Below are 459,400 nucleotides of genomic sequence, written 5' to 3'. Positions count from 1 at the left end.
GGTCTTCGTGTACTGCCGATACGTCTCGTCCCAGCCGGCGCGCCGGTCCTGTACCGCGGTGCGAAGGGGGCGCAGTTCCTCGGCGGCGGTGACGAACGCTTCCAGACGTGCGGCCACTCCGGCGGGCAGTTCCTCGCTGTCTGCGACGGTGTTGTCCTTGCCGAGCCGGAGTTCCCTCACGGCCCGGTCCGTGCGCTCGGCCAGCCGCGCGACGGCACCGCTCTGCCCGGAGGACGGATCGGTGGCGTGCCGCACGGCGGCCTCGCGCTCGGCCTGGAGTGCGGCGACGGCGTCCGCGACGGGGGCCCGGATCGCGGAGTCCACCCGCTGCAACTGCCGCAGCCGGGAGACGTCCTGGGCGGTGCTCACGGTGGCGTACGCCCAGAGGGCGAGCAGTGAAACCACCGGCACCATCAGCAGGCAGACGATCTTGGCGCGTACGGTGCGCGGTCGTATGCTCCATCGCCCCGCGCGCGCGGGTGCGTCGTCCACCACCGTGTCCACGGGTTCGTCCCGCCCTTCGTCCGCGGGCGGTCCGGCATGGGCGCGGCGCCCGCGCACGGGCGGCGGCGCGGCGCCGGCTTCAGGGGTCCTTCGGGATGTACGCATGGCCTCCTCGCTCGAAAGTCGTTCGGGGCGTGCCTGCCGGGCCTCTCCGGGGTGGACCCGCTGCTCAGCGGGCGACGCTCTCGATCGGACGCTGGGCCGAGGCGGATGCCTCGCGCTCGCCCGTCGTGGGAGACAGGGCGACGAAGGCCGAGGTCAGGAACAGATAGGACCCGAGGCCGACGGCGAGGGGAAAGATGAACTGCATCGCCGTCGCCCCGGGCAGGACCTCACCGGACGGCGTGACGTGCACGCTCACCGCGAACATCCCGGTGTAGTGCATGCTGCTCACCGCCGCCCCCATGATGAGCGAGGCGATCGTGACGGCGACCGCGGACTTGATGTTGAGGGCCGCCCACAGGGCCGCCGTGGCGGCGACGACGGCGATCAGCACGGAGAGTCCGACGAGCACCGGGTCGTAGTGGACGTCTCCGTGGAGGCGCACCGCCGCCATTCCGAGGTAGTGCATGCTCGCCACGCCCAGGCCGGTGGTGAGTCCGCCGATCAGCAGCGCCCGGCCGCGGTCACGGCTGTAGCCGACGGCGAAGACGCCGGCGCAGACGACCGCCATGGCGACGAGCAGGCTCAGGATGGTGAGCGGCACGTCGTAGTGGATGTCGGTGCCGCTGACGCTGAAGCCGAGCATGGCCACGAAGTGCATGGTCCAGATGCCGGTTCCGATGGCCGAGGCGGCGGTGATGAGCCAGTTGCGGCGAGACCGGCCGGTGGCGCCGAGAGCTCGGACGGTGCAGCGCAGTCCGAGCGCCGCGCCTATACAGGCCATGACGTACGACAGTGCGGGTGTCAGCCAGCCCAGGGCGGCGTGGTCCAGGTGTCCCATGGCCAAGGGACGCTAGGGGGGCAGGGGCGCGCGAAGGGAGCGCGTTTCGAAAGGTGCTGGAATATGACGCAGAGAGGTGTCTGAACGATCGCGTCACGCTCGAACGTGTGCGCCGCGACGTCCTCCCTGCCGGTGAGGGATCATGCGGACCATGAGCGACGACCACACACATGTCCAGGAGTTCTTCACCGCCCGCGCCGCGGACTGGGACAGCCGCTTTCCGGACGACGGCCCGGCCTACACGGCCGCGGTCGCCGCACTCGCTCTGCCCGAGGGGGGCCGGGTGCTCGACGCGGGCTGCGGCACGGGCCGGGCCCTGACGCCGCTGCGCGCGGCCGTGGGGCCCTCCGGAGTGGTCCTGGGAGCCGACCTGACCCCGGCCATGCTGGAGGCCGCCGTACGGGCCGGACGGGACCGGGACGGGCAGTTGCTGCTCGCCGACGTCGCCGCGCTGCCGCTGCGCTCGGAATCACTCGACGCGGTGTTCGCGGCGGGACTCATCGCCCATCTCCCCCAACCGGCCGAGAACCTGACGGAGTTGGCGCGCGTGGTGCGCAAGGGCGGCACCCTGGCGCTGTTCCACCCGATCGGCCGCGCGGCGCTCGCGGCACGCCAGGGCCGGCAGATCACCCCGGACGACCTGCGCGCGGAACCCAACCTGCGGCCCCTGCTGGCGCGTTCGGGGTGGCGTATGACGTCGTACGTCGACGAGGACGCGCGGTTCCTTGCGCTGGCCGCGCGCGAAGGCTGAGCCACTCGCATGGTCGCTGCCCACAGAGGCCCGACCTCCCCCGGCACGCGCGCGTGGCCGCCGTCGACGAGCGCGTTCTCCTTGTAAGAGGCGGTGCCACCTCCCGCGCCGAACTGGCCCGGCCGCGGGAGACGATCGACTCACTCGCCGGCGGTGGCTGACTGATCCGTGGGGCGCACCGGGCAGCCGCGCAGTCCGGGCACCGGGCGGGTGCCCAGTTCGTCGAGCCGGTAGCCGTTCGGATAGCCCTTGATCTCCCAGTTCTGGCGCGCGTGGTGCGGTGCCCGGCGTGGTGGCAGGAGACGGACGAGCCGTCCACGGGTCCGAACGGCGCGGCGTACCAGGGCGCGGGTGGCGGCGTTCGGCGGAGGGTAGTGGAAGGCTCGCAGCAGCGGGTCGTCGAGCAGGGCGAGGGTCGCCGTGCGTAAGAGGGGACGCAGTGGGCGTGGGTACCAGGAGGCCATCAGGGTGAGGGTGGCGTCCGAGACACGGCGCGCGTCCTCGTCCCAGTCGAAGTGGGCGTCCTCGTAGGCGTCGAGGCAGGTCTCGAACTCCTCGTAGGACTCGGGGATGTCCTGAATGCCCATGTGCCGGCCCAGCGTGCGGTAGTGGACCGTGGAGGCGACCGTCTCGTGGCGGGACAGCCTGCGCCATCCGTAGGAGTCGATCCACCGCTTGGGCATGACGACGAACGTGCACAGGACGTAGCGCATGTCGTCGTTGCTGATGTCGTAGCTGCGGTGCATCTGGTTGATCCGACGTATCGCGGTGCGGCCCTCTCCGCTGTCGAAGCCGTGCTCGACGACGGCGTCCAGGAGCAGGCTGGTGTCGTCGTAGCGTTTCTGCGTACGGTCCGTGAGTTCGGCCGTCGCGGCCAGGAGCCGGCCGATGCTGGGCACGGCGTAGGTGCGGTACAGAGCAAGTTCCAGGGAACGGGTGAAGTCCCAGGGGAACTCGTACGCCGCGCAGAGACGGTAGATCTCGGACGCGTCCTCGTACGGGTCCATCCGCCGGATTCGTTCGAGTCGCTCGAAACGCTTCACCGCGCCGTCCCCCTTCTGCCGCCGGAGCTACAACTTTACGTTGAGGAGCAGGAGATGAAGGATCAGCCGTGGCAACCACGCAGGGGGAAGGTGGTCAGCATGTTCGGGAGGGTCCGCAAGTCCGGTGTCAGATTCCTCAACGCTTTGCGCGCGGAGCGGGACACCGGCCGGGACAGGCGCACGCACAACCTGTTCGAGGCCGCCGCCGCGTATGTGTCGGCGTGCGCCGAGGACGACCAGGAACAGATCGACGAGGCCGTCGGCTGGGTGTCGCCGGAGGCGCTGTCGTTCGGGGTGAGCGAGCTGGCGTGCCGGGCCGTCATCGCGCTCGCGCGGGAACGCGACGAGTCGCCGCACACCGTGGCCCGGACGCTCCTCGGGCTGCCGGCGGCATGACGCCGGGGGCACCAGTGGTCGATTCGCCCCGTCGAGCCGGAAAACTGCAGCTCCGAGTGGGCCTGGGAGTCGTGACAACGGCCTTCCGGTCGCACTAGGGTGCGCCGTTGTACGGACCGATGGGGAGGCTGGGATGGCCGGGACGGACGAGGACGCCGTCGCCGCCGAGGACGACGCGCTCTATGTGCTCACGGCGGTGCTGCTGACGCCGGCGAAGTTCCCGAGCGTGCTGGGCGACGACTATCCGGAGGCCTGCGCGGCGCTCGGCCTCGCGCCGCTGGCCGACGGGTACGGCCTGGTGCTCGGCCAGGACGGCGACGGCGCCCGCTGGACGGTCGCGATCGACGACGTGTCGCTGGTCGCCGTGGCCATCGCGTCCTGGGACTGCGGCATGGAGTACGACCTGTCCCCCGACGAGCGCACGGTCGTGGCCGCGCTGCCCGGCTGGCCGCTCGAGGTCGCCGTCGCGGCGCCGGGTGTGCCCGCGCCGCACGATCCCGGTCCCGATGTCGCGGACCGCCCTGCACTGGTGCCGCCGGACACCAGCATCTGGGGACCGGCCCAGCGCCGCCTGGGCGCGGACGAGATCGCGCTGCAGTGGGCGACGTGGCGCGAGCAGCTCGACGACGCGGACTTTGCGAGCCCCAACGGCTCATCCGCGACGCCCGCGGACACAGATGAGGCCGAGGCCGATCAGGACGTGAAGGCCCAGAAGCAGGACGGGACCGTGGAAACCGGCAAGCCGGGCCACGGTGGCATCCGGCGTGTTCTCGCGGAGGCCCGCGCCTACGTCGACACGCCCCCGCCGCTCGGCCGCGTACGGTCGTCCTTCGCGCCGGGCGACGCACGGACCCTGCGAGCCGACGGACCCGGCTGGTCCCTGGTGGCCAGGACGGACGACATCGCCTTCGTGCTGCTCGACGAGGAGCCCGGCGAGGTCATGCCGGTGGGCCGGGGACCTGAGCTGCCGGGTCTGCTCGAGGCCCTCGACAAGATGGCCGTACGCCCCAGCTGAGCGGGCCACGACCACGGGGCTCGGCCTCGTGAGTTGCCGCGAGGCACCGAGCCGCCCGCGGACCGTGCCGTCGGCAGGCCCGCGGGCGGCGATGTGGTCGGCTCCTGTGTGCCGGCCGACCGGGATACACCGGTGCGGTCATGCCTCAGCGGCCGAGCTCCTTGCGGGTGACGCGGCGCAGCTTGCGCCGCTGCGAGGGGTCCAGCGTGAGGTACGCGGCTGCCGGGACTCCCAGGATTATCAGGAGCGCCGCCCACCAGGGCAGCCAGATCAGCAAGATGATCCCGGCTGCCACACCTCCTGCGGCGATCTTCGCGTTCTTCGACATGTGTCGCCTCCTTCGCGGCCACGGCCGCTCTCTGTCCTGAAAACGGGTCCGCGCTTCCCACGGTTCCGGAAAACGACCCTGAGACTCCCCTGAGGCCCGACCCCGAGGCACCCCTGAGATCCGTCTCCGCATGGAGTGGATACCCAGCCGGAGTGGGGAGTGACCCGGCTCACTTCGCGATCATGCCGGGCTGACCGCCTCGGTGCTGTACCCTCGGCCGCTCCGACCTCCGGTAGTCAAATTTGAGGAATAAGTCTTCACTGTGCACGTTGCCAAGAGGAGCCACCTGTTGTCGCAAGTCAACGACCCCGCCGCGAGCCAGGTCGAAGAGGAACAAGCCCACGTGTCCACTGTGTACGAGGTGCTCTCCGAGCGGCTGGCCGAGGCACGGACACGTTTGGCAGATGTACTCAAGACCCCGGCCGAGAGTGCGAGCGAGGCGCACGAGCGAGAGGTCGCCGCTGAGCGGCTGGCGAAGGAGATCGGCCGGCTGGAGGGAGCCGAGAACGGACTGGTCTTCGGCCGGATCGACTCGACGGACGGTACCGCCCTGCATATTGGGCGGCTCGGCCTGCAAACGGACGAAGACGACCTGCCTCTGCTGGTGGACTGGCGAGCGAACGCGGCGCGGCCCTTCTACGAAGCGACACCGGCTCACCCGATGAACCTGCGGCGCCGCCGGCACCTGCGCCTGGAGGAGCGCAAGGTGGTCGCGGTGAGCGACGAGTTGCTGGACGGCTCCACTGCGACCGCTGAGGATGTCGTGGGCGACGGCCCTCTGATGGAGGCCCTTTCGGCGCGGCGCACGGGCCGGATGCAGGCGGCGGTCGCGACGCTGCAGGCCGAGCAGGACGAGATCGTGCGCTCCGCGCACCGCGGGGTGTCAGTGGTCCAAGGCGGCCCCGGAACCGGCAAGACGGTGGTTGCCCTGCACCGGGCGGCCTATGTCCTGTACGCGTTCCCGCGCGCGGCGCAGCAGGGTGTGCTGATCGTCGGTCCGAACGCGCGGTTCCTCGACTACATCTCCCAGGTTCTGCCGTCACTCGGCGAGAACGACATCGTCCTGGCAACCTGCCAGGAACTGGCGGGAGTCTTCCCGGACACGGCGGAGACGCTCGATGTGGCGCGTCTCAAGGGCAGCTCGATACTGGCCGACGCCTTGGCCGAATTGGTGCGCCGTCACCAGGCTCCTGACGGAAGCTTCACCGTGCTGATCGGACACGAATCGGTTTGCCTTCATGACGACGTTGTCGCCACAGCGCGAAACACCGCCGTGGCAACCGGGGTGGGACACAACCCCGCGCGACGGGTATTCAAAAAACTCCTGGTCGACGCCATCACCGACGCGCTGGAACGGAGCACGGGCGACATCCTGGAGCAGATCGACGCGGAGGTCACCCTGCTGACCGGCACAGACCTCGACCGGGTGGCGGCGGCCGACCTGCGCCGGCTCGGATACGACGCCGCGGCTGCCACGGGGCCGGCGGATGAGTTCGACGCGGACGCCGTCCGGGCCGCGCTGTTGGACGACGATCACGTCGACAGGGCGATCGAGGAACTCTGGCCGCGGCTGGTGCCCAGCGATCTCGTGCGAGCCCTGCTGACGAACCCTGACACCCTCGCCGAGCACCTGCCCCAATTGACCGACGACGAGCGGTCAAGCCTGCTGCGCCATGCGGACGACTCCTGGACCGATGCCGATGTGCCGCTGCTGGACGAAGCAGCGAGCCTGATCGACGGTCCACCGCAACGGACCTACGGACACGTGGTCGTCGACGAAGCACAGGAGCTGACCGCCATGCAGTGGCGGATGATCGTACGACGATGCCCGGGCAAGGCGATGACGCTGGTGGGCGACTTCGCCCAGGCGGGACCGGTCGCGACAGCACATGGCTGGACGGAGGCGCTGAGCCCTCATGTCGGCTCGCGGTTCAACCTCCATACCCTGACCATCAGTTACCGCACTACACAGGAGATCCTGGAGACCACCCGAGACCTTCTCGTACGGATTGCCCCGGATCAGACTCCGACACGGTCCCTGCGCCGTGGTGAGCCTCCTCGCACCGTGCCGACGCGGCCGGATGAGCTTGCCACCACCCTCGTCCAGGAGCTGCGGACTCAGACCGAGGCGTACCCCGGCGAGCTCATCGGTGTGATCTGCGCGGACACGAGGCTGCATCAGCTGACAGCCGCGGGTATCGCGGAGCATGCGCGCATCGTGCCGGCGTCCGATGCTCGCGGGCTGGAGTTCGACGAGGTCGTCGTCGTGAGTCCCGGCGAAATCAGCACGGCCCGGCCCGGCGGGGAGAAGGACCTGTACGTAGCCCTGACTCGGGCCACCAAGAGGCTCTGCACGATCAGTGTCCAACCCGTTTGACGGACGCCTGAAGGGGCCCGCTCGGACGGTAGGTTGGCGCGTCATGAAGTATTTCGGCCAGGACATACTCACCGTCGCCGACCAGCTCTCCGAGGCGTACGCGGAGGTCTTCGGGGCGCCTCCGTGGGAGACCCGGGAGCCGGAGGCGACCAGGGTGGAGTTCCGGGAGCGACTGGAGAAGGACGCGCTTCGCCCCGGATTCCGTGCCGTACTGGCGTTCTCCGACACCGGTGAGGTCGACGGCTTCGCCACGGGGTGGATCACCCAGGCCCCGTTCCGCACCGACCGCGCCTATCCGAAGGTGACCCGACGGCTCGGCGCGGACCGGGTGAACCAACTGCTGGTGGGCGCCTTGGAGATCGACGAACTGGGAGTGCGGGCACGCGCGCGTGGCGGCGGTCTCGGGCAACGGCTCCTGTCCGCGCTCACCGCCACCGCACCTGACGGCAGGGCCTGGTTGCTGACCTGGAATCAGGCGCGCGACGCCGTGGCGTTCTACCGCCGCATCGGCTGGCAGGAGCTCGAACCGGTACCGGGCGACAAGACGGACGTCGTGGTGTTCCTCTCGACGAGCGTCCGCCGCCCCGCGTTCACCTGACAGTCGTACGGCGTTCGATGCGGGGCCCAACTCTGGCCGCTGTCGTCGAACTTGCTCCTCAGGAGGCCCTGATGTCCCCGTACGCCACCGGCCGGCGCCGCGTCCACCGTTCCCTCGCAGTGGGTGTGCCGCTGGCGGTGGTGGCCGCCGCGCTGGTGGCGGCAGGGCCGGCCTCGGGGTCGACGACCACGGCCCCGTACGTCACCCGTACGGCCACGCTCGGCGACATCCCGCTCGGCACGTTCAGCAACGCGCTGCTGCCGGGCACGGTGGCCGACGACCGGGGCGTGGACCTCGGTGGCATCGGCAGTGACATCTATCCGGCAGGCCGCAAGGGCGAGTTCTGGACGGTCACCGACCGCGGGCCCAACGGCCAGATCAAGGTGGACGGGACCAAGCGCCGCACCTTCCCCGTGCTCGGCTTCGACCCGGCGATCGTGAAGATCCGGGTTTCCGGTGACACCGTGAAGGTGCTGGACGCGATCCCGATCACCACCTCCTCCGGGAAGCCGGTCACCGGCCTGCCGAACCAGAAGGGGCGCGACGAGGCGCCGTACTCCTATGACGCGCGGACGCCCCTGACGTACAACGCGAACGGGCTGGACACCGAGGGCGTCGTGCGGGCCGGGGACGGGAGTTTCTGGCTCGTCGACGAGTACGGGCCCTCCCTGGTGCATGTCTCCGCGCGCGGGAAGGTGCTGGCGCGCTATGTGCCCGAGGGGCTGAACCTCACGGGCTCGGACTACCCCGTCGTGGAGGCGCTGCCGTCCGTCCTGCTGCACCGGAAGATCAACCGGGGCTTCGAGGGACTCGCCCAACTGCCCGGCGGTGACCTGGTGATGGCCGTGCAGAGTCCGCTGTCCCTCCCCGACGGGGACGCGGGGGATGCCTCGCGCACCACGCGGCTGCTGCGCTTCTCGCCGAAGAAGGAGGCGGTCACCGCCGAGTACGCGTACCGCTTCGACCCGGTGAACGTGGTGGACCCGAGCGAGGACGACACCTCGGAGCTGAAGATCTCTTCCGTGGTCGCCGTGGGCCGGGACCGGCTGCTCGTCGAGGAGCGCACGGACAAGGCCGCGCGGCTGCAGATCGTGCACCTGGGACGCAAGGCGAACATCCTCGGCGGCCCCTGGGACGACGACACGACCTCCCCGTCGCTGGAGCAGCTCGACGACCCGGCGGCCTCTGGTGTGCCCGTCCTGGCCAAGCGCCTGGTCGTCGACCTGGGCACGGTCGACGGCGTGCCCGGGAAGATCGAGGGCGTCGCGCGCGTGGATCGCGACACCCTCGCTCTGATCAACGACAACGACTTCGGCATGACGGACGGCACCGGCGCGTTCGACGCGAACGGCCGGCTCGTGGACAGCGGCGTCGAGACGACCGTGACGTACGTGCGGCTGCCGCGCGGGATCTGATCCCGGACCGTGAGAGTGCGGCACGCGCGCGTGCCGCACGAAACACGTCGCCCTACGGCAGGTCGACATCCAGCGACGGCAGCAGTGACTCAATGTCGCTCGGGAAGCCGCTCGGCAGCTCGCTCGGGAACCCCGAAGGCAGCGAAGGCACCTCGCTGGGCAGTCTGCTGGGCAACTGAGTCGGGATGCTCAGGGACGGCCGCGGGGTGCCGCTCGTGCTGCTCTCGGCGGGCGTCTTGTCGTCCGGGGAGTCGTCGCCTCCCGAGGCGGCCAGCACCACGGCGACGACGACGGCGACGCCCACGAGTGCGGCGATCAGGATGAACAGCGGATTGCGGCGCCGTCCGGGGCCACCGCCCGGTGGCTGTTCCGGCGGCGGCCAGTCACCGTACGACGGCGGTCCGAAACCTCCGCCCTGAGGCGGCGTCCCACCCGGAGGCCCGGGCGGCTGAGGCGGTACGGGCGGCATGGCCATACCGTCAAGCGTCGCCGCTGACCGGGGCGGCGCGCGACCCCCGCACGGCGGTTGATACGGACTCATGCCATGGATCGCATGGTTCCGGAGCATTCCGCGCGGGGACCGTCCGACAGCCGCCTCTCACCGGCACGCGCGCGTGGTCAGCCGCGCGCCCCCAGCAGATGGTCCATGGCCAGCTGGTCGAGCCGCTCGAAGGCCATCCCGCGCGCGGCGGTCGCCTCCACGTCGAACTCCTCGAAGGCCGAGCGGTCGGCAAGCAGCGCCTGCAGACCGTCCGCAGCCGTGGGCTGCGCCAGCTCGTCCAGTCGCGAGGCGCGCAGAGCCTCCTGGACCTCCGGGTCGGCACGGAAGGCGGCCGCACGCTCCTTCAGGATGAGGTAGTTGCGCATGCAGCCCGCGGCCGACGCCCACACGCCGTCCAGGTCCTCGGTCCGCGGCGGCTTGAAGTCGAAGTGGCGGGGTCCGGCGTAACCGGCGCTCTCCAGGAGGTCGACCAGCCAGAACGCGGCGCGCAGATCGCCGGCGCCGAAGCGCAGGTCCTGGTCGTACTTGATGCCGGACTGGCCGTTGAGGTCGATGTGGAAGAGCTTGCCCGCCCACAGGGCCTGCGCGATGCCGTGCGGGAAGTTCAGCCCGGCCATCTGCTCATGGCCGACCTCGGGGTTCACGCCGTACAGCTCGGGGCGCTCCAGGCGCTCGATGAACGCCAGGGCGTGGCCGACGGTGGGCAGCAGAATGTCGCCGCGCGGCTCGTTCGGCTTGGGCTCAATCGCGAACTTGAGGTCGTAGCCCTGGGAGGTGACGTACTCGCCGAGGAGGTCGAACGCCTCCTTCATACGGTCCAGAGCGACGCGTACGTCCTTGGCGGCGCCGGACTCGGCACCCTCCCGGCCGCCCCAGGCGACGTAAATCTTGGCCCCGAGCTCTACCGCCAGGTCGACGTTGCGGATCGTCTTGCGCAGGGCGTAGCGCCGCACGTCACGGTCGTTCGCCGTGAAGGCGCCGTCCTTGAAGACGGGGTGCGTGAAGAGGTTCGTCGTGGCCATCGGCACGGTCATGCCGGTCGTGTCGAGCGCCTGACGGAAGCGCTTGATGTGGGACTCGCGCTCGGTGTCCGAGGACCCGAAGGGGATCAGGTCGTCGTCGTGGAAGGTCACTCCGTAGGCGCCGAGCTCGGCCAGGCGCTGCACCGACTCGACCGGGTCGAGGGCGCGCCGCGTGGCGTCGCCGAACGGGTCCCTTCCCTGCCAGCCGACGGTCCACAGGCCGAAGGTGAACCTGTCCTCGGGGGTGGGCTGGTAGTTCATGCCGCGGCTCCCTTGCTCGCTTGCGACTCTCGCTCACGACTATTTCGTCATGGCGCTTTACAAATTAGTATGCGGAGGCATCTCTGGGAAGAGACATGGTGTCTTTCGTCAGACACGAGCCAGACATGAGCCACGCGTGAGTCGCGGAAACGTGAGCCGCAGAAAAGGGAGAGCCCGATGTCAGCAGCCGAGGGTCCGCTCGTCGTCGGCGTGGACACGTCCACCCAGTCCACCAAGGCACTGGTCGTCGACGCGTCCACCGGTGAGGTCGTCGCGAGCGGTCAGGCGCCGCACACCGTGTCCTCCGGGGCGGGCCGGGAGAGCGATCCGCGCCAATGGTGGGACGCCCTGTGCGAGGCCCTGCGCCAGTGCGGTGACGCGGCGCACGAGGCCGCGGCGGTGTCGATCGGCGGCCAGCAGCACGGGCTCGTCACGCTGGACGCCCAGGGCGACCCGGTACGCCCCGCCCTGCTGTGGAACGACGTGCGCTCGGCGCCCCAGGCGCGTCGGCTGACCGAGGAGCTGGGCGGCACGAAGTTCTGGGCCGAGCGCACCGGGCTCGTCCCCGCACCGTCCTTCACGGTCACGAAGTGGGCCTGGCTGGCCGAGCACGAGCCGGACGCGGTCCGCGCCACCAAGGCCGTACGCCTCCCCCACGACTACCTCACCGAACGCCTCACCGGGCAGGGCACGACCGACCGCGGTGACGCGTCCGGGACGGGCTGGTGGGCGTCCGGGTCCGAGGCGTACGACGAGGAGATCCTTGCGCACGTCGGGCTTGACCCGGCCCTCCTGCCCCGCGTGGTGCGGCCCGGCGAGGTCGCGGGCACCGTGCGCGACAGCCATGACCTGCCCTTCTCCAAGGGCACCCTGGTCGCCCCGGGCACCGGCGACAACGCCGCCGCCGCGCTGGGCCTCGGGCTGCGTCCCGGCACCCCGGTGCTGAGCCTTGGCACCTCGGGCACGGTGTACGCGGTGTCGAAGCGACGCCCCACCGACCCGACCGGAACCGTGGCCGGCTTCGCCGACGCGCACGGCGACTGGCTGCCGCTGGCCTGCACCCTGAACTGCACGCTCGCCGTCGACCGCGTCGCCTCCCTGCTGGGCCTCGACCGCGAGGCCGTGGAGCCCGCCACCGGCATCACCCTGCTGCCCTACCTGGACGGCGAACGCACACCCGCCCTCCCCCACGCCTCCGGCCTGCTGCACGGCCTGCGCCATGACACCACCGCGGGCCAGCTCCTCCAGGCCGCCTACGACGGCGCCGTCCACGCGCTGCTGGGCGCGCTCGACCTAGTCCTCGATGAGGACGCGGACCGTTCGGCCCCACTGCTGCTGATCGGCGGCGGCGCCCGGGGCACGGCATGGCAGCAGACCGTACGGCGGCTGTCGGGCCGCCCCGTGCAGGTGCCCGAGGCCAAGGAACTGGTCGCGCTCGGCGCCGCCGCGCAGGCGGCCGGCCTGCTGACCGGCGAGGATCCGGCCGCGGTGGCCCGGCGCTGGCGTACCGCCGAGGGTCCGGTACTGGACGCGGTGGAGCGGGACGAGGCGACCCTGGCCAGGATCTCCGGGGTACTCTCCGACGCGGCCCCGCTGCTCGAGCGGAGCGCGGAGAACCACTGAGGACGACGGAGGCATGACCGCACCGCTGCACGAGGCCCGCCCGGGAGGAACCGGGCGCGCGCTGCCCGACACACAACAGGGCATGCGCCGGCGCAACCTCGCCCGGGTGATGCACACCGTCAGTGCCGAGGGGCCGCTCTCCCGTGCCGCCGTCGCCTCGCGCATCGGGCTGACCCGTGCCGCGGTGTCGACCCTCGTCGACGAGCTGATCCGCTCGGGCCTGCTGGAGGAGCTGGGCCCCGAGCGGCCCGGCCGGGTGGGACGGCCCGGCTCGGCGCTCGCCGTCAGCCGACACGGGCCGGCGGGGATCGGCGCGGAGGTCGGCGTGGATCACCTCGCGGTGTGCGCGGTCGATCTGCGCGGAGACGTGCGGGCACGGGCCGTGCGGTACGGCACCAACCGGGGGCGCTCGCCCCGACCGGTGATCGAGGAGCTCACTGAGCTGGTGGGCCGGATCGTCGCCGAGGCCGAGCTCGAGGGCCTGTGGCCGGCCGGGCTCGCCGTGGCCGTACCGGGCCTGGTGGCGCGCGACGCGCGAACGGTCGTACGCGCCCCGAACCTCGACTGGCACGACACCGACCTCGGCGCCCTGCTGCCCGCGCATCTCCCGCTGACCGTCGACAACGAGGCCAACTTCGGCGCGCTCGCCGAACTCCGGCTCGGCGAGGGCACCCCGAGCGACTTCCTGCATGTGTCCGCCGAGATCGGCATCGGCGCGGCGGTCGTCGTGGACGGGCGACTGCTGCGCGGGACACGGGGTTTCGCGGGCGAGCTGGGGCATGTGCCGGTCCGTCCGGACGGGCCTGCGTGTCCGTGCGGGGGCCGCGGGTGTCTGGAGCAGTACGCCGGTGAGGAGGCGGTGCTGCGAGCGGCCGGTCTGGAGCTGGGCGAGGACCGCGTCGGGCTGCTCGCGGGGCGCGCCGCGGACGGTGACCCGGACGTACGACGTGCGCTGCGCGACGCGGGAGAGGCGCTCGGCATCGCGCTGACCGGGGCCGTCAATCTGCTGGACCCCGAGGGCGTGGTGCTGGGCGGCGCGCTGGCCGGGCTCGCGCCGTGGCTGCTGCCCTCGCTGGAAGCCGAGTTGGCACGCCGGACAGCGGGGCCCGCATGTCCGGTGGCCGTGTCGCGACTGGGTCCGGAGGGGCCGTTGCTGGGTGCCGCACACTCGGTCGTCCGGGCGGTGCTCGACGATCCGGCGGCCGTGGCCGAACGCGCCTGATCGACGGACGACCCAGCGGCGGCAGCCGAACTCGCCTGGTCACAGCTCGACTTCACCCGTCCGGGTGAGCGAGTTTTCCACAATCCCGGGCCCGTCCACGGATACACGGCATGCGCTGCTGCCCCACCCGTATGCGACGTACCTTGATGCACCGGTCCTTCCACCGAACGGAGCTGTGCAGCGATGAGCGACCCCCGGATTCTGACCGTGCGCCCCGAACCGGGCGAGTACGCCTGGACGTTCGGCGGAGTGCCACCCGTGGCCCGGATCGCGCCGGGCACGGTCCTCGATCTCTACACGGAGGACTGCTTCGCCGGACGCGTGCGGTCCGAGAAGGACCTGGTGTCACAGGTGTGCGAGTTCCCGTTCCTCAACCCGCAGACCGGCCCCTTCCACGTCGAGGGCGCGGAGCCGGGCGACACCGTCGCCGTGCACTTCGTGTCGATCGAACCGGCCCGGGACTGGGCCGCGTCGACCACGGTCCCGCTGTTCGGCGCGCTCACCTCGACGCACACCACGGCCACGTTGCAGCCGCCGCTTCCGGAGACGGTCTGGATCTGGCAGCTCGACCGCACCCGCCGTACGGCCCTGTTCCGGGCGCACGACAGCGACATCGAGGCCGAGCTGCCCCTCGACCCGATGCACGGCACCGTGGGCGTGGCTCCCGCCAACCTGGAAGTGCGCTCGGCCCTGGTGCCCGACGCGCACGGCGGCAACATGGACACACCCGAGATGCGGGCCGGCGTCACCTGCTACCTCGGGGTGAACGTCGAGGGCGCTCTGCTCAGCCTCGGAGACGGCCACGCCCGGCAGGGCGAGGGCGAGACCTGCGGAGTCGCCGTCGAGTGCGCGATGAACACGGTGGTGGTCGTCGAGCTGCTCAAGGGACTCGCCACGCCCTGGCCGCGCATCGAGTCGGATACCCACATCATCTCGACGGGCTCGGCGCGCCCGCTGGAGGACGCGTTCCGGATATCCCATCTCGACCTGGTGCGGTGGCTGGTGCGCGACTACGGCTTCAGTGAGCTGGACGCGTACCAATTCGCGACCCAGTGCGTCGAGTCGCCGTTGGCCAATGTGTGCGACACCAACTACACCTGCGTGGCCAAGCTCCGCAAGCAGTGGCTGCCCGCGCGCGAGACTCATCGCGGCGTGCATGCTCGGCTGCGGGAGACGGCAGGGACCCTGCGGAACTGAGCATGACTTCCTGACCGACGAAAGGCACCGCCCCCATGGAACGGGCAAGACCGCTCCCCACGCGACGCCGGCTGCTGAAGGGCGCCGCCCTGGCCGCCGTACCGTACGCGCTGCTCCCCGACGCGCGGGCCGGAGCGCGCGTCCAGGCCGTCGACCACCCGTCGGCCGCGTGGCAGCCGGCGACCAGCTCCAACTACACGGCTGCGGAACCAGCTACGGGTCGAGTGGTCGACCGCGTGATCATCCATGTCACGCAGGCGACCTTCACCACCACCCTGTCCATCTTCCAGAACCCGAAGAAGGAGGTGTCGGCGCACTACGTCGTCCGCTCGGCCGACGGTCATGTGGCGCAGTGCGTCCGGGAGTCCGACATCGCCTGGCACGCGGGGAACTGGGAGTACAACACGAACAGCATCGGCATCGAGCACGAGGGCTGGGTGGACCGGCCCGCCTACTTCACCGACGTGATGTACGAGGAGTCGGCCGCACTCACCGCGGCGATCTGCACCAGACACGGCATCCCGAGGGACCGCGCGCACATCATCGGGCACCACGAGGTGCCGGGCACGGACCACACCGATCCCGGACCGAACTGGGACTGGGCTCGCTATCTGAGACTGGTCGAACGAGCCTGACCTGCGGCTGAAACGAGCCTGACCTGCGGCTGAATCGAGCGAGACCGACCGGGCCCGAGGATGGACCGAGCGAGCCCGACCGGGGCCACACGCCTCGTTCGGGTGGCCCCGGTCGAAGTGGTTGTCCGCGGGCGCACCCGGAGTGACGATGTCCCCAGCCGCATCGCCGTCCGGGAGGCCGAGTTGACCGATCCATGGGTGGCTTTGGAGCCGGGGGCCGACCCTGCCGAGCGCGTGCGGATACTGCGTCGTGCGCATGAGACGTTCACCGAGGCAGGCACGGTGCCGCGGCCGGTGCGTGCGGTGGTGGCCGACTCATGGCGGCGTTCCGTGCGGGCGGGGGTCGGGCCCGACGGCACGGCGAGGGTGGAGCTCGCGGACGGCGACCTCGGTGCCTATCGGGCCGAGCATCCGCTGGCACGGGTGATGCCGCTGTTCCGGGAGCTCATGGGCACGTTCGCGGCGGACGGCGAGCATCTGCTCGCGGTGTGCGACGCCCGCGGCAGGCTGCTGTGGGTCGAGGGCCATCCGACGACCCGACGACGGGCGGACCGGATGAACTTCGTGCCCGGCGCGCGCTGGGCGGAGACGGCGGTCGGCACGAACGCGCCGGGCACGGCCGTCGCCGTCGACCGTCCGGTGCAGGTCTTCGCCGCCGAACACTTCATCCGGCGGGTGCAGCCCTGGACCTGCGCGGCGGCTCCGGTGCACGATCCGCGCACCGGACGGGTGCTGGGCGCGGTGGACATCACCGGCGGGGACGGGCTCGCGCATCCGCACAGCCTGGGCTTCGTCCAGGCGGTCGCTCGGGCCGCCGAGTCCCAGCTGGCCCTGCTCCCCGAGGGGCAACCGGTCGCCGACACACCCGAGTTGAGCGCGCTGGGCCGCGATGAGGCACTGCTCGTCTCGGGAGGTCACCGACTCAGGCTCAGCCGTCGGCACAGCGAGATCCTGGTGCTGCTGGCCCGCCATCCGGAGGGGCTGACCGGCGACGAATTGCTGTGCGCGCTGTACGAGGACGAGTCGGTGCCACCGGTGACACTGCGCGCCGAACTGGCCCGGCTGCGCAGACTTCTCGGCCCCGGGCTGCTGGCCTCGCGGCCCTACCGGCTGACCCTGCCGGTCGAGTCCGACGTCGCCGTCGTCGAGCGGCGCCTGGAGACCGGTGCGATCACGGCGGCGGTGACGGCGTATGCCGGGCCGCTGCTGCCCGCCTCGCAGGCACCCGCCGTGGCGCGGCTGAGGCGCCGCCTGGCCGACGGCCTCCGGACGGCACTGATCACCCGCGGCGACCCCGACCTGCTGGCCGACTGGGCACACGCGGCGTGGGGCGAGGACGACCTCGACGTCTGGCGCGCGCTGGCCGCCGTACGCCCGACCGCCGCCGTCCGCTCGCGGCTGGCCGCGCTGGAGTCGGAGCTGTCGGCACCGGCCGACCGGCCACGCGCCGACCGGCCGCGCGGGCCGGTCCGCTGACCGGACGCCACGCGTGGCCGGCTCACCTCAGCACCGGCCACGCAACGTACTCGCAACGTCCGCGTCCCTACCCTCGCGCCGAGAGCTGCCCAATGGCGGGCAGCGCAGCTCCGGGAGGCAGAGCACCATGACCCGTTACACGGCGCCCGGCACAGAGGGCGCGATCGTCTCCTACCAGGCGCGCTACGACCACTTCATCGGTGGCGAGTGGGTGCCGCCGATCCGCGGGCAGTACTTCGAGAACCCCTCGCCGGTGAACGGGCAGCCGTTCACGGAGGTCGCGCGCGGCACCGCGGAGGACGTGGAGCGGGCGCTCGACGCGGCGCACGCGGCCGCTCCTTCCTGGGGCCGCATGTCGGTGACCGAGCGGTCCGACATCCTGCTCAAGATCGCCGACCGTATGGCGGCGCATCTGGAGCCGCTGGCGGTCGCCGAGAGCTGGGAGAACGGCAAGCCGGTCCGCGAGACCCTCGCCGCCGACATCCCGCTCGCCATCGACCACTTCCGCTACTTCGCGGGCACGATCCGCTCCCAGGAAGGCTCGCTGGGCGAGCTCGACGACGACACGGTGGCGTACCACTTCCATGAACCGCTGGGCGTCGTGGCGCAGATCATCCCCTGGAACTTCCCCATCCTCATGGCGACTTGGAAGCTCGCACCCGCGCTCGCCGCGGGCAACGCGGTCGTCATCAAGCCCGCCGAGCAGACCCCGGCCTCCATCCACTACTGGATGAGCCTGATCGCGGACCTGTTGCCGCCTGGTGTGGTGAACATCGTCAACGGCTTCGGCGTGGAGGCCGGCAAGCCGCTCGCGTCGAGCCCGCGGGTGGCGAAGGTGGCGTTCACGGGCGAGACGACGACGGGGCGGCTGATCATGCAGTACGCCTCCGAGAACATCAAGCCGGTCACACTGGAACTCGGTGGCAAGTCGCCGAACATCTTCTTCGACGACGTATGGGCGCAGGACGACGACTTCCGTGACAAGGCGCTCGAGGGCTTCACTATGTTCGCGCTCAACCAGGGCGAGGTGTGCACCTGTCCTTCGCGGGCGCTCGTGCAGCAGGGCCACTACAGCGAGTTCCTCGACGCGGCCGTCGCCCGCACCGAGCAGATCAAGGCCGGTCACCCGCTCGACACCGAGACGATGATCGGCGCCCAGGCCTCCAACGACCAGCTGGAGAAGATCCTCTCCTATCTGGACATCGGCCAGCAGGAGGGCGCCAAGGTGCTGACGGGTGGTCATCGCATCGAGTACGACGGCGAGTTGGCGGGCGGCTACTACGTCCAGCCGACGATCTTCCAGGGCGACAACCGGATGCGGATCTTCCAGGAAGAGATCTTCGGCCCGGTCGTCTCGGTCACGTCGTTCGCCGACTTCGACGACGCCATCAAGATCGCCAACGACACGCTGTACGGGCTCGGGGCCGGCGTATGGACGCGGGACATGAACACGGCGTACCGCGCGGGCCGTTCGATCCAGGCGGGCCGGGTGTGGACGAACTGCTACCACGCGTACCCGGCACACGCGGCGTTCGGCGGCTACAAGCAGTCCGGCATCGGCCGCGAGAACCACAAGATGATGCTGGAGCACTACCAGCAGACGAAGAACCTCCTCGTCTCCTACTCGCCGAGGAAGCTGGGCTTCTTCTAGAGCCATGGGACAGATGTCGGCGGAGTGGAGCCAGGGTGATCCTGGCTCCACTCCTTGGTGCGGGGGTGTCACTGGAACTGTGCGAAGAACCTCCAGATCTCTGCCTTGGTCCAGGTGGTGACGCCGCTTTCGCCGCCGGAGCCGTCGACCGGACCGGGTCCATGGCCTCCGTCGAACGCGGCCCATTGGACCGGGTATCCGGCACGGCAGCCCGAGTAGGTGGTGGTGATGTGCGTTCGGCTGCCCGGCGCGGGCTCGCGCGGGCTTTGGGCGGTGCAGCCGTTGTTGGCGACGAACTTGTCGCGCAGGGACCGTCCTTGCCCGATGTTGAGGACGTTGTCGCTGATGCCGTGGATTCCGAAGTAGGCGATCGGCTGGGTGCCGCCGCTGCATCCGCTGATCTGGGCGCCGGAGATGACCGCGACGGCCCTGAAGGCGTTCGCCCGGCTGCATGCGAGTGCGTAGCTCATACCGCCGCCCCAGCTGAATCCGGTGGCGAAACGCTGTGCCGGGTTGACGCAGAGACCGCCCTCGATGCGCCGGATCATGTCGTCGACGAAGGTGACGTCCTCACCGCCCGAATTGGCCCAGCCGTTGCCGAGGCCCTGGGGCGCGACGAGGATCGCGTCGTTGTTCGACTGCTCCTGTTGGCCGTAGTAGGACCAGGCGCTCCCGCTCGTTCCACCCGAGGCGACTTCGCCGGCGGTTCCGCCCCGCCAGTGGAACGCGAAGATCAGCCGGTAGCGGTGGCTGTTGTCGTAGTTGGCGGGAACCCTGAGGATGAAGCTGCGGCTCTTGCCGCCGCTCTGGATCGTGTGCGTGCCGCTCGTCAGAGTCGGGGCGCTGCCGCATCCGCCATTGCCGCCGCCATCGGACGACAGCTTGACCATCTGCCATTGCTGGTTGGCGCCGCCCCAGTCGGAGTACTGGACGACGTTGCCGCCGTCGGCGGTTGAGGCGCCCTGCACCTCCACCGCCTTGCTGCTGGTGCGGTTGATCAGCCTGACGTGGCCCGCGTCGGAGTCGGCCAGGCGGAACTGCTGGTTGGCCCCGTTGTGGTCGGCCCACTGCTGGAGCGCGGCACCGTCCGCGGTCGAGGAGCCGGCCACGTCGAGAACCTTGCCCGAATGCCGGGCCTTGAGGCGGTAGAAGCCGCCGCCGGAGTCCACGAACTGCCACTGCTGGTTGGCTCCGTCGTGGCGCGTCCACTGGCTGACCCGCGCGCCGTCGGCGGTGGACGTGCCGGAGACGTCCAGCGCCTTGCCGCTGTTGCGGTTGACCAGGACGTACCAGGCGTTGGTGTCCACCGTCGCCGCCTCGGCGGGCGCGGGATTCACCGCGGTGAGCATGCCGATCGCGAGGGTCGCGGCCAGCACGGCGGCGATCCGGGACCACCAGCGATGTCTGCGTGGAGGGGCGGCGGGAGCCGCACCATAGGTCTTCATCGACTCACCCTTTCGTCTGTGGCAGGTCCATCAGGCGCGGGTCCAGCGCTGGTTGCTGCCGTTCGAGCAGGAGTAGAGCTGGATCAGGGTGCCGTTGGCGGTACTGCCTCCGACGGCGTCGAGACAGAGGCCGGACTGGACTCCGACGATGGATCCGTCAGAGTTGAGGCGCCACTTCTGGTTGTCGCCGCCCCAGCAGCTGTAGATCTGGACTCTGGCGCCATTGCCGGTGCCGCCGGCGTCCAGGCACTTGTTGCCGTAGACCCTGAGCTCACCCGCGGCGGTGTGCGTCCACTGCTGATTGGTGCCGTTGTTGCAGTCCCAGAGCTGGACCTGGGTGCCGTCGGCGGTGCTGGAGTTCGGCACGTCCAGGCAGCGGCCCGAACCGACACCCTTGGTCTGTCCGGCATTCCCAGGAGGCGTGGAGGTGCCGCCGTTGAGTGCGTTGAGGACGGCGGTGTAGGCGGGCTTCTTGCTGCCGTCGTTGTTGAACAGCAGCGGCGTGTGCTGCGGTCGCCAGGAGTCGCTGTCGCGCACACCCCAGACGGTGATGCCGAGGCAGCGCGGGACGGCCAGGCAGTCGTTGGTCACGCTGGCGTAGGTGTTGACAGAGGCGCCCTGGATGTCGAGCTCGGTGATGGCCACATCCACGCCGAGGGCGGCGAAACTCTGCAGGGTGGTGCGGAAGTTGCTGTTGTACGGGCTGTCGTTGTTGAAGTGGGCCTGGAAGCCGACGCAGTCGATCGGGACGCCGCGCTGTTTGAAGTCGCGGACCATGTTGTACATGGCCTGGGTCTTGGCCCAGGTCCAGTTCTCGACGTTGTAGTCGTTGTAGCAGAGCTTGGCGGCCGGGTCGGCGGCGCGGGCCGTGCGGAAGGCGACCTCGATCCAGTCGTTGCCGGTGCGCTGCAGGTTGGAGTCGCGCCGGGCTCCCGAATTACCGTCGGCGAAGGCCTCGTTCACGACGTCCCACTGCGCGATCTTGCCCTTGTAGTGGGCCATCACGCCGTTGATGTGGCCGATCATCGCCTGGCGCAGGTTGCTGCCGCTGAGGCTCTGCATCCAGCCGGGCTGCTGCGAGTGCCAGGCCAGGGTGTGGCCGCGCACCTGCTTGCCGTTCTGCACCGCCCAGTTGTAGACGCGGTCACCGGCGGTGAAGTTGAACTGGCCCCGCTGCGGTTCGGTGGCGTCGATCTTCATCTCGTTCTCGGCCGTCACCGAGTTGAACTCACGGTTCGCGATCGACGTGTATGTCGAGTCGCCCAGCCTGCCCGAGGCGATGGCGGTGCCGAAGTAACGGCCGCTCTGCGCCGCAGCGGCACCGAGCGTGGTCTCGGCGGCCTGTGCGGGCGGCGGCGCGGCCAGCGCACCGGCCGTGCCGAGGGCGCCGACGAGCAGCGCCAACAGCAGGCCGCGGATCTTCCGGCGGACGGGGGGTCTGGGGAGGGCATACGAGCCCATGGCTTTCCTCCAAAGTAGAAATCACGGAAGGACCGAAGCGCGAAGGACTGAAGCGCAGGGGAATGCGCCGTCCGCTCCCACGCGGCAGACGGACGGGTCGGGGCGGGGCTGGCCGGAACCCGGGCAGCACGGAATCACCGGACTCCGCGTTGTTTCGACACAGGCATGGGGGTACCTCCATCGCGGCTCAGCCGGGAGACCGCCACGCGGCGTCGCACACCTCTCCGACTACGCGAAGAGCCATGCGTGGGTGCGAGCCTCACCGGAACGAAAACGGGTGGCGCGGGTGCTTTGGTGCGCGGATCTGTCGTGCGGCTGTACGCGGATCTGCCGTGCGGCTCAAATTGCTCAGGGCCAACGCGGTTCGATATCTCGAACTATGGCCGCTTCCCCAGGCGGGGTTGATGGGATGATTGAGGCGTTGACGATGGATCGTCAATACTCCCCGCACAAGAAGTTTCGGTTCCTTGTCCGAAACTTTCTGACCGAGCCGGGTGATTCCGGTCGAAGCGACGCCTTGTCCAGTCCAAAGGGGGAGGCGCTGTTTGTGGACAGATCGGCGTGAGGCCTTGACCAGAGAGCCTCGTATTCCTAGCTTGTGGCGTCACAGCATCCGGGAATTTCTTCGAAACATTCGAGATTGCTCTGTCCTCCGAGACATCCACTCCGCGGCTCACCGGGGTCACTTCACCCCGCCCCCAAAGGAGGCTCTCTGATGTGGCTTCGCCACCCGTCGTCCCCAGTCCGCCTAAGACGCTTACTCGCCGTCCTCGCACCCTTGCTGCTCGTGGCCACCTTCCTCGGCGCCCAGCCCGCCAATGCGGCGACCGTCGACCCCAACGCCTCATATGTGCTGGTCAACCGCAACAGCGGAAAGGCCCTGGACGTCTACAACCTGGCGACCAATGACGGCGCCCGCATCACCCAATGGGCCAGGAACGACCAGAACCAGCAGCAGTGGCAGTTCGTCGACGCCGGCGGCGGCTACTACCGCATCAAGTCCCGCCACTCCGGCAAGGTGCTGGACGTCCACAACTTCTCGACCGCCAACGGCGGCTCGGTCGTCCAGTGGGCCGACCTGAACGGCACCAACCAGCAGTTCCGGCTGGCCGACAGCTCGGACGGCTACGTGCGGCTCATCGCGCGCCACAGCAACAAGGCCCTCGAAGTACAAGGCGGCTCTACCGCCGACAACGCGAACATCGTCCAGTACGACGACTGGGGTGGCACCAACCAGCAGTGGCAGCTGGTCAAGGTCGGCAGCGGTAACCCCGGCCAGTGCGATCTTCCGTCGAGCTACCGCTGGTCATCGACGGGCGCGCTGGCGCAGCCCAGGGCCGGGTGGGCCTCGCTCAAGGACTTCACCGTCGTCCCCTACAACGGCAGGCACCTCGTCTACGCGACGACGCACGGCGTGGGCCAGGGATCGGGCTGGGGCTCGATGAACTTCGGCCTGTTCACCAACTGGCCGGAGATGGGCTCGGCCAGCCAGAACGCGATGTCGAACTCCACCGTCGCGCCCACGCTCTTCTACTTCGCGCCGAAGAACATCTGGGTGCTCGCCTACCAGTGGGGCCGGACCCAGTTCGCCTACCGGACGTCGAGCGACCCCACCAACCCGAATGGCTGGTCAGCGGAGCAGCCGCTCTTCTCCGGAAGCCTCCCCGACTCCGGAACAGGACCCATCGACCAGACGCTCATCGCTGACGGCTCGAACATGTACCTGTTCTTCGCCGGTGACAACGGCAAGATCTACCGGGCCAGCATGCCGATCGGGAACTTCCCGAGCAGTTTCGGCTCGTCGTACACAACGATCATGAGCGATACGAGGAACAACCTGTTCGAGGCCCCGCAGGTCTACAAGCTCCAGGGCCAGAACCGCTACCTCATGATCGTCGAGGCGATCGGCTCGCAGGGCCGCTACTTCCGCTCGTTCACGGCCACCAGTCTGAACGGCTCATGGACACCTCAGGCCGCGACCGAGAGCAACCCCTTCGCCGGCAAGGCCAACAGTGGTGCAACCTGGACCAACGACATCAGCCACGGCGAACTGATCCGCACCACCGCCGATCAGACCTTCACCGTCGATCCCTGCAACCTGCAGCTCCTCTACCAGGGACGCGACCCCAACTCCGGCGGCGACTACGGCCAATGGCCCTACCGTCCCGGTCTGCTGACACGGCAGCGCTGACGGAGTGCCACGAGTCCGGCTCTCGTATGGAGTCGGTGCGGCGGGCTCGGCGGAAGGCCGAGCCCGCCCGGGCCCGTCTTGTGACTGGACCTCGATGACGGACCGGGCCCTGCCCAGCTCGGCCTCCAGTCATTGCTGCCATACGAACGGCCCAAGCCGAATCGACGTGCCGCCGGCGTGGCGCCGACGATGGAGGGGATCCATCCGGCGGGCGCAAGGACGACAGCATGCTGCGAGACCACCCCGGCCGCGTGAGCAGGGCCGGCCACCGAGCCCTCGTGGCGGCACTCGGCTGTGTCCTGTCCGCCGTTGCCATCACTGGATGCGGCGACGACGGGGACAGCGGCTCCACGCCCGCGCCGACTACGAGTAGCCCCCGTACCGCATCCTTCTCCGGATTGCCGCCGTCGGCGCTGGCCTCCGAGGCGGCTTCGGCGATCGCCTCCGCTCATGCTTCGGCCTCGGCGGCGGCCTCCTCGGCGTCTGTCCGCGCCTCTGAGTTCGAGGCCTCCGTCGAGGCTGAGGCCGCCCGCGCCGGTGCCGCGGCGCAGGAGGCGCTCAAGGATGTCGAGGGACGCGGCAACGCGGTGTCCGAAGTCGGTATGAAGGGCCTGCCCAGGAACGAGACGAGCGGGCTGCTCGCCGTGCTGGTCACGATCACCAACAAGACGGACGCCAGGGCCTCGTACGCCGTGCGGATCGACTTCGAGGATTCGTCCGGAAAGGTCGTCGAGACGAGTTTCGTCGGCGCGGAGAACCTCGACCCGGGCGAGAAGCAGCAGCCCATCGCCTTCAGCCGGCAGCCCGCGGACGCGCAACTCACTCCCCGTCTCGCCAAGGCACAGCGGTACTGACGTCGCGCGTGGGATCGAGCCATATCGAGCCATGGAGGAGTGATGGGCAACCTGGTGGTGGTGGGAACGGACGGCTCGTCGTCGAGTTTCGCCGCGGTGGAGACGGCCGCCAGGGAGGCTCGGCGGCGGCGTGCGGAACTGCGCGTGGTGTACGCCCTCAACTGGCCGGTCAGACCCATGTACGCGCCGCTGGACACCACGCCGCTCAATCGCCTGGTCAGCGAGGCCGCGGACAGTGCGCGCGGCGTGGCCCCGGAGGTGACGGTCACGGAGGCCATGGAGCCCGGCGACACGGTGTCGGTGCTGGAGGCCGAGTCGCAGGCGGCGGAGCTGCTGGTCGTGGGTGCGCGCGGGGTGGGCGGCTTCATCGGCATGCTGCTGGGATCGACGGCGGCGTCCCTGACGGCCCACAGCCGGTGCCCGGTGATGGTGGCCCGTGAGGATTCGGCCGACGCCGGTCCGATCGTGCTGTGCGTCGACGGCTCCCCTGCGGGTGAGGCGGCGGTCGAGTTCGCCTTTGCGGAGGCGGCGCTGCGCGGAGCCGAGGTCGCCGCCTTGCACGTATGGCTCCCGGATCACGCGCCGGCCGGTACGGGCGTCGAGCCTGCGGAGCGGTTGCTGGCCCAGGCGCTCGCCGGGCACGCCGAGAAGCATCCGGATGTCCGGGTCAACCGCGAGGTGGCCAGTGGCGAAGCCCGGGAGGTGCTGATCGAGAGGAGCAGGAACGCCCAGCTCGTGGTCGTCGGAGCCCGGGGGCGCGGCGGGTTCGCGGGTCTGCTCCTGGGCTCGGTGAGTCAGGCGCTGCTGCACCACGCGCACAGTTCCGTCGTGGTCGTCCGCGGCCAGGCGTGATCAGGCGTGTCGGCGGCGAGCCGCGACACGGTGATGCTGCCGGAGCCGTAGGAGCCGTAGTCAACAGAGCAACGCACCGACAGGAGGGACGAAGAAATTGAAGGCATTCGTGATGAAGGAAATCGGGCGTGTGGGGTTCATGGAAAAGCCGGTTCCGCCACTGGGTCCCGGCGACGCGCTCGTGCGGACGACCCGGGCCCTCATCTGTACGTCCGACTCCCATACCGTCCAGGGCGGCATCGGTCCCAGGGAGGACCTGACGCTGGGCCATGAGGCAGTAGGTGTCGTGGATTCCATTGGCAGCGAGGTAAGAGACTTCCAGCCCGGCGACCGTGTGCTGGTCGGCGCCATCACTCCCGACTGGGGCGACCTGGCTTCCCAGAACGGCTACCCGTCGCAGTCCGGCGCGCCGCTCGGAGGCTTCAAGTTCGCGAATTCGAAGGACGGAGTCTTTGCCGAGTATTTCCACGTGAACGACGCCGATGCCAATCTCGCGAAAATCCCTGACGATATCTCGGACGCGGCGGCCGTCTACTGCGCCGACATGATCTCCACCGGGTTCATGGGCGCGGAGCACGGAAACATTCCGATGGGCGGGACCGTGGCCGTCCTCGCGCAGGGGCCCGTCGGTCTGATGGCGACAGCCGGGGCCAGGCTCCGTGGCGCGGGACTCGTCATCGGGGTCGAATCGGTCCCCAGCCGGCAGAAACTCGCGCGGATGTACGGCGCGGACGAGATCGTCGATTTCTCCAAGGAGGACGTTGTCCAGCGGGTCCTTGAGCTGACCCATGGGCAGGGGGTCGACACCGCCATCGAGGCGCTCGGCGCGGACGTGACCTTCCAGACCGCCGTCAAGATCACCAAGCCCGGCGGCACGATCTCCAACACCGGCTACTTCGGCGAAGGCGAATTCGTGCGCATCCCGCGCGTCGAATGGGGCGTCGGCATGGCCGACAAGACGATCGCGACGGGACTCTGCCCCGGCGGAAGACTGCGCATGGAGCGACTTCTGCAGGCGCTGCGGACAGAGCGCGTCGATCCCTCGCACATGACGACCCACGAGTTCCGCTTCGATGACATGGAACGAGCCTTCGAGGTCGCGGACAAGAAGCTCGAAGACGTCGTGAAGGTGATGATCACCTTCTAGAAGTCCTCGTCTGGAAGTCCTCTTCTAGACGCCCCCCTTGGAAGCGAGGCGGCATGCACGATCCCGATCCACCGTTCCGGCCGGTCCGCAGGCGGGAGGGTTACCTGCCGCTGGAGGACCTGGGCCTCATCGGGGACGGCACGACCACCGCGCTGGTGGGCCTGGACGGCTCGATCTCGTGGATGTGCCTGCCCCGGTTCGATGCCGAACCTCTGTTCTGCGGCTTGTTGGACCACGCACGAGGCGGGCATTTCACGCTGGCGCCGGAGGATGTGGTGGAGGCGCGACAGCGCTACGAACCGGACACCGGCGTCCTGACGACCGAACTGCGCAGCCCCACCGGCCTGGTGCGCGTCACCGATGCGCTGACCCTGCGCACCGGCGCCGACCTCACCGATGACACACCCGCCGACCGATCCGAACTCGTGCGCTCGGCGGTCGTACTGGCCGGGCACGTCCGCCTGCGAGCCGATCTGGAGCCCCGCGGCGGCGCGCAGACGCGGAACCTGTTCAGCGGACTGGAAGTGCGACCGCTCCGGCGGCCGGACCTGCGACTCCATCTACGCTCCAACCGCCCCCTGACCGGCCTGCGCAGCACACACGACCTGCACCAGGGCGAGCGCCTCGATCTCGTCTTGTCCTGGGGCCGCTTCCATCGTCACCACCGCCTCGACACCGACGCGATGCTGCGGGCGACCGCCGACGCATGGCGCCGCTGGATGACGCATTTCGCCTACGACGGTCCCGAGGAACCCCTGGTCAGGCGCTCCGCGATCACACTGAAACTGTGCGACGACTGGGCCAACGGCTCGCTGGTCGCGGCCCCCACCTCCTCCTTGCCCGCACCGATCGGCGGCATCCGCAACTGGGACTACCGCTACGCCTGGATCCGCGACGCCGCCTACGCCGTGTTCGCCCTGCGCCGCATCGGCTTCCGCGGTGAGGCCGACGCCTTCCTCGGCTGGGTTCTCGACGCCTTCGAATACAGCGGACAGCCCCGGATCATGTACGACCTGCGGGGTGGTCTGGTGCCGGACGAGGTCGAGGACAGCGAACTGGAGGGCTACCAGCGCTCGGCCCCGGTGCGCTGGGGCAACGGAGCGGCCGACCAGCGCCAGCATGACGTCTACGGCGAGATTCTGGACTGCGCCGACCAGTGGCTGCGCTCCGGCGGCGAGATCCAGACCGAGCTGTGGGCGAGCCTGGCCCATCTGGCCGACGCCGCTGAGCGGGCCTGGCGCCAGCCGGACCAGGGCATCTGGGAAGTACGCAGTGAGGGCCGGGTGTTCACGTACTCGGCCGGGCTGTGCCAGGTGGCCCTGGACCGGGCCGCACAGATGGGTGAGCGGCTCGGCCTGCCCGGGCGGATCACACAGTGGCGCGCCGCGGCCGGTCAACTGCGCCGGCTCATCCTGGAGCAGTCCTGGGACGAGGACGCGCAGACCCTCAGCGCCCACCTGGACGGCGGCGGCCTTCTCGACGCCAGCCTGCTCGCGCTCCCGCTGCGCCATGTGGTGCCGGCTGATCACCCACGGATGGTGGCGACCACCAACGCCATCGCCGATCGCCTGTCAGCGGGTGACGGGCTGCTCTACCGATATCTGCACAAGGAGTCCCCCGATGGTCTGGCCGGCGACGAGGGCGCCTTCGTGCTCTGCAGCTTCTGGCTGGTCGACAACCTGATCGGCCAGGGCCGGATCCAGGACGCCGAAGAGCTGTATGCCTCGTTGTGCGCCCGGGCGAGCCCGCTGGGACTGCTGTCGGAGCAGATCAACCCGGTCACAGGAGAGTTCATGGGCAACTTCCCTCAAGCGTTCAGCCACATCGGGATCATCGCCAGTGGCGTGAACCTCGCCCGAGCGAAGGCAGGTACGCAAGGATGATCGACCGGCTGACCGTATTCGGCGCGACTGGCGACCTCACCGCGCGCTACCTGCTGCCCGCGCTGGCCGCCCTCCAGGCGGCCGGACGCCTCGGCGACCGGCTGCAGTTGACCGGCGCAAGCAGGGAGGACTGGAGCAGCGAGCAGTACCGGGAGTGGATCGCCGCCCAGCTCGACCGTCATGGGGGACCCGGTCCGGCCGATGCCAAGGCAGCGATCGCGGCCTCGGCCCGATACGTGCGGTGCGACGTCACCGACCCCGCCGATGTCGCCGCGGCGATCGCCGGTGACGGCCCGGTCGCGGTCTACCTCGCCCTCCCCCCGGCACTCTTCCCCCGCGTGGTCACGGCGCTGCATGAGGCAGGTCTGCCGGAGGGCAGCCGGATCGTGTTGGAGAAGCCGTTCGGCGAAGACCTGGCCGGCGCGCAGGAACTCAACCGGCTGCTCGCGGACCTCGTGCCGGAGCAGGCGGTGTTCCGGGTCGACCACTTCCTGGCGATGACGACGGTCCAGAACGTACTCGGCAGCCGCCTGGCCAACCGCGTGCTGGAGCCGATCTGGAACAGCACCCACATCGCCGAAGTGGAGATCGTGTGGGACGAGACCCTCACGCTGGAAGGCAGGGCCGGCTACTACGACCACGTCGGGGCGTTCAAGGACATGATCCAGAACCATCTCCTGCAGCTGCTCTGCCTCGTGGCCATGGAGCCGCCCGTCACCCTCGGCGAGCGGGACCTGCGGGACCGCAAGGTCGATGTACTGCGATCCGTGCGGCCGCTGGCCGAGCAGGACGTCGTGCACCGCACGCGGCGCGCACGCTATCTGCCCGGCAGAATCGGCGAGCGCGACATTCCCGCCTACGTCGACGAGAAGGGCGTCAGCCCGCAGCGCCGTACCGAGACCTTCGCCGAGGTGGAACTGGAACTGGACAGCTGGCGCTGGGCCGGTACCACGTTCCGGCTCCGCAGCGGCAAAGCGCTCGGGGCGGATCGCAAGGAGGTGGCGGTGCGCTTCCGCGCCGTACCTCACCTGCCCTTCGGCCACAGCGGGGAAGCCCTGCCCAACGTGCTCCGCTTCGGGCTCGAACCGGAAGGGCTGACCCTGGATCTGACGGGCATCGGTGCGCATGCCGACGAGCTGACTCCGCTCTCGCTGACCGCGGACATGGAACCGCCGGGCCTGCCTGCCTACGGGCGGCTCCTGCTGGACGTCCTGAGGGGGGATCCCGCCCTGTCCATCCGCGGCGACGAGGCAGAGGAGGCGTGGCGGGTCCTCGAACCCGTACTGTCCGCCTGGGAGAGGGACCTTGTCCCGCTGGAGGAGTACCCGGCCGGTTCGGAAGGTCCACCCGCACGTCAGCGGTACGCGGACCGCCAACGGCAGCGAGAGGCCCTGCTCCACGGTCAAGCGCCTCCAGACAGCGCGTGATGTCCCCCAGTAGCGAGCCCCGCACCGCGTGCATCGTGGTCATGGGAGTCGCCGGCACCGGCAAGTCCACGGTGGGCCGACTGCTCGCCAAGCGGCTGGGCATCCCCTTCGCGGAGGCGGACGACCTGCACCCGCCGGCCAACATCACGAAGATGTCGGCCGGTGTCCCGCTCGACGACGCGGACCGTCAACCCTGGCTGGAGTCCATCGGCCGCCGGCTGCGCGAACGGGACGCGGCCGGCACCGGCTGCGTGGTCTCCTGCTCCGCGCTGAAGCGGCGCTACCGTGACGCGCTCCGGGCGGCCTGTCCTCACGCGTTCTTCCTCCACCTGACAGCCCGCCCCGAGTTGCTGGCGGAGCGGATCGGCCACCGCACGGGACACTTCATGCCCGAGGTGCTGCTCGACTCGCAGCTCGCCACCCTCGAGCCCCTCGAACCGGACGAGCGAGGAGCCGAGTTGGACGCCACACCCGACCCGGACACCATCGTCGACATGGCTACGGCCGTACTGCCGACTTCCTGACCCGGGTTCCCCGGCATGCCCCTACGCGGTGTCCCTCACCCGGACAGCCCGCTGAAGTCGCCGGATGCAGGCGGTGGGGGAAGGCTGAGACCATCGATACAGCGGAAAGGGCCGTGGCATGGCACAGTCAACCGGCGGGGTCCGGAAGCCCCAGAGCGGCGCAGAGCTGATGGGCGGGGGCCTCGCCCTCTTCGCCGGCTGGGCGCTGGAGTTGAGCGGGACGCTCAGCATCCTTCTCGGCGTCGTCGGCGTCACCCGCGACACCCTCTTCAGCTCGCCCGACTACACCTATGAGTTCAGCCTGACGGCCTGGGGCTGGATCCACATCGTCATCGGCATCGGGCTCGTCGCCGCCGGCCTGGGAGTACTGCTCGGCAAAGCCTGGGGCGCAGGGGCCGGCGCGGCACTGGCGGCGATCAGCCTGATCACCCAGTTCATGTTCATCCCCTTCTATCCCCTGTGGTCGATCAGCGTGATGACACTCGACCTCCTCACCCTCTGGGCATTGGCCAGGTCCACAGTGGTGGACGACTAGGACCGGCTGACCACTCGTCACTGAGAACCGAACCCGTCGCACGTGCGTGATAGCGGAGAACGCATTGACGTGCACATAAAGGCGGGGGAACGCGAGTGGGATCGACAGTACGCGCGAGAACGGCGGCAGTTGCCGTCTTGACGGCCGGGGCGCTGCTCACGTCGGCGGTATCGGCCGGCGGCCTGCCGGCGCGAGGCGTCGGCTCCGCCGCACAGGAGGGATCGAAGCCGCCGGCGACCGTCACGTTGGTCACCGGTGACCGTGTGGATGTCGGATCCGACGGCCAGGTCGTTCGGCTGGTGCGCGCCAAGGGCCGCGAGGAGCTCGGCTTCTCGGTGCGGCGCGAGGCCGGCCACACGTACGTCGTCCCGCAGGACGCCCTGCGCCTGGCCGCCGACGGCGTGCTCGACCGGCGGCTCTTCGACGTCGCACAGTTGGTCCGGGACGGGTACGACGACGCGCACCGCACCACACTGCCGCTGATCGTCGGCTACCGGCAAGACAGCGCCGGAACAAGGGACTTGACCGTCGGCGGCGACCCGTTCGCGGGCGTGGTCGTCCGGGAGCGCCGTGCGCTGCCCGCGGTCGACGGGGAGGCCTTCGAGGCGCCCAAGTCCGGTGCGCCCGCGCTGTGGGCGGCCGTCACAGGCCGCGCTTCGGCGCGTACGTCAGGAGGTACGGCCGCCCTCGCGCGGCCCGTCGCCCATGTCTGGCTGGACGCGAAGGTCCGGGGCACCCTGGCCGAGAGCGTGCCGCATATCGGTACGGCCGCCATGTGGGAGTCGGGCTACACCGGCAAGGGCATCAAGGTGGCGGTCCTGGACTCGGGCGTGGACGAGACCCACCCGGACCTCGCGGGCGTAGAGGTGGCGCAGAAGAACTTCAGCGAGTCCCCCGTGGTCAAGGACCGCTTCGGGCACGGAACGCACGTGGCCTCCATCCTCGCCGGAAGCGGTGCGAAGTCCGGCGGCCGCTACAAGGGCGTGGCGCCCGGCGTGCAGGTGCTGGACGGCAAGGTCCTGGGCGATGACAACTTCGGATCCACCTCCGGCATCGTCGCCGGCATGCAGTGGGCCGTCGACCAGGGCGCGCGGGTGGTCAACATGAGTCTGGGCGCCCTCGACTCGCCAGAGGTCGACCCGATGGAGGCGGCCATCGCCCGGCTCTCCGGCAAGGCCCTGTTCGTGGTGGCCGCGGGCAACTCGGGCGACGGTCCCCGGAGCATCTGGTCGCCCGGCAGCGCCCCCGCGGCGCTCACCGTAGGCGCCGTGGACAAGCAGGACCAGATCGCCGACTTCTCCAGCCGCGGCCCCAACCTCGACGGCACGCCCAAGCCGGACATCACCGGACCGGGCGTGGACATCACCGCCGCTCTGACCACGCAGGGCGAAGAGCCCCCGGGTGACGGCTACGTGGAGCACGGCGGCACGTCGATGGCCTCCCCGCACGTCGCGGGCGCCGCCGCCCTGGTGCTCCAGCAGCACCCGGACTGGAGCGGAGCCCGGCTGAAGGCGCTGCTGACCGGTTCGGCCAAGCCCAATCCGCTGCTGAACGCCCATCAGCAGGGCGCGGGCCGGGTGGACTTGGCGCGCGCCGCCACTGCCGTGGTCGTCTCCGAGCCCGGCTCCCTCGGCTTCGGCACGCACGCCTGGCCGCACGCCGACGACCGACCGGCTGCCAAGACCCTCACCTACCGCAACCACGGCACCCGGCCCGTCACCCTGCGGCTGAGTGCCTCCGGAGCCGACCCGTCGGGCGGCCCCGCCCCGGCCGGCATGTTCACCGTCAAGGACACCCAGCTCACTGTTCCGGCCGGAGGCACCGCGAAGACCACCGTCACCGCCGACACGCGCAAGGGCACCGTCGACGGCGTCTTCGGCGGCACGGTACTGGCGTCGGGAGGCGGCCAGCAGGTGCGTACCGGTCTCGTGGTCGAACGGGAGGTGGAGTCGTACGACGTCACAGTGCGGCACATCGACGCCGACGGCGCGAACCCGGCCACCTACACGACGATGATCACCCCGGGTGACGGGCTCGGCAGCCCCCTGGAGCTCCCGTACCGCGCGAACGGCACGGTGGTCCAGCGGCTGCCCAAGGGGTCGTACCAGCTGGAGAGCCTGGTCTTCGCCCGCGACAACGAGCTGGGCTTCTTCGTCCAGCCGGTTCTGGAAGTGAACAAGAACGTCACGGTCACGCTCGACTCCCGCAAAGCCAAGCCGCTCGCCGTGAAGGCCCCGGATCCGGCCGCGAAACTCGTCACTTCCACCGTCGGCTACTACGACCTCTCTGTGGGAGCGTTCAACTCCTGGTCCACCAACGGGGTGCCGCCGATCCGCACCGCCGCCCTCGGTCCGGCGTCCGACACGATGCGGGCCCAGTTCAACGGCGTATGGCAGAAGCCCGGCACGAACGTCGACTACCGGCTCGCCTTCAACCGCAAGGGGAGCTTCTTCACCGGCCTGAACCGCACCGTCACCCGGGCCGAGGTCGCCGAGGTGAAGCTCGGCTTCGGCGCCTCCGTCACCGGGGCGAAGGGCCTGGTCCACATCACGCCGCTGGACGACCTCGGGAGCGGCGTCGGCATACCGGACCCGGAGGAGCAGAAGCTGCCGCGGACCACCACGCACTACCTCAGTACGGCCGGGGTGCGCTGGTCCTGGACGGCCGCACAGCTCGACTCCCGCAGCGAGGTGCGCATGCAGTACACGAAGAAGGAGGTGACCTACAAGCCGGGCTCCAGCCAGGCGCTGAGGTTCAACACCGGTGTGGTCGGCCCCGATCTCGCGGCGGGCGGTCCCGATGAGCAAGGCGCCCATCGGACCGGCGACTACATCGACGCCAAAATCCCGCTGTTCAACGACGGCAGCGGTAACCCCGGGTCCTCGATCGTCACCCGCGGCTTCGCCCGGCTGGAATCCGGCGGGCGGATCCTCGGCGAGGGCCCGGCCACGGAATGGCTGAGCGCCGAAGTCCCCGCCGCCTCCGGCGTGTACCGCCTGACGGTCGAGGCGGCCCGCTCCGCCGCGGACACCTCCACCAGTACGAAGGTGGCAGGGGTGTGGACGTTCACCTCGGCCCGGCCGACGTCGGACGACACGGTCAAGCTGCCGCTGTCGACGGTGCGGCTCGCGCCGAAGCTGAGCCTGCACGGGACGGCTCCGGCGGGCAGCACGCTCAAGGTGCCGCTGAAGCTGAGCGGCGCGGCCGCCGCGTCCGGGCGGGTCGCCGCGCTGACCGTGAGGGTCTCCTACGACGGCGGCAGGTCCTGGAAGCCGCTCACCGTGACGACCGACGCGCGGGGCGCGCGCTCGGTGAGCGTGAAGCACCCGGCGATCGCCAAGGCCGTGTCCTTCCGGGTGGACCTGAAGGACACGGGGGGCAACACCGTACGGGAGACGATCACGAACGCTTACCGGCTCACTCCGTGAGGTGACCCCGAGACGGTGACCGTCACCCGCTGACGATGACCCCTCCGGCCTGGTCCCCGCACCTGCGGGGACCAGGCCGGCTCGCACTGCGCGGCAGGGAACAGCGAAAACCCGAACGCACCGGTCGGAGCGCCGTGGAACGGGGGCCGATCTAGGCTGGAAGCAGCCGCTGGAAACCAGCCTTGATGGGCAGGGCTGTCCGGACGGAGGCGTGGCGCGTGGAGATGGCCGGCAAGCAGGACGCGCCCACTGCCGTTGTCGTGGTGGACCCGGACGGCATGGTGAGCGGCTGGAGCGAGGGGGGCCGGCTGCTGCTGGGCTGGACGGCGGAGGACACCGTCGGCCACCCGGTGACCGATCTGCTGGTCGATCCCCCGCCACCCGGCTTCCCCGAGGGCTACGGCGCCGGCCCCGACCCCACGGGGTTCATCCCCCTGCGCCACCGGGACGGTTCCACGCTGGACGCCGTGGTGACGGCTCACCCCCTGTTCGGCCCCGACGCGCGCGTACTGGGTCACGCGGTGACCGTCCAGCGCTGGGGACGCCGCCCGGTGATCGCCGACCGGGCCTTCGAGCAGTCCCCCTTCGCTCTGGGCGTCTACGACCCCGATCTGCGGTTCCTGTGGATCAACGCCTCTTCGGGCCGGGTGATCGCGCACTCCGAGGAGCAGGTGCTCGGTAAGAAGTACCGCGAGGTGTTGCCCGAATACGACCGCGAGCTGTTTCCCGAAAGGGACGACAAGCCTTACACCGACAAGGTCGCCGAAGTGGCGAGGACGGGCGAGCCCGCGCGTCTCATCACCGTCTTCCACCCGCTCGGCAGCAACTACGCCAACGCCTGGGCCACCAGCATCTGGCCCGTCCGGGACGGGGAGGGCAGGGTCCGCGCGGTCGCCAACTGGGGATTCGACATGAGCGCCGAGTACTGGGCTCGGCAACGCCTGCTCCTGCTCAACGAGGCCACCCGCGGCATCGGCCGGACACTCGACGTGATCGGCACCGCCCGGGAACTGGCCAGGACCCCCGTGCCGGGCTTCGTCGACCTCGTCACCGTGGATCTCTTCGACGAGGTGCTGCGCGGAGAGGAACCGCCCGCCGCGTCCGCGGTCACCCCCGGCGAGACCATCGCGCTCAGCCGTGCCGCCCAGCACAGCGCGAGGGAGGACAGCGACCGGGCTGACGGGCCCACGATTCCGGTCAGCCACGCTCCCGGTTCCGTCGCCGCCCGCTGCATGGCCACCGGCAGGTCCACGGTCGAGCTCGCCGCTGAGCCCGGTGAGGGAAGCGAATGGGCCTTCGGGCCCGGGCTCGCCGCCGACCCGGCGCACTGGCCACCCGGCAACCCGGTGATCGACGGGTCCATCGCCGCGGAGGGGTTGACCGGCCGAATCACCGTGCCGCTCCGGGCGCGCGGCGCGCTGCTCGGTGTCGTCGCCTTCTCCCGCCGCGACCGGCCCGAGGCCTTCACCGCCGACGACCTGATCCTCGCCGAGGAGCTGACCGCCAAGGCAGCCGTCGCCATCGACAACGCCCGCCGGTACTCGCACGAGCGCACGACCGCGCTGACCCTGCAACGCAGCCTGCTGCCGCAGGGGGTGCCGAAGCAGGAGGCGGTCGACGTGGCATCCCGCTACCTGCCCGGCGGGACCGGCGCGGAAGTGGGCGGCGACTGGTTCGACGTCATTCCGCTGTCCGGCGCCCGGGTCGCCCTGGTCGTCGGCGATATCGTCGGCCACGGCCTGCACGCCTCGGCCGGCATGGGCCGGCTGCGCACGGCGGTCCGCACCCTCGCCGACGTCGACCTGCCGCCGGACGAGCTGCTGACCCACCTGGACGACCTGGTCCTCCACCTCGCCAGCGACCTCCAGTCCGCCGGCCACTTCCAGCCGACCGGCGAGTCCGGGGCCACCTGCCTGTACACCGTCTACGACCCGGTCTCCCGGCGCTTCACGCTGGCGAGCGCCGGCCATCCCCTGCCGCTGATCATCTCCCCCGACGGCACCAGCACACCGGTGCCCGCGCAGCCGGGACCGCCGCTCGGCATCGGTGGGCTGCCCTTCGAGGCCACCGAGCTCGAACTGCCCGAGGGCAGCCTGCTCGCCCTCTACACCGACGGAGTGGTGCAGAGCCGCGAGCGCGACGTCGACGAGGGGACCGCCGAACTGCGGCGGGTCCTGAACCACTCGGCCACCTCACTGGAGGCCCTGTGCGACACGGTGATGGACGCCATGCTCCCCGAACGCCGCACCGACGACGCCGCCCTGCTGCTCGCTCGCACGCACGCGCTCGATCCCCACCACGTCGCCGACTGGGACGTAGAGCCCGACCCCGCGCAGGTGCCGCGCGCCAGGAAGTTCGCCGTCGAACAGGTGGACGCCTGGGGCCTGGAGGAGGCGTCCTTCGTCACCGAACTGGTCGTCAGCGAGCTGGTCACCAACGCCATCAGATACGGCGAGCCGCCGATCAGGTTGCGGCTGATCCGCGACACGTCCCTGATCTGCGAGGTCTCCGACGCCAGCAACACCGCCCCGCACCTGCGCCGGGCCCGCGCCTTCGACGAGGGCGGGCGGGGCCTGTTGCTCGTCGCCCAGCTCACCCAGGGATGGGGCACCAGGCACACCACCAACGGCAAGACGATCTGGTGCGCGCAGACCCTCTCCTAGTCCGTCGGGATGCTGGTCCGTCAGGCTGCTAGTCCCTCACGATGCGCCACCGGTTGTCGGCTGTGCCGTTGTCCGAGTCCTGGACCGCGAACGCGCCGACAGCGGTGGAGTTGTTCGCGATGGCGAGCAGCTTGCCGCTGTGCGCGTTGCGGATCTTGTAGGTCCCGTCGCCCTGGTCGAGCAGCGTCCATCTGTGGTCGGCGGTGCCGGTGTCCGACCACTGCAGGACGGTCGCGTTGTCAGCCGTGGACATGTCCTGGACGCCGAGCACCTTGCCGCTGTGGGCGTTGCGGAAGCGGACCGCGTTTCCGTCGGTGATCATCTGCCAGTTGTGGTCGGCGGTGCCCGAGTCGTTCCATTGCAGAGCACGGCCACCGTCGGCCGTGGACATGTCCTGGATGCCCAGCACGAGACCGCTGCCCACGTTGGCGAGACGGACGGTGCCGCCGGTGTTCCAGTAGACGGTGTAGTTGTGGCCGTGCGCGTCGTGGAACGGGCCCAGGTTGACGGTGGAGCCGTTGGCGGTGGCGGTGAAGGCGAGCGAACTGCCGCTGGTCCGTGTGATCGAGGACGTGTTCAGCGAGGGGAGGGAACTGAGCGAGGAGTTGCCGTAGTTGCCGGACAGAACCACCGGGCCGTAGGTGATCGCGGCGACGTTCGCGTCGTCGTTGGCCGCTCGCACGACGATCCGCATGGGCAGGCGGACGGTGACCGTGTCGCCGGAGGTCCAGGAGCGGGTCAAGGTGGCGTAACTGCCGGGCGTGGTAGCGATGTTCTGCGCTGTGCCGTTGACGCTGACCGTGGCCCCCGTGGTCCAGCCCGGGATGCGGATGCGCATCGCCCACGTTCCGCTGACGTTGCCGGTGACGTGCAGGGTCGTGGTGTCGCTGTCCGGGTACGACGTGGTCTGGGTGACCGTGATGCCGCGCTCCGACCAGGTGAGCACCGAGGGCACGAACAGGTTCACGATCAGGGTGTTGTCACTGCGGAAGTAGATGGAGTCCATCAGCCTGGTGTGCATCTCCAGGCCCGTGCCCTGACAGCACCAGAAGGTGCCGTAGTCGGTGCTCCAGGTGCCGCCGCCCCACGCCGGGCCCACGCCGCGTCGGCCTCCCGGGTTGAGCGGGGTGAAGTAAGTGACGTGGCCGTGGTCGTCGGCCGGGTTCTGCTGGCCGATCATCTGGTTCAGCCACGCCCGCTCGTAGTAGTCGAACAGCGCGACCCGGTTCGGGTCCAGCGCGAACAACTCCCGTGTGAGGGTGAGCATGTTGAAGGTGTTGCAGCTTTCGCAGGTGTCCTGGTTCAGGTAGCCGGCGATGGCGTTCGGGGCGCGGAAGTGCTCGGCCTGGCTGTTGCCGCCGATGGCGTACGTGTGCGTGTTGACGCAGATGTTCCAGGCGTTGGTGGCGATGTCCCGGTAGCGGGTCGTCCCGGTGGCCTTGTACTCCCGGGCGGCCCCGATCCACTTGGGTACCTGGGTGTTGGCGTGCAGCCCGGCCAGCCGGTCCTGGTTGGACGCCAGCGGGTCGAACACCGCGGCGTGGTCGAACCGACGGGCGACGGTGAGCCATCGCGCGTCGCCTGTCTGCTGGTAGAGATCGGCCAGCACGGTGTTCATGCCGCCGAACTCGGTCTGCAGCATGGCCTGCATCTGCTGGCCGCTGAGCCGGCCGGTGCGCCGGTCGACCCACCCCGCCAGGGCGAGCAGCACATCGCGGGCCTGGGTGCTGCCGATGTGGCGCCATACGTCCAGCAGGCCGACGAGGGTCTTGTGGATGGTGTAGTACGGCACGTTGCCGTTGCTCAGGGTCCGCTGTTCGAGGGCGGTGAAGTCGGACTCGGGGTAGCCGGAGAGGTACCCGGCGCTGAATCCGGCGGCGCTGTTGTTGGCCTGACACTTGGCCAACTCGGCGACCATGTAGGTCGCCTTGTCGCGGCAGGCGGTGTCCCCGGTCACGGCGTACAACTGGGCCCATGCCGTGAGGAAGTGCCCTTGGACGTGGGTGCGGAAGGGGAAGTCCGGCGCGTCCCAACCGCCGTTCGTAGCAGCGCCGTTGGTGGGCAGCCGGTGGTTGGCGCGGAAGTTGTACAGCAGCCGGTCCACATCGACGAACCGCAGGTAGTTCCGCGTCCGGTTCTGGTTGTCCAGCCACCGGCTTGCGGTGAGCCGGACCTGGTCGAGAGCGAAGGGGTGCGCGGAGACCCCGATGTCGGCTCGTGCGGGCGGGACGGAAGCCGCTCGGGCGGGAGAACTACCGATGACGGAACCGGTGGCAGAGGCGGCGGCGGTGGCCCCGGCTGCTTGCAGGAGGCGCCGTCTGCTGACGGAGGAAGACATCTTGCACCCCTTTCCGTGGGGGGGAGAGGTGAACGGTGGGGCCGGTGCCGTCACCAGCCTGTCGGCAGACCGGCGATGAACGGGGTCAGCCGGTCGGCGATGAGCCGGTCGTCACGGGCCGAGTAGTGCCAGTCGCAGCCGAGGAAGTCCAGTCCCGAGTCGTCGAGGAACCAGTAGCGGACCCCGCTGTCGCCGGCGTCGTTGCGTGCCTCGACCACCTGCTGGACATGACCGGCGAACTGGCCGGCGCCGACCGCCACGATGGTCGTCCCGGCTCCGTAGCGCGTACGCAGCTTCTGGAGGAACTCGCCGTAGGCGCTGCGGTAGCCGGCCGCGAGGCTGTCGGGCGTCCACGGCTCACCGGGGTTGACGGCGGTCGAGAAGTCGTTGGTGCCGAGGTTGACCACCACGACCTGGGGTCGCCAGGTGCCCGGGTTCTGCCAGACGTCGCCTGACACGTTCAGCAGGGCACGGTCGTAGAAGGTCCGGTACGTCACGTCCGGCCGGCCTCCGTTGTAGTTGCGCACCATGCCGAGGCCCGAGTAGCCGTTGATCTGGTAGTCGGCGTTCAGTTGCCGGGCGGTGCGGGCGCCGTAGCTCACATCGGAGTTGGTGGTCCGCTTGACCTGGTCCGAGGTGCAGGTGCGGGAGGTCGAGAGGTTGCCGTAGCCCACCGTGAGGGAGTCGCCGATGAACTCGATCTGGCGGTTGCGTGGAGCCGGTTTGCTCAGTACCGCACCGCCGGACGCCGCGACGAAGCCGCCGAACGTGCTGGTGTCGCCCGGGGTGTCGTTGCGCTTGACGAGCCGGACCGTGTGCGTGCGGTCCTGGAGGCCGTTGATCCAGTGCGTGGTGTTGCCGGGCGTGACCAGCGTGGCGACGGTGGCTCCGTCGATCTGGACGTCGTAGTCGGCGGCCGAGTCGTCGAGCACGATGCCCACGCCGGTGCCTCTGACAGTGCCCTCGAAGTACACGCCGGGCCAGCTGTACTGCACCGTGTTCCCGGCGTCCTTGACCCGCCCCGCGGTGTGCGCCTGCGACAACGCGGTGGCCGCCTGCGCCGTCCCCGCGGCCCCGAGTCCGGTCAGCAGCCCCGCCATCAAGGCGGTCACAGCGGCGAGCACCCCCGTACGCCTCCCGCATCTGCGCCACGGAACCATGGATGTCATATACATGCCCTCCACCCGGGTCTCCCGCTTCCGGCGCACACCATATTGTCGAAGCGCTTCGAAGAGAACCGTCCGGGTCAAGGACGTGCGCTGTCCTCCACCTTCTCGAAGAAGAACTCGTGCTTGAGGAAGGAGACGTCGTACTCGTGGCCGGGCTGCGGCGGCAGGAGTTGGGAGGCCTGGAACAGGCGCCACCCGTCGTGCAACGCGGCGAGCCCTGTGGAGTAGGGCGGCTCGTCGCTGTCACCGGTCGTCGGACGAGTCCGGCCGGTCCCGTCGTATCGGGACCAGCCCACCACGTCGGAGTCCAGCGCCGACGTCGCGAGATAGAGGACCAGAACCTGCTGCCTCATGCGTGACTCCTCAGGGCCGGCCGGTTGGTGACGCGCGTGACCCAGTACTCGACATCGAACGAGTCGTCACCGGTCAGGGCCCGCCACAGCAGGACCCGGTTGTAGATCTCCAGTCGGGCCGCAGCCCACTCGTACCAGGGGAAGTACGTGTCGAGTTCCGCGGTCACCGCAGGGTCGTGCAGGTCGGAGGTGTCCCACAGACGCACCTGCGGCACGGTCGGGTTGAGGCGGATTTTGTACATGTAACGACGGCTCGCTGTGTCGTTGCGGCGGCCACCGTGCCAGATGCCGTGGTGCAGGAGTACGACCGTGCCTGCCGGGCAGGTCAGACGGGTCTGTCCCTTGAGGTTCTGGACGCGGCCGATGTCCGTCTCGTTGATCCTGCGCAGGTGGCTTCCGGGCACACTGAGGGTGCCGCCCATCTCGGCGGTCACCTCGTGCGGGTAGTACATGAGCTGGATGTCGAACGCGTCAGGCCGTACGTCGATGATCGCGTCGCCGTGCAGCGGCTGCGCGTGTCCCTCGTGCGGTTCGCGCACATGAACCGCGTGGTGGTCGACGGTCGGGTCGGGGCCGACCAGGCTCTCGACGGCGCCTGCGACGACCGGCAGGGCGAGCAGTTCGTGGATGAAGGTGTCCTTCGCGAACGCCCCGCCCAGCGGAGTGCCGTAGGACACTTCCGGCAGTCCCTCGGTCAAGGCCGCGATGGCCCGTTCATTGATGTCCTGGGGCACCACCCCGTCCAGGCGCAGGAATCCCTGCGCGACGAAGCGGGCCACCTGAACGGATGTCAGGAGTTGCTTGCTCGTTGGCGTGCTGACTGACGTGTTGATTGACGTGCTGGTTGACATGCGACGAACGTACGTGCCCGGTCCGGATCGGTCGTGGGCTGAAATCGTCCAGTGCTGGTAATTTTTCGTCCTCGTGAAACATGCGACGGTACGGATCGACGAGGCGCCCACCGTGGTCGGTGCCGGCATCGGGGTGCACGGTGTCTCCACCGCCCACGAGGTCTTCCGGCTGCCCGACCTGTGGCAGCTGCACCTCTACAACTACGAGGGTGCGCTGTCCCTCGGGCAGTCGGTCCACCCCATCCGCCCCGGTCACGTCAGTCTGGTGCCGCCGAACACGGAGGTGCACTTTCACTACCGGGGCAGGTCGGAGCATTTCTACGTCCATCTGCGGCTGCATGACGGCGGAACCGCGCGGTTGGTGCCGGTGATGCAGGACGCCGCGGCCGAGAGCACACGCCTGGCCGACCTGCTCCGCCGCGCCGTGACCGCCATGCCGACCTCTCCCCCGCGAGCCACGGCCGAGGTCTGGACCGCTCTGTGGCGCATCGCCGAGTTGCCGAGGAGCGAGGGCGCCGGCCGCCGTCACCCCTTCGTGGCCGCCGCACAGGCCTACGTCGAGGAACACCTGGCCGACCCGTTGTCCGTACCGGACATCGCTCGCGCCGTCGGCATCTCCCACACCCACCTGACGCGCGTGTTCCGTGCCGACACCGGCCGCACGGTCGTGTCGTACATCCGGCACCGACGCCTGCAACGCGCCCGCCACCTCCTGCTGTCCTCCACCCTGTCCATCACCGCCATCGCCGCGGCCGTGGGCATCTCCGATCTCCAGGCCTTCAACAAGGCCTGCCACCGTGAACTCGGCGCGAGCCCGCGTGACGTACGGGCGGCTGCCCCTGCGGGGCCGGACGCCCCAGGACGGTAAGTGGTGCCGGAGTCGGAGTAAGCGCCGATGACAACGTTCGGTCTCGGATCGCGGTGCGGCAGGCACGTGGCTTGTCCGCTTGTCCGCGCCTGCGCGGGACTCAGGCCAGGCCGAACCGCTCGGCGTGCACTTGCCGTTGGGGGACCTTCAGCCCGCGCAGGGCGCTGAGCACGGCCGAGGTCATCGTGGGCGGGCCGCAGACGTACACGTCGCGTTCGGTTATGTCGGGAACCATGGCACGGAGACTGTCCGGCTCGAACGGCGGGTTCCCCTCGCCCGTGCGGCCGGTGAGCAGGTGCAGCCGCCCACCGCGGGCCTCGACCAGGGCCCGTACCTCGTCGACCAGCACGGCGTCGTTCTCGCTGCGCACCCGGTAGAGCACGACGACGTCACCGGCCGGTTCCTCCTCCAGCAGGGCTCGGACGGGCGTGATCCCCACTCCTCCGGCGATCAGCAGCGCGCCGGGCCGCGTACGGTGCAACGAGGTGAACGCTCCGTACGGCCCCTCGACGAACGCGCGGCTCCCGACCGGGACATGGCGCAGACCGGCGCTGGTGCTGCCGACCGCCTTGGCGGTCAGGCGCAGTGTGCGGCCGTCGGGGGCCGCCGACAGCGAGAACGGATTGGCCGGCCACCAGCCGTTGTGCCCGGGGAACCGCCAGATGCAGAACTGGCCCGCCCTGGTCGGCAGCTTGTCGAGGTGGCGGCCGGTGATGTGCACCGACACCACGTCGTCCGACTCCGGCACCACCGCCGTGACCTCGAACCGGTGATAGGCGTTGCGCCAAAGAGGCATCACGATCCGCCCCGTGATCAGGGCACCGAACGCGAACAGCCACAGGGCCCACCAGTAGGTCATCGCGAGCGTGGAGGAGCTGAAGGTCGTGGTCTCCTGCAACTGGTGGACGAACGCCAGCCCCAATGCCACGTACAGCAGCAGGTGCACGCCGTGCCAGGTCTCGTACCGCAGCCGCCGCCTCACCTGTCGGGTGGAGACCGCGGCGACCACGACGACGGTCGCCGCGGCCAGCATCCCGAGCAGGGAGGCCGGCACTCCGGCCAGCGCGAAGAACGTCTTCGTCACCGACGCGTCATCGAGCCGCGCGTAGCCCAGCACCACCAGCGTGGCGTGGGTGAGGAGGGTCCACAGCAGAGTGAAGCCAACCCAACGGTGCCACACCGTCAACCGGTCCATGCCGATACGGCGGTCGAGCCACGGCAGCCGGGCCACCAGCAGCAGCTGGAACAGCATCAGCACGGCCGCGTGCAGGCCGAAGAACTTGGCGACCGTGAGCACCCCGTTCTTGCCGGTCCCGGCGGTGAGGAACAAGATCTCGACGATCACCAAGTTGACGACGACAAACGTCCACAGCGCCCACCGCGCCGCAACGACCGGAGGTATGGCGCCTTGCCGCACCCGTGAAACCGTAGCCTCCACCGCTTCCCCCTCTTGCCCATGTGACGCACTCGCGCGCCATGAGTATCACCCTCAGACCAGGGATTGACTGCCACGGCGGCTCCAACCAGAAGTGGACGACTCTGACCGCCGGACGACCGGGGCTCGTCGGTGGATCAGTTCCTTGCGGCTCGAGGGGCGATGTACGCCCGTCACGTCCGCGCTGCCGTCCCGACGGAGAGGGGTTCGGTGGCGCGCAGGTGTTCCCTCAGCCACTGCTCGGTGTTGCTCACGTGGAGCAGCGCGGCGGCCTGGCTGAGGGCGGCGTCACGGGTGGACAGCGCGTTGAAGATCGCCTCGTGCTCGGCGAGAGTGCGGCCGGCGGCCTTGTCGTCGACCAGACCGCGCCAGATGCGGGCGCGCAGGGTGCGGCCGGAGATGCCCTCCAGGAGGGCCAGGAGGCTGTCGTTGCCCGTGGCCGAGACGACGGCGCGATGGAAGGCCGCGTCGTGGGCGTTGAGCCGTTCGACGTCGTCGCAGGCCTCGCGCATGGCGTCCAAGTGCCGCTTCACCTCGGCCAGTTGGGCGTCGGAGATGCGGGTGGCGGCAAGTGCCGTGGCCATCGGTTCGAGGAGCCGCCGTACCTCCATGAGGTCCTGCAGGGCGACCGAGTCGCCCTGGAGCAGTTCCACCGCGCCGCCGAGCCCTTCCAGCAGCAGGCTCGGCTGGAGGCTGGTCACATACGTGCCGTCGCCCCGCCGGACCTCCAGGACCCGCGCTACGGCCAGCGCCTTGACCGCTTCCCGGGCGAGGTTGCGGGAGAGCCCCAGCTGAGCGGCGAGGTCCGGCTCCGGTGGGAGCTTCGAGCCCGGCGGCAGGGCACCGGTCCGGATCAGCTCACGGAGCTGCTCGATGGCCTTGTCCGTCAGAGACACCGCTCATCCCTCCCCCCACCGTGCCCGTGAGCACGTCCCACCTGATCAGCCCCCGAGTGACGTTGATGATACTGGGATGCCGGCGATTGCGACTTTGGTCGGCGATGCCGCTACCTCAGGACGACTGCGCACCATCTCGTGCCGCCCCCACGGTGGAACTCCGTACAACGAGGAGGCAGCGTGGCGATCTTCCGGACACGGACAAGGGCAGGCGCCGTGGCGCAGGCGGCCGTGGCGATGGGGCTCTCGGTGGCGGCCCTGCCGTCTCCGGCGGCGGCGGCCTTACCGGCCCCGACGGCGACCCCCACGCAGCTGTACGTCGCTCCTTGGGGCAAGGACACCTGGCCCGGCACCCTGGACCGGCCCTTCGCCACACCGGCACGCGCGCAACAGGCCGTACGCGCCCGGGCGCCGCGGATGACGTCGGACCTGGTGGTGAACCTGCGCGGCGGGACGTACCAGCTGAAGGCGCCGCTGCGCCTGTCGGAGGCCGCGGGCGACTCCGGCCGGGGCGGCCACCGGGTGATCTACCAGGCGTACGGCCATGGCACACCGCGACAGGAGCGGGTGACGATCAGTGGCGGCCGTCAGATCTCCGAGTGGCGGCCGGACGGACGGCTCAGGGGATTCTGGCGCGCGGACGTGGGCGGGCTCGAGACCCGCCAGCTCTACGTCGAGGGCCGGCGTGCCACGCGGCTGACGCGCGACGGTGCGGGCTTCCCGGGCACGCTGAAGACGACCAGGACCGGTTACGTCACCACCAGCACCGTCCCGCGAACCTGGCGGAATCCCGGCGACATCGAGTTCGTCTACCGTTCCGGCTATGTCGAGGGCCGCTGCGGAGTCGCGGGGGTCTCCGGAAGCGCCCGCCGGACCACCATCACCATGGACCAGCCGTGCTGGGATCTGGCCCAAGAGCTGTACGGGGGCCCGGAGTTGCTCGAAGAGCCGACCAGTGTGGAGAACTCCCCCAGCTTCGCGCCCAAGCCCGGCAGCTGGTATCTCGACCGCTCCCGGCCCGGACACCACGAGGTGCTCTACTTCCCGCGGCCCGGCGAGGACATGCGCCGGGCCAGGGTGGTCGCCCCGGTCCTGGAGACCCTGGTCACCGGCACCGGCCGTCCGGGCCGCCCCCTCCACGACATCGCCTTCCGCGGCCTGACGTTCGCGTACGCCACCTGGCTGGCGCCCAGCGAACCCGCAGGGTTTCCCGCCGCCTGGAGCATGTACCTGAGGCCCGGGAAGAGCGAAGACGCGAGGCTGCTCACGGTGCCCGGCACCGTCGCCTTTCGCACCGCCGAGCGGATCACCTTCGAGGGCAACCGTTTCACCCATCTCGGCGCCCAGGCGCTGGAGTTGTCCGAGAACAGCTCGTACAACGTCGTCGACGGCAATGTCATCAGCGACGTCTCCGACGGCGGCATCCTGATGGGAGTGGTCCCGCCCGACGAGAAGGGGACCAACCGCGGCAACCGGATCACCAACAACTGGATCCATCACGTCGGCGCCGAGTACCACGCGGCCTCCGGCATCTGGGACACCGCAACCCAGGAGACCACCATCGCGCACAACCAGGTCAACGACGTGCCCTACACCGGCATCCTCTCCGGGCCCAGCGACGACCTGCGGGGCATCATGCGCGGCAACCGCATCCTCGACAACCGCGTCTTCGCGACGAACCGGCTCCTCGAGGACGGAGGCGGTATCTACCTGCGCGGCGAACAGGGCAGCTCCTTCGCCGACGGGGCCGTCATCAGCGGCAACGCGGTCACCGACAGCAAGTACGGCGACTGGAACGTCGGGATCTACACCGACGACAGCACCAACTGGGTCACCGTGGACCGCAACACGGTCTACGACTACGTCGCCTCCATCGGCGGCTGCAGCGAGGAATGGGGTAACCGCCCCGTCCAGAACGTGCGCTACCGCGGCAACTTCTGGGACGACGCCGTGCCCGAATGGCTCGAACGACGGGACTTCCCCGGAGCCTGGCCCCCGGCCGACGAGCAGAACCCGGAGGAGGGGTGCGGAGACCCGCACCGCCTTGCCTTCACCGACAACACCCTGCTGCCTCCCCGCAACCCCGGCCCGGCCTGCGCCACCGACCCCACCTGCGCCGCCCTCCTGGGGAACGCCGGCCCTCTCCCGTCCTACCGCCAGCGCTTGGGCATGCCATGACGGCATGGCGAGTCGCGTGCGCACTGTCAGGGCATAAACATGCCATGTTTGAGAGGTCTCACATCGCATAAAATGCATCAGTAATCGGACCAACTACCTGACCGTACAGCGCCATTCATCCCTGCACACCCGTTGACATCCCAGTGAGACATGACAGACCTTCATGCGTAACAAGCGACGCCCTGCATTCGTCCGCCCCCCTCCGCATCAGGGATGTCTCCATGTCCAGTTCGATCAACAGACGCAACTTCCTGGCCGGCGCCACCTGCGTGGCCGCGGCGGCCGTTGCCGGAGGCGTGTTAGGTGCAGGCCCCGCTCAGGCGGCGCCCGGCACCTACACGCCCGACTGGGACTCGGTCGACCAGCACCCGCCGGCCCCGGAGTGGTTCCAGGACGCGAAGTTCGGGATCTACTTCCACTGGGGCGCCTTCAGCGTCCCCGCCTACGACAACGAGTGGTACCCGCGGAGCATGTACCAGGCGGGCAGCAACGCCAACCGGCACCACATCGCGACCTACGGCCCGCCGTCGGCGTGGCCGTACCACAACTTCATCAACGGAGCGCGGGACCTTGCGGGCAACACCGTCAAGTTCGCACCGAAGCTGAAGTCCGCCGGCGGGAACTTCGACCCCGACGAGTGGGCGCAGCTGTTCGTCGACGCCGGCGCCAGGTTCGCCGGCCCGGTGGCCGAGCACCATGACGGCTTCTCCATGTGGGACAGCCAGGTCAACGAGTGGAACTCGGTGAAGAAGGGCCCGGGACTGGACCTGCTGCGGCTCTTCTCCACGGCCATCCGCGCCAAGGGCCTGAAGCTGCTGGTGTCCATGCACCATGCGTACAACTTCACCGGCTTCTACGAACATGTCCCCGCCCAGACGGACCCGAGCCTCAAGAAGCTCTACGGGCAGCTGGGTTCGGCGGCGGAGAACCAGCTCTGGTTCGACAAGCTCAAGGAGGTCATCGACCACGCCCAGCCCGACATCCTCTGGCAGGACTTCAATCTCGTTGCCGTCGACGAGCAACAGCGCCTGAACTTCCTGGCGTACTACTACAACCAGGCCAACAGCTGGGGCCGCGAGGTCGTCACCACGTACAAGGACGGCATGCACGGCAAGGGCGAGGTCTTCGACTACGAACGCGGCGGTCCGGCCGATCTCACTACGCCGTACTGGCTGACCGACGACAGCATCTCCAGCAGCAGTTGGTGCTACACCCAGGGCATCGGCTACTACACCCTCCAGCAGATGCTGCATTCGTTCATCGACCGGGTCAGCAAGAACGGCAACATGCTGCTGAACATCGCGCCGAAGGCCGACGGCACCATCCCCCAGGCGCAGAAGGACATCCTGCTCGGCATCGGGGACCACCTGAAGCGCTTCGGCGAGTCGGTGTACGGGACCCGCGCCTGGACGGTGTACGGCGAGGGCCCGACGAAGATGGGCGGCGGCTCGTTCACCACTCCGCACGCCGGTACGCCGCAGGACCTCCGCTTCACCCGGAACAAGGCGGGCACCGTCCTGTACGCCACCGTCCTGGGCTGGCCCGGCAGTTCGCTGACGATCAAGACACTCGGCTCGGACCGGATCAACCTCTCGTCGCTGACCTCGGTCAAGCTCCTCGGCACCACCGCCGGCACCTACATCGACCTGCCCACGCCGGCCCAGAACGCGTCCGGACTCACGGTCACCCTGCCGTCGTCGGCGCCGTACAGTGCGGGCGCCTATGTCCTGAAGCTCGTCTTCTCCGGCACGATCCCGGGCCTGCGGCCGCTCGCCGGCGCCATCGCCTTCACGGACGTCGACTACACCGGCAACGCCGGCGTGTTCACCCTCGGCGACCACACCGCGGCCGACCTGACCGCCGCCGGACTGAGCGCGCGCACCCTCTCCTCCCTCCGGCCGGCTCCCGGCTACCAGGTCATCGGCTACTCCGGGGACAACTTCACCGGCACCTCCTGGACGTTCACCGCCGACAACCCCGACCTGCGGGTCACCGGCAGCAACGACCAGATCACCTCGCTGAGGGTCCGGTTCAACCCGGCGACGTACTTCCGGATCACCAACGCCGCCAACGGACTCGCCCTGGACAGCGGTGGCAACGTGGCTTCCGGGTCGAACCTCAAGCAGTGGACCTGGGACGGCAGTTCCCATCTGCAGTGGCAGGCGGAGGCGGTCTCCGGCGGCTACTACAGGCTCGTCAACCGTACGAACGGCATGGTCGCCGACGGCTGGGGCGCCACCGCCGACGGCTCAGCCACCCGACAGGCCCCCTGGAACGGCGGCCCCAACCAGCAGTGGACGATCACCCACCGGGGCGGCGACCGCTACTCGATCGCCAACCGCACGACGGGTCTCGTCCTGGACGGCGGCGGCAAGGTCGACTCGGGCTCCGTCACCAAGCAGTGGACGTACGGCAGCAGCGACAACCTGCTGTGGACCTTCACGGCCCTCTGATCCTCGGGACGTAAGGAGAAGAACCGCCTCACCGTTCCTCGAGAAGTCGTCGGCAACCTTTTCGGGTCCGGCGGTCACTGAGCAGTGCACCATCGGCTCGATCTTCCGAACGGACGGGTAATGACGACATCGAGGCAGGCCGCGCGGCAGCGCAGGCAGAGGCGCAGGCTCGTGTTGGGCGCCACCGTGGCGGTGACCGCCGTAAGCGTGCTCGCCTACCTGGTCATGGCGTTGCCGCAGGACCGCAAGGCCGATGCAGGGCCCACCGCGGCCACGCCCATCGCCACCACCCAAGAAGCAGCCACCCCGACCGGGACGGCCACTCCGAGCGCGACAGCGAAACCGACCGCGACCGGCACCCCGTCCCCCACACGCAGTGCGACCACCCCGGCAGCACGACCGTCACCGAAAGCCACCCCTCGGCCCCCGCGAACGGCAGCCGGCACGGCATCGACGACCGGACGCATTCAGCCGAAGACCACCTACCAAGGAGTCGCCACCGCCTACGAGGCCGCCGACGGAAACGGTGCCTGTCTGTTCGGCCCGAGCCCCGACCTCATGATCGCGGCGATGAACACCACCGACTACGAGACGTCCAGGGCGTGCGGCGCGTACGTCCTCGTCCGCGCGGCCAACGGCAAGTCGATCACCGTACGGATCACCAACGAATGCCCCCTGCCCTGCGCACCCGGGCAGATCGACCTCAGCCAGCAGGCCTTCGCCAAACTCGCCGACCTCAAGGTCGGCCGGATCCCGATCACCTGGCAGCTGCTGAGCCCCAGCACGTCCGAGACGATCTCCATCAGGTACAAGACCGGGTCCAGCCAATATTGGTGCGGCATCCAGGCGATCGGCCACCGGAATCCGGTAGCACGCCTGGAGGTCCGGACCGGCGGCGGCTGGCGGCAGCTGCCGCGCACCGAATACAACTACTTCCTCTCCGAGGGCGGCAGCGGCTGCGGCAGCTCGATCAGACTCACGGACATCTACGGAGAGCAACTGACCATCGCCGGGCTCGCGGTGCGGCCGAACGTCGTGCAACCGACCCGGGTTCAGTTCGCCCAGCACTGACCCCGCCGTCCCGTGGGCACGTGAGGTGTCGAAGCGCATCGACACCCATCTCTGCCTGGTTCCTTCTGTTCAGGCTCTTGTTTCGCACGAAACAAGTCCGTTACCTTCCCCATCAAGTGAAGCGCTTCGACAGCTTCGAGGGAAGGGCCGCGACCGTTATGTCGGCACGCAGCATCACCGACCGCCTGGGAGGCCTCGTCTTCGGCGGGGACTACAACCCCGAGCAGTGGGACGAGCCGGTCTGGAAAGAGGACGACGAGCTCATGCGCAGGGCCAGGGTCAACCTGGCCACTCTCGGCGTCTTTTCCTGGGCCCTGCTCGAACCGGAGCAGGGGCGCTACGACTTCGCCTGGCTCGACGCCCACATCGAACGCCTGCACGCGAACGGCGTGGCCGTCGACCTCGCCACCCCGACGGCACCCGTCTCGTGCACGGCAGCCGCGACACGTACTGCCTCGCCCGCCTACCGCAGCGCCGCCCGCCGGATCGCCTCCGCGCTGGCCGAACGGTACGGCGACCATCCCGCTCGCGCGCTGTGCTCAACGAGGCGTGGGGCACGGCTTTCTGGAGCCAGTGGTACACCTCCTGGGAGCAGGTGCTGGCGCCGCGTGCGACCCAGTACCACAAGAACCCGGGGCAGACGGTGGACTTCCACCGCTTCTGGGGCGACGAGATCATCGCCGCCTACTGCGAGCAGCGCGACGCGATCCGCGAGCACAGCGACCGTCCGGTGACGACGAACCTGATGCTGCCCTACTACCTGAGACTCAACCTGTGGGCGTTCGCCCGCGAACTCGACATCGTCGCCTCCGACCAGTATCCGTCCGAACTCGGCCTGGACTCCGCCGCCCACGTCGCCTTCTACGCCGACCGCTCCCGCTCCCTGGCCGGCGGTCGCCCGTGGCTGCTGATGGAGCAGGGCACCAGCACCGTCTACGACAGCGAGCAGGTGCTCGGCAAGGAACCCGGCGAGGTCCTGCGCCACAGCCTCGGCCACATCGCGCGCGGCTCGGAGGGTGCCCTGTTCGTCCAGTGGCGGCAGTCCCGGGCCGGCGCCGAGACCTGGCACTCGGCGATGCTGCCGCGCGCGGGTCCCGACAGCCGTATCTTCCGCGAGGTCACGCAGACCGGCGAGGCCCCCGAACAGCGCGCCATCTGGGCCTATCCACAGCCGGAGGACTCCCTCGACGAGGTCGCCTTCACCATGGCGAGCGCCCTCCTCGGCCGCATCCATCTCTCCGTCCGGCTCCCGGAGTTGGGGCCCGAGGCGCGTGCCCTGGTCCACGAAGCGGTCACGGCGTACAAGGCCATTCGCGCCGACCTGCCCGGCGCCGTGCCGTCCTGGTCACTGGGGCTGCCCGGCTGGGACGACCCCTGGATCGCTCTCGCTCTGCACACCCACGCCACCACCTACCTCACCGCCCTCCGGCTGTCCGAGCCGGAGGGCAGGGCGGCGCGGGTCGAGGTGCTGTATCCCTCCGCACGTCAGGCCGTTGCCGTCTGGAACGCGGACACGGCCGATCTCACCGTGACCCTGCCCACCGCGCCGTCCGCGGCGCTGCTCCGCATCACCCGCACGGAGCCGGACGCTCTCTGAGCGCCGCCCTGCCGCTGCCCCGACGAAAGGACGACCAAGGGTGCCCGCTCAGAACCGGCCCGCCCGCGCCGCCAACCCCGTGCTCCCCGGCTTCCATCCCGACCCCAGCGTCTGCCGGGTCGGCGACGACTACTACCTCGCCTGCTCCAGCTTCGAGTACTTCCCCGGCGTACCTCTCTTCCACAGCCGTGACCTGGTGCACTGGCGGCAGATCGGCAACGTACTGGAACGGCCGGAGCAGTTGCGTCTGCCGGCCTCCATGCCGTCCTCGGGCGGCATCTACGCCCCCACCCTGCGCCATCACGACGGGCGTTTCTGGTTGATCGTCACCAATGCCCAGGAGGGTGGCGGCAACCTGATCGTCACCGCGACCGACCCGGCCGGACCTTGGTCGGATCCGATCCCGGCGCCAGGCGTGCCCGGTATCGATCCGGACCTGGCCTGGGACGAGGACGGCACCTGCTGGTGCACCGTCGCCGGGGTGGCGCAGGTCCGCCTCGACCCGTCTACAGGCGAGACATACGGGACGCCGCACAAGCTCTGGTCCGGCGGCCCCGGCGCGAAGGCTCCGGAGGCGCCGCACCTGTACCGGATCGGCGACTACTGGTACCTGCTCATCGCCGAGGGCGGCACCGAACGCGGTCACGGCGTGTCGATCGCTCGCGGCCGCACGCCCCAGGGTCCGTTCGAGCCGTGCCCGGCCAACCCGGTCCTCACCCACCGCGGCACCGACCACCCCGTGCAGAACACCGGACACGCGGACCTGGTCCAAGGACCCGACGGCTCCTGGTGGATGGTCTTCCTCGGCGTACGACCCCGCGGCGGGACCCCCGGCTGGCACGTGCTCGGCCGGGAGACCTTCCTGGCTCCTGTGACCTGGGAGGACGGCTGGCCGGTCGTCGGCGAGGTCACCCTGGATCTGTCCGAGCTCCCCTGGCCGCTTTCCCCCGCTCCCGCCGAGGAAGGGCGGGACGACTTCGAGCTCAGCGGACTCGGGCCGGCCTGGATCTCCGTGCGGGACCGTCCCGCCGAGCTCTGCACCACCAAGGAGCGCCCCGGCTGGCTGACGCTCCGCGCGCGGGGCGGCTCGCTGGACGAGCCCGACGTGGTGTTCACCGGCCGACGCCAGCAGCACCTCAGCTGCCGGGCCCGCACTCTGCTCGACGCGGAGCAGGGGCGCGGCGGCCTCGCCGTCCGGCTGGACGAGCGGCACCACTACGCGATCGAGGCGTCCGGGACGGACGTACGGGTGATCGCGCGCGTCGGCTCCCTGCGCACGGTCGTGGCCGAACGCTCCGTACCCGCCGGGCCATTGGTCCTCGCCGTCACCGTCACGGACCCACCGCCTCCGCACGGACCGTGCACCGGACCCGACGTCGTCTCCCTCGGCATCGAACAACCCGACGGCACGTTCACCGAGTTCGCGGCCCTCGACGGCCGCTACCTGTCGACCGAGGTCGCCGGCGGCTTCACCGGCCGGGTCATCGGCATGTACGCCACCGCAGGCACCGTCCACTTCGACTGGTTCGACCACGAGCCCCTCGAAGACTGAACCGACCGAACGGCACGACCGGAACCGAAGGGCACGACCGACCGAAAGGGACGACAAATGAAGGACATACGGCACCCCGCACACCATCGCAGCCGCGCCCCCGGCCGCCTGGCCTCTCTGCTCCTGGTACTCGCCGTCATGCTGGGACTGGCCGGCGGCACCTCGACCGCCGCGACCGACGCCGCGGCGGAGCCGACACGGTCCACGGTCAGAGTTCCGGCCCGCGCCATGGACGCCGTCGCCGCGATGCAGCCCAGCTGGAACCTGGGCAACACGCTGGACGCGATTCCCAACGAGGATTCCTGGGGCAACGGACAGACCAGCAAGGCGACGTTCGAGAAAATCGCCAAGGAGGGGTTCCGCAGCGTCCGCATCCCGGTGACCTGGACCGACCACCAGTCCGCCACCGCGCCGTACACCATCGACGCCACCTTCATGGCCCGCGTCAAGCAGTTCGTCGACTGGGCGCAGGACAGCGGCCTGTACGTCGTACTCAATGTCCACCACGACTCGTGGCAATGGGCCTCGAAGATCACAAGCGACCACGACAACGTGATGGCCCGCTTCAACTCCACCTGGACCCAGATCGCCGCGACGTTCCGCGACGAGCCGCGCTCCTTGCTCTTCGAGGGCATCAACGAGCCGCAGTTCGAGAACGCCACGGAAGCGCAGAAGACCCAGTTCCTGAATGAGCTTCAGCTCTCCTTCCACAAGATCGTCCGCTCCTCGGGCGGTGGGAACACGACCCGCATACTGTCGCTGACCACACCGTTCGGCAGCGGCGACCAGGCCTACCTGGACGAGCTGTACAAGACGATCACCTCGCTGAACGACCGTCAGCTCGTGGCGCAGGTGCACTTCTACAGCTGGTACCCGTTCAGCGTGAACGTCGCGGGCGGCACCCACTACGACGCCACCGCGCAGAAGCACCTGGACGACTCCTTCGCCGCCATGCACCGCACCTTCGTCGCCAGGGGCATCCCGCTCTACATCGGCGAGTACGGTCTGCTCGAGTACCCCAATCACTTCCACCCCACCCGCGTCGAGCGCGGCGAGGCGCTCAAGTACTACGAGCACGTGGGCTACGCGGCGCGCAGGTACGGCATCACCACCGCCCTGTGGGACCCGTTCGCCTACCTGAACCGCGACACCCTCCAGTGGCGTGACCCGGCCCTGATGACTTGGATCAAGTCAGCCTGGACCACCCGGTCGGGCACGGCCTCCTTCGACAAGGTCTTCGTGCCGAAGTCCGGCCCGGTCACCGCCAAGTCGCTCACCCTGAACCCCAACGGCACCAAGTTCCGCGGGGTGTGGCAGGGCGACACCAAGCTGACGGCGGGACGGGACTACACCGTCTCCGGCAACCAACTGACCTTCACCGCCACGGCGTTGACCCGCCTGGTCGGCGACCGCGAGTACGGCGTCAACTCGACGCTCCAGGCCCGGTTCACCAGTGGGCTGCCCTGGAACATCGGCATCGTCACCAACGACGTCCCGGTCCTGACGAACGCCTCCGGCACCACGGAGTCGTTCGCCGTCCCCACCCAGTACCGGGGCAACGACCTGGCGACCATGCACGCCACGTACGCCGACGGCTCCAACGCCGGCCCGACCGACTGGACGCCGTACCAGGAGTTCAACAAGGCGTTCTCGCCGGACTACCCGAACGGCACGATCGTCCTGACCCCCGAGTTCCTCAAGACGCTCCGCGACGGGGAACCGGCGACGCTGGTCTTCCACTTCTACAGCGGCAGCACCGTCACATACCACGTCACGAAGTCCGGCAGCTCGGTCACGGGCACAGTCTCCTGACCGACCAACCCCTCGCCCTGGTTGCCCTCCCCGGCAGCCAGGGCACGCGTGTCAGCGGAGCCGTGCTCTCCCGGACGGTGAGGGTGGTCGCGATCTCCATTCCCACCTGCGGCACAGGGCGGATCCATCCAGGCCACGGCCGGTACGTCGTCGAAACAGCCGGACGTTCGGGTTCCAGGGAACGTACAGCGGCGCCTTCGCCGCGCCGGGCGGGTTCAGTCTGAACGGGACCGCCTGCACCAGGACGTGACGCGACCGGCGCCGGACGCTTGCGTGGCGTCCGGCGCCGGACCGTCTGGTCAACTCCCGTTGCGGGTGCAGGAAGTGGGCGGCTTCAGACGCGGGTCCACTTCTGGTTGGCCTGGCCGTTGCAGGTCCACAGGACCAACGGGGTCGCGTTGGCGGTGCCGGCGCCGTTGACGTCGAGGCACAGCCCGGCGTGGGCGTTGCGGATCGATCCGTCGGAGCCGACGGTCCACTTCTGGTTGTTCTGGCCGTTGCAGGGCCAGGTGATGACCCGGGTGCCGTTGGTGGTGCCCTGGTTGTAGGCGTCCAGGCACTTGTCGCCGAAGACGCGGATCTCGCCGCCGGCCCACGTGGTCCACAGCTGGTTGGCGGCCGTGTGGCAGTCCCACAGCAGAACCGTGGCCCCGGCGGCGGTGGAGGCGTTGTCCACGTCCACGCAGCGGCCGGAGGCGTTGCCCCGCAGACGCGAGGTGGTGGCGGCCAGCGGGCTGCCCCCGGTCACCCGGAACACGGCCACGCCGTGCGCGGGGACGCTCGCCGAGATCTGCCCGGACGTGCTGGACGTGCCGCCGGTCCACAGGTCGGTGAGGCTGAACTGCCCGCCGGACAGGCCGACTTGCGCGGCCGTGGTGGTGACCGTCGCGGTGCCCCCTCCCCGGTTGAACAGGCCCACCGCGACCGAGCCGTCGGACAGGGGCTTGGCGAAGACCTCGGTGGCGCCGTCGTCGCGCACCCTGCGCCCGCCCGCGCCCAACGTGTCCTGGTTCACCGCCAGCAGACGCGGGTTGCGCAGGATCGCGCTCACGTCGGCGGACATGGTGCGGATGTCGTTGCCGGCCATGAGGGGGGCGCTCATCAGCGCCCACAGGGCGAAGTGGGAGCGGGACTCGGTCAGTGACAGGCCGGGACGGCCGACGACCAGCATGTCGGGGTCGTTCCAGTGGCCCGGGCCCGACTGCGCGGCCAGCGGCGCGTTGACGTCCAGGACGTTGCCGACGCCCATCGGGTAGCTGTTGGTGTTGCCGTTCTGCCAGATGTCGAGCAGGTCCTCGGTCGTCCGCCACAGGTCGGCGACCTCGCCCCAGTTGTACGTGGCGCCGGTGATGGCGTGGAAGCTGTTGGGGTTGATGCTGTAGACGATCGGCCGCCCGGTGGCGCGCAGGGCGTCGCGCATGAGCGAGAACCGCGCGACCTGCTCGTCACGGGTGCCCTCGGAGGAACACCAGTCGTACTTGAGGTAGTCGACGCCCCATGAGGCGAACGTGTTGGCGTCCTGGACCTCGTGCCCCCTGCTGCCCGTCGCCCCGGGATAGGCGCCGGTCGTCTGCGCGCAGGTGCGCTCGCCCGGCACCTGGTAGATGCCGAACTTCAGGCCCTTGCTGTGGATGTAGTCACCGAGGGCCTTCATCCCGCTCGGGAACTTGGTCGGATTGGCCCGCAGGTTGCCTGCCGCGTCGCGCTGCGGGTCGAACCAGCAGTCGTCGACCACGACATACCGGTAGCCGGCGTCGCGCATACCGGAGGACACCATCGCGTCGGCGGCCTGGCGGACCTGCGCCTCGGTGATCCCGCAGCCGAAGCTGTTCCAGCTGTTCCACCCGAGCGGTGGGGTGAGCGCCGGGCTGCCCGGCGCGGCCGAGGCGGTGGATTGAGAGGAGGCCGTCACGGACGCGGTGATCGTCAGCACAGCGGTCGCGAGGAGACGGAGCAATCGTCCGCCTGATCGTCTGGGCACCTGGGCTCCTTTTCCGGTAGATCACACAAGGAGGGTCCGAAATTTCGGACGTCGTTCGGAAACTGAGAGCCCCACGGATACTAGAGAGGCGAGCGTTCATGTCAACACGTAGAGCAAACCTGCCGCGCCTTGCCCGCCAAGGGTTCGGAAAGGGTCGCATTCGCGTCCCCAGAGGGATCGAATGTTTCGAGACATCCCACGAATCATGCGAGAACCCTTGACGGCACTCACCGGCTCCCTATCATCCTGGTTGCTCGACAACTCGACTTGCGTTCGAAATTCCGAAAACGCCAGAGCCGCTCCACCGAACCCGGCAGTGCACCTCCGGGTTGCGCCACCGCAACCGCCGAGCCGCAAGGAGCACGCCCCATATGGGTATGTCATGGCCTCATCAACTCTTTTCCCGTCGTCGCGCGCTGGCGGCCGCCACCGGCCTGGCCACCGGCGCGGTCCTCCCTCTGACCGCAGCCCAGGGTCCGGCCCGCGCAGCCGCCGCGGCATACACCAACCCGGTGATCTGGCAGGACTTCGCGGACATCGACATCATCCGCGTCGGCGACACCTTCTACGCCTCGGCCTCGACGATGCACTATTCGCCGGGCGCGCCCGTCCTGCGCTCGTACGACCTGGTGAACTGGGAGATCGCCGGCCACTCGGTGCCCGTCCTCGACTTCGGCGCCAAGTACGACCTGACCGGCGCCCGTGGCTACGTCCGGGGTGTCTGGGCGTCGTCGCTGGCCTACCGTCCGAGCAACAGGACGTTCTACTGGCTGGGCCAGATCGACTTCGCCCGGACCTACATCTACACCGCCACCGCCGTCGAGGGGCCGTGGAACAGGCTGACGACGATCAGCACGCCGTACTACGACGCGGGCCTGCTCGTGGACAGCGACGACACCCTGTATGTGGCCTACGGGAACACCACCATCAGCGTGGCCCAGCTCTCGCCCGACGGCCGCAACCAGGTGCGCACGCAGCAGGTGTTCTCGACACCGTCGAGTGTCGGCACCCTTGAGGGCGCCCGCTTCTACAAGATCAACGGGCAGTACTACATCTTCCTGACCCGCCCCGCGAACGGCCAGTACATCCTCAAGTCGTCGAGCGGCCCCTTCGGTCCCTACACGATGCGGCAAGTGCTCCTCGACCTGCGCGGACCGATCCCCGGCGGTGGCGTCCCCCACCAGGGCGGGCTGGTGCAGACCCAGAGCGGCGCCTGGTACTACATGGCCTTCGTCGACGCGTACCCCGGCGGCCGGATGCCCGCCCTGGCGCCGATCACCTGGACCTCGGACGGCTGGCCCGTCGTGCAACTCGTCAACGGCGCGTGGGGCACCTCGTATCCCAGCCCGGCCGTGCCCGCCCCACCCCGCCAGGTCACCCCCATGACCGGCGTCGACACGTTCGACGGCACGACCCTCAAACCGAGGTGGGAGTGGAACCACAACCCGGACAACACCAAGTGGTCGGTGAACAACGGCCTGACCCTGCGGACCGCGACCGTCACCAACGACCTGTACTGGGCCCGCAACACGCTCACCCACCGCATCCAGGGTCCTGCCTCCACGGCCACGGTCGACCTCGACTTCTCGGCGATGCGGGACGGCGACCGGGCCGGACTCGCCCTGCTGCGTGACTCGTCCGCCTGGATCGGCGTCAAGCGCGACGGCGGCACGACGCGGGTGGTGATGGTCAACGGGCTGACCATGGACGGCAATTGGAACACCACCGGCACCGGCACCGAGGTCGCGAGCGCCCCGGTCTCCGGGGGTCGTATCCGGCTGCGCGCGGGCGCGGACATCCGTCCCGGAGCGCCCCGCCCCGGCACCTTCTCCTACAGCACCGACGGCACCACCTTCACCCGCCTCGGGCCCGCCTTCTCCATGGGCAACGACTGGCGGTTCTTCATGGGCTACCGATTCGCCCTCTTCAACCACGCCACACAGGCGCTCGGCGGCGCGGTCCGCGTCACGCGGTTCGAGCTGTCCACGCCCTGAACGACCGGCTCCCGTACCAGACCGACTCGACCTGCTGACCGACCGTGCCGGTGGGGAGCGCTTCTTGTGGGAGCGCTCCCCCGCGCTCACCGGCGCCTTCGGACGCACCCCGTCAGAAAGCCGAGGTACCCGTCATGCGCCGCAGACTCCTCGCCCTGCTGGCAGCGCTCTCCTCACTGCCGCTGGCGCTCGCCGCCGCGCCGTCCGCCCACGCGGCCGACCCGACGACCATGACCAACGGGTTCTACGTGGACCCCGCCTCCAGCGCGAAGCGGTGGGTCGCCGCCAACTCCGGCGACGGCCGGGCGTCCGCGATCAACGCCTCTATCGCCAACACACCGACGGCCCGCTGGTTCGGCTCCTGGAGCGGCACCATCGGCACGGCGACCGGCGCGTACGTGGGCGCCGCGGACGCCCAGGACAAACTGCCCGTCCTCGTCGCCTACAACATCTACAACCGCGACTACTGCGGCGGGCACTCCGCTGGCGGAGCCTCCTCGCCCTCCGCCTACGCGAACTGGATCGCCCAGTTCGCGGGCGGGATCGCGGGCCGCCCGGCCGTCGTCGTCCTCGAACCGGACTCCCTCGGGGACTACGGCTGTATGAACCAGGCCCAGATCGACGAACGCGAGGCCATGCTCACCGGCGCGCTCGCCGAGTTCAACCGCCAGGCTCCCAACACCTGGGTCTATCTCGACGCCGGCAACCCGGCCTGGGCGAGCGCGGCGACCATGGCCCAGCGGCTCCACGAGGCCGGCGTCCGACAGGCCCACGGTTTCTCGCTCAACGTCTCCAACTACCTGACCACGGCCGAGAACACCGCGTACGGCAACGCCGTCAACAATGAGCTGCGCAACCGGTACGGCTACACCAAGCCGTTCGTCGTGGACACCAGCCGCAACGGCAACGGCTCCAACGGCCAGTGGTGCAACCCCTCAGGCCGCCGTATCGGAACCCCCACCCAGCTGGGCGGAGGCGCCGAGATGCTCTTGTGGATCAAGGTCCCGGGCGAGTCCGACGGCAACTGCGGCGCGGGAAGCGGCTCCTCGGCCGGACAGTTCCTCCCGGAGGTCGCCTACAAGATGATCTACGGCTACTGACCGGGTGCGGGCCGAGGCCGGCCGCGCCTGTGGAAGGACGCTGTTCAGCTGCCCGGCGACCGGCCCGTCCAACCGCGTGCCGCGCTCGGCACCGACATGGTCGAACTGGGTCCGGCCGATGTGCGTCGGCATCCGAGCGGGCGGCAGGCTGGTGGCCACGGCGGGCGAGCGCAGCTAGATGGGGGTCCCCCCGGCCGAAGGCCGGGGGGAGGCTCCGCCCTCCGGGACGGACCGAGATCAGCGCCGTGTGCACGGCACCCGAGGCACGCGGGCGCGGCCATGCCGAAACCCGCGCCTACGTGACCTTTCGAGGGTTCCGGACGCCGTGAGCGGTGAAGGAGTCGTAGGGGCACCAAATCGTGTCCCGGCTCACATGGCATGACCGCGGCGTCGCCGACACCATGGTCCTCGTCACGGGCAGGCCGCGAAGGGATACAGGATGTTCCGCAAGGTACTGGTCGCCAACCGAGGCGAGATCGCCATTCGTGCGTTCCGCGCCGGCTATGAGCTGGGGGCGCGCACCGTCGCCGTGTTCCCGCACGAGGACCGCAACTCGCTGCACCGGCTCAAGGCGGACGAGGCCTACGAGATCGGCGAACCGGGCCACCCGGTGCGGGCGTATCTCTCGGTCGACGAGATCGTACGAGCGGCTCAGCGGGCCGGAGCGGACGCCGTCTACCCGGGCTACGGCTTCCTCTCCGAGAACCCCGAACTGGCCCGTGCCTGCGAGAACGCGGGCATCACCTTCGTCGGCCCGGACGCGGACACGCTGGAGCTGACCGGCAACAAGGCCCGCGCGGTGACCGCCGCCCGCGCGGCCGGCGTACCGGTGCTCGGCTCCTCGCAGCCCTCGAACGACGTCGACGAACTGGTCCGTGCCGCCGACGAGGTCGGTTTCCCGGTGTTCGTGAAGGCCGTCGCGGGCGGCGGAGGGCGTGGCATGCGGCGCGTGGAGACGCCGGCCCAGTTGCGCGAATCCATCGAGGCGGCCTCGCGCGAGGCGGCGTCCGCGTTCGGCGACCCGACCGTCTTCCTGGAGAAGGCTGTCGTGGAGCCCCGCCACATCGAGGTGCAGATCCTCGCCGACGGCGCAGGCAACGTCATCCACCTGTTTGAGCGTGACTGCTCGGTGCAGCGCCGCCACCAGAAGGTGATCGAGCTGGCGCCCGCGCCCAACCTCGACCCGGGCCTGCGGGAGCGGATCTGCGCGGACGCCGTGCGCTTCGCCCGCGAGATCGGCTACCGCAACGCCGGCACCGTGGAGTTCCTGCTCGACCGCGAAGGCAACCACGTCTTCATCGAGATGAACCCGCGCATCCAGGTCGAGCACACGGTCACCGAGGAGGTGACCGACGTCGATCTGGTCCAGGCGCAACTGCGCATCGCCTCCGGCGAGACCCTCGCCGACCTCGGGCTCGCCCAGGACACCCTCACCCTGCGCGGCGCCGCGCTGCAGTGCCGTATCACCACCGAGGACCCGGCCAACGGCTTCCGCCCCGACACCGGCCGGATCAGCGCCTACCGCTCACCGGGCGGCTCGGGCATCCGTCTGGACGGCGGTACCACGCACGCCGGTACGGAGATCAGCGCGCACTTCGACTCGATGCTGGTGAAGCTCACCTGCCGGGGCCGGGATCTCTCCGCCGCGATCGGCCGGGCCCGGCGCGCGGTCGCCGAGTTCCGTATCCGCGGCGTCGCCACGAACATCCCGTTCCTGCAGGCCGTCCTGGACGACCCCGACTTCCAGGCCGGCCGGGTCACGACGTCGTTCATCGAGCAGCGGCCGCACCTGCTGACGGCACGGCACTCCGCGGACCGTGGCACCAAGCTGCTGACCTATCTCGCCGACGTCACCGTCAACAAGCCGCACGGGGAGCGGCCGGCCCTCATCGACCCCACGACCAAGCTGCCGTCCGGGCCGGCCGGTGAGCCGCCCGCCGGCTCCCGGCAGCGGCTCGCCGAACTGGGCCCCGAGGGCTTCGCACGCGCGTTGCGTGAGTCGCCGCTCCTCGGCGTCACCGACACCACCTTCCGCGACGCCCATCAGTCCCTGCTGGCCACCCGGGTGCGTACCAAGGACCTGCTGGCCGTCGCCCCCGTCGTCGCGCGCACCCTGCCCGAGCTGCTGTCCCTGGAATGCTGGGGCGGCGCCACCTACGACGTCGCCCTGCGCTTCCTCGCCGAGGACCCGTGGGAACGCCTGGCCGCCCTGCGCGAGGCGGTGCCCAACGTCTGCCTGCAGATGCTGCTGCGCGGCCGGAACACCGTCGGCTACACCCCCTACCCCACCGAGGTGACCGACGCCTTCGTGCAGGAGGCCGCGGCCACCGGCATCGACATCTTCCGCACCTTCGACGCCCTCAACGACGTCGGCCAGATGCGGCCGGCCATCGACGCCGTACGCGAGACGGGGACGGCGATCGCCGAGGTGGCCCTCTGCTACACCGCTGACCTGTCCGACCCCTCCGAGCGGCTCTACACCCTCGACTACTATCTGCGTCTCGCCGAGCAGATCGTCGAGGCGGGCGCCCATGTCCTGGCCGTCAAGGACATGGCGGGCCTGCTGCGCGCGCCCGCCGCCGCGACCCTCGTCTCGGCGCTGCGCCGCGAGTTCGGCCTGCCGGTCCATCTGCACACCCATGACACCGCGGGCGGCCAGCTCGCCACCTACCTCGCGGCGGCCCAGGCGGGCGTGGACGCGGTGGACGGGGCGGTGGCCTCGATGGCGGGGACGACGTCGCAGCCGTCCCTGTCCGCGATCGTCGCCGCCACCGACCACTCCGAACGGCCGACGGGACTGGACCTCCAGGCCGTCGGGGACCTGGAGCCGTACTGGGAGAGCGTCCGCCGTGTGTACGCGCCGTTCGAGGCGGGCCTCGCCTCCCCCACCGGGCGCGTCTACCACCACGAGATCCCCGGCGGCCAGCTGTCCAACCTGCGCACCCAGGCCGTCGCACTCGGCCTCGGCGACCGCTTCGAGGACATCGAGGCGATGTACGCCGCCGCCGACCGCATCCTCGGCCGGCTGGTGAAGGTCACCCCCTCGTCCAAGGTGGTCGGCGACCTGGCCCTGCACCTGGTGGGAGCCGGTGTGACGCCGGAGGACTTCGAGGCGACGCCCGACCGGTTCGACATCCCCGACTCGGTCATCGGCTTCCTGCGCGGCGAGCTGGGGACCCCGCCGGGCGGCTGGCCGGAGCCGTTCCGCACCAAGGCGCTCCAGGGACGCGCCGACGCGAGGCCCGTACCGGATCTGACCGCCGAGGACCGCGACGGCCTGGAGAAGTCCCGCCGCGTCACCCTGAACCGGCTGCTCTTCCCGGGCCCGACGCGCGAGTTCGAGACGCACCGTCAGTCGTACGGCGACACCAGCGTCCTGGACAGCAGGCACTTCTTCTACGGTCTGCGCCCCGGCAAGGAGTACGCCGTCGATCTGGAGCCCGGCGTACGCCTGCTCATCGAGCTCCAGGCCATCGGCGAGGCCGACGAACGCGGCATGCGCAACGTCATGGCCGGCCTCAACGGCCAGCTGCGGCCGATCCAGGTCCGCGACGTGGCCGCCGCCTCGGACGCCCCGGTCACCGAGAAGGCGGACCGGGCCAACCCCGGGCATGTGGCGGCGCCGTTCGCCGGCGTGGTGACGCTCTCGGTCGCCGAGGGCGACGTGGTGGAGGCCGGCGTGACCGTGGCCACCATCGAGGCGATGAAGATGGAGGCCGCCATCACCGCGCCGACGGCGGGCCGGGTCACGCGGCTGGCCATCAACCGCATCCAGCAGGTGGAGGGCGGAGACCTGCTCGTGGAGATCGTGTAGCCCTGCAACCCCCTCGCAACCTCCCGCGTGCTGCGCTGTCGGCATGGATGAAGAGATCCCGCGTGTCGAGCTCACGCCCGCGGCCGCCGATCTGTTGCGTCGGCTGCGGCAGGCGCACGGTCCGCTGATGTTCCATCAGTCCGGCGGCTGCTGCGACGGCAGCGCGCCCATGTGTTACCCGGAGGGCGAGTTCCGTACCGGCGGCTCGGACGTGCTGCTGGCGGAGCTGGCGGTGGACGGGGTCGAGGAGCCGGTGGGCTTCTGGATGTCGAGGAGTCAGTACGAGGTGTGGAGCCACACCCGGCTGATCGTCGACGTCGTCGAGGGCCGGGGCAGCGGCTTCTCGCTCGAGGCACCCGAGGGGGTGCGTTTTCTGATCCGTTCGCGCGTAGTCGGCGCTTAGGCACCCCGGCGGTCACCGCCCTCTGTTCCAATTCCCCTGAGTCCCACGACATGTGACGAGACCTCAGGGGGCACGGTGACGCGTCGTCAGAAACGGTTCGGAGCAGGCAGATCGGTCCTCACGCTTCTCACGGCATTCGGCGCGCTGGCCGGTGCGGCCCTGGCGGGGGCGGCACCGGCCGGCGCCGTTCAGGGCGGCACCCGGATCGCGCCGGGTGTCACGTACGAGCAGTTCGACATCCAGGCGTCCAAGGGTCTGACGCGGGCGCATGTGCTCAGCGTCGACCTGCGCAATCCCAAGGTCCGGCTAGGACTGCTGTCTCCGGGGGCGGTGGCCGCCCGCGGGACCGTGTCCCGGCTGGCCGACGCCCAGGGCGCCGTAGGGGGCGTCAACGGCGACTTCTTCAACCTCACCGAGACCCAGCACCCGGGCGTGCAGGCGACCGGCGCGAGCGTGGGACCGGCGATCGCCAAGGGCAAGGCCCTCAGCGCCGCGGTGCCCAACGGCCAGCGCTTCGGTCCCGCGATGCCGCCCGGCAGGAGCACGAAGGACGTGTTCGGGGTCGGCGACGACCGGCGGGCCCGGCTGGACAGCCTCTCCCTGAGCGGGTCGATCGGCACGCCCGACGGCAAGCTGCCGCTCGGCGGGCTCAATCAGTACGCGCTGCCGGTGGGCTCGGTCGGGGCCTACACCGCCAAGTGGGGCAGCGTCTCCCGGGTGCGCGCGACGTGCGGCACGGACACCGACCGGGCCGCGCCGTGCAGTGCCGACACGTACGAGGTGACGGTCCGCGGGGGACGCGTGGTGTCGACCGCCGACACCCCGGGCAGCGGCACCATCGCCAAGGACAGCACCGTGCTGGTCGGCCGGGAGGCGGGCGCGCAGCGGCTGCGGAAGCTGTCCAAGGGGGAGCGCGTCACGGTGCAGCACAAGCTGGTGCCGGCCGGGTCCCGGAAACCGTTCAGCTTCGCCCTGGGCGGCTTCCCGGTCCTGACGGACGGCCAGCCGCTGCCCGGACTGGACAACAGGACCGCGGCGGTGCGCACGGCCGTGGGCATCGCGGACGGCGGGCGGCGGGTGATTCTGCTCGCGCTGGACGGCGCCGCCGAGTACCGCACGGGCCTGACGGTCGCGGAAGTCGCCGACGCCATGCGGAAGTTGGGCTCGGTCGACGCGTTCAACCTGGACGGCGGCGGGTCGACGACGCTGGTCGCCCGCGTTCCGGGAGCGACCGCCGTGTCCGTACGCAACCATCCCTCAGGCGGCGTGGAACGCCCCGTCCCGAACGGCATCGGGGTCTTCTCGGCCGGCTGACCGCCGCGGTGGCCTCACGGTCTCAGACCGCTGACGATGTCCGCGGTCGCCGTGAGGCCGCTCTCGATGGTCGGCGCCATGCTCGAGCTCGCCATGTAGAACCCGAGCAGCGCGCAGACGATCGCGTGGCTGGGCTTCAGCCCGCCGTGCCGCAGGAAGATCACCGCCAGGATCAACAGCAGCAGCACCACAGAGATGGACACGGCCATCGAAAACCTCCTCCGCCACGTCCGCTTCGCGGCGTTCGGCCACGAGTGTGGCGTAGCGGAGGGTTCGTCCGGGCGGCTGGCGTGTCCTCCGAACGTGTGGTGTCTAGGCCGACCGGTGTGCGTCCAGGAAGGCTTCCAGGCCGATCAGGTCGTCGGTGTTGAGGTAGTCGACGTCGGCGGCGAGGAGTTCCGTCCACAGGGCGTCGCGGGCGGGGCCCGCGATGTCCGGGGTGGCCCAGAAGCGGACCTTCTGGCCGCGGGCGTGCGCGGTCTGGACGATGGTGTGCAGCTTCTGCCGCTCGGCGGCCGGGAACGCGCCCACGCCCCGCCAGGTGAAGTTGAGCGTCCAGTTGTCGCTGATCAGCGGGACGAAGGAGGCGGGCGCGGAGGTGCCGAGGTCGGCGAGCCGGCCGTCGTAGAAGGCCCGGCGTACGGTCTGGGCCTCCATGGGGACGCGGGCCGCGCGGTCGCCGGAGATCACCGCGGTGACGGGACCGGGGTACACCCGGCCGTGCGCGTACGTGGTGAACAGGCCCTTGTAGCGCCGCAGGTGCCGGTCGAGCTCGAGGTACGTCGAGGAGCCCTCGGTCTTGATGTCGATGAGCAGCTGGAGCGAGCCGCGGTAACCCCGGTAGACGGAACCGCGGTTGGCCTTCACGCGGGACGCCAGCGTGTCCAGGTAGAGGGATTCGAGGGTGCGCGCCGGGTCGAGGTCCACCTGGTCGTGCGCGACGAGGAGCTGGTCGCCGACGAGCCAGATGTCGGCCTCGACGCTGCCGAAGCGGTGGTCGAGGGCGTCGAGGAGGGGACGGGGGTGCTCGTAGTCGTTGTGTGCGTGGGCGCGCCAGAGGGGGCGCGGGTGATGCTTCTTCTGCTCGCCCGCCAGTGCCTGTGAGGCGGGCGCCACGACCGCGCCCGCGAGGGCGGCGCCGAGGGTGAGGACTCTGCGACGGGTGGTGTGGGCCATGCTCTCTCCCCGAGGTGTTCTGAAGTGAAACCTCAGCGAGTATGCGTTCGAGAGCGGCTCAAGAAACCGCCTGAGAAAGTGAGTTGGCCGGACTGCCGCCGTGAGTTCACTTCCTTGGCCGAAGACACACCGAAAAGCCCGCCCCTGGTGGGACGGGCTTCTCTCGGTCTACTCCCAGGTGTACGTCAGGGGGCGCGCAGGTCGACCAGTTCGGCGAGCGCGGCACGGTGGCCGCCTGCGGTGCCGTACGCGATCGAATCCGCCTTGGCCCGCTTCAGATACAGATGCACCGGGTGCTCCCAGGTCATCCCGATACCGCCGTGCAACTGCAGCGCCTCCTCGGCGGCGTGGACGGCGACACCCGCCGCGTAGGCCTGCGCGACGGCGACCGCCACCTCGGCGTCCTCGCCGGTGGCGAGCGCGTCCGCCGCGTTCCGGGCGGCGGCGCGCAGGTTGACGACCTCCAGCCACAGCTGCGCGAGCCGGTGCTTGATCGCCTGGAACCCGCCGACGGGCCGGTTGAACTGCTTGCGCTCCTTGAGATACCGGACCGTCTCGGTCAACGCCCAGTCGGCGAGCCCGAGTTGCTCGGACGCGAGCAGCCCGGCTCCGGCCCGCAGGGCCCGTCGTACGGCGGGTTCGGCATCGCTCAGCCGACGCCCGCGAGCGCCCTCCAGCTCCACCCGCGCCACCGGCCGCGTCAGGTCCAGCGACACCTGCGGTACGACGGTCACGGCATCGGCGTCCACGGCGTACAGCCCACCGTCGTCCGCGGGCACGAGCAGCACGTCCGCGGCCGACGCGTCCGCGATGCCGGTCAACTCGCCGTGCAGGGCACCGTCTTCCTGTCGTACGGCCTTGAAGGCGCCGTCCGGAGCGACGTTCAGGGCGACAGCGAGGACGCCGATGCGCCGGCCGGACGCCAGCTCGGCGAGCAGGTCGTCGGCGTCGCAGGCCAGGAGGGCCTCCGTGGCGACCACGGCGCTCGTCAGATAGGGCACGGGGGCGACGGCTCGCCCCAACTCCTCCAGGACGACGGCGACTTCGCGATGGGTGGCGCCCTGGCCGCCCCGCGCCTCGGGGACGAGCAGGCCCGCGAGGCCCATGCCGTCGGCGAGGGACTTCCACAGGGAGAGGTCGTGCGGGGCATCGGACTCGGTGCGGGTGATCACGCCCGCCGCGTCGCAGTGGTCGGTGAGCAGGTCCCGGACGGCGGCGCGCAGCGCCTCTTCCTCCTCCGAGTACAGCAGGTCACGCTGTGCGGTCATCGGGCCAGGTCCTTCCACGCGACGTCCTTGTCGGTGCGCGGCTCCGCGGGCAGGCCCAGGACGCGCTCGGCGACGATGTTCAGCAGGACCTCGCTGGTCCCGCCCTCGATGCTGTTGCCCTTGGAGCGGAGATAGCGGTAGCCGGCGTCGCGGCCGGTGAAGTCGACCAGTTCCGGGCGGCGCATGGTCCAGTCGTCGTACAACAGGCCTTCCTCGCCGAGGAGTTCGACCTCCAGGCCGCTGATCTCCTGGTTGAGGCGGGCGAAGGACAGCTTCATGCCGGAGCCCTCGTAGCCGGGCTGGCCCGCGACGAGCTGCTGGCGCAGGCGTTCGCCGGTGAGGCGGGCGACCTCGGCCTCGACCCAGAGCTTCAACAGGCGCTGGTGGAGGTCATGGGTGCGCAGTTCGGGGCGTTCGCGCCAGGTCTGCGCGATCGGCCCGATCATGCCGCCCTCGCGCGGGATGCGCATGCCGCCGATCGAGACGCGCTCGTTCATCAGCGTCGTCTGCGCGACCTTCCAGCCGTCGCCGACCGCGCCGAGGCGGTGCGCGTCCGGGATGCGGACGTCGGTGAGGAACACCTCGTTGAACTCGGCCTCGCCGGTGATCTGGCGCAGCGGCCTGACCTCGACGCCCGGGTCCGTCATGTCACAGATGAAGTACGTGATGCCCGCGTGCTTGGGCAGGTCCGGGTCGGTGCGGGCGATGAGGATGGCCCAGCGGGCGAGATGGGCGCTGGAGGTCCACACCTTCTGCCCGTTGACGACCCAGTCATCGCCTTCCCTGACGGCTCGCGTGCCGAGCGCGGCCAGGTCGGATCCGGCGCCCGGCTCGCTGAACAGCTGGCACCAGACCTCCTCGCCCACCCACAGCGGCCTGAGGAACTGCTGCTTCTGCTCCTCGGTGCCGTACTTCAGGATGGTCGGCGCCGCCATCCCGAGGCCGATGCCGATGCGCCGCGGGTCGTTGTCGGGGGCGCCCGCCGCCTCCAACTCGGCGTCCACGACGGCCTGGAGGGAGCGCGGCGCACCGAGTCCGCCGAGGCCCTCCGGGTAGTGCACCCACGCGAGTCCGGCGTCGAAGCGGGCCTTGAGGAAGTCGATGCGTTCCGTGGTGGTGGGCGGGTGCGCGGCCAGCAACTCCCGTGTGCGGCTGCGCAGTTCTGCGGCGTCGGTCATGCGGCGGCTCCGTTCTCCAGGGAGGGCTCCAGGGAGGGAACGACGGCGACCCGGCCCGTCGTGGTCCCGTCGGCGACCCGCTGCACCGCCGCCGCGGCCCCCGCCAGCGGCACCCGCTCGCTCACCAGCGGCTTGATCGCGCCGCGCGCGGCCAGCTCGGTCAGCTGTTCGTGGCAGTGCTGGACCAGCTTCGGGTTCTTGGTGTTGTACAGGCCCCAGTGCAGGCCGAGGATCGCGTAGTTCTTCACCAGCGCGTGGTTGAGGCCCGGGCTGGGGATCGTTCCGCTGGCGAAGCCGACGACCACGATCCGGCCCTCGAAGGCGACGACCTTGGCGGACTGGATGTAGGCCGCGCCGCCGACCGGGTCGTAGATCACGTCGGCGCCCCGGCCACCGGTGGCCTCCTTCACGGCGGCGACGACATCCTCCGCGCGGCGGTCGACGACGACATCGCAGCCCAACTCCCGGGCGACAGCCGCCTTTTCCGCGCCGCCCACGACTCCGATGACGGTGGCGCCGGCCGCCTTCCCGAGCTGCACGGCCGCGCTGCCGACCCCTCCTGCGGCAGCGTGGACGAGCAGCGTCTCGCCGGCCTCCAGCCGGGCCCGCCGGTGCAGACCGAACCAGCCCGTCTGGTAGCCGATGTGCAGCGCGGCGGCCTCGGCGTCGTCCAGAGAATCGGGCGCGGGCAGCACAGCCGCCGCATCCGCGACGGCGTACTCGGCGAAGCCGCCGTACGGCAGCGCGGGGTTGGCGATCACCCGGCGCCCGTCCTCGGTCTCGCCGCAGATCTCGACGCCCGGCGTGAACGGCAGCGGCGGCTTGACCTGGTACTGGCCCCGGCACATCAGGGCATCCGGGAAGTTGATGTTGGCAGCACGCACCTTCAGCAGGACCTGGCCGTCGCCGGGCGTCGGCCGCGCCACGTCCGCCAGCCGCATCACCTCGCCCGGCTCACCGATCTCGTGCACTTGCCATGCCTGCATGCGGGGCCTCCACAGACTGCTTCGTCCGACCAGGTCCCTCGCATACTAAGCGGTCGCTTGCCGATCAGGGAACAGTCGCGTCCATCACGCCCGCTTCGGCCGCGCCCGCACATGCATCCGCTCCCCCTGCGGCCCGAACAGACTGAGAAACTCCACCGGCCCCTCCCCCGTCGACCCGAACCAGTGCGGCACCCGCGTATCGAACTCGGCGGCCTCCCCCGCGTTCAGCACGATGTCGTGATCGCCCAGGATCATCCGCAGCCGCCCCGACATCACATACAGCCACTCGTAACCCTCATGGGTCCGCGCCTCCACCGGTTCCGCCTCCTCCTGCGGCACCAGCACCTTGAAGGCCTGCAGGCCCCCGGGCTGGCGGGTCAGCGGCCAGTAGGTGCGTCCGTGCCTCTTGATCGGCTCGGCCCGCACCCGGGGATCACGCACCGCGGGCGCACCCACCAGTTCGTCCAGCGCCACCTCGTGCGCCCGCGCGATCGGCAGCAGCAGCTCCAGGCTGGGCTTGCGCAGCCCGGACTCCAGCCGGGACAGCGTGCTCACCGAGATACCGGTCGCCTCGGAGAGCCCGGCCAGCGTGGCGCCCCGCTCCTTGCGGATCCGCCGCAGCCGCGGACCGACCTCGGCGAGCACCTCGTCCATGTCGTCGTCACTCATGGAGTCCATTGCAGTTTCGGCAAATGTGTTTGTCAATGCGGCAGTGGTCGCGCGACCGTCTGGCATGGAGGTGGTCACCATGACCGAGACATACAGCGACAGATACGAAGTGGTCGTCATCGGCGGCGGCGCGGCAGGCCTGTCCGCCGCCCTCATCCTGGGCCGGGCCCGGCGCCACACCCTGGTGGTCGACGCGGGCGAACCACGCAACGCCCCCGCCGCGCACATGCAGGGCTACCTGTCCCGCGACGGCATGTCCCCCGCCGAGTTCCTCACGATCGGCCGCGAGGAGATCGCACGGTACGGAGTCGAGCTGGTCCAGGACACGGCCGTGGACGTCACCAAGGCCGAGGACTTCACGGTCGAGCTCGCGAGCGGACGGACAGTGCACGCCCGGCGCCTCGTCGTCACCACCGGCCTCAAGGACGAGCTGCCGGACGTCCCCGGCGTCGCCGAGCGCTTCGGCCGCGACGTGCTGCACTGCCCGTACTGCCATGGCTGGGAGGTACGCGACCAGGCCTTCGGAGTCCTGGCGACCAGCCCGATGGGCGTGCACCAGGCCCTGATCGTCTCCCAGTGGTCCAAGGACGTGACCCTCTTCCTGCACAAGGTCACCGAGGACGACCTCTCGGACGACGACCTGCGCAGACTGGCCGCGGCGGGCGTACACGTCGTCCCGGGCGAGGTCGCGGGACTGGTGGTCGAGGACGACCGCCTGACGGGCATACGACTCGCGGACGGTTCGACGTACGACCGCCAGACGCTGTTCGTAGCACCGCGCGCAATCCCACAGACCGGCCTGCTGGAGAAGCTCGGCGCCGAGATGAACGAGACCCCCTTCGGGACGTACCCGGTAGTCGACCCGACCGGCCTGACAACCGTGCCGGGCGTATGGGCAGCGGGCAACGCGATGGGCTTCGGCGAGCAGGTCGTGAACGCGGCGAGCGGCGGCTACCGAGCGGGCGCCACGATCAACGGGGAGCTGCTCATGGTCGACCTCGATGCAGCGCCCTAAGGGGCGCGGGGAACTGCGCGACCAGCCACAACAAACCCGCAGACGAACGACAACCCGTTTGTCGGGGTGTATACCGACGTAGCCCGTTGCAACATGGGCTGCATGCTGCTGACCCGCCTGGCCCAAGTCTCCCGCGAGGTCGCCGCCACCTCCGCGCGGTCCCGCAAGATCGCACTGCTCGCGGAGTTGTTCAGGGACGCGGAGGCGGACGACGTGCCTATCGTCATCCCGTATCTGGCCGGAAGGCTTCCGCAGGGCCGGCTCGGCGTCGGCTGGAAGGCGCTGAGCCGCCCGGTCGCCCCGGCCGCCGAGCCGACCCTGAGCGTGCGCGAGGTGGACGCCCTGCTCAGCGAACTGGGCAAGGTGTCCGGGCCCGGTTCGCAGGCGGAACGGGCCCGGCTGGTGGGTGAGTTGATGGGCGCGGCCACCGAGGACGAGCAGCGGTTCCTGCTCGGGCTGATCACCGGTGAGGTACGGCAGGGCGCGCTGGAGGCGGTGGCGGTGGAGGGCCTCGCGGTGGCGACCGGGGCGCCGGCGGCGGACGTACGGCGGGCGGTGATGCTCGCCGGGTCCCTCCAGACCGTCGCCCAGGCCCTGCTCGCGGACGGCCCGGCGTCGCTGGACCGCTTCCGGCTCACCGTCGGCCGTCCGGTCCTGCCGATGCTGGCGCACAGCGCGTCCTCGGTGGCCGAGGCGGTCGACAAGCTCGGCGCGTGCGCGGTCGAGGAGAAGCTCGACGGCATCCGCGTCCAGGTGCACCGGGACGGCGACACCGTACGTGTCTACACCCGCACCCTCGACGACATCACCGACCGGCTGCCCGAACTGACCTCGGCGGCCCTGGAGTTGAACGGCAGGCGCTTCATCCTGGACGGTGAGGTGATCTCCTTCGGCGCGGACGGGCGGCCCCGTTCCTTCCAGGAGACCGCCGGGCGCGTCGGCTCCCGCGTGGACGTGGCGACGGCGGCCGAGGAGGTCCCCGTCTCCCCCGTCTTCTTCGACGCGCTGTCCGTCGGCGACCGTGACCTGCTCGACCTGCCGTTCGCCGACCGGCACGCGGAGCTGGCCCGGCTGGTGCCCGAGCCGATGCGGGTGCGCCGGACGCTCGTCGAGGGACCCGACGACATCGACGCGGCGGACGCCTTCCTCGCCGAGACCCTGAAACGCGGCCACGAGGGCATCGTCGCCAAGGCCCTCGACGCCCCCTACAGCGCGGGCCGGCGCGGCGCGTCCTGGCTGAAGGTCAAACCGGTGCACACGCTCGACCTCGTCGTCCTGGCCGCCGAGTGGGGCCACGGCCGCCGCACCGGCAAGCTCTCCAACCTCCACCTGGGCGCGCTGGCTCCCGACGGCTCCTTCGCCATGCTCGGCAAGACCTTCAAGGGCATGACCGACGCGATGCTGACCTGGCAGACCGAGCGCCTCCAGGAGCTGGCCGTCGAGGACAACGGCTGGGGCGTGACCGTACGCCCGGAACTCGTCGTCGAGATCGCCTACGACGGTCTGCAGAAGTCCACCCGCTACCCGGCCGGCGTCACCCTCCGCTTCGCCCGCGTGGTCCGCTACCGCGAGGACAAGCGGCCGGAGGAGGCCGACACGGTGGAGACGCTGCTGGCCGCACATCCCGAGGTGACGCCGTGAGGACGAGCGCCGGCCTGCTGTTGTTCCGGCACACGGACCAGGGCATGGAGGTGTTGCTCGGGCATATGGGCGGCCCGTTCTTCGCGCGCCGTGACGAAGGGGCGTGGACCGTGCCCAAGGGCGAGTACGAACCTGGCGAGCCCGCCTGGGACGCCGCCCGCCGTGAGTTCCAGGAGGAGCTGGGGCTGCCGCCGCCGGACGGTGAGGCGATCGACCTCGGCGAGGTCCGGCAGACCGGCGGCAAGATCGTCACCGTATGGGCGGTGGAGGCCGACCTGGACCCGGCTGCCGTCGTCCCCGGCACCTTCCGGATGGAGTGGCCACCGAAGTCCGGGCAGACGCGGGAGTTCCCCGAGCTGGACCGGGTGGAGTGGTTCGGGCTCGACCGCGCCCGCGGCGTGATCGTGAAGGCGCAGACCGCGTTTCTCGACCGGCTGGCGGAGCACTCGGGCTGAACAGCGGCCTACGCGTTGCGGTCCCCCACACCGCGCGGGAAGGTCTAACCAAAGCCGCCCTCAGGAGGTCAGCCATGCCCATCGCGACGGTGAACCCGGCGAACGGCGAGACGCTCAAGACGTACGAGGCCATGGGCGCCGAAGAGCTGGAACGCAGGCTCCAGCTCGCCGAAGCCACGTTCCGCACCTACCGGGCGACCGGCTTCGCCGAGCGCGCCCTGCTGCTGCGCCGGGCCGCCGATCTCCTCGAGGAGGACCAGCAGGACATCGGCCGCGTCATGACCACCGAGATGGGCAAGCCGGTCAAGCAGGCCCGCGCGGAGGCCGCGAAGTGCGCCAAGGCGATGCGCTGGTACGCCGACCACGCGGCGGAGCTCCTCGCCGACGAGGAACCCGCCGACGCCGACGTGCGGGACTCCGGCGCCTCCCGCGTCCTCGTCCGCTACCGGCCGCTGGGCCCGGTGCTCGCGGTCATGCCGTGGAACTTCCCGCTCTGGCAGGTCGTCCGCTTCGCCGCGCCCGCGCTGATGGCGGGCAACGTCGGCCTCCTCAAACACGCCTCGAACGTCCCGCAGACCGCCCTCTACCTCGAGGACCTGTTCCACCGCGCCGGCTTCCCCGAGGGTTGCTTCCAGACCCTCCTCATCGGCTCCGGCGCGGTAGAGGACATCCTGCGCGACGAGCGTGTCCGGGCGGCCACCCTCACCGGCAGCGAGCCCGCCGGCCGCGCGGTGGCGTCCGTCGCCGGGGAGATGGTGAAAAAGACGGTGCTGGAGCTGGGCGGCAGCGACCCGTACATCGTCATGCCCTCCGCCGACGTCGACCGGGCCGCCCAAGTCGCCGTCACCGCACGGGTGCAGAACAACGGCCAGTCCTGCATCGCCGCCAAGCGGTTCATCGTGCACGCCGATGTGTACGACGCGTTCGCCGAGCGGTTCGTCGCCGGCATGCAGGCGCTCACGGTCGGTGACCCGCTGGAGGAGGAGACCGAGGTCGGGCCGCTGGCCAGCGAGCAGGGCCGGGCGGACCTGGAGGAGCTGGTGGACGACGCGGTGCGCGGCGGAGCGGCCGTGCTGTGCGGCGGCGAACGTCCCGGGCAGGCCGGCTGGTGGTACCCGCCGACCGTCCTCACCGGAATCACCCGCGAGATGCGGATCCACCGCGAGGAGGCGTTCGGCCCGGTGGCCACGGTGTATCGCGCGGGCGACCTGGCCGAGGCGGTGCTCATCGCCAACGACTCGCCGTTCGGGCTGAGTTCCAACGTCTGGACGCGCGACGGGGTCGAGGTCGAACGGTTCGCACGGGACCTGGAGGCGGGTGGCGTCTACGTCAACGGGATGACGGCGTCCCACCCGGCGTTCCCGTTCGGCGGAGTGAAGCGGTCCGGGTACGGGCGTGAGCTGTCCGGGCACGGAATCCGCGAGTTCTGCAACATCACGACCGTATGGCACGGAGCGTGAGGGTTCCGCGGCTACGATCCCCTTTGTGAACCGCGAAGTGACTCTGCCTCTGATCGTCGACGACCGCGGGACCCTGCAGGTGGCTGCCGCCGACGTCAGCAAGTTGTTGCGGACGGTGGGTGCGCGATGGCTGCACCTCGTCGAGGCCGGGCAGGAGGAACTGGACGAGGACACGGTGGCGGCGCTGACGATCGAGCTGGCCAAGCTGGCCGACCGTATCGATGTCGCCTGTATCGCGCACAGCAGCGGGGGCACGCCGTAGCGCTAGGCAATTCCAGTGATCCCCAATTTGGAGTAGTCCGGCGCGAGATAGTCGCCCCGTCGGGTGATCGTGAATGCACAACCTTCTGACCGGGGGGCGCAGGCCTTCCGGAAGGCGAAAGCAGGCACGGTTCATGGCGACTTTGTGCAGACCCTCGGTGTCCGTTCCAGAGCACGTGATCACGATGGAGGAGACGCTGGAGCTGGCTCGCTCCCGCCACTTTGACCACCCCCAACTGCCGCTGGCCCTCCGGCTGATCGAGAACACCGGCGTACGCACCCGGCACATCGTGCAGCCGATCGAGGAAACCCTGAAGCACCCCGGCTTCGAGGAGCGGAACAAGATCTACGAGGCCGAGGCGAAGGCCCGGGTCCCGGCGGTCATACAGCGGGCGCTCGACGACGCGGAGCTGCTCACCACCGACATCGACGTGATCATCTACGTGTCGTGCACGGGCTTCATGATGCCCTCGCTCACGGCCTGGCTGATCAACGAGATGGACTTCGACAGCACCACCCGCCAGATCCCCATAGCCCAGCTGGGCTGCGCGGCAGGCGGGGCGGCGATCAACCGGGCGCACGACTTCTGCACGGCCTACCCCGAGGCCAACGCGCTCATCGTGGCCTGCGAGTTCTGCTCGCTGTGCTACCAGCCCACGGACATCGGCGTCGGCTCGCTGCTGTCCAACGGTCTGTTCGGCGACGGCATCGCCGCCGCGGCGGTCCGCGGGCGCGGCGGCGAAGGCATCACGCTCGAGCGCAACGGCTCGTACCTGATCCCCAAGACCGAAGAGTGGATCATGTACGACGTCCGGGCCACCGGATTCCACTTCCTGCTGGACAAGCGGGTGCCGGCCACCATGGAGCCGCTCGCCCCGGCGCTCCAGGATCTCGCGGGCATGCACGGCTGGGACGCCGCCGACCTGGACTTCTACATAGTCCATGCGGGCGGGCCGCGAATACTCGACGACCTCAGCAAGTTCCTCCAGGTCGACCCGCACGCGTTCCGGTTCAGCCGGTCGACGCTCACCGAGTACGGCAACATCGCCAGCGCCGTCGTCCTGGACGCGCTGCGCCGGCTGTTCGAGGAGGGCGGCGCCGAACACAAGGCGCGCGGGCTCCTCGCCGGGTTCGGTCCCGGTATCACCGCCGAGATGGCCCTGGGCCGCTGGCACCGCAACTGACGAGACGACGTGAGATGACCGAAGAGACGATCACCGAAACCCTTCCCCCCGTCCGGCACTGGCCGGCGCTCGACCTGTCGGGCGTGGACTTCGACCCGATCCTCGGCCAGCTGATGGACGAGGGCCCGGTCACCCGGATCCAGCTGCCCAACGGCGAGGGCTGGGCCTGGCTGGTCACCCGCTACGACGACGTACGCATGGTGACCAACGACCCCCGGTTCAGCCGCGAGGCCGTCATGGACCGGCAGGTCACCCGGCTCGCCCCGCACTTCATCCCGGCCCGCGGCGCCGTCGGCTTCCTGGACCCGCCGGACCACACCCGGCTGCGCCGCTCGGTGGCCGCCGCATTCACCGCGAAGGGCGTGGAGCGGGTGCGGGAGAAGTCCCGCCGCATGCTGGACGAGCTGGTCGACGAACTCCTCCAGGACGGCCCGCCGGCCGACCTCACCGCAACCGTCCTCAGCCCTTTCCCCATCGCCGTGATCTGCGAGCTGATGGGCGTCCCGGCCGCCGACCGGCACGGCATGCACACCTGGACCCAGCTCATCCTGTCCTCCTCGCACGGCGCCGACGTCAGCGAGAAGGCCAAGAACGAGATGGGCGCCTACTTCGCCGACCTCATCGGCATGCGCGAGGGCAGCACCGGCGAGGACGTCACCTCACTGCTCGGCGCGGCCGTCGGCAAGGGCGAGGTGACGCTGGAGGAGGCCGTCGGACTCGCGGTGCTCCTCCAGATCGGCGGCGAGGCGGTCACCAACAACAGCGGGCAGATGTTCTACATCCTGCTGACCCGCCCCGACCTCACCGCACGGCTGCGCGCCGAGCCGGAGATCCGCCCCCAGGCCATCGACGAGCTGCTCCGCTACATCCCGCACCGCAACGCCGTCGGGCTGTCCCGGATCGCGATGGAGGACGTCGGCATCAAGGGCGTACGGATCCGGGCGGGCGACGCGATCTACGTGTCGTACCTCGCCGCCAACCGCGACCCGGACGTCTTTCCGCAGCCCGAGATGATCGACTTCTCGCGCAACCCCAACCCCCACGTCTCCTTCGGCTTCGGCCCGCACTACTGCCCCGGCGGCATGCTGGCCCGGCTGGAGTCCGAGCTCCTCGTCGACGCCCTCCTCGACCGGGTGCCGGGACTGAAACTCGCCGTGCCGCCCCGGGAAGTGCCCTTCAAGAAGGGCGCGTTGATCCGCGGGCCCGAGGCCCTGCCGGTCACGTGGTGAGACGCCGATGACGACGACGGAGGGGCTCCTCGTACCACCGGGCCACGGCCGGGTCGTCCAGACACCGGCCCAGCACGTGACCTTCAAGGTCACCGGCACGCACTCCCGGACGGCCTCCACCTTCGAGGTCCTCGTCCCTCCGGGCTTCGACGTCGGCGCCCATGTGCACACGCGCAGCGAGGAGTTGTTCTACGTCCTGGAAGGCGAGCTGGACGTACTCGCCTTCGAGCCGCGTATCCGTACCCCCGACAACTGGCAGAAGTGGGAGTCGAGTTCGGGCAACAGGGTCGTACGCGCGACCCCGGGCACGCTCATCGTCGTACCGCCCGGCTGCCCTCATGCGTTCGCAAATCCGACGGACAACCCGGCCAAGATGTTCTTCCAGGCAAGCCCACCGCCGGATCACGAACGCTACTTCGAGGAGTTGCTGGAGATCCTGGGGAACGGGGGTCCGCCGGATCATGCGGCGATCGAGGAGTTGCGGGCCAGGTACGACATCCAGCAACTGACCCCGCTCCGGCACAGGTGAGGTTTTAAGGGGCGCGGGGAACTGCGCGACCAGCCCCCACAACCCGCAGCCGCACAACTACCGAATGGACATCCCCGAGAGCGTCCGAGCAATCACCAGCCGCTGGATCTCACTGGTCCCCTCGAAGATCGTGTAGATCGCCGCATCCCGGTGCATCCGCTCCACCGGATACTCCCGCGTGTATCCGTTCCCGCCCAGGATCTGGATCGCCTGGGCGGTCACCTTCTTCGCCGTCTCGCTCGCGAACAGCTTCGACATCGAGCCCTCGGCCGCGGTGAACGGCTTCCCGTTGACCCCCATCCAGGACGCACGCCAGACGAGAAGACGCGCCGCGTCGATGGACGTCCGCATGTCCGCGATCTCGAACGCCACACCCTGGTTGTCGATGATCGGGCGCCCGAACTGCTCACGGGTCATGGCGTAGTCGAGGGCCACTTCGTACGCGGCACGGGCGGTGCCGACGGCCATCGCACCCACCGCCGGCCGCGAAGCTTCAAACGTTGCCATCGCCGCGTTCCTGACCCGCTCACCGCCGGAGGCCTTCGCCCGCGCCAGCCGCTCGTCCAGCTTCTCCTTGCCACCGAGCAGGCAGGAGCCGGGAATCCGGACGTTGTCCAGGACGACCTCGGCGGTGTGCGAGGCGCGGATGCCGTGCTTCTTGAACTTCTGCCCCTGGGACAGGCCAGGAGTGTTCGGCGGGACGATGAAGGAGGCGTGCCCCTTGGAACCGAGGTCCGGGTCGACGACGGCGACGACGACATGGACGTTGGCGATGCCGCCGTTGGTCGCCCAGGTCTTCGTACCGTTGAGCACCCACTCGTCCTTGGCCTCGTCGTACACGGCACGCGTCCGCATGGAGGCCACATCGGAGCCGGCGTCGGGCTCGGAGGAGCAGAACGCGGCGACCTTGACATCGTTGGCATCGCCGTACATCTGGGGAATCCAGGTGCCGATCTGTTCCTCGGTGCCGTTGGCGAGGACGCCGACGGCGGCCAGGCCCGTGCCGACGATGGACAGGGCGATGCCCGCGTCGCCCCAGAACAGCTCCTCCATGGCCATGGGGATGCCGAGGCCGGTGGGGTCGAAGTACTGCTGGGCGTAGAAGTCCAGGGAGTAGATGCCGACCTTGGCGGCCTCCTGGATGACAGGCCAGGGAGTCTCCTCACGCTCGTCCCATTCGGCGGCGGCGGGACGGATGACGTCGGCGGCGAAACCGTGCAGCCAGTCCCGGACCTCCTTCTGTTCGTCGTTGAGCTCCATGGTGAACTCGGCCATGTCCCCTCCAGCAGTGGCGCACTATCCTGTTACTTGCGGTAACCGCAGTCTGTTACCGACCGGTAGGAAAAGTCAACTCCTGACGGCTCGGCAGCCAGTTCGATGTCAGGAGCGTAATGAGTGTTAGTTTGCGCAGGCGTCACCGATCGAGCAGGGGGAGATCACATGGACACCACACAGCGGACCGATCAGCAGCGCTCCGCCGACCGCCGTCGGCGTGAGCTGCTGGAGGCCGCGGACAGAGTGGTGCTGCGCGACGGCCCGCAGGCCTCGATGAACGCGATCGCGGCGGAGGCGGGCATCACGAAGCCGATCCTCTACCGGCACTTCGGTGACAAGGGCGGGCTTTACGCGGCCCTTGCCAAGCGGCACACCGACGCGCTGCTGGATTCCCTGCGGGCCGCGTTGGACGCCCCGGCGGACCGGCGGGAGCGGGTCGAGGCCACGCTCGACACGTATCTCGCGGCGATCGAGGCGCGTCCTCAGGTGTACCGGTTCCTGATGCATCCGTCCGAGGGGTCGGCGAGTGACCACGGGTTCGATGTCGGCGTTCAGGCGGGGCCGCTGCTTCGGCGGATGGGTGAGGAGTTGGCCCAGGTCATCGAGGATCGGCTGGATCTCGGGCCGGGGAGCCAGCAGCTGGCTCGGGTGTGGGGGCATGGGATCGTCGGGATGATGCACGCGGCCGGGGATTGGTGGCTGGGGGAACGGCCTTGTTCTCGCGCTGAGTTGGTGCGGAGTTTGGCCGACTTGTTGTGGGGGCGGTTGGCTGCGGCGGGGGACAAAGTGGGCGGTCCGGGGTTCTGACCGTTGTGTCTCGGCTGCGGGTTGGTGGGGGCTGGTCGCGCAGTTCCCCGCGCCCCTTAAGTCGGACCAGTCGCCCTACCCCAAGAAGCTCGCGTTGCCTGTCGCATCAGTCGCCTGTAGCGCCAGCCCGTCAAGTGGTCCGCGTAGACCTTGCCCTCCAAGTGGTCGCACTCGTGCTGCAGGCAGCGTGCGAAGAAGCCCGTGCCATGAACCGTGATCGGCTCTCCCGTCATCGTGAAGCCCTCGACCACCGCGTGGTCGTACCGTTCCGTGCCCGCCTCCAGGCCCGGTAGGGAGAGGCAGCCCTCCGGGCCCCGGATCACCACGCCGTCCGCCTCCACCAGCCGCGGGTTCACGACGTGGCCCAGATGCCGTACGTCCTCGTCGTCGGGGCAGTCGTAGACGAACACCCGCAAGGGCTCGCCGATCTGATTCGCTGCCAGGCCGACTCCCTGTGCTGCGTACATCGTGGCGAACAGGTCTTCGACGAGGGCCGTGAGGGCCGGGCCGAAGTCGGTCACCTCGTGGCACCGCTCACGCAGCAGCGGAGCGCCATGCAGGGTGAGGGGCCGGACGCGCCCGTGCGCGCCCGGAATGGAGCCGTTTCGCATGGCCGCAAGGGTACGGCGATTCGGGAGTGCGAATGGATCTCGATAGGCTGACCACCACCACGTTGCCGTCAGGCAGAGGCGCGGCGCGTACGCAAGGAGGATCGAGAACTGATGGCAGGCAACTCGGACCCGCTCACGCCGCGGGCCAAGCTGGCCGTGACCGCGGGCAAGGCGGTCGCGGCGGCATCGCGTGCCGCGGGGCGCGGGAGCGGTTCGGTGATCGGCGGCCGCGTGGCACTCAAGCTCGACCCCGACCTCCTCGCCCGGCTCGCCCAGAACCTGGACGTGATCCTGGTGTCGGCGACCAACGGAAAGACCACGACGACCCGGCTGATCGCCGAGGCCCTGCGCGCCGCGGGCCCCGTCGTCTCGAACGCGCTCGGTGCCAACATGCCCGCCGGTATCACCTCCGCGCTGGCCGGTGGGTCCGACGCGCGCTACGGCGTGATCGAGGTCGACGAGAAGTACCTGGCCGGGGTGGCCCGGGACACCGACCCGAAGTGCATCGCCCTGCTCAACCTCTCCCGCGACCAGCTCGACCGCGCCGCCGAGACCCGGATGCTCGCCGAGAACTGGCGGGAGGGGCTCGCGGGCTCCAAGGCCGTGGTCGTCGCGAACGCCGACGACCCGCTCGTGGTGTGGGCCGCGTCCTCCTCCCCCAACGTGATCTGGGTCGCCGCCGGTCAGATGTGGAAGGACGACGCCTGGTCCTGCCCGTCCTGCGGTGGCGTGATGCAGCGCCCGGGCGACGACTGGTTCTGCAGTGAGTGCGGTTTCCGGCGGCCGACGCCCAGCTGGGCGCTCTCGGGCGACCACGTACTCGACCCGCACGGCTCCGCCTGGCCCATTCACCTTCAGCTGCCGGGCCGCGCCAACAAGGCCAACGCCGCCTCGTCGGCCGCCGTCGCCGCCGTGTTCGGGGTGCCGCCGCAGGTCGCGCTGGAGCGGATGTACCAGGTGCAGGCCGTGGCCGGGCGCTATGACGTGGTGCAGTTCATGGAGCGCGATCTGCGGCTGCTGCTCGCGAAGAACCCGGCCGGCTGGCTGGAGACGTTCTCCCTCATCGACCCGCCGCCCACCCCGGTGATCCTCTCCGTGAACGCGCGCGGCGCCGACGGCACCGACACCTCCTGGCTGTGGGACGTCGACTACACGCGGCTGACCGGGCACCCGATCTGCGTCGTCGGCGACCGCAGGCTGGACCTCGCGGTCCGGCTGGAGGTCGCGAACCAGCACTTCCAGGTCTGCGAGACCCTCGACCAGGCCGTGCAGATGAGCCCGCCCGGCCGGATCGAGGTCATCGCCAACTACACCGCCTTCCAGGACCTGCGCCGCCGCGTCGGCAACTGACACACAGGGGACTTTTGTGAGCGACAACAGCCTGCGGGTCGTCTGGATCTATCCCGACCTGCTCAGCACGTACGGTGACCAGGGCAACGTCCTGGTCGTGGAGCGCCGGGCCCGGCAGCGCGGCCTCGACGTGGCCCGCCTGGACGTCCGCAGCGACCAGCCGATCCCGACGTCCGGCGACATCTACCTGATCGGCGGCGGCGAGGACCGCCCGCAGCGGCTCGCGGCCGAGCGGCTGCGGCGGGACGGCGGGCTGCAGCGCGCCGTCGGCAACGGCGCGATCGTGTTCTCGGTGTGCGCGGGCTACCAGATCCTCGGCCACGAGTTCATCAACGACCTCGGCCAGCGCGAGCCCGGTCTCGGGCTGCTGGATGTGGTGTCCGTGCGCGGTGAGGGTGAGCGGTGCGTCGGCGACGTGCTCGGGGACATCGACCCGCGCCTCGGGCTGCCGCCGCTGACCGGTTTCGAGAACCACCAGGGCGTCACCCACCTCGGCCCCACCGCCCGCCCCCTCGCCCAGGTGAAGCTCGGCAAGGGCAACGGCACGGGAGACGGCACGGAGGGCGCGTACAACGACACGGTCTTCGGTACGTACATGCACGGCCCGGTGCTGGCCCGGAACCCGCTCATCGCCGACCTGCTGCTGAAGCTGGCGCTCGACGTGAACGCGCTGCCGCCGACCGACGACCGGTGGTACGAGGCGCTGCGGGGCGAGCGCATCGCGGCCGCTCAGCAGCCCGCCTGAGCTGCCTGTACACCTGGGCTCCAGCCAGGCTTTACCGGCCCGTCTGACGCTGTGTCCGCACAGGTGAGCGGGGTCGTCCAGCAGGCGGACGCACCATTCGGCCCCGCCCCTTCCTCCCGCTAGGGTGGCGGGGATCGAACCGGACAACGTGGTCCGGTCCCCGGCCCACGTTGAGAAGGTATTTCGGGCTATGCGCATTGGTGTCCTCACGTCCGGCGGCGACTGCCCCGGCCTGAACGCCGTCATCCGGTCCGTCGTGCACCGTGCCGTCGCCGACCACGGCGACGAGGTCATCGGTTTCCGGGACGGCTGGAAAGGCCTCCTGGAGTGCGACTACCTCAAGCTCGACCTCGACGCGGTGGGCGGCATCCTCGCTCGCGGCGGCACGATCCTCGGTTCCTCCCGCGTCCAGCCGTCCCACCTGAGGGACGGGGTCGAGCGGGCGAAGGGCCATGTCGAGGAACTCGGTCTCGACGCCATCATCCCGATCGGCGGCGAGGGCACGCTGAAGGCCGCCCGGCTGATGTCGGACAGCGGCCTGCCCATCGTGGGCGTGCCCAAGACCATCGACAACGACATCGCGGTGACCGACGTCACCTTCGGCTTCGACACGGCCGTGGGCGTGGCGACCGAGGCGCTGGACCGCCTCAAGACCACCGCCGAGTCCCACCAGCGTGTGCTCGTGGTCGAGGTCATGGGCCGCAACACCGGCTGGATCGCACTCCACTCCGGCATGGCGGCCGGCGCCCACGCCATCGTCGTACCGGAACGGCCCTTCGACATCGAGGAGTTGGCCGCGGTCGTCGGGGAGCGGTTCCAGGCCGGGAAGCGGTTCGCGATCGTCGTGGCGGCGGAGGGGGCCAAGCCGAAGCCGGGCTCCATGGCCTTCGACGAGGGCGGCAAGGACATCTACGGCCATGAGCGCTTCGCCGGGATCGCCCGTCAGCTGTCGATCGAGCTGGAGGAGCGGCTGGGGAAGGAAGCCCGGCCGGTGATTCTCGGGCATGTGCAGCGTGGGGGGACGCCGACCGCGTACGACCGTGTGCTCGCCACGCGGTTCGGGTGGCATGCGGTGGAGGCCGTGCACCGCGGGGAGTTCGGGAAGATGACGGCGCTTCGCGGGACGGACATCGTGATGGTGCCGTTGGCGGAGGCCGTGGAGACACTGAAGACGGTTCCCGCGGAGCGATACGAAGAAGCGGAATGCGTGCTCTGACAGTTCCCTGATCTGCCGGGTGCGGGTCGTGTGTGGCTGGTCTCGCAGTTCCCCGCGCCCCTGGGTGGGTTGCACTGGCCCCGGTCACAGGCGTGGCCGGGGTCGGTCATACCCTTGTGCGGACAGACACGCACAACCCCCACGAATCAGGAGCCGTCGGAATGGATCACAGCGGGCACGGCATGACCATGGATCTGCCGCCGTTCACGCTGGGGCGGGGTCTTCAGTGGTCGGCCGACCCGTTCTTCCTCGTCGCCTGTCTGGTGGGGCTCGCGCTGTATGCGTACGGCGTCGTGCGGCTGCGGCGGCGCGGTGACAGCTGGCCGGTGGGGCGGACGATCTCGTACGTCGTCGGTGTGCTGACCATCGCGCTGGTGATGTGCACCAAGCTGAACGACTACGGCATGGTGATGTTCAGCGTGCACATGGTGCAGCACATGGTGATCAGCATGCTGTCGCCGATCCTGATCCTGCTCGGCGCCCCGATCACGCTCGCGCTGCGGGCGCTGCCCGTCGCCGGCAAGGGGCGCAAGGGGCCGCGCGAGCTGCTGCTGGCGCTGCTGCACAGCCGGTACATGCAGCTCGTCACCCACCCGGCCTTCACCATTCCGCTGTTCATCGCGAGCCTGTACGCGCTGTACTTCACGCCGCTCTTCGACTTCCTGATGGGGTCCAAGACGGGGCACATCGCGATGATGGTGCACTTCCTGGCCGTGGGTGTCGTCTTCTTCTGGCCGATCATCGGCGTCGACCCGGGACCGAATCGGCCCGGCTATCTGATGCGGATGCTGGAGCTGTTCGCGGGCATGCCGTTCCACGCGTTCTTCGGTATCGCGTTGATGATGGCGTCCACGCCGATGGTCGAGACGTTCAAGAACCCGCCCGCTTCCCTCGGTATCGACGCGCTCTCCGACCAGAACGCGGCCGGCGGCATCGCCTGGGCGTTCAGTGAGATCCCGTCGGTGCTGGTGCTGCTCGCGTTGTTGTTCCAGTGGCACAGCAGTGAGCAGCGGCAGGCGCGGCGCAAGGACCGGGCGGCCGACCGGGACGGCGACAAGGAACTCGAGGCGTACAACGCGTATTTGGCCTCATTGAACGCACGGGGAAACTGACCGGCATTTCGTTCAGCAGCAGGGACGGAGTTCGCGGACACGTCGCTGTGGAGGCAGAACCGGGGCACCATGGAGGGGGACGGACCATGAGGAGGGTGTTGCGATGCCCGGTTCTTCGGACGGATCGACCAAGGCGATGGGGGTGCTCACGGTCGGCGGACTGGTCGTGGTGACCGCCTATACGGTGGCGCTCGGCAGTAGTGGCTGGCTGTGGTTCGGCTGGGTCGTGCTGGGGCTGATCACTCTCGGGATGATCGCCACCAAGAGCACGTGAGCGTCAGGGGCGGGTCAGCCGGCTCGCCGAGTGCACGCCCGGCTGGTACTTCGGCAGCCGGGCGGTGACTTTCATGCCCGCTCCCACGGCCGTCTCGATCACGAGGCCGTAGTCGTCTCCGTACACCTGGCGGAGCCGGTCGTCGACGTTGGACAGGCCGATGCCGCCCGACGGGCTGGCCTCGCCGGCGAGGATGCGGCGCAGGGCGACGGGGTCCATTCCGGCGCCGTCGTCCTCGATGACGACCAGCGCCTCGGCTCCGGTGTCCTGTGCGGTGATGCTGATGTGGCACTTGCCCGCGGAGGCCGCCTTGCCTTCGAGCCCGTGCTTCACGGCGTTCTCGACGAGCGGCTGGAGGCAGAGGAAGGGCAGGGCGACCGGCAGCACCTCTGGGGCGATCTGGAGGGTGACGGAGAGGCGGTCGCCGAAGCGTGCCCGGACGAGCGCCAGGTAGTGGTCGATGGCGTGGAGTTCGTCGGCGAGGGTGGTGAAGTCGCCGTGCCTGCGGAACGAGTAGCGGGTGAAGTCGGCGAATTCCAGGAGCAGTTCGCGGGCGCGCTCGGGGTCGGTGCGGACGAACGAGGCGATCACCGCGAGCGAGTTGAAGATGAAGTGGGGGGATATCTGGGCGCGCAGGGCCTTGATCTCGGCCTCGATGAGGCGGGTGCGGGACTGGTCCAGGTCGGCCAGCTCCAGCTGGACGGAGACCCAGCGGGCGACCTCGCCGGCGGCGCGCACGAGCACCGCCGATTCGCGGGGCGCGCAGGCGACGAGCGCTCCGTGCACCCGGTCGTCGACGGTGAGCGGGGCGACGACGGCCCAGCGGACCGGGCAGTCGGGCGTCTCGCAGGTCAGCGGGAAGGCCTCGCCCCGGCCCGACTCCAGGGGTCCGGCGAGGCGGTCCATGATCTCCGCCCGGTGGTGGCCGCCCACCCCGTCCCAGACCAGCACCTCCTTCTGGTCCGTCAGGCACAGCGCGTCCGTGCCGAGCAGCGTGCGCAGTCTGCGGGCCGACTTGCGGGCGGTCTCCTCGGTCAGGCCCGCCCGCAGCGGCGGCGCGGCGAGGGAGGCGGTGTGCAGGGTCTGGAACGTGGCGTGCTCGACCGGGGTACCGAGACCGACGAGGTTCTCGGGGCGGGCGGTGCGGCGGCCGAGCCAGAATCCGGCGGCGAGCAGCGGGAGGATCGCCACACACAGGCCTGCGATGAATCCGATCATGCGGTGAGCTCCGCTGGTAGTGCCGGGAAACGCCGTCGAGCGGCTGCGGCGCCGTGGTGGTTGATCGCGCCCACGCGGCGGTAGCCGCATATGTGATGCAGCCCCGCGCCCCTTCGGGGCGCTGCCGAACCGTTCATGCCTTTACCTCCGTGCGCAGCTCCTCCGGCAGATGGAAGCGGGCCAGGATCGCCGCCGTCCCCGCCGGTACCCGGCTCGGCGTGGAGAGGGACACCAGCACCATGGTGAGGAAGCCGAGCGGGACCGACCAGATGGCGGGCCAGGCGAGCAGGGCGTGGAGGGCGCCGCTGCCCGGGAAGCCCGCCATGGTCGCGGCGACGGCGACGAGTGCGGAGCCGCCGCCCACCAGCATCCCGGCGGCGGCACCGGGCGGGGTGAGCCGCCGCCACCAGATCCCGAGCACGAGCAGCGGGCAGAACGACGACGCGGACACGGCGAAGGCCAGCCCGACGGCGTCGGCGACCGGCAGTCCGCCCACCAGGACGCTGGCGGCCACGGGTACGGCCATCGCGAGGACCGTACCGAGCCGGAAGTGCCGTACGCCGCGCGAGGGGAGCACGTCCTGGGTGAGCACGCCCGCCACGGCCATCGTCAGTCCCGACGCCGTCGACAGGAACGCGGCGAAGGCTCCCCCGGCGACCAGCGCGCCCAGCAGGTCGCCACCGAGGCCGCCGATCATGCGGTCGGGCAGGAGCAGTACGGCGGCGTCCGCGTCGCCGGTGAGGGTGAGCTCGGGGGCGTACAGCCGGCCCAGGGCGCCGTAGACCGGGGGCAGCAGGTAGAAGGCGCCGATCAGGCCCAGGACGGCGACGGTGGTGCGGCGGGCGGCGACTCCGTGCGGGCTGGTGTAGAAGCGGACGACGACGTGCGGCAGGCCCATGGTGCCCAGGAAGGTGGCGAGGATCAGTCCGTACGTCGCGTACAGCGGGCGTTCGCCGCGGCTCTCGGCCTGCGAGGGGGACAGGCTGCCGTCGCCGACGCGGTCGGCCTCGGGGACGGGGGCGCCCTTGTCGAAGGTGAGCCGGGTGCCGGCGTCGATGTGGTGGGTGCCGGCGGGGAGACGTAGTTCGGTGTCCTCGTGGGCGCGGCCGTCGACGGTGCCGCTCACCGTGACCGTCAGCGGCGTGTCCAGCTTCATGTCGAGGCTGTCGTCGACGCGGACGACGCGCTGTTCGCGGAAGGTGGCGGGTTCCTCGAAGGCGCGGGTCGGTGATCCGTCGCCCTGCCAGGCGAGGACCAGGAAGAGCGCGGGGACCAGCAGAGCGGTGAGCTTGAGCCAGTACTGGAACGCCTGCACGAAGGTGATGCTGCGCATGCCGCCGGCGGCGACCGTGGCGACCACGACGACCGCGACGATCAGCCCGCCGAGGTAGTCCGGTGCGCCGGTGAGGACGGTCAGCGTCAGTCCGGCGCCCTGGAGCTGGGGCAGCAGGTAGAGCCAGCCGACGCCGACGACGAAGGCACCCGCGAGCCGCCGTACCGCCTGGGAGGCGAGGCGGGCCTCGGCGAAGTCGGGCAGCGTGTAGGCGCCGGAGCGGCGCAGCGGGGCGGCGACGAAGATCAGCAGCACCAGATAGCCCGCGGTGTAGCCGACGGGGTACCAGAGCATGTCGGGGCCCTGCACCAGGACCAGGCCCGCGATGCCCAGGAAGGAGGCGGCGGAGAGGTACTCGCCGCTGATGGCGGCCGCGTTGAGGCGGGGGCCGACGGTGCGGGAGGCGACGTAGAAGTCGGAGGTGGTGCGGGAGATGCGCAGGCCGAACGCGCCGACGAGGACCGTCGCGAGGACGACGAGGGCGACGGCGGGGACGGCGTAGCTCGAGTTCATCGGTCCGCGGCTTCAGCGGTCTTCGACGAGGCGTACGAAGTCCCGCTCGTTGCGCTCGGCACGCCGCACGTACCAGCGGGCGAGCAGGACGAGCGGTGCGTAGATGCCGAAGCCGAGGACGGCCCATTGGACGCCGTGGGCGTCGGGCACGGTCGCGAAGAGCAGGGGCAGCGGGCCGACGAGCAGGCCGAGGACGGCGAACACGGCGAGGGCGGCGCGCAGTTGGGTGCGCATCAGGGAGCGGACGTAGGTGTGGCCGAGGGTGGTCTGCTCGTCGATCTCGGTGCGGGGGCGGTAGTAGCCGGAGGTGGGGCGGCTGCGGCGTGGCGGGCCGGTGACGACGACGCGCCGTTCGGCGGGGTCCTGGTTCGGCACGGCTACGGCCTCCTCATCAGCAGGTCCCGCAGCTCGCGGGTGTGGCGCCGGCTGACCTGGAGTTCCTCGGAGCCGACCATGACGCTCACGGTGCCGGCGTCCAGCCGGAGTTCGCCGATGTGGCGCAGGGCGACGAGATGGCGGCGGTGGATGCGGACGAAGCCGCGGGAGCGCCAGCGCTCCTCGAGGGTGGACAGCGGGATGCGTACGAGGTGGCTGCCCTTGTCGGTGTGCAGCCGGGCGTAGTCGCCCTGGGCCTCGACGTGGGTGATGTCCTCGACGGCGACGAATCGGGTCACGCCGCCGAGCTCGACGGGTATGTGGTCGGGGTCGGGTTCGTGCACGGGTATGTGCGGGGCGCTGTCCCGCAGCTCGGCGGCGCGGCGGATCGCCTCGGCCAGCCGTTCCTTGCGGACGGGCTTGAGCACGTAGTCCACGGCCTTGAGGTCGAAGGCCTGCACGGCGAAGTCCTCGTGGGCGGTGACGAACACGACGAGCGGCGGCTGGGCGAACCCGGTGAGCAGCCGGGCCAGGTCGAGTCCGTCGAGGCCGGGCATGTTGATGTCGAGGAAGACGACATCGATGGCCTCGGGGCCGCGCGGGCCCGACTCCAGGGCCCGGTTGATGCGGCGCAGCGCCTCGGTGGCGTCGCTCGCACCCTCGGCGGTGCCGATCCGGGGATCCGCGTTCAGGAGGTAGAGCAACTCCTCCAGCGAGGGTCGTTCGTCGTCGACGGCGAGGGCGCGCAGCATGAACCCGGAGTCTAGGAGCAATTCGTACGCCCGCGCACGTGCTCGGGGGGACGTTTCCGCTGGATACAGTGCGGCCATGAACAGCAGGACCGATTCCTTCGACGACCTCGACCGGAAGATCATCACCGCGCTGATGGCCAACGCGCGAACCAGTTTCGCCGAGATCGGGACGGCTGTCGGGCTGTCCGCCACGGCCGTCAAGCGGCGGGTGGACCGGCTGCGGGAGACGGGGGTGATCACCGGGTTCACGGCGACGGTGCGGCCGTCGGCGCTGGGCTGGCGCACGGAGGCGTATGTGGAGGTGTACTGCGAGGGGGCGGCGCCGCCGCGGCGGCTGGCGGAAGTGGTGCGCAACCACCCGGAGATCACGGCGGCGATGACGGTGACCGGAGGCGCGGACGCGCTGCTGCATGTGCGGGCGCGGGACGTGGAGCACTTCGAGGAGGTGCTGGAGCGGATCCGTGCGGAGCCGTTCATCCGGAAGACGATCAGCGTGATGGTGCTGTCCCATCTGATCCCGGAGAGTCCGGAGGCGGGTGCCAGCCAGCCCGCACCCGAGGGCGCATGAGACGTGCGCTGAGGGCCGTAAAGACGCAGCATTCCTGCGCGGACACGCAAGCTTTGTTTCTTGTCGGGCGTATCGGTCACTTCCTAACGTGGTGTCAACCCCAGTCGGCACCCCAGGAAGCGGAGGAACCCCTCTGTGTCCGAAAGCCGTGTCCCGCGCCGGCGGCGCTTCCTCGTCTGTGAACCCAGACATTTCGCCGTGCAGTACGCGATCAATCCCTGGATGCATCCCGACGTCCGCGTCGACGTCGATCTGGCCCAGGAGCAGTGGCAGTCCCTGATCAGCACCTACCGGGCCCACGGGCACACCGTCGACACCGTGGAGCCGGTCCCCGGCCTCCCGGACATGGTGTTCGCCGCGAACTCGGCGGTCGTCGTGGACGGACGCGTCTTCGGCTCGCTCTTCCACGCACCGCAGCGGCGCCCAGAGTCCACGCACTACGACATGTGGTTCAAGGCGGCGGGCTTCGCCGTCCACCGTCCGGAATCGGTCTGCGAGGGAGAGGGGGACCTGGTGTGGACGGGCCGGTACGTCCTGGCCGGCACCGGATTCCGGACAACGCGGGAGGCCCACCGCGAGGTGCAGGAGTTCTTCGGGCACCCGGTGATCAGCCTGACGCTGGTCGACCCGTACTTCTACCACCTGGACACGGCGCTGTTCGTCCTCGACGAGGACACCATCGTGTACTACCCGGAGGCGTTCTCGCCGGGCAGCCGTGAGGTCCTCGCGCGGCTGTTCCCGGACGCCGTGCTCGCGACCCGCGACGACGCGATGGCGTTCGGGCTGAACTCCGTGTCCGACGGACGCCATGTCTTCATCGCGCCCCAGGCCGAGTCCCTCGCCGCCCGGCTGGACGACCACGGCTATGTTCCCGTCCCCGTCGACCTCTCCGAGTTCCAGAAGGCCGGCGGCGGCATCAAGTGCTGCACTCAGGAGATCCGCCCATGACAGCGCCCGCCCGCACCCGTTCCTCCGCCGACCTGATCCGCGCCGAAGAGCCGGTCCTCGCGCACAACTACCACCCGCTGCCCGTGGTCGTCGCCCGCGCCGAGGGCACCTGGGTGGAGGACGTCGAGGGCCGCCGCTATCTCGACATGCTGGCCGGCTACTCGGCCCTCAACTTCGGCCACCGCCACCCCACCCTGATCGAGGCCGCCCACGCCCAGCTCGACCGGCTGACGCTGACCTCGCGCGCCTTCCACAACGACAAGCTCGCCGAGTTCGCCGAACGGCTCGCCGCACTGACCGGCCTGGACATGGTGCTGCCGATGAACACGGGCGCCGAGGCCGTGGAGAGCGGCATCAAGGTGGCCCGCAAATGGGCGTACGACGTGAAGGGCGTCCCCGCCGACCGGGCGACGATCGTGGTCGCGGCGGAGAACTTCCACGGCCGTACGACGACCATCGTCAGCTTCTCCACCGACGAGACCGCCCGCACCGGCTTCGGCCCCTTCACGCCGGGCTTCCGGATCGTGCCGTACAACGACCTGGCCGCGCTGGAGGCGGCGGTCGACGAGACGACGGCGGCGGTGCTGATCGAGCCGATCCAGGGCGAGGCCGGGGTCGTCATCCCGGACGCCGGCTATCTGGCCGGTGTGCGCGAGCTGACCCGCCGCGAGGGCTGCCTGTTCATCGCGGACGAGATCCAGTCGGGTCTTGGCCGCACGGGCCGCACGCTCGCCGTCGAGCACGAGTCGGTGGTCCCCGACGTCCTGCTGCTCGGCAAGGCGCTCGGCGGCGGCATCGTGCCGGTGTCGGCGGTGGTCGCGCGCCGGGACGTGCTGGGTGTGCTGCGGCCCGGCGAGCACGGGTCGACGTTCGGCGGCAATCCGCTGGCGGCGGCGGTGGGCACGGCGGTCGTCGAGCTGCTGGAGACGGGTGCGTTCCAGCAGCGGGCGGCCGAACTGGGCACGGTGCTGCGGGACGGGCTGTCCGCGCTGGTCGGCAAGGGAGTCGTCGGGTTCCGCTCGCGCGGGCTGTGGGCGGGCGTGGACGTCGACCCGGCCCTCGGCAGCGGACGCGAGGTCAGCGAACGCCTGATGCGGGAGGGCGTCCTGGTCAAGGACACCCACGGCTCGACGATCCGCCTCGCCCCGCCGCTCACCATCACCGCCGGGGAACTCACCCAGGCTCTGGTGGCGCTGGAGAAGGTGCTGGGGGCCTGAAGGGGAGGTGGCAGGGCGCGCGGCACCGGTCCGTACGCGCCCTGCCACCCGGTCACCACACCGCCCGCGCCCCGGTCCGTCCCGAAGGGTGAAGATGGGGACAAGAGGTGGTAGACCACTCTCAGCGACAGAGAGGTCGGCCGTGGGCACATATGAGGAGCACGATCTTGCCCGGCCACGGTTCGACGTGGCCGATGCCGCGCCCCTGCTGCTCGACGCGCAGGGCGTGGTGACCGGCTGGACCGACGAGGCCAGGCGGCTGCTGGGCCACGCGGCCTCCGAGGTGATCGGGACGAGCGTGGCCGACCTGCTGTCCGCCGAGGACGCGGAGCGGATGCCGGGCATCGTCGAGCGGTGCCGCAGGGACGGCGGCTGGGCGGGCCTGCTGACGGTCAGGCGCAGCGGCGGACAGCAGGACAGGCTGATGGTGCGGATCACCGGCGCGGAGGAGCCCGACAGCCGCACGCGGTGGCTGGTGCTGCTCTCGGAGCTGGCCGGGGCACCCGGCTGGGACATGAGCCGCTCGGTGCTGGAGCAGATCGCCGACCGGTCGCCGGTCGGCATCGCCATCGTCGACACGGACCTGCGCTTCGTGTGGTCCAACGCGGCCCTGGAGCAGTACGGCGGCGGACCGCCCGTGCACCGGCTCGGGCTGCGTCTCGCGGACATCCAGCCGGGCCTGGACGCCGACGGCATAGAGGCGCAGATGCGGCACGTGCTGGAGACCGGTGAGCCGGTGGTCGGATACGAGCACGTGGGCCAGGTGCAGTCGGCGCCGCACCGGGAGACGGCGCACGTCATGTCCTTCACCCGGCTGCGCGACGACCGGGGCCGTCCGATGGGCGTGTACTACACCGTCGTCGACATCACCGAGCGCCACCGTGCCCGGCAGCGGCTGGCGCTGCTGGACCGGGCCGGCGAGCACATCGGCCGCAGCCTGGACATCTTGCGGACCGCGCAGGAGCTGGCCGACGTGGCCGTACCGGCCTTCGCGGACTTCGTCACCGTGGACCTGCTGGAACCGGTGCTGCGGGGAGCCGAGCTGACGCCGGGGCCGATCGGCGATCTGGACCGGGTGCCGCTGTGCCGGGCCGGTCAGCAGTCGGTGTACGAGAACGTCCCCGAGGCGGTCGTCCCCGTCGGCTCCGTGGCCGCCTACGTCGCCGGGTCGCCCCCGGTCCGTTCGCTCGCCACCGGTCTGTCCTGGCGCGAGGAGCGGCTCGACCCGCTCGCCCGGGAGTGGGCCACGGACATCCCGGGCGGCCGGGAGGCGACCTTCCTGGAGCTGGGGCTGCACAGCGTCGTGATCGTGCCGATCCGGGCGCGGGGCACCACGCTGGGCGTCACCACGTTCTTCCGGCGCCATCGCCAGGAACCGTTCGACGAGGACGACCTCGCCCTGGCCGAGGATCTCGTGTCGCGGGCGGCCGTCTGCGTGGACAACGCCCGGCGCTACACCCGCGAGCGCGACGCCGCGCTGGTGCTGCAGCGCAGTCTGCTCCCGCACCGGCTGCCCGAGCAGGACGCGGTGGAGGTGGCCGCCTGCTACCGCCCGGCCGACGAGCTGACCGGCCTCGGCGGCGACTGGTACGACGTCGTCCCGCTCTCCGGTGCCCGCGTCGCCCTCGTCGTGGGCGAGGTGCCCGGGCACGGCATCGACGCGGCCGCCGCCATGGGACGGCTGCGGACCGCCGTACGGACGCTCGCCGCGCTGGATCTGCCGCCCGATGAGGTGCTGGCCCACCTCGACGACCTGGCCGCCCGGTCGGCGCGCGAGGAAGGCGTCGCACCGGACTCAGGAGAGGCGGGCACCGCGGGCTCCGGGTGCGTGTACGTCGTGTACGACCCCGTCGACGGGCAGTGCTCCATGGCCGCGGCCGGGCATCCCGCGCCCGCCGTGATCATGCCCGACGGCTCCGTGACCTTCGTCGACCTTCCGCAGGGGTCACCGCTCGGTGCGGGCGGACCGCCCTTCGAGGCGGTCGAGCTGGCGCTGGCCGAGGGCAGCACGCTCGCGCTGCACACCGACGGGCTGCTGGCCCACGGGGACAACGGGGCCCTGGACGCGGGCCGGGACCGGCTGCGCCGGGCGCTGGAGAAGCGCGCGTCCTCGCTCGACCTGCGCTGCCGGACCGTGGTCGACGCGCTGTCCCCGGAGCGCCCGCAGGACGACGTGGCCCTGCTGATGGCCCGTACCCGGCTGCTGGGCGCCGACCAGGTCGCGGACTGGGACCTGCCCATGGATCCGGCGATCGTCGCCGACGCCCGCAAGGCCGCGGCCCGGCAGCTGACGGAGTGGGGCCTGGAGGAGCTGGCCTTCACCACGGAGCTGGTCGTCAGCGAGCTGGTCACCAACGCCATCCGGCACTCCGACGGCCCGGTGCGGCTGCGGCTGATCAGGGAGCGTTCCCTGGTCTGCGAGGTCTTCGACGGCGGCGCCACCGCACCCCATCTGCGTCATCCCCGCACCACGGACGAGGGCGGGCGCGGGCTGCTGCTGGTCTCCCAGTTCACCCAGCACTGGGGCACCCGGTTCGTGCCCGAGGGGAAGATCATCTGGGCCGAGCAGTCCCTGACAGATCCGCGATGAGCCACGAACCCCGGTTTATATCGTGCGAAACTGGGGTGAACCGGCGGTGAGGCGGCAGCCATGAAGGACGCGTCGATCGACTACGAGGCGGTCTTCAAGGGCCTGCCCGGAATGGTCGCGCTGCTCACCCCCGAGCTGGTGTACGCGGACGTCAACGAGGACTTCCTGCGCATCTCCGGGCGCACGCGCGAGCAGGTGGTGGGGCGCTACATCTTCGACGTCTTCCCGGAGAACCCCGACAATCCGACGTCCAAGGGCATGCACAATGTGCAGACCTCCATGCGCCGGGTGGTGGCCACGGGCGAGCGCGACACCATGGCACTGCAGCGCTACGACGTCGAATCCCCCGAGCGCCCCGGGCAGTGGGAGGAGCGCTACTGGAGCCCGGTGAACGCGCCGGTGTTCGGACCGGACGGCAAAGTCGTGCTGGTGGTGCACCGGGTCGAGGAGGTCACCGAACTCATCCGGGCCCGCGGCGGTCCCACGGGGGGCCGCGCCCGGGTGCTGGAGGCCGAGCTGTACACGCGCGGCCGTGAACTCCAGGAACTCAACGACCGGTTGCGCCAGGCCCACGCCCGCGAGCGCGAGGTCGCACTCGCCCTCCAGGAGGCGATGCTCCCCGCCCGCCGCCAGGTCGGCGACCAGCGCGCCGCTGTCCGCTACCGGCCGGCCGTCGGCGCATTGAACGTGTGCGGGGACTGGTACGACCTGGTCGACCTGGTGGGCGGCAACCGCATCGGCGTCTCCGTCGGCGACGTGGTCGGCCACGGCCTGGAGGCCGCCGGTGTCATGGGCCAGCTGCGCAGCGCGCTCACCGCCACCTCGCGCGTCGCCGACGGACCCGCGCAGGCCCTGGACGTCCTGGGCCGCTACGCCCATGTGGTCAACGGCGCCGAATCGGCCACCGCGGTCACCACGTTCATCGACTTCGACGCCCACACCATCACCTACAGCAGCGCCGGGCACCCCCCGCCCGCGCTGCTGCACCCCGACGGCCGGGTGGAGTTCCTCGACCGGGCCACCGATCCCCCGCTGGACGCCCGCCCGAGCCCGATCCCCCGACCGGAGGCCCGCATCACCTTCACCGAGGGCGCGACGCTCGTGCTGTACACGGACGGCCTGATCGAACGCCGCCGAGAGGACATCGACACCGGCCTGTCCCGCCTCGCCGACTCACTCAGCCGCCATCTGGGGGCCGACCCCGAGACCCTCGCCGACGCCGTCCTGCTGGAGCTGCTGCCGCCGGGAGGTGCCACCGACGACACGGCGCTGATCGTCGTACGGCTGTGATGGCGCAGAGCCGTACGACGATCAACTCCGGATTCAGCAGGGCGGGATGACCTGGCTCCAGTCCGCGAACCTGCCCGTCGTCAGGTAGTGGTCGTTGACGTAACCGCCCGGCAGGGCTCCGCCGGTGTCGGCGAAGAACCAGTAGCGGTTGCCGGTCCCGTCGGCGTCGACCGCGCCCGTCGTCCAGCAGTGCACGATCAACTCGTCACCGTTGTGGCCCTGATAGGACGAGCTCCGCCCGTGATCGTAGTTCGGCTCGTTGTACATGCCGAGGAACGATCCCGGGTCGATGCCGGTCACCCGGGCGCACCAGTTCTCGGGATCACCGCCGATGTCGCAGTGGTAGAGCCCCTGCTCGGGCGGCGGGGTGGAGCCCGCGCACTCCGGCACACCCGGAAGCCACGCGGGTCCCCGCAGATAGACGTTGCTGATCCAGCCGTGCTGGACGGGCAGATACGACCAGACGTCGTTGGTGACACCGCCGTCCGTCACCGACTCGGCATGCTTCTGGCACTGGACGTAGACGGTGGTGGGACCGGGGAACCGGTGGGTGATCGCGGCGTCGGTCGTCGGGGCCGTGCGCACGTTGACATCGGTCGCCCACATCTCGACCGGGGTGGTGCCGGGCGGCACTTCCGGCTCCGGCGGCGGGTGGACGATGTTGCGCTGGGCCACCGCGGCGGCCACGGCACGTTCGGCGACATCGGCCGCGACGCGTGCGCCTTGCTGGTTCTGCCACACGATCCTGGGGTTCCCGTTGGGGCGGGCGTTGTCCCGGTAGGCGATGTGCGGCGGGTTGGTCGTACCGTCGTCGATGCTCAGGCCGAACTCGGCCAGCCAGTTGCCCGTGCCGGGGCGTCCCGGCTTGTTGCACACGAGGTCGTCGGTGCGGCAGACGTCGAAGTACCGTCCGTCACCGATGAACCCGGCGAACACCGACGGCACCGACACCCGCTGCATCAGTCCGCCGCGATCGATGGTGGTGGTGGTCTCCTGGTAGTCACGGTTGAGGGTCAGCATCTGCCTGTTCTGCGCCATCCCGGCCTGGCCGTTGTGGCGGGACGCGTCCCCGATGGTGATGGCGGCGCCCACCGAGTCGGAACGGCGCTGGTCCCCGGCGACGGCCGAGTCGGCGAGGGCGTTCTTGATCACCTGACCACCCTGCGAATATCCGATCAGCACCAGCGTCGGGCGGCTCGGGCAGTCGGAGTAGAACTCGATCTCACGGACCAGTTCGTCGCGGCCCTTCCACATCGACTCCCAGTAGTCGTCGGGCCCCGGGTTGTCGCCCAGGAAGGGAGGCCACGGCAGGTCCCAGTCGATCGCCGACGCGGGATAGGGCAGATTGCGCGCGGTGATGTCGCTGTCCGGCACTCCCTGGTCGTTGAGGGCCGCGTTCACCGCCCTGACGTAGGTGTCGTTGACTCCGATGGATCCGTAAGGCGTGGTCACGCCCGGTGTCACATACTCGGCCGTGCCGTAGGCATTGATGATCACCCACGGCTTGTCGCAGTTCATCGCCGGCTGGGGCGGCGGCGGCAGCGCGGACGCGCTGTCGGCCCCGGCGAGTTGAGCCGTCGAGAACACTCCGGCCAGCAGTGCGAGGACGGCCGCCCATATCGCCCGGCGGCGTGGTGTGTGATTTCTTCCTGGTCCTGCGGCATATCTCATGCGTTTCCCCCTGGTTCGGCCCGGCACAAGGCACAGGCCTCAAACAGTCATCGCAAGGACAGCCGTCACATTCGCATCGGCGGAAGCGAAGCTCAAACACTTCAATGTGGTTCGAAATGTCGCACCGCCGCGTCACCGCGCGTCGAGTAACCGTAAGCCCAATGCGGTGGCCGCGTGGAGGACGTATTTACCGGCGCGTTGACTGTCCACCAGCCCGCCGGCCCGCAGGACGCCGATCTGGTAACTCACGCTGGCCGGCGCGATTCCGACCGCTTCGGCGACCTCGGAGCTGGTACGGCCGTCCCGCCGGGCGACATCGGCCAGGATGGCGGCCCGCGTGCGGCCGAGCAGGCGTACGACGCCCTCCCCCGTGGCCCGGGTGATGTCCAACGGGGCTTTCGCCACGGGGTAGACGAGCACCGGAGGCAGCGCGGGATCGGCCAGGGCGGTGGGCCGGCGCCAGCAGAAGAAGGACGGGACGAGGAGCAGACCGCGGCCTTCGAGGAGGAGGTCGCGCCGTACGGGGTAGTCGACCTCCAGGACGGGAGGGTTCCAACGGGCCAGCGGATACAGGCCGTTGAGCAGCGCCTGGGTGCCCCCGTCCAGAAGGGTGCGGGTGCGTAGGTCGATGTCATTGCCGACGACCGCTCGGATGTGGGGCCAGTGCGGCCGCAGCACGGCGCCGAAGTACGCCTCCAGCGCACGGGTCAGCGCGGCCAGCCCCTCGTCCCCCGGCCTGCCCAGCGTCACGGTCCAGCCCGGCAGGGCCCGGCGCTCGCCGAGCCGGGTCAGCTCACCTACGATCCGCCCACGCGGGGTGCCACGCACCAGGTCGAGCGCGTCGGACAGCTCCCCTCCGGCGGCCGGGGGTGTGAGGAAATCGGGAATGTATCCGACGCTGGGGACCAGTGTCCGTAATGGCTGCAGTGCCGCACCCAGAATCCGGTCCCCTTCCATTCTGGCGTGCACGGAGCGACGCCAATGGCCGAATTCCAGCGGCCCCTGGCCGGTTTTCAGGCGACACACACTGCAGATCAGCTCCCACAGCGGATCCGGTCTGCGGAGAATTCGAATATTCTGCAGGTCATGGGGGGTGAAATGAATGCGGAGCATTACATCCTCTTCGGCTCACGGGCATCGTCCCCGGGTGGTGTACGCCCATAGTTGTTCCAGAGCCGCAGAAGGGGCAGGACGGTTCCCGCCGGTGCCGCCTGCCCCTACACTGACAGCCCACGACGTGCCGGTTGACCTGCTAGAACACGGCGGTTGAGCCGAACCACCGGAGTGAGGAGCCACCCCTTGTTCTACTACGTGCTCAAGTACGTGTTGCTGGGTCCGTTGCTGAGACTGGTCTTCCGCCCCCGGATCGAGGGACTCGAGCACATTCCCGCGACCGGCGCCGCCATCGTCGCCGGCAACCATCTCTCCTTCTCGGACCACTTCCTGATGCCCGCGATCCTCAAGCGGCGCATCACCTTCCTGGCGAAGGCCGAGTACTTCACCGGCCCCGGTCTCAAGGGCCGGCTGATCGCGACGTTCTTCCGCAGTGCCGGGCAGATCCCGGTCGACCGCTCCGGCAAGGAGGCCGGCCAGGCCGCGATCCGCGAGGGCCTCGGCGTTCTGCGCAAGGACGAGCTGCTCGGCATCTACCCGGAGGGCACCCGCTCGCACGACGGCCGCCTCTACAAGGGCAAGGTCGGCGTCGCGGTGATGGCCCTCAAGGCCCAGGTCCCCGTCATTCCCTGCGCGATGATCGGCACCTTCGAGGCCCAGCCGCCGGGCCGCAAGATCCCGAAGATCCACCCTGTGGTCATCCGCTTCGGCAAGCCCCTCGACTTCTCCCGCTATGCCGGAATGGAGAACGAGAAGGCGATCCTGCGCGCCATCACCGACGAGATCATGTACGCGATCCTCTCGCTCTCCGAGCAGGAGTACGTCGACCAGTACGCGGCCGTCGTCAAGGCCGAGCAGGCCGCGGCGAGCGCGGCCAAGGAGCGCCGGTTCCCGCGGCTGCCGCTCGGCTGAACTCTGCTGTCGGCAAAAGCGTTTCCGAAGCGGATCCCGTCGCCCGTACGGTCGCCGTATGAGACGTGCTGTGGTGCTCGGAGCGACAGGACAGATCGGACGGCCGGCGGTGGACGCGCTGGCCCGGGACGGCTGGGAGGTGACCGCCGTCTCGCGGGGCGGCGGGCGGGACGAGGGCTGGCCCGAGGCGGTGCGCGTCGCGCGCGTCGACCGGGCGGACGACGCGGCCCTGGCCGCCGTGGTGGGCGACGGCTGTGACGTGCTGGTGGACATGGTCGCTTACGGGACCGAGCACGCACGGCAGTTGACCTCGCTCGCCGGTCGCGTCGGCTCGGCCGTGGTGATCTCCAGCGTGTCGTTGTACGAGGACGACAAGGGCCGGAACTTCGACACTCAGGGCGAGCCGGACGGCTTTCCCGCATATCCGGTGCCGCTCACGGAGGACCAGCGCACGGTCCGGCCGGGCGACGCCTCGTACAGCACCCGCAAGGCCGCGCTGGAGCGTGAACTCCTCGCCGCCGGCGACCGGTTGCCGACGACGCTGCTGCGCGCGGGCGCGATCCACGGCCCGCACTGCCAGACCCCGCGCGAGCTGTACTTCGTCAAGCGCAACCTGGACGGCCGGACCCGGCGGATCCTCCCCTTCGGCGGCGGGAGCCGCTTCCATCCGGCGAGCGTGCACACCATCGCGGAGCTGATCCGGCTGGCCGCCGCGCGGCCCGGCTCGCGCGTCCTCAACGCCGTCGATCCCGACGCACCGACGGTGGCGGAGATCGCCGGGGCGATCGACGCGGTCATGGGCGTCGAGACGGAGAGCGTGCTCGTGGACGGGCCGCCTCCGGCGCCGACCGTGGGCGACACTCCGTGGTCGGTTCCGGCGCCCGTGGTCTGCGCCATGTCCGCCGCCGAACGCGAGCTGGGCTACCGCCCGGTGGTGCGGTACGCGGAGACGCTCCCCGACACGGTCGCCTGGATCGAGCGCCGACTGGCCGGACGGGACTGGCGGGAGGCGTACCCGAAGATGTTCCAGACGTACGGCGACCTCTTCGACTACGCGGCGGAGGACGCCTGGCTGGAGGCGTGAGCAAGGGGCGGCCGGTGACTCCCGGCCGCCCCTCATGTCGTACGACTCTTTACGGCTTGGGCGTGGCGTGCGGTGCGCAGGTCACGTCGGCGCCGTCCAGCTTGCCGGTCAGCAGGTAGGTGTCCACCCGCTCGTTGATGCACGGGTTGACCAGGCTGGTCACGCCGTGGGAGCCCGCGTTCTTCTCGGTGATCAGGCGGGAGCCCTTGAAACGCTTGTGCAGTTCGACGGCTCCCGCGTACGGGGTGGCCGCGTCACGCGTGGACTGCACGATCAGCACGCCCGGCAGACCCTTGCCGGTCTTCACGTTCACCGGGGTCTGCTGCTTGACCGGCCAGGTGGCGCACGGCAGGTTCAGCCAGGCGTTGGCCCACGTCATGAACGGGTACTTCTTGTGCAGCTCGGTGTTGTCGCGGTCCCACTTCTTCCAGCTGGTGGGCCACTTGGCGTCGGTGCACTCGACGGCGGTGTAGACGGCGTTGCCGTTCTCCGAGGCGGCGTTGCCCGCGGTGTCCGACAGGTCGGGAGCGGCGGCGTCGACGAGCGCCTGGGTGTCACCCGCGACGTACTTGCTCCACACCTGGGCGGTGGGCGCCCACGCGGAGTCGTAGTACGGAGCGCTCTGGAAGAAACCGACGAGCTCGGCAGGACCGACGAGCCCGCCGATCGGGTTCTTCTTGGCCGCGGCCCTCAACTTCAGCCACTGGGCCTGGACTTCGGCCCGAGTGTCGCCCAGGTGATAGGTCGCGTCGTTCTTGGCGACCCAGTCCTGCCAGTCCTTCCAGCGCATCTCGAAGGCGACGTCCTGGTCGAGGTTGGCCTCGTACCAGATCTTCTCGCGCGACGGGTTGACGACGCTGTCGGCGACCATGCGGCGCACATGCGTCGGGAACATCGTGCCGTAGACGGCGGCGATGTACGTGCCGTAGGAGACGCCGAGGAAGTTGAGCTTCTTCTCGCCGAGGGCGGCCCGGATGACGTCCAGGTCACGTGCGGTGTTCGGCGTCGTCATGTGCGGCAGCATCTCGCCGCTGCGCTCCTTGCAGCCGGCCGCGTACTCGGCGGCGAGCTTGCGTTGGGCGCGCTTGTCGGCCTCGGAGTCCGGCACCGGGTCCAGCTTGGGCGCCTTCACGAACTCCTGTGGATCGGCGCAGGAGATGGGCGCCGAGTGGCCGACACCGCGCGGGTCGAAGCCCACGAAGTCGTACGCCTTCGCCGTGTTCACCCAGAGCGGCGCCTTGGTGGTGACCCGGCGCGGGAAGCGCAGGCCCGAACCGCCGGGGCCGCCGGGGTTGTAGATGAGGGCACCCTGGCGCTCCGCCTTGGTGCCCGTGTTGCCGATGCGGTCGACGGCGAGCTTGATCTGCTTGCCGTGGGGCTTGGCGTAGTCGAGCGGGACGGTGACCCAGCCGCACTGGATGGGCTTCTCGAGTCCCCAGTCGGCGGGGCAGTCCTGCCAGTCGATCCCGGCCTTCGCGGCACGGGCTGCGGCCAGCGACACGCCACGGGCCTCGCGGTCCTGACCGTGCCGGCTGGTCGCGCCGGCGGTGGGCGCCGCGACAGCACCCGCTATCAGGGTCGCCGTGACGAGCACTCCGGCCGAACCGAGCGCCGCAACCCGGCCTTTTGGTCGCATGTCCCTCAAGTGGGACCTCCCCGTACGTCGTTGTGATGAGTACGGGGATCCTCTCGGCTGTGTGATCCCTGAGAACAGGGTTGACGACCGTTCTTTGCCAATCCGATAACCGGATTACGCCGTTCGCTGGCCGGAACCCTCTCCCAGAACCGTCAGCGCCTCGTCCAGCACCCGGCGCAGCCGCAGCGCGTCCGGCGCGACGGCCGTGACCAGCGCGGCGGGCCCGGCGAGCGGCGTCACGGCAGCCGTCTCCCCGATGACCCGGGCCACCGCGGGCTCGGTCGCGAACTCCGGTCGTACGACGACCAGTTGCCCCACGGCCCGATACCCACCGAGGACGGCGGGCCCGTCCCAGCCTCCCGGCGCCCCGGGCCCGCACGCCAGCTCCTGGTCGAGGACGGTCCGCCCCGCGATCCGCACAGTGAGACGACTGGTGAGCCTGCCGGGTTCCTCACCGACGCGGCCGAGCACCTGTTCCTCGCGCAGCACGAGCCGGGCGCCCGCACCGAGGTCGACCTGTGTGCCGACGTACAGTTCGCTGCCGCCAGCCGAGATCAACTGCTCGGGCAGCCAGCGCAGTTCACCTCCGTCGGCGACGGAGAGCCGCACGTCGTAGCGCGCCTCGCCCTTCGCCTGCCCGGGCAGCGCGATGGTCGCCGCGGCCGACCCGACCCGCAGCCGGGCTCCTGCTGCCACGTCCGCGACCACCGTGAAGTGGTCCCCGCCGAGCGGCCCGCTCATCGCGCCGACGAGCATGACATGCGCCTGAGAGCCACTCCCCCGCGTACGCCGCAGGGCGATCGGCCCCTCTCCCTCCAGCAGCGGCAGAGCCGTACCGCCGCGTCCGTCCTCCCGGGCGCCGATCCTCGCGGTCGCCCGCACACCGGTCACGGTCACGCCCGCCACGAAGCGAGCTGCGCCCGCACCCACCCGGCGACGTCCGCCACCCCGGCCTCGCTCCTCAACGACTGGAACACGACCGGCAGTTCGGCCCGCTGCGCCTTGGCATCGGCCGCCATCCGCGCCAGGTCGGAGCCGACGTACGGGGCGAGGTCGGTCTTGTTCACGACCAGCAGATCGGCGGTGGTGACGCCGGGTCCGCCCTTCCGTGGAATGTCGTCCCCTCCGGCGACATCGATCACGAAGATCTGCGCGTCGACGAGCCCTTTGGAGAAGGTGGCGGTGAGGTTGTCACCGCCGGATTCGACGAGGATCAGATCGAGCGGCCCGACCTCGTCCTCCAGATCCTCCACGGCTTCCAGATTCGCCGAGATGTCGTCCCGAATCGCCGTGTGCGGACAGGCCCCCGTCTCCACAGCGGTGATCCGCTCCGGCGGCAACACGGCCTCCTTGAGCAGGAACTCGGCGTCCTCGCGCGTGTAGATGTCGTTGGTGACCACGGCAAGGGACAGTTCGTCACGCAGGGCACGACACAGCGCGGCAACGGTGGCGGTCTTCCCGGAACCGACGGGCCCACCGAGCCCGATACGAAGGGCACGACGGGAGCCGTCGGGACGGCGGGCGTCGGCGCTGATGGCGGAAACGCCCTCGTGAGAGTGGTCAAGATGCATAGAAGCGGCTCCAATACCAACTAGCCCGTCCGGCGTTCGAGGACGAGGCCGCAAGGCCGATACGGGGGTCTGGGGGCGAGCCCCCAGGGATGGGACGGGTAGGGGCGGCGGGGCGAAGAATCCCCTAGGACGCGAACAGCCGTACAGCCCAAGCCGCATGCACCTCCGCCCCGATCTCCAACAACGGAGCCGAACCCGCGGGCAACACCCCGACCCCCTCGTCGGCCACCCGCCGAGCCGCCTCCACCGCCCGATCCGCCACCAGGTCCATCTCGGGCGCCAACCGCGCCAGAACCCCCGTCGCATCGAACGGATCAAGACTCAACAACCGCACCGTCGCCGAAGCCGCCCCGCTCACAGACTCATACACCGAGCAGTACGCCGCATCCACAGCCCCCAACCCGGCAGCCCGCGCCGCAAGCCCCAGCACCACCGGCTGATGCGCCCCCTTGGGAAACTCCCGTGCCAGCGCGTCGAGTTCGGAAGACGGCCACGTCGCCCGAGCGGCCCGCATCAACTGCCGCCCCAGCTTCCGCGCGGCACCACGCAACGCCTCGGACGGTGTCCGCGCATCCGCCGCCGCATCCAGCGCCACCGGATCGACCCCCACCGCGGCGGCCGCCGCCAGCGCCCCCGACACCAGACCCGCCGTATGCAACCGCCCCCGGCAGAAGGCCTCCAGACTCGCCGCCCCGGTGATCCGCCCGGCCTTGACCGCGGCCTCGGCCCCGCCGGAGTGCGCATGCCCTCCGGCGGGAAACCGGCCGTCGGCCAGAACGAGGAGCGCTGCCCTGGACATCGGACCCGCCCTCAGAAGAGGAAGTAACGCTGGGCCATGGGCAGTTCGGCGGCGGCGGTCGCCTCGACCAGCTCCCCGTCGATGTGCACGGCGAAGCTGTCGGGATCGACCCGCACCTGCGGCCGTGCGTCGTTCTCCCGCATGTCGGCCTTGGTGACGGCACGCGTCGACGCGATGGCGACGAACGACTTGCCGAGCTGCAGCCGCTCCGGCAGCCCGTCCTCGATCGCCAACGGGGCGACGAAGTTGACCGAGTTGGACGCGGGCGCCCGCCCGATCGCGCCGAACATCGGCCTCGGCAGGATCGGCTGCGGGGTCGGAATGGAGGCGTTGGCGTCGCCCATCTGCGCGTACGCGATCTGCCCGCCCTTGATGACGAGCTGCGGCTTGACGCCGAAGAACGCCGGCTCCCACAGCACGAGGTCGGCGAGCTTGCCGGTCTCGACGGAGCCGATCTCGCGCGCCAGGCCCTGCGCGAGCGCCGGGTTGATCGTGTACTTGGCGACATAGCGACGTACTCGACGATTGTCCGCGCGACCGTCACCCGGCAGTACACCCCGCCGCCGCTTCATCACGTGCGCCGTCTGCCACGTCCGCATGATGACCTCGCCGACCCGGCCCATGGCCTGGGAGTCCGAGGAGATGATCGAGATGGCGCCCAGGTCGTGCAGGATGTCCTCGGCGCCGATGGTGGACGGCCGGATCCGGGACTCGGCGAAGGCCAGGTCCTCCGGCACGGCCGCGTTCAGGTGGTGGCACACCATCAGCATGTCGAGGTGTTCCTCGGCGGTGTTCACCGTGAACGGCCGCGTCGGGTTCGTCGAGCTCGGCAGCACATGCGGCTCGGACACCACGGTCATGATGTCGGGCGCGTGCCCGCCGCCCGCGCCCTCCGTGTGATACGCGTGGATGCCGCGTCCGGCGATCGCGGCGAGCGTGTCGCCCACGAAACCGGCCTCGTTCAAGGTGTCCGTGTGGATGGCGATCTGAATGCCCGTCTGATCCGCCACGGTCAGCGAGGCGTCGATGACGGCCGGAGTGGATCCCCAGTCCTCATGCAGCTTCAAGCCCAGCGCTCCACCACGGATCTGCGACAGCATCGCCTCGCGCGAGACGGTGTTGCCCTTGCCCAGCAGACCGAAGTTGACGGGGTAGGCCTCCATCGCCTCCAGCATCCGGGCCAGATGCCACGGGCCGGGGGTGACCGTCGTCGCCTTCGAGCCCTCGGCCGGGCCCGTGCCGCCGCCGATCAGCGTGGTGATGCCGGAGGACAGCGCCTCGTCGGCGATCTGCGGGCAGATGAAGTGGACGTGCGCGTCGATGGCGCCCGCCGTCACGATCCGCCCGTTGCCCGCGATGACCTCGGTCTCGGGGCCGATGACGAGGTCGGGGTGCACCCCGTCCATCGTGTCGGGGTTGCCGGCCTTGCCGATGCCGGTGATCCGGCCGTCTCGGATGCCGATGTCGGCCTTGACGATCCCCCAGTGGTCGATCACCACGGCGCCCGTGATGACCGTGTCCGGGGTGCCGTCTGCGCGCGTAGCACGCGACTGGCCCATGGACTCGCGGATGACCTTGCCCCCGCCGAACACGGCCTCGTCACCGGCGAGTCCTGGCCCGCCGGAACGATCCTCCTCGATCTCGATCAGCAGATCGGTGTCGGCCAGCCGGATCCGGTCGCCGGTGGTCGGGCCGAACAGGTCGGCGTACGCGGCACGCGAGATCTCAGGCATCGAGGGCACCTCCGGTCTCCCCGCGCAGCCCGGGCACGACACGGGCGCCGGTGAGGGGGACGAGTTCGACGTCGACGGGGATACCGGGCTCGAACCGTACGGCCGTACCGGCGGCGATGTTGAGCCGCTTGCCGCGGGCGGCGGCGCGGTCGAAGTCCAGACCGGGGTTGGCCTCGGCGAAGTGGTAGTGGGAGCCGACCTGGACGGGCCGGTCGGCGGCGTTCAGGACGGTCAGGCTGGTGACCTCGCGGCCCTCGTTGTACACAACGGGCTCGTCCGCGAACAGGATCTCACCGGGGATCATCGGCTCACTCCGGGATTCTTGGGCGCTCCGGGATTCATCGGCCGGCCCCTCAGACGATCGGGTCGTGGACGGTGACGAGCTTGGTGCCGTCGGGGAAGGTCGCCTCGACCTGGACGTCGTGGATCATCTCGGGGATGCCGTCCATGACGTCGTCCCGGGTGAGCAGCTTGCGTCCGGAGGCCATGAGCTCGGCGACGGTACGTCCGTCGCGGGCGCCTTCGAGGATGTGCGCGGTGATGAGGGCGACCGCCTCGGGGTGGTTGAGCCTGAGGCCGCGGGCCCGGCGCTTCTCGGCCACGTCGGCCGCCACGTGGATGAGCAGCCTCTCCTGCTCGTGCGGGGTCAGTTGCACGTCCCACCTCTCATCCTCGCTCCGGACCGTGCGGGTCCGGTTGCCGCGGCCACGGGGCAAAGTGCCTGGTGGCGTGGATGGGCAGGCTAGTTGGCAGGAGTTTCAGGCACGTTGTCACGAGTTTCGGGCACGTTAACCGGGCGGTGATCCATCAGGCTTCGGGCTGCGGGTCCCGTGCGCCCATCAACGCCCGCAGGCCGCTCTGGAGAACCTCGACGGGGGCCGGCCCGAACACCGTCTGCTGGGCGATGAACCCCTGCACGGCGGCGATCATGGTCCGCGCCACATGATCCGGGGGCACGTCCCTCGGCATCATCCCGGCATCCTGGTATCCCTCGACGATCCGTCCCCAGGTCAGGCGAATCGCCCCGAAGCCCTCGCGCATGACGGCGGCCAGGTCCTTGTTGCGCAGTGATTCCGCCCAGACCTGGATGATCAGCCGCGGGAACACCGGCTCGCCGTCGACGGTCAGATGGGCCCGCGCACCATAGGTCCGGCCCAGCACCGAGCCGATCAGGACGTCCGGCGGCGGGGGCGGGGTCTGCTCGGCGGCGGCCTCGAAGGACATGCGCACCTCCCCGAGCACTTCGGTGAAGATCGCGGTGATCAGCTCGTCCTTCCCGCTGAAATAGCGGTACACCGCGCCGGCCGAGAGATCCGCCTCCTTCAGCACATCCTGCATGGACGTGGCGTGGAAGCCGTTACGGGCGAAGCAGCGGGCGGCGCCGTCCATGATCTGGCGGCGGCGGGCGTCGAGGTGTGCCTGGGATACGCGGGCCATGGCGCCAAAACTAAAACGAACATTCCTTCTTGACAAGGCAGGGCATCCGCAAGACGCTGACGATACAGCAAAAACGAACGATCCTTCTTTTAAAACTCGCACCTCGCCGATCCGAGGGGAAACCCATGTCCACCGTCACCACGTCAGCCCCGTCGCAGACCCGCCGCCTGCTCGCGATCCTCGTGCTCGTCCCGGTCGTCGCGGCCCTGGCGCTGTGGGCCTTCGCCTGGCCCGCCGCCCGCACCGCGCCGCACGACCTGCCGCTCGGCGTGGCCGGGCCCGCCGCCGCGACGACGCAGGTGGAGGAGCGACTGGCACAGAAGAAGGGCGCGTTCGACGTCCGTCGCTACGCCGACGAGGCCTCCGCCCGGGACGCCATCGAGGACCGGACCGTATACGGCGCGATCGTCGTCACCCCCGACGGCCCTGCCCTGCTGACCTCCACGGCCGCGAGCCCGGTCGTCGCGCAACTCCTGCAGCAGGCGTCCGCCGACATGAACCCGGTCAGGACGGTCGACGTCGTCCCCGCCCCCGAGAACGATCCACGCGGCGCGGCCCTCAACGCGAGCGTGCTGCCGCTCGCGCTGGCCGGCATGGCGGCCGGCGCGGCGGTGACCTTCCTCGGGCTGCGCGGGCTGCGCGCCGTGGCCGCACTGATCGGCGCCGCCGCCCTGGTCGGCGTCGCGGCGACCGCGATCGCGGACAGCTGGCTGAACGTCCTCACCGGTGACTGGTGGGCGGAGGCCGGCTCGCTCGGCCTGGCCACCCTGGCCGTGAGCGCCGCCGTCGCCGGACTCAGCGCGCTCATCGGTCCCGCCGGCACGGGGCTCGCCGCCGGTGTGGTGATGCTCTTCGGCAACCCGTGGTCCGCGGCGGCCTCGGCCCCGCAGATGCTGCCGGATCCCGCCGGGACGATCGGCCAGTGGCTGCCGCCCGGCGCGGGGACGACCCTGCTGCGCTCGGTGTCCTTCTTCGACGGCGCGGCGGCAACCGGCCCCGCGTTGACGCTGACCTCGTGGGCGGCACTGGGCCTGGGCGCGGTACTGCTCGGGAACGCACTCAAGAGGCGGACGAAGGGGAACGCACCGAAGGAGGGGGCACGCGAGCTATCGCCGGTCAACTGAAAGCGCCCCGTCAGGGGCGCGGGGAACTGCGCGACAAGCCCCCACCGACCCGCACCGGCGAGCGCTACCCCTGATCGCCTCCCCGATGCTCCGCAGCAATGCCGAACCGCTGCCGTTCCCGGGGAGGCGAGGCGAGTTCACGGACAGCGGAAACCGAGCTGATCACCTGCTCATCAGCGGGCTCCAGCCGCTCGAGCCGTTCGAGGTCGGCGGCGGAGACAAGGGCGACGAGGGGCTTGCCGTGCCGTGTCACGACGACGCGCTCCCCGCCGTACACCACCTTGTTGATCAGGTCGGCGAGCTCAGCCCTGGCTTGCGTCACCGGAATCTCGTAGGCCATGCCACCAGCTTACGGGGACCCCCTCCCGCTCACTACGTACATCCTGTACGTTTTTTACAGAGACAGCACTGCCGAGGAGGGGTTCGTCATGACCCGACCGTCCGCCCGCTATGTCCTGCCCGAGTTCACGGAGCGCACCAGCTTCGGGCAGAAGACGATGGACCCGTACTCGAAGCTGCTGGAGGAGCGGATCGTCTTTCTCGGTACCCAGATCGACGACACTTCGGCGAACGACGTGATGGCGCAGTTCATGCACCTCGAGTACCAGGACCCCGACCGGGACATCTCGCTCTACATCAACTCCCCCGGCGGCTCCTTCAGCGCGATGTCGGCGATCTACGACACGCTGCAGTACGTCACCTGCGACGTGGAGACGATCTGCCTGGGCCAGGCGGGCGCGTCCGCCGCCGTGCTGCTGGCCGCGGGCACACCGGGCAAGCGGTTCGCGCTGCCGGGCGCGCGCTTGGTGATCCATCAGCCGGGGCTGCCCGAGCCGATCGAGGGACAGGCCAGCGACCTGGCCATCCACGCCGAGGAGTTGACGCGGATCAGGGGCCGCCTGGAGGAGATGCTCGTACGGCACACCGGGCGCACGCGTGAGCAGGTGAGCGCGGACATCGAGCGGGACAAGATCCTCACGGCGCAGCAGGCCCTGGAGTACGGGCTGGTGGACCGGATCATCCCCAGCCGCAAGGCCACCATGGCTCCGCCCACCGGGAAGTGACGCGCCCGTGCTCCCACCCGAACTCCCGCCGCTGCCCGCCCTCACGCGCGCCGAGGGCGAGTTGATCGACCGTTATCTCGATGTGGTCGACCTGCTGGGCCGGATCAACCCGGCGCACCACGGGGACACCTACCGCGGACTGCGCGCCGCCCAGGCGTTGGTGGCCAAGGCGACCGAGCTGCGCGACGCGCTGGCGCTGATGCACCAGCGGGGCGAGACCGAGCTGCACGCACCGACGCTCACGCGGGCGCTGCGTGTGCTGGACGGCGAGCGCCGGACGGCGCGCGTCATCGTGCCGCCGCGCTCCGACAGTTGACGCACAGTCGCCCGGACCGGGACTCAAACGGACCAAATGACGTACCCCTGTTCGGAGTAGATGCTTGTCGTTTTTTGGGACCGCCGGGGTTGCGCAGCCCACTGGCCTCCGGGGCGGGTGAGCGGTTTTCGCGCTGGTCCGGGGGTGCGTGGGGCCCTCGACATCCACCCGAACACAGGGGTGTCCACCCGAACGGGTGAGTGGTGAGTAACCCCACAAATCGCCGATTCCATTGGGTATTTCACTCACGCGTGAGTGAAGATCCGTGTCTGACGACAAGCCCCCGCCGCAGCGGCGGGGCGGTCCGGGCGGACGCCTAATCCTGCCGCCGCCCGGATGACCGGTCGACAGAAGTGGATCGGCAGGAGTGGAGGACCCAAGCACGACGGGTCGCCGGAACGGTCACGCCATGACCGGGTCGAGCAGCCCTTGGGGTGAAGCCGCGTCAGCGGCCGGGCAACTTCGCCAGCCCGAATCCGACAGGTCATCCTTCACAGGCGGCTGACGAAGGGTTGCGCATGACTGCGCTGAATCGTGTCCCGTCGCTGATGGCCCGAGCCGGTACGGCCTCGGCCCTCACTCTGGCCGCCGTGGGCGGCTCCGTCGTGGTGCCAGGTCTCTCCTCGGATGCCGCGGCAGCGACTCCGGCGACGAAGGCGCTCCAGGTCGCGGCTTCCAAGAAGGGCGCACCGTACAAGTACGGCGCCACGGGGCCGCGCCGGTTCGACTGCTCGGGGCTGACGCTGTACTCGTACAAGAAGGCGGGCAAGAGCCTGCCGCGGACGGCCGCTCAGCAGTACAACAAGACGCGCCACATCTCGGCCAAGAGCCGCAAGGCCGGAGACCTGGTGTTCTTCCACTCGGGCTCGAACGTGTACCACGTCGGCATCTACGCCGGGAAGGGAAAGATCTGGCACTCCCCGAAGACCGGGGACGTCGTGAGGCTGCAGAAGATCTGGACCAGGAGCGTCTGGTACGGCCGGGTGAAGTGACCTGAGCGACGCGGTGGCGGCGCCCTGACGCGCCGCCACCGCGTCATCCCGCACCAGGCCTGATCTCTAAGGGTCCTGCTGCACCGCTGTCGTCGTCACGGGCCGCGCCGGTACCGTCCACGGCAGTTCGATGGAGACCGTCTTGCCGCCCTCCCGGGTGGGCCGGATTCTCAGCTTGCCGCCGAACTCGGCGGTCAGCCAACGGATGATCACGAGCCCGCGGCCGTTGTCCTGCTGGACGGCCGCGGGCAGTCGTTTGGGAAAACGCGGATGGCTGTCGGTGACTCCGATGCGCAGTTGTTCGTCACGGTCGAGTTCGAGGTCCACCGTGAAGGTGGGTGACTGCCCGAACGTGTGCTGTACGGCGTTGGTGGCGAGTTCCGAGACGATGAGGCGGATGGTGTCGGCCAGTTCCGTGTCGGCCGGCAGTCCCCATTCCCCCAGGGTGCCGACCACGTAGGTGCGGGCGGCGGAGACCGAGGCGGGATCGCTCGGCAGAGTGACGGATGCTTCCAGATGGTCTGCCATGGCGACGTCGTCCCTTTCCCACGGGACCGCAGTCCGACATGGAGCGGAGGGTTCGAGTACGGTCCCGGACTGGTGCTTCGTCGCCAGACTGCCACTACCGGGCCGGTCACGGGTGCGATCCACCAAGATATGCATATATCTGTCGCTCGAAGCGGTGAACTCTGCGACGGCAGACCGTATTTGGGCGGCCCGGAAGGAGTAAGGAGGAGCCCATGCAGCACGGTCCCGCGGTACGCCGCCGAAAACTGGGCGCCGAATTGCGCACGCTGCGCACCGGCGCCGGGCTCACGAGCGGCGAGGCGGCCCGGCTCGTGGGCTGGCACCAGTCGAAGGTGAGCCGCATCGAGACCGGCGCGAGCGGGGTGAAACCGGCCGATGTGCGGTTACTCCTCGACGCCTACGGAGTGGCGGATCCCCAACTACGGGAGTTGCTGCTGGTGTTGGCGGGACAGGACGACAGTGCCGGGCGGCACCACTGGTGGCATGCGTACCGGGGCGTGCTGCCGCCGACGTACCGGGATTTCATCAGCCTGGAATCCCAGGCCAGCGCGATGCGCACGCTGGAGACCTCCGTCGTCCCGGGGCTGCTGCAGACGCCGGAGTACGCGCGGGCGGTGACCCGGGCCGCGGTCGGCGGGCTGGACGAGGACGCCGACGACCGGCTGGACACGCTGGTGGAAGTGCGCCTGGCCAGGCAGGACGTGCTGCGCTCGCGGCCGCCTCTGGCGCTGAGCGCGGTGCTCGACGAGGCGGTGCTGCACCGGGAGATCGGCGGGCCGGACGTCATGGCACGGCAGTTGGAGCGGCTGATCGAGGCGGCGCGCTACCCCCAAGTGCGGCTTCAGGTCCTGCCGTTCGCGGCCGGTGCCCACATCGGCATCACCGGGCCTTTCGTTATTTTCTCATTTTCGAGCACTTCTGATCTGGACGTGGTTGTTCTCGACCACTTGACGAGTAGCCTCTACCTCGAGCGGAAAGAAGACCTCCAGGCCTACACCGAGGCCTTCAACACCCTTCAGTTCCACGCCCTTTCGCCCGAGGACTCGTTGGACTACATCGCCGGGATAGGCGCCGGCGTGTAAGGAGGCACCATGTCTGCACTGCCTCGGAACGTGACGTCCAGTACTCAACTGCACGGTGTGCAATGGCTGCGCAGCAGCTACAGCACCGGAGCGAACAACTGCGTCGAGACGGCCCGGCCGCTCTCCGGCCCCGGGGCCGGGCTGCTGGCCGTACGCGACTCCAAGGACCCGGCCGGACCCGCGCTGCTCTTCTCTCCCGAGAGCTGGGCGGGATTCACGGCCGCGCTCCGGTGATCACACGCACCTCGCGCCCCCTCTGAATCAGTTCACGCGACGCACGGCCATGCACGCCGACTCATGGTCGCGTCTCGCCGATCACTCCCACCGCGCGCTCGATCTGGTCCTCGGAGAGGTCAGCTCGGGCGGTGAGCCTCAGCCGTGAGATGCCGTCGGGCACGGAAGGAGGACGGAAGCAGCCCACGGCGAGACCTGCCGTACGGCAGTCGGCCGCCCACCGCACGGCGCCCTCCGGGGACGGCGCGCGCACGGAGACGACCGCGGCGTCCGGACGTACCGCTTCCAGACCCGCGGCGGTCAGGCGTGCGTGGAGTTCGCGTGCCACCGCACGCGCCCGCGCCGCCCGCTCCGGCTCACGGCGCAGCAGCCTGAGCGCCGCCAGGGCCGCCCCCGTCGCGGCGGGGGCCAGGCCCGTGTCGAAGATGAACGTGCGGGCCGCGTTGACCAGATGCGCGATGACCCGGGCGGGTCCGAGTACGGCGCCGCCCTGGCTGCCGAGCGACTTGGACAGCGTGACCGTCACCACGACATCGTCCGCGCCCGCGAGTCCCGCCGCGTGCGGGGCGCCGCGCCCGCCGTCGCCGAGGACGCCGAGACCGTGGGCGTCGTCGACGACCAGACCGGCGCCGTGCTCCCGGCATGCCGTCGCGAGCCCGGTCAGCGGGGCGGCGTCGCCGTCGACCGAGAAGACCGTGTCGGACACGGCGACGGCGGGCCCGTCATGGGTCCGCAGTGCCTTGCGTACGCCGTCCGGGTCGGCGTGTGCGACGACCTGGGTGGTGCCGCGGGCCAGCCGGCAGCCGTCGATCAGCGAGGCGTGGTTGCCGGCGTCGGAGACGATGAGTGAGCCGTGCGGGGCCAGCGCGGTGACCGCGGCGAGGTTGGCCGCGTAGCCGGAGGAGAACACCAGGGCCGCCTCGAAGCCGCAGAAGTCCGCCAGCTCGCGTTCCAGTTCGGCGTGGAGCGCGGTCGTGCCGGTGACCAGGCGGGAGCCGGTGGCGCCGCCGCCCCAGGTGCGGGCCGCGGAGGCGGCGCCCTCGACGACCTCGGGGTGGCGGGCCAGGCCCAGGTAGTCGTTGCTCGCGAGGTCGAGCAGCGGCGAGTCGGCGGGGCGGGGGCGCAGGGTCCGTACCAGTCCGGCGCGGCGGCGCAGCTCCGCCTGTTCGTCGATCCAGCCGAACGCCATGACTCCTCCGGGGCTTTTGTAGGCAGTGCACAGACACTAGTCGTCGGGCCAGCCGCCCATGATGTGGCAATACCCACACGTCGAACCGCCTCTGTTGTCCGATCTCTCCTTGGCCCGGGGCGGTTCCGTAGGACAGGATCGGACCTCATGGACCTGCTGAACACGCTGGTGGACAAGGGGCTTCGGCGCGAGCTGCCGACCCGCGAGGAAGCACTGGCCGTCCTCGCCACCTCCGACGACGACCTGCTCGATGTGGTGGCCGCGGCCGGCAAGGTGCGCCGGCACTGGTTCGGCCGACGGGTGAAACTCAACTACCTCGTCAACCTCAAGTCCGGCTTGTGCCCGGAGGACTGCTCCTACTGCTCCCAGCGGCTGGGCTCGACGACCGGAATCCTGAAGTACACCTGGCTCAAGCCCGACCAGGCCTCCCAGGCGGCGGCTGCCGGGCTGGCCGGAGGTGCCAAGCGGGTCTGTCTGGTGGCGTCCGGACGCGGTCCCACCGACCGTGACGTGGACCGGGTCGCGGGCACCATCAAGGCGATCAAGGAGCAGAACGAGGGCGTCGAGGTGTGCGCCTGTCTCGGTCTGCTCTCCGACGGACAGGCCGAGCGGCTGCGCGAGGCCGGCGCCGACGCCTACAACCACAACCTCAACACCTCCGAGGCGACGTACGGCGACATCACCACCACCCACACCTACGCCGACCGCGTCGACACCGTGCAGAAGGCGCACGCGGCCGGGCTGTCCGCCTGCTCGGGCCTGATCGCGGGCATGGGCGAGTCGGACGAGGACCTGGTCGACGTCGTCCACTCGCTGCGTGAGCTGGACCCGGACTCGGTTCCGGTCAACTTCCTGATCCCGGTCGAGGGCACCCCGCTCGCCAAGGAGTGGCACCTCACCCCGCAGCGCTGTCTGCGCATTCTCGCGATGGTGCGGTTCGTCTGCCCGGACGTCGAGGTGCGGATCGCGGGCGGCCGTGAGGTCCATCTGCGCACGATGCAGCCCCTCGCCCTGCACCTGGCCAACTCCATCTTCCTCGGCGACTACCTGACCACCGAGGGCCAGGCGGGCAAGGCGGACCTGGAGATGATCGCGGACGCCGGGTTCGAGGTGGAGGGCTCGGACCAGGTGACGCTGCCGGAGCACCGGGCGGCCGGCGGGTGCCACGAGGGCGGCGGAGGGTGTGCTTCGGCAACCGACGGACCTCAGGTCAACGAGGCCCGTACGGACCTCGTCGCCGTCCGCCGTCGGGGGGCCGGAACGGACCTCGCGCCCAATGCCTGACCTGACCGTCGCCGAGCTGCTGGACCTCGACCGGCGGCACGTCTGGCATCCCTACGGGCCCATGCCGGGCGTGGTGGAGCCGCTCGTCGTGGAGTCGGCGAGCGGGGTCCGGCTGAGACTCGCGGACGACGGGGGCGAGTTGATCGACGGCATGTCGTCCTGGTGGTCGGCGATCCACGGCTACCGCCACCCCGTGCTCGACGAGGCGGCGCGCGAGCAGCTCGGCCGGATGAGCCATGTGATGTTCGGCGGGCTCACGCACGAGCCCGCCGTACGGCTCGCGAAGCACCTTGTCGACATGTCGCCCGACGGCCTGGAGCATGTCTTCCTCGCCGACTCCGGTTCGGTGTCCGTCGAGGTCGCGGTCAAGATGTGCCTCCAGTACTGGCGCTCGATGGGCCGCCCGGCGAAGCAGCGCCTGCTGACCTGGCGCGGCGGCTATCACGGCGACACCTGGCAGCCGATGTCGGTGTGCGACCCCGAGGGCGGGATGCACGACCTGTGGACCGGCGTGCTCCCGCGCCAGGTGTTCGCCGACGCGCCGCCGACGGAGTACGACGAGGCGTACGCCGACCACCTGCGCGCGCTCATCGAGCTGCACGCCGACGACCTGGCCGCGGTGATCGTCGAGCCGGTCGTGCAGGGCGCGGGCGGGATGCGGTTCCACTCCCCCGCATATCTGCGGGTGCTGCGTGAGGCGTGCGACGCGTACGGCGTGCTGCTGGTGTTCGACGAGATCGCGACCGGGTTCGGGCGGACGGGCGCGCTGTTCGCGGCGGAGCACGCGGCGGTGACACCCGATGTGATGTGCGTCGGCAAGGCGCTGACCGGCGGCTATATGACGATGGCCGCCACCCTGTGCACATCCCGGGTGGCCGAGGGCATCTCGCGCGGCGAGGTGCCGGTGCTGGCGCACGGCCCGACGTTCATGGGCAATCCGCTGGCCGCGTCGGTGGCCTGCGCCTCGATCGAGCTGCTGCTCGGCCAGGACTGGCTCGCGGAGGTCAAGCGGATCGAGGCGGGGCTGCGGGAGGGGCTGGCCGAGGCCGCGGCGCTCCCGGGTGTCCGTGATGTCCGCGTCCTCGGCGCCATCGGGGTCGTCCAGCTCGGCCGCCCCCTCGACGAGGCGGCCATGCGGGCGGCCACGGCGGCGGCCGTGCGCGAGGGCGTGTGGCTGCGGCCGTTCCGCGACCTCGTCTACACGATGCCGCCGTATGTCACGGACGACACGGACGTGGCACGGATCGCGCGCGCGGTGTGCGCGGCGGCGCGGGAGGGATGACATGCCGGTCCTGGTGATCACGGGCACGGGCACGGAGGTGGGCAAGACCGTCACGACGGCCGCCGTCGCCGCCGTCGCGCTCGCGGCCGGGAGGTCGGTGGCCGTCCTGAAGGCCGCGCAGACGGGCGTACGACCGGACGAGCGCGGGGACGCCGACGAGGTCGCGCGGCTCGCGGGTGCCGTGACGGCGGTCGAACTCGCCCGGTATCCCGACCCGTTGGCACCGGCGACGGCCGCTCGACGCGCAGGATGTGCGCCGGTCCATCCGCACGACATCGCCGAGGCCGCCGCCAAGCTGGCCGCCGAGCACGATCTGGTGCTGGTGGAGGGAGCGGGCGGGCTTCTCGTACGGTTCGACCCGGCGGGCGGCACGCTGGCGGACGCGGCGCGGCTGCTGGCGGCGCCGGTACTGGTCGTGGCGGCGGCGGGGCTGGGCACGTTGAACACGACGGAACTGACGGCGCGCGAAATCCGGTCCGGTCAGCTCGACTTGGCGGGAATCGTGATCGGCAGCTGGCCCAAGGCACCCGACCTGGCATCCCGTTGCAATCTCGCGGACCTGCCGATCGTCGCCGACGCCCCGCTGCTGGGCGCGCTGCCCGCCGGTGCCGGGTCCCTCGAGCCCGCCGGCTTCCGTGCGGCGGCGCCGACTTGGCTGGCACCACGGCTGGAGGGCGTGTGGGACGCGGAGGCATTCCGAGTGCGCGAGGCACCGTGACCCGCGTCTGCTGACCGCGACCCGCGAACGGTGGGGGGGGTGCGCGGGGCGTGTACGGGGGACAATCGCGGTAGGGCACTCCATCCGCCCAGGAGGTCGCCATGCCGCTACGGCCCGCCACCGGCTCCGGCAAGGTGTCACGGGATCCCGTGCACCATCCGCTGTTCGCCCGGTACTACGCCCGTGTCAGCGTCGCCGCCGAGTCACGCATGGGGATGGGCGCCGTCCGCGACCGCATGCTGACCGGGCTCTCCGGGCGGGTGATCGAGATCGGCGCGGGCAACGGCCTGAACTTCGCGCACTATCCGAGCGCGGTCTCGGAGGTCGTCGCCATCGAACCGGAGCGTCTGCTGCGGCAGTTGGCGGTGGAGTCCGCGCTGCGCGCCGAAGTGCCGGTGGATGTGGTGCCGGGGGCGGCGGAGGCGCTGCCGGTCAAGAGCGAGGCCTTCGACGCGGTGGTGCTGTCGCTGGTGCTGTGCAGTGTGCGGGACGTCTCGCGGGCGCTCGGCGAGGTACGGCGGGTGCTGCGGCCCGGCGGTGCCGTGCGGTTCTTCGAGCACGGCAGGGGCGGTGGCCGGATGATGCGCTTCACCCAGCGCGCACTGGACGGCACGGTGTGGCCGCGGCTGAACGGCGGCTGCCATGTGGCCCGGGACCCGATCGCCGGACTGCGGGCCGCCGGATTCGAACTCGGCCCGTACCGGCGGGTGCTGATGCCGGAGAACGGGCCGACGCTGCCGACTTCGTACTGCGTCCTGGGCACGGCGTGGCGGCCTACGGTCACCTCATAGGCTCCACTGCCGCAGTTCCTGCGCGATGTCGTGCACCGTGGCCTCACCGCTCTTGACCAGCCGGGCCAGGTCGCGGACCTGCTCCGGGGAGGTGACGACCTTCAGGCCGCTGGCGACGAGGTAGGCATACGCGACGGCGGAGGCGAACAGGGCGTTGGAGCGCTCCAGCGCGGGCACGTGGATCAGCAGTTGCAGCAGCGAGGCGGCTCGAGCTTGAGGGGTGTCGTAGACAGGGACATCGAATATCTCGGCCTCATGGCGTGCGACGGCGGCGACGAGCGCGCCCCAGTCGGTGACCTGGGGGTCTCCGGGAGTGTTCTGTTCGGCGAGCATGAGCAGCCAGGCGAGGTCGATTCTGAGATGGCTCAACGGATCAGCGGCGACCTTCGCGTGTGCCTGCGGGACGGCTCTCACGTGTGCCTTCACGGTCCGGGCCGAACTCTTCGGCGAACACGGACTCGTACTGCTTCATGAAGTCGGCGGCGGCCTCCACGAACGTGTGGCCCACCTCCCCGGTGTCCTGTCTGACCAGCTCTTCGATGTAGCGGTTGACGCTCATGCCGCGGGCCAGGGCACGTTCGCGAGCCGCGCGGGCGGTGCCTTCGTCCACGCGTACGTTCAGCTGGGTCTTCGCCATGCCTCAAAGCTAGCGCCGAAATGCTAGCGACGGCAAGGACTCACCCCAAGGGGCTCATCCCATGGGATGAGCCCGACCGGGGCCCAACAGGACCCAAGGGGGATACGAGTGTGTGCCGGATCACATTACGCTCGGCCCTGACAAGGAAGTCGCGATGTCCCGAATCGAGGAGGCAGCCTTGTCCGCTTCTGCTGTGGAGCAGGCCTCGGCCGACGGGATCGCGGCCCGCGCCCGCGGTCTGACCAAGGCGTACGGCTCAGGTGAGACGACGGTCCTCGCCCTCGACTCGGTGGACGTGGACATCACGCGCGGCCGGTTCACGGCGGTGATGGGGCCGTCGGGCTCCGGGAAGTCCACGCTGATGCACTGTCTGGCGGGGCTGGACACCGTCTCGGCGGGCCAGGTGTGGCTCGGCGACACCGAGATCACGGGACTCAGGGAGCGGGAGCTGACCCGGCTGCGGCGGGACCGGATCGGATTCATGTTCCAGTCGTTCAACCTGATCCCGACGCTGAACGCGGCCGAGAACATCACGCTGCCCATGGACATCGCGGGCAGGAAGCCCGACGAGAAGTGGCTGGACCAGGTCATCGACACGCTCGGGCTGCGGGACCGGTTGACGCACCGGCCGTCGCAGCTGTCCGGCGGCCAGCAGCAGCGCGTCGCCTGCGCCCGCGCGCTCGCCTCCCGCCCCGAGCTGATCTTCGCCGACGAGCCGACCGGCAACCTCGACTCACGGTCCGGCCTTGAGGTGCTGGGCTTTCTGCGCGACGCGGTCGACAGCCTCGGGCAGACGGTCGTCATGGTCACCCACGACCCGGGCGCCGCCGCCCACTCCGACCTGGTGCTGTTCCTCGGTGACGGACGGATCGTCGACGAGATGGAGCGGCCGACGGCGGAAGCGGTCCTGGAACGGATGAAGCGGTTCGACGTGATCCGCGGTCAGTACGACGACGCCGCGCCCTCCCAGGAGGACTGACCCCGTGCTCAAGGCGACGCTCCGGAGCTTTCTCGCCCACAAGGGACGGCTGCTGCTGTCCGCGCTGGCCGTGATCCTGTCCGTGGCGTTCGTCGCGGGCAGCCTGATCTTCTCGGACACGGTGAGCCGTACCTTCGACCGGCTCTTCGCCTCGACCGCGGCCGACGTCACCGTCAGCCCGAAGGAGAACCTCGACGAAGCACTGCCCTCCGGCTTCACCCCCACCCTGCCCGCCTCGCTCGTGGACCGCGCGGCCCGGGTCGAGGGGGCCGAGTCGGCCCGTCTGGACGTGGACGTGGAGGGCATCACCGTCGCCGACGAGGACAACGAGTCGGTGGGCCCCACCACCGGCGCCCCGACGATCGGCACCATCTGGAACCCGACCGACCGTAGCCCCGTCGAGCTGACCTCCGGTCACGCCCCCGAGGGGCCGAACCAGGTCCTGCTCGACGCGGACACCGCCGACACCAAGGACGTGGCGATCGGGGACACGCTCACCGTGATCGCCGCGCCCGGCTCGTTCAAGGCCGAGGTCGTCGGCATCGCCACGTTCACCACCACCAACCCCGGTGCCGCGCTGGTCTTCTTCGACACCGAGACCGCGCAGACCAAGCTGCTGGGCGACCCGGACGCCGGCACCAGCATCTCCGTGGACGCGGCGGACGGCGTCAGCGACCCGCAGCTCAAGCAGCGCGTGGCCGCCGCGCTGGGCACGGAAACCCTCGACTTCCGGACCGCCGACGAGCAGGCCGAGTCGGACGTGGAGCAGCTGGGCGGATTCCTCGACGTCATCAAGTACGTGATGCTCGGTTTCGCCGGGATCGCCGTCCTGGTCGGTGTGTTCCTCATCGTCAACACCTTCTCGATGCTGATCGCCCAGCGCACCCGGGAACTGGGGCTGCTGAGGGCGCTCGGCGCGGACCGCCGTCAGGTGCGCCGCTCGGTCCTCACCGAGGCGCTGCTGCTCGGCCTCGTCGGCTCCACACTCGGCCTGGCCACCGGCATCGGGCTCGCGGTCGGGCTCATCGAGCTGATGGGCCTGCTCGGCATGAACATCAGGTCCGCCGACATGGTGATCGGCGTGGCGACACCCGTCTCGGCGTACGTCGTCGGCCTCGGCGTCACCTTCGTGGCGGCGTATCTCCCGGCCAGGCGCGCGGCGGGTGTGTCGCCGATGGCGGCACTCGCGGACGCCGAGATCGCCGACGTGGGAAAGCCGCTGCGGGTGCGCGCGGTGGTGGGCGCGGTCGTCGGGGCGCTGGGCGCGGCGGCGCTGGTGGGCTGTGCCACGGCGACGGAGACGTCGTCGGCGGCCTCCCTGCTCGGCCTCGGCATAGTCCTGACGCTCATCGCGACGGTCATCGCGGGCCCGCTGCTGGTACGCCCGGTGATCCGGGTCCTCGGCGGTGCCTTCCCGGCGCTGTTCGGTTCGGTCGGCCGGATGAGCCAGCGCAACGCCCTGCGCAACCCCCGCCGTACCGGCGCGACCGCGGCGGCCCTGATGGTCGGGCTGGCGCTGGTCGGCGGGATGTCGGTGGCGAGCGCCTCGATGACCAAGTCGTTCGACGAGCAGATCGACAAGACGCTGGGCGCCGACTTCGTCGTACAGAACGCCAATTTCGTGCCCTTCCCCGAGGAGGTCACCGACGCGGTGCGCGACACGGAGGGAGTGGGCCTGGTCGTGCGCACACGGCTCACGACGGTCGCGGCCACCCTCCCGGACGGCGACCGCGTCGAGACGACCGCCGCGGCCTACGACCCGAAGCTCGACGACGTCGCCAACATCACGTACGCGCAGGGGGACTCGACCGCCGCGCTGGCCAACGGGCGTCTCGCCATGGACCTGGACTTCGCGCGGGACCACGGCGTGCGCGTCGGCAGCACCGTCCCGGTCGAGTTCCAGGGCGGACGTACCGCCGAGCTGACGGTAGGGGCGCTGACCGACCAGGACGCCGCCGAAGGGTTCGGGGCACAGGGCGGGCTGTACTTCGGCATGAGCACGCTCGAGAGCTACGCGCCCGGCGGGCAGGACTCGGCTGTCTACGTGAACGCCTCCCCCGGCACGAGCGCCGACGACCTGCGCGCGAACCTGGAGGGCACCCTCGACCCGTATCCGCAGGTGGACGTCCGCGACATCGCCGACTACAAGGAGCTGGTCCGCGACCAGATCGCGGTCCTGCTCTACCTCGTGTACGCGCTGCTCGGGCTCGCGATCATCATCGCGGTGCTCGGCGTGGTCAACACCCTTGCGCTGTCGGTCGTCGAGCGGACCCGGGAGATCGGCCTGCTGCGGGCCATCGGACTCGCCCGGCGCCAGCTGCGCCGCATGATCCGGCTGGAGTCGGTCGTGATCGCGGTGTTCGGCGCCGTCCTGGGGCTCGCGCTGGGACTGGTGTGGGGCGTGTGCATCCAGCAGGTGCTGGCGCTGCAGGGCATGCAGGCGTTCGCGATCCCGTGGACCACGATCATCGCGGTGGTGATCGGATCGGCGGTCGTGGGCGTGGTCGCGGCCCTGCTGCCCGCGTTGCGTGCATCCCGCATGAATGTGCTGGCGGCCATCGCGCACGAGTGATGGAATCGCAGTACGTACTCAAGTCGCTTCAAGCCGAGGAGAGTTCATGCCGCGGGCGTTCCGCTTCGGTGTCAGTCTGATCGCTCCTGCCCCCGCCGCGGAGTGGCGGGCCAAGTGCCGCCGGGCCGAGGAGCTCGGCTACGACGTGATCCTCGTCCCGGACCACCTCGGGATGGTCGCGCCCTTCCCGGCGCTGGTGGCCGCCGCCGAAGCCACCGAGCGTCCACGGCTCGGAACGTTCGTGCTGAACGCCGGCTTCTGGAACCCGACGCTGCTCGCCCGCGAGGTGGCGACGACGAACGCGCTGACCGGCGGACGCCTCGAACTCGGGCTCGGCACCGGCTACGTACAGGCGGAGCACGAGGCGGCCGGGCTGCCGTACGGAACGCCCCCCGCGCGCGTGGACCATCTTCAGCACACGGTCGAGGAGTTGGACCGGCTGCTCGACGCGGACGCGCGGGTGCCGTTGATGATCGGCGGCAACGGCGACCGCATGATGCGCATGACCGCCGAGCACGCGGACATCGCGGCCTTCACCGCGGCGCGTGCGGTGCCGGGGAGCACGACGGGGCAACTGCTGCCGATCTCTCCCGAGGACCTCGACGGGCGCGTCGCCCTGTACCGGCGGCTGGCCGCGGGCCGCAAGGAGCCGGCCGAGCTGAATCTGCTGATCCAGATGGTGACCGTGACGGAGGACCGCGCGGAGGTCGTGCGGCCGCTCATCGACCGGGTGCCGGACCTGACACTGGAGCAGGCACTCGACCTGCCCCTCCTTCTCGTCGGCACCCTGGAGCAGATCACCGCGCAGGTGCGGGCGCAGCGGGAGCGGTACGGGTTCTCGTATCTCACCGTCCTGGAGCCGTACATGGAGGCGTTCGCGCCGGTGATCGGGGCGTTGCGGGGCGCGTAGCCGCCCGTCCGAACAGTGGAATGTCACATGCCGCAGGATTCGGCTGTGATGTGATCACGCCATGACTGATCTGCGGATACGGGCCGCCGGCCCCGACGACCTCGACACCGTGCTGGCCTTCTGGAAGACGGCAGCCGAAGGCACGAGCATCAGCGACGACCGGAACGGCGTGGAGCGGCTGGTCGACCGGGACCCGGAGGCTCTGATCATCGCCGAGCAGGACGGCGAGCTGGTGGGCACGGTGATCGCGGGATTCGACGGCTGGCGCTGCCATCTGTACCGGCTGGCGGTGCATCCGGACCGCCGCCGTCAGGGGATCGGTGCGGCGCTGCTGGCCGCCGCGGAGGAGCGGTTCGTACGGCTCGGCGGGCGCCGTGGGGACGCGATGGTGCTGGAGCACAACGAAACCGCCCACCATGCCTGGCGCGCGGCGGGGTACGCGCCCCAGGAGCAGTGGCGGCGCTGGATCAAGCCCTTCGGGGAGTAGGGCCGCCAGGGCATCTTTGCTCGTCCTTTACTCTTGGAGGACCACTTCGGACCACTTCGGTTCTCCTTCGGTTTCCACGGAAAGGTGTGAGCGTCCGCCCATGGGCGAGCCTCCCAGTAGACGACATCGCGCGATCCTCCCCGCTCTGCCCGATCATGGGACGGGGGTGAACCGATGACCGAAGTGCTCCTCCTCCTGGTGGCGATCCTGCTGTCGCTGGCCTGCGGCGCCTTCGTCGCGGCGGAGTTCTCGCTCACCACGGTCGAACGCGGCGAACTCGAACGGGCCGCGGAGCGCGGCGAGCGCGGCGCCGCGGGGGCGTTGAAGGCCGTACGGAACCTGACCTTCCAGCTCTCCGGGGCGCAGCTCGGCATCACCGTCACCAATCTGGTCGTCGGCATGCTCGCCGAGCCGTCGATCGCCGCGCTGATCGCGGGCCCGCTGGAGTCGATGGGCGTCTCGCGCTCCACCGCGTCCTCGATCGCCCTGGTGCTGGGTACGGCCCTGTCGACCGTGGTGCTGATGGTCGTCGGCGAGCTGGTGCCGAAGAACTGGGCGATCTCGTCGCCGCTGGCCGTCGCCAAGCGCGTCGGCAACGCGCAGCGCTGGTTCAGTGCCGCCTTCCGGCCCTTCATCACGCACCTCAACAACACGGCGAACCGGATCGTGCGCCTCTTCGGCGTGGAGCCCGCCGAAGAACTCGCCTCCGCGCGCGGACCGCAGGAACTGGCCGCGCTCGCCCGGCACTCGGCCCGGGAGGGCGCCCTGGAGGCGGACACCGCCGAACTGTTCGTCCGGACCCTGAACCTCGCCGACCTGACCGCGGAGAACGTGATGACGCCCCGCGTGCAGGTCTTCGCCCTCGACGTCCAGGCGACCTGCGAGGACGTGGCGAACGCGACCCGGGCCACGGGCCTGTCCCGGTTCCCCGTCTTCCGCGGCAACCTCGACTCGGTCGTGGGCACCGCGCACATCAAGGACGTGCTGGCGGTGCCCGCGGAGCGCCGGACGCGCGTACGGGTCGCGGAACTCATGCGCGAGCCGCTGCTCGTGCCCGAGTCGCTGACCGTCGACCGGCTCCTTGACCGGCTCTCCGGCAAGCGCACGATGGCCGTCGTCATCGACGAGTACGGTGGCACGGCGGGCGTGGCCACGCTGGAGGACATCGTCGAGGAGGTCGTCGGCGAGGTGCGGGACGAGCACGACCCGCACGAGACGCCGGACCTGGCCGTCGCGGGCAGCGACGACGACGGACGCGCCCTGTTCTCGGCGGACGGCGCCGCCCGCATGGACCAGCTCGCGCGCGTCGGACTGAGGGCGCCCGAGGGACCGTACGAGACGCTGGCCGGTCTCGTGGCGCACGAGCTCGGCCGCATACCGGCCGCCGGTGACTGTGTCGAGGTCGTGGGCTGGCGACTCGACGTGGTCGACGCGTCGGGCCGCAGGGCCGCGCGCGTGCTGCTGCACGGGCCGCTGGACGACGCACACGACTCGGAGGGCGAGCGATGACCGCCGTACAGCTGCTGATCGGTTTCGCGACCCTGGTCGTCAACGCCTTCTTCGTGGGCGCCGAGTTCGCACTGATCTCGGTGCGCCGCAGCCAGATCGAGCCGCACGCCGAGCAGGGCGACCGGCGGGCCAAGAGCGTGCTGTGGGGTCTGGAGCACGTGTCCGCGCTGATGGCCGCGGCCCAGCTCGGCATCACGCTGTGCACACTGGTCCTGGGTGTCGTCGCGGAGCCGGCGATCGAGCATCTGCTGGAGCCGGTGTTCCACGCGCTCGGTGTGCCCGAGGGCGCGGGGCATGTGGTGTCCTTCGCGATCGCGCTGGCCCTGGCGACGTATCTGCACATGCTGCTCGGCGAGATGGTGCCGAAGAACATCGCGCTGGCCGAGCCGGTGCGCAGCGCGCTGGTCCTCGGGCCGCCGCTGGTCGCCCTGTCGCGGACGCTGCGTCCGGTGATCTTCACGATCAACGCCTTCGCGAACGGCCTGCTGAAGCTGTTGCGCGTGGAGACCAAGGACGAGGTGACCGCGACCTTCTCGGACGCCGAGCTGGCGCGTCTGGTCCGGGACTCCGGTGAGGCCGGCCTCATCGACGAGCGGGCGCGGGAGCGGCTGCACGACGCCCTGGAGCTGGGCCGACGGCCGGTGCGCGATGTCGTGCTTCCGCTGGAGAGTGTCGTCTACGCGCGCGTGGGCGTCACGCCCGAGCAGTTGGAGGGGCTGTCGGCCGAGTCCGGGTTCTCCCGCTTCCCCGTCGTGGACGAGGGGCGGCGCATCGTCGGGTATCTCCATGTGAAGGACGCGCTGGACAAGATGCCGCGGGACCTGCCGTTCGAGGTGCGGGAGATGCGGTCCATCGCGCGCGTGCGGGCCGGCACGCCCCTGGACGACGTACTCACCGCGATGCGGCGCAGCCGTACGCATCTCGCCGCGGTGCTGGGCGACGGCGGGCGGCTGGCGGGGCTGGTGACTATGGAGGACGTGCTGCGGGAGTTGTTCGGGCAGCGGACCTGACCGGTGTCCGGCGGGACAGGCCGACCGACCGACGGGTATGGACGCGGGATACCATCTCTGTCGCCATGCAGAAGAACCCCACTTTCACCAGCCTGGTCGCGGTCGGCGACTCGTTCACCGAGGGCATGTCGGACCTGCTGCCGGACGGCACCTACCGGGGCTGGGCCGATCTCCTCGCCGGGCGGATGGCCGGCCGCGCGCCCGGTTTCCGGTACGCGAACCTCGCGGTGCGCGGCAAGCTGATCCGGCAGATCGTCGACGAGCAGGTCGACGTGGCGGCCGCCATGGAAGCCGACGTGATCACGCTGGTGGGCGGGCTCAACGACACGCTCCGCCCCAAGTGCGACATGGGGCAGGTGCGCGGGCTCCTGACGGAGGCCGTGGAACGGCTGGCGCCCGCCTGCAAGCAACTGGTGCTGATGCGCAGCCCCGGCCGTCAGGGCCCGGTCCTCGAACGGTTCCGGCCCCGCATGGAGGAGCTGTTCCTCTGCGTCGACGACCTCGCCGCACGGCACGGCGCCGTCGTCGTCGACCTGTACGGAGCCCCCTCGCTGAGCGATCCGCGCCTGTGGGACGTGGACCGGCTGCACCTGACGGCCGACGGGCACCGGCGGGTCGCGGAGGCGGTGTGGCAGGCGCTCGGCTACGAGCCCGAGGACAGCGAGTGGCGCACCCCGCCGCCGGCCACGGCGCCACCCGGGTGGGCCACGCGCCGGGTCGCGGACGCCCGATTCGCCAGGCAGCACCTGCTCCCGTGGATCGGCCGCCGGTTGACCGGCCGGTCCTCGGGCGACGGGATGCCGCCGAAACGGCCCGAACTGCTGCCGTACGAGGATCCGGCAACGTAAGCCGGGAGCTCCCGGGAGGCGGCTGGGCGTGACACAGGTCTCGTAGGTTCCGCCAACGGCAGCCGTGGCGCTGGCCTGCACAAAGCGCCAGTAGAATCCGGTTACGTGACTTCTGCTCCCGCCAAGCCCCGCATCCCGAACGTCCTCGCCGGACGCTACGCCTCCGCCGAGCTCGCCACGCTCTGGTCCCCCGAGCAGAAGGTGAAGCTGGAGCGTCAGCTCTGGCTCGCCGTGCTGCGGGCCCAGAAGGACCTCGGGATCGAGGTGCCGGACGCGGCGATCGCCGACTACGAGCGCGTCCTCGACACCGTCGACCTGGCGTCCATCGCCGAACGTGAGAAGGTCACGCGACACGATGTCAAAGCGCGGATCGAGGAGTTCAACAACCTCGCCGGGCATGAGCACGTGCACAAGGGCATGACGTCCCGCGACCTCACCGAGAACGTCGAGCAGCTGCAGATCCGGCTCTCCCTGGAGCTGATGCGCGACCGTACGGTGGCCGTGCTGGCGCGGCTGGGCAAGCTGGCCGGTGAGTACGGCGAGCTGGTCATGGCCGGCCGCTCCCACAACGTCGCCGCGCAGGCCACGACGCTGGGCAAACGGTTCGCGACAGCCGCCGACGAGCTGCTCGTCGCGTACGGCCGGGTCGAGGAACTGCTCGGCCGCTATCCGCTGCGCGGCATCAAGGGCCCGGTCGGTACGGCGCAGGACATGCTGGACCTGCTGGGCGGGGACGGCGCCAAGCTGGCGGAGCTGGAGCAGCGGATCGCCGGGCACCTGGGCTTCTCCACGGCCTTCACCTCGGTCGGCCAGGTGTACCCGCGCTCGCTGGACTACGAGGTCGTCACCGCGCTGGTGCAGCTCGCGGCGGCGCCGTCCTCGCTGGCGAAGACGGTCCGGCTGATGGCCGGGCACGAGCTGGTGACCGAGGGCTTCAAGCCGGGCCAGGTCGGTTCGTCGGCGATGCCGCACAAGATGAACACGCGGTCGTGCGAGCGCGTCAACGGCCTGATGGTCATCCTGCGCGGCTACGCCTCGATGACCGGCGAGCTGGCGGGCGACCAGTGGAACGAGGGCGACGTGTCCTGCTCCGTGGTGCGCCGGGTCGCGCTGCCGGACGCGTTCTTCGCCCTGGACGGTCTGCTGGAGACGTTCCTGACCGTGCTGGACGAGTTCGGCGCGTTCCCGGCCGTGGTCGCCCGTGAGCTGGACCGCTACCTGCCCTTCCTCGCCACCACCAAGGTGCTGATGGGCGCCGTGCGGGCGGGCGTCGGCCGTGAGGTCGCGCACGAAGCGATCAAGGAGAACGCGGTGGCGTCGGCGCTGGCGATGCGCGAGCAGGGCGCCGAGCGCAACGAACTCCTCGACAAGCTCGCCGCGGACGAGCGCATCCCGCTGAGCCGCGCCCAGCTCGACGAGCTGATGGCCGACAAGCTGTCCTTCACCGGCGCCGCGGCCGACCAGGTCGCCGCCGTCGTCGGCCGTGTCGAAGAGATCGTGAAGCAGCGCCCGGAAGCCGCGGGCTACACCCCGGGAGCGATTCTCTGACGCGCTTCACCGCCGAGGAGCTGGAGGCCGCCCGCGACCGTCTCGTGCCGGACGTGATCGCGGTCGGCCTCCGCGTCCTGTTCTGCGGCATCAACCCCGGCCTGATGACGGCGGCGACGGGCCATCACTTCGCCCGCCCCGGCAACCGCTTCTGGCCCGTGCTGCACCTGTCCGGCTTCACGCCCCGCCTCATGAAACCGTCCGAGCAGGGCGAGTTGCTGTCCTACGGCCTCGGCATCACGAACGTCGTCGCACGGGCCACGGCTCGGGCCGACGAGTTGAGCGCGGAGGAGTACCGCGCGGGCGGGCGACTGCTGGCGACGAAGGTGGCTGAGGTACGGCCGCGCTGGCTGGCCGTGGTGGGCGTCACCGCTTACCGGGCGGCCTTCGACGACCGCAAGGCCCAAGTAGGGCCGCAGCAGCGGACGATCGGCGATTCCCGGGTGTGGGTACTGCCGAATCCGAGTGGGCTGAACGCGCATTGGACGGCGGCGACGATGGCGGAGGAGTTCGGGCGGTTGCGGGTGGCGGCGGGCGCGTGAGGGGTCACACGGGGTCTCTGTCCGTGACCACGACGACGATGCTGACCTCGTCGGTCGTGTCCCTGTCGGCCACGCCGAGGGCGATCCAGCCGCCCGTGCCGTCCAGCCGCCACACGTCGAGTACGTCGGTCAGTACGGCGGCCGTGAACCACGGCTGGGGTATGTCCTCGCCGCGGTCGATGCGCAGCCTCAGCCCTTGCATCCCCCAAGGAGGTTGTTCACCCCACAGCTCGTTCAGCTCCAGCGCTATGGAGTTCTTGAGCGCGTGGAAGTCGCTGACGGCGTCCACGCGCAGTGAGGCGTCGCCCGTCCGCACGTCCTGGCTGACCTCTAATGTCACGATGCGGTACCCCGGGCCCGCCAGAAGCAGGTCCGACTCGTCGGGCGCAGAGGCGGACGGCCCCGCGGCGCGCAACGAGACGACCCTGGCGACGTACTTCGCAGTGTCCATGTGATCCAGTAAACCGGCTGCCACCGACAATTGGCGTGGCGTCAGGCTGCTCGTGGGTCAGGCGTCCCGGCGTCGCAGGCTCCACGCCCCCGCCGTCAACACCGCGGCCGTCCACAGCGCCGTGACCGCGAGGCCCGTCCACGGTCCCGGCGTTCCGTCGTGGGTCTCGTACAGCACGATCTGCCCAGCCCTGTCGGGCAGGTAGGCGGTGAGCCCGCCGGCCGCGTCGCCGATCACATAGGAGACGACGAGGACGAACGGGATCAGCAGCGACAGGGCGCCCACCCCGCTGCGCAGCAGGGCCGTGAGCCCGGCAGCGAGCAACGCCATGAGCGTGAGATAGATTCCGGCGCCCACGACGCCCCGCACCTGCTCCCCCACCGTGAGCCCGCTCGCCGCCGCGCCCAGGCCCGCGCGCCCGGCCAGCAGGGCGGTGAACGCGGTCACCAGCCCCACGACCAGGGTCGATACGGCGATCACCGCCAGCTTCCCCGCGAACCACCGCCCGCGCTGCGGCACCGCCGCGAGCGACAGCCGGAGACCACCCCCGTGGAACTCCGACGACACCGCCATGGCCCCGAAGGCGATGGCGGCGATCTGACCGGGTGCGGTACCGGACAGCGCCATGAACAGCGGGTCGAACTCCGGGTCGGACGTGTCGGAGACACCGGCGATCGCGGAGAACAGCGTGGTCGCCGCGAACAGAGCCAGGAGGGCCCCGAGGAGCGAGCGGAGTGTACGGATCTTCAGCCACTCGGAGTGGAGTACGGGTGCGAACGACATCTCAGGCCTCCTGCGGCTGTGCGGTGAACTCGGTCTCCGAAGCGGTGAGATCGAGATAGGCCTGCTCCAACGTGCCTTCCTCCGTGCTCAGTTCGAGGATCGGTACGCCCGAGGCCGAGGTGAGGCGGCCGATGTCGTCCACGCGCGCGTGGGGCACCGTCCAGTGCCCGTCCTCGTGCTCCACGGCGTCGTGGCCGTGCCGGGCGAGGACGTCCTTGAGCGTGGTGGCGTCCGTCGTGCGGATCCGCACGCTGGGCTGCACGCGCGCGTGGATGAACTCCCGCATCGGGGTGTCGGCCAGCAGGCGGCCCCGGCCGAGGACGACGAGATGGTCGGCGAAGGAGGCGGTCTCGTTCATCAGATGGCTGGAGACCAGGACCGTACGCCCTTCCCCCGCGAGCCTGCGCAGCAACCGGCGGATCCAGATGATGCCTTCGGGATCGAGACCGTTCGAGGGCTCGTCGAGCATGACGACCTCGGGGTCCCCGAGCAGGGCGGCGGCGATGCCCAGGCGCTGGCGCATACCGAGGGAGTACGTCTTCACCCGGCGGCGTGCCACCGAGGCGAGCCCCGTCTCCTCCAGCATCTCGTCGACCCGGCGGGACGGGATGCGGTTGCTCGCCGCCAGGGTGCGCAGATGGTCACGACCGGTACGGGAGCCGTGCGCGGCCTGCGCGTCGAGCAGGGCGCCCACGTGGCGCAGGGGTTCGCGGAAGGTGGCGTAGGCACGGCCTCCGACGGTGGCCGTCCCGGAGGTCGGCCGGTCGAGGCCGAGTACCAGGCGCATCGTGGTGGACTTTCCTGCGCCGTTGGGGCCGAGGAAGCCGGTGACGCGGCCGGGGAGGACGCGGACGGTTAGGTGGTCCACGGCTTGCCGGGTGCCGAACTCCTTGGTGAGGGCTTGGACTTCGATGCTGGTCATGGCAGCAGCCTGGCCGGTGGCGCGGGTGCGGGGCCTCCCCCGCGCGTGGAGATCGTCTCCCCCGGGCGGGGGAGGCTCGTTGTCAGTGGCGGCTGGCACGATGACGGAATGGTCCGCTTGCTGCGCCCGTTCGGCCGGGCGGTGACATACACACGGTTGCTGCATCTGTTCGTCGCCATCGTGTGGCCGTCCATGTGGCTGTTCATCGAGGAAGCCTGGTGGACCTGGGTGGTCGCGGCTGCCGCGCTCGCCCCCGTCGGTCTGGTGCCCGCGATGCGCACCGTCGAGGGGCTGCAGGCCAGGCTGTTGCTGACCGGTCACGGGCACGACAGCCCGGGCACCGACATCGTCGTCGCGCCGTCCTCCTCGTGGAGAGATCGGGGCCGCCTGGTGGTGTGGCTGGAGGCGCGGCTGCTGATCGGCTGTGTGACCTCGTTGTTCACCGTGCAACTGCTCATCGCCTCGGTGGACTTGGTGTCGGGCGCGTTCGGCGGTGAAGTCGAGGAGGGAGTGCTGTTTCTCCTCGACGGCCATCAGTGGTGGCACGTCCTGCTGGTGCCCCTGGCGTTGGCCACGCTGGCGGCGACGGTGGTCGGCTCGGGCCGTCTCATCACCGCGATCGCCCTCCGCCTCCTCGGCCCCTCCCCCGCCGAACGCCTCGCCGCCCTCGAGGAACGCACCGACCAACTGCTCGAACGCACCCGTATCGCCCGTGAGTTGCACGACTCGATCGGCCATGCCCTGACTGTCGCCGTCGTGCAGGCGGGTGCCGCGCGTGCGGCGGGCGATCCGGCCTTCACCGATCGCGCCCTCGACGCCATCGAGGAGACCGGCCGCGCCGCCCTGGAGGACCTGGAGCGTGTCCTCGGCGTGCTGCGCGAGTCGGAGCGGCCGGTGAGCAGCAGGCCGACCCTCACCGACGCCGACCGGCTGCTGGAGTCGGCGCGTGCCTCCGGGGCGAAGGTCGACGCCGAACTGACCGGTGCCGTGGACACGCTGCCGGGCCCGGTCTCGCGTGAGGGCTATCGCATCCTCCAGGAGTCGCTGACCAATGTGCTGCGGCACGCGGGCGCCGTGCCCGTCCGGGTCCGCATCGCCGTCACGGACGGCACGCTCGGTCTGGAGGTCCGCAATCCGCTGACCGCCGACATACCCGGCCCGGGCCGGGGCAGCGGTCTGCGCGGCATACGCGAGCGCGCGGCGCTGCTCGGCGGGAACGCACGCACCGGCCCGGACCGCGGTGACTGGCAGGTCCATGTCGAGCTGCCCCTGCGCTGATCTACGCTGGCCGGATGCCGGTCACCGTTCTCCTCGTCGACGACGAGCCCCTTGTCCGAGCGGGTCTGCGGGCCGTGCTGGAGGCGCAGCCCGACATCGAGGTGGTCGGCGAGGCGGCCGACGGGGCGGCGGTGATCCCGCTGGTGCGGCAGTTGCGGCCGGACGTGGTCGCCATGGACGTACGGATGCCGCTCCTTGACGGCATCGAGGCCACGCGCGCGGTGCTGCGGACGGTGGACGATCCGCCGAAGATCCTGGTGGTGACGACCTTCGAGAACGACGAGTACGTGTATGAGGCGCTTCGGGCCGGTGCCGACGGGTTCCTGCTGAAGCGGGCCCGGCCCGCCGAGATCGTGCACGCGGTGCGGCTGGTCGCCGAGGGCGAGTCGCTGCTGTTCCCGGCCTCGGTGCGGCAGCTCGCCGCCGAGTACGCGGACGGCGGCGGGAACCGCGCGGCCCGCGCCGTGATGGAGCGGGCCCAGTTGACCGAGCGGGAGGCCGAGGTGCTGCGGCTGATGGCCAGAGGGCTGTCGAACGCGGAGATCGCCGCCCGGCTGGTCGTCGGCACGGAGACGGTCAAGTCGCATGTCAGCGCCGTCCTGGCCAAGTTGGGAGCCCGCGATCGCACACAGGCGGTGATCGCGGCGTACGAGTCGGGGTTCGTCGCGCCGGGCTGATTGGGGAAATCGGGTGCGGGACCGCGCCCCGCAAGGGGCGCGGGGAACTGCGCGACCAGCCCCCACCGGCCCGCGGCGAACGAACCGCATACCCAGCGGAGCGCTCATGCACTCGCCGGGGTCCGGCGCGCCGAGTACGATCCCGCCAACACGCGCACGAGCTGGGAGGACGGACGTTGGGGCAGCTGACCGGCGGGGATCCCTCGCTGCTGCGAAGGATCAATTCCGCGGTGGTGCTGCATGCGCTGCGCGCCACGGACTGCGCCACACTGACCGAGATCACCCGGGTGACCGGACTGTCCCGGCCTACGGTCGAGGGCGTCGTCGAGGGGCTCATCGAGGCCGGACTCGTCGTCGAGAAGGCCCCCGACGAGAGTGTCGCCCGGCGCCAGGGGCGGCCGGCACGGCGCTTCCGGTTCCGGGCCGAGGCCGGTCATCTGCTGGGCCTGGAGATCGGACCGCACAGGGTCGCCGCGCTCCTGGCCGACCTCGACGGACGGGTGCTGGGCTCCATCGCCAAGGACGTCGACGAGACGGCCGCAGCGGACGAGCGCCTGGAGCGACTGCGCACCGCGGTGGCCGACCTGCTGCGCCGGGCCGGTGTCGCTCGCAGCTCCCTGCGGGCCGTCGGCGTCGCCACGCCCGGGATCGTCGAGGCGGACGGCACCGTACGCCTGGGCACCGCGCTGCCCGAGTGGACGGGTCTGCACCTGGGCGAGCGGCTGAGCCGTTCCTTCAAGTGCCCGGTGCTGGTCGAGAACGACGCCAACGCCGCCGCGGTCGCCGAGCACTGGAAGGGCGCCGCCACCGAGTCGGACGACGTCGTGTTCGTACTGGCCGGACTCAGCCCGGGCGCGGGGTCGCTGATCGGAGGACGGCTGCACCGCGGATACGGCGGGGCGGCCGGCGAGATCGGCGCCCTGCATCTGCTCGGCCGTGAGGTGACTCCGGAGACCCTGCTGTCGACGACGGACGAGCCGCTGCATCCGCTGGACGAGCAGGCGGTGGCCGAGGTGTTCGCGCAGGCCCGCGAGGGCGACCAACGCGCTCGTGCGGCCGTCGACCGCTTCATCCAGCGCCTCGTCCACGACGTGGCCGCACTCGTCCTCGCCCTCGACCCCGAACTGGTCGTCATCGGCGGCTGGGCGGCCGGACTGGACGGCGTACTGGAGCCGCTGCGGCGCGAGCTGGAGCGCTACTGTCTGCGGCCCCCGAAGGTGACACTGTCCCTCCTCGGCGAGGCGGCCGTGACCACGGGCGCGCTGCGGCTCGCCCTCGACCATGTGGAGGAGCAGCTCTTCGCGGTGGAGGGCACGGTGACGGCCCGCCGCTGACCCGCGCCGGGCCAACAACGCGTCGCGCCCCGGAGAAGCTCCGGGGCGCGCTCACGGGGTCGCACCGCGATGTCGTACGGCGCGGCTCTCAGGAGGCCCGACGTTCCGGATCCTGGTGGATCTCCACGCCGCCCGAGTCCCCGAAGGTCAGCCGACACGTGTCAGCGCGGTACGTGGCGACGGAGAGCGCGGCGGTGCGGCCCTCCGCGTTGAAGCGGGTGGTGACGACGAGGACCGGCGCTCCGGGCAGCCGGTCCAGCTGCTTCGCGTCATCCGCGCGGGCCGAGCCCAGCTCGACGGCGCTCTCCTGGCCCTCCAGCTCCAGGCGCTGCAGCTCGCGCAGCACGGCACGCGCGCGTGCCGGTCCCGACGGGGCGTCTATGGCGGAGAGGTCGGGCACCGCCGACTCCGGGACGTAGAGCAGCTCGGCGGCGACGGGCTGGCCGTGCGTCCGGCGGGAGCGGTGCACGATGTGCACCGGCTCCTGCGCGCCCGTCTCCAGGGCGGCCGCGACCGCCGCGGGCGGCACCGCGGTCGTGCAGTCGACGGGCTGCCAGGCGTCGCCGGCGGCGCCCGGCCAGGTGTGCGGCTCGGTGCCGAGGGCGACGCCGACGCGCGGCGGGGCGACCGTCGTACCGACACCGCGGCGGCGCTGCAGCCTGCCTTCGAGTTCGAGCTGTTCCAGAGCCTGGCGGAGCGTGGCCCTGGCGACGCCGAAGCGGGCGGCGAGGTCGCGCTCGTTGGGCAGGATCTCGCCCACGGAGAACTCGGAGTCCAGTGCCTCACTGAGCACGGTCTTGAGATGCCAGTACTTCGGTTCCGGCACCGATTCCAGCTGCGTGGTCCCCACCCTGTCCTCCGCGATCGCCGTGGTCCGGCGGCGTTTTAACGCCCTTGTTTATTAAAGGTTGTTGCACTTATCTGCGACCATAGGGCGGCCCCCACCCTTGGTCAAGACCAATCAGGGCGGCTATCCGGCGAGCGACCGGAGCTTGTCGGGGTTGCGGATGATGTAGACGGACTGGATGCGCCCGTCCAGTACCTCCAACTGGAGGACGCTGTCCGGCTTGTCCCCGGACAGCATGAGCAGCGCGGGACCGCCGTTGACTTCCAGGAACCGGAAGGACAGGTCCGGAACGCCGCCGCCCTTGCCTGCCACGCCGGCGATGAAGCGGCCCACCTTGTCGGCGGTCTCCAGCACGCGCACCGGGGCCTTGGCCTTGCCGCCGCTGTCGCCCACGAGGCGGACGTCCGGGGCGAGCAGGGACATGAGCCCTTCGATGTCCCCCTCCATCGAGGCGGCGAGGAAACGCTCGGTGAGATCACGACGCTGGGCGGGGTCGACGTCGTAACGCGGGCGCCGCTCCTCGACATGCTTGCGGGCGCGCCCGCCGAGTTGCCGTACCGCCGACTCGCTGCGGTCGAGCATCGTGGCGATGTCGGCGTACGGGTAGCCGAACGCCTCCCTCAGGACGAAGACCGCCCGCTCCAGCGGCGACAGCGACTCCAGGACGACGAGGACGGCGAGGGAGACGGAGTCGGCGAGCACGGCCCGCTCCGCGGCGTCCGGGACGGTGTCGCCGAAGTCGGTGACGTACGGCTCCGGCAGCCACGGGCCGACGTAGGTCTCACCGCGCGCCTTGACCTGGCGCAGCCGGTCGATGGCGAGGCGGGTGGTGATGCGCACCAGGTAGCCGCGCGGTTCGCGCACCTCGCTCCGGTCCGCGCCGGACCAGCGCAGCCAGGCTTCCTGGACCACGTCCTCCGCGTCGGCCACCCGCCCGAGCATGCGGTAGGCGACTCCCAGGAGAACGGGACGGTGCTCTTCGAAGACGTCGGTCTCGATGTCGGTGGTCACGCATTCCATCCCAACCGACACATCCGGACCTGTCCAGGCGATAACAGCGAGCCCCGGAGACCTTCCGGGGCTACCCGTCGGTAGCAACTGCTGACAAGCTGTCTACGAGCACCCGCCAGCGACCCTCGGACGAGGAGCAGTTCATGTCGGCCACCGTCTCCTTCAAGGTCCCCTCCGCCAGCGGCCCGCGGACCGCGACCCTCTCCTACGCGCGCGTGGGCACGGGCGAACCACTCCTCCTGCTGCACGGCATCGGCCACCACCGGCAGGCCTGGGACCCGGTGGTGGACATCCTCGCGACCGAGCGCGATGTGATCGCCGTCGATCTGCCCGGGTTCGGCGCGTCCCCGGCCCTTCCGGAAGGCCTCGCGCACGACCTGTCCACGATGAACGCCGCGCTAGGCGCGCTGTGCGCGGCGCTGGAGGTCGAACGGCCGCATGTCGCGGGCAATTCGCTCGGCGGACTGCTCGCCCTGGCACTCGGCCGCGAGAAGCTCGTACGGTCCGTGACCGCCCTGTCCCCGGCAGGGTTCTGGACACCGGCCGAACGGCGCTACGCCTTCGGTGTCCTGCTGGGGATGCGGCAGATCGCGACGCGGACGCCCCCGCCACTGGTCGAGCGGCTGTCGCGTTCGGCGGCCGGCCGTACGGTCCTGACGAGCAGCATCTACGCCCGCCCGGCCCGCCGTTCACCCGAGGCCGTGGTCGCCGAGACCCTCGCGCTGGCGAACGCCTCGGCCTTCTCCGAGACGCTCCGGGCCGGCTCCGACGTCCAGTGGACCGACGACATCCAGGGCATCCCGGTCACCGTGGCCTGGGGCTCCAGGGACCGGCTCCTCGTGCGCCGGCAGGGGGTGCGGGCCAAGCAGATCATTCCGCGGGCCCGGCTGGTGCGGCTGCCCGGCTGCGGTCACGTCCCCATGAACGACGACCCGGCGCTGGTCGCCCGCGTGATCCTCGACGGCAGCCGCTGAGACGGCGGTCGCCGAGACGCCAGTCGCCGACCGGCGCCGGGCCAACGCGCCCGAGCCGAGGGCGACTCCGGCGCCGACGAGGGCACTGCCGACGGCCTGCACGGGCCCGTAGGAGCCCGTTCCGACGAGGGGCGCGGTGGCGGCCGCCGCGACCGGGATCAGGCCGGAGAACAGCGTGGCGCGCTCCGCGCCGATCCGCTGCATGCCCATGTACCAGCACACGAATCCGATGACGGTGACGATCGCCGCCTGCCACAGCAGCGCGGCGGTCTCCGTGCCGTCGGGCCGCCGCAGCCATGCGCCGCCGTCCAGCAGGAGCCCCACCGCCAGGGACTCGAGCGCGGCGACGCCGCACACCGTGGCGGACAGCAGCCGCGGACCCAGGGGCCGCAGCACGGGCACGGCGAGCACCGCGAACCCGACCTCACCGGCGAGTGCGCACACCGAGAACGCGATGCCGGCGCCGTCCGTGCGCCCCCAGCCCTGGACCGTGAAGGCGCCGACCGCGACGAGCAACGCGCCGTACAGGACGACGCGTTGGGGTCGGCGTCCGTCCAGGAGGGGCACGAGGACCGCCACCATCACGGGCGCGCAGCCGACGAAGACACCAGGAACGGCCGGTTCGGCGGTGCGCTCCGCCGCGAGGACCGCCAGGTTGAAGCCGACCATGCCCAAGCCCGCGAGCAGCGCGAGGCGGGCCCAGTGGCGGGGCGTGAGCGTCCGCAGCCGGGCCGTGGCGTCCCGGCCGGTCAGCGGGACGAGCAGCAGAAAGGCCAGGCCGTAGCGGAGGAACTGGCCGCCGGCGTACGGGTATTCACCGAGGACGCTGTTGGCGGTGAAGGACCCTCCGACGAGGACACAGGCGAGCGCGGCGAGCAGGGCTCCCCGTGTGGTGGTGGCGTTCATGGACACGACGCTAGGAATGACGGCGGTCCGGTTTAAGGTCCACTTTCATGAGGCCATCGGAGACCAATCGGAGCGGGGAGCCGGCTGAGGCCGAGGGCGAGGCGCCGCCCTCGGGCGCCGGTCCGGGTTCCCCGGCCTGGGAGCTGCTCCTGCCGGCCGCTTCCGCGCCGGCACGCGCGCGTGGGCGTTCGTTGCAGGCGGCGCTGCGGGAGGCGGTGCGGGCGGGCCGGCTCGCGCCGGGGACCCGGCTGCCGTCGAGCCGTGATCTGGCCGCCGACCTCGGGGTGTCGCGCGGGCTGATCACGGAGGCGTACGAGCAGCTGACCGCGGAGGGCTATCTGCGCAGCGGGCGGGGTGCGGGGACCTGGGTGGGCGGTGCCGTACGGGCGGCGCGGCCACGCGCGCGTGACCTCGCTCCGCGCCCGCCGGGCGCCCGGGCCGACTTCGTGCCCGGGACGCCGGACCTGTCGCTGTTCCCGCGTGCCGCGTGGGCGGCGGCTCAGCGCGGTGTGCTGGCCGAGCTGCCGCACCACGACCTCGGCTATCCCGATCCTCGCGGCCTGCCCCGGCTGCGTACGGCGCTGGCCGAACTGCTCGCCCGCCGCCGCGGCGTGGTCGCTGACCCGGAGCGGATCCTGGTCGTCTCCGGCGTGGCCCAGGCGACGACGCTGCTCGGATTCGCCCTGCACGCGCGCGGGTTGACAGCCGTCGGCGCCGAGAACCCGGGCAGCCCGCAGCACGACGCCCTGTACGCAGCGGCCGGCGTCACCACCGTGCCCATGCCCCTGGACGACGAAGGGCTGGCCATCGGCCCGCTGCGGGACACACCGGTACGGTCGGTCGTGGTGACGCCGGCGCACCAGTTCCCCACCGGGATCGCCTACTCCGCGCGCCGCCGGGCCGAACTGCTCGACTGGGCACGGTCCGTGGACGGCTTCGTCCTCGAGGACGACTACGACGGCGACTTCCGCTACGACCGCGCTCCCGTCGGCGCCCTCCAAGGACTCGATCCGGAACGCGTCGCCTACGCGGGGTCGGTCAGCAAGTCCCTCGCTCCGGGGCTCCGCCTCGGCTGGCTGCTCGTACCGGAGGCGCTCGCCGATGAGGTGATCGAGCGCAAGCGCACCATGGATCTCGGCCATCCCACCCTCGACCAGGCGCTGTTCGCCCGGTTCGTGGAGCGCGGCGACTACGACCGTCAGCTGCGCCGCTGCCAACGCGCCTACCGCGAGCGGCGCGACACGCTCGTGGGCGCCTTGGAGGAACACTTCCCCGGCTCGTCGGTGTCCGGGATCGCGGCGGGCCTGCACGTCATCGCCACCCTCCCCCGCCGGTACGGACCCGAAAAGCACTTCCTCGCGCGCGTGGCCGACGCCGGTGCCACCGTGCGCCCGCTGAGGGATTACGCACACGGGACGGCGGACATCGGCGCCGGCGAGGACGTACGGCTCGTTCTGGGGTATGCCCACCTGTCCCCGGCGCGGATCCGGGCGGGCGTCCGGCTGCTGGCGGAGGGCGTCAAGGGCTGACAAGGGTGCGCCCCGCATGAGCGACCAGCCTGTTCCCTTGTTCCCGCGGCCGGTTGTTCACTTGTGGTTTGCGTGTGCGCAGCGGCGCACCAGTAGTTGTGGCATCGCACACTGACCGGATCCCGTCCCGGAGGCGCATCCATGTCACACCGTCCCTTGCCCGGCCGTCGCAGCGTCCTGCGCGGCTCCCTCGCCGCGTCGGCGGCCCTGACCCTGCCGCCCGCGCTGGGCGCGGCACCGGCCCTCGCGCTGTCCGGGCGTCCCAAGGCCGGCTGGGGGGTGCAGACGGGAGACGTGACCTGCGACTCCGGTCTGGTGTGGGTGCGTTCCGACCGTCCCGCCCGGATGATCGTCGAGACGTCGGCGACCGAGTCGTTCCGCAACCCGCGCAGATGGCACGGCCCGCTGCTCGGCGCCGGCACCGACTTCACCGGCACGACCCGGCTGCGCGGACTCCCCTCCGGCGAGCAGATCCACTACCGCGTCCTGCTGGCCGACCCCGACGACCCGCGCCGCACCGGCGAGCCGGTCACCGGCACCTTCCGTACGGCGTCCGGCAAGCGGCGCGACGGCGTGCGGTTCGTCTGGTCCGGCGACCTGGCCGGTCAGGGCTGGGGCATCAACCCGGAGTTCGGGGGCTACCGGATCTACGACGCGATGGCGAAGCTCGACCCCGACTTCTTCATCTGCAGCGGCGACAACATCTACGCCGACGGCCCGATCACCGAGACCGTGGCCCTGCCCGACGGCAGCACCTGGCGGAACATCACCACCGAGGAGAAGTCCAAGGTGGCCGAGACGCTGGCGGAGTTCCGCGGCAACTTCCGCTACAACCTGCTGGACGAGAACCTGCGGGCCTTCAACGCCCAGGTCCCGTCCATCATTCAGTGGGACGACCACGAGGTCACCAACAACTGGTACCCGGGCGAGATCCTCGCCGACACCCGGTACACCGAGAAGAACGTCGACGTGCTCGCCGAGCGCGCCCGGCAGGCGTTCTCCGAGTACTACCCGATCTCGACGCTGCGCAGCCCCGACGGCCGGGTCTACCGGGTCCAGCACCACGGCCCGCTGCTCGACGTCTTCGTCCTGGACATGCGCACCTACCGCAACGCCAACTCGCCGGACAACCAGACCACCGACCCGGTGGGCATCCTGGGCAGCGAGCAGTTGGAGTGGCTCAAGCGCGAGCTGTCCCGCTCCCGGGCGGTGTGGAAGGTGATCGCCTCCGACATGCCGCTCGGCCTGGTCGTACCGGACACCGGCGACGGCAAGCCCAACATCGAGGCGGTCGCGCAGGGTGACCCCGGCGCACCGCTCGGCCGTGAGCTGCAGATCGCCGAGCTGCTGCGGTTCATCAAGCACCGCCGGATCACGGGCACGGTGTGGCTGACCGCCGATGTGCACTACACGTCGGCCCAGCACTACCTGCCGTCCCGGGCAGCGTTCACCGACTTCGAGCCGTTCTGGGAGTTCGTCTCGGGCCCGCTCAACGCCGGTGCCTTCCCCGCGAACACGCTCGACAACACCTTCGGTCCGGACCGGGTGTTCCTCAAGGCGCCGACCACCGCGAACGTCTCCCCCGCCGGCGGCTACCAGTTCTTCGGCGAGGTCGACATCGACGGCCACAGCGGGGAACTGACGGTGCGGCTGCGCGAGTCGGACGGCACGGTGCTCTTCACGCAGGTGCTGCAGCCGGGACGCGTCGGCCAGTAGGTCCCGTAACCTCGTATCAGTGCCGCGTACCGGCGTCATCCCCTGGTGCGCGGCACTGACGTTTCACAAAAGCGACAGAAGGCTGCTTTACCCGTCAGTCACAGTGCGTTCGTGATCACGCAACACCTTTCCTTCACAGTGGCTGCATGAGTCGAGACATTTCTGATGTGACGCGTGCGCAGCACGGTCGTACGGTGCACCACTGGCGGCGGGACATCATGGCGGCGTTCCACACATGGTGGACACGACGCCACGGTCATGCCCCGCCGACGACTGATACGAGCACCCGGCCGCTCCCCACGGAGCACGCCGGGGTCCGGGAGCGTGTCCTGTGGCGGATGCGGACGACGGTGAAGGACGAACCGGGGACCCTGGCCGCGCTGTGCGTCGCCCTCGCCGGACAGCAGGTCGACATCCTCAGCCTCCAGACGCATCCGCTGGCCGAGGGGACGGTGGACGAGTTCCTGCTGCGCGCTCCCGGTGAGATCGCGGCGGACGACATCGCCCGGGCGATCGACCAGGCCGGGGGTACCGGCACGTGGATCGAGCGAGCCGACGCCCACGACCTGGTCGACGCGCCGACCCGGGTGCTCGGCCTCGCCACGCGCACCGCCCTGGACGCGGCGGAACTCCCGCTCGCACTGCGCCAGTTGCTGGGCCGCTGCACCATCCGCTCACTCCCCGCCGCCCCGCCCGGCGGCGGCCGGGCGCCCGAAGGGGTCCCGGTGGAAGGGGCGTTGGAGGACACCGTGATGCGGCTGCGGGCACCGGAAGGCGGAGTGATCACCGTGGAGCGGCCGTATCTGCCGTTCACCCCGACCGAGTTCGCCCGGGCGCGGGCCCTGGTGGAGCTGGACGCCCGGCTCGGTCCGCGCGTTCCGCGTGGCCAGGACGTCCTCACGCTCCCCGAGGGCAACGCGATCACCGTCCGCCGCGCCGGCACGGACGATCTGGAGGCGGCGACGGCGATGCACGAGCGGTGCTCGGCGCGGACGCTGTCCCTGCGGTACCACGGGCCTGTCGGTGACGCGCATCGTTACCTGCACCATCTGCTGAGCCCGCGCTTCGGCCGGACGCTCGCGGTGCAGACCGCGTCCGGGCGGATCGTGGGGCTCGGGCATCTGCTGTGGGACGGGGACGAGACGGAGGTCGCGCTGCTGGTCGAGGACGAGTGGCAGGGGCGGGGCATCGGCTCGGAACTGCTTCGGCGGCTGGTGGCGATGGCCGTGGAGGCGGGCTGCGAGAACGTGTACGCGGTGACGCAGTCGTCCAACACCGGCATGGTTGCTGCGATGCGTGGTCTGGGGCTGCCTCTCGACTATCAGATCGAGGAGGGGACGTTGGTGATCACGGCGCGGTTGGATGCTCCGCTGGGGGCGGCAGAGGGCACGGTGGGGGTGACGAGGGCCTAGGCGCCGTAGGGGTTACGGGGCGCTGGCGGCTGCGGGTTCGTTGTGGCTTGTCGCGCAGTTCCCCGCGCCCCTATCGGGGCGCCTTAGGGCGCCGTCTATGTCTCGCCACAGGTCCTCTACGTCCTCCAAACCCACCGACAGGCGCAGCAACTTGTCGCTCACCCCGGCGTCCCTTCGGTCCGTCGCTTCCACTATGCGGTGGCTGATGGATGCCGGGTGCTGGATGAGGGTGTCCACGCTGCCCAGGCTCACGGCGGGGGTGATCAGGCGGACGTCGGCGATGACCTGGTGGGGGTCGCCGTGGACCTCGAAGGCGATCATGGCGCCGCCGATGCGGGGGTAGTGGACGCGGGCCACGCGCGGGTCGGCGGCGAGGCGGTGGGCGAGTTCGGCGGCGTTCGCGGATGAGGCACGGACGCGCACCGGCAGCGTCGCGAGGCCGCGCAGCAGCAGGTAGCCGGCCAGCGGGTGCAGCACGCCGCCCGTCGCGAAGCGGACCTGCCGCAGCTGTCCGGCGAACTCCTCGTCGCAGGCGACCACGCCCGCCATCACGTCACCGTGCCCGCCGAGGTACTTGGTGGCGCTGTGCAGCACGAGCCGGGCGCCGTGTTCGGCGGGGCGTTGCAGCACCGGTGTGGCGAAGGTGTTGTCGGCGAGCAGCGGTACGGAGCCGCAGGCGTGGGCGACGGCACGCAGGTCGATTTCGGCCAGCGTGGGGTTCGCCGGGGACTCGACCATGACCAGTCCCGTGTCGGGTCGCAGCGCCGCCGCGATCCCGGCCGGATCGGTCCACGTCACCTCCGAGCCCAGCAGGCCGGCGGTGAGCAGATGGTCGCTGCAGCCGTACAGGGGCCGTACGGCCACGACATGGCGCAGGCCGAGCGAGCCCCGTACGAGAAGCACCGCGCTCAGTGCCGCCATCCCGCTGGCGAAGGCGACGGCGGTCTCGGTGCCTTCGAGGCGGGCCAGAGCGGTCTCGAAACGGGCGACGGTGGGGTTGCCCAGCCGTCCGTAGACCGGCGGGCCGTCCGGTATGGCGCCGGTGGTGGCGAAGGCGTCGATGCGGGCCGCCTCGCCCTGGCTGTCGTACGACGGATACGTGGTGGACAGGTCGATCGGCGGGGCGTGCAGGCCCTGGCGGGCGAGGTCGTCGCGGCCGGCGTGCACGGCCTCGGTGGCGAGGGCTCTCGATGCGGTGGGCGTGTCCATGAGGGAAGAGTGAACGCCGACCGGGTCACTACCGCCGAATGCCGTGCTACGTTCGATCGGTGGCCGAATCTGTCGTACTGGACCCGGTGGATCTCCAGCTGCTGCGGTTGCTGCAGAATGACGCCCGGACGACGTACCGCGACCTCGCCGCGCAGATCGGCGTGGCGCCGTCGACCTGCCTTGACCGGGTGACCAGGCTGCGTCGCGCGGGCGTCATTCTCGGGCATCGGCTGCGGCTGGATCCGGCCAAGCTGGGGCGGGGCCTTGAGGCGTTGCTGTCGGTTCAGGTCAGGCCGCACCGGCGGGAGCTGGTGGGGCCGTTCGTGGAGCGCATCCGGGCGCTGCCCGAGTCGCTGACCGTCTTCCATCTCACCGGCCCGGACGACTACCTCGTGCATGTCGCGGTCGCGGACATGGCGGATCTGCAGCGACTGGTCCTGGACGAGTTCACCTCCCGCCGGGAAGTGGCCCGGGTGGAGACACGGTTGATCTTCCAGAAGTGGGACTGCGGCCCGCTGCTGCCGCCTTCGCCACCGGCTCAATCCGGGTGACGCGCGGCGTCCCCTCGTACGAGGATGTCCGCATGTCAGAGACCAAGAGCCCGCTGCCCCGCGAGGTCGCCGACGCCTACGTCGACGAGCTCATCGCCCTCGACCCGATCACCGGCACCTTCCTCGGCGTGAAGGAGAGTTCGAGCAGGCTGCCCGACACCTCGCCCGCCGGCCAGGAGGCGCTCGCCGAGCTGGCACGCCGCACGCTGGCCCGGCTGGACGAGTCGGAGCGCCTGCCCGGCGCGGACAGTGACATCGAGCGCCGGTGCGCGCGCCTGCTGCGCGAGCGGCTCAGCGCCGAACTCGGCGTGCACGAGGCCGAGGAGAGCCTGCGTTCCGTCAGCAACCTGAGCTCCGTCGCGCACGCGGTGCGCCAGGTGTTCACCGTGACGCCGATGCAGACGGAGGAGGACTGGGCGGCGATCGCCGAGCGGCTGCGCGCCGTCCCCGCCGCGCTGGAGGGCTACCGGGAGTCCCTGGCGCTCGGCCTGGAGCGGAAGCTGTACGCCAGTCCGCGCGCCACCGCCACCTTCGTCGAGCAGCTCGGCGAGTGGGCCGACACGGACGGTCAGGGCCACGGCTGGTTCGAGCAGTTCGCGGCGGCCGGTCCCGAGGCGCTGCGCTCCGAGCTGGACGCGGCGGCCAGCTCGGCCACCGCGGCCATCGTGACGCTGCGCGACTGGATGCGGGACGTGTACGCACCGGCGATCGAGGGCGCGCCGGACGTCGTGGGCCGCGAGCGGTACGCCCGCTGGGTCCGCTACTTCAACGGCACCGACCTCGACCTGGACGAGGCGTACGCGTACGGCTGGGCCGAGTACCACCGCCTCCTCGGCGAGATGAAGACCGAGGCCGACAAGATCCTGCCGGGTGCGGCCACGCCGTGGGTGGCGCTGGCGCACCTGGACGAGCACGGCACGCACATCGAGGGCGTCGACGAGGTGCAGCGCTGGCTGCAGTCCCTGATGGACGAGGCGATCGACGCGCTCGACGGGACCCACTTCGACCTGGCCGAGCGGGTGCGGCGGGTGGAGTCGCGCATCGCCCCTCCGGGCAGCGCCGCGGCGCCGTACTACACGCCGCCGTCGGACGACTTCTCGCGCCCCGGCTGCACCTGGCTGCCGACGATGGGCAAAGACCGCTTCCCGGTCTACGACCTGGTGTCGACCTGGTACCACGAGGGCGTGCCCGGTCACCACCTCCAGCTGGCCCAGTGGAAGCACGTGGCGCAGAACCTCTCCCGCTACCAGGCGAGCGTCGGCATGGTGAGCGCCAACGCCGAGGGCTGGGCGCTGTACGCCGAGCGGCTGATGGACGAGCTGGGCTTCCTGACGGACGCCGAGCGCCGGCTCGGGTATCTGGACGCGCAGATGATGCGCGCGGTGCGCGTGATCATCGACATCGGCATGCACCTGGAGCTGATGATCCCGGACGACTCCCCCTTCCACCCCGGGGAGCGCTGGACGCCTGAGCTGGCACAGGAGTTCTTCGGCTCCCACAGCAGCCGCCCCGGGGACTTCGTGGAGAGCGAGCTGACCCGCTACCTGTCCATGCCGGGCCAGGCCATCGGCTACAAGCTCGGCGAGCGGGCCTGGCTGCTGGGCCGGGAGAACGCCCGCAAACGGCTCGGCGACGCCTTCGATCCCAAGGCCTGGCACATGGCGGCTCTCTCACAGGGCTCGCTGGGGCTGGACGACCTGGTGGACGAGCTGTCCGCGCTCTGACCGTCCACCTGGTGATCAGCGCCGGAACCCGCCCTCCGAGTCGATGACCTGACCTGTGACCCACTCCGCCTCGTCCGTCGCCAGCCAGGCGATGAGACGGGCGGGGTCGTCGGGCATGCCCCACCGGCCGGCGGGGAAGAGGGCGGCGACGGCCTCGTAGGCCTCGCCGGTCAGGTAGTCCGTGTCGACGGGGCCGGGGTTGACGGTGTTCACCGTGATCGCCTGCTCGGCGAGCGTGGTCGACAGCGAGCGGGTGATGGAGGCGAGGGCGCCCTTCTGGAGGGCGTAGGCGATCTCGCCGGGCATGCCGCCCGCGATGTCCTGGCCGGAAGTCATCATGATCACGCGTCCGCCACGAGGCCGCTCCGGTTGCCGGGCATAGGCCTGGATCAGCAGCAGTACCGAGCGGGTGTCGACCGCCCAGTGCGCGTCGAGCATCGCCGCGTCGATCTCGTCGAGCGTTCCGTCGGAGCCGCTGAGGGCATGGTTGGCGACGAGGATGTCGAGCCGGCCGCCGAGCGCCGAGGTGGCTGTGGCGATCAGGTGCGCGGGTGCCGCCGGGTCGGAGAGGTCGCCGGGACCGGCGACGACACGGGCGCCGGGATCGCCGAGTGCCGCACGCACGGACGCCGTCACGTCCTCGGGGCGGTCGGCTCCCCAAGGCATGGCGGCGTCGTGCGGCACATGGTGATGCAGATAGACACTCGCGCCGTACGCGGCGAGCCGCCGGGCCACCGCATGACCGATACCGCCGCGCCGGCTGGCACCGGTCACGAGAGCGGTGCGGCCACGCAGGGGCAGAGGGTCACGGCGCAGGGCTTCGGGGGCGGGGTGCGGGAATCGGGGCATGGTCGACCATGATGGGGAACGGGTACGCGGGGCGCATCCGATTTCTCCGGTGAGGGTGGGCGGGCGCATCCGTTTTCCCAGGCGAGCCACCCCGACCTCAGGCCAGGTGAGCCACCCGACCCGAAGGTCAGTCCCCCAGCCTCCGCAACTGCACCAGCCCCAGCCAGGTCTCCGGCCCGGGCTGCACCTGCGCCGCCCGGACCGCGTACGGCCCCGGCTCCAGGGCGATCCGCAGGTGGCCGGCCCGCTCACAATCCCCTCCGGGCCAGGCCGAGTCGAACAGCAGCACCGGCCCGGGCACATGCCAGCGCACCTCGTCCGCCCAGACCGCGGTGGCGAGAGCCTCGGGCACATGGGCCAGCAGTTCCGCCTCGGAGTCGGCCGCGCACCACCGTACGAAGGTGTCGTGGGCCGGCAGGAAGGTGGTCAAGGCCGGCTCGTCGCCCAGGACCAGGGCCGCGGAGTCCCCGACCGGGAGCAGCCCGACGAAGCCGTCGACCTCGCAGGCCCGGTCGTAGTCCGAGGCGGTCTCGTCGCCGTCGGCGCCCGCCCAGAACGGCAGCACCGTCTCCGGCACCGCTATGAGCGGCCCGCCGCCCGACTCGACCCACTCCACGACGCCCGTTTCCGCGTATCGCACCATGGCGCAGAAACCTACACGCACACGGGCCTCGCACGTCACGGTGGTTTCAACAGCCGCAGTCCTCCGCGTCCATGGGCGCCGTCAGAGGGTCGGCGGAGCGGCGTTCGCGGCCGTGCCAGGTCTCGAACTCGAAGCCCTCGCGCACCCAGTACTCGAAGCCTCCGAGCATCTCCTTGACCGAGTAGCCGAGTTCGGCGAGGGCGAGGGCGGCCCGGGTCGCGCCGTTGCAGCCAGGGCCCCAGCAGTACGTCACGACCGGCACGGACTTGTCGAGGAGTTGCCCGGCCTGTTCCGGGATGAGCGCGGTCGGGAGGTGGACGGCGCCCGGGATATGGCCCTGGTCCCAGGACTCGGTGGAACGGGAATCCAGCACGATGAAGCCCGGGTCGCCGTCGGCCGCCAGCGCGGCGGCCACGTCGGAGACGTCGGCGTGGAAGACGAGGCTCGCGCGGAAGTGGGCGGCGGCCTCGGCCGGGGTGGCGGGGGCGACGCGGAGGACGGGGTTCACGGTGGTGGTCGTCATGGACGAAAACCTACGGTCGTCGAGCCGCGCTCTGAAGTGGCGATCCCCGGCACTCCCCTTGATCGGCCGGGGATTCCCCTGCTACTCATCGCCCATGACCACGTATTCGCCGGACGCCACCGACTGGCGCATCCTCGACGTCCTCCAGCGGGAGGGCCGGGCCAGCTTCGCCGAGCTGGCCCGTGCCGTCTCCATGTCGCCGAGCGCGGTCACCGAACGGGTGCGGCGGCTGGAGGAGGCGGGCGTCATCCAGGGCTATGCGGCGGTCGTCGACCCGGAACGGCTCGGGCTGCCGATCCTGGCGTTCGTCCGGCTGCGCTACCCGACCGGCAACTACAAGCCGTTCCACGACCTCGTCGCCGCGACCCCCGAAATCCTGGAGGCCCACCACGTCACGGGCGACGACTGCTTCGTCATCAAGGTCACCGCCCGCTCGATGCGCCACCTGGAGGAGGTCTCCGGGAAGATCGGCGCCCTGGGTTCGGTCACCACGAGCGTCGTGTACTCATCACCCCTGCCCCGGCGCCCGCTCGGCCGCTGACTCAGCCGACGCCCCGCTGCCGGAGTTCGGAGCCCGCTCTGCCCTTGACGACCTCCAGCTGCGCGTGAATACGTCTGCGCAGGTCGGGGACGTGGCTGACGATGCCCACACTGCGGTCGCGTTCACGGAGTGAGTCGAGGACGTCGAGTACCTCGTCGAGGGTCTGCTCGTCGAGGCTGCCGAAGCCCTCGTCGATGAAGAGGGTGTCCAGCCGGACGCCGCCCGCCTCGTCCGTGACGACGTCCGCGAGGCCGAGGGCGAGAGCCAGCGAGGCGAAGAACGTCTCGCCGCCCGAGAGGGTCGCCGTGTCCCGCTCGCGCCCGGTCCAGGCGTCGACGACATGCAGCCCGAGGCCGCTGCGTCCGCGGCCGGCGCGGTCGTCTGAGTGGACGAGGGTGTAGCGGCCGGAGGACATGCGCCGCAGCCGTACGGTCGCGGCGGCGGCCACCTGTTCCAGGCGGGCGGCCAGCACATACGACTCCAGGCGCATCCTGCGTTCGTTGTCCGCCGAGGTGCCCGCGCTGAGTCCGGCGAGGCGGGCCACCCGGTCGTACTCCTCGCGCAGCGGCGCCAGCCGTCGTACGCCCTCCGCCGCTCGCGCGGAGAGCCGGTCGAGTTCGGCGCAGCGCCGGGCCGCCGCGTCGCGGGCGGACGCGGCGTCGCGCAGCCACTGGGCCGCGGCGAACGCGGCCCGCTCGGCGGCTTCGAGGTCGGCGGGCGGCTGCTGTGCTGCGGCAGCGGTGTCGGCCTCGGCGAGGACCGCGCGGACGGCGGCCTCCTCGGACTGCCAGGCGTCCAGCCGCCGTTGCAGCTCGCGGTGGGCCGCGTCGTCGAGCAGGGCGGACGCCGCGGCCTGCGGGGTGTCGAACCCGGCGCGGAAGGCGGACTCGGCTAGCCGGCCGTCCGCGGCCTTGAGCCGCTCGGCGCTCTCGTCGGCGATCCGGGCGGCGTCGGCGGCGTCGGAGAGCAGGGCGACCTGCTGCTCCAGCTGCGCCGACCGCGCGGCCACGCTCGCCGAGGCGCCCCGGGCCTGCGCCAACTCCTCCTCCAGCGCGGCCTTCTCCAGCTCCAGGCGCTCACGTTGCCCCACCCGCGAGGCAGCTCGTACGGCTGCCTCCTGCCGTACGGCGGTGCGCCGCTCGTGCTCCTGCTCGGCCCGGCGCAGCTCCTCCTGCCCGGAGTGCAGCCCGGAGGCGTCGCGGCGCGCCTGCTCGTACAGCCGCTCCAACTCCTCTGCCTCTCGGGCGAGTTGGTCCGTGGACGCGTCTCCGGCCTCCGCGGTGGCGGCGGCCAGGGCTTCCCGTACGAGGCCCAGGCGCCGCTCGTCCTCGGCGCGCTGTTCGTCGGCGCGCTGGTAGGCGGCGAGTGCGCGTTCCTCCGCCTCCCGGTCGACGTGCCCGGCGATCTTCCGTGCGGGAGCGGGGTGTTCGGTGGCTCCGCAGACGGCGCAGGGCTCGCCGTCGGTGAGGTGCGCGGCGAGTTCGGCGGCGATGCCGTTCAGGCGCTGTTCCTTGAGGTCCAGCCAGTGGGCGCGGGCGTCGACCGCACGCTCGGCCGAGGCGAGCGCCTGCTGCTGTGCGGCTTCGGTGTCGCCCGCGAACTGGTCCCGCTGCCGGGCCGCCCCGAGCCGCCGCTGGGCGGGTTCGCGCTGTACGGCGAGCTGCTCGGCCCGGGTCGCGGCCTGCTGGGCGGTGTCGATGCGGGCCTGGAGCGCGGCGCGGGTCGCCTCCCACTCGGCGAGCCAGGCCTCCGCGTCCTGGAGGACGTCCTCGTCGGCGCGCTCCTGACGGTCCAAGTGAGCGCGCTCGGCGACGAGTTCGGTCAGCCGGTGTTCGGCGCGGCGGGCCGATTCCAGGCCGCCCAGCTCTTCGGCGGCCCGGCGTGCGGCGGCGGCGAGTCCGCCCGCTCCGGAGTCGGCGAAGGCCTCCGGCAGCAGTGCACGCGCGCGCTGTTGCGCCGCCGCCGCGCGCCGGTGTTCGGCGTCGGCGGCCTCCCGCAGCTCCAGCGCGGGCGCCACCACCTCCGCCTTGCGGGCCCGCTCCATGCGCGCCTGCGCCTCCCGGTAGGCGTCGACGCGCTCCTCCATCAGCGCCGCACGCTCGCGTGCCTGGGCGAACCGCTGTTGCAGCCGCGCCAGTTCGCGTACGTCGTCCAGGGCGCGGTCGGCCGCGGCCTGCCCGGACTCGGCGGCCGTCAGGCGGCAGTGGGCGATCGTCAGCTGTTCGCGGGCGGTGCTGCGGGCGACGGCGGCGGCGCTCATGACGGCGTCGGCCAGTCCGGGGTCGCCGGGCGCCAGCTCCGCCAGGTCCATGGCGTCGCCCGCCGCCTGCTGCATACGGTGCGCGTCGGCCAGCAGAGCGGTGTCCTGGTCGCGCACCCTGGCCTCGGTGACGCGCCGGCGCTCGGCCAGGCTCTTCTCGACCTCCGCGAAGCGGTGCGTCTCGAAGAGACGGCCCAGCAGTCTGCCGCGTGCCTCGGCGTCCGCGCGCAGGAACCGTGCGAAGTCGCCCTGCGGCAACAGCACGACCTGGCAGAACTGCTCACGGCTCATGCCGAGGAGTTGGGTGATCTCCTCGCCGATCTCCTGGTGGGAGCGGCTGAGGCCCTTCCAGGCGCCGGTGGCGGCGTCGTACTCGCGCAACCAGCTCTGGGCTTTGTCGAGCGTCGTCCCCGCACCGCGCTTCTTCGGCCGCTCCCAGGCCGGCTGCCGGGTCAGCTCCAACCGGCGCCCGGCGACGGTGAGTTCGAGGGTCACCTCGGTACGGGTACCGGCCGCCGAGTGGTCGCTGCGCAGCGAACCGCCCTGGCGGGCACCGGGCACCGAGCCGTACAGCGCGTAACACACGGCGTCCAGGACCGAGGTCTTTCCGGCGCCGGTCGGTCCGTGCAGCAGGAAGAGGCCGGCCGCCGACAACTCGTCGAAGTCGACGGACTGGGACCCGCCGAAGGGCCCGAAGGCGGTCATGTCCAGCCGGTGCAGCCTCATCGCGCCACCTCCCGGGCAGCCCCGTCCGCGCGCACCGCGTCGAACGCGTCCCGCAGCACGGTCCGCTCGTGCTCATCGGGCCCGGCACCGCGCACATGGGCCACGAAGTCCTCGGCGATCTGCTGGTCGCTGCGTCCGGCGAGCCGCCTCGCATACGACACGTCCGGGTCCTCCGGCGCCCGCTCGGGGTCGAAAACCAGGCTCAGCGTGTGCGGGAAGCGCTCGGTGAGCCGGGCCATCGGGTCGGCCGGGCGGACCGGGTCGGTGAGCGTGGCCTCGACCCACGCCTCCTCGTGCCGGGCCAGGTCGGGGTCGGCGAGCAGTTCCTCCAGGGTGCCGCGGATCCGGGCCAGCGCACGGGGCACCGGGCAGTCGACGCGCTCGGCGGTCACCGACCCGTCGGCGGCCAGGTCGACGAGCCACATGCTCTTGCGATGGGCGGTCTCCGAGAAGGAGTACGGCAGCGGGGAACCGGAGTAGCGCACGCGCTCGGTGATGGTCTGGCAGCCGTGCAGATGCCCGAGCGCCACATAGTCGACGCCGTCGAACACCCCGGCGGGAACCGAGGCCACCCCGCCGACCGTGATGTCCCGTTCGCTGTCGCTGGCCTCACCGCCGGTGACGAAGGCGTGCGCGAGGACGACGGAGCGGGTGCCGGGGGCATGTGCGGCGAGGTCGGCGCGGACCCGGTCCATGGCGGCGGCCAGGACGGCCTCGTGTCCCGGCTTCTCCACCTTGAACTCGCCCTTGACCAGGGCAGGTTCGAGGTAGGGCAGGCCGTAGAACGCCACGTCGCCGTGGTCGTCCGCCAGGATCACCGGCGTTCCGGCCGACGAGGCATCGGTGCACAGGAAGATGCCCGCGTGCTCCATGAGCCCGGCGCCGACGCCGAGCCGGCGCCCCGAGTCATGGTTCCCGGAGATCATCACCGTCGGCACACGGAGGTCGGCGAGCCGGTGCAGGGCGTCGTCGAACAGCTCGACCGCGGCGAGCGGCGGGACCGCCCGGTCGTACACGTCTCCCGACACGACCACCGCGTCCACCTCGCGCTCACGCACGGTCGTGCCGAGGTGGGCGATGAACTCGGCCTGGGCGTCGAGCATGTTCACGCGGTGGAACGCCCGGCCCAGGTGCCAGTCGGAAGTGTGCAGAATTCTCAAGACGCCGCTCCGACCTGCATGTCTCCCCCTACTCCGCCCCGGAACCCAGCACGGCCCTCGCCGTAAGCACCGACCACGCTAACGCCTGCCGGCACCTGATCCATCACAGACCTCAGTCTGCCACCGGCATCTGGCATCAGATGACCGCAAATGTCCGCAGTTATCTGGATAGTTGCGTGACAGAAGGCGGCGATGGCGAACTCGATGTCGCACAGCGCGTCGGGCAGGTACGGCATGGGTGGATCCGGGGTTCGTTGCGCGTGCCCGTCAGCCGTGCTTGGCTCGCCCGATGGACTTTCTGTTGACGGCGAGTGGCCTGCGCAACGAGACACTGCGGGATGCGCTGCGGGACATGCTGGGAAAGCCGTTCGGATCGGCGAACGTCGTGTTCGTTCCCACGGCGTCAGTGGCCGAGCCCGGGGACCACGGGTGGTTCGTCGAGGACATGAACCGGCTGCACGGCCTCGGCTGGCGGGAGTTCGACGTCCTGGAGCTGAACGGCCTGCCCCGGCAGATGGTGCTCGACCGGCTGCTCCACGCGGACGTCATCTATGTCGAGGGCGGCAGCCACTACCACCTCGCGCGCAGCATCACCGGCAACGGTCTGGCCGACGGCTTCCTGGAGGCGCTGGGGAGCCGGGTCTATGTCGGGGTCAGCGCCGGATCAATGATCTTCAGCCGGAATCTCACCGCACACTCCGCCGACGTCATCGGGGACACCACGGACCTCCATGTGCTCGGCGCGACGACCGTGGAGCCACCGTTCGCCCTCTTCGACTGGTATCTCAAACCCCACCTGTACTCGCCGCATTTCCCCGAGCGGGACGACGCCTGGGCTGACCGCATCGCCGCGCGCGCCGACTTCCCGATCTACTTCATCGACGACGAGACGGCCGTTCGCGTCAGGGACGCCAAGGTGGATGTCATATCTGAAGGCCGCTGGCGGTTCCATCCGTGACGCAACGCGTGATGGGGACCCCCGGATGGACCCGCCGCCCGGCGTGGCTGACGGGACTGGGATGCGGCCACCACCGCCGAAGCACACAGCGGTGTGGAGGCCGCCCCGGGCAATCCCGTCATCGCCTGGAACATCCACGCCCAGGCCGCCATCTACGACACCGCCAAGCAGTCGCCCACCGCCGGCAACCGCAGCTTCGCCATCGTGCAGGGCGCCGTGTACGACGCGGTCAACGCCGTCGCCGGCCGTCCGTACGAGCCCCTGGTCAGCGCGCCCCGCAGCCGCCCCGGGGACTCCACCGCCGCGGCGGTCGCCGCGGCCGCCCACGACACGCTGCTGTGGCTCTTCCCCGGGCAGGCCGAGTCGCTGAACGCCCGGTACGACGAGGCGCTGGCCGCGATCCCCGACGGCCGCGCCGAGGACGGCGGGGTGGCCGTCGGCAGGGCCGCCGCCGCGGCGATGACCGAGAGCCGCCGTGACGACGGCTTCGACCCCACCGCGCCGTGGACCGTCGGCACCGAGCCGGGCGAATACCGGCCCACCCCGCCCGGCTACGTCGGCGTCGGCACCTGGGTGCCGAACCTGAAGCCGTTCGTCGTCCCCGACGCCGGCGCCTACCGGGTCAAGCCCCCGCCGGCCCTGACCGGCGCCGCCCGGGCCCGCGCCCTGAACGAGGTCAAGAGCCTCGGCGCGGCCACCAGCACCGTCCGCACCGAGGACCAGACCGAGGTGGCGATCTGGTGGGACGACCCCCAGATGGTCGAATGGTTGATCGCCCGGCAACTCGCCGGCGCGCACCACCTCAGCAGCCTCCGGACGGCCCGGCTGCTCGCCATGGTGTACGTGGCCTCCACCGACACCCTGATCGCCTGCTACAAGGCCAACGCGCACTGGAACTTCTGGCGCCCGGTGACGGCCATTCCGCTCGCCGGCACCGACGGCAACGCGGCCACCGATCCCGACCCGGACTGGACGCCGCTGCGGGTCACCGCCCCGTCGCCGGAGTACCCGTCGGGCCACGCCTGCTTCACCACGGCGGTCATGACGGCCCTGGGGTCGTTCTTCGGCCGTGACGACCTCACGTTCGCCGCGTACAGCCCCGCCTCCGGCACGACCCGCCACTACGACAGCCTTCGGGCGGCGACAGCCGAACTCCTGGAGGCGCGCGTCTGGGCCTGCGTGCATTACCGCTTCGCCTCCGAGCACGGGCACCGGGTCGGGCTGGCGGTCACACCGCGACGTCCTGAACCACGCCTTCCAGCGGCGCTGACACGGCCGTCCCTTCCACCACCGCCGGGAGGACAGCAGCTGGTGAGGCCCCACGGACCGTTCACTGCCGCGGCGGGCACGGCGAAGGACAGGCGGGTGGCTTCTGACAGGCAACTCAAAGATATTTGCTGACGGTTGGCACAGCAGGGAGCGTGGCACGCGAACCCGTGCCAGGTCGCTCCTTCCTGCGCCACCGGGACGTCAGGGAGCTTGACGAGGGTCGGCGGTGCGAGGAGATTGGCGGGACCGGGCCGACGGCGGCGCGGGCGGACTCCGCCTCCTGGTCCCGCCGACCGGCTCCGGTTGGGGGAATCGTGTCTGTCAGGACGCTCTTGCGGTTGGCCGCCGGGTTCACCACGGCAATGGCGGTGGCAGCCTCAACGGGGCTGGTGAGCACCGCGCAGGCATCCCCGCGCACCACCCCGGACCCGGCGGTGATCACGGACTGGAACGCCATTGCCGTACGAACGATCTTCGCCGAGGGACAACAGCCCCCGCCGGTGGCGCAGTTGTACCTGGGTTTCGTCTCGACCGCCGTGTACGACGCGGTAGCGGCCATCGACGGCCGGTACGCGCCATACGCCAAACAGCCGCGCCCCCGCCCGCACGCCTCCTCGCAGGCCGCCGCGGCGACGGCCGCGTACCAGGTGCTCAGCCACTACTTCCCGGCGTCCCAGCAGGCGTTGAGCTCCGATTACGCCACGTCGCTCGAGAAGATCCGCGAGGGCGCCGGCAAGACGCACGGCATCCGGGCGGGTAAGGCGGCCGCCGCCACCATCGTGCGGCTGCGTACAGGGGATAGCCGCGGCGCCGACGTGACGCTGGACGTAACCCCCGCGCCGGGGGTGTGGCGGCCGACGCCGCCCGCGTTCGCGCCGATGCTGGCTCCCTGGCTCGGGTTCGTCCGGCCGCTGCTGCTCAAGTCCCCGACGCAGATCCGTCCGGCCGGCCCGGACGCGCTGAACAGCACCGCCTACGCCCGGGACTTCAACGAGGTGAAGGCAACCGGCGTGGCGTCCGGCGGCACTCGTACGCCGGCGCAGACGGAGACCGCCCGGTTCTGGAACGACAACCTGCCCCGCCAGTTCCAGACCGCGTTCCGTGACCAGGCCGCCCGCCGGCATCTGGACATCGCCGACAGCGCGCGGATGTTCGCCGTCCTCAACGCGACCGCCGCGGACGCGGCCATCGCCTGCTGGCGCGGCAAGTACGACCACGCCTACTGGCGTCCGAGCACCGCGATCCAGCTCGCCGACACCGACTCCAACCCGGCCACCGCACCCGACCCGGCGTGGAGCCCGCTGGTCGCGAACCCGCCCTACCCGGACTACCCGAGCGGACACGCCTGCCTCACCGGCGCCACCACGGCCGGCCTCAGCCACCTGTTCGGGGCGCGGCACATCGACCTGACGGTGGACTCCGCCGTCACCGGCACGACCCGGCACTACGCCACCGCGGACGCGCTGAATCAGGAGACGAAGGACGCCCGGGTCTGGCTGGGCATCCACTTCCGCAAGGCGACGACCGACGGCAACCACCTGGGTCGCGCAGTCTCCCGCTGGGCGCTGTGGCACTACTTCCGTCCCGCCGGCCGGTGACCTCCCACAGCACGAGCACCTCCGCGAGGGGGAACGGGTGACACGGGGGGCGCCATGTCGAACGATTCGGCCCGTCATGACGGCACCTGCGCTTGCCTGTTATGCACTTCTTGCCGTTTTAGTCAGACGTCCCCGTACGCCTCTCCGCCCAGTTCGAACCCGGCCGTCCCCGCGGTGGCGTCGGCCAGCCACGCCCGGAACGCCTCCACGTCGGCGTCCGGCAGCCCGATGTCGATGGTGACGGCCTCTCCGTAGCGCACGTCCCGCACTTCGCGGCCGGTGGCGCGCAGGTCGTTCTGGACCTTGCCCGCGCGCAGGTGGTCGACGGTCACCGTGGCGAGGCGGAAGCGCCTGCGGGTGATCGTGCCGAGGGTGTCGAGGGCCTCGCCCACGGCACCGCCGTACGCCCTGATGAGGCCGCCCGCTCCGAGCTTGACGCCGCCGTAGTAGCGGGTGACGACGGCGACGACGTACCGCATGTCGCGACGGAGAAGCATCTGGAGCATGGGGACGCCCGCGGTGCCGCCGGGTTCGCCGTCGTCGCTCGCCTTCTGGATCGCGGCGTCGGCGCCGATGACGTACGCGTAGCAGTTGTGGGTGGCGTCCGCGTGCTCCTTGCGGACGGCCGCGACGAAGTCCTGCGCCTCCTGCTCGGTGGCGGCCGGAGCGAGGGTGCACAGGAAGCGAGAGCGGTTGACCTCGGTCTCGTGCACGCCCGCGCGGGCCACTGTGCGGTATTCGTCCTGCATCGGGCCAGCCTATGTGCAGGGCACGCGCGCGTGGACAGCTGCTTCTGGCGCTACTTCCTGCCGCTACTTCTTCCCGCGCGGCACCATCATCGACGTCAGCAGGGCCCCGCCCGGGGCGAGACCCCGCCACGACGTGCCGTACCAGGCCAGGATGGCGATCGCCGACGTCGGGAACTTCACCCGGACTCGCTCCAGCGCGTCGTCGAGACTGTCGCCGGCGAGCGCGAGGACCAGTTCCTCCAGGCCGGGGTTGTGTCCGATCAGCAGCAGGGTCTCGACCTCGGCGGACACGTCGTGCACGACGGAGAGCAGGTCGGGGACGTCGGCCGCGTACAGCCGCGGGTCGTGGTTCACCGGCGGCGGGGTGCCCCACTGGGCGGAGGCCAGCTCCCAGGTCTGCCGGGCGCGGACGGCGGTGGAGCACAGCGCCAGGTCCGGCAGACAGTCGGCGTCGGCGAGCGCGATGCCCGCGGCGGGCGCGTCCCGGCGGCCTCGCGGAGCCAGCGGGCGGTCGTGGTCGGGGACGCCGTCCGGCCAGGCGGACTTGGCGTGCCGCAGGACGACCAGGCGGCGCAGGGGGCCGGTTCCGTAGCGGGCGTTCATGCCGGGGCCCCCAGATCGCGGGTGAGGTCGAGCCCGAGGAGCCGGTCGGCGTAGGCGTACGTCTCGAAGCGGGCGCCGTCGGGGAGGCCGGGCTCGGTCTCCGCCCACCGCAGGGTCGCCAGCACTTCGGGGACGTCGAGATCGTCCTCCCAGGCGGTACGGAGCCGTCCGCGCACCTCGTCGGGGACCGGCCGCGACGGCCGGTGCGCCCAGGCGGCGACGGCACTCCGCCAACGACGGAGCGTCTCGTCCGCCTCGCCGAGGGCGGCCTCGTCGAGCCGCACCGACGCCGCGCGCGGACGGGACAGCAGGGCCAGCCGCAGCGCGGCGGGGTCGGCGCCCTCGGGGGCTTCCGGCTGGACGGGGGCTACGGCGACCCGGACGCCGTCGGGCGCGCTGCCGCCCTCGGTCACCACATGGATGACCTGTGCCTCGCCCAGGCCCGGGTCGGCGTCCCGGCTGTGTTCGAAGGGCCGGATGCCGAGTGCCGCGGCGCCCGCCACCAGTTCGGCGGGCTCCCGCTCGCAGCTCAGCAGCGCCCAGACCGGTGTGCCGCCGAGTTCCAGGGCACGGACGAGCAGATCCGCGGCGAGCAGCACCCGCAGACCGGTCATGCCGGAGCCCGGCGGATGGGCCTCGACACGGGTCAGCCCCCGGCGGACGGGAGCGGCGGCGACAAAGTCGCCGGTACGGGCGTCGGTGATGCGCAGCACGGGGTGAGCGTAGGCGGACGGAGGGCCGTACGCAGGGTCCGGCGCGAAATCCGGACCCTATGGCGGGAATCAGGAGGGCGCGCGAGTCGGCCGGGAACGGGAATCACGGCGCCGCCTCACCCGTTGTGCGCTACGACAGCTCTTCTTCCATGCCCAGGAGGCCAGCGGTGTACGGCGACGCAGCGACGGTCCGCAAGATCCTCACCGAGCTCGGCGACACCTGGGCCGTGGTGGGCCTGTCGAACAACCAGGGGCGCGCGGCCTACGGCGTCGCCGACGTGCTGCAGCGCTTCGGCAAGCGGATCGTGCCCGTCCATCCGAAGGCCGAGACGGTCCACGGGGAGAAGGGATACCCGTCCCTGGAGGCGATCCCCTTCCCGGTCGACGTCGTCGACGTCTTCGTCAACAGCGATCTCGCCGGTGCCATCGCCGACGAGGCGGTCGCGAAGGGCGCCCAGGCGGTCTGGTTCCAGCTCGGCGTCATCGACGAGGCGGCGTACGACCGCACCCGGGCAGCAGGCCTGGAGATGGTGATGGACCGGTGCCCGGCGATCGAGATACCTCGGCTGGGTTAGGGTCCGGACGGGTACCAAGGCGCACTTCACCGCGAGGAACACAGATGCACGAGTCTCCCTGCTGCTCGCCGTCGGGACGCCGGCAGACGCAGCCCGTGGCGCTGTCCGCGCCGCCGCCGACCGTGACAAGTGGCGGCTCCACGGAAGGCATGGTGCCGCTGCCGGGCGGCGAGTTCCTGATGGGCGCGGAGGACAGCGAGGGGTTCCCGGCCGACGGTGAGGGCCCGGTGCGGGCGGTGCGCCTGGACGCATTCCGTATCGACTCCTGCGCGGTGACCAACGAGCAGTTCGGAGCCTTCGTCGACGACACCGGACACACCACCGACGCCGAGCGCTTCGGCTGGTCGTACGTCTTCGCGGGCTTCCTGCCCGGCGCCCTGCGCCGTGGTGCCCCGCGTCCGGAGCAGGCGCCCTGGTGGTGCGGGATCGAGGGCGCGACCTGGCAGCGTCCGGAGGGGCCCGGCAGCACGGTGGAGGACCGCGGCGACCACCCGGTGGTGCATGTGTCGTGGCAGGACGCGGCGGCGTACGCGGCCTGGGCGGGCAAGCGGCTGCCGACGGAGGCCGAGTGGGAGTACGCGGCCCGCGGCGGACTGGAACAGCGGCGCTACCCCTGGGGCGACGAGCTCAACCCGGGCGGCGAGTTCCGCTGCAACATCTGGCGCGGCACCTTCCCGACGAAGAACACGGCCGACGACGGCTACCGCGGCACCGCGCCCGTGGACGCCTTCGACCCCAACGGCTTCGGCCTGTACAACGTCTCCGGAAACGTCTGGGAGTGGTGCGCCGACTGGTGGGCCACCGACCACGCCACCGTGAACCGCGCCAACCCCACCGGACCCCGCTCCGGCACCGCCAAGGTCATCCGCGGCGGCTCGCACATGTGCCACAAGTCGTACTGCAACCGTTACCGCGTAGCGGCCCGCAGCTCCAACACCCCCGACAGCACCAGCGGCCACATGGGCTTCCGCTGCGCGCAGGACATACGTCCGTGAGGCCAGGGCATACGGCCGTGGATCGCATCGGCACTCCCCAGCGGCACCCCGGCGCCCCATAATGCACGGGTGACCTTCGCCACCCCCCACCCCAACTCCCCCGCCCCGCAACGCTTTCCGGTCGTCATCGTGGGCGCCGGGCCCGCCGGGCTAACCCTCGGCAACGTCCTGCGGGCCGCATCCGTCGACTGTGTGGTCCTGGAGACCGAGACACGGGAGTTCATCGAGCGCCGGCCGCGGGCCGGAGTCATCGAGGAGTGGGCCGTACGCGCCCTGGAACGGCGCGGACTCGCCGCGAACCTGCTGGAGCGGGCCCAGTTGCACACCGAGTGCGAGTTCCGCTTCGCCGGTGAACGGTTCCGGTTCTCGTACGGCGAGCTGACGGGGCAGCATCACTTCGTCTATCCGCAGCCGTTGCTGGTGACGGACCTGGTGCGCGAGTACGCGGATGTGCGGGGCGGCGCCATCCGCTTCGGTGTGCGGGACGTCGAGGTGCACGACCTGGACTCGGACCGGCCGTCGGTGTCGTACCTCTGCCCCGAGACCGGTCAACGGCAGGTCCTGCACTGCGACTTCGTCGCGGGCTGTGACGGGGCTCGCGGAGTGACCCGGACCGCACTGCCGGCCGACCGGACCCGGATCGCGCGGCACGACTACGGCATCGGGTGGCTGGCGCTGCTCGCCGAGGCCCCGCAGTCGGCGGACTGCGTCCTGTTCGGCATGCATCCGGGCGGCTTCGCCGGACACATGGCCCGCAGCCCCGAGGTCACCCGCTACTACCTGGAGTGCCCGCCGGGCGACGACCCGGAGAACTGGCCCCACGACAGGGTCTGGTCCGAACTGCAGGCGCGACTCGGCGCGGCCGGCGCCCCGCCGCTCACCGAAGGGCGGCTGATCGAGAAGCGCGTCCTCGACATGCACAACTACGTGGTCGAGCCGATGGTGTTCGGGCGGCTGTTCCTGGCGGGCGACGCGGCCCACCTCACCGCACCGATCGCGGCGAAGGGAATGAACCTCGCCCTGCACGACGCCTTCCTGCTCGGCGACGCCCTCGCTGCCCACCTCACGAAGGGCGACGACAGCGGCCTCGACGGCTATTCGGCGGCCTGCGTGAGCCGTGCCTGGGACTACGCCGAGTTCTCACAGTGGCTCTCCGAGGTCTACCACGGCACCTCGTCCGGCGACCCGTACCGTGCGGGCACCACCCGCGCCCGGCTGCACCGCCTCTTCGAATCACGCCTCGCGGCGGCCGCGTTCGCGGAGGGCTACCTGGGACTGAATACCAGCGGCTGACGGTTACCGAGTTCAGTCGTGCACGGGCCGGTCGCTGAGCCGGTGGTCGGCCACGTTCAGCGCCTCGTCCACGAGCCGGCGCAGATGCCCGTCACGCAGCGAGTAGATCACCCGGCGCCCCTCCTTCCGCGTGTTCACCAGGCCCGCGAGCCGCAGCCTGGCCAGGTGCTGGCTCACCGCCGGCCGCGCCGCCCCGCACGCCTCCGTCAGCGTCGTGACATCGGCCTCCCCTTCCCTGAGGGCGTGCAGCAGCGCGAGCCGGGTGCGGTCGCCGAGCAGCGCCAGGATCTCGGCGGCGAGCGCGAACTGTTCCTCGCCGGGGGTGCGCGGATGCGCATGGTGCGCAGGTGACAGGTGCATGCGTGCGCTCATACGCACATAATGGCGTCGTGGACGGGAAGATGTCCACCAGCACGCAACGGAAGGGGACCCTCGTGAGCGACGGGCACCACCACGAGCACCACGGCACCCCCCACACGCACAAGCACTCCCTTCGCCACCGCCTGACCCACCTCCTCACCCCTCACTCCCACGAGACCGCCGACAAGCTCGACTCCGCCCTGGAGTCCTCCGCGCGCGGCATGCGGGCGCTGTGGGTCTCGCTCGCGGTGCTGGGGGTGACGGCGCTGGCGCAGGCGGTGGTGGTGGCGATGTCCGGTTCGGTCGCGCTGCTCGGCGACACGGTGCACAACACCGCGGACGCGCTGACCGCCGTACCGCTCGGGATCGCGTTCGTGCTGGGCCGGCGTGCGGCCACGCGGCGGTTCACCTACGGCTATGGACGCGCCGAGGATCTGGCGGGCATCGCGATCGTGCTGACGATCGCCGCGTCCGCAGCCTTCGCGGGATGGACGGCGATCGAGCGGCTGATCGACCCGCGGCCCGTCGCGCACATTCCGGCGGTCGCCGTGGCCGCCCTCGTCGGATTCGCGGGCAACGAGTGGGTGGCCCGCTACCGGATCAGGGTGGGGCGGGAGATCGGTTCGGCCGCACTGGTCGCGGACGGGCTGCATGCCCGTACGGACGGATTCACGTCACTGGCGGTGCTGTTGGGTGCCGGGGGCGCCGCGCTGGGCTGGCAACTCGCCGACCCGATCGTGGGGTTGGCGATCACGGCCGCGATCACGCTGGTGCTGCGCGACGCGGCCCGGGAGGTGTTCCGGCGCGTGATGGACGCCGTCGACCCGGCCCTGGTGGACCGGGCCGAGCGGGCGCTGCGGGAGGTGCCGGGCGTGCGTGGGGTGGGTGAGCTGCGGCTGCGCTGGATCGGGCATCGGCTGCGCGCCGAGGTGGCGGTCGTCGTGGACGGCGATGTGACGGTACGTCAGGCCCATGCCGTCGCGGTGAACGCCGAACACGCGCTGCTGCATGCCGTTCCGCGGCTCACCGCGGCCCTGGTGCACGCCGATCCGGCGCCGGTCCCGGGCGAGGCGGATCCGCACCTGACGCTGGCCCACCACACCTGACCGTCACACCGGAACGCCCAGCCCCTCCAGGACCACGGCCCCCGGCAGCTCGGCGAACGCCTTCCCCGGCACCAGCAGCTTGCCGCGCCGGCGCCCGCTGCCGACCAGGACGTACGGCAGGTCGACGACGGCCGAGTCCACCAACACCGGCCAGTCGGCGGGCAGTCCGATCGGAGTGATGCCGCCGTACTCCATGCCGGTCTCGCCGGTCGCGGTGTCCATCGACGCGAACGAGGCCTTGCGCGCGCCGAGTTGGCGGCGGACGACGCCGTTGACGTCGACCCGGGCGGTGGACAGGACCACACAGGCGGCGAGCGTGGTCTCGCCGCCGCGCTTGCCCGCGACCACCACACAGTTCGCCGACTGCTCCAGCAGCTCCCGGCCGTAGTGCTCCACGAAGACGGCGGTGTCGGCCCACTCCGGGTCGGTGTCGACGTAGACGATCTGGTCGGCGGGGACGCTGCCGCTCCAGTGGCGTACGGCGTCGGCGACCGGGCGGGTCAGCTCGTCGAGGGAGTCGGGGGCCGGGGCGGCGGTGTCGAAGTGTCCGATGGGTGCGTCCATGACCGCACGGTAACAGGGCCGTCTCAGTGCACGGGCGGGACCGAGACCGCCATGACCATGCGCATCGGCGCCTCGCCCGTATTGCCGTACACGTGCGGGGTGTTGGCCTCGAAGGAGGCGCTCGAACCGGCCGGGACCTGGTACTCCACGCCGTCGACCGTGAGCGTGAGCTCGCCTTCCGTGACGTGCAGCAGCTCGACCGTGCCGGTGGGATGCGGATCCGAAGGGCTGCTCTCGCCCGGCGTCAGGTACCACCTCCACATCTCCAGCGGGCCGGGGGCCTCGGTGCCCGCGAGGAGCATGTTGTAGCTGCCGGCGTCGGTGTGCCACAGCCGTACGGCCTGCTCGGCGGGGACGATACGGACCTTCGGGCCCTGCTCGTAGTCGAGGAGGGTGGTGATGCTGATCCCGAGGGCGTCGCCGATCTTGACGACCGTGCCGAGGCTGGGATTGGTGCGGGCCTGCTCGATCTGGATGAGCATGCCGCGACTGACGCCGGACCGGGCGGCGAGCACGTCCAGCGTGTAGCCGCGCACCGATCGCCAGTGCTTGACGTTGCGCGCCAGGGATTGGGTCAGCAGGTCGAGGTCCGACACATTCCATCCAACATCTAGGCCAATATTCTGGATGACAGCGTTCAGTTCATTGAACTACGGTGGGGGTGCAACCGACGCACCCGACGTGTTCACCGAACTGTACTGCGAGGCTACCCGTGACAGCATTCTTCGCCCTGGCCAGCAGCCTGTTGTGGGGGCTGGCCGACTTCGGCGGCGGACTGCTGACCCGACGCACCCCGGCGCTCACCGTGGTCGTCGTCTCGCAGACGATCGCGGCCGCGGTGCTCGGCGTGATCGTGGCGGCCACGGGCGCCTGGAGCGAAGCCGGTCCGCTGCTGTGGTTCGCCGTCACGGCCGGGCTGGTCGGGCCGGTCGCCCTCCTCTGCTTCTACAAGGCACTGTCGCTCGGGCCGATGGGCGTGGTCTCCCCGCTCGGCACGCTGGGCGTCGCCGTCCCGGTCGGTGTCGGGCTCTTCCTCGGTGAGCGGCCCGGCCTGGTGCAGGTCGCGGGGGTCGCGGTCGCCGTCCTCGGCGTCGTCCTCGCGGGCGGACCGCAGCTCAGGGGCGCACCGGTGCAGCGCCAGGCCATCCTGCTCACGCTGATCGCGGCGGTGGGCTTCGGCACGGTGTTCGCGCTGATCGCGGAGGCGTCGACGACGATCACCGGTCTCTTCCTCGCCCTCTTCGTGCAGCGCGTGACCAACATGGCGGCGGGCGGCCTCGCGCTCTACGTCTCCGTGAAGAAGGGCGCCGCGGCCGTCCCGGAGGGCGGCTTCCCGTGGGCATCGCTGCCCGCGCTGGCCTTCGTCGGGCTGGCGGACGTCGCGGCGAACGGCACCTACTCGATCGCCGCCCAGCACGGCCCGGTCACCGTGGCCGCGGTGCTCGCCTCGCTCTACCCGGTGGTGACCGCCCTGGCCGCACGCGGCTTCCTCAGCGAACGGCTGCGGACCATCCAGGCGGCCGGCGCGGGTCTCGCCCTGGTCGGCACGCTGATGCTGGCGGCGGGCTGAGCGGGAGCACTCAGGCTTCGGCGTCCAGCTGGGCGAGCCTGGCCGCGGCCTCCTCGTCCAACTCCCCCAGCGCCAGCAACTGTTCGGGCGTGACGCCGTCCGGAATCGGCACCGGCGCGGGGGTCCTCAGCGGCGGCTGCCAGCCCTCACCGGGAGTCCAGCGTCGTACGACCCGGGCGGGCGCGCCCGCCACCACCGCATGGTCGGGCACCACGCCTCGTACGACCGCCCCCGCCGCCACCACGACGTTCCGGCCGATCCGGGCGCCGGGCAGGATCACCGCGCCGGTGCCGATCCAGCAGCCCGGACCGATCTCCACCGGCTCCATCCGCGGCCACTGCTTGCCGATGGGCTGGTGCGGATCGTCGTACGAGTGGTTCGTGGACGTGACATAGACGTACGGCCCGAAGTAGCAGTCGCTGCCGATGGTGACCGTCGTGTCGGCGATGACATGGCTGCCGCGCCCCAGGACCACCCCGTCTCCGATGCGCAGGATCGGCTCCGGGCCGAGATCCAGGTCCGGCATCAGACCGGCGGTCAGGGTCACCTGCTCGCCGACGATGCAGTGGGAGCCGAGGTGGATCCAGGGTTCGCCGAAGACCGTGCCGAGCGGGAAGGCGAGGCGGGTGGCTTCGCCGATGGCGCCGAAGTGGAATCGGCCGGGGCTCTCGGCCGTCACCGAACCCATGCGCTGCGCCCACGCCCAGCCCGCGTGGACGGCGCGCTGCGTGAGGCTGCGCCGCCAGGACGAGAACGTGTTCTTGCGCTTGAGCACCCGCTTACCGTACTGAGCGTTCGGTCCCCTGATGACGTCGAGGGGCTGTGATCTTCGCCCTACCAGGTGGCGGTAGCGTTCCGGTGTACCGCGGACGACAGGAGACGGTGATGACGCACAAAGCGCTGATCAAGGGCATCGGCGGCAGGGAGCCGAAGATCCACACGGACGCGTTCGTGGCGCCCACGTCCACGGTGATCGGGGATGTGACGCTGGAGGCCGGGGCGAGCGTTTGGTACGGCGCGGTGGTACGCGGTGACGTGGAACGGATCTCCGTCGGGGTGCAGAGCAATATCCAGGACAACTGCACGTTGCATGCCGATCCCGGTTTTCCTGTGAGCATCGGTGCGCGGGTGTCCGTGGGGCACAACGCGGTGGTGCATGGGGCGACCGTTGAGGACGACTGTCTGATCGGGATGGGGGCGACCGTGCTGAACGGTGCGGTGATCGGAGCCGGGTCCTTGGTCGCGGCGCAGGCTCTGGTGCCGCAGGGGATGCGGGTGCCGCCCGGTTCCTTGGTTGCGGGCGTTCCCGCGAAGGTTAAGCGGGAGTTGACGGAGGAAGAGCGTCAGGGGGTCACGCTGAACGGGACGATGTATGCGGAGTTGGCGAAGGCGCACCGGGAAGAGCACGGGGGCTAGAGGTCGTTCGCGGTCTGCGGGTGCGTTGTGGCTTGTCGCGCAGTTCCCCGCGCCCCTGACGGGGCGTTTTAGTCCCCGGCGGCTACCGGCTCCGGTTCCTTGTGTGCGATCTGGGCCTTCTTTGCCTTGCGCTTCAGGATCAGCATCGACGTGACGCCGATGAGGATGGCCAGGACCAGGCCCAGCCAGGAGAAGCGCTTCAGCCAGGACTCGGCTACGACGCCGACGTAGTAGATGACGGCGGTCGTGCCGCCGGCCCAGAGGATGCCGCCGAAGACGTTGGCGATGAGGAACTTCCAGTACGGCATGTGCAGTACGCCGGCGAGGGGGCCGGCGAAGATGCGGAGGAGGGCGACGAAGCGGCCGAAGAAGACAGCCCACATGCCCCACTTCTGGAAGGAGCGCTCGGCGGTGGCGATATGGCCCTCGCTGAAGTGCTTGGGGAACTTCTTGCCGAGCCAGGCCAGCAGGGGGCGTCCGCCCTTGCGGCCGATGGCATAACCGATGGAGTCACCGATGATCGCGCCGGCGCTGGCGCAGGCTCCGAGGATGAAGGGGTCGATGTCGCCGTGCTGGGAGGCGAGCAGCGCGGAGGAGACCAGGATGATCTCTCCCGGCAGCGGGATGCCCAGGCTCTCCAGGCCGATCACCACACCCACCAGTGCGTAGATGGCGATCGGGGGTACTGTCTCGAGCCATTCCTGGACGTGCAACGCCGCTTCCTCCCGATTCGGGTCCTGCTTCATTTCCCGGCGTGCGCCCTGCTCCGGGCGCACGCCGGGCAGCCTACCGGGTCACACTGACACCATCGCGTCCCACAGGTTGCGGGGGTTCAGCGGGTGCCAGAGGGGAGAAGCCGAGCACTTCCTGGAGGTAGAGGGTCCGGCCGAGCTGATCGGTCAACTCTCCCGCCCTATCCGCGTACCTCTCCGAGTCCCCGCAGCCGCAGATCCCGTGCCGACGCCCCGACCCACACCACACGCAGGCCCGTGCCGAGCGCCCAGTCATGGCGGTTCGGGTCCCATGAGGAGAGGGTGCGGGCGGCGACGTGCACGGTGACGCGGCGCTGTTCGCCCCGGAGCAGGGAGAGCCGCCGATAGGCGCCCAACACCCGTACCGGCTGGTCGAGTTGGAGGTCAGGCGATTTCCCGACGTACACCTGCGGCACGGCGACACCGGCACGCCGGCCCGTGTTGCGGACCGTGAAGGTGACGTCGAGCCCGCGGCCGGCGGGGCGCACGGACAGGTCCTCGTAGGAGAAGGAGGTGTACGACAGCCCGTGCCCGAAGGGGAACAGGGGCGGCACGCCCTCGGCCTCGTACCAGCGGTAGCCGAGGTGGATGCCCTCCGTGTACTCCTCACGGCCGCCGACACCGGGGTAGCGGGCGGCGTCGCGGGCGACGGGATGGTGGTCGTCGTCGACGGGGAAGGTCTGGGTGAGCCGGCCGCCGGGGTCGCAGTCGCCGAACAGGACGGCGGCCGTGGCGGCGGCGCCCTCCTGGCCCGGGTAGTACATCTGGAGAACGGCGCCGGTGCGGGTGAGCCAGGGCATCGAGGTGGCGGACGAGGTGTTGAGGACGACGGTGGTGCGCGGGTTCGCCGCGGTCACCGCGTCGATCAGATCGTTCTGGTGGCCGGGGAGCGCGATGGTGGTGCGGTCCTGGCCCTCGGTGGCGTCCTCGTAGGCGAACAGGACGACATGCCGGGCGGCGCGCGCGGCCCGTACCGCCTCGGCGACGTTCTGCGTGCGGATCGCGCCGGTGGTGTGCCGCAGCCGGAACAGCTGGCCGGTGTCCCCGCCCCGCGCGGTGATCTTCAGGGTGTGCTTGCCCTTGGTCAGCCGCAGGGTCGTGCGGCGCACGGACAGCTGGTCGGGCGCGGTGTAGATGAGGCCGCCGCTGAACCACTCGCCGTAGCCGGGCTTGACCGGGAAGAGTTCCTTGCCGTCGACGAGGACCTTGGGGCGGAGGTCGGCCGCGCCCGAGTAGTGGATGACGAAGGTCCACTCATCGGTGTCGGAGACGGTCAGTTCACCGTCGTACGTCCAGGTCTTCCCGGCACCGACACCCTGGCCCTCGCTCTTGAAGCCGGGTGAGAGCGCGGACGCCGGGAGCGGTCTGCCGTAGAGGTCCTCGCCGAGCGCGTATCTCACCTTTGCGGCCCGTCCGGCGCGCACTCGGATCGCGTCGAGGGGGCTGTCGGCGCGGTCGGGGACCACATGGGCGCTGCCGCCGCCGCTGACGAAGGGCAGTTCGCCGGTCGGGCCGATCACCGCGATGTCCCCGGCGGTCAGCGGGAGGGTGCCTCGCTCGTTGTGCAGGAGGGTCGCACCCGCCTTGGCGACCTCCAGGGCGACCGCCGCACCCGCCTTGGCGTTCCGGCCGGGGCGGGTCGGAGCTCTGCCGTCGAGCAGGCCGAAGCGGTCCATCACGGTGAGGATGCGGCGTACCGCCTGGTCGATGTGGAGCTCGGGCACGGTGCGGTTCTGCGCGGCCTTCTTCAGGGCCTTGCCGAAATAGACGTCGTCCGGCATCTCCATGTCGAGCCCGGCGGTGAGGGCCTTGGCGGTGCTGTGCGCGGCCCGCCAGTCCGTCATCACCCAGCCGTCGAAGCCCCACCGGGTGCGCAGGATGTCGGTGAGGAGAGCCTTGTTCTCGCAGGCGTAGGTGCCGTTGACCTTGTTGTAGGCGCCCATGACCGCGCCGGTGCCGGCCTGCACGGCCGCTTCGAAGGGACGCAGTTCGGTCTCGTGCATGGTCTGCTCGTCGACCCGCACATCGACGGTTGTGCGGTCCTTCTCCTGGTTGTTCATCGCGAAGTGCTTGACGGTCGCGATGAGTCCCTCGCCCTGGATGCCCTCGATCTCGGCGGCGACCAGGTCGGAGGAGAGCAGCGGGTCCTCGCTGAAGGTCTCGAAGTTGCGGCCCGCGTACGGGGTGCGGATCAGGTTGACCATCGGGGACAGCAGGACGTCCTGGCCGAGGGCGCGGCCCTCGCGTCCGATGACCTGTCCGTAGCGGCGGGCCAGGGCTGGGTCGAAGGCGGAGGCCAGCAGGACGGGGGCGGGCAGGGCGGTGGCGTGCTGGGTGACGCGGACTCCGGCCGGGCCGTCGGCGAGGCGCAGCGGCGGGATGCCGAGGCGTTTCACTCCGGGGACGTAGCCCGCCTGGCCGAGCGTGGCGGGGTCGGTGGCGCCGTGCAGCAGGGAGATCTTCTCGTCGAGGGTGAGCTTGGCGATGAGCGCCTCGACGCGGGGTGCGGCGCCCGCACCGGGCTTGCCCTGCGCGTGGGCGCGCGACGGCGGGGTGAGTCCGCCGGAGGCCGCCGTGGCGACGGCGATCGCGGCGCCCAGCAGACGCAGCGAGGATCGCCGGGAGACGGTGTCGGTCATGGGCCGTCACTCCTTCGGTGTGCGGGCACGACGGTGTGACCGCGGACGCGCGGGCGCCCGTGGCCGCATTCGCCCTCTGAAACGCACTATGCGCCAGAACCGACTTGACACTCCGTTAGACACCACGGGCGCGACGGGAAAACTGCTTGCGAGGGTGACTCGAGTCAATGAGTCACCCTCAGGGCAGGTGACCCCCCGTGATCAGTGGAGAGCGGCCTCAAGAGTCGCGACGACGGAGTCGGCCGCTGCAGACGCCGCGTGCAGGACACGACCCTCGACCGGAAGATCGCCGGCACGCGTTCCCGGCGCCTCGGCCTCGGATTCATCCCCGGCCCCGGCCTGGACAGAACGCGTCTGGTACCGCTCGGGCGGATCGTCGGGCCCCTGCTCCGAGGGCCGGTCCGGAGACTTCCGCACCTCCGGCTCGGGGGCACTGGACTCGTCGGGCGCGTCGCTCCCCGGGTTGAGCACCCACCTCTGGTCCGGGGATCCGTCCCGGTCGGTGACGACCACGTCCTTGCCCGGGCCGGGTGCGACGGCCTGCCCGTTGCGCCAGCGGAGCAGCAGCTCGCCGTGCACGGTCAGGTCGTACTGCACCTGCCCCGCGTGCACCACACACCCGGCCAGCGCGACCGCTCCCCGGTCGGCGTCGGAGCCGAGGCAGAGGGTCGGATCGGCGAGGCTGCGCAGCAGACCGTCGTTCTCGTACGACCACTGCTGCGACCCGGCGGACGAACAGGCCGCCAGTACGGCCGCCGTACCGGGCTCCACCCGGCCGTCGCGCACATCGAGGCACGCGTCGGCGGCCGGGTTGCGGAACCTGCCGTGGCCGACCCCCGACGGCCGCTGCGCGGAGGCGGACGACGGCTGGGACGCCGCGCTCGGCCGACCGGAACTGCCGCTGGGCACACCCCAGGTGGCCTGCGCGCCGGGGACACCGTTGTCTTCGGACCAGCCCTTGGCGGTGAGCACGGTGGCCAGCAGCGCGAGGGAGGTCAGGCCGACTCCGACGACGACGGCCTTCTTGTGCCGTCGGGCCGGGGTGAGGAGGCCGCCGGGTGCGGGACGGTGGCGTCCGCCGCCTCTCGGACGGGCGAAGGCGCGTGCGGCGGGCAGGTCCCGGGACCCACCGCGGCCGGGCCGTGAGTCGAGATAGCGGACCGCGCCCCAGCCGAGCACCGTTTCGGCGAGCAGCACTTCCAGGCCGCCCTCGAAATGGCTCAGCTGCTCGGCGGCGTGACGGCAGTACCGGCACTCCGTCAGGTGGCGTCGTACATCCGGCAGCAGTGCCCCGCCACGGCGAATCGGGACATCGAGGAGTCGGTTGTAGAAGCGGCATTCCGCGGAGGGCGCGAGTTCCCGGTGGGCGCGCACACAGCCCGCCCGGAATTGTTCCCGAGCCTGCTCGAGAGCGGCGGTCGCGGTGCCCGAATCCACCCCCAACAGACCAGCTGGTACGGATATGGGGTCGGCTTCGGCTTCGGTGTGCCAGAGCAGGCATTGCGAGGCCCCCGGAAGGGCTCCGAAAGCGTGCTCGGCGAGCCGCCGTCTTTCGGGCGTCACGGAGCGCGCCGCGAGCAGTCCGCGCCCACCGGTCGGTTTGCGGAGTTCGGGCAGCACCGTGGAAATGGCCTCCTCGGCGGCCCACTCCTTGACCGTGTCCCGTACGGCAGCGAGAAGGCGGGGCCGCAGCGCGCCGCCGGTGGGCCGGCCGAGCACTCGATGGAACGCGGCGGTGGCCACCATCGCCGCCGAACTCTCCGCGGAGGCCAGGCAGATGACTGCGTAGTCGTACGTCGCCCGCCAGTGCCGGGTCAGCAGCAACCCGACGGCTCGGCAACCGCCGTCGGGTCCGTTCAGCTGGGCGACGAGATTACGGTCGGACTCCCCCTGGCTCGCTCCGGGCCGCGGCGGGTACGGGGGCCGTGGGGGGTGGGGAGATTGCACTGAACCATTTCCTTCCAAGCCGCTGGACGGCAATGTGAATGACATCCGTCGGAAAGCAGGCGCCGGATTGGTGCAGACCGGAGAAAGACCCTGACCTTTACCTTCTCGCGGGAGGATCACTTTCGCACAAGCGCCTGACAGGAAACAAGAAGTTCGAGTGACCGATGTTCAAAACGCAAGAAATTCAGACTGTTACCAGCGGTATCCGCACCCGCATTCGAAAAATGCCCGGGGTATGGCCGTCAAGTTGTGTACGTCCAAAGCCGGCTGGCACACGAAATCTCCAACTTATGGCGAAGGCCCCGGGACGCGCCCGGGGCCTTCGTCTTCTTCACTACCGGCGTTCAGCCATTGGGCCGGAGCGTCCACACCACGGTCATCTCGCCGGTGACGGCGCCGTCCTCGCGCTGGATGGCGACGGTCACCGGGAACTCCGGGCGCTTGCCCTCGTCGAGTTCGGCGACGATGTCGGCGGCCGGGCGGCCGAGCGTCGCGGTGGCCCTGACCGGCCCGAGCGCGATCTTCTTGAAGGCGATCTCGGCGTTGACCGGGAGGGGTACGGCCCGCGAGAGCTGGTCCCCGAAGGCGGCCAGGACGATCGCGCCGCTGGCCGACTCGCCGAGGGTGAACATCGCTCCGGCATGCGGACCGCCGACGTGATTGCGGTACTCGCTCTGGTCCGGGAGAGCCAGCACGGCCTTCTCCGGAGTGGTCTCCAGGTACTCCAGGTTCAGGGTCCGAACCATCGGCACCGTGGCGGCGAGCAGTTCGCCGATCGACATCTGGTCTGCGCTCATGACCGGCATGTTACCCACGAGTAGCTCACGCTGGCCAGATCTGTGTGGCCGGAGTCATCACGTCCCTGACGACCGGAAACGGGTTTGGCAAGCAGGGGTCGGGGCGGGGATAGTCGGCCGGTGACCTCCGCCGCCGAATCCCGCGCCCGACATCCGCGCAGGCCCGAGTGGGCGGGCCGCAACTACAGCCTGCTGACCGCCGCCGCGGTCGTCACGAACCTGGGCAGTCACGGCGCGCTGATCGCCGCCGCGTTCGCCGTGATCGAGACCGGCGGCGACGGCGGTGACGTGGGCCTGGTGGCCGCCGCCCGCACGCTGCCGCTGGTGCTCTTCCTGCTGATCGGCGGCGCCGTCGCGGACCGGCTGCCCCGGCATCGCGTCATGGTCGCGGCGAACGCCCTCAACGTCGTCTCGCAGGGCGCGTTCGCCGTGCTGGTCCTCGCCGGCGAGCCGCAGCTGTGGCAGATGATGCTGCTGACCGCGCTGGGAGGCACCGGTCAGGCGTTCTTCAGCCCGGCCGCGGAGGGCATGCTGCTGTCCACGGTCAGCGGGGAGCAGGCGAGCCGCGCGTTCGCGGTGTTCCGGATGGCGATGCAGGGGGCGGCGGTGGGCGGCGCGGCCCTCGGTGGCGCGATGGTCGCCGCGATCGGTCCCGGCTGGGTCCTCGCGGCCGACGCCGCCGCCTTCGCGGTCGCCGCATCGCTGCGGTCCTTCCTCGACGTCGGCCACATCCCGCCGCGCGAGCCGGGCGGCGGGCTCCTCGCCGATCTCCGGGATGGCTGGCGGGAGTTCACCGGCCGGCCATGGCTGTGGGCCGTCGTCGTGCAGTTCTCCGTCGCGAACGCTGTCGTCGCCGCGGCCGAGGCGGTCTACGGCCCCCTCGTCGCCCGGGACCATCTGGGCGGGGCGGGCCCCTGGGGTCTGGCACTGGGCTGCTTCGGCGCGGGCACGGTGGCCGGCGCACTCCTGATGACCCGCTGGAAGCCACGTCGTCTGCTCCTCGCCGGCACCCTCTGCGTCTTCCCCCTCGCCCTGCCCGCCGCCGCCCTCGCCGTGCCGGTGCCGGTCGCCGCGCTGTGCGCGGTGATGTTCGTGACCGGGGTGACGCTCGAGGTCTTCGGGGTGTCCTGGATGACCGCGCTCCATCAGGAGATTCCGGAGGACAAGCTGTCGCGGGTCGCCGCCTACGACTGGTTCGGCTCGGTCGCCTTGGTGCCGCTGGCAACGGCGCTGGCGGGCCCTGCGGAGGAGGGACTCGGGCGGACGAACGCGCTGTGGGGCTGCGCGGCGCTGGTCGTCGTGGTGACCGCGGCAGCCCTGTGCGTACCGGACGTACGGAACCTGCGCCGCACCACTACACCCGTGACCAAGGGGACGCCGCGTGCGGACAACGGCTCAGCCGATGCCGAACGCCCCGTCCGGGGGCTCGGGTGACGCCACGGCGTCCTCGTCCCCGACCGGACGCGCGCCGCCGGTGAAGTGCCGTAGAGCGAGGCCGTGTTCGACGCCGGCAAGGAAGACAACGCCGGGAGCACCGCTCAGCCGATGCCGAACGCCCCGTCGGGGGGCTCGGGTGACGGCACGGCGTCCTCGTCCCCGACCGGACGCGCGCCGCCGGTGAAGTGCCGTAGAGCGAGGCCGTGTTCGACGCCGGCAAGGAAGACAACGCCGGGAGCACCGCTCAGCCGATGCCGAACGCCCCGTCGGGGGGCTCGGGTGACGGCACGGCGTCCTCGTCCCCGACCGGACGCGCGCCGCCGGTGAAGTGCCGCAGGGCGAGCCCGTGTTCGACGCGGGCCGGGAAGGCGTCGGCGGCGGTGAGCCGGGCCAGCGCGCCGATGTCGACGGGATGGTGCGCGGCGACGAGGATCGCGTTGCCGAAGCGCCGGCCGCGCAGGACGGCCGGTTCGGCGATCAGCGCCAGCTCCTGGAACACCGTGGCGAAGGTGGCGAGTTGGGAGCGCAGGAAGGCGAAGGGCGTGGCATCGGCGAGGTTGGCGAGATAGACGCCGCCTGCTCGCAGCACCCGGTCGGCCTCCGCGGCGTAGGCGACCGACGTCAGATGCGCCGGCACACGTGAGCCGCCGAAGACGTCCGCGACGATGACGTCCGCCGACCCGGCGGGCGCGTCCGCCAGCCACGCACGCGCGTCCGCGGCATGCAGGGCGATACCGGCCCCGTCCGTGAGCGGAAGCTGCTCGCCGACCAGCTCCAGCAGCGCCCGGTCGGCCTCCACGACGTCCTGCCGGGAGCCGGGCCGCGTGGCCGCCACATACCGGGGCAGGGTGAGCGCTCCCCCACCGAGGTGCAGGACGTCCAGCGGACTCCCCGGTTCGGCGACGGTGTCCAGGACATGCCCGAGCCGCCGCGCGTACTCGAACTCCAGATGCGTCGGCTCATCCAGATCGACGTACGACTGCGGCGCCCCGTCGACGGTGAGCAGCCAGGCCCGCTTCCGATCGACATCGGGCATGAGCTTGGCGATGCCGTGGTCGACCGTCCTGGTCACGGGTATGGATTCGTTCACTCCCCCATTGTGCGGTGAGTGTCCCCACCCAGGGGGCGCGGGGAACTGCGCGACCAGCCACAACGGCCCCGCAGTCCCCCACGCACCTGTGCCACCCTCAGAGAAGGGCCGTCACGGTCCCCGCCCCAACCGTCCGTCCGCCCTCACGGATGGCGAACCCGAGCCCCGGCTCCAGCGGCACCTCGCGCCCGAGCTCGACGGTCAACGTGACCGTCTCCCCGGGCCGCGCGACCCCCACCTCACCGAGGTCGATGTCCCCCACCACATCCGCCGTACGGATATAGAACTGAGGCCGGTATCCGGAGGAGACAGGCGTCGTACGCCCACCCTCACGCGCCGACAGGACATACACCTGCGCCGAGAACCGACGACTGGGCACCACACTGCCGGGTGCGGCCACGACATGCCCGCGCCGGACCACGTCACGGGCGACTCCCCGCAGCAACAGCGCCACACTGTCCCCGGCCTGCGCCTCCTCCATCGGCTTGCCGAAGGTCTCCAGGCCGGTGACCACGGTGTCGACGGAGGCGCCGAGCACTTCGACCCGGTCGCCCACACGGACCGTGCCCCGCTCGACGGCGCCCGTCACCACCGTCCCCCGGCCGGTGATCGTGAGCACGTTCTCGACGGACAACAGGAACGGCGCGTCCAAGTACCGCTCCGGCATGGGCACATACGTGTCCACGGCGTCCAGCAGCGCCTCCACGGACGCCGTCCAGCGCGGGTCGCCCTCCAGCGCCTTCAACCCGGAGACCCGTACGACGGGCGCCGCGTCACCGCCGTACCCGTGCCGGGAGAGCAGGTCACGGACCTCCAGCTCGACCAGGTCGGTCAGCTCCTCGTCGCCCGCGTCGGCCTTGTTCAGGGCGACGACGATGTGGTCGACGCCCACCTGCCGGGCGAGCAGCACGTGTTCGGCGGTCTGCGGCATGATCCCGTCGAGCGCGGAGACGACGAGGATCGCCCCGTCGAGCTGCGCGGCCCCGGTGACCATGTTCTTGACGTAGTCGGCGTGGCCCGGCATGTCGACGTGCGCGTAGTGCCGGGTGTCGGTCTCGTACTCGACGTGCGCGATGTTGATGGTGATGCCGCGCGCGGCCTCCTCCGGCGCCCGGTCGATCCGGTCGAACGGGACGAAGGACGCGGCGCCGCGCTCGGCGAGGACCTTGGTGATGGCGGCGGTCAGGGTGGTCTTGCCGTGGTCTACGTGGCCCATCGTGCCGATGTTCAGATGTGGTTTGGTGCGCACGTATGCCGTCTTGGACATGGCTGTACCTCGAAGTCTGTCGTGAAGCCTCTGTGTGGAGAGCGGGGACCCCAAGGACTTGCCGACCCTCCCCCTGCGGGGTCCGCCGGACGATCCGGAGAGGGTCAGCTTCGGGCGCCGTCGGCGGCGGCCAGGAAGATGGCGACGGCAGCCTTCGGAGCATCCGCGACTGCGGATGCTGCAACGACGAAGGCGTACCGGAACATGGCTCCGATCATTGCCGACGCTTTGCCCGACGTCGAATGATTTATCGGGGCAGAGGAGTCGGGGCAGCGGAGTCGCGGCAGCCGAGTTCAGGCTCCGTTCAGGCTCCGATGTTCTTCAGCGCCTCCCGCACCGACAGCGGCGCGAGCTTCCCCTGCTCCCGGGCCAGGAAGGCCCGTACGGCCTCCGGGTCGGTCTTGGCGTACTCGCGCAGGCACCAGCCGATGGCCTTGCGGATGAAGAAGTCCGGGTGGCCCGACTGATGCAGGCAGTAGGCGAAGAGGCGCTCGGTGTCGGTGTGTTCCTTGTAGCGCAGCTGGTGGAGCAGGGCCGTGCGGGCGATCCACAGGTCGTCGTCGGCGATCCAGGCGTCCATCTCGGTCTTCAGCTTCGGGTCGGCGGCGACCAGGCCTCCCACTACGTGGGAGGCGAGTGCGTCGACGGTGTCCCACCACGGGACGGTGCTCACCAAGTGCCGGGCGACCGGCAAGAATCCCGAGGAACAGCGGCCGATGTGGCGGCGCAGATAGTCGACGGCGAAGTAGTGGTACTCCCGCTCGGGGAGCTGCCAACAGCGCAGGGCGATCGCGGTGCAGTCGGTCTCGTCGGGGCGGGGCACGCCCACCAGGACCGTGCGGGACAGGGCGCGCCGCTCCGGTGTGCCGAGGCCGAGGAAGGGGGCGACATCCTTCATGTACGCCCGCATGGCCACGGCGCGTTCCGGGTCGGCCGCGGCGGCATAGGTGACGGTGAGCCGCTTCAGGACGGTGTCGGCAACATCGCTGCGGGGTACATTCGTTGTTCCCCCTCCTGTGACGCCCATGAGACGAACCATACGGCGATCACACACCTGGGTCGGTTAGTGTCGCCGAATGCTCGATGCCACCACCCGCTCTGGGGGCACCGCACCCACGGCCGCTCCGCCGGCCGACGCCACGGAGCTCGCCGCCGCCGTCCCCACACCGGGTGGCTTCGCCACGCGCTGCACGAGAGTGCTGCTGTCGCCGTGGTCGCGCCTGTCCCTGCTCGTCGCGCTGCTCGCGGCGGCCGGGGCGTCGGTGCTGCTCTTCGAACCCCAGAAGCTCATGGCGCAGGGCTGGCCGCCTCAGATCGGCGGTCCCACGGCGGTGGTGATCTTCGCGGTGGCGTACGGCCTGGTCACCGTGGCGTTCGTGCCGCGGCCGCTGCTGAACCTCGCGGCCGGCGCGCTCTTCGGCTCGGCCCTGGGCCTGGTCGCCGCCATCATCGGCACGGTGATCGGGGCCGCGATCTCCTTCGCGCTCGGCCGGCTGCTCGGCCAGGACGCCCTGCGCCCGCTGCTGCGCGGCCGGTTGCTTCATGCGGCGGACAGGCAGTTCAGCAGGCACGGTTTCCGGTCGATGCTGGCGGTGCGGCTGTTCCCCGGGGTGCCGTTCTGGGCGGCGAACTACGCCGCCTCCGTCTCCCGCATGGGCTACTTCCCGTTTCTGCTCGCCACGGCGCTCGGTTCGATGCCCAACGTCGCCGCGTACGTCGTCGCCGGCGCCCGGGCCGGGGCGCCGACGTCTCCGGTGTTCCTGATCGCGGTGGCCGCCATAGCTCTGCCGGCCCTCGGGGGCGCGGTGCTGGCCTGGCGCAAGCGCCACCACCTGCGCCGCCGCTGAACCGGCCGGGTCAGACCGACTCGAGGACCATCGCGTTGGCGAGCCCGCCCGCCTCGCACATCGTCTGCAGGGCATACCGTGCGCCGCGCTCCCGCATCGCATGCACCACCGTGGTCGTCAGGCGGGTGCCGCTCGCGCCGAGCGGGTGGCCGATGGCGATCGCGCCGCCGTGCACATTGACCTTGGCGAGGTCGGCACCGGTCTCCTGCTGCCAGGCCAGCACGACGCTGGAGAACGCCTCGTTGACCTCGAACAGGTCGATGTCGTCGAGGGAGAGCGACGCCCTGCGCAGCACCTTCTCCGTGGCCGGGATCACGCCGGTGAGCATGAGGAGCGGGTCGGATCCGGTGACGGCGAAGCTGTGCAGCCGGGCCAGCGGGCGCAGACCGAGTCGGGCGGCGGTCTCGCTGGAGGTGATGAGCACGGCGGAGGCGCCGTCGTTGACGGGGCTGGCGTTGCCCGCGGTGACGTTCCACTCGATCTGCGGGAAGCGCTCGGCGAACGCCGGGTCGTGGTAGGCGGGTTTGAGGCCGGCCAGGATCTCGGGGGTGCTGGACGGACGGACGCACTCGTCACGGGTGACGTCGTCCAGGGGCGCGACCTCGGCGTCGAACAGGCCGGCGTCCAAGGCCGCGGCGGCCTTGTGATGCGAGGAGACCGCGAAGGTGTCCATCTGCTCGCGGGTGATCGACCACTTGGCGGCGATCAGCTCGGCGCTGATGCCCTGCGGGACGAGTCCCTCGGGGTAGCGCTCGGCGATGCCGGGGCCGAAGGGGTCGGCGCCGGGCGGGACGTTCGACCACATCGGCACCCGGCTCATCGACTCGACACCGCAGGCGACGACGAGGTCGTACGCGCCCGAGATGACGCCCTGGGCCGCGAAGTGCACGGCCTGCTGGGAGGAGCCGCACTGGCGGTCCACGGTGGTCGCCGGGACGGTCTCCGGGAAGCCGGCGGACAGAGCGGCGTAGCGGGTGGTGTTCATGGCCTGCTCGCCGACCTGGTCGACGGTTCCGCCGATCACGTCGTCGATCAGCGCCGGGTCGACGCCGGAGCGGGCGACGAGGGTGCGCAGGGTGTGGGCGAGGAGCTCGACGGGGTGGACGTGGGCGAGGGAGCCGTTCGGCTTGCCCTTGCCCACCGGGGTGCGTACGGCTTCGACGATCACTGCGTCACGCATGGTGCGGGCCTCCGCGACTAAAGCAACTACATGACTACCGGTTAGTAGGAAATCCAAACTCACCATAGCCCAGAGGGTTGGAAAATCAAACCCTCCTCTAGACTGGCGTCATGGCCGCCATGAAAGACGCCCGCCCCTGCTCCATCGCCGACACCCTGGCGCTCGTCGGTGAGAAGTACTCGCTGCTCGTCCTGCGGGAGGTGTGCCTCGGCAACGGCCGCTTCGACCAGCTCGTACGCAACATCGGCGCCCCGCGCGACATCCTGGCCACCCGGCTGCGCCGCCTCGTGGACGCCGGGGTCCTGACGAAGCGGGCCTACAGCGAGCGTCCGCAGCGTTTCGAGTACCGGCCGACGCAGGCGGGGCTCGAACTGGAGCCGGTCCTGATCACGCTCATGGCGTGGGGCGACCGCCATCTCCGCCAGGACGACAACCGCCCCATGGTGATCGAGCACATCTGCGGCAATGAACTGGTCCCCGTCGTCACCTGCACCGCCTGCGCCGGCGCGGTGCACCACGAGGACCTGACGGCCCATCCGCAGACGCCCGGCTGGACGGTGTCGGGACCGACGGCGGCGTAAGCCTTCAACAGGCCGCTGTCCTCACCAGGGGTGCGCCTCCAGGTACTTGGCGACCTCGTCCCGCTCCCAGGCTCCGTCGGCCACGACGACCCGGTAGCGGCGGGTGAGGGTGTCGCCGGGCGCGAGTTCCAGTTCGTCGAAGAAGGCCCATGAGGGGGCGACACCGGCGAAGGGTTCATTGCGGACGAACCAGTGGGCGGGGTGGGCTCCTCGGTCGCCGAGGTGGTCGTTCTCGGGGGCGTGCTCGAAGACGAGGGTGGCGTGGCCGTCCGTGCCGTCGTGTTCGCCGGAGAGGGCGAGCCAGGGCGCCTGCGTGCCCATCAGCTCGGTGCCCTCGCCGTCCGGCCCGATGATCCGCCCGTCCCGGAAGGCGCGCGGGCCGCGCCAGAACAGGCCCGTATAGCCGGCCAGTTCACGCCCCGCGGTGGTCGGGCTGCCGAACCGCAGCGGCTCCTCGCGCCGGTTGGTGACCGCGGTCGTCCAGGTCAGCGCCCAGGACCCCGCGCCCGGATCGACGTCGTGCACCTCGATCCGGCGCTCCTCCTCGGCCCACAGCTCACCGTCGTACGGGTGCCAGGTCAGCCGTTCGGCGATGACGAGCCGGTCGCCGTCCGAGGAGATCTCGTCGAAGCCGACGTGCGCCATCGACCCGACCCGCTCCGGGAGTTCGAGATACCCCTCTCCGTGCACATAGGTGTTGCCGCCCCACAGATTCGCCCCGGACAGATGCGAGGCCGTGAGCGACAGGCCCTTGTGCCAGCGGTGGTCGTTGGGCCGGTAGTCGGTGACGACGGCGCCCGCGAGGGTCCGCAGCGGATGGACGTACGGCCTCGGCGCCTCCCAGGCGGCCTCCGGCCGGTACACATAGGCGAGCAGTTCCACACCGGTGACCGGTTCGGTCACGGTGATGCGGTCGCCGTACGCGTGCGTGATGCGCAGCCCGGTCACGCCGAGACCCCCTCGCCGACGATGGGGGCCCAGCCGGGAGCGCCGCCGTGCATCGCCGCGTAGTACGGGTCGCCCGGGCCGATCTCGCCCGCCTTCACCGTCGCGTCCGTGAACGCCGACTTGTAGAGCGCGGCGATCAGCTCCAGGCTCGTCCGCCCGTCGGCGCCGCTGCTGCGCGGTCGCTGTCCGGCCCGCATGCTCGCGACCAGCTCCCTCAGCTGCGCGAGATGCGAACTGGGCACGTCCTCACCGAAGTCCTGCCACCGCGCGGCCAGTTCGGCGGGCACGTCGGACGCCGGGGTGATGCGCCAGTGGGCGTTGCTGTGGCCGTAGAGGTGGGTCAGCTCCACGGTGGCGCGGGCGCAGTCGATGCGGATGCGACTGACCTCGTCGGGCGACAGAACGCTGTTGACGACGGTCGCCAGCGCGCCGTTCTCGAAGCGGACCAGGGCGGTGGAGACGTCCTCCGTCTCCACGTCGTGCACCAGCCGTCCGGCCATCGCCCGGACCTCGCTCCACGGGCCGAGCAGATCGAGCAGCAGATCCATCTGATGGATTCCGTGGCCCATGGCCGGACCGCCGCCCTCGGTCTGCCAGCGCCCACGCCAGGGCACCGCGTAGTAAGCGGTGTCGCGATACCAGGTGGTCTGGCAGTGCGCGACCAGCGGCCGCCCCAGGGCCTGCTCGGCGAGCAGCCGTCGTACATGCCGGGAGCCCGAGCCGAAGCGGTGCTGGAAGACGATGGCGGCATACGGCCCGCCGTCCTCGCCCTCCGCGGCCTCGACGGCGTCGAAGTCGGCCAGCGTCGGCACGGGCGGCTTCTCGCACCACACCCAGGCACCCGCGCGCAGGGCGGTGACGGTCTGGTCACGGTGGAGCGTGGGCGGAGTACAGATGGTGACCAGGTCGGGCCGCTGCTCCGCCAGCATCCGGTCCAGGTCGGTGTAGGCGTGCGGAATGCCGCTCTCTGCGCAGCATGCCTCGGCCGAGGCGACATCGATGTCGACCGCGGCAACGACCTCGACCTCCCCCTCCTCAGCGAGCCGCGCCAGCGCGGGCAGATGCGAGTCACGAGCGATCGCACCGGTGCCGACGACGGCAACCTTGATACGGCGGCCGGTAGCGCCCCGAAGGGGCGCGGGGCTGTGTCGATATGCGGCTCCGCCGCGGGGCGCGACCAGCCACGACGGACCGGCAGGCGATCGACGGCCCATCGCCGCACTTCCCGCGGAGCGATACGTCCCGGGTTCGGACTCGGATGCGGGCATGGACGTGATCAGCACTCCTCAGGGGACGAGCAGGACTCCCCAGGGAGCCAGCAAGCGCTTTCTCTACCGCTGCAACGTAAGCGCAGCCCCCATCGCAGGTCAACACCGTCGAACCCGCTGCCACCGCCCGGCTGCGACGCCCCTGTGCCAGGGCTGTCGGCCCGGGACGCTACGCTTCCCCCCGACACCTGTGATCACCGCACCGGCGGCTGGGGGCTCCCGTCGTTCCGGCCCGACCAGCACTTGGACTCCGTAACTTCATGTCTTGGTTTGAATCCCTCATCCTCGGACTCGTCCAGGGGCTGACCGAGTTTCTGCCCGTCTCCTCCAGCGCGCATCTGCGGCTGACGGCGGCCTTCTCGGGCTGGGAGGACCCGGGCGCGGCCTTCACCGCGATCACCCAGATCGGCACGGAGACCGCGGTGCTGATCTACTTCCGCAAGGACATCGGGCGGATCATCGCGGCCTGGACGAAATCGCTCACCGACAAGGCCATGCGCAAGGATCACGACGCGCAGATGGGCTGGCTGGTGATCGTCGGCTCGATCCCGATCGGCGTGCTCGGCGTGACGCTCAAGGACCAGATCGAGGGGCCGTTCCGCGATCTGCGGATCACGGCGACCATGCTGATCGTGATCGGCGTCGTCATCGGCGTCGCCGACCGGCTGGCGGCGCGCGACGAGAGCGGCGGCCGGCATCGCGCCGCCAAGGAGCGCAAGCAACTCGCGGATCTGAACGTGAAGGACGGCCTGATCTTCGGCGCCTGCCAGGCCGCGGCCCTCATCCCCGGGGTCTCCCGCTCCGGCGCGACGATCAGCGGCGGCCTCTTCATGGGCTACCAGCGCGAGGCCGCGGCCCGCTACTCGTTCCTCCTCGCCATCCCCGCCGTGCTCGCCTCGGGCCTCTTCGAGCTCAAGGACGCGATGGAGACCGGCCACGTCTCCTGGGGGCCGACGGCCTTCGCGACGGTGATCGCGTTCGCGACCGGATATGCCGTCATCGCCTGGTTCATGAAGTTCATCTCGACCAAGAGCTTCATGCCGTTCGTCTGGTACCGCATAGCGCTCGGCATCGTGATCGTCATACTCGTGACGGCGGGCGTCCTGAGCCCGCACGCGGCGGAGTCGGCGGGCTGAGCCCGCCCGGTACCCGTGACCAACGGCATATGGAATGAGTAGCGGTTCGGTAGCGCAGTGTCAGTGCTTGCCCCTAGGCTTGCCCGCATGCCCCGCGAATCCGTGTCCTCTGGTTCCTTACGGTCTGCCGCCGAGGTGAATGAGCAGATCCGCGCGCTGTGGATGCGCGCGGGCGGCTCGCTGTCGGCCGAGGAGCGCGCGGAATACGAGCTGTTGGTGGTCGAGTGGGCGGCCGCGATCCGTGGCGATGTGATCGAGGCTGCCTGAGTGTTCGGCGAACCGGCAGGTCACATTCCGCCCGAGACCCGCAGCACCGCTCCCGTCGCGTAGGACGCGTCCGGTGACATCAGCCACGCCACCGCCGCCGCGATCTCCTCGGCCTGTCCCGGACGGCGCAGCGGGATCCTGGCAGCCGCGCGCCGGGCGCGATCCGGGTCGCCCATGGCCGCGTGTATCTCCGTGTCGATCACGCCGGGGGCCACGGCGTTGACACGGATGCCGTCAGGGCCGAGTTCCTTGGCCAGGCCCAGGGTCAGCGCGTCCACGGCCGCCTTGGTCGCCGCGTAGTGCACATACTCGCCGGGGCTGCCGAGGGTCGCGGCGGCCGACGAGACGTTCACGATCACGCCGCTCCCCCGGGCCGTCATCAGCTGTGCCGCCCGGCGCGAACACAGCAGCGCGCCCAGCAGGTTGACGTCGACGACCCGCCGCAGGACCGCGGGGTCAGTGTCCGCGAGCCGCCCCAGCAGGCCGGTCACCGCGGCGTTGTTCACCAGCCCCGTCACCGGCCCGAGTCGCTCCTCGGCCACCTCGAAGAGCCGCGCCACATCCGCCTCGACCGATGTGTCCACCCGCACCGGCACCGACCGCCCGCCGGCCTTCCGCACTCCGTCGGCCACCGCCTCGGCGGCCTCGGCGTCCCGGACGTACCCCACCACGACGTCGTGCCCCTCCTCCGCGAGCCGCAGACAGGTCGCGGCGCCGATGCCCCGGCTGCCGCCGGTGACCACGGTGACGGGACGGCTCATTCGGTACCTCCTGGCTCGCTCACGGCATGAAGATCGGCCCAGCTTCGCAGAGGGGGTGGGGCCACTCGTACGGTCCCCCTGGTGAACGGCCCCCGAATATCGCCGCGTACCCCTTGGCTCGGCCGGTCACATGCCCAAAACTGAGCCGATGACGCAGCGTGTGGAGCTTGCCACCGTGATGGACCGGCTGGCGGTCGACGAAGTGATCACCGACTATGCGGTGGCCGTGGACGACGGCGACTGGGAGGCGTACCGGGAGTTGTTCACGGCGGACGGGCGGGCGGACTACCGCTCGGCCGGCGGGATCGAGGGAGATTCCGGGAAGATCGCGGAGTGGCTCGCCGAGAGTATGCGGCTGTTCCCGATGCGGCAGCATCTGATCGTCAACCGCCGGGTGCGGTTCGGGACCCTGGAGCAGGACGCCGGCGACACCGCCCGGGTGCAGGCCGACTATGTGAATCCGATGCGGTTCGCCGGTGACGACGGTGGATCGGCGGCTCCGGACTTCCTGTGCGGCGGCCGGTACGCCTTCTCCTTGACGCGCACGTACGACGGCTGGCGGCTGCGCGAGGTCGTGGTGCGGGAGAAGTGGCGCCGCATGCCGACCGGCGGCCCAGGCCCTGATCGGGCCGACGCGACCGACGGCCGACGCCCCTGACCGCCCCGGCGTGATCAAGTCGGCCGATGCCGTCTGTCCCGCGATCATCCGGGCGCGCACACTGGAGGGAAACCGGTCTGGGAGGCGCCGTATGAAGTCGTTCGGGCAGTGGCTCACCTCCCCATGGCGCCGGTCCGCGCTCGCTGCCCTGGCCGGCGCCCTGCCCGTGCTCGCGTTCCCCGCGCCGTCGCTGTGGTGGTTCGCCTACGTCGCCCTGGTCCCCGGGATCGCGCTGATCCGCTCCGCGCCGACCGGGAAACGGGCGCTGTACGACGGCTGGAGCGGCGGCTTCGGGTTCATGGTGGCGATGCACCACTGGCTGCTGCCGAACCTGCACGTCTTCATCTTCGTGCTCGCGGCGCTGCTCGGCGCCCTCTGGGCCCCCTGGGGGTGGCTGGTACGGCATTTCCTGGCCGGGGTGCCGTCCGCGGGCCGTATCGCCGCCGCGCTCGCCGTGCTGCCGGCCGGCTGGCTGATGGTGGAGCTGGTGCGGTCCTGGCAGGGGCTGGGCGGGCCGTGGGGCATGATCGGCTCCAGCCAGTGGCAGGTGGAACCGGCGCTGCGGCTCGCCTCGGTGGGCGGCGTGTGGCTGCTGAGCTTCCTGGTGGTCGCCGTGAACGTCGCGGTCGCCGTGCTCGTGGCGATACGCGCGTCCCGCGTGCCCGCTGTCATCGGGCTCGTCGCGACCGCGACCGCCACCTCCGCGGTCTGGATGTGGTCACCGCGCCCCGACACGGACGGCCGGATGCGGATCGCCGTCGTCCAGCCGGGCGTCGTCCCCGGCCCCGACAACCGCTTCACCCGCGAGGAGCAGCTCACCCGCGAACTGGCCGGGCAGGACCTCGACCTGATCGTCTGGGGCGAGAGCAGCGTCGGCTACGACCTGGTCAGGCGGCCCGACCTCGGGCGGCGGATCGCCGCGCTGTCCCGTGAGACGGGGACGGACATCCTCGTCAACGTGGACGCCCGGCGCTCCGACCGGCCCGGCATCTACAAGAGCTCGGTGCTCATCGGCCCGAACGGCTACACCGGCACCCGCTACGACAAGATGCGGCTTGTCCCCTTCGGCGAATACATCCCGTTCCGCTCGGTCCTCGGCTGGGCGACCTCCGTCGGCGAGGCGGCGGGCGAGGACCGCAGGCGCGGCACCGGGCAGGTCGTCATGGATGTCGGCCAGGGGCTGCGGGTCGGGCCGATGGTGTGCTTCGAGTCCGCGTTTCCCGACATGAGCCGCCATCTCGCCGACGACGGCGCCGACGTACTGATCGCGCAGTCGGCGACCTCGACGTTCCAGCAGAGCTGGGCCCCCGAGCAGCATGCCTCGCTCGCCGCGCTGCGTGCCGCCGAGACCGGCCGCCCGATGGTGCACGCCACACTGACCGGCGTCTCCGCGGTCCACGGGCCCGACGGAGAGCGCGTGGGCCAGTGGCTCGGCACGAGCGAGAGCGCCTCGCAGGTCTACGACGTGCCGCTGTCCCACGGCGTCACGCCGTACGTCCGCTTCGGCGACTGGGTGGTACGGGCCGCGCTGCTGATCATGGCCGCGTGGTGCGCCGTCGAGGGACTACGGACGCTGCGGTTCAGGCGGCACGCTCCTCGACCGCCTGTACAACCCGCTCGCACAGTTCGTGGGTGGCCAGCGCGTCACGGGCACTGAGCACCTTGCCCGCCCGCACCGCGTCGAGGAAGGCACCCGCGGCCTGCTCGATGCCGCGCTGCCGGGACACCGGCACCCAGTCCCCGCGCCGCCGCACCGTCGGCTGCCCCTTGTGGTCGATCACCTCGGCGAGATTGACCACCTGACGCTTGGTGTCCTGCCCGGACACCTCCAGAATCTCCTCGGCCGAGCCGCTGAGCCGGTTCATCACACCGAGCGCGGTGAAGCCGTCCCCGGCGAGCTGGAGCACGACGTGGTGCAGCAGGCCGCCCTCGGTGCGGGCGCGCACGGTCACGTCGTCGACCGGGCCCGGCACCAGGAAGCGGAGTGTGTCCACGACATGGATGAAGTCGTCGAGGACCATCGCGCGCGGCTCCTCCGGCAGCCCGATCCGGTTCTTCTGCATCAGGATCAGCTCGCGCGGATGATCGGCGCACTGCACATACCCGGGCGCGTACCGCCGGTTGAACCCGACGGCCAGCGAAACGCCCCGCTGCTCCGCGAGCGCCACCAGCCGCTCGGAGTCGGCGAGTTCGTACGCCAGCGGCTTGTCGACGTACGTCGGAACGTCCGCCTCCAGCAGCCGGGCCACGATGTCGGGGTGCACGACGGTGGGCGCGTGCACGAACGCGGCGTCGAGGTCCTGGGCGAGGAGCGCGTCGAGGTCCCGGTGGCGCCGGGTGCCGGGGAGGTGGAGCGTGTCGGCGACGCGGTCGAGCGTCGCGGGTGTGCGGGTCTGGAGGTGCAGTTCGATGTCCGGCTGCGTCGCCAGCACCGGCAGGTACGCCTTCTCCGCGATGTCACCGAGTCCGATGCAGCCGACCTTCACGGGGCGTGCTCCTCTGACCGTTGCCTGCCTGGGTCTTTCCCGGAAGCATACGGCGGCTGCGGTGGCCGCCAGTCGACCCCGTCGAAGCTCCGCAGGATCAGCGCCGGTCCGGCCTTCGACAGCGCGGCGATCAGGGTGTTGCGTACAGCCATGGCGGCCCGGCTGTTCGTCAGGTTCAGGCGCGCGACCCGCACGGCCTGGCGGGCGACAGCGGTCGTACGAGGCAGCCGCGCCGCCGAATAGGCAGCGAGGTCGTCCCAGTGGTGCGCGAGCACGATCGCGTCCTCGATCGCCTGGTTGCCGCCCTGGCCGAGCGTCGGGGGCATGGCATGGGCGGCGTCGCCGAGGAGGGCGACCCGGCCGCGGTGGAAGGCGGGCAGCGGGTGGGCGATGTGGTGGACGTCGTGACGCAGGACGTCCTCGGGGCGGGCCGCGGCGAGGACGGCGGGGATCGGGTCGTGCCAGTCGCCGAACAGGCGGACCAGCTCGGCCTTCTCGTCGTCTGGCGCCCGCTCCCCCGCCGGGGCCAGGGCGGCGGCGTACGCGTAGACCCGGCCGTCCTTGAGCGGCTGTGTGCCCCAGATACGGCCCCTGCCCCAGGTCTCGTGCGAGGCGGGCTCGGCGCCCGGCACGGGGATCACGACGCGCCAGGTGGTGAAGCCGGAGTAGACGGGTCCGGGGTGCTGGGGGAACAGGGTCCTCCGTACGCCGGAGTGGATGCCGTCGGCGGCCACGACCAGGTCGGCATCCCACTCGCCCTCGGGCGTGCGCACCCGTGCCGGGCGGTCGGCGTCGCCGGGGTCGGCGAGGGTCGCGGCGGCTGCCGGGCGGACGGCGTCCGGCGGGAGCTGTGCGGCGAGGCTGTTGATGAGGGTGGCGCGGTGGAGGAGGACGAGGGGGTCGCCGAAGCGGGCGGCGACGGCCTCGGCGTTGGCACGGGAGAGCCACCGCCCGCCGGGGGTGCGCAGGCCTCCGTCGCCCTGCCAGGCGGCGAGGTCGCGGATCTCGTCGCCGAGGCCGATGACGTCCAGGGCGCGCAGGGCGTTGGGGGCCAGGGAGATGGCCGCGCCGACCGGGTCGAGCGTGCGGGCCCGCTCCAGCACGGTGACCTGCAGGCCGCGCTGGTGCAGGGCCGCCGCCGCGGTCAGGCCGCCGATTCCGCCGCCGATCACGACAACCTGCGATGTCTGTGCCATGGCTCCTCCTCAGGCCTTCACTACAGGTGTAGTGAGGCGCTGCGCCGACGGTACTACAGGCGTAGTGCTGGCGGTAGGTTGACGTCCATGTCCGAACGCACCGAGAGCCCCTCCCGCACCGACCTCGTCGCCGACACGGCGCTCGCCCTGCTCGCCGAGCGCGGGATGCGCGGGCTCACCCACCGGGCGGTCGACGAGGCGTCAGGGCTCCCCCAGGGCTCGACGTCAAATCTGGCGCGCACCCGGCAGGCACTGCTGGAGCTGGCCGTGCGCCGCCTCGCCGAGCGCGAGTCACGCGTCCTGGCGCTGGACGAGATGCCGGACCCGCGAGGTGGCCGCGACTCGGTGGTGGACGGCCTGGCGCTGGCCACGCACCGCGCCCTGACCCACCACCGCGACCTGACGCTGGCCCGCTACGAGCTGGCCCTGGAAGCGACGCGCCGTCCCGAGCTGCGCGCCTACTTCGACGCCACCGGCGCGCGGTTCCGTGACCAGCTCACCGCCCTGGCCACGGCGATGGGCTCGACTGCCCCGGCGCGGCACGCGCTGTCGCTGATCGCCTGGGCGGACGGGCTGATGTTCTCGTGCGTGGCGGGGTCCTTCAGCGCGGAGGTGCCGAGCGTCGATGAAGTACGGGCGGGGTTGCGGGAGTTGCTCGACGGGATGCTCGGCGGGGCATCGTAAATCGCTGGTGGGGCGGGGCGGGGTGGGTCAGGATGCAGGCATGACCATCGAGCGCCGTGAACCCGCCAACACCGCCGACGAACGCACCATGCTGGAGGGCTGGCTGGACTACCACCGCGAGACCCTCGCATGGAAATGCGAAGGCCTGACCGACGCCCAGCTCAGGAGCACCTCCGTGGAGCCGTCCACGCTTTCCCTGATGGGGCTGGTGCGGCATATGGCGGAGGTGGAGCGCGGCTGGTTCCGCAAGGTGCTCATGGACGAGGACGCGGGGCCCATCTACTACTCCGACGAGGATCCGGACGGCGACTTCCACGTCAACGAGGAGGACAGCTGGGAGGAGGCGCACGCCACGTGGCGGGCCGAGATCGACATCGCCCGGCGCAACGCGGCCGGCTTCGACCTGGACGACCTCTCCAAAGGCAGGAGCCGACGCTCCGGCGAGCAGTTCAACCTCCGCTGGCTCTACACCCACATGATCGAGGAGTACGCCCGCCACAACGGCCACGCCGACCTGATCCGCGAGCGCATCGACGGCGGCACCGGCGACTGACGGCGGCGCCGATCACCCATGTGGGGCATCCTGCGCTGTCCGCCGCCCGAGAGGGCAGCCGACGCAGCAGAGTTGCGCGGGTGCATCGAACGTCGACCACCGCAACGCTCCTGGTCACCGTGGCTGCCTCGGCCCTCTCCGGCTGTGTGACGGTCCAACTGCCGCCCGCGTCGGGGCCCTCGGCGCCGCCCTCCCGGACCGTTCCTTCCCTGCCGGACGCCAGCGCGGAGCCGCAGATCGTGCAGGCGCCCGCGCGGGAGGCACTGGAGCGGATCGGACCGCCCCATGAGCCGTCGCCGACGGCGTCGGCGCGGCGGCCTCCCCCGCCGGCGCCGGCCCCGGAGAAACCGGCGCCTTCACGCCCGAGCCCACCGCGTCCGGCGCCGCGGCCTCCAGAAGCACCGCAGCGGCAGCCCGCCGACGTGACCCAGCCGGTTCCCAAGGACCTCGGTGATGTCTGTGACCTCGGCAGACAGTACGGCGGCTGGCCGCAGGACAGCCCGCAGTCGAGGATCTGCGAGCAGACGTACGGGCGTTGAGGGATGCCCGCGCTACGTCCCCAACCGCAGTTCCAGCCGGCTGATGGCCGCCCGCACCCCGTCCCCGTAGGGATCGTCCCCCAGGGCGTGCACCGCGCCTCGTGCCTGTCGGATGTGTGCACGTGCGGCCTCGGCGCGGCCCAGCTTCACATAGTCGGCGGCCAGATTGAGATGGAGGGAGGGATACAGCGCCCGCGCGGCCAAGGCCCCCTCGTGCTCGGCGAGCCGCTCGTCCGTCAGTTCTTCTGCCGCGGTCAACGCCCGCAGATCCCAGGCCAGTTCGTCCACGGGATCGTCCTGCGTGTCGGCCATGTAGTGCGCCAGGGTGCAGCGGTGCAGTGGGTCCCCGGTCGCGCCGATCTCCGCCCAGAGGTCCAGGAAGCGGTGCCGGGCCTCCTCGCGGTCGCCCGCGTGGTGCAGCATGACGACCTGGCCGATGCGGGTCATGACCGCATCCGGCGCCGCCTGCTCCTGTCGCTCCGCCACCGCACCCTCCCAGCCCGTCACCGATGTCGCTCTGCGACGACGCTAACCGCAGGCACTGACAATCCCGCCGAGGCGGGGCCGACCCAGGGGGACGGCCCGCTCCAGGTCAGCCGAGGTTCGGGATGCGCCAGTCGATCGGCTCGTGGCCCTGCCGGGCGACGGCCTCGTCGATCTGGGTGAAGGGACGCGAGCCGAAGAACTTCTTCGCCGACAGCGGCGAGGGATGGGCGCCCTTCACCACCACATGGCGCTGTTCGTCGATCAGCGGGAGCTTCTTCTGGGCGTAGTTCCCCCACAGGACGAAGACCGCCGGGTCGGGACGGTCGGCAACGGCGCGGATCACCGCGTCGGTGAACTTCTCCCAGCCCTTGCCCTTGTGCGAGTTGGCCTCGCCCGCGCGGACCGTGAGCACCGCGTTGAGCAGGAGCACGCCCTGCTCGGCCCACGGCATGAGATAGCCGTTGTCCGGGACGGGCGTGCCCAGCTCGGCCTGCATCTCCTTGTAGATGTTGCGGAGGGAGGGCGGGGTCCTGACTCCCGGGCGGACCGAGAAGCACAGGCCGTGCCCCTGGCCCTCCCCGTGGTACGGGTCCTGGCCGAGGATCAGGACCTTCACCTTGTCGTACGGCGTCGCCGCCAGCGCGGCGAAGACCTCCTCCCGCGGAGGGTAGACAGGACCCTTCGCGCGCTCCTCCTCCACGAACTCCGTCAGCTCCTTGAAGTAGGGCTGCTGCAGTTCGTCGCCCAGAACCCCGCGCCAGGACTCGGGCAGCATGGAGATGTCGGTCACGTCGACTTCCTTACGATGTGTGGTCGCTTCGATCCCCCAGAACCTACCGGCGACCACTGACAATCGGCGCTGCTACCGCACTACCAGCTGGTCTTCCGGTACAGCTCCCACATCATCATCATCGTCGCCGGGTCGATGACCTTCTCCAGACCGGCGATCTCCTCGTTCGCGGCCGTGTACGCCTTGCCCTGCCACAGCGGGATCAGCCGCGCGTCGTCCACGAGGATCTGCTGGGCCTCCTCGAACTCCTCGGCGACGGCCCCGCGGTCGCTCTCCTCGCGCGACCGCGGCAGCAGCTTGGTGGTGATCTCGGGGGAGCTGTACGGAGTGCCGAGCGCGTTCTGCTCGCCCACGAAGGGCGCGATGAAGTTGTCGGGGTCGTTGAAGTCGGGGTTCCAGCCACGCCCGAAGACCGGGTACTCGCCCTTCTGGTAGCCCTCCGAGTAGGTCTTCCAGGGGCGGCTCTTCAGGGTGACCGCGAACAGGCCGGACGCCTCGAGCTGTCGCTTCAGCTCCTCGAAGGCCGGCTTGGTCTGGGAGCCGTAACGGTCGGTGGTGTACCAGAGCGTGAGAGGAACCGTTTCGGTGACGCCCGCCTCGGTGAGGATGGCCTTCGCCTTGGCCGCGCTGGGGTTGCCGTAGTCGTCGAAGAAGCCCGTCCCGTGGCCCACCAGACCCCTGGGGATCATGGAGTACAGCGGCTCGACGGTGTCCTTGTAGATGTTGTGGGCGAGCGCCTTGCGGTCGATGATCTGGGCGACCGCCTTGCGGACCGCGGGGTTCTTGGCCCAGCTGTCCTTGGGGTTGAACACCAGATAGCTGATCTCGGTGGTGGGGTTCTCCATGATCTGGAGCCCGTCCTTGTCGCGGTTGACCTGGATGTCCACGATGTCCGAGGCGCCGAGACCACGGTAGATGACCGAGATGTCGTTGCTCTTCAGCGCCGTGACCAGCTCGTCCGACTGCTGGAAGTACCGGATGGTGACGGCGGAGTTCTTGATCTCCGCCAGGCCCTTGTAGTCCTCGTTGCGGGCCAGCTCGGCCTTCTCGCCGTCTTCGTAGGAGGCGAGTTTGTACGGCCCCGAGCCGGTGATGTTCCCGTCCTCGCGGAGCTTGTCCGCGGGGTACTCCTCGGGGTCCACGATCGACATGGCGGGCGTGGTGAGCACCAGGGGGAAGGTCGCGTCGGGCTGGCCGAGGTGGAAGACGACCTCGCGGTCGCCCTTCACCTGCACCCGGTCGAGGGTGGTCAGCAGGCCCGCGGGGCCACCGTTGACGTTGATCTCCTTGATCCGGTCGAACGAGTGCTTGACGGCCTCGGCGTCCAGCGCGTGCCCGTTGGAGAACTTCAGACCCTCGCGCAAAGTGCACGTGTACACGGTGCTGGAGCTGTCCGTGAACTCGCAGCTCTCGGCGGCGTCGGGTTCGGGCTTGGTCGAACCGGGCGAGTAGCCCAGAAGGGGTTGGTAGACGTTACGCATCAGCTCCCAGGAGCTGTCCCAGGCCGCGGCCGGGTCCAGGGTGCTCGGCGCGCTGGTTGTCCCCACGATGATCGGGTCCGCGTCGTCAGAGGCGTCCGAGGAGAACACACCACACCCGGTCACCATGGATATGGACGCGATCACCGCGAGTGGCGGCGAGATTCGGTTCCGATTGAACACGTGCATGCTCCTCGAAATGCCGTACACAAGTGGCCGAACGATACCGCAGGCTCCTGGAACCGCTTCCACTCGGCTGGCACAGCTCTGGGTCAGCCCGGTTGTGACGGTTTTCCGAGTCCTCGTGAGGGGTGCGGGCGGGCGCGGGAGAAGGTCGGTGAAGACCCTCACCGGCGCCCACCGCACTCTGTCAGCCGACCCCGGCGTTGAGGAAGATGCCGCCGTCGATGACGAGGGTCTGGCCGGTGATCCAGTCGGACTGCGTCGAGGTGAGGAACTCGGCGGCGCCGCCGATGTCGGAGGGCACGCCGAGCCTGGCCAGCGGGTAGGACGCGGCGGCCTCCTCCTCGCGGCCGTCGTACAGCGCCTTCGCGAACTTGGTCTTCACGACGGCCGGGGCGATCGCGTTGACCCGCACCTTGGGCGCGAACTCGTGGGCGAGCTGCTGGGTCAGGTTGATCAGCGCGGCCTTGCTGACGCCGTAGGCGGCGATGAACGGCGAGGGCGCGAGGCCCGCGACGGAGGCGATGTTGACGATCGCGCCGCCGTTGTCCTTCTGCCAGGCGTGCCAGGTCTTCTGCGCGAAGCCGAGCGCCGAGATCACGTTGGTCTCGAAGACCTTGCGGGCCACATCCAGGTCGAGGTCGGCGATCGGCCCGAACACCGGGTTGGTACCGGCGTTGTTGACCAGGAAGTCGACCCGGCCGAAGGCCTCCATGGTGCGCTCGACGGCGGCGGCCTGGTGGGCCACGTCGTGCGCCTTGCCGGCGACGCCGATGACGCGGTCGGCGCCGAGCGCCTCGACGGCCTCCTTGAGGGCGTCCTCGTTGCGGCCGGTGATGCACACGCGGTCACCGCGCGCGACGAGCGCCTCGGCGACGCCGTAGCCGATGCCGCGGCTGGCGCCCGTGACGAGCGCGACCTTGCCCGAAAGCTCGGGGAGCTGTGAAGTCATGTCCCTGGTCCCTAGTCGAGCGGTCCGCCGGCGATGTACAGCACCTGGCCGGAGACGAATCCGGCGGCCTCGCCGGTGAAGAAGGCGACCGCGTTCGCGACGTCGGCCGGCTCGCCGACCCGCTGCACGGGGATCTGGGTGGCGGCGGCGGCCTTGAAGTCGTCGAAGCCCATGCCGACCCGGTCGGCGGTGGCCTTGGTCATCTCGGTGGCGATGAAGCCGGGGGCGACCGCGTTGGCGGTGACGCCGAACTTGCCGAGCTCGATGGCGAGCGTCTTGGTGAAGCCCTGCATGCCGGCCTTGGCGGCGGAGTAGTTGGCCTGGCCGCGGTTGCCGAGCGCGGACGACGAGGAGAGGTTGACGATCCGGCCGAACTTGGCGTCCACCATGTGCTTCTGACAGGCCTTCGACATCAGGAAGGCGCCCCGCAGATGCACGTTCAGGACGGTGTCCCAGTCGGTGACGCTCATCTTGAACAGCAGGTTGTCGCGGAGCACGCCCGCGTTGTTCACGAGGATCGTCGGCGCGCCGAGCTCCTCGGCGATCCGTGCGACGGCCGCCTCGACCTGCGCCTCGTCCGAGACGTCGCAGCCGACCGCGATCGCCTTGCCGCCGGCCGCGGTGATCTTCTCCACGGTGTCCTTGCAGGCGGCCTCGTCGAGGTCGATCACGGCGACCGCGCGGCCCTCGGCGGCCAGTCGTACGGCGGTGGCGGCGCCGATGCCGCGTGCTCCGCCGGTGACTACGGCGACCCGCTGCTCAGTGGTGGACATGGGTGACTCTCCTCGGGTGAGCGACCGCTTAGTACCTTCGGTGACGTGACGCTAGAAGCCCTGGCACGCGGTGTCAACGGCAACCGCGCGCATGTGATCCATTACCCGGTCGGTCACTTCACCAACAGATCGAGCAACCGCTGCGCCTCGGCCGCCGGATCGGACGTGAGTCCGGTGTGCACGGGCCCCGGCTGGACGACCGTGGAACGGGGCGCGATCAGCCAGCGAAAGCGCCGCCCGGCGTCGTCGCCCCCGGCCTGCCCCGCGGCCTCGCCGCCGACGCAGACCCTCTCGACGGCCCCGAGGGCGGCCCGGATGCCGGCCACGTCCGCGCCCGGGTCGAGGGCGAGCAGCCGCGCCTCGTCGAGGTGGGTGCGGGCGCCGACGTAGCCCTGGGCCCGGCAGTACACCAGCACGCCCCCGTTGACGAACTCGCCGCGCTCGATGCGGGGTACGACCCGCAGGAGGGCGTACTCGAAGACGTCCCGGTCGTTCTGCTCGCCGCCCCGGATGATGTGGCGTTCGACCACATGGCCGGCCATGTGGATGTGGCGCTCGCTCACTTGCCCTCCTCGATTCCGGTGACGCGCTCGTGGACGACGGCGGCGCGAGCGAGCAGCGGGCGCGCGTAGGCCCGCCGGAGATCGTCAGGGGTGTCGAAGCCGGGTTCACCGGCCAGCCAGGCGTCCGGGATCTCGGCGACGACCTCGCCGAGCAGGTCCTCGGTGACGCGTGGCGCCAAGTCGGCGGCGGCGCCGGCGACATCGGGGGCGAAGCGGGCCAGCGCGTGGTCCGAGGCGTCGTACGGGCGGGCCGCGGAGGTCTCGGCGCCGGGCCAGTTGTGGTGCCAGATCATCGTGGCGCCGTGGTCGATGAGCCACGGGTCGCCGTGCCACATCAGCAGGTTGGGGTTGCGCCAGGACCGGTCGACGTTGCCCACCAGCGCGTCGAACCAGACGATCCGCCCGGCCTCCTCGGGGGTCACGTCGAAGGCGAGCGGGTCGAAGCCGAGGGCGCCGGACAAAAAGTCCATGCCGAGGTTGGTGCCGCCGCTGGACCTGAGCAACTCCTGCACCTGCTGATCGGGTTCGCCGAGCCCGAGGACCGGGTCGAGGTCGATCGTCACGAGCCGGGGGACGCGGAAGCCCAGCCGGCGGGCGAGTTCACCGCACACCACCTCGGCCACCAGCGTCTTGCGGCCCTGTCCGGCGCCCGTGAACTTCATGACGTAGATCCCGAAGTCGTCGGCCTCGACGAGCCCCGGCAGCGAGCCGCCTTCACGCAGGGGCGTGATGTAGCGGGTCGCGGTGACCTCTTTCAACATTTTCCCGGGCCATCCATCTCTTCAGCCTTGCAATCCACGACAGCCAGCCGCCGGCATGAAGTGAGCATAGTAACCGAGAGTGATCGCGGGTTTAATGGCGCCGCATGAAGCCGCAACCGCGTTTCACGTTGGCCGCGACCACCCTGGATGCGCCAGAGGCCCACGAACTCGCCCGGTTCTACCAGAGCCTTCTCGGATGGCCGGTGCAGAAGGAGGAACCGGGCTGGGTGGAGATCGCACCGGCCGACGGCTCCGTCGGACTGTCGTTCCAGACCGAGCCGCTGTTCACGCGCCCGCAGTGGCCTTCCAACCGATCCGGGCAGCAGATGATGATGCATCTCGACATCGAGGTGAACGATCTGTCATCAGCTGTCGAGCGGGCCCTTGACCTGGGCGCGACGGTCGCGGACTTCCAACCCCAGGACGATGTACGCGTTCTGTACGACCCGGTGGGCCATCCCTTCTGCCTCTTTGTGCGCACGGACAAGGCTGACGTGGCCGTTATGACTGAGGCCGTTGGGTACTCGGGAAAGCCGTCGGCCCGCTGACCTGGCGGGCACGCCTACTTCTCCGAGGGCGGACAAACCGTGAAGGCGCTGATCATCAACTGCACGCTCAAGCCGTCTCCCGAGCCCTCCAACACCGAGGCCTTGGCAGCCGTGGTGGGCGAGCGACTCACCGAGGAGAAGGTGGACGTGGAGGTCGTCCGGGCCGTCGATCTGAACATTGCTCCCGGTGTCGTCACCGACACGGGCGAAGGCGACGAGTGGCCACGAGTGCACGACAAACTCCTGAACTCGGACATCTTGATCATCGCCTCGCCCACCTGGCTGGGACGCCCTTCCTCAGTTGCCCAGCGTGTGCTCGAACGGATGGACGCGATGATGACCGAGACGGACGACGAGGGCCGTCCGGTCGCCTACAACCGGGTGTGCGGCGTGGTCGTCACCGGGAACGAGGACGGGGCCCACCACGTGATCAGCGAGATCTCCGGTGCCCTCGCGGACATCGGATACACCGTTCCCGGTCAGGCGTGGACCTACTGGCACCTCGGCCCCGGCCCGGGCCCCGACTACCTGGACGAGCAGCGGGGCCACGAGTGGGCCCATCGCACCGGCCGTGCCATGGCCGACAACCTCAACGGCGTCGCCCGGGCGCTGGCCGCCCGTCCGCTCGGTGCGCCCGGCTAGCCGGACGTTGCCGTTGGGTCGCGAAGTTCGTTCACCGCCGCGGCCAAGTGCGTTTGCAGCGTGTCGGGCAGCGGTTCGCCATGGATGGCCGTCAGGAGTTCTTCGGCTATCTGATGGAGTTTGGTGTTCGTGTTCTGGGAGGTGGCGACCAGTACGGCCCACGCATCCTCGGCGCTCAGCGAGAACGTGGCCATCAGAATCCCCGTGGCCTGGTCTATGACCGGGCGCGTGCGCATGGCGCGGCGCAGTTGAGCGACCTCGTTCTGCAGGTCTTCCTGACCCTCGCTCAGAGCGTCCTCCATCGGCTGGGTGCCCGCGAACAGCGGCCACGTGTCCGTCTTGACCAGGAGCCTGTGCACGGCGGGACTGGACGCCCGCATGGTGAGGAGTTTGCCTTCCCGCTCGGCACTCCGCCGCGCGGCCAGCAGGAGGTTCAGCGCCGAGCAGTCGCAGAACGTGACACCACTCAGGTCCAGCTCCACACGGCGTGCGCACCGGCTGACGGAGTCCTCCAGCACACTCCGCAGCAGTTCCTCGCTGTCCACGTCCAACTCACCGCAGACCTTGACGATCACGGTGCCGTCCTGCACCAGCGTGTGGATCGCCGGTTCGTACGGCACGGCCTCCTCCGGGTTGACCGGAGTGCCGGCTACCGCCTCGTCCGCTGCGACGGAGCGATGCGGGATCTGTAGCTGCTGCATGGCGGCCTCCAGCGGGGACGTTGGCTCCAATTCAGGCTCCCCCGCAGACCGTTACACGTCAAGGGATACCGGAAATCTGTTTCAGGTTTTTGAACGCATGAAAGCCATGTCCTAATCTGGAGGGTATGGCTGAAGCCCCTGAGCCGCACACCGGCTGGACGTTCCTCACCAATCACGCACGCGTCCTGGCCGCCATCGCCAGCGATCACGCCACCCGGATCCGCGACATCGCCGCACGCTGCCGACTCACCGAAAGAGCTGTGCAGAAGATCATCGCTGACCTGGAAGGCGACGGGTATCTCACCCACACCCGTCAAGGTCGAACCAACACCTACCGCATCCAGGCGGACACCGTCCTGCGTCACCCGGCGGAAACCGGACTCACCGTCGCCGATCTGCTCGTCTTCCTCCAGCAGCACGACCGCCGCCGCAGCGACCAGACAGTGACGTGATCCCGCGACCGGATCGGCCGGCCGACAGCATCGGCCCGCACGCCGACAGCGTGTGTCCGCGTGCGGGCCGACCGGGTACCGGTGAGCGCGGTGTCTCGCGACCAGAGGCGTGATCAGAGGGGAGCGTTCGGATCTCCGGGCCGGATCCGTCCGCGCCAGGCACCGCTTTCGCCGCCGCGGTGCTCGATGTAGTCCTTGAAGCGGCGCAGGTCCCCCTTCACCCGGCGGTCGATGACGCCGAGCATGTCCCCGCCCTTCTCGACGGCACCGGTGGGCTCGACGTCCATCGTCAGTTCCACCCGGGTGTGCGCGTCGTCCAGGCGCTGGAAGCGGACGGATCCCCGCTGCTCGGAGTCGCCGCCGATGGACCTCCAGGTGATCCTGTCGTCCGGCATCTGGTCGACGATCTCGGTGTCGAACTCGCGCCGGACCCCGCCGATCTTGGTGGTCCAGTGGTTGTGCCGGTCGTCGAGCTGCCTGACCTCCTCGACGCCCTCCATGAAGTTCGGGAAGTCCTCGAACTGCGTCCACTGGTTGTAGGCCGTGTGCACGGGGACCTCGACATCCACCGTTTCCTTGACCGTGCTCATCTCTTCCTCCTTGGCGGTCGTCTGCCGCGCCGGGCCTCTCGGCACCGTGCGCGCCTGCGGGACACCGGGTACCCATGCAGTCCGACAGGTCACGGTGATTGCCGGCCCGGTCGGCCGGGCACCCGGGCGCCGTGGCACAGCGGCCGCGGATTCTGCTGACGGGGTGGTTCGGCTTCCTGGACGGGGAGGCGACCGCCGGGGACGTGCTGGCGCTGTACCGGATGCGGGAACTGCTCGAAGGGGCGGGGCTGGACCACGACATCGGCTGGAGTCCCGGCTTCCGGCCCGCCGGACCGCATCTGGCGCAGGCTCGCCCCGAGGACTACTCCCACCTGGTGTTCGTCTGCGGTCCGCTGCACGGGCCGCAGATCGAGGAGTTGCACCGGCGGTTCGCACACTGCGTGCGGATCGCCGTGGGCGCCTCTGTCGTCGACGCCGGCAGCCCGGCCGTCACCGGGTTCCACTACGTACTGGCGCGGGACGCCCCGGGCTCCGAGCCCACGGTGGACCTGGCGGCCCGCGCGCCCCTCCCCACCCCCCGACCCGTCGTCGGGGTGATCCTCACCCACGGCCAGCACGAGTACGGCGCGCGCCGGCGGCATGCCCGTGTGGCGGAAGTGGTGACGGACTGGTTGTCCGGCCGGGACTGTGCCCGCCTGGAACTGGAAACCCGGCTCGACGTGCACGACTGGCGGCTGAGTGCGACCCCCGCCCAGTTGGAGGCCGTGCTGTCGCGGCTCGACATGGTCGTCACCGACCGGCTGCACGGGCTGGTGCTCGCTCTGCGGGCGGGAGTTCCCGTAGTGGCCGTCGACCCGGCCGAGGGCGGCGCGAAGGTGACGGCGCAGGCGCGCGCCTGCGGCTGGCCCGCGCTGGTGCCCGCCGAACGGCTCGACGCATCGGCACTGAATCACTGGTGGGACTGGTGCGCGAACTCCGGCCGCGCACTTGCCCAGAAGGTCGGTGCCAGGTTCCGGCGGGGTGCCATGCCGGACGGCGCGGACGGCCTCCTCCAAGCTCTTGCCGACGGTGTACCTCAAGCCGCCGGCTCCAGCAGCCGCCGCACCAACGAGCGTTGGTCTTGACCAACGTTTCCCCGAGCTCCGAATGGAAACTCGGTCGCTCAGTATGAGTGAGCCCTACGGGGCGAAGGAACGAACCGGACCGCGTCGGGCCGGATGCAGAAAGAAGATGAACCGCCGTGACTGTGGAAGCCAGGAAGACGTCGCCCGCCGTCCGTCGACCCGAGACAGGCTGGGCGAGGGCACGCCGCGTCCGTGGGCAGAGCATACGGACCTGTATGCGCGCGACGATCGACGGCGACGCGGGTCAGCTGCGGCGCGGGGACGACTGGAACGTCGTACGGGGCGAGGACTGAGTCACCGTCAGGTGGGCACGGACCAGTCGGTCGTTCAGAGGCGCTCCTCGTTGCGGAGCATGCGCACGACGGCTCGTTCAGGGAGGCCGTGGGTGGCAGGGATGCCGTCCGCGGCCTCCTCTCCCAGGTGGGGCAGCGCGTCGGCGATCGTCACCCCCTCTTCGTAGAGCTCGATCACCCGTGGGTTGATGTAGGAAGCCCGGCAGACCGCGGGCGTGTTGCCGAGATACCGGGACACTTCGCGCACCGCGCGGGCGATGGCACGGCGTCGTGCGGTCTCGCTGCGTGCGACGGGCTGTGAGACCGCGAGCGCCACCGCCGCCATGACGGTGGCGTGCCAGGTACGGAAGTCCTTGGCGGAGATGTCCAGGCCGGACATCTCCTCGAGGTACGCGTTGACCTCGTCGCCGCTCACGTCGTGCCAGGCGTGCCGCTCCCAGTAGGCCAGCAGCCGGTCACCGCCGTTCCTGCGCCGCAGCAGCGCCCTCAGACTGCGGCAGGCGGCGGGCTCGGTGACGGTGTGGACGAGTTCTTGACCTGCCTTGCCGGGATAGGTGAACAGGACCGCGCCGGCCCGGCAGCGAGCGTGCTCCCGGCAGCAGCGTCGTAAGCCCGTAGCTGTCGTTCATTTCGGCGTACCGGTCGCTGCCGATGCGGAAGAGCCCGAGGTCGAGCAGGCGCACAGCGGTGGCGAGGACTCGTCGGCGCGTCAGCCCCCGGTCGCTCAAGTGCCCCTCGACAACGGCCCGTAGGGCCGGGAGTGCCTCGGCGACATCCAGCACGTGTCCGTGCTTGGCCTGCTCCTGCTCGGCGCGGAACTGCGCGTGGTAGAGGTACTGCCGACGTCCGGCGGCGTCCGTACCCACGGCCTGCAGATGTCCGTTGCCCCTGCGGCAGATCCATACATCCTGCCAGGCCGGCGGAATCACCAGCGCCCGGATACGGTCCAACTCCCCCGGGTCACGCAGCACTTGTCCCTCGGCGTCGAGGTAACGGAAGCCACGGCCATGGCGTCGACGGCGATATCCGGGCTCGGTCGGCCGACTGTGGTAGAGACGCACACCAGGTCACCTGCCGATGTGTCACTGCCGGTCGGGTACCCCGGAGTCTCATCGCACATGTCACTCACGCGTCGCGTACCGGTCGGGCGCTTCGCACCAGTGATCCAGCGCGGCGGTCAGTTCCCGCCGGCGGTGCCCGCGGTCGGGTTCGTCGGTGGCCCAGGCGATATGAGCGTCCGGGCGTACGAGGATCAGCGGCGGTACGACGGTGGCGCGGCTGTCCGCCACAGCGTGGACGTCGACCGCGTCCACCACCCGCCCGTCGAGCGCGGCCGCCTCGGACGGGTCCGCCGTCAGCAGGACGAACCTCCCCGTCCGCAGCGCCTCGTACAGCCTGCTCACGCCTCCCGCACCGGACAGCGGCAGGTCGGGCGCCCGTGCTCCCGCCGACGGATGACCGCCCGGCCCGGCCGGATAGCGAATCGCGATCCCCGACAGCGCCCCCGCCACCTTGTCGGCGACGGGCCCGACACGCAGGACGGTCCGGCCGGCGAGCCCGCGCACGGCCCGCAGGGGTGGCGGGCGCAGGACGACGAGCCGGATGAGCGCCCCGGTCATGCGCACCACCCGCTGTCCGACGGGATGGCGCTCGGCTTCGTAGCTGTCCAACAGGGCGTCGTCCGCGCGGCCCTGCACGGTCGCGGCCAGTTTCCAGCCGAGGTTGAAGGCGTCCTGCAGCCCGGTGTTCATACCCTGCCCACCGGCGGGCGAATGGGTGTGGGCCGCGTCGCCGGCCAGCAGCACCCGGCCCTGCCGGTAGTGCGGGGTCTGACGCTCGTCGTTGTGGAACCGCGACAGCCAGCGGGCGTCGTGCATGCCGTAGTCGGTGCCGAGCACACGGCGGGTGTCCTCGCGCACCTCCTCCAGCGTGACGGGCGCGTCGTCGGGCAGTTGGCGGTGCCGGTACCAGGTGATGACCCGGTACCAGCCGTCGCCGAAGGGCACGACGAAGGCGAAGCCGTTCCCCGTGCCGTTGGCTGTGAGGACCTCCGCCGGGGGCTCGGCGAGCCGCACGTCGGCCAGAACCACCGAACTCATCACCGAGGAACGGCCCACGAACGGCAGCCCCACCGCGCGACGCACCGTGCTGTGCACCCCGTCGGCGCCGACCAGGTACGAGGTCCGCTCGGTGCGCACCGTCCCGTCCCGCCCGCGCAGTTCGGCCTCGACCCCGTCGGCGTCCTGCCGCAGCGAGACCAGCTCCGTCCCCGTCCGGATCTCCACGCCCACCGCCTCGGCCCGCTCCCGGAGCACACGCTCGGTCTCGTACTGCGGAGTCACCAGGACGAACGGAAACCGGGTGGGCAACCGCGCCAGGTCCAGTTCGGCCGCGCCGAACACCCGGACCCTGTCGAGCGGGGCGCCCCCGGCGACCAGTTCGTCGGCCGTCCCCCTCGCGTCGAGGACTTCCAGGGTGCGAGCGTGGACGGCGAACGCCCGCGTGAGAGAGGACTCGGTGTGGCGGCGCTCCACGAGCGTCGTCGGGACGCCGGCCTGGGCGAGTTCGGCCGCGAGGAGCAGGCCGGTGGGGCCGGCACCCACCACCAGAACGCGTATGTCCGGGGCCTTGTCGGTCATCTCCGGCCGCGTGCCCTCACGGCAGGCCCATAAACGCGCGGCGCGGTACGTGCGGCCGGGCGAGGTGTCGCGAACCGGGGGACGGGGACTCGGCCTGCGGGCAGTCGACCACGACTCGGAAGGAGCCACACCATGCGCGCACTGACCTGGCAGGGCAAACGGGACGTGCGGGTGGAGACCGTTCCCGACCCGCGGATCGAGAAGCCCGACGACATCATCGTGAGGGTCACGTCGTCGGGCATCTGCGGCTCCGACCTGCACCTGTACGAGCTCTTCGGCCCCTACCTGGATCCGGGTGACATCCTCGGCCATGAGGCGATGGGGGTGGTCGAGGAAGTGGGGCCGGACGTCCAAGCGGTCACCCCCGGCGACCGCGTCGTCATTCCGTTCAACATCTCCTGTCGCGACTGCTTCATGTGTGACCGGGGACTGCATTCGCAGTGCGAGACGACCCAGGTCCGCGAGCGCCACAGCGGCGGCGCGCTGTTCGGCTATACCAAGCTCTACGGGCAAGTGCCGGGCGGCCAGGCCCAGTTGCTGCGTGTGCCGTTCGGCAACAAGCTGCCCATCAAGGTGCCCGCGGGCCCACCCGACGACCGTTACGTCTATCTCTCCGACGTCTTGCCGACTGCCTGGCAGGCGGTCGAGTACGCGGACATCCCCGAGGGAGGCACCGTCACCGTCCTGGGCCTCGGACCCATCGGAGACATGGCCGCGCGGATCGCCCGGCACCGCGGCGCCGGCCTGGTCGTCGGTGTGGACCTCGTCGACGAGCGTCTTTCGCGGGCGAGCGCGCGCGGCGTCACGTGCTTCGACGCGCGACGCCACGCGAAGGACCTGCCGGAGGCGGTGCGCGACCTGACGGACGGGCGCGGGACCGACGCGGTCATCGACGCCGTGGGCATGGAGGCGCATGGGGCGCCGTTCGCCAAGGCGGCGCAGTGGGTCACCGGGCTCCTGCCCGACGCGGTGGCCCAGCCGCTCATGGAGCATGCCGGAGTGGACCGGCTTGGGGCCCTGCACACCGGCATCGACCTCGTACGCCGCGGCGGCACGCTCTCCGTCTCCGGGGTCTACGGCGGTGCTGCCAGCCCGATGCCGCTGCTGACGATGTTCGACAAGCAGATCCAGGTACGGATGGGCCAGGCCAATGTGTGGCGCTGGGTGGAGGACATCCTGCCGCTCCTCACGGACGACGATCCGCTCGGCGTCGACACCTTCAAGACGCACGCGATGCCGCTGGAGGACGCGGCCAAGGCGTACGCCATGTTCCAGGCCAAGGAAGACGGCATGGTCAAGACTCTCCTCAAGCCCTGACCCACCACTCGGTGGTGTGGGCGAAACCACGCTGCTCACGCGGTCGTAGGTATGTCGGCGGCCAGGGACGACGGATTACCGTCTGATGGATCCCCTGTTCATCGCCAGTACCTCGGACGGCCCGGCAGTGCTCACAGATCTCTCCCCGCTCATCGCGGCGACCACCCAATGGCTGACGCATTCCTACCCGGCGTACGGCGGCGCGCTGGCCGCGGCCCTGAGCGAGGTGCAGGCCCGGCAGGCCGTCACGGTGGCCGCGTGGCTGCGGTACCCGACGCCGACGGACGTGGCCCTGGTCCAGATGGCCGGGCCCGGCGGCTCGGCCGGCCTGGACTGGATCACCGGCGCGGACGCGACCGCGCACGACGACGCGGACGACTTCGCCTGGCGCACCTGGGTGGACGAGGTGGTGGCGAGCTGGGCGGCCTGCCTGCTCAGCGACGCCGAACTGGCCCGGCTGGCGGTCGCCGCGATCGCCGAAGGCGCCCACTCCACAGGGGTGCCCATCGAGTTCCGGCGCCTGGTGTCGCCCGACGCCCACGACCGCCAGGCGGCGGCCCTGCTGCGCCACCCCGACCTCCTCGCCCCCGTGGCCGTACTGCACCGCACCGCACTCCACGACCACCTCGACCCGGGCCAGGCCCTCATCGCCTGAGCCCCGAGGCACGTCAAGCAGCCGTGTCCAGCACCTCTCGGCCCTTGAGGTCGCCGTTCTTCGCCGGGAGGGTCACCGGGGTCCGTGTGCGGCGGTGCGGAGGACGAAGCCTGTTCCGATCGCGCCCGCGATGATGTGCGCGGCGGCCGTGCCGAAGAAGCCGACGGTCACGCCGGTCACGGCGGTGCCCACGAGCCGGCCCGCGTTGTGCACTGGCGCGCCGACGCCGATGGCGGAGGAACGTCCTCCACCGGGACGAGGTCGTTGCCCAGCAGGGCGCACGCCGGTCTGTCGACGGTGGCGATCATGCCGGTCACGGCGGCCAGGATCACCGTGGTTGCTCACAGCCCTTGGTCACAGCTCTCGGGCTGCCGGACCGCACGCCGTCCACCCGGCAGGTTCAGTCCTTCTTGCCGCGGCCCGACAGCGCGTCGCGCATGCGGTCGACCAGGCCGGCTCCCGGGGCCAGCAGCTTGTTGGCCGGCGGCTTGTCCGGGGCGGACGGGTGCGGGCGGGTCGGGGCCATCTTCTTCGCCTGACGCACCTTGTCGCCCAGGCCGTCGAGCGCGTCCGCGGAACACGCCGCGCGCAGCCGGGGGAAGAGGTTGCCCTCCTCGTCGGCGATGTGCGAGCGGACCTCGCTCATCAGCATCCCGATGAGCCGGTCGAACTCGGGATCGTCCGCGTCGCACCCCTCCAGGTCCTTCATGAGCTGCTCGGCCTTGGAGTGATCCTCGATCTCCTTGTCGGCCAGCGCGTCCCCGCCCGCGATGTGCTCCCGCACGGCCGGGTAGAGGTACTCCTCCTCGGCCACCGAGTGCCGGACCAGCTCCATCGTGGCCTGGTCGGCGAACACCTTGCGGTCCTTGTCACCGGACGGAAGTCCCTCGATCCGGCCGAAGAGCTGCTCGACCTCGCGGTGATCGGTCACCAGCTCGTCGATGACGTTTCCACCATGACCCATGTTCTTCACCTCCAGCCTCTGCGGCGGTCCGGACGGACCCGCCGCCGACTCCGAGTGCCCGCGGTCGGCGGCTCCACACGGGAGTCGCGAGTGCCTGTGAACCGGCGCATGGTGGGAATCAACGTGTGAAGACAACTGACCCACGAACTCCGTGTCATTGCGTCGCCGGCGATCGGCGATCCGGCAGGGCGGTTCTGCTCCTCAGCGCCACCGGCGACCTGTTCTTTCACTGCTGGCCACCGATACCGATCTGCAGCGGCAGGGCTGGTGGCTGAGCTACGCCGAGGAGCTGACCGTCCATCACAAGGCCTCCGTGCTGCGGGACAGCACGGCACGCAGGATCCTGGGGCTGCGCAACACGCTCTGGTTCACCTGGCTGCGCCGCCCGCTCCTGCCGGCCCTGCGGCGTACGGCCTATCTGATGGCCACGGTCCCCCGCGACGTGGCCTCGGCCCGCGCCTTCGCCAGTGCGGCGGCCGGTCTGCCGTGGGTACTGCGGCAGCGAGACCCGGTGCCGCCGGAGATCGAGGACCGGCTGACGGCACTCCAGCAGGCCCAGCGCACGTCGTCCGCACGCAGGTACGTCGGGTGAGCGCCCATACTGTCCCTACGGGCGGAGCGCTCCCCCGTGTCCGCCGCCGGACCGGCGGCCTCTGGAAGTCTCGCGTGAGGTTTCCTCCGAACGTCCCGGGCAACTCGGGCCCGACGCGTCCAGCCGGACCGCGCCGCGGGTCCCCCGTCTCCTTGGAACAGGAGCTCCGGATGACGATCAACCAGCGCCCGTCGCCTGAAGCGTCCGATCTGCGGATCGGCCTGCTCGGCTCGTACGGCGGGCGCAACATCGGCGACGAAGCGATTCTGCTGTGTGTGCTGAGTTGCCTGCGCGCCCACCGGCCGGGTGCCCGACTCGTCGTCTTCAGCCGGAACGCCGAACACACCCGCGCCCATCAGCGGGAAGCGGACGAGGTCGTCGACTGGGAGGGTGTCCCGCAGAAGCCCGTGCTCGACGCCGTCGCGGGACTGGACCTGCTGGTGCTGGGCGGCGGCGGGATCCTCTACGACGGGGAGGCGCGGCGCTATCTGCGGCTGGTGCGGGCGGCACATGAGCGCGGCGTGCCCACCTTCGCCTACGCGATCGGCGCGGGCCCGCTGCGTGAGGCGGACGACCGGGAGGCCGTACGCGGCGTGCTGCCCCAGATGACCGACGTCGTGGTCCGGGACGAGGAGTCCCGGCTCGTCCTGGAGGAGGTCGGCGTCGAGTGCGAGCTCACCGTCAGCGCCGACCCGGCGCTGCTGCTCACGCCGGAACCCTTCACCGGGCAGATGATGCGGCAGGAGGGCCTGCCCACCGATGCCCGGCTGGTCGGGATGTCCGTGCGCGAGCCCGGCCGGGCGGCGGAGAAGCTCGACGAGGACGACTACCACGCGCTCCTGGCCGATGTCGCGGACTTCCTCGCCCGCCGCCTGGAGGCGCACGTGGTCTTCGTGCCGATGGAACGCGAGGACGTGCGGCACGCGCACGGCGTGCTGTCGCGGATGAGCGCTCCGGACCTGGGCCGCATCCTGCACAACTCCTACAGCCCCGGCGAGATCCTCGGCTTCATGAGCCACCTGGACATGGTCGTCGGCATGCGCCTGCACTTCGTGATGTTCGCCGCGCTGTCCGGCCTGCCCGTGCTGCCGCTGCCCTACTCGGGCAAGGTCTTCGACTTCGCCCGCCGTACGGGGGCGCCCGCGCTCGTCGGTGTGGCGCGGGAGCAGGCCGGGCTCCTGCTCGCCGAAGTGGACCGGCTCTGGGACGAGTTCCCCCGGCGGCACGAGGACCTGAACAGCCGGGTTCAGGGGCTGCGGGCCCTGGCCCGGGAGACCTGCGCCCGCTGCGGAACCCTCCTGGACTCCCTCGACGGCGGTGCGCGCGAGACACGGCGGGCACAGGACGCCGACCTGGTCCTGACCCACGGTTCCCGGACGGACGACCTCAGGAACCACGGGATGTGACGTGCGATGCCGATCCTGGAACCACTCCGACCCGCTCGGACCGTCACCCTTCCCCCGCGTGCGGCCCGCCACGGAGGCCGCACCGACGTCCTGGTCGTCGGCGGCGGCCCGGCCGGCACCGCCGCGGCCTACGCTGCGGCCGATGCCGGCGCCGAGGTCGTCCTCGTGGAGCGCTACGGCTTCCTCGGCGGCAACGCCACCGTGGCCTTGGTGATGCCGCTGATGTCGTTCCACAACGAGCAGAAACAGGCCGTGTTCGACGAGCGCGGCGGACACGGCCGCCGGCTGCTGCCCACCGACCACGGCGAGGGCGAGCCGGTGGTGGCCGGATTCCTATGGCTCCTGCTGGACCGGCTCACCGCACGCGGCGGCTGCATCCCGCCCTCCCCCGACACCGGCTACACGGTGCCGTTCGATCCGGAGCTCTACAAACTCGTCCTCCTCGACCTGCTCGACGAGGCGGGTGTGCGCATGCTGTTCCACTCCTTCGCCTCCGCCGCGCTGCCCCTCGACGACGGCTGGCGGGTGGTCTTCGAGACCAAGTCCGGGCCGGTCGTGATCGACGCCGGCGTCGTCGTCGACGGGACGGGGGACGGCGACATCGCCGCCGCGTGCGGAGCGCCGTACGAGATCGGCCGGCCGGAGGACGGGCTGGTGCAGCCGATGACGCTGATGTTCCGCGTCGTCGACTTCCTGCAGCCGCGTTTCGCCGAGTACGTCAGCGAGCACCCCGACCAGTGGCGGGGCGTGCACGGTCTGTGGGACCTCGTCCAGGAGGCCACCGAAGCGGGCGAACTGCGTCTGCCCCGCGAGGACATCCTGTTCTTCGGCACCCCGCATCCCCGCGAGGTGAGCGTCAACAGCACCCGGGTCACCCGGGCGCTCGGCACCGACGTGTGGGACCTCAGCCGGGCCGAGTACGCCGCACGCCGCCAGCTGGAACAGATCGACCGCTTCCTGCGCGGGCGCGTGCCGGGTTTCAAGAAGGCGTACGTGGCACAGAGCGGCGTCCAGATCGGAGTGCGGGAGACGCGGCGCATCCTCGGCGAGTACCACCTGACCGGACACGACATCCTCGCGGCGCGTTCCTTCCCCGACGCCGTGGCGCACGGCGCCTACCCCGTCGACATCCACAACCCCCGCGGCAGGGGCACCGTCCTCAAGCGCGTCCCCCGGGGCAGCTTCTACGACATCCCCCTGCGCTGTCTGCTGCCCCGCGACACCGACCGGCTGCTGGTCGCCGGACGCTGTATCTCCGGCTCGCACGTGGCTCACTCGTCGTACCGTGTCATGCCCATCGCGATGGCCACCGGCCAGGCGGCCGGTGTCTGCGCCGCGCTGTCCGTCCGTCTCGGCCGCAGTCCCCGCGACGTGCCGTGCCACCTCGTCCAGCGCGCGCTCAAGCGCCAGGGCGCCCATCTGCGGCTGGAGCCCCGGGACCCCGTGCGGCGCTGACTGAGCCGACCCCAGCCGGTTCCTCGCGGGGTCCTCGGGTACCCGGACAACAGGCAATGAAGGCGACCAGAACGGACGAAAGGCCGTGAGGATGCCTCCCCTGACACAGACTCCCGCGATGGAACCCCGAGTGAGCCGCCGCGCCTCCACACGCACCGCACGCTCGCGCGGCCGGGTCCCCGAACCCGACGAGGAACCGGATCTGCTCGGCCAGTACCTGGCCCAGATCGCGGCGACCCCACTGCTCACCGCGGAGGACGAGGTACGGCTGGCCCAGCGCATCGAGGCGGGAGTGCGGGCCGCCGAGGAGCTGCGGGAGGCCGACGCCGGCGAGCGCGATCTGGCGCCGGAGCTGCGCCGGGAACTCGACGCTGTCGCCCGCGACGGCAAGGCCGCCAAGGACCACATGATCCGGGCCAACCTCCGGCTCGTGGTGGCGATGGCCAAGCGGCACGCCCACCGGGGTGTGCCCCTGCTCGACGTCATCCAGGAGGGCAACCTGGGGCTGATCCGGGCGGTGGAGAAGTTCGACCACACCAAGGGCTTCAAGTTCTCCACGTACGCGACCTGGTGGATCCGCCAGGCGATCGAGCGGGGCCTCGCCCAGCACGCCCGGACCGTACGGCTGCCGATGCACGTGGTGGAGGAGCTGCGGAAGCTCGGCAAGATCGAACGGCGCCTGCAGCTCGACCTGGGCCGTGAGCCCACCGCCGAGGAGGTCGCCCGGGAGAGCGGCTTCGCTGAGTCCCGGGTCGACTGGCTGCGCCGCGTCGGGCGGCACGCGGTCAGCCTGGACACGCCGGTCGACGAAACCGGTGAGACGGTGATCGGCGACCTCATCCCCGACACCGAGGTGCTGCAGGCCGCGGACATCGCCGAGTACCAGGCTCTGGCGCAGGACCTGCGGAGGGCCATCGGCACCCTCGCGCCCCGCGAGGCCATGATCCTCAGCCTCCGCTACGGCCTGCACGACGGAGAGCAGCGCACCCTCGAACAGGTCGCACGGCACGTGGGCCTCACCCGCGAGCGCGTACGCCAGCTGGAGAAGCAGTCCCTGGCGAGGCTACGGGCCCCCGAGACGGGACAGCGCCTGCTGACGTGGGCGAGCTGAGCCCTGCGGGAGGCGTTCTGATGCGCCGCCGACGCGCGTCCACGACGGGCTTTCGGTCGGGGTGAGGCGGGAACCCGGTCAGGGTTCACGCCCGTCCAGCGGTCAGGAGGTCGTCGTGACCGATCCGCAGCACGCCCAGCAGAACCCGGCCACCCAGCACCCACGCCCCGAATTCCCCTCTCAGGACCAGCCGCACCCCGGATGGACCGGGCCGATGGACCCGCCGCCCGACCACGGCGAGGAGAGCTACCAAGGCACCGGCCGGCTGGAAGGCCGCGCAACCGTCATCACCGGCGGCGACTCCGGCATCGGGCGGGCCGTGGCCCTGGCCTTCGCCCGGGAGGGTGCCGACGTGCTCTTCACCTACCTCGAGGAGGAGGCGGACGAGGCCCGCGAAACGTCGCGTCTCGTGGAGAAGGCCGGCCCCAAGGCGGTCGCCGTCTCCTGCGACATCCGCGAGGAGGACAACTGCCGGGCCCTGATCGAGCGTGCCGTCGGGGAGTTCGGGCGCATCGACGTCCTGGTGAACAACGCCGCCTACCAGATGTCCCAGCCCGACGGCATCGAGGCGATCCCGACCGAGCAGTTCGACCGGGTGATGCGCACCAACCTCTACGGCATGTTCTGGCTGACGAAATTCGCCCTGCCGCACATTCCCGAGGGCGGCAGCGTCATCAACTCCACGTCGGTGCAGGCCTACAAGCCCAGCCCGCACCTGCTGGACTACGCGATGACGAAAGCCGCGATCGTGGCCTTCACCCAGGGGCTGGCCCAGATGATCGTCGACCGAGGTATCCGCGTCAACGCGGTCGCCCCGGGGCCGGTGTGGACGCCGTTGATCCCCGCGACGATGCCCGACACGGCCGAGTTCGGCAGGCAGAGCCCCCTGGGACGCCCGGCCCAACCCGCCGAACTGGCTCCCGCGTACGTCTACCTCGCCTCTCAGGAGGCCAGCTTCATCACCGCGGAGATCCTCAACGCGACAGGCGGGACGCCACTTCCGTAGCCGAGTCCCTCGACGCGGTCCGGCAGCGTGCCGGACCGCGTCGGACGGTTACGTCCTGCCCGGGCCTCCGCTGCCGAACCCGCCGCTGGAGCCCGGATTCCACCGGCGGCGTTTCTGAGTCTCGCTGCGTTTGCTGCCGGACGGCTGGAGCCCGTGCGGGGTGAGCCGCTCGGTCCTGTCCCCTGCCTGGGGGACCTCGTTCTCCTCCCGCACCTCCCGGGTCTCGCGGACCGGTCCGGTGCTCGGCACCGAGGGCTGCTCATGAGGCCCCGGAGGGCCCGGTTCGCGGCGCCGTACCTTGATGCCGAGCCGTACGGCCCACACCAGGGCGCCGGCGACGAGGAGGCCACCGATGAGGACGGCGATCAGGCCGGCCGGATTCGAAGCGGCCGCTTGGTCTGGGATGGCGTATGCGATGGCGTTCATTGGGCCCGGGTACCCAGGCTCGGGCTGTAGATACTGACGGCGTCGCCCCCCTCCGACGGCGGGGGCGCCTTCCTCCAGTCGCTCTGTACAGCGCGATCTCGCCCAGCAGGAACGACCAGTGGTCGGGAAACGCCTTCCGCAGCCCGGCCCGGTGGCGCATCCAGAAGCCCTCCCTCGTCTTTCTGGGTCTGCTGTGTATCCCCGCAAGGTTTAGCCAAGACGCTTCGGGCCACTCGAATACGGTTGGAGATGGACGAAACCTCATAAACCTCACAGAAATCACATATCACGGTAGACCGCGCAAGGACGACGCCATGACGGACGACGACCGGCCCACGCCGGCAGAGGTCCTGCGCCAGGCGCGCGACCAACTCGGCGACATGACCGGCATGACTGCGGAGACCGTCTCGTCCTTCGAGAAGACGGACGGCGGCTGGTCCCTGGCGATCGAGGTCCTCGAACTCGCCCGGGTCCCGGAGACGATGAGCCTCATGGCGAGCTATCAGGTCGACCTCGATGAACAGGGACAGCTCACCGGATACCGGCGCGTCCGCCGCTACGAGCGGGGGCGGTCCGACTCGGACCGCTCCGGCGGCCGGTAGGCCGCCGCCCGCGGCGAGCCCTTCCCCGGTAAGGAGGACGGCAGTCATGACCGTTGTCCCGGCACAACAAGCCGGCGGAGGAGGAGGCAGCAGCAGCCTCTACGACGTACTGGAACTCGTCCTCGACCGGGGACTCGTCATCGACGCGTTCATACGTGTCTCGCTGGTCGGCATCGAGATCCTCAAGATCGACATACGGGTCGTCGTGGCCAGCGTCGACACCTATCTCCGCTTCGCCGAGGCGTGCAACCGCCTCGACCTGGAGGCGGGCCCCCGCAAGAGCCCCGGCCTGCCCGACATGGTCGGCGAGATCACCGAATCCGGCGCCCACGGCAAGTCCAAGGGCGCGCTGTCCGGTGCCGCGGAGACGATCTCCGACGCCTTCCGGCAGGCCCGTGACGAGGGCTCCTCGAAGGAGAGGGAGCAGGAGCCCCGGCCGCGGACGCGCAAGAGCACAGCCGCGCGTCGCAGGGAGAGGGAGGAAGAGGAGTGAGCACCTACGTCTACGGCATCACCACGCGGTCGCACCCCGCCCTCCCCGAGGGCCTGGACGGCGTGGGCGATCCGCCGCGGCCGGTGCGCGTGCTCAAGGAGGGTGAACTCGCTGCGGTCGTCAGCGACGCACCGGAGGACCTGCGCCCCAAGCGGCGCGAGCTCCTCGCCCACCAGAACGTGCTCGCCGAGACCGGCGCCACCGGCTGTGTGCTGCCCATGCGGTTCGGCAGTGTGGCCCCCGACGACAGCAAGGTCACCGAGATCCTCGCCGAGCGCGCGAGCCACTACGAGGAGCGGCTCAGGGCACTCGACGGCAAGGTCGAGTACAACCTCAAGGCCTCCCACGTGGAGGAGGAGGTACTGCGCCAGGTGCTGGCCGACGACCCCGAGCTGCGGGCTCTCGCCGACGCCAACCGGCAGGCCGGCGGAGGCAGCCACGAGCAGCGGCTCCGGCTCGGCGAGATGATCGCCGCCGCCGTACAGGCACGGGAGGTCCAGGACGCGGCAGCCGTGCAGGAAGCCCTCGCGCCCCTCGCCGCGGCGACCAGTCCCGGCCCCGGATCGACCGGATGGCTGGCCAACATCTCCTTCCTGGTGGAACGGGACTCGGCCGCCGGCTTCCTGGAGAAGGTGGAGGAGTTGCGCGCGGCCGGCCCGCACCTCGAAATGAGCGTCAACGGACCACTGCCTCCGTACAGCTTCGTCGAGCCGGGTCCGGACGGACCCGCCGGCACCGACGGTTAGAAGGCACATCGTGGGACTGATCTCGGAAGTGCTTCTCCTGCCGTTCGCCCCCGTGCGCGGCAGCGTGTGGGTCATCGAACAGGTGGTGCGGGAAGCCGAGCGCATCTACTACGACCCCGCGACGATCCAGGCCGAACTCGCGCGCCTGGAGAAGCTGCTGGAGGCCGGCGAGATCACCGAGGAGGAGTTCGACCGGCTGGAGGACGAACTTCTCGACCGGCTGGAGACGGCCACACACCGAAGCTTCGGAACCGACGACAGGACGACACCATGAACCGGACACTCATCGGCCTCGCGGTCGGGGCCGGGTACGTCCTCGGGCGCACCAAGAAGCTCAAACTGGCGATGGCCGCGGGCACGTTGATCGCGGGCAAGCGACTGACGCCGGGCCCCGGCGCCGTGGTGGACCTGGTCTCGCGGCAGCTCAAGGACAACCCGCAGTTCAAGCAGATCGGCGACGAACTCCGCCAGGACCTGAGCGGCGTCGGCAAGGCCGCCTCGGGCGCGCTGGTCGAGCGGCAGATGAACGCGCTCGCCGACCGTCTGCACGGCCGTACCGCCGATGTCCGCGATCAGCTCGCGGGTGTCGTGGGGACCGGCCACGACGAGGACGAGAGCGACGAGGACGAGAGCCAGGACGAGGAGACGTCACGCGAGAGCACCGCCAGGAAGGCGCCGGCGAAGAAGAGTGCCTCCAGGAACGCCTCCAAGACCGCCAGGAACGCCGCGCGCAAGGCGCCCGCCCGGAAGACGGCCACGAAGAAGACCTCGGGCGCCCGGAAGACGGCCGCCAGGACCGCCTCGCGGGCCACGGAAGGGAAAGGAGGCGGCGAGCGATGACTCCGAACCCGGCATCCACGGCCACTGACACAGCCGGCAAGGCCACCAGTACGACTCCGCTGTCCGGTCTCGCCCAGAGCGAGGCCGCCGACCGGCTCAAGGCGGAGGTGCAGGAGTACGTCTCCGCGCAGGCCGAGCGCCTGCTCGTCGGCGTCGGCCGCAAGCTCGGCGAGACCACCGCCAAGCTCAACGACATCGCGGAGGGCAACAGCCCCGGCTTCGCCAAGCTCGCACTGGACGGTGGCCGCAAGGTCACCGAGGGCAAGGGCCCGTTGCGCTCCGCCCTGGAACTGGGCGTCTCCGGGGCGAAGGACAACGTCGTCGGCGCGCTGAAGGACCTCGGCGGCGGCAAGGGCAAGCGCAAGGGCGGCGCGGGCAACAAGCCGACCGTCATCATCGAGCAGGTCGACGTCGGCGTGCCGGTGCGCACCGCCTACGACCAGTGGACGCAGTACCAGGAGTTCAGCACCTTCGCCAAGGGTGTCCAGAGCGCGAGCCGCGCGGACGACACCCAGTCGGACTGGCAACTGAAGGTCTTCTGGTCCAACCGCAGCTGGAAGGCGAAGACCACCGAACAGGTCCCGGACGACCGGATCATCTGGTCGTCGGAGGGCGCCAAGGGCACGACGAAGGGCGTCGTGTCCTTCCACCGCCTCGCGGACAACCTCACGCGCGTCCTGCTGGTGATCGAGTACTACCCCAAGGGCCTCTTCGAGAAGACCGGCAACCTCTGGCGTGCCCAGGGCCGCCGGGCCCGGCTCGACCTCAAGAACTACGCCCGCTACATCTCCCTCAAGGGCGAGGCCTCCGACGGCTGGCGCGGCGAGATCAGCGACGGCGAGGTCCTCCGCAGCCACGAGGAGGCAATCGCGGAGGAGGAGAACGAGGACGAGTACGAAGAAGTCGAGGAGAGCGCGAAGGACGACGAGCAGCCCGAGGCGGAGGACGAGGCGGAGGACGACTACGAAGAGGAGCCCGAGGACGAGTACGAGGAGGATGAGCCCGAGGACGAGAAGGCGTACGAAGACGAAGAGGAGTACGCCGAGGGCGGGAGCCGGCGATGACCACGCCGAGCCGGCTCCCGCAGCCCTACGGACACGACGGCAGCAGCAATCTCGCCGACATCCTGGAACGTGTCCTCGACAAGGGCATCGTGATCGCCGGTGACATCAGGATCAACCTGCTCGACATCGAACTGCTCACCGTCAAGCTCCGCCTCATCGTCGCCTCCGTCGACAAGGCCAAGGAGATGGGCATCGACTGGTGGGAGGACGACCCGGCCCTCTCCTCCCGCGCCCGCCGCAACGAACTCGCGCGCGAGAACGCCGAGTTGCGTGAACGGCTGGCGCGGCTGGAGGAGCTGGAGGCGGCGCCTCCCACCGCCCGGGCCGAGCGCACCCGCGAGGACGGAGGAGGGGACGCGGGATGACCGAGCTGCGGTATGTCTACGCGATCTGCGAGCCGCTCGGCGCCCCCCTCCCCGCCGGACTCACCGGCGTCGCGGGCGACCGGCCGCACATGTTCCCGCACCTCGGCCTGGTCGCCGTGGTCGGCCATGTGCCCGAACGGGACTTCGCCGAGCAGCCGCTCCGCGCCCACCTGGAGGACCTCGACTGGCTCACCGAGACCGCCCGAGCCCATGAGCGGGTGATCCACGCGCTCATGGCCCTCACCACCCCGCTGCCGCTGCGCCTCGCCACCGTCTTCCATGACGACACGGGTGTACGCGTGATGATGGAGGAGCAGGAGGCGCACTTCCGGGACACCCTCGACCGGCTTCGGGGCCACGTCGAATGGGGTGTGAAGGTCTACGCCGAACCCGACGCTGAGCCGGCGGAGGGCGACGGCCCTCCGAGCAGGCCGGCCTCGGGCCGCGACTACCTGCGGCAGCGGCGCCGATCGGTCATGGCCCGCGAGGACACCTGGCAGCGGGCCGAACGGTTCGCCGACCGGCTGCACACCGCGCTCTCCGCACACGCGGAGCGCACCCGGCTGCATCCGCCGCAGAACCCGGCCCTGTCCTCGGCCTCGGGCCAGAACGTGCTCAACGCCGCGTATCTGGTGCCCCGTCCCGCCTCCGAGGAGTTCATGGACGTCCTGGACCGCACCAAGACCGGGGAGAGCGGAATCCGGATCGAGCTGACCGGGCCGTGGGCGGCCTACTCCTTCGTCGACGTCGTCGAGGGCAGCGGTGCGGAGGCGGCGAGCACATGACCGTCGTGGAGGGCCGTGAGGTGGCCCTCGTGGACCTGCTCGACCGGCTGCTCGCCGGCGGGGTGGTCATCACGGGGGACATCACTCTGCGCATCGCGGACGTCGACCTCGTCCGTATCGACCTCAACGCCCTTATCAGCTCAGTGAACCGACAAGTGCCGTCCCCCTGGGGTGACTCGCCGTGACCGAGCGCCGTAACCGACTCGACCTCGAGCCCGACACCGTCGAACGCGACCTGGTGAAACTCGTCCTCACCGTGGTCGAGTTGCTGCGCCAGCTGATGGAGCGCCAGGCCCTGCGCCGCTTCGACCAGGGTGATCTCAGCGAGGACCAGGAGGAACGCATCGGGCTCACGCTGATGTTGCTCGAGGAGCGCATGACCGAGCTGCGCGAGCGCTACGGGCTGCGCGCCGAGGACCTCAACCTGGACCTCGGGCCACTGGGGCCGCTGCTTCCTCGAGAGTGAGAGGCGCCATGCCGCTCGGGTGTCACGCGGTCCGCGATCCCTCGTCGTCGGACTCACCCGGGTTGTCCACGACGTGCATCGCGGCCTCTTCGGAGGATGCCGCGCCGCCGGCGATACCGGCGTCTTCGGCCACGGTGTCGTCCTGCCTCTCGGCCTCTCCACCCGCAGCCGTCAGCCGTCCCGCACGCCTGTCACCGGCCTCCGCGTCGACAGGCTCGCCTTCCCCGTCAGGTACGTCTCCGATCTCGTCGCCCGGCGGCGGCTCCGTGTCGGGACGCTCGGCCCGCAGTCGCTCGTCCAGCGGGTCCCGCTCACGCTGCTCGGCGGCCGTGGTACCGCGGCGCTGCACCGCCAGCGGCCTCTCGGGCGGGGAGTAGCCCTCGTCGATCGCCGGGGCGATACCGCGGTCGTCCAGGGTGTCCTCCGGGTCCATGAGCGCGGCATCGTCCTGGACCTCCGAATCGTCGGGCTGGTACACCTCGTCGCCCATGGACTCGTCGTCGTACTCACGCTGTTCGTCGGGCATCCGGTGCTCCTCAGGCAGTCGTACGGCTCTGACTCGCTCACTGCTCGCACCGGGTTTCCGCTGGCCGAACGCGTGAAACCCGTCAGAGGCGAAGGGAAGAGCTCATGAACGACAAACGCGCACACCGAGCCGACGGCACTGCGGCTGAGACCGACCCCCGGCCCGTGGAAGGGCTGGCCGTACCGGAGGACACCTCGATGGCTCCCGGTGCGGCACCTCCCGCCGAGTCCGGAGTCTCGGGGCTCGGCGCTCCCGAGCGCGAAGCGCTGAAGAAGGGATGGGCCGTCGCGCCTCTCACACTGATCTGGATCGTCGTCGCACTCGTCGTCATCGGCCTGGTGGCGATGGTGGTCGTGCTGGCGACCTCATGATGATCGGCGTGGAGCCGGGGTCTGGCGATGGGACGAGACGGGAAAGCCCCGGCCCGTGAGTTCACAGGCCGGGGCTTCTTCGTGCGTCGTCAGGCGGGAGTGATGTTCTCCGCCTGCGGGCCCTTCTGGCCCTGCGCGATGTCGAACTTCACCTTCTGGCCTTCCTGGAGCTCACGGAAGCCCTGGGCGGCGATGTTCGAGTAGTGGGCGAAGACGTCGGGGCCGCCGCCGTCCTGCTCGATGAAGCCGAAACCCTTTTCGGCGTTGAACCACTTCACAGTGCCTGTAGCCATGTGCCTGTCTCCTTCGACGGGACTCGTGTCGGACCCCGCACCGTGCGGGATCCGGAGGTGATCGCCCTGGTCCGGAGAGGCGTTGAACAGCAAAAACGCCCGTGACTGCGAATCACGGGCGAACGGGACTTCGGAACCACGACTGCTGATCATGACGCTACACCGACTGGCGGCGCTCGGCCACTGAAACGCAGAGTTCATCTCATAGAAGGCACCGGCCCGGCCGAGGTCACGTCCGAGGCTGGGCATCCACGATGGCGTCCGGTGTCATGGTCCGAGTGACGAGGGCGTGGGCGGTCTCGGTGAGACGGACCTGCCGCCGGCTCGCGTAGGCGCTGAGCAACCGGGCCGCCTCACCGATCGTGGACCCCGCGTACTGCGCGACCATGCCCTTGGCGATCTCCAGCGTGGCCTTCGCCGCGATCACGCTCTGCACACGGGTGATCACGTCGTCGACTTGCGCCGGCTCCGTGGACCAGTGCATCAGGCCCAGCGCGGCCGAATCAGCGAGGGCCTGCGCGAGATGTACGTCGTCCTCCACGAGGTGCCCCGAGCGCTGACGCAGCAGCGTGAGAGCTCCCAGCGGGCGCTCGTGCAAACGCACCGGGATCGCCTGCAGGGACTCGTACCCGTTCTCGGTCATCGCCGAGACCAGTTTCGGCCAATGGTCCTGTTCGGTGGTGATGTCGGGAACGCTCACCGGCTTTCCGGTGCGGTAGCAGTCCATGCAGGGGCCGTGGCCGTTCTGCAGTTGCAGGAGTTCGGCGAAGGCCGCGTCCTCGTCGGTCGCCGCCATGTTCTTCAGACTGCCGTGGGCGTCCGCGATCATCACGGCCGCGGCGTCCACGTCCAGCAGGTCGCGGCAAGCGTGGACCAGACGATGGAAAAGATGCAAAGGGTCGAACTGCGCGGCATAGGTGTCCGCCAGGACGACGAAAGCCTGCGCCAGCTGGCGCTCGCGGTTCATGTTCGCCTCCCCGGCGCTGTGGTTACGGTGATCGGCACGTATACCGTCCGTTCAGTCATCGCGGAGGTCCATGCTGCGGTCGATGATCGCCCGGGCCACTTCCGTGGAGGTACGGCCCTGGGTGAAGGCCCGCGCGCGCAGGCGCAGGAGCGCCTCCTCGGCGCTCACTCCCAGCTGCATCATGATCATCCCGGTGGCCTGATGCACCTCCTCCCGGTCCGATTCCGCTCCTGCCAGCCACGTTACGACTCCTTCCGGGTCCGGGGAAGCGTGCTCCAGAGCGATGACGGCCAAGGTGACCGCGTCGGCGACCAGCATGGCCGTGCGGAGATGGCCCGCGCTCAACGAACCCGGCGTCTTCCGGTAGAGGTCCAGGGTGCCCAGCGCGCTTCCGGGGCTCGCCAGCGGCAGCGAGAAGGCAGCGGCCACGCCCGCTTTGACCGCCTGGTCGGAGAAGAGCGGCCAGCGACGCCGGTCCGGATCACGCGCGAGGTCCGACGCGAACACGGGCGCCCGCAGCCGGACCGCTTCCCGGCACGGGCCTTCGCCCAGGGTGTACTGGATCTCCGCCAGCCGGGCCGCCACGTCGTCGCTGGCGCACAGCACGACACCCATGTCCGCGCCGTCCCCGAGCACGGAGACGGACAGCCCCGAGAACGCCGGGAGGAGGGTGACACAGGTACGGCACAGACCGTCGGGCACCTCGTGCGGGGGCAGTCCGCGCACTCCCGCGATGAGCGCGTGGGCGATACGGGCACGCTCGACATCCGTATCCTGCTCCGCGTTCCCCCCGCCCAACAGGTCGTCCCCGGCCATGACCATCACCTCCCGCGGCCACTCCACCAACGGTTTCACGCGATCTTGGCACAGGCAACAGCCATGGTCAGGTCCGGCGCCGCTGATCACCAGCCGGGCCGACAGCGGATCGACAGCCCTCGACAGGGAACCGACAGCTCCGCTTTACCCGCACCTCTCGGGAGACGGGCCAGGATTTCCCCAGCGTCTGAACAGCCGGTCCTCATGGGCCGTACCTCTCGGCAGTTCACGAACACCCGGAAGGAACGTCAGCATGACCAGCGAATCAGTTCAGCCGGTGTCGGCACCGAGCCGCCGTACCGTCGTGGCGGCGGTCGGCGCGGCGGGGCTCGCCGTCGCGCTGACCGCGTGCGGGTCGGAGGACGACGCGTCCGGCTCGTCCACCGAGCAGGGCGCCGACGCCAGTTCCCCCGCTGGAGGTGGCGACGCCAGCTCCCCCGCGGCGGACGGCGGCGCCGGCGGCGCCGCGCTCGCGAAGACCTCCGACATACCGGAAGGCAGCGGCAAGGTCTTCGCCGACGAGAAGGTCGTGGTCTCGCAGCCGGCGGCGGGTGACTACAAGGCGTACTCGACGATCTGCACGCATCAGGGCTGTCCGATGACGGACCTCAAAGAGGACATCATCTCCTGCGCCTGCCACGGCAGTACCTTCTCCATCGCCGACGGCAGTGTGCAGAAGGGTCCCGCCACCAAGCCGCTGGAGGCCAAGGAGATCACCGTGTCCGGGGACTCGATCACGCTCGCGTGACCGGGCGCGGTCGTTTCCAGCAGCCCAGCACCTCGTCCGTGGTCGCGACCGTGGCGACCAATGCGAGGGTGTTGCGGATCATCGCCGGGGTGTAGTCGGAGGGCACCCCGGCGATGGCGTCCGTCGGCACGACGGCGGTGTAGCCGCGGTTGACCGCGTCGAAGACGGCATTGGGGACGGCCACGTTGGCCGAGACACCGGTGACGATGAGGGTGCGGCAGCCGAGGTTGCGCAGCAGCGCGTCGGCCTCGGTGCCCTGGACCGGCGACAGCCCGTGCAGCCGTCGTACGACGAAGTCCTCCTCGGCGACCTCGATCGGGGCCGCCACCCGGACCGCCGTGGAGCCGGCGAGCTGCTGGACGGGGAGCCGTTCGGCGGCGCGGAACAGCCGGGCGTTACGGCTCGCGCCCCGGCCGTCCGGGCGGCGTTCGGCGATCGCGTGGATCACCTGTACCCCGCTCTCGTGCGCCCCCGCCACCAGCCGGGCGACGTTGGCGAGGGCGCCGGAGGAGCGGGCCTCCTTCGCGAGGTCCGGCAATGCGCTGTCCGGGCCGACGACACCCTGCTGGCACTCGACCGTGAGCAGCACGGTGGTCACGGGGTCGAGGAGTTCGCGAAGCTGTTCGTGCGACGGCATGGTGCCCCCTTGTCGCCGACCTGATGGGGCGGGCGAGACTAGCCACCATTGCGCAGGGAAGGAAGACCGCTCATCCTTTTCTGACGTGATGTCAGAGGATCTCTCCTCTGACACGACGTGGGAGAAGAGAAGAGGGGGACACATGACCGCCACGCAGCGCCGGGGCCGGAAGATCATGATGACACCGGGCGAGCTGGACGAGTTCCTCACCAGCCAGCGCACCTGCAGGGTCGCCACCGTCTCCGCCGACGGCGCCCCGCACGTGAGCACCCTCTGGTTCGCCTGGGACGGCACCTCGATGTGGCTGTACTCGGTGGTGCGCAGCAAGCGGTGGACCGATCTGCGGCGCGACCCGCGGGTCGCGATCGTGGTCGACACGGGTGAGGAGTACGACGAACTGCGCGGCGTCGAGCTGTCCGGGACCGTCGACTTCGTGGGCGAGAGCCCGCGCACCGGCGAGCTGCGGGCGGAACTCGACGTCCCGGAGACCCTGTTCGCGCGGAAGAACTTCGGCCTTGAGGAGATGCCGCACGATGGACGCCACGCGTGGGTGCGGCTGACGCCGGAGAAGATCGTGTCCTGGGACTTCCGGAAGTTGGGTAACGGGTAGCTCCGCCGGCAGTGCCACGATGGGTCGTTGCTTGTCTGCGGCGCCATCGTGGCTGGTCGCGCAGTTCCCCGCGCCCCTTCGGGGGCGCTGAACTTACCCCAACTTCAGGGCCGCCTCCTGCAGCGCCTCCACCGCCGCCCGGATCGACGGGCGGCGGTCCGCGTCCGCGCGCCATACCGCGTAGATGTACCGCTGGGCGCCGTGCCGTACGGGCACGGCGCGCACGCCTGCGGGCATCGGGTCGCGGCCGAGGCGGGGGGCGACGCTGACGCCCAACCCGGCGGCGACGAGGGCGAGTTGGGTGTGGTGCTCCTCGGCGCGATGGGCGATGCGGGGCTCGATGCCTTTGGCGCGCAGGGTGTAGAGCAGCCACTCGTGGCAGAACTCGCCCTCGGGCCAGGCGACCCACTCGTCACCCGCGAAGTCCTCCAGGTCGACCTCGTCCCGCCCGGCGAGCGGATGTCCGTCCGGCATGGCGACGCCGACGGGATCCTCGAGGATCGACGCCTTGGCGAGACCCTGCGGCATGGGCAGCGGCTTGTTGTACCAGTCGAGGACGACGGCCAGGTCCACGTCGCCCCGGAGCACCGCGTTGACCCCGTTCTCCGGCTCCAGTTCCCGCGAGCGCACGCGCAGTGCGGGGTGGTGGGAACGCAGGGTGGTGAGGGCTATGGGGAACAACCCGCGCAGGGCGGTGGGGAACGCGGCCAGCCGCAGCTCGCCGACGACCTGCCCGCGCTGCGCCTCCAGATCGGACTGGGCGAGCTCCACCTGGGAGAGGATGCGCGCCGCGTGCTCGGCGAGGAGCCGGCCGGCGTCCGTGAGCCGTACACCCCGGCCGTTCTTGGCGAGGAGCTGCTGGCCGACCTCGCGCTCCAGCTTGGACATCTGCTGCGAGACGGCCGAGGTCGTGATGTGCAGGCCCTCGGCGGCACCGCTGACCGAGCCGTGCCGGGCCAGGGCGTCCAGCGTGCGGAGGCGCTCCAGGTTCAACATGTAAGCAATGCTACGAGATACCGTGCGAAAAATCTAGGTTGTGCTACGAGGTCCTGGTGCACCACCCTGGTCGCCATGAGCACCCCCACTCCCGTCCGCGCCGCCCTCGACTGGCGGCTTCGCTTCGGTGTCCTCGCCCTGGTCTGGGGCTTCAGCTTCCTGCTCATCAAGGTGGGCACCGAGGGCTATGCCCCCTTCCAGGTCACGCTGGGCCGGCTGGTGTTCGGGACGGCGGTGCTCGCGGCCGCGATGGCGATGAAGCGGCAGCGGCTGCCGCGCGAGCCGCGGACCTGGGGGCACCTCGCAGTCGCCGCGTTCCTGCTCAACGCGCTGCCGTTCTCGCTCTTCGCCTACGCCGAGCTGACCATCCCGTCCACCCTGGCCGGCATCTGCAACGCCACCTCGCCGCTGTGGGGCATGGCCCTCTCCCTGGTCGCCCTCTCCGAGGACCGGCCCACCCGGGTCCGCGTCGCCGGTCTCGGCCTCGGCTTCCTCGGCGTCCTCACGGTGCTCGGCGCCTGGCAGGGCTTCCACGGCCTGGACGCCACGGGCACGGCGATGGCACTGGGAGCGTCCCTGAGCTATCCGATCGGCTGGATCTACGTCCGCCGCACCCTCGCCGGATCCGACCACTCGCATCTCTCACTGACCGGCGCCCAGTTGCTGCTCGCCACCCTGCAACTGGCCGTCGTGACCCCACTGTTCACATCCTGGCCGACACAGGTGGCCGTAGGCCCGCTGCTGGCGATAGCAGCCCTGGGCACACTGGGCACCGGCCTCGCCTTCCTGATCCAGTACGGCCTGGTCGCCGAGGTCGGCCCCACCACAGCCACGATGGTCACGTACTTCATCCCCGTCATCGCCACGACCGCAGGCGTCGCGATCCTGGGCGAGACACTGAACTGGTGGACACCGGTGGGAGCGGCCGTGGTCCTGGCGGGCGCGGCACTGACGCAGGTGCGGCCGAAGGCGGGAGGTCGGGTATTTGTGGGGAGTCGAGGGGCGAGGGACTCCCGGCCTGAGGCTGAGCGCAGTCCGGGCCAACCGGCCCCTACGAAGTCAGCTCCGGTTCGACCAGCGCCCCGATAGGGGCGCGGGGAACTGCGCGACCAGCCCCAACGGACCTGCAGACGATCGACTACCCATCGCGGCACCACCCGGCGTCGCCCTCAGACGTAGCTCCGGATCGGCGCCGGCCCCACCGCTGAAGCGATCGCATCCGCCAGCCCCACCGTCTCGTCCACCGCCAGCGTCGAGACGGTGACACGGATGCCCGGCGGTGCGCTCATCCGGAAACGAGCACCAGGGGCGACGGCCCAGCCGGCATGCAGCAGGCGGGCCACCGCTCCGGTCTCGTCCGGCACGGGAATCCAGACGTTCAGACCGCTGCGCCCGTACGCGGCGACCCCGCGCTCAGCGAGCGCACCGATCAGCGCGTCCCGGCGCCGCCCATACGCCGCCGCCACCGCGCGCGCGTCCACCGCGCCGTCGGCCCACAGCCGTACGACGGCCCGCTGGGTGATCCGACTCACCCAGCCGGGCCCGAGCCGGTGCCGCCCGCACACCCGGTCGACGGTGACGGCGTCCCCGGTGAGCACGGCGAGCCGCAGATCGGGGCCGTACGCCTTGGCGACCGAGCGCACGAAGGCCCAGCTGCCGGTGACACCGGCGAGGGTGTGCAGAGGCAGGTCGACGATGCCGTGCCCGTGATCGTCGTCGATCAGCAGGACGTCCGGGTGCTCACGCAACACGGCACGCAGGGCACGCGCGCGTGACGCACTCACCGCTGCACCGGTCGGGTTCTGCGCCCGGTCGGTGACGATCAGAGCGCGCGCCCCGGCCTCGAGGACACGGCGTACGTCTTCGGGGAGCGGCCCCTCGTCGTCGACGCCGACGGCGGCGGTGCGCAGCCCGAGCGCCGGGACGAGGTCGAGCAGGCTGCCCCAGCCGGGGTCCTCGACGGCCACCGTGTCCCCGGGCTTGAGGTGGGCGGCCAGGACACGCTCGATGGCGTCGAGGGAGCCGGAGGTCACCGTGAGGGGCCCGTCCGGCACACCGCCCGCGTCCAGATCGGCCCGCACGCGACGGGCCAACTCCGGCTCCACCGGGTCGTCCCCGTACAGCACGGGTTCGCGGTCGCCCTGCTCGGCGGCCACCGCGAACGCCTTGGCCAGCGAGGGCAGCAGCGCGGGATCGGGGTTGCCGCTCGCCACGTCCCGCACCCCCTCGGGCACGTCCACCCGGAGGTACTCGCGTCCCGTGGTGGCCGGCTTGGACCGCACGCGGCTGCCACGACGCCCGGCGGTCTCGATAACCCCGCGCTCACGCAGGATGCGGTACGCCGCCGCGACCGTGTTGGGGTTCACACCCAGCTCGACGGCCAACTCCCGCATCGGCGGCAGCAGTTGGCCCGGCTCCAGCCCGCCCGAACCCACCGCACTCTCGACGCTGGCCGCAATCTCGGCTGCGCGCCGCCCACTGATCCGATATCCTTCTAGCACAAAGTCAATTATGCACTAGTGCAATAGAGGGCGCAATGCAGGGAACCCAGCAGCAGCCGACGCAACACCAGGCCGCCTACACACCCACCGACCGCACCGTTCCCACGCGCTCCGCCGACCGGGCGTCGTACGACAGGGATCTGGTGCACGCGATACTCGACGAGGCCTATGTCTGCCACCTCGGCTTCGTCCGCGACGGAGCACCGGTGGTGCTGCCCACCCTGTACGCCCGGGTCGGCGAGCGGCTCTACGTGCACGGCTCGACCGGTTCCCGCCCCCTGCGGATGACGGGCCAGACCGACCCGGGACTCCCCGTGTGCCTGACGGTCACGCACGTGGACGCGCTCATCCTGGCCCGCTCGGCCTTCCACCACTCGATCAACTACCGCTCGGTCGTGGTCCACGGCATCGCCCACGACGTCACCGACCCCGAGGAGAAGCGGGCCGCCCTAGACGCCCTCGTCGACCAGGTCGTACCCGGACGCGCCAACGACGCCCGGCCCGCCAACAAGAAGGAACTGGCCGCCACCGCCGTCATCCGCCTAGACCTCGACGAGGTCTCCGCCAAGGCCCGCACCGGCGGCGTGAACGACGAGCCCGAGGACCTCACCCTCCCCCACTGGGCCGGAGTAGTCCCCCTGCGCAAGGGCTACGACACCCCGGTAGCCGACGCCCAACTGGCCCCCGACACCAAACTCCCGGACTACCTGGCGACCCTGTGACACTGATCCACGCCCGGGACAAGCGAGATGCGGGACGGCCAGCGCCCCGAAAGGGGCGCGGGGAACTGCGCGACCAGCCACAACGAACCCGCAGTAGACCACGCACCCACCGCGGCACTCACCGGGCCGTCCCCCGCGCCGACACCCGCGTATCAGCACCGCCCCCAGCAACGGGCCCGCCAGACCCCTTCCCCGGCGCCGAAGACTGCGCAATGAACGCCCCCACCAGCACCACCACCCCACCCACAATCTGCGGAGCCGAAAGGTGCTCACCGAGCAGCACCCACGCAAGCACCGTCGCGATGACCGCCTCAAGGCAGGCCACCACACCCGCGACCTGCGGAGACAGGCGCCGCACGGACACCACGCCGGTCACATACGCAACCACCGTGGCCACCAGCACGATCCACGTGAGCAACAGACCCGCTGCGACGGGCGTCCCGTTCATGTCCGCACTGTCCGCCAGGAGCGACCACTCCATGCGCCACGGGCGGGCGACAACGGTCAGCACGGCCGCGCCGACCAGCAGGCCGTAGGCGATGACGCCCAGCGGATCAGGCGCCTCCGCGCCGGAGTCGCCGCCATGGTCGGACAGCACGAAGTACCCGACCTGGCAGCAAGCCGCGCCGAACGCGAGCAGCAGTCCGAGCGCGTCGAAGCTCAGCCCGGACCACACCTCCACGACACAGGCGAGCCCACCGACCGCGAGGACCACGCCGAGCGCCGCCGCACGCGTGACCGGCCGCCGCTGCACGAACCGCACCCAGCAGAGGACGAGGGCGGGCGCGAAGTACTCGACGAGCAGGGCGACCCCGACGGGGATCCGGGAGATCGAGGCGAAGTAGCAGGCCTGGACACCGGCGACGGCGAACAGCCCGAACCCGGCGAGCAGCGCGGGCCGCCGGCGCAGCAGCGAACGGTGACGCACGGCCAGCGGCAGCATCACCAGGGCGGCCCCCGCCACCCGCAGCCACACCACGTGGAGCGGGTCGAGCCCCGCCTCGATCAGCGGCTTGGCCGCGACACCGGATCCCCCGAAGGCGAGCGCGGAAGCGAGCGCGAGGCCGAGCCCCACGCCCTTTCCACCGCTGCCGCTGCTGCTGTCTGACGTATGCACCGGCACATGATGACAGGCGATGACATGAGCGTCACCCCCGATGACACCTGTCTCAGCGCGTGGACGGGACCCGGGTCGCCGGCCGGTCAGCCGGTCTTCGCCAAGTACCTCTCGATCCGCACGTAGAGGGCGTGCGGATCGACTCCGGCACGGTCGAGCACCTCGACCGCGCGTGCCTGCGGGTCCACGACGATGGCGGCGAGCAGGTCGATCCCGAGAGCCGGTTCGCCACCGCGCCGGACGGCGCGCTCGCGGGCGTACTCCATCGCGCCCGCGGCCAGCGGAGAGAAGCCCGCTTCGCCCGTCACCACGGGTACGGCACCGGAGTCCTCGACGGCGCCCTGCCAGCGCAGGCCGTAGCCGATACTGCGCTGCACCAGATAGCCGAGCAGCCGGGCCACTTGCGGCCCGTCCTCGAAGACGGCCCGCACCTCGGGGTCGGACTCCAGAAGCGAGTGCAGCAGATGGGCCGTGTCGATCTGCCGGTCCCCGTCCCGCACGGCCCGGCGGCGGGCACCGGAGAGCACCGACGCCAGCTCGTCACTGAGCCCGGCATCGGTGTCCGTTCGCCGGCCGCCCTGTTCTTGGGCCGCCTGCCGGGGGATTCGGGGTTGCACACCCCTACCTCATCAGTCCCTCCAGATCGGGACATCCCCGGAGGGAAGCATTTTCGCGTCCCACCGCGTCCCACAGAGAGTGGACCCGGGCGGCCCCAATCTCCTCCTTACGGATGAGATCACGCAACCGTAACGCTCCGTCGCACGTCCCCCACAAAGGGATGGAGAGCAGATACTGGCTGGTGACCCTTCCGGCCGTCGACGGCAGGCAGTACGTGTACCGGGTGTGGGCCCCGGAGGACGCACTGCCGGCCGACCTGTTCTGGGATGCCTGGCACTGCCACGACGAGAGCGCCTTCCCGCGCGCGTGGGACCTGTTCGACGCGGCGGAGATACGGCTGGCCGGCTGAGGCCGGTCCGGCAGGCCGCCTCCACATTTTCTGACGGTTCATCAGTATTGAATGTTGCAGGCCGTGCGGCTACGTTCCGCGACACCGTAGCCCGACACGAAGAGGTGGTCGCATGGCCGAAGTCAGCGCGGAGGCACGGATCGGGGCCCCCGCGGAGAAGGTGTGGGCGCAGCTCACGGACTGGTCCGCCTACGCCGAGTGGAACGCGACCCACACCGGCTTCCCCAAGGGCGGCCCCGAGACCCTCGCAGTGGGCGAGACCTTCCAGGAGAACCTGAAGCTGATGGGCTTCCCGGCCGAGGTCGACTGGACCATCGAGGAACTGGAGCCGGCCCGGGTGCTGGCCATCCGCGGCAAGGGACCGATGGCGGTCGACCTGGCCACGCGCTACACCCTGACGCCGGACGGCGACGCCACCACGGTCCGCATCGACGGCGAGTTCACGGGCGCCGCGGTGTCGTTGATGGCGGGCCGGCTGAAGGACTCCGCGACGGCCGCGCTGAACGAGTCGCTGCGCAAGCTGGCGGGGCTGGTGGCCTGACCCCCGGACGCGCGAAGGCGCCCCCGCGGATGTCTCCGCGAGGGCGCCCTGCGCCGGGACCGAGCCTGAGACCTCGTCAGCCCCCGTCAGTCCTCGTCAGTCCTCGTCAGTCCTCGTCAGTCCTCGTCAGTCCTCGTCGGCGAGGATCAGGTACAGCTTCTTGCGGGCCTCGTTGATGACGGCCAGCGCCTTCTCGCGCTGTTCCTTGCTGCCCGTCTTCCAGACCTGCCCGAAGGCCTCCATCAGACCGAAGCCGGCCTGCCGGATCTCACCGAGGACCTCCCAGTCGACGCCGCGGGAGGCCTCCTCCCAGGGCGCCTCGGGGCCCTCCTCGGCCGCGGTACGGCCGGCCTCGGTGAGCGAGAACAGCTTCTTGCCGCCCTCGGATGCACTGGTGATCAGCCCCTCGTCCTCCAGCAGCTGGAGGGTGGGGTACACCGAGCCGGGGCTGGGCTTCCACGCCCCGCCGCTGCGCTCGGCGATCTCCTGGATCATCTCGTAACCGTGCATGGGCCGGTCCTTCAGCAGGGCGAGGATCGACGCGCGTACGTCGCCGCGCCGCGCCCTCCCCCGCGGTCCGCCGCGCCCTCGATGACCCCAGGGGCCCGGTCCGCCGAAGCCGGGGCCACCCGGCCCGAAGGGCCCGAAGGCACCGCGCAGGGCCTCGAATCCGCCTCGCTCGTGCGAGCCGTGTCCACCGTGTCCACGTTCGAATCCATGGGAACGCATCGCCATCACTCCATACAGTCGTTGATCAGTCGCGATGCCTCAACGATATATCGGAATAGCTCGCCTGGCAACACCCGCCCGCCAGACAGCGCTGAAGGCGGCCCTGAAGACGGCCCGGACCAAAATCGGTCCAGCTCCCCGGAATTGGCCTTGGCCTGCCGCTTCGCACCGCGCCTAGCGTCGACGGCATGCGGATTCGAATCGTCGACGCCTTCACCGACCGCCCCTTCGCCGGCAACCCGGCCGGCGTCCTGCTCCTGGACGCCTTCCCGGACGAGACCTGGCTCCAGAACGTGGCCAGGGAGGTCAACCACGCCGAGACGGCCTTCGCCCACCGCCTGCCCGAGGGCGGCGAGGCCGACTGGGCGCTGCGCTGGTTCACGCCCGTCACCGAGGTCGCCCTGTGCGGCCACGCCACGCTCGCCACGGCCCACGTCCTGCACACCACCGGCGCGCATCAGGGCCCGGTGCGCTTCGCCACCCGCAGCGGCGTCCTGGTCGCGACGCCGGGCGAGGACGGCTCGGTCACCCTGGACTTCCCGACCGCACCGCTCACCCCGGTCGACGTGCCGGACGGGGTCACCGACGCGCTCGGCGCCGAGCCGCGCGCCGCCTTCGACACCGGCCCGAACGTCGGCGACCTGCTCCTCGAACTCGCCGACGAGAAGACCGTCCACGCCCTGGCGCCGGACCACAAGGCGCTCGCCGCGTACTCCACCCGCGGCATCATCACCACCGCCCGCGCCGAGGACCCCACGCGGGGCTACGACTACGTCTCCCGCTGCTTCTTCCCGAACGTCGGCATCGACGAGGACGCGGTCACCGGCAGCGCCCACACGGCCCTCGCCCCCTACTGGTCCGAGCGCCTCGGCGGCCCCGGCCTCACCGGCCTCCAGGCCTCACCCCGCTCCGGCCGCGTCCACACCGAGCTGCGCGGCGACCGCACGCTGCTGACCGGACGCGCGGTCACGGTCATCGACGGGGAGCTGCTCGCGTAACGGCGATACATCGACGTACGAAAGGAGGCGTAGGAAAGGGGGCGTACGAACCTGTCGTACGCCCCCTTCGAAAGCGCTCAAGCCGTCGGCAGCCAGCCCACCTTCCCAGCCAACAGCGCGTAGCCGACGAACGCCCCTATGTCGAGCAGCGAATGAGCCACGACCAGGGGACCTACCCGGCCCCAGCGCCGGTACAGGTAGACGAACACCACGCCCATCGCCAGGTTGCCGAGGAAGCCGCCGATGCCCTGGTAGAGGTGGTAGGAGCCACGCAGTACGGAACTGGCCATCAGCGCGGTGCCCGGGGTCCAGCCCAACTGGCCGAGTCGGCGCAGCAGATAGCCGACGACGATGACCTCTTCGAGGATCGCGTTCTGCATCGCGGACATGATCAGGACCGGGTACTTCCACCACACGTCGGGCAGCGCTTCGGGCACCACCGTGAGGTTGAAGCCGAGTCCGCGGGCGGCCAGGTAGAAGGCGATGCCGGTGCTGCCGATCACCGCCGCGACGGCCGCACCGCGGCCGAGGTCCGGCCAGGGCTTGGTCCGATCGAAGCCGAGGGTGCGCAGGCTTTCGCCCTCGCGCAGCAGGAAGTGCGCGACGAGCAGGACGGGCACGAGCGCCGTGGTGATCCCGAAGAGCTGCCAGGCGAGATCCAGCCAGGGACGGCCCGGCGCGGCCGAGGCGTTGAGGGTGGCCGCCTGGTCCTTGAGACCGCCCGGTTTGGTGACCGATCCGACAAAACTGATCAGGGCGGACACACCGCTCGCACCGAGCGAAAGCCCCAGAACGAGCAGCGTCTCGGAACGGAGAATTCGCCGTGAGGGCCGCTCCTGAGGAAAAGAATCAGCCACCGACCCCGCCTCCGCCTGCACACATGCCTCCAGTTGAGTAATCCCGCCTCATCCCCATCGCCGCGCCGCTAGGGTCTCGAAAGAAGTTACGAAGATCGTGCGCGACAGGCCGTTGGGGGGCGGGCGCCGTACGGGGCGTACCTCCCCTTTGCTCGCCATGTGGCCGTTTTCCGCCACGGGGTCGACAGGGAGGGGCACCACCGTCATGGGACGTCACAGCTTGCCCGATCAGTATGGGGCGGGCGGCAGCGACCCCCGTCCACGCGCCCGCCGCCGCACGGTGGCCGTCGCCACGGCACTGGTTCTCACCATCGCCGGAGGCACCGCGGTCGCCGTCCAGAGCGGGCTGCTCTCCTTCGGCTCCTCCTGCCAGGACGACCCGGTCCGGCTGAAGCTCGCCGCCTCCCCGGACATCGCCCCCGCGCTGCGCCAGGCGGCGAAGCAGGCGCGCGAGGACGACCTCACCTCCGACGGGCGGTGCGTCGCTGTCTCGGTGAGCGCACGCGACCCGTACAAGGTCGCCGACGCGCTCGCGACGGGCGAGAAGGCCGACATCCAGGTGTGGGTGCCGGACTCGGACGTGTGGGTGCAGCGGGTCTCGGCGGACAGCGGTGCGACGCAGGTGACTCTGGCGGGCACGGTGGCGTCCACCCCGGTCGGGGTGGCGATGGTGCCGGCGGCCGCGAAGTCGCTGGGGTGGCCGAAGCGGACGTACAGCTGGCTGGAGCTCGCCGGGGCCAGCCTCCAGGACGACGCCCTCCGGCTCGGCGCGGCCGACCCGGCCCGCAGTGCGACCGGGCTGCTGGCGCTCACGCAGGTGGGCGCGGCCGCCGCGAAGATCAAGGGCGGGGACACACAGGCCGCGGCCATGATGAAGACGCTGGCGCAGCGCACCTCCGACAGCGACACCCAGGTCCTGGACACCCTGCCGCGTGACTCCTCGGGCACCGAGCAGGGCAACCCCCGGCGCAACCAGGCGCTGATCCTCAGCGAGCAGGCGGCGTTCGCGTACAACTCCTCGGCCGGCGGCGCGGGCAGCCTGGACATGTTCTATCCGAAGGACGGCTCGCCCCGGCTCGACTACCCCTACACCCTGGTCGACCAGACCCGGCTGTCGACGGACGAGAAGAGGGCCGCGATCCGGTTCACGAGCTATCTACGGCAGCCCGAGCAGCGCCGGATGCTGGAGAAGTACGGCTTTAGGACCTCCGCCGACGAGGTGTCTCAGGCGCTGGTGACCAAGGCAGGGGGCGCCAGCCCGCAGCCGTACGCGCAGCCCGCCGCGCGCCCCGCCGACGAGATCGCGCTCCAGGAAGCGCTCGGCACCTGGACGATCACGGTGCAGAGCGCCCGGATCACCACGGTCGTGGACGCCTCCGCGTCCATGTCCGAACCGGTCGGCGACACCGGACAGACCCGTATGGACGTCACCAAGGCCTCGCTGTTGCAGGCCCTCGCCACGTTCACGCCCGAGGACGAGATCGGGCTGTGGGACTTCTCCACCAAGCTGGACGGCGACAAGGACTACCGCGTCCGCGTGCCGACCGAGCGGCTCGGCGACCGGGCCGGCGAGGGCACACAGCGGGATCTGCTGTCGGCGGCGTTCAGCGCGCTGGCGCCGGTGCCGAACGGGGCGACCGGGCTGTACGACACGACGCTCGCCGCGTATCAGGCGGCCACGTCCTCGTACGACAAGGGAAAGTTCAACGCGCTGGTCATCCTCACCGACGGCGTGAACCAGGACCCCGGCAGCATCTCCCGCTCCGACCTCGTCGAGCGGCTGGAGCAGCTCACCAACCCCGAGCGCCCGGTGCCGCTCATCATGATCGCCGTCGGCCCGGACGCCGACCGGGAAGAGGCCGAGCAGATCGCCAAGGCGACCGGCGGCTCAGGACACGAGGTCAGCGACCCGTCGCAGATCCACTCGGTGATCCTGCAGGCGATCGTCGCGGCGGGGGCGCGGGGGAACCAGGGCTGACCGTCGGCTCCTACCCCAGCGGCACCGCCTCCGGCAGCCCCACCGGCCAGGTGTGCACCGGCTCCCCGTGGTGCATCAGTCGGCGGTAGCACTTGGTGGTGGCCGCCAGCGCGGCCTCCCGGGACAGCCCCGACTCCAGGGCCCGGTGGAAGGTCGCCGACTGCCATGCCGCCCCGTTGACCCGGCGCCGGCAGCGCTCCTCGATCACACCGAGGTACAGGTCCCGGTCGGCCGGATCGACGCCCCACGCGTCCAGCCCGGCCTCGGCGAGCGGCAGCAGTTCGTCGCGTACGAGACTCACCGCGTCGACCTCGGTGGTGCCGCCGTAGCGCCCGCGCCGGGGCCAGATCAGGCGGGCGTCGATGCCGTGCCGGCACGCGGTGTCGAAGTTGGCGGCGGCCGCCTCGAACGGCAGCCGGGACCAGACCGGCCGGGACTCCTCGGCGAGGGCGCGGACGACGCCGTAGAAGAAGGCGGCGTTGGCGAGGACGTCCGTGACGGTCGGCCCGGCGGGCAGGACGCGGTTCTCGACGCGCAGGTGCGGGATGTCGTCGGCGATGCCGTAGACGGGACGGTTCCAGCGGTACACGGTGCCGTTGTGCAGGACGAGTTCGGCGAGTTTCGGGGTGCCGCCCGCGTCGAGGACGGCGTGGGGGTCCTCGTCGTCGCAGATGGGCAGCAGGGCCGGGAAGTAGCGCAGGTTCTCCTCGAAGAGGTCGTACGCCGAGGAGATCCACCGTTCGCCGAACCAGGTGCGCGGCCGGACGCCCTGGGCCTGGAGTTCGGGCGGGCGGGTGTCGGTGGACTGCTGGAACAGCGGCGGCCGGGACTCGCACCACAGCTCGCGGCCGAACAGGAAGGGCGAGTTGGCGCCCACGGCGATCTGCGCGGCGGCGACGGCCTGCGCGGCGTTCCACACGTCGGCGAAGCGGCCCGGCGTGACCTGGAGGTGCAGCTGGACGGAGGTGCAGGCGGCTTCCGGCGCGATGGACCTGGAGGTGCAGCGCAGATGCTCCACGCCCGCTATGTCGAGCACGAAGTCCTCGCCGCGTGCGGCCACGATCTGGTCGTTGAGGAGGGTGTAGCGGTCGACGTCGGAGAGGTTCGTGGAGACCAGGTCGTCGCGGTCGAGCGTCGGCAGAATGCCGATCATCACGATGCCCGCATCGACCTCGCGCGCTTTCCGGTCGGCATATGCCAGCGAGGTGCGCAGTTCCTCGGCGAGCCGGTCGAATACCCGCCCGGCCAAGCGATGTGGGGCTATGTTGACTTCCAGATTGAACATGGCGAGTTCTGTTTGGAAATCTCGGCTTGCGATCCTCTCCAGTACTTGCGCATTCAGCATTTTCGGCATGCCGTCGGCACCGGTGAGATTCAATTCGATCTCCAGCCCCATGAGGTTCTTCGGGCGATCGAACCGCTGCTCCGCCAGAAGCCGCTCCAGGCCCGTCAGGCACTCCCGGAGCTTGCCGCGGTACCGCTGCCGATCGGACAGGTCGAACCCGCCTGCCACGACCTTCTCCCCCATCGGAGCGTCCCTCCTCGAATGGGCGGGCCGATCAGGTCCGGCCGCCGGTGTCCCGGGTCAGGTGGGATGATGCCCAGCCGAAGCGATCGATAACGTCGCGGGCAGAGCGGGCGCGCGCTACTCTGACGGACGTGACCGGCGGCACATTCACCGGGCATGGCACATAGTGCAGTTTCCGGCACCTTGCCAACTCGTGAAAAACACCGACGAGTATTGGCCGACCGAGTCATCGGCATTTCCCGAGGTCATCGCTGGGCGACGGGTTCGGAACAGGGATGATTCCCGCTGGCCGCCGACCGAATGGCCCCTTGCCGAAGTCCCCGGAAACAGCTAGACGAAACACAATGTGAACACGTGTCGTATAAACTCCGCGAACAAGGCAGAGGGTTGGCGCCCCGGTCCGGGTTCCTGCCGTCAGGTGACGTGCGGCAGGCTTCACTCACACCCACGCACCCCCAGACCCCGGCCCCCGCCTCTCTGACCCCGTGAGCTGACAGCGCCGTCCGCCCCCGCCACGCCCGCCCTCGCGCCACTGTGCCTGTCGAATGAGAGGCGACCCACCATGCCGCTGCATGTCCCCCCGGCTCCAGCGCCCGCCCTTCGCTCCGTCCTCACCGCCCTCGGTTCCCCCACCGCGGTCCGCGAGGCCCGGACTCCCGCCCTGCGCACCGCACAGGGCACCGCCACTCCCGAACTCCCACTGCCCGTGCACGTACTCGACCGCATCACCTCCGAGGGCGTGTCCGCGACCCGGCTGGCCGGGTGGCGTTTCCTGATCCGCTGCGGCGACCGCGCGGTGGCCGCGGCCGAGACCATGCTGACCCCCGACGGCTGGGCCTTCTCGCACTTCTTCGAGGGCCCGTACGTCGCCTCCACCGAGCGCGCGCTGCGCCAGGCCGAGTCGGTGACCGGGGCCTACCAGCCCCGCCTGCTGTCCCTGCCCGGCCTGTACATGCTCACGCTGTGGCTGCACGGCGACTGCTCATCGGACGGCACCACCGGCCACCCCACCGCCACCGACCTGCTCGTCCCGCTGGCGCCGGCCCCGCCCGGCATCGCGGCCCACCGGCCGCACCGGGTCGCCGAGCTCCTCCCGATGCTCACCCACCGGGTGACGCCCGCCCCGCTGCTCGGCCAGCCCGCCTGACCGACCGGCCCCGCGAAACACCCTCGTACCCCGCCACCGGAATTCCGGGTAGCGGGGTACGACGCTGTTTGCCGGAACCCGTACGCTCGTACGCGCTGCAAAAAGCTGCAGAAACGGTTGTAGGCGCCTGGAACCCTCATCAAGCCCTATCACGCTCGCACGAGCATTACGGCGCTCTAACGAGCCGAATAGGGTCGCCTCCCCGTACTGACTAGCCCCATCCGACCATCCTGAACCACCCGAAGTGGCCGTGCAGTTGGAATGAACCCTTCGCGCGGGTGATGCGTCCTGAACCTGTGAGAAGTGGTGCCGCTAAATCCCTGCGGAATGACGCCCGTGGGGCAACACTGGGTTCCGACCGACTTAAACATACGGGGGCGGCCATGAACGAGGCTTCACGCCACAGGACAGACCCGACAACCCACTCACTCCACACGACACAGCGAAAGAACCCACCCATGTGCCAGCACCAGCCACCCTGTCCGACAGCCGAATCAGCCGACCGGGAGTCCGCCCGACTCGTCGCGCACCACCCGGAGCAGGGATGGAGCCTGCTGTGCAACGGCGTTCTGCTGTTCGAGGACACCGGTGAGCTTCTGCCCGACGGCCAGATCATCGCCCCGCACCGCACAGTGGTGATGACCGCGGCCTGAGCGGCACCGGGCGGACCGACCTCCCGCCCGGAGACATGAGGGGCCGGACGCAGACACATCCTGCGAACCGGCCCCGACGCATGTCGGGCGCCCGTCACTCCCCGTAGTCCCCCGTGCGTGATCCGGTCCACCGCACCACTTCCCTTCCCAACACCACCCGCTTTCCGGAAGACTCCTGGAAGTTTCGAGGCGTGTGTCCGGTAGGGCAGTGGCGGATGCGCAACCGGTCGACGGAGGTGGCGAATTGGCAGCACGCGAGGTCGATGCCGAGCAGGCGCCACAGGACGGGGGCAGGGTCACGATCACGGAGATCGCCCGGCAGGCGGGGGTCTCGGTGCCGACCGTGTCCCGGGTCGTCAACGGCCGCTCGGACGTGTCGCCCCACACCCGCGCCCGCGTGGAGGACCTGCTGCGCCGGCACGGCTACCGCAGGCGCCCCACGACCTCAGCCACCCGTGCCGCCCTGCTCGACCTGGTCTTCAACAGCCTCGACAGCCCCTGGGCCGTGGAGATCATCCGGGGTGTGGAGGAGGCGGCCCACACGGCCGGCGTCGGCACCGTGGTGTCGGCGATCCACGGACGCTCGGGCGGCGCCCGCGAGTGGATGCGCAACCTGCGGGCCCGCGCCTCCGACGGCGTCATCCTGGTCACCTCGGCCCTGGAGCCGCTGCTGTACGAGGAACTGCGCATCCTCGGCGTCCCGCTCGTGATCGTCGACCCGGCCGGCTCGCCCGCCCTGGACGCCCCCACCATCGGCGCCGCCAACTGGTCCGGCGGCATGGCGGCCACCGAGCATCTGCTGGCCCTCGGCCACCGCAGGATCGGCCTGATCGCCGGGCCGCCCCGGCTGCTGTGCTCCCGGGCCCGGCTCGACGGCTACCGCACCGCCCTGGAAAGCGCCGGTCTCACGCTCGACGACACCCTCGTCGTGCCCGGCGACTTCCACCCCGAGTCCGGATTCACCGGCTGCAACGCCCTCCTGGACCTGCCCGATCCGCCCACCGCCGTCTTCGCGGCCAGCGACCAGATGGCGCTCGGCGCGATCGAGGCGCTGCGCCGGCGGGGCCTCAGGGTGCCGGAGGACATGAGCGTGGTCGGATTCGACGACGTTCCGGAAGTCCGCTGGTCGGCCCCGCCGCTCACCACCGTCCGCCAGCCGCTCGCCGACATGGGCAAGCTCGCCGTCCGTACCGTGCTGCGCCTGGCCCGCGGCGAGCAGCCGGACTCGCCGCGGGTGGAGCTGGGCACAGAGCTGGTGGTGCGGTCGAGCACGGCCCCCGCTAGCTGAGCGCCTCCCGGATCGCGAAGTACGCGGGCTTGGGCCGCAGTTCCTCGTCCCAGGGCAGCGCCGCGCCCTCACCCGCGAAGAACGCCGGGATCCAGGAGTATTTGTCGGTGTAGTCCCACAGCGTGATCCCCACGCAGCGCCGCACGGCGAGGCACGCCTCGGTCATCTCCCGGTACCACTCCGCCTGCGTGGCCAGCTTGGCCTCGTCGGCGGGCACGTACATGCGCACATCCACCTCGGTGAGCGCGGTGTCCAGGCCCAGCCGGGAGAAGCGGCGGAGGTTGTCCTCCAGGGTGCTCGGATAGCCGTACTGGAGGGCGAGATGGGCCTGCAGGCCGAAGCCGTGGAGCGGGACGCGCTGCGCCTTCAGCTCCTTGACCAGCCGGTAGTAGGCGTCGCTCTTCGGGCCGATCCCCTCGACGTTGTAGTCGTTGAGGTAGAGCTTGGCCTTCGGGTCGGCCTGGTGGGCCCAGCGCAGGGCGTCGGCGATGTAGCCCGGGCCGAGGGTCTTGTAGAAGATCGTCTCCCGGTAGGTGCCGTCCTCGTTGAAGGCCTCGTTGACGACGTCCCAGGCGTAGACCTTGCCCCGGTAGTGGCGTACTTCCGTCTGGATGTGCTTCTTCAGTACGGCCCTCAGCTCGGGGGCCGTCCACTCGCGCGAGGTGAGCCAGTCCGGGAGCTGGCTGTGCCAGACCAGGGTGTGGCCGCGTACGCGCTGGTGGTTGGCGCGGGCGAGGTTCACGATCTCGTCGCCCTGGGAGAAGTCGAAGACGCCCTGCTGGGGTTCGGTGGCGTACCACTTCATCCCGTTGCCGGGGGTGATCATGTCGAACTCGGTGCCGAGGATCGCCTTGTAGGGCTCGTCGGTGAGCTCGGGGTTGTCGGTGGCGCTGCCGAAGTAGCGGCCGTGGCGCTGGGCGAGTTCGGCGAGGGTCGGCTGGTCGGGGGCCGGCCGGTCCTCACCGGCCTGGGCCGCCGGGACGCCGGCGGCCAGGAGCAGGGCGACGAATGCGCCGGTGAGTCTGAGCCGTGTGCGGGTGGTGCGCATGGTGCGACTCCTCACGGTCGATGTGGTGTACGTCCGCCGGCGCGGGTCATCCCTTGGTGGCGCCGGCGGTGAGGCCGCCGACGAGCTGACGCTCGGCGACCGAGTAGAAGGCGAGTGCGGGGACCATGGCCAGGACGAGATAGGCGAAGACCCTGGCGTACTCCGCGGAGTACTGGCCCTGGAACTGCTGGACGCCGATCGGGATGGTCCACCACGTGGAGTCGGTGAACACCAGCAGCGGAAGGAAGAAGTTGTTCCAGCTGGTGACGACGGCGAGCACGGAGACGGTGCCGAGCGCGGGCCGCGCCATCGGCAGCAGGACCCGCCAGAAGAACCCGAGCGGGGTGCACCCGTCGAGCGTGGCCGCCTCCTCCAGCTCGCCGGGGATCTCCCGGAAGAAGCCGCGCAGGATGATGATGGTCATCGGCAGCCCGAACGCGGCCTGCGGCAGGATCACGCCCAGCGGGTTGTCCAGCAGGCCCAGGGAGCGCAGCAGCAGGAACAGCGGCAGCGCCGCCACCGCGAAGGGGAACATCAGCCCCATCGTGAACAGGGTGAACAGGAACTCCCGGCCGCGGAAGGAGAACCGGGCGAAGGAGAAGGCGGCGAGCGCGGACACCGCGACGACCAGGACGGTCGTACCGATGGCGATGAACGTGCTGCTGCCGACCAGCCGCCAGAAGGAACCGGAGCCGAGGATGTCGGTGTAGTTGGAGGTCACCCACGACTCGGGCAGCCCGATCGGGTTCCGGGAGAGCTCGTCGGTGGACTTGAAGCCGGAGATGACCGCGTAGAGCAGCGGTATGCCCATGATCGCGCCGACGAGGACGAGGATGACGTGGAACGGGAGTTGCCGCGCCGGTGCCTTCACTTCTGGCCTCCCCGCATGGTCGTGGTCGCCCCTTCGAGGTCGCGGCGGAGCACGAACCTCTGGTAGGCGAGGGCGAAGACGAGACTGATGCCGAACATGACCACGCTGATCGCGCTGGCATAGCCGACCTGGTAGCGCTTGAAGCCGTACTGGAACATGGTCACGGCCATGGTCTCGGAGTGATGGTCGGGGCCGCCCGCGGTGGTCACCCACACCAGGTCGAAGAGCTGGATGGCGCCGATGACGGACAGGAAGACGCTGATGCGCAGGGTGGGCGCGAGCAGCGGCAGGGTGACGTTGCGGAAGCGCTGCCAGGGGCTCGCGCCGTCGATGAGCGCCGCCTCCGTCAACTCGGCCGGGATGGACTGGAGTCCGGCCAGGTAGAGCATCATGTGGAAGCCGAAGTACTTCCAGGTCATGACGAGGAACAGGGTCGCCATCACGGTGGAGGGGTCCGCGAACCAGGTCCCGCCGAGCCCGTCCAGGCCCACGCTGCCCAGGACCTGGTCGGCGAGACCGTCGTCCGGGGCGAAGATCATCGCGAACAGGATGCCGGTGATGGCCTCGGACAGGACGTACGGCGCGAAGAACAGCATCCGGTACACGGCCCGGCCGCGGATCCGCTGGTTCAGCAGGACGGCCATGGCGAGCGCGAACGGCAGTTGTATGGCGAGCGACAGCAGGACCAGGACGAGGCAGCGCCACAGGTCGCCCAGGAAGACCGGGTCGTCGAAGAGCCGGGTGAAGTTGTCGACGCCGACGTAGTCGGAGGGCATGCCGAAGCCGCCCCACCGGAAGAAGGCGGCGTACAGGGCGAACAGGATCGGCAGCAGGACCAGCACCAGGAACAGCACCAGCGCGGGCAGTTGGAAGCCGACCGCGGTGAGCCAGTTCAGCGTCCGCCGCCGGGCCCGCCCCCGGCCTGCCCTGACTGCCGGGGGCGGGGTCTCGGCGTCGGCGCCGGTCCGCTTGTCCGGAAGGAACGTGGAGGTCATCGGGGCCTACTGCTCTTCCTTCGCGGTCTGTGTGATCGACTCGGTGACCTGCTCGGGCGACTTGGAACCGGCGATCAGCGCGCCCACACTGTCGTTGACCTCCTGGCCGAGCGCGGGTGCGTACGCCTGGTCCAGGTAGAGCTGGAAGCCGGTGGAGCCCTTCAACTGCGCCTGTACGGCCTTGAGGTTGGGGTCGGTGAGGGCCTTCTCGGCGGCGGGCACCACCGGAATGGCGCCGGTCTTCTTGACCAGTTCCAGGTCCGTCACCTCGGAGGCGAAGAACTCCAGGAAGTCGACGGCGGCCTGCGGAGCGCCCTGCCGCAGGGCGTGTCCGCCGCCCCCGCCGAACACCTCGGTGATGGCGCCCTTGCCGCCCTCGACCTCCGGGAACGGGAAGAACCCGAGGTCGTCGCCGAGGCCCTTGCCCGCGTCCGCCTGGACCACCGGCGCCCACTGGCCCATGAGTTCCATCGCCGACTTGCCGTTGCCGACGGCGGCGGCCTGGCCGGTGGGGCTGGAGTAGGCGGCGCCGAGGAACCCCCTCTGGAACGGCTGGAGATCGACGAGTTCCTTGAGATGCTGTCCGGCCTGCACGAACTCGGCGCCGGTGAAGTCCTTGTCGTCGTTGGCCTTTTCCAGCGCGCCGGCGCCCGCGGTGCGCATCGCCAGGTACGCCCAGTAGTACATGCCGGTCCACGTCTCCTTGCCCGCGAGGGCGAGGGGGGTGATGCCGGCGGACTTCAGCTTGCCGACCGCGTCGAGGAAGCCGCTCCAGGTGGTGGGCGGCGTGGCGATTCCGGCCTGCTTGAACAGCGCCTTGTTGTACCAGAAACCGATCATGCCGATGTCGAACGGGATGCCGTACAGCCGGTCGTCCAGCAGATACGGCTTCTTCGCGGCCGACAGCAGACCGTCGGACCACGGCTTCGTGCGGTCCGTGAGGTCCTCGACGAGCCCGGCGTCGACCTGCTGCTTCAGGACGCCGCCGCCCCACGTGTGGAAGATGTCCGGCAGCTTCCCGGAGGCAGTCAGCGCCGTCATCTTCGATTTGTAGGCGTCGTTCTCCAACTGGACGATCTTTATCTTGACCTTGGGGTTCTGGGCCTCGAACTTCTTCGCGAGGCCGGCCCAGACATCCTTCGCCGGCTGAGTGGTGGAGATGTTCCACCACTCGACCGTCGTCGTCCCCGAGGATCCTCCGTCCGAGTCGCCGCCACAGCCGCTCAATGCCGTCATGCCCAGACCGGCCGCGGCGGAGGCCGCCAGGAAGCCGCGGCGGGACAGTGCCCGGTCGCCCATCATGCGCTCCTTGGGTACGGGACAGCGCGTCCACGCCTGTCCACTGGACCGAAACTTTCGGAACAATTCCAGAAAGCTTCGCTGCTGCCGCACCCTAGAGACAGCAGCCAAAGCGTGGCAACCCCTTGTACGCAGCGAATCTGCGGTCGGGGGAGAAGGCGCCCGCGTCGGGGCGGGATGGCAGCGCACGCACAGCCGCTCTGTCGACCTCGTATGTCCGCATGGGGTCAGCCCTGCCAGCTTGAACGAAACATTCGCCTTCGTCGACGAACCTTACGGAGCGGACTGCAATTCATCCTTCGAAGCGGTAACCCATGCCCGGTTCGGTGATGAGGTAGCGGGGGTGCGAGGGGTCCGCCTCCAACTTGCGGCGCAGCTGGGCCATGTAGACGCGCAGATAGTTGGTCTTGTTGCGCTGGGACACCCCCCAGACCTCCTGGAGGAGGTACTTCTGCGTGACGAGGCGGCCGGGGTGGGTGACCAGGATCTCCAGCAGATGCCATTCGGTCGGCGTCAGGCGCACGTCGCGCCCGCCGCGTACGGCCTTCTTGGCGAGCAGATCGATGGTGAACTCGTCGGTCGTGACCCGTGTCGTCTCGGCGGTGAGCGGTGCCTCCTCGGTGCGGCGAACGGCGGCCCGCAGCCGGGCAAGCAGCTCGTCCATGCTGAAGGGCTTGGTGATGTAGTCGTCGGCGCCCGCGTCGAGCGCGGCGACCTTCTCGTCGGACCCCTGGCGGGCCGACAGCACCAGGATCGGCACACGGGTCCAGCCGCGCACGGCCTTGATGACGTCGACCCCGTCCATGTCGGGCAGGCCGAGGTCGAGCACCATCACGTCCGGCCGGTGCGCGGCCGCCAGCCGGAGGGCCGTGGCGCCGTCGGGCGCCGCGTCCACTCCGTACCGGCGTGCCTGCATGTTGATCACGAGTGCCCGTACGAGCTGTGGGTCGTCTTCCACGACCAGCACTCGGGTCATCAGTTGCCCTTGGTCAGTTCCTTGAGAGCGATGTTGAGTTCGAGGACGTTCACCCGGGGCTCACCCATGAAGCCGAGGGTGCGGCCCTCGGTGTGCTGATCGACGAGCTTCTGGACCTGGCCGGCGGACAGGCCGTTGCGCTCGGCGACCCGGTGCACCTGGAGGTCGGCGTAGGCGGGCGAGATGTCCGGGTCCAGGCCCGAGGCGGAGGACGTGACCGCGTCGGCGGGTACGTCGGACGGCTTCACCTTGTAGTCGGCCGTCGAGTTGTCCTTGACGACCTTGGCCTGGGCTTCCTTGACCCATTTGATGAGTTCGGGGTTGTCGCCGGAGCGGTTGGTCGCGCCCGAAAGGATCAGCTTGTACTGGGTGTTGACCGAGTTCTCGCCCAGTCCATTGGCGGGTCGCGGCTGGAAGTAGTCCAGGCTGTAGCCCTGTTGCCCGATCAGGGACGAGCCGACGACCTTTCCGTCCGCCGTGATCTCCGAGCCGTTCGCCTTGTCGTTGAACAGCGCCTGGGCCACACCGGTGACCGCGAGCGGATAGAGGATGCCGGTGAGCACGGTCAACACCAGCAGCGCGCGCAGGCCCGCCCCGAGCAACCGGGCTGTGTTCGTGACCGAGTTGTTCATGGCGATCAACCGATTCCGGGGATGAGGGAGATGAGCATGTCGATGATCTTGATCCCGATGAAGGGGGCGCCCAGGCCGCCGAGGCCGTAGATCCCGAGGTTCCGCCGCAGCATGCGGTCCGCGCTCATCGGCCGGTACCGCACACCGCGAAGGGCGAGCGGGACCAGCGCGATGATGATCAGCGCGTTGAAGACGACCGCGGACAGGATCGCGGAGTCCGGCGAGGACAGGTTCATGATGTTGAGCTTGTCCAGGCCCGGGTAGACCGCCGCGAACAGCGCCGGGATGATCGCGAAGTACTTCGCGACGTCGTTGGCGATGGAGAACGTGGTCAACGCGCCCCGGGTGATGAGGAGTTGCTTGCCGATCTCGACGATCTCGATGAGCTTGGTCGGGTTGGAGTCGAGGTCGACCATGTTGCCGGCCTCCTTGGCGGCCGATGTACCGGTGTTCATCGCCACGCCGACGTCGGCCTGCGCGAGCGCGGGCGCGTCGTTCGTGCCATCACCCGTCATCGCGACGAGCTTGCCGCCCGCCTGTTCCCGCTTGATCAGCGCCATCTTGTCCTCGGGAGTGGCCTCCGCGAGGAAGTCGTCGACGCCCGCCTCCTCGGCGATCGCCTTGGCGGTCAGCGGGTTGTCACCCGTGATCATGACGGTCTTGATGCCCATGCGGCGCAATTCGTCGAACCGCTCCCGCATACCGTCCTTGACGACGTCCTTGAGGTGGATGACGCCCAGAATGCGGGCGCACTCCGAGTCCTCCACGGCGACCAGCAGCGGCGTACCGCCGGCCTCGGAGATCCTGTTGGCAAGGGTGTCCGCGTCCTCGGCGACCTCGCCGCCCTGCTCCCGTACCCAGGTGATCACCGAACCGGCCGCGCCCTTGCGGACCTTGCGCCCGTCGACGTCCACGCCCGACATACGAGTCTGGGCGGTGAAGGCGATCCACTCGGCCTGCGCCAGCTCACCCTGGTGCCGCTCCCGCAGCCCGTACTTCTCCTTCGCCAGTACGACGATGGAGCGGCCCTCGGGCGTCTCGTCGGCCAGCGAGGAGAGCTGGGCGGCGTCGGCGACCTCGGCCTCGGTGGTGCCGCTCACCGGCACGAACTCGGCGGCCTGACGGTTGCCGAGCGTGATGGTGCCGGTCTTGTCGAGCAGCAGCGTGGAGACGTCACCGGCGGCCTCGACCGCCCTGCCGGACATGGCGAGTACGTTGCGCTGCACCAGCCGGTCCATGCCCGCGATGCCGATCGCGGAGAGCAGCGCGCCGATCGTCGTCGGGATCAGGCAGACCAGCAGGGCCACCAGGACGACCAGCGTCAGATGGGTGCCCGCGTAGTCGGCGAACGGCGGCAGCGTGGCCACCGCGAGCAGGAAGACGATCGTCAAAGAAGCGAGCAGGATGTTCAGCGCGATCTCGTTCGGCGTCTTCTGCCGCGCGGCACCCTCGACCAGGTTGATCATCCGGTCGATGAAGGTCTCGCCCGGCTTTGTCGTGATCTTGATGACGATGCGGTCGGAGAGCACCTTCGTACCGCCGGTGACGGCGCTCCGGTCGCCGCCGGACTCACGGATGACCGGGGCCGACTCGCCGGTGATCGCCGACTCGTCGACGCTGGCCACGCCCTCGACCACGTCTCCGTCGCCGGGGATGATGTCGCCCGCCTCGCAGACGACCAGGTCGCCGATCCGCAGTTCGGTGCCGGCGACCACGGTGCCGTCGACCCTGCGGGCCACCGTGTCGGTCTTGGCCTTGCGCAGGGTGTCCGCCTGCGCCTTGCCACGGCCCTCGGCGACGGCCTCCGCGAGGTTCGCGAAGATCACCGTCAGCCACAGCCAGGCGCTGATCGCCCAGCCGAACCAGTCACCCGGGTCCGTGAAGGAGAAGACCGTCGTCAGGACGGACCCGACCAACACCACGAACATCACGGGGGACTTGATCATCACCCGCGGGTCGAGCTTGCGGAAGGCGTCCGGCAGCGACTTCAGCAGCTGGCCGGCGTCGAACAGGCCCGCCCCGACGCGGCCTTCGGGAGCCTTGTGCCCGGTCGGCGCGTCCTGGTGGGGCGCACGGGTGGGAGTGGACATGGAGTCCTCGTGATTCGTTACGTCGGTGGTCATGCCGCCAACCCCTCGGCCAGCGGGCCCAGCGCGAGGGCCGGGAAATAGGTGAGACCGGTGATGATCAGGATCGCGCCCACCAACAGGCCGGTGAACAGCGGCTTCTCGGTGCGCAGCGTGCCTGCGGTGACCGGCACCGGCTGCTGCTCGGCGAGCGAGCCGGCCAGCGCCAGCACGAACACCATCGGCAGGAAGCGGCCGAGCAGCATCGCCAGACCGAGCGTGCTGTTGAACCACTGCGTGTCCGCGTTCAGACCGGCGAACGCCGAGCCGTTGTTGTTCGAGGCGGACGTGTAGGCGTACAGGATCTCGGAGAATCCATGCGCCCCGCTGTTGGTCATGGAGTGCACCGGCGTCGGCAGCGCCATCGCGAAGGCGGTGAGGACGAGCACCAGCGCCGGGGTGATGAGGATGTAGCAGGCGGCCAGTTTGATCTGGCGAGTGCCGATCTTCTTGCCCAGGTACTCGGGCGTACGGCCGACCATCAGACCGGCGATGAACACCGCGATGACCGCCATGATCAGCATGCCGTAGAGGCCGGAGCCGGTACCGCCGGGCGCGATCTCGCCCAGCATCATGCCGAGCATGGTGATGCCGCCGCCGAGACCGGTGAACGAGGAGTGGAAGGAGTCCACCGCGCCGGTCGAGGTGAGCGTGGTCGACACGGCGAAGATCGACGAGGCGCCGACGCCGAAGCGGTTCTCCTTGCCCTCCATCGCCCCGCGGGCGAGCTCGAAGGCCGTGCCGTGGTGGGCGAACTCGGTCCACATCATCAGGGCGACGAAACCGACCCAGATGGTCGCCATCGTGGCGAGGATCGCGTAACCCTGCCTGACCGAGCCGACCATGACACCGAAGGTCCGGGTCAGCGAGAACGGGATGACCAGGAGCAGGAAGATCTCGAAGAGGTTCGAGAAGGGGGTGGGGTTCTCGAACGGGTGGGCACTGTTGGCGTTGAAGTAGCCGCCACCGTTGGTGCCGATCTCCTTGATGGCCTCCTGAGAGGCGACCGCACCGCCGTTCCACTGCTGTTGGCCACCCATGAACTGACCGACCTCGTGGATCCCGGAGAAGTTCTGGATCACACCGCACGCGACCAGCACGACCGCGGCGACGGCCGCCAACGGCAGCAGGATGCGTACGACACCACGCACCAAGTCGGCCCAGAAGTTGCCGAGTTCACCGGTACGGGAGCGCGCGAACCCTCGTACCAGCGCCACCGCCACGGCGATACCGACCGCGGCCGACACAAAGTTCTGCACGGCCAGACCGGCGGTCTGCACGACATGGCCCATGGCCTGCTCGCCGTAGTACGCCTGCCAGTTGGTGTTGGTCACGAAGGACACGGCGGTGTTGAACGCCTGGTCCGGATCGATCGAGGCGAACCCGAGCGAGCCGGGCAGGACACCCTGGAGCCGCTGGAGGGCGTACAGGAAGAGGACGCCGATCACCGAGAAGGCCAGCACCCCGCGCAGATACGCGGGCCAGCGCATCTCCGTGTCGGGGTTGGCTCCGATCCCCTTGTAGATCCACTTCTCGACCCGCCAGTGCCGGTCGGAGGAGTAGACCCTGGCCATGTAGTTGCCGAGGGGGATGTAGGCGAGCGCCAGCGCCGCTATCAAGGCAAGCAGCTGAAGGATGCCTGCGAGTACGGGACCCATATCTGTTCTCAGAACCTCTCCGGAAAGATCAGGGCGAGGACGAGATAGCCCAGCAGGGCGACGGCCACGACCAGGCCGACGACGTTCTCGGCGGTCACAGCTTCGTCACCCCCTTGGCGGCGAGAGCCACCAGCGCGAAGACCGCGATCGTGATGACGACGAAGGCCAGATCGGCCATCGTGAGCTCCTGGAGTTGAGGTTCGGTGGGACAGGGACGGTTCGAGAGAACCGCTTTTCCGGCTGGATACGGCCGCCCTTGACGGGTCCCATACGGGGCACCGCGCGGCTTTGACGGAACTCTTACGGCGCGTATCCCGTCCCGGACATGACGCTGGGTATCGGTTCCGCCGCCACCGACCCCCGCTGCGTCCCTACAGCGCAAGAGCAACGACAGGGCTCCTGTAGTCCACTTCTTGACGTGCCACCCCACTGACCCGGCCAGTCTTAACGCAAGCTTGACGCCTCCGCCCCCTCATCCGTGGGCCCGGGCGTCACTCTCCGCTTACGCTGGTGCGGCCGTCCGCGTGATGGCCGGAATCGCACGCTGAGCACCACATCAGGAGCACGCAGATGGCCACCACGGAACAGCCGCCCAGTCGTCTGCGGGCCTGGATGCTGGAGGGCCTGTCCGACATGGGCAAGGCCGGCGCCCAGCACACTCCGCACGCCGAGCCGAAGCCGGAAGAGGGCCAGCACTGGTTCCGAGTGATGTGCCTGACGGGCGTCGACTACTTCTCGACCCTCGGCTACCAGCCGGGCATCGCGGCCCTCGCGGCCGGCCTGCTCTCACCCATCGCGACCATCATCCTCGTGATCGTCACCCTGGCGGGCGCGCTGCCGGTCTATCGCAGGGTGGCGGAGGAGAGCCCGCACGGGCAGGGCTCGATCTCGATGCTGGAGCGGCTGCTCACCTTCTGGAAGGGCAAACTCTTCGTCCTGACCCTGCTCGGCTTCGCCGCCACCGACTTCCTCATCACCATCACGCTCTCCGCCGCGGACGCCTCCACCCACCTGGTCGAGAACCCCCATCTGCACAGCGCCCTGCACGACCAGCAGATGCTGATCACCCTCGTACTCGTCGCCCTGCTCGGCGCGGTGTTCCTCAAGGGCTTCCTGGAGGCGATCGGCGTCGCCGTCGCTCTGGTCGGGCTCTACCTCGCACTGAACGTCGTCGTCGTGCTCGTCGGCCTGTGGCACATCATCACCGAAGGACACGTCGTCACCGACTGGTCGAGCGCCCTGACGGCCGAGCACGGCAACGTGTTCGTCATGATCGGCATGGCCCTGATCGTCTTCCCGAAGCTCGCCCTCGGTCTGTCCGGCTTCGAGACCGGCGTCGCCGTGATGCCGCACGTCAAGGGCGACGCGGGGGACACCGAGGAGGACCCGCAGGGCCGGATCCGGGGCACCAAGAAGCTGCTCACCGCGGCCGCCCTGATCATGAGCTGCTTCCTGATCTGCACCAGCTTCATCACCACGCTGCTGATCCCCGAGAAGGAGTTCGAGGACGGCGGCCAGGCCAACGGCCGCGCCCTCGCGTTCCTCGCGCACGACTACCTCGGCGGCGCCTTCGGCACGGTCTACGACGTCTCGACCATCGCCATCCTCTGGTTCGCCGGCGCCTCCGCCATGGCCGGCCTGCTCAACCTGATGCCCCGCTATCTGCCCCGCTACGGCATGGCTCCGCACTGGGCCCGCGCGGTGCGCCCGATGGTCATCGTCTTCACGCTGGTCGGCTTCCTGGTGACCTGGATCTTCGACGCCGATGTCGACGCGCAGGGCGGTGCCTACGCCACCGGTGTGCTGGTGCTGATCAGCTCCGCCGCGATCGCCGTGACGATCGCGGCGCGCAAGGCCGGACAGCGGAACTGGACCATCGCCTTCGCGGTGATCTCGGCGGTGTTCCTCTACACGACGGTCGTCAACGTCATCGAGCGCCCGGACGGCGTGAAGATCGGTGCCTGCTTCATCGCGGGCATCATCGTCCTCTCCCTGGCCTCCCGGCTGGCCCGCGCCTTCGAGCTGCGCGTGACCAGCGTGACGATGGACAGCATGGCGGAACGATTCGTCCGGGACATCGCCAGCCGCAAGATCCGGTTCATCGCCAACGAGCCCGATGCCCGCGACGTCGCCGAGTACCGGGACAAGATCGAGCAGATCCGGCAGGACAACGACGTCCCCGAGCAGGAGGACTTCGTCTTCGTCGAGGTCACGGTCACCGACCCGTCCGAGTTCGAGTCCGGCCTGACGGTGCGCGGCGAGGTCATGCACAACCGCTATCGCGTCCTGTCCCTGGAGTCCTCGTCCGTCTCCAACGCCCTGGCCGCGCTGCTCCTCCATGTCCGTGACACCACGAACTGCATCCCGCACATCTACTTCGAGTGGACCGAGGGCAACCCCTTCGCCAACTTCCTCCGCTTCTTCCTCTTCGGCCAGGGCGAGGTCGCCCCGGTCACCCGCGAGGTCCTGCGCGAGGCAGAACCGGACCGCGCCCGCCGGCCGCGCGTGCACACGGGCTGAGCGGAACGCCCGGTTCGCGAGGCGGACACGGGGAGGGAGTCTCGTATCCGAGGATCGCGCTGCCGTGCGCTGGGATCCATGCGCTGGGATCGCGTCAAAATGCGGCCGTACGGCGCCAGAACCCCGTCAACGACACCGCCGCCGTACGACCGAGCACCTACCGTCGGCCCATGCGACCGAGCGGACCGCCGAGCCCGGCCGGCGACCGCCACTGGCGCGGCAGCGTCCGGTTCGCGGCGGCGTGTGCACTCGCCTTCGGCACGATGGCCCTGCTGGTCGACTGGGACGCGCACACCCTCACCCCGACCCGCACCCTGCTGTGGCTCACCCTCGCCGCCACGGTCTTCGCGGTCCTCCTCCCCCAGCGCATCACAGCCGGCCCCGGCTGGCTCACCGCCCGCGGCCCGCTGACAAGCCGCACGGTCCATACGGACGCGCTGGTGGCCGTACGGCAATACGGCGACGTCTCCTCACACCTGATCCTGCGCGACGCCTACGGTCACCGCCTGGAACTCGATCCCCGCGTCCTGATCGCCAACCCCCTCCTCTGGCACGAACTCGACACCGGCGTCCGGCGCTCCTTCGAATGCGGCACGCTGTGCCGGAACTCCAAGGACTCCGACGTCCTGCGCCGGCTCCGGCACCGCATCGACGACGAGACCGCGCAGGCGGTACTCAAGGCTTCGGGGATTTCCTGAGGACGTCGGGCCGACCCCACGTCCACCACCCCCCGCTTCCCGCCCTATCGTGACCGGCATGCAGTCCTACACGATCGGCCAGGCGGCTCGGCTGCTCGGCGTGAGCCCGGACACCGCACGCCGCTGGGCGGACGCGGGCCGGATGGCGACCCATCGCGACGACAGCGGGCGACGGCTCATCGACGGACGGGACCTGGCCGCGTTCTCGGTCGAACTCGCGAAGACGGGAACCGGCGACGAGGAGACCCCGTACACCTCGGTCCGCAACGCCTTCCCCGGCATCGTCACCGCGATCAAACTCGGCGACGTCGCCGCCCAGGTGGAGATCCAGGCCGGCCCGCACCGACTCGTCTCCCTGCTCACCCGCGAGGCCGTCGAGGACCTGGGCCTGGAGGTCGGCATGGAGGCCACGGCCCGCGTGAAGTCGACGAACGTGCACATCGACCGCGCTTGAGCACAACCGGCCCTCCGCACATACGAACATCCACGCCCGCTCTCCCCCGCTCATGCGATGCGACAGGAGACTTACGCCTCGCATATGCGCCAGTATCATCGACGCATCGGAAGAGCCCGGGGACTCTTGGGAACCCTCCCCGGGAGACAGAGGGAGTGGACCTGTGATGACCCGTTCCGCGCGCCGGACCCGCCGGACCCCGCAGGCGGCCGGCGCAGCTGCCGCCCTGCTGCTGGCCCTGACAGCCTGCTCCTCCTCGTCCGGCTCCGCGGCGGATTCCGACCCCTCGTCATCGGGGTCGCCGAAGCTGTCCGGCACCGTCACCGTCTTCGCAGCCGCCTCCCTCGAGGAGAGCTTCACGACCCTGGGCAAGGAGTTCGAGAAGGACCACCCGGGCACGAAGGTCACCTTCAGCTTCGGCGGCAGCGACAGCCTCGCCGCCAGCATCACGGGCGGCGCCCCGGCCGACGTCTTCGCCGCGGCCAGCGCCAAGACGATGGCGATCGTGACGGACGCCAAGGCCGCGGACGGCACCCCGTCCACCTTCGTCCGCAACCAGCTGGAGATCGCCACCCTGCCCGGCAACCCCGACAGGATCGCCTCCCTCAAGGACCTCACCAAGTCCGGCCTGAAGGTGGTCCTGTGCGACAAGACGGTGCCGTGCGGCGCCGCCGCGGAGAAGGCCCTGCAGGCCAGCGACCTGAAGCTCACCCCGGTCTCGTACGAGCAGGACGTGAAGAGCGCCCTCACGAAGGTCGAGCTGAAGGAGGCGGACGCCGCTGTCGTCTACAAGACGGATGTGAAGGCCGCGGGTGACAAGGTGGAGGGCGTGGACTTCCCCGAGTCGGCCGAGGCCATCAACGACTACCCGATCACCCTCCTCAAGGACGCCCCCAACTCCGAGGCGGCGAAGGCGTTCATGGAACTGGTGAAGTCACCCACGGGCCAGCAGGTCCTGACCGGGGCGGGGTTCCTCAAGCCGTGAGAGGGCCGGCCGAGACGATCGAGAGCGGGCGCACCCGTACGCGCACCCGCACCCGCCCCCGCCTGGCGCCGCTCCCCCTGCTGATCCCGGCCCTCCTCGGCCTGGCGTTCCTGCTGCTCCCCCTCGTCGCCCTGCTCGTACGGACGCCGTGGCGGACCCTGCCCGACCAGCTGACCAGCCCCGAGGTGTGGGAGGCGCTGCGCCTGTCGCTGGTGTGCGCCACGGCGGCGACGGCACTGAGTCTGGTCATCGGCGTTCCGCTGGCCTGGCTGCTGGCCCGCACGGACTTCCCCGGCCGGGGCCTGGTCCGCGCCCTGGTCACCCTGCCGCTCGTCCTGCCCCCCGTGGTCGGCGGCGTCGCCCTGCTGCTGGCCCTCGGCCGCAACGGCGTCGTCGGCCAATGGCTGGACGAGTGGTTCGGCATCACACTCCCCTTCACCACCACCGGCGTGGTCCTGGCGGAGACCTTCGTGGCGATGCCGTTCCTCGTGATCAGCGTGGAGGGCACGCTACGGGCCGCCGACCCCCGCTACGAGGAGGCAGCCACAACCCTCGGCGCCTCCCGCTTCACGGCCTTCCGCCGGGTCACCCTCCCCCTCATCGCCCCCGGCATCGCAGCAGGCGCGGTCCTCGCCTGGGCCCGCGCCCTCGGCGAGTTCGGCGCGACGATCACCTTCGCCGGCAACTTCCCCGGCCGCACCCAAACAATGCCCCTAGCGGTCTACCTGGCCCTCCAAAACGACCCAGCAGCCGCCATCGCCCTCAGCCTGGTCCTCCTGACGGTCTCCATCGCAGTCCTGGCAGGCCTACGGGACCGCTGGATGACACCCTCATGAGCAGCCGCGCCCTCATCCCCGCCCTTGCCGTCCCTGGCGAAATCAGCTGCGGTCGAGCAGCGCCCCAAAGGGGCGCGGGGCTGTATCTGAATATGCGGCTCCGCCGCGTGGGCGCGACCAGCCACAACGGACCCGCAGACGATCGACGGCCGAGTCACTGCACGCACCGCAGAGCGCGCAGCTGCGGGCAGTCGTGCCGCTGGGGCGGCACGGGTGGGCGCAGCGGCACCCCGCCAGCGCCGGCGAGCGAAACCCACCCCCCAGCACCAGCACCGGCCCGCCCCGAAACCCCCCGCACCGCGCCCACCCCCCGGACGTGCACCCCATGACCGACCTGGACAAAGCACACCAGCACACCAGCCGCACAAACCCAGAAGGCCTCGACGCCCACCTCACCGTCACCCGCGGCCCCTTCCACCTGAACATCACCCTCACCGCCGCCCCCGGCGAGGTAGTAGCCCTACTCGGCCCCAACGGCGCAGGCAAAACCACCGCCCTCCGCGCCCTCGCCGGCCTCACCCCCCTCACCGCCGGCCATCTCCACCTGGACGGCACCGAGTTGCACCACACACCCCCGGAATCCCGCCCGGTCGGCGTCGTCTTCCAGGACTACCTCCTCTTCCCCCACCTCACCGCCCTGGACAACGTCGCCTTCGGCCCCCGCTGCCACGGCGCCACAAAGGCCGAGGCCCGCGCCCAGGCGGCCGAGTGGCTGGACCGCATGGGCCTCACCGCGCACACCACCGCCAAGCCCCGCAGCCTCTCCGGCGGCCAGGCCCAACGCGTAGCCCTCGCCCGCGCCCTCGCCACCCGCCCCCGCCTGCTCCTCCTCGACGAGCCACTCGCCGCCCTGGACGCCCGTACCCGCCTCGAAGTCCGTGCCCAACTCCGCCGCCACCTCGCCGACTTCGAGGCAGTCGCCGTCCTGGTCACCCATGACCCCCTGGACGCCATGGTGCTGGCCGACCGACTGGTCGTCATCGAGCACGGCGCAGTCGTCCAGGAGGGCACCCCGTCCGACATCGCCCGCCATCCCCGTACGGACTACATCGCCCAACTGGTAGGCCTGAACCTCTACAAGGGACAGGCAGCGGGCCACACGGTCCACCTGGACGCCGGCCCCGACATCACCACCACGGAAGACCTCGCCGGACCGGTCTTCGTCGCCTTCCCTCCCAGCGCGGTCACCCTCCACCGCGACCGCCCCACCGGCTCCAGCGCCCGCAACCTGTGGCGCTGCGAAGTGGCTGGCCTGGAAACCCACGGCGATCAGATCCGCACGGACCTCACCGGCGAACTCCCGCTCGCCGCCGACCTCACCACGGTCGCCGCCGCCGAACTCGATCTGCACCCGGGCGCCCCGGTGTGGGCAACGGTCAAGGCGACGCAGACCCACGCATACCCGGCATGATCCACCCGGAGCCCTAGGTTGATGCCCATGACCCTGAGCATCCGCAACCAGCTCCCCGGCACGGTCGTCACCATCACGCCCGGCGAGGTGATGGCAACCGTCGGCGTCCGCCTCACCGGCGGCCAGAGCCTCACCGCGGCGATCACCGTGGAAGCCGTCACCGACCTCGGCCTCGCCCCGGGCTCCGCCGTCCGCGCCCTCGTGAAGTCGACGGAGGTGTCCCTCGCCACCGCCCCGGTCGAGGGCCTGTCCATCCGCAACCAGCTCCCCGGCACGGTCACCGATATCACCGCCGGCAACGCGATGGCTTCCGTGAAGATCCGCGTCGAGGGCGGCGAACTGACCGCCGCGATCACCAAGGACGCCGCAGCGGAACTGGCCCTGTCACCCGGCACGCCGGTCGTCGCCTTGATCAAGTCGACCGAGGTCTCACTGGCGACCGCATGACGCATCGGAAGGCTCCGCCATGACGGCGGAGCCCTCCGACGACGTACGACTCAGTCCTCGTACTCGTCCAGCGGCGGGCAGGAGCACACCAGGTTCCGGTCACCGAAGGCCTGGTCGATCCGCCGCACCGGCGGCCAGTACTTCCCGGACGCCGAGACGCCCTCCGGGAAGACGGCCTCCTCGCGCGTGTACGCGTGCTTCCACTCCCCGCCGAGCGCGCCCGCGGTGTGCGGCGCGTTCCGCAGCGGGTTGTCGTCCGCGGGCCACTCGCCCGAACCGACCTTCTCGATCTCCGCCCGTATCGCGATCATCGCCTCGCAGAACCGGTCGAGTTCGATCAGATCCTCGGACTCGGTCGGCTCGATCATCAGCGTCCCGGCCACCGGGAACGACATCGTCGGCGCGTGGAACCCGTAGTCGATCAGCCGCTTGGCGACATCGTCGACGCTCACGCCGGTCGCCTTGGTCAGCGGCCGCAGATCGATGATGCACTCGTGCGCGACCAGCCCGCCGGGACCGGTGTAGAGCACGGGGTAGTGCGGCTCGAGCCGCTTGGCGATGTAGTTGGCGCTGAGCACCGCCACCTGCGTGGCCCGCTTGAGCCCCTCGCCGCCCATGAGCCGGACGTACGCCCACGAGATCGGCAGGATCCCCGCCGAACCCCAGGGCGCGGCCGAGATCGGCCCGACACCCGTCTGAGGACCGGCGGCAGGCTGCAGCGGGTGGTTCGGCAGATACGGCGCCAGATGCGCACGCACACCCACCGGACCGACGCCCGGACCGCCACCACCGTGCGGAATGCAGAAGGTCTTGTGGAGATTCAGATGCGAGACATCACCGCCGAAGTGCCCCGGCTTGGCAAGCCCCACAAGCGCGTTGAGGTTGGCGCCGTCGACGTACACCTGGCCACCCGCCTCATGCACCTGCGCGCAGATGTCGGCGACATGCTCCTCGAACACACCGTGCGTCGACGGGTACGTGATCATCAGCACCGACAGCTCGTCGCGGTACTGCTCGATCTTCGCCCGCAGATCCGCCACGTCGATCTCGCCGTCCTCGGCGGTCTTCACGACGACGACCTTCATCCCGGCCATGACGGCACTGGCGGCGTTGGTCCCGTGCGCCGAGGACGGAATGAGGCACACGGTCCGCTGCTCGTCCCCGTTGGCCCGGTGATATCCGCGTACGGCGAGCAGCCCGGCGAACTCGCCCTGCGAACCGGCGTTGGGCTGCAGCGACACCTTGTCGTACCCGGTGACCTCGGCGAGCCGCTCCTCCAGCTCTCGGATGAGCGTGAGGTATCCCTGCGCCTGCTCGGCGGGCGCGAAGGGGTGCAACTGCCCGAACTCGGGCCAGGTGACCGGCTCCATCTCGGTCGTGGCGTTGAGCTTCATGGTGCAGGAGCCCAGCGGGATCATGCCGCGGTCCAGCGCGTAGTCCCGGTCGGCGAGCCGGCGCAGATAGCGCAGCATCGCGGTCTCGGAACGGTGCTGGTGGAAGACCGGGTGGGTCAGGAACTCGTCGGCGCGCAACAGCGCGTCCGGCAGCGCGTCCGCCGCGCCGGAGTCCAGCGCCTCGATGTCGGCCTCGACCCCGAACGCGCTCCAGACGGCGCCCACTTGGGCCCGGTTCGTGGTCTCGTCACAGGCGATCGACACGAGGTCGGCGTCCACCAGCCGCAAGTTGACGCCGTTCTCATACGCGGCGGCGACGACCTCGGCGGCCCGCCCCGGAACCCGGACGGTGACCGTGTCGAAGTATTCGCCGTGGACGACCTCGGCACCACCGCTCCTCAGCCCTTCGGCGAGGATCGACGCATACCGGTGCGTCCGACGGGCGATGCCCTTCAGCCCCTCGGGCCCGTGGTAGACGGCGTACATCCCGGCCATCACGGCAAGCAGCACCTGGGCGGTACAGATGTTGCTGGTCGCCTTCTCGCGACGGATGTGCTGCTCACGCGTCTGCAGAGCGAGCCGGTACGCCTTGTGCCCGTCCGCGTCGACGGACACGCCCACCAGCCGTCCGGGCAGGCTGCGCGCGAACTTCTCGTGTACGGCCATGTATCCGGCGTGCGGCCCGCCGAAGCCCATCGGCACACCGAACCGCTGCGTCGTACCGACCGCGATGTCGGCACCCAGCTCACCCGGCGACTTCAGCAGCGTCAGCGCGAGCAGATCGGCGGCGACGGTGACGAGCGCGCCCAGCTCGTGCGCCCGGTCGATGACCGGCTTGATGTCGCGTACGGCACCGGAGGCGCCCGGGTACTGGATCAGCACGCCGTTGATCTCACGCTCGGCGAACTCGGCCGGGATGCCCTCGCTGAGGTCGGCGACGACGACCTCGACGCCGGTCGGCTCGGCCCGCGTCTCGATCACGGCGATGGTCTGCGGCAGCGCGTCCGCGTCGACCAGGAACAGGCCCTTCTTGTTCTTGCCCATCCGCCGGGACAGCGCCATCGCCTCGGCGGCGGCCGTGCCCTCGTCGAGCAGCGAGGCACCGGAGGTCGGCAGCCCGGTGAGGTCGGCGACCATGGTCTGGAAGTTCAGCAGCGCCTCGAGCCGCCCCTGGGAGATCTCCGGCTGGTACGGCGTGTAAGCCGTGTACCAGGACGGGTTCTCCATGACGTTCCGCAGGATGACGGGCGGCGTGAAGGTCCCGTAGTACCCGAGCCCGATCATGGAGCCGAGCACCTGGTTACGGTCGGCCAGCGTGCGCAGCTCGGCCAGCACCTCGGCCTCGGTGCGCGCACCCGGCAGCTCCAGGTCGTCGGCGTTCTTGATCACATCCGGCACCGCGGCGGCGGTCAGCTCGTCGAGGGAGCCGTAGCCGACCTGCGCGAGCATCTTGGCCCGCGCCTCCTGGTCGGGCCCGATGTGGCGCTGCTCGAAGGGGATTCCCTGTTCGAGCTCGGAGAGCGGAATGCGGTGGGCGGTCATTGCGGAGGCCTCCTGGTCTGACACGACCTTCGAGGGACACCACGGCGCGGGTGCCCGGACGGCCTCCCCCTCTGTCATCTCAACCTGAGAGCTTCACCGGACGCCCAAGGGCACCCGGCTTTCACCGTCGGTGAGAGCGGAAGCCGTCGACACCCGCCCTGCTTTCCAGAGTGACCTCGTCCGTGCGGTACGTGAGCCTGAGAGATTCCGGGGAGGATTTGCTCCTTCGGCGCCTCCGATGGTGTCTGGAGGACTCTCCCGCACGGGGTCAGCAGCCGCTGCCAGAGTACCAGCGAGGTCAACGCCGCAACCTTCGAGTGGCCACCTTGGTGAATCTGCTCTTTTGTAGTGCTTACGGATGAGTTGCGACCAATTGGAGGGCCCGTGCAGACCGACATCGATCCGCGCAACCTGATCGGCCGCAAGGCGTTCGACCGCAGTGGCACCAAGATCGGCACCATCGACGAGGTCTACCTCGACGACGCCACCGGAGAGCCGGAGTGGGCCGCGATACGCACCGGCCTGTTCAGCAGGGACGCCTTCGTCCCCCTCGAGCCCAGCGAGCTGATAGAGGGTGCCCTGCACGTGCCCTTCGACCGCGCCCTGATCAAGGACGCCCCCGACTTCGGCGTCGGCCGCCACCTCTCCCCGGAGCAGGAACTCCAGCTCTACCACCACTACGGTCTGGACGTCGCCCCACCGCCCTCGCTCCCGGACCGCGACTTCGGCAAGCTGGCCGGCACGGACGACACCTGAACCGCAGGCACCGCGGGCTCCTCCCGTACCTCAGGCTCTTCCGGCCCCTCGGGTCTTCGCGGCACGAGCGGCAACGGATCCGCGGGTTCCAGCTCGGGATCGTCGACCCGGAAAGTCCGGACCCTCCCGGGCTCCGAATCGGGCGTCTCGAACCGCACCGTGACCCGCCCGAGCCCACTGCCCTGCACCCATCCGTGCCCGTACTCGCCATGCCGAACGTCATGCCCCGCCGGCCACCTCCGCTCCACGGGCGCCGGCTGCACCTCGACCGGTTCGCCGGCCACAGGCTCCTCCACCTCACTCTCCGCCTGCTCCCCCGCCGCCTGCGCGAACAGGTCCTCCTGGGTGTAGTCGGCGAGCCCGCTGACGCCCACCCCCAGCAGTCGCACCCCGCCCGTGGTGTCCACGGCCTCCAGCAGCCGGGCCGCGGCCTCGCGCACGACTCCGGGATCGTCCGTGGGCCCGCGCAGGGTCTCCGACCGGGTCAGCGTGGAGAAGTCGTACCGCCGCACCTTCAGCACGATGGTCCGCCCCGACAGCCCGGCCCCACGCAGCCGCCGCACACACCGGTCGGCGAGCCGCTGCACCTCCAGACCGACCCGCACCCGGTCGTGAATGTCCACGTCATAGGTGTCCTCGACCGACACCGACTTGGTCTCCCGTTCGGCCACCACGGGCCGGTCGTCGCGCGCCAGCGCCATGGCGTACAGCGCGTGTCCATGAGCATTGCCCAGCAGTCGTACGAGCTCGTCCTCGCCCGCCTCAGCGATCTCGTCGACCGTGGTGATCCCGGCCCGCCGCAGATGGTCGCCCGTCGCCGGTCCGACCCCCGGAAGGGTCCGCGCCGACATGGGCCCGAGCAGCGCCCGCTCACTCCCCGGCTCGATCACCACCAGACCGTCGGGCTTGGCCTGCTCCGAGGCGATCTTCGCGAGCATCTTGGAGGCGGCGAGTCCGACCGACCCGGTGAGCCCGGTGACGGCCCGTATGTCGGCCCGCAGCTTCACCCCGGCCAACCGCGCGGACGCCTCGTCCCAGGCCGCCCCACCCGCCTCCAGATCGACGAACGCCTCGTCCAGACTCAGCGGCTCCACCAGCGGCGACAGATCCCGCAGCAGCCCCATCACCTGCTCGCTGATCGACCGGTAGAACCCGAACCTCGGCACGAGATACGCGGCGTTCGGCGCGAGCCGCCGGGCCTGCGCCATCGGCATCGCCGAGTGAACCCCGAAGACACGCGCCTCGTACGAACACGTCGCCACCACCCCCCGCGGCCCGAGCCCGCCCACGATGACGGCCTTCCCGCGCAGGCTCGGCTTGGACGCCTGCTCCGCCGAGGCGAAGAAGGCATCCATGTCGAGATGCAGGATCGTGGGCGCGTTTCTCACATGTCCGATGCTGCCCTACGCCACTGACAATGCCCGCGAACCGCTGTGGAACGGGGCTCAGACCGCCCGGTTCCGCCGCCGCGCCAGTTCGTCGGCCGGGTTGTTCCCGACGAGCGTCTCACCGGTGTCGATCCGCTCCCCGTGCAGCTGGGAGAGGGCGCTCTCGACGTCCCGCCACACGACGCCCACCGCGATCCCGAAGATGCCCTGGCCGCCCTGGAGCAGCGCGTGGACCTCGTCGGGCGAGGTGCACTCGTAGACGGTGGCGCCGTCGCTCATCAGCGTCATGCGCTCCAGGTCGCGGAAACCGCGCTCCCTGAGGTGCAGGACGGCGGTACGGATGTTCTGCAGCGACACCCCGGTGTCCAGGAACCGCTTGACGATCTTCAGGACGACGACGTCGCGGAAGCTGTACAGCCGCTGCGTGCCGGACCCGTGCGCGGGCCGCACGCTCGGCTCGACCAGCCCGGTGCGTGCCCAGTAGTCGAGTTGCCGGTAGGTGATGCCCGCGGCCGCACAGGCCGTCGGACCGCGGTAGCCGATCTGCTCGGACGCCATGGACGTCGCCCCTCCGCTGCTGGGCACGGCCGCCATGTGCTGCGGAGCGTGATCGGCCGCGCTGCCGTGAAGCGGGTACGGACCGCTCGCCCCCGGGCCATGTCCGGGAGCACCCCCAGCCGTACCGTCGCCGCTGCTTCTCACGCCGACCTCCGTCCTTGACCTGCCTTCTCGACGGTAGGCAGTCACCAGGGGTGCGTCAACGATCGCCACACTCGGCACGCCGAGTGATAATCACCCTAGGAGTGGTTTCCCGTACCCCACCGCGGGGAAAGGCTAGCCGAATGCGCTCGGAGGGGGCTTGACCGACGCTCTCACGCGCCGTTGGCACATGCCGGCATTTCGCGCCACCGTGAGGCATCGACCGACCCGACAGGGGGCTGCGTCCGCCGGGCCGCCGCGCTTCACTGGCTGCTGGTGCCGAAGTCCTCGGGCGAGATCTGGTCGAGGAACTCGCGGAACTTCTCCACCTCGTCCTCCTGCTCGTCCGGGATCGCGATCCCCGCGTCGTCGAGCACACCGTCGCTGCCGTAGATCGGCGTTCCGGTGCGCAGGGCCAGCGCTATGGCATCGGACGGGCGGGCGCTCACCTCGACGCCGCTGGCGAAGACCAGCTCGGCGTAGAAGACGCCCTCACGCAGATCCGTGATGCGCACTTCGGTGAGCTCCTGGCCGACGGCCTCCAGCACGTCCTTGAACAGGTCGTGGGTCAGCGGTCGTGCGGGGGCCATGCCCTGCTGGGCGAAAGCGATGGCCGTCGCCTCCCCCGGCCCGATCCAGATGGGGAGGTAACGGTCGCCTCCCACTTCGCGCAGGAGCACGATCGGTTGGTTGGAGGGCATTTCGACCCGGACACCTACGACATCGAGCTCGTTCACACAGCAACCCTAGGCCGTGCCCGGGACGTTTGGGTAGTCGGGCCGAAAACGGGTGCCGCAACCGGACGCCGACGGCCCGGCCGCCTCAGGGCAACCGCACTCCCAGCGCGGTCTGCACGAGCGCGGCGTGCAGCTTCACGGTCAGCACTGCCAGTTCCTTGGTCCGCGCCTCGGCATGCGCCCTGGTCTGCGGATTGCGATGCAGCTTCAGTGGGGCCACCACCTGGTCCACCAGGCCCGCCTCGCGGTCCGCGGCGGCCTTCATGACCCGCAGATGGCGCGGCTCGATCCCGAACCGCCCCAGCTCGGAGACGAGCGACGCAACAGTGACCGCCTCCGCGTCGTACGCCCCGTCCGGCAGCGGAGCGATAAGGCCGTACGCCTCCCACTCCTCCAGCTCCCGCTCGCAGATCTCCGCGGCGGCGAGCAGTTCGGCCCGGCCGATCCGGGCCGCCGTGGGAGCCTCGGAGGCCTCGACCACGGCTTCACCGTCACGCTGGCGGGCCAGCGCGGGCAGTTGTACGGCCTCCCCGCGGGCTATCGCGTCCAGGTGCTCGCGGATCACCTTGAGCGGCAGATAGTGGTCCCGCTGCATACGCAGTACATGGCCGAGGCGCTCGACGTCGTCCGCGCTGAACTTGCGATACCCGGAGGGGGTCCGCTGCGGCTCGATCAGCCCCTCCGACTCCAGGAAACGAATCTTGGAGATGGTGACTTCCGGGAACTCGTCGCGCAGCACGTTCAGCACCGTGCCGATGCTCATCAGCCCACTGTCCGTGGCGGCGGTACCGGCTCCGGCACCGCCGCTCGGTGTTTGAAGCATGGACCTTCCCTGGGGGTCCCCCCGGACGGCGCCCGGGGGAGGGTCAGTAGCCTCGCTGGCTCGCGTAGAAGACCAGCCGGTACTTGCCGATCTGCACCTCGTCACCGTTCGACAGGGCGACCTGGTCGATGCGCTCGCGGTTGACATACGTGCCGTTCAGACTGCCCACGTCGGCCACCGTGAACGAGCCGTCGGGGCTGCGGCGGAACTCCACATGCCGCCGGGAGACCGTCACGTCGTCCAGGAAGATGTCGCTCTGCGGGTGCCGCCCGGCGGTGGTCAGGTCGCTGTCCAGGAGGAAGCGGCTGCCGGAGTTCGGCCCGCGGCGCACCACCAGCAGCGCCGAGCCCAGCGGCAGCGCGTCGACGGCCGCCTGCGCCTCCGGGGAGAGCATCGGCATCTGGGTCTGGCCGGTGACCTCGGCGTCGTACGCCTCAAGGCCGGAGATGGAGATCGTGGAGGTCGTCTCGGACGGACGCTCGGCCGCGGCCCCGGACCGCAGCGGGGCACCGCAATTGGAGCAGAAGCGGCTGTTCTCCGCGTTGCGGTTACCGCACCTCGTACATACCAGGGCCGACATGGACGGATCCTCCTGCCGCGGCTGCCCCGCCGGGGCGTTGGACGCGTACGGGTCGGCGGAAAATCCTCCACCCGCACCTGAGGTTGACGGTTGCCCGAAACCTATGTCGCCGGACTGCGCAGGGTCAACAGACGGCGCGCCCTGACCTCCCGAAATGTCACCTCCCGGACCAGCGACCTGGTCCCGGAACATCGGGCGCTGACCTTCCGCGTCGGGCTGCGCGCGATGACGAGCCGTGGCGTTTTCACGACCCTCTCGCGCGCTCTTGCCGAACAACTTCGCAAACAACTTCACGGGCGATTCCCCTTGACCGAAACAGACCCGCCCGTGGGGCAGGACGAACCCTGATTGCACTCACCGGTCGACCCGGACATCCTCACAACGTCCGTATCCACCAGACAGTTTCCACCACGCACCACCCATTCGGTGCGCCGACCCCCCGCAACGTCTTGCCCTCGCCGGACGTCCCCCATGCACCCCCGGTTCACTGGGAGGACGACCGAGCGTAGTCAGGCCGCTTCGCCGCTCGCAAGGCGTCAACAACGATCTTGCTGGACCGCTCGACGGTCACGGTGGCCTGCTCCTTCTCGAGAGTCTGCACCACGCCTCCTGGGATGTTGAGCGCCGGTTCGAGGTCCTGCGGCTTGCCGATGACCTTGAAACGATAGGGAGCGTTGATCTTGTTCCCATCGACGCTCACGCTGTTGCCGGAGTCCGTCAGGTAGGTGCCGGCGACGACCCGTACGCCGTTCACCTGGATCGCCTCCGCGCCGGCCGCGCGCAGCTCCTGGATCGCGTCGAGCAGCATGTCCGCCTCGACCGTCCCCTTCGTGTCGTCGATGGTCACCGTGATACCCGGCCCCTGCGCGGCCACCGTGCCCGCCAGGATGCCGAGTTGCCGCTCCTTCTCGAGTGTCTGCTTCCGGGCCTCCTCGGCCTGGTTCGAGCTGTTCTCCAGCTCGTCGCGCTGCTTCTCGAGCCCCTGCTTCTCGTCCTCAAGACGCTGGGTGCGGTCATCCAGTTCATCGAGGATGCGCACGAGATCCTCCTGACGCGCACCACGCAGGGCACTGTCGCCGTCACTGTTGGAGGCCACCTGGACGGCCAGGCCGAAGCCGAGGCCGAACAGCAGCAGGGCCACGATGAGTTGGGCCCGGGTGACGCGCGGCGGCCAGATCCCCTGCACCAGCCGCTGCCGTCCGGTCAGCTCCGGCTCCGCCGCGGCGGGGGCGTCCTCAGCCGGCGCTTCCTCAGCGGGCTTTTCCCCTGCCGGGCCGGCCACCGCGGGAAGCTCTTCGGGCAGTTCCTTGCGCAGCCTGTTCTCCGCCGCCTCGTCTTTGTCGCTCATCGGCCTCACGCCCGGAACACGTGCCGACGGATGGCGGCGGCGTTGGAGAAGATACGGATGCCGAGGACCACGACGACGCCGGTGGACAGCTGGGCCCCGACGCCCAACTTGTCGCCCAGGAACACGATCAACGCGGCCACGACGACGTTGGACAGGAACGACACGACGAAGACCTTGTCGTCGAAGATGCCGTCGAGCATGGCCCGCAGCCCCCCGAAGACGGCGTCGAGCGCCGCCACGACGGCGATCGGCAGATAAGGCTCGACGACCGCCGGAACCTCCGGCCGGACCAACAGGCCGGCCACGACTCCCACGACGAGGCCCAGTACGGCGATCACGATGTGCCCTTCTCGGTTTTCGGCTGTGCTGTTCGTACGGTCACGCTCGGTGCGGCGGGCAGCCGGAGGTCCTCCTCCGCGGAGATGGAGGTCCGGATGCCATAGTTTTCCTGCAGGGCATTCAGATACAGCCCGTCGGCGCTGTTCTGGAACCTGGTGCTCAGCCGCTCCCCGTCCCCCACCGCGAGCACCGTGTACGGCGGCACCAGCGGCTTGTTGTCGACCAGTATCGCGTCACCGGCGGCCCTGATCGCCGACAGCGCCGTCAGCCGCTGCCCGTTGATGGAGACGGCTTCGGCCCCCGACTCCCACAGCCCGTTCACCACGCGCTGCATGTCACGGTCACGCACCCGTCCGGTGTCGGAGAACCCGGACGTCTCGCGTGGATCACCGTCACCGCCGGTCGACGCTTCCTCGGCGTCGTCGACGACCAGCTTCACACCGGGGCCGTGCACCTCCGTGGCCCCCGACAGCAGACCCACCAGCTCCGCCTGATCACTGCCGCCGCTCCGCTTCAGAGCCTCGCGCTGCCGCGTACTCACCTCGGCGCGCAGCTGGTCGACGTCGTCCTCGAGCTGATCCGCGGCCGCGGTCTCACGGTCGATACGGTCGATCAGCTCCTCGCGCTCCTTCGCCACGACAGGCGCGGCTACACGTGCTTGTGCGGCTCCGACGGTGACGACGAGCGCCGCCAGCACCAGACCGACGGCAAGGCCCAGTTTCGCCCTGAGGGTCTTGGGCATGCCGCCGGCGGCCTCTTTCCGGGCCGCCGCTTCGGCGTACCCCTCGTCGAGGCTGTGGTCCATCACATTGGTGAGCAGCGACATCGAGGCATCCGGACGCGCAGGGCGCGTGGGTGTGCTCCGAACGGGGGGCTGCTGCGGCATGCCGCACATCGTCGCATGTCGCGGCCAGTACCTCCGAATGGCCCCACCGGCGTGCCGGACAGGCCCCCTTGAGGACACTTGTCCGGCACGCGCGCGTGCCGCGTTTTTCAGCGCCCGGCGCTGTCCACGACCGCCGACCACTCGTCGAGCAGAGCCTGCGCGGAGGCATCGTCGGGGCCCTCCGCCCAGAGGTGCGTGACCGCCTCGGCCGGGTCGGGCAGCACCATCACCCAACGCCCGTCGGTCTCCACCACCCGCACACCGTCCGTGGTGTCCACGAAGCGGTCTCCGGCAGCCTCCACAACCCGCCGCATCACAAGCCCCTTGACGGCCCAGGGAGTCGCCAGATCCCGCTTGATGACATGCGCCCGCGGAATCCGCGCATCGATCTGGCTGAGCGTGAGCTGCGTCCGCGCGACCAGCCCGATCAGGCGCACGAAGGCCGCCGTACCGTCGAAGACGCTGCTGAACTCCGGGATGATGAACCCACCCCGGCCGTCCCCGCCGAAGATCGTCGAGTCGTCACGTCCGACCCGGGTCAGATCGTCGGGCGAGGTGGTCGTCCACTCGACCTGTGTCCCGTGGTACGCCGCCACCTGCTCGGCGATCCTCGTGGTCGTCACCGGCAGGGCCACCCGCCCACTGCGCCGCTCCGCGGCCACCAGGTCGAGCATGACGAGCAACGCCCGGTCGTCCTCGACGATCCGCCCCTTCTCGTCGACCAGCGACAGCCGCTCGCCAACAGGATCGAACCGCACGCCGAACGCGGCCCGAGCGGACGCCACGATCTCGCCCAGCCGCACCAGCCCCGACCGTCGCGCATCCGACGTCTCCGTGGGCCTGGACTCGTTCAGACCGGGATTGATGGTCAGCGAGTCCACACCCAACTTGCCGAGCAGGCTCGGCAGGACGAGCCCGGCACTGCCGTTCGAGGCGTCCACGACGACCTTGAGCCCCGACTCGTTGATCCCGGTCGTGTCGACATTCCGCAGCAGCGACCCGGTGTACGAGTCGAAGACGCTGGCCGGGAAATGCAGATCACCGATCTCACCCGGGAACGCCCGCCGGTACTCCTGCCGCGCGAACACCCGGTCCAACTTCCGCTGGCTGCCCTGCGAAAGATCGGCACCCTGCCCGTCGAAGAACATGATGTCCACGGAGTCCGGCACGCCCGGAGTGGTCCGGATCATGATTCCACCGGCACTGCCCCGCGCGGTCTGCTGCCGCGCCACCGGCAGCGGTACGTTCTCCAGATCTCGTACGTCGATGGCGCTGGCCTGCAGTGCGGAAATGACTGCCCGCTTCAGCGCCCGTGCACCACGGGAGTGGTCGCGGGCCGTAGTGACCGTGGAGCCCTTCTTGAGGGTCGTGGCATAGGCGCCGGCGAGCCGCACAGCGAGTTCGGGCGTGATCTCCACGTTCAGGATTCCGGAGACCCCACGAGCCCCGAAGAGATGCGCCTGGCCCCTGGACTCCCAGATCACCGAGGTGTTGACGAAGGCACCGGCCTCGATGGTCTTGAAGGGGTAGACGCGGACGTTGCCCTGAACGATCGATTCTTCACCGATCAGGCACTCGTCGCCGATCACGGCGCCGTCCTCGATCCGGGCGGCGCGCATGATGTCGGTGTTCTTGCCGACGACACAGCCCCGCAAGTTGCTGTGCTGCCCCACGTACACGTTGTCGTGCACCACGGCCTTGTGCAGAAACGCACCGCTCTTGACGACCACGTTCGAGCCCACGACCGTGTGCTCTCGAATTTCGGCGCCGGCCTCGACCTTGGCGTAGTCCCCGATATAGAGAGGACCGCGCAGCACAGCGTCGGAATGCACCTCGGCGCCCTCCGCCACCCACACCCCAGGCGAGATCTCGAAGCCGTCGAGCTCGACGTCGACCTTGCCCTCCAGGACGTCGGCCTGCGCCTTCACATAGCTCTCATGCGTGCCGACGTCCTCCCAGTAGCCCTCAGCGACATAGCCGAAGACAGGCTTGCCCTCCTTCATCAACTGAGGGAAGACATCGCCGGACCAGTCGACGGGCACATCTGGCTCGACATAGTCGAAGACCTCGGGCTCCATGACGTAGATACCGGTGTTCACGGTGTCCGAGAAGACCTGGCCCCAGGTCGGTTTCTCGAGGAACCGCTCGACCCGGCCCTCTTCGTCGACGATGGTGATACCGAATTCCAGCGGATTGGGCACACGCGTCAGACAGACAGTGACCAGTGCGCCCTTCTCCTTGTGGAAACGGATCAGTTCGGTGAGGTCGAAGTCGGTCAGCGCATCGCCGGAGATGACGAGGAAAGCATCGTCCTTCAACGCCTCTTCGGCGTTCTTGACGCTTCCGGCAGTACCGAGTGGCTTCTCCTCGTTGGCATAGGTGAGCTCCATTCCGAGCTCCTCACCGTCACCGAAATAGTTCTTGACCAGCGAGGCCAGGAACTGGACGGTGACGACGGTCTCGGTGAGCCCATGCCTTTTGAGCAGCCGCAGAACATGCTCCATGATCGGGCGGTTGGCCACAGGCAGGAGCGGCTTGGGCATGCTTGAGGTCATAGGGCGAAGGCGTGTGCCTTCGCCTCCGGCCATCACGACGGCCTTCATGTCGGAAGCGTCCTCCTCGAAGTGACGACGGTCTAGCCGACTTCACCCGTCCAGATTGTCCCGCATATTTCCGTCGCGGGCCATCGCGGGACTACGCCCGCCTCAATCCGCGAGTTCAATCGGCCATGGCTGCGTCCGCACGGATCAGGCGGCGGACTTGTACCACGTAGAGGACTCCTGCCCACCAGTACAGCGTTGTACCCCATCCGGCGAACGCCCAGCCGAAAATAGCAGCGAGTGACGAGATCCATCCACTTCCGTCACTGAGCAACAGCAGAGGGAAGGCATACATCAAGTTGAAGGTGGCCGCCTTGCCCAGGAAGTTCACCTGCGGCGGCGGATAGCCATGGCGCCTGAGGATGCCCACCATGACCAGCAGGACCAACTCACGCGCCAGAAGTACAGCGGTCAACCAGATCGGCAGAATCTCCCGCCAGGTGAGTCCGACCAGCGTCGAGAGAATGTAGAGCCGGTCCGCGGCGGGATCAAGAAGCCGGCCAAGGCTGCTGATCTGGTTCCAACGTCGGGCGAGCTTGCCGTCCAGGTAGTCGCTCACCCCGCTGAGCATCAGCACAAGGAGCGCCCAGCCATCGCTCTTGGGCCCTCCGAACTCGGGCCGGAGGATCAGCCACAGGAAAACAGGCACGCCGACAAGGCGAGCCATGCTGAGGATGTTGGGGATGGTGAGGACCCGGTCTGTCTGGACGCGGGTCTCCTGGACCTCCACCCGGGAGCCTCCTGTGGGAACGAGCCAACGATGCTCCCTGACCTTACCTCAACGCAAAAAAGCTCTGGCTCTTGGACGTCATGCCCAAGAGCCAGAGCTCTAAAAGGAGTTCGGCGGTGTCCTACTCTCCCACAGGGTCCCCCCTGCAGTACCATCGGCGCTGTAAGGCTTAGCTTCCGGGTTCGGAATGTAACCGGGCGTTTCCCTCACGCTATGACCACCGAAACACTATGAAGTTACGACCGGACACAACACGGTCGTTGCCTCAGAACTAACACAGTGGACGCGAGCAACTGAGGACAAGCCCTCGGCCTATTAGTACCGGTCACCTCCAGCGGTTACCCGCCTTCCAGATCCGGCCTATCAACCCAGTCGTCTCCTGGGAGCCTTAACCCCTCATGGGGGTGGGAACACTCATCTCGAAGCAGGCTTCCCGCTTAGATGCTTTCAGCGGTTATCCCTCCCGAACGTAGCCAACCAGCCATGCCCTTGGCAGAACAACTGGCACACCAGAGGTTCGTCCGTCCCGGTCCTCTCGTACTAGGGACAGCCCTTCTCAATGTTCCTGCGCGCGCAGCGGATAGGGACCGAACTGTCTCACGACGTTCTAAACCCAGCTCGCGTACCGCTTTAATGGGCGAACAGCCCAACCCTTGGGACCGACTCCAGCCCCAGGATGCGACGAGCCGACATCGAGGTGCCAAACCATCCCGTCGATATGGACTCTTGGGGAAGATCAGCCTGTTATCCCCGGGGTACCTTTTATCCGTTGAGCGACGGCGCTTCCACAAGCCACCGCCGGATCACTAGTCCCGACTTTCGTCCCTGCTCGACCCGTCGGTCTCACAGTCAAGCTCCCTTGTGCACTTACACTCAACACCTGATTGCCAACCAGGCTGAGGGAACCTTTGGGCGCCTCCGTTACTCTTTAGGAGGCAACCGCCCCAGTTAAACTACCCATCAGACACTGTCCCTGATCCGGATCACGGACCCAGGTTAGACATCCAGCACGACCAGACTGGTATTTCAACGACGACTCCCCCTGAACTGGCGTCCAGAGTTCACAGTCTCCCAGCTATCCTACACAAGCCGAACCGAACACCAATATCAAACTGTAGTAAAGGTCCCGGGGTCTTTCCGTCCTGCTGCGCGAAACGAGCATCTTTACTCGTAGTGCAATTTCACCGGGCCTATGGTTGAGACAGTCGAGAAGTCGTTACGCCATTCGTGCAGGTCGGAACTTACCCGACAAGGAATTTCGCTACCTTAGGATGGTTATAGTTACCACCGCCGTTTACTGGCGCTTAAGTTCTCAGCTTCGCCCGACCGAAATCGGACTAACCGGTCCCCTTAACGTTCCAGCACCGGGCAGGCGTCAGTCCGTATACATCGCCTTACGGCTTCGCACGGACCTGTGTTTTTAGTAAACAGTCGCTTCTCGCTGGTCTCTGCGGCCACCCCCAGCTCAAGCAGCAAGTGCTCTCACCGGTGATGGCCCCCCTTCTCCCGAAGTTACGGGGGCATTTTGCCGAGTTCCTTAACCATAGTTCACCCGAACGCCTCGGTATTCTCTACCTGACCACCTGAGTCGGTTTAGGGTACGGGCCGCCATAAAACTCGCTAGAGGCTTTTCTCGACAGCATAGGATCATCCACTTCACCACAATCGGCTCGGCATCAGGTCTCAGACTCCTGCCAGGCGGATTTACCTACCTGACGTCCTACACCCTTACCCCGGGACAACCACCGCCCGGGATGGACTACCTTCCTGCGTCACCCCATCACTCACCTACTACAGGTCTGGTTCGCCGGCTCCACCACTCCCCCTTGCCCGAAGGCTCCGGGGCGGCTTCACGGACTTAGCATCGCCCGGTTCAGTGTTAGACGCTTTACAGCGGGTACCGGAATATCAACCGGTTATCCATCGACTACGCCTGTCGGCCTCGCCTTAGGTCCCGACTTACCCTGGGCAGATCAGCTTGACCCAGGAACCCTTAGTCAATCGGCGCACACGTTTCCCACGTGTGAATCGCTACTCATGCCTGCATTCTCACTCGTCAACCGTCCACAACTCGCTTCCGCGGCTGCTTCACCCGGCAGACGACGCTCCCCTACCCATCCCAGCCCCCGTTGGGGGTACATGCTGGAATGACACGACTTCGGCGGTACGCTTGAGCCCCGCTACATTGTCGGCGCGGAATCACTAGACCAGTGAGCTATTACGCACTCTTTCAAGGGTGGCTGCTTCTAAGCCAACCTCCTGGTTGTCTGTGCGACTCCACATCCTTTCCCACTTAGCGTACGCTTAGGGGCCTTAGTCGATGCTCTGGGCTGTTTCCCTCTCGACCATGGAGCTTATCCCCCACAGTCTCACTGCCGCGCTCTCACTTACCGGCATTCGGAGTTTGGCTAAGGTCAGTAACCCGGTAGGGCCCATCGCCTATCCAGTGCTCTACCTCCGGCAAGAAACACACGACGCTGCACCTAAATGCATTTCGGGGAGAACCAGCTATCACGGAGTTTGATTGGCCTTTCACCCCTAACCACAGGTCATCCCCCAGGTTTTCAACCCTGGTGGGTTCGGTCCTCCACGACCTCTTACAGCCGCTTCAACCTGCCCATGGCTAGATCACTCCGCTTCGGGTCTTGAGCGCGCTACTCTACCGCCCTGTTCGGACTCGCTTTCGCTACGGCTTCCCCACACGGGTTAACCTCGCAACACACCGCAAACTCGCAGGCTCATTCTTCAAAAGGCACGCAGTCACGACTGTATGTGCAAGCACACACAGCGACGCTCCCACGGCTTGTAGGCACACGGTTTCAGGTACTATTTCACTCCGCTCCCGCGGTACTTTTCACCATTCCCTCACGGTACTATCCGCTATCGGTCACCAGGGAATATTTAGGCTTAGCGGGTGGTCCCGCCAGATTCACACGGGATTTCTCGGGCCCCGTGCTACTTGGGCGTCTCTCCAACGAGCCGCTGACGTTTCGACTACGGGGGTCTTACCCTCTACGCCGGACCTTTCGCATGTCCTTCGCCTACATCAACGGTTTCTCACTCGTCTCACGGCCGGCAGACCGTGAAAGAGAGATCCCACAACCCCGTATACGCAACCCCTGCCGGGTCTCACACGCATACGGTTTGGCCTCATCCGGTTTCGCTCGCCACTACTCCCGGAATCACGGTTGTTTTCTCTTCCTGCGGGTACTGAGATGTTTCACTTCCCCGCGTTCCCTCCACATACCCTATGTGTTCAGGTATGGGTGACAGCCCATGACGACTGCCGGGTTTCCCCATTCGGACACCCCCGGATCAAAGCCTGGTTGACGACTCCCCGGGGCCTATCGTGGCCTCCCACGTCCTTCATCGGTTCCTGGTGCCAAGGCATCCACCGTGCGCCCTTAAAAACTTGGCCACAGATGCTCGCGTCCACTGTGCAGTTCTCAAACAACGACCAGCCACCCATCACCCCACCGTCACACGGCGAGTTCACTGGGGCCGGCACCCGAGGAAAAATTCATTCCCTCAGACACCCAACAGCGTGCCCGACACCCTCGCCACTCGTGATCAGCTTTCCACGCTCCGAAGAGCAGTACTGGCAGCCCGAGATGACTGAGAGTGCCGAATAATCAACGTTCCACCCATGAGCAACCGTGCGAGACATTTGCTCGCAGTCGGCTATTGCTCCTTAGAAAGGAGGTGATCCAGCCGCACCTTCCGGTACGGCTACCTTGTTACGACTTCGTCCCAATCGCCAGTCCCACCTTCGACAGCTCCCTCCCACAAGGGGTTGGGCCACCGGCTTCGGGTGTTACCGACTTTCGTGACGTGACGGGCGGTGTGTACAAGGCCCGGGAACGTATTCACCGCAGCACTGCTGATCTGCGATTACTAGCAACTCCGACTTCATGGGGTCGAGTTGCAGACCCCAATCCGAACTGAGACCGGCTTTTTGAGATTCGCTCCACCTCACGGCATCGCAGCTCATTGTACCGGCCATTGTAGCACGTGTGCAGCCCAAGACATAAGGGGCATGATGACTTGACGTCGTCCCCACCTTCCTCCGAGTTGACCCCGGCGGTCTCCTGTGAGTCCCCATCACCCCGAAGGGCATGCTGGCAACACAGGACAAGGGTTGCGCTCGTTGCGGGACTTAACCCAACATCTCACGACACGAGCTGACGACAGCCATGCACCACCTGTCACCCGGCCACAAGGGGGGCACCATCTCTGATGCTTTCCGGGCGATGTCAAGCCTTGGTAAGGTTCTTCGCGTTGCGTCGAATTAAGCCACATGCTCCGCTGCTTGTGCGGGCCCCCGTCAATTCCTTTGAGTTTTAGCCTTGCGGCCGTACTCCCCAGGCGGGGAACTTAATGCGTTAGCTGCGGCACCGACGACGTGGAATGTCGCCAACACCTAGTTCCCACCGTTTACGGCGTGGACTACCAGGGTATCTAATCCTGTTCGCTCCCCACGCTTTCGCTCCTCAGCGTCAGTAATGGCCCAGAGATCCGCCTTCGCCACCGGTGTTCCTCCTGATATCTGCGCATTTCACCGCTACACCAGGAATTCCGATCTCCCCTACCACACTCTAGCTAGCCCGTATCGAATGCAGACCCGGGGTTAAGCCCCGGGCTTTCACACCCGACGTGACAAGCCGCCTACGAGCTCTTTACGCCCAATAATTCCGGACAACGCTTGCGCCCTACGTATTACCGCGGCTGCTGGCACGTAGTTAGCCGGCGCTTCTTCTGCAGGTACCGTCACTTGCGCTTCTTCCCTGCTGAAAGAGGTTTACAACCCGAAGGCCGTCATCCCTCACGCGGCGTCGCTGCATCAGGCTTGCGCCCATTGTGCAATATTCCCCACTGCTGCCTCCCGTAGGAGTCTGGGCCGTGTCTCAGTCCCAGTGTGGCCGGTCGCCCTCTCAGGCCGGCTACCCGTCGTCGCCTTGGTGAGCCATTACCTCACCAACAAGCTGATAGGCCGCGGGCCCATCCTTCACCGCCGGAGCTTTCAACCCCCACAGATGCCCGTGGAAGTGCTATCCGGTATTAGACCCCGTTTCCAGGGCTTGTCCCAGAGTGAAGGGCAGATTGCCCACGTGTTACTCACCCGTTCGCCACTAATCCCCACCGAAGTGGTTCATCGTTCGACTTGCATGTGTTAAGCACGCCGCCAGCGTTCGTCCTGAGCCAGGATCAAACTCTCCCTGAATGTATTCCCGGTCATCCGGGTCGACACCACGAGAGCGGAACCGCCGAGCGGAATAAGCCCGACCGTTCACAACGTCCTCGCTGTGTATTTCTTCAAAGGAACCACGCCCTCTCAAATTGAGAGAGACGGGGTATCAACATATCTGGCGTTGATTTTTGGCACGCTGTTGAGTTCTCAAGGAACGGACGCTTCCTTCGTACTCACCCGAGACACACTCTCTCGCGGCTTTCCTCCGGGCGCTTCCCTTCGGTGTTTCCAAACTCTATCAGTGTTTTTCCGGCCCTCTGACCATCGTCCTGCAGACATGCAGAAGATGATCCCGAGATAGGATCTGACGAGTTTGGATGTTGCCGGAGCCAGGACACTTGGTCGCGTCGCTTGGCCTCCAGCAGGGGTACGACTGTACACGGGGCCTCGAAGAGGGTGCAAATCGATTGGGCTGGTGGTCTAGACCACTAACCGGTATCTTCCATGCGGAACGCGCACTTCATCTGACATACGCTGCTGCACAGTGCGCCGTCCGGGACAGACAGTGACGGTGACGGCCCGTGTGCATCTCCACCCCTGGGAGGCTTCCCATGACCACCGTGACGTCCCCTCTTGCAGGACGCGCCATCGGACTGGCCGCCGTGCCGGACCCGGTCTTCTCCGGGGCCATGGTCGGCCCCGGTACGGCGATCGACCCCGTGCGTGAGCCTTCCGAGGCGGTCTCGCCCGTGGACGGAGTGATCGTTTCTCTCCACCCGCACGCCTTTGTCGTCGTCGACGAGCAGGGGCACGGTGTGCTCACCCACCTCGGTATCGACACGGTTCAGCTGAACGGCGAGGGCTTCGAGCTGCTCGTGAACAAGGGCGACACCGTGCAGCGCGGCCAGAGCATCGTGCGCTGGAACCCGGCTGCCGTCGAGGCCGCCGGTAAGTCCGCGGTGTGTCCGATCGTGGCGCTCGAGGCCACTGCAGAGGCGCTCTCCGACCTCCGTGACGACGGTGATGTGAAGGCCGGCGACAGTCTCTTCGTCTGGAAGTGACGTCGGTGCCGTCGTATGACGGCAAGTAGGGACAATCATCGCGGCGGCGGGACCCGCCGCACTATCGGAGACGGGTGAGATGGAGACAACGCTGCGAGGCGTCGGCGTGAGCCACGGTGTGGCGATCGGCGAGGTTCGGCACATGGGAACGGCGGTCCTCGAACCGCCTGCCAAGCAGATCCCGGCGGAGGACGCGGAGCGTGAACAGGGGCGCGCCCGCAAGGCTGTGGAGGCTGTAGCGGCCGATCTGATGGCGCGCGGCAATCTGGCGGGGGGTGAAGCCCAGGCGGTGCTCGAGGCGCAGGCCATGATGGCTCAGGATCCCGAGCTGATGGCGGATGTGGACCGCCGAGTCGCGGTCGGCAGCACGGCCGAGCGTGCGGTGTACGACGCGTTCGCCGCGTATCGCGAGCTGCTGGCGGGTGCCGGCGAGTACCTCGCCGGTCGTGTCGCCGACCTCGACGACGTGCGGAATCGTATCGTCGCCCGGCTGCTCGGGGTGCCGATGCCCGGCGTTCCGGACAGCGACCACCCGTACGTTCTGGTCGCTCGTGACCTGGCGCCTGCCGACACGGCGCTGCTCGACCCGACCCTCGTCCTCGGTTTCGTCACTGAGGAGGGCGGGCCGACCAGCCATAGCGCCATCCTGGCTCGGGCGCTCGGCGTCCCGGCCGTCGTGGCGCTGCCGGGCGCCGGTGAGCTCGCCGAGGGCACGGTGATCGCCGTGGACGGCAGCACCGGCGACATCTTCGTGAACCCGAGCGACGAGAAGAAGGCCCAGCTCGAAGCCGCGGCCGCTGAGCGTAAGGCCGCGCTGGCCGCCTCGACCGGACCAGGAGCCACGGCCGATGGTCACAAGGTGCCGTTGCTGGCCAATGTCGGCGGTCCGGCGGACGTGCCGGCCGCTGTCGAGGCCGGAGCCGAGGGCGTCGGACTCTTCCGCACCGAGTTCCTCTTCCTCGACGACAGCAAGAGTGCGCCGTCGGAGGAGAAGCAGGTCGAGGCCTACCGGCAGGTGCTCGAGGCCTTTCCCGAGGGGCGCGTCGTCGTACGGGTGCTGGACGCGGGTGCGGACAAGCCTCTGGACTTCTTGACGCCCGCCGACGAGCCCAACCCGGCGTTGGGTGTGCGCGGTCTTCGGACGCTGCTCGACCACCCTGAGGTGCTGCGCACCCAGCTGACCGCGCTGGCGAAGGCGTCGGAGGGGCTGCCGGTCTACCTGGAGGTCATGGCCCCGATGGTGGCGGACCGCACTGACGCCAAGGCGTTCGCCGACGCGTGCCGTGCGGCTGGGCTGCAGGCGAAGTTCGGTGCGATGGTCGAGATCCCGTCAGCCGCGCTGCGGGCACGCTCGGTTCTGCAGGAGGTCGAGTTCCTGTCCCTGGGAACCAATGACCTCGCGCAGTACACCTTCGCCGCCGACCGGCAGGTGGGGGCCGTCTCCCGGCTGCAGGACCCGTGGCAGCCTGCGCTGCTCGACCTGGTGGCGATGTCCGCCGAAGCGGCGAAGGCCGAGGGCAAGAGCTGTGGTGTCTGCGGTGAGGCGGCGTCGGACCCGCTGCTCGCGTGTGTGCTGACCGGTCTGGGGGTCACCTCCCTTTCCATGGGCGCGGCGTCGATTCCTTACGTCCGGGCGACTCTCGCCAAGTACACGCTGGCCCAGTGTGAGCGGGCCGCCGCGGCGGCGCGGGCTGCGGACAGCGCCGAGGACGCGCGCACCGCGGCACAGGCTGTGCTGTCCGGAGAGTAGTTCCAAACAGCAGGCCGTCTTGGGCTGTTGACGAGGGGCGCCCCGCCTTCGGGTGGGGCGCCCCTCGCGGCCTTCGGGTGGGGCGCCCCTCGCGTGTTCAGTGGTCGTGCCCCGTCGTCGGTCGCTCGTCGTCCAGTCCGAGGTCGGGTGGCGTGCAGTAGTCCACGCCGGATTCCGGGGAGATGAGGTCTCCGGATTCGACGTCGGTGCAGTAGGCGTCGAAGACCTCGCCGGCGGTGAGGGGTTCGAGGCCGTCTCCGCGTAGGCGCCAGCCGTAGATCCGGTCGGGCGTGTCCGGAGCGCTGGTCCGCATCACCAGTCCGCCCGGGCTTTCGGTGGCGAGGCCGAGCGCCAGGACTGTGGTGAATTCGAGGGCCTCGGCCTCGTCGAGCTGGGTCGTGCCGTCCGCGCCTCCGTCGGCGTGGAGGACGGAGACGAGTGTTTCCGGTGTTCCCGAGACGCTGCAGACGAGGTGTCGGGCGCCTGGCTGGGCCGTGTCGAGGATGCGGACGAGGAATTGTGATGCGCGGACGAAGGCAGCACGGCCGATGTCTTCGCCACAGGACGCGCAGGCGCCGAGTCGGGCGAGCAGCGTGGACGCGTACTCCCACGTGGCCTGGCGTACGGCCTCGTCGATCAGGGTCGGGACGAGATCGGCGAGGGGCTGGCCCTCGTAGGGAACCGTTGGGCCAGTGGTCGCGACTTCGGCTGTGAACCGGGTGCGGCTCGTCGGGATGTCGGGATCCAGGCCTGTGTCCGCGCAGAAGTCGGCGTACTCCTGCGGGTCGAAGAGGGCGACTGTCGTGTGGGTGCCCTGAGCGGCGCGCGTCTTGAGCAGCGCCTCCACTTGTTGGAGGTATGTCCTGTGGTCGTCGAAGGTGAAGGTGCGATAGCGCCGCATGGCGCGGAAGTCGTGCTCGTCCGTCAGCAGGCCGATGGTGCCCGCGATTTCACGGCGCAGGACGCGCCGCATGGTCTGGTGGTCGGTGTGCGCCATTCTTCCCCCTGCGTGCAGTCGATCAATGCTCACTCACAGTAACTGGCGGCACTGACAATGGCTTCCGGGCGAGGCGTTCGCGGACCAGGCGGTGCTGGATCAGGCAGGTCAGGGCGATGCCGGCGCCGAAGGCGATCCACCCTGCGGGGCCGGTGGCGATGGCGGCGGTGACGGCGAGCGGTCCGACGCTGCGCTGGGCGGACTGGGCGAGGCCGTGGACACCGAGGTAGGCGCCTTGCGCTGTGTCGGGGGCTAGGGCGAGCGACAGCTCCCACGAGACGGTGGCGTGGAGCATCTCCGCCACGGTGAACGCGACGGCCGAGGCGGTGAGGAGCAGCGTGGCGGTGAGGGTTGCGCCGGTGGCTGCGAGCGCCAGGGTGACACCGCCCAGCGCGAATGCGGCGGAGAGCGGTTTCAGCAGGGCGCGTGCCGCCGCGGTCGTTGTGCCGAAGCGGGCCAGCGGTACCTGGAGGGCCACCACCATCACGTTGTTGAGGACCAGCAGCAGGGGGACGAGGCCGTGTGGGACGTTGCTCGCGTGGGCGATCCACAAGGACAGACCGACCTTGAAGACCGCGTCGTGGAGGGAGAGAAGGGTCTCGGTGGCGACGTAGGCGAGGTAAGTGCGGTCACGCCATGGATTCACCCGTTCTGTTGGGGGTGCCGGGTCCTTCGACGTGATCACGGTCCGGCATGGGGAGGGTGGCTCGCCGCACCGCAGGGTCAGCAGCGCGGAGGCGACGAAGGACAGTGCGTCGCCGATGAGGAGCCACTGGTACGCGGTGGTGGTGCCGACGGCGATTGCCGCTGCCGCGGCGAGGCCGCCCAGGGCCCAGCCGGCGTTGGCGACGGTTCGGTGGACGGCCTGGTAGCGGACTCGGTCGGCTCCGGCGACGCGGGCGGCGTACAGCCTGGTGAGGACGCTCGAGGAGCGGTCGCCGAGGCTGCCGACGGCCGAGAAGGCGAGGAGCAGGGCGTAGTCATGGGTGGCGAGGAGGGCCAAGGAGGCGACGGCGCGCAGGAGTTGGACGGTGATGAGGACTCGGGTGAGGGGGAACCGGTCGGCGATGCGGCCGCCCAGGGGTGCCCCGGCGATTCCGATGGCCCCGGCGACGGCGACGAGGGTACCGACCTCGGCGACGGAGAGGCTGGAGACGTAGGTGAAGTACAGGACGGACACGGAGGCCCACAGTCCGCTGCCGATTCGGTCGACGAGGGCGACCGTGAGCATTCTGCGTCCGTCGCGGCCTCCGGGAATGCGTGATGACCATGCTGCCGTGAGACCTCTCGACCGCACTGCTCCCCCTTGCTTCGCATTATGTATTGATACATAATCGCCAACGTGGCAATACAATATGGGATCAGTGGTACGACGGCCAAGGGGATTGCCGCGTCCGTCGAACAGGGCGTGACGGAAGGCTCGTTGGGTCCGGGGGCCGCGCTGCCTCCGGTACGACGGCTCGCGGACGAGCTAGGGGTGAGTCCGGGGACGGTCGCCACCGCCTACAAGGAACTTCGGGGGCGCGGCATCGTGGTCACGCGAGGCCGGGGCGGCACCGTGGTGGCACCGGAGCCGGCTGTGGCGTCACGACGGCCGCCGAAAGTGCCCGAGGGGCTGCGGGACTTGTCGGGCGGGCATCCGGACCCCGCGCTGCTGCCTGCCCTCGTACCACCGTCGCGTCTGTCACCCGGTGCCCGGTCACACCGGTCGACGCCCAGGCTGGAGCGGCTGGAGGATGCCGTCCGCGACTGGCTGCTGCCCGATGGTGTGCCCGTGGAGCATGTGACGTTCGCTCACGGAGCGCTGGATCTGATCGGGCGGCTGCTGTCGGTGGAGCTGCGGCCGGGCGATGCCGTCGCGATGGAGGATCCCGGGTATCACCATCTGCTGGATCTTGTAACGGCTTTGGGGTTGCGGATCGTTCCCGTGGCCGTGGATGACGAAGGTGTGCGCCCCGATGCCCTGGGCGCGGCTCTACGGGCGGGTGTGCGCGCCCTGGTGTGCAGTCCTCGGGCCCAGAACCCGTACGGCGGCTGTTTTTCCGCGGTACGCAGGGACGCGCTGGTCGACGTTCTCCGGGACGAGCCCGAAGTGCTCGTCGTCGAGAATGACCATGCCTCGGAAGTGGCCGGAGCGCCCCTGCACACGCTGACGGCCCGTGGGCCGGCGCGCTGGGTGCACGTACGGACGGTGAGCAAGTTCCTCGGGACGGACCTGCGGTGGGCGGCGGCGGCGTGTGACGCGACCACGCTGGCGCGGCACGACGGGCGGCTGCTGCTGACGTCGGGCTGGGTCAGCCATCTGCTCCAGGAAACGGTGTACGGGCTGCTGACCGACAACGGCACGCGCGCGTTGGTGACGCGTGCCGGGGAGGCCTATGCCCTGCGCCGGAGCGCTCTTCTTCAAGAGTTCGGCGAACGGGGCATCGAGGCACACGGTGCGAGCGGGATGAATGTGTGGGTGCCTGTGCGCGACGAGTCGGCCGTGGTGAACGGGCTGCGGTCGCACGGGTGGTGGGTCGCGTCCGGTGCTCGCTTCCGGCTGTCGGCCGGTCCGGGTGTACGGATCTCGGTGGCCGATCTCGAGCCGGCCGACGCGGTGCGGCTGGCCTCGGACTTCGCCGTTGTGCTCGGTGAGTCCGAGGCCACGTACGGGGGGTGATCCTCAGGCGCGCTTGTGGGCGAGGTCCTCGTAGAAGTGCAGCAGATCGAGGTTGTCGATGGAGCCGGGGTTGACCGCCTTCTCCAAGGCTGTGCCCTGGAGGAGGCGTTTGACCGGGACCTCGATGCGCTTGCCGGTCAGGGTGTGCGGGATTCCGGGAACTTCGATGATCTCGTCGGGGACGTGCCGCGGTGAGAGCTGTTCGCGGATGGTCTGCTTGATGCGGTTCAGGAGGGCCTCGTCGAGAGCGGCCCCTGGGACCAGGTGCACAAAGAGGGGCATCCAGTAGCCGCCGTCAGGCTGTTCGATGCCGATGACGAGGGATTCCTTGATCTCGGGGAGCCGCTCGACGGCTTCGTAGATGTCGGCGGACCCCATGCGCACGCCCTGGCGGTTGAGCGTGGAGTCGGAGCGGCCGTGGATGACGACGGAGCCGCGGGGGGTGACGGTGATCCAGTCGCCGTGGCGCCACACGCCGGGGTAGGTGTCGAAGTAGCTGTCGTGGTAGCGGCTGCCGTCGGGGTCGTTCCAGAAGTGGATGGGCATGGACGGCATGGGGTTGGTGACCACGAGTTCGCCGACCTCGTCGATCAGGGGTTTGCCGCTGGGGTCCCAGGACTGCAGATCGGTGCCGAGGCCGGGTGCCTGGAGCTCGCCGATGTACACGGGGAGGGTCGGTACCGCTCCTGCGAAGCAGGAGCACACGTCCGTGCCACCACTGACGGACGCGATCCACAGGTCGTCACGGACCTCGTCGTGCAGCCAGCGGAACCCGTCGGGCGGAAGGGGCGATCCGGTGGTCGCGACGCACCGCACCGTGGAGAGATCGAAGTCGCGTGCCGGGTGCACCTCGGCCTTGCGGCAGGCCATGACGTAGGCGGCCGAGGTGCCGTACAAGGTGGCCTGTGTGCGTTCGGCGACCCGCCACTGGGCGCCCGTGTCCGGGTAGCCGGGGCTTCCGTCGTAGAGCACGATCGTCGTGCCGGTGAGGAGGCCGGACACGAGGAAGTTCCACATCATCCAGCCGGTCGACGTGTACCAGAAGAAACGGTCCTCGGGGCCGAGGTCGCAGTGCAGGCCGAGCTGCTTGAGGTGCTCGACGAGGATGCCGCCCTGGGACTGGACGATGGCCTTCGGCAGGCCTGTGGTGCCGGAGGAGTAGAGCACCCACAGGGGGTGGTCGAAGGGCACCTGCTCGAAGACGGGCTCGGTATCCGCGGCCGTCAGGGCCGACCACTCCAGGGCGCCTTCGGGGACCGGGGTGCCGAGGACGGGGATGTGGACGACCGCGCGCAGGGTGGGCAGTTCGCGGCGGAGTTCGGCGACGATGTCGCGGCGGTCGTGTTCCTTGCCGCCGTAGCGGTAGCCGTCGACGGTGAACAGGACGACCGGTTCGACCTGCTGGAAGCGGTCGAGGACGCTGCGGGCGCCGAAGTCGGGGGCGCAGGACGTCCACACGCCGCCCACGGCGGCTGTGGCGAGGAGGGCGACGACCGCCTGCGGGATGTTCGGGAGGTAGCCGCTGACGCGGTCTCCGGGGCGTACGCCGAGGGCCCGCAGCTCGGCGGCGAGGGAGCCGACCTGGCGGCGCAGCTCGGACCAGGTGACGGGGCGCGGCTGGTGGGTCTCGTCGACGTGCAGAAGGGCTGGTTCGTCCGCGCGGGACGCGGCCGCGCGGAGGGCGTGCTCGGCGTAGTTCAGGGTGGCGCCGGGGAACCACTGGGCACCGGGCATCGAGCGGTCGCCCAGCACGCGCGCGTACGGCGCGGAGAACCGGACGTCGAACCACTCCGTGACGGCCTTCCAGAAGGTGACCAGTTCGTCGACGGACCAGCGGTGCAGCGCCGCGTAGCCGCCGTCGGACGGGGCTCCGTGGTGCTCGGCCGCCCAGGCCTGGAACTTGGTGATCTGTGCCTGGGCGATGCGTTCCGGATCTGGTTGCCACAGCGGCTGGGGGTTCACGGTCGACATGGGGCGGCTCCCGGACTGTGCGCGTCGTGTGCGTCTCCCGCGCACGGGCTGGGGTGTGCGCGTGACGCGGCTGACACGGACGATGCCATGTGATCGACTTCTGCACCAGGGTGACCCCCACATAGTCCGCGTCGTGAAGATGTGGTCCGGCCACGGGTGAACGGCAGTTGAACGACACGCTTGTGTGGTGCAGTCAATGGCAGGGTGAGCAGCATGAACGGTCGTGACCTGGTGCGTTCGGTGAAGGCAGTCGGCTCTGCGAGAGCCGCTCAGAGGTTGCGTACCGTGCAGGCGGCATGGCGCCGCAGGCGAGCCGATGCGGTCGGGCTCCCGGCGCGGGGTGCCGAGCGCGCCCGGGTACCGGGTGTCGTGCAACAGGTAGAGCCCGGCGCCGGGGGCGGCCTGGTCCGCTTCAGCAGGTCCGAGCTGCGGATCACCGTCGCCGTGAACGGCGCCGTCTTCTGGGGCTGGGACGGGGCCGCTCCCGAGCCCTCGTACGCCCTCGCGGGCCGCTGTCCGGAGCCGGACCCCCGGGCGGTGCTGGAGCCGGACAAGGACGGCGGCTGGCGGGTCGTGGCGGAGCGCGTGACGGTTGTCGTCTCCCGGCACGGCGCCGTTGAGGTCCGTACGCCCGGTGGGGTGACCCTGCGTCGTGCTCTGCCGCCCCGCTGGTGGGAGCCGGTGGGCGAAGGCGCGGCACGCTGGATGCAGCGGTCGGAGGTGGCCGCCGACGCGCGCTTTTTCGGACTCGGTGGGAGGGCGTCGGGGCCTCGGCTGCGGGACGGCATGTACCGGCTGTGGAACACCGACCCCGGACGTGCGTTCGGTCCCGGTGACGACCCGCTGTACATCACGATGCCGGTCCAGCTGGTCGTGGCCGACGCTGCCACCCATCTGGTGTTCCACGACACCTCCTGGGACGGCACGCTCACGCTGCGGGAGGGCGAGGAGGGCGCCGGCTCCGGTCACGACCGGCCGGGGGCGTGCGAACTGCGCATGGACGGAGGTCCGTTGCGGTGCTGGGTCATGGTGGGCACTCCCGCGCGCGTACTGCTCGCCTGGGCGTCGCTCACCGGGGCGCCCGCGCTGCCGCCCGCGTGGGCGCTGGGCCATCATCACGCGCGGTGGGGCTTCGGCTGCGAGCAGGAGGTCCGAGGGATCGTCGCGGGGTACCAGGAGCGCGGCCTGCCGCTCGACGCGGTCCATCTGGACATCGACCACTACGACGCCCACCAGGTGTTCACCGTCGACCAGGAGCACTTCCCCAAGCTGCCACAGCTCGCCGAGGATCTGCGGCGGGACGGAGTCCGGCTGGTTTCGATCGTCGACCCGGCGGTGAAGGCCGCCCCGGGCAACGCGGTGTACGACAGCGGTTCGGACGAGGGCGCCTTCGTGCGGGACGCCTCGGGCGGGCTGGTGCGCGGAGTGGCCTGGCCCGGGGAGACCGTCTACCCGGACTTCACGCACGCGCGCGTGCGTGCCTGGTGGGGTCGGCTTTACGAGGAGCGGCTGGCGCAGGGGTTCACCGGGTTCTGGCACGACATGAACGAACCCGTGTCGTTCACCGCCTTCGGGGAGTCGACGCTGCCGCGCTCGGCCAGACACGACCTCGACGGACGCGGCGGCGACCATCGTGAGGCGCACAACGTCTACGCGCTGTGCATGGCCCAGGCCGCATACGAGGGCCTGCGGGCTCTGGCACCCAAGGAGCGGCCCTTCCTGTTCTCCCGTTCGGGATGGGCCGGCATGCAGCGCTACGGGGGGACGTGGTCCGGTGATGTGGCGACGGGCTGGCCTGGGTTGCGGGCGTCACTGGCGTTGGTCATGGGGCTGGGACTGTGCGGGGTGCCGTACTCGGGGCCGGACGTGGGCGGCTTCGACGGGAGTCCGTCACCGGAGCTGTATCTGCGGTGGTTCCAGCTGGGCGCGTACCTGCCGCTGTTCCGGACGCACGCGAGCCTGCGGGCGGGCCGCAGGGAGCCGTGGGAATTCGGGCCGGAGGTGCTGGAGCACGCGCGCGTGGCGCTCGTCGAACGCCGCCGGCTGCTCCCGTACTTCGTCACGCTGGCGCATCTGGCCCGCCGCACGGGAGCGCCCTATGTGCGGCCCCTGTGGTGGGGCGCGCCGGAGGACCGGGCGCTGCGGAACTGTGAGGATGCGTTTCTGCTGGGCGACAGTCTGCTGGTGGCCCCGGTGCTCGGTCCGGGCGCGGACCGGCGCGCGGTGCAACTGCCGCGGGGCCGCTGGTACGACACGGTGACGGAGCAGGCGTACGACGGGCCGGCTCAGGTACTGGTCGACGCGCCCCTGTCGCGGATTCCGGTTCTGGCGCGCGCGGGTGCCGTCGTCCCCGTGCGCGGGGACGACGGCGGGCTGGAACTGGAGGTATGGGCGCCGGCCCGCGGCCGGACCGGAGGCGGACTGGTCGTGGCGGACCAGGGTGAGGGGTGGGACGAGCCAGGGATCGAGCGGTACGTCACCCGGTGGGAGAGCGGGGAGCTGATCGTCGAGCGGGACGGTGAGAGCGGCGGGGACGCGCCGCCCCACCCGGTGCGCGTACGGGGGCTCATAGAGGGCCGATCTCAGATGTAGCGGCCCTCGAACCACGCCCGTACGGCCACCGTGTGCAGCGGGAAGGCCAACTCCTCCGGCCTGCGCAGGAGGTGCCAGCCCTCCGTCTCGTCCGTGGCGGTGGACGCCGGAAGGACGCCGGCCGGGCGTTCCGGCAGCAGACCGAAGAGCAGCAGGTGCCCGTCGGGGGAGCTCATCGCGTCGACGAGCCGCACGTCGCGGCCGGCCGCCTCGATGCCGGTCTCCTCTTTGAGTTCGCGCACGACGGCCTGCCGCCAGTCCTCCCGGTCGTCGATGTACCCGCCGGGCAACGCGATGCCCCCGCGCGCGGGGGCCACCGTCCGGGTGATGACGACCAGGGCGGTGCCCCTCGTGTCGTACACGGGTTGCAGAGCAACGGCGACCGGCAGCGGATTGCGGTAGGCCACGGCCCCGCAGGCCGGACATGTGCGGGGCCAGCCGGAGACGCCCCCTCCGTAGGGCGTGCCGCAGCTCGAACAGTGGGAGTCGGGCGCGGAGTTGGGGACGGAGGTTTGAATTTCGGACACGCGGCGGACTGTATCCGATCACGGTGAGGACGTCTTCGGGGGGCGGCTCAGGGCTTGCCGGTGGGGTTTCCGGGCGTTCGTGTCACGCCACGTGAAGAGGCGGCCGGAGCCACCCCCGTGGGCCCCGGCCGCCTCTCCCGATACGACGACGCCGCAAGGACCCGTTTGGTTCTCTGACTGCGCCCTGCTCATTTCAGGTTGCCCATGGCACACTTCTGACGTTCCGTCAGATCACCTGCCGGGGAGGGTTCTTGTCACGCACACACATACCTGTGGTGGAGCGATGGTTCACCGGCGACGGGGACGACTTCACGCTTCTCGGCACGCGCTGTACGGCCTGCACCTCGGTCTTCTTCCCCCGCGAGGACTCGCACTGCCGCAACCCCGGCTGCCCGGGCGGCGATCTGGACGAGGTCCCGCTGTCGCGGCGCGGGCGCGTCTGGTCGTACACGGACAGCCGATACCGGCCTCCGTCACCCTATGTGACCGATCCGGAACTTCCGTGGGAGCCGTACGCGTTGATCGCTGTGGAGCTGGAGAGCGAGCGGATGGTGGTGCTGGGACAGGCGGTACCCGGGGTCACCGTCGCCGATCTGGCGGTGGGCATGGAGGTGGAGGTGGTCCGGGGCGTGCTCCATGAGGACGCGGAGACGGTCTGGACGACCTGGCAATGGCGACCGACGGGGGAGGCGGGATGACAGCAGAGGTGGCGGTGCTCGGTGCGGGCATGCACCCCTGGGGCAAGTGGGGGCGCAGCTTCGTCGAGTACGGAACGGCGGCGGCCCGGGCGGCGCTCGCCGACGCGGGGCTGGAGTGGCGCCGGGTCGATTCGGTCGTCGGCGCGGACACCGTGCGTGGCGGCTATCCGGGGTATGTGGCGGGGGCGACGTTCGCGAAGGCGCTGGGCTGGCAGGGGGCCCGGGTCGCGAGCGTGTACGCGGCCTGCGCTTCCGGGGCCCAGGCCGTCAACACCGCCCGGGCGCAGATCCTTTCCGGGCTCGCGGACGTGGTGCTCGTCGTGGGTGCCGATGCAGCCCCCAAGGGGTTCTTCCGACCAGCCGGCGGCGACCGGCCGGACGACCCCGACTGGCTGCGCTTCCGGGTCCTCGGCGCGACGAATCCGACCTACTTCGGGCTGTACGCACGCCGCCGGATGGCTGTGCACGGGGACACACTGGAAGACTTCGCACAGGTCAAGGTGAAGAACGCGGCACAGGGGGCGCTCAATCCGAACGCGCGCTACCGCAAGCCGGTCACCGCGGAGGACGTCGCCGCTTCGGCCGTGGTCGCCGATCCGCTGCGGCTGCTGGACATCTGCGCCACCTCGGACGGCGGGGCGGCGCTGGTGCTGTGCAGCATGGAGTTCGCGCGCTGCCACGGGGTGACGAATCCGGTGCGGATCCGGGCGGTGTCCACGGTCACGCCGCGCTATCCGAACACCGTGCTGGACCTGCCGGACATCGCGACCGACTCGGCGGCCACGGTGGAGCCCGCCGCCGAGACGTTCCGCGCGTCGATCGCTCGGGCTGCCTACGAGGAGGCCGGTATCGGGCCCGAGGATCTCTCTCTCGCCGAGGTCTACGACCTGTCCACCGCCCTGGAGTTGCAGTGGTACGAGGATCTCGGACTGTGCAGCGAGGGCGAGGCCGTGAAGCTGCTGCGGGAGGGCGCGACGGCGCTCGGCGGGCGCATACCCGTGAACGCCAGTGGTGGTCTGGCCTCCTTCGGGGAGGCGGTCCCGGCCCAGGCGATCGCCCAAGTCTGCGAGTTGACCTGGCAGTTGCGAGGGGACGCCGGTGTTCGGCAGGTCGCCGGGGCACAGGTGGGGATCACTGCGAACCAGGGTCTTTTCGGCCATGGTTCGGCGGTGATCGCGGTGCGATGAGGAACCCGACCGCGCGGCACGCGCGACGGTACGGCCGTACGAACGCGACCCCGCCGTCGTACGCCCACGGGTCTTCCGCCGGGCGACGACGGCACGTCTGTCATATGTCCGAAAGCGACAGACGTTGCACACGCTGCGTCATCGGTCCGGAATGCTGCGTGAATGTCTCATGAACTGCGCTCGGGGGTGTGCTGGGGGCGAAATCATGCTCCCGTGCACTCCTGGACGGACACTCTCCGCTTCGCCTTCCAACCGGTGGTCAATCTGACCACCGGCGGAGTCGCGGGCCTGGAGATACTCGCCCGCCCGGAGGCCGGCGACATCCTGGCCGAGGCCCGCCGCGATCCCGAACTCGACGGCAGACTGGCCGTGTTGGCGGTCCGTGCGGCGGCGCGCAAGGAGACGATGCTGCCGCTGCACGTCAACGTGTTCGCGGGCACCCTCGCCGATCTCGGCGGCCTCACCCCGCTGCATGCCGCCGTGCGTGAGGCCGGGAGGCTGCCGTGGGAGGTGACCATCGATGTGGTCCCGCCGTACACACATGTGCCGCAGCGGGCGCTGCTGGAGGCGGTGGGATCGCTGCGGAACCAGGGTTTCCGGATCAGTGCGGACGGGGTCGGGGACGGGGACGTACCGCTGCGGCTGCTCACCGATCTCGCGCCCGACCTGGTGAAGCTCGATGCGTCACTGCTGTCCCGGCCGGCGGCGGTGCGGGCGATGCGGACGCTGTGCGAGCAGTTGGGCGCGCTGCTGTCGGTGGAAGGCGTCGAGACCGAACTGCAGTGTGCGGCTGCGCTGTCGGCGGGTGCGCAGTTGGCGCAGGGGGAGCTGTTCGCGCCGCCGGCCCGGTTGCCGGCCGCGGACGTATACGTTCCGCCCCGCTCCCCCGGCGCCATGGCGTCACCGCCGTCGGGCCCGTCGGTCCGGGAGTTCGTGCGGCCCGCCGCGCTGTTGCCTGCCACCGCGTCCGCCGGCCAGGTGCGGGCGCTGCTGACCGGCTCGCCGGACGTGTCCGGGGTGCTGCTCGTGGACCGCGACGGAGTGCCGGTCCGCTCGCTGCACCGGTCCCGCTTCCTGCTGTCCATGTCGGGGCGCTACGGGCATGCCCTGTACGCCGACCGGCCCGCGGCCAAGCTGGGCGACCCGCCGCGGACGGTGGGCGTCGACGCGACCGCCTGGGAGGTTCTGGACGTGGTCGCGGTCGGCGGCAGCGACCGGACGTCGGACGACGTCGCCGTCGTCGACCGCTACGGCCGGTGCGTGGGCGTCGTACGCCTGGCGGACCTGGTACGGGCGCTGGCCGAGACCCGGGTCGAGGAAGCGGCGTCGCTCAATCCGCTGACCCGGCTGCCCGGTTCGGACGCGATCACCGGTGAGGTGGACCGGCGGATCGCGGACGGGCGGACCTTCGCGCTGAGTTGGCTGGATGTCGACCACTTCAAACAGGTGAACGACGGGGCGGGATTCGCGGCGGGCGACGAGCTGATCCGGTCGGTGGGGCGGGCCCTGCAGCACGCCGCGTCCGAGAGCACCCGGGTGGGCCATATCGGCGGAGACGACTTCCTGGTGCTCGCCGACCCGGAGGGGCTGGATCCGCTGGCCCTCTCCGTGCTGGACGCCCCCTGGTCCGCGGGCGGGCGAGCCGTCACGTTGTCCCTGGCCACGGTCCTGTGCATGCCGGGCAGCGTCGCGGACCACCGGCAGGCGTCCGCGTGCCTGGCGCCGCTCAAGAAGGCCGCGAAATCGTTGTCCGGGGCGAGCTGGGTGCTGGGCCGCGCGGGTCTGCCCGGGCACGAGATCCGCCGCGGATCGGGGGCCGGGCCCGCTCCGGCGGAGTGCGCGGTGGTGGAGCCCGGGAGGGGCTGAGGGGCACGCCGGCTCCGGTCGCACTTCTCACCGTGCCTCTCAACCGTTGCCGTCAACGACCTTGACGCTCTCTGAGTGCCGGTGAAAACTTCCCGGTGTCAGTCGACATCGCCGTACATTCTCGGCGTAACCAGGCACTGCGCCGCGCGGGCCCCGCCTGAACCAAGGGCCACTCCCCCACGGGTGATTCGGCTGTTACGGCACGCTCGTCACGGACGCCGGGCGGGGCGCGGGACTCTCCCTGCCTCCGGCTGTTCGCCAAGGGAACCGCACCCCGCACGGAGGACCGGGGCCGATCGTCCCGGGCCAGGGCCTAGGAGCCGCCATGAGCGACGGAGACATATTCGTCGGCGAAGTCATCGGTACCGCGATCCTGATTCTGTTCGGCGCCGGAGTGGTCGCCGCTGTCGTACTGAACTACTCCAAGGCCAAGGACGCCGGCTGGGTCGTCATCGCCTTCGGCTGGGGCTTCGGCGTGCTGGCGGGGGCGTACACCGCCGCACCGCTGTCCGGTGGGCACCTCAATCCCGCCGTGACCCTCGGGATCGCCATCGACACCGGGGACTGGGACAAGGTCCACCTCTATGTCGCCGGGCAGATGGTCGGCGCCTTCCTCGGCGCGATCCTGTGCTGGCTCGTCTATTTCGCGCAGTTCCAGGCCAACGCCGAGGAGGACAAGGCGCAGCCGACGCTCGGGGTCTTCTCCACGGCGCCCGCGATCCGCAATCCCGTGGCGAACCTCATCACCGAGATCATCGCGACCGTCGGTCTCGTGCTGCCCATCCTGGCGTTCGGCCTGACCAAGGGGCTCGGTGAGTCCGGTACCGCGATTCTGATCGTCTCGTTCCTGGTGGTCGGCATCGGTCTGTCGCTCGGCGGTCCCACCGGGTACGCCATCAACCCGGCCCGTGACCTGGGCCCGCGCATCGCCCACGCGCTGCTCCCGATCCCCAACAAGGGCACCTCGGACTGGGGTTACGCGTGGATTCCGGTAGTGGGTCCGCTGATCGGCGGGGCGCTGTCCGGGGTGATCTTCAACGCAGCGTTCTGAAGGATCCGACGAAGGGGACGTCATGACGGACAAGTTCGTCGCCGCAATCGACCAGGGCACCACCTCGAGCCGCTGCATCATCTTCAACCAGAACGGCGCGATCGTCGCCGTCGACCAGCGTGAGCACCGCCAGATCTTCCCCAAGCCCGGCTGGGTGGAGCACGACGCCACCGAGATCTGGTCCAAGGTGCAGGCGGTGGTCGCCGGCGCGATCGCCAAGGCCGGGCTGCGTGCCGACCAGCTCAGCGCGCTCGGCATCACCAACCAGCGCGAGACCACGGTGCTGTGGGACCGGGCGACGGGCAAGCCCGTGCACAACGCCATCGTCTGGCAGGACACGCGCACTGCCACTCTGTGCAACCAACTCGGCGGCTCGGACGGGCAGGACCGTTTCCGCGAACAGACCGGACTGCCGCTGGCCAGCTACTTCTCCGGGCCCAAGGCGGCCTGGCTGCTGGACAACGTGCCGGGGCTGCGCGCACGTGCGGAGCACGGCGAGATCGCCTTCGGCACCATCGACTCCTGGCTCATCTGGAACCTCACCGGCGGCACCGACGGAGGGCGCCACGTCACCGACGTCACCAACGCCGGACGCACGATGCTGATGAACCTCGAGACCCTTCAGTGGGACCCGTCGATCCTTTCCGCGATGAACGTGCCCGAGGCCGTGCTGCCCGAGATCAAGTCGTCCGCCGAGGTGTACGGAACCGCCGTCGGGCAGCTCTCCGGCGTCCCTGTCGCCTCGGCGCTGGGCGACCAGCAGGCAGCGGTGTTCGGCCAGGCCTGCTACGACGTCGGCACCGCGAAGAACACCTACGGCACCGGCAGCTTCCTGCTGCTCAACACCGGCAACCGGCCGGTGCCGTCGAAGAGCGGACTGCTGACGACGATGGGCTACAAGATCGGCAGTGAGGCGCCCGTCTACTGCCTGGAGGGGTCCATCGCGATAACGGGCGCGCTCGTGCAGTGGTTCCGCGACCAGCTCGGCATCATCCGTACCGCCGACGAGATCGAGCCCCTGGCGGCGAGCGTCGACGACAACGGGGGTGCGTACATCGTGCCCGCGTTCTCCGGCCTGTTCGCGCCGTACTGGCGTTCCGACGCGCGCGGAGTGGTCACCGGGCTCACCCGGTACGTCACGAAGGCGCACCTCGCGCGCGCGGTGCTGGAGGCGACGAGCTGGCAGACGCGGGAGGTCGTGGACGCCATGTTCCAGGACTCGGGGGTGCACATCACGACCCTGAAGGTGGACGGCGGCATGACCAAGAACAACCTGCTGATGCAGCACCAGGCGGACGTCCTGGGGGTACCCGTGATCCGGCCCAAGGTCTCCGAGACGACCTGCCTGGGCGCCGCGTACGCGGCCGGCCTGGCCACCGGGGTGTGGAACGACCTCGACGAACTCAAGGCGCACTGGCAGAAGGACGTCGAGTGGACGCCGGCGATGGAGGCGTCCGTGCGGGACCGCGAGTACCACAACTGGCACAAGGCCGTGGAGAAGAGCTTCGGCTGGCTGGAGGAGGAGAGTTAGGCACCGGAACTGCGGCCCGTACCCCGGTCGGTGGGGGTACGGGCCGCGCGTGTGCGTCAGGTGGTGACCGTCTGACGGTGGTCCGCCGCGTACGCCATGGCGTGCTCAACCACGCTGATGAGGACCTCCTTGACGGACTCCCGGTCGCGGGCGTCGCACAACACCAGGGGTACGTAGTCGTCGAGGTCGAGCGCCTGGCGTACGTCGTCCTCCGGGTAACGAGCGGCTCCCTCGAAGCAGTTGACGGCCACGACGAAGGGTATGGAGCGCCGCTCGAAGTAGTCGACGGCGGCGAAGGAGTCCTCCAGGCGCCGGGTGTCGGCCAGGACGACCGCGCCGAGCGCGCCCTCGGAGAGCTCGTCCCACATGAACCAGAACCGCTCCTGACCGGGCGTGCCGAAGAGATACAGCACCAGGTCCTCACGCAGGGTGATGCGCCCGAAGTCCATCGCGACGGTCGTGGTGTGCTTGCCCTCCACGCCGCTCGTGTCGTCGACCGGGCGTCCGGCCTCCGTGAGCAGTTCCTCGGTGCGCAGTGGCCTGATCTCGCTGACCGCGCCGACGAGCGTGGTCTTGCCCACGCCGAAGCCGCCGGCCACCAGGATCTTGAGCGTGACCGGCTCGACCGGGGGCTTGCCGCGCTCAGAACGCCCGAAGATCATCGATCTCTTCTCCTGCTTGATGGGGGTCGGGGGACGGCGGTCCGTAGCCTCCGCCGCCTGGGGTCTCGACGACGAGTACGTCGCCCGGGACGACGTCCGTCGCATCGCTCGCGCCCAGTGCGCTGACCGTACCGTCCGCGCGCTCGACACGGTTGGCGCCCAGCGCGCCCGGTTCGCCGCCCGCCATGCCGTACGGCGGGACCCTGCGGTGCTGGGAGAGCGTGGAGACGGTCATCGGCTCGTGGAACCGGATGCGGCGCACCGCTCCGTCGCCGCCGCGCCAGCGTCCGTCGCCGCCGCTCCCACGCCGGACGGCGAACTCCTCGAGCTGGACGGGCAGTCGCCACTCCAGGACTTCCGGGTCGGTGAGCCGCGAGTTGGTCATATGGGTCTGCACGACGGGCGCCCCCGGGAAGCCGTCGCCCGCGCCGGATCCGGAGGCGACGGTCTCGTAGTACTGGTGCCGTTCGTTGCCGAAGGTCACGTTGTTCATCGTGCCGGAGCCTTCGGCCTGGACGCCGAGTGCGGCATACAGCGCGCCGGTGATGGCCTGCGAGGTCTCCACGTTGCCGGCGACCACGGCGGCCGGCGGCTCCGGGGCGAGCATCGAGCCGGACGGCACCACGATGTCGAGGGGGCGCAGACAGCCGTCGTTGAGGGGGATGTCGTCGGCGACGAGAGTGCGGAAGACGTACAGGACGGCCGCGTTGACGACCGCGAAGGGCGCGTTGAAGTTCGAGTCCAGCTGGGGGGAGGTTCCGGTGAAGTCGACGGTTGCGGACCGGTTCTCACGGTCGACCCGCACGCTGACCCGGATGACGGCCCCCGAGTCGGTCTCGTAGGCGTACTCACCGTCGTCCAGCGCGTCGATGACCCGTCGTACTGCCTCCTCCGCGTTGTCCTGGACGTGCTTCATGTACGCCTGGACGACGGCGAGGCCGAAGTTCTCGATCATGCGGGCGACTTCGCCGACGCCCTTCTGGTTGGCGGCGATCTGGGCGCGCAGGTCGGCGAGGTTGGTCTTCGGGTTGCGGGAGGGGTAGCGCGCCTCGGTGAGGAGGCGGAGGGTCTCCTCCTCGCGGAAGCGGCCCCGCTCGGCGAGCAGCCAGTTGTCGAAGAGGATCCCTTCCTCTTCGATGGTGCGGCTGTTGGCGGGCATGGAGCCGGGCGCGATGCCGCCGATCTCGGCGTGGTGGCCGCGTGAGGCGACGTAGAAGAGGATCCGGTTGCTCTCCGTGTCCGCGGTGTCCTCGGTGTCCTCGGTGTCCTCGGTGTTCTCGGTGTTCTCGGTGTCGAAGACCGGGGTGATCACGGTGACGTCGGGGAGGTGGGTGCCGCCGTGGTACGGGTCGTTGACGGCGTAGGTGTCGCCGGGGCGCATCCCGGAGCCGCGCCGCTGGATGACCTCCTTGACGCTGGTGCCCATCGAGCCCAGGTGGACGGGGATGTGGGGGGCGTTGGCCACCAGGTTTCCGTCCGGGTCGAAGAGGGCGCAGGAGAAGTCCAGGCGCTCCTTGATGTTGACGGACTGCGCGGTGGACTCCAGCCGGGCGCCCATCTGTTCGGCGATCGACATGAAGAGGTTGTTGAAGACCTCGAGCCGAACGGGATCAGCTTTTGTGTCGAGATCGGAACTCTGCGTAATCACCGCGCGTTCCATGACCAGATGCCCGTCGTCGGTCGTCGCGGCCCGCCAGCCGTCGTCGACGACGGTCGTCGCACTGGCCTCGGTGATGATCGCAGGGCCGGTGACGGTTTCGCCGGGGGGCAGGTTCTCGCGGCGATGGAGGGGTACGTCGCGCCAGGCGCCGCCGGTATGGAGGCGGACGGTGTCCGGCGCGGCGGAGCGGCCGTCAGGGGCGGCTGCGAACGGGGCGAGAGCGGAGAGATCGGGGGGTTCGGTGATGCCGGTGGCTTCTACGGAGAGGGCTTCGACGACAACCGGGCGGTCGAGCGTGAAGGAGTACGTGGCGCGATGACGTTCTTCGAAGGCGTGCCGCATGGTGTCGGGCTCGGTGAGCTCGACGGTGAGGGTGGTGTCGGTGCCGTCGTAGCGGAGCTGGGCGCGGCGGGTGATCCTGATGCGGTCCTCGGGGATGTCCTCGGCGAGGAGTTCGGCGCGGGCGGCCCCCTCCAGGTCGTCGGCGGTCTTGAGGACGGCGGGCATGGAGGCGGGCTCCAGGGGTGCCTCGACGGACTGTTCGCGCATGGCGGTGGTGTCGGCGAGGCCGATGCCGAGCGCGGAGAGCACGCCGGCCATGGGCGGCACGAGGACGGTGCGGATGCCGAGCGAGTCGGCGACCATGCACGCGTGCTGGCCTCCCGCACCACCGAAGGTGGTGAGGGCGTAGCGGGTGACGTCGTGGCCCTTCTGGACGGAGATCCGCTTGACCGCGTTGGCGATGTTGGCGACGGCGATCTGCAGGTAGCCCTCGGCGACCTGCTCCGCTGTGCGGTCGTCGCCGGTCTGCTCCCGGATCTCCCGGGCGAGGGCGGCGAACCGGTCGCGGACGAGCGCGTCGTCGAGGGGCTGGTCGCCGTCGGGGCCGAACACCTTGGGGAAATGGGCGGGTTGGATGCGGCCGAGCATGACATTGGCGTCGGTGACGGCAAGCGGGCCGCCGCCCCGGTAGCAGGCGGGCCCCGGCTCCGCGCCCGCCGAGTCCGGCCCTACGCGGTAGCGGGAGCCGTCGAAGTGAAGGACCGAGCCGCCGCCGGCCGCGACGGTGTGGATGTCCAGCATGGGAGCGCGCAGCCGGACTCCGGCGATCTGCGTGGTGAAGACGCGTTCGTACTCGCCCGCGAAGTGCGAGACGTCCGTGGAGGTGCCACCCATGTCGAAGCCGATGACCCGGTCGAAGCCGGCCAGTTGCGACATGCGGGCCATGCCTACGATCCCGCCGGCAGGCCCGGACAGGATGGCGTCCTTGCCGCGGAACTGCCCGGCTTCCGCGAGCCCGCCGTTGGACTGCATGAACATCAGCCGCACGCCTTCGAGTTCGTCGGCGACATGCTGGACGTAGCGCCGCAGCACGGGCGACAGGTAGGCGTCGACGACGGCGGTATCCCCGCGCGGGACAAGCTTCATCAGCGGACTGACCTCGCTGGACAGCGAGATCTGGGGGAAACCGATTCGGGCGGCCAGCTCGCCGACGGCCTGTTCGTGGGCGGGGTGGAGGTGGCTGTGCATGCAGACCACGGCCATGGCCCGGACACCGTCGTCGTACGCCTCCTGGAGGGGCCCGGCGAGGGCGTACAGGTCGGGAGCGCGCAGGACGGTGCCGTCGGCGGCGATGCGCTCGTCGACCTCGACGACCCGCTCATAGAGCAGCTCGGGGAGTTCGATGCGGCGGGCGAAGATGCGGGGGCGGTTCTGGTAGGCGATCCGCAGGGCGTCGCGGAAGCCACGGGTGATGACCAGGAGCGTGCGCTCGCCCTTGCGTTCCAGGAGGGCGTTGGTGGCGACGGTGGTCCCCATCCGGACGGCCTCGACGGGGGCATGGGAGCCGCCCAGCAGTTCGCGTACGCCGGCGACTGCCGCGTCGGCATAGCGGGCGGGGTTGTCGGACAGGAGCTTGTGGGTGAGGAGCCGGCCGTCGGGGCGTCGCGCGACGATGTCCGTGAAGGTGCCGCCTCGGTCGACCCAGAACTGCCAGCCCGTCGTCACGTCCGTCTCCCCGATCGCGCTGCTCGGAACCCTATCGGCAGCTCGGTTGCGGACGAGCTGCCGAGGGTCGTCGACGATCGGTCAGATCATATCGGGAGGGTTGTGCCGGTGCCCTGTCCACACCGGGCGGCGCCTCTCGGTGACGGCTGCGATGATCGCTGTTCGTATGATGCGATGGGCGCACGGATAGTGCGAAGATGGGAACAGAAGTCACGTAGGTCACGGGGCCCATCCCGAGAGCCGTCAAGGAGCCTCTAAAGATGCGCATGTCCAACCCCCCAGGGACCCCGGGCGACAGCGAGTCCGCCCCGGCAGCCGAGCCGAGTGGATCGTCGGGCAAGGTCCAGTCCCTGGAGCGGGCGATCGCACTGCTCCAGGCGACCGCCGACAGCGCGCCGGGCGGCGACACAGCCTCGAACCTGGCGACGCGGTGCGGACTCAACCGCGCCACGGCATGGCGGCTGCTGTCCACGCTGGAACAGCACGGTTTGGTGGAGCGCGACCCCGCCGGCAGTCGCTACACCATCGGTTTCACGGTCGCCCGCATGGCATCGGCGGCAGGGTTCGACGGGCTGATCCGCCGGGCGCACGGCACCTTGCGCCGGGTCAGCGAACAGACCGGCGAGACGGCCAACCTCGCCGTGGTGCAGCAGCTCGGGCTGACATACATCGACGAAGTGACACCACCGGTGGTCCTCAGCGCCAAGTGGCTGGGGCGGCAGGTGCCGCTGCATGCCACGTCCACGGGCAAGGCGCTGCTGGCCTGGCTGCCGAAGGAGGAGGCCGAGTCGCTGCTCACCGAGCCGCTGACCGCGTTCACCGACACGACCGTCACCGAGCGGGGACGGCTGTGGGAGGAGTGCGCTCGGACGCGGGAGCGCGGATACAGCGTCTGCGCGGGCGAGATGGAACGGAATCTGTACGGGGTGTCGGCGCCGGTGCTGGGCAGCCGCGGTCGGCCGTTCGCCGTGGTCAGCATCTGGGGGCCGCAGGACCGGGTGACCGAGGCGCGATTCGCGGATCTCGGGGCGCTGGCGCGGGCGGCGGCGGAAGAGATCGCGGCGGCTGTGCGGGCGTAGGGCGGAGGGCAGCTGAGGAGCCGAGGGGCTGACGGCGGCTGAGGGCAGGCGCTCTTGACGCACCACCGCATGGCATCGCATGTTCGTAATACGCGTTAGCCGCTCACAATATGAACAACAACCCTTGCTCGTCGAGAGAGGAAACAGCGCAACCATGAACCAGGACGTCATCATCACCTGCGCCCTCACCGGCGCCGGTGACACCGTGCGCAAGAGCCCGCACGTCCCCGTCACACCGGAACAGATCGCCACGTCCGCCGTGCAGGCCGCCGAGGCCGGTGCCGCCGCCGTGCACATCCATGTCCGTGACCCGGAGACCGGCGCACCCTCCCGCGCCCCGCGGCTGTATCGCGAGGTCGTCGAGCGCATCAAGGAGACCGGCACGGACGTCGTCATCAACCTCACCGCCGGTATGGGCGGCGACCTGGTGATCGATCCGGAGGAGCCGCTGAAGCAGTTGCCCGGCACCGATCTCGTGGGCGGCCTCGAACGGCTGCCGCATGTCGAGGAGTTGCTGCCCGACATCTGCACCCTCGACTGCGGCTCCCTCAACTTCGGCGACGGCTCCAACCTCTACGTCTCGACCCCCGACATGCTGCGTACCGGCGCCCGGCGCATCCAGGAGCTGGGAGTGCGACCGGAGTTGGAGATCTTCGACACCGGACACCTGTGGTTCGCCAAGCAGTTGCACTCCGAGGGACTGCTCGACGACCCGACCGTGTTCCAGCTGTGCATGGGCATCCCGTGGGGCGCGCCCGCGGACCCGGGTGTGCTGCAGTCGATGGTGAACATGCTGCCGGAGGGCGCGCAGTGGGCCAGCTTCGCGCTGGGCCGGATGCAGATGCCGTGGGTGGCGCAGTCGGTCCTGCTCGGCGGGCACGTGCGCGTCGGGCTGGAGGACAACCTCTATCTCGGCAAGGGCGTCAAGGCGACCAACGCCCAGCTCGTGGAGCGTGCCGTGACGATCGTCGAGGCGATGGGCGCCCGCGTCGCCACGCCCGACGAGGCACGCCTCAAGCTCGGCCTCAAGCCGCGCGGCTGAAACCCGCACCACGAACGGCAGCCGATACCCGCACCACGGCACGGCAGCTGATACCCACCAAGCAGCTACGGCCCCATCAAGGAGCCCAGAAGGAGCCCAAGTTGACCGAGACGGAGACGTTCACCCCCGCCACCGCGCCCGAGGACGTACGCCGCGTCGCCTGCGTCGGCGCCGGAGTCATCGGCGGCGGCTGGGTCGCCCACTTCCTCGCCCGTGGCTACGCAGTCACGGCCTGGGACCCGGCCCCCGACGCAGAGGCCCGGCTGCGCCGGCTGGTCGAGGCGGCGTGGCCCGCGCTGGAGCAGCTGGGGCTTGCCCCGGGCGCGAGTGCCGACCGGCTCACCGTGACCGACAGTCTCGAAGAGGCGGTCGCCGAGGCGCAGTTCGTGCAGGAGAGCGCACCCGAGAAGCTCGGACTCAAGCGTGAGCTGCTGGCCAAGCTGGACGCGGCCACGCCGCCCGGCGTCGTCGTCGCCTCCTCGACCTCCGGCTACCCGATGACGGACATGCAGACCGGGGCCGTCACACCCGGCCGGCTGGTGGTCGGGCATCCATTCAATCCGCCGTATCTGATTCCGCTCGTCGAGGTCGTCGGCGGCGACCACACACACGCCGAAGCGGTCCGATGGGCCGCGCGCTTCTACGAGGTGGCGGGCAAGTCCGTCATCACCATGGACCGCGAGGTCCCCGGCTTCATCGCCAACCGCCTCCAGGAAGCGCTGTGGCGCGAAGCCCTGCACATGGTGGCCAACGGCGAGGCGACGGTGCGCGAGATAGACCTGTCGATCACCGAGGGGCCGGGCCTGCGCTGGGCGGTGATGGGCCCCATGCTCACCTTCGCACTCGCGGGCGGCGAGGGCGGCATGGCCCACATGCTCGACCACTTCGGGCCGTCCCTGAAGTCCCCGTGGACCCGCCTGGAGGCACCCGAGCTGGACACGGCCCTCTACGACGCGGTGGTGGCCGGCTGCGACGATGCCGCAGACGGTCGTACGATCGCCGATCTCGTCGCCGAACGGGACCGGGGCGTCATCGACGTCCTGCGCGCCACCGGCCGTCTGCCCGGGACCGGTGCCGAGTGAGCCTGCCGCTGTTTCAGGAGACCGTGCGCCCCGAGTGGATCGACTACAACGGGCACATGAGCGAGGCGTACTACGTCCTCGTCTTCGGCTTCGCCACGGACGCGTTGATGGAGCGTACGGGGCTGGACACCGCGTACCGCGAGCACACCGGCTGCTCGCTCTACACGGCCGAGTCACACGTCCGCTACCTGCGGGAGGTGCCGGAGGGCGCCGAACTCGCGGTCCGCACGCGCGTGCTGGGAGCGGCCGGGAAGAAGGCGCGGTTGACGCATGAGATGTATGTCGTCGAGGGGCCGCGCGCGGAGCCCGACCCGGTCGCCACGATCGAGCTGCTGATGCTGCACGTCGATCAGGGGGCGGGCCGCGCCATACCGTTCCCGCCCGAGGTCCGCGAGCGCCTCGCGGCGCTCGCGGAGGAGCCGCCCGGATGGGCGGGCCGGTCGATCGGACCGGTGGTCACAGAGCCCGGAGCCCGTTGATCACATCACGCAGGATGCTCTCGTCCGGCAGCTCCGCGGGCGGAACCGGGCGGTTGACGTGGACGAGTTCCTCGTCGACGAGGTCGCCGACGAGGACGCGTACGACACCGATGGGCAGGTCGAGTTCGGACGCGAGCTCGGCGACCGACTGCGGCGTGTCCCGGCACAGGCCGACGATGTCCACGTGTTCCGGGGACAGCGTCTGGTTTTCGGCTTCCGAGTCGTCCGCGTGGGATTCCGCGACGACCAGCGCGATCAGGTCCAGGCGGTGCTGGCCCGCATGGCTGGTGCGGCCGCGCGTCATGGCGTACGGACGGACCACCGGTCCGGCCTCGTCGTCGAACCAGTGGCTTCTTCCCTGACCGTCTCCGCTCATGTCATCCCACTACCCGCCCGCAGGCAGATCGGTGCGCGGAGCGGCCCCCAGATGTACGCCGACCCGCTTCACGAGGAGCGTCATCTCGTAGGCGACCTGGCCGACGTCGGAGTCGGCGGCCGAGAGGACGGCGAGGCAGCTGCCGTCACCCGCGGCCGTCACGAACAGGAAGGCGTCGTCCAGCTCGACGACCGTCTGCCGGACGCTGCCCGCCTCGAAGTGCCGGCCCACGCCCTTGGCCAGGCTGTGGAAGCCGGAGGCGACGGCGGCCAGATGTTCACTGTCCTCCCGGGTCAGGTCCTTCGATGCCCCCGTCGCAAGCCCGTCGCCGGAGAGCACGACGGCCTTGCGGATGCTCGCGACGCGGTCGACCAGGTCGTCCAGGAGCCAGTTCAGCTCGCCTGTCCTGCCGGTGTCGCCATGGTCGGTCGCCTTCGGTGCGGTCATCGACCGTCCCCCTTAGTCGTTCCTTGTGGTGCTGTGCCGCTGGAGCCATTGTCACCCGCGGCGTTCTCATGACGGCCACGCTGCCAGCCGCGCTGGAGCGAGGCCATACGGCTGCGTACCTCGTCGGCGTCCCGTTCAGCGGGCTCCGCCCGCTGCTCGGTGCGCTGCTCCTGAGCCTGCTTGAGCTGCGGGGCGAGGTTGGCCTGGCGGACGCGGCGGGGCAGGGGCGCCGTGCCCGAGCCGGTGGTCGGTGCCGCGTGTCCGTCCTGACCGGGGTCGCGGCCGGCCCTTGGTCCGGCTTCCGGTCTGCGCTCGTGCCCGGTCTCCGGGCCGGTTTCCAGCCGGCCCTCGTGCCGGGTCTCCGGGCCGGTCTCGGGGCTGGTCCGGGGGCCGGTCCGGGGGCCTGTCTCCCGCTCAGTCTCGTGTCTGGCGTCCTGTGCCGCCGACGCGATGGCGGCGCGTCGAGTGCGCTTCGGGAGGGCAGGAGCCGTGTCCGCGGAGTCACCGTTCTCGCGCCGGGGCCGCTGCTCGGTGACCGGACGTCCGTGCGAGCTGACGAGCTTGGGGGCGCCGCGGCGGGGCAGCGGGACCGGGGCGCCCGGACGGTCGTCCGTGCCGGGGTCGGCCGGATGGTGCTGTTCGCCGGACAGACCCGCCGGGGCGGGGCCGCGGGGCCGGAAGAGCCCACCGCGTTCGCTGCCCTCGTCGCCGAGGCCGCCCGGGAAGTCGTTCAGGGCGTCCAGGTCGACGGGGGCCTCCAGTTCGACCGGCCCGTCCAGGAGGGCGGGCGGCAGACCGGGGAGTTGCACGGGCACCTGGGAGAGCGCGGCGCGGCGGCTCTCCTCCAACTCGGCCTCCTTCGAGGGGCGCTCGCGGTCGAGGCGGAAGCCGACGCCGTTGGTGTCCGGGACGTCGTCCGTCAGCAGCGCGTCCGGGATGAAGACGACCGCGGTGGTGCCGCCGTACGGGGAGGGCTGGAGGGAGACGCGTACGTTCTGCCGCTGGGCGAGCCGGCTGACCACGAACAGGCCGAGCCGGTCGGTGTCGGACAGCTCGAACTCGGGTGTCTCGGCCAGCCTGAGGTTGGCGTCCAGGAGCGCGTCGGCCGCCATGCCGAGGCCGCGGTCGTGGATCTCGAGGGTGAAGCCGTTGGCGACGCGTTCGCCGAGGACCTGGACGGCGGTGTGCGGCGGGGAGAACACCGTGGCGTTCTCCAGGAGTTCGGCGACGAGATGGGTGAGGTCCGCGACGGCGGGGCCGGTGACGGCGACCCGCGGCAGTCGGCGGACCTCGATGCGCTCGTAGTCCTCCACCTCGGCGACGGCGGCGCGTACGACGTCCATCAGCTGGACGGGCTTGCGCCACTGCCTGGAGGGGGCGGCGCCGGAGAGGATCACCAGGCCCTCGGCGTGCCGGCGCATGCGGGTGGTGAGGTGGTCGAGCCGGAAGAGGTCGGCGAGTTCCTCGGTGTCCTCGGTCCGGCGCTCCATGGTGTCGAGCAGGGTGAGCTGCTTGTGCAGCAGGACCTGGCTGCGCCGGGCGAGGTTCACGAAGACCTCGGAGACCCCGGCGCGCAGTTCGGCCTGCTTGACGGCGGCCTCGACGGCGGCGCGCTGCAGGGTGTTGAGGGCCTGGCCGACCTCGCCGATCTCGTTCTTGTCGTACTCCAGGCGCGGGACCTCGGTCTCCACGTCGACCTGTTCACCGGCGGAGAGGCGGCGCATCACGCTGGGCAGCCGGACGCCGGACGCCTCGTGCGCCTCCAGGCGCAGTTGCCGCAGGTCGCGGATGAGGGCGCGGCCGATGCGCACGGACAGGAAGAGCGAGAGCAGCAGAGCGATCAGGCCGAGGACGCCGGCGAAGGCGGCCTGGGCGATGACGCCGATCGCGACCGGGCGCACCCGGTCCTGATAGCGGTCGTTCGCCTGGTCGTTGAAGTCGGCGAGTTCGTCGAGCACGTCACCGGCGGCGGTGTCCCAGTTCTGTGCGGTGACGTCGCTGGGCGTGCCGGTGCCGGAGGCGGCGCCGGCGGACTCCTCGGCCACGCGCAGCGGGGCGCTGGCGGCGTTCTTCCAGAACCGCTCGTAGCGGTCACGTTCCGAGGAGGGCAGCAGCGGCAGGTTGACGTCGTACATCAGCGTGCGCTGGGCCACCAGGTCGGAGATGTCGCGGGCCTCGCCGCGGGTGATCCTGCCGACGATCAGCGCGGAGCCGAGGAGAGCGTCCTCGCGGGAGAGCAGTTCGCGGGCCCGGGCCAGGTTGACCAGGGCGCGGTACTGCTTGTCCAGCTCGGTGTCGTCCACGACGTGGAGGTTGGTGAGCAGCACGTAGCACGGGTCGACGAGGCGGTTGTAGAGGTCGAGGGCCTGGGCGCGGTTGACGGTGCCCTCCTCGACGCTGCGGCGCAGGGACCCGATGCCGTCGAGGGCGTCCAGGAGGGCGGTCAGCCGCTCGCCCGTGCTCTGCCCCAGCGCGTCGCGTACGTCGGCGTCCTGGGCGTTCCTGCGGATCTTGACGACGGCCTCGTCGGTGGCGGTCCGGCTGCGGCGCAGCGCGGCGAGCCCGTCGGAGGCGCGCGGGTCGGCGAGATAGACGAGGGTCTGGCGGCGTTCCTGCTGGAGCACCCGGACGGCGTCCTCGGCCGGGTAGCCGATGTTCTCGACGACCTCCGACACGTTGAACAGCTGGCCCGCCTCACGTCCCGTGAGTACCGTGGCGAAGCCCCAGATCGCCGTCAGGGACACCAGCGGCACGAGAAGCAGCGCCACGATCTTCCGGCGGATCGACTTCCCGCGAAAGCGCATGGCCTCCCCCAGCTCGACCCCCACCGGACGGGGGTACACATGTACGTCAACAAACGGCGCGAGCCTACTACTGACGCATAGGTAACCCGAAGACCCGTCCGGAAGTCGAACGTCCGCAACGGTGGCGGGTCGTGGGGAGTTGTCCGGTCATTGCGGGAGATTGCCTCCCCCGACCCCGTGGTCACCGCGGTGAACAATCCGGTCGTTTCCGGGGCCGGTTGGCCGAAATTTTACGGTCGTTGGGAATCTTCGGAGCGTGCCGTTCGTCCTTCTAACGGGAGTTGGGGGCGGAATCGGCCACAGGAGCCGCGTCCCGCACCTGGGCGGCGTAAAACAGCGCAAGCCGGGCAGCCACTGGAGAGCCGTGTCTTCGGACACGGGCGAGTGGTCCTGTCGGCGGTGGGGAGTGACACGGTGATGGGCACGGTTGAGCGGCGCGAGGCGCCCGGTGACGGCGTGGCGACGGCGACGGCGGAGCGGATCCCTGAGGCACGGGATCGCGACATTCCGGCAACCGACAGGGAGACGACGGACGAGCGAGACGCCCAGCCCTACTACCGGCCGTTGTGGGTGGAGGAGCCCGCGCAGCGACGTCGGCTGCCGGATCCGGTGCGTACGGCGGCGGTGCGGGCGGTGCTCGTCATCGCCGTGACACTGATCCAGGCGATGGTGGCCTTCCTGTGCACCCTGGCCGGCTCGTGGCTGGCGTTCCCCATAGTCCTCAGCAGCGTGGCCAGCACGGTGGTCGCCACCTGGGCCGCCCTGGACGTGTGGGTGACCCGCCAGGTGTGGAACCAGCGCCACGGCGTCGTGTCGACCCCGAGCAGCACCGCGCGGGCCCTACGGCGCGAGCGGCGCAGGGCCCGGCGACAGGAGCGGGCCACCGAGCGCGCCGAGAAGCGCATACGGAACCGGGGCGGCACGGGTCAGCTGTCCCACTCGTGACCTGCGCGGGCGGCGCCCGGTGAGGGTTCGGGGTGGGCCGGGCTGCGGTCGGGCCTCCCCGCCTACGAGTTCCCGGGTTCTCGCACGACGGGGCGTGGCCGGTCCACGAAGAGCGCCGCGGTCGTACGGCCGCCCCGCACGTCCAGCACCAGGAAGCCGCCCTCACGGGCGACCCCGAGCAACACCGCGCGGGCCCTGCGGCGCAGTGCGCCGATGAAACCGCCGCCGATGACGACGAGCCAGCTGTGCCGCGGGTGAGTTCGGTGCGCGGGTGTGCATCCCGACGAGGGCGTCGCCCGGCAGGCAGTGCGCCGATGTGCCGGTGGCGATGACGGCGCCGTCGGTGGAGCTGTTCCACCTCGCGAACGCGCAGGTTTCTTGGAGCCTGCGAGCGAAGCCGGCCCGCGATGGCGTCGCGGGCCTACCGGAAGGGTGGTGTGCTGGTTCCGAACGAGCACCACATCGGGATCTTCCACGAGTGGGTCCCTCAGCAGCTGGGAGGCGGCCATGCCGGATCTGTTCATCGACGGCGAGTGGCGGAGCGCGGTCGACGAGCGCACGCGTGAGATCCGCTGTCCGGCGGACGGCTCGCTGGTGGGGGTGGTGGACGAGGCCGGTGGCAAGGACACCGTCGAGGCGATCGCCGCCGCACGCCGCGCCTTCGACGAGGGACCCTGGCCGCACACCGCCCCCGACCAGCGCGGTGACCTGCTGCTGCGCGTCGCCGACCTGCTGCTGCGGGACAAGGACGCGCTCGCCCGCGCCGAGTCGCTCGACACCGGCAAGCGGCTGGTCGAGAGCGAGTACGACATCGACGACATCGCGAACTGCTTCCGCTACTTCGGCCGGACGGCAGCGAGCGAGACGGGGCGGGTCGTCGACACAGGCACGGAGGGCGTGGACAGCCGGGTCGTGTACGAGCCGGTCGGCGTCTGCGCGCTGATCACACCCTGGAACTACCCGCTCCTCCAGACGGCCTGGAAGGTCGCCCCTGCCCTGGCGGCAGGCAACACCTTCATCCTCAAGCCCAGCGAGCTGACCCCGCACACCGCCATACACCTGATGCGGCTGCTGGAGGAGGCGGGCGTGCCCGCGGGCGTCGCCAACCTGGTCCTGGGCGCCGGTCCCGAGGCCGGCGCCCCGCTCGGCGACCACCCGGACGTGGACCTCGTCTCCTTCACCGGCGGACTCCAGACCGGCCGCCGGCTGATGGCCGCCGCGGCCGGGACGGTGAAGAAGGTCGCCCTCGAACTGGGCGGCAAGAACCCCAACATCGTCTTCGCGGACGCCGACTTCGACACGGCCGTCGACATGGCGCTGACCGCGGTGTTCCTGCACTCCGGGCAGGTCTGCTCGGCGGGCGCCCGGCTGCTGGTCGAGGACTCGCTGCACGACCGGTTCGTCGACGAGGTCGTACGGCGGGCGTCGGAGATCCGGCTCGGGGGACCGTTCGACGAGCGGGCGCAGACCGGGCCGCTGATCTCGGAGGCGCACCGCGCGAAGGTCGAGGCCTATGTGGCCAAAGGTCTGGAGGAGGGTGCGGTCCTGCGCTGTGGCGGTGCGCGCCCCGACGGAGCGGACTTCGCCGACGGCTTCTACTACCTGCCCACCGTGCTGGACGAGTGCACCGGCGGGATGTCCGTCGTACAGGACGAGTCCTTCGGACCGGTTCTCACCGTCGAGCGGTTCGGCAGTGAGGACGAGGCGGTACGGCTCGCCAACGACACGATCTACGGCCTGGCGGGTGCCGTCTGGACGAGTGACGAGGCCAGGGCCGCGCGGGTCGCCGGGCGACTGCGGATCGGCACCGTCTGGATCAACGACTACCACCCCTATGTGCCGCAGGCGGAGTGGGGCGGATTCAAGCAGTCCGGCTTCGGACGCGAACTCGGGCCGGCGGGACTGGCCGAGTACCGCGAGCCCAAGCACATCTGGCGGAACACGAATCCCACGCCGCAGGGGTGGTTCGCCTGACGTCCGGGTAGCAGCAGGCTCATCGACCGTCCTTGATCCAGGCGCCCGCAGGAGCCGCTCTCCCCGTTCCCCTGCCCCACCAGGAGTCCGCTCATGACCCCAACTCGACAGCCGGCCGACCGGCAGGACGACGCCGAACTGGCCGAGTTCGGCTACAAACCCGAGCTCAAGCGCACCCTCGGCAACTTCCACACGTTCGCCGCCGGCATCAGCTACATCTCCATCCTGACCGGCACGTTCCAGCTGTTCTACTTCGGATACGGCAGTGGCGGCCCCGCCTACTGGTGGTCGTGGCCGATGGTCTTCGTCGGCCAGTTCATGGTCGCCCTCTGCTTCGCCGAGCTGGCCGCCCGCTATCCCGTCGCGGGCTCCGTCTACAACTGGTCGAAGAAGATAGGCAATCCGCATCTGGGCTGGCTGGCCGGCTGGATGATGCTGATCGCCTCGATCGTGTCCATCGCGGCCGTGGCGCTCGCCTATCAGCTGACGCTGCCGCAGATCTCCGACGTGTTCCAGATCGTCGGTGACGGCACGGGCAAGTACGACGTGGCGACCAACGCGGTCATCCTGGCCGCGGTGTTGATCCTGTTCACCACGCTGGTGAACGCCTTCGGCGTCAAGCTGATGGCCAACATCAACACGGCGGGCGTCTTCATCGAGCTGGTCGCCACCGTCGTACTCATCGTCCTGTTCGCCGTGCACATCACCCGTGGCCCGCAGGTGGTCATGGAGACCAACGGGACGGGCGCGGGGTACGGCGCCGGCTACCTCGGCGCGTTCCTGGTGGCGTCGCTGGCGTCGGCGTACGTCATGTACGGCTTCGACACGGCCGCCTCGCTCGGCGAGGAGTCCCTGGACCCGTCCCGGAACGCGCCGCGCGCGATCATCCGGGCGATCGTCGCCTCGTTCGTCCTGGGCGGTCTGATCCTGCTGCTGGCGCTGATGAGCGTGTCCAGCCTGAAGGGCGAGCAGCTGTCGACCGACGGTCTGCAATACATCGTCCTCGACGTGCTCGGCTCGACGGCCGGCAAGGCGATGCTGTGGTGCGTGCTGATCGCGGTGACCGTGTGCGCGCTGGCCGTGCACACGGCGGCGATCCGGCTGGCGTTCGCGATGGCCCGGGACAACAACCTGCCCGCGTCCTCGATGCTGGCGAAGGTCAGCCCGCGCTTCAAGACACCGGTGCTCCCGGCCGTGATCATCGGCATCCTGGCGCTGGCGATCCTGGTCGTGAACATCCGCCAGCCGCAGATCTTCACGGTCGTCACCAGCATCGGGATCATCATGATCTACCTCGCCTACCTGGGTGTCACCGCTCCGATGCTGGTGGCGCGGCTGCGCGGCAAGTGGCAGCCCGCAGGCGACGGCAAGTTCTCGCTGGGCCGCTGGGGGCTGCTGGTCAACATCCTCGCCGTGCTGTGGGGCGCGGGCATGACGATCAACCTGATCTGGCCGCGGGCCTCCGTCTACAACGCCACCGCCCCCTTCCACTGGTACCTCCAGTGGGGCGCCGTGCTCTTCGTCGGCGTGATCATGGGCGGCGGCTTCGCCTACTACTGGTTCATCCAGCGGCGCAAGACCGGAGTGCTTGCCGAACACCGGCTGGACTCCGCACCGGCGACCGGACCCCTCGCCGCCCCGGCGGCCGACTGACATTCCGCACCGGGCGCCCCGAGCGCACCAAGGATGTCTCCGTACCAAGGAGGTCAACTCCCCATGAGCATCGATGAGTTCGACTACGTCGTGGTCGGCGGCGGCACCGCGGGCAACGTGGTGGCGGCCCGGCTGTCGGAGGACCCGTCCGTCACCGTGTGCGTCCTGGAGGCGGGGCCCAGCGACGTCGGCGACGACGACGTCCTGAAGCTGGAACGCTGGATGGGCCTGCTGGAATCCGGCTACGACTGGGACTACCCGGTCGAACCCCAGACCAGCGGCAACAGCTTCATGCGGCACGCCAGAGCGAAGGTGCTCGGCGGCTGCTCCTCGCACAATTCCTGTATCGCCTTCTGGGCCCCGGCCGAGGACCTCGACGACTGGGCCGCCGCAGGCTGTACGGGCTGGAGCGCCGCGGACCTCTTCCCGCTCTACCGACGGTTGGAGAACAACGACGCACCCGGGGAGCACCACGGCCGCACGGGCCCGGTGAAACTCCGCTCAGTGAAGAGTGAGGACCCGTGCGGCACGGCCCTGTTGGAGGCATGTGCGCAGGCAGGGATTCCCCCCACGGGTTTCAACACCGGCAAGACGGTGATCCGGGGCGCCAACTGGTTCCAGATCAACTCCGACGAGAACAACATCCGTCAGTCGTCGTCGGTCGCCTACCTCCACCCGGTCCTGGGCAAGCGGCCCAACCTGGAGGTACGGACGGGGGTGCGGGCCAAGAAACTGGTGCTGGAGGGCCGGCGCTGCGTCGGCACCGAGTACCTCGACCCGGACCTGATCCACACCCGGACGGTACGGGCCCGGCGCGAGGTCATCGTCTCGTGCGGCGCCATCGACTCACCGAAGCTGCTGATGCTGTCGGGCATCGGACCGGCCGCGCATCTGCGCGAGGTCGGCGTCGAGGTGGTGGTCGACTCGGCGGGCGTCGGCGAGAACCTCCAGGACCACCCCGAGGGCGTCATCATGTGGGACGCCAAGCAGCCCATGACCACCACGTCCAGCCAGTGGTGGGAGGCGGGCATCTTCTACGACACCGAACCGGGCCTGGACCGGCCGGACCTGATGTTCCACTACGGGTCCGTCCCCTTCGACATGAACACCGCACGCTGGGGCTACCCCACGTCGGAGAACGCCTTCTGCCTCACCCCGAACGTGACCCGCGCGAAGTCACGGGGCACGGTGCGGCTGCGGACCCGTGACTACCGGGACAAGCCGAAGGTGGATCCGCGGTACTTCACCCATGAGCACGATGTGCGCGTGATGACGTACGGCCTGCGCCTGGCCCGGACGATCGCGTCGCAACCTGCGCTCAGCGGCTGGGCGGGCGCGGAACTCGCCCCCGGCCCGGACGTCCGGACGGATGACGAGTTGCTGGACTACATCCGCAAGACCCACAACACCGTCTACCACCCGTCCTGCACGGTGAAGATGGGCCCGGACGATTCCGCTCCGCTGGACGCGCGGTTGCGGGTGAAGGGGGTCGAGGGGCTGCGGGTGGCGGACGGGTCGGTGATGCCGGATCTGGTGACGGTGAATCCGTGCATCACGACGATGATGATCGGCGAAAAGTGCGCGGATCTCTTGAAAGCCGACGCCTAGGGATTCCGTGGCACAGGCTGCGGGGCGACTGCGGGCCGGTCGTGGCTGGTCGCGCCCACGCGGCGGAGCCGCATATTGACACAGCCCCGCGCCCCTAGGTTGCGCTGGGCGCCGGACGTTTGAACATCCGCGTCGCCGTGATCTCGCTGTGTCCGCCTTCCCCGGCGGGAGCCTGCGGCAGTCCCGGCCGGAGGTGCTCCTCCACGCTGATGTACTTGAGCCCGGCCCGTAGATCCGCGTCATTGCGCAGCCGGATGACCAGCGGGAACTCGGCCAGTGCGGTCGTGTCGAACAGGCCCGTCGTGTAGAGGAGTTGGACACCGAGCGCATCCGACACGGCTCGCTGAAGCTCCAGCAGATATGTCGCGTTGGCCCGCCCGATGGGGTTGTCGAGGAACAGCGTGCCCGCGTGCCGGTGCTTGTCGCGCCCCCGGTCGTTGCTTCTGAGCGCGGCCATCGTGCAGTACAAGGCGATGGCCGCGGTGAGCAGCTGACCACCCGAGAACACATCGCCCATCTGCCCCACCGGCACCCGCTCCGCACGCAGCACCGCGTCCGGCTTGAGGATCTCGACGGCCACACCCTTCGGCTGCAGCGCCGCCGCGACTCCCCGCAGCAGCAAGGACATCCCGTCCCGCCGCAGATCGGAGTTCTTCTTCACCGCGGCCCGCGTCGCCTCGTCGATGACCTCGCCGAGCCGCTCGGTGAGCGTGGCCTGGTCGGGCTCTTCGAAGCGGATGCGCAGGAACTCCTGCCCGGACCACTCCCCCAGCCCTTCGGGCAACCGCGACAGCCGCTGGGCGGACCGCAGAGTCGCCAGCGCCGACTCGACGAGCCCGCGGAGCCGGTCCACGATCGAGTCCCGGTTCCGCTCCAGCTGCGCCAACTCATCGGTCAGCACCCGCAGTCGGGGCGCGAACGCGTCCGCCCACTTCTGCGCGTGCTCGGGCAGCGCGGCGGCGGGCAGTTCCCGGATCTGCTGCCGCGCAGGCGTCCGTACGTGCTCGTACCGCGTGGAGTTGGCATGCCGGACGAGCACATCGCTCGCCTCTCGTACGGCGGACTCGGCGGCGGACAGGTCGGCGGCGCAGCCCCGCAGGGAGCGCCGTGCCTCGGCGCCGGACTGGCGCGCCTCGTCCAGGCTGCCGGGATACGGCTCCTGCTCGTCCTGCTCCTCGTCCGAGGTGTGCTCGCGCAGCAGGTCACGCAGCATCGCGGCGATCTCGTCGAAGCCGCCGGCCGCGTCCTCGGCGGCCCGGTGGGCGTCGAGGAGTTCGGCGTGCGCCTCCCGGGCCTGGCTCAACGCCTCGGTGCGGGAGGCGAGTTCGGCGGTGGCGGTCCGCAGCAGGGCCTGCGCGTGCTCGGCGTCGCGGGGCACCAGCTCCTCGGGCAGCTCGGTGTGTGCCTCGCCGTCGTCGGGCGCGTGCCGCTCGGCCTCGCCGCGCAGCCGCCCCAGCTGTTCGCTCGCGCTGGACATCCGGGTCTCCAGAAGCTGCACCAGCTCCTCGGCCCGGGCTACGGCGGCCTGCCGGGAGGGCCCGTCGGACCCGTCCGGGGACTGAAGCAGCTGCTCCGCGCGCGTGCGGACCTTGTTGCTGAGCCGGTCGAGTTCGGCCCGCGCCGCACTCTCGTCGCTCTCCGCGCGGGCCTGCTCGGCCCGCAGATCGGCGTCGACGCCGACCTTCTCGTACAGCTGCGATGCGGCGCGATAGGCCTCGCGGAGGGCGGGAAGGGACGACGTCGGAGCATCCGGGTCGGCTTCCGGTACGTCGTCGGGGGCGCCCGCGATCTCGGCGCGCTCGGCGCGCAGCGCACGGGCGGTGCGGCGGGCGTCGTCGGCGGCGCGCTGGGCGGCACGCCGGTCCTCGTCGGCGGCCCGGGCGCGCTCCAGACAGGCCTGGGCACGGGCCTCCGACTCGGTCGCTTCGTCGGCGAGTTCGCGCAGTTTCACCTGCCAGCCGGACCGTTCACGCAGCCGGAAGGCGAGCCCGGCCAGGGCGTCGGCGGAGCGGCGGGCTCGTTGGGCGGCCTCCTGCCGCTCGTCCCGTACCTGTGCGGCCTCGGCGGCGGCTTCGTCGGCCTCCGCCCGGACGGTGCGCGCCTCGGCCAGCTCGGCCTCGGCCTCCTCGGCGAACGCGCGTGTCTCCCGGGCCGCCTCCGCCAGCTCGACCAGCCGTCCGGCCGGGCAGCCGGTACGCCAGGACGCCAGGCGCGCGGTCAGTTCCCGGTCCTTTCCGAGCCGTGCCGCGAGCGTCCGGATCTCCTCGTCCCGCTCGGTCGCCCGCGCCCGCAGCGCCTGCCGTTCCTCGTCGGCGGCCTGCTCGTCGTGCATGGCGGGGTTCGGCGGTACGAGGAAGACGTCGCCGCCGCTCGCGTCGGGTGCCGGAGTCGGGGCGAGCAGGGCGGCGGCCGTACCGACCGCGACGGCGGACCGCGGCAGCAGCGCCGCCTCGCTCAGCGCCTCGCGGGCACGCGCGTGCGTGGCCGGGTCGGTGATGATCACGCCGTCGACCAGCTCCGGCCGGGCGGCCAGCACGCGCGCGTGATCGGCGGGGTCCACGGCCTGCGCGAGATACCGCCATCCGGGCAGCGCCGGGATGCCGTGCTCGCCGAGGAACTCCACGGTGGCCAGCACGTCGGGCCCGGGCGGCAGCAGCCCGCCGTCACCGAGCGCGCCCAGGATCCGGGCGTCGTCGGCGGCAGCGGTCCGCAGCTCGAACAGCTGTCGCTCGGCGGAGGAGACGGCGACGTCGAGGAGCTGACGGAGGTCGTCGGCGCAGCGGTCGAGCTCCTCGGGGCTGAGGAGGCCTTGGGTGAGAGGGCGCGGGGTCGTCAGGCCGACCCGGGAACGCGGCTCGACGTCATCACCGTTCGCAGGCCTCGTGCCTCCGGCGGACGCACCATCTCCGCCTTCAACGGACGGGTCGCTTCCGGCGCGCGCGTCCCCGCCGCCATCCGCCCCGCCTCCACGACCCCGGCCAGCCACACCACCCGCGTCCCAGGAAGCCCCGCCGTCGCCCGCCTCGCCACCAACGCGTCCACCGGACACGCCACTCCCGGCACGAGCGGACCCGCCACCGTCCGCCCCGCCTCCACGACCCCGGCCAGCCGTACCACTCGCAGCCCACGAATCCCTGCCGTCGCCCGCCTCCCCACCGTCGCCTCCACCGGACACGCCACTCCCGGCCCGCGCGGACCCGCCACGTCCAGCCGCGTCGGAGCGCTCGCGTCCAGCCGCACCATCCGCCCCCGTCCGGGGCCCCGGCACCGTACCCACCGCCCCGGAGGCACCGGTCAGGCTCAGCAGCTCCGCCAGCCGCTCCTCCGCCGCGAGACCCTCGGCGAGGCGGCGTTCTGCCTCGTACGAGCGTTCCGCAGCCGTTGCCGCGTCTGCCGCGCGGGCCGCCGTGAGTTCCGCGCGGGACTCCGCCGAAGCCGCTTCCCGGGCGTGCTCGGTGGCCCGGTGGGATGCCTCGCGCGCGGTGTCCCAGGCGGCGACCGCCGTCTTCTCGGCGTCGCTGGCGGCGAGCGCGGCCCGCGCGGGATCGGCGTCGGGCGCGCTGTCGTCGAGCCAGCCCGCCCGCACCGCCTCCGCGGTCTCCTGCTCGACCTCGGACAGCCGCTGCCGCAGATGCCCCGCCTCGCTGCGGGCGCGCTGGGCCTCCGTGGCGGCGGAGGTGGAGTCCCGGTGGGCGGATTCGCTGACCTCCTGGAGCGCCGCGGACCGCTCCTCCCCTTCGTTGGCCAGGGCTTCGGCGCCGTCCGCGGCCGCGTGCAGGGCCCGTACGAGATCGACGGCGGCCTTGGCGCGCGAGGCGAGCGCCGGGGCGGCGTCACGCTCGGCCTCCTGGATGGCGGCCGCGACTCGGGCGACCCGGTCGGCGGCGGCGCGGTGCCGCAGCACCGCCTCGGCGGCCTGCCAGGCCGAGTGCAGGGTGCGCGCGTCGGCGAGTTCCCGCTTCTGCGCGGCGGCCGACTTCTCGGCGCCGGCGAGCGCCAACGACGCATGCCGGTAAGCGAGTTCGGCGGCGATCAGCGCACTGCGCTCCCGCGCGCCCTCGGCGTGCGTGACGGCCTGCGCGGCGCCGGTGACCCGCTGGGCGAGGTCGGCGGCGCGCACCCGCTCCTGCGCACCACGCGCGGACAGCCGCCGGGCCAGCGTCCGGGTCCGCCGCTCGGCACCGGCATGGATGTCACGCGCGCGTGCCCGCGCCTCGGCGGCCTCGACGATCCGCCCCAGCAGATCGACCGACCCGGCGGTGAAGTCGCGTTCGGCGATCAGTTCGGCCCGCCGCCCCAGCTTGTTGCCGAAGCCGCCGACCAGGTCGGCGAGACCGTCGGTGTCCCGCGTATCGGTCACCGCCCGCAGCAGGAGATCCGTGAAGTCGGAGTCCTTCTTGACCGCGAAGAGACCGGCCGCCTCGCCCTCGTCGGAGTTCATCTCCCGCTGGTAGCGGAAGAGTTCGGGGTCGAGACCGAGGTCGCCGAGATGCTCGATCCACCGGTCGTGGATCTCCTCCCAGTGCACCTCCAGATGCGGGTACGCCTTCCCGGCCTCGGTGAGGGCGTCCCGGAAGCCCTTCATGGTGCGCCGCCGCCCCTGCGCACCGGACGCGCCCTCGACGGACGGCCGTACGGCGGTGGACTCGGCGACCGGCAGATTGTCCAGGCTCAGCCCGGGCCCCGGCCGGAACGAGTACCAGGCCTCGGCGAACTTCCGCGGATCGTTCGAGACCTGCCGCCCGCGCCACTCGCTCACCTTGCCGACGACGACGCACTCGCCCGTCAGCACGTGCTGCCACTCCAGCGCCACATGCCCGCAGTCGTCCGCGAGCAGGAACTTGCGCAGCACACCGGAGCTGGCGCCGCCCAGCGTGTTCCGGTGTCCCGGCAGCATCACCGAGAAGATCAGTTTGAGCAGGACGGACTTGCCGCCGCCGTTCTCCAGGAAGAGCACACCGGCCGGCGCGGGCCGGCGCGGCGGGCCGACGGGCTCCTCCTCGAAGAACTCCGCCTGCGTGGGCGCGGGGTCGGGCACGGGCTCGCCGACTCCCCGCAGGTCAAGCACGGTGTCGGCGTAGCGCGCACCGGCCGGACCGATGGAGTAGAGGCGGACCCGGGACAGCTCGTACATGGCGGACTCTCGTAGTCGTGAAGGCAGTCGATGCGGTCAGGAGTGGAACGGCAGCCCGGCGTCGGCCACCAGCTCCGGGTCGTCGGACTCCTCGGCGGGCAGCAGCGTCGGCGTCCCGTCGGTGACCGGCACGACGCCCAGTTCCAGCAGCTCGGCCATGGCCGCACTGCCCGCCATGTCACGCACCTGGAGCTGATACCGGGCCGTCGTCCGATACGTCCCGCCGTTGTCGTCGCCCGTGCGCTGCAGAAACCCGGAGTCGGTCAGGAAGGCGACGGCCTTGCCGATGATGCCGGTCGTCGAACCAGCCAGTCTTCGCGCGTCCTTGGTGGCACCGGTCGCACTCCGTCTCACCCAGATCCGCCAGGCGGCCTCAAGGCCGGGCGCGTCCGTGGCCGGATCGGTGTTCTCCCCCCGCACCTCGGCCCGCTCCTCCAGCCGCCGACAGGCCTGCCGCACAAAGGCATCGACCCCGTTGACCGTGATCCGCCCGATGTACCCGTCATCAGCAAGGTCCTCGGGGCGCGGGAACGCCATGGCGGCAACGGCAAGATGAGCGAGCCCATGCAGGAACCGGTCCCCGGAGTCGGCGGAAGTCCGGCGGGCGTAATCCCCCATCCGCACGGCGAACACCGAGTCCTCGGCAGCGGTAACGGCCATCCCCGCGCGCGGGGACACCTCCAGCACGACGAGGCCGAGCCCGGCGGCAACGGCATCAGCAAGCCGAGCGAACGACGGATCCTCCCGATACCGCCGCAGCAACTCGGCATACTCCTGATCCCGCGCAGGCTGCAGTTTCGGCTGCAACCCAAAGGCAACGAGCCGAGCAGCGTCGGCGGCATCGGCAGGCGTGACGGCGGGCGCCACCGGCGCGGAGGCGGCAACCTCCACCTCACTCCAGTCGACGTGCTCGGTCACGATCGAAACTCCTCGGGCATCTGACAAACAGGGGGCAGAACAAGGCTTTTAGGGGCGCGGGGAACTGCGCGACCAGCCACAGACAACCCGCACCCGGCAGACATCACGCAGCCTCACTCCGATCCGCCGCCATCCCCACCGCATCCAACAAAGCCGTCCCCACGATGAGGTCAGCACCCCCGAACTCGGGATCCTCCAGCTCGGTCCCGTCGTCCACGGCGAACAGCAGCTTCTCCTCCCCCTGCCGATACGCCGTACCAACAGGCGGACTAGCCGCATGAACAGCCAACAGGGCCACCAGATAAGGCAACTCAGGATCCAGCCGACGCGCGTCGACCAGCAACCCCGACAACCGCCGGGGCGCATCCGCAGGCAGATCAAGCAGCTCCATCGCCGCAGCCAGCTGCTCCTCACTGAACCGACTGTCATCCGGCGTGGCAATGAGATCCGGCTCAGGCATCTCCGCGCCGAGATGCTCCCGCTCCACCGGCGGAGTCAGCAGTATGTCCACAAGGTCCCCCACCCGAACGGACACCGGAGTACGCAACCCGGTCCCGCGAGCGAAGAACGCATCCGTGACCCGAACCGCCCGCTCCAGCTCCAGCGGCAGCACCGGCGCGACAAGATGCCCATACAGATCGATCCCCGACGACGCCATCGGCGTGGCGAACGCCTGCCGGTCCTGCTCGGCCCGGAACAGCGGCCCGGCCTCAAGCAGTCGCGACTGCAACTGCGTATGCCGTCGAATGCAGTCCTTCACGATGTCGACCAACTCGGCCGCACGCCGCTTGTGTTCGGGGTCCTCCGACCCGTCCCGCGCCTTGCGGATGTTCGTGAGGATCGCGTTCTCGTGCCGATAGCGGTCGGCGACATGCTCGAGCGCCTCGGCGATCATGTCGGGCACGGCACTGAGCCAGTCGACGGCGCGCACATTGCGCCGGGTGGCATCCAGCGCCCGCCGCAGCGTCTCGGAGTACTGCACGGTCCGATACCGGGCCTGCTCGGCGGCGAGCTGTGCATCCGCGAGCCGGCCCCGGTTGATCAGCACCTCCAACTTGACCTCGGCGGCGATCTGGGCGCTGGTGACGTCGGTGTCGAGGGCGCCGACCAGCACATTGACGGCTTCGTCCGTCGTACGGAGATAGACGCTGCCGCCGGGCCCCGGCACCTCCTCGATCAGCTTGAAGTCGTAGTCCCGCCGGACATACGTACCGTCCGGCGCGAAGGTCCCGTAAACCGCGCGAAAGCCGCGATCGACGCTGCCGACATTGATCAGGTTCTCCAGCACCCACCGGGCCACCCGCTCATGTTCGACGACGGGCCGCTGCGGGGCCTGCGCGGCGATACGCGGGATGAGCCGGGCAACGATCTGGTCGTGGTCGGCGCCGGTGTCGAAGTCCATGTTCAGCGTGACGAGGTCGATGGCGGAGAGGGCGACCTCGGCCATGCCGTACACCGAGTACTCGCCCGCGAGATTGGCCTTGCGGGCATCCAGGTCGTGCAGCGGCGCGGTGCAGGCGAGCGCGCGCAGCCGCCGCGCCAGTCCCTCGTCGGCGGCCGGGCCCAGAGCTGGGCGCGGCCCCGCGGTGAACTGGGGCGGAACACGGTCCGTCGATGCAGGCGAAGTCACGGTGCACAGACTAAGTCCTCGGTCTGACAACGCCCCAAACGACTCAGATGGGCTCCGGCGTCACGGTTGTCACACCCCCCGGACCTGCTAGTTGTCAGACCCCCGGGCCTGCTATCCGTCCTCGCCCACCCGCCGCAGATACACCTCGACCACCCGCTCCAGCGAGTCGTCGAGATAGACCGCGAGCAGCTTCTCGGCCTCGACCGGCTCGCCCGCCTGCAGCGCCTGGAGGATCTGCAGATTGCGCGCGAGGTACGGCTCATGCAGCCGCCTCGGATCGTCCACGACATGGAACGCCAGCCGCAGCTCGGCGAAGACGCTCCGCATCAGTTCGTCGGTGCGCTCGCTGCCGGCGAGCGCGACCAGCTCCCGGTGGAAGTGGATGTTGGCCGTACCCAGCCCTTTCCAGTCACCTTCGCGCGCCGCCCGCTGCCCTTCGGCGACGGCCTCCGCGAGCCCGTCCAGCACGTACGGCGGTTCGCCGAGTCCTCGGACGACGGCGCACTCGACCAGGCCGCGGGTGCGGTAGATGTCCTCGACGTCCTCGACGGTCAGCACCCGGACGAAGACGCCCCGGTTCAGCTCGTGGACGAGCAGCCGTTCATGGGTGAGCAGCCGGAACGCCTCGCGCAGCGTGTTGCGGGAGACGCCGAGCGCGCCGCCGATGCTGTCCTCCGACAGCCGCGTCCCGGGCGGGAAATAGCCCTCGGCGATCCGGCTCCTGAGGATGTCCGAGACCCGTTCCGCGGTGCTGGTGCGCCCGAGGAGGGCGCGGTCGTCGGCCAGTCCCGACAGTTGCTCTGCCATGCCTGGAATTCAACCGCAGACACAAGAACGAAACAACATAGGTATTGAGGGATCGTTGAACGATCCTCTACCTTGCTACGAACGGCGTCACCGTCCCGCTCACGACAGCGCCGATGGCTTCCGCACGGCCCGGCTCAGTCCTCACGCACTCTCCGTCCTCCCTCTGCGAGGTGCCCATGAGCACGACCCCTCCACCGCAGGCCCTGACCAGCGACGCCCACCCGGCCACAGCTGAAAACACCGCCGACGACGGCGCGTTGGGCTGGCTGCGCGCCCTGGGTCCGCGCGGCCGCCGCGCTTTCGCCGGCGCGTTCGGCGGCTACGCCCTCGACTCCTACGACTACTTCACACTGCCGCTGAGCATGGTCGCGCTGGCCGCGTACTTCGGCCTGAACAGCGGCCAGACCGGCCTGTTCACCACCGTGACGCTGCTGGCGTCCGGCATCGGCGGCGCCCTCGCGGGCGTGATGGCCGACCGGTTCGGCCGGGTCAGGGCACTGATGATCACGGTGATCACCTACGCGGTCTTCACCGTCGCCTGCGGTTTCGCCCCCAACTTCGAGTCCCTGCTGGTCTTCCGCGCCCTCCAGGGCCTCGGCTTCGGCGGTGAGTGGGCGGTCGGCGCGATCCTGGTCGCCGAGTACGCGAGCGCCAAGCACCGGGGCCGCACGCTCGGCGCGATCCAGAGCTCCTGGGCGGTCGGCTGGGCGCTGGCCGCGATCATGTACACGCTGGTGTTCTCCGTCGTGGACGACGATCTGGCCTGGCGCGTGATGTTCTGGACCGGAGCGCTGCCCGCACTGCTCGTCGTCTGGATGCGGCGCAGGGTGCAGGACGCGCCCGAAGCGATGGCGGTACGGCAGAAGAGCGCGGGCAAGGGCTCCTTCAAGGCGATCTTCAAGCCCGACCTGCTCCGCACCACGATCTTCGCGATGCTGCTGTCCACCGGCGTCCAGGGCGGCTACTACACGCTGGCCACCTGGGTGCCGACGTACCTGAAGACCGATCGCGGCCTGTCGGTCGTCAACACCGGCGGCTATCTGACGTTCCTGATCTCCGGCGCCTTCCTCGGCTATCTGACCGGCGGTTACCTCACCGACCGGCTCGGCCGCCGGCGCAACATCTGGCTCTTCGCGCTGCTGTCCGCGGTCTGCATCGTGGCGTACGGGAACATCCCGAGCGGCGCCAACACCCTGCTCCTGGTACTCGGTTTCCCGCTCGGGTTCTGTATGTCGGCGATCTTCAGCGGCTTCGGTTCCTTCCTGAGCGAGCTGTACCCGACCGCGGTGCGCGGCGCGGGACAGGGCTTCACCTACAACGCCGGTCGCGCTGTGGGCGCCATCTTCCCCACCACGGTCGGCTTCCTGGCCGACAGCTGGGGCGTGGGCGGAGCGCTGGTCTTCGGGGCGATCGGATACGGGGTCGCAGCGCTGGCGCTGTTCGGACTGCCCGAGACGCGCGGGAAGGAGCTGGTGTGAACCGCACGGAAGACCGCCCTTTGGCCCTCGTCGACGGGCACGCGCACGCGTGGAGCCCGAACAACGCCCGCACCCGTTTCCGCGCGGGTCTGACGGGCCCCACCGCCGGGGTCGCCGCGGGCCACACGCAGGCCAATCTGATCGCGGTGCCCGCGGAGTGGGCGTACGACCTGGTGGTGTTCTGCCAGCGCAACCCGAAGCCGTGTCCGGTGCTCGACATCACGGATGCCGGTTCCTTCACGACCGTCCTCGCGGACGGCGCCGACCTGCGCACCGATCTGCCGCGCTACCGGGTGTGGGAGAACGGCGAGTTGGTGGACGAGCCGACCGATGTGCGCGGACACTGGCGGGACGATCTGGTGTCGGTGCTGATCGGGTGCAGCTTCACCTTCGAGTGGGCGCTGGCCGAGGCGGGGGTCCCGATCCGCCACCTCGAACAGGGCCGCAACGTCCCGATGTACGTGACCGGCCGTCAGTGCCGTCCGGCGGGGCGGCTGCACGGCCCCCTGGTGGTGTCCATGCGCCCGGTGCCACCGGCACACCTGGCGGCGGCGATCCGGGAGAGCAGTCTGCTCCCGGCGGTGCACGGCAGCCCCGTGCACTGCGGCGATCCGTCGGGGCTCGGCATCGGCGACCTCGCCCGTCCCGACTTCGGAGACCCGGTGGACATCGCCCCGGACGACATCCCGGTGTTCTGGGCCTGCGGAGTGACTCCGCAGGCCGCGGTGATGGCCTCACGACCGCCGTTTGCCATCACCCACGCACCGGGCCAGATGTTCGTCACCGACGCCCGCGACGAGCAGTTCCGCGTGGGATGAACAGCAGTGGGATGAACGGCAGCACGAGAACCAGAGGAGACCGATGACCGCGATCGATCTGAACGCCGACCTCGGCGAGGGCTTCGGCCGTTGGCGGCTCACCGACGACGAGCAGTTGCTGTCCGTCGTCACCAGCGCCAACGTTGCCTGCGGCTTCCACGCCGGGGACGCGGTCACCATGCGGCGCGTGTGCGAGCTGGCGGCCGAGCGCGGGGTACGGATCGGGGCACAGGTCGCCTACCGGGATCTGGCGGGGTTCGGGCGGCGCGCGATGGACGTGCCGCCCGCGGAGCTGGCGGCCGAAGTGGCGTACCAGATCGGCGCCCTCGAGGTGTTCGCGCGCGCGGCGGGCACGCGCGTGTCGTACGTCAAGCCGCACGGCGCGCTCTACAACCGCGTCGTGCACGACGAGGAGCAGGCCGGCGCGGTCGTCGACGGCGTGCTCCTCGCGGACGCCTCGCTGCACGTGCTCGGGCTGCCCGGCTCCCGGCTGCTGGAGCTGGCCGGGAAGGCCGGACTCCCGGCCGTCACGGAGGCGTTCGCGGACCGGGCGTACACCGACGAGGGCACGCTCGTCCCACGCGGGCAGGACGGCGCCGTGGTCACCGACCCGGACACCGTCGTGGAACGCTCGGTGGGGCTGGCCCGCTTCGGCGTCGTCACGTCCCACTCCGGGGCGCAGATCGACGTACGGGCCCAGTCCTTGTGCCTGCACGGCGACACCCCCGGCGCGGTGGAGCTGGCCCGCCGGGTCCGGGAGAAACTCCAGGAGTCGGGTGTCCGGGTGGAGGCCTTCATATGAGGGTGCTGCCCGTCGGTGACGGCGCCCTGCTCGTCGAGGTCGCTTCCGGGGACGAGGCACAGGCCCTGCACGCGGAGCTGCTGCGGCGCCGCGCGGAGGGCTCCCTCTCCGTGGGCGAGATCGTTCCCGCTGCCCGTACGGTCCTGCTCGACGGCCTCGCCGACCCGACCCGGCTGGCCGCCGAACTGACCGCCACCGAAGCACTTCCCGCTCCCCCACGCGCGCGTGACGTGATCGAGCTCCCGGTGCGCTACGACGGCCCGGACCTGGCCGACGTGGCGGCGCACTGGGGTGTGCCCGAGCGGGAGGTGGCCCGTATCCACGCGGAGACCGAATTCCGCGTCGCCTTCTGCGGTTTCGCGCCCGGCTTCGGCTACCTGTCCGGTCTGCCGGAACGCTACGACGTCCCACGCCGGGCCACGCCGCGCACTGCCGTCCCCGCCGGCGCGGTCGGTCTCGCGGGCCCCTACACCGGCGTCTACCCGCGCTCGTCGCCCGGTGGCTGGCAGCTGATCGGCACCACGGACGCCGTGCTGTGGGACCACGCGCGCGTGCCGGCCGCGCTGCTGTCACCGGGCACGCCCGTTCGCTTCGTTCCGGTGGGGCCCTCATGACGGACCGTGCGCTGGTCGTCGTACGGGCCGGTGCCCTGACCACCGTGCAGGACCGCGGACGTCCCGGGCACGCCCACCTCGGCGTGCCCCGCTCCGGCGCCCTGGACGGGCCCGCTGCGGCCCTCGTCAACCGCCTCGTCGGCAATCCCCCCGAGGCCGCCGTACTGGAAACCACCCTCAACGGCTGCGCCGTACGCCCTCGTTCGACGGTCACCGCGGCGGTCGGGGGCGCCCCCTGCCCCGTCACCGTGGACGGCCGCCCCGTCGCCTGGGGCACACCGGTACGCATTCCGGCAGGCTCGGTGCTGGACATCGGCTCCGCCGTCTCCGGCGTACGCAGCTACCTCGCCGTCGCCGGCGGCATCGCCGTCGACCCCGTGCTCGGCAGCCGCTCCACGGACCTGCTCTCCGGCCTCGGCCCACCACCCCTCACGGACGGCACGGTGCTGCCCCTGGGACAACCCCTCACGCCGCACGCGCGCGTGGACGCAACTCCCCACCCGGCGCCTCCGGCCGAACTGATCCTGCACGTAACCCTCGGCCCGCGCGACGACTGGTTCACCCAGGACGCGATCCACACCTTCACCTCAAGGCCGTACCGCGTCTCCACCTCCAGCAACCGCATCGGCCTACGCACCGAAGGCCCCGCCCTGGAACGAGCCCTGCCTGGCGAACTCCCCAGCGAGGGAATGGTGCTGGGCGCGGTCCAGGTACCCCCCGACGGCCGCCCAGTGATCTTCCTGGCCGACCACCCGACCACCGGGGGCTACCCAGTGATAGCGGTAGTCCGCCCCTCCGACCTCCCACCCGCAGCCCAGGCAGCCCCCGGAACCCCGGTCCGCTTCATACCCGTACGCCGCCACTGACCCCCTGCGGTCGGGGCCTTACAAACGCCGGGGGCGAACCGCGCCCCGTCAGGGGCGCGGGGAACTGCGCGACCAGCCACAACAAACCCGCAGACTCAAACGGCGCCCACCCGCCCCGGCTAAGCCGCATCCGGCTCAGGCCGCTGCTCCAACTCCATCGACAACGCCGCCAACGCAGCAGACACCGCATGCGCCGCCCGCAGATCGAGCTTCGCACTCGTCCCGCGCGCCCGGTGCCGCATCTCATCGGCGGCCAGCGTCAACAAGTTGGGCAACAGATCGGTGCACCGCCGGATCACCCAAGCCGTACCCGCCGTGGCCAGCCACAGCAGGCTCGCCGACTTGGTCGGCGGCGCGAACTCCGGCGCGGGCGAGGGCGCGAACCCCTTCGCGACACCCCGCTCGGCCAGCAGCCCGTGGAACCGCAACGCCAGCTCCCGATGCCCCCGCTCGCTGGGGTGCAGCCGGTCCGCGCTCCAGATCGCCCGGTCCTGGGCCCACTCCTCCTCGGCGGCATGCAGATGCACCGCGCCGTACCGCTCGGACAGGGCGTGGACCACCGTGTTGACCGCGCGCTGCCGCCGAGCCAGCGGGCGGGCCAGTGATCCGGGCAGCCTCAGCATCGAACCGGGGTCGGGCAGACAGGCGGTGAGGACGATCGTGCCCTGGGCGGCGAAGGCCGCGTACACCTTGTCGAGCCGTTCGGCCACGGCGTGTATGTCGAAGGTGTACCGCAGCGTGTCGTTGACGCCGATGACGACGGACGCCACGTCGGGCCGCAGGTCCAGCGCGGCGGGCAGCTGACGCTCCAGCACATCACGCGTCTGCGCCCCGCTCACGGCGAGGTTGGTGAACTGCGCGGGCTCCACGCTGAGCCCGTCGGCGAGCAGCGCGGCCCAGCCGCGCCAGACCTTCCCGACGGGATCGCCCACCCCTTCGGTGAGCGAATCCCCAAGGGAGACGAAACGCAGCGGTCTCATGTCACACGCTCCGGCACGACCCGGTGCACCTGTCCTGTCACCACCGCGTCGTGCGCGGCGAGGAACGATTCGACCGCCGCGCCCCATCCGAAACACTCGGCACGCGCGCGTGCGGCCTCCCGGCGGTCCACCTCGGACCGCTCCAGCAGCATGTCCACGGCGTCCGCGAAGGCCGCTCCGCGGTCCGCGGCGGTGGCCCCGGCGGAGCCGATCACCTCCGGCAGCGCCGACGAGGCGCTCGCCACCACGGGCGTGCCGCAGGCCATCGCCTCCAGCGCGGCCAGCCCGAACGTCTCGGCGGGCCCGGGCGCCAGGCACACATCGGCGGACGCCTGGAGCGCGCCCAGCGCGCCCTTGTCGTTGAGGTGCCCCAGGAAGGTGACCGGAAGCGAACGCTCCCGCGCCCGCTGCTCGAGACGCTCCCGCAGGGGACCGTCACCGGCCACCACCAGCCGCACCCGGCGCCCGCGCCGGACCAGCTCGTCGACGGCGTCGATCGCGGTGCTGGGCCGCTTCTCCACCGACAGCCGGGAGCACATCACGAGCAGAATCTCGTCCACACGCGCGTACTCCTCGCGCAGACCCGCATCCCGCAGTGCGGGGTGCCGTTCCATCACATCGACGCCCAGCGGGGCCCGTACGACATTGCGCGCCCCGATCCGCACGAACTCCCGCTCGGCGAACTCGGTGGTGCACACGACCCGCGAGTAGGTGTGCGCCGTACGGACGTTGAGGGCGTCGGCGGTCCGCCGGGACAGGTTCTCCGACAGGCCCCAGGTGCGCAGTACGCCGTCGGCGGTCTCGTGGGAGACCATCACGGCGGGGACCCGGGCGCGACGCGCCCACTTGCCGGTCCAGCGCAGGGTCGTACGGTCGGAGACCTCCAGGCGGTCGGGACCCAGCTCCTCCAGGAGCTTGGCCACACGTCGCTTGTCGATGAGCACGCGGTAGCCGCCGGTGCCGGGCAGCAGCGGCCCGGGCAGGGTGATCACCCTGCCCTGCTCGGTCTCCCGGTCGGAGTACCGCTCACCCGGCACGATCAGCACCGGCTCGTGCCCGGCCGCCTTGAACCCCTTGCCGAGCTCGCGCAGGGCGGTGCGCAGGCCGCCTGAGGCGGGCGCGACGAAGTTCGCCAGCCGGACGATGCGCAGTGACTCGTTCATGCCGCCACCACCGTCTTGTTCCGTGTCTTGAGCACCTGGGCATAGTGCCCGATGAGCTGGTCTCCGACAGCCGCCCAGGTGCGGCCCTCGACCATGTCGCGCGCTGCGGTGCCGTACGCGCTGCGCAGCGCGGGGTCGGCAGCCAGCTTCTGCACCGCCTCCCGTACGGCGGCCGCGTCACGCGGCGGCACCAGCAGCCCGGTGCGCTCGTGGGCGACCAGGTCCAGCGGACCGCCCGCGGCGGGCGCGATGACGGGCACACCGCTCGCCATGGCCTCCTGGACGGTCTGGCAGAACGTCTCGAAGGGGCCGGTGTGCGCGAACACGTCGAAGGAGGCGAAGATCCGGGCCAGGTCGTCGCCGGTGCGGCGGCCCAGGAAGACAGCTCCCGGCAGCGCCTCGGCCAGGTTCGGCTGGCTGGGGCCGTCGCCCACGATCACGACGCGGACTCCGGGCAGCTCGCAGGCACCGGCGAGCAGCTCGATGTGCTTCTCGGGGGCGAGCCGCCCGACGTAGCCGACGATCAGCTCGCCGTTCGGTGCGAGTTCCCGGCGCAGCGCCTCGTCCCGGAGGTCGGGGCGGAAGCGGACAGTGTCCACGCCGCGCGGCCACAGCTTCACCCGGGGCACGCTGTGCGCCTCCAGGTCGCGCAGGGACACGCTGGACGGCGCGAGGGTGAGGTCGGCGGCGGAGTGGACGGAGCGGATACGACGCCAGGCCGCGGCCTCGCCGGCGCCGACGTAGGTGCGGGCGTAGCCGGCCAGGTCGGTCTGGTAGATGGCCACGGCGGGGATGCCGAGCCGGGCGGCGGCGGCCATGCCGCGGACGCCGAGGATGAAGGGGCTGGCCAGGTGGACGATGTCCGCGCGGTGCTCGATGAGCGCGGCGGCGAGGCGTCGGCTGGGGAGAGCGACGCGCACCTGGGGATAGCCGGGGAGCGGTAGGGAGGGGACATGGACAACGGGGCACGGCGCGAGGCCGGCCACCTTGTTCCCGGGAGCGGGAGCGGGAGCGACGACGAGTGGAGCGTGACCGCGATCGACGAGGTGTCGGGCGGTCTGGAGCGCGCAGTGGGCCACGCCGTTCACGTCGGGGGGAAAGGATTCGGTCACGATGACGACACGCATACCCGTGTTGTCGCCGTACTGGACGTGGCCGCGTCAACGTGGATCTTTCCCGGCGGCGAACGACTCGTGAGCGTTCCGCTGTCCACCCAAGCAGGCCAGATCCCGTCCACACGACCCAGACACGCGAGTCATCCCGTGTTCACACAGCGGGCGCGTCGGGGCCGATCCGGCTGCGTACGGCTGTCTGGACCTCGGCCTCCTCGGCCGGGTCCGCGGCGAGCCTGCGCAGTTGGTCCACGACCCGGGCGTCGCCGGTCTCGGCGTGCCGGGCGGCGATCTCGCGGGTGGATTCCTCGCAGTCCCAGAGGCATTCGACGGCGAACCCGGCGGGGAAGGAGGGATCGGTGGCGGCGAGGGCCCGGGCGGCCCTGCCGCGTAGATGGGATGACGCCGTCTCACGGTAGATATGCCGCAATACGGGCGCGGCACAGACGATTTCAAGCCGCCCGGCGCCGTCCACCAGGGTCCACAGAGTCGGCGCGTCGGGCCCTTCACCCCGCACGGCCTCCCGCAGCGCCCCCAGAACCAGGTCCCGGTCCCCGGCGCCCCCACGGCACGCGAGTACCCGCCCGGCGGCGGCACCCAGGACGTCGGGCCGCCGGGCCCAGCCTCGGGCCCGGTCGACGGCGGCAATACTGCGCATACGTTCGAATGTGCCGACGGCGGCCTCCACGACGGCCGTCGAGCCGGTGGCCACGGCACGCTCGATCAGGTCGAGGGCATCCGGATCGTTGCTGTCGGCGAGATAGCGCAGCGCGGTGCAGCGGGCGCCCTCGGTGCCGTCCTTGGCGGCGGCGACGATATCCGGCCGGTCCTCGGGGCCGGCCACGGCGGTGAGACAGCGGGCGGCCGGAACATGCAGCGCCACTCCGCGCTCCACGCCCTCCTGGGCCCACTCGAAGACGGCCTGCACGCTCCACCCGGGACGCGGTCCGGTCGGGCTCATCTGACGCTGCCAGCGGTCGAAACAGCCGGTCTCCTGGGCGGCACGCACGCGCGTGGAGATCGATTCGCGCGGATCCTCGGCCCACAGGCGCCATGGCCGTGGCTCGAAGGCGTCCCGCACGGTGGCGGCCAGCTCGGCCTCGCCCTCGGCATCGGCGGGGAAACGCGCCAGGACGGGGGCCGCGAGGGCACGCAGTCCGGCGTCGTCGTCCCGCAGGGCGAGCTCGTCCAGCGCCCAGGCCCAGTTGGAGCCCGTGGCGGCATACCTGCGCAGCAGCTCCAGGGCGTCCCGCCGGCCGTACGAGGCGAGGTGACCGAGGACGGCCAGGGCCAGCCCGGTGCGTGACTCCTCGGTGTCGAGGGTGTCCTCGACGTCGAAGAGGTGGGCCTCGATCTCGTCCAGCTCGCCGTTCAGGTCGAGGTAGAGACGGGCGTAGTACAGCGAGCGGTTCTCCACCTGCCAGTCGTGGCGGGGGTCGTGCAGCACGCAGTGATTCAGTGCCGCGAGCGCTTCGGCGCGCGGGGCGGTGAGCGCGTGCAGCGTGCCGTCGCCGCGGCCCCGCTGGAGCAGGCCGAGCAGCGTACCGCTGGGCGCTATGACCGGATCGAACATGGGAAACAGCCTCACATCAAGCGTCGACGCAACCGGGATCTTGCTCTACCTGGCCGCGTGACAACACGTCGGGGCGCCCGCCGTTTCCTGCTTGCTGTAAGCCATCTTCCTCTGCCTCTCGTTGGTGGGCCCGTGCGGACCGCTCACGGCCCGCGCGGTGCGGCAACATCTGCCCGGCCATCGCGTCCGTGAATCACGACGTCATGATGACTCGGCAGTTCTGCCTGCCGCGACCGAAATTTCGGGCGGCCCCGTACCGCCTCCCCCGTTGTTCGTTTCCTGCCTGCTTCAGATTTCTGTTTTACCTGGTCAGGACGGTCGGATCAGTGTGCGCCGAACAATTCCAGCAGTTCGGCCTTGCCGAACATCCGGGCCGTGTCGATGGCCGACGGAGTACCGGCGGCCGGGTCGGCGCCGCCCTCCAGGAGGGCTCGGATCACCGCTTCCTCGCCCTTGAAGACGGCTCCGGCGAGGGGTGTCTGCCCCCGGTCGTTGATCCGGTCGGCCTCGGCGCCCCGGGCCAGCAGCGCCCGTACCGCGTCCGCGTGCCCGTGGTAGGCGGCGAGCATCACCAGGGAGTCGCCGCGGTCGTTGGTGAGGTTGGCCGGTACACCCGCGTCGACATAGGCCACGAGCGCCTCGGTCCGCCCCTGCCGGGCCAGATCGAAGATCTTTGTCGCCAGCTCCACGACCTCGGGGTCGGGGGCTTCAGTCATCGGCCGGACCGCCTCTCACTAGTACGGGTGAATCGCCAGCGTACTGGCTTCCCGGGCACATGACCGGGTGCGCGCGGGGCAATGATCATCGCAGGACCGCACCGCGCGACCCGACCTGCCCGAACCGCCGATGAACGCTGCGCCGGGTGGGGGAAATCAGCCGGAATTCACCCAGTTGCACCTTTAATAGTATGGATACATCCTGTGAGCCTGGAAGTACTCATGGTGACTGTCCCCGCGAACCAGGAGAACTCACATGATTCTGTCCATCTCAGGCGTGGTCCTGCTCGGCATCATCGTCTTCCTCTTCTTCAAGAAGGACGGACTCAAGGCCTCCCACGCCCTGGTGGCCGCACTCTTCGGCTTCTACCTGGCGAGTACGGCGATCGCCCCGAGCATCAAGGCCGGCGGCGAGAGCCTGGCGAGCCTCCTCGGCGGAATCAAGTTCTGACGCCGCCCTCCCGCCCGTACGCACGCATCTCCAGGAGACAGCAGTGGCCCGCCGCCCCCTCCCCCGCATTCTGAGCAACGGCAGCGCACAGCTCGCCCGGAGCCGGGAGCTGGCCCGGACGGCGGCCGACAGCGCCACCGATGTCCTCCACCCGCTGATCACGATCACCCGCGGTCTGCGCCGGCTGGCAGCGGCCGGACGGCGCAAGTGGGCCGACACCGCCAAGGACCGGCGCGGACCGCTGCTGTTCCTGGTGGCCTCGGTGATCCTGGTCGTGGCGCTGCTTCCGTACGGCCCACTGCTGGCCGTCATCACCGTCATGGCGGCGGCAGCCTGGCAGGGCCGGGACCGCACCCGGCCGGCCCCGGACGGCCCCGACGAGTCGCAGGCCAAACGCCTCCAGGCGCTGTACGAGGCCCTGGTCCCGTACTTCTCGACCGCCGAGGACCCCGCGCCCCTGTATGCGCACGGCGGCGCGTGGGAGAAGGCCTTTCCGACCTACGGCTTCGACGACACCGGCCGCGTCAACCACCTGGTGATCCGCTACCCGGCGTACTTCACGGACGGCGAGGCCGAGGCCCGGGCCCGGATCGAGTATCTGATCACCGCCAAGTCGGGCCGCGGCCGCGAGTACCACTTCACCTGGGACGAGGAGGGCAACCTGCTCACCGTCACGGTCCTCGCCCCGCTGCCGACCGACATCGCCGCCCAGCGTTTCGTCACGTCCCCCGGCGAGACCGTCCTCGGCTTCACCGACCCCATCCAGGTCCAGCGCACACTTCCCCTCACCTTCGGTGAGGAACAGCGCGATGTCCCACCGGTGGTCTGGCGCACCGGCGTCCGCTCGACCGAGCCGCACCTGCTGGCGGTGGGGCAGCCGGGCAGCGGCACCTCGACCCTGCTGCGCTCCATCGCCCTCCAGGCCCTCCAGCACGGCGACGTACTGATCGTCGAGGGCGGCGGCACCGGCGAGTACGCCTGCCTCATCGGCCGGGACGGTGTGCTGACCGTGGAGTGCGCACTGGCCGGGGCGCTGGCGAGCCTGGAGTGGGCCGCCGCCGAGACGGAGCGCCGCCTGATCGCGGTCAATCGAGCGCGCCAGGCGGGCCACCCGTCGCCGGACGACACCAAGCGCCCGCTGTGGATCCTCCTGGACCGCCCGAGCGCCTTCACCCACGTCGCCGCCGCGGACGGCCGCAAGGACCCGCAGTCCCTGCTCCAGGTCCCGCTTCGCCACGGCCGTGCGGCGAACGTCACCGTGATCGTGGCCGACCAGTTCGACAGCCTGGACACTCTGAGCGATCCGGTACGACAGCACACCCGCGCGCGGGTCGTCCTGGGTCCGGCCACGGCCGACCAACTGAAGACGGTCCTCGGCACACCCCCGCACACCACCCCCGTCACCCATGTCCCTCCCGGCCGCGGCTACGCCCGCCTCGGCACGGGCCAGGTCCACCGCCTCCAGGTCCCCGCCACCCCGGACCCCTACGACGACACCACGACAGAGGCCCACCGCCAGGCGGTACTGGACCTCCTCCCTCCGAAGACAACACCGGCAGACGCGGAACCGGAACAACTGCCGGAAGAGTCGCAAGAGCCGGAACCGAAGCAGCTCACCGAAAAGGCAGCGGCAGTGGAACCCGCGTAACCGAGACGTCAACCCAAACTGCGCCCACGCACCGTCACGCCACAAACGTACGAGGCGTCTCAGTCCCCCCGGTTCCCCCAGCCCCACCGCTCTCCACCAACCGAGCCGCGGCAGCCAGCCGCGCCGCGGCCTCCTCCGCCACCGCGCCCCCCACGGTGAACGGCAACCGCACATACCCCTCGAAGGCCCCGTCCACCCCGAAGCGAGGCCCGGACGGCACCCGTACCCCCACCCGCTCCCCCGCCTCCGCGAGCCGCGACCCGGACAGCCCCCCGGTCCGCACCCACAGCGTCAGCCCACCTCGCGGCACCTCGAACTCCCACTCCGGCAGCTGCCTGCGCACCGCGGCCACCAGCGCCTGACGGTTGTCCCGCGCCTGACCACGCCGTACCTCCACCGCCTTCTCCCAACCCCCGGTGCTGAACAGCCAGTTCACGGCCAACTGCTCCACCACAGGCGTCCCCAGATCCGCGTACGCACGCGCGGCGACCAGGCTGCGGATCACATCGGGAGCCGCCCGCACCCACCCGATCCGCATCCCGGCCCAGAAGGCCTTGCTCGCGGACCCCACGGTGATGACGGTCGAGCCGGCGGGGTCGAAGGCACACACGAGCCGCGGCATCTCGACCTCGTCGTCGAGCCACAGCTCGCTCATCGTCTCGTCGGCGATCAGCACGGTCCCCGCCGACCGCGCCGCATCGACTAACTGCCGCCGCTGGTTCTCATCCGCCAGCGCACCGGTCGGATTGTGGAAGTCGGCGACGACATAGGCGATCCGCGGCGCCGCCTCCCGCAGCACCTGCCGCCACCGGTCCATGTCCCACCCGGCAAGACCCTCGGCCATGGCGACGGGCACGAGCCGAGCACCCGCCGCCCGCATCAGCTGCAGGATGTTGGCGTACGAAGGCGACTCCACCGCGATCCGCTCGCCCCGCCCGCCGAAGAGGTGGCAGATGGCGTCGATGGCGCCCATCGCACCCGTCGTCACCATGATCTGCTCGGGCATGGTCGGAATCCCGCGTGCGGTGTACCGCTCGGCGATCATCGCGCGCAGCGCCGGCAGCCCCGCCGGATAGTCGCCATGCGTGTGCGCGTACGGCGGCAACTCCTCCAGCGCCCCCTGCACCGCCCGTGTCAGCCATGGCTCGGGCGCGGGCAGCGCCGCGCAGCCGAGGTCGATCATCGAACCGAGCGCCTCGGGCGGCAGGGGCTCCAGACCGCGCGCCGGCAGCGGATTGCCGGCCGGCACGGCGGTCCAACTGCCCGCTCCACGCCGGGACTCCAGGAATCCCTCGGCACGCAGCGCCTCGTAGGCCGCGGCGACGGTCGTACGACTGACGGACAGGGAGAGGGCCAGCTCGCGTTCGGCGGGCAGTCGGGCGGCCACCGGGACGCGGCCTTCGAGCACGAGCAGCCGGATGCCGTCGGCGAGCGCGCGGTAGGCGGGCGGACGGCGCGTGCCCGGGCCCGCCGGGCGGTCCTGCTGGGAGCTGAGCAGCCGGGCGAGCTGAGCCGCCCCCACCGCCGATGTCCACTGCGCCATGGAAATCAGTCCACCTTCCCCGAATTGGCCATGGATCACGCTTCTCCTCAAGCCACAGGGTGTCATGCATCAGGCCACAACCACCACCAGGGGGGAACGTCGTGTCCGCGAAGGGCCAATTGACGCGCCGACTGATCCAGCTGTACGCCGGTCTCGCCCTCTACGGAGCGAGTTCGGGTCTGCTTGTCGAGGCGGGGCTGGGGCTCGAGCCGTGGAACGTGCTGCATCAGGGCCTGGCCGAGCTGACGGGCCTGACGATCGGCGTGGTGTCGATCGTGGTCGGCGCGGCGGTCCTGCTCCTGTGGATCCCGCTGCGCCAGCGCCCCGGCCTCGGCACCGTCTCCAACGTCTTCGTCGTCGGCATCGCCATGGACGGCACCCTCGCCCTGCTGCCCGCCGCCCACTCCCTGGCCGTACGCATTCCTCTCCTGCTCGCCGGAATCCTGCTCAACGGAGTGGCCACCGGCCTCTACATCGCCGCGCGCTTCGGTCCGGGCCCCCGGGACGGGCTGATGACCGGGCTGCATCGGCGCACCGGCCGCTCGATCCGGCTGATGCGGACGACCGTCGAGGTGGCGGTGGTCGTGACGGGCTTCGCCCTCGGCGGCACGATCGGCGTCGGCACCCTGCTGTACGCGGTGTCGATCGGCCCGCTGGCCCAGCTCTTCCTGCGCGTGTTCGCCGTTCCGCCGGCACCGGGCCGCAGCACGGTCGTTGCCGAAGGGCAACCCCATGGGGCGATACTTCGTCCGTGAGCACGCGGATACGCCACCCCTATCTCGACCATCCCGGCCCGATCGCCTTCGCCCACCGCGGCGGCGACGCGGACGGCCTGGAGAACACCGCGCTGCAGTTCCGGCGCGCGGTGGAGCTGGGCTACCGGTACCTCGAGACCGACGTCCACGCCACGTCGGACGGAAAGCTCGTCGCCTTCCATGACGCGACCCTGGACCGGGTGACCGACGGTGCGGGCCGGATCGCCGACCTGCCGTGGCAGGACGTGGCGCACGCGCGCGTGGCGGGCAAGGAGCCGGTGCCCCTCTTCGAGGACCTGCTGGAGGAGTTCCCCGACGTCCGCTGGAACGTCGACATGAAGGCCGAGCCCGCGCTCCACCCGCTCCTCGAGCTGATCGAGCGCACGAACACCTGGGACCGGATCTGCGTCGGCTCCTTCTCCGAGGCGCGTGTGGTGCGCGCCCAGCGGCTGGCCGGGCCGCGCCTGGCGACGTCGTACGGCACCCGCGGCGTCCTGAACCTGCGGCTGCGCTCCTGGGGCGTGCCGGCGGCGCTGCGCCGCTCCGCGGTCGCCGCGCAGGTGCCCGAGGCCCAGTCCGGCATCCAGGTGGTGGACCACCGCTTCATCCGCACCGCCCACGCGCGCGGGCTGCAGGTGCATGTGTGGACGATCAACGAGGCCGACGCCATGCACCGGCTCCTCGACCTGGGAGTCGATGGCATCATGACCGATCACATCGACACATTGCGCAAGGTCATGGAGGACCGGGGCCTCTGGGTGTGAGCCCCGGCGGGCGCTGGCCTTCTCGGGGAAGCGAGGGCACGGGTGGGCACCGGCACCGTGCGGACGGAAGCGGCCGACGAGGCCACGGAGCGGCGGCGTGAGCAGCGCGGCTGGTATTTCTACGACTGGGCGTGCTCCGTCTACTCGACGAGCGTGCTCACCGTGTTCCTGGGCCCCTATCTGACCTCGGTCGCGAAAGAGGCCGCGGACGGGGACGGATTCGTGCACCCCCTGGGGATCCCGGTCCGCGCAGGGTCCTTCTTCGCGTACTCGGTGTCCCTGTCGGTGATCGTGGCCGTGCTGGTGATGCCCCTGGTGGGCGCCGCCGCCGACCGCACCGGCCGCAAGAAGCCGCTCCTCGCGGCAGCCGCCTACGTGGGGGCCGCGGCCACGACGGCGATGTTCTTCCTGGACGGGGACCGCTACCTGCTCGGCGGCCTCCTGCTGATCGTCGCCAACGCCGCCCAGTCCGTGGCGATGATGCTCTACAACTCCTACCTGCCGCAGATCGCCCCGCCCGAGGAACGCGACGCGGTCTCCTCCCGGGGCTGGGCGTTCGGCTATGCGGCGGGCGCGCTGGTCCTCGTACTGAATCTGGTGCTCTATCTCGCCCACGACACCTTCGGTGTCTCGGAAGGGACCGCCGTCCGCATCTGTCTCGCCTCGGCCGGTCTGTGGTGGGGCGCCTTCACCCTCATTCCGCTACGACGGCTGCGCGACCGCCGGTCCACGGCGAAGGAGGCGACCGCCCCCGGCTTCCGGCAGTTGGCGGCGACCGTCCGGGACATGCGCCGCCATCCGCTGACGCTGGCGTTCCTGCTGGCGTATCTCGTCTACAACGACGGCATCCAGACGGTGATCTCCCAGGCCTCCGTCTATGGCTCCGAGGAGCTGGGGCTCGGGCAGTCGACGCTGATCGGGGCGGTGCTCATGGTCCAGGTGCTGGCGGTGGTGGGCGCCCTCGCACTGGGGCGGCTGGCCCGCACGTACGGCGCCAAGCGCACGATCCTCGGTTCCCTGATCGCCTGGACGGTGACACTGGGCGCGGGCTACTTCCTGCCGGCGGGCGCTCCGGTCTGGTTCTTCGTGCTCGCCGCCGGCATCGGCCTCGTCCTCGGCGGCAGCCAGGCACTGTCCCGCTCCCTGTTCTCGCATCTGGTCCCGCCCGGAAAAGAGGCCGAGTACTTCTCGGCGTACGAACTCAGCGACCGGGGCATGAGCTGGTTGGGCCCTCTTCTGTTCGGTCTCACCTACCAGCTGACCGGAAGTTATCGGGACGCGATCATCTCTCTAGTGGCCTTCTTCATCCTGGGATTCGCCCTGCTCGCACGGGTTCCGGTGCGGCGGGCGATCGCCGACGCGGGCAACCCCGTTCCGGACAGGATTTAGCACTCAAGGCGAAAGGGCGGTAGTGTACGCGTTTGGCCTGCCAGGCGTACCGTTACTGCGCGTCAAAGATGCCGAAACGCTGGGTGACATCTGCTAGCAGATGTGACAAACCGGGCGCTGGTGGGTACAACAAGGGGCGGCTACGACGGCGACGCATGACCCCGGAACGGGACACGGAACGGGAATCTTTACCGCCGACCGGACGTTGACCGGATGACGACGACAGCGACACCTGTCCTGTGGGCGACAAGCCCGGGAGGCACGATTCATGAGTGAGCGAGCTCTTCGCGGCACGCGCCTCGTGGTGACCAGCTACGAGACGGACCGCGGCATCGACCTGGCCCCGCGCCAGGCCGTGGAGTACGCATGCGAGAAGGGACATCGCTTTGAGATGCCCTTCTCGGTCGAGGCGGAGATCCCGCCGGAGTGGGAGTGCAAGGTCTGCGGGGCCCAGGCACTCCTCGTTGACGGCGACGGCCCTGAGGAAAAGAAGGCCAAGCCCGCGCGTACACATTGGGACATGCTGATGGAGCGGCGCACCCGCGAGGAGCTCGAAGAGGTCCTTGAGGAGCGTCTGGCAGTTCTGCGGTCCGGTGCGATGAACATCGCGGTACATCCGCGCGACAGCCGCAAGTCCGCGTGATACCTGCGGGGCTTGGGCAGTAAGCAACACACGCACACAACCGCGGGCGCCGTACGTGAGATTGACGTACGGCGCCCGCGGTTTTCGTGTGCCCGGGCGGGCCTCAGCCCGTGATCGGCGGGCGCGGACCCTGCGGGGCGTCCCCGGGCTCGTCCCGGATGACCTCTCCCTGCACGACCTTGCCGTCGGGGCGGTGCATACGCGCCTGCTGGAAGGCATCGCCCAGGGTGCCGGAACCGGCCTCGCGCAGGGTGCGCTCGAAGGTGCGCTGCGCATACCGGCTGATGGCCTTCTGGACCGGCGGAACCAGCAGGAGCAGGCCCACCGCGTCCGAGACCAGGCCGGGGAGCATGAGCAGCAGACCGCCGAGCATCATCAGCCCGTTGCCCTCGCTGTTGCCCGACGGGGCCGGGGGCGCCGCGCCGCTCTGCTGCTGTTGCAGCGTCTCGGTGAGGTTCCGGAAGGCACGGCGGCCGGCCCGCTTGATGACCACCGCGCCGAGCACCAACCCGGCGAGCAGCAGCAGGAACACCGTGAACACGCTGGAGGCGCCCGCGACCACGGTCAGCAGCCAGATCTCCAGCACCAGCCAGGCGGCGATGGACAGCGGCAGGAAGGTGCGCAGCCGGGAGCGCCGGGGCCGTGCGGGGTGGGTGGGGGTCGGAGCGCCAGTCGTCATGCGTCCAGTGTGCCTGGGTCCGGCTCAGTACGGGATAAGAGGACGATCAATGGTGCCTGTGAGGCCGTAGGTCTACGACTGTGACGGCTTGCCCCGGCCGAGGACCTTGCCGACCCGCTCCCCCACGCCCCATGTGGTGACCCGCCACAGGGCCTCCACGAGGATGTCCCGGCTCATCTTGGAGTCGCCGTGCTCGCGCTCCACGAAGGTGATGGGGACCTCGACGACGTGGTATCCGGCCTTGATCGCGCGGCGGGCCAGGTCGACCTGGAAGCAGTAGCCCTGGGAGGCGACCTCGTCGAGGCCGAGGCCCTCCAGGGTCTCGCTGCGGAAGGCGCGGTAGCCGCCGGTGACATCACGGATGGGGACGTCGAGCAGCACACGCGAGTAGAGGCTGCCGCCGCGGGAGATGAACTCGCGGGACTTGGGCCAGTTCACCACCCGGCCGCCGGGCACCCAGCGGGAGCCGAGCACCAGATCGGCGCCCTTGAGCGCGGTGAGCAGCCGGGGCAGTTCCTCGGGCTGGTGGGAGCCGTCGGCGTCCATCTCGATCAGTACGCCGAAGCCGTGCTCCATGCCCCAGCGGAACCCGGCGAGGTAGGCGGCACCGAGGCCCTCCTTGCCCTGGCGGTGCAGGACATGGACCTGGTCGTCCTCGACGGTCAGCTCGTCGGCGAACTTGCCCGTGCCGTCGGGGCTGTTGTCGTCGGCGACGAGCACGTGAGCCTTGGGGACGGCCTTGCGCACCCTCCCGACGATCGCCTTGATGTTCTCCGCCTCGTTGTAGGTCGGGATGATCACCAAGGCCGTGCCGAGCGGCCCGAACTGCCTCCCCTGGCTCTGTGCCGCGAGGGTCCCGTCGCCGTCGTTCACTGCTGCCCCTTCGTGTCCGTGCGCAGGGCTCCACCATAGTGGGCGCTGCCTGCGTGGACGCGTCAGAAGGGTCGTACACCGGTGTCGATTCGGCAAGGGCCGGGTATGTGTCCCCTTTCCGACGTCTGTGATCCAGGACGTCCGCGGGACTGCGGATGGGGGCCCGGCGCCCTTCGGGCCGACCTGGGACCCGCTGGCTGCGGGTCGACCGAAAGGCCGTTGTCTACTGAGCGCCCGGGCCCCACCCGGGTCACACCTCCCCGACCGGCCGGAACGCTCCCTCGTCGCGGCGCGGGCGCTGAGCCTGGCTGCCAGTGGCGGTGCCCCGGTGCGGCGACACCGTCCCTGACCCAGCGGCGTGGCGACGACTGCACGGAGGTTCTCCGGTCGGGCGTCCGGTGGTGGACTGGGCCGAACCTACCGGCCCCCCGCCATCGGCTGTCAACAGCCGTTTGACCTGCGGATATCTACTCAAAGCCCTGGTCAGTGCGGAGGATACGCAGGTCGAGCGACAGTGCGCCTGGCGCCGATCTTGTGCGCGCCACCCCGTGACGTCACTCGCCCGGCCGTACAAACACGGTTCGTCCGCCCACCACGGTCCGCAGGCAGACGGGGAGCTCGGCGCCCGGGCTCAGATCGGGCAGACCGGGGGTGCCGGAACGGGGGTCGGTCGACCAGCGCGCGACCCGGTCGTCCGGAGCCTGCACGACCAGCGCGTCGGTGCGCCACACGGCGTAGTCCGCGGGTGCGCCCGGCACCAGCACGCCGGCGTCGTCCCGTCCGACGGCCCGCCAGCCGCCCCGGGTGTGGGCCGTGAACGCGGCGCGCGCGGAGACCCGGTGCTCGGGCGTCCGGTGGAAAGCGGCGGCCCGGACGGTGCCCCAGGGGTCGAGGGGCGTGACCGGGCTGTCGGAGCCGAAGGCGAGCGGGACGCCGGCGCGCAGCAGGGCCGCGAAGGGGTTCAGCAGGCGGGCCCGCGGTACGCCGAGACGCTGGGCGTACATGCCGTCCTCGCCGCCCCACAGCGCGTCGAAGGCGGGCTGTACGGAAGCGGTCAGACCGAGCTCGGCGAAGGCGGCGACGGTGTCCGGGGTGAGCATCTCGGCGTGCTCGACGCGATGCCGGGCGGCGCGGACGCGGGCGAGGCCGACCTTCTCCGCGGCGGCGCGCACGCCGTCCACCACGGCCGTCACGGCGGCGTCCCCGATCGCGTGGAAGCCCGCCTGGAGGCCCGCTTCGGTGCAGGCGGCGACATGGGCGGCGACCGCGGCGGCGTCCAGGTAGGAAACGCCGGTGTGGTGGGCGTCGGCGTACGGCTCGTGCAGACAGGCGGTGCGCGAGCCGAGGGAGCCGTCGACGAACAGGTCGCCGGCCGCGCCGACGGCGCCCAGCTCGCGCGCCTTCTCGACATCCTGCTCGGCCCAGTAGCCCACCACCCGCGGGCCCGGCTCCTCGGCCGCGAGCCGCAGCAGGCCCGTGAAGTCGTCCTCCGAGGAGATGTCGGGGCCGGCGCACTCGTGGACCGAGCCGATGCCGACGGAGGCGGCGTGGGCGAGGGCGGCGCGCTGGGCCTCGGTGCGCTGTGCGGGCGTCACGGCTGCGAACGCGGCGGCGCGTACGGCGTGATGGGCGTCGCGGGTGAGCGGTTCGTCGGCCCGCGTGATCCCGCCGGGGACCAGATCGAGCAGGGCCGTCGTGACGACCGCCGAGTGGACGTCGATACGGGACAGGTACAGGGGGCGGCCGCCCGTGGCCGCGTCGAGTTCCGCGCGGGTCGGCGGGCGGCCTCCGGGCCAGCGGGCGGCGTCCCAGCCGTGACCGAGAAGGACCCGGTCGTCCGGGCGGGCGGCGGCGAAGTCCCGTACGGCGGCGAGGGCCGCGTCGAGGGAGGGAGCGGTGGACAGGTCCAGGCCGGTGAGGGCGAGACCGGTGGACGTGGTGTGGACATGGGCGTCGGTGAACGCGGGGGTGACGAGCGCGCCGTCCAGGTCGACGACCTCGTCCACCCCCTCGGCGAAGGCGTCGGCGGCACCTTCGGAACCCACCCAGGCGACCTGTCCGCGCTCGACGACCATCGCGGTCGCGAACGGATCGGCGGGGCTGTGGACCTCCCCGCGGCGGAGGAGGACGGTGCGGGGGGAGGCAGCGGCGCGTTCACTCATGAGGGACAGTTTCGCGCCTCACGCGCGGCGGCCTGTCGGCAGGGCGCTCAGATCCTCGGCGGCCGTGCCTCGTACGGCGTCGACAGCACGACCGTCGTCCGCGTCGAGACACCGGCCAGCGACCTCACCCGGGCCAGCAGCTCCTCCAGCTCGTGCGGGGTGGCCACCCGGACCTTGAGGATGTAGTTCTCGTCGCCCGCGACGCTGTGGCAGGCCTCGATCTCGGGCACGTCGGCCAGTCGCTCGGCGATGTCGTCGGGGGCGCTGGGGTCGAACGGCTTGACCGAGATGAAGGCGGTGATGGGCAGCCCGACGGCCTCGGGGTCGACGACCGCCGCGTACCCGCGGATGACGCCGCGCTGTTCCAGCCGGCGCACGCGCTGGTGCACCGCCGACGTGGACAGGCCCGTGGCCTTGCCCAGGTCGGTGTAGCTCATCCGCCCGTCCTTGACGAGCAGCTGCACGATCTGTCGGTCCAGCTCCTCCATGGCGCAAGAACCTACAGTGCCGTTGATCTCCTCGGATACCTGAGCACTCCAGGTCATACCCGGTTCGTGATGTGCCCGAGAGCAGCCTGTGAGCGGACTGAGGGACAAACGTGCCACCCCGGGCACCTGCGGATGGCATGTGACGAACGCCACAGGCCCGCCGGATTCTCCGTGATGTCCCCGTGATTAACGCCGAGACGGGGCGGGAAGTGCTTGCTGTGGTCGAGGCCGCAGTGCCGTCACGGCCCAGCCCGAGGGGGAGAATCCCATGCACAGTGTTAAGCGCCCTGGTCGAACCACGCCCAAGCGGCAGCAGCCGGTCGTCGAGCCCCAGCCGGAGGGCGTCGAACCCGACGCTGCCGAGGCTCTCGAAGCGGAGGAGTTCGACGCGTACGACACCTTCGAGATGTACCGGGTGATCTGCCCGGACTGCGCACAGCCCATCGCCCTGCTGGCGGACGAGGAGATCCTGCCGGAGCACGCGCTGTGCGCTTCGCCGTGGAACCCGTTCGGGCTCACGGTCTGCGCCGGCACCGGCCGTCGCGCGTCCGAGGCCCGTCCCGCGGACGAGTCGGCCGAACCCCAGGAGCAGGACACCGCCCTGCTGTTGACGCTTCCGCAGGGGCTGGACTGGCGCAAGCAGCCCTTCTCGCACGTCGGCGGACCGGGTTCGCGCCCCATGCGGGTCCCCGTGATGCGACGTCACGCCGCCTGAGCCGGCTCGCTCCATCCCCGTAGCTGCCCTGCACCATGGCTCGCACGCTGCCGTGGTGCAGGATCAGTGCGTCCGGGTCCGCCGACAGGTTGCCGCGGCGCGACTGACGATGCGTCAGGTAATCGTAGGAAACCATATACGGAGCAATACGTCCGCGAACTCACAGACGATTTCGCGGCTCGGTGACCTGCCGATCGGCACGGGCGTTGGCCAGGTATGACCCCCACCTATCCGGCGACGGGGCGAGCCCGCCGGGTGTTCGTTCCGGCGCCCGCCAAATCGGTTCCGCCGGCGCCGCCGCAGCCCCAGGATCCCCCCATCTACCGCGATCTCATGCGCAAGTGGGCCGACCGCGGGCGCACCCTGCCGGGGCGCCACGACCCGGAGTGGACCCGGCTCGCGGCGCCGCCGCGCGGACTGAGCCAGGTCAGCGGGTCTCGGGACCCGCGAGATGACGGGCGATGACCATCCGCTGGATCTGGTTGGTGCCCTCGACGATCTGTAGCACCTTGGCCTCGCGCATATTGCGCTCGACCGGGAAGTCGGCCGTGTAGCCGTACCCGCCGAGGACCTGGACGGCGTCCGTGGTGACCTTCATCGCCGTGTCGGTGCAGTGCAGCTTGGCCATGGCGGCCTGCTTGGCGAACGGCCGGCCGGCGTCCCGCAGCCGCGCCGCCGCCAGATACAGCGCCCGGCCCGCCTCGAGCTGGGTCGCCATGTCGGCGAGCAGGAAGCGCATCCCCTGGAAGTCGGAGATCGGCCGCCCGAACTGCTGCCGTCCGGTGGCGTACGCAAGCGCCTCGTCGAGCGCCGCCTGGGCCAGGCCGATGGCGCAGGCCGCGATGCCGAGCCGCCCGGAGTCGAGCGCGGCGAGGGCGATCGCGAAGCCCTGCCCCTCGTCGCCGATGCGCCGTTCGTCGGGCACTCGCACTCCGTCGAAGTGGACCTGCGCGGTCGGCGACCCCTTCATGCCCATCTTCTTCTCCGGCGCCGCCGCGCTCAGCCCCTCCGCGTCGGCGGGCACCAGGAACGCGGTGATCCCGCGCGCGCCCTCCGCGCCGGTGCGGGCCATGACGGTGTAGAAGTCGGCGACCCCGCCATGGGTGATCCAGGCCTTCGTGCCGGTGATCACCCAGTCGTCGCCGTCCCGCACGGCCTTCGTCCGCAGTGAGGCCGCGTCCGAGCCGGACGACGGCTCGGACAGGCAGTACGCGCCGAGCAGTCCGCCGCCGAGCATGTCGGGCAGGAACTCGACCTGCTGCTGCTTGCTGCCGTAGGTGGCGAGCGCATGGCAGGACAGGGAGTGGACGCTCACCCCGAGACCGACGGTGAGCCGGGCCGCGGCCAGCTCTTCGAGCACCTGGAGGTAGATCTCGTACGGCTGGTCGCCGCCGCCGTACTCGGAGTCGTACGGCAGTCCGAGGAGGCCGGATTCCGAGAGCAGGGTGAAGATCTCACGCGGGAAGCGTCCGGCGTCCTCCTCCTCGGCCGCCTTCGGGGCGATCTCGCGCTGGGCGATGTCACGAACGAGGGCGAGCAGATCCCGTGCCTCGTCCGTGGGCAGTTGTCGGTCCACCGGCTGCGGGGTGCGGTCGGTCATGGCGACGCTCTCCTCCCTGACGGGCACGGACGGGCTCGCCTGGTGGGTGGGGCGGCTCCGACGGTCTGTCTCGATGCGGGCCGGTGCTCGGGTTCTCCCGGGTTGCGGAAGGTTCTGACCAGCGGCTCTGCGCTGTGAGTATGCCCGATCGAAGGCACCGAGTCACCAGTTAACGACCGCTTACTTCAAGAACTTCCGGGTACTCAGCGCACGCGGCAATCGACGGAAAGTGACACGGGGCGCGTCCACGTTCGCTAGCCTGGCGGAATCGGTCTGGGAGCTCTTGAAGGCACGAACCGGTTCATCCGGGGACACGGTTGTGGTAGGCGCCGATCAGACTGGTGCCACCGGGACCTTCCCGGTGTGGGGCACGTCACCGGTCCCGCGCCCCTCCGGGCGGATGCGACCTTGGTACCGCAGCCAGCGGCACGAAGGAGCGCGACGAGGTGTGAACATCGGGCGCAAGGCTCCGGTCGTTCACGGCCGAGAAGGTGACGGAGTGGGGCACCTATTGCCGCCGGACGCCCGAGGTGGGCGTCCGGCTCACCCACATCAACTACGCCTTCGGCAATGTCACCGGCGGCAAGTGCGCGGCGGGCGACAACTACGCGGCCACCGAACGGACTTACACCGCCGCCGAGTCGGTGGACGGCGTCGCCGACACCTGGGACCAGCCGCTGCGCGGCACCTTCAACCAGCTGCGCGAGCTGAAGAAGAAGCACCCCGGCCTCAAGGTCCTCTGGTCCTTCGGCGGTTGGACCTGGTCGGCCGGTTTCGGCGAGGCCGCCAAGAACCCGGCCGCGTTCGCCCAGTCCTGCTACGACCTGGTCGAGAACTCCAAGTGGGCGGACGTCTTCGACGGCATCGACATCGACTGGGAGTACCCGAACGCCTGCGGCGCCACCTGCGACACCAGCGGCCGGGCCGCCTTCACGAACCTCATGCAGGCACTGCGGGCCAAGTTCGGCGCGAGCAACCTGGTCACCGCGGCGATCACCGCCGACGCGACCGCGGGCGGCAAGATCGACGCGGCGGACTACGCGGGCGCGGCCCAGTACGTCGACTGGTACAACCCGATGACGTACGACTTCTTCGGCGCCTGGGCCACGACCGGCCCGACGGCACCGCACTCACCACTGAACTCGTACCCCGGTATTCCGCAGGCCGGTTACTACTCCTCGGCGACCATCGCCAAGCTCAAGGGCCTCGGCATCCCGGCCGCCAAGCTGCTGCTGGGCATCGGCTTCTACGGCCGCGGCTGGACGGGAGTGACGCAGGCGGCGCCCGGCGGCACGGCGACCGGTCCGGCGGCGGGGACATACGAGGCAGGCTTCGAGGACTACAAGGTGCTCAAGACGAAGTGCCCGGCGACCGGCACGGTGGGCGGCACCGCATACGCCAAGTGCGGGAACAACTGGTGGAGTTACGACACCCCCGCGACCATCGCGACCAAGATGACGTACAAGAACCAGCAGGGGCTGGGCGGCACGTTCTTCTGGGAGCTGAGCGGTGACACGGCCGGCGGCGAGCTGATCAAGGCGATCAACTAGCCCCCTTCCACGGGGGCTTGGGGCGGAGGACCACGAGACCTCCGCCCCTTGGGGTGTTCAGGTGTCCCGGCGGACGGGCTGGGGAGCGGGGTAGGCCGGGTCCAGTTCTTCGATGGCGCGCATCGCGCCGCCCAGCGACTTGACCAGCAGTTCGCACATGACGTCGCGGGAGAGTTCGGGGCGGTCGATCCAGTCCAGGGCGGCGCCTTCGACGCTGCACACCCAGGCGAGCAGGCCCATGCGGGCCAGCGGGGCGATGTCGCTGCGGCCGTACGCACCCTCGGCGATGGTCGCGACGATCGCCTCGCGCACCCCGTCCCGGATGGCGTGCACCTCGGCGTCGAAGCCGACGCCACCGCTGACGATGGTGCGGTAGGCGGCCTGGTTGTGCTCGGCGTAGCGCAGATAGCTGTCGATCGTGCGGTGGACGCGGTCCACCGGCGGCAGTTGGAGACCGCTCGCGGCGTAGGTGACCAGGTCGGCGACGGAGTCCTTGATGATCGCCAGGTAGTAGCCGCGCTTGGACTGGAAGTAGTAATAGATCAGCCCCTTGGCCACCTGCGCCTGCCGGGCGATGTCGTCCATCGAGAGCGCGTCGTAGGACGTGTCGGCGAACAACTTCCGCCCGATGGCGATGAGTTCGGCGCGACGCGCCAGCGAGCGCTCGGTGCCGCGCACCCGGGGGTGCTCGGCGTCGCGCTGATGGCTGATATTCAATTTCGACCCTGGTCTTCAACGGGCTGCGGGACATCCGCAGTATGTCAGGTCGAACAGGGGATCAGGTCACAGCAGCCCGAGTTGGGCCACGAGCATCGCGACCACCACGACGAGGGTCCAGCCCATGACGTGTTCGAGGATCTCCGGGCCGTCGTCCTTGGGTCCGCCCGTCCGGGCGCGGGCGCGGGAAGCGGTGGCTGCGTTCGCGGTCATGATGTCCACCTTGCCAGCATCGGGGGCTTTTGCGGCCGAGACCTTGCTCACAGCCCGGCGGGTGCGTCAGCTCACGCCCACGGCCTTGAGCGCCAGGCGCTGCTGAGCCGTCGGCTGCGCCGGGAAGTACAGGTAGCAGACCCCGCCCGTGCCGGAGACGACGTCGCCCGCGGCGTTGTACCGCTTGGTGCGGAGCCAGACGTTCTCCCACTCTCGGCGCCGGTAGACGCGTCGCACCGCCTCGTTGCTCGGCGAGGCCGGGTCGTTGGCGATCACATCGCCGTCCGCCGTGAACCCGATGACCGTCATCAGATGCCCCGCGGTGCCGTACCCGGCCCCCGTCAGCTCGCTCGCCAGGAAGGACTGGGATGTTATGGCCGGAATACCGGCCACGATCAGCGTCTCCAGGTCGGTGAGCGAACCGAGCCGGGTGACCACGCCCTGGAGCCCCTGGAAGGTGGCGGCGTAGGCGACGTTGAACGGCCAGTTGCCGCAGCCCTCGTACTGGTGGTCGTAGGTGAACCGGGCCGCGTGGCACACCTGCGGATCGGCGTACGACGGGTCGACCCAGGCCAGCTGCTCGGGTGTGAGACGGCCGCCCCAGTACTCGATGATCATCTGCGAGGAGGTGGGGCTGCACCAGGCCTCGCCGCCGTTGTCGTACTCCGGGTACTGGCCCTCATGGATGTCCTGCGAGTAGCGCGGCACGTCCAGCTCCCGGGCCAGGCCGGGTGTGGAGGCCGGGACGGTGAAGCGGTCGGGGACGTCGGAGCCCATCGCACCCAGCCGCCACACGGTGGGGGTGCTCTTCGTGCCCGGCTTGCGGTAGAGGGTCAGCCGCAGCCGGTACGACGCCAGCCGCAGGCCCGTCGACGGGTCGTCGATCGCGAAGGTGTCCGTCCAGACGCTGCTCTTGCCGTCCTTCTGGCCGTCGACCGACGTGCGCTTGATGTCCCGGTCACCGGCGACCCAGCGGCCCATCACGTACCAGGGGGTGTTCGTGCCGTCCGTATATGTCCCCCGCAGCTCGACCTGGAGCCAGGTGCCGTCCGGGGTGTGCGCGTTCCAGGACGCGATCGCCTCGGCCGAGGGGACGGAGAGCCGGTGGACGGGGGACGTCCAGGTCGCGTACTCCCAGGTGGCCGTCCTGCCGGTGTGCGGGTCGGTGTAGTCGACGGTGCCCGCGGGGGCGTCGAGCACGACGCCGGGGCGGGCGCCGGCGACGGCCCGGGTGCCGCGGGCGGTGCCGCCCCGCCAGTCGGCGTACGTGGTCCAGGCGCGGTTGTCGACAAAGCGAGGCTGGTCGGCCTGCGCCGGGTCCTCGGCGTCCGCCGCGGCCTCGGTGACGGAGGCGGGGGCCGAGCCGCCCGCGACGGCCGCGACGACGGCGGCGGCCAGGACGCTTCTGCGGGACGGCTGTTCGGCTCTGCTCATGGGCGGCAATCCCCCAGGTGTCCGAGTCGGGGCAGGTCCGGTGCACGGTGGTGCGCCCACTATGGACGGAGGCGATGTGCCCGGGCCAGCACATCCGCTCATGCCACACCCACCAACATTGGTGTCGACCACTGTCACGACCTGCGGCGCGGCCCCGCACCTAGAATGAATCGACCCCCTTCCGCACCCCCGGGAATCACGATTCACGACCTCGTCCTCCGGCTCCGCCGACTCCCCCCGTCCTGCGGCCCGGTCCGTCTGATCGGGATCGACGGACACGCCGGCTCCGGAAAGTCCACGTTCGCCGGGCAGTTGGCCGACGCGCTGGGCGGCGCTCCCGTGCTCCGTCTCGACGACATCGCCAGCCATGAGGAATTGTTCGACTGGACGGACCGGCTGCTGGGCCAGGTGATCGAGCCGCTCGCGCAGGGCAGGACCGCGCGCTATGCCCCGTACGACTGGCGGGCCCGCCGCTTCGGACCGGACCGCCTGCTGCCGCCCGCACCCGTGATCCTCGTCGAGGGCGTCGGCGCCGGACGCCGGACGCTGCGCCCGCACCTGGCCCATCTGCTGTGGATGGAGTTGCCGCACGAGGAGGCCTGGACGCGGGGGCGGAACCGGGACGGGGAGGAGCAGCGGGAGTTCTGGGCCGGGTGGGTCCAGGCGGAGCGGCGGCATTTCGCCGATGACCCTTCGCGCCCCTTCGCCGACCTCCTGGTGCGACAGTGCGAAAAGGGATACAAGGTGTGTCCGGGGCCCGTTGGAACGGTTGGTCCGGACCGCGAAATCACACACGGTGACGGGCCATCGGCAATGTGCTGAACTTGTGAAGACCCGGGTGTTCGAACTTCGCGGAGTCCCCCAACTCGGCTTGACCGGGGGGCCGTACAGGTCTTACGTTCTCAATGTGCGGCCATTTGAGAGCCGCCCACAGACGCGAAGCCCCCGGTTGTTCCCCCGTGATCGGGGGCTTCGTTCTGTCCTCTTCGCCCATTTCGGGCGCTGCCCGGCATGATTCGCTCACCCTCGGTCACCGAGCCGAGTGCGCCCCATATGCTCCCACCTCGTCAAACGGCCCATGCGGCACCCTGGGGCGGGCGACACCTGCGCAGGTACGATGCCCTCGTTGCGACCTTCGGACGGCTGCTCTGCGCACCGTTGCAACTCCGGTCCGCGGTAGGGCGGTTCGACCAAGGATGCCGACGGGCACCGGGCCCGGCGGCGAACCGAACGGGGGCACGGTTTGTGGGGGGACGTGATGGACTTCGGCACGCAGGGCCCCGAGGCCCCGGCCGACCTGGCCTGGCTGCGAGGCGTCGATGCCTACACGATGGGCGCTTATCCGCAGGCGGAGGAGGAGTTCCGGGCCGCGGTGCGGATGGACCCCGGGATGGCCGACGGCTGGCTCGGACTGCATGCGCTGCGCGTGGACACGACGACCGCGCTGCTCAGGATGTTCCGGCACCGGGACCGCTTCGGCGAACAGCGCGCCCGGCACCGCCGCACCCTCAACTCCTGGTACTGGCTGGGCTGGTGGGTGCAGCCCGTGCTGGAGAGCCCCCGCGATCTGCTGCTCGCGCACGCCTCCCACTGGCTGGACGGCCGCCACGTCCCTGAACTCGACCGGGCTCTCGCGGGGCTGCCGCCGGTGGACACCGACCATCAGGTCCGCTTTCTGCACGCCTGCCGGGCCTATCTGGTCAAGGACTGGGAACAGCTCGTCCGGCACACCGACCCGCTGATCGACGACCAGATGCTCGGCATCGAGGCGGGCCTGTTCGGCGGTATGGCCAGGGTCCGGCTCGAGATGTACGGCCAGGCCGAACCTCTTCTCTCGGCGGCCCTGATGCGCTGCCGCAGCGAGCAGCCCCAGCGCAAGGAGCTGCGCTACTGGCTGGCCCGGGCGCACGAGGGGACGGGACGGTCGGCCGCCGCCCTCCCGCTCTACCGGGCGGTGCACCGCATCGACCCCGCGTTCATGGACACCTCGGCCCGGCTCGCCGCGATCGCCGAGGGCGACGGATACGACGACGCCACCGACCTCGCGGCGATCACGCTGTCCGGTGGTCAGGACGTGGCCGACGGGCCGGACGCCCTCGACCCGCTCTTCGGCATGGAGGGCAGGGACCTCAAGCTGTCCGGGCCCGACCTGCCGCCGACCGGTCCGCTGCCGTCCGTGATCGATCCGGCGGTGCGCGAGAAGTCGGTCGTCCCGACGCCGCCCCTGCCGGCCGGCCCGACCGACCCCGCGTTACTCGAGGAGGCGCTCGCCGAGCTCGAGCGCATGGTGGGTCTGGAGCCGGTGAAACGCCAAGTCAAGGCGTTGTCCGCGCAGTTGAACATGGCCCGGCTGCGGGCCGGTCAGGGACTGCCGGTCCAGCCGCCCAAGCGGCACTTCGTGTTCTCCGGGCCGTCGGGGACGGGGAAGACGACGGTGGCGCGGATCCTTGGGCGGGTCTTCTACGCCCTCGGCCTGCTCGGCGGCGACCACCTGGTGGAGGCCCAGCGCGCCGATCTGGTCGGCGAGTACCTCGGCCAGACAGCGGTGAAGGCCAACGAGCTCATCGACTCCGCGATCGGCGGCGTCCTCTTCGTCGACGAGGCCTACTCGCTCTCCAACACCGGGTACGGCAAGGGGGACGCGTACGGCGACGAGGCGCTGCAGGTGCTGCTGAAGCGGGCCGAGGACAACCGCGACCACCTCGTGGTCATCCTGGCCGGCTACCCCGAGGGCATGGACCGTCTCCTCGCCGCCAACCCCGGTCTGTCCTCCCGCTTCACCACCCGCGTCGACTTCCCCTCCTACCGCCCCCTCGAACTCACCTCCATCGGCGAAGTGCTGGCCGCGGAGAACGGGGACGTCTGGGACGAGGAGGCGCTGGACGAGCTGCGGTCCATCGCCGGGCATGTCGTCGACCAGGGCTGGATCGACGAGCTGGGGAACGGACGGTTCCTGCGGACGCTGTACGAGAAGAGCTGCGCGTACCGGGATCTACGGTTGTCGGCCTATCCGGGGACGCTGACGAGGGACGACTTGTCGACGTTGCGGTTGCCTGACTTGATGCAGGCGTACGGGGAGGTGCTGTCGGGGAGGGGCCCGCAGGACCCGTCAGCGATGTAGCGCCGCTGAGCCTGCGGGCAGTCGTGCCGCCTGGGGCCGCACGACTGCCCGCAGCGGCGGCGGGCTCTGCTAGCTGGCCAGCACCTCCTCCGGCGCCCCCGACCGCGGCTCCGAAACCTTCTGCACGGCGGTCACCGCGCGATGTGCGGGATCCCGCACCTCGCCCACCAGCAGCTCCAGTACGTCCTCCAGCGCCACAAGCCCCAGCACCTTCCCGGCCCCGTCGGCCACCTGCGCGAGGTGGGTCGCGGCACGCCGCATCACGGTGAGCGCGTCGTCCAGCGGCAGTTCCGACCGCAGGGTCGTCATCGGCCGCCAGATCCGCTGCGGCACCGCCCGCTCGGACTCCTCCAGATCGAGTACGTCCTTGACGTGCAGGTACCCCATGAAGGCACCGTTGTCGGCGACGACCGGGAAGCGCGAGTACCCGGTGCGGGCGGTGAGCGCGATGATCTGGCCCGGCGTGACCGAGGGACTGACCGTCACCAGCGACTCACGGCCGAGGAGGACGTCGGTGACCTGGCGGGAGCCCAGTTCCAGCGCGTCCTCCAGCCGCTCCTGCTCCTCGGGGCCGAGCAGCCCCGCCTGGCCGGAGTCCTCCACCAGCCGGTTGAGCTGCTCGCTGGTGAAGACCGCCTCGACCTCGTCCTTCGGCTCGACGCGGAAGAGCCGCAAGATGCCCTGGGCGCAGAAGCCGAGGGCGACGGTGATCGGCTTGCAGAGGCGGGCGAAGGCGACAAGACCCGGGCTGAGCCACAGCGCGACCTTCTCCGGGGCCGCCATCGCGAGGTTCTTCGGGAGCATCTCGCCGACGACGAGGTGGAAGAAGACGACCGCCGCGAGGGCGATGACATAGGTGAGCGGGTGGATCATCGCGTGCGGGAGATGGATCCACTCGAAGACCGGTTCCAGGATGTGCGCGACCGTCGGCTCGGCCACCGCGCCCAGCGTCAGGGAGCAGACGGTGATGCCGAACTGGGCGGCGGCCATCATCTGCGGCAGCCGCTCCAGGCCGTACAGCACCTGCCGGGCCCGGGCGGTGCCGAGCGGTTCGATCTGGCTGCGGCGTACGGAGACGAGGGCGAACTCGGCGCCGACGAAGAAGCCGTTGGTGAGCACGAGCAGTGCGGCGAACAGAAGTTGGAGCACGCTCATCGGACGGCCTCCGCGGCGACGAGGGCCGTCCTGACCAGCCGTACCCGCTCGGCGCGGTAGTGGCCGACCTGGCGCACCGCCAGCCGCCAGCCCGGCAGCTCGGCCTTGTCGCCGACGGCCGGGATCCGGCCGAGCAGGTCGGCGACCAGGCCCGCGACCGTCTCGTACGGTCCTTCGGGCACGTCGAGGCCAATGCGCTGGAGGATGTCGACCCGGCAGCTGCCGTCGACGTCCCACGCGGCCCTGCCGTCCTCCGGCGGGGCGGGGGCGAGTTCGGGCACGTCCTGACCGTCGTGCTCGTCACGGACCTCGCCGACGATCTCCTCGACGATGTCCTCCAGGGTGACGACCCCGGCCGTGCCGCCGTACTCGTCGACGACGACGGCGATGGGCTGCTCGCTGCGCAGCCGGGCGAGCAGGGGCTGCACCGGCAGGGTCTCGGGGACCAGCAGGGGCGTCTGGGCGATCCGGGTGACGGGGGTGCGCAGCCGTTCGCGCGAGGGGACCGCCAGGGCGTCCTTGAGGTGGACCATGCCGACGATCTCGTCGATCCGCTCCCGGTAGACCGGGAAGCGGGACAGACCGGTGGCGCGGGTGAGATTGACGACGTCCTCGGCGGTCGCCGACGACTGCAGCGCGCTGACCTTCACGCGCGGGGTCATGACGTGCTGTGCGGTCAGCTCGGCCAGCGACAGGGTCCGTACGAACAGGTCCGCGGTGTCCTGTTCCAGGGCGCCGGCGCGTGCGGAGTGCCGGGCCAGGGAGACGAGTTCGCCGGGGGTGCGGGCGGAGGCCAGCTCCTCGGTGGGCTCGATGCCCAGGGTGCGGACGAGCCGGTTGGCGACCGCGTTCAGCCCGGCGATCACCGGGCGGAACAGCCGCGCGAAGGCGTGCTGCGGGCCGGCGACGAAACGCGCGACCTGCATCGGGCGGGAGACCGCCCAGTTCTTGGGCACGAGTTCGCCGATCACCATCTGCACGGCCGAGGCCAGCAGCATGCCGACGACCACGGCGACGCCGGGCACCGCACCGTCGGGGATGCCGATCGCCGTGAGCGGGCCGTCAAGGAGCTGGGCGAGCGCCGGTTCGGCGAGCATGCCGACGACGAGGGAGGTGATGGTGATGCCGAGCTGGGTGCCGGAGAGCTGGAAGGACAGCTCCTTCAGCGACTCGACCACCGTACGGGCGCGTTTGTCGCCCTCGGCGGCGGCCTTCTCGGCGTCCGCGCGCTCGACCGTCACCAGGCCGAACTCGGCCGCCACGAAGAAGCCATTGGCGAGAATCAGCAGGAATGCGGCTGCGAGCAGCAGCAAGGGGGTGGTCATGCCGCCGCCTCGATATGTCGGGAGGGGGCGGCGCAGGTACTACAGGACGATCCGTCCATCGCTGGAAGGAGTCACTCCTCGGGTAGCAGGGGGCCTCTGAAGACCGGGTGGAACATCAGAGACGGAGGCGCAACGAGCACGCCTCCGCCAACAGATTAATCAAGACATGGCGTTCTACGTCAGATCCCTCGTCGAATGTGCTTCGGCGAGCGCCCGCAGGGTCCTGGCGTCGGCGATGGCGCGCTGCTTGGCGATGCCCGGCTGGATGCCGAGCGCGGGCAGGCTGGTGCCGTCGCTGAGGTCGAGGAACACCCAGGGGTCGCCCGGACGCAGGTTCACCTGAAGGATTTCGGCCCATTCCAGATGGCGTCGGCCGGCGATGTTCACGACGGTCACCCCGGTCTCGGCAGCGACCACTTTCGGCCGGGCGAGCATCAGGAGGACGCCGCAGAGCAGGGCCGCCGTGAAGATGAAGCTGAGGCGCTCGCCCGGGCTGAGCTGCTCCAGCAGCAGCGCGACGGTCGTGATGACGACGAAGATCGCGGCAGCGGCGGTGAGCAGGACGGCCCGGGTGCGGGTCGGCCGGAAGGTGACGGGGAGGGCGGGCAGGTCGGACATGTTCTCCACGCCTCTCAGAGACGGCAGGCGTGGATGGCCGTGGTCAGGATGGCCCGGGCGCCGATGTCGTACAGGTCGTCCATGATCCGCTGGGCTTCCTTGGCGGGAACCATCGCACGGACGGCGACCCAGCCCTCGTTGTGCAGCGGGGAGACGGTCGGCGACTCCAGACCGGGCGTGAGCGCGACGGCCTTCTCCAGCTGCTCGACGCGGCAGTCGTAGTCCATCATCACGTACGTCCGGGCGACCAGGACGCCCTGGAGGCGGCGCAGGAACTGCTGCACCTTGGGCTCCTCGCCGTTCTCGCCGGTGCGGCGGATCACGACGGCCTCGGACTTCATAATGGGCTCGCCGATGACCTCGAGGCCAGCGTTGCGCAGGGAGGTGCCGGTCTCGACGACGTCCGCGATGACTTCGGCGACACCGAGTTCGATGGCGGTCTCGACGGCGCCGTCGAGGTGGACGACGGCGGCATCGATGCCGTGGTCGGCGAGGTGCCCCGCGACGATGCCCTCGTAGGACGTGGCGACCGTCATGCCGTCCAGGTCCTCGACGCCCTTGGCCGTGCCCGGCTTGGTGGCGTAGCGGAACGTGGAGCGGGCGAAGCCGAGCGGGAGGATCTCCTCGGCGTTGGCGCCGGAGTCGATGAGCAGGTCGCGTCCGGTGATGCCGATGTCGAGGCGGCCGGAGGAGACGTAGATCGCGATGTCGCGGGGGCGGAGGTAGAAGAACTCGACCTCGTTGTGCGGGTCGACGATCCGCAGTTCCTTGGACTCGCGGCGCTGCTGGTAGCCGGCCTCATGCAGCATCTCCGCCGCAGGGCCGGACAGTGAACCCTTGTTGGGGACGGCGATGCGCAGCATGAGGTCGGCTTCCTTTGCTCGAAGGGTGGTGCGGGGGACGGGGATTCACAGGTGGGCGTAGACGTCGTCCAGGGAGATGCCGCGGGCGACCATCATCACCTGAACGTGGTAGAGCAGCTGCGAGATCTCCTCGGCGGCCGCCTCCTTGCCCTCGTACTCGGCGGCCATCCAGACCTCGGCGGCCTCTTCGACGACCTTCTTGCCGATGGCATGGACGCCCTTCCCGACCAGTTCCGCGGTGCGGGAAGTGGCGGGGTCGCCGGTGGCGGCCTTCTGCTGGAGCTCGGTGAAGAGCTCCTCGAACGTCTTCTTGGACATGGTGGCGCCCACTTTACGCGTTGGGTCGACCGACCTAACGCCACGGCTCGGATACTGAGCGGAGGGTCGCCGCCGTCGCCACCGCTGCCGTCACCGCCTCGTGTCCCTTGTCCTCGTTGGAGCCGGGCAGCCCTGCCCGGTCGAGGGCCTGTTCGTCGGTGTCGCAGGTCAGCACGCCGAAGCCGATGGGGACGCCGGTGTCGACGGAGACCTGGGTGAGGCCCTGGGTGACGCCCTGGCAGACGTACTCGAAGTGGGGGGTGCCGCCGCGGATGACGACACCGAGGGCGACGATCGCGTCGTAGCCGCGGCCCGCGAGGACCTTGGCGACGACCGGGAGTTCCCAGCTGCCGGGGACCCTGAGGAGGGTCGGCTCGTCGATGCCGAGGTCGTGCAGGGCGCGCAGGGCGCCGTCCACCAGGCCGTCCATCACCTTCTCGTGCCACTGTGCCGCGATGACGGCGACCCGCAGGTCCCCGACGCCTCGTACGGACAGTTCCGGTGCACCCTTGCCGCTCACGTCTCTCCTCGGTTCTGTTCTTACTGGTTGCCGCAGGTGGACACGGCGGGCGTGTCCAGCCAGGGCAGGTCGTGCCCCATCCGGTCCCGCTTGGTGCGCAGGTAGCGGAGGTTGTGCTCGCCCGCCTGTACGGGCATCGGCTCGCGGCCGTTGACCTTGAGGCCGTGCCGGACGAGCGCGTCGGTCTTGTCGGGGTTGTTGGTCATCAGGCGCACGCTGCGGACGCCGAGGTCCTCGAGGATCTGGGCGCCGGCGCCGTAGTCCCGGGCGTCGGCGGGCAGACCGAGTTCCAGGTTGGCGTCGAGGGTGTCGCGGCCCCGCTCCTGAAGCTCGTACGCCCGGAGTTTGGACAGCAGCCCGATGCCGCGGCCCTCGTGGCCGCGCAGATAGACCACCACTCCCCTGCCCTCGGCCTGGATGCGCTCCAGGGAGGCGCCCAGCTGGGGGCCGCAGTCGCAGCGCAGGGAGTGGAAGATGTCGCCGGTGAGGCATTCGGAGTGGACGCGGACGAGGACGTCCTCGCCGTCGCCGATGTCGCCGTGCACCAGGGCGACGTGCTCGACGCCGTCGACGGTGGAGCGGTAGCCGTACGCCGTGAAGTCGCCGAAGGCGGTGGGGAGCTGGGTCTCGGCCTCGCGGCGGACGGTGGGCTCCGAGGAGCGGCGGTAGGCGATCAGGTCCTCGATGGAGATGATCGTCAGGCCGTGCTTGCGGGCGAACGGGATCAGTTCGGGGAGGCGGAGCATACGGCCGTCCTCTCCCGCGATCTCGACGATCGCACCGGCCGGGCGCAGGCCCGCGAGGCGGGCGAGGTCGACGGCGGCCTCGGTGTGGCCATTGCGGACCAGCACGCCGCCGGGCCGGGCGCGCAGCGGGAAGATGTGGCCGGGGCGGACGAGGTCGTCGGCCTGGGCCTCGCCGCTCGCGAGGAGTTGCAGGGTGGTGGCGCGGTCGGCGGCGGAGATGCCGGTGGTCACGCCGTGCGCGGCGGAGGCGTCCACCGAGACGGTGAACGCGGTCTTCATGGACTCGGTGTTGTCGTCGACCATCTGCGGCAGCCGCAGCCGGTCCAGCTCACCGCCCTCCATGGGGGCGCAGATCAGGCCACGGCACTCGCTCATCATGAAGGCGACGATCTCGGGGGTCGCCATCTCGGCGGCGATGACGAGGTCGCCCTCGTTCTCCCGGTCCTCGTCGTCGACGACCACGACCGGGCGGCCGGCGGCGATGTCGGCGATGGCCTGCTCGATCGGGTCGAGCGACCAGTCCTCGATGTTGTCCGTGCTGTACAGGACGGGTGCCGCGCTCATACCGGCGCTCCTTCCAGAACGGGCCGCGCGTCCTCGCGGGAGCGCAGCCACCAGTCGCGCATCCCCCACAGGACGAGTGCGCCGTAGATGACGTAGACGAAGCCGGAGAAGGCGTAGCCGTTGGCGAAGTTGAGCGGCACGCCGACCAGGTCGACGAGCAGCCACGCGAACCAGAACTCGACCATGCCGCGGGCCTGGGCGTACATCGCAACGATGGTGCCGACGAAGATGTACGCGTCCGGCCAAGGGTCCCAGGACAGGGTCGGATATGCCTTGAAGAGCAGGGCGACCGCGACCGTGCCGACGGCGGCCGCGACGACCATCGCGCCGCGCTCCCGCCAGGTGGCGAACCGCGGGGCGATCTGGCCGTCCTTGGACCTGCCCTTGCTGCGGTTCCACTGCCACCAGCCGTACAGGGCGACGGCCATGACGACGGCCTGTTTGCCGGCGCTGCCGGTCAGGTGGCCGAAGAAGGCCCCGAAGAGGATGAGGCCGGAGAGGAACTGCACCGGCCAGGTCCACAGGGAGCGCTGCCAGCCGAGCGCGAGGGCGATCAGGCCGAGGACGTTGCCGATCATGTCCGACCAGAGGATGTGCTGGTCGAAGAGGACGAAGGCCTCGGAGTTCAGCCCGTTCACTGTGCCGCCCCCTGGCCCGTCGCGAGCAGCCGCTCGACGTACTTGGCGATGATGTCGACCTCGAGGTTGACCGGGTCGCCGGGCTGCTTGAGGCCGAGCGTGGTCAGGGCGAGGGTGGTGGGGATCAGGCTGACGGAGAAGTGGTCGGGGCCCGCGTCGACGACGGTGAGGCTGATGCCGTCGACGGTGATGGAGCCCTTCTCGACGACATAGCGCGTGAGGTCCGCGGGGAGGGAGATCTTCACGATCTCCCAGTTGTCGGACGGCTTGCGCTCCAGGATCTCGCCGGTGCCGTCGACATGGCCCTGCACGATGTGGCCGCCTAGGCGTGCGCCGACCGCGGTGGGGCGTTCGAGGTTGACGCGGGAGCCTGCGGCGAGGATGCCCAGGCTGGAGCGGTTGAGTGTCTCGGCCATGACGTCGGCGGTGAACTCGTCGCCCTCGTGGTCGACGACGGTGAGACAGACACCGTTCACGGCGATGGAGTCGCCGTGCTTCGCGCCCTCGGTGACGATGGGGCCGCGCAGCCGGAAGCGGGAGGCGTCGCCGAGGTTCTCGACGGCGGTGATCTCGCCCAGCTCTTCGACGATTCCGGTGAACACTTCCCGGGTCCTCCTGCCTCTTCGGGCACGGACTCCGGGGCTGTCGATGACGACAGAATGTACGGACTGCGGCACTGGGGGCGACGCCGGACGGACCCGTCCCCGAGGGAACGAGCAAGATCGGCGGCGCGCACGAATGCCCGCCCGCCGCGCACTGCCTCCCATCCGGACTTTAACCGTCGGTCCAGGAATTTCACCTGGTCAACCGATCGCTGGAGGCGATCGGGTCGCGGACTGTAACCGCCGGTTCGGACTTTCACCGACCCCGGAGTGCGCTGCTTCTGGTACAGAGCCAGTGTGCCACGCCTGATCGAGGTCCATACGGGTGAAGGGTGTGCAGTGGCTCACAGACGGTGTGCCTGGAGAGCACCCTTGAGATTGGTCCATACCTATTGACGTACTGGTCTAGTCCTTTCTAAGCTCATGCGCCAAGGTCTCATCCCGAGCAGACCGGCCCGGCGGCGGTGACGACGGCCCTTGCCCGCCGTCGGGCCCTCCCAGTCCCCCGCTTGTGTGCCCACTGGTCAGGTCGTTCATATAGGGATGCGCGCCGTGGTGATCCCCGAGAAGCTGGTGTTCGTACGACGTCAGCTCGGCGCCGCTCCAGCCGGGAGCGCCCGGCGCGGAAGGGACTGAAGCAGCATGACCACGATCCTGGTGACCGGGGGTACGGGAACGCTCGGCCGGCACGTCACCGAGCGGCTGCGAGCGGACGGGCACGAGGTGCGGGTGCTCAGCAGGCACAGCCGGCCGTACGCCGTCGATCTGCGCGAGGGCGGCACCACACTGGACGCGGCCGTCGCGGGTGTGGACGCGATCGTGCACTGCGCCTCCAGTCCGCGCGGCGGTGACGAGCAGGCGGCGGAGCGTCTCATCGCGGCCGCGCACCGGGCCGGTGTGGGCCACCTGGTCTACATCTCGATCGTCGGCGTGGACCGGGTGCCGTTCGGCTACTACAAGTCCAAGCTCGCCGTGGAGAGGCTCGTCGGGGACTCGGGGCTGGACTGGACGGTGCTGCGGACGACCCAGTTCCACGATCTGCTGGGGCAGGTGTTCGGGGCGCTGGCCAAGCCGCCCGTGATGCTGCTGCCGACCGGTGTCTCCGACCAGCCGATCGAGGTGGCCGAGGTCGCGAACCGGCTCGCCGAGCTGGCCGCCGGGGCTCCCGCCGGGCGCGTCGAGGACATGGGAGGACCGGAGGTGCGGTCCTTGGAATCGCTGGCCCGCGCGTATCTGGCGGCGACCGGGCGGAAGCGGCGGATCGTGAGCGTGCCGCTGGCGGGCAAGGCGTACCGGGCGTTCCGTGCGGGCGGGCATCTCACGCCGGAACTGGCCGTGGGGAAGGGGACGTTCGAGGAGTATCTCGCGGCTCGGTTCGGAGCGGGGCGACGGCCGTAAGCGGCGTGTCCATCGACTACCGCTCTCCCGTGAGCACCGGTTACTACTCCCCCGGCGCGAACAACTCCTCCTGAGCCCGGTCGCGAGCGGTCAGCAGGGCCCCGCGCAGCACCGCGCCGCCGCCCAGGCTGCTGGCGCGCACCTCCGTGGGCAGCGGCGACATCCGGGCGAGCCGCCGGTGCACCCGGGCCGCCAGCTCATCCCCGCCCGCCCGGCCGACCTCGCCCGCCAGCACCACGCAACCGGGGTCCAGTACGGAGACGACGGCGGCGACGCCGAGGACCACGCGGTCGGCGAGGGCGTCGAGGAAGCGGTGGGCTGCTTCGACATCGGCGGTCGCGTGGTCGGCACCTCCAGCGCGGTCGGCATCCCCGTCGACGTCACGCCCGCTCGCGCCGACCAGACCCTCCCCAGCCGCCGCCCCCGTCACCCGCCCCACCGCCGCCCGCACCAGCCGCACCGCACGCGGCTCGTCGTCCGCGCCGGATGCCGTGACCCCGTGCTCGGCCGCCGGCGTCGCGATCGCCGCCGCGCCGGATGCCGTGACCCCGTGCTCCGCCGCCAGCGCCGCGATCGCCGCCGCGCCGGCCAGGGAGTGGAAGCCGCCCTCGCAGTCGGTGGCCGAGGGCAGGCCGGTGGTGCCCGGTACCGGCAGGAAGCCGAGTTCGCCGGTGCCGCCGGAGGCGCCGCGGCGGAGGCGGCCGTCGAGGACGACGGCGGCGCCGATGCCCATGCCGAGCCAGAGCAGGACGAAGGTGTCGCGGTCCCGGGCGGCGCCGTCGCGCATCTCGGCCAGGGCGGCGAGGTTGGTCTCGTTCTCGACGTTGACGCGGGCGTCCGGGAGGCGTTCCTGAAGGACGGCCACCAGTCGGCGATGCCACTCCGGCAGACCCGAGGAGTCCCGGAGTTCACCGTCGGCCGGGTCGATCAGGCCGGGCGCGCCGATCCCCACGGTGTGCAGCCGCCCCCACTCCTGGGCGGGCGCGCGCGGAGGCGCCGCCAGCGTCCCGGCCTCCTTCACCGCGCGCTCGACCAGGGTCACCGCCTGCTCCACCGCCGGTCCCGTACCGGTGTCGTCGCCGATCGGCACGGACGCCTCGGCGAGCACCCTGCCCAGCAGGTCGGAGACGACGACGGAGACGCCCTCGGTGCGGACGTCGAGCGCCGCCAGATGGGCCCGGTCGGCGACGATCCCGTACACCTTCGCGTTCGGCCCGCGCCGCTGCTCGCCCGACTCCCCCACCACCTCGATCAGTCCGGCGGCGGTGAGGCGTTCGACGAGGTCGGCGACGCTCGGCCGCGACAGGCCGGTCAGTTGCTTCAACTGCCCCGCCGTCAAGGGGCCCTCCTGCTGGAGCAGACGCAGGGCGAGCCGGTCGTTGATGGCTCGGGCGGTACTCGGGGATGCGGGCATGCCGGGATCCTTCCAGATCGGGCGGCCGGTAATCCGCTATCTATCAGGCAGGGTTCCTGATAGTTTACGCGGCGCGAGCGGGAACCATGAGCCAGGGAGGGGCCGCAGAATGAGCGCAGTGGTGTACGACCTACGTGAGGTGAGGCGGGCCCGGTATGCCGTGGCCGCCGTCTTCGCCGTGCACGGCGCCGTCACCGGTTCCTTCGCGACGCGGGTGCCCTGGATCCAGGACCATGCGGGGGTGAGCGCGGGCCAGTTGGGGCTCGCGCTGGCCTTTCCTGCGCTCGGCGCCTCCGTCGCGATGCCGCTCGCGGGCCGGATCAGCCACCGCTTCGGCGCCCGGAACGCCCTGCGCGGTCTGATCGCACTCTGGACGCTCTCGCTGGTCCTGCCCGCACTCGCCCCGAATCTGCTGACGCTGTGCCTGGCCCTGTTCACGTACGGCGCCACGGCGGGCATGGCGGACGTGGCGATGAACGCGCTCGGCGTCGAGGTCGAGAACCGTCTGGGCCGCTCGATCATGTCCGGCCTGCACGGCATGTGGAGCGCGGGCGCCCTGATCGGCTCGGCGGGCGGCACGCTCGCCGCGCACCTCGGCGCGGACGCCCGGCTGCACCACGCACTGGCGGCGGCCGTCCTGACCGTACTCGGCGTGGCCGCCTGCGCCTGGGTGCTCGACCTCCAGCCCGCCGAGGACGAGGAGCCGCCGCCCCGCTTCGCCCTGCCGCCCAGGTCGGCGCTACTGATCGGTGCGGTCGGGTTCTGCGCGGTGTTCGCGGAGGGCGCGAGCCTGGACTGGTCGGCGGTCTATCTGCGTGACCAGTTGGAGGCCTCGGCCGGTCTGGCGGCGGCCTGCACGACGGGCTTCACGCTCACCATGGCGATCGCCCGCATCGCCGGGGACAAGGTCGTGGACCGGTACGGCTCGGTGCGCACGGTGCGCACGAGCGGTGTCCTCGCCGTCCTCGGCGGGCTGCTGATCGTCGTCTCGGATCATCCGGCGGCGGCGATGAGCGGCTTCGCGCTGATGGGCCTGGGCATCGCCGTGGTCGTCCCGCTGTGCTTCGCCGCGGCGGGCCGCAGCGGGTCCAACCCCAGCCTGGCCATAGCGGGCGTCGCGACGATCACGTACACCTCGGGCCTGATCGCGCCCAGCGCCATCGGCACGCTGGCCCAGCTGACCAGCCTGGTCGTGTCGTTCGGGCTGGTGACCGTCCTGTCCGGCGGGCTCGTCGCCTTCGCCGGCGTGCTGCGCGCGGGCGACCGCGACCGGCCGAAGGTCAGCGCACCGGACGCGGCGGTTCCCGACCCCCGGCCCTGAAACGGTCACCAGCCCGGTCCGGTCGAAACGGTCACCAGCCCGGTCCGGTCAGCCCGCGATCGAGTCCAGTTGCTCGGCCGCCGGGCGCAGCGCCCACAGATCACCGCCGGGTGGCGCCTCCAGCAGTGGCACGGCCTGCCGCGCCCGGGCGTCGCCCGCGTCGGCCGCCGCATGTACGACGTCGGTCGCCGCGTAGCGGTGGAACTCCATCTCCGGGTGCGGCCACGCCTCGGCGCCGGTCGCGGCCGGCAGCAGATACCGCACCGCCTTGAACAGGCTCTGGCCGTCCGGACCTTGATGGGCCCACAGGTTCACGCCGAGGTTCCGGCCGATGGCCGCGAGCCGGGTGTAGGCGACGAGGTCGAAGGTCGAGTAGTGCCAGCTGCGGGTGCGGGTCAGCTCCTGCGGCTGGCTGCCGTCGGCCGCGATCTGCGGATCGATGCGCCGGGAGCCCGCCTCGCGGACGGTCTTGCGGGCCAGTTGCTTGTCGCCGGTCGCGTGCGCGAGGGCGGCGAGCTGCATGTCGTAGAACGTGCCGTGATTGTTGGTCGCGGCGGCCTCCTGCTTGCCGAAGTCGCTGTTCTTCAGCCAGTCGAGGAAGTCGGCGTTCCAGCGGTCCATCCTCGTGCGGTCGGCCTTCGTCCAGCCGGGGGCGCCCGTGCGGAGGATCGCCAGCGCGTCGACGACGGCGGTGTACGACTGCGAGAAGTCGATGATGCCGATCGCCCGGCCGTCGTACTTGCAGGGGATGAACTGCGCGTGGTTCAGGTTCGGGTTCATCCGGGTGGCCGGGTCGAGGAACCAGGTGCGCAGAATGCGTCCGGCCTTCTCGGCGTACCGCTGCCGGCCCGTGTAGTACCAGGCGAGCGCGAGGTCGTACGTCGAGTCGAAGACCTTCTCGACGTCCTGGCGGTCGGTGCCGCTGTCCACCTCGGGGTTGCGCTCGCCGTCGCGCTGGACGTAGGGGCAGCCCCAGGGGTTGTCGGCGGTGGGGGGCTTGGTGGGCCACCAGTAGGGCGCCTGGCTCAGGTAGTCGTGGACGTCGCCGCCGGGCGCGGGCTTGGGCTTGTCGACGACCGTCCAGGGGCCCTTGTCCAGCCAACGGTCGGCGCGGGCGGTCAAGTCCCGCAGGACACGGCGGAGTCGAGGGTCGCCACGGTCGAGCCGGATCTTCGTCTGCTGGAGGCGGGTGCCGTCGAGGACAGCCGTCTCCGGGACCATGGGAGCCGTGTACTCGGCGGCGGTCGCCGGGACGATCCCAGCGGCGAGCACGGCCGCCGTGGTCAGCAGGACGCTCAGGCGTTGTCTTGCACTCATCGAGCCTCCGATCACGAATGTGAACGACGTTCATGAGCAGGACTGGGTGAGCGTAGAACCGCCTGGTGGACATGACAATGGCTCGGACAGGCTTCATGTACAGAGATGGGGAAACCTGCGTCTACGACGCCGCCAGGTCATAGGCGTACGACGGACTGAACGTGCCCGGCGTGCCCTTGCAGCCGTCCGACTCCCCCGGCAGCTTGACCCACAGGTAACCGTCGATGCGGGTCTCGCCGGTGTTCAGGGTGGGCGCGCGGCCGATCCTCCGGCCGGCCGGGTCGCACCACTGGCCGTTGGCCGGGGCGCCGTTGCCGTTGCGGCTGGTGTCGATGACGGCGCCGAGGGAGGCGGGGCCGTCGAGGGCGTCGAGGACCTGTCGGTCGTAGACGATCTCGTCGGCCGTGCGGTGGAAGTTGGAGACGTTGCTGAAGATGCCGTCGGAGGAGGTGGCCGAGGCGGCGCCCGCCTGTTTCAGCAGCGCCGCCTGCTTGGCCGCCGGGTTCCAGCCGGAGTGGCCCGCGTCGAAGTAGACCCGCGCCTTGGGGTTCGCGGCCTTGAGGACGCGGCCCGCGCGGGCCAGCGAGGCGAAGCGGTCGGCGCGGGCACCGGCGGACAGACAGTCGGACTGGGCGATCGAGTCGGGCTCCAGGATCACGATGACGTCGCCGGAGCCCAGCCCAGCCGCGAAGGCGTCGATCCAGGCGTCGTACGCGCCGAGGTCGGGCGCACCGCCGTCCGAGTACCCGCCGCAGTCGCGGTCCGGGATGGCGTACGGCACGATCACCGGCGCCCGGCCCTGTGCCGCGCCGCCGGAGGTGACCGCGCGGACCCGGGCGGTGATGGTGGCCGGCGTGTAGTCGGCGAACCACACGGCCGCCGGATGATCGGCGATACGGGACTCGATGACCGCGTGGCGCGGGTCGCCGGGGTGGGCGCGGACCCAGTCGAGCACCTGGGAATCGGGGTGACGGTAGAGACGCGTGGACGCGGCAGACGTCTGCTGCTTCGGCTCCGTCTGCGTGGGCGAGGGGGTCGCGCTCTCTTCGTCCCTCTTCTTCGAGGGAGAGGGCGACGGGGTCGGGGAAGCGGACGCCTTCGCCGACGGGACCGCGGGCAGCGGTTCCAGGCGTGGTGAGCCGGTCACTTCGGGCCTGGCCTCGTCCAAGCCGCGTCCGTCGTCGAGCGCGGACAGCAGGCCGGTCACCGTGCCGACTGCGACCACGACGCAGGCCGCCGCGATCATGGCGCCGCGCGCACGTGAGCCTGACACAGTCCAGCTGCCCCCTTGTTCTGACCTGCGCGACGTTCTCCCCCGGCGCGACGTTCTCCCCGGCGCGACGGGCGCGTTACCCCATTCCGGGGAAGCGTCGGGCCCGCCGGTACCCCGGCCAGCCTAGGGCTGGGACCCTGCGTGCATGGCGCAATCGGAACAGATCACCACACCCGTCGACACGGTCGTCTCCCGCATGCGCGCCCTCGACGCGGCCCTGCCCGAGCGGGACGGGCTCGCCGTGTTCAACCGCGTCTACCTCACCGTCACGGAGGCCGTCGACCGGCGTATCGACGCGGGCCGGTTCGCCGACGCGCGGGCCGCGATCACGCTGGATGTGCGGTTCGCGGAGCGGTACTTGGCGGCCGTGGACGCCGTCGCCGGCGAACGGCGCCCGCCGGCCTGCTGGCGGCCCCTGTTCCAGTACCGCCGCCATCCCGGGGTACGTCCGCTGCAGTTCGCGCTGGCGGGCATCAACGCGCACATCGGTCACGATCTGGCGCTCGCGGTCGTGGACGCCTGTCGTACGCTCGGCTGCGAACCCGCCGAGCTGGAGGACGAGTTCGACCGCGTGGGTGATCTCCTCGTCTCGCTGGAGGAACGCATCCGCGAAGATCTGATGCCGGGCCCCGACCTCCTCCAGATCGCCGACCCGCTCACCCATCTGCTCGGCTCCTGGAGCCTGGAGCGGGCCAGGGACGCCACCTGGTCGACGGCCCGGGCACTGTGGGCGCTGCGTGAACTCCCCGATGTCGCCGAGGAGTTCACCGAGCGACTGGACGCGGTGGTGGGGTTCGCGGGACGGATGCTGCTCACCCCGCTCCCTGACTGACCCGGGTCAGTCCTCCGGAAGCTCCACCGGCGCGATCTCGTCGTACACGTCGCCCGGGCCGGGGTTGGTCGCGTCGGTCGCCCCGCCGAAGTGGTGCATGACGCCCCACACCGCGTTCAGCGCGGTCTGGATCGCGCCCTCGGCCCAGCCCGCCGTCCAGGAGATGTCGTCGCCGGCCAGGAAGATGCCCCGCTTGTCCTCGGGCAGCCGGTCCTGCATGAAGTGCGTGAACAGGCGCCGCTGGTAGCGGTAGTGACCGGGCAGGTTGGCCTTGAACGCGCCCATGAAGTAGGGCTCATTCTCCCAGGACACCGTCACCGGATTGCCGATGATGTGCTTCCTGATGTCCACCTTCGGATAGATCTCGCCCAGCGACTTCAGCATGACCTCCATCCGCTCGTTCGCGGACAGCGGCAGCCACTTCAGGCTGTCGTCACACCAGGTGTACGACAGACAGATCACCGCGGGCTTGTCGGGGCCGTCGTCGAGGAGGTAAGTCCCGCGCGTCATGCGGTCGGTGAGGGTCATCGACATGACGTCCCGGCCGGTCGGATTTCCCCTGTCGTCGACGGCCTTGTCGAGCCAGAAGGGCCGGTCGACGGGGACGAAGAGCTTGGAGCTCTCCATGTAGTGGGTACGCTCGATCGCCGTCCAGTGGTCGATCGGGAAGAGCGAGTCGTCGCAGGCGATCTTCGACAGCAGCATCCAGGACTGGGCGGTGAAGACGGCCGCCTTGAAGGTACGGATGTCGCCGTTCGCGTCGGTGACCGTGATGTGGTTACCTGCCGTGCGGTGCAGGCGGGTCACGGCGGGGCGCGGTTCACCGCCCTCGTGCAGGGACTTCAGTGAGGTGCCGTACGCCCAGTGCACGATCTTCTCCGGCTCGCGCTCCCAGAGCCTGAGCGGCAGCTGCTGGGAGCCGCCCACGATGCCGCGGTGGTGGTCGTCGGCCTCGGTGTAGACGACCCGCAGGATCTCCAGGATCGAGTTGGGGAAGTCGGTGTCCCAGCCGCCGGTGCCGAAGCCGACCTGGCCGAAGATCTCTCGGTGCCGGAAGGACCTGAAGGCCTCGGAGTCGCAGAGGAAGCCGTAGAAGGTCTGGTTGTCGAGCTTCTCGACGAGCTTCGCCCAGATCTCCCGGATGCGCGGCACGTCGCGCTCGCGCAGGGCCCGGTTCATGTCGGAGAAGTCGGCGCCCTCCTCCAGGCACCTGTTCCAAGCCGCGGCGACATCCCGGTAGACCTGCGGCAGGTCGTCGACCGTCTCGGCGTAGTGCGACTCACCCTTGAGGTCGACGACCGTCGAAGGGGTCGCCTCCGCAAGGGGGTTGGGGAAGGGCCGGGTCTCCAGACCCACCAGGTCGATGTAGTGCTGGAGCGCCGTGGAGGACGGCGGGAAGCGCATCGCGCCCATCTCGGCGGTGAGGGAAGGGTCGCAGCCGTCGAAACCGACGGTCCGCAGGCGCCCACCGATCTGGTCGGCCTCGTAGACCACGGGCTTCAGGCCCATCTTCATCAGCTCGTGGGCGGCCACGATGCCGGACAGCCCGCCGCCGATCACCGCGACCTCGGTGCCGTGCTCGGTCGCGGGTATCTGGCCGAGGCCCGCCGGGTGGGCGAGGAAGTCGTCGTACGCGTACGGGAAGTCCGGACCGAACATGGTGATCGGCGGCTGCTGCGCGTCGGCGTGCTGGACGGCGTTGGGCACCGTGGACGTCATGGGGTACGGACTCCTTGCAGGGGAAAATCAGGGGGAAGATCAGGGGATTTCAGATCAGGGACCCGTAGAGACCGGGGCGGCGGTCCTTCAGATACGGGTTGGCCTCGCGGGAGGCGGCGAGGAAGGCCGGATCGACGTCCGCCAGGAGCAGCTCCTCGCCGCGGCCGGCGCGGGTGCGGGCGATGCCGTCGGGGCCGGCCAGCGTGGAGAGCCCGACGAACTCGAACTCGCCTTCCTGGCCGACCCGGTTGACGTACGCGACGTACATCTGGTTCTCGAAGGCCCGCACCGGGACCACGGACTCGGCGACGAACTGGAACGGGTGCATCTGCGCGGTCGGCACCAGGAGGAGGTCGGTGCCGGCGAGGGCGTGGGCGCGGACGTTCTCCGGGAACTCGACGTCGTAGCAGATCATGAGGCCGACGCGGAGGCCGTTCAGTTCGGCCTGGACGACCGGCTGCTCGCCCGGGGTGAAGTGGTCGCGCTCGAAGCAGCCGAAGAGGTGGGTCTTGCGGTAGTTCGCGAGCCGGGTGCCGTCGGCGGAGATCAGCTGGGCGGAGTTGAAGACGGTCTCGCCGGAGCGCTCGGGGTAGCCGTAGGCGATCGCGAGGCCGTGCCGGGTGGCGGTCTCGGCGACGGCGTCGGCCCAGTCGCCGTCCGCGGTTTCGGCGAGGCGGGCGATGTCGTCGCCGATGGCGTACCCGGTCAGGAACATCTCCGGCGCGACCAGCAGTCCGGCACCGGCGTCCGCCGCCCGACCCGCGGCCTCGTCGAGGACCTTGAGGTTCTCGACGACGGAGCCGGGGCGGCCGGAGCTCTGGAGCAGGGCGGTGCGCATGCGTGATCCTCACCGGACGGAAGGGTGGTTGTGGGGGCCACGTAGACGGTACGGGCGGCCGGCTCGGGCGGACAAGGAGGAGCCGTTGCGCGTCGGTGAGCGGATTGTTGCGTCCGTTCCGGCTCCGGCGTCGATTCGTTGCGCGACCTCGGGCGGAGGTCCGGTACCCCCTGAGGCGCAGATCACCGCGGCGTCCCCGCCGGACGGCGGAGGCAGGGTGCCGCCCCTGGCGCGATGTGGCGCGGACGCCGCCCGGCGAGAGTGGTGGGCGTCCGGTTGACCTGCGGAAAGGACCGCCATGAACCGCCGTACGAAGACCGCCGTGCTCGGCGCCGCGCTGCTGCTCACCGCCGGGGCGGCGGGATCGGCCACTGCCGGGGATGACACGGACAAGCGGCGCGAGGCCGCCGCGCTCACCGGCGCCGCGAAGCTCTACCGCGTCGCCGGGGACGACATCACCTTCACCTTCGACGCGCATCTGGCGGCAAAGGACAACGACGACCCGATGAAGGCGAGCGGCACCTTCGAGTGGAGCCACTACTCACTGGACGGCGAAGGCGGCTGGGCGAAGGCGAAGGTCGACTGCCTGGTCACCGGCGGCAAGGTGGCCGTGGTGTCCGGGGTCGTCACGGACACGGACCTCGACGGGGTGAAAGGCATCCGGGTGGGCATCACCGTCCACGACACCGGCGGAATCGACCGGCTCGGCTACAGCTGGGCGGCAAGTGAGGACCTGGGGACGAAGGACCTGCCCAAGTGCGTGAGCTCGGCGCCGTTCGAGCGGGTGAAGAAGGGCACGGGCGACTTCAGGGTCGTGCCCTGGCAGCCAGGTTTCTAGATCTCGCGCAGCCGCGCGACGATCACCCGCAGCAGCTCGGGGTCGGCGGCGGGACCGTCCGGCCCCGTCCGCCGCGGTTCGTCGATGCGGACGAGTCCGGCCTCGGCCAGATCCCCGAGCAGTACGCGTACGACGGTCAGCGGCAGGTCGGCGTCCGCGGCGAGCTCGACGACCGGGCGGGGGCCGCGGTGTGCCAGGGCGAGCAGGGAGGCTCGCGCGTGGTCCACGCCCGGCGGTCCGCCGTCCGGCTGCAGGGCCGTGACCTGCGCCAACATGTCGATGTGGTCCGCGGGCCGGGTGCGTCCGTGGGTGACGGTGTAGGGGCGCACCATCGCCCCGGTCTCGTCCTCATACCAGTGCTCGTCGTCGGTCACGGGCGGATCAGGGGTCTGCCGGGTCGGCGGCGGCCGACCGTGCGCCGGTGGCCAGATGCCGGCCGATGCGGCGGACGAGCAGGGCCATCTCGTGGGCGAGCTGTCCGACGTCGGTCTGTGTCCCGCTCAGCACGGCGAGCCGGGTGCCGTCGCCGGCCGGGGTGATGAAGAGGTAGGCGTCGTCGAGCATCACCATCGTCTGCCGCACCTGCCCCGCGTCGAACCGCTCCCCCGCGGAGCGGGCGAGCCCGTGGAAGCCGGAGCAGACGGCGGCGAGGTGCTCGATGTCCCTGGCCGCCATGCCCTCCGACATGCTCAGCGGGAGGCCGTCTGCGGTGAGGAGTACGGCCTGGCGGACGTGATCGGTCCGGGCGACGAGGTCGTCGAGGAGCCAGCCGAGGTCGGTGCCGGCACGTTCTGGAACGGAGTTCTGGTCAGGGCCCATTGTCGGCGTCCGTCCCCTCGGTGTCGGTTCGCTGCGTGGTGTCGGCGGGCAGGCCCTTGCGGCCGCGGTCGGTGCCGCGCTGGAAGGCACCGAAGATCGCTCGCATCTCGTCGGGCGTGACGTCGGTACCCGGCGCGTCCGCAGCCGGCCCGTCGTCGCGCAGGCCCTCGGCGAGCGAGGCCTGACGGACGCGGGTGGGCAGAGCGGGCGCGGCCTGGTCGCGGGTGGGGAGGGCGGGCGCGGCTTGGTCGCGGGTGGGCAGCGCGGGCGCGGCCTGGTCGCGGGTGGGCAGCGCGGGCGCGGCCTGGTCGCGGGTGGGCAGCGCGGACGTGGCCCGGTCGCGGGTGGGCAGGGCGAGCACGTCCGCCCCGCTCCCGGGCTCCTCCCGCCCCTTCCGCGACGCCGCCGCCCCGGACAGCCCCGCACTCCACACCTCGGACGCCCCTGACCTCCCGCTCCCCGACTCCCCCCGCCCCTTCCGCGACGCCGGCGCCCCCGACGGCCCCGCATCCCGCACCGCGGACGCCCTCGACCTCCCGCTCTCCGACGCCTCCGGCGTCCGCCCGTCGACCTCGGCGAGCACCCCCTCCGGCGTCCGCCCGTACACCTCCGCCAACACCCCCTCCGGCAGCAGCACCACCGCCGTCGTCCCGCCGTACGGCGACCCGCACAGCGTGACCTCGATGCCGTGCCGCGCCGCGAGCCGGCCCACGACGTACAGGCCCAGCCGGTCGTGCCGGGTCGGGTCGAAGTGGTCCGGGTCGGTGAGCGTGCGCCGGGCCTCCTCGAGCTGGTCGGGGTCGAGGCCGAGACCCCGGTCGTCGATCTCCAGGACGAAGCCGCCGCGGGCCTGCCCGGTGCGCATGGTCACCCGGGTGCGCGGCGGCGAGAACACCGTGGCGTTCTCGACGAGTTCGGCGATGAGATGGACGACATCGGCGACCGCGTCGGCCGAGACGCCGACCCGCGGCATCGGCGGCACCTCCACGCGCGCATAGTCCTCGATCTCGCCCACCGCGGAGGAGACGACGTCGGCGATCGGCACCGGACGCCGCCATCTGCGGCCGGGCGTCGCGCCGGAGAGGATGATCAGGCCCTCCGCGTGGCGCCGCATCCGGGTGGTGAGATGGTCGATGCGGAACAACTGGTCGAGGATGTCCGGGTCGTTCGTCCGCCGCTCCAGCGTGTCGACGAGTTTCAGCTGGCGGTGCACCAACGCCTGGTTGCGCCGGGCGATGGTGAGCAGCACCGAGAACTGGCCCCGGCGAAGGGTGGCTTGCCGCACGGCCGCCTCGATCGCGGCGTGCCGGGCGGCGTTGAAGGACCGGCCGACCTGACCGATCTCGTCGGCGCCCGCCTCCCCGTCGGACAGTGGCGGCGCCTCGGCGAGCGCGTCCACCTCGTCGCCCGCGCTCAACCGCTCCATGACGTCCGGGAGTTGACGCGCCGTGAGCAGATCGGCCGCGTCCCGCAGATCCTCCAGCCGACGCGAGATACGACGCGCCCCGCGCACCGCGAACCACAGCAACAGCCCTACGGCCGCCAGCCCCACGACACCCACCACCGCGGCCTTGGCCAGCTCACGGTAGGCGAACGCCCGCCCGCGCTCGGCGGAGTTCCGCGCCGCCTCGGAGCACAACTCCATGTACCGCTTGACCGCACGGTCGGTCGTCGTCCGCCATGAGTCGGCCGCGACGGCCTGCCCCGCCCCGTCGGCGCCGGCCCGCAGCAGGGCGTCCTCACCGTCGGTCAGCGCCCGGTGCGCCTCCCCGCGCCGGAACTCCTCGAAGAGCGCCCGCGAGTCCGACGGCAGATCCGGCACATACGTCCGCTGGAAGACCCGCCGGTCCTCGATCGTCGCCGTGAGCGTGTCGTACTGCCGGTCGGTGAGGGTGCCGGCCGCCCGCGCACCGGCGACGAGGGCGTCCTCGCGGGAGACGAACTCCCGTACCCGGACTAGCTCGATGACGACCTGCGCCTCCCGCGCCAGCTGCCCGGCCTGCAGCGCGGTGAGCGTGGACTGGACGTCGAACCCGGGCTCCACGAGGGCGCCGTACTCGGTGACGGCTCGGTCCCAGGAGATCTCGCGGGTCAGCACGCGCTCGCGCAGCCCGTCGAGTCCGTCCACGGTGCCGAGCATGGTGTCGAGGGCCCGCCGCTGCCGGTCGGAGAGCCGGTCGCGGTCCCCGCCCCGGACCGCCTCGCGCAGCGCGGTCACCGCGCGATCGGTGCGGCGCTGCTGTTCCATGAGGTCCAGGGCGGCCGGTGTGCGGTGGCCGGCGCCCAAGTAGGCGGCGGCGAGCCGTCGTTCGATCTGGATCTGCCCGATCGCCGTGTCGACGGGGGTGCCGAAGTCGTCGTACACCCCCTCGACCCGGGCGAGAGCGCGCAGTTCACCGGTGACCAACACCATGGCGAAGCTCCACAGCGCCATCAGTGCGACCACCGGGGCGAGCGCGAGCGCCACGATGCGGGCGCGGACCGTGGTGGGACGGCCGATGAGCCGGCGCATGGTCTCCTCAGGGTTACCCGCAGGTGTTACCCGCCGGTAGCACGCGGGCGCCTGCAACTTACGGGATGCCGCACAGGGAACGCAACGGTTGCCGGGAGTAACAGGAACGCCCGCCGCGTGGCCGCCCGGCGCGACCCGTCACCTCACCGCGTGGTCGCCCGGCGTGCCCCCTCACCTCACCGCCTCGCCGCTCTCCCGGCCGCCAGCAGGGCCGCTGTCACCAGGTACGGCACCGCGAACACGGCGAAGGCGGTGCTGTGCGCGGCCGTCGCACCGATCGTCGCGTACGCGCCGTACGTGGCGACCGTGGCCAGCTCGGTGCCGAGACCGGCGAGCGAGGTCAGGGTGGCCCGGCGGCTGTCGTCGATACGGTCCTGGAGGCGGGCGTCGGCGAGCACGGTCGCCAGCTGGAAGCCGCCGAAGGCGAGGGCCACGAGGCCGATCCCGGCCACGGACGACGCGGTGGCACCGACGGCGAGGGCGAGCGCGGCGCCCGCGAGGAGTCCCGCGAACCCTGCCGTGCCGAGGCGTTCGGCGGGACCGGCCAGCAGGCTCCCGGCCGTGGCACCCGCCCAGATCAGCAGAAGCAGGTACGGAACGCTCTCGTCCGGCACGCCGAAGTCCCGCACCAGGAGCGCCGTGTACTCGTCGAGCGCGCCCCACACCGCGGTGACGGCCGGAACGAGCAGCAGCGCCCCGACCACCGACCGGTCGGCGCGTGCTTCGGCGAGTCCCGCCCGCAGGGTCGCGGTCCAGTTGTCGTCGTCCTCCGGGGGCGTCCGGTGCTCCGGGAACCGGCTGGCGGTCGCCGCGGCGAGCAGACAGGCCAGGACGCTCGCCGTCCCGACGGCCGGGTAACCGCCCCAAGCGAACACCGGCCCGGCGAGCCCCATCGCCGCCATGACGGCGATCAGTCCCGACGCCCGCGCACGGCCCATGACTCGGGCGTACCGGTCGGCCGCGCCGAGCCGGTCCAGCTCGTCGTGGACCAGGGCCTCCAGCGCACCGGAGCCCAGCGCTCCACCGGCGCCCCACAGGACGAAGCCGGCCGCGAAGGCCCAGTACGACGGGACGATCACCCACAGCGCGAAGCCGGCGGCGGTCAGCAGCGGGCCGAGCCACAGCAGCAGCCGGCGGGAGACGGCGTCGGCCCAGGCACCGGAGGGGACCTCCAGCAGGACGCCGGTGATCGACCACAGGGCGAAGAGGGGGGAGATCTGCCAGACCGACAGCCCGGTGTCGCTGAACAGCAGCGCGTACACCGGGTACAGCAGGACGAATTCGTCCAGGAACGAGTAGCCGTACAGCGTCGCGGTCAGCCGTCGGACGCCAGGCTCTGGTGAGGATCAATGTCGCCAGGTCATGACACCGATGGTAGACCGGCCGAGCACATGCGTGCCCGGAATTATGCCGGAGTTACGTGGGCGATCCCGACGAGAACCGGCGCAGCAGCGGCGACAGCACCAGCACCGACTTCGTGCGCTCCACGAACGGCTCGCCCGCGATCCGCTCCAGCACCCGCTCGAAGTGACGCATGTCGGAGGCGAAGACCTGGACGACCGCGTCCGCGTCACCGGTGACGGTCGACGCGGCCACGACCTCCTGATAGCGCTCCAGGCCCCGCCGGATGGTCTCCGGCGAGGTGTTGTGCCGGCAGTAGATCTCGACGAACCCCTCGGTCTCCCAGCCGAGCGCCGACGGGTCCACCCGGACGGTGAATCCGGTGATGGCGCCGGTGGCGCGCAGCCGGTCCACGCGCCGCTTCACGGCGGGCGCGGACAGGCCGACCAGTTGCCCGATGTCGGCGTAGGAGCGGCGGGCGTCCTCGGCGAGGGCGTGCACGATGCGTTCGTCGAGATCGTTCAGCACTGCGGGAAGGTCACTTCACTTCTGGTGTTGCAAGGCGGGACCGGCGATAGCCGTACACGAAGTAGAACACGAGACCGGCGGCCATCCAGCACCCGAAGACGACCCAGGTCACGGAGTCCAGGCTGAACATGTTGTACGCGCAGAAGCCGAAGCCCAGGACCGGCAGGACCGGCCCGAAGGGGACCTTGAACGTCCGCTCCAGCTCGGGTCGCTTGTACCGCAGCACGATCACCGCGATGTTGACCAGCGCGAAGGCGAACAGCGTGCCGATGCTGGTGGCATCGACGAGCTTGCCCAGCGGGATCAGAGCGGCGAGCGCACCGCAGAACAGCGACACGATCACCGTGTTGAGGCGGGGCGCGCCGGTCTTGGCGTGGACCTTGCCGAGCGCCTTGGGCACCAGGCCGTCGCGGGACATGGCGAAGAGGATGCGGGTCTGGCCGTAGAGCACGGTGAGGACCACGCTCGCGATGGAGATCACGGCGCCGAGCGCCAGCAGGGTGCCCCAGTAACTCTGGCCGCTGACGTCGTTCATGATCGCGGCAAGGGAGGCCTCGGAGCCCTCGAACTTGGTCCAGTTCCAGGCGCCGACGGCGACGGCCGCGACGAGCACGTACAGCGCGGTGACGATGATCAGCGAGAGCATGATCGCCCGCGGCAGGTCCTTCTTGGGATTCTTCGCCTCCTCACCGGCGGTGGAGGCGGCGTCGAAGCCGATGTACGAGAAGAAGAGCGTGGCGCCCGCCGCACTCACGCCCGCCATGCCGAGCGGCATGAAGTCCTCGTAGTTGCCGGACTTGAAGCCCATGAAGCCGACCGCGCAGAACAGCACGAGCGCGGCGATCTTCACCGCGACCATGATCGTGTTGGCGCGGGCAGACTCCCGGACGCCACCCAGCAGGAACACCATCGCCAGCAGGACCACGATCAGCGCGGGCAGGTTGATGATCCCGCCCTCGCCGGGCGCGGACGACAGCGTCGCCGGGATGGTGACCCCTATCGTCCCGTCGAGCAGTTCGTTGAGGTACTCGCCCCAGCCGACCGCGACGGCGGCCACGGACACGCCGTACTCCAGCACCAGGCACCAGCCGCAGACCCAGGCCACGAGTTCGCCCATCGTTGCGTACGCATACGAGTACGAGGAGCCCGCGACCGGGATGCTGCCGGCGAGTTCCGCGTACGACAGCGCCGAGAACAGGGCCGTGAGACCGGCGATGACGAAGGCGAGGGTGACCGCGGGGCCCGCCTCGGGGACGGCGTCGCCGAGCACGACGAAGATGCCGGTGCCGAGCGTGGCACCGATGCTGATCATGGTCAGCTGCCACAGTCCGAGGGAGCGGCGCAGCGACCCTCCCTCACCCTGGCCGCCCTCCGCGACCAGGTGTTCCACGGGCTTGCGACGCAACAGGCGCGCGCCGACGCCCGGGGAAGGGGGGACGTTCTGACTGCGGTCGTGCGGGGGTGCGCCTTGGTCGAGCACGCGCTGGCTCCTTCATCGCTGCCGGTCAGGGGCGACAGGGACCGGCGGCACCCCTTCGGGCAGGGACCCACCGAGCGGGGTCCCTGCCACGCCACGTACGAGGCGACAGCCTACGAGGAAGTTCGTTGCCGTTGTAATGCAGCAACCTTGCGCATGCCCGCAAGATCATTGCGTCGATCGTGGATGGGTGAGCGTTCGTTGCACGGCGACTTTCGACCGTTGCGTACGGGGCGCTCAGAGGGCTTTCGCGAGGAACACGCAGGCGTCGGCCTGCTCCCGCCGTACGCCGTCGGCGTCCACGTAGGCCCAGCGGTCGACGTATGCCACCGTGGGCCGGTATCCGAGCCGGGCGTAGAGCGCCGCCGCACGCGGATTGCCGTCGTCGACGCCGAGCCCGATGACCCCGAGGCCACGCTCCCGTGCCAGCCGCTCGGCGGTGCGTACCAGCGTGGTTCCGATGCCCTGTGAGCGAAGCGGCTCAGGCCACACCAAGAGGCCGTTGATCTCCGGGCATCCCGGCAGGGCGGCCCTCACCTCCGGCGCCTCGCACCCGGTCCAGCGCACCTCCGCGTGGCCCACGGGCCTGCCGTCCAGCCACGGGATCAGATAGGTGCTGCCGCCCGCCTCCTGCCTGGCGAAGCGGGCCCCATGGTGGCCGTCGACGCTGTTCGACGGCATGAAGCGCTCCAGCACTTCGAGGTCCTCGGCCCTGCAGGCGGCGATCTCCATGCCCCGACGGTAGGACGCGCGCACGCGAACGGCCCCCGATTTTCTCCCGCCGGGCGAGCGGAGGTGCTGATCGCAGAGCGCCACGTCGGCGGGCCGGCAGACGGTGATCGCCATGCCTCCGGCGGTAAGGGCCCGGGCATGCGCTCGGCCCCCGATTTTCCCGACGGTGCGGGACAACGGGGGCCGTGCGGAAGGGACTTGGCTCAGTTCCAGCTGGCGTGCAGCGGCTTGCCCTCCGCGTAGCCCGCCGCGCTCTGGATGCCGAGGACGGCCTTCTCGGCGAACTCCTCCAGGGAGGCGGCGCCCGCGTACGTGCAGGACGACCGCACCCCCGCGATGATCGAGTCGATCAGGTCCTCGACGCCCGGGCGGGCCGGGTCGAGGAACATGCGGGAGGTGGAGATGCCCTCCTCGAACAGCGCCTTGCGGGCCCGGTCGTACGCCGATTCGTCGGACGTCCGGTTGGCCACGGCCCGCGCGGACGCCATGCCGAACGACTCCTTGTAGAGCCGGCCGTCGGCATCCTGCTGGAGGTCGCCCGGCGACTCGTACGTGCCCGCGAACCAGGACCCGACCATCACGTTGGACGCACCGGCGGCCAGCGCCATGGCGACATCGCGAGGGTGCCGGACACCGCCGTCGGCCCAGACGTGCTTGCCGTGCTTCTTCGCCTCGGCCGCGCACTCCAGGACCGCGGAGAACTGCGGCCGGCCGACCCCGGTCATCATGCGGGTGGTGCACATCGCACCCGGTCCGACACCGACCTTGACGATGTCGGCGCCGGCCTCCACGAGGTCCCTCACACCGTCCGCGGACACGACGTTCCCCGCGACGATCGGGACCTGCGGGTCGAGGGCGCGGACCAGCCTGAGCGCGCTGATCATCGACTCCTGATGGCCGTGCGCCGTGTCGATGACCAGCGTGTCGACGCCCGCGTCGAGCAGCTGCTTGGCCTTGCCCGCGACATCGCCGTTGATCCCGACGGCGGCGGCGATCCGCAGCCTGCCCTGCGCGTCGACGGCCGGCGTGTAGAGCGTGGCGCGCAGCGCGCCCTTGCGGGTGAGGATGCCGGCGAGCCGGCCGTCGCTGTCGACCGCGGGGGCGTACCGCCGGTTGTGGTGGTCGAGGGTGTTGAAGGCCTCGCGCGGGTCCATGTCGGCGTCGAGCAGCAGCAGGTCCCGGGACATGACGATCTCGAGCTGCGTGAAGCGGTCCACTCCGGACAGGTCCGCGTCGGTGACCACACCGACCGGCCGCTGTTCCTCGTCCACGACGACACCGGCGTTGTGCGCCCGCTTCTGCAGCAGGGCCAGCGCGTCGGCGACGGTCTGGTGCGGGGCCAGCACGATCGGGGTGTCGAGGACGAGATGGCGGCTCTTCACCCAGGAGACGACCTCGGTGACCACGTCGATCGGGATGTCCTGCGGGATGACCACGAGGCCGCCGCGCCGGGCCATCGTCTCGGCCATCCGGCGACCCGCGATCGCGGTCATGTTGGCGACGACCAGCGGGATCGTGGTGCCGGTGCCGTCCGGGGAGCTGAGGTCCACATCCTGCCGCGAACCGACCGCGCTGCGGTTCGGCACCATGAAAACGTCGTCGTACGTCAGGTCGTAGGGAACCGGAGCTGACTCCACGGGCCGTCCCGTACCGGGCTCAAGGAAACGCATAAGTCTCACATTTTCACGCGAAACGGCGCAGGTCACTCCCACAAGGACACAGCAAAACGCCCCCGCGTTCGTGTGATCCTCCATGAGGTACGGGGGCTCCGGTGTCAGGCAGTGGAACCTGCCTTACCCCGAGAGCTTACCCGAACGCACAGACGACGCCTTGGTGCTGTTCGGACCGTTGACGACCCCACAGCCTCATGGCAACGTTTCCATCACTCAGCCCCGGCATCGAATGGAGACGTTTCCATGCGCAGGTATCCCTCCCGCCGGGCGCTGGTCGGCTCCGGCCTGACGGCCGTGGCCGCGATGGCGGCCGGACCCACCGCGAGCGCGGCCGCCGCCGACGGCGACAAGGCGGCGGACGACGCCGAGCACCGGTCCCGTGCGCTGTCCCGCGCCAGAGCCGCCTATGCCGCCCTGGAGAGACACTTCGACACGAAGGACGGCTCCGGACTGGTCCGTGAGCAGTATCCGGCGGCCCCGGGCGACCACCCGTACTCCTACGAATGGCCCTTCTCCCAGGTGCACATCGCCGCCCTGGATCTCGCGGCGGTGGACCCGGCGTACGAGTCGGAACTGACCGTCCGCGCGAAGGCCCAGGAGCACTACTGGAACGCCGGCGGAGGCACGACCGGGCTGCCCGGATACGACTCCTACCCCCGCGCCCCGTACGGCTCGGGCGGCGACATCTTCTACGACGACAACGAATGGGTCGGCCTGGCAAAGATCCAGCGCCACCTGCAGACCGGCGACACCGCCGCGCTGGCCCGCGCGAAGGAGATCTTCGCGCTCGTCAGGTCCGGCTGGGACACCGACGCCTCCCACGCCGCACCCGGTGGCGTCTTCTGGACCCAGGCGACCTGGAGCCACGACCGCAACACCGTCTCCAACATGCCCGGCGCCCAACTCGCCCTACGCCTCCACCTGATCACCGGCGAGCGCGGCTACCTGGACTGGGCGCGGCGGTTCTACGACTGGACGAACACCCATCTGCTGAGCCCCGGCGGACTGTACTGGGACCACCTCGACCTCAAGGGCACGATCGAGAAGACGATCTGGTCGTACAACCAGGGCGTACCGATCGGCGTCAACGTCCTGCTCCACCGGGCGACCCGCGACCGCGTCTACCTGCGCCGGGCCGAGCGGATCGCCGAGGCCGCTTACGCCTACTACGTCACACAGGGACGGCTGTTCAGTCAGCCGGTGTTCTTCAACTCGATCTTCTTCAAGAACCTGCTGCTCCTGGAGTCGGTGTCCGGGGACGGCAGATACCACCGCGCGATGGCCGACTACGCCGACCAGGTGTGGTCCACCATGCGCGATCCCGCAACCGGGCTCGTGCACTTCAACTCGTCCGGCGGCACGGAGGCGATCCAGCAGGCGGCCTTCGCGCAGCTCTACGCAGTGCTCGCGTGGCCCCGCGCCCTCTGGCCGACGCTCTACTGAGGCTGCGACCGGGGCGGGGGGCCCAGCTCCCCCGTGCCGCGGGCGATGAGCCGCACCGGCAGCACGGTCCTGCGGTAGGGGGTACTCACGCCGTTGATGCGGTCGATGAGCAGATGGGCGGCGTGGCGGCCGAGTTCCTCGGTGTCGGAGGTCACCACGGTGACCGGGGTCGGGAGCATGTCGGCCAGCTTGAAGTCGTCGAACCCCACCACCGCGACGGGCGCCCGAAGTCGCTGGCTCGCCCGCAGGACACCCTCGGTGAGGAAGCCCGTGGTCGAGAAGATCGCCGTCGGCGGTCGCGCCGACGTCAGCAGGGCGTGGGTGGCGGCGGAGGCGTCGTCCGTGGTGCCGCGCCGCAAGGTGACGACCAGGTCTTCGTCGACGGGGATGCCGCTGCGCCGCAGGGCCTTGCGGTAGCCGCGCAGCCGGCGCCCGGTCGTGTAGTACGAGGGCGCGACAAGGATCGCGATCCGGCGGTGGCCGTGGTCGATGAGGTGCTGGGTCGCCGCCGCTCCCCCGCCTTCGTTGTCGACCACGACGACGTCGGCCTCGGCGCCGGTGGCGGGCCGGTCGACGAAGACGATGGGCACCTGGTCGTGGGCGTTGACCTCGTCGAGAAAGGCGTGGTCGCCCTGGTCCGGCACGATGATGAGCCCGGCGACCCGCCGTCCGATGAGCTCGCCCACCGCGCGGCGCTCGACCTCGGGATCCTCGTCGGCGGTGCTGAGCAGCACGGCGTATCCGGCCCGGTTCGCCACATCGACGGCCGCCTTGGCCAGGGACGCGTAGAAGGGGTTGGTCAGGTCACCGAGCAGCAGTCCGACGGTCATGGAGGTCTGGCCGGGGCGGAGCGACCGCGCGATCTCGTTGCGCTGGTACCCGATGGCGTTGATGGCCGCGTTGACCCGCTCGGCCGTCTCCTCACGGACCGTTCCGATGCCGTTGACGACGCGCGACACGGTGACGACGGCGACTCCGGCCCGCTCCGCGACATCGCGCATCGTCGGCCTGGTGTTCTGGCGCTGCGTGGAACGACTGCTCACGTGGGGCGGAGACCAACTTTCATCGCCGGGGCGGCCGGGGAACGGCCCTCAGGATACGTTTCCGGGCCCGGGCGCATGCCCCGGTCAGCAGGGACGACCGGGGCTTTGCGTCCGCACGGGCAGGGCGCCAGTGCCCCAACAGGCAACGTTCGCCCCGTCGCGACGCCCGGCACGCTCCCCCAGCCTTCGGCCGGGGCGACCCCCACTCGCCGCACCGGCCGAAAGCCCAAGTACATCCGGTCCATCGACGGGGCCTTCCGGCCGGCACGCCGAGAGCACGCACCGGACGCCGCTCCTTGACGGGCAAACGTTGCCTGCCGGGGCACTAGCCGTTGTTCTTGATCACATCATTGATCTTGTCGGTCATGGTCTGCAGTTCGGACAGCGGCTTCTTGCCCTGGACGATGTCCGGCCAGTACGCCGTGATCACGTCGCCGGCCTGGCTGGCCCACGGGGTGGTGAAGCGCACGCCCATGGTCAACGGGGCCTCCAGGTCCGTCTTGACGGTGGACGCCACGGTCGTCAGCCCGGCCTTGTCCAGGGCGTCGAAGTACGCGTCCTGGGCGCCGGTGTAGGCGGGCACGGCCACGGGCGAGTCCGGGAGCACCTTGGTCCACACGGTGGAGTTGAGGTACGAGAGGACTTTGAAGGTGGCGTCCGCGTTCTTGGTGTACGACGGGGTGCAGATGCCCACCGCGTCGTAGAGGGTGGCCGCCTTGTCGACCTGGGGCAGGGGCGCGAAGCCGTACTTGATCTTCGGCTTGTCGGTGAGGAACCCGGCGGCCAGCCACTGACCGCTCCACAGCATCGGGATCTCTCCCGAGGCGAAAAGGGACTGCTGGCTGGAGGTGTCGTAGCCGGGAGGCGCCACGGCACCGCTCTTGATACCGGCGGCGAGTTTGCCGACGCCCTCGGTGAAGGTCGCGTCGGCGGTCACCTTCGTGGGCTGGTGGACGCTGTCGGTGAAGGGCGCGCCACCGGCGGACATGGAGTAGAGGCTGAGGCTGAAGGGCGCGTCCAGAGCCGTCATGGCGTCGGCGACCAGGCCGTACTTGGCGCCCTGCTTGTGCAGCTTGTCGGCGGCCGCGTACATGTCGTCCCAGGTCCAGCCGGCGGCCGGCAAGGGTACTCCGGCCGCCTTGAAGGCGTCGATGTCGTACCAGATGCCGTAGGTGTTCATCAGGGAGGGGACGCCGCCGATCTTTCCGTCGGCTGTCTTCCAGTTCTTCATCGCGGTGGCGTCGAAGCTGCCGGCCGTGAAATCACCGGAGCCTGACAGCTTGGACGACCAGTCGGTGAGCAGGCCCTGGCCGGTGTACTGCAGTTCGGTGTCGTTGCCGCACCAGAACAGATCGGGCAGCTTCTGGGCCTGGGTGAGGGAGGCGAGCTTGTCCCCGTAGTTGCCGTTGGGGGTGTCGATGCGCTTGACCGTGATGTCGGGGTCCTTGAAGCCGGCCAGGGCTTTGTCGATGAGCTTGTTGGTCGCGTTCGACTCCCAGGTCATCACGGTGACCGTGGTCTTCCCCCCGGACTCGCTTCCCGAGGAGCCGCCGCAGGCGGCCGTGGCCAGCAGTCCGCCTGCCACCAGCAGGGCTCCGGCGATGTGCGCTGTTCGTTTCAACATGGCCTCCGGGTACGTGGTTCGGGTCGGCGGACCTCGGTGGGGTCAGCGCTGGTTGACGGTGCCCAGTGCGCTCAGGCCTTGGATGAAGTAGCGCTGGGCCACGAAGAACACGGCCAGTGGGGGGAGCATGTAGAGCAGGTTCGCGGCCATGTAGAGGTTCCAGTTGGGGGTCTGGCCGGCGAACTGGCCGACGAAGGAGGCCATACCGACGCTCAGCGGCCACTTCTCGGACGAGTACAGGTAGATGAGCGGATTCAGGTAGTCGTTCCACGAGAACTGGAAGGCCAGGATGGCCATGGTGATCCAGGCCGGCCGGGTGATGGGCAGCATGACGCTGAAGAAGATCCGGATGTGCCCGGCGCCGTCCACCTTGGCGGCCTCGTCGATGGAGTGGGGCACGGACAGGAAGTACTGGCGGGCGAGGAAGATGAAGAGCGGATTGCCGCCGAGGAAGGCCGGCACGATCAGCGGCAGCCAGGTGTCGTACCAGCCGATATCCTTGAAGAGCTGGAACAGCGGGATGATGCCCACCACCGGGGGGAGCATCATGCTGCCGACGAAGGCGTAGAACCAGAGCCTGCGGCCCGGGAAGCGGAGCCGGGCCAGGGCGTATCCCGCCATCATCGAGGTCATGACGCCGCCGAGCACCGACAGGCCGGTGATGACAAGGGAGTTGAACAGCAGGCGGGGGAAGTGGATCGCCTTCGGCCCCTCGATGAAGTTCTCGAAGTGGAACTCGTCGGGCAGCAGCCGGGGCGGGACCTGGAAGACCGCCGACTGGCCCTTCAGCGCGATGGTGAGCATCCACAGGATGGGCAGGACCATCACCGACGAGATCAGCAGCGCGATGGCGTACCAGGACGCGGTCCGTACGACCTTCCGGGGCGGCCGGGGTGCGTCGGCGGCGGGGGTCGGGCGCGGGGACGGCGCCGGCTCCGACGCCGTCGCGACATCAGGAGTCGTGGTCACTGTAGGTCCAAATCGACGAGAAGCGGGCGGTGGCGGCGATCACGACGACGATGGCCAGGAAGAGCACCCAGACCTGGGCGGAGGCGTAGCCGAAGTCGGCGACCCGGCCGAGCGTGGGGAAGCCGTTGTTGTAGATCGACAGCATCAGGACCCTGGTGCTGAAGCCGGGCCCGCCGAGGCCGTCCGGCGAGAGGATCTTCGGCTGGTTGAAGGTCTGCAGGGCGGTCACCATCTGCAGCACGACCTGCAGCACCATGATCGGGCTGATCAGCGGCAGAGTGATCCGGAAGAACACGGTCCCGGGCCCGGCGCCGTCGAGGCGGGCCGCCTCATAGAGCTCGGTGGGCACCGCCTGGAGCGCGGCAAGGAAGATGATCATTGTGGAGCCGACACTCCACAGCATGACGATCACGATCGACGGGATCGCCGAGCCCGTACCGGACAGCCACTCGCTGGTCGGGAGATGAAGCCACGTCAGCACCTGGTTGGCCAGGCCGACCTGCGGGTTGAAGACGAACTTCCACAGCGTGATCGTGGCGACCACCGGCAGCACCACCGGAAGGTAGACCAGGGTGCGCAGGAGGCGGACGCCCCGGATACGCCGGTTGCAGAACACCGCCAGCGCCAGCCCGATGGCCAGTGACAGCGGTACGTACAGGACGACCAGCAGCAGGGTGGCCCGCACCGACGGCCAGAACGACGGGTCCGTGGTGAACATCCGGCGGAAGTTGTCGAGGCCGACGAAGGTCGGGGCGGTCAGGCCGTTGTACCGCGTCAGCGCGAAGTAGGCCGACCGGATCAGCGGGTAGACGACGAAGACCGTGAAGCCGATGAGAGCCGGCGCCATGAACGCGTAGGCGGCCCGGGTGTCCGACCCGAGTTTCCCTCGCCGGCGCCACGGGCTGCGCGGTGACGGACGTGGGGGTGGGTGCGGCTGCCGGTCCGGGATGGCTGTCACACGCGCTCACCTTCTCCTCATCTTCTCCGAGGAGTTGACGAGAACGCAGACCGGGGCGGGCCCGACCGTCTGGCGGTCTCCAGCTCCTTCAAGGTAACGTTTCCATTTCCTGTTGATCACACGGTGGCGCACGCCACAGAGGGAGTCAAGAGGCGCGATGGTAACGTTTCCCGGATCAACATCCGGAACAGTGTGGGCGGTTCCGGAGTCGCTGAGGACGCTCGGACGACGGCTGGCCACCGAACTCCGGGGCAGCCCGGCGGCGGACATCGTCGAGAGTTGCCTGACCAACACCTGGACCACATCGATGAGTTGGGGCACTGAGCCATCTCAGGTCCCGGAGGTCTTCGTCAGAACCGGAGACATCCCGGCGATGTGGCTGCGCGACAGCACGGCCCAGGTGCGCCCCTACCTCGCCCTGGCCACGGATCCGGCGGTCGGCGACGTGCTGGCCGGCGTGTCCCGCCGCCAGATCCGCTGCGTCCTGCAGGACCCGTACGCCAACGCCTTCAACGACGGACCCACCGGCGCGCACGGCGAACCCGGTGACCGGCCCGCACCGGGCGCATGGGTGTGGGAGCGCAAGTACGAACTCGACTCCCTCTGCGCGCCGTTGCAGCTGGCGTACGCGATCCGGCGGGCGAGCGGTCGTGAGGACCACCTCGACGACGCCTTCCACCGCGCCGCCTGGACGATCGTACGGATGTGGCGGGCGGAGCAGTCCCACGCGGATTCGCCCTACCGGTTCATCCGGCCGTCCGGTCCCTTCGCCGGTGACAGCCTTCCCCAGGAGGGCCGCGGAGCCGGCGTCCGGCGGAACGGCATGACCTGGTCGGGCTTCAGGCCGAGCGACGATCGCTGTCGGCACGGCTACCTCGTCCCTGCCAACGCGCTGGCGTCCGCGACCCTGCACGGGCTGGCCGAACTGGCCTCGTCCGCCCTCCGTGACACGGAACTGGCCCAGGAATCCCGCACGCTGGCCGCCGAGATCGACGCCGGAATCCTGGCGGACGCGGTGGTCGAAGCAGACGGCACAGCCGTCCTCGCCTACGAGGTGGACGGCCTCGGCGCGGTGCTGCTCGGCGACGACGCCAACCTCCCCAGCCTGCTGAGTCTTCCCCTGAGCGGCTGGTGCACTGCGGAGGACCCGCTCTATCAGGCCACCCGCACTCTGGTGCTCTCCCCGTCGAACCCGTCCTTCTTCAGCGGCCGTCACGCGTCAGGCGTCGGCAGTGCGCACACTCCGGACGGTCACGTCTGGCCGCTGGCGCTCGCCACCGCGGGCCTGACCGGCGACGAGAACGCCGCGGCACAGGCCCTGGAGACACTGGCGGCCACGACGGCCGGCACCGGCCTGATGCACGAGAGCTTCCATGTCGACGACCCCGGCCGCTACACCCGGGACTGGTTCGGCTGGGCCAACGCCATGTTCTGCGAACTCGCCCTCGACCTGTGCGGGGGCGGCGTACGGGAACTGTTCCCCGTCCACCTGCGGACGCTGCCCACCGCCCCCACCGCGGCCGGCGGGCCCGCCTGACCAGCGCCGTCACCGTCCCCACACCGAGGAGCCCGCCGTGCTGCGCCTGCCCGACGCCGTCCACGTCATGACCGACGACACCCGTCCGCACACGGCGATGTCGGCCACCGAAGGCGTCTGGACGGTGCGCGGCACCCGGGTCACCGCCGAGCGGGCGGCCGGCGGACTGCGGGTGCGGGCCCGCGCGGGCGCCGAGGGCCTGTCGCGGATCGTGCTGCGCTGGAGGCACAGCACGCCCGCCGACGCGCGGATCCTGGGAGACGCCTGGGAACGCGGCTACGGCGATCTTCAGTGGCGCACTCTGCAGCCGGAGCGCGCGCTGCCCTGGTACGTCCTGATCACCGACGCATCCGGGGAAGCGACGACCGGGTGGGGCGTACGGACCGGAGCCGGCGCCCTGTGCTCCTGGACGGTCGACGAGGGTGGCGTCACCCTCTGGTCGGATGTCCGCAGCGGCGGCCTGCCGGTCCTGCCGGGTGAGCGTGTGCTGGACGTGGCCACCGTGGTGACCGCCGCGGCCCCGACCCCGTTCGCCGCGCACGAGGCGCTCTGCACCGTCATGAGCCCGGACCCACTGCCCTCCACCGGCCCCGTCGTCGGCAGCAACAACTGGTACTACGCCTACGGCCGCGGCTTCGGCCCGGACGCGGTGCTGCGCGACGCCCGGACGGTCGTGGAGTACGCCGACGGGCATACGATCCGTCCGTACTGCGTGATCGACGACGGCTGGACCGAGGGCGGCGGATCCGCGCCCGGCGGCCCCTGGGACACCGGGCTGCCAGGCGTGTTCGACGACATGGCGGACATGGCCGCCCGGATCTCCGAGACCGGCGCCCGGCCCGGCCTGTGGTTCCGGCCGCTGCTCTCCCGGACCGAGACCGCCGCCGTCCGGCCCGGCATGCTGAGGGACGCCGGTTTCCCCCTCGACCCTTCCCTGGACGTCGCGCTGGAGACGGTCGCCGAGGACGTGACCCGGTTCCGGCAGTGGGGGTACGAACTGATCAAGCACGACTTCTCGACGTACGACGTGTTCGGCCGGTTCGCCGCCGGCGCCCCCGCCGAACTCGCCTCACCGGGCTGGTCGTTGGCCGACCGGTCCGTCACGAGCGCCGAGATCCTGGTCCGCCTGTATCGCACGATCAACGAGGCCGCGGGGGACACGGTGGTGATCGGCTGCAACACGGTCGGCCATCTGTCCGCGGGTCTGGTGCGGGTACACCGGTCCGGCGACGACACATCGGGCCGCAACTGGGAGCGGACCCGGCGCATGGGCGTGAACACCCTTGCCTTCCGGCTGGCCCAGCACAACAGGTTCTTCACCGTGGACGCGGACTGCGTGCCCTGCACTCCGCGGACGGACTGGAGTCTCAACCGGCAGTTCCTCGACCTGGTGGCGCGTTCCGGCACGGCTCTGTTCGTCTCGGTGGACCCCGCCGCACGCACCGACCGCACGGACACCGACCTGGCCGCGGCCATCAGACTCGCGCTGGACGGCGGGACACCGGGTGGCGTGGAACCGCTCGACTGGCTGTCCACCACGGCTCCGCGCCGCTGGCGGGCCGGCGCGAAGACCCTCGTCTACGACTGGGCCGAACCCTGGGGAGCGACACCTCTGGCGGTCTGAGCGGTGACCGTCCGGAACCCACGCCGGCTCAGGAGGATCCGCCGAGAGCCAGCGCCACGGTCAGCGCCGGCGCCGTGTCGGCCGCCTGTCCGAACACCTCCCGCGCGGTCTCCCACTCGCCCGGACGCGCGGCGGCGTACGGCTGCCAGTTCCGTACGACGACGAGCAGCCCCTGTTCCACGGCGCCGTCGGGCCAGACGGTGTGGTCGGAGAGCGAGTCGGCCAGCGCGTCCCAGTTGCGGCCGAACCAGTCGGGCAACGACAGGGCACGGGCGCAGCGGTCCATCAGGCCGCCCTTGTCCGTGACCCCGTCGAGGTCCAGCGTGACCACGACTTCCGTCATCTCAGTACCGCCCTGAACGTTCGTAGTGATCACCGGTGTGGTGGTCATTGTGTCGCAGGCCCGGCAGCGCGTCGCCACCGCCCGGCCCCGGCCTGTACGCTGCCGAGCGCCATCGTGTGAAGGGGAGCCCATGGACGTCGGCGCTGTGCAGTCCCAGCGGCAGTTCCACATCCACCAGCGGGTGACCATGATGGTCAACCGCTACGAGATCTTCGCCGACGACGGCGCCGGCGGGCCCGGCGCGAAGGTCGCCTTCGTCGAGCAGAAGCGCATGAAGTTCAAGGAAGAGGTCACCCTCTACACCGACGAGTCGAAGCAGTCCGTCTTCGCCGGCTTTAAGGCCCGCAAGGTCGTCGATCTCGCCAGCGCCTACGACGTCACCGGCGCTGGACAGCCGATAGGCGTGTTCGGCAAGAAGTTCGGGAAGTCGCTGCTGCGCTCGACCTGGACCCTCGACCAGCCGGGACTGCCTGCCCTGACCGTTCAGGAGCGCAACGCCGCCCTGGCCGTCTTCCGGCGCGTGTGGGGGCTGCTGCCGTTCATCGGCGACCTGCCCTTCATCTGGAAGTACCACTTCGACTTCGTCGACACGGACGGCCGGAACGTGGGCTTCTTCGAGAAGAAGACCCGCTTCCGTGACCACTATGTCCTCCGGATCGAGGACGACCGGTTCGACCGGCGCCTGATGCTCGCGCAGGCGGTGGCCCTGGACGCGCTGCAGTCGCGCTGACACCGGGCAGGCGCCTCAGCGCACCGCCTTCTGCACGAGTGCGGCGATCGTCTTCTCGTGGGCGGGGGTCAATTCCGTCACGGCGAAGGCGGTCGGCCACATCGTGCCGTCGTCGAGCGTGGCCGAGTCGTCGAAGCCGAGCGTCAGATAGCGGGACTTGAACTTGGCCGCGGCCTGCACGAAGCAGACCACCTTGCCGTTCCTGGCGTACGCGGGCATCCCGTACCAGAGTTTCGGCATCAGCTCGGGTGCGTTCTCCTTGATGAGGGCGTGCAGCCGCTCGGCGATCACGCGGTCCGCTTCCGGCATCTCGGCGATCTTCTCGAGCACGGCGGCCTCCGCGTCGGCCTTGGTCTTGCGCTTCCCGCCGCGCACGGCCTTGAGCTCCTGAGCGTGTTCCTTCATCGCGGCCCGCTCTTCGTCCGTGAAGCCGTCGTACGACGTGGCGGCCGTGCTCTTGGCGGACTTCTCTGCGTTCGGCATGACAGGCATCCTTCTGCGCGATCGGCTGGGAACACCCTCGATGCTAGGAAGCCGCGGCGGCGTCGGCTTCTTGAAAACTGACCGATGCTGCCACGGCTCTCCCGTCACGCCCTGCTCTGAAGGACCGTCAGGGCCCGTCGGGGTCCGCCCGGTTGAGCGCGGGCCGCGGCGTCGAGCCCGTCGTCATCAGGTGGTCGGCCGCGGACGTGTCCGTCACCAGGCTCGTGACGAGCCCCGACCGCAGCACCGCGTCGATCGCGCCCGCCTTCCGCGCTCCGCCGGCGATCGCGACGACCTCGGGGATACGGCGGAGCTGGTCGGCCTTGACCGTGATGCACCGCTCGCCCAGGTCCCGTCCGACTCGTCGGCCCTCGGAGTCGAAGAGGTGCGCGGACGTCTCGGCGGCGACACCGAGGGACGAGTAGTGCGCCCGCTCCTCGTCGCTGAGCATGTCGTACACCGTCGAGATGCCCGGCTCCCAGGAGCCGATGGAGACACAGGCGACCGTGACCTTGTCGAAGTACTCGAAGGCCCGCGCGATCCCGGTCTGGTTGCGCAGCGCCGCCGCGGTGGCCACGTCCGGCAGCAGCATGGGCGCGTAGATGGGGTGGGCGTCGCCGCCCGACACCTGGGCGGCCCGCCGCACAGCCTCCACCGAACCACGCTCGGCGGTCCCGGCGTCGTACACGCCCGTCAACTGCACCACGGTGCACGGCGGCAGCCGGTCGAGGGCCGCGGCCATGTGGATGGTGGAGCGGCCCCAGGCCAGACCGAGCACATCGCCCTCGTTGACGAGTTCGCCGAGCAGGTCGGCGGCCACCTCACCGAGGTTCTCGGGATCGGGCGAGTCCTCGGCCTCGGCCGGGGACTCGACCACGACGGCATGCCTGAGGCCGTAGCGGGCGCGCAGCGCGTCGGAGCGCTCGGCGTCCAGTTCGGCCGGGACGCGGATCTCGATCCGTACGAGATCCCGTTCGAGAGCGGTCTCCAGGACCCGGGCCACCTTGAAGCGGCTGACGCCGAACTCCTCGGCGATCTGGATCTTGGATTTGCCCTCGAGGTAGAAGCGGCGGGCCATGGCCGCCGCCTGCACCAGCTCAGCGGGTCCCATCCGCATGGCTGACCGGCCCGCCGACATTGCCGACACGGCGCTCTCCTCACTGCTGTTCACACTCTGGATTCGCTGTTCATCCTTGCAGATCCGGCCCACTTGATCCGCCCGGAAGGGCGCCGTTCACGTTCCCTTGGCTCAGTGGTCGCACGCCCAGGACGCGACGGCCGTGGCCGCCTGAGCCTGGGTGCGCAATGCACGTACCGCGTCGGCCGGATCGGCGGCCCCGTACACCGCCGAACCCGCCACGAAGACATCGGCCCCGGCCTCCGCGCACCGCTCGATCGTGGCCGCCGAGACTCCACCGTCGACCTGGAGCCACAGCTCCAGGCCGTGCTTGCTGATCAACTCGCGGGTGCGGCGAATCTTCGGAAGCATGATGTCGAGGAACGCCTGGCCACCGAAGCCCGGCTCGACCGTCATGATCAGCAGCATGTCGAGTTCGGGGAGCAGATCCTCGTACGGCTCGATGGGCGTCGCCGGCTTGAGCGCCATGGAGGCACGGGCACCCTTGGCCCGGATCTCCCGGGCCAGCCGCACCGGAGCGGAGGCCGCCTCGATATGGAACGTGACGGAACCGGCACCCGCTTCGACGTACTGAGGCGCCCACCGATCAGGGTCCTCGATCATCAGATGGCAGTCCAGCGGGGTGTCCGTCGCACGGGCCAACGACTCTACGACCGGCACGCCGAGCGTGAGGTTCGGAACGAAATGGTTGTCCATGACGTCGACGTGGAGCCAGTCGGCCCCGTCGACCGCCTTCGACTCCTCGGCGAGCCGGGCGAAGTCGGCGGACAGGATGCTGGGGTTGATCTGCACGGCCATGACCCAAGCCTCCCATGTCCAGGCACGAATGTTCGCCTCGGTCCGTACCTAAGACGTTCATCGGATGTTCCGCGAGGGCCGGGCGTGCCATGCTGGGCCGCCCACCGGCTCCACGGGCGGCTGCGGGGGTGGCCATGACGGGGACCAGTTCCGAGACGAAGTCCGAGATCACGACGGGCACCAAGGGCATCGCACACCTGGTGTGCGGACGCCGCGCCAAGTGGGTCGTGCTCGTGCTGTGGCTGGCGGTGCTCTTTCTGACGGCGCCCTTCGCGCAGAAGCTCACCGACGCCCAGGACAACGACGCGGCCTCCTGGCTGCCCGGGTCCGCCGAATCGACCCAAGTCCTGGAGATCTCCGAGGACTTCAGGCCCGAGACGATCCCGGCGATCGTCATCTACGCCCGCGAGAGCGGCCTGACCGCGCAGGACCGGGCGCAGATCACCGAGGACGTGCGGGAGCTCAAGCAGCTCACCGACCACGGCATCCGGGGCGCCGAGACCCGTGGCCCGACCTTCGACCGCGAGACCGACCCGAGGGCCGCCCAGATCTACGTCCCGATCACCATGGACGAGAAGGGCTGGGAGCGCATCGCGCCCGCGGTCGACGCGATCCGGGAAGACGTCGGGGAGGGCGGCGACGGGCTCGCCGTGCACATCACCGGCCCGGGCGGCACCTCCGCCGACTTCTCCGAGGCCTTCGAGGGCATCGACTCGACGCTGCTGGTGTCCGCGATGGGCGTCGTCATCATCATGCTGCTGCTGACGTACCGCAGCCCCTCCCTTCTGCTGATCCCGCTGCTCTCCGTGATCGCCGCCCTGTTCACGGCACAGGCCCTGATCTACTTCCTCGCCGAGAACGCGGGCCTGACGGTGAACGGCCAGAGCGCCGGCATCCTCACCGTGCTCGTCTTCGGCGCGGGGACGGACTATGCCCTGCTCCTGGTCGCCCGCTACCGGGAAGAACTGCGCCGCCACGAGGACCGGCACGAGGCGATGGCCCTGGCTCTGCACCGCGCCGGGCCCGCGGTGATCGCGTCCGGCGCCACGGTCGTGCTGAGCATGCTGGTGCTGCTGGCCGCCGAGATGAACTCGACCCGCGGCCTCGGCCCGGTCGCCGCGATCGGCGTCGCCGTGGCGCTGCTGGCGATGATGTCGCTGTTCCCGGCCCTGCTGGTGATCTTCGGCCGCTGGATCTTCTGGCCGGTGATCCCGCACCACGGCTCCCCCGACCCGACCGAGCGGGGCGTCTGGGCCCGTATGGGACGCCGTATGGCCCACCGTCCACGCATGATCTGGGGCGTGACCGCGCTGATCCTGGCGGTCTGCTCGCTCGGCCTGATCCAGCTGCGCGCCGAGGGCATCAGCAACGCGGACGCGTTCACCGGCACCCCGGACTCGATCACCGGCCAGGAGGTCTCGGAGCGCTACTTCCCGGCGGGCAGCGGCGATCCGCTCGTCATCGTCAGCAACCAGGCGCAGGCCCAGCAGGTGGGCCAGGCGGTCGCCGCGACCGAGGGCGTCGTCCCCGAGTCGCTGGGCCTGCCACCGGGGACGAAACCGTCGTTCGAGGGCAAGGTCCTCTTCGAGGCCACGATGACCGACCCGGCCGACAGCGAGGCCGCGAAACAGACGGTCGAACGGGTCCGCGACGCCGTGCACGCGGTGCCGGACGCCGACGCCCAGGTGGGCGGCGGTACGGCGGCCCTGCTGGACATGGACGAGGCGACCACGCACGACAACATCCTGATCATCCCGCTGGTGCTGGTGGTCGTGCTGCTGATCCTCTGTGTCCTGCTCCGCGCCCTGATCGCCCCGCTGCTGCTGATCGGGACGGTGATCCTGTCGTTCGCGGCGGCCCTCGGCATCAGCGCCCTGGCCTTCCGGCACGTCTTCGACTACGCGGGCGAGTCGACGGACTTCCCGCTGTTCGTCTTCGTCTTCCTGGTGGCCCTGGGCATCGACTACAACATCTTCCTGACCACCCGCATCCGCGAGGAGGCGGCCCGCCAGGGCACCCGAGCGGGCGTGATCACGGGCCTGGCGGCAACCGGCGCGGTCATCACCTCCGCCGGCCTGGTCCTGGCCGGCACCTTCGCCGCCCTCGGCACGCTCCCGATGGTCGCCTTCGCGGAGATCGGCTTCACGGTCGCCCTCGGCGTCCTGCTGGACACGTTCATCGTCCGCTCGATCCTGGTCACGTCCCTCTTCCTGGACGTGGGCCCGAAGGTCTGGTGGCCGCACCGGCTGGCGAAGGAGGACGGACAGGCCATGGCCGGCGAACCCGCTGTAGGACCTGATTCGGAACGGCCAATTCCGCGGGGGTGACCTGGGCTTTGCCGGTTGTCTCACTTAGTGGCCACGGCCTCTGTCTCACGATCTTGGCCATTGAGCGCTGCACCAAACGGGACTAGGGGCTGTCTTCAGTTGCGATCAATTGGTTTCAGGGTTGACCGCCACCGACCTCGACTCCGCCGTCCGCAACGAGGTCGGCTGAACTCCCGCCGACACACCGGCAGGCCGACGGGATGGCCGCCGACACCGTGAACGTTCGCGGTCACGGCATTGGGAACTCGGCACGGCAGGCACTTGAACCGCAGTGGCGTCGGGACAGAACATGTACGCCACAAGAAGGCGTCGGAACGTCGGACACGAGGTGGATCACCGGAGATGAACAGCACTGGCTCGGTGACCGACCTGGCGCCCGGGGCGTTCGCCGTCGATTCCAGGGTCCCGGGTGTGGCACCGCGAGGATTCGATGCCTTCCGTCGTGAATGGCAGACGCAGATCGGCGATGTCTTCCCCCTGCCGGCCTTCAGCCCGGCCACGATCGCCGACTTCCGGCTCAAGGGATCCGTCGCCCGGGTGCGCGATGTGGTGATCGCTGATCTCCACATGGCGTCGGCCACCCGGATCGCGGACCCCGCGGGCGGCGATCGGGACCTGGTGGAGATCCACGTATTGCGGCGCGGCGCATGGACGTTGGGCGGCCTGCCCGATCGCGACGAGCACACCGTATCGACCGGGCAGTTCCTGTTCCGGCACTTCGGGCGGCAGATGCCCTTCGAGACGGCGCCGCACACCACTGCGCAGTTCCTTTTCCTGCCCTCCGCGACGCTCAGATCCCTGCTCGGGAACCGGACTGTCATCGGGCCGGCGGACTCGGCCGAGATGCGCCTGCTGACGGCCCACACGAACATGATCCTTAAGACGGCCACCGACCTCGGCCCAGCCGGCGTGCACGCCGCCCACAGCACCCTGATCGAACTGGCCAAGGCCGTGGCGGTGCGCCGCTTCGACGACGTGGAACCACAGTTGGCTCCCGCACTCACCCGGGCCGCGAAGGACCTCGCCGACAGCCATCTCGCCCATCCCGAGCTGTCCCCGACGATGCTGGCACGCGAGCTCAACGTCTCTGTACGCACCCTGCAGCGGGCATTCGCCACGGTAGGAGAGTCGGTGATCGCCTACATCCGCCACCGGCGGCTGGAAGAAGCCCGGCTCGCCCTCACATCGCCGCCCGGCCGGTGGAGCATCTCGGAACTCGCCGCCCACTGGCACTTCGCCGACAGCAGCCACTTCATCCGCGCCTTCAAGAAACACTACGGTCAAACGCCCGCCGAATATGCCCGCTCGACCGGATCGGCCGCACGCTGAACGGACCTGAAGCAGGGCCTGACGCATGAACTGACCGCTCGGCAGAGCTCTGGAGAACTCACGGGATGCCGCACTGAGGCGCTTGAGTCTCCAGCCGCCGGAGGGTTCAGGATCTTACTCATGGACGACGAACGCCCCCACTTGCTCACCATTGGCCGGCTCGCGCACCGCACCGGACTTCCGGTACGTACCCTGCGCTTCTGGTCGGACGAGGGGGCGGTGCCGCCTGTGGCCCGCTCCGCGGGCGGCTACCGGTTGTACGACGCCGAGTCCGTGGCCCGCGTCGAGCTGGTCCGCACCCTGCGGGAGCTGGGCCTCGGGCTCGACGATGTGTGCCGCGTCCTGAGCGGCCGCACCACGGTCGCCGAGGTCGCCGACGCGCATGTGGCCGCGCTCAACGCGCAGATCCGCTCACTCAAGGTGAGCCGGGCCGTCCTGTCCACCGTGGCGAAACGGGGTTCGACCGTTGAGGAGACAGCACTGATGAACCGGTTGGCGCGGCTTTCCGCCGCCGAGCGCAAGCAGATCATCGACGAGTTCAAGGAGGAGGTGTTCGGCGGCCTCGACGACCCCCGCCTGCGCGACCGCATACACACCTTCAGCATCGAATTGCCCGACGATCCCACACCTGAGCAGGTCGACGCCTGGATCGAACTGGCCGAACTGGTGCGGGACCCCGATTTCCGCGCCCGGTTGCGCACATGGATGGAGCTCAACACGCCCGTACCGGGGCAGAGCCGTCCCCCCGGGGCGGCCATCTGGTGGGCCAGGCAGATCGTGCAGACCGTCGCGGAGGTCAGAAAAGGCGGGGTCGCTCCCGAGGGGCCGACAGCGGCCGAGGTGCTGTCCGAGCTGTTCGGTGACGCCGATCGGGCCGCCGTGCTGCGCAGCCTGGAAGCCGGGATCGAGGCAGGAGCGGAGCACTACCGCAGGCTCGTCGCCCGTGTGCGCGGGCAGGATTCGTCGCCCGACGCGACCGAGGAGCTGGAATGGCTGGCGCGGGCCCTGCGCGCCGCGGATCAGACCTGACCTGGTGCTCGGCCTCGGCAGGGGGCAGGCCGCCCACCTCGCGGCGCCGCTCGACCGGGACGAGCTGATCGCCTACGGGCCGCGGCTGTCCGACAGGACATCCAGGCCGACGTCACCGCGAGACCCTTCGGATCGCTCAGCATCCTCGTGTTTCACCCGAACCCACGGATGCATTGGCCTGACGCACACCGGTGGACCCGTGGGTTCGCGCTGAAGGACCTCCGGTTTCCCGGTGGTGATGTTTAGCTGGCGTCTTGGCCCGGGGCACGATTGTGACCTCGATCGAGCGGACCGCGTACCCCGCGGTTCAAGCGGCTGATCACCGCGCACGAGCATCTGCTGGCCGTGCTGCTGAAGCTGTGTCAGCGCATGGGGTACTTCCCGACGCTGGAGGACGGGGGCGGAAGGGCTTCGGTCCGTCACGGTGCCCCGTGCCGGATCACACCCGGGCACGGGGTCGCGGCCGTGAACGTCGCCACGCACCGCAGCCGTCGCAGCGAGGACGTATGCGTCGGGGAGGTCCGGACCGTTCCGGCCCTCCCCCAGGTGTGTCGGTGGTGGGGTGTCAGGGTGTGCCGAGGTACGTGGTGGCCTGGACGTCGTGCAGGTGTATGAGGATGTCGTGGGCCTTGCCGAATGCGGCCGTGTATTCCACGGGGTCGGGCCATCCGGCGCCGATGTTCCAGGTGCCACGCTCCTTGTCCAGCCACTCGCGCACCGGCTCGGGGGCCTTGCGCATGTCGAGGATGTAGTCGTCCCGGCGGGCCTTGTCCAGGGTCTGTTCGTTGGAGCCCGGCTTCGCGCCGTCCACGTGGTAGCTGCGCATCACGTTGTCGTCGGTGCCGAACGCGATGAAGGAACCCTCGTAGAACGAGAAGCCGATACTGGCGTAGCGGCTGCCCAGTGCGTCGCGGAGAAAGGAGCCCTGAGTCTTGGGGTACCGCTTGTCGAACGAGTCGTAGGACACGTGGGTGTTGTGGGCCGACAAAAGAATCTTGTTCCCGGTGTACTGGTGCCACCACTCCACGTTCTCGGCCATCACCTGGTCGCGGAGCTTCATCATCTGCGCGATTTGATCCTCGTCGCCGATGTCGAAGGCCAGGCCCCTGGCCATCTGGTGGATGGCCAGGGCGTGCTGTGTCATCCACCGATGGTTCTGCTTGTCACCAGGGCCGGGGCGCTGTGCGCGCAGGAGCTCGTAGACCTTCCGGGTCCGCTCCGCCCGCTCCTGGCGCTCGGCGAGCGGCAGCTTGTAGTACTCCTCGGCGAAGGTGCCGGCGTCGGTTGTCGGGGCCAGACCGCGGTACAACTCGGTCGCCTGCTTCAGCAGTTGCGGGTACTCGTGGGATACGTAGTCGATGACCCGTGCGTACAGTTCCGGGCCGGCATAGCCCATGTCGTTGCCCATGAAACGCACCGGGTCGCCGGGGTGGTGGAGGTTGTAGTCCCGCATCCACCCGATGAGGTCGATGTAGTCCTGGTTGTTCCAGATCCGGTAGGAACCCTGGAACTCCTCACGGGCGATGTCCTTGAGGTTGCCCTTGCCCTGCACCACGTACTCGTCGATCCGCACACCGCTGCTCCAGGGGAGTTCCAGGCTGAAGGTCCGGAATCCTTTCTCCTCGACCAGATAGCGGAAGACCCGGTGCTTCATGCGGAAGAAGTCCCGCGAACCGTGAGTGGCCTCGCCCAGTCCCACCACCTCGGTGCCCTTGAGCATGCGGCCCAGCGCGTCGAGGTCCCGCAGACTGCCCGTGGGGTTCGTGGTCCGCAGGGGGTGGGAGCTGCGGTCGATGCCGGCCACCACACTCTCGCCGCTCTGCCAGGAGGCAGATGCCTTCGATGCCGGGGCCGGTGAACCGTGCGCCGTGGCGCCCATGGCAGGCGTGGCGACCGTCAGCGCGCTGAGGGAGAGGAGGACCGAGGGGATGATTACTGCCTTGCGTCGCGTCATGCGTACAGATTTCCGTGCGCACAGGGTCCGTCACCAACCCTTGTGCTGCCCATCTCCAAGTACCGCAGGCACTACCCCGGGACCGTCTGCCGGGCGGCATGGCGCGGCGACGTGAACTTACCGATCCCTCCCGGGTGTACAGGTACGCAACAAGGGGAGCGTCCGCCGCTGCCGCCAGCCTGTCAGGTGCGCCCGGCGGGTCGGGGCGGGGCAGACAGGAAGGGGAGCAGCTCGCGGGCGAAGGCATCGGGTCGTTCCTCGGGCACGAAGTGGCCACTGCCCTCAATCACCGCGCCGGTCAGGTGCGGCGCTGCTGTGTCCAGGCTGTCGGCGAGTCGGGCGCCGGAGCTGTGCTCGCCGCCGACGGCGAGTACGGGAATGGGAAGGGTTCCCCCGGTTTCGTGCCAGGCCCGGTTGACGCGGCCGTCGTCAAGGAGGGTGCGGTAGTGCGCGAAGCCGGCGTGCAGTGCCTCGTATCCGCGGTAGGAGGAGGCGATGGTGTCGACATCTTCCGGCGGGAAGGTTCCGGGTACCGCGGACAACCAGTCGAACCACCAGGTGAGGAAGTCGCTTTCCCGGCCTTCGAGGAGCAGCTCGGGCAGTTCTTCGGTCATGAAGAGGCCGAAGTGGAACAGACCGCCGGAGGCCACGTCCATCGCCTGCTCCAAGCCGAAGCCGGGGAGGGCGAGTTCGACGAGGACGAGGCGTTCGACTTCCTCGGGATGGCGGCGGGCGTAGGCGAAGGCCACCATGCCACCGATGTCGTGCCCGACGATGCGCACGCCGCCGTGGATGCCGAGCTGTGCGAGGAGTTCGCGCATGTCCTCTGCTTGTGTGTCCTTGTCGTATCCGCTCAGGGGACGGTCGGAGGCACCCATGCCGCGCAGGTCGGGTACGACGACGCGGTAACCGTGCGCGGCGAGGGCCGGCATGAGGTGTCGCCAGGCTCGCCACGTCTGGGGCCAGCCGTGCAGAAGGAGTACGGGTGCACCGGACCCGCCGACCACGGCATGCAGCCGGGTGCCGTTCGCCGTGACGGTGATGCTTTCGAATCCGTCGGGGAGGGGTGTTTCGTCGCTCATGGGATCACCTGGGGTCGGAGAGGAAGACCAGGACTTTCTGGTCGCGGGGGCCGGTGAAGTCGGCGGACAGCCCGGCCGGTTGAGGCTGGCATCGTCGGGTGGGGCGTTCTCGAAGCCGATGCCGTGCGGGACGCCGACCCTCGTGGGGGTCCGTGCTACTTCAGGCCTGCAGTGCGAGGGCTTCGCGGACTGCGGGTACGACTTCGGCGGCGAATGCGCTGATCTGTCGGGTGTGGTCTCGTTCGGGCCAGATGATGAAACCGTTCATGCCGACGGTGCGCACGAGTGCGACAAGGTGCTCGGTCCACTGGGCGGCGGGCCCCTGGAACGGGCCGGCGGATCCCGGTTGGATGACACCGGCGATGTTGTAGACCCGGCGGATCGTGTCCGGATCGCGGCCCGCCGTCAGGGCTGCGTCGTCGATGCGGCGGACAGCCGTGGGCAGTGCGTCGAGTCCGAGGTAGGCATGCGAGGGAAGCCAGCCGTCCGCTTTTGCGCCGGTCAGGGCCAGCGTGCGGGGCCCGTAGGAGCCCAGCCACAGTCCCAGACCGGGGGCCGGCGCCGGGCCGGGATGGACGCCGGCGAGCGAGTAGTGCGCGCCGTGCGTCCGCACGCTGCGCTCGCCACTCCACATGGCCCGGATGACGGTGATCGCCTCTTCAAGCGCGTCGACGGCCTCTCTCGGCGTGCGACGGGAGCCGCCCATGGCCTCGATGGCTTCCCAGAAGGCGCCGGCGCCCAGGCCGAGCTGGACCCGGGAGCCGGTCAGTCTGTCCAAGGTCGCCGCAGCCTTCGCCAGCAGCGCGGGCGGGCGCAACGGCAGGGAGCTGACCGTCGGGACGAGCGTGACATGTCGCGTCCGCGCGGCCAGGAAGGTGAGCAGTGTCCAGGTGTCGTCGAACGCCCCCTGATACGGGTGGTCCTGGATGGTGAGAAGGTCGAGGCCGAGGCTGTCGATGAGTAGTGCCTGCTCACTGGAGCGGCCGACGGGGAGGGCCAGTGGCTCTACGTTCGCGCCGAACAGGACAGGAAGGGGCATGAAAGTCTCCTGAGCGACCGGCGCTTGCCTGACGTCGGCCGCAGTCGTCGGGAGCGGTCGTCGGGAGCGGGAAGGGGAACGGGCAGGTGGCGGCTGTTCCGGCACGGGCACCCGGGTCCGTGAGCGGTTCAGCGCGGTGGGCCGAGGATGACGCCACCGTAGAGTTCGGATGCTTCCGCCAGGAGGGACCCGCTCCCAGGGGTTCAGACGGCCGTGGCGGCGCGCTTGCCCAGTTCGAGGGCGTGAAAGAAGGTCCGGGCACTCATGCCCATCGACGGCACGTTCTCCTGCATCAGCCGCATGCGGTGCGGGGCGTCGTGGAACTTGGGGTCGAGCTGGAACTCGGCGGCCAGGGAGAACCAGGTGACCGGTACTGCGCCGGCTTGGACCATACGCTGCACCGCCGCGTTGTGTGCCTCGAGCGAGGGACTGGCGGAGGCGTCGACGGCCACGTGCACGCGGTAGCCCTCGCGCAGGCCGCCCAGCACCGTCTGCAGCACGCATCCGTCCGTGGCGATGCCGCCGACCACCAGGTTCTCCCGGCCTTCCTCCCGGACCGCCTGGGCGAACGACTCGTCCAAAAAGGAGTTGAAGTCGACGGCACGCTCGATGACCGGCTGGTCACCGACGGCCTCCAACAGCTCCGGGTACAGCGGGCCGGACGGCTTGCTCGACTGGCCGTTGGTCACGACCAGACCGCTTTCGTACCACTTCGCCGTCTTCGCCAGGCCCACGACGTTGTTGATGTGTTCAGCGAGGTTGTGGGAGCGCAGAAGGTTTGCGAAACCGACTGCGTAGTCGACGAGAACGACGGTGGTGTTGGCGGGGGTGAGGGGCTCAGGAGTCATGACATGACTTCTTTCTGATCAAAGAGGGGGACAGCGACGCGTTGATCGCGCACCCGTCACTCCCCACTTGGGCATCAACTAGTAGCCGGATGTGCACTTTCGGTATGGGAGGGACCATCGCCGACAGGGAGCAACACCGCGAGCGGTCGCACGCCGGGCGGGGGTGACGTACGGCCTGGTGATACGGCATTTCGGCCGTTCAGCTACGGCGCATTCAGCGGCCGATGTCGTCCAGCTCGGTCAAGTCCTCATGCGAGAGGGAGAGTCCCGCGCCGGCGATGTTCTCGCGCAGGTGCGCTGTCGATGACGTGCCGGGGATGAGCAGGACGTTCGGTGATCGCTGCAGCAGCCAGGCCAGTGCGACGGACATCGGTGTCGTCTTCAATCGAGCGGCGACCGCCGAGAGCGCTGAGGACTGGAGCGGGGTAAAGCCCCCGAGGGGGAAGAAGGGCACGTACGCGACGCCTTCGGTGGCGAGCCGGTCGATGAGCTTGTCGTCGTGGCGGTGGGCGAGGTTGTACATGTTCTGCACGCACACGATCGGCGCGATGCTCTGTGCCTCGGTGACCTGCTCCTCGGTGGCGTTGCTGACCCCGAGGTGGCGGATCAAGCCCTGCTGCTGGAGTTCCACGAGCGTCTCGAACGCCTCGGCGAGCGAGCCGGGCTGGGGACCTTCGGCGTTGCCGAGTCGGAGGTTGACCAGGTCTAGTACGTCGAGCCGGAGGGACTTGAGGTTGTCGTGGACCTGGCGGCGCAGATCTTCGGGTCGCCGGGCCGTGGGCCAGCCACCTTGTTCGTCGCGGGTCGCGCCCACCTTGGTCACGATGTGCAGCGACTCGGGGTAGGGGTGCAGCGCCTCGCGGATCAACTCGTTGGTGACGCGCGGCCCGTAGGCGTCGCTGGTGTCGATGTGGGTGATACCGAGGTGGACCGCCGCTTCGCGCAGAACGGCCAGGGCGCCCTCGCGATCGGCGGGCGGCCCCATGACCCACGGGCCGGCCAGTTGCATGGCGCCGTAGCCGAACCGGGTGACGGTCAGGTCACCCAGAGTCCAGGTGCCGCCGGGAAGAGAGAGGGAGGGTGTGCTCATGCTGTTGCCTTTCGTCGTGCACGTGGGGGGGTGCCCCTGTGTGGTTCGTTCGTCAAGGAAATCGGGCTGCAACAGAGACGTGAGCCCAGGCAGCATGGCGGTGCGTCTGATCTGCTGTGGGACGACGTCCAGTACTTCTTCGACCTGGATGAGATGGGGACGCTGCACCCTGGATTGCGAAGGGCTCGATAACTACGCCTACGAGCGGTTTTCTTCCGATTCGATCACTTGCAGGCACCTCGCGAGGGCGGCCACCATGTATCGGCGCCAGAGGAGAGTGAATGGACCGCCGAGAATCCAGCGACGACCCGGAAGAGGCTTGAATTCGTAGGTCCACCGAATGAGGGTGCCATCGCCGTCGGGATTGAAGTTCCATTCACCTCGAACGCCTGCCGCGAGTCGAGAGAGGATGTTCGTGAATCCCGTCAGCTGATACGCGAAACTCGAGCCTTCCGTGTACTCGGTCAACTGTTCGTCGGCTTGTGACCCGTCGTCGAACTGCGGGTTCCTGGTGGGACCGACGTGATCCCATGCTTCGGTCTGGTTTGCCACACCTTTGACACCGGGAAAGGGTGCCACCCGGTGGAAAACGCTCGACAGGTCGATGGGGACGATCAATCGGAACGCGTTGGCGGGCGCCACCGAAGTTCGCCGCTGGACTGTGATCGGAACGGTGTTGTCGGCTGAGCCGATAAGGAGGGGTATCGGTTTCTTGTCGGACATCGATGTTCTCCTGTCTTGGTGATGTGAATCCACCGTGACGCATTAACGAACATGAAATGCTTCGAATGGGAAGCAAGCCGGCGGGGTGCAGCGATATGCGGCTGGAGATGTGGGTTGGTATGTGACAGCAGGCCGCTGGTCACGGCTCAGATCGACTTGAGCACCCGGACCCGGTCGGCGATGGCACGCCGCGCGACGTCGGCGCCGAAGGCGATGGAGTCGAACTCGTGCGGGACGCCGGGGTGAAGGTGGAACTCCACCGGCACGCCGGCGCGGCTGAGCTTGGTCGCGTAGGCGGTGTCCTCGTCGCGGAACAGGTCGAGTTGGCCGACCTCGATGTAGGCCGCGGGAAGGTCAGTTGCATCCTCGAGCCGTGCGGGCGCAGCCGCGGCGGGGACGTTGGACCCTCCGACGGCGTCGCCGAGATACGTTTGCCACCCCGCGACAAGGTCACCGGAGTTGTTGACGAAGGGCGCGAGGTGGGGGTCAGGGGCGCTGGTGCGGTCGTCGAGCATCGGCATGATGAGGATCTGGCGGGCGATCTGCGGCCCACCTCGCTCTCGCGCGAGGATCGACACGGCTGCGGCCATGCCGCCGCCGGCGCTGTCGCCCATGACTCCGATCCGGCCGGGGTCGACGCCGAGTTCTACGGCGTGGTCGTGCAGCCAGTTCAGCGCTGCATAGCCGTCTTCGACCGGGGTGGGAAAGGGGTATTCGGGGGCGCGGCGGTATTCGACGGAGAGCATGGGTACGCCGCTGGCGGAGACGTAGCGGGCGACGGGACCGTCGAAGTGGTCGATGTGGCCGAAAAAATAGCCACCGCCATGGAAGTACACCACTGCGGGACCCGGTGTGATGCCCTTCTTGGTGTACCAGCGCATCTGGATCTGTGTGCCGTCGTCCGCGGTGACGTAGCTGTCGCGCGTCTGGACTTCTTCAGGGAAGGGCTGGGCGGCGCCGGAGGCTGCGAGGATCGGCTCCCAGAAGGCTCGACGACCTTCGACGTCGTCGCGCGAAGGCTGGAATGCTTCGGTCCCGCCCATCTGAGCCAGAACCTCGGCTACTTCGGGGTCCAAATTGAGTGTCATGATCTCGGTCTTTCGCTGCGTGGTGTGAGTGGTGGAACGGGTTGATAGCCAGGTCGAGCAGGAGGGCGGCTGAGTTCAGCCGACGTCCAGGAAGACGACGACCGTGACCTGGCCTGAGCCGGCGGCAGTGCCGCGGCGTGGGTGAACACGCTCGGCGTAGGTTCAGATCGACTTGAGGACTCGGACCCGGTCGGCGATGGCGCGTCGCGCGACGTCGGTGTCGAAGGCGATGGAGTCGAATTCGTGCGGGGCGCCGGGGTGCAGGTGGAACTCCACCGGCACGCCGGCGCGGCTGAGTTTGGTCGCGTAGGCGGTGTCCTCGTCGCGGAACACGTCGAGTTGGCCGACCTCGATGTAGGCCGGCGGCAGGCCGGTCGCATCCTCGAGACGGGCGGGTGCTGCCGTGGGCGGGACATCGGGGCCGCCGGCGGCCCCGCCGAGCAGTGCCGGCCATGCGGTGCGGCTGTCGTCGTAGGACCACAGAGCGTAGGGCTCGATGTGGAGGTCGGGCGTGGTGGTGCGGTCGTCGAGCATCGGCATGAGCAGGATCTGCCGGGCGATCCGCGGGCCGCCGCGCTCGCGGGCGAGGATGGTCAGGGCGGCCGCCATGCCGCCTCCGGCGCTGTCGCCCATCACGCCGATGCGGTGGGCGTCGACGTCCAGCTCGGCGGCGTGTTCGTGCAGCCAGCGCAGTGCGGCGTAGGCGTCTTCGAGCGGTGTCGGGAAGGGGTGCTCGGGGGCGCGGCGGTACTCGACCGACAGCATCGGCACGCCGCTGGAGGACACGTAGCGGGAGACCGGGCCGTCGAACAGGTCGATGTGGCCGAGGACGTATCCGCCGCCGTGGAAGAACAGCACGGCGGGGCCGGGCTCGGCGCCGTCCTTGACGTACCAGCGCATTTTGATGTGTGCGCCGTCGTCTGCGGTCGCATGGTGCTCGTGGGTCGTCACGTCGGCCGGGATCGGCTGCGCGGTTCCCGCGGCGCCGATGATCGGTTCCCACATGGCGCGGCGGCCCGCGATGTCACCCACGGCCGGCGGCTTGGCCTCGGCCATCGCGCCGGCCATCGGGGCCAGCGCCTCGGCGATCTCGGGATCCAGGGACAGTGTCATGGTCGTTTCCTTTCGAGGCTGGTCGGTCGGTGTCAGGCGGCGGTCGCGACGATGACGGCCTTGCCGTGCAGCTCGCCCGTGGCGGCCTGGGCGTGGATTGTCGGCAGCTCCGCCAGCGGCACTCGCTGCGCGACGTCGACGCGCAGCTCGCCGGAGTCGATCAGTGCCACCAGCCGCGACAGCTGGTCGGCGTCGCTGCGGACGAACAGGTCGATGCCGCGTACGCCGCGCTGTTCGTCGTGGGGGGCGGGCATCCACACCGTGGTGTTCACCAGCACCCCACCGGGAGCGATCAGGGCGGGCAGCGCGGCCAGCTGCGCCGGGTCGATCGGCGCGAGGTTGAGCACGACGTCGACCGGCTCGGTCACGGCGTCGGTCACCTTGGTGGTGGTGTGATCGATGATCTCGTCGGCGCCCGCCGTCTTGATCTGCTGGCTGCTGCGCGGGCCGGCGGTGGCTATCACGTACGCGCCGGCGTTCTTGGCCAGCTGCACGGCGTAGCCGCCGACCGCTCCGCCCGCGCCGTTGACCAACACGCGCTGACCCGCCGTCAGCTTGGCGTGATCGAACAGCGCCTGCCACGCGGTGAGACCCACCAGCGGCAGCGCGGCGGCATCGGCCAGCGGGACGCTCTTCGGCGCCGCCGCGAGGATCTCGGCCGGGGCGATGACGTACTGCGCTGCGGCGCCGGGCTTGTCCATCGGCAGGAAGCCGACAACCTGGTCGCCGACCGCGATGCCGTCGACGCCCTCGCCCAGCGCTTCGACCGTGCCGGAGACGTCGATGCCGGGAGTGTGCGGCAGCGTCACCGGGATGGGGCCTTGCATGAAGCCGCCGCGGATGTTGCCGTCGACGCCGTTGAACGACGTCGCGGCGACCCGGATCCGGACCTCACCGGCCCCGGGGACGGGCTGCTCCACGTCCTCGTAGCGCAGGACGCTCGGGTCGCCGTACTCGTGGAAACGCACTGCCTTCATTTCGGTTCTCGCCTTCACTGCGATCGATATTGCTTCGAATTCGAAGCAACTGTTGACGACGGTACATCTACTTCGAATTCGAAGCAAGTGTTTGTCGGTCACTGCCGGTGCGAGCTCATCGCCACGGCGAGTTCGGCGGCGGCCTGGTCGATGCACGCGCGCAGCCGCGCCGCGTCGCTGCGCGCCGTGGCCTGCCAGTCGGTGGGGTCGGCGACGACGATCGTGGGCACGGGTTCGGCGTGCACGTCGGTCAGGCGTCTGCGCATCACCTGCGTGAGGTCGGGCGGCTGCCAGCGGGAGCCGCTGTTGAGCGCCAGCAGCACCGGCATGCCGGAGAGGATTCCGTCCCCGAGGACGGCGAAGAACGAGTCGAATACCTCGCTCGGGGATGCGGCGAGCACCGGGGTCGCCACCACCAGCCCGTCGGCCGCCACGACCGCCGCGATCGCCTCTCGCAGGTCGAGGCTGGCGCGGCGCTGGGCAAAGTGCTGAGCGAGGTCGGGCGCCAGCCGGTGCAGCTCCAGCACCTCCACCTCGGCGCGCGCACCTCCGGCCGCCAGTGACCGGCACACAGCCTCCGCCACCCAGTCCGCGAGCCGGCGAGTCGGACGCGGACAGCCGGCACCGGCGCTCACTACAGCCAAGGACAGACTCCACGCGGCGGTGCTCATCTCGGCATCGTGTTCTCGGCTTCTTCCCCGCGGCCGGGCTGTGGTGCCGTCACCGGGGAGGGCCGAGGACGACGGTGCCGGACAGTTCCGCGGCTTCGGCAAGCAGCTGAGCGGGGATCTCGAAGCCCTCCGGGCGGCTCACGAAGGTGACGGCCCGCGTGGCGGAACACCTTCTCCAGCCCTCTGGGGGTCGAGATGAACAGCAGGTCCGCCTTCTCTGAAGTGATGCGGTAGCCGTGCGGAATGCGCCGGGCCAGGATGCCGCCCTCCCGTAACCCGTGCTCCTCCTCGGCGTCGAGCAGGACGCTGAAGACACTCCGGCCGATCCACTCGAGCTGCTGCTGGTCCTCACGTTGCGCGGGACTGGAGATACTCATGGCCGGTCCTCGGGATCCGTGGGCGACGGCGCCGTCCTCGTGCTCGTAACCCTGTGCCGCACCACTGCCCGATCTCCATGTTCTGCGGTGCTCACTCGGGCCCAACACTGCCCATACCGTGCGCTCACGAGGCCACCGCCGAGGTGGCTGGAACGGCGGCACTCCACACTCTTCGAATTCGAAGCAGTAGACTCCTGACATGCCTGATTCACCGCCGTCGCTCGACCGTGTGCAACTCGGCGCCTACTTCGACCTCGTCGAGGTGACCAGCCTGCTCCGGCATGCGGTCGAGCAGCAGCTGCGCGAGACCGGTGATCTCAGCTATGTGCAGTTCCAGCTGCTGGCCCGCCTCGGAGACTCGCCGACGGGCAGCCACCGCATGACCGACCTCGCCGACGGCGTCGTCTACAGCCGCAGCGGTCTGACGTACCAGGTAGGTCTACTCGAAAAGGAGGGCCTGGTCGTCCGCGCTCCCTCGCCGGACGACGAGCGGAGCATCACCGTCACCATCACCGATGCCGGGCGTGAGCTGCTTGCGAAGGTGCTGCCCGGGCATGTCGAGGTGGTCGGCGGCCTGTTGTTCGAGCCGCTTTCGCGCGACGACGTCAAGGCTCTCGCGAGCCTGCTGGCGCCGGTACGCGACCATATGCGCTCGACACCGCCCCGCTCGGCCACGTCTCGCCGCCGCAAAGGCGGAGCATAAGGACCCGACAGGCGTCGGAGCCCGCAGGCCGCAGCGGAACAGGACGCGGCGAGACGCCGGGCCGGCCGCGGCAGTCGCCGGTCAACCGGGACGGGGGAAGCCGAGGCGTCAGGTTGGTCGGCGGGCGAACTGGGCGGGTGTTTCTTGAATGCGCGGATGAAGAGGCTGCTGTCGGTGAAGTGCCAGCGCGCGGCGGCTTCGGAGACAGTCAAGGGCGAAGAGCCCAGAGCTCGTTGGCAGCGGTGTGCTGCGGGGTCACCCAGCGCGTCGTTCCCTGGAAGCCGTCGATCGTGGAAGCGCTGAATTCCGGCAGGGGGTACAGGTCCCCCAAGCGGTGTTCCATGTGTCGATGAACGGCTCCCCCGTCCCCCGGCCGGTGCCGGTGGAGTCGGTGTCGGTGTCGACGTCGACGGTGAACGTGCCCGTCCTGTCGCCCGGGCCGAGGAAACGCGCCCTGCTGCTCATGTGTCCTCCGCGCCGACGAAGATGTCGCCGCAATCCCATGCGGTGTCGCAGACGTACACGCTTACTGCGCATAGCCGTTCCTACTCTGGGCTGCACTTCAACCGTCAACAACCAACCGCCCGCGGGTGCACCCAACCGAACCATGGGCCTTGCACGCCGACACCGCGGGCGCTCTGCCCAGCGGCAAGGTCGTCGTCGCGCCAGGCGACCGACTCCCCCTTGACCGACATCTGAGGAGACGACCGCGATGATCCCCGACGACGATCCGTCCCGCTCGCTGACCGTCGCGAACCCCGACGACCCCGGCACGACGTACATCTCGCTGGTGGGCAACACGTACGCCATGCTGGTCACCGGCGAGCAGACCAACGGCCAATACTGCCTGATCGACATGCGCATCCCCGACGGCGGCGGCCCACCGCCGCACCGACACGACTTCGAGGAGATGTTCACGATTCTCGAAGGCGAGATCGAGTTCACCTTCCGCGGCGAGAAGCACACCGTAGGGGCCGGGTCCACGATCAACATCCCGGCCAACGCGCCGCACAACTTCCGCAACGCCTCGGGTGCGCCAGCCCGCATGCTGTGCATGTGCACCCCCGCCGGCCAGGACGAGTACTTCCTGCGCATCGGCGATGTCGTCGCGGGCAAGGACGCACCGCCGCCGCAGCTGTCGGAGGACGAGCTCGCGGAACGCCGCCGTCGCGCGGCCGAGCTGGCCTTGACCTACCGAAGCGAGTTCCTGTAGCCCGCTGGGGCCGACAAGCCCGGCCGTCGACCGAAGCTCACCGAGCCTCGGCGGCCTTCGACAGCTCGACGTCATCCAGGACTCGGCCAGGTCCGGTCCCGCTCCGGTCACGGATGTAACCGGCCCTTGACCAATCCGTCTCCTGTCCGACCGTGGAGGCATGACGGAATCCAGAGAGGGGCTTGGATTGGGAGCAGTGGGCCTGGCGGGCCGGCTGGCGCAGGCTCGAGCCGGTGCGCTGGTGGGCAGGGAGCCGGAGCGGGCAGTGCTCGACCGGATGCTGTCGGGCGCGGCGGACGCTCCGCTCGTGGCGTACATGCACGGTGCCGGCGGCATCGGCAAGTCCTCGCTGGTGCGCTACGCCGCCCGGCAGGCCGAGCTCACCGGCCGCCGCGTGGTGCACGTGGACGGACGGTTCCTCGACGCCGATCCGCGCCGGCTCGAGGAGACTGCGGCCCCGGCGTGTGCCGAACCCGGTGCGGTGCTGCTCATCGACACCTTCGAGCAGTGTCAGCCACTCGAGGCATGGCTGCGCGAGACCTTTCTGCTGCGGCTCGCCGACCACGCGATCGTGGTGGTGGCCAGCAGGGTCGCCCCCGACGCCGAATGGTCGCTGGACCCTGGATGGGCGCAGTTGTTCACCGCACTGGCCGTGCGGCCGCTCGACGCCGCCCAGTCCCACGCCCTGCTCGCTGCCCGGGGTGTCCCCGCAGAGCAGCGCGGCGCCTTCGTCGCCTTCGCCGGAGGCAGCCCGCTCGCCCTCTCGTTGGCCGCCTCCGTCCCGGCCGCACCCGGCGCACCGTGGGAGCCGACCGGCGACGTCCTGAGGACCCTCGTCGAGCGGCTGGTGGGCGACCTGCCCAGCGCCGTCCACCGGCGCGCCCTCGAGGTGGTCGCGCAGGCCTACGTCACCCGCGAGCCCCTGCTGCGCGCCGTGCTGGGTGACCAGGACACCAACACGGTGTTCTCCTGGCTGCGCCAGCTGCCCTACATCGAGGCCACGCCGGAAGGGCTGCACCCGCACGACGCGGTGCGGGCGACCCTCGAGGCCGACCTGCGCTGGCGGGACCCTGAGCGCTACGACGACGTCCGCGCCCGCATCTCGCTCGCGGGCCTGCAGGCCGTGCGCGGCGCCGCCGAGGAGGACGTGCTGCTGCGGGTCGCGGAGTGGATGTTCCTCTTCCGCAACCAGGGCGGCCCGGATGATCTGTACAACTACCGAACGCACCCGCATATCGAGGACACTCCGCTCCGGTCCGAAGACGTGCCCGGCGTGCTGCGCATGGCCGAGGAAGCGGAGGGCCCGGCATCAGCGGCAGCGGTCGCGCACTGGGTGCGCCGCCAACCGGAGGCCTTCCGCGTCCATCGCTATGCGGGCTCCTCCGCACCCGTGTCATTCATGGCCATTCTGCGGCTGGACGCACCACTGCCCGAGGACCGCGCTGAGGACCCGGTGATCGCGGCAGTCTGGGACCTTGTGGAGGCGGCCGCTCCCCTGGGGCCGGGCGAGCACTTGGGTATCCGGCGCTTCGCGGTACAACCCGGCGGGCACCAGCGGCCCTCGCCCCTGATGGAGCTCACCAGCCGGCGCACCATCGGCGAGGAGATGCGGACCCACAAACGCGCGGTGACCTTCACCGTCTTCGAAGACGCGGACCTGTGGGGGCACTACCTCGCCGAGGCCGGGATGCCGGAGGTCGCGGCCGTGGACGTCGGCGGCCTGCGACAGCACGTCTTCGGCCGGGACTGGCGACGGCAAACAGTGGAACAGTGGGTGCAACACCGGGCTCGCACCGCGGTCACGCCCGTAGCAACATGGCCTGCGACTGCCGCCGCGAGTGACCTGGGCGACCAGCCGGCGCGCGCCGCGTTCGCGGAAGGCGTGCTCGATGCACTGCGCACCTGGCACACCCCCCGCGAATTCGCCACCAGCGTCCTGCTGTACACCCATCTCGTGCCGCCGGGCTCACCCGACCCGGCCGCGGACCTGCGCGGCGCCATCCTCACCGCCCTCGACGCGCTGCAGATCGATCCCGCGGGCGTCAAAGCGCACGAGGCTCTCACCGCCACCTACATCACGGCCTCCCGCACCCACAAGGCCGCCGCCCGGCGACTCGGGGTTCCCTACGGCACCTACCGTCGCCACCTCGCCCTGGCCAAGGAACGCCTCATCGAACAACTGCTGCGAAACCAACCACGACAATCACCCCGACCCCGCCACACTCGCGAAAGCTCCGCCACACCAGCCCGTGTGGGGTCTGTCCAGTGAACTGTGCACTCTGCACTTCGAGCGGCGGCTACACGCCTCGTACACAGCGGCCGGGCCAGGTGCGCGGAGCGCGGTGCACACCGGCTGGACATACGGCTCAACGCTTGCAGCCGGCGACTCGGCGCTGATGCTCACTCTGCCGACCGGGGCACGTGCGGGTCTGGTCAGGCAACAAAGTCCGTCAAGGAAAGGGACGTTATGGACGACCGTATTGATCTCGCCGAGCTGCTGAGCCGATATGCCGATATTGCGGACATGAAGGAGTTCACCCACCTGCCCAGCCGCATTTGCACCGATCCGCTGACGGTGGATTTCGAAGCAGTTACCGGCATGCCGGCGGTAACTGCTTCGCTGCATGACTGCGTCGAGCTCCTCCGCACAACCTTGGCGCCCTTCGCTGCGACCCACCACGCGATCACCGGCCACGTCGTCACCATCGACGGCGACAGCGCGACGATTCATGCGCACGTGCGCGCCGAGCACTGGCTTCCGGTGGAACTCGTCGGTGACGGACCCGACCGCTGGCTGGTGGTGGGTTTCTACGATACCGAGGCGGTCCGTACGCCGAAGGGATGGCGCATCAGCCGATTCAAACTCACCGTGACCCACCAGGAAAATCCACAGCTGGCGAGCCTCGCTCAAGCCGCTGAGCAGGCGCGCCGGCCCCAGGCCTGAGGGGGAGCCGTATCTCAACCGATCTTGGAACCTGCAAGTCGAACGGAGTTCCTGGTCGGGTGATCTTCCGCCGGTACGCGCATGAAAGCAGGGCCTCCTGGCAGCTCGGGGGTGGGATCCCATTCCGAGCGGTTCGCGGAGGCCCTGTTGTCGTTGTTGTACGCGCCGAGAGCTATTGCCACCCCCAGATGCTGGACGCGATCCGCTGACCGGCTGCGCGGGACGGTCCGTGAACGCGAGGGCCGTGCGGCCGAGCCCACGGCGGGGATCACCGACGCGCAGTCGGTGCGGGCCGCCGCGACAGTCCCGGCCTCCTCACGCGGCTACGACGGCGGGAAGAAGGTGAACGTCTATCCGTCTCACTTCAGTGACCGGTTGGTCGGACACTGGCCAACCGAAATGAGAACTGGTCACTCATTTTGAGCGCCTACACCCGCGAAGAGCGTCACCCAGTCCGGCGGATGAGGGCCAGATACATGGCGTCGGTCCCGTGCCGGTGCGGCCACAGCTGTACGTCGGGACCGTCGCCGAGGTCCGGTACGCCCGGCAGCATCGGGCGGGCGTCGAGGAGTTCGGCGTGCGGATCGTGCTTGAGTGTGTCGTCGATGACGGCCCGGGTCTCGGCGAGGTGCGGCGAGCAGGTGGCGTAGCCGACGACTCCGCCGACCCGCACCGACTCGAGCGCGGTGCGCAGCAGGGCGCGCTGCAGCGGAGCGAACCCGTCGAGGTCGTCGGGCCGCCGCCGCCAGCGCGCCTCGGGCCGCCGCCGCAGCGCCCCCAGCCCGGTGCACGGCACGTCCATCAGCACCCGGTCGAAGGAGCCGGGCAGCCAGGGCGGCCGAGTCCCGTCGCCGGCGATGACCTGATACGGACCGGGGTTCCCCTGGAGCGCCTTCGCGACCAGCGCCGCCCGGTGCGGCTGCTTCTCGGAGGCGACGAGCATCGCGCCCCGCTCGGCGGCGAGGGCGGCAAGCAGCGCGGCCTTGCCGCCGGGCCCGGCACACCCGTCGAGCCACTTCTCGTCGGAGCCGTCGATCGGCGCGTTGGCCAGAGCGAGCGCGACGAGCTGACTGCCCTCGTCCTGCACACCGGCCCGCCCCTCCCGCACGGCCTCGATCGCACCGGGCTCGCCGCCCTCGGTGAGCCGTACGGCGTACGGCGACCAGCGCCCCGCCACCGCGGCCTCCTCGCCGAGCAGCTCCTCGGCGGTGGCCCGCCCGGGCCGGGCGACCAGGGTGACCTCGGGCCGCTCGTTGTCGGCCTCCAGCAGCTCCTCGATCCCGGCGCGACCGCCGCCGAGAGAGTCCCACAGCGCGGAGACGACCCAGCGGGGGTGGGAGTGGACGACGGCGAGATGCTCCTCGGGATCGTCGTCGTAGGGCGGAGCGACCTTGGCGAGCCACCCGTCGAGGTCGTCCTGCGCGACCTTCCTGAGGACGGCGTTGACGAACTTGGCCCGCCCGTCGCCGAGCACGACCCGGGCCAGCTCGACGGAGGCCGAGACGGCGGCGTGCGTGGGGATCCGCGTCCCCAGCAGTTGATGCACGCCGAGGCTCAGCACATCGAGCACGGGCGGGTCGACCTCACGCAGGGGCCGGTCCACACAAGCGGCGATGACGGCGTCGTACGTCCCCTGCCGCCGCAGCGTCCCGTATACCAGCTCGGTCGCGAGCGCGGCGTCCCGCCCGTCGAAGTCGCCCTTCTCCCGCGCCTTCCTGAGCAGCGGCGGCAGGACGAGGTTGGCGTACGCGTCTCGCTCGTCCACCGCCCTGAGCGCCTCGAAGGCGAGGAAGCGGACGGGGTCCTTCTTGGGCCGACGGTAGGGCTTGCGGGGCCGGCGGGACTGCTCACTCACGTAAAAGGTGCTCCGGATGAAAGATGAAAGGGGGAGAGATGTGCCCCAGCGTACGTCGCTGCCGGGGACCGCCGCGTCACACGCCCAGCGTCTCGCCGTCCGCGTCCCGCACGCCACGCGCCCAGTCGGCGGCCCGCATCGGCTTCTTGCCCTGGGCCTGGATCCAGAGCAGCTCGACGGCGTACGAGCCCGTACCGACGTACACATGGTTCTTGCCGACAGAGAGGACACCCGGGGCGAGCTCGTCGCGGTCGGGCACGGTGGCGACCTGGATGAGCTTGAGCCGCTCACCGTGGAAGGTGGTCCAGGCTCCGGGCGCCGGCGTGCATCCGCGTACGACGCGGTCGACCCGCAGCGCGGGCGCCGACCAGTCGACGCGGGCGTCCTCGACGGTGATCTTCGGCGCCATGGTGATGCCTTCGGCCGGCTGCGGTACGGCCTTCAGGGTGCCGTCCTCGATGCCGTCCATGGTCGCGACGAGCAGCCCGGCGCCGGCGAAGGCGAGCCGGGTCAGCAGGTCGCCGCTGGTGTCGGTGGGCCGGATCGTCTCGGTCACGGTGCCGTAGACGGGCCCCGAGTCGAGCCCCTCTTCGATGAGGAAGGTCGAGGCGCCCGTGATCTCGTCGCCGGCCATGACGGCGTGCTGCACGGGTGCCGCTCCCCGCCAGGCGGGCAGCAGCGAGAAGTGCAGATTGACCCAGCCGTGGGCGGGGATGTCGAGGGCCACGCGGGGCAGCAGGGCGCCGTACGCCACGACCGGACAGCAGTCCGGCGCGATCTCCTCGAGCCGCTCCAGGAAGGCGGGGTCCCGCGGCTTGGCGGGCCTCAGCACCTCGATCCCGGCCTCCACCGCCCGCTCGGCGACCGGACTCGCGACCAGCCTGCGTCCCCGCCCGGCCGGCGCATCGGGCCGCGTGACGACAGCGGCCACCTCGTGCCGCCCGGAGGCGATCAGAGCGTCCAGTGCGGGAACGGCGACCTCGGGGGTGCCGGCGAAGACGAGCTTCATGGCTGGGTACGGGCCTCTCGGGCGAGGGTTGGATGCGGGCGACGCACCAGTCTATGGGGGCGGGCGGGGGGGATGGCCTCCGGACCCGCGGCGGTGTGCTGCGCCCCGAAGGGGCGCGGGGAACTGCGCGACCAGCCCCCACCGACCCGCAGAATGCACCCCCCTCGTTCCGCGGAGCGCCAGCGCACGCCCGAGCGACAAGGGCGCACGCATATGCCCATACGCCCCCTCTGCGTGACCCGCGGAGCGAATCCGCGTTGGTCAAGAAAGAGTTGACCACAACGGGCCGCACATCGCGCGGCCCGATCCTTTTCAACGCCGGTTCGAGAGGCTTGTTCATGGCCGACCACGCAACCCACGACGCCCAGGCTCGGGCCAGCCTGCACTTGCTGGTGCGGGACATCGAGCGGGTCCGCCGGCAGGTGGACGCACTGCGCACCCTCACCGCCCAGTTGGGCAACGTCTACCGCCCGCGCCGCTCCGGCCCGTCCACGGGCTTCGTCGTCTACGGACGCGCCCCCGCCCCGACGGTCCGCCTCGCGCAAGAACTGCGCGACAGTGTCGAGACCCTGGTCACGGCCGCCGTGGATTTCGACCGCTCACTCGGCTTCTCCTGGGACGCGGTGGGCTCCGCACTCGGCGTCACCAAGCAGGCGGTGCACCGCCGTTACGGATCACGCCGTGCCGCGACGCAGACGGCCACCGAGACCGAGCACCCCGCCGAGCCGAAGAGCGCCCGCACGGTCAACGTCAACACCGGCTTCCCCACGATGCCGACGGTCCCCGCCGCCCGCTCCATGCCGACCCAGCCGACGGCAGGCAGCCCGGCCCTCCGCGACGAGGCCAGGCCCACGGCCTTCCCGGGCCCGCGCAACGGCTGACGACACCCGCACTGCCCTCCCGGAACGGAACCGGGAGGGCAGAAGCATGCCGGGCCCGGCAGCGCCCCGAAGGGGCGCGGGGAACTGCGCGACCAGCCCCCACCGACCCGCAGAATGCATCCCCCTTGCTGCGGATCGCTGCCCCGCCCCTCACCCAATGTCCGGCGGATCAATCCGAACCCGAACCGCCTCCCCGCCCCCCTTGGCCATCCGCGCAGCCTGCGCGGCCTTCAACGCGGCGGCCAGCGCAGCCCCCCGCCCCGGCGGCACCCGGATCAAGGCCCGGTCCCAGTGCTCCCCGGGCGGCGGCGCCCCCACGCGCCGCGGTCCCCCCGCGGCGGTGACCGGCACCGGCACGGGCCCCAACACCTGGGCTTCCCGCGGCAGTTCCACCGCCTGCAGGAACTCCGCGACCGCCTCCCCCGGCCCGGTCACGGCAGCCATCCGCGACACCGGCGGAAACCCCAGCTCGGCGCGCTCACCGAGTTCCCGTACCGCATGGCCGACGGGATCCCACCGCACCAGCGCCTGCACGGGCCGCAACGTGGGTTCGGCGACGACCACCACGGTGCCGCCGTCCCCCTGCGGCCGCACGAGCGCGGACGCGGCGATCCACCGCCGCAACGCGTCCTCTCCGGCGCGCAGATCGGCCCGACCGAGCATGGCCCAGCCGTCCAGCAGCAGGGCGGCCGCGTATCCGCCCTCGGCAACCGGCTCGGCCCCGGGCGTACTCACGACCAGCGCCGGAGCCCCCGGCACGGTGTCCAGCACATGCTCACGCCCCGACGTCCGCACCGGAACGGCCGGGAAGGCACGCCCCAGTTCCTCCGCGGTCCGCCGCGCCCCCACGACCTGCGCCCGCAGCCGGAACGACCCGCACTCCGGACAGTGCCAGGCAGCCTCCTCGCGCCCGCACCAGCCGCACCGCAACGCCCCGGCATCCTGCCCCTCCATCGGCCCGACGCAATGCCGGCACCGCGCCGCCGCCCGGCACTGCGCGCAGGCCATCCGTGGCACGTACCCCCGCCGCGGCACCTGCACGAGCACCGGCCCGGTGCGCAGCGCGTCCCTGGCGACCTGCCAGGCAAGGCTCGGCAGCCGTGCCGCCCGCGCGGCCTCGTCCCGCGCGAGATCCCCGTCCCCCACGGTCCGTACGAGCGGCGCGGCGCCCCGCACCTGCTCGCGCGCCGCCACCAGTGGCCTCGCCCACCCGCTCTCCACGAGCTGCGCGGCCTCCACCGTGCAGCTCCAACTGCCCAGCAGAAAGGCGCACTTGTCCTGGGCCGCCCGGAGCAGCAGCACCTCACGCGCATGCGGCTGCGGCGCGTGCAGCTCGCTGTGGCTGTCGTCGCCGTCGTCCCAGATGGCGACGAGCCCGAGATCCCGCACCGGTGCGAACATCGCGGCCCGCGTCCCCACGACGGCTCGCACGGCCCCTCGCCGCACCGCCAGCCACTCCCGATACCGCTTCTCGGGCCCGGCATCGGCGGTGAGGACCGCATGCCGCCCCTCCCCCAGCAGCGAGGTCAACGCGGCGTCGACCCGCGCAACGGCCCGCCCGTCCGGCAACACGACCAGCGCCCCGCGTCCGGAGGCGAGCGTCGCCGCAACGGCCCGGGCCAGCTCATCGCTCCAGGCATCGGCACCGGGCAGCGCATTCCACACAGCACGCGGCGCACCCCCGGAGGCCAACGCTTCAAGAAACGCGCCCCCTCGCTCGTACCGCGCCCATGACCCCGCATCCGGCACCCCGGGCGCGGACAACGGCTCGGGCGACGGCCGCTGCTCGGCCCGCGCACTGCGCGGCGGCACCGCGAGCTGCAACACATCGGCGAGACTCCCGGCGTACCGATCGGCGACAGCACGAGCCAATCCGAGCAGTTCCTCGCTCAACACGGGCTCGGGCGACACCACTTGGGCCAGCGCGGCCAACGGCCCCGCGTAGTCGGACTCGGCCCGCCGCTCGACGAGGAACCCGTCGATCAGCCCGCCGCCCTCACGCCGCCCGTCCCGCACCCGATGCCGTCCGGCCCCGAACCGCACCCGCACCCGCACGCCCGGCTGCGCCTCGGCGTCGAGCTCCTCGGGCACCGCATAGTCGAAGTACCGATCAAGATGCAGCACCCCCTTGTCCACCAGCACCCGCGCAACAGGCAGCTCCTTCGCGAGCGCGGCCCCCCGCCACGTCCGCGGCTTGGCCCGCGGCGCCTTCGCCTGACGCACACTCTCCCGAATGAGCGCGAGCTGCTCAGGCGGCGCGCCCTCCCCGCCGCCTTCCCCCTGCCCGTTCTCGCTGGTCACACATGCATTGTTCCAAACGCCACTGACAATCAGGGGCGTCCGAGTCCCCGAGGGCCGGAAACGTACCGAGGCCCGGCGCCCCCATGGGCGCCGGGCCTCGCAGAAAGCCTCTCGACGTGGGAGTTACAGCCCCGCCGCCTGCCGCAGTGCGTCCACGCGGTCCGTGCGCTCCCAGGTGAACTCGGGGAGCTCACGGCCGAAGTGGCCGTATGCGGCGGTCTGGGCGTAGATCGGGCGGAGGAGGTCGAGGTCGCGGATGATGGCGGCCGGGCGGAGGTCGAAGACCTCGTCGATCGCCTTCTCGATCTTCTCGTGGTCGATCTTGGCGGTGCCGAAGGTCTCGACGAAGAGACCGACCGGCTCGGCCTTGCCGATGGCGTAGGCGACCTGGACCTCGCAGCGAGTGGCGAGGCCCGCGGCCACGACGTTCTTGGCGACCCAGCGCATCGCGTACGCGGCCGAACGGTCCACCTTGGACGGGTCCTTGCCGGAGAACGCGCCGCCGCCGTGGCGGGCCATACCGCCGTACGTGTCGATGATGATCTTGCGGCCGGTGAGGCCGGCGTCGCCCATCGGGCCGCCGATCTCGAAGCGGCCGGTCGGGTTGACGAGCAGGCGGTAGTTCTCGGTGTCGAGCTTGATGCCCTCGTCCAGGAGCGCCTTCAGCTCCGCCTCCACGACGAACTCGCGGATGTCGGGGGCGAGCAGGGACTCCAGGTCGATGTCGCTCGCGTGCTGCGAGGAGACCACGACCGTGTCGAGGCGGACGGCCTTGTCGCCGTCGTACTCGATGGTGACCTGGGTCTTGCCGTCGGGGCGCAGGTACGGGATGGTGCCGTTCTTGCGGACCTCGGACAGGCGCTTCGACAGCCGGTGTGCCAGGAAGATCGGCAGCGGCATCAGCGTCGGCGTCTCGTCCGTCGCGTAGCCGAACATCAGGCCCTGGTCGCCCGCGCCCTGCTTGTCCAGCTCGTCCTCGTCGCCCTCGACGCGGTTCTCGTACGCCGTGTCGACGCCCTGCGCGATGTCCGGGGACTGCGCGCCGATGGACACCGACACACCGCAGGAGGCGCCGTCGAAGCCCTTCTTCGAGGAGTCGTAGCCGATCTCGAGGACCTTGTTGCGGACAAGCGTCGCGATGTCCGCGTACGTCTTGGTGGTGACCTCGCCGGCCACATGCACCTGGCCGGTCGTGATCAGCGTCTCGACGGCGACCCGGGACGTCGGGTCCTCGCGCAGAAGCGCGTCGAGAATGGTGTCGCTGATCTGGTCAGCGATCTTGTCGGGGTGGCCCTCGGTCACAGACTCCGAGGTGAACAGGCGACGGGACACAACGCTCCCTGGGGTTGCAGCGGCTGCTGGCTGATCATGGTCGGACGGGCTCGGGGGCTGCGCCCGGCTCCGTCCGAGAACAGTTTATCGGTCGGCTCGGCCGTCGGTCGTCCTGTCTCGCCACTCGGGAGCACGGTGACCTGCGGCACGGGCATTCTGCCTAATCCACGGTGACCTTGGCCAGGGGTGCCACGCCTCTGTGTCCGAGGCGTGGGAGAGCCGTGAAGCGAATGAAACGTTCACAGCAGCCGCTGGGCCACCAGGTCCCACACTGTTTCGGCCAGGGCTTCCTTCGGGCCGTGCGGGACGGGGGTCTCGGTGCCGTCGGCGCCCAGCACCACCGCCTCGTTCTCCTCGGCACCGAACGTCTTGCGTTCCCCCACCTCGTTCACCACCAGCAGGTCGCAGCCCTTGCGTGCCAGCTTCTTGCGTCCGTTGGCCAGGACGTCGTCCGTCTCGGCGGCGAAGCCGACGATCACCTGTCCGGGGCGGGCGCGGTCGGCCGAGATCTCCGCGAGGATGTCGGGATTCCGCACCAGCACGATGGGGTCCGGGTCCTGGCCGTCTCTCTTTTTGATCTTTCCGGCCGCGTAGGTCGCCGGGCGGAAGTCCGCTACCGCGGCGGCCATGACGACCGCGTCGGCGTCCGCGGCCGCCTTCAGCACCGCCTCACGCAGCTGTACGGCCGTCCCGACCGGCACGACATCCACACCCGCCGGGTCGGGCAGGTCCGCGTTCGCGGAGATCAGCGTCACACGGGCGCCGCGCGCCGCGGCGGTGCGGGCGAGGGCGTAGCCCTGCTTGCCGGAGGAGCGGTTGCCGAGGAAGCGGACCGGGTCGAGGGGCTCGCGGGTGCCCCCCGCGCTGACGACGACGTGCCGGCCGGCCAGGTCGGGTTCCGTCACTCCCCGGGCCAGGACGCGACGGCAGACCTCGAAGATCTCGGCCGGATCGGGCAGTCGGCCCTTGCCGGTGTCGACGCCGGTGAGGCGGCCCACGGCCGGTTCGATGACGACCGCACCGCGGCGGCGCAGCGTCGCCACGTTCTCCTGGGTGGCCGGGTGCTCCCACATCTCCGTGTGCATGGCGGGGGCGAAGACGACCGGGCAGCGGGCGGTGAGGAGAGTGTTGGTGAGCAGGTCGTCGGCGAGGCCGTGGGCCGCCTTCGCGAGCATGTCGGCGGTCGCCGGGGCGACGACCACCAGATCGGCGTGCTGGCCGATACGGACGTGCGGGACCTCGTGGACGTCGTCCCAGACCTCCGTCGCGACCGGGTGGCCGGAGAGCGCGGACCAGGTGGCGGCACCGACGAAGTGCAGGGCGGAGGCGGTCGGCACCACACGGACGTCGTGCCCGGACTCGGTCAGTCTGCGCAGCAGCTCGCACGCCTTGTAGGCGGCGATGCCACCGCTGACCCCCAGAACGACCTTGGGCTTGTCCACCGTCTCTCCCCGGACTCGGCAAACGTACGACTCCACTACACACCACAGGCCCGGCAGTCGCGCTGCCGGGCCTGTGGAAAAGTCAGCTGCAAGCTGTAAATACTACTGCGCCGGACCCTCAACGGCCTCGGACGTCAGCAGACCCGCGTTGATCTCACGCAGGGCGATCGAGAGCGGCTTCTCGTGGACGTGGGTGTCGACGAGCGGACCGACGTACTCAAGGAGACCCTCGCCGAGCTGCGAGTAGTACGCGTTGATCTGGCGGGCACGCTTGGCCGCGTAGATCACCAGGCTGTACTTCGAGTCAGTGGCCTCAAGCAACTCGTCGATCGGCGGGTTGATGATGCCCTCGGGCGCGGTGATGGAAGAGGACACGCTCTACCTTCCGACAGATGGGATGAGATCGAAAACGATCACACAACGTCCACCAAGGCTAGCAGCTCGCGCGCCACGTCCTCGACGGAGGTGTTGACCAAGGTCACATCGAACTCCGGCTCGGCCTCCAGCTCGACCTTCGCGGCGTCCAGACGCCGCTCGATCACCTCGGGCGGCTCGGTGCCGCGTCCGGTGAGTCTGCGCACCAGCTCCTCCCAGGAGGGAGGAGCCAGGAACACCAGCTGGGCCTCCGGCATGGACTCGCGGACCTGCCGGGCACCCTGGAGGTCGATCTCCAGAAGGACGGGCTCACCCGCCTCCAGGCGCTCCAGCACGGCCCTGCGGGGTGTGCCGTAGCGGTTGCCGGCGAATTCCGCCCACTCCAGCAGCTCGCCATTGGCGATCAGCTTGTCCATCTCCTCGTCGGTGACGAAGAAGTAGTGGACCCCATGCCGCTCGCCGGGGCGGGGCTTACGGGTCGTCGCCGACACCGAGAGCCAGACCTCGGGGTGTTCCTTGCGCATATGGGCGACGACCGTGCTCTTGCCGACCCCGGAGGGGCCGGAGAGCACGGTCAGCCGCGGACGTTCACTCATGCAGCGATTATTCCAGCTATCCCGGCATGCCCGGGACTCCCTGCCCGCATGACGGGCTCAGGAGCCGGTGCTGCCGAACTCACGCTCCAGGGAAGCGATCTGGTTCGAGCCGAGGCCGCGCACACGACGGCTCTCGGAGATGCCGAGTCGCTCCATGATCTGCTTGGCGCGGACCTTGCCCACGCCCGGCAGGGACTCGAGGAGGGCGGAGACCTTCATCTTGCCGATGACGTCGTTCTCCTGGCCCTGCTTGATGACCTCGTGAAGGGAGGCGCCGGAGTGCTTGAGTCGATTCTTGACCTCGGCCCGCTCCCGGCGAGCCGCGGCGGCCTTTTCGAGCGCGGCTGCGCGCTGTTCAGGGGTAAGGGGCGGAAGAGCCACGCCTACGTCACCTCGGATGTTGAACTGTCGGATACGGACCGGTGAGGAACCTAGTCGCCCCACACCTGGGGAGCTACGAGCAACACGCTTGCCCGTTCACTCTGCTCGGAGACTAGCGGCCAAGTCCGCCAGAGTCAGCGAGAACAGCGGAAAAGTCCTGGTCAGCCTCCCTGGAGACGGACATTTACGACATACTGCCCCGGATTTGAGGATGTATTCAGGCTCAAGTCGGTCCCGAGCCACTCATCGGAGGACTGGTGCGACCCGTTTCGAACGCCTCAGGCGGTGGTCACGGCCGCCCGGATCTCCTCCGCGAACCGCTCGGCGGCTCCCCGCAGCGCGCCGGCGTCGAGCCCGTGCCGCAGCACGCCCCGGCTGACGTTCGGCACGACATTGCGCACCGCGGCGCCGAAGACCCCGGGAAGGTCGGCCGGAGTGGCGCCCTGGGCGCCGATCCCGGGTGCAAGGAGCGGACCGTTGATGTCGAGGTCGTACGACGACAGATCGCCGAGCGTGGCGCCGACGACCGCCCCGAAGGAGCCCAGCGGCTCCTCCCCCGCGTTCTCGGCGGCCAGGTGCGCCAGCATCGTCGCTCCGACGGTCCGCCCGTCGGCGCGGACGGCGTGCTGGACCTCGCGGCCCTCGGGGTTCGAGGTGAGCGCCAGCACGAACAGGCCCGTGCCGCTCTCCCGGGCCAGCGCGACGGCCGGGCTCAGCGAGCCGTAGCCCAGATACGGCGAGACGGTCAGCGCGTCCGAGAAGAGCGGGGAGTCCTTCCGGAGGAAGGACTCGGCGTACGCGGCCATGGTCGAGCCGATGTCGCCGCGCTTGGCGTCCATCACGACCAGCGCACCGGCGGCGCGGGCCTGTACGACCGTCTTCTCCAGGACGGCGACACCGCGCGATCCGAAGCGCTCGAAGAACGCGCTCTGCGGCTTGAGGACGGCGATCCGGTCGGCCAGCGCCTCGACGACCGTGCGGCTGAACCGCTCCAGGCCCGCAATGTCGTCGTTCAGGCCCCACTCGCTGAGCAGGGAGGCGTGCGGGTCGATGCCGACGCACAGCGGGCCGCGCTCGTCCATGGCGCGGCGCAGGCGTGCGCCGAAGGGTTCCTGGCTCATGCGGCCTTCCTTACGTCGGCGCCGACCGCGTCGGCGAGGGTGGCATACGGGCTGGTCCTCAGGCGGGCGGCGAGGCCCTTGTGGATGGCGCGGGCGTAGAAGGGGCCCTCGTAAATGAAGGCGCTGTACCCCTGGACGAGGGTGGCGCCGGCGAGGACGCGCTGCCAGGCGTCCTCGGCGTCCTCGATGCCGCCGACGCCCACCAGGGTGATCCGGTCGCCCACGCGCGCGTAGAGGCGGCGCAGCACCTCCAGGGAGCGCGCCTTGAGCGGAGCGCCGGAGAGTCCGCCGGTCTCCTCGATCAGCGAGGGTTCGGAAGTCAAACCGAGGCCCCCGCGCGCGATGGTGGTGTTCGTGGCGATGATCCCGTCCAGACCGAGCTCGACGGCCAGGTCGGCGACCGCGTCGACGTCCTCGTCGGCGAGGTCCGGCGCGATCTTCACCAGCAGCGGGACGCGGCGGTCGGTGACCGTACGGTCGGCGGCCTCACGGACGGCGCTCAGGAGGGGACGCAGGTGATCCACGGCCTGCAGATTGCGCAGGCCGGGCGTGTTCGGCGAGGAGACGTTCACGACCAGGTAGTCGGCGTACGGCGCGACACGCTCCGTCGACTTCACATAGTCCCCGGCCGCCTCGGCCTCCGGGACGACCTTGGTCTTGCCGATGTTGACGCCGACCACGGTCTTGAAGACCGGCGTACGGGAGGCCAGCCGGGCGGCGACGACCAGTGAGCCCTCGTTGTTGAAACCCATGCGGTTGATCAGCGCCCGGTCCGGCACCAGCCGGAACAGCCGCTTCTTGGGATTGCCCGGCTGCGCCTCCCCGGTGACCGTGCCGATCTCGACATGGTCGAAGCCCAGCATCGACATGCCGTCGATGGCGATCGCGTTCTTGTCGAAGCCGGCGGCGAGCCCGAAGGGGCCGTGCATACGCAGCCCGAACGCCTCGGTGCGCAGCTCCTGGTAGCGGGGCGCGAGCACGGCCGCGACGAACGTGCGCAGCACCGGGATGCGGACGGCAAGCCGGATCCACCGGAACGCCAGATGGTGGGCCTGCTCCGGGTCCATCCGCTGGAACACCAGACGGAAGAAAAGCTTGTACATCACTGTGTCCTCACGAAGAGGGGGACACCGTTTCCGATGTCCCCCTCAGGGCTGCTAGTCGCGGGCCGCGGTCATGAACCGCGCATGTTCCTGGAGCGAACGCACGCCCACATCACCGTGGTTGAGGGCGTCGATGCCCTGGACGGCGGCGGCGAGCGCCTGAACCGTCGTCAGGCACGGCACGGACCGTGCCACGGCCGCCGTGCGGATGTCGTAGCCGTCGAGGCGGCCGCCGGTGCCGTACGGGGTGTTGACGATGAGGTCGACCTCACCGTCGTGGATGAGCTGGACGATGGTCCGCTCGCCGTTCGGACCGGTGCCCTCGGACTGCTTGCGGACGACGGTGGCGTGGATGCCGTTGCGCTTGAGGACCTCGGCCGTGCCGGAGGTGGCGAGCAACTCGAAGCCGTGGGCGACGAGTTCGCGCGCCGGGAAGATCATCGAGCGCTTGTCGCGGTTGGCGACGGAGATGAAGGCGCGGCCCTTCGTGGGCAGCGGACCGTAGGCGCCCGCCTGCGACTTGGCGTACGCCGTGCCGAAGACGGAGTCGATGCCCATGACCTCGCCGGTGGAGCGCATCTCCGGGCCGAGGACCGTGTCGACGCCCCGTCCGTGGATGTCGCGGAAGCGCGACCACGGCATGACCGCTTCCTTGACGGAGATCGGCGCGTCCAGCGGGAGTTCGCCGCCGTCGCCGGTCGCCGGAAGCAGGCCCTCCGCGCGGAGTCCGGCGATGGTCGCGCCCAGCGAGATCCGGGCGGCGGCCTTCGCCAGCGGCACCGCGGTCGCCTTCGAGGTGAAGGGCACGGTGCGCGAGGCACGCGGGTTGGCCTCGAGGACGTACAGGATGTCGCCCGCCATCGCGAACTGGATGTTGATCAGGCCCCGGACGCCGACGCCCTTCGCGATGGCCTCCGTCGACGCGCGCAGCCGCTTGATGTCGAAGCCGCCGAGCGTGATCGGGGGCAGCGCGCACGCCGAGTCGCCGGAGTGGATACCGGCTTCCTCGATATGCTCCATCACACCGCCGAGGTAGAGCTCCTGGCCGTCGTAGAGCGCGTCGACGTCGATCTCGATGGCGTCGTCGAGGAAGCGGTCGACCAGCACCGGCCGGGTGGGGCTGATCTCGGTCGACTCGGCGATGTAGGCGGACAGCCGGGTCTCGTCGTACACGATCTCCATGCCGCGCCCGCCGAGCACGTACGACGGCCTGACCAGGACCGGGTAGCCGATCTCGTCGGCGATGGCCTTGGCCTCGGCGAAGGTGGTGGCGGTGCCGTGCTTGGGCGCCGGGAGGCCGGCCTCCTTGAGGACGCGGCCGAAGGCGCCGCGGTCCTCGGCGGCGTGGATGGCCTCCGGCGGCGTGCCGACGACCGGTACGCCGTTGTCCTTCAGCGCCTGCGCCAGGCCCAGCGGGGTCTGGCCGCCCAGCTGGACGACGACACCGGCGATCGACCCGGCGAGGGACTCCGCGTGGACGATCTCCAGCACGTCTTCCAGCGTCAGCGGCTCGAAGTACAGGCGGTCGGAGGTGTCGTAGTCCGTGGAGACCGTCTCGGGGTTGCAGTTGACCATCACGGTCTCGTACCCGGCGTCGCTCAGCGCGAAGGAGGCGTGGACGCAGGAGTAGTCGAACTCGATGCCCTGGCCGATGCGGTTGGGGCCGGAGCCCAGGATGATGACGGCCGGCTTCTCACGCGAAGCGACCTCCGTCTCCTCGTCGTAGGAGGAGTAGAAGTACGGCGTCTTCGCGGCGAACTCGGCGGCACAGGTGTCGACCGTCTTGTAGACCGGGCGGATGCCCAGCGCGTGCCGCACCTCGCGCACGACGTCCTCGCGCAGGCCGCGGATCTCGCCGATCTGCTGGTCGGAGAAGCCGTGCCGCTTGGCCTCGGCGAGCAGGTCCGGGGTCAGCTCCGGCGCCGCGGCCAGGTCGTCGGCGATCTCCTTGATGAGGAAGAGCTGGTCGACGAACCACGGGTCGATCTTCGTGTACTCGAAGACCTCCTCGGGCGTGGCGCCCGCGCGGATGGCCTGCATGACGGCGTTGATACGGCCGTCCGTGGGCCGTACGGCCTCGCGCAGCAGCTCGTCCTTGTCGCCGGGCTCACCGACGAACGTGAACTGGCTGCCCTTCTTCTCCAGCGAGCGCAGCGCCTTCTGGAAGGCCTCGGTGAAGTTGCGGCCGATGGCCATGGCCTCGCCGACCGACTTCATGGTGGTGGTCAGCGTGGAGTCGGCCTGCGGGAACTTCTCGAAGGCGAACCGCGGGGCCTTGACCACCACGTAGTCGAGGGTCGGCTCGAAGGAGGCCGGGGTCTCCTGCGTGATGTCGTTCGGGATCTCGTCGAGGGTGTAGCCGACGGCGAGCTTCGCGGCGATCTTGGCGATCGGGAAGCCGGTCGCCTTGGAGGCGAGGGCCGAGGAACGCGACACACGCGGGTTCATCTCGATGACGATGACCCGGCCGTCCTCGGGGTTCACCGCGAACTGGATGTTGCAGCCGCCGGTGTCCACGCCGACCTCGCGGATGACGGCGATGCCGATGTCCCGCAGGGTCTGGTACTCGCGGTCGGTCAGCGTCATCGCGGGCGCGACGGTGATCGAGTCGCCGGTGTGCACACCCATGGGGTCGAAGTTCTCGATGGAGCACACGACCACGACGTTGTCGTGCTTGTCGCGCATCAGCTCCAGCTCGTACTCCTTCCAGCCCAGGATGGACTCCTCCAGGAGCACCTCGGTGGTGGGAGACAGGGTCAGGCCCTGGCCGGCGATGCGGCGCAGTTCCTCCTCGTCGTGCGCGAAGCCGGAGCCGGCGCCGCCCATGGTGAAGGACGGGCGCACGACGACCGGGTAGCCGCCGAGGGTCTCGACGCCCCCCAGGACGTCGTCCATGGAGTGGCAGATGACCGAGCGGGCGGACTCGCCGTGGCCGATCTTGGCGCGGACGGCTTCGACGACCACCTTGAACTGGTCGCGGTCCTCGCCCTTGTGGATCGCTTCGACGTTGGCGCCGATCAGCTCGACGCCGTACTTCGCCAGTACGCCGTTCTCGTGCAGCGAGATCGCCGTGTTGAGCGCCGTCTGGCCGCCCAGGGTGGGCAGCAGGGCGTCCGGCTGCTCCTTGGCGATGATCTTCTCGACGAACTCCGGGGTGATCGGCTCGACGTAGGTGGCGTCGGCGATCTCCGGGTCGGTCATGATCGTCGCCGGGTTGGAGTTGACGAGGATGACGCGCAGGCCTTCGGCCTTGAGCACCCGGCACGCCTGCGTGCCGGAGTAGTCGAACTCGGCGGCCTGGCCGATGACGATCGGGCCGGAGCCGATGACCAGGACGGACTGGATATCGGTGCGCTTAGGCACGCTGGCCCTCCATCAGGACTGTGTTCATCAACGACGTGAAGCGGTCGAACAGGTAGGCGGCGTCGTGCGGGCCCGCTGCCGCTTCGGGGTGGTACTGGACGCTGAAGGCCGGCCGGTCGAGGAGCTGCAGCCCCTCCACCACGTTGTCGTTGAGGCACACGTGGGAGACCTCGGCGCGGCCGTAGGGGGTGTCGGACACCTTGTCGAGCGGCGCGTCGACAGCGAAGCCGTGGTTGTGCGCGGTGACCTCGACCTTGCCGGTCGTACGGTCCTGCACCGGCTGGTTGATGCCACGGTGGCCGTACTTCAGCTTGTACGTGCCGAAGCCGAGCGCGCGCCCCAGGATCTGGTTGCCGAAGCAGATGCCGAACAGCGGGATGCCGCGCTCCAGGACCGCCCGCATCACGGAGACCGGGTGGTCGGCGGTGGCCGGGTCGCCAGGGCCGTTGGAGAAGAACACGCCGTCCGGCTCGACGGCGAACACGTCCTCGGCCGTCGCCGTCGCGGGCAGCACATGCACCTCGATGCCGCGCTCGGCCATCCGGTGCGGGGTCATGCCCTTGATGCCGAGGTCCACGGCGGCGACGGTGAACTTCTTCTCACCGATCGCGGGGACGACGTACGCCTCCTTGGTGGCGACCTCGGCCGAGAGGTTCGCCCCCTTCATCTCGGGGGCCTGGCGCACCTCGGCGAGCATGGTGCCCTCGTCGGGCAGTGCGTTGCCGGAGAAGATGCCGACGCGCATGGCGCCGCGCTCCCGCAGATGACGCGTCAACGCGCGCGTGTCGATGCCGGAGATGCCGACGACGCCCTGATCGCGCAGCTCGTCGTCCAGCGAGCGCCGGGAGCGCCAGTTGGAGGGCACGCGCGCGGGGTCGCGCACGACATAGCCCGCGACCCAGATCTGCTTGCTCTCGGGGTCCTCGTCGTTGACGCCGGTGTTGCCGACGTGCGGGGCGGTCATCACCACGACCTGGCGGTGGTACGACGGGTCGGTGAGGGTCTCCTGGTAGCCGGTCATGCCGGTGGAGAACACGGCCTCGCCGAAGGTGACCCCCACGGCCCCGTAGGCACGGCCTCGGAAGGTCCGGCCGTCCTCCAGGACGAGGACGGCCGGAACCGCCTTGTGCCTCTTCGAGGCGGTTCCCTGGATGGAGGTCGTCATCGTTCGGCGCCTTCCGTGCTGTTGGTGTTGATCATGGAGTTAATGACGTCGACCCACTCGTTGTGCTCGGCGGCAGTGTCGGAGCGGAACCCGGAGTCGATCAGCCGCTCGCCGTGCGCCCAGGTCACCACGAGCAGTCCGCCCTCGGTGAGCACCTTGCCGGCGATGCCCTTGTCGAGCCGCGCCTCGCGCAGGGCGGCCCGGGGGACGAAGAAATCGGTCGCGCCGGGACGTACGACGTCCAGTCCTTCGTCCGTCAGCGTGAGCTCGACCCGGCTGCGGGTGCCCAGGCCGTGCGCCACGATGCGGTCGAGCCACTGCCCGGCCGTGGTGGAGCCGTGGTAGCGGCCGCTCATCGTCAGTCTCGCCGCACCGGGCTCGTCCGGCGCGCTGGGCAGCTCGGGCAGGTCGCCCTGGAGCGTGCCGCGCCACTTCCAGCCCTCGCGCATCAGCCAGTAGATGAGCGCGACGAAGAGGGCGAGGCCGACGAGCCAGCCGATGCGGGCGGCCCAGTCGGTCACCTCCGCCGACTTCTGATCGGCGGCCAGGTGCGTCAGATGCAGAGGTGTCACGTGAGCTTCCCGTCGACGAGCGTGGCCTTGCCCCGGAGCCACGTGTGCGTCACACGGCCCGGCAGCTCACGCCCCTGGTACGGAGTGTTGCGGCTGCGCGAGGCGAAGCCCTTGGGGTCCACGGACCCACGGTATTCCGTGTCGACGAGCGTGAGGTTGGCGGGCTCACCAGCCGAGACGGGGCGGCCGTGCCCGCCCGCCTGCCCGATCCGGGCGGGCTTGAAGGACATGCGGTCGGCGACCCCGGCCCAGGTGAGGAGCCCGGTGTCCACCATCGTCTCCTGGACCACTGACAACGCGGTCTCCAGGCCGACCATGCCCATGGCGGCCGCGGCCCACTCGCAGTCCTTGTCCTCGTGCGGGTGCGGGGCGTGGTCGGTGGCGACGATGTCGATCGTGCCGTCGGCGAGCGCCTCGCGCAGGGCGAGCACATCGCGCTCGGTGCGCAGCGGCGGGTTGACCTTGTAGACCGGGTTGTACGTCCGGACCAGCTCGTCGGTGAGGAGGAGGTGGTGCGGGGTGACCTCGGCGGTGACGTCGATGCCGCGGGACTTGGCCCAGCGGATGATCTCGACGGAGCCGGCGGTCGACAGATGGCAGATGTGGACGCGGGAGCCGACGTGCTCGGCGAGCAGGACATCCCGGGCGATGATCGATTCTTCGGCCACCGCCGGCCAGCCGCCCAGACCCAGCTCGGCGGAGACCACGCCCTCGTTCATCTGGGCGCCCTCGGTCAGCCGCGGCTCCTGCGCGTGCTGGGCGACGACGCCGCCGAAGGCCTTCACGTACTCCAGCGCACGGCGCATGATCACGGCGTCGTCGACGCACTTGCCGTCGTCGGAGAAGACGGTGACCCCGGCCGCCGACTCGTGCATGGCGCCCAGCTCGGCCAGCTTCTTGCCGTCCAGGCCGACGGTGACGGCGCCGATGGGCTGCACATCGCAGTAGCCGTGCTCCTGGCCGAGCCGGTACACCTGCTCGACGACACCGGCGGTGTCGGCGACCGGGAAGGTGTTGGCCATGGCGAACACGGCCGTGTAGCCGCCGCTCGCCGCCGCGCGGGTACCGGTCAGCACGGTCTCGGAGTCCTCGCGCCCCGGCTCCCGCAGATGGGTGTGCAGATCGACGAGGCCCGGCAGCAGCACCTTGCCGCCCGCCTCCACGACCTGGGCGCCCTCGTCCGGCAGACCGGTGCCCACGGCCGCGATCTGCGCGTCCTCGATCAGGACGTCCTGCGGCTCCCCGCCGAGCACCTTCGCACCACGGATCAGGATCTTGCTCATCTGTCTTACTTCTCCTCGGTACGGGGGTGGCTGACGGCCGGCTCGCTGCCGCCCAGCAGCAGGTACAGGACGGCCATCCGGATGGAGACTCCGTTTGCGACCTGCTCGATGGCGGTGCAGCGCTCGGAGTCGGCGACCTCGGCGGTGATCTCCATGCCGCGGACCATCGGCCCGGGGTGCATCACGATGGAGTGCTCGGGCATCTTCGCCATCCGGTCGCCGTCGAGGCCGTAGCGCCGCGAGTACTCGCGCTCGGTCGGGAAGAAGGCGGCGTTCATCCGCTCGCGCTGGACGCGCAGCATCATCACGGCGTCGGACTTGGGCAACGTGCTGTCCAGGTCGTACGCCACCTCGCACGGCCAGGTCTCGATGCCGACCGGCACCAGGGTGGGCGGGGCGACGAGCGTGACGTCCGCGCCGAGGGTGTGCAGCAGGTCGACGTTGGAGCGGGCGACGCGGCTGTGCAGGATGTCGCCGACGATCGTGATGCGCTTGCCCTCGAGGTCCTGCCCTATCCCGGCGTCCCGTCCGACCAGGCGCCGCCGCATGGTGAAGGCGTCCAACAGGGCCTGCGTGGGGTGCTGGTGGGTGCCGTCGCCGGCGTTGATGACGGCGGCGTCGATCCAGCCGGAGTTGGCCAGGGTGTACGGCGCTCCGGAGGCACCGTGCCGGATGACGACGGCGTCGACCCCCATGGCCTCGAGGGTCTGGGCGGTGTCCTTCAGGGACTCACCCTTCGACACCGAGGACCCCTTGGCCGAGAAGTTGATGACATCGGCGGACAGTCGCTTCTCCGCCGCTTCGAAGGAGATCCGGGTCCGCGTCGAGTCCTCGAAGAAGAGGTTGACGACGGTACGGCCGCGCAACGTCGGCAGTTTCTTGATCGGCCGGTCGGCGACCCGGGCCATCTCCTCGGCGGTGTCGAGGATCTGGACGGCGTCGTCGCGGGTGAGGTCGGCGGCCGAGATGAGATGACGCTGCATCTTTCAGGCTCCGTAAGGCAGTTCAGTTTTGGGAGATTCTGGGCAAGCAGGCTTGCGCCGGGGCATACCGGGGCGCACGCCGGGTGCTTGCTACTGGGTCGGCTTCACACCGAGCAGCACGGTGTCGCGACCGTCCTCCTCGGCGAGCTGGACCTTGACCGTCTCCCGCAACGACGTGGGGAGGTTCTTGCCGACGTAGTCGGCGCGGATGGGCAGTTCACGGTGGCCGCGGTCGACGAGGACCGCGAGCTGCACGGCGCGCGGACGGCCGATGTCGTTCAGCGCGTCGAGCGCGGCGCGGATGGTGCGGCCGGAGAAGAGCACGTCGTCGACGAGGACGACGAGGCGGCCGTCGACGCCGTCACCGGGGATGTCCGTACGGGCCAGCGCACGCGGCGGATGCATGCGCAGGTCGTCGCGGTACATGGTGATGTCGAGCGAACCGACCGGGATCTTGCGATCGGTGATCTCCTCGAGCTTGCGGCCGAGCCGCTGGGCGAGAAAGACGCCTCGGGTGGGGATACCGAGGAGCACCACGTCGTCGGCGCCCTTGGCGCGCTCGACGATCTCGTGGGCGATGCGGGTCAACACCCGCGCGATGTCAGGGCCTTCGAGAACGGGCCGGGCCTCGGACCGCTCTGGGTCCTGCTGGATGTTCTGCTGCTTGTCCATATGAAACGGTGCTCCTTCTCCGCCTCACGGGACGGACCTTAAAGGACGCCGGAATTGCGCCATCCACGGTAGCAGGCCGGGACGACCGCCCTGATCACCCCCTTGGCGTAATCGGATGCTGATACCACGGAAGAGTCGGTGTGGACCATTCGGCTTGACGCAGAAGAGTCACGCTGCGTAACCTCACAGTGAGTTACCAGCCGCGCGGCCTGGAACCACACCAGCTGCGTCGACACAGTGCCGGGGAGCTATATGTCCAGCGAATACGCCAAACAGCTCGGGGCCAAGCTCCGGGCCATCCGCACCCAGCAGGGCCTTTCCCTCCACGGTGTCGAGGAGAAGTCCCAGGGACGCTGGAAGGCGGTGGTGGTCGGATCGTACGAGCGCGGCGACCGTGCCGTGACCGTACAGCGCCTTGCCGAGCTGGCGGATTTCTACGGCGTTCCGGTGCAGGAGCTGCTGCCGGGCACCACGCCGGGCGGTGCCGCCGAGCCGCCGCCGAAGCTGGTCCTGGACCTGGAGCGGCTGGCCCATGTGCCGGCCGAGAAGGCGGGTCCCCTGCAGCGGTATGCGGCCACGATCCAGTCGCAGCGCGGTGACTACAACGGCAAGGTGCTCTCGATCCGCCAGGACGACCTGCGCACACTCGCCGTCATCTACGACCAGTCGCCCTCGGTCCTGACCGAGCAGCTGATCAGCTGGGGCGTTCTGGACGCGGACGCGCGCCGCGCGGTCTCCCACGCCGAGGAGAGCTGAGCGCGCGGCCGCTTCAGCAGAAACGTGCCGCCGGGGTGGCCGGAACTACATCGTTCCGGCCACCCCGGCGGCTTTCTGCGCCCCTGCCGGCGCTCCGGTGGGCCCGGGGATGCCGGAGGGCCCGCAGCGGTCTCGCTGCGGGCCCTCCGGCGCATCCGTACCTCTTGTCGCCTTATCGCTTCATGCCTCGTCGTCCCGGCGCAGCGACGGCTTGAGGTCCTTCAGACGGCCGAGCAGGCCGTTGACGAACGAGGGCGACTCGTCCGTGGAGAACTCCTTCGCCAGCTGCACCATCTCGTCGAGCACGACGGCGTCCGGGGTCTCGTCGACCCAGATCAGCTCGTACGCACCGAGGCGCAGGATGTTGCGGTCCACGACCGGCATCCGGTCGAGGGTCCAGCCGACCGAGTACTGCGCGATCAGCTCGTCGATTCGCTTCGCGCGCTGCGCATAGCCCTCGACCAGCTGCATCGTGTACTCGCTCACCGGCGGCTGCCGGGTGTCGTCCCGGGAGAGCCGGATCCAGTCGGCGAGGACCGTGAGGACGTCGGCGCCGCGCTGGTCGCCCTCGAAGAGGATCTGGAAGGCGCGCTTGCGGGCCGTGTTGCGGGCAGCCAATTTAGCTGTTCACCCGGCCGAGGTAGTCGCTCGTGCGGGTGTCGACCTTGATCTTCTCACCGGTGGTGATGAAGAGCGGGACCTGGATCTGGTGACCGGTCTCCAGGGTGGCGGGCTTGGTGCCACCGGTGGAGCGGTCGCCCTGGACGCCCGGCTCGGTCTCCTGGATGGTCAGCTCGACGGCGGCCGGCAGCTCGACGAAGAGCACCTCGCCCTCGTGCTGGGCGACGGTGGCCATGAAGCCCTCGACCAGGAAGTTGGCGGCGTCGCCGACGGCCTTGCGGTCGACCATCAGCTGGTCGTAGGTCTCCATGTCCATGAAGACGAAGTAGTCGCCGTCCATGTAGGAGAACTGCATGTCCCGCTTGTCGACGGTGGCCGTCTCGACCTTCACGCCGGCGTTGAAGGTCTTGTCGACGACCTTCCCGGAGAGCACGTTCTTGAGCTTGGTGCGCACGAAGGCCGGGCCCTTGCCGGGCTTGACGTGCTGGAACTCGACTACGGACCAGAGCTGGCCGCCATCGAGCTTGAGCACCATGCCGTTCTTGAGGTCGTTCGTGGAAGCCACGGTTGCGGAATCTCCTGGACTGACGTGGACGACCCCGGCGCAGGCGCACAGCTCAATCGCTAGAGCGCGAGCAGCTCCTTGGTCGTGATGGTGAGTAGCTCGGGTCCGCCGTCCGCCTCGGGGCGTACGACGAGCGTGTCATTGATCCGGACACCGCCCCGGCCCGGGAAGTGGACCCCCGGTTCGACGGTGACCGGCACGCAAGCGTCCAGTTTACCCATGGCCGCGGGGGCCAGCTGCGGGTCCTCGTCGATTTCGAGCCCGACGCCGTGACCGGTGAGCGGGGCGAGCCCCTCCGTACAGCCCGCGGAGTCCAGCACCTGGCGTGCGGCACGGTCCACGTCCCGGTAGGCGGCGCCGGGTACGAGGGCCTCCCTGCCGGCGCGCTGAGCGGCGAAGACGAGGTCGTACAGCTCGATCTGCCAGTCCGCGGGAGACGTGCCGATCACGAAGGTGCGGCCGATCTCGCAGCGATATCCGCGGTACGTCGCTCCCAGGCAAACGGAGAGGAAATCGCCCTCTTCCACTCGCCGGTCCGTCGGCCGGTGGGCCCGGCGGCCGGAGTTCGGGCCGGTGGCGACGGACGTGGCGAAGGCCGGGCCGTCGGCGCCGTGGTCGATGAGCCGTCGCTCCAGTTCGAGGGCGAGGTGACGTTCGGTGCGGCCGACGAGGATGGACTCCAGGAGCTCACCGAGGGCCTGGTCGGCGATCTCGGCGCCGATGCGGATGCAGGAGATCTCCTCCTCGTCCTTCACGACCCTGAGCTGCTCCACGGCTCCACCGAGGTCGGTCAGGCGCAGGCGCGGGGCGACCGAGCGGATGGCTCGGTGACGGGCCACGGTGAGGTGATGTTCCTCCACGGCGAGGGAGTCCCCGCCCTGCGCTTGTGCGAGGCCGGCCGCGGCGACGGCGGCGTCGCCTCCGGCGCCGGGGAGGGGGTGGATCCGCAGCGCCTCGTCGAGGCGGCCCTCGGTGGGACGGCGGTCGGGCGGGTCGGCGCACACGAGCACGTCTTCGGTCTTGCCGAGGAGCAGCACGGCGCCGTGGGGGTCGGTGCCCGCTAGGTAGCGGACGTTGGCGGGGCGCGAGATCAGCGCGGATTGGCTGCCGCCGGCTTGGCAGTGGTCCCTGAGCCGGGTTCGGCGGGCTGCGTACACCTCTGACATGACACGAGCGTAGGAGGGTCGTCTGGTTTGTGCCGGTTGGGAGGGAGCCGTTCGGAGGAGGGGGTGCCGCGCGGGGTCGTATGCCGGGTGCGGGTGGGTGGGGGTTGGTCGCGCAGTTCCCCGCGCCCCTTCGGGGCGACTACCACTGGGGTGGGCTGGCAATGGAACGTGCCAGTACGTCGTCCAGGACCCGGGCTGTCTGGGGGACGTCCATCTGGGAGTTGTCGATGATGGGGAGGCCGGAGCCGTACCAGCCGGCCATGCGGCCGTGGATGCGGGCTACCTCTTCGTCGGTGAGGCGGCGGTTGCCTGTGCGGTGGGCGTTGCGTTCGAGGACGATGTCGAGGCCCGGGAGGAGGACGACGGGGAGGAGGCCGGGGCCGACGTGGCGCTTCCAGCCGCCCAGGCCGACTACGGGGCGGTCGGGGAAGACGGCGTCGTCGAGGATGCAGGAGATGCCGTTGGCGAGGAAGTTGCGGGCGGCGAAGCCGCAGGTGCGGCGGGCCAGGCGGTACTGGGCCTCCGAGTGGTCGTTCCACCCGGACTGCGGATCGGCGAAGCCGGAGCGGACCCATTCACGTACGTCGTCGAGGCTGATGTGGGCGGTGGGGACCCGTCGGTGGTCCGCCCAGTACTTGGCGACGCTGGTCTTGCCGGCCCCCGCCGGGCCGATGAGGAGCACCGCGAGGGTGGTGTTCGTGGGGTCGGGGGCCGCGGTGGCGGGCGGTGTGGTCGGCACGGCGACCGGGCCGCCGGGGGGCAGGGGCACATGGCCCGTGGTCTCCGGCGTGGGTGGAGCCGACGTGTGCTGCGGGACGGTGTGGTGCGGCGGGGGCGGGGCGGTGAAGCCCGGCGCCGGAGGCGGCGGGGACGCGGGGGCGGGACCTGGAGCCGGAGGCGGCGGGGGCACCGGGGCGGGCCCCTGGTGCGGGCCCGGCTGCTGCGCGGCCGGCGACCAGCCGTCGGCCGGTCCGTGCCCCGGCTGGTGGGGCGGCGGCAGCGGAGAACCCACTGCGTGCTGCATCCGGTGCCACTCCATCTCGTACAGGCAATGGGCGCTGGCAGCGGGGCCCGAACCCCACTCCCTACCGAACGGTACCGTCCCCGGCCGCCGTTTGGTGAACGGCCGGTGGCGGTCCGAAGTGCCCATGCCCACAGGCATATAGGGCGTACGACGCCCGGGAGGACTTACTCCCCCACTTCGCCGTACGCGGCGAGCAGGACGGCGGGGTCAGGGCCCTCCAGGACGGTCGGCTTGGCCAGTCCGTCGAGGACGATGAAGCGGAGCACGTCGCCGCGGGACTTCTTGTCGACCTTCATCGTCTCCAGCAGCTTGGGCCACTGGTCGTGGCGGTAGTGCAGCGGGAGGCCGACGGATTCCAGGACGGTGCGGTGGCGGTCCGCCGTCGCGTCGTCCAAACGGCCCGCCAGACGGCCCAGTTCGGCGGCGAAGTGCATGCCCACGGCCACCGCGGCGCCGTGCCGCCACTTGTAGCGCTCGTTCTTCTCGATGGCGTGCGCGAGCGTATGGCCGTAATTGAGGATCTCCCGCAGGCCCGACTCCTTCAGGTCGGAGGAGACGACCTCGGCCTTGACCTTGATGGAGCGCTCGATGAGCTCGGCGGTGTGCGGGCCGGCCGGGGTGCGCGCGGCCTCGGGGTCGGACTCGATGAGTTCCAGGATCGCCGGGTCGGCGATGAAGCCGGCCTTGATGATCTCGGCGAGTCCGGAGACATAGTCGTTGACCGGGAGGGAGTCGAGCGCGGCCAGGTCGCACAGGACCCCGGCGGGCGGGTGGAAGGCGCCGACGAGGTTCTTGCCCTCGGCGGTGTTGATGCCCGTCTTGCCGCCGACGGCCGCGTCCACCATGGCCAGCACCGTGGTGGGGACGGCGATCCAGCGGACCCCGCGCAGCCAGGTCGCCGCCACGAAACCGGCCAGGTCGGTGGTGGCGCCGCCGCCGACGCCGACGATGACATCGGTGCGGGTGAACCCGGACTGGCCCAGCGCCTTCCAGCAGTAGGCGGCGACCTCGGCGGTCTTGGCCTCCTCCGCGTTCGGCACCTGGATGGCGACGGCCTCGTAGCCCTGCTCGCCGAGGTCGGCGCAGAGTGCCTCGCCGGTCTCCGCGAGGGCCTCGGGGTGGATGACGCCGACCCGCTTGACCCGGTCGCCGATCAACCCGCCGAGTTCACCGAGGAGTTGGCGGCCCACCAGGACCTCGTACGGATCGCTGCCCGCCGTGCCGCCGACCTGGATCCTGGTCACTGCCTCGCTCATGCTTCCTTCAACTCCAGTGCGTCCAGGACGGCTTGCGTGACTTCTTCGGGTGTACGGCCATCAGTCGCCACGACCGCCGCGGCGACCTCGGCGTACAGGTGCCGGCGTGCCTCCATCAACTCCCGCCACTGCTTGCGCGGGTTGATGGCGAGCAGGGGGCGGGCCGTGTTCAGGCCGGTGCGCTTGACCGCTTCCTCGACGTCCATCGAGAGGTAGGCGACCCGATGCCCGGACAGCAGTTCACGCGTGTCCGGGTCCAGGATCGCGCCGCCGCCCAGGGCGAGGACGCCGTCGTGCTCGGCCAGCGCGCGCTGCACCGCCCGCTTCTCGATCCCCCGGAAGACCGGCTCGCCCTCGTCGACGAAGATCTCCGCGATGGTGCGGCCCTCGGCGGCCACGATGTCGTCGTCGGTGTCCCGGTAGCCGACGCCGAGCCGCTCGGCGAGCAGCTGCCCGACCGTCGACTTGCCGACACCCATCGGCCCGACCAGCACGATCGCAGGCACCGCACTCACCGGATCGCCAGGTTGTCGAGGTAGGACCGCACGTTGCGGCGGGTTTCGACCACGTTGTCGCCACCGAACTTCTCCGCCACCGCATCCGCCAGGACCAGGGCGACCATCGCCTCCGCGACGATACCGGCGGCCGGAACCGCGGAGACGTCGGAGCGCTGGTGGTGCGCCTGGGTGGCCTCACCGGTGGTCACGTCCACCGTCTGCAGGGCGCGCGGCACGGTCGCGATCGGCTTCATCGCCGCCCGCACCCGCAGCAGCTCACCCGTGGTCAGGCCGCCTTCGGTGCCGCCGGAGCGGCCGGAGACCCGCCGGATGCCCTCCGGGGTGTTCACGATTTCGTCGTGCGCCTTCGAGCCCGGCACCCGGGCCAGCTCGAAACCGTCACCGAGCTCAACACCCTTGATCGCTTGGATGCCCATCAGCGCACCCGCCAGGCGGGCGTCCAGCTTGCGGTCCCAGTGCACATGCGAGCCCAGGCCGACGGGCACCCCGTACGCCAGGATCTCCACCACGCCACCGAGGGTGTCGCCGTCCTTGTGGGCCTGGTCGACCTCGGCGACCATCGCCTTGGAGGTGTCCGCGTCCAGGCAGCGCAGCGGGTCGGCGTCCAGCTTCTCCACGTCGGCCGGCGTGGGGTACACACCCTGCGGCGCCTTCACCGAGCACAGCTCGACGACGTGGCTGACGATCTCGATCCCGGCCGTCTCCTTCAGGTACGACCGGGCCACCGCGCCCAGCGCCACCCGGGCCGCGGTCTCCCGGGCGGAGGCGCGCTCCAGGATCGGACGGGCCTCGTCGAAGCCGTACTTCTGCATGCCGGCGAGGTCGGCGTGGCCGGGGCGCGGGCGGGTCAGCGGGGCGTTGCGCGCGAGCCCCGCCAGGATCTCGGGGTCGATGGGGTCGGCCGCCATGACCTGCTCCCACTTCGGCCACTCGGTGTTGCCCACCATGATCGCGACCGGGGAACCGAGGGTCAGACCGTGCCGGACACCGCCGAGGAACGTGACCTGGTCCTGCTCGAACTTCATCCGGGCACCGCGTCCATAGCCGAGCCGCCGCCTGGCCAGGTGGTCCGCCACCATCTCCGTGGTGATCGGCACGCCGGCGGGAAGGCCCTCCAGCGTCGCGACGAGTGCGGGGCCGTGCGACTCCCCCGCGGTCAGCCAGCGCAACCTGCTCAACGGTGCTCCTCGATGCTCGCGCCCTCGTCCTGCCCTGCGTACGCGCGTCCTCGCATACGGCAACGGCGTGACCAAGTGCGCGGCCCTGGCCCGCCACCTCCGATCCTCCCACGTCCGGGGCGCTGATCAGGCCGCCGGTCCATCAGGCGGACGGGAAGTGGCCGGCAGCGGGTCACGCGGAGCCGTTCCCCTGACGCTGCTGCGGGGCGTAGGCACCCAGGAAATCGGCACCGCTCTCCTGCTGACCGGAACCGCCGGCCGGCGCCTGCTGTGGCGCGTAGGCCCCCAGGTAGTCCGCCCCGCGTCCCTGTCCGTACTGCGCCGCCGCGTGCACGGGCACCCCCTGCCGCACCGCACGCCGGTGAGCGAGCTTGCGCTTCAGCTTGACGACCCAGGACGCGACGACGGCCAGCACGACGAGTGCGAGCACGGTGATCTGCACCCAGTCCGGCAAGAAGTGCAGCACGGCCTCGAAAATCTCGCCCTTCACGGACGCCAGCGGCATACCTGTGGCCATGGATGTCTCTCCCCCTCCGGTGGTCCGCCCCCTGCGGAACCGGAAGGGATCTTAGCGGGCGTCGAGCATGTGTTCGCCCGCTTTTCGCATGGCATCCAGCGGCGCCGGGGCCAGCCCAGTCATCTGCTCCACCTGGAGCACCGCCTGGTGCAGCAACAGGTCGAGCCCGCTGACGACGGCCCCGCCGTACGCCGACCAGCGCGCCGCCAGTGCGGTCGGCCACGGGTCGTAGAGGACGTCGAACAGGGTGGCGGGCCGTTCCGGCACGGCGGAGGCGAGGGCGTCGGTCGTACCGGCCGGGGTGGTGGCGATGACCAGCGGGCGGCGCAGCGCCTCGGCTGCGTCCGCCCAGTTGGCCGTACGCACCTCGATGTCGAGCCGCTGGCCCCACTGCCGCATCTCGGCGGCACGTTCCTCGCTGCGGACGTAGGCGACGACCTCGCCGGTGCAGATCCGGGCCAGCGCCGCCAGCGCGGACGAGGCGGTCGCACCGGCGCCGAGGATCGCGGCGGAGTCGACCTGCTCGATCCCGCGCTCGCGCAGGGCGCCGATCATGCCCGGGATGTCGGTGTTGTCGCCGACACGGCGGCCGTCCTCGGTGAACACGACCGTATTGACCGCCTCGACCGAGGCAGCCGTCTCGCTGATCTCGTCGAGCAGCGGGATCACGGCGCGCTTCAGCGGCATGGTCAGCGACAGTCCCGCCCACTCCGGCCCGAGCCCCTTGAAGAACCCGGGCAGCGTCGACTCGTCGACCTCGAACCGGTCGTACGACCAGCCGGTCAGCCCCAGTGCCTCATAGGCGGCGCGGTGCAGCACCGGGGACAGCGAGTGGGCGATGGGCGAACCGAGCACGGCGGCACGGCGGGCGTCAGTTGCCCGAGCTGTCATGGAGTTCAGTCTCCGCTCCTCGACGCGTTGAACTGGTCGACCAGCTTCTCGTGCTCCGCGAGCGTCTTGGTGAACTTGCTGGTCTTGCCGTCCAGCGAGATGAAGTAGTACCAGCCCTCGTCCGTCGGATTGAGCGCACCCTTGAGCGCTTCCGCGCCGGGGTTGTCGATGGGGCCGGGGGGCAGCCCCTTGACGTAGTACGTGTTGTACGGGTTGTTGTACTGCCTCAGCTCGGCGATCGACAGGTCGATCTTGCTCTGATTCTTGATGTAGTTGTACGTGGAGTCGAACTCCAGAGAGCCGTAGGTCTCGGGGTTCCCGGGCTTGAGGCGGTTGTAGACGACCTCGGCCATCTTGCGGAAGTCGTCATGGCTCGTGCCCTCGGCCTGCGCCAGGCTCGCCACGGTGAGCAGCTGCCAGGGGCCGTCGAGACCCAGGCTCTCGGCCTTCTTCTCCAGGCCGAGCTCTTCGTACGTGTCGCTGGCCCGGGTGACCATCTCCTTCAAGATGGTCTCCGGCTTCTGCCCCTTGCTTACCCCGTAGCTGGAGGGATAGAGGAATCCTTCCAGCGGGTCCTTCACGTTCGGCTGGTCCAACGCCCAGTCGGGCAGCCCGAGGTCCTTGTACTTCGCCTTCGCGGCCTTCGCCGTGGTGCCCGCCGACAGTTCGAGGCGCTTGTCGATCGCCTTGTAGACCGACGTGTTCCGCTCGCCCTCGCGGACGATCAGATTGTTCTGGCTCTTGGGGTCGAGCATCAGCTCGACGGCGCTGGCGGCGGACATCTCCTTCTTCATGAGATAGACGCCGGCCTGGATCTTGTTGCCGTCGGGATTCTGCGACTGGGCGGACACGAACGCGTCGACGCTCTTGACGACGCCCAGCTTCTTCAGCTCCTGACCGATGGCGTAGCCGCCGGCGCCCTTGGGGATGGTGACGCTCACCGACTCGCTGCTGCCGTCACCCGCGTAGTCCGGCGCCGCGCCGAATCGATCCTGGTAGAACTGGTAGCCGAAGTACCCGACACCGGCCAGGCCGCCGCCGAAGACCAGGACGACCACCAGGCAGGCGCATCCGCTGCGGCGCTTCTTGGGCTTGCCGCCCTTGCTCCGCCGGTCGCCGCGCCCGCCGCCGTCCCCGGGCTCGTCGGAGTCGTCGTCATCGTCCCCGCCCGCGAAGAATGCGTGCTCGCCCTGGTCGGGGCCGGGGTCCCAGTCGGGCCGCTGTTCCGGCTCCTCGCGCCGTCGGCTCGGTGGCTCCGGCGGCGGGTAGGCATCGGGTGTGCCGTAGTAGTCGGGCTGCTGCCCGTCGTAGCCCACGGCCTGCTGGCCGTAAGGGTCCGCCGGGTCGGGGTACGGGGTCTGCGCGTGCGTGCCGGTCGGCCAGCCGTTCTCGTCGTACTGCTGGTGCCCCTGGCCGCCGTACTGCTGCGGGTCGTACTGCTGCTGGTACTGCTGCTGCGACTGGTCGTATCCGGACTGCTCGCCGGTGCCCCAGTCGCCGTACTGGGGCTGCTGCGGCTGCTGCGGATAGTGCTGCGGCTGGCCGCCGTAGGCAGGCTGCTGAGCCGCGTGGCCCTGCTGCTGCCCTTCCCATCCGCCGTCCCCGAACAACGGGTCCTCCGGATGCCACGGTTCGGAGCCTTGGCCCCGGCCATACTCAGTCATCGATCCCCTAGAGCCGCGAGGCGGCGGTCGCGCGGCTTTCGGCTCGGCTTCCGTCCCGCCTCTCTTTGTGCGGTGGCTGTTCGAACACCGCCGCATCGCGCGGAACGTTACCGTATCGCGATCAGATGACCACTTCGACGCCCTCGCCCGGGGCTTTACCTGACACCCGTTCGGATTCGAGCGCCTGCTGCAAGATGATCACAGCGGCTACCTGGTCGATGACGGACCGGCCCTTCTTCGACGACACGCCCGAGGCGCGCAGTCCCTGACTGGCCGTCACCGTGGTCATGCGTTCGTCCACGAGTCTGACAGACACCGGCGCGATGCCTTTGGCCAGCTCCTGGGCGAAGGCGCGAACCTTGACCGCGGCCGGGCCCTCGCCCCCCTTGAGGGAGCGAGGAAGGCCGACGACGACTTCGATCGGCTCGTACTCCTCGACGAGTTGCCTGAGCCGGCGGTGGGCGGCCGGGATGTCACGTCCTGGGACCGTCTCCACCGGTGTGGCGAGGATCCCGTCGGGGTCGCACGAGGCGACCCCGATGCGGGCGTCCCCGACGTCGATCGCGAGGCGACGGCCGCGGCGCATAACGTGTTCGGCGCCGCTCACTTGGCCGTTTCCGCCACGAGGCGCTCGACGGCGTCGACGGCCTCGCCGACGGCGGCCGGGTTCTGGCCGCCGCCCTGGGCGAGGTCCGGCTTGCCGCCACCGCCGCCGCCGAGGGTCTTGGCGGCGGCACGGACCAGGTCGCCGGCCTTCAGGCCGCGCTCGCGGGCGGCGTCGTTGGTGGCGATGACCGTCAGCGGCTTGCCGCCCGCCACGGTGAACAGGGCGACCACGGCGGCCCGTCCTCCCTGGATACGGCCGCGTACGTCGAGGACCAGCTTGCGCAGGTCGTCGGCGGTGGTGCCGTCCGGGACCTGGCCGGTGACGAGAGCGACGCCGCGGACGTCCTTGGCGGACTCGACGAGACCGGCGGCGGCCTGGAGAACCTTCTCGGCGCGGAACTTCTCGATCTCCTTCTCGGCGTCCTTCAGCTTGCCGAGCATGGCGGAGACCTTCTCCGGGAGCTCCTCCGGACGGCCCTTGATCAGCTCCTGGAGCTGGGCGACGACCGTGTGCTCGCGGGCGAGGAAGTTGTAGGCGTCCACGCCGACCAGAGCCTCGATACGACGGACACCCGAGCCGATGGACGACTCGCCCAGCAGCTTCACCAGGCCCAGCTGGGCGGTGTTGTGCACGTGCGTGCCGCCGCACAGCTCCTTGGAGAAGTCGCCGATGGTGACGACGCGGACCCGGTCGCCGTACTTCTCGCCGAACTCGGCGATGGCGCCCTGCTTCTTGGCCTCATCGATGCCCATGACGTCGGCGCGGACGTCCAGGTCGCGGGCGAGCACCTCGTTGATCTTCTGCTCGACGTCGGTCATCACGGCCGTGGGAACGGCGGACGGGGAACCGAAGTCGAATCGGAAGCGGCCGGGCTGGTTCTCGGAACCGGCCTGGGCGGCCGTCGGGCCGAGGGCGTCGCGCAGGGCCTGGTGGGTGAGGTGCGTCGCCGAGTGGGCGCGGGCGATGGCCTTGCGGCGCCGGTCGTCGATGGCGGCCTGGGCCTTGGCGCCGACGGTGACCTCGCCGACCTGGACGACGCCCTTGTGGACGTACACACCCGGGACCGGCTTCTGGCAGTCGCGGATCTCGATCACGGCGCCGGTGTCGACCTTGATACGGCCGGTGTCGCCGATCTGGCCGCCGCCCTCGGCGTAGAACGGGGTGCGGTCGAGGACGATCTCGACCTCGTCGCCCTCGGTGGCGGCCGGCGAGGAGACGCCGTCGACGAGGATGCCGACGATCGTGGACTCGCCCTCGGTGTCGGTGTAGCCGATGAACTCGGTCTCACCGGCGCTGTCGGCGATCTCACGGTAGGCGCCGGTACCGGCGTGGCCGGTCTTCTTGGACTGGGCGTCGGCCTTGGCGCGCTCCCGCTGCTCCTTCATCAGGCGGCGGAAGCCGTCCTCGTCCACGGAGAGGCCCTGTTCGGCGGCCATCTCCAGGGTGAGGTCGATCGGGAAGCCCCAGGTGTCGTGGAGCAGGAAGGCCTTGTCGCCGGCGAGGACGGTGCCACCGGCCTGCTTGGTCTCGCTGACGGCCGTGTCGAGGATGTTGGTGCCGGCCTTCAGCGTCTTGAGGAAGGCGTTCTCCTCGGCGAGGGCGACCTTCTCGATGCGCTCCCGGTCGGTGATGAGCTCGGGGTACTGCTGGCCCATCATCTCGATGACCGTGTCGATCAGTTCCTTGACGACCGGGCCGGTGGCGCCGAGCAGGCGCATGTTGCGGATGGCGCGGCGCATGATGCGGCGCAGGACGTAGCCACGGCCCTCGTTGCCGGGGGTGACGCCGTCGCCGATGAGCATCACGGACGTCCGCATGTGGTCCGTGACGACGCGGAGGGACACGTCCGACTCGTGGGCGGCGCCGTAGTGCACGCCGGTCAGCTCGGTGGCCTTCTTGATGACGGCCATGGAGGTGTCGATCTCGTACATGTTCTGCACGCCCTGCAGAATCATGGCGAGGCGCTCCATGCCGAGGCCCGTGTCGATGTTCTTGCTCGGCAGGTCGCCCAGGATCTCGAAGTTGTCCTTGCCGATGCCCTCGCCGCGCTCGTACTGCATGAAGACGAGGTTCCAGATCTCCACGTACCGCTCGTCGTTGACGGCGGGCCCGCCCTCGACGCCGAACTCGGGGCCGCGGTCGTAGTTGATCTCGGAACAGGGGCCGCACGGGCCGGGGACGCCCATGGACCAGTAGTTGTCCTTCATGCCCAGGCGCTGGATGCGCTCCTTGGGCACGCCGACGATCTCGTGCCAGATCCGCTCGGCCTCGTCGTCGTCCTTGTAGACGGTGATCCACAGGCGCTCGGGGTCCAGGCCGTAACCACCCTTGTCCTGGGGGCTGGTGAGCAGCTCCCAGGCGTACTTGATGGCGCCTTCCTTGAAGTAGTCGCCGAAGGAGAAGTTGCCGCACATCTGGAAGAACGTGCCGTGCCGGGTGGTCTTGCCGACCTCTTCGATGTCCGGCGTGCGCACGCACTTCTGCACGCTGGTGGCGCGGGCGTACGGCGGCTTCACCTCGCCCAGGAAGTAGGGCTTGAAGGGCACCATGCCGGCCGGGACGAGGAGCAGAGTCGGGTCGTCCGCGATGAGCGACGCCGAAGGGACGACGGTGTGCCCGCGCTCCTCGAAGAAGCTCAGCCAGCGGCGGCGGATCTCAGCCGACTCCATCAGTGGTCCTCATTCCGGTTGTACGAATACGTCGTCCTGTCGCTGTCGACGGACTTCGGGATGTTGCGGTTCTCGATGGCGGCGAAGCGTCGGGAGGCGGGGAGTTCGGGGTTCTCGTTGATCCCCAGTGCCTCCCCCAGCTCGGCCTCCCGTTGGGCCATGCCGTCGCGGACGTCGAGCGCGAAGCCCACCGCACGGTCCTTGAGCCGGTGACCGGCCTCGAGCGCCTTGTTGGCCGCGGTCGCGGCGAGGTTCTCGGGCGTCAGCTGCTTCAGCTTGCGGTTGACCTTGGTGGTGGCCCACACGCCGGCGGCGACGCCCGTGGTGAACCAGAACGTACGGCGGAACATCGGTTCGCTCAGTCCTTCTTCCGCTTCGTCCGCCGTGCGGCCGGGACGGTGCGGCCCACGATCACGGTACGTCGGGACGGCTTCGCGGGCGCGTCGTCCTTGCGGCCGCCGATGGCGCGGCGCACGCCGTAACCGAAGGCCGCGACCTTGACCAGGGGCCCGCCGAAGGTGGAGGCGACGGTGGTCGAGAGCGCGGACGCGTTCGACGTGACCTCCTGGACGTCCGACGCGATCGAGTCGACCCGGTCGATCTGGGTCTGCGCGGAACGCACCGCCGCGGAGGCGTCTGCCAGGAGCGGGACGGCCTGGTCGGTCACGTCCGCGACGAGCTTGGTGGTCGCCTTGAGCGTCTGGGCCAGCCTCACCAGTGCGACGGCGAGGAAGGAGACCAGGATCGCCCAGAAGACGGCCACCAGGATCCCGGCCACCTCTCCACCGGACACTGTGTGCACCCGCTCCCTGAAACGTGCCTCTACATCGAAAAAGTCGTGGGTCGAGCCTATCGCGCCGGGCATGCCGCTCCGTACCGGATTACGGCCCGCGCACACATGAGTTGCCGCGCGGGTGGGGCGGCTCGGACATGCGCGAGCCCGCCGCCTCGGCCACCCGGAAGGGTGGGAGACGGCGGGCTGAGGTGCTACGGCCTGCCTGCGATCAGCGGGCGTAGTACTCGACGACGAGCTGCTCGTCGCAGATCACCGGGATCTCCTTGCGGTTCGGCTCGCGGTCCAGGCGGAAGGCCAGGGCGCGGAGGTTCACCTGGAGGTAGCGCGGGGTCTCGCCGTCGGGGGCGAAGCCGCCCTCACGGGCGATGGAGAAGAGGGTCTTCTCACGGCTGCGCTCACGGACCATCACGACGTCGTCGGGCTTGACGCGGAAGGACGGCTTGTCGACCTTCTGGCCGTTGACCTCGATGTGGCCGTGGACGACCATCTGGCGGGCCTGGTAGATCGTGCGGGCGATGCCCGAACGCAGGACCAGCGCGTCGAGACGACGCTCCAGCTCGATGATCAGGGCCTCACCGGTCTTGCCCTGAACCTTGGAGGCACGCTCGTAGGCGCGGACGAGCTGACGCTCGGACACGTCGTACTGCGCACGCAGACGCTGCTTCTCCAGCAGACGGACCTTGTAGTCCGAGTTCTGCTTGCGGCCACGGCCGTGCTCACCCGGCGGGTAGGGACGGGCCTCGAAGTACTTGACGGCCTTCGGGGTCAGCGCGATGCCGAGGGCACGCGACTTCTTGACCTTGGGGCGGGGCTGGTTCGCCACTGCTTCTTCTTTCCTGGTTATCGGCTTGTCAGGGTTGAGGGAGGTCGCATCCGCAGCCGGGGAAACCCTGCGGGTCCGGTCGGTCGGACCTGCTGGGCAGCCGCTCCCTGGTCTGGGCACATACGTGCAGCACGCGAGTGGCCCACCGACCGGTCCCGTCGTACGACGAGTGGTGGTGGGCTGCCCGCGACACCATTCGAACGGTGCGCGACGCTCCTGGAGCCGGTCCGTGAGGACCGGGTCTCCGGCTGACCGTCCTGTTCTGACTGCACAGGACACAGCACTTCGAGCGATTCTACAGGGTGCTCAGGACCGCTTGCGACCGAGGTGCTTGCGGGTCCACTCCACCGCGTCCGCGTACCGCGCCTCGGCGCCGTGCCGCGTCGGCGTGTAGTACTCCCGGTCCTTGAGGGCGTCCGGGGCGTACTGCTGCTCGGCGATGCCCTCGGCCAGGTCGTGCGGATACACATACCCCTGCGCGTGACCGAGCTTGGCCGCGCCCTTGTAGTGCCCGTCGCGCAGGTGCGGGGGGACCGAGCCCGCCAGGCCCTTGCGTACGTCCTCCATGGCGGCGCCGATGGCGGTCGTCGCGGAGTTGGACTTGGGGGCGAGGGCCAGGGCGATGGTGGCGTGGCTGAGGGTGAGGGCGGCCTCGGGGAAGCCGATCATGGCGACGGCCTGCGCGGCGGCCACGGCTATCGGCAGCGCGTTCGGGTCGGCGAGGCCGATGTCCTCGCTGGCGGAGATCATCAGGCGGCGGGCGATGAAGCGGGGGTCCTCACCGGCCTCGATCATGCGGGCCAGGTAGTGCAGGGCCGCGTCGACGTCGGAGCCGCGGATGGACTTGATGAGGGCGCTGGCCACGTCGTAGTGCTGGTCGCCGTCGCGGTCGTACTTCACCGCGGCACGGTCGACGGTCTCCTCCAGGGTCTGGAGGCCGAGCTCCGTCTCGCCCTTGTCGAGCGCGGCCCCGGCGGCGGCCTCCAGGGCGGTCAGGGCGCGGCGCGCGTCGCCGCCGGCGATGCGCAGCAGGTGGTTCTCGGTGTCCTCGGGGAGGGTGAGCGCGTCCTTGAGGCCCCGCTCGTCGGACAGGGCCCGCTTGATGAGGCTCCTGATGTCGTCGTCCGTGAGGGGTTCGAGGGTGAGCAGGAGGGAGCGGGACAGCAGCGGGGAGATGATCGAGAAGTACGGGTTCTCCGTCGTCGCCGCGATCAGGGTCACCCAGCGGTTCTCGACGGCCGGGAGCAGGGAGTCCTGCTGGGCCTTGCTGAAGCGGTGGATCTCGTCGAGGAAGAGGACGGTCTCCTTGCCGAAGCCGCCGGTGGCACGGCGGGCGCCGTCGATGACCGCGCGGACCTCCTTGACGCCCGCGGTGATCGCCGACAACTCCACGAAGCGTGCGTTGGTGGCCTTCGACACGACGTACGCCAGGGTCGTCTTGCCGGTGCCCGGCGGGCCCCAGAGGATCACCGAGGAGGGCCCGGCGGGGCCGGAGGCGCCCTCGCCGACCAGTCTGCGCAGGGGTGAGCCCGGCTTCAGCAGGTGCTGCTGGCCCACGACCTCGTCGAGGGTGCGCGGACGCATCCGAACGGCCAGGGGGCTGCTGGACGGGTCCTTCTCCTGGCGTTCTTCTGCTGCGGCGGTGAACAGGTCGGGCTCCACGCTGAAAACCCTAGTTCACCGCACTGACAATGCCGGACGGCCCCGGAATTCCGGGGCCGTCCGGCATTGCTCGGGCCAGTGGGTCAGCTGGTCCAGAAGTCCCACCAGCGGGTCAGGATCAGCATGCCGATGATGCCGATGTGCAGGACGGGCAGGACCCAGGTGAACTCGCCGAAGAAGCCCTTGAGCCAGTTCGGCGCGGGCAGGAAGCCCTTGCGGACGTTGAACGAGGTCACGTACCAGAACATGATGATCGTCGCGACCCAGGCCAGGCAGCACCACAGGCACAGCGCGTTGATCCGGTACAGGGACTGGAACGTCAGCCAGGCGCAGAACCCGACACCGAAGAGCGTGCCGGCGTTGAAGGTCAGCCAGTACCAGCGCGGGAAGCGGGCGCCGGCGAGCAGGCTCATACCGACGCAGATGACGATGCCGTAGGTCACGAGGCCGAGCATCGGGTTGGGGAACCCGAACGCCGAGGCCTGGTCGCTCTCCATGACGCTGCCGCAGGAGACGACGGGGTTCAGGCTGCAGCCAGGGGTGAAGGTCTTGCCCTCGACCTTGGCCTCGAGCAGCTTGAACTTGTCGATCGTGATGACCCACGCGGCGAGCAGTCCGGCCGCACCGGTGATCACCAGCAGCAGGGCGAGTGCACGACTGCCGCCCTCCGCGCGCGGCGAGGGCGTGGCGCGCTCCGGCTCGTGGTCGGTGGAGACGTCCTTGACTGTCGTCTTGCTCATTCCGCCGATTCCGTCGCTTGAGAACTGGACCTTCTTCCGGCAGGGCCATTGTGCCGCACGCGTGCGTGTATCCACCGTTCGATGGACATAAGGCGGTACGCATGGTCGTCCCGGACCGTTCGGTTCCGGACGACGCTCGTTCCCATGACCACACACGCGAACGGACTCGCGGTGGACGTACGGGGGCTGCGCAAGCAGTACGGGGACGTGACCGCGGTAGACGGCATCGACCTGGGCATTCGCCAGGGCGAGGTGTTCGGCCTGCTGGGGCCCAATGGGGCCGGCAAGAGCACGACGGTGGAGATTCTTCAGGGCAATCGCACCCGGGACGCGGGCGAGGTCCAGGTGCTCGGGGCGGATCCGGCGACGGGCACGCGCGCGTGGCGCTCGCGTGTCGGAATCGTCTGGCAGGACGAATCTGCGCCCGCCGAGTTGACGGTCCGCGAGACCGTACGGCATTTCGCGCGCTACTACCCGAGGCCCCGGGACCCCGAGGAGGTCATCGGCCTGGTGGGTCTGGAGGCCAAGGCGGGCAGCCGGATCAAGGCGCTGTCGGGCGGGCAGCGGCGCCGCCTTGACGTGGCGCTCGGCGTGATCGGCGGGCCCGAGCTGCTGCTTCTGGACGAGCCGACGACCGGGTTCGACCCGGCGGCCCGGCGGCAGTTCTGGGAGCTGATCCGCAAGCTGGCGGACGAGGGCACGACGATCCTGCTGACCACGCACTATCTGGAGGAGGCGGAGGCGCTCGCGCACCGGCTGGCGATCATCTCGCAGGGCCGGGTGGTCGCCGAGGGCGAGCCCGGCGCGCTGCGGGAGCGCCACGGCACCGAGGCCACTGTCGCGTGGACGGATGCCGACGGGACCCCGCGCACCGCGCGGACGGTCACGCCCACCAAGACCGTCGCCGAGCTCATGCACCGCTTCGACGGTGAGATCCCGGGGCTGCGGGTGAGCCGCCCCACGCTGGAGGACGTCTATCTCCGGCTGACCGGACAGGAGGACGCGCGATGACCACGACCGCCGTACGAGCCGGGGCCGGGACGCTTCCGCAGCGGCTGCCCGGCGCCTGGGGGCTCGGTCTGCAGCGGGGCGGGCTGGAGATCAAGCAGTTCTTCCGGCAGCGCGACCAGGTGGTGTTCACCTTCGCCTTCCCGGTGGTATTCCTCTTCCTGTTCGCGTCGATCTTCAAGGACGACGTCGACGGCGCGGGCGTCACCGCCTCTCAGCTGTACGTCCCGGCGATGATGGCCGCCGGCATCATGTCGACGAGTTTCCAGTCGCTCGGCATCTCGATCGCCATCGAGCGGGACGAGAAGGTACTGCGCCGGCTACGCGGCACGCCGATGCCGCCGGCCGCGTACTTCCTCGGCAAGATCTGGCTGGTTCTCGTCACCGGTCTCATGGAGACGGCGATTCTGCTGCTCGTCGGGACGACCCTGTACGACGTCGACCTGCCGTCGGACGTGCGCACCTGGTTCGACTTCGCGTGGATCTTCGTGCTGGGTATCACGGCGTGCGCGCTGCTCGGCATCGCGATCAGCTCGGTCCCCAAGTCCGGCAAGAGCGCGACCTCCGTGGTCGTCCTCCCCTTCCTGGTGCTGCAGTTCATCTCCGGGGTGTACATCGCCATCGACACCATCCCGGACTGGATGCTGAACATCGGGGCGCTGTTCCCGCTGAAGTGGATGTGCCAGGGGCTGCGCGGGGTGTTTCTGCCGGAGTCGGCGCAGGTGCTGGAGCAGGCCGGGAGCTGGGAGCTGGGCAGGGTCGCGCTGGTGCTCGGGGCGTGGTGCGTCGGAGGATTGGTGCTGTGCCTGCTGACCTTCCGGTGGAAGAACCGGCGCGACGGATGAACGGCCCGGCGGGACCCGGGGGCGCGTACACCTGGGCCCGCTCGTTCCGGCTCTGGGACACGTACTTCGCGCTGATCTGGCTGGCCACCCTGGTCTACGTGCTCGGCGCGGGGTTCCCGGGGTGGCCGGTCCGCGCCGTCGCGGCCGCGCTGCTGATACCGCTGGCTCCCCTGTACGTGTGGGTGGGGCGCCCCATCCTGTGCGGTGACCCGCCCGACGAGCGGCAGGCGGTGCGTTTCCTGGCGGTGGCGCTGGCGCTGTTCCTGCCGTCGGCGGTGCTCGTCGGGGAGACGCGGGTGCTGACCTTCGCGCTCGTCCCTCCGTGCTTCATGGCGTTGCGGATGCGGTGGGCGCTGACGGCCGTGGCGGTCATCAACCTCGTGCCCGTGGCGGGCTGGGCGCTGCTGTGGCGGCCCGGCGCCCAGGAGGTCTTCTTCAACGCGGTGTTCGCCGTGGTCACCTTCGTCTTCTCGGTGGCGCTGGGCAGTTGGATCATCCGGATCATCGAGCAGAGCCAGGAGCGGGCCGAGCTGATCGCGGAACTGGACGCCAGCCGGCATGAGGTCTCCCGGCTCTCGTCGGCGCACGGCGCGCTCGCGGAGCGGGAGCGGATGGCCCGGGAGATCCACGACACCCTCGCCCAGGGCTTCACCAGCCTGCTGATGCTGATCCAGGCCGTCGAGGCCGAGTTCGACGAGGACCCGGCACAGGCCCGCCGTCACCTGGCCCTGATGGACGAGACGGCCCGGCAGAACCTCGCCGAGGCCCGCGCCCTGGTCGCCGGGGGCACCCCCGCCGACCTCGACGGCGCCTCGCTCCCGGATGCGGTCGGCAGACTCGCGGCCCGCCACGCCGCGAAACTGGAGGTGACGGGTCCGGTGCGCGCGCTGCCCGCCGGTCCCGAGGTGGTCGCCCTGCGCTCCTGCCAGGAGGCACTGGCCAACGCCCGCAAGCACGCCGGGAGTTCTGTGGCCGTGGGCATCACGCTGGCGTACGCCGACGAGACGCTCACCATGTCCGTACGGGACGACGGTTGCGGCTTCGATCCCGGTGCCGTCCATGACGGGTACGGTCTGGCGGGGCTGCGCGCCCGGGCCGCCGAGGTGGGGGGAACCGCACAGGTCGGCAGCGTGCCGGGCGAGGGCACCACGGTGACCGTCCGGCTGCCCCTACCCGACGTGAGGAGTGAGGTGCCGTGATCCGGATCATCCTGGCCGACGACCATCCCGTCGTACGGGAGGGGCTGCGGGCGATGCTCAGCGCGGAACCGGACCTCGAGGTGGTCGCCGACGCGTCCAGCGGACCGCAGGCGGAGGCGCTGGCGGCCGAGTTGCGGCCCGACATCGTGCTGATGGATCTGCGGATGCCGGACGGCGGGGGTGTCGACTCGATCGTGCGGATGGCGGAGGCGGGGCTGGGTTGCCGGGTCATCGTCCTCACGACGTACGAGACGGACCGGGACATCCTGAGGGCGGTGGAGGCGGGGGCGGCGGGTTATCTGCTCAAGGATCTCCCGCGAGGTGAACTCGCGGAAGCCGTACGGTCTGCGGCGCGCGGCGAGACGGTGCTGGCGCCGTCGGTGGCGGCGCGACTCGTGGACCAGTTGCGGACGAAGCCGGAACGGCCGCGGTTGTCGGCGCGGGAGACGGCCGTGCTGAGGCTTGTGGCCGAGGGCTGTACCAACGCCGAGATCGGGCGCCGGTTGTTCATCGGCGAGTCGACCGTGAAGACCCATCTGCTGCGCGTCTTCGGCAAGTTGGGCGTGGACGACCGGACGGCGGCGGTGACGAGCGCGATGCGGCACGGCTTGCTGGACTGAGGGTTCTTCGCCCCCGCCGCCCCTACCCGTCCCATCCTGAAGGGGCTCCGCCCCTTCGACCCCGCCAGGGGGCTCCGCCCCCTGAACCCCCGCGGGGCTCCGCCCCTGGACCCCGCTCCTCAAACGCCGGAGGGGCTGGATTTTCAGCCCCTCCGGCGTTTCAGGACGAAAACGGCCATCCCCAACCCCCACCCACCCGCTGGGGACGCCGCTCTTCTCAGCGCCGGGCCGCGCATTGCAGCCCGTCCGGCGTTTGAGGACGAGGCCGTTCAGGCCGAAGCGGGGGTCTGGGGGCGCAGCCCCCAGGGATGGGACGGGTAGGGGCGGCGGGGGCGAAATCCTCGGCGCCGCACCCCCACCTGCCTCAGCCCAGCCTCGCCTCCAGCTCGGCCACGATCTCGTTCACGCCGATGGGAGTCTGCTCGCCGGACTCCATGTCCTTGAGCTGGACGACGCCCTCGGCGAGGTCGCGTTCGCCGGCGACCACGGTGTAGCGGGCGCCGCTCCGGTTGGCGTTCTTCATGGCGCCCTTGAGACCCTTGGCGCCGTAGGAGAAGTCGGCGGCGATGCCCGCCTTGCGCAGGTCGGTGACCTTGGCGAACAGGACGCGGCGGGCCTCGTCGCCCAGCGGAACCGCGAACACGCTGGTGGCCGCCGGGAGTTCGAGCTCGACGCCCTCCGCCTCCAGGGCCAGGACCGTGCGGTCGACGCCCAGCGCCCAGCCCACCGACGGCAGCGCGGGACCGCCGATCATCTCGGAGAGTCCGTCGTAGCGGCCGCCGCCGCCCACCGCGGACTGCGAGCCCAGACCGTCGTGGACGAACTCGAAGGTGGTGCGCGTGTAGTAGTCCAGGCCGCGCACCAGCTTCGGGTCGTCCTCGAAGGCGACGCCCGCCGCCGTGATCAGCTCACGGACCTCCTCGTGGTACGCCTTGCAGGCGTCGCAGAGGTAGTCACGCAGCAACGGCGCACCCGTCAACTGCTTCTGGACCGACTCGCGCTTGTCGTCGAGGACGCGCAGCGGGTTGATCTCCGACCGGCGCAGGGTGTCCTCGTCGAGGTCAAGGCCGCGCAGGAAGTCCTGGAGGGCCGCGCGGTAGACCGGACGGCACTCCTTGTCGCCCAGGCTGTTCAGCAGGATGCGGAAGTTACTCAGGCCCAGCGAGCGGTACGCCTGGTCCGCCAGGATGATCAACTCGGCGTCCAGCGCCGGGTCCTCCGCGCCGATCGCCTCGGCGCCGACCTGGGAGAAGTGGCGGTAACGGCCCTTCTGCGGGCGCTCGTAGCGGTAGTACGAGCCCGAATACCAGAGCTTGACCGGGAGGTTGCCCGCCTTGTGCAGGTTGGCCTCGAGGGCGGCGCGCAGGACGGAGGCCGTGCCCTCGGGGCGCAGGGCGAGCCGGTCGCCGCCCTTGGTCTCGAAGGCGTACATCTCCTTGGTCACGATGTCGGTGGACTCACCGACACCGCGCGCGAACAGCTCGACGTTCTCGAAGCCGGGCGTCTCGATGTATCCGTAGCCGGAGTTGCGCAGCGGAGCCGCGATCGCCTCACGGACGGCCAGGTAGATGGCGCTGTCCGGCGGGATCAGGTCGTACGTGCCCTTGGGGGCCTTGAAGGTGCTCACGGAACTCTCTCGTCACATTCCTCGTCGGGGAGCGGCGTTCGGATCCGTTCCCTGGCCGGCGGCCACCTGCCGCAGATACGGGTTGGTGGCGCGCTCCTGGCCGATGGTCGTCTGGGGGCCGTGGCCGGACAGCACCACGGTCGAGTCGTCGAGCGGCAGGCACACACGGGCCAGCGAGTCGAGCATCTCGGCCATGTCACCGCCGGGCAGGTCGGTGCGTCCGATGGAGCCGGCGAACAGCAGATCCCCGGAGAAGAACACCGACGGGATGTCGGCGGTCTCGGGCATCCGGAAGGTCACCGACCCCTTGGTATGGCCCGGTGCGTGGGCGACGGAGAGCTCCAGACCCGCCAGCTCCAGTCGCGCGCCATCGGTCAACTCCTTGACGTCGTCCGGCTCCCCGATGGTCAGCTCGCCGAGCAGCGGCATCCCGATGGAGCGTCCGAGCGCCTTCTCGGGGTCGTTCATCATGTACCGGTCCTCGGGGTGGATCCAGGCCGGCACGTCGTGCGCGCCGCACACCGGGACGACCGAGGCCACGTGGTCGAGGTGGCCGTGGGTGAGGACGACCGCCACGGGCTTGAGCCGATGCTTCTTCAGTGCTTCCTCGACTCCTGGGGCCGCTTCGTGGCCCGGGTCGATGATCACGCACTCCTCACCGGCGGCGGGGGCGACGAGATAACAGTTCGTCCCCCAGGCCCCGGCGGGGAACCCGGCAATGAGCACGATCGTCCTTCGTTGTGTCGATTCGGGTGGCTTGCGCATGGGCTGCGCCTGAGGTCAGAGCCTACCGGCGCTGCCGATTCCTCAGCGAACCCATATACGGTACGGGGCACACGCGGGTGGTCGATTCGAACGACGCACGCGTACCGGTCGACGTTCGAGACGTATGAGGAGAAACCCGGTGGTCAGCCAAGAACAGCGGAAGCGTCAGCTCGCGCGGGAGAAGTTCTTGCGGCAGCAGCAGCGGCGCACCGAGGCACGGCGCAAGGCGCGTACGCGCAACGCCGCGATCGCGTCCGCACTCGCCGTCGTCGTGATCGCCGGCCTGGCGCTGTACATGACCGGGGCCCTCAAGGACGACGACAAGACCAACGCGAGCGCGGACGTCACGCCGAGCGCGTCGGCGCCCAGCAAGGCCGAGGACCCGTGCGAGAAGCCGGCCGCGGGCAAGGCCAAGACGGCGACTTGGAAGAAGGAGCCGGCGATGACCATCGACGAGTCGGCGAAGTACACGATGAAGCTCGCCACGACCTGCGGTGACATAGACATCGACCTGAAGGCGTCGGCCGCGCCGCACACCGTGAACTCCTTCAACTTCCTCGCGGGCAAGGGCTTCTTCGACCACACCAAGTGCCACCGGCTCGTCCCCAGCAGCATCTACGTGCTGCAGTGCGGCGACCCGAAGGGCACCGGCATGGGCGGGCCCGGCTACACGATCCCGGACGAGAACCTCAAGGACAAGAGCCTCAAGGGCGGGGTCTACCCGGCGGGCACGGTCGCGATGGCCAACCAGTACAACGCCCAGACGAAGCAAGGACGCAACTCCGGAGGAAGCCAGTTCTTCCTCGTCTACCAGGACAGTCCGCTGCCGCCCGACTACACACCGTTCGGAACGGTGTCCGAAGCGGGCATGAAGGTCCTGAAGAAGATCGCGGACGCTGGAGCGCAGGCCGCGGACCCCGCGACGGGGAACACGGCACCCAACGCGACGGTCGTCATCAACAAGGCAACTGTCACGAAATCCTGACTGTCAACTGCGAAATTTCGGTCGCGCGGGATGCGGACAGGCAACCCGCCGGTCGCCTATGTTGGCCGTGACGAAACTGTGGACGATGCCCGGGGGTGCGGAAGCCCTACGCAGGCATCATGTGGAGGAGGCGCTGTGAGCAGCGACCCGTGGGGCCGCGTCGACGAGACGGGGACCGTGTACGTGCGTACGGCCGACGGCGAGCAGGTTGTCGGTTCCTGGCAGGCCGGCTCCCCCGAGGAAGCGTTGGCCTACTTCGAGCGCAAGTACGAGGGCCTGGTTGTCGAGATCGGCCTCCTCGAGAAGCGAGTGAAGACCACCGACCTCTCCGCGAAGGACGCCCAGGTCGCCATCGACCACATCCGTGAGCAGGTCGACGCACACCACGCCGTCGGTGATCTGGACGCGCTGCGCAAGCGGCTGGACAAGCTCGTGGAAACCGTCGAGGCACGCCGCGAGGAGCGCAAGCAGCAGCGCGCGCGGCAGTCCGACGAGGCCCGCAAGGCCAAGGAGGCGCTGGTCACCGAGGCGGAGCAGCTGGCCCAGTCCGACCAGTGGCGGGCGGCCGGTGAGCGGCTGCGGGCGCTGGTGGACACCTGGAAGGGCCTGCCGCGGCTGGACCGCAAGTCGGACGACGAGCTGTGGCACCGCTTCTCGCACGCCCGGTCGGCGTTCTCCAAGCGCCGCAAGGCACACTTCGCTTCGCTGGACGCGCAGCGCGAGGAGGCCCGCAAGACCAAGGAGCGGCTGGTCGCCGAGGCCGAGGCGCTGTCGGGCTCGACGGACTGGGGTCCGACGGCCGCGCGCTACCGCGAGCTGATGTCGGAGTGGAAGGCCGCGGGCCGCGCCCAGCGCGAGCACGAGGACGACTTGTGGAACCGCTTCCGCGGCGCGCAGGACGTGTTCTTCGCCGCCCGCAGCTCGGTCTTCGCCGAGCGGGACGCGGAGCAGTCGGAGAACCTGAAGCTCAAGGAGGAGCTGGCCGAGGAGGCCGAGAAGATCCTCCCGGTCACGGACCTCAAGGCCGCCCGTGCCGCGTTCCGCTCGATCAACGAACGCTGGGAGGCCATCGGCCATGTGCCGCGCGACGCGCGTCCGAAGGTCGAGGGTCGGATGCACGCGGTGGAGCGGGCCATCCAGGAGGCCGAGGAGGCCGAGTGGCGCCGGTCCAACCCGGAGGCACGCGCGCGTGCCGAGGGTCTGACCGGCCAGCTCCAGGCCGCCGTGGAGAAGCTCCAGAAGCAGATCGAGCAGGCGCGCGCCCAGGGCAACAACGCCAAGGCCGACAAGCTGGAGCGGGAGCTGGAGGGCCGCCAGGCCCTGCTGGACCAGGCGCTGAAGGGGCTGCAGGAGTTCGGCGGCTGACACACCTCAGGTACATGGAAAGGGGCTCCCCGAGGGGAGCCCCTTT

418 protein-coding genes, 3 rRNA genes, 11 pseudogenes and 3 riboswitches (1 of these 435 running past the window's edge) are annotated in these 459,400 nt (G+C 70.3%); of the genes and pseudogenes, 203 read left to right on the top strand and 229 right to left on the bottom strand.

All coding sequences use genetic code 11. The annotated features are described in order from the left end of the window. Window positions 1–609 carry the 5' end (the start) of a sensor histidine kinase gene (locus OG828_RS42160; protein ID WP_328504120.1) on the bottom strand. The gene continues 1,905 nt to the left of window position 1, outside the view, so only the first 609 of its 2,514 coding nucleotides appear in the window; it begins with the start codon at window positions 607–609; the stop codon falls past the left edge of the window. A gap of 64 nt (window positions 610–673) precedes the next feature. Then, on the bottom strand, window positions 674–1,447 hold the full coding sequence (locus OG828_RS42155) for an MHYT domain-containing protein (RefSeq protein WP_328369149.1): 774 nt from the start codon (window positions 1,445–1,447) through the stop codon (window positions 674–676). Between the two features lie 151 nt (window positions 1,448–1,598). Here OG828_RS42155 and OG828_RS42150 point away from each other — a divergent pair, with 151 nt between their 5' ends. Beyond that, window positions 1,599–2,198: a class I SAM-dependent methyltransferase gene (locus tag OG828_RS42150; RefSeq protein WP_328504119.1), complete on the top strand. Its 600-nt coding sequence runs from the start codon at window positions 1,599–1,601 to the stop codon at window positions 2,196–2,198. A gap of 140 nt (window positions 2,199–2,338) precedes the next feature. On the opposite strand, the gene OG828_RS42145 is transcribed toward OG828_RS42150, so the two are convergent. Next, complete coding sequence (locus OG828_RS42145) at window positions 2,339–3,241, bottom strand: oxygenase MpaB family protein (protein ID WP_328369143.1); 903 nt, start codon at window positions 3,239–3,241, stop codon at window positions 2,339–2,341. Window positions 3,242–3,340: 99 nt separating this feature from the next. On the opposite strand from OG828_RS42145, the gene OG828_RS42140 reads away from it, so the two are divergent. Continuing rightward, window positions 3,341–3,637 (top strand): hypothetical protein, encoded by a 297-nt coding sequence (locus OG828_RS42140; RefSeq protein WP_328504118.1) that lies wholly within the window; start codon window positions 3,341–3,343, stop codon window positions 3,635–3,637. A gap of 133 nt (window positions 3,638–3,770) precedes the next feature. Next, entirely contained in the window at window positions 3,771–4,652 is an 882-nt protein-coding gene (locus OG828_RS42135; protein WP_328369137.1) for a hypothetical protein, read from the top strand. Window positions 4,653–4,797: 145 nt separating this feature from the next. Here OG828_RS42135 and OG828_RS42130 read toward each other — a convergent pair whose 3' ends face one another. Then, a complete protein-coding gene (locus tag OG828_RS42130) occupies window positions 4,798–4,980 on the bottom strand; it encodes a hypothetical protein (RefSeq protein WP_210571217.1) in 183 nt (60 codons plus the stop codon). A 343-nt stretch (window positions 4,981–5,323) separates the two neighbouring features. Here OG828_RS42130 and OG828_RS42125 point away from each other — a divergent pair, with 343 nt between their 5' ends. The 3 genes from OG828_RS42125 (at window position 5,324) to OG828_RS42115 (ending at window position 9,370) form a co-directional block, all read left to right on the top strand. Further along, window positions 5,324–7,357 (top strand): HelD family protein, encoded by a 2,034-nt coding sequence (locus OG828_RS42125; protein ID WP_328505032.1) that lies wholly within the window; start codon window positions 5,324–5,326, stop codon window positions 7,355–7,357. A gap of 43 nt (window positions 7,358–7,400) precedes the next feature. Next, complete coding sequence (locus tag OG828_RS42120) at window positions 7,401–7,955, top strand: GNAT family N-acetyltransferase (protein WP_328504117.1); 555 nt, start codon at window positions 7,401–7,403, stop codon at window positions 7,953–7,955. A gap of 71 nt (window positions 7,956–8,026) precedes the next feature. After that, a complete protein-coding gene (locus tag OG828_RS42115) occupies window positions 8,027–9,370 on the top strand; it encodes an esterase-like activity of phytase family protein (protein ID WP_328504116.1) in 1,344 nt (447 codons plus the stop codon). 52 nt (window positions 9,371–9,422) lie between these two features. On the opposite strand, the gene OG828_RS42110 is transcribed toward OG828_RS42115, so the two are convergent. Together OG828_RS42110 and xylA are read right to left on the bottom strand one after the other, a co-directional pair. Then, a complete protein-coding gene (locus tag OG828_RS42110; protein WP_328504115.1) occupies window positions 9,423–9,845 on the bottom strand; it encodes a hypothetical protein in 423 nt (140 codons plus the stop codon). Between the two features lie 143 nt (window positions 9,846–9,988). Then, window positions 9,989–11,155, bottom strand: a complete 1,167-nt coding sequence (gene xylA / locus OG828_RS42105) for a xylose isomerase (RefSeq protein ID WP_328369119.1) — start codon at window positions 11,153–11,155, stop codon at window positions 9,989–9,991. A 177-nt stretch (window positions 11,156–11,332) separates the two neighbouring features. Between xylA and xylB the strand changes: the two genes are divergently transcribed. From xylB to exaC, 6 genes are all read left to right on the top strand, one after another. After that, complete coding sequence (gene xylB / locus OG828_RS42100; RefSeq protein WP_328504114.1) at window positions 11,333–12,778, top strand: xylulokinase; 1,446 nt, start codon at window positions 11,333–11,335, stop codon at window positions 12,776–12,778. Window positions 12,779–12,791: 13 nt separating this feature from the next. Beyond that, window positions 12,792–14,000, top strand: a complete 1,209-nt coding sequence (locus OG828_RS42095; RefSeq protein WP_328504113.1) for an ROK family transcriptional regulator — start codon at window positions 12,792–12,794, stop codon at window positions 13,998–14,000. A 183-nt stretch (window positions 14,001–14,183) separates the two neighbouring features. Next, window positions 14,184–15,197, top strand: a complete 1,014-nt coding sequence (locus tag OG828_RS42090; RefSeq protein WP_328504112.1) for an acetamidase/formamidase family protein — start codon at window positions 14,184–14,186, stop codon at window positions 15,195–15,197. A 35-nt stretch (window positions 15,198–15,232) separates the two neighbouring features. Next, a complete protein-coding gene (locus OG828_RS42085) occupies window positions 15,233–15,832 on the top strand; it encodes an N-acetylmuramoyl-L-alanine amidase (protein ID WP_328504111.1) in 600 nt (199 codons plus the stop codon). Window positions 15,833–16,015: 183 nt separating this feature from the next. Next, window positions 16,016–17,308: a GAF domain-containing protein gene (locus OG828_RS42080; protein WP_328504110.1), complete on the top strand. Its 1,293-nt coding sequence runs from the start codon at window positions 16,016–16,018 to the stop codon at window positions 17,306–17,308. A gap of 127 nt (window positions 17,309–17,435) precedes the next feature. Beyond that, a complete protein-coding gene (exaC, locus tag OG828_RS42075; RefSeq protein ID WP_328504109.1) occupies window positions 17,436–18,959 on the top strand; it encodes an acetaldehyde dehydrogenase ExaC in 1,524 nt (507 codons plus the stop codon). A gap of 68 nt (window positions 18,960–19,027) precedes the next feature. Here exaC and OG828_RS42070 read toward each other — a convergent pair whose 3' ends face one another. Then, window positions 19,028–20,335: an RICIN domain-containing protein gene (locus tag OG828_RS42070; RefSeq protein ID WP_328372606.1), complete on the bottom strand. Its 1,308-nt coding sequence runs from the start codon at window positions 20,333–20,335 to the stop codon at window positions 19,028–19,030. Window positions 20,336–20,434: 99 nt separating this feature from the next. Then, window positions 20,435–21,865, bottom strand: a complete 1,431-nt coding sequence (locus OG828_RS42065; protein ID WP_328504108.1) for an endo-1,4-beta-xylanase — start codon at window positions 21,863–21,865, stop codon at window positions 20,435–20,437. Between the two features lie 715 nt (window positions 21,866–22,580). Here OG828_RS42065 and OG828_RS42060 point away from each other — a divergent pair. The 10 genes from OG828_RS42060 to OG828_RS42015 all read left to right on the top strand — a co-directional run bounded on the left by OG828_RS42060 (window position 22,581) and on the right by OG828_RS42015 (window position 37,369). Beyond that, window positions 22,581–24,056 carry a non-reducing end alpha-L-arabinofuranosidase family hydrolase gene (locus OG828_RS42060; protein WP_328369074.1) on the top strand — a complete coding sequence of 492 codons (1,476 nt, stop codon included), beginning with the start codon at window positions 22,581–22,583 and terminating at the stop codon, window positions 24,054–24,056. 227 nt (window positions 24,057–24,283) lie between these two features. Beyond that, the gene (locus OG828_RS42055; protein ID WP_328504107.1) at window positions 24,284–24,910 is read left to right on the top strand and encodes a hypothetical protein; all 627 of its coding nucleotides are present in this window, start codon (window positions 24,284–24,286) and stop codon (window positions 24,908–24,910) included. A gap of 42 nt (window positions 24,911–24,952) precedes the next feature. Next, window positions 24,953–25,762 (top strand): universal stress protein, encoded by an 810-nt coding sequence (locus tag OG828_RS42050; protein ID WP_328504106.1) that lies wholly within the window; start codon window positions 24,953–24,955, stop codon window positions 25,760–25,762. A 97-nt stretch (window positions 25,763–25,859) separates the two neighbouring features. Then, window positions 25,860–26,909, top strand: coding sequence for an NAD(P)-dependent alcohol dehydrogenase (locus OG828_RS42045; protein WP_328441807.1), 1,050 nt, complete (start codon window positions 25,860–25,862; stop codon window positions 26,907–26,909). Between the two features lie 53 nt (window positions 26,910–26,962). After that, entirely contained in the window at window positions 26,963–28,792 is a 1,830-nt protein-coding gene (locus OG828_RS42040; RefSeq protein ID WP_328504105.1) for a glycoside hydrolase family 15 protein, read from the top strand. Continuing rightward, window positions 28,789–30,219, top strand: a complete 1,431-nt coding sequence (locus OG828_RS42035) for a glucose-6-phosphate dehydrogenase (protein WP_328504104.1) — start codon at window positions 28,789–28,791, stop codon at window positions 30,217–30,219. The genes OG828_RS42040 and OG828_RS42035 overlap by 4 nt, the downstream gene beginning before the upstream one ends. After that, on the top strand, window positions 30,219–30,743 hold the full coding sequence (locus tag OG828_RS42030) for a gluconokinase (RefSeq protein ID WP_328504103.1): 525 nt from the start codon (window positions 30,219–30,221) through the stop codon (window positions 30,741–30,743). Before OG828_RS42035 ends, OG828_RS42030 begins: the two co-directional genes overlap by 1 nt. Window positions 30,744–30,861: 118 nt before the next feature. Continuing rightward, window positions 30,862–31,278: a DUF7144 family membrane protein gene (locus OG828_RS42025; protein ID WP_328504102.1), complete on the top strand. Its 417-nt coding sequence runs from the start codon at window positions 30,862–30,864 to the stop codon at window positions 31,276–31,278. 137 nt (window positions 31,279–31,415) lie between these two features. Then, the gene (locus tag OG828_RS42020) at window positions 31,416–34,706 is read left to right on the top strand and encodes a S8 family peptidase (protein WP_328504101.1); all 3,291 of its coding nucleotides are present in this window, start codon (window positions 31,416–31,418) and stop codon (window positions 34,704–34,706) included. Between the two features lie 185 nt (window positions 34,707–34,891). After that, the gene (locus OG828_RS42015; protein WP_328504100.1) at window positions 34,892–37,369 is read left to right on the top strand and encodes a SpoIIE family protein phosphatase; all 2,478 of its coding nucleotides are present in this window, start codon (window positions 34,892–34,894) and stop codon (window positions 37,367–37,369) included. 28 nt (window positions 37,370–37,397) lie between these two features. On the opposite strand, the gene OG828_RS42010 is transcribed toward OG828_RS42015, so the two are convergent. From OG828_RS42010 to OG828_RS41995, 4 genes are all read right to left on the bottom strand, one after another. Next, window positions 37,398–39,707 carry a beta-L-arabinofuranosidase domain-containing protein gene (locus tag OG828_RS42010; RefSeq protein ID WP_328504099.1) on the bottom strand — a complete coding sequence of 770 codons (2,310 nt, stop codon included), beginning with the start codon at window positions 39,705–39,707 and terminating at the stop codon, window positions 37,398–37,400. A gap of 50 nt (window positions 39,708–39,757) precedes the next feature. Then, window positions 39,758–40,867 (bottom strand): GDSL-type esterase/lipase family protein, encoded by a 1,110-nt coding sequence (locus tag OG828_RS42005; protein WP_443062530.1) that lies wholly within the window; start codon window positions 40,865–40,867, stop codon window positions 39,758–39,760. Between the two features lie 86 nt (window positions 40,868–40,953). After that, on the bottom strand, window positions 40,954–41,229 hold the full coding sequence (locus OG828_RS42000) for a hypothetical protein (protein WP_328369038.1): 276 nt from the start codon (window positions 41,227–41,229) through the stop codon (window positions 40,954–40,956). Next, a complete protein-coding gene (locus tag OG828_RS41995) occupies window positions 41,226–42,008 on the bottom strand; it encodes a phytanoyl-CoA dioxygenase family protein (protein ID WP_328504097.1) in 783 nt (260 codons plus the stop codon). Before OG828_RS41995 ends, OG828_RS42000 begins: the two co-directional genes overlap by 4 nt. Window positions 42,009–42,153: 145 nt before the next feature. Here OG828_RS41995 and OG828_RS41990 point away from each other — a divergent pair, with 145 nt between their 5' ends. Then, window positions 42,154–42,948, top strand: coding sequence for an AraC family transcriptional regulator (locus OG828_RS41990; protein WP_328504096.1), 795 nt, complete (start codon window positions 42,154–42,156; stop codon window positions 42,946–42,948). A 100-nt stretch (window positions 42,949–43,048) separates the two neighbouring features. Here OG828_RS41990 and OG828_RS41985 read toward each other — a convergent pair whose 3' ends face one another. Beyond that, entirely contained in the window at window positions 43,049–44,386 is a 1,338-nt protein-coding gene (locus tag OG828_RS41985; protein WP_443062475.1) for a ferredoxin reductase family protein, read from the bottom strand. A 170-nt stretch (window positions 44,387–44,556) separates the two neighbouring features. Next, on the bottom strand, window positions 44,557–45,279 hold the full coding sequence (locus OG828_RS41980; RefSeq protein ID WP_328441794.1) for a FadR/GntR family transcriptional regulator: 723 nt from the start codon (window positions 45,277–45,279) through the stop codon (window positions 44,557–44,559). A 180-nt stretch (window positions 45,280–45,459) separates the two neighbouring features. Here OG828_RS41980 and OG828_RS41975 point away from each other — a divergent pair, with 180 nt between their 5' ends. The 6 genes and pseudogenes from OG828_RS41975 (at window position 45,460) to OG828_RS41950 (ending at window position 55,942) form a co-directional block, all read left to right on the top strand. Continuing rightward, complete coding sequence (locus tag OG828_RS41975; RefSeq protein ID WP_328504094.1) at window positions 45,460–47,457, top strand: right-handed parallel beta-helix repeat-containing protein; 1,998 nt, start codon at window positions 45,460–45,462, stop codon at window positions 47,455–47,457. A gap of 221 nt (window positions 47,458–47,678) precedes the next feature. Further along, on the top strand, window positions 47,679–49,910 hold the full coding sequence (locus tag OG828_RS41970; RefSeq protein ID WP_328504093.1) for an alpha-L-fucosidase: 2,232 nt from the start codon (window positions 47,679–47,681) through the stop codon (window positions 49,908–49,910). 120 nt (window positions 49,911–50,030) lie between these two features. After that, window positions 50,031–50,981: an expansin EXLX1 family cellulose-binding protein gene (locus OG828_RS41965; RefSeq protein ID WP_328504092.1), complete on the top strand. Its 951-nt coding sequence runs from the start codon at window positions 50,031–50,033 to the stop codon at window positions 50,979–50,981. Between the two features lie 158 nt (window positions 50,982–51,139). Beyond that, window positions 51,140–52,578: pseudogene (locus OG828_RS41960) on the top strand (beta-galactosidase). Between the two features lie 40 nt (window positions 52,579–52,618). Further along, window positions 52,619–54,130 (top strand): glycoside hydrolase family 43 protein, encoded by a 1,512-nt coding sequence (locus OG828_RS41955; protein ID WP_328504091.1) that lies wholly within the window; start codon window positions 52,619–52,621, stop codon window positions 54,128–54,130. A gap of 57 nt (window positions 54,131–54,187) precedes the next feature. Next, the gene (locus OG828_RS41950) at window positions 54,188–55,942 is read left to right on the top strand and encodes a cellulase family glycosylhydrolase (protein WP_328504090.1); all 1,755 of its coding nucleotides are present in this window, start codon (window positions 54,188–54,190) and stop codon (window positions 55,940–55,942) included. 334 nt (window positions 55,943–56,276) lie between these two features. On the opposite strand, the gene OG828_RS41945 is transcribed toward OG828_RS41950, so the two are convergent. Then, entirely contained in the window at window positions 56,277–57,923 is a 1,647-nt protein-coding gene (locus OG828_RS41945) for a glycoside hydrolase family 27 protein (RefSeq protein WP_328504089.1), read from the bottom strand. 377 nt (window positions 57,924–58,300) lie between these two features. Here OG828_RS41945 and OG828_RS41940 point away from each other — a divergent pair, with 377 nt between their 5' ends. From OG828_RS41940 to OG828_RS41920, 5 genes are all read left to right on the top strand, one after another. After that, the gene (locus OG828_RS41940; RefSeq protein WP_328505031.1) at window positions 58,301–59,917 is read left to right on the top strand and encodes a glycoside hydrolase family 43 protein; all 1,617 of its coding nucleotides are present in this window, start codon (window positions 58,301–58,303) and stop codon (window positions 59,915–59,917) included. A gap of 134 nt (window positions 59,918–60,051) precedes the next feature. After that, a complete protein-coding gene (locus OG828_RS41935) occupies window positions 60,052–61,017 on the top strand; it encodes a glycoside hydrolase family 6 protein (protein WP_328504088.1) in 966 nt (321 codons plus the stop codon). A 439-nt stretch (window positions 61,018–61,456) separates the two neighbouring features. Further along, window positions 61,457–64,831 (top strand): pyruvate carboxylase, encoded by a 3,375-nt coding sequence (locus OG828_RS41930; RefSeq protein ID WP_328504087.1) that lies wholly within the window; start codon window positions 61,457–61,459, stop codon window positions 64,829–64,831. A 43-nt stretch (window positions 64,832–64,874) separates the two neighbouring features. Next, complete coding sequence (locus OG828_RS41925; RefSeq protein ID WP_328504086.1) at window positions 64,875–65,234, top strand: DUF779 domain-containing protein; 360 nt, start codon at window positions 64,875–64,877, stop codon at window positions 65,232–65,234. Window positions 65,235–65,309: 75 nt separating this feature from the next. Further along, complete coding sequence (locus OG828_RS41920; protein WP_328504085.1) at window positions 65,310–66,548, top strand: phosphodiester glycosidase family protein; 1,239 nt, start codon at window positions 65,310–65,312, stop codon at window positions 66,546–66,548. A 14-nt stretch (window positions 66,549–66,562) separates the two neighbouring features. On the opposite strand, the gene OG828_RS41915 is transcribed toward OG828_RS41920, so the two are convergent. The 6 genes from OG828_RS41915 to OG828_RS41890 form a co-directional block, all read right to left on the bottom strand. Then, window positions 66,563–66,757, bottom strand: coding sequence for a hypothetical protein (locus OG828_RS41915; protein ID WP_328368994.1), 195 nt, complete (start codon window positions 66,755–66,757; stop codon window positions 66,563–66,565). A gap of 103 nt (window positions 66,758–66,860) precedes the next feature. After that, window positions 66,861–67,724 carry a phosphatidylinositol-specific phospholipase C/glycerophosphodiester phosphodiesterase family protein gene (locus OG828_RS41910; protein WP_328441782.1) on the bottom strand — a complete coding sequence of 288 codons (864 nt, stop codon included), beginning with the start codon at window positions 67,722–67,724 and terminating at the stop codon, window positions 66,861–66,863. A 185-nt stretch (window positions 67,725–67,909) separates the two neighbouring features. After that, complete coding sequence (locus OG828_RS41905; protein WP_328504084.1) at window positions 67,910–68,992, bottom strand: acyl-CoA dehydrogenase family protein; 1,083 nt, start codon at window positions 68,990–68,992, stop codon at window positions 67,910–67,912. Then, the gene (locus OG828_RS41900) at window positions 68,989–70,170 is read right to left on the bottom strand and encodes an acyl-CoA dehydrogenase family protein (RefSeq protein ID WP_328504083.1); all 1,182 of its coding nucleotides are present in this window, start codon (window positions 70,168–70,170) and stop codon (window positions 68,989–68,991) included. The genes OG828_RS41905 and OG828_RS41900 overlap by 4 nt, the downstream gene beginning before the upstream one ends. After that, complete coding sequence (locus OG828_RS41895) at window positions 70,167–71,156, bottom strand: NADPH:quinone oxidoreductase family protein (protein ID WP_328504082.1); 990 nt, start codon at window positions 71,154–71,156, stop codon at window positions 70,167–70,169. Before OG828_RS41895 ends, OG828_RS41900 begins: the two co-directional genes overlap by 4 nt. An 84-nt stretch (window positions 71,157–71,240) precedes the next feature. Continuing rightward, window positions 71,241–71,825 carry a helix-turn-helix domain-containing protein gene (locus OG828_RS41890; protein ID WP_328368979.1) on the bottom strand — a complete coding sequence of 195 codons (585 nt, stop codon included), beginning with the start codon at window positions 71,823–71,825 and terminating at the stop codon, window positions 71,241–71,243. Window positions 71,826–71,904: 79 nt separating this feature from the next. Between OG828_RS41890 and OG828_RS41885 the strand changes: the two genes are divergently transcribed. From OG828_RS41885 to OG828_RS41850, 8 genes are all read left to right on the top strand, one after another. Beyond that, window positions 71,905–72,840 (top strand): NAD(P)/FAD-dependent oxidoreductase, encoded by a 936-nt coding sequence (locus OG828_RS41885; RefSeq protein ID WP_328504081.1) that lies wholly within the window; start codon window positions 71,905–71,907, stop codon window positions 72,838–72,840. Between the two features lie 102 nt (window positions 72,841–72,942). Then, complete coding sequence (locus OG828_RS41880; protein WP_328504080.1) at window positions 72,943–74,481, top strand: ATP-dependent DNA ligase; 1,539 nt, start codon at window positions 72,943–72,945, stop codon at window positions 74,479–74,481. Continuing rightward, window positions 74,478–74,936, top strand: a complete 459-nt coding sequence (locus tag OG828_RS41875) for an NUDIX domain-containing protein (RefSeq protein WP_328368973.1) — start codon at window positions 74,478–74,480, stop codon at window positions 74,934–74,936. Before OG828_RS41880 ends, OG828_RS41875 begins: the two co-directional genes overlap by 4 nt. A gap of 74 nt (window positions 74,937–75,010) precedes the next feature. After that, window positions 75,011–76,396, top strand: coding sequence for an NADP-dependent succinic semialdehyde dehydrogenase (locus tag OG828_RS41870; protein WP_328441776.1), 1,386 nt, complete (start codon window positions 75,011–75,013; stop codon window positions 76,394–76,396). Window positions 76,397–76,421: 25 nt separating this feature from the next. Beyond that, window positions 76,422–76,658: a DUF6213 family protein gene (locus tag OG828_RS41865; RefSeq protein ID WP_210571140.1), complete on the top strand. Its 237-nt coding sequence runs from the start codon at window positions 76,422–76,424 to the stop codon at window positions 76,656–76,658. A 73-nt stretch (window positions 76,659–76,731) separates the two neighbouring features. Beyond that, window positions 76,732–77,841, top strand: coding sequence for a type III polyketide synthase (locus tag OG828_RS41860; RefSeq protein WP_328368966.1), 1,110 nt, complete (start codon window positions 76,732–76,734; stop codon window positions 77,839–77,841). A 14-nt stretch (window positions 77,842–77,855) separates the two neighbouring features. Beyond that, window positions 77,856–79,070, top strand: coding sequence for a cytochrome P450 (locus OG828_RS41855; RefSeq protein ID WP_210571138.1), 1,215 nt, complete (start codon window positions 77,856–77,858; stop codon window positions 79,068–79,070). A gap of 7 nt (window positions 79,071–79,077) precedes the next feature. Next, window positions 79,078–79,599, top strand: coding sequence for a cupin domain-containing protein (locus OG828_RS41850; protein ID WP_328368961.1), 522 nt, complete (start codon window positions 79,078–79,080; stop codon window positions 79,597–79,599). Between the two features lie 57 nt (window positions 79,600–79,656). Here the strand turns inward: OG828_RS41850 and OG828_RS41845 are convergent, their stop codons facing one another. Beyond that, window positions 79,657–80,874, bottom strand: coding sequence for an acyl-CoA dehydrogenase family protein (locus OG828_RS41845; RefSeq protein WP_328441775.1), 1,218 nt, complete (start codon window positions 80,872–80,874; stop codon window positions 79,657–79,659). Window positions 80,875–81,039: 165 nt separating this feature from the next. Between OG828_RS41845 and OG828_RS41840 the strand changes: the two genes are divergently transcribed. Beyond that, window positions 81,040–81,681 (top strand): TetR family transcriptional regulator, encoded by a 642-nt coding sequence (locus tag OG828_RS41840; RefSeq protein ID WP_328368955.1) that lies wholly within the window; start codon window positions 81,040–81,042, stop codon window positions 81,679–81,681. Window positions 81,682–81,737: 56 nt separating this feature from the next. On the opposite strand, the gene def is transcribed toward OG828_RS41840, so the two are convergent. Continuing rightward, window positions 81,738–82,292: a peptide deformylase gene (gene def, locus OG828_RS41835; protein ID WP_328368952.1), complete on the bottom strand. Its 555-nt coding sequence runs from the start codon at window positions 82,290–82,292 to the stop codon at window positions 81,738–81,740. Window positions 82,293–82,403: 111 nt separating this feature from the next. Here def and OG828_RS41830 point away from each other — a divergent pair, with 111 nt between their 5' ends. The 5 genes from OG828_RS41830 to OG828_RS41810 all read left to right on the top strand — a co-directional run bounded on the left by OG828_RS41830 (window position 82,404) and on the right by OG828_RS41810 (window position 86,989). Next, window positions 82,404–83,642 (top strand): MurT ligase domain-containing protein, encoded by a 1,239-nt coding sequence (locus OG828_RS41830; RefSeq protein WP_328504079.1) that lies wholly within the window; start codon window positions 82,404–82,406, stop codon window positions 83,640–83,642. 16 nt (window positions 83,643–83,658) lie between these two features. Continuing rightward, window positions 83,659–84,387 (top strand): type 1 glutamine amidotransferase, encoded by a 729-nt coding sequence (locus OG828_RS41825; RefSeq protein WP_210571132.1) that lies wholly within the window; start codon window positions 83,659–83,661, stop codon window positions 84,385–84,387. Between the two features lie 190 nt (window positions 84,388–84,577). After that, window positions 84,578–85,603 (top strand): 6-phosphofructokinase, encoded by a 1,026-nt coding sequence (locus OG828_RS41820; RefSeq protein WP_328441773.1) that lies wholly within the window; start codon window positions 84,578–84,580, stop codon window positions 85,601–85,603. 161 nt (window positions 85,604–85,764) lie between these two features. Then, on the top strand, window positions 85,765–86,715 hold the full coding sequence (locus OG828_RS41815; protein ID WP_328368941.1) for a cytochrome c oxidase assembly protein: 951 nt from the start codon (window positions 85,765–85,767) through the stop codon (window positions 86,713–86,715). Between the two features lie 103 nt (window positions 86,716–86,818). Then, on the top strand, window positions 86,819–86,989 hold the full coding sequence (locus tag OG828_RS41810; RefSeq protein ID WP_210571129.1) for a hypothetical protein: 171 nt from the start codon (window positions 86,819–86,821) through the stop codon (window positions 86,987–86,989). Window positions 86,990–86,992: 3 nt separating this feature from the next. Here the strand turns inward: OG828_RS41810 and OG828_RS41805 are convergent, their stop codons facing one another. From OG828_RS41805 to OG828_RS41790, 4 genes are all read right to left on the bottom strand, one after another. Beyond that, entirely contained in the window at window positions 86,993–88,207 is a 1,215-nt protein-coding gene (locus tag OG828_RS41805; protein ID WP_328368939.1) for a sensor histidine kinase, read from the bottom strand. Between the two features lie 133 nt (window positions 88,208–88,340). Beyond that, window positions 88,341–90,053: a sodium/solute symporter gene (locus OG828_RS41800; protein WP_328368936.1), complete on the bottom strand. Its 1,713-nt coding sequence runs from the start codon at window positions 90,051–90,053 to the stop codon at window positions 88,341–88,343. 12 nt (window positions 90,054–90,065) lie between these two features. Continuing rightward, window positions 90,066–90,428 carry a hypothetical protein gene (locus OG828_RS41795; protein WP_210571126.1) on the bottom strand — a complete coding sequence of 121 codons (363 nt, stop codon included), beginning with the start codon at window positions 90,426–90,428 and terminating at the stop codon, window positions 90,066–90,068. 2 nt (window positions 90,429–90,430) lie between these two features. Then, window positions 90,431–91,180: a LytR/AlgR family response regulator transcription factor gene (locus OG828_RS41790; protein ID WP_328368931.1), complete on the bottom strand. Its 750-nt coding sequence runs from the start codon at window positions 91,178–91,180 to the stop codon at window positions 90,431–90,433. A 76-nt stretch (window positions 91,181–91,256) separates the two neighbouring features. Here OG828_RS41790 and OG828_RS41785 point away from each other — a divergent pair, with 76 nt between their 5' ends. From OG828_RS41785 to OG828_RS41765, 5 genes are all read left to right on the top strand, one after another. After that, a complete protein-coding gene (locus tag OG828_RS41785; RefSeq protein WP_328504078.1) occupies window positions 91,257–91,748 on the top strand; it encodes an Lrp/AsnC family transcriptional regulator in 492 nt (163 codons plus the stop codon). Between the two features lie 135 nt (window positions 91,749–91,883). Next, window positions 91,884–92,696, top strand: coding sequence for a dimethylargininase (gene ddaH / locus OG828_RS41780; protein ID WP_210571123.1), 813 nt, complete (start codon window positions 91,884–91,886; stop codon window positions 92,694–92,696). Further along, window positions 92,693–93,913 (top strand): ornithine--oxo-acid transaminase, encoded by a 1,221-nt coding sequence (gene rocD, locus OG828_RS41775; protein ID WP_328504077.1) that lies wholly within the window; start codon window positions 92,693–92,695, stop codon window positions 93,911–93,913. The genes ddaH and rocD overlap by 4 nt, the downstream gene beginning before the upstream one ends. 142 nt (window positions 93,914–94,055) lie before the next feature. Beyond that, window positions 94,056–96,503 (top strand): SpoIIE family protein phosphatase, encoded by a 2,448-nt coding sequence (locus OG828_RS41770; protein WP_328504076.1) that lies wholly within the window; start codon window positions 94,056–94,058, stop codon window positions 96,501–96,503. 60 nt (window positions 96,504–96,563) lie between these two features. Continuing rightward, complete coding sequence (locus tag OG828_RS41765) at window positions 96,564–97,793, top strand: SpoIIE family protein phosphatase (protein WP_328368918.1); 1,230 nt, start codon at window positions 96,564–96,566, stop codon at window positions 97,791–97,793. Window positions 97,794–97,826: 33 nt separating this feature from the next. On the opposite strand, the gene OG828_RS41760 is transcribed toward OG828_RS41765, so the two are convergent. Next, window positions 97,827–99,464, bottom strand: a complete 1,638-nt coding sequence (locus OG828_RS41760) for a cutinase family protein (RefSeq protein ID WP_328368916.1) — start codon at window positions 99,462–99,464, stop codon at window positions 97,827–97,829. 132 nt (window positions 99,465–99,596) lie between these two features. Next, window positions 99,597–100,433, bottom strand: coding sequence for a winged helix-turn-helix domain-containing protein (locus OG828_RS41755; RefSeq protein ID WP_328504075.1), 837 nt, complete (start codon window positions 100,431–100,433; stop codon window positions 99,597–99,599). A 330-nt stretch (window positions 100,434–100,763) separates the two neighbouring features. Between OG828_RS41755 and OG828_RS41750 the strand changes: the two genes are divergently transcribed. Both OG828_RS41750 and OG828_RS41745 read left to right on the top strand, forming a co-directional pair. Next, window positions 100,764–101,489 carry a lysophospholipid acyltransferase family protein gene (locus OG828_RS41750; protein ID WP_328368911.1) on the top strand — a complete coding sequence of 242 codons (726 nt, stop codon included), beginning with the start codon at window positions 100,764–100,766 and terminating at the stop codon, window positions 101,487–101,489. Between the two features lie 70 nt (window positions 101,490–101,559). Beyond that, a complete protein-coding gene (locus OG828_RS41745; RefSeq protein ID WP_328505030.1) occupies window positions 101,560–102,573 on the top strand; it encodes an NAD-dependent epimerase/dehydratase family protein in 1,014 nt (337 codons plus the stop codon). 49 nt (window positions 102,574–102,622) lie between these two features. Here OG828_RS41745 and OG828_RS41740 read toward each other — a convergent pair whose 3' ends face one another. The 8 genes from OG828_RS41740 to OG828_RS41705 all read right to left on the bottom strand — a co-directional run bounded on the left by OG828_RS41740 (window position 102,623) and on the right by OG828_RS41705 (window position 109,749). After that, entirely contained in the window at window positions 102,623–104,209 is a 1,587-nt protein-coding gene (locus tag OG828_RS41740) for an alpha/beta hydrolase (RefSeq protein ID WP_328505029.1), read from the bottom strand. A 114-nt stretch (window positions 104,210–104,323) separates the two neighbouring features. After that, on the bottom strand, window positions 104,324–105,115 hold the full coding sequence (locus OG828_RS41735; protein ID WP_328504074.1) for an urease accessory protein UreD: 792 nt from the start codon (window positions 105,113–105,115) through the stop codon (window positions 104,324–104,326). After that, on the bottom strand, window positions 105,103–105,780 hold the full coding sequence (gene ureG, locus OG828_RS41730; protein WP_328504073.1) for an urease accessory protein UreG: 678 nt from the start codon (window positions 105,778–105,780) through the stop codon (window positions 105,103–105,105). The genes OG828_RS41735 and ureG overlap by 13 nt, the downstream gene beginning before the upstream one ends. A gap of 124 nt (window positions 105,781–105,904) precedes the next feature. Beyond that, on the bottom strand, window positions 105,905–106,579 hold the full coding sequence (locus tag OG828_RS41725; protein ID WP_328504072.1) for an urease accessory protein UreF: 675 nt from the start codon (window positions 106,577–106,579) through the stop codon (window positions 105,905–105,907). An 11-nt stretch (window positions 106,580–106,590) separates the two neighbouring features. Continuing rightward, window positions 106,591–108,312 (bottom strand): urease subunit alpha, encoded by a 1,722-nt coding sequence (locus OG828_RS41720; protein WP_328368901.1) that lies wholly within the window; start codon window positions 108,310–108,312, stop codon window positions 106,591–106,593. Then, entirely contained in the window at window positions 108,305–108,616 is a 312-nt protein-coding gene (locus tag OG828_RS41715; RefSeq protein ID WP_210571111.1) for an urease subunit beta, read from the bottom strand. Before OG828_RS41715 ends, OG828_RS41720 begins: the two co-directional genes overlap by 8 nt. Before the next feature lie 49 nt (window positions 108,617–108,665). Then, entirely contained in the window at window positions 108,666–108,968 is a 303-nt protein-coding gene (locus OG828_RS41710) for an urease subunit gamma (RefSeq protein WP_210571110.1), read from the bottom strand. A gap of 151 nt (window positions 108,969–109,119) precedes the next feature. Further along, window positions 109,120–109,749, bottom strand: a complete 630-nt coding sequence (locus tag OG828_RS41705; protein ID WP_328504071.1) for a TetR/AcrR family transcriptional regulator — start codon at window positions 109,747–109,749, stop codon at window positions 109,120–109,122. A gap of 125 nt (window positions 109,750–109,874) precedes the next feature. Between OG828_RS41705 and OG828_RS41700 the strand changes: the two genes are divergently transcribed. Next, window positions 109,875–110,873: an ABC transporter permease gene (locus OG828_RS41700; protein WP_328504070.1), complete on the top strand. Its 999-nt coding sequence runs from the start codon at window positions 109,875–109,877 to the stop codon at window positions 110,871–110,873. 64 nt (window positions 110,874–110,937) lie between these two features. On the opposite strand, the gene OG828_RS41695 is transcribed toward OG828_RS41700, so the two are convergent. Continuing rightward, complete coding sequence (locus OG828_RS41695; RefSeq protein WP_328368891.1) at window positions 110,938–111,213, bottom strand: type II toxin-antitoxin system Phd/YefM family antitoxin; 276 nt, start codon at window positions 111,211–111,213, stop codon at window positions 110,938–110,940. A gap of 88 nt (window positions 111,214–111,301) precedes the next feature. Here OG828_RS41695 and OG828_RS41690 point away from each other — a divergent pair, with 88 nt between their 5' ends. The 3 genes from OG828_RS41690 (at window position 111,302) to OG828_RS41680 (ending at window position 113,245) form a co-directional block, all read left to right on the top strand. Next, window positions 111,302–111,937: an ATP-dependent Clp protease proteolytic subunit gene (locus tag OG828_RS41690; protein WP_328368889.1), complete on the top strand. Its 636-nt coding sequence runs from the start codon at window positions 111,302–111,304 to the stop codon at window positions 111,935–111,937. Between the two features lie 7 nt (window positions 111,938–111,944). Then, window positions 111,945–112,253 carry a hypothetical protein gene (locus OG828_RS41685; protein WP_210571105.1) on the top strand — a complete coding sequence of 103 codons (309 nt, stop codon included), beginning with the start codon at window positions 111,945–111,947 and terminating at the stop codon, window positions 112,251–112,253. Between the two features lie 316 nt (window positions 112,254–112,569). Then, window positions 112,570–112,768: riboswitch (cyclic di-AMP (ydaO/yuaA leader) on the top strand. A 3-nt stretch (window positions 112,769–112,771) separates the two neighbouring features. After that, window positions 112,772–113,245, top strand: a complete 474-nt coding sequence (locus OG828_RS41680) for a C40 family peptidase (protein WP_210571104.1) — start codon at window positions 112,772–112,774, stop codon at window positions 113,243–113,245. A gap of 66 nt (window positions 113,246–113,311) precedes the next feature. On the opposite strand, the gene OG828_RS41675 is transcribed toward OG828_RS41680, so the two are convergent. Continuing rightward, entirely contained in the window at window positions 113,312–113,773 is a 462-nt protein-coding gene (locus OG828_RS41675) for an ATP-binding protein (protein ID WP_328441757.1), read from the bottom strand. A 212-nt stretch (window positions 113,774–113,985) separates the two neighbouring features. On the opposite strand from OG828_RS41675, the gene OG828_RS41670 reads away from it, so the two are divergent. Both OG828_RS41670 and OG828_RS41665 read left to right on the top strand, forming a co-directional pair. Further along, a complete protein-coding gene (locus OG828_RS41670; protein ID WP_328504069.1) occupies window positions 113,986–114,855 on the top strand; it encodes a helix-turn-helix domain-containing protein in 870 nt (289 codons plus the stop codon). A 9-nt stretch (window positions 114,856–114,864) separates the two neighbouring features. Continuing rightward, a complete protein-coding gene (locus tag OG828_RS41665) occupies window positions 114,865–115,089 on the top strand; it encodes a DUF397 domain-containing protein (protein ID WP_301978072.1) in 225 nt (74 codons plus the stop codon). 61 nt (window positions 115,090–115,150) lie between these two features. On the opposite strand, the gene OG828_RS41660 is transcribed toward OG828_RS41665, so the two are convergent. Further along, the gene (locus tag OG828_RS41660) at window positions 115,151–116,278 is read right to left on the bottom strand and encodes an 8-amino-7-oxononanoate synthase (RefSeq protein WP_328368877.1); all 1,128 of its coding nucleotides are present in this window, start codon (window positions 116,276–116,278) and stop codon (window positions 115,151–115,153) included. 147 nt (window positions 116,279–116,425) lie between these two features. Here OG828_RS41660 and bioB point away from each other — a divergent pair, with 147 nt between their 5' ends. From bioB to OG828_RS41640, 4 genes are all read left to right on the top strand, one after another. After that, a complete protein-coding gene (bioB, locus tag OG828_RS41655) occupies window positions 116,426–117,562 on the top strand; it encodes a biotin synthase BioB (RefSeq protein WP_328368874.1) in 1,137 nt (378 codons plus the stop codon). Further along, window positions 117,555–118,844 carry an adenosylmethionine--8-amino-7-oxononanoate transaminase gene (locus OG828_RS41650; RefSeq protein WP_328504068.1) on the top strand — a complete coding sequence of 430 codons (1,290 nt, stop codon included), beginning with the start codon at window positions 117,555–117,557 and terminating at the stop codon, window positions 118,842–118,844. The genes bioB and OG828_RS41650 overlap by 8 nt, the downstream gene beginning before the upstream one ends. A 1-nt stretch (window position 118,845) precedes the next feature. Further along, window positions 118,846–119,562, top strand: coding sequence for a dethiobiotin synthase (bioD, locus tag OG828_RS41645; RefSeq protein ID WP_328368868.1), 717 nt, complete (start codon window positions 118,846–118,848; stop codon window positions 119,560–119,562). Window positions 119,563–119,663: 101 nt separating this feature from the next. Continuing rightward, a complete protein-coding gene (locus tag OG828_RS41640) occupies window positions 119,664–120,353 on the top strand; it encodes a class I SAM-dependent methyltransferase (RefSeq protein ID WP_328504067.1) in 690 nt (229 codons plus the stop codon). Here OG828_RS41640 and OG828_RS41635 read toward each other — a convergent pair. Next, window positions 120,348–120,722, bottom strand: coding sequence for a fic family toxin-antitoxin system, toxin component (locus OG828_RS41635; protein WP_210571095.1), 375 nt, complete (start codon window positions 120,720–120,722; stop codon window positions 120,348–120,350). The genes OG828_RS41640 and OG828_RS41635 overlap by 6 nt on opposite strands. 4 nt (window positions 120,723–120,726) lie before the next feature. Next, complete coding sequence (locus OG828_RS41630) at window positions 120,727–120,990, bottom strand: toxin-antitoxin system HicB family antitoxin (RefSeq protein ID WP_210571094.1); 264 nt, start codon at window positions 120,988–120,990, stop codon at window positions 120,727–120,729. A gap of 154 nt (window positions 120,991–121,144) precedes the next feature. On the opposite strand from OG828_RS41630, the gene OG828_RS41625 reads away from it, so the two are divergent. From OG828_RS41625 to mug, 9 genes are all read left to right on the top strand, one after another. Next, window positions 121,145–121,969, top strand: a complete 825-nt coding sequence (locus tag OG828_RS41625; protein ID WP_328368858.1) for an ABC transporter ATP-binding protein — start codon at window positions 121,145–121,147, stop codon at window positions 121,967–121,969. A 4-nt stretch (window positions 121,970–121,973) separates the two neighbouring features. Beyond that, complete coding sequence (locus OG828_RS41620; RefSeq protein ID WP_328504066.1) at window positions 121,974–124,541, top strand: ABC transporter permease; 2,568 nt, start codon at window positions 121,974–121,976, stop codon at window positions 124,539–124,541. Between the two features lie 46 nt (window positions 124,542–124,587). Further along, on the top strand, window positions 124,588–125,451 hold the full coding sequence (locus OG828_RS41615; RefSeq protein WP_328504065.1) for an LLM class F420-dependent oxidoreductase: 864 nt from the start codon (window positions 124,588–124,590) through the stop codon (window positions 125,449–125,451). Between the two features lie 61 nt (window positions 125,452–125,512). Then, window positions 125,513–125,938, top strand: coding sequence for a GNAT family N-acetyltransferase (locus OG828_RS41610; RefSeq protein ID WP_328504064.1), 426 nt, complete (start codon window positions 125,513–125,515; stop codon window positions 125,936–125,938). A gap of 174 nt (window positions 125,939–126,112) precedes the next feature. Then, on the top strand, window positions 126,113–127,447 hold the full coding sequence (locus OG828_RS41605; RefSeq protein WP_328504063.1) for a hemolysin family protein: 1,335 nt from the start codon (window positions 126,113–126,115) through the stop codon (window positions 127,445–127,447). Further along, on the top strand, window positions 127,444–128,457 hold the full coding sequence (locus OG828_RS41600; RefSeq protein ID WP_328368843.1) for a hemolysin family protein: 1,014 nt from the start codon (window positions 127,444–127,446) through the stop codon (window positions 128,455–128,457). Before OG828_RS41605 ends, OG828_RS41600 begins: the two co-directional genes overlap by 4 nt. 65 nt (window positions 128,458–128,522) lie before the next feature. Then, window positions 128,523–129,305: an SGNH/GDSL hydrolase family protein gene (locus tag OG828_RS41595; protein WP_328504062.1), complete on the top strand. Its 783-nt coding sequence runs from the start codon at window positions 128,523–128,525 to the stop codon at window positions 129,303–129,305. Between the two features lie 105 nt (window positions 129,306–129,410). Then, complete coding sequence (gene purB / locus OG828_RS41590; protein WP_328368838.1) at window positions 129,411–130,853, top strand: adenylosuccinate lyase; 1,443 nt, start codon at window positions 129,411–129,413, stop codon at window positions 130,851–130,853. Next, a complete protein-coding gene (mug, locus tag OG828_RS41585) occupies window positions 130,850–131,395 on the top strand; it encodes a G/U mismatch-specific DNA glycosylase (RefSeq protein ID WP_328505028.1) in 546 nt (181 codons plus the stop codon). The genes purB and mug overlap by 4 nt, the downstream gene beginning before the upstream one ends. A 4-nt stretch (window positions 131,396–131,399) precedes the next feature. On the opposite strand, the gene OG828_RS41580 is transcribed toward mug, so the two are convergent. The 3 genes from OG828_RS41580 to OG828_RS41570 are packed head-to-tail and all read right to left on the bottom strand — an operon-like array spanning window position 131,400 to window position 133,551. After that, window positions 131,400–131,846, bottom strand: coding sequence for a hypothetical protein (locus tag OG828_RS41580; RefSeq protein WP_328504061.1), 447 nt, complete (start codon window positions 131,844–131,846; stop codon window positions 131,400–131,402). Between the two features lie 57 nt (window positions 131,847–131,903). Further along, a complete protein-coding gene (locus tag OG828_RS41575) occupies window positions 131,904–132,629 on the bottom strand; it encodes an ABC transporter permease (protein WP_328504060.1) in 726 nt (241 codons plus the stop codon). A gap of 1 nt (window position 132,630) precedes the next feature. Beyond that, the gene (locus OG828_RS41570; protein WP_328504059.1) at window positions 132,631–133,551 is read right to left on the bottom strand and encodes an ABC transporter ATP-binding protein; all 921 of its coding nucleotides are present in this window, start codon (window positions 133,549–133,551) and stop codon (window positions 132,631–132,633) included. Between the two features lie 108 nt (window positions 133,552–133,659). On the opposite strand from OG828_RS41570, the gene OG828_RS41565 reads away from it, so the two are divergent. From OG828_RS41565 to OG828_RS41555, 3 genes are all read left to right on the top strand, one after another. Continuing rightward, window positions 133,660–134,829, top strand: coding sequence for a sensor histidine kinase (locus OG828_RS41565; RefSeq protein WP_328504058.1), 1,170 nt, complete (start codon window positions 133,660–133,662; stop codon window positions 134,827–134,829). 14 nt (window positions 134,830–134,843) lie between these two features. Continuing rightward, a complete protein-coding gene (locus OG828_RS41560; RefSeq protein WP_328368824.1) occupies window positions 134,844–135,506 on the top strand; it encodes a response regulator transcription factor in 663 nt (220 codons plus the stop codon). A 176-nt stretch (window positions 135,507–135,682) separates the two neighbouring features. After that, entirely contained in the window at window positions 135,683–136,840 is a 1,158-nt protein-coding gene (locus OG828_RS41555) for an ROK family transcriptional regulator (RefSeq protein WP_328441726.1), read from the top strand. 88 nt (window positions 136,841–136,928) lie between these two features. On the opposite strand, the gene OG828_RS41550 is transcribed toward OG828_RS41555, so the two are convergent. Together OG828_RS41550 and sigJ are read right to left on the bottom strand one after the other, a co-directional pair. Beyond that, a complete protein-coding gene (locus OG828_RS41550; RefSeq protein WP_328504057.1) occupies window positions 136,929–137,690 on the bottom strand; it encodes a GntR family transcriptional regulator in 762 nt (253 codons plus the stop codon). A 120-nt stretch (window positions 137,691–137,810) separates the two neighbouring features. Next, a complete protein-coding gene (gene sigJ / locus OG828_RS41545; RefSeq protein ID WP_328368817.1) occupies window positions 137,811–138,698 on the bottom strand; it encodes an RNA polymerase sigma factor SigJ in 888 nt (295 codons plus the stop codon). 143 nt (window positions 138,699–138,841) lie between these two features. Here sigJ and OG828_RS41540 point away from each other — a divergent pair, with 143 nt between their 5' ends. Next, window positions 138,842–139,672 (top strand): alpha/beta fold hydrolase, encoded by an 831-nt coding sequence (locus tag OG828_RS41540; protein WP_328504056.1) that lies wholly within the window; start codon window positions 138,842–138,844, stop codon window positions 139,670–139,672. Window positions 139,673–139,789: 117 nt separating this feature from the next. Here OG828_RS41540 and OG828_RS41535 read toward each other — a convergent pair. Further along, window positions 139,790–140,578, bottom strand: a pseudogene (locus tag OG828_RS41535) (DMT family transporter); the annotation flags it as partial. 47 nt (window positions 140,579–140,625) lie between these two features. On the opposite strand from OG828_RS41535, the gene pdxR reads away from it, so the two are divergent. From pdxR to OG828_RS41520, 3 genes are all read left to right on the top strand, one after another. Continuing rightward, a complete protein-coding gene (pdxR, locus tag OG828_RS41530; protein ID WP_328504055.1) occupies window positions 140,626–142,107 on the top strand; it encodes a MocR-like pyridoxine biosynthesis transcription factor PdxR in 1,482 nt (493 codons plus the stop codon). Between the two features lie 141 nt (window positions 142,108–142,248). Further along, window positions 142,249–143,823: an alkaline phosphatase D family protein gene (locus OG828_RS41525; RefSeq protein WP_328504054.1), complete on the top strand. Its 1,575-nt coding sequence runs from the start codon at window positions 142,249–142,251 to the stop codon at window positions 143,821–143,823. 146 nt (window positions 143,824–143,969) lie between these two features. Next, complete coding sequence (locus OG828_RS41520; protein WP_328504053.1) at window positions 143,970–145,235, top strand: GNAT family N-acetyltransferase; 1,266 nt, start codon at window positions 143,970–143,972, stop codon at window positions 145,233–145,235. Between the two features lie 12 nt (window positions 145,236–145,247). On the opposite strand, the gene OG828_RS41515 is transcribed toward OG828_RS41520, so the two are convergent. Then, window positions 145,248–146,444: a trans-sulfuration enzyme family protein gene (locus OG828_RS41515; RefSeq protein ID WP_328504052.1), complete on the bottom strand. Its 1,197-nt coding sequence runs from the start codon at window positions 146,442–146,444 to the stop codon at window positions 145,248–145,250. Between the two features lie 59 nt (window positions 146,445–146,503). Here OG828_RS41515 and OG828_RS41510 point away from each other — a divergent pair, with 59 nt between their 5' ends. Next, complete coding sequence (locus tag OG828_RS41510) at window positions 146,504–146,995, top strand: Lrp/AsnC family transcriptional regulator (RefSeq protein ID WP_328441719.1); 492 nt, start codon at window positions 146,504–146,506, stop codon at window positions 146,993–146,995. A gap of 32 nt (window positions 146,996–147,027) precedes the next feature. Further along, window positions 147,028–148,719: a DUF885 domain-containing protein gene (locus tag OG828_RS41505; RefSeq protein WP_328504051.1), complete on the top strand. Its 1,692-nt coding sequence runs from the start codon at window positions 147,028–147,030 to the stop codon at window positions 148,717–148,719. Between the two features lie 15 nt (window positions 148,720–148,734). Here the strand turns inward: OG828_RS41505 and OG828_RS41500 are convergent, their stop codons facing one another. The 3 genes from OG828_RS41500 to OG828_RS41490 form a co-directional block, all read right to left on the bottom strand. Then, complete coding sequence (locus OG828_RS41500) at window positions 148,735–149,568, bottom strand: SDR family oxidoreductase (RefSeq protein ID WP_328504050.1); 834 nt, start codon at window positions 149,566–149,568, stop codon at window positions 148,735–148,737. Between the two features lie 127 nt (window positions 149,569–149,695). Next, on the bottom strand, window positions 149,696–150,211 hold the full coding sequence (locus OG828_RS41495) for an immunity 21 family protein (protein ID WP_328441716.1): 516 nt from the start codon (window positions 150,209–150,211) through the stop codon (window positions 149,696–149,698). A 46-nt stretch (window positions 150,212–150,257) separates the two neighbouring features. Next, a complete protein-coding gene (locus OG828_RS41490; RefSeq protein WP_328368794.1) occupies window positions 150,258–150,734 on the bottom strand; it encodes a rhodanese-like domain-containing protein in 477 nt (158 codons plus the stop codon). Between the two features lie 94 nt (window positions 150,735–150,828). Between OG828_RS41490 and OG828_RS41485 the strand changes: the two genes are divergently transcribed. Continuing rightward, complete coding sequence (locus tag OG828_RS41485; protein ID WP_210571067.1) at window positions 150,829–151,275, top strand: Lrp/AsnC family transcriptional regulator; 447 nt, start codon at window positions 150,829–150,831, stop codon at window positions 151,273–151,275. A 1-nt stretch (window position 151,276) separates the two neighbouring features. Here the strand turns inward: OG828_RS41485 and OG828_RS41480 are convergent, their stop codons facing one another. Together OG828_RS41480 and OG828_RS41475 are read right to left on the bottom strand one after the other, a co-directional pair. Then, window positions 151,277–154,261 (bottom strand): SMC family ATPase, encoded by a 2,985-nt coding sequence (locus tag OG828_RS41480; protein WP_328504049.1) that lies wholly within the window; start codon window positions 154,259–154,261, stop codon window positions 151,277–151,279. Then, entirely contained in the window at window positions 154,258–155,421 is a 1,164-nt protein-coding gene (locus OG828_RS41475; RefSeq protein WP_328504048.1) for an exonuclease SbcCD subunit D, read from the bottom strand. The genes OG828_RS41480 and OG828_RS41475 overlap by 4 nt, the downstream gene beginning before the upstream one ends. A gap of 289 nt (window positions 155,422–155,710) precedes the next feature. Here OG828_RS41475 and OG828_RS41470 point away from each other — a divergent pair, with 289 nt between their 5' ends. The 3 genes from OG828_RS41470 (at window position 155,711) to OG828_RS41460 (ending at window position 159,246) form a co-directional block, all read left to right on the top strand. Beyond that, window positions 155,711–156,379 carry a Type 1 glutamine amidotransferase-like domain-containing protein gene (locus OG828_RS41470; RefSeq protein WP_328504047.1) on the top strand — a complete coding sequence of 223 codons (669 nt, stop codon included), beginning with the start codon at window positions 155,711–155,713 and terminating at the stop codon, window positions 156,377–156,379. Between the two features lie 93 nt (window positions 156,380–156,472). Next, the gene (locus tag OG828_RS41465; protein ID WP_328504046.1) at window positions 156,473–157,780 is read left to right on the top strand and encodes a vanadium-dependent haloperoxidase; all 1,308 of its coding nucleotides are present in this window, start codon (window positions 156,473–156,475) and stop codon (window positions 157,778–157,780) included. Between the two features lie 236 nt (window positions 157,781–158,016). Then, a complete protein-coding gene (locus OG828_RS41460; protein WP_328504045.1) occupies window positions 158,017–159,246 on the top strand; it encodes a vanadium-dependent haloperoxidase in 1,230 nt (409 codons plus the stop codon). A 122-nt stretch (window positions 159,247–159,368) separates the two neighbouring features. On the opposite strand, the gene OG828_RS41455 is transcribed toward OG828_RS41460, so the two are convergent. From OG828_RS41455 to OG828_RS41445, 3 genes are all read right to left on the bottom strand, one after another. Then, window positions 159,369–159,995, bottom strand: coding sequence for a YigZ family protein (locus OG828_RS41455; protein WP_328504044.1), 627 nt, complete (start codon window positions 159,993–159,995; stop codon window positions 159,369–159,371). 63 nt (window positions 159,996–160,058) lie between these two features. Beyond that, on the bottom strand, window positions 160,059–160,598 hold the full coding sequence (locus OG828_RS41450; RefSeq protein ID WP_328441709.1) for a SixA phosphatase family protein: 540 nt from the start codon (window positions 160,596–160,598) through the stop codon (window positions 160,059–160,061). Next, window positions 160,595–161,311 carry a hypothetical protein gene (locus OG828_RS41445; RefSeq protein WP_328504043.1) on the bottom strand — a complete coding sequence of 239 codons (717 nt, stop codon included), beginning with the start codon at window positions 161,309–161,311 and terminating at the stop codon, window positions 160,595–160,597. The genes OG828_RS41450 and OG828_RS41445 overlap by 4 nt, the downstream gene beginning before the upstream one ends. A 167-nt stretch (window positions 161,312–161,478) precedes the next feature. Here OG828_RS41445 and OG828_RS41440 point away from each other — a divergent pair, with 167 nt between their 5' ends. The 3 genes from OG828_RS41440 to OG828_RS41430 all read left to right on the top strand — a co-directional run bounded on the left by OG828_RS41440 (window position 161,479) and on the right by OG828_RS41430 (window position 164,174). Beyond that, window positions 161,479–161,886 (top strand): CoA-binding protein, encoded by a 408-nt coding sequence (locus tag OG828_RS41440; RefSeq protein ID WP_328504042.1) that lies wholly within the window; start codon window positions 161,479–161,481, stop codon window positions 161,884–161,886. Window positions 161,887–161,930: 44 nt separating this feature from the next. After that, the gene (locus OG828_RS41435) at window positions 161,931–162,881 is read left to right on the top strand and encodes a formylglycine-generating enzyme family protein (protein ID WP_443062474.1); all 951 of its coding nucleotides are present in this window, start codon (window positions 161,931–161,933) and stop codon (window positions 162,879–162,881) included. Between the two features lie 69 nt (window positions 162,882–162,950). Beyond that, entirely contained in the window at window positions 162,951–164,174 is a 1,224-nt protein-coding gene (locus tag OG828_RS41430; protein ID WP_328368765.1) for a 4-hydroxybenzoate 3-monooxygenase, read from the top strand. Between the two features lie 12 nt (window positions 164,175–164,186). On the opposite strand, the gene OG828_RS41425 is transcribed toward OG828_RS41430, so the two are convergent. Further along, a complete protein-coding gene (locus OG828_RS41425; protein WP_210571055.1) occupies window positions 164,187–164,546 on the bottom strand; it encodes an ArsR/SmtB family transcription factor in 360 nt (119 codons plus the stop codon). 62 nt (window positions 164,547–164,608) lie between these two features. Between OG828_RS41425 and OG828_RS41420 the strand changes: the two genes are divergently transcribed. Beyond that, a complete protein-coding gene (locus OG828_RS41420) occupies window positions 164,609–165,640 on the top strand; it encodes a cation diffusion facilitator family transporter (protein ID WP_328504041.1) in 1,032 nt (343 codons plus the stop codon). A gap of 3 nt (window positions 165,641–165,643) precedes the next feature. On the opposite strand, the gene OG828_RS41415 is transcribed toward OG828_RS41420, so the two are convergent. Together OG828_RS41415 and OG828_RS41410 are read right to left on the bottom strand one after the other, a co-directional pair. Beyond that, a complete protein-coding gene (locus OG828_RS41415; RefSeq protein WP_210571053.1) occupies window positions 165,644–166,204 on the bottom strand; it encodes a YbaK/EbsC family protein in 561 nt (186 codons plus the stop codon). Window positions 166,205–166,227: 23 nt separating this feature from the next. Next, window positions 166,228–166,800, bottom strand: coding sequence for a helix-turn-helix domain-containing protein (locus tag OG828_RS41410; RefSeq protein WP_328368758.1), 573 nt, complete (start codon window positions 166,798–166,800; stop codon window positions 166,228–166,230). Window positions 166,801–166,916: 116 nt separating this feature from the next. Between OG828_RS41410 and OG828_RS41405 the strand changes: the two genes are divergently transcribed. Beyond that, window positions 166,917–167,774, top strand: a complete 858-nt coding sequence (locus OG828_RS41405; RefSeq protein ID WP_328368756.1) for an EamA family transporter — start codon at window positions 166,917–166,919, stop codon at window positions 167,772–167,774. Window positions 167,775–167,784: 10 nt separating this feature from the next. On the opposite strand, the gene OG828_RS41400 is transcribed toward OG828_RS41405, so the two are convergent. Beyond that, window positions 167,785–168,549 (bottom strand): acyltransferase, encoded by a 765-nt coding sequence (locus OG828_RS41400; RefSeq protein WP_328368753.1) that lies wholly within the window; start codon window positions 168,547–168,549, stop codon window positions 167,785–167,787. 110 nt (window positions 168,550–168,659) lie between these two features. Between OG828_RS41400 and OG828_RS41395 the strand changes: the two genes are divergently transcribed. Beyond that, entirely contained in the window at window positions 168,660–169,190 is a 531-nt protein-coding gene (locus OG828_RS41395) for a gamma carbonic anhydrase family protein (RefSeq protein WP_328441703.1), read from the top strand. Window positions 169,191–169,258: 68 nt separating this feature from the next. On the opposite strand, the gene OG828_RS41390 is transcribed toward OG828_RS41395, so the two are convergent. From OG828_RS41390 to OG828_RS41375, 4 genes are all read right to left on the bottom strand, one after another. Then, window positions 169,259–169,903, bottom strand: coding sequence for a DedA family protein (locus tag OG828_RS41390; protein WP_328442586.1), 645 nt, complete (start codon window positions 169,901–169,903; stop codon window positions 169,259–169,261). Between the two features lie 200 nt (window positions 169,904–170,103). Then, window positions 170,104–172,581 (bottom strand): beta-glucosidase family protein, encoded by a 2,478-nt coding sequence (locus tag OG828_RS41385; protein WP_328504040.1) that lies wholly within the window; start codon window positions 172,579–172,581, stop codon window positions 170,104–170,106. Window positions 172,582–172,782: 201 nt separating this feature from the next. Continuing rightward, on the bottom strand, window positions 172,783–174,528 hold the full coding sequence (locus OG828_RS41380) for an RICIN domain-containing protein (RefSeq protein WP_328504039.1): 1,746 nt from the start codon (window positions 174,526–174,528) through the stop codon (window positions 172,783–172,785). 344 nt (window positions 174,529–174,872) lie between these two features. Next, complete coding sequence (locus tag OG828_RS41375) at window positions 174,873–175,310, bottom strand: DUF4442 domain-containing protein (protein ID WP_210571476.1); 438 nt, start codon at window positions 175,308–175,310, stop codon at window positions 174,873–174,875. Window positions 175,311–175,445: 135 nt separating this feature from the next. On the opposite strand from OG828_RS41375, the gene OG828_RS41370 reads away from it, so the two are divergent. Next, window positions 175,446–176,759, top strand: coding sequence for an MFS transporter (locus tag OG828_RS41370; protein WP_328504038.1), 1,314 nt, complete (start codon window positions 175,446–175,448; stop codon window positions 176,757–176,759). Here OG828_RS41370 and OG828_RS41365 read toward each other — a convergent pair. The 5 genes and pseudogenes from OG828_RS41365 to OG828_RS41345 form a co-directional block, all read right to left on the bottom strand. Then, a pseudogene (locus tag OG828_RS41365) lies at window positions 176,721–176,843 on the bottom strand (spermidine synthase-like protein); the annotation flags it as partial. The gene OG828_RS41370 and the pseudogene OG828_RS41365 overlap by 39 nt on opposite strands. Window positions 176,844–176,863: 20 nt before the next feature. After that, a pseudogene (locus OG828_RS41360) lies at window positions 176,864–176,986 on the bottom strand (spermidine synthase-like protein); the annotation flags it as partial. Between the two features lie 20 nt (window positions 176,987–177,006). Further along, the gene (locus tag OG828_RS41355; RefSeq protein WP_328441699.1) at window positions 177,007–177,852 is read right to left on the bottom strand and encodes a spermidine synthase; all 846 of its coding nucleotides are present in this window, start codon (window positions 177,850–177,852) and stop codon (window positions 177,007–177,009) included. 97 nt (window positions 177,853–177,949) lie between these two features. After that, complete coding sequence (tuf, locus tag OG828_RS41350; RefSeq protein ID WP_328368733.1) at window positions 177,950–179,119, bottom strand: elongation factor Tu; 1,170 nt, start codon at window positions 179,117–179,119, stop codon at window positions 177,950–177,952. 304 nt (window positions 179,120–179,423) lie between these two features. Beyond that, window positions 179,424–180,146, bottom strand: a complete 723-nt coding sequence (locus OG828_RS41345) for a DNA alkylation repair protein (protein ID WP_328368731.1) — start codon at window positions 180,144–180,146, stop codon at window positions 179,424–179,426. Between the two features lie 49 nt (window positions 180,147–180,195). Here OG828_RS41345 and OG828_RS41340 point away from each other — a divergent pair, with 49 nt between their 5' ends. Beyond that, window positions 180,196–180,966 (top strand): TVP38/TMEM64 family protein, encoded by a 771-nt coding sequence (locus OG828_RS41340; RefSeq protein WP_328504037.1) that lies wholly within the window; start codon window positions 180,196–180,198, stop codon window positions 180,964–180,966. Between the two features lie 10 nt (window positions 180,967–180,976). Here the strand turns inward: OG828_RS41340 and OG828_RS41335 are convergent, their stop codons facing one another. Continuing rightward, window positions 180,977–182,146 (bottom strand): thiolase family protein, encoded by a 1,170-nt coding sequence (locus OG828_RS41335; RefSeq protein ID WP_328504036.1) that lies wholly within the window; start codon window positions 182,144–182,146, stop codon window positions 180,977–180,979. A 110-nt stretch (window positions 182,147–182,256) separates the two neighbouring features. On the opposite strand from OG828_RS41335, the gene OG828_RS41330 reads away from it, so the two are divergent. After that, complete coding sequence (locus OG828_RS41330) at window positions 182,257–182,727, top strand: winged helix-turn-helix transcriptional regulator (RefSeq protein WP_328368722.1); 471 nt, start codon at window positions 182,257–182,259, stop codon at window positions 182,725–182,727. A 21-nt stretch (window positions 182,728–182,748) separates the two neighbouring features. Here the strand turns inward: OG828_RS41330 and OG828_RS41325 are convergent, their stop codons facing one another. Both OG828_RS41325 and OG828_RS41320 read right to left on the bottom strand, forming a co-directional pair. After that, entirely contained in the window at window positions 182,749–183,675 is a 927-nt protein-coding gene (locus OG828_RS41325) for a PmoA family protein (protein ID WP_328504035.1), read from the bottom strand. Beyond that, entirely contained in the window at window positions 183,672–184,943 is a 1,272-nt protein-coding gene (locus OG828_RS41320; protein ID WP_328504034.1) for a Gfo/Idh/MocA family protein, read from the bottom strand. Before OG828_RS41320 ends, OG828_RS41325 begins: the two co-directional genes overlap by 4 nt. A 260-nt stretch (window positions 184,944–185,203) precedes the next feature. Here OG828_RS41320 and OG828_RS41315 point away from each other — a divergent pair, with 260 nt between their 5' ends. Then, on the top strand, window positions 185,204–186,079 hold the full coding sequence (locus OG828_RS41315; RefSeq protein WP_328504033.1) for an undecaprenyl-diphosphate phosphatase: 876 nt from the start codon (window positions 185,204–185,206) through the stop codon (window positions 186,077–186,079). Window positions 186,080–186,166: 87 nt separating this feature from the next. Further along, window positions 186,167–186,346, top strand: coding sequence for a hypothetical protein (locus OG828_RS41310; RefSeq protein WP_210571033.1), 180 nt, complete (start codon window positions 186,167–186,169; stop codon window positions 186,344–186,346). 20 nt (window positions 186,347–186,366) lie between these two features. Here OG828_RS41310 and OG828_RS41305 read toward each other — a convergent pair whose 3' ends face one another. Continuing rightward, window positions 186,367–187,107 carry an SDR family NAD(P)-dependent oxidoreductase gene (locus OG828_RS41305; RefSeq protein ID WP_328504032.1) on the bottom strand — a complete coding sequence of 247 codons (741 nt, stop codon included), beginning with the start codon at window positions 187,105–187,107 and terminating at the stop codon, window positions 186,367–186,369. A gap of 148 nt (window positions 187,108–187,255) precedes the next feature. Here OG828_RS41305 and OG828_RS41300 point away from each other — a divergent pair, with 148 nt between their 5' ends. Together OG828_RS41300 and lnt are read left to right on the top strand one after the other, a co-directional pair. Further along, a complete protein-coding gene (locus tag OG828_RS41300; protein WP_328441693.1) occupies window positions 187,256–187,765 on the top strand; it encodes a nuclear transport factor 2 family protein in 510 nt (169 codons plus the stop codon). A gap of 91 nt (window positions 187,766–187,856) precedes the next feature. Continuing rightward, window positions 187,857–189,422 carry an apolipoprotein N-acyltransferase gene (gene lnt, locus OG828_RS41295; protein ID WP_328504031.1) on the top strand — a complete coding sequence of 522 codons (1,566 nt, stop codon included), beginning with the start codon at window positions 187,857–187,859 and terminating at the stop codon, window positions 189,420–189,422. Here the strand turns inward: lnt and OG828_RS41290 are convergent. Further along, entirely contained in the window at window positions 189,346–190,251 is a 906-nt protein-coding gene (locus OG828_RS41290; protein WP_328504030.1) for a Gfo/Idh/MocA family protein, read from the bottom strand. The two genes, lnt and OG828_RS41290, sit on opposite strands and share 77 nt — an antisense overlap. Then, window positions 190,248–191,447 (bottom strand): FAD-dependent monooxygenase, encoded by a 1,200-nt coding sequence (locus OG828_RS41285; RefSeq protein ID WP_328504029.1) that lies wholly within the window; start codon window positions 191,445–191,447, stop codon window positions 190,248–190,250. The genes OG828_RS41290 and OG828_RS41285 overlap by 4 nt, the downstream gene beginning before the upstream one ends. Before the next feature lie 87 nt (window positions 191,448–191,534). On the opposite strand from OG828_RS41285, the gene OG828_RS41280 reads away from it, so the two are divergent. The 3 genes from OG828_RS41280 (at window position 191,535) to OG828_RS41270 (ending at window position 193,223) form a co-directional block, all read left to right on the top strand. Beyond that, window positions 191,535–192,131: a TetR/AcrR family transcriptional regulator gene (locus OG828_RS41280; RefSeq protein WP_328504028.1), complete on the top strand. Its 597-nt coding sequence runs from the start codon at window positions 191,535–191,537 to the stop codon at window positions 192,129–192,131. 40 nt (window positions 192,132–192,171) lie between these two features. After that, a complete protein-coding gene (locus tag OG828_RS41275) occupies window positions 192,172–192,684 on the top strand; it encodes a DinB family protein (RefSeq protein WP_328504027.1) in 513 nt (170 codons plus the stop codon). A gap of 80 nt (window positions 192,685–192,764) precedes the next feature. Beyond that, on the top strand, window positions 192,765–193,223 hold the full coding sequence (locus tag OG828_RS41270) for a hypothetical protein (RefSeq protein ID WP_328504026.1): 459 nt from the start codon (window positions 192,765–192,767) through the stop codon (window positions 193,221–193,223). 12 nt (window positions 193,224–193,235) lie between these two features. Here OG828_RS41270 and OG828_RS41265 read toward each other — a convergent pair whose 3' ends face one another. The 7 genes from OG828_RS41265 to OG828_RS41235 form a co-directional block, all read right to left on the bottom strand. After that, window positions 193,236–193,709 carry a hypothetical protein gene (locus OG828_RS41265; protein WP_328368688.1) on the bottom strand — a complete coding sequence of 158 codons (474 nt, stop codon included), beginning with the start codon at window positions 193,707–193,709 and terminating at the stop codon, window positions 193,236–193,238. Window positions 193,710–193,815: 106 nt separating this feature from the next. Next, entirely contained in the window at window positions 193,816–194,499 is a 684-nt protein-coding gene (gene ung / locus OG828_RS41260) for a uracil-DNA glycosylase (RefSeq protein WP_210571024.1), read from the bottom strand. Window positions 194,500–194,579: 80 nt separating this feature from the next. After that, window positions 194,580–196,160 carry an ABC transporter substrate-binding protein gene (locus OG828_RS41255; RefSeq protein WP_328368679.1) on the bottom strand — a complete coding sequence of 527 codons (1,581 nt, stop codon included), beginning with the start codon at window positions 196,158–196,160 and terminating at the stop codon, window positions 194,580–194,582. A 187-nt stretch (window positions 196,161–196,347) separates the two neighbouring features. Beyond that, the gene (locus OG828_RS41250) at window positions 196,348–197,112 is read right to left on the bottom strand and encodes an SDR family oxidoreductase (protein ID WP_328368676.1); all 765 of its coding nucleotides are present in this window, start codon (window positions 197,110–197,112) and stop codon (window positions 196,348–196,350) included. Between the two features lie 11 nt (window positions 197,113–197,123). Next, window positions 197,124–197,885, bottom strand: coding sequence for a 3-oxoacyl-ACP reductase FabG (gene fabG / locus OG828_RS41245; protein ID WP_328368674.1), 762 nt, complete (start codon window positions 197,883–197,885; stop codon window positions 197,124–197,126). 113 nt (window positions 197,886–197,998) lie between these two features. Then, the gene (locus OG828_RS41240; RefSeq protein WP_328504025.1) at window positions 197,999–198,448 is read right to left on the bottom strand and encodes a DUF3037 domain-containing protein; all 450 of its coding nucleotides are present in this window, start codon (window positions 198,446–198,448) and stop codon (window positions 197,999–198,001) included. After that, window positions 198,445–199,209 (bottom strand): HipA family kinase, encoded by a 765-nt coding sequence (locus OG828_RS41235; RefSeq protein ID WP_328504024.1) that lies wholly within the window; start codon window positions 199,207–199,209, stop codon window positions 198,445–198,447. The genes OG828_RS41240 and OG828_RS41235 overlap by 4 nt, the downstream gene beginning before the upstream one ends. A gap of 104 nt (window positions 199,210–199,313) precedes the next feature. On the opposite strand from OG828_RS41235, the gene OG828_RS41230 reads away from it, so the two are divergent. After that, window positions 199,314–199,757 carry a VOC family protein gene (locus tag OG828_RS41230; protein ID WP_328441687.1) on the top strand — a complete coding sequence of 148 codons (444 nt, stop codon included), beginning with the start codon at window positions 199,314–199,316 and terminating at the stop codon, window positions 199,755–199,757. Window positions 199,758–199,796: 39 nt separating this feature from the next. Next, a complete protein-coding gene (locus OG828_RS41225; protein WP_328441686.1) occupies window positions 199,797–200,399 on the top strand; it encodes a flavodoxin family protein in 603 nt (200 codons plus the stop codon). On the opposite strand, the gene OG828_RS41220 is transcribed toward OG828_RS41225, so the two are convergent. Continuing rightward, on the bottom strand, window positions 200,396–201,100 hold the full coding sequence (locus tag OG828_RS41220; RefSeq protein WP_328368661.1) for an ANTAR domain-containing protein: 705 nt from the start codon (window positions 201,098–201,100) through the stop codon (window positions 200,396–200,398). The two genes, OG828_RS41225 and OG828_RS41220, sit on opposite strands and share 4 nt — an antisense overlap. A gap of 125 nt (window positions 201,101–201,225) precedes the next feature. Between OG828_RS41220 and OG828_RS41215 the strand changes: the two genes are divergently transcribed. Continuing rightward, window positions 201,226–201,552 (top strand): helix-turn-helix transcriptional regulator, encoded by a 327-nt coding sequence (locus OG828_RS41215; RefSeq protein ID WP_328368659.1) that lies wholly within the window; start codon window positions 201,226–201,228, stop codon window positions 201,550–201,552. A gap of 113 nt (window positions 201,553–201,665) precedes the next feature. Here the strand turns inward: OG828_RS41215 and OG828_RS41210 are convergent, their stop codons facing one another. After that, window positions 201,666–202,142: an SRPBCC family protein gene (locus OG828_RS41210; RefSeq protein ID WP_328368657.1), complete on the bottom strand. Its 477-nt coding sequence runs from the start codon at window positions 202,140–202,142 to the stop codon at window positions 201,666–201,668. Window positions 202,143–202,273: 131 nt separating this feature from the next. On the opposite strand from OG828_RS41210, the gene OG828_RS41205 reads away from it, so the two are divergent. Next, complete coding sequence (locus OG828_RS41205; RefSeq protein WP_328504023.1) at window positions 202,274–203,227, top strand: polysaccharide pyruvyl transferase family protein; 954 nt, start codon at window positions 202,274–202,276, stop codon at window positions 203,225–203,227. 116 nt (window positions 203,228–203,343) lie between these two features. Next, the gene (locus OG828_RS41200) at window positions 203,344–203,520 is read left to right on the top strand and encodes a hypothetical protein (protein WP_328504022.1); all 177 of its coding nucleotides are present in this window, start codon (window positions 203,344–203,346) and stop codon (window positions 203,518–203,520) included. 34 nt (window positions 203,521–203,554) lie between these two features. On the opposite strand, the pseudogene OG828_RS41195 reads toward OG828_RS41200, so the two are convergent. Next, window positions 203,555–204,581 (bottom strand): annotated as a pseudogene (locus OG828_RS41195) (DNA topoisomerase IB). Window positions 204,582–204,641: 60 nt separating this feature from the next. After that, complete coding sequence (locus tag OG828_RS41190) at window positions 204,642–206,159, bottom strand: FAD-dependent monooxygenase (protein ID WP_328504021.1); 1,518 nt, start codon at window positions 206,157–206,159, stop codon at window positions 204,642–204,644. 132 nt (window positions 206,160–206,291) lie between these two features. Between OG828_RS41190 and OG828_RS41185 the strand changes: the two genes are divergently transcribed. Next, window positions 206,292–207,476, top strand: a complete 1,185-nt coding sequence (locus OG828_RS41185) for an alcohol dehydrogenase catalytic domain-containing protein (RefSeq protein WP_328504020.1) — start codon at window positions 206,292–206,294, stop codon at window positions 207,474–207,476. A 127-nt stretch (window positions 207,477–207,603) separates the two neighbouring features. Beyond that, complete coding sequence (locus OG828_RS41180; protein WP_328505026.1) at window positions 207,604–208,131, top strand: hypothetical protein; 528 nt, start codon at window positions 207,604–207,606, stop codon at window positions 208,129–208,131. Window positions 208,132–208,254: 123 nt separating this feature from the next. Here the strand turns inward: OG828_RS41180 and OG828_RS41175 are convergent. Continuing rightward, window positions 208,255–208,463, bottom strand: a pseudogene (locus OG828_RS41175) (MFS transporter); the annotation flags it as partial. Window positions 208,464–208,531: 68 nt separating this feature from the next. Next, on the bottom strand, window positions 208,532–209,095 hold the full coding sequence (locus OG828_RS41170; protein ID WP_328504019.1) for a hemerythrin domain-containing protein: 564 nt from the start codon (window positions 209,093–209,095) through the stop codon (window positions 208,532–208,534). 247 nt (window positions 209,096–209,342) lie between these two features. Between OG828_RS41170 and OG828_RS41165 the strand changes: the two are divergent. The 5 genes and pseudogenes from OG828_RS41165 to OG828_RS41145 all read left to right on the top strand — a co-directional run. After that, window positions 209,343–209,687, top strand: a pseudogene (locus OG828_RS41165) (glycosyltransferase family 2 protein); the annotation flags it as partial. 170 nt (window positions 209,688–209,857) lie between these two features. Beyond that, window positions 209,858–211,093, top strand: coding sequence for a polysaccharide pyruvyl transferase family protein (locus OG828_RS41160; protein ID WP_328441679.1), 1,236 nt, complete (start codon window positions 209,858–209,860; stop codon window positions 211,091–211,093). Between the two features lie 6 nt (window positions 211,094–211,099). Further along, on the top strand, window positions 211,100–212,548 hold the full coding sequence (locus OG828_RS41155) for an FAD-dependent oxidoreductase (RefSeq protein WP_328504018.1): 1,449 nt from the start codon (window positions 211,100–211,102) through the stop codon (window positions 212,546–212,548). 91 nt (window positions 212,549–212,639) lie between these two features. Further along, window positions 212,640–213,659 carry a sigma-70 family RNA polymerase sigma factor gene (locus OG828_RS41150; protein ID WP_443062473.1) on the top strand — a complete coding sequence of 340 codons (1,020 nt, stop codon included), beginning with the start codon at window positions 212,640–212,642 and terminating at the stop codon, window positions 213,657–213,659. A 115-nt stretch (window positions 213,660–213,774) separates the two neighbouring features. Next, on the top strand, window positions 213,775–214,665 hold the full coding sequence (locus tag OG828_RS41145; protein ID WP_328504016.1) for an SDR family oxidoreductase: 891 nt from the start codon (window positions 213,775–213,777) through the stop codon (window positions 214,663–214,665). Window positions 214,666–214,713: 48 nt separating this feature from the next. Here the strand turns inward: OG828_RS41145 and OG828_RS41140 are convergent, their stop codons facing one another. Together OG828_RS41140 and OG828_RS49695 are read right to left on the bottom strand one after the other, a co-directional pair. Continuing rightward, complete coding sequence (locus OG828_RS41140) at window positions 214,714–215,091, bottom strand: DUF6479 family protein (protein ID WP_328504015.1); 378 nt, start codon at window positions 215,089–215,091, stop codon at window positions 214,714–214,716. An 85-nt stretch (window positions 215,092–215,176) separates the two neighbouring features. Beyond that, a pseudogene (locus tag OG828_RS49695) lies at window positions 215,177–215,356 on the bottom strand (hypothetical protein); the annotation flags it as partial. Between the two features lie 49 nt (window positions 215,357–215,405). On the opposite strand from OG828_RS49695, the gene gvpO reads away from it, so the two are divergent. The 10 genes from gvpO to OG828_RS41090 are packed head-to-tail and all read left to right on the top strand — an operon-like array spanning window position 215,406 to window position 220,452. Next, the gene (gvpO, locus tag OG828_RS41135; RefSeq protein ID WP_328504014.1) at window positions 215,406–215,693 is read left to right on the top strand and encodes a gas vesicle protein GvpO; all 288 of its coding nucleotides are present in this window, start codon (window positions 215,406–215,408) and stop codon (window positions 215,691–215,693) included. Window positions 215,694–215,739: 46 nt separating this feature from the next. Next, window positions 215,740–216,186 (top strand): gas vesicle structural protein GvpA, encoded by a 447-nt coding sequence (locus OG828_RS41130; RefSeq protein ID WP_328441675.1) that lies wholly within the window; start codon window positions 215,740–215,742, stop codon window positions 216,184–216,186. Then, window positions 216,183–216,932: a GvpL/GvpF family gas vesicle protein gene (locus OG828_RS41125; protein ID WP_328504013.1), complete on the top strand. Its 750-nt coding sequence runs from the start codon at window positions 216,183–216,185 to the stop codon at window positions 216,930–216,932. The genes OG828_RS41130 and OG828_RS41125 overlap by 4 nt, the downstream gene beginning before the upstream one ends. Window positions 216,933–216,942: 10 nt before the next feature. After that, on the top strand, window positions 216,943–217,206 hold the full coding sequence (locus OG828_RS41120) for a gas vesicle protein GvpG (protein ID WP_328441673.1): 264 nt from the start codon (window positions 216,943–216,945) through the stop codon (window positions 217,204–217,206). Beyond that, entirely contained in the window at window positions 217,203–217,772 is a 570-nt protein-coding gene (locus tag OG828_RS41115; protein WP_328368617.1) for a DNA primase, read from the top strand. Before OG828_RS41120 ends, OG828_RS41115 begins: the two co-directional genes overlap by 4 nt. Then, window positions 217,769–218,836 (top strand): SRPBCC family protein, encoded by a 1,068-nt coding sequence (locus OG828_RS41110; RefSeq protein ID WP_328441671.1) that lies wholly within the window; start codon window positions 217,769–217,771, stop codon window positions 218,834–218,836. The genes OG828_RS41115 and OG828_RS41110 overlap by 4 nt, the downstream gene beginning before the upstream one ends. Further along, window positions 218,833–219,201, top strand: coding sequence for a gas vesicle protein (locus OG828_RS41105; protein ID WP_328368612.1), 369 nt, complete (start codon window positions 218,833–218,835; stop codon window positions 219,199–219,201). Before OG828_RS41110 ends, OG828_RS41105 begins: the two co-directional genes overlap by 4 nt. Further along, entirely contained in the window at window positions 219,198–219,986 is a 789-nt protein-coding gene (locus OG828_RS41100; protein WP_328504012.1) for a GvpL/GvpF family gas vesicle protein, read from the top strand. Before OG828_RS41105 ends, OG828_RS41100 begins: the two co-directional genes overlap by 4 nt. Next, a complete protein-coding gene (locus OG828_RS41095) occupies window positions 219,983–220,171 on the top strand; it encodes a gas vesicle protein (protein ID WP_328368606.1) in 189 nt (62 codons plus the stop codon). Before OG828_RS41100 ends, OG828_RS41095 begins: the two co-directional genes overlap by 4 nt. Further along, the gene (locus tag OG828_RS41090; RefSeq protein WP_210570998.1) at window positions 220,168–220,452 is read left to right on the top strand and encodes a gas vesicle protein K; all 285 of its coding nucleotides are present in this window, start codon (window positions 220,168–220,170) and stop codon (window positions 220,450–220,452) included. Before OG828_RS41095 ends, OG828_RS41090 begins: the two co-directional genes overlap by 4 nt. 22 nt (window positions 220,453–220,474) lie before the next feature. On the opposite strand, the gene OG828_RS41085 is transcribed toward OG828_RS41090, so the two are convergent. Continuing rightward, window positions 220,475–220,978: a DUF5709 domain-containing protein gene (locus tag OG828_RS41085; RefSeq protein WP_328441669.1), complete on the bottom strand. Its 504-nt coding sequence runs from the start codon at window positions 220,976–220,978 to the stop codon at window positions 220,475–220,477. Between the two features lie 104 nt (window positions 220,979–221,082). Here OG828_RS41085 and OG828_RS41080 point away from each other — a divergent pair, with 104 nt between their 5' ends. Then, window positions 221,083–221,349 carry a DUF6480 family protein gene (locus OG828_RS41080; RefSeq protein ID WP_328368600.1) on the top strand — a complete coding sequence of 89 codons (267 nt, stop codon included), beginning with the start codon at window positions 221,083–221,085 and terminating at the stop codon, window positions 221,347–221,349. A gap of 89 nt (window positions 221,350–221,438) precedes the next feature. Here the strand turns inward: OG828_RS41080 and OG828_RS41075 are convergent, their stop codons facing one another. The 3 genes from OG828_RS41075 to OG828_RS41065 all read right to left on the bottom strand — a co-directional run bounded on the left by OG828_RS41075 (window position 221,439) and on the right by OG828_RS41065 (window position 223,425). Continuing rightward, the gene (locus OG828_RS41075; RefSeq protein ID WP_210570996.1) at window positions 221,439–221,642 is read right to left on the bottom strand and encodes a cold-shock protein; all 204 of its coding nucleotides are present in this window, start codon (window positions 221,640–221,642) and stop codon (window positions 221,439–221,441) included. 229 nt (window positions 221,643–221,871) lie between these two features. Beyond that, window positions 221,872–222,609 (bottom strand): GAF domain-containing protein, encoded by a 738-nt coding sequence (locus tag OG828_RS41070; RefSeq protein WP_328504011.1) that lies wholly within the window; start codon window positions 222,607–222,609, stop codon window positions 221,872–221,874. 51 nt (window positions 222,610–222,660) lie between these two features. After that, window positions 222,661–223,425, bottom strand: coding sequence for a GAF and ANTAR domain-containing protein (locus OG828_RS41065; RefSeq protein WP_328504010.1), 765 nt, complete (start codon window positions 223,423–223,425; stop codon window positions 222,661–222,663). 253 nt (window positions 223,426–223,678) lie between these two features. Here OG828_RS41065 and OG828_RS41060 point away from each other — a divergent pair, with 253 nt between their 5' ends. Then, window positions 223,679–224,173 carry a Rieske (2Fe-2S) protein gene (locus tag OG828_RS41060; RefSeq protein ID WP_328368591.1) on the top strand — a complete coding sequence of 165 codons (495 nt, stop codon included), beginning with the start codon at window positions 223,679–223,681 and terminating at the stop codon, window positions 224,171–224,173. Here OG828_RS41060 and OG828_RS41055 read toward each other — a convergent pair. Next, window positions 224,160–224,810 (bottom strand): cysteine hydrolase, encoded by a 651-nt coding sequence (locus OG828_RS41055; RefSeq protein ID WP_328504009.1) that lies wholly within the window; start codon window positions 224,808–224,810, stop codon window positions 224,160–224,162. The genes OG828_RS41060 and OG828_RS41055 overlap by 14 nt on opposite strands. 142 nt (window positions 224,811–224,952) lie before the next feature. Here OG828_RS41055 and OG828_RS41050 point away from each other — a divergent pair, with 142 nt between their 5' ends. Next, window positions 224,953–225,420, top strand: coding sequence for a pyridoxamine 5'-phosphate oxidase family protein (locus tag OG828_RS41050; RefSeq protein WP_328368586.1), 468 nt, complete (start codon window positions 224,953–224,955; stop codon window positions 225,418–225,420). Window positions 225,421–225,513: 93 nt separating this feature from the next. Here OG828_RS41050 and OG828_RS41045 read toward each other — a convergent pair whose 3' ends face one another. Continuing rightward, complete coding sequence (locus OG828_RS41045; RefSeq protein ID WP_328441666.1) at window positions 225,514–226,416, bottom strand: LysR family transcriptional regulator; 903 nt, start codon at window positions 226,414–226,416, stop codon at window positions 225,514–225,516. A gap of 75 nt (window positions 226,417–226,491) precedes the next feature. Here OG828_RS41045 and OG828_RS41040 point away from each other — a divergent pair, with 75 nt between their 5' ends. Continuing rightward, on the top strand, window positions 226,492–227,505 hold the full coding sequence (locus tag OG828_RS41040; protein WP_328504008.1) for a DMT family transporter: 1,014 nt from the start codon (window positions 226,492–226,494) through the stop codon (window positions 227,503–227,505). 80 nt (window positions 227,506–227,585) lie between these two features. Here OG828_RS41040 and OG828_RS41035 read toward each other — a convergent pair whose 3' ends face one another. Continuing rightward, complete coding sequence (locus tag OG828_RS41035; protein ID WP_328504007.1) at window positions 227,586–228,917, bottom strand: aminotransferase class I/II-fold pyridoxal phosphate-dependent enzyme; 1,332 nt, start codon at window positions 228,915–228,917, stop codon at window positions 227,586–227,588. Between the two features lie 35 nt (window positions 228,918–228,952). On the opposite strand from OG828_RS41035, the gene OG828_RS41030 reads away from it, so the two are divergent. After that, window positions 228,953–229,639 (top strand): pyridoxamine 5'-phosphate oxidase family protein, encoded by a 687-nt coding sequence (locus OG828_RS41030; RefSeq protein ID WP_328504006.1) that lies wholly within the window; start codon window positions 228,953–228,955, stop codon window positions 229,637–229,639. 118 nt (window positions 229,640–229,757) lie between these two features. Here the strand turns inward: OG828_RS41030 and OG828_RS41025 are convergent, their stop codons facing one another. After that, window positions 229,758–230,762, bottom strand: coding sequence for an EamA family transporter (locus tag OG828_RS41025; RefSeq protein WP_328368576.1), 1,005 nt, complete (start codon window positions 230,760–230,762; stop codon window positions 229,758–229,760). 80 nt (window positions 230,763–230,842) lie between these two features. After that, window positions 230,843–231,373, bottom strand: a complete 531-nt coding sequence (locus OG828_RS41020) for a Clp protease N-terminal domain-containing protein (RefSeq protein WP_210570987.1) — start codon at window positions 231,371–231,373, stop codon at window positions 230,843–230,845. Window positions 231,374–231,534: 161 nt separating this feature from the next. Here OG828_RS41020 and OG828_RS41015 point away from each other — a divergent pair, with 161 nt between their 5' ends. Continuing rightward, window positions 231,535–231,723, top strand: a complete 189-nt coding sequence (locus OG828_RS41015) for a hypothetical protein (RefSeq protein ID WP_328504005.1) — start codon at window positions 231,535–231,537, stop codon at window positions 231,721–231,723. 112 nt (window positions 231,724–231,835) lie between these two features. Continuing rightward, on the top strand, window positions 231,836–232,264 hold the full coding sequence (locus OG828_RS41010; protein WP_328441660.1) for a type II toxin-antitoxin system Rv0910 family toxin: 429 nt from the start codon (window positions 231,836–231,838) through the stop codon (window positions 232,262–232,264). Window positions 232,265–232,390: 126 nt separating this feature from the next. Here the strand turns inward: OG828_RS41010 and OG828_RS41005 are convergent, their stop codons facing one another. Next, window positions 232,391–232,993 (bottom strand): PadR family transcriptional regulator, encoded by a 603-nt coding sequence (locus OG828_RS41005; protein ID WP_328368569.1) that lies wholly within the window; start codon window positions 232,991–232,993, stop codon window positions 232,391–232,393. A gap of 188 nt (window positions 232,994–233,181) precedes the next feature. Between OG828_RS41005 and OG828_RS41000 the strand changes: the two genes are divergently transcribed. Further along, on the top strand, window positions 233,182–233,991 hold the full coding sequence (locus OG828_RS41000) for a PhzF family phenazine biosynthesis protein (protein WP_328504004.1): 810 nt from the start codon (window positions 233,182–233,184) through the stop codon (window positions 233,989–233,991). Between the two features lie 77 nt (window positions 233,992–234,068). Here the strand turns inward: OG828_RS41000 and OG828_RS40995 are convergent, their stop codons facing one another. Further along, window positions 234,069–234,869: a CPBP family intramembrane glutamic endopeptidase gene (locus OG828_RS40995; protein WP_328441658.1), complete on the bottom strand. Its 801-nt coding sequence runs from the start codon at window positions 234,867–234,869 to the stop codon at window positions 234,069–234,071. Between the two features lie 184 nt (window positions 234,870–235,053). On the opposite strand from OG828_RS40995, the gene OG828_RS40990 reads away from it, so the two are divergent. Continuing rightward, window positions 235,054–236,826, top strand: coding sequence for a substrate-binding and VWA domain-containing protein (locus OG828_RS40990; RefSeq protein WP_328504003.1), 1,773 nt, complete (start codon window positions 235,054–235,056; stop codon window positions 236,824–236,826). Window positions 236,827–236,836: 10 nt separating this feature from the next. Here the strand turns inward: OG828_RS40990 and OG828_RS40985 are convergent, their stop codons facing one another. Then, a complete protein-coding gene (locus tag OG828_RS40985) occupies window positions 236,837–238,354 on the bottom strand; it encodes a glutamate--cysteine ligase (protein WP_328441656.1) in 1,518 nt (505 codons plus the stop codon). 562 nt (window positions 238,355–238,916) lie between these two features. Here OG828_RS40985 and OG828_RS40980 point away from each other — a divergent pair. The 3 genes from OG828_RS40980 (at window position 238,917) to OG828_RS40970 (ending at window position 241,442) form a co-directional block, all read left to right on the top strand. Then, window positions 238,917–239,501: a hypothetical protein gene (locus OG828_RS40980; RefSeq protein ID WP_328504002.1), complete on the top strand. Its 585-nt coding sequence runs from the start codon at window positions 238,917–238,919 to the stop codon at window positions 239,499–239,501. Between the two features lie 458 nt (window positions 239,502–239,959). After that, the gene (locus tag OG828_RS40975) at window positions 239,960–240,154 is read left to right on the top strand and encodes a DUF5999 family protein (protein ID WP_328368552.1); all 195 of its coding nucleotides are present in this window, start codon (window positions 239,960–239,962) and stop codon (window positions 240,152–240,154) included. Window positions 240,155–240,398: 244 nt separating this feature from the next. Next, on the top strand, window positions 240,399–241,442 hold the full coding sequence (locus OG828_RS40970) for a LacI family DNA-binding transcriptional regulator (RefSeq protein WP_328504001.1): 1,044 nt from the start codon (window positions 240,399–240,401) through the stop codon (window positions 241,440–241,442). Here OG828_RS40970 and OG828_RS40965 read toward each other — a convergent pair. The 9 genes from OG828_RS40965 to kdpF all read right to left on the bottom strand — a co-directional run bounded on the left by OG828_RS40965 (window position 241,435) and on the right by kdpF (window position 251,145). Continuing rightward, window positions 241,435–242,490 (bottom strand): endo-1,4-beta-xylanase, encoded by a 1,056-nt coding sequence (locus tag OG828_RS40965; protein WP_328504000.1) that lies wholly within the window; start codon window positions 242,488–242,490, stop codon window positions 241,435–241,437. The two genes, OG828_RS40970 and OG828_RS40965, sit on opposite strands and share 8 nt — an antisense overlap. Window positions 242,491–242,536: 46 nt before the next feature. Then, window positions 242,537–243,301: a carbohydrate ABC transporter permease gene (locus OG828_RS40960; RefSeq protein WP_246884931.1), complete on the bottom strand. Its 765-nt coding sequence runs from the start codon at window positions 243,299–243,301 to the stop codon at window positions 242,537–242,539. A 56-nt stretch (window positions 243,302–243,357) separates the two neighbouring features. Beyond that, window positions 243,358–244,356 (bottom strand): carbohydrate ABC transporter permease, encoded by a 999-nt coding sequence (locus OG828_RS40955; protein WP_328368546.1) that lies wholly within the window; start codon window positions 244,354–244,356, stop codon window positions 243,358–243,360. Between the two features lie 6 nt (window positions 244,357–244,362). Continuing rightward, entirely contained in the window at window positions 244,363–245,655 is a 1,293-nt protein-coding gene (locus tag OG828_RS40950) for an extracellular solute-binding protein (RefSeq protein ID WP_328505025.1), read from the bottom strand. 292 nt (window positions 245,656–245,947) lie between these two features. After that, a complete protein-coding gene (locus OG828_RS40945; RefSeq protein ID WP_328368544.1) occupies window positions 245,948–246,631 on the bottom strand; it encodes a response regulator transcription factor in 684 nt (227 codons plus the stop codon). Then, window positions 246,631–247,263, bottom strand: coding sequence for a potassium-transporting ATPase subunit C (locus OG828_RS40940; RefSeq protein ID WP_328503999.1), 633 nt, complete (start codon window positions 247,261–247,263; stop codon window positions 246,631–246,633). The genes OG828_RS40945 and OG828_RS40940 overlap by 1 nt, the downstream gene beginning before the upstream one ends. A 5-nt stretch (window positions 247,264–247,268) precedes the next feature. Then, window positions 247,269–249,386 (bottom strand): potassium-transporting ATPase subunit KdpB, encoded by a 2,118-nt coding sequence (kdpB, locus tag OG828_RS40935; protein WP_328503998.1) that lies wholly within the window; start codon window positions 249,384–249,386, stop codon window positions 247,269–247,271. After that, the gene (gene kdpA / locus OG828_RS40930) at window positions 249,383–251,047 is read right to left on the bottom strand and encodes a potassium-transporting ATPase subunit KdpA (protein ID WP_328503997.1); all 1,665 of its coding nucleotides are present in this window, start codon (window positions 251,045–251,047) and stop codon (window positions 249,383–249,385) included. The genes kdpB and kdpA overlap by 4 nt, the downstream gene beginning before the upstream one ends. 8 nt (window positions 251,048–251,055) lie before the next feature. Further along, complete coding sequence (kdpF, locus tag OG828_RS40925; RefSeq protein ID WP_009326374.1) at window positions 251,056–251,145, bottom strand: K(+)-transporting ATPase subunit F; 90 nt, start codon at window positions 251,143–251,145, stop codon at window positions 251,056–251,058. A gap of 472 nt (window positions 251,146–251,617) precedes the next feature. On the opposite strand from kdpF, the gene OG828_RS40920 reads away from it, so the two are divergent. From OG828_RS40920 to OG828_RS40890, 7 genes are all read left to right on the top strand, one after another. After that, on the top strand, window positions 251,618–253,567 hold the full coding sequence (locus OG828_RS40920; protein ID WP_328503996.1) for an amino acid transporter: 1,950 nt from the start codon (window positions 251,618–251,620) through the stop codon (window positions 253,565–253,567). A 170-nt stretch (window positions 253,568–253,737) separates the two neighbouring features. Continuing rightward, window positions 253,738–254,265, top strand: a complete 528-nt coding sequence (locus OG828_RS40915; protein ID WP_328368531.1) for a hypothetical protein — start codon at window positions 253,738–253,740, stop codon at window positions 254,263–254,265. A gap of 58 nt (window positions 254,266–254,323) precedes the next feature. After that, the gene (locus tag OG828_RS40910; protein WP_328441646.1) at window positions 254,324–254,719 is read left to right on the top strand and encodes a TOBE domain-containing protein; all 396 of its coding nucleotides are present in this window, start codon (window positions 254,324–254,326) and stop codon (window positions 254,717–254,719) included. Between the two features lie 166 nt (window positions 254,720–254,885). After that, window positions 254,886–255,704: a molybdate ABC transporter substrate-binding protein gene (gene modA, locus OG828_RS40905; RefSeq protein WP_328503995.1), complete on the top strand. Its 819-nt coding sequence runs from the start codon at window positions 254,886–254,888 to the stop codon at window positions 255,702–255,704. Between the two features lie 17 nt (window positions 255,705–255,721). Further along, on the top strand, window positions 255,722–256,540 hold the full coding sequence (locus tag OG828_RS40900) for an ABC transporter permease (RefSeq protein ID WP_328505024.1): 819 nt from the start codon (window positions 255,722–255,724) through the stop codon (window positions 256,538–256,540). 325 nt (window positions 256,541–256,865) lie between these two features. After that, window positions 256,866–257,951, top strand: a complete 1,086-nt coding sequence (locus OG828_RS40895) for an ABC transporter ATP-binding protein (protein ID WP_328503994.1) — start codon at window positions 256,866–256,868, stop codon at window positions 257,949–257,951. 27 nt (window positions 257,952–257,978) lie between these two features. Further along, window positions 257,979–258,398 carry a TOBE domain-containing protein gene (locus tag OG828_RS40890; protein WP_328441643.1) on the top strand — a complete coding sequence of 140 codons (420 nt, stop codon included), beginning with the start codon at window positions 257,979–257,981 and terminating at the stop codon, window positions 258,396–258,398. 50 nt (window positions 258,399–258,448) lie between these two features. Here the strand turns inward: OG828_RS40890 and gcvP are convergent, their stop codons facing one another. Continuing rightward, complete coding sequence (gene gcvP / locus OG828_RS40885) at window positions 258,449–261,334, bottom strand: aminomethyl-transferring glycine dehydrogenase (protein WP_328503993.1); 2,886 nt, start codon at window positions 261,332–261,334, stop codon at window positions 258,449–258,451. Window positions 261,335–261,509: 175 nt separating this feature from the next. After that, a riboswitch (glycine riboswitch) is annotated at window positions 261,510–261,605 on the bottom strand. A gap of 113 nt (window positions 261,606–261,718) precedes the next feature. Here gcvP and OG828_RS40880 point away from each other — a divergent pair. After that, window positions 261,719–262,090: a PRC-barrel domain-containing protein gene (locus OG828_RS40880; protein ID WP_328368519.1), complete on the top strand. Its 372-nt coding sequence runs from the start codon at window positions 261,719–261,721 to the stop codon at window positions 262,088–262,090. Here OG828_RS40880 and OG828_RS40875 read toward each other — a convergent pair. The 13 genes from OG828_RS40875 to OG828_RS40815 all read right to left on the bottom strand — a co-directional run bounded on the left by OG828_RS40875 (window position 262,012) and on the right by OG828_RS40815 (window position 277,441). Then, a complete protein-coding gene (locus OG828_RS40875) occupies window positions 262,012–263,478 on the bottom strand; it encodes a DNA polymerase IV (protein WP_328503992.1) in 1,467 nt (488 codons plus the stop codon). The genes OG828_RS40880 and OG828_RS40875 overlap by 79 nt on opposite strands. Window positions 263,479–263,535: 57 nt before the next feature. Further along, window positions 263,536–264,180 (bottom strand): MerR family transcriptional regulator, encoded by a 645-nt coding sequence (locus OG828_RS40870; RefSeq protein ID WP_328368513.1) that lies wholly within the window; start codon window positions 264,178–264,180, stop codon window positions 263,536–263,538. A gap of 260 nt (window positions 264,181–264,440) precedes the next feature. Then, window positions 264,441–264,914, bottom strand: a complete 474-nt coding sequence (locus OG828_RS40865; RefSeq protein WP_004002801.1) for a bifunctional nuclease family protein — start codon at window positions 264,912–264,914, stop codon at window positions 264,441–264,443. An 85-nt stretch (window positions 264,915–264,999) separates the two neighbouring features. After that, window positions 265,000–265,737 (bottom strand): transcriptional regulator FtsR, encoded by a 738-nt coding sequence (gene ftsR / locus OG828_RS40860; RefSeq protein ID WP_328368510.1) that lies wholly within the window; start codon window positions 265,735–265,737, stop codon window positions 265,000–265,002. Window positions 265,738–265,780: 43 nt separating this feature from the next. Beyond that, window positions 265,781–266,671, bottom strand: coding sequence for an FHA domain-containing protein (locus OG828_RS49690; protein WP_443062472.1), 891 nt, complete (start codon window positions 266,669–266,671; stop codon window positions 265,781–265,783). 130 nt (window positions 266,672–266,801) lie between these two features. Beyond that, window positions 266,802–267,665 (bottom strand): DUF881 domain-containing protein, encoded by an 864-nt coding sequence (locus tag OG828_RS40850; protein ID WP_328441640.1) that lies wholly within the window; start codon window positions 267,663–267,665, stop codon window positions 266,802–266,804. Window positions 267,666–267,670: 5 nt separating this feature from the next. Next, window positions 267,671–268,003, bottom strand: coding sequence for a small basic family protein (locus OG828_RS40845; RefSeq protein WP_003988855.1), 333 nt, complete (start codon window positions 268,001–268,003; stop codon window positions 267,671–267,673). Then, entirely contained in the window at window positions 268,000–268,890 is an 891-nt protein-coding gene (locus OG828_RS40840) for a DUF881 domain-containing protein (RefSeq protein WP_328503991.1), read from the bottom strand. Before OG828_RS40840 ends, OG828_RS40845 begins: the two co-directional genes overlap by 4 nt. A 107-nt stretch (window positions 268,891–268,997) precedes the next feature. Next, window positions 268,998–271,493 (bottom strand): mannose-1-phosphate guanyltransferase, encoded by a 2,496-nt coding sequence (locus OG828_RS40835; protein WP_328368501.1) that lies wholly within the window; start codon window positions 271,491–271,493, stop codon window positions 268,998–269,000. Window positions 271,494–271,608: 115 nt separating this feature from the next. Beyond that, on the bottom strand, window positions 271,609–272,220 hold the full coding sequence (locus OG828_RS40830; protein ID WP_210570956.1) for a CDP-alcohol phosphatidyltransferase family protein: 612 nt from the start codon (window positions 272,218–272,220) through the stop codon (window positions 271,609–271,611). Window positions 272,221–272,328: 108 nt separating this feature from the next. Continuing rightward, window positions 272,329–272,445, bottom strand: a 5S ribosomal RNA gene (gene rrf / locus OG828_RS40825). Between the two features lie 70 nt (window positions 272,446–272,515). After that, window positions 272,516–275,638 (bottom strand): 23S ribosomal RNA (locus OG828_RS40820). Between the two features lie 277 nt (window positions 275,639–275,915). Beyond that, window positions 275,916–277,441, bottom strand: a 16S ribosomal RNA gene (locus tag OG828_RS40815). The 16S, 23S and 5S rRNA genes sit together here, the layout of an rRNA operon. A 578-nt stretch (window positions 277,442–278,019) precedes the next feature. On the opposite strand from OG828_RS40815, the gene OG828_RS40810 reads away from it, so the two are divergent. Both OG828_RS40810 and ptsP read left to right on the top strand, forming a co-directional pair. Next, complete coding sequence (locus OG828_RS40810) at window positions 278,020–278,469, top strand: PTS sugar transporter subunit IIA (protein ID WP_210581459.1); 450 nt, start codon at window positions 278,020–278,022, stop codon at window positions 278,467–278,469. Window positions 278,470–278,548: 79 nt separating this feature from the next. After that, the gene (gene ptsP / locus OG828_RS40805) at window positions 278,549–280,219 is read left to right on the top strand and encodes a phosphoenolpyruvate--protein phosphotransferase (RefSeq protein ID WP_328503990.1); all 1,671 of its coding nucleotides are present in this window, start codon (window positions 278,549–278,551) and stop codon (window positions 280,217–280,219) included. A 97-nt stretch (window positions 280,220–280,316) separates the two neighbouring features. Here the strand turns inward: ptsP and OG828_RS40800 are convergent, their stop codons facing one another. Further along, window positions 280,317–281,216 (bottom strand): hypothetical protein, encoded by a 900-nt coding sequence (locus OG828_RS40800; protein WP_328503989.1) that lies wholly within the window; start codon window positions 281,214–281,216, stop codon window positions 280,317–280,319. Between the two features lie 22 nt (window positions 281,217–281,238). Continuing rightward, window positions 281,239–282,447, bottom strand: coding sequence for an MFS transporter (locus OG828_RS40795; RefSeq protein ID WP_328503988.1), 1,209 nt, complete (start codon window positions 282,445–282,447; stop codon window positions 281,239–281,241). A gap of 111 nt (window positions 282,448–282,558) precedes the next feature. Here OG828_RS40795 and OG828_RS40790 point away from each other — a divergent pair, with 111 nt between their 5' ends. Then, window positions 282,559–283,878: an aminotransferase class I/II-fold pyridoxal phosphate-dependent enzyme gene (locus OG828_RS40790; protein WP_328503987.1), complete on the top strand. Its 1,320-nt coding sequence runs from the start codon at window positions 282,559–282,561 to the stop codon at window positions 283,876–283,878. A 3-nt stretch (window positions 283,879–283,881) separates the two neighbouring features. Here the strand turns inward: OG828_RS40790 and OG828_RS40785 are convergent, their stop codons facing one another. Next, window positions 283,882–285,849 (bottom strand): acetoacetate--CoA ligase, encoded by a 1,968-nt coding sequence (locus tag OG828_RS40785; protein ID WP_328503986.1) that lies wholly within the window; start codon window positions 285,847–285,849, stop codon window positions 283,882–283,884. 213 nt (window positions 285,850–286,062) lie between these two features. On the opposite strand from OG828_RS40785, the gene OG828_RS40780 reads away from it, so the two are divergent. After that, complete coding sequence (locus tag OG828_RS40780) at window positions 286,063–288,441, top strand: glycoside hydrolase family 31 protein (RefSeq protein WP_328503985.1); 2,379 nt, start codon at window positions 286,063–286,065, stop codon at window positions 288,439–288,441. Here the strand turns inward: OG828_RS40780 and OG828_RS40775 are convergent. Beyond that, on the bottom strand, window positions 288,432–288,968 hold the full coding sequence (locus OG828_RS40775) for an NUDIX domain-containing protein (protein WP_328503984.1): 537 nt from the start codon (window positions 288,966–288,968) through the stop codon (window positions 288,432–288,434). The genes OG828_RS40780 and OG828_RS40775 overlap by 10 nt on opposite strands. 272 nt (window positions 288,969–289,240) lie before the next feature. Between OG828_RS40775 and OG828_RS40770 the strand changes: the two genes are divergently transcribed. The 5 genes from OG828_RS40770 (at window position 289,241) to glpK (ending at window position 295,301) form a co-directional block, all read left to right on the top strand. After that, entirely contained in the window at window positions 289,241–289,666 is a 426-nt protein-coding gene (locus OG828_RS40770; RefSeq protein ID WP_328372565.1) for a Zn-ribbon domain-containing OB-fold protein, read from the top strand. Continuing rightward, window positions 289,663–290,853 carry a lipid-transfer protein gene (locus tag OG828_RS40765; RefSeq protein WP_328503983.1) on the top strand — a complete coding sequence of 397 codons (1,191 nt, stop codon included), beginning with the start codon at window positions 289,663–289,665 and terminating at the stop codon, window positions 290,851–290,853. The genes OG828_RS40770 and OG828_RS40765 overlap by 4 nt, the downstream gene beginning before the upstream one ends. Window positions 290,854–291,066: 213 nt before the next feature. After that, window positions 291,067–292,719, top strand: coding sequence for a GGDEF domain-containing protein (locus OG828_RS40760; RefSeq protein ID WP_328503982.1), 1,653 nt, complete (start codon window positions 291,067–291,069; stop codon window positions 292,717–292,719). A gap of 325 nt (window positions 292,720–293,044) precedes the next feature. Continuing rightward, window positions 293,045–293,770, top strand: coding sequence for an MIP/aquaporin family protein (locus OG828_RS40755; protein WP_328368472.1), 726 nt, complete (start codon window positions 293,045–293,047; stop codon window positions 293,768–293,770). A 22-nt stretch (window positions 293,771–293,792) separates the two neighbouring features. Beyond that, entirely contained in the window at window positions 293,793–295,301 is a 1,509-nt protein-coding gene (glpK, locus tag OG828_RS40750) for a glycerol kinase GlpK (RefSeq protein WP_328503981.1), read from the top strand. Window positions 295,302–295,357: 56 nt separating this feature from the next. On the opposite strand, the gene OG828_RS40745 is transcribed toward glpK, so the two are convergent. Continuing rightward, entirely contained in the window at window positions 295,358–295,963 is a 606-nt protein-coding gene (locus OG828_RS40745; RefSeq protein ID WP_328503980.1) for a GTP-binding protein, read from the bottom strand. Then, window positions 295,944–299,630 (bottom strand): hydantoinase B/oxoprolinase family protein, encoded by a 3,687-nt coding sequence (locus OG828_RS40740; protein WP_328503979.1) that lies wholly within the window; start codon window positions 299,628–299,630, stop codon window positions 295,944–295,946. Before OG828_RS40740 ends, OG828_RS40745 begins: the two co-directional genes overlap by 20 nt. Window positions 299,631–299,890: 260 nt before the next feature. Here OG828_RS40740 and OG828_RS40735 point away from each other — a divergent pair, with 260 nt between their 5' ends. The 4 genes from OG828_RS40735 (at window position 299,891) to OG828_RS40720 (ending at window position 303,312) form a co-directional block, all read left to right on the top strand. Further along, complete coding sequence (locus OG828_RS40735; RefSeq protein WP_328441628.1) at window positions 299,891–300,709, top strand: IclR family transcriptional regulator; 819 nt, start codon at window positions 299,891–299,893, stop codon at window positions 300,707–300,709. 154 nt (window positions 300,710–300,863) lie between these two features. Next, a complete protein-coding gene (locus OG828_RS40730) occupies window positions 300,864–301,751 on the top strand; it encodes a 3-keto-5-aminohexanoate cleavage protein (RefSeq protein WP_328503978.1) in 888 nt (295 codons plus the stop codon). Window positions 301,752–301,852: 101 nt separating this feature from the next. Then, entirely contained in the window at window positions 301,853–302,833 is a 981-nt protein-coding gene (locus tag OG828_RS40725) for a 3-hydroxyacyl-CoA dehydrogenase NAD-binding domain-containing protein (RefSeq protein ID WP_328503977.1), read from the top strand. Next, window positions 302,830–303,312: a thioesterase family protein gene (locus tag OG828_RS40720; protein ID WP_328503976.1), complete on the top strand. Its 483-nt coding sequence runs from the start codon at window positions 302,830–302,832 to the stop codon at window positions 303,310–303,312. The genes OG828_RS40725 and OG828_RS40720 overlap by 4 nt, the downstream gene beginning before the upstream one ends. Here OG828_RS40720 and OG828_RS40715 read toward each other — a convergent pair. From OG828_RS40715 to OG828_RS40705, 3 genes are read right to left on the bottom strand one after another with little or no spacing between them, the layout of a single operon-like run. Then, a complete protein-coding gene (locus OG828_RS40715; RefSeq protein WP_328368450.1) occupies window positions 303,290–303,688 on the bottom strand; it encodes a DUF742 domain-containing protein in 399 nt (132 codons plus the stop codon). The genes OG828_RS40720 and OG828_RS40715 overlap by 23 nt on opposite strands. Window positions 303,689–303,697: 9 nt before the next feature. After that, entirely contained in the window at window positions 303,698–304,135 is a 438-nt protein-coding gene (locus OG828_RS40710; RefSeq protein WP_210581424.1) for a roadblock/LC7 domain-containing protein, read from the bottom strand. Continuing rightward, entirely contained in the window at window positions 304,132–306,939 is a 2,808-nt protein-coding gene (locus OG828_RS40705) for a nitrate- and nitrite sensing domain-containing protein (protein WP_328503975.1), read from the bottom strand. Before OG828_RS40705 ends, OG828_RS40710 begins: the two co-directional genes overlap by 4 nt. 417 nt (window positions 306,940–307,356) lie before the next feature. On the opposite strand from OG828_RS40705, the gene OG828_RS40700 reads away from it, so the two are divergent. After that, a complete protein-coding gene (locus OG828_RS40700; RefSeq protein WP_328503974.1) occupies window positions 307,357–307,884 on the top strand; it encodes a hypothetical protein in 528 nt (175 codons plus the stop codon). Between the two features lie 62 nt (window positions 307,885–307,946). Here the strand turns inward: OG828_RS40700 and OG828_RS40695 are convergent, their stop codons facing one another. Continuing rightward, complete coding sequence (locus OG828_RS40695; RefSeq protein WP_328441622.1) at window positions 307,947–308,069, bottom strand: hypothetical protein; 123 nt, start codon at window positions 308,067–308,069, stop codon at window positions 307,947–307,949. A gap of 155 nt (window positions 308,070–308,224) precedes the next feature. Here OG828_RS40695 and OG828_RS40690 point away from each other — a divergent pair. From OG828_RS40690 to OG828_RS40675, 4 genes and pseudogenes are all read left to right on the top strand, one after another. Beyond that, a pseudogene (locus OG828_RS40690) lies at window positions 308,225–308,450 on the top strand (hypothetical protein); the annotation flags it as partial. After that, window positions 308,392–309,858: an aldehyde dehydrogenase family protein gene (locus OG828_RS40685; protein WP_328503973.1), complete on the top strand. Its 1,467-nt coding sequence runs from the start codon at window positions 308,392–308,394 to the stop codon at window positions 309,856–309,858. The pseudogene OG828_RS40690 and the gene OG828_RS40685, both read left to right, overlap by 59 nt. 93 nt (window positions 309,859–309,951) lie before the next feature. Then, entirely contained in the window at window positions 309,952–311,511 is a 1,560-nt protein-coding gene (locus OG828_RS40680; RefSeq protein ID WP_328368444.1) for an APC family permease, read from the top strand. A 63-nt stretch (window positions 311,512–311,574) separates the two neighbouring features. Further along, complete coding sequence (locus OG828_RS40675) at window positions 311,575–313,119, top strand: GMC family oxidoreductase (RefSeq protein ID WP_328503972.1); 1,545 nt, start codon at window positions 311,575–311,577, stop codon at window positions 313,117–313,119. 94 nt (window positions 313,120–313,213) lie between these two features. On the opposite strand, the gene OG828_RS40670 is transcribed toward OG828_RS40675, so the two are convergent. From OG828_RS40670 to OG828_RS40655, 4 genes are all read right to left on the bottom strand, one after another. Then, a complete protein-coding gene (locus OG828_RS40670; RefSeq protein WP_328503971.1) occupies window positions 313,214–318,253 on the bottom strand; it encodes a hypothetical protein in 5,040 nt (1,679 codons plus the stop codon). A gap of 36 nt (window positions 318,254–318,289) precedes the next feature. Continuing rightward, window positions 318,290–319,171, bottom strand: a complete 882-nt coding sequence (locus OG828_RS40665) for a hypothetical protein (RefSeq protein WP_328441617.1) — start codon at window positions 319,169–319,171, stop codon at window positions 318,290–318,292. Window positions 319,172–319,274: 103 nt separating this feature from the next. After that, window positions 319,275–320,801 carry a hypothetical protein gene (locus OG828_RS40660; RefSeq protein ID WP_328503970.1) on the bottom strand — a complete coding sequence of 509 codons (1,527 nt, stop codon included), beginning with the start codon at window positions 320,799–320,801 and terminating at the stop codon, window positions 319,275–319,277. 111 nt (window positions 320,802–320,912) lie between these two features. Next, window positions 320,913–321,608 (bottom strand): GntR family transcriptional regulator, encoded by a 696-nt coding sequence (locus tag OG828_RS40655; protein WP_328368430.1) that lies wholly within the window; start codon window positions 321,606–321,608, stop codon window positions 320,913–320,915. A 176-nt stretch (window positions 321,609–321,784) separates the two neighbouring features. Between OG828_RS40655 and OG828_RS40650 the strand changes: the two genes are divergently transcribed. Genes OG828_RS40650 through OG828_RS40630 form a run of 5 tightly spaced genes read left to right on the top strand, consistent with a single transcriptional unit; the run spans window position 321,785 to window position 326,186 of the window. After that, window positions 321,785–323,086 carry an MFS transporter gene (locus OG828_RS40650; protein WP_328441615.1) on the top strand — a complete coding sequence of 434 codons (1,302 nt, stop codon included), beginning with the start codon at window positions 321,785–321,787 and terminating at the stop codon, window positions 323,084–323,086. Then, a complete protein-coding gene (locus OG828_RS40645) occupies window positions 323,083–323,904 on the top strand; it encodes a putative hydro-lyase (protein WP_328503969.1) in 822 nt (273 codons plus the stop codon). Before OG828_RS40650 ends, OG828_RS40645 begins: the two co-directional genes overlap by 4 nt. Before the next feature lie 43 nt (window positions 323,905–323,947). Beyond that, window positions 323,948–324,706 carry a LamB/YcsF family protein gene (locus tag OG828_RS40640; RefSeq protein ID WP_328503968.1) on the top strand — a complete coding sequence of 253 codons (759 nt, stop codon included), beginning with the start codon at window positions 323,948–323,950 and terminating at the stop codon, window positions 324,704–324,706. Continuing rightward, entirely contained in the window at window positions 324,703–325,320 is a 618-nt protein-coding gene (gene pxpB, locus OG828_RS40635) for a 5-oxoprolinase subunit PxpB (protein WP_328441612.1), read from the top strand. Before OG828_RS40640 ends, pxpB begins: the two co-directional genes overlap by 4 nt. Next, complete coding sequence (locus tag OG828_RS40630; protein WP_328503967.1) at window positions 325,317–326,186, top strand: biotin-dependent carboxyltransferase family protein; 870 nt, start codon at window positions 325,317–325,319, stop codon at window positions 326,184–326,186. Before pxpB ends, OG828_RS40630 begins: the two co-directional genes overlap by 4 nt. A 119-nt stretch (window positions 326,187–326,305) precedes the next feature. Here the strand turns inward: OG828_RS40630 and OG828_RS40625 are convergent, their stop codons facing one another. From OG828_RS40625 to OG828_RS40605, 5 genes are all read right to left on the bottom strand, one after another. Next, entirely contained in the window at window positions 326,306–327,166 is an 861-nt protein-coding gene (locus tag OG828_RS40625; RefSeq protein WP_328368415.1) for an SGNH/GDSL hydrolase family protein, read from the bottom strand. Beyond that, window positions 327,163–328,329 carry a glycosyltransferase gene (locus OG828_RS40620; protein ID WP_328503966.1) on the bottom strand — a complete coding sequence of 389 codons (1,167 nt, stop codon included), beginning with the start codon at window positions 328,327–328,329 and terminating at the stop codon, window positions 327,163–327,165. The genes OG828_RS40625 and OG828_RS40620 overlap by 4 nt, the downstream gene beginning before the upstream one ends. Further along, a complete protein-coding gene (locus OG828_RS40615; protein ID WP_328503965.1) occupies window positions 328,326–329,456 on the bottom strand; it encodes a glycosyltransferase family 4 protein in 1,131 nt (376 codons plus the stop codon). Before OG828_RS40615 ends, OG828_RS40620 begins: the two co-directional genes overlap by 4 nt. A 139-nt stretch (window positions 329,457–329,595) precedes the next feature. Further along, entirely contained in the window at window positions 329,596–331,014 is a 1,419-nt protein-coding gene (locus OG828_RS40610; RefSeq protein ID WP_328503964.1) for a HEAT repeat domain-containing protein, read from the bottom strand. Between the two features lie 323 nt (window positions 331,015–331,337). Then, on the bottom strand, window positions 331,338–331,730 hold the full coding sequence (locus tag OG828_RS40605) for an ankyrin repeat domain-containing protein (RefSeq protein WP_328441608.1): 393 nt from the start codon (window positions 331,728–331,730) through the stop codon (window positions 331,338–331,340). Between the two features lie 256 nt (window positions 331,731–331,986). On the opposite strand from OG828_RS40605, the gene OG828_RS40600 reads away from it, so the two are divergent. Both OG828_RS40600 and OG828_RS40595 read left to right on the top strand, forming a co-directional pair. After that, a complete protein-coding gene (locus OG828_RS40600; protein ID WP_015661880.1) occupies window positions 331,987–332,181 on the top strand; it encodes a hypothetical protein in 195 nt (64 codons plus the stop codon). 43 nt (window positions 332,182–332,224) lie between these two features. Next, window positions 332,225–333,829: a hypothetical protein gene (locus OG828_RS40595; RefSeq protein WP_328503963.1), complete on the top strand. Its 1,605-nt coding sequence runs from the start codon at window positions 332,225–332,227 to the stop codon at window positions 333,827–333,829. 34 nt (window positions 333,830–333,863) lie between these two features. Here OG828_RS40595 and OG828_RS40590 read toward each other — a convergent pair whose 3' ends face one another. Continuing rightward, the gene (locus tag OG828_RS40590) at window positions 333,864–335,372 is read right to left on the bottom strand and encodes an SCO1417 family MocR-like transcription factor (RefSeq protein ID WP_328441605.1); all 1,509 of its coding nucleotides are present in this window, start codon (window positions 335,370–335,372) and stop codon (window positions 333,864–333,866) included. A 101-nt stretch (window positions 335,373–335,473) separates the two neighbouring features. Between OG828_RS40590 and yczE the strand changes: the two genes are divergently transcribed. From yczE to OG828_RS40570, 4 genes are all read left to right on the top strand, one after another. Next, window positions 335,474–336,127 carry a membrane protein YczE gene (gene yczE / locus OG828_RS40585; RefSeq protein WP_328368395.1) on the top strand — a complete coding sequence of 218 codons (654 nt, stop codon included), beginning with the start codon at window positions 335,474–335,476 and terminating at the stop codon, window positions 336,125–336,127. After that, window positions 336,124–336,891: a glycerophosphodiester phosphodiesterase gene (locus OG828_RS40580; protein ID WP_328368392.1), complete on the top strand. Its 768-nt coding sequence runs from the start codon at window positions 336,124–336,126 to the stop codon at window positions 336,889–336,891. The genes yczE and OG828_RS40580 overlap by 4 nt, the downstream gene beginning before the upstream one ends. Window positions 336,892–336,933: 42 nt before the next feature. Further along, complete coding sequence (locus tag OG828_RS40575) at window positions 336,934–338,280, top strand: MFS transporter (RefSeq protein ID WP_328368389.1); 1,347 nt, start codon at window positions 336,934–336,936, stop codon at window positions 338,278–338,280. Between the two features lie 268 nt (window positions 338,281–338,548). Further along, window positions 338,549–338,923, top strand: coding sequence for an RNA polymerase-binding protein RbpA (locus tag OG828_RS40570; RefSeq protein ID WP_003977404.1), 375 nt, complete (start codon window positions 338,549–338,551; stop codon window positions 338,921–338,923). 103 nt (window positions 338,924–339,026) lie between these two features. Here the strand turns inward: OG828_RS40570 and fxsA are convergent, their stop codons facing one another. The 4 genes from fxsA to OG828_RS40550 form a co-directional block, all read right to left on the bottom strand. Then, window positions 339,027–339,602 (bottom strand): FxsA family membrane protein, encoded by a 576-nt coding sequence (fxsA, locus tag OG828_RS40565; protein ID WP_328368386.1) that lies wholly within the window; start codon window positions 339,600–339,602, stop codon window positions 339,027–339,029. A gap of 72 nt (window positions 339,603–339,674) precedes the next feature. Further along, on the bottom strand, window positions 339,675–340,475 hold the full coding sequence (locus tag OG828_RS40560) for a polyprenol monophosphomannose synthase (protein ID WP_328368383.1): 801 nt from the start codon (window positions 340,473–340,475) through the stop codon (window positions 339,675–339,677). Between the two features lie 554 nt (window positions 340,476–341,029). Continuing rightward, window positions 341,030–342,637, bottom strand: a complete 1,608-nt coding sequence (locus tag OG828_RS40555; protein WP_328503962.1) for an amidohydrolase — start codon at window positions 342,635–342,637, stop codon at window positions 341,030–341,032. A 47-nt stretch (window positions 342,638–342,684) separates the two neighbouring features. After that, the gene (locus OG828_RS40550; protein WP_328368378.1) at window positions 342,685–343,125 is read right to left on the bottom strand and encodes an Lrp/AsnC family transcriptional regulator; all 441 of its coding nucleotides are present in this window, start codon (window positions 343,123–343,125) and stop codon (window positions 342,685–342,687) included. Between the two features lie 268 nt (window positions 343,126–343,393). Between OG828_RS40550 and OG828_RS40545 the strand changes: the two genes are divergently transcribed. Then, window positions 343,394–343,840, top strand: coding sequence for a hypothetical protein (locus tag OG828_RS40545; RefSeq protein WP_210581374.1), 447 nt, complete (start codon window positions 343,394–343,396; stop codon window positions 343,838–343,840). A gap of 427 nt (window positions 343,841–344,267) precedes the next feature. Here the strand turns inward: OG828_RS40545 and OG828_RS40535 are convergent, their stop codons facing one another. After that, window positions 344,268–345,440, bottom strand: coding sequence for an acyl-CoA dehydrogenase family protein (locus OG828_RS40535; protein ID WP_328503961.1), 1,173 nt, complete (start codon window positions 345,438–345,440; stop codon window positions 344,268–344,270). 491 nt (window positions 345,441–345,931) lie between these two features. Between OG828_RS40535 and OG828_RS40530 the strand changes: the two genes are divergently transcribed. Further along, a complete protein-coding gene (locus OG828_RS40530; protein ID WP_328503960.1) occupies window positions 345,932–346,990 on the top strand; it encodes a glycoside hydrolase family 18 protein in 1,059 nt (352 codons plus the stop codon). Window positions 346,991–347,047: 57 nt separating this feature from the next. Here OG828_RS40530 and OG828_RS40525 read toward each other — a convergent pair whose 3' ends face one another. From OG828_RS40525 to OG828_RS40515, 3 genes are all read right to left on the bottom strand, one after another. Beyond that, window positions 347,048–347,707, bottom strand: coding sequence for a TetR/AcrR family transcriptional regulator (locus OG828_RS40525; protein ID WP_328503959.1), 660 nt, complete (start codon window positions 347,705–347,707; stop codon window positions 347,048–347,050). A gap of 66 nt (window positions 347,708–347,773) precedes the next feature. Continuing rightward, window positions 347,774–347,920 (bottom strand): SCO1431 family membrane protein, encoded by a 147-nt coding sequence (locus OG828_RS40520; protein WP_210581365.1) that lies wholly within the window; start codon window positions 347,918–347,920, stop codon window positions 347,774–347,776. A gap of 66 nt (window positions 347,921–347,986) precedes the next feature. After that, on the bottom strand, window positions 347,987–349,354 hold the full coding sequence (locus OG828_RS40515) for a peptidase C39 family protein (RefSeq protein ID WP_328503958.1): 1,368 nt from the start codon (window positions 349,352–349,354) through the stop codon (window positions 347,987–347,989). A gap of 165 nt (window positions 349,355–349,519) precedes the next feature. Between OG828_RS40515 and OG828_RS40510 the strand changes: the two genes are divergently transcribed. Both OG828_RS40510 and OG828_RS40505 read left to right on the top strand, forming a co-directional pair. Continuing rightward, window positions 349,520–350,176 (top strand): uridine kinase family protein, encoded by a 657-nt coding sequence (locus OG828_RS40510; RefSeq protein WP_328503957.1) that lies wholly within the window; start codon window positions 349,520–349,522, stop codon window positions 350,174–350,176. Window positions 350,177–350,612: 436 nt separating this feature from the next. After that, window positions 350,613–352,475, top strand: a complete 1,863-nt coding sequence (locus OG828_RS40505) for an AAA family ATPase (RefSeq protein ID WP_328503956.1) — start codon at window positions 350,613–350,615, stop codon at window positions 352,473–352,475. 69 nt (window positions 352,476–352,544) lie between these two features. Here OG828_RS40505 and OG828_RS40500 read toward each other — a convergent pair whose 3' ends face one another. The 9 genes from OG828_RS40500 to OG828_RS40460 form a co-directional block, all read right to left on the bottom strand. After that, window positions 352,545–353,630 (bottom strand): hemolysin family protein, encoded by a 1,086-nt coding sequence (locus OG828_RS40500; protein WP_210581359.1) that lies wholly within the window; start codon window positions 353,628–353,630, stop codon window positions 352,545–352,547. Next, the gene (locus OG828_RS40495; RefSeq protein WP_328368349.1) at window positions 353,627–354,955 is read right to left on the bottom strand and encodes a hemolysin family protein; all 1,329 of its coding nucleotides are present in this window, start codon (window positions 354,953–354,955) and stop codon (window positions 353,627–353,629) included. Before OG828_RS40495 ends, OG828_RS40500 begins: the two co-directional genes overlap by 4 nt. A 174-nt stretch (window positions 354,956–355,129) precedes the next feature. After that, on the bottom strand, window positions 355,130–355,573 hold the full coding sequence (locus OG828_RS40490; RefSeq protein WP_328368347.1) for a PH domain-containing protein: 444 nt from the start codon (window positions 355,571–355,573) through the stop codon (window positions 355,130–355,132). 14 nt (window positions 355,574–355,587) lie between these two features. Continuing rightward, window positions 355,588–356,436, bottom strand: coding sequence for an ATP phosphoribosyltransferase (hisG, locus tag OG828_RS40485; RefSeq protein WP_328503955.1), 849 nt, complete (start codon window positions 356,434–356,436; stop codon window positions 355,588–355,590). Window positions 356,437–356,481: 45 nt separating this feature from the next. Further along, a complete protein-coding gene (locus OG828_RS40480) occupies window positions 356,482–356,754 on the bottom strand; it encodes a phosphoribosyl-ATP diphosphatase (RefSeq protein WP_086760055.1) in 273 nt (90 codons plus the stop codon). 34 nt (window positions 356,755–356,788) lie between these two features. Then, window positions 356,789–357,274: a 6,7-dimethyl-8-ribityllumazine synthase gene (gene ribH / locus OG828_RS40475; RefSeq protein ID WP_301978282.1), complete on the bottom strand. Its 486-nt coding sequence runs from the start codon at window positions 357,272–357,274 to the stop codon at window positions 356,789–356,791. 20 nt (window positions 357,275–357,294) lie between these two features. Next, window positions 357,295–358,584, bottom strand: coding sequence for a bifunctional 3,4-dihydroxy-2-butanone-4-phosphate synthase/GTP cyclohydrolase II (locus tag OG828_RS40470; protein WP_328368336.1), 1,290 nt, complete (start codon window positions 358,582–358,584; stop codon window positions 357,295–357,297). Continuing rightward, on the bottom strand, window positions 358,581–359,222 hold the full coding sequence (locus OG828_RS40465) for a nicotinamide mononucleotide transporter family protein (RefSeq protein ID WP_328368333.1): 642 nt from the start codon (window positions 359,220–359,222) through the stop codon (window positions 358,581–358,583). The genes OG828_RS40470 and OG828_RS40465 overlap by 4 nt, the downstream gene beginning before the upstream one ends. Then, window positions 359,219–359,824 carry a riboflavin synthase gene (locus tag OG828_RS40460; protein ID WP_328503954.1) on the bottom strand — a complete coding sequence of 202 codons (606 nt, stop codon included), beginning with the start codon at window positions 359,822–359,824 and terminating at the stop codon, window positions 359,219–359,221. The genes OG828_RS40465 and OG828_RS40460 overlap by 4 nt, the downstream gene beginning before the upstream one ends. 147 nt (window positions 359,825–359,971) lie before the next feature. Beyond that, window positions 359,972–360,102: riboswitch (FMN riboswitch) on the bottom strand. 364 nt (window positions 360,103–360,466) lie between these two features. Between OG828_RS40460 and OG828_RS40455 the strand changes: the two genes are divergently transcribed. Next, complete coding sequence (locus OG828_RS40455) at window positions 360,467–361,222, top strand: SDR family oxidoreductase (RefSeq protein ID WP_328503953.1); 756 nt, start codon at window positions 360,467–360,469, stop codon at window positions 361,220–361,222. Between the two features lie 43 nt (window positions 361,223–361,265). On the opposite strand, the gene OG828_RS40450 is transcribed toward OG828_RS40455, so the two are convergent. Beyond that, window positions 361,266–362,636 (bottom strand): ROK family transcriptional regulator, encoded by a 1,371-nt coding sequence (locus OG828_RS40450; protein ID WP_328503952.1) that lies wholly within the window; start codon window positions 362,634–362,636, stop codon window positions 361,266–361,268. Between the two features lie 109 nt (window positions 362,637–362,745). On the opposite strand from OG828_RS40450, the gene OG828_RS40445 reads away from it, so the two are divergent. After that, window positions 362,746–363,957 (top strand): MFS transporter, encoded by a 1,212-nt coding sequence (locus OG828_RS40445; protein ID WP_328503951.1) that lies wholly within the window; start codon window positions 362,746–362,748, stop codon window positions 363,955–363,957. A gap of 48 nt (window positions 363,958–364,005) precedes the next feature. On the opposite strand, the gene OG828_RS40440 is transcribed toward OG828_RS40445, so the two are convergent. Both OG828_RS40440 and OG828_RS40435 read right to left on the bottom strand, forming a co-directional pair. Continuing rightward, entirely contained in the window at window positions 364,006–365,274 is a 1,269-nt protein-coding gene (locus OG828_RS40440; protein WP_328441592.1) for an alginate lyase family protein, read from the bottom strand. Between the two features lie 121 nt (window positions 365,275–365,395). Beyond that, a complete protein-coding gene (locus OG828_RS40435; RefSeq protein ID WP_328505023.1) occupies window positions 365,396–366,520 on the bottom strand; it encodes a glycoside hydrolase family 6 protein in 1,125 nt (374 codons plus the stop codon). Between the two features lie 172 nt (window positions 366,521–366,692). On the opposite strand from OG828_RS40435, the gene OG828_RS40430 reads away from it, so the two are divergent. Further along, window positions 366,693–367,379: a DUF5995 family protein gene (locus tag OG828_RS40430; protein ID WP_328368315.1), complete on the top strand. Its 687-nt coding sequence runs from the start codon at window positions 366,693–366,695 to the stop codon at window positions 367,377–367,379. A gap of 6 nt (window positions 367,380–367,385) precedes the next feature. Here OG828_RS40430 and OG828_RS40425 read toward each other — a convergent pair whose 3' ends face one another. Together OG828_RS40425 and OG828_RS40420 are read right to left on the bottom strand one after the other, a co-directional pair. Continuing rightward, the gene (locus tag OG828_RS40425) at window positions 367,386–369,098 is read right to left on the bottom strand and encodes a flavin monoamine oxidase family protein (RefSeq protein ID WP_328503950.1); all 1,713 of its coding nucleotides are present in this window, start codon (window positions 369,096–369,098) and stop codon (window positions 367,386–367,388) included. Between the two features lie 49 nt (window positions 369,099–369,147). Continuing rightward, window positions 369,148–369,936, bottom strand: coding sequence for a carbon-nitrogen hydrolase family protein (locus OG828_RS40420; RefSeq protein WP_328503949.1), 789 nt, complete (start codon window positions 369,934–369,936; stop codon window positions 369,148–369,150). A gap of 298 nt (window positions 369,937–370,234) precedes the next feature. On the opposite strand from OG828_RS40420, the gene OG828_RS40415 reads away from it, so the two are divergent. Continuing rightward, window positions 370,235–370,774, top strand: coding sequence for a hypothetical protein (locus tag OG828_RS40415; protein ID WP_328503948.1), 540 nt, complete (start codon window positions 370,235–370,237; stop codon window positions 370,772–370,774). On the opposite strand, the gene OG828_RS40410 is transcribed toward OG828_RS40415, so the two are convergent. The 8 genes from OG828_RS40410 to OG828_RS40375 all read right to left on the bottom strand — a co-directional run bounded on the left by OG828_RS40410 (window position 370,771) and on the right by OG828_RS40375 (window position 379,853). Next, window positions 370,771–371,148 carry a DUF742 domain-containing protein gene (locus tag OG828_RS40410; RefSeq protein ID WP_328503947.1) on the bottom strand — a complete coding sequence of 126 codons (378 nt, stop codon included), beginning with the start codon at window positions 371,146–371,148 and terminating at the stop codon, window positions 370,771–370,773. The genes OG828_RS40415 and OG828_RS40410 overlap by 4 nt on opposite strands. Window positions 371,149–371,155: 7 nt before the next feature. After that, window positions 371,156–371,593, bottom strand: a complete 438-nt coding sequence (locus tag OG828_RS40405; protein ID WP_328503946.1) for a roadblock/LC7 domain-containing protein — start codon at window positions 371,591–371,593, stop codon at window positions 371,156–371,158. After that, on the bottom strand, window positions 371,583–374,105 hold the full coding sequence (locus tag OG828_RS40400) for a sensor histidine kinase (RefSeq protein WP_328503945.1): 2,523 nt from the start codon (window positions 374,103–374,105) through the stop codon (window positions 371,583–371,585). Before OG828_RS40400 ends, OG828_RS40405 begins: the two co-directional genes overlap by 11 nt. A 176-nt stretch (window positions 374,106–374,281) precedes the next feature. Next, window positions 374,282–375,424 carry an MFS transporter gene (locus OG828_RS40395; RefSeq protein WP_328505022.1) on the bottom strand — a complete coding sequence of 381 codons (1,143 nt, stop codon included), beginning with the start codon at window positions 375,422–375,424 and terminating at the stop codon, window positions 374,282–374,284. Between the two features lie 97 nt (window positions 375,425–375,521). Next, window positions 375,522–375,974, bottom strand: a complete 453-nt coding sequence (locus tag OG828_RS40390; RefSeq protein WP_062713983.1) for an Lrp/AsnC family transcriptional regulator — start codon at window positions 375,972–375,974, stop codon at window positions 375,522–375,524. A 10-nt stretch (window positions 375,975–375,984) separates the two neighbouring features. Next, window positions 375,985–377,454 carry an amino acid permease gene (locus tag OG828_RS40385; RefSeq protein WP_328441583.1) on the bottom strand — a complete coding sequence of 490 codons (1,470 nt, stop codon included), beginning with the start codon at window positions 377,452–377,454 and terminating at the stop codon, window positions 375,985–375,987. Between the two features lie 234 nt (window positions 377,455–377,688). Then, window positions 377,689–378,183 (bottom strand): GNAT family N-acetyltransferase, encoded by a 495-nt coding sequence (locus tag OG828_RS40380; protein ID WP_328503944.1) that lies wholly within the window; start codon window positions 378,181–378,183, stop codon window positions 377,689–377,691. Window positions 378,184–378,386: 203 nt separating this feature from the next. Next, window positions 378,387–379,853, bottom strand: coding sequence for a GuaB1 family IMP dehydrogenase-related protein (locus OG828_RS40375; protein WP_210580279.1), 1,467 nt, complete (start codon window positions 379,851–379,853; stop codon window positions 378,387–378,389). 246 nt (window positions 379,854–380,099) lie between these two features. Between OG828_RS40375 and OG828_RS40370 the strand changes: the two genes are divergently transcribed. Next, window positions 380,100–381,299 (top strand): glycoside hydrolase family 76 protein, encoded by a 1,200-nt coding sequence (locus OG828_RS40370; protein ID WP_328503943.1) that lies wholly within the window; start codon window positions 380,100–380,102, stop codon window positions 381,297–381,299. On the opposite strand, the gene OG828_RS40365 is transcribed toward OG828_RS40370, so the two are convergent. The 4 genes from OG828_RS40365 to OG828_RS40350 form a co-directional block, all read right to left on the bottom strand. Next, window positions 381,293–382,342, bottom strand: coding sequence for a LacI family DNA-binding transcriptional regulator (locus OG828_RS40365; RefSeq protein WP_328503942.1), 1,050 nt, complete (start codon window positions 382,340–382,342; stop codon window positions 381,293–381,295). The genes OG828_RS40370 and OG828_RS40365 overlap by 7 nt on opposite strands. Before the next feature lie 325 nt (window positions 382,343–382,667). Next, a complete protein-coding gene (locus OG828_RS40360; RefSeq protein WP_328368277.1) occupies window positions 382,668–383,966 on the bottom strand; it encodes an ABC transporter substrate-binding protein in 1,299 nt (432 codons plus the stop codon). Window positions 383,967–384,008: 42 nt separating this feature from the next. Beyond that, window positions 384,009–384,935 carry a carbohydrate ABC transporter permease gene (locus tag OG828_RS40355; protein ID WP_328503941.1) on the bottom strand — a complete coding sequence of 309 codons (927 nt, stop codon included), beginning with the start codon at window positions 384,933–384,935 and terminating at the stop codon, window positions 384,009–384,011. Further along, window positions 384,919–385,893 carry a carbohydrate ABC transporter permease gene (locus tag OG828_RS40350; protein WP_328368274.1) on the bottom strand — a complete coding sequence of 325 codons (975 nt, stop codon included), beginning with the start codon at window positions 385,891–385,893 and terminating at the stop codon, window positions 384,919–384,921. The genes OG828_RS40355 and OG828_RS40350 overlap by 17 nt, the downstream gene beginning before the upstream one ends. A 190-nt stretch (window positions 385,894–386,083) precedes the next feature. Between OG828_RS40350 and OG828_RS40345 the strand changes: the two genes are divergently transcribed. Next, window positions 386,084–387,430, top strand: coding sequence for a glycoside hydrolase family 125 protein (locus tag OG828_RS40345; RefSeq protein WP_328503940.1), 1,347 nt, complete (start codon window positions 386,084–386,086; stop codon window positions 387,428–387,430). Window positions 387,431–387,467: 37 nt separating this feature from the next. Further along, window positions 387,468–389,054 (top strand): hypothetical protein, encoded by a 1,587-nt coding sequence (locus OG828_RS40340; protein WP_328503939.1) that lies wholly within the window; start codon window positions 387,468–387,470, stop codon window positions 389,052–389,054. A gap of 28 nt (window positions 389,055–389,082) precedes the next feature. On the opposite strand, the gene OG828_RS40335 is transcribed toward OG828_RS40340, so the two are convergent. Continuing rightward, complete coding sequence (locus OG828_RS40335) at window positions 389,083–389,397, bottom strand: barstar family protein (protein WP_328368270.1); 315 nt, start codon at window positions 389,395–389,397, stop codon at window positions 389,083–389,085. Between the two features lie 130 nt (window positions 389,398–389,527). Between OG828_RS40335 and OG828_RS40330 the strand changes: the two genes are divergently transcribed. Continuing rightward, window positions 389,528–390,127, top strand: a complete 600-nt coding sequence (locus tag OG828_RS40330) for a hypothetical protein (RefSeq protein ID WP_328503938.1) — start codon at window positions 389,528–389,530, stop codon at window positions 390,125–390,127. A gap of 15 nt (window positions 390,128–390,142) precedes the next feature. Here the strand turns inward: OG828_RS40330 and OG828_RS40325 are convergent, their stop codons facing one another. From OG828_RS40325 to rpe, 3 genes are all read right to left on the bottom strand, one after another. Next, the gene (locus tag OG828_RS40325) at window positions 390,143–390,610 is read right to left on the bottom strand and encodes an iron chaperone (RefSeq protein WP_328441574.1); all 468 of its coding nucleotides are present in this window, start codon (window positions 390,608–390,610) and stop codon (window positions 390,143–390,145) included. A 127-nt stretch (window positions 390,611–390,737) separates the two neighbouring features. Continuing rightward, complete coding sequence (locus OG828_RS40320; protein ID WP_210580296.1) at window positions 390,738–391,781, bottom strand: sugar-binding transcriptional regulator; 1,044 nt, start codon at window positions 391,779–391,781, stop codon at window positions 390,738–390,740. Between the two features lie 78 nt (window positions 391,782–391,859). Then, the gene (gene rpe / locus OG828_RS40315) at window positions 391,860–392,546 is read right to left on the bottom strand and encodes a ribulose-phosphate 3-epimerase (protein ID WP_210580298.1); all 687 of its coding nucleotides are present in this window, start codon (window positions 392,544–392,546) and stop codon (window positions 391,860–391,862) included. Between the two features lie 134 nt (window positions 392,547–392,680). Here rpe and OG828_RS40310 point away from each other — a divergent pair, with 134 nt between their 5' ends. The 4 genes and pseudogenes from OG828_RS40310 to OG828_RS49685 all read left to right on the top strand — a co-directional run. Beyond that, window positions 392,681–394,873, top strand: a complete 2,193-nt coding sequence (locus OG828_RS40310; protein WP_328441573.1) for an MMPL family transporter — start codon at window positions 392,681–392,683, stop codon at window positions 394,871–394,873. A gap of 360 nt (window positions 394,874–395,233) precedes the next feature. Further along, window positions 395,234–396,202, top strand: coding sequence for a helix-turn-helix domain-containing protein (locus OG828_RS40305; RefSeq protein ID WP_328503937.1), 969 nt, complete (start codon window positions 395,234–395,236; stop codon window positions 396,200–396,202). Window positions 396,203–396,322: 120 nt separating this feature from the next. After that, window positions 396,323–397,231: a helix-turn-helix domain-containing protein gene (locus OG828_RS40300; protein WP_328503936.1), complete on the top strand. Its 909-nt coding sequence runs from the start codon at window positions 396,323–396,325 to the stop codon at window positions 397,229–397,231. Window position 397,232: 1 nt separating this feature from the next. Then, a pseudogene (locus OG828_RS49685) lies at window positions 397,233–397,325 on the top strand (YciI family protein); the annotation flags it as partial. A gap of 471 nt (window positions 397,326–397,796) precedes the next feature. On the opposite strand, the gene OG828_RS40295 reads toward OG828_RS49685, so the two are convergent. The 10 genes from OG828_RS40295 to OG828_RS40250 form a co-directional block, all read right to left on the bottom strand. After that, window positions 397,797–399,185: an erythromycin esterase family protein gene (locus OG828_RS40295; RefSeq protein ID WP_328503935.1), complete on the bottom strand. Its 1,389-nt coding sequence runs from the start codon at window positions 399,183–399,185 to the stop codon at window positions 397,797–397,799. 182 nt (window positions 399,186–399,367) lie between these two features. Next, on the bottom strand, window positions 399,368–400,267 hold the full coding sequence (locus OG828_RS40290; protein WP_328503934.1) for an alpha/beta fold hydrolase: 900 nt from the start codon (window positions 400,265–400,267) through the stop codon (window positions 399,368–399,370). Between the two features lie 160 nt (window positions 400,268–400,427). Next, complete coding sequence (locus OG828_RS40285) at window positions 400,428–401,306, bottom strand: LLM class flavin-dependent oxidoreductase (RefSeq protein ID WP_328503933.1); 879 nt, start codon at window positions 401,304–401,306, stop codon at window positions 400,428–400,430. A gap of 203 nt (window positions 401,307–401,509) precedes the next feature. Beyond that, window positions 401,510–402,154 carry an isochorismatase family protein gene (locus tag OG828_RS40280; RefSeq protein ID WP_328503932.1) on the bottom strand — a complete coding sequence of 215 codons (645 nt, stop codon included), beginning with the start codon at window positions 402,152–402,154 and terminating at the stop codon, window positions 401,510–401,512. Window positions 402,155–402,368: 214 nt separating this feature from the next. Beyond that, window positions 402,369–403,244: an aldo/keto reductase family oxidoreductase gene (locus tag OG828_RS40275; protein ID WP_328503931.1), complete on the bottom strand. Its 876-nt coding sequence runs from the start codon at window positions 403,242–403,244 to the stop codon at window positions 402,369–402,371. 198 nt (window positions 403,245–403,442) lie between these two features. After that, the gene (locus OG828_RS40270; protein WP_328503930.1) at window positions 403,443–403,967 is read right to left on the bottom strand and encodes an SRPBCC family protein; all 525 of its coding nucleotides are present in this window, start codon (window positions 403,965–403,967) and stop codon (window positions 403,443–403,445) included. Between the two features lie 146 nt (window positions 403,968–404,113). Further along, window positions 404,114–405,055, bottom strand: a complete 942-nt coding sequence (locus OG828_RS40265; RefSeq protein ID WP_328368238.1) for an alpha/beta hydrolase — start codon at window positions 405,053–405,055, stop codon at window positions 404,114–404,116. Between the two features lie 162 nt (window positions 405,056–405,217). Further along, on the bottom strand, window positions 405,218–406,168 hold the full coding sequence (locus OG828_RS40260; RefSeq protein ID WP_328503929.1) for an alpha/beta hydrolase: 951 nt from the start codon (window positions 406,166–406,168) through the stop codon (window positions 405,218–405,220). Window positions 406,169–406,200: 32 nt separating this feature from the next. Beyond that, a complete protein-coding gene (locus OG828_RS40255) occupies window positions 406,201–407,145 on the bottom strand; it encodes an NADP-dependent oxidoreductase (RefSeq protein ID WP_328503928.1) in 945 nt (314 codons plus the stop codon). Between the two features lie 98 nt (window positions 407,146–407,243). Continuing rightward, a complete protein-coding gene (locus OG828_RS40250; RefSeq protein WP_328503927.1) occupies window positions 407,244–407,816 on the bottom strand; it encodes an NAD(P)H-dependent oxidoreductase in 573 nt (190 codons plus the stop codon). Between the two features lie 576 nt (window positions 407,817–408,392). Between OG828_RS40250 and OG828_RS40245 the strand changes: the two genes are divergently transcribed. From OG828_RS40245 to OG828_RS40225, 5 genes and pseudogenes are all read left to right on the top strand, one after another. After that, window positions 408,393–408,896, top strand: a complete 504-nt coding sequence (locus OG828_RS40245; RefSeq protein ID WP_328441562.1) for a MarR family winged helix-turn-helix transcriptional regulator — start codon at window positions 408,393–408,395, stop codon at window positions 408,894–408,896. Window positions 408,897–409,608: 712 nt separating this feature from the next. After that, entirely contained in the window at window positions 409,609–410,109 is a 501-nt protein-coding gene (locus OG828_RS40240; RefSeq protein WP_328503926.1) for a cupin domain-containing protein, read from the top strand. A 160-nt stretch (window positions 410,110–410,269) separates the two neighbouring features. Next, complete coding sequence (locus OG828_RS40235; protein WP_328503925.1) at window positions 410,270–412,378, top strand: ATP-binding protein; 2,109 nt, start codon at window positions 410,270–410,272, stop codon at window positions 412,376–412,378. A 198-nt stretch (window positions 412,379–412,576) separates the two neighbouring features. Next, window positions 412,577–413,053, top strand: coding sequence for a nuclear transport factor 2 family protein (locus OG828_RS40230; RefSeq protein ID WP_328368218.1), 477 nt, complete (start codon window positions 412,577–412,579; stop codon window positions 413,051–413,053). Window positions 413,054–413,251: 198 nt separating this feature from the next. Further along, window positions 413,252–413,401 (top strand): annotated as a pseudogene (locus tag OG828_RS40225) (IS5 family transposase); the annotation flags it as partial. Between the two features lie 97 nt (window positions 413,402–413,498). On the opposite strand, the gene OG828_RS40220 reads toward OG828_RS40225, so the two are convergent. Both OG828_RS40220 and fmt read right to left on the bottom strand, forming a co-directional pair. Next, window positions 413,499–414,908 carry an RsmB/NOP family class I SAM-dependent RNA methyltransferase gene (locus tag OG828_RS40220; RefSeq protein ID WP_328441560.1) on the bottom strand — a complete coding sequence of 470 codons (1,410 nt, stop codon included), beginning with the start codon at window positions 414,906–414,908 and terminating at the stop codon, window positions 413,499–413,501. A 76-nt stretch (window positions 414,909–414,984) separates the two neighbouring features. Continuing rightward, entirely contained in the window at window positions 414,985–415,917 is a 933-nt protein-coding gene (fmt, locus tag OG828_RS40215; protein ID WP_328503924.1) for a methionyl-tRNA formyltransferase, read from the bottom strand. 338 nt (window positions 415,918–416,255) lie between these two features. Here fmt and OG828_RS40210 point away from each other — a divergent pair, with 338 nt between their 5' ends. Continuing rightward, window positions 416,256–416,798 (top strand): hypothetical protein, encoded by a 543-nt coding sequence (locus OG828_RS40210; protein WP_328503923.1) that lies wholly within the window; start codon window positions 416,256–416,258, stop codon window positions 416,796–416,798. 150 nt (window positions 416,799–416,948) lie between these two features. Here OG828_RS40210 and OG828_RS40205 read toward each other — a convergent pair whose 3' ends face one another. The 14 genes from OG828_RS40205 to pyrR all read right to left on the bottom strand — a co-directional run bounded on the left by OG828_RS40205 (window position 416,949) and on the right by pyrR (window position 433,487). Next, complete coding sequence (locus OG828_RS40205; protein WP_328503922.1) at window positions 416,949–419,099, bottom strand: primosomal protein N'; 2,151 nt, start codon at window positions 419,097–419,099, stop codon at window positions 416,949–416,951. 123 nt (window positions 419,100–419,222) lie between these two features. Beyond that, a complete protein-coding gene (metK, locus tag OG828_RS40200; protein WP_328368207.1) occupies window positions 419,223–420,431 on the bottom strand; it encodes a methionine adenosyltransferase in 1,209 nt (402 codons plus the stop codon). Between the two features lie 239 nt (window positions 420,432–420,670). Further along, entirely contained in the window at window positions 420,671–421,873 is a 1,203-nt protein-coding gene (gene coaBC, locus OG828_RS40195; RefSeq protein ID WP_328503921.1) for a bifunctional phosphopantothenoylcysteine decarboxylase/phosphopantothenate--cysteine ligase CoaBC, read from the bottom strand. A gap of 102 nt (window positions 421,874–421,975) precedes the next feature. Continuing rightward, window positions 421,976–422,248 (bottom strand): DNA-directed RNA polymerase subunit omega, encoded by a 273-nt coding sequence (rpoZ, locus tag OG828_RS40190; protein ID WP_003982715.1) that lies wholly within the window; start codon window positions 422,246–422,248, stop codon window positions 421,976–421,978. A gap of 38 nt (window positions 422,249–422,286) precedes the next feature. Beyond that, the gene (gene gmk, locus OG828_RS40185; RefSeq protein WP_301978320.1) at window positions 422,287–422,844 is read right to left on the bottom strand and encodes a guanylate kinase; all 558 of its coding nucleotides are present in this window, start codon (window positions 422,842–422,844) and stop codon (window positions 422,287–422,289) included. Between the two features lie 57 nt (window positions 422,845–422,901). Beyond that, entirely contained in the window at window positions 422,902–423,225 is a 324-nt protein-coding gene (locus OG828_RS40180) for an integration host factor (RefSeq protein ID WP_003977346.1), read from the bottom strand. Window positions 423,226–423,503: 278 nt separating this feature from the next. After that, window positions 423,504–424,346 carry an orotidine-5'-phosphate decarboxylase gene (gene pyrF / locus OG828_RS40175; protein ID WP_328503920.1) on the bottom strand — a complete coding sequence of 281 codons (843 nt, stop codon included), beginning with the start codon at window positions 424,344–424,346 and terminating at the stop codon, window positions 423,504–423,506. Beyond that, window positions 424,343–425,449 (bottom strand): quinone-dependent dihydroorotate dehydrogenase, encoded by a 1,107-nt coding sequence (locus OG828_RS40170; protein WP_328503919.1) that lies wholly within the window; start codon window positions 425,447–425,449, stop codon window positions 424,343–424,345. The genes pyrF and OG828_RS40170 overlap by 4 nt, the downstream gene beginning before the upstream one ends. Before the next feature lie 54 nt (window positions 425,450–425,503). After that, on the bottom strand, window positions 425,504–428,812 hold the full coding sequence (carB, locus tag OG828_RS40165; protein WP_328503918.1) for a carbamoyl-phosphate synthase large subunit: 3,309 nt from the start codon (window positions 428,810–428,812) through the stop codon (window positions 425,504–425,506). After that, on the bottom strand, window positions 428,805–429,977 hold the full coding sequence (gene carA / locus OG828_RS40160) for a glutamine-hydrolyzing carbamoyl-phosphate synthase small subunit (protein WP_328368192.1): 1,173 nt from the start codon (window positions 429,975–429,977) through the stop codon (window positions 428,805–428,807). The genes carB and carA overlap by 8 nt, the downstream gene beginning before the upstream one ends. After that, complete coding sequence (locus OG828_RS40155; RefSeq protein WP_328368189.1) at window positions 429,974–430,549, bottom strand: PH-like domain-containing protein; 576 nt, start codon at window positions 430,547–430,549, stop codon at window positions 429,974–429,976. The genes carA and OG828_RS40155 overlap by 4 nt, the downstream gene beginning before the upstream one ends. Continuing rightward, window positions 430,546–431,832, bottom strand: a complete 1,287-nt coding sequence (locus OG828_RS40150) for a dihydroorotase (protein WP_328368187.1) — start codon at window positions 431,830–431,832, stop codon at window positions 430,546–430,548. The genes OG828_RS40155 and OG828_RS40150 overlap by 4 nt, the downstream gene beginning before the upstream one ends. 5 nt (window positions 431,833–431,837) lie before the next feature. Continuing rightward, entirely contained in the window at window positions 431,838–432,815 is a 978-nt protein-coding gene (locus OG828_RS40145) for an aspartate carbamoyltransferase catalytic subunit (RefSeq protein WP_210580373.1), read from the bottom strand. A gap of 90 nt (window positions 432,816–432,905) precedes the next feature. Then, window positions 432,906–433,487 (bottom strand): bifunctional pyr operon transcriptional regulator/uracil phosphoribosyltransferase PyrR, encoded by a 582-nt coding sequence (gene pyrR / locus OG828_RS40140; protein ID WP_210580374.1) that lies wholly within the window; start codon window positions 433,485–433,487, stop codon window positions 432,906–432,908. A gap of 252 nt (window positions 433,488–433,739) precedes the next feature. Here pyrR and bldD point away from each other — a divergent pair, with 252 nt between their 5' ends. Then, the gene (gene bldD, locus OG828_RS40135) at window positions 433,740–434,243 is read left to right on the top strand and encodes a transcriptional regulator BldD (RefSeq protein WP_004002691.1); all 504 of its coding nucleotides are present in this window, start codon (window positions 433,740–433,742) and stop codon (window positions 434,241–434,243) included. A gap of 180 nt (window positions 434,244–434,423) precedes the next feature. Here bldD and nusB read toward each other — a convergent pair whose 3' ends face one another. The 17 genes from nusB to OG828_RS40050 form a co-directional block, all read right to left on the bottom strand. Further along, entirely contained in the window at window positions 434,424–434,861 is a 438-nt protein-coding gene (nusB, locus tag OG828_RS40130; protein WP_328368182.1) for a transcription antitermination factor NusB, read from the bottom strand. Window position 434,862: 1 nt separating this feature from the next. Further along, window positions 434,863–435,429 (bottom strand): elongation factor P, encoded by a 567-nt coding sequence (efp, locus tag OG828_RS40125; RefSeq protein WP_210580379.1) that lies wholly within the window; start codon window positions 435,427–435,429, stop codon window positions 434,863–434,865. A gap of 59 nt (window positions 435,430–435,488) precedes the next feature. Further along, the gene (locus tag OG828_RS40120) at window positions 435,489–436,595 is read right to left on the bottom strand and encodes an aminopeptidase P family protein (protein WP_328368174.1); all 1,107 of its coding nucleotides are present in this window, start codon (window positions 436,593–436,595) and stop codon (window positions 435,489–435,491) included. Between the two features lie 139 nt (window positions 436,596–436,734). Further along, on the bottom strand, window positions 436,735–437,619 hold the full coding sequence (locus tag OG828_RS40115) for a Pro-rich N-terminal domain-containing protein (RefSeq protein ID WP_328368171.1): 885 nt from the start codon (window positions 437,617–437,619) through the stop codon (window positions 436,735–436,737). A 164-nt stretch (window positions 437,620–437,783) separates the two neighbouring features. Further along, window positions 437,784–438,875, bottom strand: a complete 1,092-nt coding sequence (gene aroB, locus OG828_RS40110; RefSeq protein WP_328503917.1) for a 3-dehydroquinate synthase — start codon at window positions 438,873–438,875, stop codon at window positions 437,784–437,786. Continuing rightward, the gene (locus OG828_RS40105) at window positions 438,872–439,390 is read right to left on the bottom strand and encodes a shikimate kinase (protein ID WP_328441551.1); all 519 of its coding nucleotides are present in this window, start codon (window positions 439,388–439,390) and stop codon (window positions 438,872–438,874) included. Before OG828_RS40105 ends, aroB begins: the two co-directional genes overlap by 4 nt. Further along, window positions 439,387–440,571: a chorismate synthase gene (gene aroC / locus OG828_RS40100; RefSeq protein WP_210580387.1), complete on the bottom strand. Its 1,185-nt coding sequence runs from the start codon at window positions 440,569–440,571 to the stop codon at window positions 439,387–439,389. Before aroC ends, OG828_RS40105 begins: the two co-directional genes overlap by 4 nt. Before the next feature lie 172 nt (window positions 440,572–440,743). After that, on the bottom strand, window positions 440,744–441,088 hold the full coding sequence (locus OG828_RS40095) for a hypothetical protein (RefSeq protein WP_328368157.1): 345 nt from the start codon (window positions 441,086–441,088) through the stop codon (window positions 440,744–440,746). A gap of 51 nt (window positions 441,089–441,139) precedes the next feature. Further along, window positions 441,140–441,979 carry a shikimate dehydrogenase gene (locus OG828_RS40090; RefSeq protein WP_328503916.1) on the bottom strand — a complete coding sequence of 280 codons (840 nt, stop codon included), beginning with the start codon at window positions 441,977–441,979 and terminating at the stop codon, window positions 441,140–441,142. A gap of 5 nt (window positions 441,980–441,984) precedes the next feature. Continuing rightward, window positions 441,985–443,643, bottom strand: coding sequence for an endolytic transglycosylase MltG (gene mltG / locus OG828_RS40085; protein ID WP_328503915.1), 1,659 nt, complete (start codon window positions 443,641–443,643; stop codon window positions 441,985–441,987). Window positions 443,644–443,764: 121 nt separating this feature from the next. Beyond that, window positions 443,765–444,229, bottom strand: a complete 465-nt coding sequence (gene ruvX / locus OG828_RS40080) for a Holliday junction resolvase RuvX (protein ID WP_210580549.1) — start codon at window positions 444,227–444,229, stop codon at window positions 443,765–443,767. 17 nt (window positions 444,230–444,246) lie between these two features. Beyond that, window positions 444,247–446,919 (bottom strand): alanine--tRNA ligase, encoded by a 2,673-nt coding sequence (gene alaS, locus OG828_RS40075; RefSeq protein ID WP_328503914.1) that lies wholly within the window; start codon window positions 446,917–446,919, stop codon window positions 444,247–444,249. Next, window positions 446,919–447,269, bottom strand: a complete 351-nt coding sequence (locus OG828_RS40070) for a hypothetical protein (protein WP_210580397.1) — start codon at window positions 447,267–447,269, stop codon at window positions 446,919–446,921. The genes alaS and OG828_RS40070 overlap by 1 nt, the downstream gene beginning before the upstream one ends. An 8-nt stretch (window positions 447,270–447,277) precedes the next feature. After that, window positions 447,278–447,721 (bottom strand): DUF948 domain-containing protein, encoded by a 444-nt coding sequence (locus OG828_RS40065; protein WP_210580400.1) that lies wholly within the window; start codon window positions 447,719–447,721, stop codon window positions 447,278–447,280. 202 nt (window positions 447,722–447,923) lie between these two features. Beyond that, window positions 447,924–448,538 (bottom strand): 30S ribosomal protein S4, encoded by a 615-nt coding sequence (gene rpsD, locus OG828_RS40060; RefSeq protein ID WP_210580414.1) that lies wholly within the window; start codon window positions 448,536–448,538, stop codon window positions 447,924–447,926. A gap of 306 nt (window positions 448,539–448,844) precedes the next feature. After that, window positions 448,845–450,200: a replication-associated recombination protein A gene (locus tag OG828_RS40055; RefSeq protein WP_328368141.1), complete on the bottom strand. Its 1,356-nt coding sequence runs from the start codon at window positions 450,198–450,200 to the stop codon at window positions 448,845–448,847. 83 nt (window positions 450,201–450,283) lie between these two features. After that, window positions 450,284–450,940: a vitamin K epoxide reductase family protein gene (locus tag OG828_RS40050; protein ID WP_328368138.1), complete on the bottom strand. Its 657-nt coding sequence runs from the start codon at window positions 450,938–450,940 to the stop codon at window positions 450,284–450,286. Between the two features lie 144 nt (window positions 450,941–451,084). Here OG828_RS40050 and OG828_RS40045 point away from each other — a divergent pair, with 144 nt between their 5' ends. The 4 genes from OG828_RS40045 to OG828_RS40030 are packed head-to-tail and all read left to right on the top strand — an operon-like array spanning window position 451,085 to window position 454,612. Then, window positions 451,085–451,951 (top strand): ABC transporter ATP-binding protein, encoded by an 867-nt coding sequence (locus OG828_RS40045; protein ID WP_328503913.1) that lies wholly within the window; start codon window positions 451,085–451,087, stop codon window positions 451,949–451,951. Further along, entirely contained in the window at window positions 451,948–452,793 is an 846-nt protein-coding gene (locus tag OG828_RS40040; protein WP_328368132.1) for an ABC transporter permease, read from the top strand. The genes OG828_RS40045 and OG828_RS40040 overlap by 4 nt, the downstream gene beginning before the upstream one ends. Then, the gene (locus OG828_RS40035) at window positions 452,790–453,992 is read left to right on the top strand and encodes a sensor histidine kinase (protein ID WP_328505021.1); all 1,203 of its coding nucleotides are present in this window, start codon (window positions 452,790–452,792) and stop codon (window positions 453,990–453,992) included. Before OG828_RS40040 ends, OG828_RS40035 begins: the two co-directional genes overlap by 4 nt. Further along, on the top strand, window positions 453,989–454,612 hold the full coding sequence (locus tag OG828_RS40030; RefSeq protein WP_328441546.1) for a response regulator transcription factor: 624 nt from the start codon (window positions 453,989–453,991) through the stop codon (window positions 454,610–454,612). Before OG828_RS40035 ends, OG828_RS40030 begins: the two co-directional genes overlap by 4 nt. Before the next feature lie 364 nt (window positions 454,613–454,976). Here the strand turns inward: OG828_RS40030 and hisS are convergent, their stop codons facing one another. Both hisS and OG828_RS40020 read right to left on the bottom strand, forming a co-directional pair. Then, the gene (gene hisS / locus OG828_RS40025; RefSeq protein ID WP_328368127.1) at window positions 454,977–456,239 is read right to left on the bottom strand and encodes a histidine--tRNA ligase; all 1,263 of its coding nucleotides are present in this window, start codon (window positions 456,237–456,239) and stop codon (window positions 454,977–454,979) included. A 12-nt stretch (window positions 456,240–456,251) separates the two neighbouring features. Next, window positions 456,252–456,965: an MBL fold metallo-hydrolase gene (locus OG828_RS40020; protein WP_210580439.1), complete on the bottom strand. Its 714-nt coding sequence runs from the start codon at window positions 456,963–456,965 to the stop codon at window positions 456,252–456,254. Window positions 456,966–457,143: 178 nt separating this feature from the next. Here OG828_RS40020 and OG828_RS40015 point away from each other — a divergent pair, with 178 nt between their 5' ends. Next, window positions 457,144–457,989: a peptidylprolyl isomerase gene (locus OG828_RS40015; protein WP_328368123.1), complete on the top strand. Its 846-nt coding sequence runs from the start codon at window positions 457,144–457,146 to the stop codon at window positions 457,987–457,989. Window positions 457,990–458,124: 135 nt separating this feature from the next. After that, window positions 458,125–459,354: a DUF349 domain-containing protein gene (locus OG828_RS40010; RefSeq protein ID WP_328368120.1), complete on the top strand. Its 1,230-nt coding sequence runs from the start codon at window positions 458,125–458,127 to the stop codon at window positions 459,352–459,354. Window positions 459,355–459,400: the final 46 nt, after the last annotated feature.

It is taken from the genome of Streptomyces sp. NBC_00457, assembly GCF_036014015.1.
Lineage (GTDB): Bacteria > Actinomycetota > Actinomycetes > Streptomycetales > Streptomycetaceae > Streptomyces.
This window is presented reverse-complemented; position numbering and strand designations above follow the sequence as displayed.

Bases quoted from the DNA above. Each gene is read 5' to 3' on its own strand.
- OG828_RS42155 (WP_328369149.1), bottom strand. From the start codon at position 1,447: ATGGGACACCTGGACCACGCCGCCCTGGGCTGGCTGACACCCGCACTG.
- OG828_RS42150 (WP_328504119.1), top strand. From the start codon at position 1,599: ATGAGCGACGACCACACACATGTCCAGGAGTTCTTCACCGCCCGCGCC.
- OG828_RS42140 (WP_328504118.1), top strand. From the start codon at position 3,341: ATGTTCGGGAGGGTCCGCAAGTCCGGTGTCAGATTCCTCAACGCTTTG.
- OG828_RS42135 (WP_328369137.1), top strand. From the start codon at position 3,771: ATGGCCGGGACGGACGAGGACGCCGTCGCCGCCGAGGACGACGCGCTC.
- OG828_RS42130 (WP_210571217.1), bottom strand. From the start codon at position 4,980: ATGTCGAAGAACGCGAAGATCGCCGCAGGAGGTGTGGCAGCCGGGATC.
- OG828_RS42120 (WP_328504117.1), top strand. From the start codon at position 7,401: ATGAAGTATTTCGGCCAGGACATACTCACCGTCGCCGACCAGCTCTCC.
- OG828_RS42115 (WP_328504116.1), top strand. From the start codon at position 8,027: ATGTCCCCGTACGCCACCGGCCGGCGCCGCGTCCACCGTTCCCTCGCA.
- OG828_RS42110 (WP_328504115.1), bottom strand. From the start codon at position 9,845: ATGGCCATGCCGCCCGTACCGCCTCAGCCGCCCGGGCCTCCGGGTGGG.
- xylA (WP_328369119.1), bottom strand. From the start codon at position 11,155: ATGAACTACCAGCCCACCCCCGAGGACAGGTTCACCTTCGGCCTGTGG.
- xylB (WP_328504114.1), top strand. From the start codon at position 11,333: ATGTCAGCAGCCGAGGGTCCGCTCGTCGTCGGCGTGGACACGTCCACC.
- OG828_RS42095 (WP_328504113.1), top strand. From the start codon at position 12,792: ATGACCGCACCGCTGCACGAGGCCCGCCCGGGAGGAACCGGGCGCGCG.
- OG828_RS42090 (WP_328504112.1), top strand. From the start codon at position 14,184: ATGAGCGACCCCCGGATTCTGACCGTGCGCCCCGAACCGGGCGAGTAC.
- OG828_RS42085 (WP_328504111.1), top strand. From the start codon at position 15,233: ATGGAACGGGCAAGACCGCTCCCCACGCGACGCCGGCTGCTGAAGGGC.
- exaC (WP_328504109.1), top strand. From the start codon at position 17,436: ATGACCCGTTACACGGCGCCCGGCACAGAGGGCGCGATCGTCTCCTAC.
- OG828_RS42065 (WP_328504108.1), bottom strand. From the start codon at position 21,865: ATGGGCTCGTATGCCCTCCCCAGACCCCCCGTCCGCCGGAAGATCCGC.
- OG828_RS42060 (WP_328369074.1), top strand. From the start codon at position 22,581: ATGTGGCTTCGCCACCCGTCGTCCCCAGTCCGCCTAAGACGCTTACTC.
- OG828_RS42055 (WP_328504107.1), top strand. From the start codon at position 24,284: ATGCTGCGAGACCACCCCGGCCGCGTGAGCAGGGCCGGCCACCGAGCC.
- OG828_RS42050 (WP_328504106.1), top strand. From the start codon at position 24,953: ATGGGCAACCTGGTGGTGGTGGGAACGGACGGCTCGTCGTCGAGTTTC.
- OG828_RS42040 (WP_328504105.1), top strand. From the start codon at position 26,963: ATGCACGATCCCGATCCACCGTTCCGGCCGGTCCGCAGGCGGGAGGGT.
- OG828_RS42035 (WP_328504104.1), top strand. From the start codon at position 28,789: ATGATCGACCGGCTGACCGTATTCGGCGCGACTGGCGACCTCACCGCG.
- OG828_RS42030 (WP_328504103.1), top strand. From the start codon at position 30,219: ATGTCCCCCAGTAGCGAGCCCCGCACCGCGTGCATCGTGGTCATGGGA.
- OG828_RS42025 (WP_328504102.1), top strand. From the start codon at position 30,862: ATGGCACAGTCAACCGGCGGGGTCCGGAAGCCCCAGAGCGGCGCAGAG.
- OG828_RS42015 (WP_328504100.1), top strand. From the start codon at position 34,892: ATGGGCAGGGCTGTCCGGACGGAGGCGTGGCGCGTGGAGATGGCCGGC.
- OG828_RS42010 (WP_328504099.1), bottom strand. From the start codon at position 39,707: ATGTCTTCCTCCGTCAGCAGACGGCGCCTCCTGCAAGCAGCCGGGGCC.
- OG828_RS42005 (WP_443062530.1), bottom strand. From the start codon at position 40,867: ATGGTTCCGTGGCGCAGATGCGGGAGGCGTACGGGGGTGCTCGCCGCT.
- OG828_RS42000 (WP_328369038.1), bottom strand. From the start codon at position 41,229: ATGAGGCAGCAGGTTCTGGTCCTCTATCTCGCGACGTCGGCGCTGGAC.
- OG828_RS41970 (WP_328504093.1), top strand. From the start codon at position 47,679: ATGTCCAGTTCGATCAACAGACGCAACTTCCTGGCCGGCGCCACCTGC.
- OG828_RS41965 (WP_328504092.1), top strand. From the start codon at position 50,031: ATGACGACATCGAGGCAGGCCGCGCGGCAGCGCAGGCAGAGGCGCAGG.
- OG828_RS41950 (WP_328504090.1), top strand. From the start codon at position 54,188: ATGAAGGACATACGGCACCCCGCACACCATCGCAGCCGCGCCCCCGGC.
- OG828_RS41940 (WP_328505031.1), top strand. From the start codon at position 58,301: ATGTCATGGCCTCATCAACTCTTTTCCCGTCGTCGCGCGCTGGCGGCC.
- OG828_RS41935 (WP_328504088.1), top strand. From the start codon at position 60,052: ATGCGCCGCAGACTCCTCGCCCTGCTGGCAGCGCTCTCCTCACTGCCG.
- OG828_RS41930 (WP_328504087.1), top strand. From the start codon at position 61,457: ATGTTCCGCAAGGTACTGGTCGCCAACCGAGGCGAGATCGCCATTCGT.
- OG828_RS41925 (WP_328504086.1), top strand. From the start codon at position 64,875: ATGGATGAAGAGATCCCGCGTGTCGAGCTCACGCCCGCGGCCGCCGAT.
- OG828_RS41915 (WP_328368994.1), bottom strand. From the start codon at position 66,757: ATGGCCGTGTCCATCTCTGTGGTGCTGCTGCTGTTGATCCTGGCGGTG.
- OG828_RS41910 (WP_328441782.1), bottom strand. From the start codon at position 67,724: ATGGCCCACACCACCCGTCGCAGAGTCCTCACCCTCGGCGCCGCCCTC.
- OG828_RS41905 (WP_328504084.1), bottom strand. From the start codon at position 68,992: ATGACCGCACAGCGTGACCTGCTGTACTCGGAGGAGGAAGAGGCGCTG.
- OG828_RS41900 (WP_328504083.1), bottom strand. From the start codon at position 70,170: ATGACCGACGCCGCAGAACTGCGCAGCCGCACACGGGAGTTGCTGGCC.
- OG828_RS41895 (WP_328504082.1), bottom strand. From the start codon at position 71,156: ATGCAGGCATGGCAAGTGCACGAGATCGGTGAGCCGGGCGAGGTGATG.
- OG828_RS41890 (WP_328368979.1), bottom strand. From the start codon at position 71,825: ATGAGTGACGACGACATGGACGAGGTGCTCGCCGAGGTCGGTCCGCGG.
- OG828_RS41885 (WP_328504081.1), top strand. From the start codon at position 71,905: ATGACCGAGACATACAGCGACAGATACGAAGTGGTCGTCATCGGCGGC.
- OG828_RS41880 (WP_328504080.1), top strand. From the start codon at position 72,943: ATGCTGCTGACCCGCCTGGCCCAAGTCTCCCGCGAGGTCGCCGCCACC.
- OG828_RS41870 (WP_328441776.1), top strand. From the start codon at position 75,011: ATGCCCATCGCGACGGTGAACCCGGCGAACGGCGAGACGCTCAAGACG.
- OG828_RS41860 (WP_328368966.1), top strand. From the start codon at position 76,732: ATGCACAACCTTCTGACCGGGGGGCGCAGGCCTTCCGGAAGGCGAAAG.
- OG828_RS41855 (WP_210571138.1), top strand. From the start codon at position 77,856: ATGACCGAAGAGACGATCACCGAAACCCTTCCCCCCGTCCGGCACTGG.
- OG828_RS41850 (WP_328368961.1), top strand. From the start codon at position 79,078: ATGACGACGACGGAGGGGCTCCTCGTACCACCGGGCCACGGCCGGGTC.
- OG828_RS41845 (WP_328441775.1), bottom strand. From the start codon at position 80,874: ATGGCCGAGTTCACCATGGAGCTCAACGACGAACAGAAGGAGGTCCGG.
- OG828_RS41840 (WP_328368955.1), top strand. From the start codon at position 81,040: ATGGACACCACACAGCGGACCGATCAGCAGCGCTCCGCCGACCGCCGT.
- def (WP_328368952.1), bottom strand. From the start codon at position 82,292: ATGCGAAACGGCTCCATTCCGGGCGCGCACGGGCGCGTCCGGCCCCTC.
- OG828_RS41830 (WP_328504079.1), top strand. From the start codon at position 82,404: ATGGCAGGCAACTCGGACCCGCTCACGCCGCGGGCCAAGCTGGCCGTG.
- OG828_RS41820 (WP_328441773.1), top strand. From the start codon at position 84,578: ATGCGCATTGGTGTCCTCACGTCCGGCGGCGACTGCCCCGGCCTGAAC.
- OG828_RS41815 (WP_328368941.1), top strand. From the start codon at position 85,765: ATGGATCACAGCGGGCACGGCATGACCATGGATCTGCCGCCGTTCACG.
- OG828_RS41810 (WP_210571129.1), top strand. From the start codon at position 86,819: ATGCCCGGTTCTTCGGACGGATCGACCAAGGCGATGGGGGTGCTCACG.
- OG828_RS41805 (WP_328368939.1), bottom strand. From the start codon at position 88,207: ATGATCGGATTCATCGCAGGCCTGTGTGTGGCGATCCTCCCGCTGCTC.
- OG828_RS41800 (WP_328368936.1), bottom strand. From the start codon at position 90,053: ATGAACTCGAGCTACGCCGTCCCCGCCGTCGCCCTCGTCGTCCTCGCG.
- OG828_RS41790 (WP_328368931.1), bottom strand. From the start codon at position 91,180: ATGCTGCGCGCCCTCGCCGTCGACGACGAACGACCCTCGCTGGAGGAG.
- OG828_RS41785 (WP_328504078.1), top strand. From the start codon at position 91,257: ATGAACAGCAGGACCGATTCCTTCGACGACCTCGACCGGAAGATCATC.
- rocD (WP_328504077.1), top strand. From the start codon at position 92,693: ATGACAGCGCCCGCCCGCACCCGTTCCTCCGCCGACCTGATCCGCGCC.
- OG828_RS41765 (WP_328368918.1), top strand. From the start codon at position 96,564: ATGAAGGACGCGTCGATCGACTACGAGGCGGTCTTCAAGGGCCTGCCC.
- OG828_RS41760 (WP_328368916.1), bottom strand. From the start codon at position 99,464: ATGAGATATGCCGCAGGACCAGGAAGAAATCACACACCACGCCGCCGG.
- OG828_RS41740 (WP_328505029.1), bottom strand. From the start codon at position 104,209: ATGCGACCAAAAGGCCGGGTTGCGGCGCTCGGTTCGGCCGGAGTGCTC.
- ureG (WP_328504073.1), bottom strand. From the start codon at position 105,780: ATGCATCTTGACCACTCTCACGAGGGCGTTTCCGCCATCAGCGCCGAC.
- OG828_RS41725 (WP_328504072.1), bottom strand. From the start codon at position 106,579: ATGTCCAGGGCAGCGCTCCTCGTTCTGGCCGACGGCCGGTTTCCCGCC.
- OG828_RS41720 (WP_328368901.1), bottom strand. From the start codon at position 108,312: ATGCCTGAGATCTCGCGTGCCGCGTACGCCGACCTGTTCGGCCCGACC.
- OG828_RS41715 (WP_210571111.1), bottom strand. From the start codon at position 108,616: ATGATCCCCGGTGAGATCCTGTTCGCGGACGAGCCCGTTGTGTACAAC.
- OG828_RS41705 (WP_328504071.1), bottom strand. From the start codon at position 109,749: ATGGCCCGCGTATCCCAGGCACACCTCGACGCCCGCCGCCGCCAGATC.
- OG828_RS41700 (WP_328504070.1), top strand. From the start codon at position 109,875: ATGTCCACCGTCACCACGTCAGCCCCGTCGCAGACCCGCCGCCTGCTC.
- OG828_RS41695 (WP_328368891.1), bottom strand. From the start codon at position 111,213: ATGGCCTACGAGATTCCGGTGACGCAAGCCAGGGCTGAGCTCGCCGAC.
- OG828_RS41690 (WP_328368889.1), top strand. From the start codon at position 111,302: ATGACCCGACCGTCCGCCCGCTATGTCCTGCCCGAGTTCACGGAGCGC.
- OG828_RS41680 (WP_210571104.1), top strand. From the start codon at position 112,772: ATGACTGCGCTGAATCGTGTCCCGTCGCTGATGGCCCGAGCCGGTACG.
- OG828_RS41675 (WP_328441757.1), bottom strand. From the start codon at position 113,773: ATGGCAGACCATCTGGAAGCATCCGTCACTCTGCCGAGCGATCCCGCC.
- OG828_RS41670 (WP_328504069.1), top strand. From the start codon at position 113,986: ATGCAGCACGGTCCCGCGGTACGCCGCCGAAAACTGGGCGCCGAATTG.
- OG828_RS41665 (WP_301978072.1), top strand. From the start codon at position 114,865: ATGTCTGCACTGCCTCGGAACGTGACGTCCAGTACTCAACTGCACGGT.
- OG828_RS41660 (WP_328368877.1), bottom strand. From the start codon at position 116,278: ATGGCGTTCGGCTGGATCGACGAACAGGCGGAGCTGCGCCGCCGCGCC.
- bioB (WP_328368874.1), top strand. From the start codon at position 116,426: ATGGACCTGCTGAACACGCTGGTGGACAAGGGGCTTCGGCGCGAGCTG.
- OG828_RS41650 (WP_328504068.1), top strand. From the start codon at position 117,555: ATGCCTGACCTGACCGTCGCCGAGCTGCTGGACCTCGACCGGCGGCAC.
- bioD (WP_328368868.1), top strand. From the start codon at position 118,846: ATGCCGGTCCTGGTGATCACGGGCACGGGCACGGAGGTGGGCAAGACC.
- OG828_RS41640 (WP_328504067.1), top strand. From the start codon at position 119,664: ATGCCGCTACGGCCCGCCACCGGCTCCGGCAAGGTGTCACGGGATCCC.
- OG828_RS41630 (WP_210571094.1), bottom strand. From the start codon at position 120,990: ATGGCGAAGACCCAGCTGAACGTACGCGTGGACGAAGGCACCGCCCGC.
- OG828_RS41625 (WP_328368858.1), top strand. From the start codon at position 121,145: ATGTCCCGAATCGAGGAGGCAGCCTTGTCCGCTTCTGCTGTGGAGCAG.
- OG828_RS41615 (WP_328504065.1), top strand. From the start codon at position 124,588: ATGCCGCGGGCGTTCCGCTTCGGTGTCAGTCTGATCGCTCCTGCCCCC.
- OG828_RS41610 (WP_328504064.1), top strand. From the start codon at position 125,513: ATGACTGATCTGCGGATACGGGCCGCCGGCCCCGACGACCTCGACACC.
- OG828_RS41605 (WP_328504063.1), top strand. From the start codon at position 126,113: ATGACCGAAGTGCTCCTCCTCCTGGTGGCGATCCTGCTGTCGCTGGCC.
- OG828_RS41600 (WP_328368843.1), top strand. From the start codon at position 127,444: ATGACCGCCGTACAGCTGCTGATCGGTTTCGCGACCCTGGTCGTCAAC.
- OG828_RS41595 (WP_328504062.1), top strand. From the start codon at position 128,523: ATGCAGAAGAACCCCACTTTCACCAGCCTGGTCGCGGTCGGCGACTCG.
- OG828_RS41580 (WP_328504061.1), bottom strand. From the start codon at position 131,846: ATGGACACTGCGAAGTACGTCGCCAGGGTCGTCTCGTTGCGCGCCGCG.
- OG828_RS41575 (WP_328504060.1), bottom strand. From the start codon at position 132,629: ATGTCGTTCGCACCCGTACTCCACTCCGAGTGGCTGAAGATCCGTACA.
- OG828_RS41570 (WP_328504059.1), bottom strand. From the start codon at position 133,551: ATGACCAGCATCGAAGTCCAAGCCCTCACCAAGGAGTTCGGCACCCGG.
- OG828_RS41565 (WP_328504058.1), top strand. From the start codon at position 133,660: ATGGTCCGCTTGCTGCGCCCGTTCGGCCGGGCGGTGACATACACACGG.
- OG828_RS41560 (WP_328368824.1), top strand. From the start codon at position 134,844: ATGCCGGTCACCGTTCTCCTCGTCGACGACGAGCCCCTTGTCCGAGCG.
- OG828_RS41540 (WP_328504056.1), top strand. From the start codon at position 138,842: ATGTCGGCCACCGTCTCCTTCAAGGTCCCCTCCGCCAGCGGCCCGCGG.
- pdxR (WP_328504055.1), top strand. From the start codon at position 140,626: ATGAGGCCATCGGAGACCAATCGGAGCGGGGAGCCGGCTGAGGCCGAG.
- OG828_RS41525 (WP_328504054.1), top strand. From the start codon at position 142,249: ATGTCACACCGTCCCTTGCCCGGCCGTCGCAGCGTCCTGCGCGGCTCC.
- OG828_RS41520 (WP_328504053.1), top strand. From the start codon at position 143,970: ATGAGTCGAGACATTTCTGATGTGACGCGTGCGCAGCACGGTCGTACG.
- OG828_RS41515 (WP_328504052.1), bottom strand. From the start codon at position 146,444: ATGGACACGCCCACCGCATCGAGAGCCCTCGCCACCGAGGCCGTGCAC.
- OG828_RS41505 (WP_328504051.1), top strand. From the start codon at position 147,028: ATGTCAGAGACCAAGAGCCCGCTGCCCCGCGAGGTCGCCGACGCCTAC.
- OG828_RS41500 (WP_328504050.1), bottom strand. From the start codon at position 149,568: ATGCCCCGATTCCCGCACCCCGCCCCCGAAGCCCTGCGCCGTGACCCT.
- OG828_RS41495 (WP_328441716.1), bottom strand. From the start codon at position 150,211: ATGGTGCGATACGCGGAAACGGGCGTCGTGGAGTGGGTCGAGTCGGGC.
- OG828_RS41490 (WP_328368794.1), bottom strand. From the start codon at position 150,734: ATGACGACCACCACCGTGAACCCCGTCCTCCGCGTCGCCCCCGCCACC.
- OG828_RS41485 (WP_210571067.1), top strand. From the start codon at position 150,829: ATGACCACGTATTCGCCGGACGCCACCGACTGGCGCATCCTCGACGTC.
- OG828_RS41480 (WP_328504049.1), bottom strand. From the start codon at position 154,261: ATGAGGCTGCACCGGCTGGACATGACCGCCTTCGGGCCCTTCGGCGGG.
- OG828_RS41470 (WP_328504047.1), top strand. From the start codon at position 155,711: ATGGACTTTCTGTTGACGGCGAGTGGCCTGCGCAACGAGACACTGCGG.
- OG828_RS41455 (WP_328504044.1), bottom strand. From the start codon at position 159,995: ATGCAGGACGAATACCGCACAGTGGCCCGCGCGGGCGTGCACGAGACC.
- OG828_RS41450 (WP_328441709.1), bottom strand. From the start codon at position 160,598: ATGAACGCCCGCTACGGAACCGGCCCCCTGCGCCGCCTGGTCGTCCTG.
- OG828_RS41435 (WP_443062474.1), top strand. From the start codon at position 161,931: ATGCACGAGTCTCCCTGCTGCTCGCCGTCGGGACGCCGGCAGACGCAG.
- OG828_RS41425 (WP_210571055.1), bottom strand. From the start codon at position 164,546: ATGAGCGCACGCATGCACCTGTCACCTGCGCACCATGCGCATCCGCGC.
- OG828_RS41415 (WP_210571053.1), bottom strand. From the start codon at position 166,204: ATGGACGCACCCATCGGACACTTCGACACCGCCGCCCCGGCCCCCGAC.
- OG828_RS41395 (WP_328441703.1), top strand. From the start codon at position 168,660: ATGACGCACAAAGCGCTGATCAAGGGCATCGGCGGCAGGGAGCCGAAG.
- OG828_RS41385 (WP_328504040.1), bottom strand. From the start codon at position 172,581: ATGACCGACACCGTCTCCCGGCGATCCTCGCTGCGTCTGCTGGGCGCC.
- OG828_RS41375 (WP_210571476.1), bottom strand. From the start codon at position 175,310: ATGTCGATCGGCGAACTGCTCGCCGCCACGGTGCCGATGGTTCGGACC.
- tuf (WP_328368733.1), bottom strand. From the start codon at position 179,119: ATGTCCAAGACGGCATACGTGCGCACCAAACCACATCTGAACATCGGC.
- OG828_RS41345 (WP_328368731.1), bottom strand. From the start codon at position 180,146: ATGGGCGTCACAGGAGGGGGAACAACGAATGTACCCCGCAGCGATGTT.
- OG828_RS41340 (WP_328504037.1), top strand. From the start codon at position 180,196: ATGCTCGATGCCACCACCCGCTCTGGGGGCACCGCACCCACGGCCGCT.
- OG828_RS41335 (WP_328504036.1), bottom strand. From the start codon at position 182,146: ATGCGTGACGCAGTGATCGTCGAAGCCGTACGCACCCCGGTGGGCAAG.
- OG828_RS41330 (WP_328368722.1), top strand. From the start codon at position 182,257: ATGGCCGCCATGAAAGACGCCCGCCCCTGCTCCATCGCCGACACCCTG.
- OG828_RS41320 (WP_328504034.1), bottom strand. From the start codon at position 184,943: ATGCCCGCATCCGAGTCCGAACCCGGGACGTATCGCTCCGCGGGAAGT.
- OG828_RS41315 (WP_328504033.1), top strand. From the start codon at position 185,204: ATGTCTTGGTTTGAATCCCTCATCCTCGGACTCGTCCAGGGGCTGACC.
- OG828_RS41310 (WP_210571033.1), top strand. From the start codon at position 186,167: ATGCCCCGCGAATCCGTGTCCTCTGGTTCCTTACGGTCTGCCGCCGAG.
- OG828_RS41305 (WP_328504032.1), bottom strand. From the start codon at position 187,107: ATGAGCCGTCCCGTCACCGTGGTCACCGGCGGCAGCCGGGGCATCGGC.
- OG828_RS41300 (WP_328441693.1), top strand. From the start codon at position 187,256: ATGACGCAGCGTGTGGAGCTTGCCACCGTGATGGACCGGCTGGCGGTC.
- lnt (WP_328504031.1), top strand. From the start codon at position 187,857: ATGAAGTCGTTCGGGCAGTGGCTCACCTCCCCATGGCGCCGGTCCGCG.
- OG828_RS41285 (WP_328504029.1), bottom strand. From the start codon at position 191,447: ATGGCACAGACATCGCAGGTTGTCGTGATCGGCGGCGGAATCGGCGGC.
- OG828_RS41280 (WP_328504028.1), top strand. From the start codon at position 191,535: ATGTCCGAACGCACCGAGAGCCCCTCCCGCACCGACCTCGTCGCCGAC.
- OG828_RS41275 (WP_328504027.1), top strand. From the start codon at position 192,172: ATGACCATCGAGCGCCGTGAACCCGCCAACACCGCCGACGAACGCACC.
- OG828_RS41250 (WP_328368676.1), bottom strand. From the start codon at position 197,112: ATGACTTCACAGCTCCCCGAGCTTTCGGGCAAGGTCGCGCTCGTCACG.
- fabG (WP_328368674.1), bottom strand. From the start codon at position 197,885: ATGTCCACCACTGAGCAGCGGGTCGCCGTAGTCACCGGCGGAGCACGC.
- OG828_RS41235 (WP_328504024.1), bottom strand. From the start codon at position 199,209: ATGTTGAAAGAGGTCACCGCGACCCGCTACATCACGCCCCTGCGTGAA.
- OG828_RS41230 (WP_328441687.1), top strand. From the start codon at position 199,314: ATGAAGCCGCAACCGCGTTTCACGTTGGCCGCGACCACCCTGGATGCG.
- OG828_RS41220 (WP_328368661.1), bottom strand. From the start codon at position 201,100: ATGCAGCAGCTACAGATCCCGCATCGCTCCGTCGCAGCGGACGAGGCG.
- OG828_RS41215 (WP_328368659.1), top strand. From the start codon at position 201,226: ATGGCTGAAGCCCCTGAGCCGCACACCGGCTGGACGTTCCTCACCAAT.
- OG828_RS41210 (WP_328368657.1), bottom strand. From the start codon at position 202,142: ATGAGCACGGTCAAGGAAACGGTGGATGTCGAGGTCCCCGTGCACACG.
- OG828_RS41190 (WP_328504021.1), bottom strand. From the start codon at position 206,159: ATGACCGACAAGGCCCCGGACATACGCGTTCTGGTGGTGGGTGCCGGC.
- OG828_RS41185 (WP_328504020.1), top strand. From the start codon at position 206,292: ATGCGCGCACTGACCTGGCAGGGCAAACGGGACGTGCGGGTGGAGACC.
- OG828_RS41170 (WP_328504019.1), bottom strand. From the start codon at position 209,095: ATGGGTCATGGTGGAAACGTCATCGACGAGCTGGTGACCGATCACCGC.
- OG828_RS41160 (WP_328441679.1), top strand. From the start codon at position 209,858: ATGACGATCAACCAGCGCCCGTCGCCTGAAGCGTCCGATCTGCGGATC.
- OG828_RS41155 (WP_328504018.1), top strand. From the start codon at position 211,100: ATGCCGATCCTGGAACCACTCCGACCCGCTCGGACCGTCACCCTTCCC.
- OG828_RS41150 (WP_443062473.1), top strand. From the start codon at position 212,640: ATGCCTCCCCTGACACAGACTCCCGCGATGGAACCCCGAGTGAGCCGC.
- OG828_RS41140 (WP_328504015.1), bottom strand. From the start codon at position 215,091: ATGAACGCCATCGCATACGCCATCCCAGACCAAGCGGCCGCTTCGAAT.
- gvpO (WP_328504014.1), top strand. From the start codon at position 215,406: ATGACGGACGACGACCGGCCCACGCCGGCAGAGGTCCTGCGCCAGGCG.
- OG828_RS41130 (WP_328441675.1), top strand. From the start codon at position 215,740: ATGACCGTTGTCCCGGCACAACAAGCCGGCGGAGGAGGAGGCAGCAGC.
- OG828_RS41115 (WP_328368617.1), top strand. From the start codon at position 217,203: ATGAACCGGACACTCATCGGCCTCGCGGTCGGGGCCGGGTACGTCCTC.
- OG828_RS41110 (WP_328441671.1), top strand. From the start codon at position 217,769: ATGACTCCGAACCCGGCATCCACGGCCACTGACACAGCCGGCAAGGCC.
- OG828_RS41105 (WP_328368612.1), top strand. From the start codon at position 218,833: ATGACCACGCCGAGCCGGCTCCCGCAGCCCTACGGACACGACGGCAGC.
- OG828_RS41100 (WP_328504012.1), top strand. From the start codon at position 219,198: ATGACCGAGCTGCGGTATGTCTACGCGATCTGCGAGCCGCTCGGCGCC.
- OG828_RS41095 (WP_328368606.1), top strand. From the start codon at position 219,983: ATGACCGTCGTGGAGGGCCGTGAGGTGGCCCTCGTGGACCTGCTCGAC.
- OG828_RS41085 (WP_328441669.1), bottom strand. From the start codon at position 220,978: ATGCCCGACGAACAGCGTGAGTACGACGACGAGTCCATGGGCGACGAG.
- OG828_RS41080 (WP_328368600.1), top strand. From the start codon at position 221,083: ATGAACGACAAACGCGCACACCGAGCCGACGGCACTGCGGCTGAGACC.
- OG828_RS41075 (WP_210570996.1), bottom strand. From the start codon at position 221,642: ATGGCTACAGGCACTGTGAAGTGGTTCAACGCCGAAAAGGGTTTCGGC.
- OG828_RS41070 (WP_328504011.1), bottom strand. From the start codon at position 222,609: ATGAACCGCGAGCGCCAGCTGGCGCAGGCTTTCGTCGTCCTGGCGGAC.
- OG828_RS41065 (WP_328504010.1), bottom strand. From the start codon at position 223,425: ATGGCCGGGGACGACCTGTTGGGCGGGGGGAACGCGGAGCAGGATACG.
- OG828_RS41060 (WP_328368591.1), top strand. From the start codon at position 223,679: ATGACCAGCGAATCAGTTCAGCCGGTGTCGGCACCGAGCCGCCGTACC.
- OG828_RS41055 (WP_328504009.1), bottom strand. From the start codon at position 224,810: ATGCCGTCGCACGAACAGCTTCGCGAACTCCTCGACCCCGTGACCACC.
- OG828_RS41050 (WP_328368586.1), top strand. From the start codon at position 224,953: ATGACCGCCACGCAGCGCCGGGGCCGGAAGATCATGATGACACCGGGC.
- OG828_RS41045 (WP_328441666.1), bottom strand. From the start codon at position 226,416: ATGTTGAACCTGGAGCGCCTCCGCACGCTGGACGCCCTGGCCCGGCAC.
- OG828_RS41040 (WP_328504008.1), top strand. From the start codon at position 226,492: ATGAGCACCCCCACTCCCGTCCGCGCCGCCCTCGACTGGCGGCTTCGC.
- OG828_RS41030 (WP_328504006.1), top strand. From the start codon at position 228,953: ATGCAGGGAACCCAGCAGCAGCCGACGCAACACCAGGCCGCCTACACA.
- OG828_RS41015 (WP_328504005.1), top strand. From the start codon at position 231,535: ATGGAGAGCAGATACTGGCTGGTGACCCTTCCGGCCGTCGACGGCAGG.
- OG828_RS41010 (WP_328441660.1), top strand. From the start codon at position 231,836: ATGGCCGAAGTCAGCGCGGAGGCACGGATCGGGGCCCCCGCGGAGAAG.
- OG828_RS41005 (WP_328368569.1), bottom strand. From the start codon at position 232,993: ATGCGTTCCCATGGATTCGAACGTGGACACGGTGGACACGGCTCGCAC.
- OG828_RS41000 (WP_328504004.1), top strand. From the start codon at position 233,182: ATGCGGATTCGAATCGTCGACGCCTTCACCGACCGCCCCTTCGCCGGC.
- OG828_RS40990 (WP_328504003.1), top strand. From the start codon at position 235,054: ATGGGACGTCACAGCTTGCCCGATCAGTATGGGGCGGGCGGCAGCGAC.
- OG828_RS40985 (WP_328441656.1), bottom strand. From the start codon at position 238,354: ATGGGGGAGAAGGTCGTGGCAGGCGGGTTCGACCTGTCCGATCGGCAG.
- OG828_RS40980 (WP_328504002.1), top strand. From the start codon at position 238,917: ATGCCGCTGCATGTCCCCCCGGCTCCAGCGCCCGCCCTTCGCTCCGTC.
- OG828_RS40975 (WP_328368552.1), top strand. From the start codon at position 239,960: ATGTGCCAGCACCAGCCACCCTGTCCGACAGCCGAATCAGCCGACCGG.
- OG828_RS40965 (WP_328504000.1), bottom strand. From the start codon at position 242,490: ATGCGCACCACCCGCACACGGCTCAGACTCACCGGCGCATTCGTCGCC.
- OG828_RS40960 (WP_246884931.1), bottom strand. From the start codon at position 243,301: ATGGGCATACCGCTGCTCTACGCGGTCATCTCCGGCTTCAAGTCCACC.
- OG828_RS40955 (WP_328368546.1), bottom strand. From the start codon at position 244,356: ATGACCTCCACGTTCCTTCCGGACAAGCGGACCGGCGCCGACGCCGAG.
- OG828_RS40950 (WP_328505025.1), bottom strand. From the start codon at position 245,655: ATGGGCGACCGGGCACTGTCCCGCCGCGGCTTCCTGGCGGCCTCCGCC.
- OG828_RS40945 (WP_328368544.1), bottom strand. From the start codon at position 246,631: ATGACCCGAGTGCTGGTCGTGGAAGACGACCCACAGCTCGTACGGGCA.
- OG828_RS40940 (WP_328503999.1), bottom strand. From the start codon at position 247,263: ATGAACAACTCGGTCACGAACACAGCCCGGTTGCTCGGGGCGGGCCTG.
- kdpB (WP_328503998.1), bottom strand. From the start codon at position 249,386: ATGACCACCGACGTAACGAATCACGAGGACTCCATGTCCACTCCCACC.
- kdpA (WP_328503997.1), bottom strand. From the start codon at position 251,047: ATGGGTCCCGTACTCGCAGGCATCCTTCAGCTGCTTGCCTTGATAGCG.
- OG828_RS40920 (WP_328503996.1), top strand. From the start codon at position 251,618: ATGGCCACCACGGAACAGCCGCCCAGTCGTCTGCGGGCCTGGATGCTG.
- OG828_RS40915 (WP_328368531.1), top strand. From the start codon at position 253,738: ATGCGACCGAGCGGACCGCCGAGCCCGGCCGGCGACCGCCACTGGCGC.
- OG828_RS40910 (WP_328441646.1), top strand. From the start codon at position 254,324: ATGCAGTCCTACACGATCGGCCAGGCGGCTCGGCTGCTCGGCGTGAGC.
- modA (WP_328503995.1), top strand. From the start codon at position 254,886: ATGACCCGTTCCGCGCGCCGGACCCGCCGGACCCCGCAGGCGGCCGGC.
- OG828_RS40895 (WP_328503994.1), top strand. From the start codon at position 256,866: ATGACCGACCTGGACAAAGCACACCAGCACACCAGCCGCACAAACCCA.
- OG828_RS40890 (WP_328441643.1), top strand. From the start codon at position 257,979: ATGACCCTGAGCATCCGCAACCAGCTCCCCGGCACGGTCGTCACCATC.
- gcvP (WP_328503993.1), bottom strand. From the start codon at position 261,334: ATGACCGCCCACCGCATTCCGCTCTCCGAGCTCGAACAGGGAATCCCC.
- ftsR (WP_328368510.1), bottom strand. From the start codon at position 265,737: ATGCTTCAAACACCGAGCGGCGGTGCCGGAGCCGGTACCGCCGCCACG.
- OG828_RS40850 (WP_328441640.1), bottom strand. From the start codon at position 267,665: ATGAGCGACAAAGACGAGGCGGCGGAGAACAGGCTGCGCAAGGAACTG.
- OG828_RS40840 (WP_328503991.1), bottom strand. From the start codon at position 268,890: ATGCCGCAGCAGCCCCCCGTTCGGAGCACACCCACGCGCCCTGCGCGT.
- OG828_RS40835 (WP_328368501.1), bottom strand. From the start codon at position 271,493: ATGAAGGCCGTCGTGATGGCCGGAGGCGAAGGCACACGCCTTCGCCCT.
- OG828_RS40810 (WP_210581459.1), top strand. From the start codon at position 278,020: ATGACCACCGTGACGTCCCCTCTTGCAGGACGCGCCATCGGACTGGCC.
- ptsP (WP_328503990.1), top strand. From the start codon at position 278,549: ATGGAGACAACGCTGCGAGGCGTCGGCGTGAGCCACGGTGTGGCGATC.
- OG828_RS40800 (WP_328503989.1), bottom strand. From the start codon at position 281,216: ATGGCGCACACCGACCACCAGACCATGCGGCGCGTCCTGCGCCGTGAA.
- OG828_RS40795 (WP_328503988.1), bottom strand. From the start codon at position 282,447: ATGCTCACGGTCGCCCTCGTCGACCGAATCGGCAGCGGACTGTGGGCC.
- OG828_RS40785 (WP_328503986.1), bottom strand. From the start codon at position 285,849: ATGTCGACCGTGAACCCCCAGCCGCTGTGGCAACCAGATCCGGAACGC.
- OG828_RS40780 (WP_328503985.1), top strand. From the start codon at position 286,063: ATGAACGGTCGTGACCTGGTGCGTTCGGTGAAGGCAGTCGGCTCTGCG.
- OG828_RS40765 (WP_328503983.1), top strand. From the start codon at position 289,663: ATGACAGCAGAGGTGGCGGTGCTCGGTGCGGGCATGCACCCCTGGGGC.
- OG828_RS40755 (WP_328368472.1), top strand. From the start codon at position 293,045: ATGAGCGACGGAGACATATTCGTCGGCGAAGTCATCGGTACCGCGATC.
- glpK (WP_328503981.1), top strand. From the start codon at position 293,793: ATGACGGACAAGTTCGTCGCCGCAATCGACCAGGGCACCACCTCGAGC.
- OG828_RS40745 (WP_328503980.1), bottom strand. From the start codon at position 295,963: ATGATCTTCGGGCGTTCTGAGCGCGGCAAGCCCCCGGTCGAGCCGGTC.
- OG828_RS40735 (WP_328441628.1), top strand. From the start codon at position 299,891: ATGCGCATGTCCAACCCCCCAGGGACCCCGGGCGACAGCGAGTCCGCC.
- OG828_RS40730 (WP_328503978.1), top strand. From the start codon at position 300,864: ATGAACCAGGACGTCATCATCACCTGCGCCCTCACCGGCGCCGGTGAC.
- OG828_RS40715 (WP_328368450.1), bottom strand. From the start codon at position 303,688: ATGAGCGGAGACGGTCAGGGAAGAAGCCACTGGTTCGACGACGAGGCC.
- OG828_RS40710 (WP_210581424.1), bottom strand. From the start codon at position 304,135: ATGACCGCACCGAAGGCGACCGACCATGGCGACACCGGCAGGACAGGC.
- OG828_RS40705 (WP_328503975.1), bottom strand. From the start codon at position 306,939: ATGCGCTTTCGCGGGAAGTCGATCCGCCGGAAGATCGTGGCGCTGCTT.
- OG828_RS40700 (WP_328503974.1), top strand. From the start codon at position 307,357: ATGGGCACGGTTGAGCGGCGCGAGGCGCCCGGTGACGGCGTGGCGACG.
- OG828_RS40685 (WP_328503973.1), top strand. From the start codon at position 308,392: ATGCCGGATCTGTTCATCGACGGCGAGTGGCGGAGCGCGGTCGACGAG.
- OG828_RS40680 (WP_328368444.1), top strand. From the start codon at position 309,952: ATGACCCCAACTCGACAGCCGGCCGACCGGCAGGACGACGCCGAACTG.
- OG828_RS40675 (WP_328503972.1), top strand. From the start codon at position 311,575: ATGAGCATCGATGAGTTCGACTACGTCGTGGTCGGCGGCGGCACCGCG.
- OG828_RS40670 (WP_328503971.1), bottom strand. From the start codon at position 318,253: ATGTACGAGCTGTCCCGGGTCCGCCTCTACTCCATCGGTCCGGCCGGT.
- OG828_RS40655 (WP_328368430.1), bottom strand. From the start codon at position 321,608: ATGGCAGAGCAACTGTCGGGACTGGCCGACGACCGCGCCCTCCTCGGG.
- OG828_RS40650 (WP_328441615.1), top strand. From the start codon at position 321,785: ATGAGCACGACCCCTCCACCGCAGGCCCTGACCAGCGACGCCCACCCG.
- OG828_RS40640 (WP_328503968.1), top strand. From the start codon at position 323,948: ATGACCGCGATCGATCTGAACGCCGACCTCGGCGAGGGCTTCGGCCGT.
- pxpB (WP_328441612.1), top strand. From the start codon at position 324,703: ATGAGGGTGCTGCCCGTCGGTGACGGCGCCCTGCTCGTCGAGGTCGCT.
- OG828_RS40630 (WP_328503967.1), top strand. From the start codon at position 325,317: ATGACGGACCGTGCGCTGGTCGTCGTACGGGCCGGTGCCCTGACCACC.
- OG828_RS40625 (WP_328368415.1), bottom strand. From the start codon at position 327,166: ATGAGACCGCTGCGTTTCGTCTCCCTTGGGGATTCGCTCACCGAAGGG.
- OG828_RS40620 (WP_328503966.1), bottom strand. From the start codon at position 328,329: ATGAACGAGTCACTGCGCATCGTCCGGCTGGCGAACTTCGTCGCGCCC.
- OG828_RS40615 (WP_328503965.1), bottom strand. From the start codon at position 329,456: ATGCGTGTCGTCATCGTGACCGAATCCTTTCCCCCCGACGTGAACGGC.
- OG828_RS40610 (WP_328503964.1), bottom strand. From the start codon at position 331,014: ATGTTCGATCCGGTCATAGCGCCCAGCGGTACGCTGCTCGGCCTGCTC.
- OG828_RS40605 (WP_328441608.1), bottom strand. From the start codon at position 331,730: ATGACTGAAGCCCCCGACCCCGAGGTCGTGGAGCTGGCGACAAAGATC.
- OG828_RS40600 (WP_015661880.1), top strand. From the start codon at position 331,987: ATGATTCTGTCCATCTCAGGCGTGGTCCTGCTCGGCATCATCGTCTTC.
- OG828_RS40590 (WP_328441605.1), bottom strand. From the start codon at position 335,372: ATGGCGCAGTGGACATCGGCGGTGGGGGCGGCTCAGCTCGCCCGGCTG.
- OG828_RS40570 (WP_003977404.1), top strand. From the start codon at position 338,549: ATGAGTGAGCGAGCTCTTCGCGGCACGCGCCTCGTGGTGACCAGCTAC.
- fxsA (WP_328368386.1), bottom strand. From the start codon at position 339,602: ATGACGACTGGCGCTCCGACCCCCACCCACCCCGCACGGCCCCGGCGC.
- OG828_RS40555 (WP_328503962.1), bottom strand. From the start codon at position 342,637: ATGAGTGAACGCGCCGCTGCCTCCCCCCGCACCGTCCTCCTCCGCCGC.
- OG828_RS40550 (WP_328368378.1), bottom strand. From the start codon at position 343,125: ATGGAGGAGCTGGACCGACAGATCGTGCAGCTGCTCGTCAAGGACGGG.
- OG828_RS40545 (WP_210581374.1), top strand. From the start codon at position 343,394: ATGCACAGTGTTAAGCGCCCTGGTCGAACCACGCCCAAGCGGCAGCAG.
- OG828_RS40535 (WP_328503961.1), bottom strand. From the start codon at position 345,440: ATGACCGACCGCACCCCGCAGCCGGTGGACCGACAACTGCCCACGGAC.
- OG828_RS40520 (WP_210581365.1), bottom strand. From the start codon at position 347,920: ATGACCGCGAACGCAGCCACCGCTTCCCGCGCCCGCGCCCGGACGGGC.
- OG828_RS40515 (WP_328503958.1), bottom strand. From the start codon at position 349,354: ATGAGCAGAGCCGAACAGCCGTCCCGCAGAAGCGTCCTGGCCGCCGCC.
- OG828_RS40510 (WP_328503957.1), top strand. From the start codon at position 349,520: ATGAATCGACCCCCTTCCGCACCCCCGGGAATCACGATTCACGACCTC.
- OG828_RS40505 (WP_328503956.1), top strand. From the start codon at position 350,613: ATGGACTTCGGCACGCAGGGCCCCGAGGCCCCGGCCGACCTGGCCTGG.
- OG828_RS40500 (WP_210581359.1), bottom strand. From the start codon at position 353,630: ATGAGCGTGCTCCAACTTCTGTTCGCCGCACTGCTCGTGCTCACCAAC.
- OG828_RS40495 (WP_328368349.1), bottom strand. From the start codon at position 354,955: ATGACCACCCCCTTGCTGCTGCTCGCAGCCGCATTCCTGCTGATTCTC.
- OG828_RS40490 (WP_328368347.1), bottom strand. From the start codon at position 355,573: ATGTCCGACCTGCCCGCCCTCCCCGTCACCTTCCGGCCGACCCGCACC.
- hisG (WP_328503955.1), bottom strand. From the start codon at position 356,436: ATGCTGCGCATCGCCGTCCCCAACAAGGGTTCACTGTCCGGCCCTGCG.
- OG828_RS40480 (WP_086760055.1), bottom strand. From the start codon at position 356,754: ATGTCCAAGAAGACGTTCGAGGAGCTCTTCACCGAGCTCCAGCAGAAG.
- OG828_RS40470 (WP_328368336.1), bottom strand. From the start codon at position 358,584: ATGAGCGCGGCACCCGTCCTGTACAGCACGGACAACATCGAGGACTGG.
- OG828_RS40455 (WP_328503953.1), top strand. From the start codon at position 360,467: ATGACCACGATCCTGGTGACCGGGGGTACGGGAACGCTCGGCCGGCAC.
- OG828_RS40450 (WP_328503952.1), bottom strand. From the start codon at position 362,636: ATGCCCGCATCCCCGAGTACCGCCCGAGCCATCAACGACCGGCTCGCC.
- OG828_RS40445 (WP_328503951.1), top strand. From the start codon at position 362,746: ATGAGCGCAGTGGTGTACGACCTACGTGAGGTGAGGCGGGCCCGGTAT.
- OG828_RS40440 (WP_328441592.1), bottom strand. From the start codon at position 365,274: ATGAGTGCAAGACAACGCCTGAGCGTCCTGCTGACCACGGCGGCCGTG.
- OG828_RS40435 (WP_328505023.1), bottom strand. From the start codon at position 366,520: ATGATCGCGGCGGCCTGCGTCGTGGTCGCAGTCGGCACGGTGACCGGC.
- OG828_RS40430 (WP_328368315.1), top strand. From the start codon at position 366,693: ATGGCGCAATCGGAACAGATCACCACACCCGTCGACACGGTCGTCTCC.
- OG828_RS40425 (WP_328503950.1), bottom strand. From the start codon at position 369,098: ATGACGTCCACGGTGCCCAACGCCGTCCAGCACGCCGACGCGCAGCAG.
- OG828_RS40420 (WP_328503949.1), bottom strand. From the start codon at position 369,936: ATGCGCACCGCCCTGCTCCAGAGCTCCGGCCGCCCCGGCTCCGTCGTC.
- OG828_RS40415 (WP_328503948.1), top strand. From the start codon at position 370,235: ATGAACCGCCGTACGAAGACCGCCGTGCTCGGCGCCGCGCTGCTGCTC.
- OG828_RS40405 (WP_328503946.1), bottom strand. From the start codon at position 371,593: ATGGGCCCTGACCAGAACTCCGTTCCAGAACGTGCCGGCACCGACCTC.
- OG828_RS40400 (WP_328503945.1), bottom strand. From the start codon at position 374,105: ATGCGCCGGCTCATCGGCCGTCCCACCACGGTCCGCGCCCGCATCGTG.
- OG828_RS40380 (WP_328503944.1), bottom strand. From the start codon at position 378,183: ATGGAGATCGCCGCCTGCAGGGCCGAGGACCTCGAAGTGCTGGAGCGC.
- OG828_RS40375 (WP_210580279.1), bottom strand. From the start codon at position 379,853: ATGCGTTTCCTTGAGCCCGGTACGGGACGGCCCGTGGAGTCAGCTCCG.
- OG828_RS40370 (WP_328503943.1), top strand. From the start codon at position 380,100: ATGCGCAGGTATCCCTCCCGCCGGGCGCTGGTCGGCTCCGGCCTGACG.
- OG828_RS40360 (WP_328368277.1), bottom strand. From the start codon at position 383,966: ATGTTGAAACGAACAGCGCACATCGCCGGAGCCCTGCTGGTGGCAGGC.
- OG828_RS40335 (WP_328368270.1), bottom strand. From the start codon at position 389,397: ATGACGGAAGTCGTGGTCACGCTGGACCTCGACGGGGTCACGGACAAG.
- OG828_RS40330 (WP_328503938.1), top strand. From the start codon at position 389,528: ATGGACGTCGGCGCTGTGCAGTCCCAGCGGCAGTTCCACATCCACCAG.
- OG828_RS40325 (WP_328441574.1), bottom strand. From the start codon at position 390,610: ATGCCGAACGCAGAGAAGTCCGCCAAGAGCACGGCCGCCACGTCGTAC.
- rpe (WP_210580298.1), bottom strand. From the start codon at position 392,546: ATGGCCGTGCAGATCAACCCCAGCATCCTGTCCGCCGACTTCGCCCGG.
- OG828_RS40310 (WP_328441573.1), top strand. From the start codon at position 392,681: ATGACGGGGACCAGTTCCGAGACGAAGTCCGAGATCACGACGGGCACC.
- OG828_RS40300 (WP_328503936.1), top strand. From the start codon at position 396,323: ATGGACGACGAACGCCCCCACTTGCTCACCATTGGCCGGCTCGCGCAC.
- OG828_RS40295 (WP_328503935.1), bottom strand. From the start codon at position 399,185: ATGACGCGACGCAAGGCAGTAATCATCCCCTCGGTCCTCCTCTCCCTC.
- OG828_RS40290 (WP_328503934.1), bottom strand. From the start codon at position 400,267: ATGAGCGACGAAACACCCCTCCCCGACGGATTCGAAAGCATCACCGTC.
- OG828_RS40285 (WP_328503933.1), bottom strand. From the start codon at position 401,306: ATGCCCCTTCCTGTCCTGTTCGGCGCGAACGTAGAGCCACTGGCCCTC.
- OG828_RS40280 (WP_328503932.1), bottom strand. From the start codon at position 402,154: ATGACTCCTGAGCCCCTCACCCCCGCCAACACCACCGTCGTTCTCGTC.
- OG828_RS40275 (WP_328503931.1), bottom strand. From the start codon at position 403,244: ATGAGCACACCCTCCCTCTCTCTTCCCGGCGGCACCTGGACTCTGGGT.
- OG828_RS40270 (WP_328503930.1), bottom strand. From the start codon at position 403,967: ATGTCCGACAAGAAACCGATACCCCTCCTTATCGGCTCAGCCGACAAC.
- OG828_RS40265 (WP_328368238.1), bottom strand. From the start codon at position 405,055: ATGACACTCAATTTGGACCCCGAAGTAGCCGAGGTTCTGGCTCAGATG.
- OG828_RS40260 (WP_328503929.1), bottom strand. From the start codon at position 406,168: ATGACACTGTCCCTGGATCCCGAGATCGCCGAGGCGCTGGCCCCGATG.
- OG828_RS40255 (WP_328503928.1), bottom strand. From the start codon at position 407,145: ATGAAGGCAGTGCGTTTCCACGAGTACGGCGACCCGAGCGTCCTGCGC.
- OG828_RS40250 (WP_328503927.1), bottom strand. From the start codon at position 407,816: ATGAGCACCGCCGCGTGGAGTCTGTCCTTGGCTGTAGTGAGCGCCGGT.
- OG828_RS40245 (WP_328441562.1), top strand. From the start codon at position 408,393: ATGCCTGATTCACCGCCGTCGCTCGACCGTGTGCAACTCGGCGCCTAC.
- OG828_RS40240 (WP_328503926.1), top strand. From the start codon at position 409,609: ATGATCCCCGACGACGATCCGTCCCGCTCGCTGACCGTCGCGAACCCC.
- OG828_RS40235 (WP_328503925.1), top strand. From the start codon at position 410,270: ATGACGGAATCCAGAGAGGGGCTTGGATTGGGAGCAGTGGGCCTGGCG.
- OG828_RS40230 (WP_328368218.1), top strand. From the start codon at position 412,577: ATGGACGACCGTATTGATCTCGCCGAGCTGCTGAGCCGATATGCCGAT.
- fmt (WP_328503924.1), bottom strand. From the start codon at position 415,917: ATGAAGCTCGTCTTCGCCGGCACCCCCGAGGTCGCCGTTCCCGCACTG.
- OG828_RS40210 (WP_328503923.1), top strand. From the start codon at position 416,256: ATGGCCGACCACGCAACCCACGACGCCCAGGCTCGGGCCAGCCTGCAC.
- gmk (WP_301978320.1), bottom strand. From the start codon at position 422,844: ATGAGTGAACGTCCGCGGCTGACCGTGCTCTCCGGCCCCTCCGGGGTC.
- pyrF (WP_328503920.1), bottom strand. From the start codon at position 424,346: ATGAGCCAGGAACCCTTCGGCGCACGCCTGCGCCGCGCCATGGACGAG.
- OG828_RS40170 (WP_328503919.1), bottom strand. From the start codon at position 425,449: ATGTACAAGCTTTTCTTCCGTCTGGTGTTCCAGCGGATGGACCCGGAG.
- carA (WP_328368192.1), bottom strand. From the start codon at position 429,977: ATGACGACCTCCATCCAGGGAACCGCCTCGAAGAGGCACAAGGCGGTT.
- OG828_RS40150 (WP_328368187.1), bottom strand. From the start codon at position 431,832: ATGAGCAAGATCCTGATCCGTGGTGCGAAGGTGCTCGGCGGGGAGCCG.
- OG828_RS40145 (WP_210580373.1), bottom strand. From the start codon at position 432,815: ATGCAGCGTCATCTCATCTCGGCCGCCGACCTCACCCGCGACGACGCC.
- pyrR (WP_210580374.1), bottom strand. From the start codon at position 433,487: ATGGACAAGCAGCAGAACATCCAGCAGGACCCAGAGCGGTCCGAGGCC.
- bldD (WP_004002691.1), top strand. From the start codon at position 433,740: ATGTCCAGCGAATACGCCAAACAGCTCGGGGCCAAGCTCCGGGCCATC.
- OG828_RS40120 (WP_328368174.1), bottom strand. From the start codon at position 436,595: ATGTCAGAGGTGTACGCAGCCCGCCGAACCCGGCTCAGGGACCACTGC.
- OG828_RS40115 (WP_328368171.1), bottom strand. From the start codon at position 437,619: ATGCAGCACGCAGTGGGTTCTCCGCTGCCGCCGCCCCACCAGCCGGGG.
- aroB (WP_328503917.1), bottom strand. From the start codon at position 438,875: ATGAGCGAGGCAGTGACCAGGATCCAGGTCGGCGGCACGGCGGGCAGC.
- OG828_RS40095 (WP_328368157.1), bottom strand. From the start codon at position 441,088: ATGGCCACAGGTATGCCGCTGGCGTCCGTGAAGGGCGAGATTTTCGAG.
- OG828_RS40090 (WP_328503916.1), bottom strand. From the start codon at position 441,979: ATGACAGCTCGGGCAACTGACGCCCGCCGTGCCGCCGTGCTCGGTTCG.
- mltG (WP_328503915.1), bottom strand. From the start codon at position 443,643: ATGACTGAGTATGGCCGGGGCCAAGGCTCCGAACCGTGGCATCCGGAG.
- ruvX (WP_210580549.1), bottom strand. From the start codon at position 444,229: ATGCGCCGCGGCCGTCGCCTCGCGATCGACGTCGGGGACGCCCGCATC.
- alaS (WP_328503914.1), bottom strand. From the start codon at position 446,919: ATGGAGTCGGCTGAGATCCGCCGCCGCTGGCTGAGCTTCTTCGAGGAG.
- OG828_RS40070 (WP_210580397.1), bottom strand. From the start codon at position 447,269: ATGTTCCGCCGTACGTTCTGGTTCACCACGGGCGTCGCCGCCGGCGTG.
- OG828_RS40050 (WP_328368138.1), bottom strand. From the start codon at position 450,940: ATGAGCAAGACGACAGTCAAGGACGTCTCCACCGACCACGAGCCGGAG.
- OG828_RS40045 (WP_328503913.1), top strand. From the start codon at position 451,085: ATGACCACACACGCGAACGGACTCGCGGTGGACGTACGGGGGCTGCGC.
- OG828_RS40040 (WP_328368132.1), top strand. From the start codon at position 451,948: ATGACCACGACCGCCGTACGAGCCGGGGCCGGGACGCTTCCGCAGCGG.
- OG828_RS40035 (WP_328505021.1), top strand. From the start codon at position 452,790: ATGAACGGCCCGGCGGGACCCGGGGGCGCGTACACCTGGGCCCGCTCG.